The organism is Enterococcus sp. 7F3_DIV0205 (assembly GCF_002141365.2).
In the GTDB taxonomy this organism is placed as follows: Bacteria; Bacillota; Bacilli; order Lactobacillales; family Enterococcaceae; genus Enterococcus_L; species Enterococcus_L palustris.
In genome coordinates this window covers 173,015-634,387 of record NZ_CP147244.1, presented here as the reverse complement: position 1 = coordinate 634,387, position 461,373 = coordinate 173,015, and the positions used below count along the sequence as shown (strand labels likewise).

Sequence of the window (461,373 nt, the reverse complement as noted above, 5' to 3'; positions counted from 1 at the left end):
TAGACGTTAAAATAGTCTTGGTATCAAGAGGCACTAAAGTCCTCGGATCAACAACTTCGACAGAAATGCCCTTTTCCTGAGCAATTTCTGCAGCTTCCAGAGCTTTGTTGACCATGCTCCCTGTCGCAACGATTGTCAGATTTTTCCCTGTTCGTTTAACGTCCGCTAGACCGATTGGTATTGTATAAGGTTTATCTGGAACCTCTCCCAACGTTTTATATAATAGTTTATGCTCGTAAAACATGACGGGATTGTCATCTTTAATAGCTGCATGAAGTAATCCTTTTGCATCGTAAGCATTACTTGGTTGAATTACTTTTAAACCTGGTATATGGGCCATCCAATTTTCTAAACTTTGCGAATGTTGTGCTGCAGCCCCTGTTCCTGAACCTGCTGCTGTTCTCATGACCAAAGGAACTTTTGCTTTCCCGCTGTACATATAATGAATTTTCGCTGCTTGATTCACTAATTGATCCATCGCTACTGTTATAAAATCTGAAAATTGCAACTCCATCACAGGGCGCATGCCTGTCATCGCAGCTCCGACGGATACACCTGCAATTGCGCTTTCAGATATCGGTGTATCTCTTACTCGCTGTCTTCCATATTTTTCTTGAAGCCCGTGCGTTGCGCCAAATCCCCCACCATAAACACCAATATCTTCTCCTAACAAAAAAACACGTTCATCTTGAGCTAAAGCCTCATCCAGTGCTTCATTAATTGCTTGTAAATATGTGATCATTCTCATGCTTCACCCTCCGCATAGACATGTGTCAAAAGATCTTCTATTTCAGGTTCGCTGTCTGATTTCACAGAGGCGACCAGATCAGCAAACTCTTTGCGGATTGTGAACTCCATTTGTCGAATATCCGCTTCTTGTTGAACACCATTTTTGATCAGTTCGCTTTCTAAGCGAATGATTGGATCGTTATTTTCTTGCCATTGACGGCATTCTTCTTCTGAACGATACATTAATTTGTCTGACTTAGAATGACCTTTGTGTCGATAAGTCAATGCTTCTATCAATGTAGGTCCCCCGCCATTTCTTGCTTTTTCTACAGCCTGCGAAACAGTTTTAGAGACTGCAACTAAGTCATTGCCGTCAATTGTTATCCCTTCAATACCATAACTTTTTGCTCTATCGGAAAGTTTGTCTATATTAACCATCTGCTCAATGGAGCTGCTCATACCATATTGATTATTTTCAATAAAATAAACCACTGGCAATTGCCAAATAGAAGCTAAATTCAGCGCTTCATGAAAACTACCCTCATTAGTAGCGCCATCTCCAGCGTAGCACAGCACAACTTGATCAGTTCCTTGCATCTGGGCACTCAGAGCCGCTCCAGCAGCAATTGGGAACCCAGCTCCAACTATTCCATTTGAACCTAAATTCCCCACATTCAAATCAGCAATATGCATACTGCCTCCTTTGCCTTCGTTGGTTCCTGTCTTTTTACCCAGCATTTCGGCAAACATACTTCTGATATCGGTTCCTTTTGCGATACAATGTCCATGATTTCTATGTGTTGAAACGATCCAGTCACTCTTTTTTAAAATGCCTGCACCTCCAACTGCGGTAGCCTCTTGGCCGATGCATAAATGCATTGTCCCGTACAATTCTCCTGCATCGAAAAGCTCTTGGATCATTTCCTCAAAAATTCTAATTTCCCACATTTTTCTTAGTGCTTGGCGCTTATCTATCACCTTCGCTTGTTGAACGTTGACCATTTTTTTATTCATCTCCACACCTCCATTTTACATTTGTTCTCTAATGGATCATATGTAAATATTCTATATTTTTCTTTAACTGATAGCAAGGTATTCTCTTGATTTTTTGGATTTCCTTAAAAATTATCACTTTTCTTTCTTATTTCTACGTAGATAAGCATGATTTTTCCCTTAAATCGTATATAATAGAAATTGGAGGTGGAAACAAATGTTATTTCACGATGAAAAAGCAATGTTATTTTGCATGCATTGCCAAAAAGAAACACTCCATGATATTCAATATATGAATGAAATCATTTCTAGCATTGAATGCACAGAGTGTCATAATCAAATGAGTATTGACATTGATGCAATGAATCAATTTTATCATTATTTATATGAACGTCTAGTCTCAAAACCAGGTCGTTTAACTGAAGAAGCCAGACAGGATTTCAGTAAATTTTTAGCCACCATGCCGATGAGAATTATCAGTAAGCCTATGCGCTTTACAAATGAATATAACCAAATGAATAAAGAAGTGAAGGACTATGTTTCCCGCATAAGACAGGATGAAGAACAAGATGACTAATTTAAATCAATTATTCACAACGGATAACGTCTTTTTATATGATCAACAATGTTTGACTGCAAAAGATTATTTCCTCCCTTTTGCATTGACTGATACTTTTACTACATTTTCTGGAATCAACCAACAGCCGATCATCCATTTTTGGCAACTTGATCAAGCCATGATTCTCGGCATGAAAGATACCCGTGTCCCTGATCTAAGCAGTGGTTTAGCTTCTTTGGCGCGAGATGGATACAACGTTGTCCTACGAAATGCTGGTGGATTAGGCGTAATTGCGGATGCCGGCATTTTAAATCTTTCGTTGATTCTTCCAAATACAGAAAATGAAAAAATGAGCATAGATGGAGCTTATACTTATATGTGGAGCTGGATCAAGCTTGCTTTTGAAGATTCCATACATTCTATTGAAGCTTTTGAAATCACAACATCTTATTGTCCAGGTAGATTTGATTTAAGCATCAATGGTAAAAAATTTGCTGGAATCGCTCAACGTCGGATCAAAAATGGTACTGCTGTCATGATTTATTTAAGTGTCAATGGTAATCAACAAAAACGTGGAGAAAGTGTCCGCCGTTTTTATGAGGCAAGTCTGCGCGAGGAATTTGGCAAAAATGGTTATCCTGCAGTTGATCCGAAAGTCATGGCAAATTTGGAAGACTTACTTCAAAAAAAAATAACGGTTGATGAAGTAAAAAAACGATTAATTGACGTATTATTAGATAGAGCACCCGTTACGATCGATAGTGAACTATTGCCCGGATTATTAACTTCTGATTGGTTTACTACCGAAATCGACAAACAAATGAAAAAAATGGAGCAACGAAACCAATTGTTAAAATAGCAATACTCCAATTACGGACGTAGATTGTTTGTTAACATTTTCAACATCAGTTCTTAAAATATTTCCTGTGAAACACAGTAAAAGGAGTGAAACAATGTCAACCCCTTATAAGTATCAAATTTTACCGATTGAGAAAGTTTTTAGAGATCCTGTACACAACTATATTCATGTCCAACATCAAGTCATTTTAGATTTAATCAATTCAGCTGAGGTACAGCGATTACGGCGGATCAAACAATTAGGTACTTCTTCATTCACCTTTCATGGTGCAGAGCATAGTCGTTTTGCTCATTCTTTAGGTGTATATGAAATAACTCGCCGCATTTGTGATATTTTTCAACGTAATTATTCAGCTGAGCGTCTAGGCGAAGATGGTTGGGATGATGGTGAACGCTTAGTCGCACTTTGTGCTGCGTTGCTCCATGATGTCGGTCATGGACCATACTCTCATACGTTTGAACATATTTTTAATACAGATCATGAAGCAATCACTGTTGAAATCATTACTTCTCCAGAAACAGAAGTCTTTCAGATATTGAACCGAGTTTCAGCGGATTTTCCTAATAAAGTAGCAAGCGTCATTACTAAACAATATCCTAATCCACAAGTTGTTCAAATGATTTCCAGTCAAATTGATGCTGACCGCATGGATTATTTATTACGAGATGCTTATTTTACGGGAACTGAGTATGGTACTTTTGATTTAACTAGGATATTACGTGTCATCCGTCCTTACAAAGATGGTTTGGCATTTGCTATGAATGGTATGCACGCGGTTGAAGATTATATTGTTAGCCGTTATCAAATGTATGTACAAGTCTATTTCCACCCAGTTTCTCGTGGTATGGAAGTCATTTTGGATCATCTTTTACATCGAGCAAAAGAATTGTATGAACAACAACCCGAAGACTATCAACTACATTCTCAGCTTTTGGTTCCTTTTTTTAAAGGTAATTTTTCATTGCAGGAATATTTAAAACTGGATGATGGCGTGTTGAACACATACTTTACCCAGTGGACTTCCTTACCTGATCCGATCCTTAATGATCTAGCGAACCGCTTTTTAATACGTAAACCCTTAAAATCAGCAACGTTTTCCGGCAATCGCGATTCAGTTACGATCCGCCATTTGAAAGCCTTGATTGAAAAAGTTGGCTATAATCCCAAATATTACACTGCCATCAATTCAAGTTATGATTTGCCCTATGATTTTTATCGTCCAGAAAAAAATAGTCATCGAACCCAAATTGAAATCATGCAAAAAGATGGTACCTTAATTGAACTATCTAAAATCAGTCACTTAGTGGCTGCACTTGCTGGTCAAACTCAAATTGATGAACGTTTTTATTTTCCAAAAGAAATGGTTGACCCAAAAAGACAGCAACATTATGATTTATTTGATGACACCTATCGTGAATTTACAGCATATATTCACAATGGTGCATTAGTTGAAGGAAAAAATTAAAGAGTACACCTTAGGAGGAACTTATGTCAGTCAAATTAGTTGCAATCGATATTGATGGAACATTATTGGATTCAAACAGAAAAATCACGCCCAAAGTGAAAGAAACACTTCAAAAAGCCAATCAAAGTGGTATGTATATCGTATTATGTACAGGACGTCCTTTGCCGGGGGTAAAAGAACAACTTACTGAATTGGATTTATATGGCGATAACGATTATGTAATCACGTATAATGGTTCTTTAGTACAGGCAACAAAGTCCAACGAGATCATCTCTCAATACACTTTGAGTTATGACGACTTTTTAGAAATAGAATTAATGTCTCGAAAAGTTGGAACACATTTGCATACAATCGATGATAAAACAATTTATACAGCAAATCGGGATATCGGGAAATACACGGTGCATGAAGCTTCTCTTGTTGACATGCCTTTAAAATATCGAACAGTTGATGAGATGACTCCAGATATGTCAATTATCAAAATGATGATGATCGATGAACCAGAAATTTTAGACAGAGCAATCAATCAACTACCAGATGAATTTGTTCGTAAATACACTACTGTGAAAAGTACGGATTTTTACTATGAAATTTTGAATAAAGAAGCTAGTAAAGGTAATGCGCTGGCGAAGCTTGCAGAGCATTTAGGTATTTCTCAGTCAGAAACAATGGCGATTGGTGATAACGAAAACGATCTGTCTATGATCGAGTATGCTGGGATCGGTGTTGCAATGGGCAATGCAACAGAAAGCGTCAAACTTGCTGCAGACATTCAAACAACAAGCAATGATGAAGACGGCGTTGCTGAAGTTTTATTAAAATATATATAATACTTTCATTGAAAAGCAGTTTGCAAGAATTTTGCAAACTGCTTTTTCCAATAAAAATGATCCACTCTCACCATCTGATTCCCTTTTTACGATAAATACTGATAAATTTCATTGGGGTCTTTACTGGTATCAAGTAAGTGATAAAAGAGAGAATCATCTAATAACTTTACTAGTTCCGCCATCGCATTTAAGTGACGATTATTTTCGGTAGCGGCAAGGCAAAATATATACTTGACCGGATCGTTCTCTGCGCTTCCGAATACAATCGGCTCTTTTAATACACTAATACTCATCCCTAATTTTTCTACCCCATCGATTGGTCTTGCATGAGGTAGTGCTACATGTTTTGAAATAACCATGTAGGGACCTTGTGTTTTAGCAGTTTCAATAATGGTGTCGATATAATTTCTTGTAATTCTGCCATCATTTAAGAGCGGTGCTGCCGAACGACGGATCGCCTCTTCCCAATTTTTAGCATGCAGGTTTAGCTGTATTAATTCAGGGGTTGTAATTTCCATCAAACTAGGGCCATCCCCGTCATTTTCAATAGGTTCTTCTTGATTAATTAAATATTCATAAAGCTCTTTTTCTAAAGAAGATCCTACACTAACAGTGGTATGTCGTTGAACAATTTCCATAATTTTCCCCACACTTGGTAGTTTAAAATTGAAATTACCTATTTGCATATACACATCACTGATCAAGCGATACTTTTCTCGGGTATTCATGATCGGGCTCACAATATAAACAGGTTTTCTTGTATAAAATAACCGAATATTCGGGACTGTAGAAAAAATCAAATCGTATGAATCCGATAATCGCTCGATCTCATTCGTTTCAACAGGTCCTATGAATGACAATTCTGGAAAAAGGACTTTTAACTCTGTATAAACAATAGAAGAACTTCCAATTCCATTAGGACAAACAATCAGTGCAACCTTTTGCGATGTTTTATACTCATCAAAATTGGAGCATAACGAAGCAAAATGCATCGTCAAAAACGCAATTTCATCTTCAGGGATTCGATGTTCAAACAAAGAAGCGATTGGCTTTAATGTCTCTTCGACAATATTAAACAACTCATTATACTCATCCTTTATTTTGCTATGGAGTGGATTTACAATTGGCAGTTTGAAATACAAACGATAGTATGTCGGCCTAAGATGGGTATACAATTGCCGAATGACTAATTCTTGATTGTTAAACCGAATCCCTGATATTGCCTCAAAACGAAAAATAATTCGTTTGACTAGTTCTATAATGGTTTCATAATCTTTTGCGGCGTCATTGGGACGACCAACAGATAGACCTAATATCCAGGCACAAAGATACATATAAGCTGACTCATCTTGAATACTAAAATGAGCTAAAATACTTTTGGAAAATTGGTATTCTTTCATCGCGATCAATGCAGGCAGCTGATACATATCATTGGATATGGCTGGCAAATGAAGCAATCTTTTTTTCAAGAAAATAAACGTATATAGAAACTCTGTCAAACGATTTTCTACAAATGAAATCCCATATTGTACTGTATATTTTTCGATCAATTTTCTAGTTGACTCAATAGATTCAGTTTGATGTTTTTCTAAAAACCGATCATAGATAAATGCAGTATTATTTTCAGTTAAATCCCAAATTATCATTTTCATTAAATGATAGCGAATATGCTCTTCGTTGCCTAGTAACTGATACCCACTTTTTCTAGTATAAACAAGCTGAATATTTTCTGAATCTAACTCAATCGTCAAATTTTTCAGATCATTGATAATAGTTGTTTTCCCAACGCCAAGCTCTTCCACAAAATGATTGATCGAAAGAAAGTCATCTGCATAATAAAATAGTAGTAAGTACAAATACTTTGATCGTTCTAAAGCATTCATTAAGTATCCTTTAGCATATGTTTTATCTGAAAGAATCGCTATGAATTGTTCTCGGAGTTGGTTTGTTAAAATGATATGGTTGTTTTCAATCACTAATTTTGATTCATTGTCAATTGCAACATCCCCATTGATTTTTTCTAGCGAGTACTCCAGCTGCCTTTTTGTCAAACCCGTTTGAGTAGCTAATTCATTTATTTCATGGATTGAACGTTCAATCAGCCGTTCCATCAATTTTCTAGAACGCTCATCAGTCATTTCATCCCCTCCTCCAAAAACAATCCTTTTTTGAACTGCTAAAGCGTTTAGCACTTTCTTACTTTTTTTTCATCTTATATTTAATCACTGCCTGTTTCAATTGTTTGGCATTTGTTGCAATTTCTTCCTTCGTTCCCTTGGTCAACAGACTACCAATCCCTATACAATCTACTCCACTTTCTAACCACTCGTCAATATTCTCTTTGTTAGCTCCCCCAGATGACATGATCGGAAGATAAGGAGTTGGTGTTTTCAATGTTGTAATCAGTGTCGGTCCATAATACGTTGAAATTGGAAAAGCTTTGACCATTGCAGCTCCTGCTTCGATTGCTGTGATCATTTCTGTAACACTGCTGCAACCAGGCATATAGGGGATTTGATAACGATTACATAATTTACACACTGATTCATTATAATTTGGAGCAATGATAAATTTTGCGCCAGCTAGGATTGCTAACCTAGCTGTTTCACTATCTAACACTGTTCCAGCCCCGATTAATAATTGTTCTTGATAATGTGTATTTAACTGTTCTATGATTTCGCTCGCATTAGGCAAAGTATAACTGATTTCTAAGCAGTCCACACCACCTTCTAAGCATCCACCTGCAATTTCAATTGCACGCTCAATTGTTTCCACTCTAACTATTGCCATAATAGCTGTTTCTTCAATTCGGTTCAGTATAGTTGTTCGGAACATTGTTATCCTCCTCTGTGAAAAAATTTTTTTTATAGTATTCTATTGTTTTAGCTACATCTAAAAGCGATTCACTATCTAACGGCTGAACTGGTAACCTTGGTTGACCAACATCGATCCCTTGATAAGTGATAGCGGCTTTTAATGCTGAAGGAATGGTTCCTAATTTTAAAATACGACGAAATTCTTCGATACTGTCTTGCATCATACGCGCTTTTTCTATTTTCCCTTCTAACCAATATTGGTAAATTGCTACATCTATTTCAGTCAATACATTTGATGTAGCCGCAATTGCTCCAGTAGCACCAGCTTGTAATGCATCAAGTATCAAAGAATCTGATCCTGCTAAAACACAGAAATCTTTATTTTTTGATGCGTCAATATAGCCTTTTATATTTTCTATTTTGCCACTACTATCCTTGATCCCGATGATATTTTGATGCTCAGCTAACTTTTCAACTGTGTTACGACTAATATCAGTTCCTGTATTTTTAGGTATATTGTATAACAAAATAGGAGCAATTTTTGCGTCGGCAATCGTTTGATAGTGCGTAATCAATTCACTTTCAGTAGGAGCAACAAAGAACGGTGTGATAACAGATAGTGCATCCGCACCTAGTGAAGTCATTTCTTTTGATAACTTGATTACTTGGTTTGTACTATTTCCGCCAGTCCCTACATATACTGGTACACGGCCGTTGGTTTCAGTAATGACGATTTCAGCGAATCTTAATTTTTCAACTTCACTTAAAACATGAAATTCCCCATTCGTTCCAAGAATAAACAGTCCATTAACCTTTTTGTCGATTAAATGATTCACTAGTTTTTTTGTAGCCACTATATTGAGTTTATTTGTTTTATCTATTGGTGTGACCATTGCTGTAATGATTCCTACGGGTGTCATTTTGGCTCTTCCTTCCCTACATCTACTTTGAACTACTTTGCCCTAAAGTTCCTCCAGGATGCCATTTTATATAGTCTTTGTTTGTGATTCCTTTTTCTTCTTGTAGCAACACGCTCAAAGATTGGAGAATCAGTACTTCCGCTAAAATTGAAGCTCGTGGTGGCTTATTTAAAGAATCCCCTTCCTTTGTTACACCTGCAAAAAGGAAACAATCACTATTTTTTGACAGCCACGAACTTTTTTTGCCAGTAACAGAAATAATTTTGGCGCCGTTTTTCTTTAATGTTTGAACCGTTTGTTTTAATTCTGCGGTTTCACCACTATTCGAAATAGAAAGGACAACGTCTTCTGCTCTAACCTGGCCAGCTGAACCGTGAATCGCCTCAGTACCATCTAAAAAATAGGCTGGTGTTCCTGTTGAAGATAATAACGAAGCAATATATTCTGCAACATGACCAGGTTTTCCAATTCCAGTCACATGAACTCGTCCGCCTTTTTTTTCCGAAGTTAGAATCAATTCCTTTGCAGCTAATAATGGCTCTATTGCTATTTCTTGAATAAACTTATTTAGTTCCTCAGATGTATTTTGAAAAAAATTCAATAATATTTGATTTGTTTGTTGCTTCATCATTCCATTACCTCCAGTTTACTAAATTAGGCACCTTGCTTAACTAAATAAATTTAATAGTTTCTCGAGGAAAATTCCGATTACATTGTAATCTATATTTGGAAACGTTGACCCTTCCAGTCCCATACTTCCGTAAACGGGGTAAAGTATCGTTGGTAAGAACGCTAATAGCAGACCAATGATAAACGATCCAGCTACCGCTCCACGCCATCCTCCAGTTGAATTACCAAAGACTCCTGCTGTTCCACCAGAGAAAAAGCAAATATGCGCAGCTGGAATAATAACGATTGGAAACTTGAAAATCACCATGATTGCAACACCAACTAACCCTGCAGCGTAGGCAGATAAAAAACCAACAATGACAGCCGTTGGAGCATATGGGAAAACAGTTGGAACATCTAATGCAGGTCGAGAATTTGGAATAAATTTTTCTGAAATAGAAACAAAAGCCGCCGTAATTTCAGCTAAGAACATGCGAACCCCTGTCATTAAAATAGACATCCCAGCAGTAAAAGTAAATGCTTGAATCATTGGGAAAACTAGCCAATGAGTTGTTCCCGCCAGCTCTTGTGTGACTGATCGACCAGCTTTTAAAGCGGATACATAAAATAGAATCAGCATAATAACCGCAACACCCATTAAAAAATCTCTAAAAAATGACAACCATTTGGGAAAATTAATGTGCTCAGTACTTTTATCTTCATGTTTACTAAAAAGTTTTCCAATATAACCTGATAAAGAGTAACCGATCATATTAAAATGCCCGATTGCAACATCGTCGCTTCCAGTAATTTTCCGCATAAAAGGTTGACAGAGTTGAGGAAGCGCAGCAGAACAAAAGCCTAAAATCGTTCCTCCCAAAATAATTGCTGCAATATCTGAAATACCATGTGACTTGATGATCAGTGACAATACACATGCGAAGAACAAACTGTGACCTGTTGTAAAGAAGATGTTCTTCATCGGTGTGATACGAGCAAAAACTAAGTTCATTAGAAATCCTAAAATCAACGTACAAGAAGTCACTAAAGCATATTGTTCTTGAGCCATAGCCGTTGCTGCTTCTGGTGAAGCAACAACCCCTACTATATTAAAACCTGTTTGAAATAACTTATTGAAATTTTGCAATGCGCCAGTCATCAATGCTCCACCAGCACTAAAAACCATGAAACCAATAATCGTTTTAAAGGTACCTGTTAGTATTTCTGTCCCGGTCTTCTTTTGAGCGACAAGTCCTACGAATGCAACGATACCTAGTAAAACTGCGGGGGTGCTTAAAAAACTAATAATAAAATCCACTTTTTTTCATCTCCTTGTGTTTGCAAATGTATCAGCGATTCAGAAATTGACTTAGTTTACTTTCAATTTCAATTTTATCGACAATATTGTTGATCCCGATGATTGTTTGCTTTAATCCTTGTGTTTCCAACTCTTTTGCAACATCCGCCAAAGTTATCAATAAGTCACCATCAAATCCTGGTACCGCATCCAAAGAAGAATGTTCAACTTGGATTGGAAAACCATTTTCCTTTATTACTTGCTCCGTTTTAATTTTTAACATTAAACTTGACCCTACTCCAGCTCTACAAGCTACAAGTGCTTTATGCATAGTATTCATCTCCTATTCTGTTTCAATAATATAATTTAAAATGTCCATGGGTTTTTCTGCTGTATCTAAAACTTGATAAAACTTTTGATCACTTAATAAGTTGACGAGTTCAGCCATAGATTCTAAGTGAGTTTCACTATCTTTAGCGCTCATACAAAAAAGATATTTGACTGGATCATTCGCTTTATTTCCTGAGGCGATTGGTGTTTTTAATGTTGTGATACCCATTGCTAAATCCAGCGCACCAAATTGCGTTGGTGCGTGGGGCAGTGCAACATGTTTTGTAACCACAATATAAGGCCCTGAGGTTTGCGCTGTTTCAATAATCTTATCAATATACTCTGCTGTGATTTTTCCACCATTGAGCAGAGGGCTAGCCGATTTTCGGATTGCATCTTCCCAATCGGAAGCGTCAATTCGTAGTTGAATAAATTCTTCTTTTATCATTTCACTTAACAATATGCAACACCCCTTTTGAGTTTAACCAAGCGTACGACTTATTGGTTCTATTTCAATATAATCTGTTTATGAAAGGGTTTCAATCTCTTTTGAAGCCTTATTTTGTACTTAGTTTAAACAAAAAGTGGTCTAACAAAACCTTGTACGTTCAGCAAAAACCGCTATCTGCTATAAAGGATTTAGAAAATGTCATGTATCTTGTTCAATCACTCATGTAAATGGCTTCTCTCTTACAGCAAGTGCATCATTCAAAAACAAACACTGAACTAAACATTCTTATTTCAGCGATAAAAATGGAATTTCTCCTGATTTTTCCATTTTGTTTTTCATTTTCCTGAAAAAAACTAAGAGAACCATACATAAGGTGATTGTCCTCATGCATGGTTCTCGCTATTTTCTTATTGGTTGTCCATTAACTTTTATTGATTGTCTTTCCATTTATGTACTGCCCATTTGTGACTGCCGCGTTTTAGTAACTGAATTCCTTCCTCAACCGTAACCCAGCAAATGGTATTCGTCTTCTCTAAAGGTTCACATACTTGTGTCCAACCGTCTGCAACAAAGAAGTAACCTGGATTATAATAGTCTGTACTTCGGTGTCTTGAATGAAAGTACTCGTCTGCTTGTCCTAGATACTCACCAATGATCACTTCAAATCCAAGCTCCTCGATCATTTCTCGATGAATTGCAACTTCTTTAGTCTCTCCTTGTTCAATTTCTCCGCCCGGTAAAAAATATGCTCCATTAGGTGCCTGAACCAAGACTATTTCTGTTGCATTACTTCTTGACACGATAATATAAGCACCTAGCCTTTTTTTATAGACCAGTGTATCCGATTTTTCACCGAATGACGGTGTTTTCATAAAAACAACTCCCTTTTCTTTTAATCTAATTTTACATGAGAATTTTCTCATGAACAAGTAATATCTTATCATTTCGCTCACAATTTTATTCCAGTCTATGCTACTATGAAAATATCAGTAGATTATTTCGATGGTTTACGATAATATCCACTTTTGAAAGGAAGATGACTCATATGAAAATGGCTCACACTTGTGTTCGTGTTAAAGATTTAGAAGCGTCGTTAGAATTTTATCAAAAGGCATTCAATTTTGAGGAAAGCCGCCGTCGTGATTTTCCAGAACATAAATTTACTTTAGTTTATCTAACATTGCCAGGTGATGGTTACGAACTAGAATTAACGTATAATTATGATCATGAAGCTTATGATCTGGGCGATGGTTATGGTCATATAGCTATTAGTACAGACGAAATCGAAAAATTGCATGAGGAACAAAAAAGTGCCGGTTTCACAGTTACGGATATGAAAGGTTTACCTGGAACTCCACCATCTTATTATTTCATTACAGATCCAGATGGCTATAAAATCGAAGTCATCCGTACTCGTTAAGAGTAAAAAAACAGTTAATCTCTTTTTAGGTCATTCCTACTTTGAGCTTAACTGTTTTTTATTGTATTTAGATTCAACTATGCTTTAAAGCCATTTAGCCCCCTATTTTATAAAAAAAGTGATACACTGTTATCCTACATATTAATTGAGGAAGTGATTTAATGACAACGATTATCGGCATAGCTGGAAATCAAATTATTCAATCCGTTGATGTATTTAACGGCAACCATGTAAGTTATACACCACAAGGATTTGTGACCGCTGTTCAAAAAGCTGGCGGATTACCGATCATATTGCCAATTGGAGAGGAACAAGCCGCTGCGGACTATATTTCTAAAATAGACAAATTATTATTAGCTGGCGGACAAGATATTTCTCCAGATTTATTTGGTGAAGATCCTCATCCAAAACTAGAAGAAACAAACCGCAGTCGTGATCTGTTTGAACTAGCTTTGATCAAAGAAGCCATTAAACAAAATAAACCTATTTTTGCGGTCTGTCGCGGCATGCAGCTTTTAAATGTTGCTTTGGGTGGAACTTTATACCAAGACCTCTCATTATATTCTGACTGGAAGGTTAAACATGGACAACAGCCTACTCAGCCGCAATTTGCAACACATGATATCCAAATAGAAAAAAACAGTATTTTATATCCATTACTTGGCGAAAGATATCGGGTTAACTCTTATCATCACCAAGCTCTTAACACTGTAGCTTCTTCTTTAAAAATTACTGCAAGATCATCTGATGGTATTGCAGAAGCAATTGAGTCGGAAAACCCTAAGCAAAGAATATTAGGTGTTCAATGGCATCCTGAACTTCGCTTTGATGTAGAGGCAAAAGAATTTAAGTTATTTGATTATTTTGTAAATCAATTATAAAAAGCGAGGGGAATTTGGTTTTAATCAAATTCCTATCGCTTTTTTCATGGCATTAAAAATCAAAATTATCTGGATCAGGACCTAAACGTTCATTTTTATTTAGGTCATCAATACGTTTGATATCTTCTAAAGTCAATTCGAAATCAAATACATCAAAGTTTTGTTCGATCCGCTCTTGATGGACTGATTTTGGAATCACAATGATATCGTTTTGTAGATGCCAACGAATAATCACTTGTGCAGCGGTCTTATTATATTTTTTTCCGATGTCAACTAATGTAGGATTTTCCAAAATTTTCCCTTGTCCCAACGGCGACCAAGCTTCAACTGCAATTTTATTATCTGCTAAAAATTTACGTAATGGCTCTTGTGTTAGTGTAGGATGGATCTCTATTTGATCAACCACGGGTACAACTTTAGCCTCTTTTAGCAAATCTTCAATATGGTGTTTATGAAAGTTAGAAACCCCAATTGCTTTGGCACGTCCGCTTTGATAAATCTCTTCCATTGCCCGCCAAGAATCCTTATATTTCCCTTCTACCGGCCAATGAATCAAATATAAATCAATATAATCTAAACCAAGCTTATTCAAGCTCTCATCAAAGGCTCTCAAAGTTGACTCATATCCTTGATCAGCATTCCATAATTTAGTTGTTACAAAAATTTCATCTCGAGGAACACCAGAAGCACGGATTCCTTCACCAACGCTGACTTCATTTTTATAGGCTGCAGCGGTATCAATCAAACGATAACCAGTTTCTAAGGCCCATTTCACAGAATCAACTGCTTCATCTCCATCTTTCACTTGCCATACCCCTAATCCTAAACGTGGGATAATCGAACCATTCATCAATTCTTTTGTGTTTCTAAAAGACATGCTTTTTTCATTCCTTTCTTTAAAAAATGAATACAAATTCAGTATACTCCTTAAAAGACAAGATGAACACTAACAAGATTACAATCAAAAAAAGAAGTCATTCAGTTTTCTTACCCATTTCGAAAATTTAATGTAGGAATCTTTTGTTAAAATGAAATATTTCGTACTCTCCTCTTTATGTTTTTTTGATTTGATTTCCTGAAGTTTATTGTTCATTAAAGCACGGATATTTTTAATTTTTAGAAATTTCACATTAAATTCCGCTGTTGCATCTGAATTTTCTGGTTCAATTATTTTTTCACTTTGAAAGTCGTCATAATTGATCAATCCATACATTTCAATCAACTGATTCAACTTCTCTGCATAGTGTATGTCAGTCGCATATTTTCCAGTTAGAAATGCTGTTGCTTCCTGGTAATTTTTTGTTTCGCTTTTAAAAGCACCTTTATAAAAATCAGAATTTCCAATTAGTCCGCCATTTAACAGTCTTGCATAATCTTCTAGAGATTCTTTATACGTAGGATATCGGCGAAATGTTGACTCAATAGAAAATAGATTGCCTTTTCCGTCATCTTCTTGCGTTTTCATCACCACAGACCTTCCTTCATAGCCTCCTTTGATTCCAAACAAATTAAAATAAGGATCACAAGCTAAGCTGCTCGTACCAGCACCTGATTCTAAGATTGCTTGGGCAATCATTATTGAGGCATATAAATGATAGTCATGTGCGATTTTTTCAGCATGCTTACCGATTACTTGAATGAAATCTTTAGTTGCTTGATTCTCAGTAATCACTATATCTGAATTAGTCATTTGTGTTGGAAATATTTCTTCCTGCTCCGGTTTTAAGTTATCAATATCATTATTTGCAGGTTCAGATGAAATCTGTATGTTCTCTTTTTTTATTTGTATATCCGCGGTCGACTCCCTCACTGTATCACGATGAATACTTGTCTCTGTACTTGATGTTGAGCAATTGACACTTTCCATTGAATCTGTTGTTTGTTCAATATCATTTTTGTTTTTTACAAACGGTACTGCAATTGCAAAAATTGGCGATAGAGTCGAACTAAAAACTGTGATCATTGCTAAAAATAATACTTTCTTTTCCATTTGTATTCCTCATTTCTAATCTTTCTTCCTAAAATAGTAATACGCATTTTTTTTAGTTTTTGATCAAAAATGAACGAAACGAATGTTTTTCCTTTAGCAAAAAAAAGAAAACAACGAGAGCTTTTCGTCATTTTCTTTATTAGAAAGTTGCTTGTCTTTTGACAACACCTTTATCTTTTCTATATCTGTATGTTTCTGATCCAACCATCGGGTGCAGCGATATCACCAAACTGAATCCCCGTCAGTTCATCATAAAGCTTTTGAGTGATCGGTCCTACTTGAGTTTCGCTGTAAAACACGTGGAAATCGTCATACGTTTGAATCCCACCAATTGGTGAAATTACAGCGGCTGTTCCACAAGCTCCAGCTTCTTTAAATTGATCTAAAGAATCAATGTACACATCTTCTTCTACTGCTTCCATGCCAAGGTTATGTTCGGCCAAATAAAGTAGTGAATACTTCGTTATACTTGGTAAAATTGACGGCGATAATGGTGTGATGAAACGATCATCTTTTGTGATTCCAAAGAAATTAGCTGAGCCAACTTCTTCGATTTTCGTATGTGTTGCAGGATCAAGATAGATACAATCTGAAAAGTATTTTTTTCGTGCCTCTTCCCCTGGCAGCAAACTAGCTGCATAGTTCCCACCAACTTTAATTGCGCCCGTTCCTTGAGGTGCAGCACGATCATAATCAGAAAATATAAAGTTTGTCGGAGTTAAACCTCCTTTGAAATAGGCACCTACAGGCATACAGAATACCGTAAAAAGATATTCTGGCGCTGGATGAACACCGATCCCTTCACCGACACCGATCAAAAGTGGACGAATATATAACGTTCCGCCGCTGCCATAAGGAGGAACAAATGCTTCATTAGCCTTTACAACGTCCTCAACTGCACGGATAAATTTATCTTCTGGAACCTCTGCCATCATTAAACGTTTCGCACTACGATTCATCCGTTTAGAGTTTTCATCTACTCGAAAAAGATTGATTGAACCATCTTTACAACGATATGCCTTTAGTCCCTCAAAACATTGTTGTCCATAGTGAAGTGCGGCCGACCCTTCATGGATATGTAGCGTATTATCTTCTGTTAGTTTTCCTTCATCCCATTGCCCATCCTTCCAAGTCGAAATGTAGCGAAATGGTGTTTTTATATAATCAAAACCTAATGTATCCCAATCTATTGTCATACAATCACTCCTTATTTTCAGAATATTGTAACACATTTCCCATATTTTTGTTAAGCTTTTTCATAAATAATGACATCTTTTTTCAAATTCAAGTATAATGATAAAGTAATCATCGATAAAAAAGAAAGTTGGGATATCCTTGTTTATTCTGGGACAATCAATATCCAGTAAAACCGTTGAAAGTACAATGGATTCGACACTTGATATAAAAGCTGTCACTGAAAAAAAAGTAAACGCTCTTCAGCGTTTTTGGAATGGGATCAATTGGGACCAGATTCTCGCTACTTTGATTGAAAAAGCGATTTATCTACTCTTTTTAATTCTTCTTTTTGTGATTTTGAATAGAATAGGTAAGATGCTTATTGATAAAACATACGGTAACTATAGTAAGAAACAAGCATTTAGTGAAAGCCGATTGAAAACATTACACACTTTGATCAACAATGCTTTCCAATATACACTTTTCTTCTTTTTCATTTATTCCTTGCTAACGGTAATCGGGGTACCTGTGGGCTCGCTTCTAGCTGGAGCAGGTATTGCTGGTGTAGCTATCGGTTTAGGTGCTCAAGGGTTTATGAATGATATTATTACCGGTTTTTTTATCATTTTAGAACAGCAAATGGATGTGGGAGATTATATTCGTTTGACTGCACTTGGAATTGAAGGGACAGTTACAGCGGTAGGCCTTAGGACAACGCAAATGAAAGCCTTAGATGGCACTGTTCACTTTATTCCAAACCGCAATATAACAACCATAAGTAATCTTTCCAGATCAAATATGCAAGTTTTGATCGACGTTCGAATTATGCCTGATGAAGGATATGATCAAATCACAACGATCATTGATCAAGTCAATCAAGAGTTAAAAGAAAAGTACGCGGAAAGCATTCAAACTGGACCGACGATTTTTGGTATGGTAGATCTTGGTAATGGAAATTTCGCTGTTCGTACAACGATGTATGTGCTAAATGGAAAACAGGCACCTATTAGGGAAGAATTTTTGGCACAATATGTTAAAAAACTGTCTGAAGCTAATTTCACGATTCCAAACACACCAATCACATTAAAATGAACTATTATGAACGAGTAAATAAAAATAGAAGGTAAGATCATCTCTAAATGAGTCTTACCTTCTACTTTTTTACTCTTCCTTAAAACTGCGCATTATCTGTCCCGTTTCTTTTTCTTGCATATCACTAGCTCCATCTATTACAAATCGAAACTCTCAAAGTCTTCCTTGTTCTCACCAATAACAATATAATATGCCGTATTGTTCCTGTTACTCAGAGCAACAATTCTTCTTTTTTCATGATTTTAACACTCCCATAATTTCCCTTTATTTATCCAAAGATAGCAAGAATTTGCCGATATGTTTTACGGCAAAAGGAATCGCTTCTTCTTTAGGATCAAATTTAGCAGAATGAAGACCATATGGGCTATCTACACCTAACCAAAACATCATTCCCGGCACTTTGGATAACAAATAACCAAAATCTTCCCCCGTCATAGCCACTTGTGCCTCCTTAAAGAACACATCTGGATCGGATTCCATGAACGACATAAAATTTTCAGTAATTTTTTTATTGTTAATAACTGGAACATACCCCTTCTGGTCTAGCATTACATGTACCTCGCAGTTAAAAGATTTTGCAATTCCTTCCCCAATTTCCCTGATTCTAGATTGCGTCAATTGATTCATTTCCTCTGTTAATGTCCGAATTGTACCAGAAATCGTTGCTTCACCAGCAATCACATTTGTGGCGGTCCCTGCATTAAATGTCCCAAAGGTTACAACTGCTCCCTCAACTGGATTAACATTTCTACTCACAATCGTTTGAGCCTGCTGAACAAGACTCATCCCTGCTATAATCATATCGTTTGAGTCATGCGGGAATGCAGCGTGTCCACCTTTACCTGTTAGAGTGATTTGGACTTCACAAGTGGCAGCAAAAAGTGTACCGACTTTTGTTGTGATCATCCCCACTGGTAATTCAGGGTTGACATGAAGACCATAAAATTCATCTGGCAACCAAGAGCCAAATGCATCCTCTTCATACATCAACATACCGCCAGCTTCATTTTCTTCTGCTGGTTGAAAAAGAAACAAATAATTATTCTCAGGTTGTTGTAATGTCATTTGTTCTAACAATCCTAAGCCTATAGTCATATGAAAATCATGACCACAGGCATGCATATACCCTTTATGGGTGGACTGAAAATCAGAAATGACCTCTTCAGTGATTGGTAAACCATCGATATCAGCACGCCAACCAATCGTTTTTTTAGGATTTTTCCCATGAATAAATACTAAAATGCCTGTTCGCCAAGTTCTATATTCTACAAATTCTTTCTCTATTGACTGGATAATTTCTAATAAAAGATTTTGTGTTTTTTTCTCTTCTAACCCTATTTCTGGTATTCGGTGCAGCTGTCTACGAATCTCAATTAATTGTTCTTGAATCACTGTTCATCTGCCTCTTTTCTTTTTCACTATATCTTATTGTTGAATAAAAAGGTGTTTATGTCAATCTTTCAATGAGAGAAATTTTATCTCATTTAAGTATGCAAACATAATCAAGTCTTCGTAAACACTCTAAATAATTTTGAGTAAATACGTTAAAATTTACCAAAAATGTCCCTAATGGTTTTGTCCACCTTGTCATTAACAATAATATGAGTAAAATCTCCTAATGGAAATAAGTGACTAGGACATAAACTCCTTAAGTCATGTCCCAATCACTTAGAATTGGTGTAAATAATGGAAGCAGATTCCGATTATTTCATAATATCAATCAAATCTTTTTTAGAAGCAGCCGATGCTGGCATATAGCTAAAAACAACACCGATCAAAACTGAAATACCGACCGCTAAGGCGATTGTAAATAAGTCTGGTCGAACTGCAAAAGGTAAAAATAATGATGAAATAAATCCTAACATCATCCCTAATAGATAACCAATCATGCCTCCCAACAAAGTCAAAGTTAATCCTTCTGCTAAAAATTGCTTTCTGATATCTTTTTCAGTTGCACCTAAAGCACGCCGGATGCCTATTTCTTTTGTTCGCTCAGAAACTGAGATATACATCATATTCATGACACCTACTCCAGCAATAAATAGTGAAATACCTGCCACGGCAGAAATAAACAGTGTAAGATTATCCAAGATGCTTCCCATCTGATCAATATCAGATTTTGGATTGTACAGTTCGTACTCCCCGATATTTCTGGTACTACCATTAAAATTTAATTGCTTTAAAACGTCTCTGATCACTTTCTCTTTATCTTGACCAACTTCTGATTCCACATTCAGAATAGATTGGGTCTCTGTTTTATTAAAATAGTGATCATAGCTCTTAATTGGAAAGTAAGCAAGAGGTTCCTGATTTTCCATTGAGAGTGTACCACTTGTGCTAACTTTGACCCCAACAACTGTAAATAATTCATTTGCGACTTCAAATCCTTGTCCAATTGCTTTCTCAGCATCTCCATAAAGCTTTTGAGCTAGAACTTCATCGATTACAACCACTTTATTCAACGTTTCGCTATCTTTCGGTTCGATTTGTCGCCCTGTCAATAAATTTATAGTCGTTTTTTTAACTCGTTCTACTTTTTTTGTTAGTTTTTTGCCTTTAATATACAATTCTACTTGGCGTTCTGTTAATTTTTGTTTTGTCTTATAAAAGTCCACTTTTTTTACGCCTTTTATACTTTTAATTAAATCAAAGTCACTTTTTTTAAAGACTTCACTCTCGCTAAAAGCGTTAGACACATCATAATAATTAAAGGTGATGTTGCTAATGTTTTCGTTTGTGTTGGTCATTGACATTTTATCAATCATATCACGCTTAAATCCATTACCGATAGAGACTATTGTGATGACGGAGGCAATACCAATAATGATCCCAAACATTGTTAAAAAACTGCGTTTTTTATTTTTCAAAATTGATTTCAACGCCGTCTTCCATATAACGAAATTTTTCATTTAATCAGCTCCTCTTCAACGATGGCACCATCTTTCACTCGAATCAAACGTCCGCAATAAGAGATCATCTCAGGGTTGTGAGTTACCAAAATAATTGTTACGCCTTCTTCTTTATTCAAGTCTTGGAACAATTGCATAATATCTTCAGAAGTTTTTGAGTCTAATGCACCTGTTGGCTCATCTGCAATGATAAACCTTGGGGAATTGACAATTGCCCTTGCGATTGCTACACGTTGTTGCTGACCACCTGAGAGTTGCTTTGGATATTTATTCCCTTTATCAGCTAAGCCCACTTTCTCTAATACTTCATAGACTCTCTCTTTAGTATTGGTGTATGCCGAGCCGTTATATAATAAAGGTAATTCAATATTTTCAAACACAGTATTATTTTCAATCAAGCTGAAGTTTTGAAAAACAAAACCAACTGATTTATTTCTGATAGCAGAAAGTTGCTTATCAGAAAAATCGGTAATTTCTGTTCCTTCAAATAAGTATTTCCCTTCAAACTTCTTATCGATAAAACCAATCAGATTGATCAATGTTGATTTTCCTGAACCAGACGGACCCATAACGGCCACAAATTCTTTTTCTTTGATTTCAAAATTAATATCCTTCAAAACATGAAGTTGTTCTTCTTCCAAAGAGTAAAATTTATTGATTTGTTCAAGTTTAATCATTTTCGACCACCTGCACTTCTGCATTATCTTTTAAGGCTTCATTTGGGTTTCCGATGATTTTGTTCCCTTTTGAAACGCCTGACTCCACAATTTTAGAACCATTTATATCAACTATTTTTACATCAGTTTTAACGGCTCGTCCATTTTTATAAACGAAAACAAACGTTTTATTTTCTTTCGTGACGATAGATTTCTCAGGTAAAACCAATTGCGGTTGTGGTAATGAGACTTGTACAGATGAGCCATATGCCCATGGGAAATCTCCATCTACAATAAACTCATAAGTTGGAATCTCTGAATCACTGCCATTTTTTGATTTAGGTAATTGGTTGATGCTGCTGATTTTCCCTTGTGCAGTCTGGTTGGAGCCGATGGATGTCACACTGACTTCTTGTCCAATCTTTAGTTTGTTTAAATCATACTCTGTAACCGTTCCTTTGGTTTGCTTCTCCTTACTCAACACTTGTATCAAAGGCTGATCCAATGATTTTTTTCCAGCTTCATTGACCATCGCTACACCATCGATTGTTGCGTTTATGGTTGATGTTACTTTCCCTTTTTCTGATTCTAATGCTGCTGATTCATCGTTAACTTCTGTATAAGCAAGATCTAATGCTTGTTGTGCCTGAATCGCTTCATTATTGAAACCCGTTACTTCTGTTTGTTGCTGTTCGATTTTTCCTTTTAGTTCTTCTTTTTTATCAGGGTCAACTTCTCGGTCAAAATCAGCTTTACTTTGATTCAAACTTGCCTGTGCTTCATTATAACGGGCTTGTGCTCTGCTTAAATTTTGAGCTGCTTGCTGAGCCGATAAGCTGCTTTTATTTACAGTGCGCTGTTGTTGATCTGCTCTAGTCTGAGCCTCACCATTTAAGTAATTAAGAAGAACCTCTCCATTTTTAACTTCTTGTTCATGTTTAACTGGAATATCCGTAATGGTTCCCAAGGTCTGATCATAAAAGATATCTTCGGTTTGGGTTGCTTTAACTTCTCCTTTCAATAGGAGTGGATCTAATTCATTTAAAGTAAAAGCACTATAACTAGGTTCAACTTTTTTTGAGGAGGAAAAAAAGAGAAAATAGCTTCCCACGCTTACTCCAATCAAAATACTGCCAATAATTAATTTCATCTTTTTGTTTTTCATATTACTTGTTCCTCCTACTTAATCTTATAAAACTAATTATAATCAGTTTTAAACTTATGGAGAATTGAATAGGCGAACATTTAGCTTACACATTTGAAAGTTTAATATAACAAAAAAAATGGCTTAAAACTCAACATGAGCTTTAAGCCATTTTTTATATTTAATTGTGTTGACCTTAACTATTATAGTTTACGTAGTTCTTCCATCATGTTTGTTTTGCTTTTTGTTTTTGCATCAATATCTTTTATCTTTTTAGCTGGTACACCCGCAACTACAGTAAAAGGTGCTACATCATCAACAACGATTGCTCCAGCTGCAACAACAGCACCTTCACCTACTCTAATCCCTTCTAGAACAACAGCATTCGCACCAATCAACACATTATCTTCGATAACAACTGGCTCCGCGCTTGGCGGTTCAATAACACCTGCCAAAACAGTTCCTGCACCGATATGACAATTTTTACCAACAGTAGCTCGTCCGCCTAAAATTGCACCCATATCGATCATTGACCCTTCACCGATCACAGCGCCGATATTGATCACGGCTCCCATCATGATTACAGCATTATCACCGATCTCAACTTGATCTCTGATTATAGATCCTGGTTCAATACGAGCGTTGATTTCTTTTACATCCAGCATCGGAATTGCAGAGTTTCTCGAATCATTTTCAATAACATAATCGATAATGTTCTCTTTATTTTTTTCAAGAAACTCTTTGATGACCTTCCATTCACCGAATAAGGTTCCAGTCTTACAATTAGTAAAAGCTTGAATGTCCTCAGGAAAGGTCACTTCTTTGAGTTTACCTTTCAAGGTAACTTTCACTGGTGTTTTTTTTTCAGCATTCCCGATATAATGAATAATTTCATATGCGTCCATCAACATAACTCCCTTCAAATTAAAAAAAAGATTGAATTGTAAAAAAACTAGTTGTCTTTGCGTAATTTGTTTATCAAAAATAGAAAAAAGTGATTCCTTCGTTTAAAATGATCAAATCACTTTCATCTCCATCGTTTCTCCATCAGATTTCGGTAAAATAATATTCTTTCGCTCTAATTCATGAGCCATGTGATTAATTGCCTTTAACAATTCTTTGCGCGTGATGATCCCTTTAAAACATTGATTATCATCTACTACTGGTAAAAATGCCGCGTCTACCAATAAATGAAGAACGTCTTCTAATTCCCATTTTTCGCCTATTACAGGAACATTGACTTCCATCACATCTGCTACAGTAAAGTCTTTTAATTTATCAAAATCAACAGATGTAATATCGAACATTTTATCGACAACATCAGATAGACTAATCAACCCGACAAAACGATCGCCTTTATCTAAAACAGGGATTTTTGAATATTTCACTTGTGATAAGACTAGTAGAGCATGACTTAGCGGATTTAAACACATTACATTTGCCACATTTTCCGCTGGTATCAAAAACGTTTCTTGTTTTTCTAATAATAATTCTTTTACAGCAGTTCCAATCATTGGAGTGCCTCCATTTCATTTTCTTTGCCACAACTATCATTGTACAGAAAACGGATGCAAATGTCTTTAAATTCAAACTTTTTTCATAACTCTTAAAAAAAATTAAGATTTGTCCTTATTTTCTTCACTTTTGTTTCTTGAACAAATTTCGTTTGAAAAATTAGTTTTTATTAAACACAAAGTGCAATTCTTTATATGGTTGGTGTTCTCGCCCATAATATTGAACAATTAGTTGCTCAGGCGTACTTTCAATGATCGCATAAGATTTTAGTTGAATCGGTCCTCTTGGTTGACTGATACTGCCGGGGTTCAGGTAAAGTACATTTGCCCTGACTTCACACCCAATCTCATGTGTATGACCAAATAATACGATATTTGCATTGACTTCAGCAGCTTGTAAAGCTAGAGAAGTCAGGCCTGTTCGTACATTAGATAAATGTCCATGTGTCATAAAAATAATATCTGTTCCACTTTTTTCTACTATAACGTTTGGGAAATCAGGATCATAATCGCAGTTTCCTTTAACGACAATAAAATCATTCCACAAGCTATCCGTCGGTTCTAATTCTGAATCGCCACAATGGAACATTTTATCTACTTTGCCTCGATATGTTTCTGTCAAATCAACTAATATGTCACGATCACCATGATTATCACTTACCACTAGATACTTCATCTGATTCCTCCTAATTTTTCAACCAATTTTCCCACTGATCTTTTAATTTCGCAACAGCTTTTCCTCTATGACTGATTTCATTTTTTCGATCATCTGAAAGTTCAGCCGCCGTTTTTTGTTCTTCTGGTATGAAAAATAAAGGGTCGTAACCAAATCCGTGATCGCCGCGAGGAATAGTCCCGATTTCACCTGCCCAATCGCCTTCTACCACTAAGCTATTTTTATCTGGAGCAGCAAAAACAAGTGTACAATGAAATGTCGCTGTTCTTTTTTCTTGTGGTACTCCTGTTAATTCGTGAAGTAGTTTTGCATTGTTAGCAGCATTATTTGTGGGTTCCCCAGCAAATCGCGCTGAGAAAATCCCAGGCATACCATCTAATGCATCAACGATCAACCCTGAATCATCCGCTAAAACAGGTTGTTTTAAAATACTCGCTATTGTTTCTGCTTTTAAACGAGCATTTTCTTCAAACGTTTTCCCCGTCTCTTCAACATCTGGTAGTTCAGGATAATCTAACAACGTTTTTACAGAATAGCCTTTTTCAGCAAATATTCTCTTAAACTCTTTGGCTTTTCCTGGATTTCTAGTTGCGATAACGATTGTTTTCGTTTCTGATGGAAACGTCTTTTCTGTTACTTGGTGCATCAAAGCTTCTTTTTGGTAAGCGATCAGGTGCTCAATCCCTGTTTTTCCATAGAACAATAACGAATTTAGTTCATCTCCTGAAAACGTTGCTTCTTCACCAGTACCTTGAAGTTCAACAAAATTACCAGATTCCGTCATCACTAAATTCATATCCACATCAGCAGCAGAATCTTCCGTATAATCTAAATCAAGAACACACTCGCCATCACTTAAAATGCCAGCACTAACTGCTGCTAAGTATTCTTTAATTGGGTCCTCTTGTAAAACGCCTGCTTTTAGCATTTTTTCAACTGCGATTTTCATTGCTACAAAAGCACCAGTAATGCTTGCAGTACGAGTACCGCCATCGGCTTGGATAACATCACAATCAACGATAATACTTCGTTCCCCTAATTTTTTCAAATCGATAACGGCTCTTAAGGAACGCCCAATCAATCGTTGGATTTCCATTGTTCTACCAGTCAATTTTCCTTTGGCACTTTCACGAATATTTCTTGTATTAGTAGCTCTTGGAAGCATGCTATATTCGGCGGTTACCCATCCCGTCCCTTCACCTCTTAAAAACGGTGGTACCTTTTCTTCCACGGTTGCAGAACAAATCACTTTCGTATCACCAAAAGAAATTACTACAGATCCCTCTGGATGCTTGTAAACATTGGTTTCAATAGTAATTCCCCTTAATTCCTTGGCTTGCCTTCCATCATGTCTCATCTATTTCTTCCTCCCTTTAGTTAGCAATTAAGTTTTTCATGCAATTTTACAGGTGAAACTCATCGGTTAAATTGTGATAATCGTACTTGCTGAACCGTCAGTTTTTCTAAATTTAGCCAATCATCCGCAATTGTCTTAAACATATTGGCAGATCCTGTTGTATAAAATTCATTTGGTTCATTTTTAGACTGCGGGCTATTTGCGATATCAAAATAATCCAACAGCATACTTACTTCACTAACTGTTTCAGCTCCTGAATCAATCAACGTCACCTGATTCCCCATTACATTTTGAATCAAAGGCCTTAATAACGGATAATGAGTGCAACCCAAAATCAGTGTATCTAGCTTCTTCAATTGTAGTGGATTTAAGGTTTCAGATACAATTTTTTTCGCTACAGAAGAATGAAATTCATTACTTTCAACAATTGGTACAAATTTTGGACATGCCAAACTAGAAACAAATGTACTAGGAGCCTTACTTTTTAACGCCTCCTCATAAGCACTACTTTTAATTGTGCCAGCAGTACCAATAACACCAATACGATTATTTTTCGTAGCTTTCAATGCAGCCCTGGTGCCAGGTAAAATCACCCCAACAACTGGTATATTTAATTGTGCTTTAATTTCCTCTAGTGCAACAGCTGTCGCAGTATTGCAAGCAATCACTAACATTTTAATTTTTTTCTCTAAAAGAAAATTTGTCATTTCCCATGTAAATTGAATTACTTGTTCAGCCGGTCTGGGTCCATAAGGACACCGTGCTGTATCTCCAAGATAGATCAAGCGTTCATTAGGTAGTTGCCTTAGCGCTTCTTTAACCACCGTGAGCCCACCGACCCCAGAATCTATAAATCCTATTGCTTCATGTTTATTCAAGTCAATCAAACCTTTACAGTATTTTTTCAACACTCTTATTCTCTACTTTTTAGTACTTTTTTTCAAGTTTTATTATCACTAACTCCTATTATATCATTCTTTATAAAGTAAGTTTTCAATTGTTCTTCTTGGTGGCTTTAAAAAAAACTGGTAATCTCTTTTTTCGTATGTTATAATTCCTAACATTAACGAATGAATAGATTTATGATGATATGATTAAATTAAAAAGAAAATTATTTTTATAAACTCACAACACCCTAAGCTCCTTCCCACTTCAAAAGTTTATAAAGTAGAAATAAAAGTCCATAGTATATAACTTTCCATTTTCTCAGTTTTGATTTTTTATTCGTTTCTTCATTTCTTATCTATCTATCTTATTCACTAATCAATCAACTATCATTAAATATGATGTGATAATTTTATACATAAAGGAGAATGACCATGATTTCGTTGGAACATGTCAATAAGTATTTTGGAGATCATCATGTATTGAAAGATGTTTCTTTAAATGTCAACGAAGGAGAGAAGATTGTTATCATAGGGCCATCTGGTTCTGGTAAAAGTACTTTGATTCGTTGCATAAATCGTTTAGAAAAAGTCACTGATGGTCACATATTTGTCGATGGTATCGATATTACGAAACCTAAGGCACCCGTTCAACAGGTACGTCAAAAAGTAGCGATGGTTTTTCAAAGTTTTAACTTATATGCTCACAAAACGATTATACAAAACCTGACTTTAGCACCCATCAAAGTCAAAGGTGTTAGTAAAGAAGAAGCAACAAAAACCGGCATGGAGTACTTAGAACGGGTTGGATTAGCCGACAAAGCGAATGCTTACCCTGCTCAACTTTCTGGCGGTCAGCAACAACGTGTGGCGATTGCGCGAGCGTTGAATATGCATCCAGAAATTATTTTGTTTGACGAGCCGACTTCGGCTCTTGATCCAGAAATGATTCAAGAAGTGTTAGACGTTATGGTTGATTTATCTAAACAAAATATTACGATGATTTGTGTCACACATGAAATGGGATTTGCGCGTCAAGTAGCTGACAAAGTCATTTTTATGGATGACGGTCAAATCATTGAGACAGGTACGCCTGAGCATTTCTTTACTAGCACTCAAAATGAACGCGCAAAAGAGTTTTTAAGTAAAATCATTCATAATTAATAGAATAAAACAATTACAAGGAGGAATTTTAAATGAAAAAAACAAAAAAATTATTAAGTGCATTATCTCTTACTTTATTACTTGGTTTAGTTGTAGGATGCGGCAGTGGCGGAGATTCTACAGCTGATTCTAACAATAAAGGAACAACGGACATTCAAAAAATTAAAGATGCCGGCGTTATCAAAGTAGGCGTTAAAGAAGATGTCCCAAATTTTGGTTATATGAATCCCGACACAAATAAAAACGAAGGTATGGAACCTGACATTGCCCGCTTGATTGCTAAAGAATTGACTGGTAGCGAGGACAATGTAGAATTTGTTGGCGTAACAGCTAAAACGCGCGGACCGTTATTAGACAATGGGGAGTTAGATATGGTCATCGCTACATTCACTATCACTGATGAACGTAAAGAAACGTATAACTTTACAACACCGTACTATAAAGATGAAGTTGGCTTTTTAGTTAGAAAATCAGATAAATTTACTGATACTGCAAGTTTGGATGGAAAAACAATTGGTGTTGTTCAATCTGCTACAACCAAAGAAGCAATTGAAAAACAAGCAAAAAAACTGGGTGTCTCATTTAAATATCAAGAACTTGGTTCCTATCCAGAACTAAAAACTGCCCTAACGTCAAAAAGAATTGATGCCTTTTCCGTTGATAAATCTATCTTAACTGGCTACGTCGATGATAGTACAGAAATCCTTAAGGATGGTTTCTCGCCACAAGAATATGGGGTTGCTACTAAGAAATCAAATACTGAGTTAAATGACTTCTTAAATAAATCGATTGAAAAGTGGGAAAAAGATGGGACTTTAGAAAAAATTTACAAAAACTGGAATCTGGACTAATACTTTCCGATTCTATACTATTCTGTTAGAGTTTGGGAGGAATTTAGATGTTTGTTATAGCAACTGCTGGACCATTTGCGCTCTTTAGATGGGAAGCATTACTTAAAGACTGGAAACTTTTTGCTGATGCTTTTCTCTATACAATTTTATTAGCTATAGGCTCACTAATTGTTGCGATGCTACTAGGAATTTTTTTCGGTAGTCTTTCTGCAATGCGAAATAAAGTACTGAATCTAGTCAGTCGAATTTACGTTGAGTTTTTCCAAAATACACCATTATTGATTCAATTTATTGTCGTTTATTATGGTTTTCCGTTGATTAGTCCTCTCTTGACCTTTTCGACAACCACTATTGCTATCATTTGCGTCGGTCTTTATCATGGTGCCTACATTTCAGAGGTCGTTCGTTCTGGAATCGGAGCAGTTCCTAAAGGGCAATTTGAAGCAGCGTATTCACAAGGTTTTTCTTATGGTAAAACGATGCGTTATGTCGTCTTACCACAAGCTTGGCGTATTATGTTACCACCATTAACAAACCAAATCGTCAACCTGATTAAAAATACGTCAACTGTGGCAATCATTTCAGGCGCTGATGTCATGTTTACCGCCAATAGTTGGTCATCGATCAATTTAAATTATATACCCGCTTTTGCTGTAGCAGGATTTCTTTATTTTATCCTTTGCTTCCCATTAGCTAAACTAGCTCGTAAACTAGAAGAAAACAATAAGAAAGCTTATACCAGATAGGAGGTTCGCAAACATGTCTTTTTCAGAACAAATGAGTCAACTTCTGACCGGCAATAATTTGCGCTTTTTATTTGATGGTTTGAAGCTTACTCTGTATATTTCTTTTGTATCAATTATTTTAAGCACTATTTTTGGCACTATTTTAGCTGTTTTACGGAATCGAAAATCTGGTCCCTTGAAGTTTTTGGCTAGTCTATATATTGAAATCGTGCGGAATATCCCTAATCTACTGTGGATTTATGTTATTTTCTTGATTTTTAAAATCAAATCGACACCGGCTGGTATCGTTAGTTTTACAGTTTTCACAACAGCCGCTCTAGCTGAAATCATTCGCGGAGGATTAAACGGTGTTGATAAAGGACAAAAGGAAGCTGCTCGATCACAAGGATTTAGCAAATTCCAAATTCTTTTGTATATCGTCTTACCCCAAGCAATCCGTAATGTGTTGCCAGCAATCGTTTCTCAGTTTGTAACGGTCATTAAAGATACTAGTTTTTTATATTCTGTTATTGCTTTACAGGAGCTGTTCGGAAAATCCTATATTTTAATGGGACGTTACGCACAAACAGGACAAGTTTTTGCTATTTACGGACTTGTAGCTTTGATGTATTTCGTGATTAACTTTTCCATTTCTCAGTTTTCTAGATGGTTATCTAGAAACTGGGCATAAAAATAAGGGTACAGCACAAACTATATAATAGTATGTGCTGTACCCTTACTTCTTTTTAACGAATCGTGACATTAAATTGTTCAACTAAAGCTTTTTCCACTTTTTCCATTGATTGATTGATTTCTTCATCAACCAAAGTTGCTTCTGCATTTACAAATGTTAAGCTGTATGCCATTGATTTTTTGCCCTCAGCAATGTTATCTCCCTGATAAACATCAAACAAATGAACAGACTGCAAGAATTTTCCAGCATGTTTAGAAATTGTTTCAACCAATTCTTGACTCATTACTGTTTCATCAACTAGTAAAGCAATATCTCTTGAAACTGCTGGGAATTTTGAAATTTGTTGATAAACTAACGCATCATTTTCTTCTTCAATAATAGCTTGAAGGTTCAACTCAGCGACATAGGTTTCAGGAATCTCATACTCTTTTGCGATTGTCGGATGAACTTGACCAATAAACCCAATGACCGCGTCATTTAATTTCACTAAAGCAGTTCTCCCTGGATGCAGCTCTTGGTTATCTTTTGTCGCTTCATAAGTTATTTTATCTTTAATTCCTACAGAATCAAATAACACTTCCAGCATCCCTTTGATTGTATAAAAATCGACGGGTACTTCTTTTGTCTGCCAATCTTTTACAACTTTATTCCCTGATAATGCGATTCCTAAATGATTTTCTTCATGAGGCAATTCTTTTTTAGGATCGTTATCTTGATAGAATACTCGTCCAATTTCATAAAGAGCAACATTGTTATTTTTACGTGCAACATTATACGCTACATCATCTAGTAACCCTGAAATCAAGTTCATTCTTAAGACAGAACGTTCTTCACTCATTGGCCATTGTAGACGAGTTATTTGACTGTCTCTCATCATAAATTGAAGGGATTTTTCTTCTGTTGTCAAGGCATAACTGATGGCTTCACTTGCACCACAGCCTTCTAATAAGCCTTTTATTTTACGAACTAATTCTTGACCACTTGTTAAACTCCCTGCTACAGTTTCCCCTTTTGGTAAAGTAGATGGTAGGTTATCATAACCGTAAATTCGCGCAACTTCCTCGATCAAATCCGCTTCAATCTTGATATCCCAGCGTCTAGGAGGAACCATTACATTGAATTTATCCTGATTAAGTTCATAAGTAAATCCTAGTGTATCGAAAATTTCGCTAACAATTTCTTGATTCATCTCAGTTCCTAAATATTCATTGATTCGCGAAACCGTCACACTGACCGCGACCTCTTCAATGGTTAGATCAGATCCAATTGCTTTCCCTGAAACAACTGTTCCATTAGCTAACTTAGCGATCATAGCTGCAGCTATATCCCCTGCTTCACCAATCGTTGCATGATTGATGCCTTTTTCAAATCGACTGGAAGATTCACTACGTAGATTAAATTCTTTGGAGGTTCTGCGAACTGAAAGTGAATCGAACAAAGCAAATTCCAAAGCAACCGTTGTTGTTTCATCCGTAATTTCTGAATCGGCTCCACCCATTACACCAGCTAATGCTACAGGCTTTTCCCCATTAGTAATGACGATGTTTTCAGTCGAAAGTTTTCGCGTTTCACCGTCTAAAGTAACGATTTCTTCTTCTGGTTTCCCACGTCTTACTAAAATATTTTTACTTTGTAATTTGTCATAATCAAATGCATGCAGTGGTTGTCCAAATAATAAAAGAATATAGTTTGTTATATCCACTACGTTATTAATCGGACGAATTCCTTCATTCATCAAACGTGTTTGTAGCCACATTGGGCTTTCTGCAATTTTAACATCTTTGATAATTCTGATTTGATAAGCAGGGACATCTTTTTTATCTTCAACTTCTACGGATATATATTCAGCAGCATTTTCGCTAGCGTCTTCTTCTAAAACTTCATCGTTAAATTTAGGTGTTTGACGGTAAATAGCCCCTACTTCATAGGCAACACCGCGCATACTTAGCGCATCCGCACGATTTGGTGTAATTGACAATTCGATAATATGATCATCCATATCTAAATAGGAAAAGACATCATCACCATTAACAGCATCTTGCGGCATATAATAAATTCCTTCAGAATAAGCTTTAGGAATAACACTATCGGAATAACCTAATTCTTGTAAAGAACAAATCATACCATTTGAAACTTCGCCACGCATTTTCCCTTTTTTAATTTTTTGGTTACCAGTAATGCGAGATCCTGGTAAAGCTACGATCACTTTGATGCCAACTTTAACATTTGGCGCACCACAAACAATTTGCGACAATTCTTCTTCACCGATATCCACTTGGCAAATCGACAGATGATCTGAATTAGGATGAGGAACACATTCTTTGACCTCACCGACAACTATTTTTTTCAATCCTTCTTCTGGTACTTCAATTCCTTCAACTTCGATTCCTGTTAAAGACATTTGATCCGATAACTCTTTAGCAGAAATTTCTGATAGGTCTAAATATTCACTTAACCATTTATAAGATACTAACATCGTCGATTACTCCTTTACCTTGAACTGATTTAAGAAACGTAAATCATTTTGATAAAAATTACGAATATCATTCACACCGTAACGTAACATCGCTACTCGGTCTGGCCCTAAACCAAATGCAAAACCACTATACTCATTTGGATCAATTCCTGACATAGATAAGACATCCGGATGAACCATACCAGCTCCTAAAATTTCAATCCAGCCTGTTTGTTTGCAAACATTACAACCTGAACCGCCACATTTGAAACAACTTACATCAACTTCAACTGAAGGCTCTGTAAACGGGAAATAGCTTGGACGTAAACGAATCTTACGATCTTCACCAAACATTTTCTTCATGACTACTTCCAAGGTTCCTTTAAGATCCCCCATCGTAATATTTTTATCGATGACCAAACCTTCGATTTGGTGGAATTGATGACTGTGAGTAGCATCATCAGTATCTCTACGGAATACTTTCCCTGGTGAAATCATACGTAAAGCGCCTTTTGAAAAGTCATGCTTTTCCATCGTTCTAGCTTGTACAGGCGATGTATGTGTACGTATCAAAATCTCATCTGAAATATAAAATGTGTCTTGCATATCTCGAGCTGGGTGATCTTTAGGTAAGTTCATGCGCTCAAAGTTATAATGATCAGATTCAACTTCATAACCTTCTACAACTTGATAGCCCATACCAACAAAAATATCTTCAATTTCTTCCATTACTTGAGATAATACATGGCGAGTTCCGTGATCCATTTGCTTACCTGGGAGTGTTACATCAATTGTTTCTTGTTCTAAAGCAGCATTTAAAGCGGCACTTTCTAGAACTTCTTTTCGTTTTTCTATAGCTTCGGTCAAAAGATCTCGAATTTCGTTAGCAAAACCTCCCACCACTGGACGTTCTTCAGCGGATAAATCTTTCATCCCTCTCAGCACTTCTGTAATAGGGCCTTTTTTACCTAAAGTTTCGACTCTGATTTGGTTTAGTGCTTTAAGATCTGCTACATTTTGAATACTAGCCAATGTTTCATCTCTCAATGCTTCTAATTGAGCTTTTAATGTCATTTTTCTATCCCTTTCCTTTGCTTAATGTTTGAACTGAGCCTAAATAGTAGAGCAAAAGTCGAACAAACTCATTCAAGCTTTAATAAAAATAAAAAACGATAGCTCGCTCCTCTATCAAGGAACGAGCTATCGTGTTACCATCCTACTTCATGACAAAAAATCATGCACTCAATTCTTATAACGGCTCTCACCGGTCTGCTCTATATTAGAACAAACAAACTCCGGAAGTGAACTTCATTTTTCGATTACGCAACCCGTTTACAGTCTAAGACAGGTTTTCCCTTTTCGCATCAGCCAAATTACTCGTTTCCATCTACGTTTTTTTTATTCAATTATTTACAGTTTACAAGAAATTAAGTCTCAGGTCAACTGCATTCTTCAGCGGTAACCCATTTTTCTGCCCAATGCTGGATTTGTTCCATTGCTTGTTGTAAGTCCTTGCCTTTATTTGTGAGGAAATATTCTAGACGGCTACTCTCATCACAGCGGACTGCTTTTGAGATGATTCCTTCTCCTTCTAACTCTTTCAAGCGTTCTACTAACACTCGATCGCTTAGCTCAGGAATCTTTTGTCTTAACTCACCAAATCGTTGAGGACCATTTTCCAACAAGACATCAATAATCAAACCATTCCATTTTTTTCCTAAAATCGCAAAAGCTTTTTCAAATTTAGGACATAGTGAAAATTCGGTTGTTTTTACTTGCTCCATTTTCCTCACCTCGTGAACTGAGTATAGCACACAACTTACAATTTGTAAGTAGATTTGCTTTCATTTTTTAATCCATTTTTTCAATAATTTGTTCTTTGTCCATGTCAATAATGATTCCAGCCGACAATAACACTAGAAACACTTGATTTACTTGCTTGTTTGTTGCTTGGGCTAACGCTTTTCGGTATAAATTCAGCTGACCTCTATAACGTTGGATAATTTTTTTGATTTCTTTTGTATTTTCACTGTCCAGTACAAAGTCTGTTTTATAATCATAAAGAATACAACTTTCTTCTTTTTCGATGTAGCCATCGATCATTCCGTGAATCAACAAATCATCTTTAGTTTCTTTAGGATAATCTTTGATTAGGTCTTCTGCCTTCAATAACATTGAAAATGGCTGCTCACGGATAACTTGATTGGGCGTTTCTAAAAGTTGTTGACCTAAGCTCGTTTGATAAAAAGCTAGAACTTGATCGATATTGATTCGTTTTGCCACATTTTCTTGGATAATTTTTGTTTGAACTAGTTCATCGATCAAATGAAGGATACTCTCTTTGGTTGGTTCTTTCTTTAAATCTAATAGTTGCAACAAGTAATGTGTTGCTGTTCCGATTTCTACTGGAGACGGCGTTCTAATCGTTTCAATAAATCTCGGCTTACCTAACTCCCCTTCACTCATCCGGTGAATGATCATCGATGTCGGTTGTAATGTATTCTTTTCATTTACTTCGATCTTAGCAATTTCTTTATTATCAGGATCTTCAAAAATACGTTTGATTTCTGATACCGATTGATAATTTGTCGTTTTTGTTGAAAGTTGATAGGGGTAGTCATAATTTAAACGACATAACCCTTTTTCAATAGCTGTTGCATCACTCTTTGCAGCGTTTTCTACTTTTGTAGAACTTGTCTCAAAGAATTGAAGCGCTGCAAATCGTTCCTGAATTGTTTTTTCTGTCATAAAACTAAGGGTAAATCCTGCAGGATGTTGTGAGATACCAGCTACACTTTCAGTTATAAATTCAGTCTGAAATTCTGCCATTCTCTGATGACGAATCAAAGTCATTCCTACCCAGTTCATCAAACTACTTTTACCTTGTAAACGATTTTCCCCAGGCAAAACTTTTGTCTGAACATCAGCAACCTTCAACCATTCTTTAAAAGTTGCCTCTTGGTCATTATAAGACCCAACAAGATAGAGTTTTTGTTCTGCTCGCGTTAAGGCGACATATAATTTACGCATTTCTTCTGAAAGTAATTTTTTTAATTTTGCCTGTTTAATCGCTAGAAATGGCAAGGTTTCATAAAGTACTCGGTCTGTCTGATCAAGATAACGAATTCCTACGCCTAAGCGATCATCAAAAATATAACGTTCATTCAGATCACCAAGATTGAATTCTTTGGTCATATCCAAAACAAAGACTACTGGAAACTCTAGTCCTTTACTTGCGTGAATCGTCATCACCCGAACAGCATTTTCTTCACTTAAAATAACTGGTTCTGCCAAATCCTTATCTTTTTCCTGCATTTTCTCTATAAAACGAACAAATTGGAACAACCCACGGAAACTAGTTTTTTCATAACTTGCTGCTCGATCAACTAATGCAAAAAGATTAGCCTGTCGTTGTTTCCCAGCTGGCATTCCACCGACGTAATCTAAATACGCAGTATCTTGATAGATTTGCCAAATCAATGTGGCTAATTGATTTCGTCTAGCAATTTCACGCCATTTATCCAGTAATTCAGCAAAATTCTTTGTTTTTTCCTTTAATGATTGTTGTTTTTGATTCTCCGTATCTCTTTGATTAAACGTTAAAAAGGCTTCGTAATAAGAACTCTTTTTAGCAGCTAACCGAATCTCAACTAGCTCATTTTCTTTCAACCCAACTATGGGTGAACGTAACACCGCAGCTAAAGGAATATCTTGATACGGATTATCAATGATTTGTAAAAGGGCCACCATCGTCTGAACTTCAGTTGCTTGAAAATAATTTTGCGCATCATTGACTTGAATTGGAATTCCAGCTATTTTAAATATTTCAAGAATCGTTAAATTATTTTTCTTGGTTGGTGTTAATAGCACGATATCTTTATACGTCAGCGGACGATTTTCTTTGATCGATTTATCATAGATCAAAAATTTATTATCAATCAATTCTCTGATTTTTAACGCTGTCATATGCAGTTCGCCTTCCGTTTTATCTTCTAGGAGCAATTGAGGCGCATTTGCTAAATCCACTGTTTCTTCCGACTTCTCTGATTTTTTTTCATAAATCAACAGTTCTGTATCATAATTTTCAGCTTCATCAAATTGATCAAATCCGTGAACAAGTTGAGCAGCTTCGTCATATGCAATTTGTCCAACTCTTTCATCCATCAATTGTTCAAAAACTAGATTAGTAAAATCTAAGACATTCTTTCTGGAGCGGAAATTCTCAGCTAAAACAATCCGTTTACCCTCTTTATTTTTTCCATATTGATTATATTTTTCAATAAACAACGTGGGATCAGCTAGACGAAATGAATAAATCGACTGTTTCACATCCCCTACCATAAACAAATTCCCTTCATCGGCTGATGGTCTTCTCAACCAATAAAGAATCGTTTCCTGCAGTCGGTTGATATCCTGATACTCGTCAACCAAAACTTCATCAAACTTCTCTCGATAGTACTTGGAAGCTTCTGAAGCAAACCATTCGCCTGCCTCTTTTTTTGCTAAAATTGCTAACGTAAAATGCTCTAAATCATTAAAATCAACTAGCCCTTTTCTTAGCTTTTGCTGGCTATAAGTATCAATAAATGCTTTTCCTACCTTAGCCATTTCCTGAACAAGTGGTTTTGACTGCTCTAAAATCTCCTTCATTTGCTCTGGTGACAATGTAAACAAGTTCGTTAAAATATCATTGATAGCTTTCTTGTTTTGTTCACGTAAAGTCTTAGCTTGAGCAGCTATTTCTTTTAATTCTTCTACACGTATAGATGGGTATCGTTCAAATGTAACTGTTTTTGAAATTTCAAAACCTGATTCTAAATCATTATCTGCTAGTTGACTACTGAAGGTTTCCACAAACTCTTTTTCGTTTCTAGCAAGGATAGCTATTTTTTCAAGCTTTTCTTCACCTTCTGTCAACTGAATCATCTCTTCATAACGATCTACACAACGGAACAGCGTTTCCATCATTTGAGGCTTTAAATACTCTTGAAACAGAGCTGATTCGCCTAATTGGCCCTCTAAACGGTAACTGTCTGCCAAGTGAGCTAGCCATTCCTCTGGATCTGGATTAGCTCTAGCAAATTCATATAAAGAAAAAATCAATCGAGTTAGTCCATCGTCACTCCGATCATTGGAAAAGTTACTTGTCAATTGATAGAACGCTTCACTGTCCTCACTGTAGAATCGTTCTCTAAGCTCATCCCAAACATCCTCTTTCAAAAGTAACATCTCAGTCTCATCAGTCAGTAAACGAAAAACTGGGTCTATTTCAATCAAGTAGTAAAAACGACGAATCACCGTTAGACAAAAAGCGTGTAATGTGCTGATATGAGCTGTAGGAAGTAAGCTTAATTGTTTAATAAAATGTTGTTTTTTTTCTTGTTCACTTTCATTTGTGATTGCCTTTTGTAAAGCACTCTGGATTCTTTCTTTCATTTCTTTCGCTGCGGCTTCTGTATACGTTACAATCAATAATCGATCGATATCTACACCGCTTTTAAGTTTCTCAATGACCCTGCGAACAAGGACGGTCGTTTTTCCAGAACCAGCAGAAGCAGAAACTAAAATATTTTCATCCCCATCAAAGACAGCTTGCCATTGATTATCCGTAAATTGTTCGTTTTCCGGACGCAAAGGTATTGTTTTACTCATTGATAGTTCCTCCTTCCTGCTCGCTTTCAACCAAGCGATCCATCACTTCTTTTTTAGACAATGTTTCGATTCGATTATAATTATTTTCTTTCAGCATCACATCAAAATTACAAACACTTTTGAATGGACAAAAACGGCAGGCAATCCGTTCTTTTCCTTGATATGCTGGATTTAAATCGATTTTCCCGCTAGTAACTTTATTACCTGCTTCAATAAACTTACTACGGTTATGTGTCAACAATGCTTCTAATTCAGGCTCTGTCACGAACTTATCTTCTTGACGACGCCCTGGTTTGATCATTTCTTTCGCGGATTCTTCGATTGGAAATATCAAAGAAGTCTGTTTGGCTTGTAAACTTTTGTCTAAGTTTTCAAGTAAAATTGGATCATTCAATAACAAGCCATCAAACTGAAATTTCTTTAAAAGTTGTTGTTCTTTTTTCTCTTCTGTTTCATAAGGAAGAATTGGATTATGGACATGGAGATAAAATGAACCCGCAGGTTTGGCCGACTGACCGACCAAGTTTACAGCATCCATCAAAGCCACATCCAGATAGGTCAGCATCTGCATCGCTAAACCATAATAGGCTTCTGTAATATTGAACTTCTTGTGACTCGATTTATAATCAATGACTCCTAAGTATGTAGAATCAGGCGTCACTAATTGATCCAATCGATCGATTTTCCCTCTAACACTGATATTACCACCATTTTGCAGCGGTAATTCTAATCCTTTAATTCCTTTTTGGCTGGCGATTTGACCAAATAATACCTCTGTCTGAACAGTTGTCATCCCGCTTCGTTCACTTTGGCGTTTCAAAGCCCAGCTAACTTTTTTGATGGTTTGCCCTAATTGGTATCGGATATAGTTCATCCGGCTAGATGTATCTAGAATTGAAAATTTGATTTCACCAAACACAGCGTTTAGAATTTGTTCTGTAAATTCGTTTACTTCTCGATCAGTTAACTCAGATAATTGTTTATTCTGCATAATCAGCAATTTAAAGAACTGATCCAATGCTTCATGAAAGAAATCACCCGTTGCAGCTGGCGATAATCCAAAAACATCTCTTTCCTTTAAGCCTAACCCAAAGCGTGAAAAATATTGATATTGACAACGATAAAAGCTTTCCATTCGTGAAACCGATGTATAAATGTGTTTTGTATATAGTTCATCAGCAAGATGTTCTTCTAGATTTTCCGGCAAATTCTGATGGCTGAGACTTTCAAAGACATGCTGTGCCAATGGCGCCTCAGAATGCTTCATTAATTCACGTTCCAACGCAAGCCAAAAAGACAAAATGCCTTCTTGTGTTTCCTTTTTTTGCCGCTTGAGATTTGTCAAATCACTGATCAGTGTTCGGTATGTCCCTATATGTTCTAAGCTGATTTGTTCATCATCTAAGATCGTAAGAGCATTTCTTTGCTGCATTCGTATCCCTAAGTCTCTTTGAATATTTGTTAGATAAGTAGATGCTTTCACATCTTTCGCAGTATCTTTTACACGAGGATAGGAAAAATATAAACGTTCAGTGGCTGAGGTAAAAAGGATATAAGCATTCAACGGTTCTCTAGCAATACTTTTTCTTGTATCATTCAATAAAAATTGTCCGTCATCTAAATGACCATTAACAAATTGCCGTTCCTCATCTGATAGCAAAGTTTTGTTATCAAACTTCTGTGGTAAAACTTGATCCGTCAAACCAATTGCAAAAACGATTTTCGCTTGACCAGGCCGCGCTAAATCAATTGATCGCACTTGTACTTGGTCAATAGCTGTTGGTACTTTATTATAACGTAGTCCCTCTAAACCACTAGAAAAAATTTCTTCAAATAAATCTAGATCGAAGTTTTCTTTTCCGTAAATCGTCACATATTCATCTAATAACGTCATCAAAGCTTCCCAAGTTTGCTCATGATTGCGGGCTTCTTCTAACTGTCCGCTCTCAATGGCTTGGTTACGCCACATCATCAATTGCTTTTCTACCCCATTACGCACTAAGAAACGATAAAAACAGTCTGCTGCTTCGATTCCAGTATTCGCTTTTTGAATCTGTTTGAAAAAAGCAGGGATTGTTTGTTGGATCATGTTTCTTACAGCATTTGAGTCTTTTTCGATCACTTCAGTATCGTCTTGCTCCTCCGCTTCAAAGTCATAGCGAATAAAATGCCAGTTCTTAGCCTGCTCCCAGTGGTAGCCTTCGTAGCCATATGCCAAGACAACATTTTCCGTCACGTCGATTTTTCGACGCCATTCATTTCGCTCGATTAGCCATTCTTCAACGGTCACTTGATCTCCCAACGGGAAAAATAATTCTGTTCTTAAAAAACGCAATACATCTCGATAACGATAATGATACGTATGGATTGCGAACAACGATTGAATAAACTCAACTAATGGATGCTGCTCCATTGCCATATCTCGGTCTAAATAAACGGGAATTTCATGCATCGCAAACAGAGGTTCAATCATCGTCTCATAGCTATCCAATTCTCGTGTTAACAATTGAATATCTTTGTAACGATACTTTTCTTCTGTAACCAATCTCCTAATTTCCTTAGCAATATGATTGATTTCTTCTTTAGGATTTTCTGCACACCAAAATTGAAGATGATCATCACTGAGCCCTTGTCTTTCTATTTTAGGATGATTTTCTTGAACCTCAGCCCAGTATTTTTCAAGTGTTTGAAGACTATTATTGGTAACTAAGACTTTATTTTTTTCAATATAATCGGGCAGTATTGCCACATTTGAGTTTCTAGCTAATTGGTACAACTTGTGGTACGTTGTACCTGTTTCATAAAATAAGTTCATTAACTTCGGTAGTTCGTTCGGATATTTTTTGTCCAATACTAGTGAAATTTTGACTTCGCCACCACGACGCATCAACGTTTCAATCAATTTCAACTCTCTTGCTGAAAACGTGTGATACCCATTGATTACAAATAAAACGTTACGTAGATCTTTTGTCTCTAGATACTCCGTCAAAAAATTAATAATTTCTGCTGATTTTATACCATACTGGCTCATGGTTTCTTCAAATTTTGAAAAAACTAATTTAATATCTTGGATCTTTAATTGTAAATCCTGTTCTTTACTACCCGAATCAGATTGGGATAAATACCCATACAACTCATCTAAATCAATATTTCCTTCTTTCATTTCTTGATATAAATCGAATAGTTGCTGAATAAATCCCGATTTATTGACCTCTCCACGAAAGACTTTTAACGCTTCTTCGTTTTCCGACAAAATTTTTCTGAAAACCATTGCAGCGCCGGCTTCTGAAAGAACTTCTGAACCGTAAAATTGCGTATGTTGTAAAAAGTACCATGCCAATCGGTAAAAACTAAACACTTGAAAGCGCATCGTTGCGATTGAATCACTTTGACTATTTTGGCTATTTTTTATTCGTGTTAAGGCATTGATTTCTTGCTCAAATTTCATGTGGTTTGGCACTAGGTAGAATACTTCATGCGTATTGTCTTCCTCTAACCACTGTATAGAAGCTTGTATTAAGGCTTCTTCTAAATCCATCTCAGCAGTTCCGCGGATAAATTGTAAACTCATTTTGTCACATCCCTCATAAATGTTTCATGTTCTTAGTTTATCATAAATCAACTTATAATACGGCTTTCATTATTTAACAAAAAAAGCCTCTTATTTAAAAGAGAGCTTTCTTGTATTATCATTAATGAAATCTATTGTTAAATTGTTCCAAAACGGTTCAACGGCCATAAAACAAACTTAACATCACCTGAGATTTTATCTTTATTAATAAAACCAATCATTCGTCCATCTTTAGAATTTCTGCGATTATCACCCATCACAAAATATTCACCTTCTGGAACCTTCTTCTCACCTGTCACTTCACTTAAAGTAAAATCAAGGGTAAGTGGCAATCCATCTGTCACTTCGGCTTTGAATTCATCAAGGTAAGGTTCTTTGACTTCTTTGTCGTTGATATATAAAACATCATTTTTATATTCGATCGTATCACCTGGCAAACCAATCACGCGCTTGATATAATTCTTTTTTGGCTCATCAGGTGCTGGAAATGTCACAATATCAAAACGTTTGATTTCTGTATTTTTTAATGCGATCACTCGTTCACCATCAGCCAATGTAGGGTCCATCGAATGCCCCTTAACCACGACTGGTGTAAAAACGAACTGTCTTAATAAAAATAGTAGTGCTGCTAAACCAACAAAAAATAAGATTGTATGTAATAACTCTTTAGACTTCAAATTCATTCCTCCAAAAAACTTGCTTTCTATAGTTTACCACAAACATTCAAATTCCTACAGTATTCTTTTCTTTTTAACTAATTTTTTAAAACAACCTTTAATAACTGGTTTAATTAGACATATTTCACCTTACCTATCTTTTACAATAATGTAGTACACAGCAAGTGGTCCGTGGAGCCCAACTACTAACTGCATTTCAATATCCCCTGAATTCGACGGTCCGGAAATAAAATGGATTGCGGAGCCAATTTTTTCGCCAGTTGCTTGTTTTTCTGCATAATAAGCCGCTACTTGAGTTGAACGAGGGACGATTTTACTCATAGGAATAATCGAAATATAATGTTTGGGTAAAAAATGTAATGAACGACCTTGGCCAGCATTTGTTTCAACTACTACTGAGCCTGATTCAGCTAACAAAAATTCAGCAAATGCTATAGCGATATTTGCGCTCTGAGCATTAGTGATATTGACTTCCCTTTGTTCTTGACCTTTTTGCCAAAACAGGAACTGCTCATTTCTTTTGTCTGAATAGTTTGCTTGAGTAAATTTTTCCAATCCATACTCTGAAAAACGTTCATCAATTGGTAACAAAATATTCCCTTGTCCCAATTGAACTATTAATTGTTCTATTGTGTTCTCCAACTGTGATTGGGTTGTTTCTATTAGTTTTGTGTTGATCTTTTCTACTCTTTTTTTAGCAATTTCCAGCAACTCTTCAGCTGATTTATCTGATAATGTTGTTTCTGGCAGATCATTGATTGGATGAAATGGATGATCTTTGACATTTTGACGTTCAATTCCTAACTTCTCTCTTAAATTCTCTAAAAAGGATTCTCTATTTTGTATATTGGCATTAGTCATTTTGCTCACCTGCTTTATGCTTTTTATACCAACTTCTAAAATTTTCAGAATTTTTGGGTGGACGGGGGAGATCTCTAACATCTGTCCAACCTTTAACCAATCCAGGACCTTTTGCTACATACCCACCATATTGAAACATGTTGTCTACTGTAATATCTTTTTTCTTACTTAACGGTCCCAAACCTGCATGATCAACTTTCATTGCTAGTTTGAATAAACTTGGTGTAGCTGTTGCCTTACCTACAACTCTCATTTGAAAATCATCAAATCCGTGCTGCATTTTTAATTCATCTGTCATAACTTTTCGATGTTCGATCAAGAGTTCATGTAATGGTATTTTTACCGGACAAGTATCTGTACAAGCACCGCACAGACTAGAAGCATAAGGTAGTTCTCCAAATTGTTTGTACCCACCTAAAACTGGTGATAATACAGCACCAATTGGTCCAGGATAAATCGAACCATATCCATGCCCGCCGATATGTCGATAGACTGGACAAACATTGAGACAAGAACCACAGCGAATACATTGTAATACTGGCTCAAAAGCCGTTCCTAATGCATTAGAACGACCGTTATCCAAAATAACAACATGAAATTCTTCTGGACCATCTGACTCATCTTCATTTTTGATTCCAGCAAACGTCACATAAGTTGTTAGACTTTGACCAACCGCACTTCTTGCTAATAAATTATCTAGCACCTCTGCTTCTTTCATACTAGGAACAATTCGCTCCATTCCCATTAACACAATCTGAGTTTTTGGAATACTAATCGTTAAATCGGCATTACCTTCATTCGTATTTAAATTGATCATGCCGCTATCCGCAATCGCAAAGTTGCAGCCCGTAATACCTATTTCCGCCTCTAGGAAAAATTTGCGCATTACTTCTCTGGCACATCTTGCTAAATTAACTGGATCATTATCTCCTTTGTAGCCTAACTTATTCTCAAAAACTTGTCGAATCTGTTCACGATTTTTATGAATACTTGGGAAAACAATGTGAGAAGGTTCATCCCAGTCATCCATTTGTAAAATAAACTCAGCTAAATCAGTTTCCATAACACTTACACCGTTCAACTCTAATAACATTGGATCGATGTCAACCTCAGTGGTCACCATTGATTTTGATTTTACAACTTTTTTTGCTTTCTTATCTAAGACAACTTGTTTTACATATTCAGTGGCTTCTTCTGCTGTCTTTGCAAAAAAAACTTTTCCACCTTTTTGCGCTACCTGATCGCTAAACTGTTCCAAATAATCAGGTAGATAAGAAATCGTATGTTTTCTGATTTGTTCTCCTAAATCGCGCCATTTTTCCCAATGCCCAAGTTCTTCTCTAGCCCCTTCACGTTTGATCCACTGATCATCTTGAGCCTTCGCTACAGCTTTTTGCATAAAAACATCTTTTCTGCTATCTTCCAATCGTTCTTTAAATGGTTTTGAACTAGTCGTTAATCCCACAATCTCTCCTCCTAGATGAGTGTCATTCGTTTTGGCTGATCCATGCGTTTATTATTCACTTGTTGATTTAGAACTTCTGCAATATGCATAATTTTGATTTGCTTTCCATCTCGATTGAATTTGCCTCCGATATTCATCAAACAACCCATATCTGCGCTGATCAAAATTTCTGCCTTAGTATCGATTACGTCATTCATTTTTTCTGTGACCATTTGTTCAGATATTTCCGGCATTTTTACTGAGAAAGTTCCTCCAAATCCACAACAGTTCTCTATATGATTTAATGGAACCATTTCTAAACCCTCGACATGATCTAATAAGACAAATGGGGCTTCTCGCTCCTTCAAAATTCTCGTCATATGGCAGGAACGGTGGTATGTTGCCTTTGCATTCAACGTAGCGCCAACGTCTTTCACGCCCAACACCCGATAAAGAAATTGACTAAATTCAAATGACTTAGCTGCTAGTTTTTCAGCCTTTGGGCCATAGATAGGATCATCTTTTAAGAAATGTTCGTACTCTCTTAACATTCCTACACAAGAACCAGCTGGTCCGACTACGTATTCTGCCTCCTCGAAGCAATCGATTTGATTTTTTAAAGTGGCATAACTCTCTTTTATATATCCGCTATTATAAGTCGGTTGCCCGCAGCACGTTTGTTTATCTGGTAATGATGTCTCACAACCAAAACGCTCTAATACCTCCACCATCGCCTGCCCTACATTAGGGAATAATAAATCAACAACACATGTAGAAAAAATACTTACATTCAAAAAAATGCCCTCCTCGTATAGTTGCACGAGAAGGACAAATCAGTCATCAATATAGTCAACAATAACATTGGCATATACATTCGTTTTTACTAGAGTAAAAGCCGATTACTAGTCCTGTCATCATACAACTTAGAATCAAAATCATTTTGTAATAATTACTATACAACAATTATTCTATCAATGATCAGGCTATTTAGCAATCAATTTCTGTATGCTTTTTCGCATACTTACATCGTATTTCAGTTTGGTAATATAGCAAACGAACGTACTGGAAAGCCAGGTGCGTTCAACACATTGGGAAAACTAGTCAAAATAACACTGCCGACCGATGGAACTTGATCCAAATTACGCATCACTTCAACTTGGTATTTGTCTTGTTTTAACCAATAGTACTCGCCAAACAAACCTTTATTTTTTCTGAAATCTACAGCACTATCTGTGTCTAAGGTCTCATGCCCGATTGCTGTAACATCTCGCACTTCATTAAGATATTTCAGAGCTTCTAGACTCCAACCTGGCGTGTGAGAATTCCCGTCTTCGTCTCGATTATAATATTTTTCTGGGGAGTCCCAGCGATTCGACCAACCACTTGCAAATGCAACGAAGGCTTCCTTGGGAAGTATACCAAATTCAGTTTCAAAGTCCATAATATCTTGGACCGTCACACAATAATCATGATTCTCTTTGACTAGCTCTTCCTTATGGATAACATATAACGGTAACATCAACTCTTTTAATTCTAATTCGTGCAAATAACGCTTGCCTTGCGCAAAATGAATTGGGGCATCGATATGTGTACTGTACTGAGTAGGGAATGTAAGTTCCTTTGCGAAAAAACCATCTTCTTTGATTTTAAATAATGTTTCCTCCCGAGAAGCATTAAAAGCACCAAAACGCGGAATTTTGTCATGTACCTCGTGACTCAAATCAATCCACTTTTTGCCTTTTAAATAGTCCATTGCGTCCAATGTGTTCATACTTTGTTCCTCCCATTCTTCTAATTAACCAGTTCAATTTTGATAATAATCAAACTTAATTACTAATATACAAGAAAAATAGATGACTGTACACGCAACATTTGATAAACTGAAGAAGTATCGGATCAACGAAGGAGGATCACCATCATGTTTATTTCATTTGGCATGTTTATTGGTTTAATTATAGTAACGATCATTATGATTATTTTGATTATTTATTTAACTTTTACAGGTGGAAATAAACAATCACGCCATAAAAATGTTCATCAAGCAGAACAAGCCGCTAAGGAACGACTAGCTCAAAATAATCAAGTAATGTCCAATCAGTCCAACGATTTAAATCAGAATGACCTAAGCTATCAAGATAATTTCAAACAAGAATCACACTCAGATAATCAATATTACCAAGAACCAGATTCTAATGAAACCACTGAGGAAGACTACTCATTACACATCCTTCCTTATCCAAAGGACGATGAATTTAAATAACTGAACAAGAGCAAAATATCTTTCAAATATCTTGTATACTGATTCCATATTAGTGGATCTTCCATGATAAAGGCTTGTTTTACCATGGAAGATCCACTAATATTTTTATACGATAAAGTTCGTTAAAAAAGAAAATTTTGTTATTATAAAAATAAATAATTACTGTTATATGTGAGTCTATCCAAATAAGTTGACTTTAACTCGTTCTGTTTCTATAATTTGGGAAAAGCAGAGAAAAAGGTTGATGAAATGGACATCCTATTAAACGAAAAAAGTCAAAAAAAAATAGAACTGTTTACTGAATTGCTTTACAGAGAAAATGAAGAAATCTCATTTTCATATTTGCAGTATTTTCTTGATGTTTCTTTAAGTACATTAAAACGTTACTTTGATGAGTTAACAGTGGATATTAAAAATAATGACAACCTTAAGAATATTTTATTGGAGAAAAGAATTGGAGGTTTTCTTATTCAGAATAATTCCGAACATAATACGAATTATCTCTCCATACGATTACGCCTAAACTATTTGGAACACTCCCTACAATTCAAAATACTTTTGGAGCTCTTGTTGAATCATTATAATTCCGTAGAAGACTTAGCAGAAAAATTATATGTTAGTCCTTCCCATCTTTATAAAAATATCACTGCTCTCAATGTTGAATTAAAACGATTTCCTTTAAAAATTATATTTCATCCAACCACAAACTTCCAAGGAAAAGAAAAATATATAAGAATGCTTAACTTCTACTTTTTTTGGAGTACCTATCGAGGAATCACTTGGACATTCGATTTTGATAACATGAATAGATTTTCCGCTTCCGTTGATTTTGCTGAACTAAAGAGGAACTATTCTGAATCGGTTATTAAACGTTTAGAATTTATGGTGGGTCTATTTATGGTCAGACAAGAAAAACATCCTATTCGATTACCCAAAAAAATCAGGGAGTTATCCAGAAACTTCTCGACAACAAATGATATTTCACAACTTATTGAACCATTTCTTGCCTCAGAGGATGAGATTTTATTTTTCAATTTAATTTCCAGATGTTATATTTCTGAAATAGATGACTTGAATGATCAAATCAGGCTTTATAATTCCTTTCCAAGGACATTACCACTCATTAAAGACTGTGATTTATTAGTGGATGAATACGAAAAATATTTTTATCCTAACTCTTCTATGGGAAAAAAGCAAAAAGCAATCGTCTTTTACTATTCTCTCATTGGATTGATTCAGGCGACTTATTTTTCAATCAGTCCCTTTCAGTTTTTCAGAGCTGCTTTTAATCAGGACAAAAAAAATTCACTATCGATTAAGAAAAATCCGAAAGTTTATAAATTTTACGAACATTTTCGGAAAAATAATCCTGATTTTTCAGTTGCTCCTTCATTTGATTTTGGTATGTGTGTCTTGTTAACGATTTTAACAGAAACTTTTTTATTCCCCTCCGTCTCTGTTTATATTCAATACTCTAGAAACAATCTAGGTATGGTTTATTTGAAAAATAGGCTGCATACCATTTTTAATCCTGAAACATTGCATATTACCAATAAAATTGATGATGCTGAACTGATAATCACTGACTGTTTTGAATCTGGAGCAGTCCAAAAAAATCAAAAAGTATTCTATATATCTAATGCGTATGATGAACTAACATGGTTTGAATTATTTTCTTGTATTCAAAACTTCTTATTTAAACCTGAATAAACCACATCAAAAAATACCGCTAGGTGGAATTATCACTTCCAACCAGCGGTATTTTTATCTTAAAATCAAATGAACGGTCTTATATTACAGACGAGCATTCAATTCTTTTGCTAACTCCTCAAATCCTGGTTTACCAAGTAATGCAAACATATTTTTCTTGTATGCCTCCACACCCTCTTGGTCGAATGGATTCACACCATTCAAGTAACCTGAAATACCAACTGCAATTTCAAAGAAGTACATCACATAACCTAATGAATAAGCATCCATTGCAGGGATTTTAACGATCATATTTGGTACGCCACCATCAGTATGAGCAAGCAAGGTACCTTCAAAGGCTTTAGTGTTTACAAAATCAATTTCTTTCCCTTGTAAATACCCTAATCCATCTAAATCTTCTGCAAGCTCTGGAATTGAAACAACATGACGTGGTGTTTCAACTTTAACAACTGTTTCAAATAAGTTACGCATACCATCTTGAACATATTGCCCCATTGAATGCAAATCAGTAGAGAAATCTGCTGCTGCAGGGAATATCCCTTTTTGATCTTTTCCTTCTGATTCACCAAAAAGTTGTTTCCACCACTCAGAGAAGTAATGCATTCCTGGTTCATAGTTGATCAACATTTCAGTTGTTTTGCCTTTACGATATAAGATATTTCTCAACGCAGCGTATTGATACGCTTGGTTTTTACTTAAATCAGTTGTTGATGCATATTCTTTACGTGCATCATTTGCACCTGTCATCAGCGCATCAATATCCCCACCGCTAACTGCGATTGGTAATAAACCAACTGGAGTCAATACAGTGAAACGTCCGCCAACATCATCAGGAATTACAAATGTTTCCCAACCTTCCGCATCTGCTTCAACTTTAACAGCACCTTTAGCACGATCAGTTGTTGCATAGATACGCTTGTTTGCTTCTTCTTTACCATATTTTTTGATCAATAATTCTTTAAATACTCTAAATGCAATAGCCGGCTCAGTCGTTGTGCCAGATTTAGAAATCACATTTACAGAGAAGTCACGGTCACCAATAACATTGATCAAATCAGCTAAGTAAGTCGAGCTGATACTATTTCCAGCGAAGAAAACTTGAGGTGCTTTTCTTTCAGATGCTGGTAATAAATTATTAAATGAGTGGTGTAAAAATTCAATTGCTGCTCTCGCACCTAAGTATGAACCACCAATACCAATCACAACTAAAACTTCTGAATCAGATTGGATTTTTTCAGCCGCTTTTTTAATGCGGGCGAATTCATCTTTATCATAATTTTCTGGCAGATCGATCCAACCAGTAAAATCACTTCCAGCTCCTGTTCCTTCTCTTAACGCTTTGTCTACTGCAGTCACTTGAGTCTGCATGTATTCCAATTCATGATCAGCAACAAATGGTGTCAAATTGGAATAATCAAATTGAATGTGTGACATTCCTTCTCCTCCTTGAAATTAAACTTAATACAGTATCTACTTTACGTTCTTTTGCTCCTTTTTTCAAGCAAATTATGACTGAGTGTACCAATTTTATTTTAATTCATGTAAAAAGGTTATTTTATAACACAAAATTAGAATAGCTTCAACAAAAATAAAGAATGATCGTGCGCCATACACCACGATCATTCTAACTAAACTCATCTCACTGAACGGATTGGTCAGGTGATTAAACTAGTCCTTGACTAAGCATCGCTTGAGCTACTTTTTCAAATCCAGCGACATTTGCTCCTAAGACAAAATTGTTTGTAGCATCATATTTATTAGCAGTATCACGGCATGTTTCGTAAATATTTTTCATAATATCATCCAGCATACCATCTACTTTTTCAAATGACCAAGATAAGCGTTCTGAGTTTTGGCTCATTTCTAAGGCAGAGACTGCTACACCACCGGCATTTGCGGCTTTACCTGGGCAATACAACACACCTGCTCTCTCAAGCACCTCAACAGCATCTAACGTACAAGGCATATTGGCACCTTCAGCCACAACTTTTCCGCCGTTTTTCACTAAAATTTCAGCTTGTTTCTCATTGATTTCGTTTTGAGTAGCACATGGCAAAGCGATATCGTAACTGATTTCAAAGTCCCAAACTGATTGACCCTCGTAATAAGTCGCATCTGAATGAGTATCTATATATTTAGAAATACGTTCACGATTTTTTTCTTTTAGTTCTTTTACTAATTCAACATCGATTCCTTTTGGATCGTAAACAAATCCGCTTGAATCAGAGCAAGTTAGAACAGTTGCCCCTAATTCTTTGGCTTTTTCCATTGCGTAGATCGATACATTTCCACTTCCAGAAACCACAACTTTTTTTCCTTCAAAAGAATCGTTTAAGTCTTTCAATAGATGCTTAACAAAATAAACACATCCGTAACCAGTAGCTTCTGTTCTTGCTTGGCTTCCCCAATATCCTAGTGGTTTGCCTGTCAGAACGCCTGCATCATAATTTCTCAAACGTTTATACATACCGAATAAGTATCCGATCTCTCTGGCACCAACACCGATATCTCCTGCCGGTACGTCAGTACTCGGTCCAATATGCTTTTGCAGCTCTGTCATGAAGCTTTGACAAAAACGCATGACTTCAGCATCTGATTTTCCTTTAGGGTCAAAATCGCTTCCCCCTTTACCGCCGCCAATTGGCAAACCAGTTAAGCTGTTTTTAAAAATTTGTTCAAAGGCTAAAAATTTCATCACACTTAAATTCACGCTAGGGTGAAAACGTAAGCCACCTTTATAAGGCCCAATCGCAGAATTATACTGGACACGATACCCACGGTTGACTTGCCAATTTCCTTGATCATCTTGCCAAGGAACTCTAAACTGTAAAATTCTCTCAGGTTCAATCAAGACTCCTAAAATATTGGCTTCAATGAATGCTGGATTTTCTTTTAAAAATACTTCAACCGTTGGTAAAAATTCATCGACAGCTTGCAAGTATTCCACTTGCCCTCGATCATTTTCATGAATCTTCTTTTGAATCTCTTCCACGTACTGTTTTGCTTCCATTTAATCACCCTCTCATTGTTATAATCCTATTTTAACCTAAATTCTGAAAATTTCCACAATTTTTTACTATGAATTGCAAAAAAAGTAGAAAAAGTTTTGAAAATTGTGTTAAACTACCATTGAATCGGAGGAGAATTTATGAAATCATTTGATGTTATTGTCGTCGGAGCTGGTACTAGCGGCATGATGGCCGCCATCGCTGCAGCAAAATCTGGCAGCAATACTTTATTAATAGAAAAAAACAAACGCGTAGGTAAAAAACTCTTATTAACTGGCGGTGGACGCTGCAATGTGACCAACAATCGTCCTGCAGATGAAATCATCGCACATATCCCCGGAAATGGAAAATTTTTATACAGTGCTTTCTCACAATTCAACAATTACGATATTATGGAATTTTTCGAATCAAACGGAACCCATTTAAAAGAGGAAGATCACGGACGTATGTTTCCAGTCACAGATCGTTCAAAAACAATTGTTGAAACATTATTTAACCAATTAGAACAACTAGGTGTAACGATTTATACAGAAGCAAAAGTCGAGAAAATCTTACGCAAAGAAGATCAAGTAATTGGCGTTTCTTTAGAACATGAGAAAATTTACGCCCCTTGTGTTATTTTAACAACAGGCGGTCGCACATATCCTTCAACTGGTTCAACAGGAGATGGCTATAAACTAGCCAAAAGATTGGGTCATACTATTAGCCCTTTATACGCAACTGAATCTCCAATAATCTCTGATGACGATCTTATTAAAGAAAAAACACTACAAGGTCTTTCACTTCAGGATGTTTCTCTTTCCGTTTTGAATAGTAAAGGAAAAATAATTGTAGAACATCAGATGGATCTTCTGTTTACACATTTTGGTCTCTCTGGTCCTGCCGCTTTAAGATGTTCAAGTTTTATTAATCAAGAATTAGTTAAAAATCAGCAGAAGCCTGTTACGTTACAACTTGATATTTTCCCGCAAAAATCAGCAGCAGAGCTGAATAATGAAATAAAGAAAAAACTTTTAGAACATTCCGAAAAATCCTTGAAAAATGCTTTGAAAAATCTTGTTCCAGAACGACTACTAGATTTCGTCTTAACCGAAACAAAACTATCTGACTACCAATCAAAACAAGTCTTAGAACAACACATCAATCAACTGACCAATTACTTAAAGACTTTTCGGATAACGGCTACCAAAACACTACCTATCGAAAAGTCTTTTGTCACTGGCGGAGGAATTTCCTTAAAAGAAATCCAACCTAAAACAATGGAAAGTAAGTTGGTCAATGGTTTGTTTTTTGCTGGCGAGTTACTTGATATCAATGGCTATACTGGAGGATATAATGTCACTGCCGCTTTCGTCACTGGCCATGTTGCTGGTACGCATGCTGCTAGCATAGCAGAATATACTTACCTTCCCTCTTTAGAACAAGAATAATTTAATTTAGAACGAATGCAGCTTCTGCATTCGTTCTTTTCAATTTGTTCAGTCCATTATCCCAAAGAAACTACGACTTTAGCAGGATAAAACTTTCAAAATAAATCGGTCTTTTGTTTGATTCTTTATTACTCTGATTATGTGAAAATAGTCTTAGGAGGTGGTTATGATGAAAATTAACTTAAAACGACAAACAACATGGGGCTGCGTTCGTCATTTCATTGTATATAAAAATGGTGTAAAACAGGGGAAATTATTTAATAATATAACAACTGAAATAGATGCTGAAATTGGAGATACTCTTGAGTTTAGAGAAGGTCTTTTCCGTTTTTCTCAAAAAATCAAAGTAAATTCAGAGACTAAAGAAATCTTGATTTCAAATACCAATCAAATTAAACGTTTATTTTCATTATTTATCATTTTATTTATAGCGATATCTCTACTTAGTCTTTCAATTGCTTCTTTAAAAGTATTTTTATTTACTGAGATTTCTGCCTTTATTCTTTTGAATCATTTATTTCGTTATCGTTCATATAATTTTAATATTGAACCTATGGACTCATTATTACATGATATTTCCGGAATTGAAATCTACTAACCAAAAAAAGCCGTACAAATTCGAAATGAATTTATACGACTTTTTTGGTTTAATACACTATTTTGAGTCATTCTTTCATTCTATACTTCTTTTTCAGAAAAAGAAGTATCTAGAATATAGCCAATTGAACGAATTGTTTTCACTTGCACTGGTGAGTTCTTTAAATCAGCAAATTTCTTTCTTACGTGAGAAACAAGATTACACACTCGATTTTTTTGAACCTCACCTGAATTTTTAGGCCAAACTCCTCTGTATATATCTTCATAAGTTACAGTTTGGTTTTTATTTTTATATAAAATCGTCAAGGCTAAGAATTCTTGTCTAGTTAAATCGACTTCTTGTTTTTTATTGACTAATACACATGACTTCTCAGGTATTATTTCAAATGAAGACTCTTTATCTTTCTTTTTAATCGTTTCTTTTTTGATTCTTTTCAAAATATTTTTTACAATTAAATCTAATTCATCTGCCTCTTCTGTGAAGATGCCATCTGCTCCCAATTTTAAATAAACCATTCGGGAGGTAAAAACCATTTGTTCTTCATCTGCTAATATAAGTATATAAATATCAGAAATTTTCCTTATCTCTAATAACCACTCACAAATATTAGTAAAATTAAGTTCAATACTTTCTTCTATTACAAGCACATCTAATCCGTCTAAATCATCTAAACAAAATTCTTCAATTAGTTCAAGTGAGCATAGTTGATCTGAATCCAAAGTTTTGTAGTAATCATTTTGAGGTGTTCTTAATGAAAAATAACCTATGTTGTACATAATACATTTCCCCTGTATATTAAATTTGTTAATGCTCAATAACTTTTCTTAAAAATCATTTTTTATTTCTATTAGCATTATTACTGTTGCGCTTTTTACCACTTGTTTTTTTTCTTCTTTTAGCTGCCTCAGCCTTTAATCTTTTTCTTTTACGTCTTCTTCTCTTACTAATATATTGACTTAATCCAAAAGTTATCAGCATTAACACTATAACTCCAACTACGCCGCCAATAATGTACCATTTTGTATAATCTACCTTTAACTCAACAGCTTTTTCATTCAGTTCTTTGGCTTCTTTTTGACTGATTTCAAAGTCTTTAGACCATTTCCATTTTTCAGATCCACTTGAAACATTCATATGCAAGGTATACTTCCCTGCTTTAAATTCTTGATTTTCCCAACTCATTCCAAAATTAAAATTAGAATTGGGTGCCATACGAACTCCAGGTTTCTTCTGTTCAAATAAGGTTTCTTTACTTCCTTTTTTAGTTACCCGAGCATCGATTTCCATATCTTGAATGATTACAGGCTGCGTATTTTGAATATTCGCTTTCAATACATTTCTATAGTTGACCTGTGAAGGTTGGATTTTACCAAGTTTCAAGTCAGGTTTGACAATATTATCGTTTTGTCTAATCAATACACCTATTGCAAACGCGAAACGATTTTTGATCTGAACTCCTGAGTTTTCTTTATCGTCCTTTTCCTTATCTTCTTTTTCAGTAAAATGAAGTCCACCCAAAATGACACCATCTAATTCTTTGTCTGGCATCGTCACTTTTATTTTCAATATTTTTGAGCTTTTAGCTGGAATTGTTGTTTCTTTTTCTACCTCACTAATAACAGAAAAAGGTGCTTTCAATGTTTCATCTAATTTAGGGTCCGCATTACTATAATCAACAATTCCGTTATCGTTTGTAATTGCTGTGTTAGCATTATTTTCTACAGTAACTTCTTCATCTAAAGGATTATTCATCGAAACTTCTAATTCCTGAACTTGTCCAGGCTTCATTTTTAAATCGAAATACGTTTTTGTTTTATCAATTTGATTATCAGGAATGACCGCAGTTACGGAGAAATTCATTGTTCCGTCTTGTGCTGATGCATTCAATGGCAAAGAGCTTATCATGATGATCAAAAGTAATAGTGATATTATTCGTTTATTCATTAATAATTTCTCCCAACTTACTTATGTTTGATTTTATGTCGTCGTGTTGTTTTTATGTAAAAATCAATCATTGCAACGACAGTAACATTCTGTTGCTGCAATGATTGTTCATATTAAACTTTTTAATTAGTCGATGTTGGAGTTGTTGAAAGTGTCCAAGTTATAGTAGACTTGTATTCTTCTTTAGGGTTTTTCTTAGAATCAGCAGGAACGCTAAGTGTTACATTAGGGTTTCTGTCAGTGTCTGTCAAAGTAGCCGTTGTATCTTTGCTGAATACTGCTGCCCATGATCCCATCCCTTGGTCAGTTTTCGCTACGATAAGTGGTTTAGCATCCGTTGTTAGAGTCACATTTGTATTTAGTGTATCTGGTTTAAAGTCTTTTCCATTAACTGGTTTTACTTGTGTAGAAAATTGTGAGTGACCTAGTGTTAACGTAGCTTTTAAGTCTGCTTCCGTATCTATAATAGTTCCTTTAAATGGAGTAGCAGATACAGTTAAATCCCATCCTTCATTTGTACCTCTATTATCTGTTACTTGAACGTAGTGAGGAACATATTTTGCTTGTAGAGGATCTGTAACTCTACCAGTTTCATCTAATAGACTCACTTTTGGGTATAATGGATGGTAATCTGCCGCATTACCAGACATTGTTACTGTACCAAACTTAAAGTTTGGTGCGAAATCGACTCTCAATGGACCTTTTGTTCCTGTAGAGCCTTCGCCTGTATCAGGTTTTACACCATTTCCATCTGGGTTAGTCGGATCGATCGTATTTCCTCCGTTATCTGCATCTAGTGATTCTGATTCAAATTTTACTGTTGCATCAGTGGTTGGTGCTGCAACTTGATCAGCGAAAGCTGGTGAAGCCGCTCCTAAAATAAATGTGCTAATTAGTAGTGCCGAAGCAATTGTTCTTGTTTTTTTCATAATTAATATCCTCTTTTCTTTTTTATACTCTTCTTTTATCCTTAAGGTACTTCATTCAAATTAACGTTTGATTGATCTGGACCATCAACTAATGTCCAAGTTAATACAGTTTTATACGCTGCATTCTTTAATTTTGCAGTATCCCCAGGAACATATAACGAAATACTTTTCGCTGCTTGCTCATCAGTATCTCCCAATGTATAGTGCCAAGTTCCCATACCTTTACCAGCTGGAGCATTAACCACTGTCACAGCACCTTCACCTGGTGTAAGTGTTTGTTTAATTCCTAATGGAGCGAACTCCGACCCTTTTTGAGAAGACTTCAAGGTTGGATTGTCAAAGCTCAACGAAGCACCTACCAGTGTAGAAATACTATTGTCTTTGTCTTTCGCTTCGAATTGTGCGTCTTGTTTAAGTTGCAACTGCCAACCAGCGTTTGATCCACGACTATCGGTAATTTGAACATAGTTAGGAACCTCTTTTGGTTCCGAAATGCCTTTTAAGTTGATTTTTGCTAATTTTGCAAAATAGGTTTCATTATTACCAGAAACCTTAACTAGGCCAAAATTTACTTTTGTAATATAGTCAATCGTTAATGGACCAACCATCCCAGTATCGCCTTCACCCGGTGTTTCCATTTCTTCTCCACCAGGACCAATCGGAGGCGTAGTATCCGTTTCATTTTGCTCAAATGTAATTTCTGCTTCAGATTTTGCAGGATCTTTAATTGTAATTGGCGGTTTTACTTCACTTTCATTTGTCGTTTCAGCAAATGCCGCTGGTGTTCCTAGTAAAAAACTCGCAAATGTTACTATTCCTGTGGTAGTTACTGTTAAACTTTTTTTCAATATCATGTTTTCTTCTCCTTTAATGTTAAATTGGTGTATCAATCAACTCCCAAGTTAAGGAAGTTGTATAGTTACCTTTTTTCTTTTCGATTGTCCCTGGAACACTTACTTGTATGCTGGTTTTACTTTCCTCTTTATCTTTTCCAAACATAATGATCCAAGTTCCTTTACCGGACGTTTCTGTCGATTTAGATACTTCTGTCGCTTCCCCACCCTCAGGCTCCAACCGTACGCTTTCGGTAACAATTGGTTTAGCCCCGTCATTCGGGGAGAACAATCGAATGTTTTTTAGCGTTATTTCAGCACCTTTTAATAAATGTGCGCCATTCCTAAGTTGACCATTTTGTTTGACCGTTAGTCGCCATCCAGATTTTTTCCCTCGATTATCTGTTAGTTGAAGGAAATTAGGTACTTCTTCTTCCGAACCATCTGCTAATCTCTTTATTCTTGTTAACTTTGCATAGTAAATATCATTTTTCTGTGATCCGTCATGTTCTCCAAAAACAACATGAGGAGCAAAATCGACACTCAAGGGTCCTGGTGTCCCTGGTTGGACAGGAATTGATGAAATGATCTTTATTGATTCACCAGGATGAGACGAATCAAGCAGCGGTGTAACTTCTGTATTTTCAGTATAATAAATCTCCCCTTCGGATTTATTCCCTGTTGTTCCATTTGCAAAAGCTGCACTCGCCCCTAAACAAACTCCGCCTAGCGATAGAGTCAGAAAAATAATAATCATTTTGATATTTTTCTTCATTTCCCTCCCCTTTCATCACGGTCCATTCTCGAGTGTCCACATTATTTGAGCAGTGTATTCTTTGTCCGAACGAACACTTCCTGGCAACACATTTAGAATCACTTCTTTTTCTTTATCTTTCGTAAAGTCTACTTGAATAACACCATTGCTTAATTTGTTTGGTTCATAAACTGGCGTATCCAGATTATTAAGATTTGTATCTACAATTTCCCCTGAATCGTAAGATCGATAAATCAATCCACTAGCTGAGATAATACCGTCTTTCGTTTTTAGAGGCTGTTCCATTTTTGCCATTAAGCGCCATTTATTCAACTTAAATCGAGTATCGTTTACAGAGATGCTTAGCTTATTTTCAGAAGAAATAAACTGTTCTTTTGATTTGATTGTTTGTGTACCAAAAGAGATCTTATCGACTGTCTTATCGAAAGCTAAATTCCCCTCAAGCAGGGTAACGTTAAATACTCTTGTCAATCGATCAATTGTGACTGTGATTGTGTATACACCTGGTTGTTTTTTTAAGAATCCTTGATTGTACGTCAGCTTATCGTTAATCATCTTGCCTGTCACTAAACTCCAAGCTTCAACTTGTCCGTGCTCTAAAACAAATTTTCTTTGTTCTTCAGCAGTTTCGGGCAAATCAATTGCTAAAGCAGAAAAATTATATGCTTTAAGAAGGTAACTACTATCAACCATTGTTGACTCATCCTTAACAGTTATTGGTACGACTACAACTAAAAAGTTGCCTGCTTTATCTGTTAAGGTAATTTCAGCTGTTTTATATCCCGCTTTAGAAATATCTGGGACCTTCGTCATTTTTATCGTTAAATTATCTGCTCCAATACCTGCATTGTCAGAAATGTTTTTAAGCATCTTCTCTGTTGATGGGAGTGAATCTCCCAATGTTAAAGCTTGTTTAACTGCATCTGCTTTAGGTGCTGTTGTATCAGCTACAATTTGTATATCTGAAGCAATACTAACGTTTCCAGCGGCGTCTGTTGAAGTAGCATAATAAATTTTATATGGTACGATTGGCTTCTTAGCTGCTGGAACAGTAATTGAAAACTGACCATTTATATCTGCTTTTCCAGTCAAAAATATTGCTCCATTTGACTTATCATATATATTTACCGTCGATCCTGCTTCAGCTTTTCCAGAAACTGTGCCGTCTTGGTCATTAATTAAATTTAGCGTTGGTTTTTCTGGAGGTACTACGTCTTTTATGATACGTACTTGAGAAGTTGTTTTCCCTCGAAGCATACTGAAAACAGTGACTGTTTCATATTCCTTAAAATATTTGTCTTTTGGTAAAGAGTAACTAAAATTCCCTTCACTATCTGCACGAATTTGATATTTTCTTACATCATTAGCAACTTCTGAATTTAAAGTTCCCTCTGGAAAATCCGATACGCCAGAAAATTGAACAAATGAATTCGGATATGTTTTTCCTGTGATCGTATGGCTGCGTTCATTTTTTGGATCATTGACTAAATCATCGGGAATAGTCAATGACATGACTATTTTATCCAGCAACGCTTGAGCTTTTGCCAGTTCTTTTGTTAGTTCAGCATTAATTCCAATATGAACAACAGTATCAATCAATTTCTTTGTTTTATCTATTTCTTCTTGTGTCGTAGACAATTTCAACTCGGTATGAGTGCTATCTGTAAACAAAGCATCAAGACTTGCTCTAGATTCTACAATTCCTTGATTTAAATCAACAATAGATGTATTCCGAAAATACGCCGCAGAATAATAATCTACCAATGGACCTATACTAAAAACGAGAGTCATTTCATTTGTTGTAGCCTGAACAATTTTTGTCACAGTTGTAGGAGCAAATCCGCGCTCTATTAATCTACTGTAGTCTGAATAAACAGACACCGGACTATTCACATCTGAGTTTGATAGCCAATTTAGAGCATATCTCGCAACAGTTCCAGCATAAGCACTTGCACTCATTTCAGTGGAAAGTTGATAATAATGACCAGGAATTGTACGAATAGTACTTTTTACAAGTCCGTAATTATTCATTTTCCCATTAATATTAAAAGTTACAGTACGGGGAGAAGCTGATGCGCTCAGACTTCTGTCACTTATAAGATACTTAGAAGTTGTTCCGTTCCAATCATTATTGCGAATCCAGCTATTACTGCCATAGCTAGTATATCCTTCCCAACTCACTAATAAGTTATACTTAGAAAGAACTGCTTGGTCTGTTACTAATGGAGGTGCTTCTTCAGTTTTAGTTTGGTAATTGATATTTTTCTGGTCCTCTGCTGCTTTTATTACTTTTTTTGCTTCCGACTTTGGATAAAGAACACTTGTAAAGACGACGAGTACAACAAACAGCACTGAGATAAGATACCATTTTTTTTTCTTCATTTTCCTTCCTCCTATTCCATGCAAAATCTTTTAAGTGCATTATAGGATTTAAAATTGAGCAATTTTGCCATTTCTCCTCCCCTTTCATTATGGTCCATTTTCAAGTATTCTCATTTGATAGAACAGATCACTTTTTTTCTTCATTTTTTCCTCTTCTTTACGGGTATTCTTATTAAAGCTCCTATAGGCTTTAAAACTGAGTAACTAAAAACAATGATTAACATTAGCGAACCTAATAGTAGGTATAAAACGTTATTCTTCATTCCAGTACTGGGTAAAAATCCTACCTCATCAGGCTTAGCTCTTTTTCCACCCCTTGTTTCTGGCAACTCTTTTTTGCTAGTTGTAGTAGTACTCTCCAAAGTCTCATTTGTGCTACTTTCAGATACGGCACTTGAACTTGAATCACTTCCAGCCGCTACGTCACTGTTAAAAGTTAAACCGATTTCAGTATTATAGTTTACTGCTTCTACTGTATTAAAAAGTTGAAAGAATGATATCGTTATAAAAATAATACTTAGGAAAATAACATATTTTTTTTTCATAGTACCCCCTTTCATTCTCCGGTTCTCCTTTTTCTCAAAAAATATATTAAATGAACCCTAAAAACATTATTTAAATATAATAAATAAATTCCGGAGATTTTAATTAAAAATTTTTCTCTTTCGTGTTACTTTATTATCATAAAACATAAAAAAATTTTTTGAAAATCCAAAACTGAACACATTTCAGACCTTTTTTAGATAAAATAACAGAACAAATACAACCAAAATTAATTTAAAGCTTTTTTCAATGCATAAAAATAACATATAAAAAACAAATTATACTCATTTAGATACACGCTTCATTGACTTTGTTTTTTTTCTACTCTATAATTCCACGGAAAACTACTAATTAAAGGACGTAGATGAATGGAATTTTTTTTAAATGATAAAAATAAGAAAAAATTAGAACTTTTTAAAGAATTAGTTTTTAAAGATGGTGAAAAGGTTTCTTTCTCTTACCTCCAACATTATTTAGATATTTCTTTAAGTACTTTAAAACGATATTTTAATGAGTTAGAATCAGATGTTAAAAGTAATGAAGAGTTAAAAATGATTGTTTTCGAAAAAAATACAGGTAGTTTTCAATTAAATAATTATTCAGATTTTAAAATTGATTATTTAGTTGTTCAGTTAAGACTTCATTATTTGAATGACTCCTTACAGTTTAAAATCATTTCAAGTATTCTTACCAGGAACTACTTAACTGCTGATGAACTAGCAGAAGATTTATTTGTCAGTATCCCTTATCTTTATAAGCAAATAAATGCTTTGAACGAACAACTTAAAAGTTTCCATATAAAAGTAGCTTTTCATTTAAATGGAAATTTATGCGGTGAAGAAAAACACTTGAGGATGTTTTATTTTTACTTCTATTGGAATGCCTATCGTGGTATCATCATTCCTTTTGAATCTGAGCTTAACTGCGTCTTTACTTGCCCGGATCTAATTAAAAAATTGGAAAGACGTTACTCTGCATCAGTCATTAAACGGATAAAATTAATGTTAGGCATTACAATCGTACGACAGTATAAATATCCAATAGATTTACCGCTAGAAATTAAAGATATACTGAAACCATTTGAAGTTGCGACAGAAATTTCGACACTCGTTAAAAGGTATTTCATATCAGAAGAAGAACGATTATTTTTTGATTTGATGCTCAGAAGTTTTATCTCGGATATCGACTCTTCAAAAGAAAAAATCAAACTGTTTGATAGCTTCCCTAGATCCTCCTCTTTAGTTTTCTCTAGTGAATTACTCGTTAATGAATATGAAAAAAGTTTCTATCCTTCTAATCCAATGACTTCCACAGAAAAAGCCAGCATTTTCTATTATGTGCTTATCGGGCTCGTTTATTCTACCTTTTTTGAAATTAATCCGATGTACTTTTTCAGACAAGTAATGATTAATGAACAAGACAACACAGAATTTCTAAAAAAATATTTAAAAAAACATCCAAAAAATTATCGGTTTTATAAAAATTTCAGAAAAAATCATCCTGAATTTACAATCGATCCTTCATTTAATTTTGGAATATGTATGTTATTAACTATTTTGACTGATATGTTTTTAGTCCCTAGTATCACGATTTATATTCAGTATAGTAGTAATAATTTTGGTTCTATCTTTATTAAAAATAAGCTTTTAACACTTTTTAATTCCGAATCAATCAATTTTACGAACAAATTAATTGAAGCCGACATTGCGATTATTGATAATTTTGAAGTACATGAAGAAAAAGAAAATCAAACCTTCTTCTTCGTAAATAGTTTTCTTGATGAGCGAATGTGGCTTGAACTAGTCATGCTTATTCAAAAAAGTCTAATGAATCATGAATAAAAAGAACAAGACCAAACGAATTTGTTTGGTCTTGTTCTTTGATAAAAATTTAGTTGCTTTTCATTAATTCCGTAACATAAGCTACTGTATCAGGTTGTTCTGCCTCAATCTTAGTAATCGCTTCAGAAAAGTTTGGTAGATGATCTTTATGGGCAATCAATAGTTCATCCAATAAGGTTTTAGCCATTACTCCTCCCGGAACTAACGGATTAATTGTGAATGCATGTAATGCCGCACCGTAATCTCCATCAATAGCCGCACGAATAACAGTTTCTTCCATACCTTTCATGACCTGGATAATACCACGTGCTGCGGGTGGGAACGCTCCCCAGTTATATGGTTCATGTCCATGTGCAGTTACAGGGCCTGAAACTTCTACAACACAGTCATAAGGTAAATCAGTGATCGTACCATTGTTTTCAGTTGAAACAACCATATCTGTACGCTTATCATTATGGATAGATGCAATTAATTCACAAGCGGCATCACTATAATGTGTGCCACCACGTTGTTCCAATTCTTTCGGTTTGTAATCTAAATTAGGATCTTTATAAAGTTCAAACAGTCGAGCCTCAGTTTCTTTCACGACTTGAGCTCTTGTTTCTCCTTTTTCAAACTCTTCGATCGAGTGTTTAAGCATTTCGTCTTCGATATAGTAATAACGGTGGTAGCCACATGGCAACATACCTAAATCTTTGATTTGTTCATAATGGAATGGTGCATTATGAATATTTTTCAAATGACTTTCAGAATCTTCTTGAGGGCCATAAATCAAATCAATCAGTTCTTGTGTCCGTTCATTTCCTTGTTTGTCCCAGACACGGTGCCAATGGAAGTGATTGATTCCTGCGAATTTAAAGAATAAGTCATCTTCAGGAATACCTAATTTTTCAGCTGCTTGTTTTCTGTGACCAATCGGTACATTACATAAACCAGCTGTTTTTTTCCAACCACCGTGCTTAATTGCAGCTTCTGTAACCATACCAGCAGGATTAGTAAAGTTAACTAGCCATGCATCTGGACATAGCTCTTTCATATCTTCAATAATTCCAAGAATCACTGGAATCGTACGGAAAGCTTTAAACATACCACCGGCTCCATTTGTTTCTTGACCTAAAACACCATGTGATAAAGGAATACGTTCATCTTTTATTCGAGCATCTAATAAACCAACTCGAAATTGGGTCGATACAAAGTCAGCATCTTTTAAAGCTGCACGACGATCTAATGTTAAGTGAACTTCCCAATCTAAGCCAGCTGCTTTAACCATTCTTTTAGCCATAGCTCCGACTGTTTCTAACTTTTCTCTACCTTCTTCAATATCTACTAGCCAAATTTCTTTGATTGGCAGTTCATCTTTTCTTTTAATGTAGCCTTCGATCAGTTCTGGTGTATAGCTTGATCCTCCACCAATTGTTGCAATTTTCAATGCTTCTCTTGTCATGTGTTTCCCTCCTGATTTATTGTTCAGAATACGTTCTGACATCGTTTACATTTCAATCATAATTTATGGGAATGTTCCCATGTCAAGCTCTTTTTTTAATTATTATATGTTATACTTAAAAAGTGAAAAGAACTACTATTCAACTAACGAGGTGTTATAATGACCACAATTATTGATGTTGCAAAAAAAGCCCAAGTCTCTAAATCTACTGTTTCCAGAGTAATTTCAGGAAATGGTTATGTTAGTCAGGAAAGCCGAAAAAAAGTTTTAGATGCAATGGAAGCGCTGTCGTACTCGCCAAATTTAATTGCCCGAAATCTTCAAAGTGGCGAAACGAAAACAATTGGTTTTCTCGCTCACGGTTTTATTGATCCTTTGGGGATTTTTCTTCAAAGCTTTATCTCTATTGCCAAAAAATATAATTACTATGTGACACTCTACTTTACTGATGGAGATAAAAAAAAGGAAATCGATGCATTAAATCAAATGAAATATAAACAATTAGATGGTATGTTTATTTTGACTCGAGCAAACAAATGGGAGGTTATTGAACCATATAGTATTTATGGCCCAATCGCGACTTGGCACCGCATTGATTCTGAACGAATCTATTCTTCATATGTCGATCATTATTCTGGCTATTTTCGATCGTTAGAGTATCTTTATCAAAGAGGCTATCGTTCAATCGGTCATGTGTTAGGCAATTTTGAAAATTTGAATACAAAAGCTCGGTTAAAAGCAATTGATGATTTTCATAAAGAAAAAAATATGCCTGTTAAAAATGAATGGATCTTCCATGATAAAGCAAGGCTTGATAATGGACGCACGATTGCTCAATTATGGCATAAAATGTCCACTAAAACGGATGCAATGGCATTTTACACCGATTCAGTTGCAGCGGGCTTTATCTCTGAGTTGCAATCTTTAGGTTATTCTGTTCCTGAAGATGTCGCTGTCATCGGTTTTGACAATAGCGAAATCAGCCGGTTAATGCATATTACAACCGTAGACTACTCTATCAAACTCCAAGCTGAAAACTCATTTATCTATATTCATAATCAGTTAAATAAAGAAATAATTCCAGAACAAGCAATGAGTGTGCAGTTGATTGAACGAAACACTGTCCCTCCACTAAAACAAATAAAAGAGCAGTGAAGAAAAATCTTCATTGCTCTTTTCAGTTTCATTTAGCCACTTTTTTACGTTCATTTCTTAAAATCGAAATCGATTGTTTTAGAGACTTAAACACACCGCCTTCGCTATAAACTAATACATTAGATTTGTAAAGTTTTGCTGAAAACATTGTTAATATTACGCCAAAAACAACCAAAATCAAAACAGAAATCATCGCGCCTGTGTTTGTCACTGTCTCACTTGCTAGTCGAATTGGCATAATAAAAGATGAAATCAATGGAATATAAGAAGAAACTTTGATCACGATATTTTGTGGATCGGTTGTTCCTAATGAAATCCCAATAAAATACCCAATCATAGCAACATAGATAATAGGCTGAACAGCTTTAGCTGTATCTTCTGGTTTCGATACCAATGAACCACATAGTGCTGCTAATACTGAATAAACTAACACACCTAGCACAAAAAATGCCAAAGTGAAAAACAGAAAACTACCAAAAATATTCGCAGAGGATAAGCCTTCTAAGAAGCCTTTTACCATATCAAGATCTTTTAATTGTGTATAACCAATTCCAATCGCAGCTGCATAAATCAAAATTTGTGTAAGAGCGACTAAAATAACTCCCGTCAATTTTCCATAAAAATGGGTTTGCGCTTTGGTACTTGATAAAATAACTTCCATGATGCGAGTTCCTTTTTCGGAAGCAATTTCTTGTGCAATAATGGAAGCATAGGTAATAATGATCACCCAAAGAATGATGGTTATCACAAATGACATTGCCGATTGAATCGCTGTATTGTCTTGTCCTGTTGTCATTTTACCGTTATCATCGAAACTAACTTTAGTCTTTTCGAAGTTTGCTGGTTGACTCAAACTTGCTAACTGCTCTGGGGTTAAATTCAGTTTACTCGCGTTCAAGGATGATTGAACACCATTTAGCATTTGTCCCATCATCAACTCAGTCGTTGTCCCTAATGAAGACTCTGCATATAATTTCCCTTTGATTTGTTCTGTTTTAGTATCTAAAACAAGAAAAGCATCCAAGTCTTTGTCTTTTAATTGTTTTTCAGCTTCTTTTTGCGACTGAACAACTTTAAATGTATAATCATCTGTTTTTGATTTTGCTAGCTGTGTCGCTAATTCTTGATTATCTGAAACTAGTCCAACTTTTGTCTCTTCAGAAAATCCACCTGCCAATGAACCTGCGATATAAATAATTCCCATCACAAGAAACGGTACCAATATCATAATCACAAAAGAAACAGACTTCACGTTCTTTTTATAAACATCACTCGCTATAATCCAAAATTTACTCATTTGGTTCACCTGCTTTCATCTTGAATATTTCTTCTAAGGTGGGTGGCTGTTGATTAAACATTGGAATATAACCAAATTGAGTGGCACGAGCAAAGATTTCTTGCCCTGCTTTTGGATCGCTTAACGTTACTTCAACAACGCCATCGCTACGTTTTACTGCTGAAATTACACCATCAATTGCTAATACGTCTTCTGGGGTCAATGGCGATTCTAAAAAGACTTTTGTCCGTCCGAAACTTTCGCGGATTTCATGAACTTTACCATTTAAAACCATTTTTCCACTTCTCAACATTACAAGATGATCACATATTTTTTCAACGTTATCCATATTATGACTGGAGAAAATAACACAAGAACCTTTCTCTTTCAAAGCGATGATTCCATCTTTTAATAATTCGGCATTAACTGGATCCAAACCACTAAATGGTTCATCTAATATAACTAATTTTGGTTCATGAATTAGTGTTGCAATCAGTTGAACTTTTTGTTGGTTTCCTTTAGACAATGATTTTACTTTATCCGTTTTTTTGCCTTTGACTTTAAATTTCTCCATCCACTCATCAATTTTAGGTTCGATTTCTTTTTTCGTCTTGCCACGTAATTCAGCAAAATAAATCAATTGTTCTTGAATCGAAACTTTTGGATATAATCCTCGCTCTTCTGGCAAGTAACCGATATCGTTATAGTCTTTACCACTTAATTGATGGCCATTCCAAAGGACAACACCGCTGTCTTGTGTTAAAAAATCCAAGATCAAACGGAAAGTTGTTGTCTTACCAGCCCCATTTTGACCGATTAATCCAAGTATTTTCCCATCTGGAATTTCAAATGACATATTATCTACTGCTGTATAGTCCCCAAATGTTTTAACCAAATTCTTTACTTCTAACATTCCCCATCCTCCATTACTCAAATTAAATCGACTCTTTATATAAAAAAGTAAATTATTCATTTTACTAGTCAAAAAGGTCTTTGACTCTTACCAAATTTTACCATGTGTCAGTATTATTTAAAATAAAAAACGACAGCTATTACCTATGATAATCAGCTGTCCTGTAATTAACACCTAAATGAAGTTACTTGATCAATCGTTGCAGTCTTATCCCTAAGATTCCTAAATCACTAAATATTCAGATAATTTGGAAAGTGTATACTTCAAAAAAATAGCAAAAGCTGTTTATGCTTTAGCTTCTAATAATATGTTATCGTGGGATACTAACTATGTCAAACTTTTTTTATGTAACGACGCGTTTTACTTGACAAATCCTGTAAAAAAATAGTTAAAAAACTAAACTTACCTTAATATGCTTAGCTTTTTAACTAACTGCTTTGTTATTATGATTTTTCTTCTGAATCAGATTCTTCTTTATGCAAATGATCATACACGTTCTTCGCTACATTTTTGGGTAAACCAGATGCGTTTAAGTCTTCCACCGAAGCGGCCGTAATATTTTTTAAGGATTTAAATTGCTTTAGTAGCTCTTTTTTCCTTTTTGGACCTAATCCTTCTATGTCATCTAGGCGAGAAGCAAAACTGTTTTTGCTTCTCAACTGCCGATGGAAAGTAATAGCAAATCGATGAACTTCATCTTGAATTCGCTGTAGTAAAAAGAATTCTTGAGAGTTTCTTTCTAAAGGCACAACCGCTAAATCAGGACCAAAAAGCAGTTCACTAGTTTTATGCTTATCATTTTTAGCCAATCCAGCGATCGGAATATCTAAGCCTAATTGATTATCCAAAACTTCTTTTGCAGCGTCTATTTGTCCTTTACCTCCATCGATCACAATTAAATCGGGAAATGGTAGATTTTCCTTCAACACTCGTGAATAGCGGCGATAGATCACTTCACGCATTGAAGCGTAATCATCAGGACCTTTAACTGTCTTGATTTTGTATTTACGGTACTCTTTTTTATCTGGTCGCCCATCAATAAACACTACCATCGCAGAAACTGGATCTGTTCCCATAATATTCGAGTTATCAAATGCTTCAATTCTTACAGGCGTTGGAATATTCATTGCATTGCCTAATTTTTCTACGGCGCCAATTGTTCGTTCTTGTTTTCGTACGATCAAATCAAATTTTTCTTGTAGAGCAACCGTTGCATTCTTACCAGCTAATCTGACTAATTTCTTCTTTTCTCCACGTTGAGGTTGTAACACTTTCGTTGAAAGCATCGCTTCAACGCTGGCAATATCAATATTATCTGGAATCAAAACTTCCTTCGGGATAAAATGTTCATTTTCTTGATAGAATTGTCCGATGAACGTTAAAAAATCCTCTTCTTCTTCATTATAAAAAGGAAAAATTGAAACATCTCGTTCGATTAATTTGCCTTGTCGTATAAAAAATACTTGGACGCACATCCAACCTTTATCAACAGCATAACCAAAAACATCACGATCAACTAAATCAGCGTTTGTCATTTTTTGACGGGTCATCACAGTTTCGATTGCTTTGATTTGATCACGATATTCTGCAGCTTTTTCAAATTCCATATTTTCTGCAGCTGCGTTCATTTTTCTTTGTATTTCTTCTTGAATAACGGGGTGGCCACCATTTAAAAAACTTTTTATTTCTGCAACCATTTCAGTATAGGTTGATTTAGGAATATCAAAGACACAGGGTGCTAAGCATTGCCCCATATGATAATACAAACAAACTTCTTTAGGTAATACTCGACATTTCCTCAATGGGAATAGTCGATCTAGCAGACGTTTTGTTTCATTTGCGGCCCCCACATCAGGATAAGGACCAAAATACAATGCTTTATCTTTTAAAACTTTTCTGGTAATCAGTAATCTTGGATAATCCTCATTCGTTATCTTGATAAAGGGATAACTTTTATCATCTTTCAACATGATATTATACTTAGGATCATTTTTATGAATCAAATTTATCTCCAAAAGTAGTGCTTCAATGTTGGATTCTGTCACTATATATTCAAAATCTTCTATCTCGCTGACTAGCCGTTCAGTTTTGGTATCGTGGCTGCCGGTGAAATAAGAGCGTACACGGTTTTTTAGTACTTTTGCTTTCCCAACGTAAATGATCGTTCCATTTTTATCTTTCATTAAGTAACAACCTGGTTGGTCAGGAAGCAATGCTAGTTTATTTTTGATTCTTTCGTTCATAATACTTCCTTTCTAATCCATTGATAGACTATATTATACCATTTTCTTTATGTTTAAACATAAAAAATAGGATGAAGTAATTCTTCATCCTACGTTTCATTTTACAGATATTTGTCGATCATTGCACGTAACTGTTCTTTTGAATGAACACCTACTGCTTTTTCTACAACTTCGCCGTCTTTTTTCAACAGTAATGTCGGAATACTCATGATCCCAAATGAAGCAGGCGTTGCTGGATTTTCATCTACATCCATTTTTGTAATTTTTACTTCACTCTCATCATATTCTTCGCTTAATTGTTCTAAAATTGGTCCTTGCATACGACAAGGGCCACACCATGTTGCCCAAAAATCGATCAAAACAAGACCGTTATCTGTTTCAGTTGAAAAATCTTTATCAGTAATTACTTGTGTCATAAAATAGACCTCCTACTTTTTACATCTGAATCAATTATAGCACTCGTTTCTTTATTCGACTAGTTTTCTGCTTACTAAAGGTAAGCATCCTACTTGAATTTCACGATTGTTGCTCCGTTACCACCTTGATTCCCAGGAGCAAATTCATAACTACTCACGCTACGATGACTTTTTAGATAATCAGTGATCCCTGTACGTAAAGCACCCGTCCCCTTACCATGGACAATTGTTACTTGAGGATAACCAGCTAAGATTGCTGCATCTAAATACTGATCAACTTCCGCCAAGGCTTCTTCATACCGTTTACCACGTAAATCTAGCTGATTGGCTACATGACTACTTTCACTTGATCGAACGGCCGTTACTCTTTGCGTAGGTTCTTTTTCTGGTGCTACTGGTGTCATATCACTTTCCGCGACAGACATCTTTAAAATCCCCAATTGCACTTGCCATTCATGATCACTTGATTTACGAATTAAGGTTCCACGTTGACCGAATGTATTGACAATCACTTCATCGCCAGATTTTAGTTTCTTTTGTTGTTTGGCTTTTTTTAGCACTTTGTTTTTCTCTAAATGTGTTTCTTCTTGATGAAGTTTAGAAAGTTTTGACTTGGCATCAATTAGCTGATGTTCTTTCACACCACCGTGATTTTCACCTGTCAGCTGCATTTTGCGAATGTCAGAGATAATCCCGCTGGCTTCTTCTTCTGCTTGTGAAACCAATTCATTTGCTTTCTGCCGCGCTTTCGCCATTTCCTTCTCTCGTTCATCGAAAAAGTATCCGTAGGCTTCTTTCAATTCTCTATGCAATCGTTGTGCCTCGTCCACATAATGCCGAACCTCTAGATATTCGGTTTCTGCCATTTTACGACGATTTTCCAAATCAGCGATCATCTCATTAAGATCTTGGCTCTCACCATCCATAATATGTTTTGCTTCATCGATGATTGTAGTATCTAAGCCTAGACGTTTTGAAATTTCAAACGCATTACTACGTCCTGGAACACCAATCAACAAGCGATAGGTTGGGCTTAACGTATCTACGTCAAACTCCATACTAGCATTGATTGTTCCTGCACGGTTGTATCCATACACTTTTAGCTCAGGATAATGGGTTGTTGCCATCACATAAGCACTTTTGCTGCCTAATGCATCTAAAATCGAAATGGCTAGTGCTGCTCCCTCTTGTGGGTCAGTCCCTGCTCCTAATTCATCAAACAACACTAAACTATGGCTGTCAACTTTTTTTAGGACATCAACAATATTTGTCATATGAGAAGAAAATGTACTTAAGCTTTGCTCGATCGATTGTTCATCCCCAATATCAGCAAAGATTTCGTCAAAAATACCCATACGACTTTCTTCCCCTGCTGGAATCGGCAATCCTGATTGTCCCATTAATTGAAGTAAACCTAACGTTTTTAGTGTAATTGTCTTACCACCAGTATTAGGTCCTGTGATCACAATAGCCTGATACTCTTTTCCGATAGTGATATCATTTGATACAGCCTTTTCTTGATCCAAAAGTGGGTGCCTAGCTTGTTTGAAGTAAATATGATTCTCTTCACTTATTTCTGGCACCACAGCTTTTAATTCTTTACCGAAACGAGCTTTGGCATTAACAAAGTCCAACTTTCCTATAACGTAAGCATTATGCATAATATCATTGCGGTGAGGAACTAATTCAGCAGATAACACGGATAAAATCCGCTCAATTTCACTGCGTTCCGCAATTTGATGTTGGCGTAATCGGTTGTTTAAATCGACAATTTGTTTTGGTTCAATAAACAACGTTTGACCTGAAGCACTTTGATCATGTACGACACCACCAAAAACACTCTTGTATTCTTGCTTCACTGGAATAACATAGCGTTCATTCCTCATTGTTACGATCGCATCACTTAAATATTTAGCATTTTTCCCTCTGACAATCCCATCTAATTGTTCACGAATCGTCTGTTCACTTCTGCGGATATTATTTCGAATAATCTTCAGCTCTGGTGAAGCTTCATCTGTCACCCGTCCATCTTCGTCTATGGACTCTTTTAGTCTGCGACTTAATTCAGGTAGAACAATCAATTGATCAATCCACTTATACAATCTCAGTAATTCAATTTCGCTATCTTGTAAATCGTTAAAGAAACGAATCACTTCAGAAGTAGTTGATAATACACGACCAATATGAGCTAGTTCTAGACCATTCAAATCCGCACCAATTTCAATCCGCTTCATGTGAGGACGAATATTTTCTAATTTAGGGATTGGGATACCACCACGTAAACGTTGAATTTTCAATCCATCTTCGGTTTCTTGTAACCAAGCTTGAATGCTCGTTGCATCATTAACTGGGACTAGGTGTTCGATTTCTTCTGACCCTTGTGCTGTTACAACATATTGAGAAATAAGCTGTTTGACCTTATCAAAACCTAATGTTGTTAAAATTCGTGTATTCATTTTTTCACCTTCTATTCTTTTAAAACTTGTTATGAGTTGTTTAGACCTTTACTCGTAATGAATATATCATTTCTTTTATTTAAGCATCTGTTCAATCCACAAATGATAGATTTGCTTAGAGAAAATTGGCGTATCTTTAATGATAAAGCTTGCCAATCCGCTATTTTTAAATTGATTTTGGACTGCGTCAACAGGTAACATTGACAACATACTTAATACTAGAAAAACACCGATATACATAACTATGAAACTTATTAAACCGCCAGCTAGCCAGTTTGCTTGCTTTAACACAGGTACAAACACCAATCCATGTGCGAAAATCGCTAAAAAGCGTACAACTAACCACCCCGCTGCTAAAATAAGTAGAAAAGCTACCGCACCGTAAAAAGCTTGATCCAAGTCAAGCGTAAGCTCTTGATTGAAAAAGACCAATTTAGTATCCGCTGTTGGTGAAGGATACGGGATGAACAATTCCAGATGAGAGGCTAAACTCTTATAATACGATTTAGCTATAAAATAAGAAACAAGATAACCAAACGTATATAAAACTTGTAAAATCAATCCGCGTCTAGCGCCTGTATAAAAGCCAATGGCTAATAGTAGTAAAATGAGTAATGTTAACATCCTGTCATCCTCTCAAATTATTGGTCTTGAGTACTCTTACTTTGAATTTGTTGTTTACGATTTTCATTTAAGATTTGTTGTGCTTCCATGTGATTATGAATTTCGACATCTTCTTGTCCGTTCTTTTTCAACACACCTCTTGCCTCTTCTTCAATTGCTTCAATGCGTTTAATACGGTTTTCAAGTTCAGCTAGTCTAATTGTCCGTTTTTTTAATTCAGCCACTTCTTGTTCTAAATTAAGAACTTTTTCTTGTTTTTTTAGTTGATCAGAAATTGCATTGATCGCTAACAAAACTGATGCTTGTTCATCGTTGGTTTGTGGCGAAATATGTTTGATTTCAGCTAGTTGTTCATTCACTAATTTTGTTACTAAATCCATATGTTGTTTGCTTTCTTGTCCGATGATCGTATACGTATGATCGGCAATCACAGCTTTATATCTTGTTTTTTCTTTAACCATGATAGTGTTCCCTCCTGTAGTGATCCATTACATGCTATTGTACCATGAAAATCACCATTGTGTGTTTTCAAATAACCCTTTCCTATTATATGCTACTATACAAAAAAATTAAAGGTCTAGTGTTATTATTACGTTTTTCATTAAATTATTAGGTGGAAATACTTTTTTGAATCTAAATTGAAGAATAAATAAATGGAATACATAGGTTTTACTCTATGCATTCCATTATTTTTATAGCATATCAAATAATGACAATTGGTTTTCATCAGGTAAATCTTTTAACACGCCATTTTCAGTCATATATTCAATCAATGTTTTAGATACTTTTCCTCGACTTGCAAGGTCTTCTTTAGACAAGAAAGGTTCATCTCTTGCTTCTACAATCGATTTAGCCACGTTAAGTCCCAAACTAGGAACAGCTCTAAAGGGAGCAATCAACGTATCACCATCAATCACAAAATTCTCTGCGTCTGATTTATATAAATCGATCATACCAAATTTAAATCCTCGCTCGATCATTTCGTTGGCAAGTTCTAAAACTGTTAACAGATTTTTTTCTTTTGTTGATGCTTCCAATCCTTTGTCTTGAATCTCTTTCATCCGAGCTTTTACGGCTTCTTTTCCTTGCGACATTGCAACTAGATCAAAATCATCCGCACGAACAGAGAAATAAGCACAATAGTATAAAATCGGGAAGTATACTTTAAAGTACGCAACACGTAAGGCCATTAAAACGTAGGCTGCTGCATGGGCCTTTGGAAACATATATTTGATTTTTGAACAAGAATCTATATACCAATCTGGAACGTTATTTTCTTTCATTGCAGTCAGATATTCTTCTCTTAACTCATCAGGAATTTTATTCCAGAGCCCTTTACGCACAGTTTCCATGATTTTAAATGCCATCCCGCTATCTAATCCTGAATGGATCAAATAAACCATGATATCATCACGACAACCAATCACTTCGGCAAGTGTTGCTTCTCCTCTTCGGATCAGTTCCTCAGCATTCCCCAACCAAACGTCAGTACCATGAGATAAACCAGATATTTGAAGTAGTTCAGCAAAAGTCGATGGATGTGTCTCTTCCAGCATTCCCCTTACAAAACGAGTACCAAACTCAGGTATTCCTAAAGTTCCCGTCTTAGAATAAATTTGCTCTGGTGTCACGCCAAGAACTTCTGGTCCTGCAAAAATCCGCATCATTTCCGGATCATCTGTTGGTATGGTTTTAGGGTCAATTCCAGATAAGTCTTGTAACATCCGAATAACAGTGGGATCATCGTGTCCTAGAATATCGAGTTTCAAAATATTATCATGGATTGAATGGAAATCAAAGTGAGTCGTTTTCCATTCAGAATTTTGATCATCTGCTGGATATTGTATCGGTGTAAAATCATACACATCCATATAATCAGGAATAACAATAATTCCTCCTGGATGCTGTCCAGTCGTTCTTTTTACACCTGTTGAACCTTTTGCCAAACGATCTACTTCGGCTCCTCTAAAATGAAGATTATGATCACGTTCATACCCCTTAACGAATCCATAAGCTGTCTTATCAGCGACTGTACCGATCGTTCCAGCACGATAAACATATTCTTCACCAAACAACACTTTAGTGTAGTTATGAGCCTCAGCCTGATAATCACCAGAAAAGTTCAAATCGATATCGGGTACTTTGTCCCCATGGAACCCTAAAAAGGTTTCAAATGGAATATCGTGACCGTCTTTGAACAATCTCTGACCGCAGTTTGGACAGTTTTTCTCCGGCATATCAAAACCAGAACCATATGATCCATCCTCAAAAAATTCAGAATGCTGACAATTGATACAATGATAATGAGGTGCTAAAGGATTGACTTCTGTAATACCAGTCATCGTCGCCACAAAACTTGAACCCACGGATCCACGGGAACCAACTAGATACCCATCTTCCATACTTTTATGCACTAATTTTTGCGAAATCAAATAAATTACCGAAAATCCATTGCCAATAATACTATCCAATTCTTTTTTTAATCGTTTTTCAACGATATCAGGTAAAGGATCACCATAAAGCTCTTTCGCACGAGTATAACTTAAATTTCGGATCTCATCTTCCGACCCCGGAATTTTTGGAGTATATAGATCATCTTTAACTGGCGTGATTTCCTCACACATATCAGCAATTGCATTAGGATTTTCTACGACTAATCGGTGGGCCGTCTCTTCGCCTAAAAATTGAAAAGCTGTCAACATTTCATCCGTTGTTCTAAAATGAACAGCTGGTAAGCTATGACGATTCAATGGATTTGCCCCACCCATAGAACCAACCAGAATTTTACGATAGATACTATCTTCCTCATTTAGATAGTGGACATTCCCAGTGGCTACGACAGGTTTCTCTAATTCATCACCGATTTTCACTAAATTAGTAATAATTTCTTCTAAATCAGCCTCGCTTTTCACCAATTCCTGCTCAAGTAATGGTGCATACACAGCTTTAGGCATGACTTCAATATAATCATAAAACTTTGCGCGATTCTTAGCTTCTTCTACCCCTTTTTGCATCATAGCTTCAAAAATTTCACCGTTTGAACACGCCGAACCAATAATCAAGCCTTCCCGCAATTTACTTAACTGAGAGCGGGGAATTCGAGGAATCCTGAAAAAGTAATTGATGTTAGACATTGAAATCAATTTAAACAGATTCTTCAAACCAGCTTGTGTCGTTGCTAAAATCGTAGCGTGAAATGGTCTAGCACGTTTGTAAGAATCACCTTCACCTATATGCATGTTCAACTCGTCATGGTAATTCATGTTATGGTTTTCTTTAGCATCTTTTAAGAAAATCCAGCATAAATGACCTGTTGATTCTGAATCATAAATAGCCCGGTGATGTTGTTCTAAATTAACGCCAAACTTCTTAGACAGCGTGTTTAGACGATGACTTTTAAATGTGGGGTGTAAATAACGTGACAATTCTAATGTATCGATGACCGGATTCTCTGCTTCCGGAATGTTATATTTCCCATAACTTGTATTTAAGAAGCCCATATCAAACGAAGCATTGTGGGCAACTAAAATCGTGCCTTCTGAGAACTCTCTAAATAAACGAAGTACTTCTTCTTCTGATTTTGAGCCTCGTACCATTTCATCTGTGATCCCAGTTAAATTAATCGTGGTTTGAGATAGTGGATGACCTGGATCGATGAATTGTTCAAATGTATCGATAATATTTCCCTTGTGCATTTTTACAGCAGCTAACTCGATGATCGTATCATAAACAGCTGATAATCCAGTTGTCTCCACGTCAAATACCACATAAGTTGCATCACTTAACTCAATGCGCGCTTCGTTATACGCAATCGGTACACCATCATCTACGACGTTAGCTTCTACACCATATAAAATTTTGACTCCAGCTTTCTTCCCAGCACTATGGGCATCTGGAAACCCTTGAGCTCCACCATGATCAGTAATCGCAATGGCTTTGTGTCCCCATTTCCCTGCTTGAGCAACAAAATCAGCAACATTATTAGTGGCATCCATTGTACTCATATTGCTGTGTAAATGAAGTTCAACGCGTTTATCGCCTTCTGGTGCATAGTCTTTACGCGGTGCATGTTTTACTTCCATCAAATCTTGACAGTTCATTACTAAATCACGCATAAAAGTATCTTCTTGAATACTTCCACGAACTCGAACCCAGCTATTCTTTTGAATCGCATCAAATATCTGTTCATCTTTTTCACCATTCGAGAATTTTTTAACGATGAATGATGATGTATAATCGGTAATTTTTAAAATCAGAATTTTTCGTTTAGAACGTAATTCACGTACTTCAACATCGAAAACAAATCCTTCAATCGTCACTCGACGTTCTTCTTCTAAAATATTGCCCATCGGCATGATCGGTTCGTCATTTGGAATATTCCTTCCCAAACGAATCGGTCCTTCGAGTGCTGGTCCTTGTTGCTGCTGTTGTTTTTTCTTTTGCTCATGCTTAATCAGCGATTCTGCTGCTTGCTGTTGAAATGCAGCATCTTGCTCTTGTTTCCGCTCTTCAAATAAAGCTAGTACACGCTTGGCCTGTTGCTCATCCATCTTAGGTTCGATGTGAAACTTCTGAAAACCGTAATTGATATAAAGCTCTTCGATAATTGGTAAATATTGTTGTTTTAAATACGGAATGACCGCTTCATTATCGACAGGCAAAATAATTTTTTTATCTTCAACAATTGGGGTCTGAGTCTTGATTACCCGTTGAACGAGAGGTGTGTCACATTGACCATTCAATAATGCCAACTGCCAGTAATCAATAAGTTGTTCCTCTGTAAATTCATTTTTATCAGCTGAAATTTTTACAGACACACTTGCAATTTGCTGAAATGCAAGCTCTAACTGCTGCATAAATGATTGATACAACATCACAGGTAATATTTCAGCGAATCCTAGATGAAATTCCCACAAACGACTTTGCTGGTGCACAACAACTTTCTCTATTCTTCCTTGTTGGATCAGAGGATGCTGCCTTTCTTGTTCATTTAATTGAATTTGATCTATCAACTTTGCAAATAATTCTTGTGCTTTTTCTGTCACTAAATGAACCTCCTAATTAAAAGCTAAACGAGTTTCTTCTCACAGGCAAATAGGATACCTGAGGTGTATTCCCCCCAGACATATGTAGCTTTCTTCCGAAAAAATCACCTATGAAATGGCTATGATACTATTTTCCTCAGAAGAGCAACTCACAAAGCTAGTTCTATTTAAATTTCACCAGACTTATACTGGGTATCTTGATAAGAAAGAGGCCCTTAAACATTTCTGCCAAGTGCCTCGCCATCGTTAAGTATACTATTTTCTCTAATGAAATACAATGTAAACCCAACAAACAACTATCTGATCGGAAAAAAATTTGTTCAGATTACTCTTAAAAGAAAACATTTACGAAATCCAATCAATAATCGATTTCGTAAATGTTTTAAACTTATTCTTTGTCAGCGTTCAATAAAATAGATAAGGTGCTTTCAAGTTCTTCTTTACGAACCTCAACCATTTCACCTGTTTTTTTGATTTTGACTTCCACAACACCATCAACTGCTTTCTTACCAACAGTGATTCGAATCGGACAACCAATCAAATCAGCATCCGCAAATTTTACACCTGCACGTTCATTCCGGTCATCTACTAACACTTCATAACCAGCAACAGACATCATTTCTTCCACTTCTTGAGCTAGTTTTATTTGATATTCATCTTTTATGTTCATTTGAACAACATGTAAATCAAATGGTGAAATACCAGCTGGCCAATTAATGCCATTTTCATCGATATTTTGTTCTACGATTGCTGAAAGGAGGCGGCTTACGCCGATTCCATAGCAACCCATGATTACATGCTTTTCTCTACCATTCTCATCTAAAACGGTCGCACCCATTGATTCACTATAGCGCGTACCAAGTTTGAAGATATGACCGATCTCAATTCCCTTGGTAAATTCTAAAACACCATTGCCATCCGGTGACGGGTCACCCTCTTGTACAAATCTCAAGTCTTCATAACTGATCGGTGTAAAATCACGTCCTGGATTAACATTGCTTAGATGGAAACCAGTTTCATTCGCCCCGGTAATTGCATTTGCCAAATCTTGGACATGAAGATCTGCAAATAATTTCACATCTTCTGATAAGTCGACTGGTCCAACTGAACCAAAATCAGCACCTAAATACTTACGTGCATCTTCATCCGTTGCTTCTTCCAAGAAATCAACGCCTAAGAAGTTTTTCAACTTCACGTCGTTTACTTCGTGATCACCACGAACTAGTACTAAAACTGGCTCTTCGTCAGCCATAAACAAAACAGATTTAATGATACGTTGTGGCTCAACATTGAAAAATGCTGCAACTTGTTCGATTGAACCAACATCTGGAGTTGCTACTTTTTCAATATCCAATTGTGTTTCGTGTGATTTTTTAGGTGTGTATAGGCTAGTTGCCATTTCTAAGTTTGCAGCATAATCACCCTCAGTTGAGAAACAAATTGTATCTTCACCAATATCAGAGATTGCCATAAATTCTTTAGAATCTTTCCCACCCATAGCACCACCATCACCAATGATAGCTCTAAAATCTAGACCACAGCGTTCAAAAATAGCTGAATAGGCTTTTTCATAATCACGATACGATTGATCTAAACTTTCTTCATCCGCGTGGAAAGAATACCCATCTTTCATAATAAACTCTCTACCTCTTAGCAAACCAAAACGCGGACGCTTTTCATCACGGTATTTTGTTTGAATTTGGTATAAATTCAATGGTAGACGTTTATAAGAATTTACCTCATCACGAATCAATTCAGTAAAGGTCTCTTCATGAGTTGGTCCAAGAATGTAATCACGATCATTGCGGTCTTTTAAACGATAAAGGTTTGGCCCATATGTTTCATAACGCCCAGACTCTTTCCATAATTCTGCAGGAAGTAACGCTGGCATCAACATTTCAATTGCGTCAATCTTATCGAATTCTTCTCGCATGATTTTCTTTAATTTTTCTAGTACTCGATTTGCTAATGGTAAATAAGAGTAAATCCCTGCTGAGACTTGGCGAATATAACCTGCTCTCAACAACATTTGATGACTTAAAACCTCTGCATCATTTGGTACCTCTCGTAAAGTTGGGATTAACATTTTTGATTGTTTCATTAGAACTCTCCTTTGTTTAAACGAATTATTAAATCTCCTCAAGTGATTCGTTATAAAATACAATTAGTAATTTAAAAGAAAAAACGTTGAATATCATTCCATGTCACCAACACCATCAATAACATAATGAACCCAAAACCGATCAGTGTTAGTAGACCTTCTTTTTCTTGACTTAAAGGCTTACCTCTAAGACCTTCTAAAATATTCAAAACGATCTTACCGCCATCCAAGGCTGGGATTGGCAGCAAATTAATGATCCCAAGATTGACTGATAGCATAGCCATTAACCATATCACAGTATTTAATCCTGCTTTTGACGCTTCTGAAGACATCTGGAACATCATTACTGGGCCACCCAATTTATCCAAACTGAATCCGGTAAATAATGATTTAAGAGCTTTAAAAATCTGCATAGAACTGCTTAGTGTCGTTTGAACACCACCAACCAATTTATCTGCTAGCCCAGTTTTTTTAGGAGGCAAGATACCGATAACGCCAATTTCCTGTTTACCAGATTTTTGACTTTTAGGTGTTATATCTACCTCTCTAGTTTTTCCACCTGATTCTACCATCAGATTCAATTCTTTTTCTGGACTATCTTGAATAATCTTTGTGAAGTCTTCCCAATCGTTAACTGATTTGCCGTCAATCGATACGATTCTATCATCTGCTTTTAAGCTAGCTTTTTCTGCTGGGCTATCTGGTTGGATACCACCGATTAAATTTGTATTTGTGTAAGTTACTCCACCTTGCATAAAAACATAGAGGGTAAACAATACAAATGCTAGAATAAAATTATTCATCGGACCTGCAAAATTTGTTAGCATCCGTTGCCAAAGCTTCGCTGATTGAAACTGCACATCAATAGGTGCGATTCTAACTTCTGTTCCATCTTGTTCAATAATGGTCGCATCATGATTGACTTTATACGTAACTTCTTCAGACTCATTTCCATTAACATAGCCTTTAATAAATAATTCTTTTTCCAAATCTGCTTCCAACATTTCCATCGGAACACTATTTGTCAATTGTACTTTTTTACTTGTGTTGATTTTTACGACTTCTTCCTGTTCATTCAACTCAACAGAAAGAGTCATACCGGGGGCAAGCTCCGTTTCATCTTCTCCCATACCGGCCATACGAACATAACCACCAATTGGTAAAATCCGAATCGTATAAGCAGTTCCGTCTTTTCCTTGATGAGCAAAAATCTTTGGTCCCATGCCAATCGCAAATTCACGTACTAATATACCTGAACGCTTTGCGAAGAAAAAATGGCCAAATTCATGCACTAAGACAAGAATCCCAAAGACAATAATAAATGTAATGATTGTTTTCATAACCGACCTTCTTCCTTTATCCATCTTTCTACAATAATTCTTGTTTGTTTATCGATCGCGATCACTTCTTCCAAAGTGACTTCGGTAGTTTCCTTGTAATTTTCAACTGCTCTTTGAACCAATTGTTCAATTTGTAAATATGAAATTTTTCCATCAATGAATGACGTTGCAGCAATTTCATTTGCTGCATTGTAAACAGTAGGATAGGCGCCACCTTTTTTCCCTACGGTATATGCTAATGCTAACATTGGGAAACGGTCAAAATCCATCGTTTCAAAATTCAGCTGACTAATCTGCGTCAAATCAAATGATTTCTCATCTTTAATTGGTAGACGATCTGGATAAGTCAACGCATATTGAATCGGTTCTCGCATATCACTAGGTCCCAATTGTGCTAAGTATGCACCATCAGTTAAAACGATCATCGAATGAACAATACTTTCTTTATGTAAAACAACTTTTATTTTATCATAATCTGTACCAAATAACCAATGGGCTTCAATAACTTCTAACCCTTTATTCATCATTGTTGCTGAATCTATTGTAATTTTTTTACCCATTGACCAGTTTGGATGTTTCAATGCTTGCTCCAAGGTCACATATTTCAGCTCTTCTCGAGTCAACTCTCTAAAACTGCCTCCTGAAGCTGTGACCACTAACTCTTTTACATTCTCTTTTTTTTGCCCTTCTAGACATTGAAATATTGCGGAATGCTCACTATCGACAGGTACTATACTGACATTATTTTTTTCTGCAGCTTCCATAACCCACTGGCCTGCCATAACCAATGTTTCTTTGTTAGCTAAAGCAATATCTTTCCCTAATGCTATGGCCGCCATTGTAGGGGCTAACCCGACACTTCCAGAAACAGCTGTTAATACAACCTCTGCCTCTGCCAAAGTAGCAGCTTTTACTAAGCCTTCTTCGCCTACCCCAAATTCTACTTTAGGGAAACGCTTAGCTAGTTTTATTTTCATTGATTCTGATCCCACACCTACGTATTGTGGCTGTAATTGTTCGATCACTTCTACCCCTTTTTCATAATTCGAATGAAACGTCAATGATACAACTTGAAATAACTCGGGATATGCTGTAACCACAGCCACTGTGCTTGAACCGATAGAACCGGTAGCACCTAACAACGCGATTTTTTTCATAGTAAAAAGAAAAACCCTGATCATTCAGAGTTTTTCACCTTCCCTTCTTGTTTAGAAATTAAAATAGTCCGAATAAATGCATGATTGGAAAAACAAAAAGTAAGCTGTCAAAACGGTCTAATATCCCACCATGTCCTGGTAAGATATTCCCAGAATCTTTTACGTCGTAGTGGCGTTTGATAGACGATTCAACTAAATCACCAAATTGACCAACAATTGAGAAAACGACGGTTATAAGTAGCATAATTGGTAAATTGTAAACAAATAATTCTTTATTAGGCGTCAGTGTTAAGAATAAAAACGATACCACTACGGCACTAAGGATTCCTCCTAATGAGCCTTCAATCGTTTTATTAGGTGAAACTTCTGGCCATAATTTTCTTTTGCCAAATCTTTTTCCGATGAAATAAGCACCGATATCCGTTGACCAAACAACAAATAATGCATACAGTAAAACAACAAAACCAGTATGTCTAGCGCTCACAAAATTTTGAAAACCAACCCCAACATATAGACTTGTAATGACTGGAAACCCCGCTTGGGAAATGGTATACATATTTTTTGAAGCAACTAAGCCACCAAGTAATATCATGACCGTTAGATAAAATAAAATAAAATTATCTGCCTTTTCCGGTAAAAAGAAAAACCAACGATCTTTCGGTAAAACTAAAAATACTGCTCCTAAAGCTGAAAGAACTCCTTCAAAACTGGCAATTTCCAAGCCTTTCATTCTAAATAGCTCATAAACTCCAACAACTGCTAAGAGTGCAGCTGCTAATTCGATCACAAATTCTCCATACCAAATGATCGGTATAAAAACAACTAATGCTACGGCTGCTGTAATAACGCGCTGTCTCATTTTTATTCCTCCTCTGATTCTTTTAAACCACCAAATCGGCGATTTCTATTTTGAAATGATGCTAGAGCACTTTCTAATAATTCACTATTGAAATCCGGCCACAATGCATCGGTAAAAAACAATTCGCTATAGGCAATCTGCCAAAGTAAAAAATTGCTGATTCGTTCTTCCCCACTAGTTCGAATCAATAATTCTGGATCTCTTAAATCTTCTGGTAAAAAACCCGTCATCAAGTGATCGGCAATAGTCGTTTCCGTAATATCTTCCGCAGAAAGTTCGCTATTTGCCGCTTTTTCAGCGATGTCTTTTATCGCTGTGACAATTTCAGCTCGCGAACCATAGTTTAAAGCAAAATTCAAAACCATACCTGTGTTGTCTTTTGTCTGTTCAATTGCACGTTCCACAGCATCTTGCGTATGCTCTGGCAAAAACTCTTTGTACCCCATTACGTGTACTTTTACATTTTCTTTAATCAATTCAGGGACAAAAGTATCGAAAAAGTCTACAGGTAACTGCATTAAAAAGCTTACTTCATCTGTTGGTCGTTTCCAATTTTCAGTCGAAAATGCATATAAAGTCAGAACCTTGATGCCTAATTTACTAGCATGCTTCGTAATTTTTTTGACAGTGTTCATTCCTTCTTTATGTCCAGCAATTCTCGGCAACCGCCGATTTTGCGCCCAACGTCCATTGCCATCCATAATGACAGCGACATGCTTTGGAATTGGTCCTTCATTGTTAAAAGTAAATTTGCTCTCTGCTTGTATGTATTTATTTTTTTGCGGAAAAAAACGTAACATATTTTTCCCTCCATTTCAAAAATCTGTCTAGACTATTATAGCAATATCTTTAAGAAAAACCTATGCAAATGAAAAAATTTCGACATTATTTAATCATTTTATAGCTAAATTACGTTAATTCCTCTATATATTAAGCTTAATAGGATTAAAAAATTGCTCTCTTTCCCCTTTTTTTTACCTTAAAAACAAAAAAAGAAAGACTGAGGCATAACTCATCGAGTTACACACCAGTCTCGAAAAATCCGAATAAATAGTGGAAATAGAAGAAACTCTTTTGGAATTTAACCGTTCTGCCTCAACCTCTTAGTAAAAAGTAGCTCTTTTTACTAACTCTGATCATCAAATCACTCTTCTTTTTCAGATGGTTTGTTTTCTTCAGGCTTTAGATTCCCCTTACTAATTCCGATTTGAACAACCGAGTTACTCGGAACAAATTCATTATATTGACTCATATTAACAACAGTTCCTTTTGTTACCGTTGAATCTACATAATAAACTTGATAAGTAATATTAGCGCCCTTCGATTGATATTCGTCATAGAAAATCTTTTGTAGATCTCCTTCTAAGGTATTGTCGCGTAAATCTTTAATGTACGGTTTTCCAAATGAATAAACTACCTGGATTACTGGTTTTTCATCTTTTTCCGTATATTTCTTCCCGACTTCTACGGATTGGCTAATAAATCGACCATAGGGAACATCGTCATTGAATACTTGCTTGACTTGCACTTGTAACCCATTGGCCTTCGCTTCTGCTTCTTCTGCTGTATATTGTGAAAAGTCAGGGACTACTAAAGCTTTACCTGTTGAAACAGTGATCGACATTGTTTCTTTTTTAGCGATTTTCGTGTCTTTTCCAATGCTTTGCGAAATGATTTTTCCGTTCTCAACAGTGTCTGAATCCGACTCTTCTACTTTTAGTGTAATCTCATTTTTCTTTGCCCATTCTGTAGCTTCTTCTTTTGTTTTACTAGCAAAATCAGGTACTGAGATGTCTTTTTCAAAAACTTCTTTTCCTTTAGAAAAATATATTTTTGCTTTGTCTTTCCGTTTGTAATTTTCAGCTTTTACATCTTTATTCGTTATTTCAAATTTTATAAAGTCACCCGCTGGTACTGTATCACTATATTCTTCAATAATTGCAATATTATCAGCTTTATGCTCACTTATCCAACTTTTCGCATCTTTAAGTTTCATTGGTTTAAAGTCCGGCAATGATACGGATTCCTCCGGATCAGCTCCTAAACTAGCGTCAACAACTAACTCTTTGCCTTTTTTAATGTTCTTATTTTTTACAGCCTGGTGAATGATTACATTTGCTTCTTTGTTAAAGTCATATTTTTGCTCTACTTGAAGTTTCACACCATTTTCTGCTGTCCATTCACGAACTTCAGATAGCTCTTTTCCTTCAAAGTCTGGGACTTTTACGTGTGTCATTTGATAATATCCAAAGTATAATAATGAAACTGCTACTAAACTCCCCAAGCCGATATAGATGAACTTTTTGATTTTTTTCTTTTTGTATGTTGGATCTGTTTCGATCACTTCTTCTGGGTTCTTCGACTGATTCACTGGTGTTGTAGTAGGCAACTCACTTGCTACTTTCTTTGACTCATTTTTTGGTTCGTATTTTTTCTTTTTAGAGCGTTTTTTTGTATAAATCAACTCTTCTGGATTCTCTGTTTCAGTTTCCACATTAGAATTGCTTACCGTTGTTTGGGTAGCTTTTAACATATTTTCTGGACTATTTTGAGGTCCAAAAGAAACCTGAGAAGTACTTTCCACTTGCTCCTCAATCTGTTTTTCTCTACTTGACGGCATTTTGACTGACCTTGATTTTTTTGTTGAGTCAGGCTTGCTCATTTCATCTTTTTGCTTATTCTTTTCTTGACGGGTCTTTTCATAGTTATCCCCGCTGAAATTTGATAGAAAATCACTCATACTTTTTTAACACACCTTTTTTCAGGTAATAGGTCTCATCAGATTGCTCAGCGATATCATTCGAGTGCGTCACAACAATAACACATTTATTATGCACTTTTGCAAGATTTTGAAAGATATCGACAATCTCTTGTTCCATTCCTTCATCTAAATTACCAGTTGGTTCATCCGCTAAAATAACATCAACGTTTGTTGCTAGTGCTCGTGCGATTGCAACACGTTGTTGTTCGCCACCTGAAAGCTGATTTACAAGACGATCAGCCTTTTCACTCGTGATACCGATATAATCCAAAAGATTATAGGCCACTTCTTTTTGGTTAGGCGGAAGCTCATTATCAGTGATGGACATTGCTACCAATACATTTTCTAATGCAGTTAGATAAGGGACTAAGTTATAACTCTGAAAAATAATACTAATTTCATCACGGCGATATTTCTCATAACCAATCGTTTTAATATCTTTTCCATTCAACAGAACTTGGCCTTCTTTTGGCGTGTCCAAAGCACTGATCAAAGAAAGAAATGTTGTTTTCCCCGAACCAGATTGACCTAAAATAGTATAAAACTTTCCTTGATCAAAGGAAACACTGGTATCTTTTAAAATAAAACGACGCTGATCGCCATCTTGATAAAAATAACTAAGATTCTTTGTTTCTAAAATTGCCATTTCCCTTACCTCCTACATCATAATTTTCTTTGGATTCAAGCGAACAATGTACAACAATGGTAAGATCGCTGCTAACAACACTGTGCCTAAGCCAACAACTAAATAAGTGACAATATAACCTAATGAGAATTTCACTTCATAAGCATTCATGATGTCGTCAGTTGTAAGTTCTGTTGATCCTAAGCCGTCAAATCCCATAAACATATTCATTTGATCATTTGCGCTGTTTAAAATATCACTGTTCAGTAATGATTCTGAAACCATTTTGCCTAAGAAATTACCAGTAATCAGTGAAAGAATCAATGCAATTCCGCTTATGATCAGCATTTCTATCATAATCTGTCCCATCACATGGCTTCGTTTATCTCCTAACGATAGGTAAATTCCTAATTCATGTTTACGATCACGCATAAATAATAATACAACAAGAGAAATGATCAGTAATGTCGCTATAACAGCAATCATAACAACATAACCTGAAATTTGTGACATTTTCTTCATACTTCCACCAATTTGTTCGTATTGGTCAGTTGAAGCTTTCACTGTATATAGTTTCGGTAACAAAGGCTGTGTCTCTTCTTTAAACGCCTCTACATCATCTGGACTATTTAATACATAGACAGGTGTATAATATTCTTCTTGGTTTTCATCTGATAAAAAAGGACTGTTAGGATCAGCTTTTTTCAATTTTTCCAAATAGTCTTTATTGATCTCCAATACTGTTTTATTTGGTAAATAAACCGTATTGAGTTGTTGCAATGACATAAATTGTTGATTCATGTTTTGCTCATCATTTTTCTTATTTTCTTTGTCTTTCATTTCTACTGTTGTAGGTTCAAAAATCCCTATGATTTCGATAGGAATATCTATTTTAAATATTTCCTTTTCTTCACCAGACTCAGTGTAATCAAAGGCTCTACTGTCCATGACCATTTGATCACCGATTGATAGTCCATTTTCTTCTGCAACCTTTGAAGAAATTAATCCAACATTTTTGCCATTGTCAATATCTTCTTGAGTGAACACTTTTCCCTCAACTAATTTAATGTTTTTTTCTTCAACGTCTAATATTTTAGGATAATTTGATCCTTTTAATGTAACGCCCTCCATCATTCCGCCAGATTGCTCTGAATCTAATGAAGCACTTTTTAGATTTTTTGTCTGTATCATTGTTACAGCGTTGTAATCGTAGTATTTTACATAAGGAGAATCACCTATTTTTTTCATTAAATCTACTTTAAGTTGCTCAATTTTAAGATCTTCTTTTGCAAATTCATCTTGATTGTTTTCGTAATCAAGTTGAATAGTAGCCGTACCACCTAATTGTTTTTTGACACTTTTTTCAACATTTTGCGTAGACTGCTGAATCGCAATTGATCCTGCGATTACATTGCCCAATACAAATATCACTGCAAATAAAATGAGTGACTTCCCTTTTTTTCTAGTGACACTACATAATGCACGTTTGATAAAATTCACTTTCTCATCTCCCTTTAAGAAAAATATAACTAGTACTATTATTCCATAACGCCCAAGGTTTAACAAGGTGTTTTTTCATACACACGCTTAAACTTACAATTTCTATAGATTATAATTTTATAATTAAATGTTTTATATAATTAAAATAACACTTTTCTTAAATTAAACAAAAAAACAACAAGAAATCTCGCTAGTTAAAGTCCGATTTTTTGTTGTTTTTATTTAAATCTAATGTAATTAAACTTCTAAAAGCTCTTTTTCTTTTTCTGAAGTGATAGTATCAATATTTTTCACGCTATCATCTGTTAATTTTTGAGCTTCTTTTTCTAAATTACGTAGCTCATCCTCAGTGATATCATTACTTTTTTGTTGTTTTTTCAACTCATCGATAGCGTCACGACGAATATTACGAACAGCAATTTTAGCATTTTCAGCAGCTTTTTTCACATCTTTTGCTAATTCTTTACGACGTTCTTCCGTCAGTTGCGGAATTACTAAGCGAATCACAGTACCATCATTTGTTGGGCTGATTCCGATATCGCTAGCTTGAATTGCTTTTTCGATATCTTCAAGTGAATTTTTGTCAAAAGGTGTAATCATTAATACACGTGCTTCTGGGATGTTGATCCCTGCAAGTTGGTTAACTGGTGTAAGCGCCCCGTAATAATCTACTTGAATACGATCAAGAAGACTTGCATTGGCACGTCCTGCACGAATTTGTCCTAATTCACGTTGTAAACTCTGTTCTGCTTTACTCATTTTTTCTTTTGCTGTTGCTAATACAGTTCCACTCATTTTTTATTTCCCCCTTACGGTTGTTCCAATATTTTCACCTAGACAAGCACGGCGAATATTTCCTGTTTCATTTAAATTGAAAACCACTAATGGAATATCATTATCCATACTTAGTGAGCTTGCTGTTGAATCCATTACTTGTAATCCTTTTGAAATGACATCTAAATGGGTCAATTCTTCAAATTTGACTGCATTTGCATCTAATTTAGGATCCGCAGAATATACCCCATCAACATTGTTCTTAGCCATTAAAATCACATCTGCATCAATTTCTGCTGCTCGCAAAGCTGCAGTTGTGTCCGTTGAGAAATATGGATTTCCCGTTCCACCAGCAAAAATAACGATACGGCCTTTTTCTAAGTGACGTTCTGCACGTCGTCGAATGTATGGTTCTGCAATTTGACGCATCTCAATAGAAGTTTGAACACGTGTTGGAACGCCTAAGTTTTCTAAAGTGTCTTGTAGTGCTAAAGCATTCATCACTGTTGCAAGCATTCCCATATAATCAGCTTGAGCACGTTCCATACCCATTTGTGCACCAATTTGTCCACGCCAGATATTTCCACCGCCAACAACGATCGCCATTTCAATTCCTAGTTCATGAACTTCTTTGATTTCTTCTACAATCTCTTTGATTGTTGGAGGTTTAATTCCAAACCCTTCTTCTCCGGCCAAAGCTTCGCCACTTAACTTTAATACAACGCGTTGATATTTAGGTTTTACCATTTTTGATTTCCCTCCACCATTTGTCTAAGAACATTTTAACATACTCTGGGTATTCTGCCAGACTATTTCTTTTGATTTGCCTAAAAAAAGGGAGCGCATATCAATGCGTTCCCAACTGTTACATAAGTAACAGATTTATTTTTTGATTTGGCTCATTACTTCATCCGCAAAGTTATCTTCACGTTTTTCGATTCCTTCGCCAACTTCAAAGCGGATAAATGATTTAACTGATGCGCCTTTAGATGCTACATATTTTTCAACTGTCATATCTGGATCTTTAACAAATGGTTGATCCACTAATGAAATTTCAGCTTTAAATTTGTTTAGACGTCCAACAACCATTTTATCAACGATATTAGCTGGTTTGCCTTCGTTTAAAGCTTGTTCAGAAAGAATTGCTTTTTCATGTTCTAATTCTTCTTGTGGAATTTGAGATTCGTTTACGTAACGTGGGTTGATAGCGGCTACGTGCATTGCAACGTCTTTCGCCACTTCTTCGTCAGTTGTTCCTTCTAATACTGTCAATACGGCAATACGTCCACCCATGTGTAAATAAGCACCAAAGGCAGCATTGTCATCTTTTTCTACTAATTCAAAACGACGGAAGCTGATCTTTTCTCCGATAACAGTTGTTGCTTCGATCAATTCAGTTTCTAAAGTACCTTTGTCTGTTTTAAGAGCTAAAGCTTCTTCCATGTTTGCTGGTTTGTTAGTAGCAATCTCAGTAGCGATTTTTTTAACTAAATCTTGGAACATTTCGTTTTTAGAAACGAAGTCTGTTTCTGAGTTTACTTCAACGATCGCTGCAAAGTTTCCGTTTGAAGCAACGTTTGCTAAACCTTCAGCTGCAACACGGTCATTTTTCTTAGCTGCTTTAGCCATACCTTTTTCGCGTAGGTAATCAACAGCCGCTTCCATGTTACCTTCTACTTCTACTAATGCTCTTTTTGCATCCATCATACCGACACCAGTCATGTCGCGTAGTTCTTTAACTAATTTTGCTGAAATATCTGCCATTTTTTTGTTCCTCCTAAGTTTTAAAAGCGTAGTGGGCTCGTCCAACTCCGACTGAAAAATGGGAAAATATATTTGTGACGTTTTTTGTCGCAGGTATATTTTATCTTTTTTCTGAGGAGCTAGCACACGAAGCTAGATAATTAATCATAAAATTTGTTTTAAAAAAGCTATCTCAAAGGAGAATCAGGCTTTTTTTCGCCTAGCCTTCGAGACAGCTCCGTTATTTTAAATTATTCTGCTGAATCGTTGCTGCCTTCAACAACATCAACGATTTCTTCGATTGAAGTTGCTGCTTCTGGTGCTTCTTCAACAAAGATTTCTTCAACAGCTTGATCTTCACCTTGGTTTCCTTCGATGAAAGCATCAGCCATTTTAGCAGTGATCAATTTAACCGCACGAATTGCATCGTCATTTGATGGAATTACTACATCGATTTCATCTGGATCACAGTTTGTATCAACCATCGCAACGATTGGGATGTTCAATTTTTGTGCTTCTTGAACAGCAATACGCTCTTTACGAGGATCAACAATATACATAACATCTGGAATTCTAGGCATATCTTGGATACCACCTAAGAATTTTTCAAGACGTTCACGTTGTTTGTTTAAACCAACAACTTCTTTTTTAGGAAGAACTTCGAATGTTCCGTCTTCTTCCATTTTATTGATATCTTTCAAACGTTTGATACGTTTTTGGATAGTATCCCAGTTAGTTAAAGTTCCACCTAACCAACGGTGATTAACAAAGTATTGACCTGAACGAATCGCTTCGTCTTTGATCGCTTCTTGTGCTTGTTTTTTAGTTCCTACGAATAATGCAACGCCGCCGTCTTCAGCAACATTTTTCATGTAATCGTAAGCAGCATCTACTAATTTGACTGTTTTTTGTAAGTCAATGATGTAGATTCCGTTTCTTTCTGTGAAGATGTATTTCTTCATTTTTGGGTTCCAGCGACGAGTTTGGTGTCCAAAGTGTACGCCGGCTTCTAGTAATTGTTTCATAGAAATTACTGCCATGGGTTGTTTCCTCCAATTTGGTTTTTATTTGTTCCCTCTTTCCAGTTTTAAGCTCCCTTGTGAACTATATTTCTATAGCACCTCACAAAAAATATACTGAAAATGTGGATTTGATGTATTTTCCAGAAATCCTGAAAAATAACACCTTTGTTATTATACAACAGAACTTTTACAATTTCAACAAGTTTTCTATCTATTCTATAAAGTATTGATACTAAAAATTCTCGTAGGATGCTTCTTTAACCATCTATGCTTTATTTTTCTTCAGAAAATTTTAGTTGTCACAGCCTATTGCACACTCACTCAGATAGATGATACATTAAAATCCCAGCGGCAATCGCTACATTCAGCGATTCTGCAGATCCTTTAATTGGAATATAAATATTTTGGTCTGTCATCTCTAAAAACTCTGGTGAGACACCTCTTCCTTCGTTTCCCATAATTAATGCATAATCATTGGCCCTAACTATTGTCTTATACGAAACTGCCTCTGGATTTAGTTCCGTTCCATAAACTGGGATTTGCTTTTTTTTAAATTCATCAATAATTGCAGCTAATGGTTTCCGTATAACAGGCAAGTGGTAGTTACTTCCCTGCATCGCCCGAAGCACTTTGGTATTATAAATATCTGAACTTCCGTCACCTAAAACTACACCTGAAAGACCCGCAGCATCTGCTGTCCGAATCATCGTGCCTACATTGCCGGGATCCTGCACGTTATCTAATAGTAACCAACTTCCTGAAAACTGTATATTGTTCTCATATTTTGGCATCTCAACAATGGCAATCATCCCTTGTGGTGTTGGTAGCTCCGAAAGAACCGCCAAGACTTCATCAGATACATTGATAACTATTTCCTCTGGCTGTTGCTCTAGCCAAACAGACCATTCATTTTTTCCACGTTGATTGCAAAGTATCCAGTTGATTTGTTCATTCGCTTTAACTGCTTCTTCGATCAAATGAAATCCTTCGATAATATACTGTTTTTTTTCTTCCCTATACTTTTTCTTATGTAATTTTTTGAATTCCTTGATCATTACATTTTTTGTCGATAAAATTTCTTTCATTTCTACACCTCACCTTGTTATTATAGCATGATTTTTTTAATCAGACAGTCACGACTTACTTGCCAGAAGCTAAAAAAATCGATATCATGGATTTAATTAAAAGCGAGGTGGTCATCAATGAGAAAAGTTCGCATGAATGTACAAGGAAGAGTTCAAGGTGTTGGTTTTCGCTATATGACTAAAATGGTTGCGGATGAACTAGGAATTTGTGGAACGGTAAAAAATGAAGACGACGGTTCCGTTTCGATTGAATCTTTAGGTGAGGATGATTCTATGTCCAAATTCATCCAAAAAATCAAAGATTCTCCTAGCCCTGCGGGTCGTGTGACTTACGTAGACATTCAAGAAGACCCTTTGATTGAAGACTATACAAACTTCAAAGTGACAAACTGATTTAAAACAAGAAGAATCTTACTCAGCCTTGAGACGGATTCTTCTATTTTTTATTGAAAAAAAACGCTTTTTCAAGTATAGTTAACCTTGTGCAAATTTTTTAGAAAAGGACAGAATAAAATGAGAAAATTAAATAAGTGGCTACTGAGCTCTGGTCTATTTACTTTAGTACTATTTTTATCAGGATGTGTAAAGACAGGATCAGATGGTCAACCAACTGGTGAAGGGATCATCTATAATTTATTAGTGAAACCTATGAGCAGTGCCATTACATATCTTGTTGATAACTTCAATTGGAATTATGGCTGGGCAATCATTTTTATCACGATCATTGTTCGACTGATCATTATGCCACTGGGCTTGAACCAATCAAAAAAAAGCATGATTCAAACGGAAAAAATGCAAGCGATCAAGCCTCAAATTGATGCAGTTCAAGCAAAAGTCAAAGAAGCAACAACTCGTGAAGAACAAATGCAAGCTCAAGCTGAAATGCAACAAGTCTACAAAGAAAATAATATGAGTATGATGGGTGGCATCGGCTGTCTACCGTTATTGATTCAAATGCCAATCTTCTCTGCTTTATTTTTTGCTGCACGTTATACAAAAGGAATCGGCGATGCCTCGTTTTTCGGTGTCAACCTTGGACAACCAAGTATTATATTTGTTGTTTTAGCAGGTGTAGCCTATTTACTTCAAGGGTATCTTTCTACGATCGGTATTCCAGAAGAACAAAAGAAAACAATGAAATCAATGCTGATCGTATCACCATTAATGATCGTATTCATGTCAATCAGCTCTCCAGCTGGCGTAACCTTGTATTGGGTTGTTGGTGGGATTTTCAGCAGTATCCAAACATTGATCACAAATAAATTCTTAAAACCAAGGATTAAGGCTCAAGTAGCAGAAGAATTAAAACAAAATCCACCTAAACAAGTCGTTACACCTCGTAAAGATGTAACGCCAACAGCAGAAAAATCTATGCCAAAAGCATCAGTTCAAAAAAATGCTTCTAACAAAGGAAGAAATGCTGGGAAACAAAATAGAAAGTAACATAAAAATAAGAAGCCATGCAAAGTGAAGTTTGCATGGCTTCTTATTTTTATGGTTTGTTTGTTGAAATTCCGAAAATAAAGAGATCTACCACTTGAGCAATGCTCAACGCTGAACTATTTTGTTCTGTTTTTATATAAGGAGAAAGCGTATTAAGAAAATGCGCAGCTGCAACCTCAGATGATACGCCCATACGTAGTGAGAAATCACTTTCTTCAAATAGACTTAACAATGGTGCCTTATAAGACTGATTCCAGAGTGAAAATAATTTTACTTGGGTCTTTGTAGTCAACTTCGTTCTAAAATCATGCATCATCAAATCAAAATCGAAAGGATGTTGTGTTTTCAAACACTCCGCAAACTTTTGTAACTTACTAATTGTTTCAAGTTCTTGGTTGTCCACAATTTTAAGCAATTCCTCGTTTACATCATGTAATAAACTTTCGATCACTCCGACATAAACCGCTTCTTTATTTTTAAAATGATGGTATAAATTTGGCTGTGTCACTTCAGCCAACTGCGCGATTTGTCTTGTTGAAGTACTTTGATACCCATTATCCATGAACAGCCTTGTTGCGACTTGGATGATTTTAGCTCTTGTATTTGTCGTTTCGTTATCCATTTGCTTAGCCACCTATAGTTGATTTCATTATTATTTTAACAGAAGCAGACCAAGAAACCTATACTAGACGACACTCTTTTTTCTTTTAAAGAATAAAACCATTTCATAGATACAGATAATTGCCAAAATAACAAGGCAAATACTAACTGTCGTAATAATAACCGGATAAGCACCATTCCACCCATCTGCAGCTTGATGTTTGTTCAAAATCCCGTAATAAGCCCACAAAGTCGCTAAACCATAGGCGATATCATGATTACGAATAATTGTTATGCTAATAATCATTAAACCCATAATCAGTATGATGACCGTCCACAACACTTGATTATTTTGAAGAAACTTACTATTCTTATCCACTAAAAAGGCTGTTATATTTGCAATAGTTGCAATTGTGATCCAGCCAAAATAAACACTGAATGGTAATCTCAAAAATATCGAATCTTTTTTAGTCAATGTTGCATTTGCTAACATACGATTCATGTAAATCAACACAATCAGCAACGCCAACATGATCACAACTGACAAATCAATATACAGATACTGCCACGCCAATAACCAAACACTATTCAATATAGAAGAAACGATAAATAAATTTCTTAATTTTCTGCCGTTTTTCTGATCAGCTAAAATTGAGCGCTCTGCTGGTTTAAACCATTGATAAATAACAAATCCCCCAAGTAACAAATAAATCACTGACCAAATAGCAAACGTTAAACCTGCTGGTGCGAACAAATTAGGATAAGAATCAGAAACTTCTTTTGTTGTCATCCCATTTAGAGGCAATAAAACAGCCGCTGCATTTGTGCCAAGCATTACAACATAAATGATGGTTACTAGTAATTTTGACCATAAAGATTGAGTTGTATTCATCTTAATCTCCCCTTCATAATCCTTTTTTCCCAATAAACGGAATAAATTTAGGCGTTTTTTCTGCATAAGCAATAAAATCAGGGCGATCTTTGTATTTCTTTTCAAGCAAAGGAACACCCGATACAAATAAAAGCAACAATGTAATCGTCACAGGCCCTATAATTCCCCAGATATTTCGTGTCTCATTCAAACTTATAAGAAAAATCCCCCACCAACTTAATGCTTCACCAAAATAATTAGGGTGCCTTGTCGTTGACCACAACCCTGTTGTTAAAAGCTTTCCATGATTATCATTAGTCTTTTTAAATTTTGTCAATTGATAATCACCAATCGTTTCATATCCAAATCCAATCAGCCAAATCAAAATTCCCATGCCATTCCACCAATAAAAAGTATTGACTGAACTAGTCATTACAAAAAGAATCGGCATTGAAACAACAAGCAACAGTATACCTTGTAAGATAAAAACATTTAGATATGCTTTTAATTTCGCCCAATGTTTGCCCCAACGTTTCCGCATATTCACATAACGATAATCTTCCGGTTTGCCAATATTTCGTTTAGCTAAATGGAAAAACAAACGAAGCCCCCAAATAGTCACTAATACAAGAATAACTGTACTGACCGTTGTTTTTACAGGCATAACTAGATAGCCTGTAACTGCCACGAGAACAAACCCAATACCCCAAGCTAAATCAACGATAGAATTATTGTGAAGATATTGTGCTAGAAAAAATAACGCTGTAAAGTATACAAATAATACGCAACTAATCATCCAGATAATCATCTTGAATCCGTCCCTTCTCCTAATTCAACTGCTACAGCCACACTACCTTGGCCGGCGCTCATCGCTATAACAGTTGAAATATCAATAACATAACTTGGTTGAAATCCAAGTTGTTCTACTAATTTATCTTTCCATAATAAAGCTCTTTTTTCTGAATCTGCATGAACGACAGCATAACGCTGTATCCTGTTTTTTTTATGCATTTTTTTTAGGTGCTGAACAATTTTTCGTTCATTTCCTTCTAAACTAAAGGTAAAATTGCTCAGCTTTCCTTCCCCATCTTGGTTGAGGCTAACAATAGGCTTCAAATTAACTTTCTTTGCTATTTTCCCAACAGATTGAGGAATTCTTCCGGATTCTATCATGGGATTTAAATCATCAACGCTAACTAAGATTTTAAATTGGTTCCTTCTACTTCTAATTTTCCTTACTAACTCTTCAAAGCCTATTCCAGATTGAATCCATTCATTCGCCCTCATGATCAATAATCCTTGTGCGGCAGAATTTAGTTTAGAGTCAATAACTTCAATTTTAGTATTTGCCGCTCTTCTATGTTTTGCAGCTTCTTTCACAGTATGATATGTCCCGCTTAATTTTCCAGCAACGGTAATAACTAAAATCGACTCATATCTCGTTTCTAAAAATGAAAAAAGATTTTCTACAGTTTTTAATGTTGGTTGAGAACTAGTCGCTCGTTCGTTTTGTTTTTTAGTTAACTCAAAAAGCCGATTACTTTGGATCGTTATTTTGTCGATGTAGCTAGTCTTGTCAATCAATATGTTCATTGGTAGAACATGGATCTGGTTATTTAGCACATAATCCGCAGGTAAATCAGCGATCGAATCTGTCACTAAGGCAATTGGTGCCTTTTTTTGTGTATTTACTTCATATTGTAACAACATGTCATCTGCTTTTTGTTGAATCGGCTGACCTATAGCACTTAAATAGTTCAAAACTTGATCAGGGTGGTTAGAATGAATATGAATTCTAGCTTTCCCACGGTTCACAGCGATAATCAATGAATCCCCAAGCGTACTTAATTTTTCTTGGATTTCTTCTTTTGTTTGTGTCACCTGATCCAATAAAATTTCGGTACAATAACGATAGTTTGGCTCTGACGTATTTTCATGAAGTGACTCGGAAATGTCAATTTTTACAGAATGATTTGAACCAATTATTGATCTAGCCACTGCTTGTTTCGTTACAAAAGCTTGCGTGAAACCTTCAATGAACAAATAAAAGCCTTTCGCACCTGCGTCGACAACTTGATTTCTTTGTAATATCTTTAATTGTTTCGTTGTATTCTCCAGCGCTTGTCTAGCCTCCATAAGAGCATGTGGTAACAATTTTTCTAAACTATTCATTTGTTCACTTTCGTTAAGCGCTTCGGCCCACGATCGAATGACAGTGATGATTGTTCCTTCAACGGGGTTTTCAATTGCCTGATAGGCTTCACTGATTGCTAACTTTACACTCTTAATAAAGCTCTTAACAGAATTTTTTTCTTCTTGCAGCAATAGATTAGTATAAATACCATTGAAATATTGGGCAAAAATGATACCCGAATTTCCTCTAGCGCCTAACAAAGAAGCCTCAGCAATATTTTCAAATACATCAATGACTGAAGTTGACTCACTTTTGGATTCCTCAAGTATCGTCTCCATCAATGAAGCCAGATTACTTCCAGTATCGCCATCTGATACAGGAAAAACATTGATTTGATTCAACTCTTGCTTCTCATTTATCAGTTGAATGGCTCCTTGTTGAAATGCAAACTGCAACTCTTTGTAATCAATAGATTGACTCCCCATACATACCTCACCTCCAATTAAAATGCTGTGCAATAAAGACAGTAATACCACAAGTTGTTGCAGTAACAAAGCCACCCCATATTAAATCAATAACTGTTACGAGCGATGACCAATCTTTAATCGTAGCGAGATTTGTTAAATCATACGTCCCATAACATAACACGCCAAGAAAAGCGCCTGCTGAAATGGCATATAGAAGATTATCTTTTTCAATTGCAGGATAAACAACGAAAAATAGGATTCCAACCAGATATAATCCATAAAAAACGACTGCTGGAATAATTTTAGTTGGTCCTAGCAAGTCTCCTATATGATCTTGATACATTTTTTTTGCAATCAATAGTAACCAGATAAAATCCAACACAAGAAACGTAAAAGCCGCAATGCTAAATAATTTCATAAAGTGATTCATTTTATTTCCTCCTAATACAAAAATGGCACGACTGCCTTATCGATTGATAAGTTTATCGTACCACGTTAAACTTATTTATGAAAAAATTTTGCTTAAAAATTTACTTCTGAAATTTAATTTACAAATTTTGTAAATTAAACAGGATGAGACAAAACTCTTCGAGTTCTATCTCATCCTATTTTAAGTTTCTATTTTTATTTCACAATCAATAAATCAAGGCTAGCCAATGATAGGGACATTTTTGCAATTCGATTGAGTTCTTTCAAACGATTTGCCTTTACTTGTTCATCTTCTACCATCACCATTGTTTCTTCAAAATAAGCTTCAATCAACGGGCGTAAATTGACTAATGCTTGATAGTTTTCTGACATAGTATTTTCATTGAATTTTTCTTCAATTTCGTTTACCGCTTTATGCAGTGCTTTTTCCGCATTATTTTCAAATAAAGTTGTGTCGATTTGGTTTTCTTGACTTAGTAGTTCTCGACCTTTTTTAGCTAAATTAATCACTCGTGTCAACGCTTCGATCGAAGGTCTGAAATCCTCATCTAGCAAATGTTTTTTTAGAATAGTTGCTGCTGAAAATAGTTTAGCTAAGTCTTTTTGTTCAGAAGAAATCACAGCATCAATGACATCATGTCGTACATCTTTCGTCATCAATAACTGACGCAAGCGGGCTTTTACAAAATCAATGACTTCTTCTTGTCCTGTGGTCAATTGAATTCCGTACTTTTGGCTATCCGCATTTACAGCTGCATCGATTTCCATTTGAAGTTGAACTAACGGGAACTGCCAACCTTTATTTTCAATGATTCGGATTACACCGTATGTTTGACGACGTAATGCATACGGATCATTAGAACCGCTTGGAATCATTCCTACTGCAAAGAATGAAAAAACGCTATCTAGTTTATCTGCAATGGCTAAAACGGCACCTACCGCAGAAACAGGAAGTTCTCCTTCACTTGATGTCGGCAAATAATGTTCTCGAATCGCTTTGGCTACTGCCGGTTTTTCACCTTGTAGCAAAGCGTATTTTTCCCCCATTAGTCCTTGTAGTTCTGGAAACTCACCGACCATATTCGTCACTAGGTCAAATTTATAAATTTCAGAAGCACGCTTTAAATCAGTCAGTTCCTCTTCTGATAAACCGACTTCTTTACCAATGATTTGCCCAATAATACTTACGCGCTGCATTTTTTCATAAATTGTACCAATTTTTTCGTGGAACGTAACATTTTTTAGCTTGTTAACGCACTCATCAATTGATAATTTTTTATCTTCGTTGTAGAAAAATTCGGCATCTTCTAAACGAGCAATCAAGACTTTCTCATTTCCTTTGATTACATTTTCAATATGAACCTTGTCACCGTTTCTTACAGAAATAAAATGTGGTAATAACAAGCCTTGATCATTGCGTACATCAAAATAACGTTGATGTTCTTTCATTGAGGTAACCAACACTTCATCTGGAACAGAAAGATATTTTTCATCAAAAGCACCCACAAATGCAGTTGGATATTCAACTAAATTATTGACTTCTTCTAGCAACTTCTCATCCAACTCTAGCTTCCAATGTTTCTTTTCAGCTAACTGATTTGCTTGCTCAATGATCATTGCTTTTCTTTCATTAGGATCAACGATAACAAATTGTTCCTTCATTTTTTCTTCGTACTCACTTGAATGATCGAACGTTACGTCATCCCCCAAGAAACGATGACCGCGAGAGCTTTTTCCTGTTGCTACATCTAAAACAGTAAACGGAATCACTTCGTCATCTAATAAAGCCACAATCCAATGAATTGGACGAATATATTCAAAATCATAATCCGCCCAGTGCATCGTAACCGGGAAAGTCAAGCTTGTAATAACATCTTTTAAGCCCGATAATACATCGATTGTTTTTTGACCTTGGTTATGTTTTGTTACATAAACATATTCTACACCATTTAATTCTTTAAAAGTAATTGCCTCCGTAGTTAGACCTTGACCTCTAACAAACCCTTGCGCTGCTTTACTCCAATTTCCGTCAGCATCTTGAGCAATTTTTTTAGCTGGCCCTTTAATTTCCTCTTGTGTATCTTCTTGTTGTTCTGGTAATTGCGTCACTCGAACAGCCAAACGACGAGGTGTAGAGAAACTTTGAACAGTCTCATACGTTAATTTATTTTCGTCTAAAAATGCTACTATTTTGCTTTCCAATTGTAAACGACTTGGGCTGACAATATGAGCTGGCATTTCTTCCAAGCCAATTTCAAGTAATAGGTCTTTTGCCATGTTATTTTGCCTCCTTAGTAGTTTGAGTGTCTTTGTTTAGTAGTGGAAAGCCTAGCTTTTCCCGTTCTGCGACAAAAATTTTCGCTACTGCTTTTGCCATATTTCTGATACGAGCTAAATACCCTGCGCGTTCCGTTACAGATACCGCACCACGAGCATCTAACAAGTTAAATGTATGACTACATTTCAAAATATAATCATAGGCAGGATGAACTAAACTCTCGTCGATACAACGTTTAGCTTCTCTTTCGAATTTATCAAAGTTTTCTAAAAGCATTTCTTGATTGCTGATCTCAAACGAATATTTAGAATGTTCGTATTCTGGTTGATTGAAAATTTCACCGTATTTAACACCTTGTGTCCATTCTAGATCATAAACACTTTCTACCTCTTGAATATAAGAAGCCAGACGTTCGATTCCATAAGTAATCTCTGAAGTGACCGGGTGACAAGCCAGTCCACCTACTTGTTGGAAATACGTAAACTGTGTAATTTCCATGCCATCAAGCCAAACTTCCCAACCGAGACCTGCACATCCCATCGAAGGATTTTCCCAGTTATCTTCAACAAAACGAATATCATGCGCTAAAGGATCGATTCCTAATAGTTCTAAACTTTCCAAGTACAATTCCTGAATATTTTCAGGAGATGGTTTCATCACCACTTGAAATTGGTGATGTTGATACAAACGATTTGGGTTCTCTCCATATCGTCCGTCAGCTGGTCTTCTTGAGGGCTCTACATACGCGGCATTCCAAGGCTCAGGTCCAATTGCTCGTAGAAAAGTATACGGACTCATTGTCCCTGCCCCTTTCTCCGTATCATAAGCTTGCATCAGCATACAACCATTAGATGACCAAAATTTTTGTAAGGTTAAAATCATTTCTTGTACAGTAAGTTTCTTTTCCATTGAAATCCTCCTAAATTTAAAAGTGTAACAGACTCGTTATGCTCTGATTGAAAAATAGGAAACTAAGATTGAGGTGCTCTTTGCCTCACTCTTAGTTTATCTTTTTTCCGAAGAGCAAGTCGGTGGAACTAGATAACATAAAAGTGTAATCGACTCGTTATGCTCTGATTGAAAAATAGGAAACTAAGATTGAGGTGTTCTTTGCCTCACTCTTAGTTTATCTTTTTTCCAAAGAGCAAGTCGATGGAACTAGATAACATAAAAGTGTAATCGACTCGTTATGCTCTGATTGAAAAATAGGAAACTAAGATTGAGGTGTTCTTTGCCTCACTCTTAGTTTATCTTTTTTCCAAAGAGCAAGTCGATGGAACTAGATAACATAAAAGTGTAACAGACTCGTTATGCTCTGACAGGGTGATAGACATATAAAATCAATTATTTTTTTACAACGCTGTAACAACTGGATAAAACTCTATTACTTCACCTGGAACAACAGTAACTTCAACTCTCGTTGTCGGAATCAATTCAGAATTGATTTTATAGACCTTTTCACTAGGAACCGTCTCGAATTCTTCAATGATCTTATCGTCATTGTTCTTTATCTGAACCAACAACTTAACAAGTGATAAAACTTTTAACTTGTTCTGCGAAAAATCAGCTGGTAGAAATGTTGTAGCGAATTGCATGCTGCATCTCCTTTCGATGATGTAAAAAATTACAATAGAGTGATATCCTTACTGCCCCTATCTAAGAAGTTCTTGATCAGGATTTACGAGAAAACAAAAAGTCCCTATGCCTCTTAGAGACATAGGGACGAATAATCGCGGTTCCACCCTACTTCCGATAGTAATTATCGGCAGCTTTGTTAAAATATACTCAAAAGCGCCCTTCAAAAGTTATCTGTATCTGGCTTACACTCTCCCAGACTCGCTATTACAGCTGTTCTTTTTACTCTTCTTTTTCAACGTATTTATTTAATTACTCTTTATGATAATCTTTGATCGAAGAGTTGTCAAATTATTTTTTACGATTCAAACAGTTTTTGAAAAAATTGCTCTTTTCTTTCAAAAATCATTGCCCACTCTTGATAGATTTTGGTTTCTTGTAGTGTACGTTTAATAATTTTTCCTTCTGTAAATTCATAGATTCTAGCATTTGGAAAAAATAACAGGACAGGCGAATGGGTAGCAATCACAAATTGCGAATCATCCTCTACCAACTCATGCATCAAAACCATCAGTTGTAATTGTGTGCTAAGAGACAAACCAGTCTCAGGCTCATCCAGTAGATAAAATCCTTGTCCAAAAAAACGAGTTGCTACTAGCTCATAAAATGATTCTCCTCTTGAGTAGGTATGCAGATCTCTTGTGAAAACACCCGCTCCTTGATCAATCATTTCAATATCAGTCATTAAGTTGTAGTAGGATTCTGCCCGATAAAAATAGCTATCTTTAGGATAACTCGGATATCTTATTGGTCGACTTGCCTCAACTAGTGAAGTCTGTTCTTTATAAGAAACAAAAAAATTATTTTTTGAGCCGCCTTCAAGATTCAAGTCCATCAATCCTGCAATCGTTTCTATTATAGTTGATTTTCCAGAACCATTTTCGCCAATCAAAAACGTAACTGGCCTTTCAAAAAGAAGTTGGTCTAAATCACTTAAAATGGGTAAACTAAATGGAAACTGCGATGTATTTACTACTTTTTCATACTTCATTCCTTTAAGATATAGTTTTGTCATCTTCCTCACCCTTTTTTTCCCGTTTAGGTAACTTTAAGGTTTCTTCCCAACTTTTCATTTGGTCGATGAACTTCTTACTTTTTAAGTTTATCCCAACATATTCATCGTACAATTCATCAATCGTTGTTCTGATAGCCACTTTAGTCTCCGTTTTAACATTAATATCTTGAACTTTGTCATACGAAATGGCTGAAAAAAGACGAATAAAATGAATAGCTCTAGGATCGGCATGATACCGGCGATCATCAAGATGCCAATGTCTTTCACATAACACCCCGCTATATTTTGATGAATAATCAAATTTCCCTCGAGTTTCTTGACATGCGCTACAATGTCGCCACTCTGGAGTAATACCAAAACGGCTTAATAGTTGGATTTCAAAAATATTCGTAATGATCTCTGGATCCTTATTCTCATTCAATAACTTTAATGCTTGTTGTACAAAATAATATAAATTAGGATCGTACGTTCGATCTTCGATGGCGGCATCAACTAAATTCAAAATGTACGTTGCATAGGCATTCACAAAAATATCTTCCTGAATGAGGCGAAGTGATGAAACCTCTTTACTTCCATTTAAAAAAGACAGTCCTTCTTCTCTAAAATCTCCAATATATACAGCTTCTGTGAAAGGCAAAATAGCAGGACCAATCGGATTATTTTTACGATGCGCCCCTTTAACAAAAAACATCAATTTACCAAAAGATTCCGTAAAAATTTTGACTAGTTTATCTTTTTCTTTGTAGTCCTTGGTAAATAAAATAATTCCTTTCGTTTCTCCTAAGGTCATATTTTCGCCTCCTATGTATTCTAGTCTATTTTAGCAGAGATACAAGCAAAAGAACAATTCCGCAATAATACAGAATTGTTCTTCGTTTCTTACTAATAATCGTCTTTACGATATCCAAAATCTTGTAAATGAACTTTTTTGTCGCGCCAGTCTTTTTGCACTTTTACCCAAAGTTCTAAATAAACTTTATCATCAAGTAAATGTTCAATATCTTGTCTGGCTTTGGTTCCAATTTGTTTAAGCATCTTGCCGCCCTTACCAATAATGATTCCTTTTTGGCTATCACGCTCAACGATGATCGTTGCTTGAATACGTACTTTATCATTCTCATCCCGTTTCATCGAATCTACCACAACTGCAACGGAATGAGGAATCTCATCTCTTGTAAGCAATAATACTTTTTCACGAACCAATTCAGAAACAATAAAATATTCAGGGTGATCCGTCACTTGATCATCTGGAAAATACTGTGGGCCTTCAGGCATTTGATCTACTAAAACATCCATCAAACGATCTACATTATTCCCTTCAGTAGCTGAGATTGGCACAACTTCTGCAAATTCCATTTGGCTTGCGTAGTCTTCAATAATTCCCAAAAGTTGATCAGGATGAACCGTATCGATTTTATTGATTACAAGATAGACTGGGCTCGTCATTGTTTTAAGACGTTCGATGATAAAGTCATCACCTTTTCCTCTTTTTTGATCCGCACTAATCATAAATAACGTTGCATCCACTTCACGTAAAGCACTATAAGCTGTTTCAACCATAAAATCACCTAAACGATGTTTTGGCTTGTGAATTCCTGGTGTATCAATAAAAACGATTTGCGCTTCTGGAACTGTATAAATTCCTTGTATCTTGTTTCTAGTGGTTTGTGCTTTATCACTCATAATTGCAATTTTTTGTCCGACAATTCGGTTCAATAAAGTAGATTTACCAACATTTGGTCTTCCTACAATCGCTACAAATCCGGATTTGTGTATATCTGTCATTGTTTTTCTCCTCTATAAAAAATCTTGTATTATCTGCCAAATTTTTGGGACAAACAACAGTACTCCAACAACCACAGCAAATCCTGATGTTAAAAGAACTGCGCCTGCAGCCATATCTTTGATTTTTTTACCGATTGGATGAAAATGGAAATCCGTTACCATGTCGACTACATTTTCAAACACTGTATTAATTATCTCCATCACTAATACAAGAAAGATTGCAAGCAACAACCACAACCATTCTGAGATTGCTAATCGTAAAATAATGCCCACAATAATTGTCGCCCCCCCCATTAAAACATGGGTTCGCATGTTACGTTCTTCCTTAAATACTGTTTTGATTCCTTGGAGAGCAAACTCCAACGAGGCTATAAAATGTTTATTCTTCGCTGTCCGTTTATCTTTTGAGTCCATAGGCATCTAAGATCTCTTTCTGTAAACCAAACATTTCTTTCTCATCATCAGGTTCCATATGATCATAGCCGTTTAAATGTAAAAAACCGTGCACAGCCAAAAATCCTAATTCGCGTTCAAAAGAATGACCATATTCTGCTGCTTGTTCTGCCGCTCGTTCAGTCGATATCATGATATCCCCAAGGTTTCTTGGAAAAGCTTCATCTGCATCTTCAAAAATAATCGGCAACTCATCTTCGCCTTCTTCTTCCAATGCAAAACTGATAACATCTGTAGGTACATCTTTTCCACGATAATCTCTATTTATCACCTGAATACCTGCATTATCCATAAAAGACACGGACATTTCAGTATCTTCAGATATTTTCAGAAAATCAGCTGCAAACTGCAGCAGACTTTCTACTTCTTCTAAATTTTCTTTAGATAAATTATTTGTTTCATCAATGAATGAAATATCCATTAGTCATCTCTCTTTTCTTGTTCATCTTTCATTTCTTCTGCTTCGGATTTCATTTTTGGATACTTGATTCTAGAATGGAATGTGCTACATAAGCCATTGACTAGAGACTTCTCGATGATCCGAATTTCTTTCATTGTTAAACCGCAATCATCCAGTTGTCCATCTGAAATTCGATCTTGAATAACATTATGAACAAAGGCTTGGATTTTCTCGTTTGTCGGATGATCCATCGCACGAACAGCCGCTTCACAAGTGTCAGCAATACTAACAATCCCTGCTTCTCTGGTTTGAGGCTTAGGACCTGGGTATCTGAAATCAACTTCAGAAATATCTGGATTTCGTTCTTTTGCTTTCACATAGAAAAACTTCATTAACGTCGTTCCATGATGTTGACGGCAAATATCAATCACCATTTCAGGCATATGATAGTCTTCCAATATTTTAGCACCGTCAATAACATGTCCAAAAATAATTTGTTTGCTATCTTCAGGTAATAAGAAATTATGTGGATTCTCAGCTCCCGCTGGTAAATTTTCAACAAAGAAATTTGCATGCTTGATTTTACCAATATCATGATAATAACAAGCAACTCTTGTTAATAAAGAACGACCACCGATTTCAGCCACAGCATTTGCACTTAGACTCGCCACCATCATACTATGATGGTACGTTCCAGGCGCTTCTTCAAGTAGTTGTTTTAACAACGGATGGTTTGGATTACTGAGTTCATTTAATACAATCACACTGTCATCAGTGACAAGTAATTCTATATACGGATGGAGACCCATTGTAGCAAGGAAAGATAAGACTGTTCCAGCTAATGCACAAATCATCATTGTCCATGATTTACCATCAAAGAAACTCATCCCTTGATAAATCATCAAAATAAAATCTAAGCAAACTGGAAAGATAATCACCCAAAATACAGCAACTAATCCTTGCTCGCCAATACGAGTGCGTTTGACTACTGTTGCCAATAGCCCTGAAAACATATAGCTCACTAGAATGATTGTCAAAGAGTTCGTTCCAATAGAATTATAAAACACAAAAAGTGAAAAAATCACTTGAAAAACAGCCGCTAAAACTCCGGCTCTTCTACTAACAAAATAATTTAGTACCAGAGGCGTAAATGCTGCTGGAAAAAATAATGAGATATACATCATCTGTTCAGTTTGGAAAATCTGGAAAAATTTCATCAGGACGACACTTAAAGACATCGCGCCTACGTAAAATAAAATGAAGTGTCTGCGCTTGCCTTCTTCTGTCACTTGTTTCGTGAAAAACAACAACACTAAAACCTGCATCACGATTGCCAAACCTAATGCAGCCATTGGAAATAGCGAAGTGCTTTGGTTTGTCATACCTAATAGTTCAAGCTTTTCCATCGCTTTACTGTCGATTTGAGTTCCCTCACGAACGATGATCTCCCCTTGATAGATCATTGCAGGTGGAACAGCATCCATAGCATTTTGACGCATTTCTTTAGTCTTTTTATCATTAGCAAAATCATTTGCTACAATACCTTCATTTACAATATAGCGAATTTCTTGCTGCATCGTGCTTGTGACATCAAGAAATTGAATCTTCTCGATCGCACTCTGACGAATATTATCTAAATCCGCTTCGCGAACATGATCTTTCATCTTATCGTCAATGATTTTTAAACTTTCAGTCTTTACTTGCTGAATCTGACTTGCATCCAAGGAAAATATATTTTGGTAAAATACATTGGGAAATTTTTGATAAAAAGTAACTTCATCTTGGTCCAACGATTCAAATTGAGCTTTTAAATTGGCCACTCTTTCTTCAATAGTTGGTTTTGGAATCGTTTCGTCTTTTTTAGCCTTCGCTTTTTTTTCTTCGTACTCTTTGTCAGTCTTTTCATTTGCAGTAATAATCAGTTTAAATAGTTTTTCAATTCGCTTGTGCTGAACATCAGCCGTTTCTTCCTGATAGATATATTCAGGAGTGACCGCTTCAGCCGCCAGTTTTTTCTTTTGTGCTGTTTCATACGTATTTTCAACGTTTTTATTTGCTCGAATAGTATTTTCAGCTAATTGTCCTTCTTTTATCTCTACCTTTTTTTGATGGACACTACCGAACATAATAATGAATAAAAAGCATGAAAAAACAAGTAAAAGTATAGGAATATACGCTTTCCCTAGTTTATCGCGTAATTTTAATAACGAGTATTTCAACGGAATTTTCACTCCTTTCCGCGGTTCTAAATCTATTTTTGACTTTCTTTTTCATATGCTCGAATGATTTGAGCAACTACTGGATGTCTTACAACATCACTAGCATCAAAATGAACAAAAGCAATTTTGTCAATCGATTGTAACGTCTTTTCTGCATGAATCAAACCGCTGGCTACGCCTTTAGGCAAATCGATTTGACTTGTGTCGCCATTGACAATCATTCTTGAGTTAAAACCGAGCCTTGTCAAAAACATTTTCATTTGAGCCACGGTTGTATTTTGTGCTTCATCGAGGATAACGAAAGCATCATCCAGAGTTCGTCCCCTCATGTAAGCTAATGGTGCGATCTCAATCACTCCACGTTCCATTAAACGGTTGGTATGATCCATACCAAAAACTTGATATAACGCATCATAGACTGGTCGTAGATATGGATCGACTTTTTCTTTTAGATCCCCTGGCAAAAAACCTAAACTCTCTCCAGCTTCAACAGCAGGACGAGTCAAAATGATTTTTTGAACTTCTCCTTTTTTTAGCGCTGAAACAGCCATTACTACTGCTAAAAAAGTTTTCCCTGTTCCAGCAGGGCCAATCCCAAAGATAATGTCGCGCTTGCGTACCGCATCAATATATCTCTTTTGACCAATGTTCTTGATTCTGATTGCTCTACCATGATGATCTTTGAGAATCTCTTCTTCATACATTGTTACAAAGCTCTCTAAATCACCGCTTCTTGCCATTTTCAAAGCGGACACAACATCAGGCGTACTAATTTTGATTCCCCGTTGAATCAACACTTGTAATGTACGTAGAACAGATGCAATCAATTGAACTTCTGACTCTTCGCCCAACAATTGAATCGTCTCACCACGAGTGTTGATCGTTACAGCAGTATTTTCTTCTAAAAATTTTATATGTTTGTCATGGGTTCCTAAAAGCATACTCACATCATCAGAATCATTTAATTTCAATTCTAACGATATTGATTGATTCTCTGTCAAAAAACGCCCATCTCCTTTATTTTTTCATTCCATACAATCATACCATAATATTTATTTATTAAAAAGAGAGCGAGTCAAAACTAACGGATCATTCTATTTAATTCATAAAATCTTAACTCCTTGTTTTTCTATTACCGCCTCTATTTATTTTCTAAAACAAAAAAACCAACGGATTTCCGTTGGTTTTTCGTTTTGACTAATTCTCTTGTAGTAATTCTTTTACAATTGCATTGACCTGATTGCCGTCTGCTTTCCCTTTGACTTCAGGCATAACAGCACTCATCACTTTACCAAATTCTTTTGGCGAAGATGCACCGGTCTGATCAATTGCCGTCAGAACAATCTGACGAATTTCTTCTTCAGAAAGTTGTTTTGGCATATATTTTTCAACAATTGTGATTTCGATTTTTACTTTGTCAGCAAGATCGTCACGTCCCGCTTTTTCAAACTCTGATAAAGAGTCTCTGCGTTGTTTCATCTCGCGAGATAAAACTGTTAACTCTTCTTCTCCGTCCAAATCACGGCTAGTTTTAATCTGCTCATTTTGAATGGCTGCTTTCAACATACGAAGTACAGATAAAGTATCTTTATCCTTTGACTTCATTGCTGTTTTGATGTCGTCATTCAATGTTGTTAGTAATGACATACAACCCACTCCAATTCATCGAAAACTAGAATTTTTTACGTTTTCTAGCTGCTTCAGATTTTTTCTTACGCTTTACACTTGGTTTTTCGTAGAATTCACGTTTACGAGATTCTTGTAAAGTACCCGCTTTTGAAACGGAACGTTTGAAGCGACGAAGAGCATCGTCAAGAGATTCGTTTTTACGAACGACAGTTTTTGACATGTTAATTCCCTCCCTCCGAGCTTAAAAAGTAACCGTTTTTTATATTTATGAATTATTCAACATAAATAAAATACCGTTCTTTTTACATTATATCGAATGGTTATTTTAACGTCAACCTTTGTATTGAAAAAATGCATAAAAAAGTGCCAAAATGAGTAAAGTTTTACACACATATGCAATATTCATGATTTTTTCTAAAAAAAACGATCATTTACACTCCTCACATCGACCAAAAATTTCAAATCGATGTCCTTCTATTTCACATCCGCTTAATTGTTCTTTAAAAAAATCCATCGGACACATATGAATTTCTTTTGTTTTCCCGCAAACGGTACATATAAAATGATGATGATGCCCTACTTCTTGACAACAGTGAAAACGAAATTTTTTTTCTCCATTTAAATCAGTTGTTTCCAATAAGTCCAACGTTTCAAAATCATGTAAATTTCGATAAATGGTATCGTAACTTACTCCCTTATATTCTTGGTTCATAAACTCATAAACTTCTCTTGCTGATATATAGCGATTTCTTCTGATCAAATAGGTGATCATCGCTTCTCTTTTTTTTGTATATTTCAATCCATGTTCTTTCATCACTGCAAGTGATTGTTCTACTTTGGAATTTGATTGCTTCATTTTTTAACCTCCACTTCTTAAATCAGAATCATTACGAATAAGATTTATGAAGGTATGGTATAATAAATTTATAAAAAAAGCAAGAGAGGAATCATATTATGACGACAAATGAACCAAAAAAATGTGTGACGATTTTTGTTATTTCCGACTCAGCAGGTGAAACTGCTTCAAAATTAGCTGCAGCTTCCATGGCTCAATACCCTACTGTGGATTTTTCATTATTTAGACGAACATTCGCTAAAGAAGAAGATAAACTTAGAAAAGCACTAGAAGATGCAAAACGAGAAAATGCTATGGTTTTACATACAATCGTTAATGAGCGACTAGTAAAAATTGCAAATGATTTTTTTGAAGAACACAATTTATATCATTTTGATATACTAACACCTCCAGTAGCGGAAATTGAGCGATTAACCGGAATCGCTCCTACTAGAGAAGCGGGGGCCCTTCATCATCTGAATGAAAATTATTTTAAACGGATCGAAGCAATGGAATTTGCTGTGAAATATGACGATGGTAAAGATCCCAGAGGGTTCTTAGAAGCCGATGTACTGTTACTTGGTGTTTCTAGAACATCCAAGACACCACTTAGCTTATTTTTAGCAAATAAAAATTTGAAAGTTGCGAATTTGCCTTTGATTCCAGAAGCTCATTTGCCTAAACAATTATGGGAAACAAATCCTAAAAAAATCGTAGGATTGACGAATGATCCAGATATCTTGAACGGGATTCGAAAAGAACGCATGAGAACGTACGGATTGCCTGCAGATACATCTTACTCAGATATTGAAAAAATTAGAAAAGAACTAGCTTTTGCTAACGATTTATATGAAAAATTGGGTTGTGTTGTTATTAATGTGGCTTCCTTATCGATTGAAGAGACCGCTTCGATGATTTTAAATGCTTTGAATTTAGAAGACCATAGCTACTACGCAACAGAATCACCTGAAGCTTAATCACAAAAAAACTAAGAACAGTGAGATTGTTTTCTCTAAACTGTTCTTAGTTTTTTTAAAATACTTGAATCCCTTCTTGATCTATCGACAGCACATTGATAGTAGCTGGCAGGGATAATTTTTCTAATTTCTGAACCATTTGATCTGTTTTTTCTTCTGGAGATAAAATCAAAACGGTCGGTCCTGCTCCGCTTAAAAATGCTCCATAAGCTCCAACTTCATGACCAATTGCTCGAATTTGGTCTAAATGCGGAACTAACTTTTTTCGGTAAGCTTCATGCCAACGATCTTTTTCCATCATTAACCCAGCCAATGGTAAGTTGCCATTCAAAATCGCAGCAATCATTACATTTGCGATTGAGCTTGCTTGTACTGCTTCTTTATAAGGGATAGAAGTTGGCAAGACACTGCGACTTTCAGACGTCAATAGATGCACATTAGGAATATAAGCGATCACATCACACATTGGAAAATGATGCTTAACAGAGTAGACTTCACCATCAACGTAACTTGCTACAACAAAATCACCACAAATGGCAGGCGCTACATTATCAGGGTGCCCCTCCATCTCAGTGGCTATCTGTACCTTTTGTTTTTGAGATAAGTTCAAATTCCCTAAACGATTAGCAAGTTCAATCCCACCGACGATTACGCTAGAGCTACTGCCCAAACCTCGAGCTAAAGGAATATCTGACGTCATTTTCAACACTTTTGGTGAAAGATCAGGGGCTATTTTTAGTGCTGTCTGAATCAATAAATTCGTTGCATCACTTGGGATATCAGAGCCTAGTGTATGCACAATCTTCCACTCTTCAGCATTCTCCAATACTTCGATATTAAGATACTGTGACAAAGCAATACCACAGGAATCAAAACCCGGACCTAGATTTGCACTGGTTGCGGGGATTCTTATTTTCATAGTTCTGACACTCCATTACGTAAATGCATCCGCATTTCTTCTAAGTCACTCATTTTAGAGATTTTCACATCCGTCGCATTGATTGCAGTATCAGGGTCTTTTAGACCATTTCCAGTGAAAACAGCCACTACTGTCTCACCTTGTTTGATTTTCCCATTTTTAACATGTTGAATTACCCCAGCTAAAGAGGCTGCTGATCCAGGTTCAATAAACACACCATCTTGTGCAGCGACTTTGCGGTAAGCATTTAGTATTTCTTCATCTGTCACAGAATCAATATGCCCTTTAGACTCATCACGAGCAGCTTCGGCTAATTTCCAACTTGCTGGATTTCCGATACGGATCGCTGTAGCAATTGTTTCAGGTTGTTCGATTACTTCACCTTTGACGATAGCAGCAGCTCCTTCAGCTTCAAATCCATGCATTCTCGGTAAAAGTGTGCCTTTTTTGTCATGCCATTCTTTGAATCCTTTCCAATACGCTGAGATATTCCCTGCGTTTCCAACTGGTATAGCTAATACATCAGGCGCTTGCCCAAGTTGCTCGCAAACTTCAAAAGCGGCTGTTTTTTGACCTTCTAAACGATAAGGATTTACAGAATTCACTAATGCTACGGCTTCTGTTTTGGCGATATCTCGCACAGCTTTTAGCGCTTCATCGAAATTTCCTGGAATCGAGATGATGTCTGCTCCATAAATGATTGCTTGCGCTAGTTTACCCATTGCGATTTTTCCATCTGGAATCACAACATATGCTTTGATCCCCGCTCTTGTGGCATACGCTGCTGCTGCCGCGCTTGTATTTCCAGTTGAGGCACAAACAATTGCTTTGGCACCTTCCTCAACGGCTTTAGCAACAGCCATAACCATTCCTCGATCTTTAAATGAGCCTGTTGGGTTCAGTCCTTCGTATTTACCACATAAATTGATTCCTAGTTCTTTTGATAGACTGTGCAATGGAATCAAGGGAGTATTTCCTTCTGCTAATGAAATCATTGGCGTTTTATCCGTAACTGGTAGGTATTCCTTGTATTGTTTGATTAGTCCTTCGTACATGTTTTAGTCCTCCAATACTTTAAATGTATTTAATAATTCAAATTCGTCTGTTGTTTCGATCTCTTTTGTCACTTGTTTCATTTGCTCTTTTGTAATGGTATGTGTGATTGCAACGATTCTGGCTCTAGTACCATCAGATTTCTGCTGAACTAATTGATCAAAGCTAACATTTGCTTCTGTCATTATCTGTGTCAATTTCAAAATTTGACCGCGACGATCAGGAACTTCAATTGAGAAATAATATTTTCCAGAAACTGATTGATCTGATGCCAATTTCGTGTCGTGTTGGTAGGCGTTGAACATATGTCCAGTTGTGCCTAAACGAATATTTTTAGCAATCGTGATAATATCACTGACTACACTTGTTGCAGTTGGTTTGGCACCAGCTCCTGGGCCGTAATACATTGACTCACCAACACCTGAACTTTCAATGAATACAGCATTGAATTCGTTACGAACTGATGCAATCGGATGAGATTTCGCCACAAGCATTGGTCCAACTTCGACAGCGATACTCCCCTCTTGATTTTCAGAGGAACCTATCAACTTGACTTCATAGCCTAATTGAGCAGCCATTTCAACATCATCCAAAGACAAACCACGAATACCACGTGTATCGACCTGATCTAGTCTAATATTCATCCCGAAAGCAAACTGACTTAAAATCACCATCTTATACGCTGCATCAATACCATCGACATCATTCGTCGGATCAGACTCAGCAAATCCTAATTGTTGTGCTTCACTTAATGCTTGCTCATAGGATTTCTTCTCAGAAACCATTTGTGTCAGCATATAGTTCGTCGTTCCATTTACGATCCCTAACACTTTTTGGATATTATCAGCAGCTAAACTATTGGCAATCGTTCGTAAAATAGGGATACCGCCTGCAACACTTGCTTCATAATATAAATCACAATGATTTTGTTGAGCTAGAGCAACTAATTCACTACCATGTTGTGCTAAAAGATCTTTATTGGCAGTGACGATATGCTTACCATTTTCTAGTGCTTTGGTAATGAAGGTTTTTGCTGGTTCTACTTTTCCTATCAATTCCACAATTATTTTGATTTCATCATCATCAATGATATCCTCAATGTTTGTTGTGAGTTGAATATCAAATTTCTCGGCCAGGTTTCTTTTTTCTTCTTCATCACGTACTAACGCTTTTGAAATTGTCACTTCCATCCCTGTCACTTGTGAAATTTTTTCCTGATGTTCTTGTAAAATTGTTGGTACACCAGATCCGACTGTACCAAGTCCAAGCAAACCAATTTTCAGTTTTTCCTTCATTCTTCTTCCTCCAACTATAAAATTAGAAACATTTCATTTTCTTCTAATAAAACATGTTTCTAGTATACCCAACTGACGTAAAAAAAACTACCCTTTTCTTTGAATTTCCCATGGGAATCCTAGAAAAGGTGAGTTATTGGTGTTTGATATGTTCAAATGTCTGATTAAGAATATCGATAACATGATGATCATCTAATGTATAGTAGATTGTTTTGCCTTCACGTCTAGATCTTACCACGTGACTATCTCGTAATAATTTCAATTGATGGGAGACAGCAGATTGTTCCATCGAAAGTTTTTCTCCAATCGCTGTTACGTTTAATTCTCCTTGCTTCAACAAAAGTAAAATTCGTAACCTTGTTGGATCACTCAACACTTTATATAACTGACTTACTTTTTGAATCTCATCTATTTCTTTCATCGCTGAGCTTCCTTTCATCATTTCCTCTTGCTTATTATAGCAAACTTTTTTCAAAAGAGGTCAGATTTTTTCTTTCGTTTTTAATAAAAAAAGACAACTAGGGCAAAAGAATGTCCCACTTGTCTTTCATAGTTTATTCCATTTAGCTATTCGCTTGTTTAACTGCATCAATTACAGCATATCTAAATCCATTTTTCTCCAGAGCCGTAACTCCTTTGATCGTACTACCACCAGGAGATGTTACTCCGTCTTTTAATTCTCCAGGATGTTTTTTCGTTTCAATCGCTAGTTTTGCCGACCCTAACATCATCTGAGCGATAATTTCGTAAGAAAGAGCACGAGGCATGCCCTCTAACACTGCGCCATCTGCTAAAGCTTCCATAAATATATCAACAAATGCTGGGCTACAACCTGCAACAGTACCAAATGTACCTAAAAGATTTTCGCTAACTTCTTCGACTTTTCCTAACGACTCCAATATACGAACTGCTTCATTCTTTGACGCAACAGGCATCTCATTTGCAAAAACAGCACCAATCATTCCAGCATTGACACTAACAGGTGTATTGGGAATAGCATGGACAACGTGAACTTCTTTTCCTAACACAGCTTGTGCCTCTTCCACTGTATGTCCTGTCGCAACGGAAATAAGAATGGTATCTTTTGACATATGCGGAGCTGCTTGTTTTAAAATCTCTAAAACGATTTTAGCTCCTGTAGCAATAAAAATAACTTGGCAATTTTCTAAGGCTTCATATTCTTTGATCAACTGAAAGCCAAATTTTTCTTGAAGTAATTCAGCAGTGCCACTTGAGCCACCTTTTACAAATAAATTTTCAGTTGTCACAACTTCCGCTTTTAAAAGCCCTTCAATCATCGCACTGCCCATATGACCAGCGCCAATAAAACCAATATTCATATCTATCACTCCTTCTATTTTTTTACAAATGAAGAGACTGAAACAAACTTTCAGTCAAGTTTTTCCAGTCCCGATCATGTTATTTTGTTAACGCATTGACTGCTTGTTCAAAATTCTTGATTTTCTGATCTGCCTCTTCTTGAGAAGTAGCTTTTGTTGCTAAATAAAACTTGATCTTAGGTTCAGTTCCAGATGGACGAATTGCGATCCAGCTACCGTCTTCCAAAAAGTATTTTAGCACATCTGATGGAGGGGTTGTTAATGTTTCGACTTTCCCATCAGCTGATGTACGAGTTAATTCTTTGAAATCTTCTGTTTGCGTTACTTTGATATCAGCAAATGAAACGGGTGCTTCTTCACGGAATTTTGTCATTAAGGCTTTGATTTTTTCGCTACCTTCAATTCCACTCAATGTTACAGAAATTGTTTTTTCTTCAAAATAACCGTACTCTTTAAAAATATCTTGCAAGCCGTCGTATAAAGTTTTTCCTTGCTTCTTGTAAAACGCTGCAACTTCCGCTAATAAAACAAGTGCTTGGATCGCATCTTTATCTCGAACGAAGGCTTTTACTAAATAACCATAACTTTCTTCAAACCCAAACATAAATGTTTGAGAATGGTCCTCTTCATATTGTTCGATTTTTTCTGCAATAAATTTAAATCCTGTCAAAACATCTACCATTTTGGTTTGATATTTCGCTGTGATCGCCGTAGCTAATTCGCTAGATACGATCGATTTCAAGACAACTGCGTTTTCTGGTAGTGTCCCCGCCTGTTTGTGCGCTTCTAAAATATATTGAATCATGATCGATCCTAATTGGTTACCAGTCAATACTTGGTAATTCCCGTTAGGCAATCGAACAGCAGCACCTAATCGATCGGCATCAGGATCTGTTGCGATCAATAAATCGGCATCTTCTTTTTCACCTAAACGAATAGCATATTCAAAAGCCGAATGTTCTTCTGGATTTGGTGATTTGACAGTTGTAAAATCAGGATCCGCAATCGCTTGTTCCGGAACCAGTACAAATTTTTCAAAGCCAGCTTGTTTCAAAGCTTTTTCACCTAGCATTTTCCCAGTCCCATGTAATGGTGTGTAAACTAGTTTTAATTCTTTCCCCATTTCGCTGATCAGCTCTTGATTAATTGTAACAGTCTTAACTTCTTTCAAATAAGCTGTATCAACTTCTTCACCAATAATCGTAATCAAATCGCTCTCTTTAGCTTGGTCATCTGATAAAACCTCAACTTTTAAAGGATTCTCAACTTCACGCACGTATTTCGTTAGTGCATCCGCATCTGCCGGAGGCATCTGACCACCATCCGCACCGTATACTTTATAACCGTTGTAAGCCGCCGGATTGTGGGATGCAGTGATCATGATCCCTGAAAATGCATTTAAATAGCGAACAGCAAAAGACAATTCAGGCGTCGGCCGTAAACTTTCAAAAACAAATGCTGGAATGTCGTGCTTCGCTAATGTTTTTGCCGCTTCCATAGCAAACTCAGGTGACATATGGCGAGAGTCATAGGCAATCGCAACACCGCGGCGTTTGGTTTCAATCCCTTCAGCATCCATAAAACGAGCTAAACCTTCAGTAGCCTGACGAATCGTAAAAACATTCATTCGATTGATCCCAGCACCTAAAATCCCACGCATGCCAGCAGTTCCAAACTCTAGCGGCGCATAAAAAGCATCTTCACATTTTTCTGGATCTTCTTTTAAATCTTTTAATTCTTTTTTTAAATTTTCTGGTATATTTTCTTCATTTATCCACTGTTCATAGACTTGTTCCCAAGACATGTTAGCACCTCTTTTTTCATTTGTTTTCTTACCCACTAGTAAGTATATCATTCCAAAGCTTTTGAGGAAAGTAATGCCTAAAAAAGATAGGCGCTTCAACTATTTATTTCATTAGCTTTTGTAATTGCAATAATTGGTCTGTGACCATTGACGGCGCAGTAGCAAAATAATCAGCAAACTTTTGACTCCACGCTTTCGTTTCTCTAGCTTCACCAAAATCTTCCATAGTTTGGTTATATTGTTCAATTAAAAGATAACTGTAAGGATGATATTTATCGTAATGAATAACAGCACTTTCTGGTAAACGTGGTTTGACTTCCATCTCAACAATTGGTTTTCCAACACTTAAACCAAATAATGGAAAGGTGTATTCAGGTAATTCAAGCAACTGGCTGATTTCTTTTCCATATTTCCGAATGCTGCCAACAACAACAGAACCCAAACCTAGACTTTCAGAAGCAATCACTGCATTTTCAAGTGCCAAAGCCGCATCTGTCGTAGCTAAAATAATAGGTTCGATACTCTCATCAAGCGAATACGAACTTCCATGTACTTCACTGACCATTTTCGTGCGGTGCAGATCCCCAACAAATAATAGAAAAACAGAACTTTTCAACATATGAGGATTGCCTGGATTCCACTGAACCAATTGCTCCCGCAGCTTTTTATCTTGAATTACAATGATGCTATAAAACTGTCCATTCATCCAACTTGGTGCTTGCCGAGCAGCCTCTAAAATCACCTGCAATTCTTCTTTCGACACAACATGATTCTCGTCAAAATCACGATAACTGCGTCGATTCTTCAAAATCTCAATTGTTTTGTTCATACTAGTCCCCTCCATTTGCTTCTATTTTATCATAATGTTGAAGAACCAAAAGCAATTTTTTTTGTGACCGCTACTAATTTTGCTTTGAATATCGGCAAGTTTTCATGATCAACTCTAGTAAAATTGATTCGGATACTGTCTTGCTTTTCACTAAAAAAGAAGCTTGGCGCAACCAACAATCCTTCTTGTAAAAATACAGCCCAATCTTTTTGACGCAAATTCCCTTTTTTCCATCTTGCCCATATATAAAAGCCGCCTTGCGGCATGCGTACATCCCATTCATCCATCTGGTTTAACACTTCGAAAACTGTGTTCCCTCTTTGTTCTACGTTTTTCTTTAAATGAGATATTTTGTTTGAAAAGTCGTTGTCTGTTAAAGCTAAATTCGCTAATAATTGCGGAAATATACTTAAAGAAAAATCCATCATCTTCCTAGCTTCTGCTAATTGTTGATTTACTGAAGTCGGTGCGCTTAACCATCCGATCTTAGTCGTTGAACCAAGGATTTTTGAAAGTGAACCGATATATAAGACATTTTCGGGATCTAATTTTTTTAGTGGCTGGATTTGATCTGAAGAAACAAAATTCAGCTTGGCAAAAACATCATCTTCTAAAATCGGAATTTGATACTTTTGACATAGTTTAATCAATCCTTTTCGCCGTGCCATCGACATCGTCCTCCCTGTAGGATTTTGAAAAGAGGGATTGACCATGACCATTTTGATACGATGTTGGCGAATCATTTTTTCCAGCGACTCCAGACAGATCCCTTCTTGATTCATTTTCACACCATAGAGACGGATGCCTGCTGCCTGAAAAATAGGAAGGGCATACAAAAAAGAGGGATCTTCGATTGCTACACTATCGCCAGATTGTAACAAAACTTGCAAAATCAAAAATAAAGCTTGTTGGGCGCCTGACGTGATCAAAAGACTTTCCGGCAATAGTGAAAAACCATACTCTTTCTCAGTTTCACGGCTTATTGATTGTCTTAGAGGGAAATAGCCTAAGTCATCTTGTTGTTCTTCTTCTAAAAAATGTTTCCATGTTAATGGCGGAAATGAAAAACTTGGAATCAAATCCAGCGGCAACTCTCCTGTATATAAATCTAGAGCATCGTTATCCACTTGTTTGATCATGCTCTCTATTTGTTCTGTATAAGGATTAACTTTGGCAAAAGCATTTTGTTCAAGATAGCGACGCCAATCTGTTCTAGGTGTGGTACTGATTCCCCATTTCCCTTCATTGACAATTGTTCCACTTCCTTGTTTTCGAATGATCCAGCCTAAAGCAACAAGCTCGTCTAATGCATGAACCACAGTAGAGCGATTCACTTGAAAATAAGTGGCTAATTTACGCTCTGAGGGTAAGCGCTCACCAGGTAAAAGATCCCCTTTTTTTATGTAAGACAGAATTAATTCAATAATACTTACGTATACTGGAACACCTTTTTCTTTTTTTAATGACCACATTTTTTTGCCTCCTAAATTAATTTAAGGTTCAACTCTCCTTGCAGTTGCCCTGTCAGATCAAATCGTTCCGCTCTTTGTGTTTCATACAAAGGAACAACTCTCCCTTTGGTCGTCTTGTACTGCTCAACATCAAATCGCTTCGCTCTTTGTGTTTCATACAAAGGAACAACTCTCCCTTTGGTCGTCTTGTACTGCTCAACATCAAATCGCTTCGCTCTTTGTGTTTCATACAAAGGAACAACTCTCCCTTTGGTCGTCTTGTACTGCTCAACATCAAATCGCTTCGCTCTTTGTGTTTCATACAAAGGAACAACTCTCCCTTTGGTCGTCTTGTACTGCTCAACATCAAATCGCTTCGCTCTTTGTGTTTCGCAGCAATTGGATGACCTGAAAATAACCCAATTGGCTGTTTTTGTCAACTAATGTTTGTTTTACAATACATATATCAAAATATTTCTGAATAGAGGTTGGACGATGATAAAAAAAGTATTAACAGTGGCTGGTTCTGATTCTAGTGGCGGCGCAGGAATTCAAGCGGATTTGAAGACGTTTGAAGAATATGGAACATTTGGTTTTTCAGCTTTAACAAGTATTGTGACGATGGATCCTGATGAAGGTTGGAGTCATAGCGTTACACCGATAGAGCCTGATTTAGTAGAAAAACAATTAAAGACTATTTTTGCAGGTGGCGCTCTTGATGCTATGAAAACAGGAATGCTTGGTACTATAAAAGCAATCGAAATTACACGAACTTATATTGATAAATTTGCTATGAATAATATTGTGATCGATCCTGTAATGGCTTGTAAAGGAACAAGTGAATTACTACAACCTGAAAATGTTGCAGCAATGACTCGTTTACTCTTACCAAAAGCAACGATCACTACACCAAATTTAGTAGAAGCGGGCATTTTATCTGGAATGGGTGATTTAACCTCTATTGATCACATGAAGGAAGCTGCTAAAAAAATTATTGACTTAGGTCCTAAAAATGTTGTGATCAAAGGCGGACACCGTTTGAAACTAGATAAAGCAGTCGATCTTTTCTATGATGGGACTGATTTTACGATTTTTGAAAACGAGCTATTCCCAACTGATTACAATCACGGAGCAGGTTGCACGTTTGCCGCGGCTGTCACCGCTGGTCTAGCAAAGGGCTATTCGGTAGTTGAAGCTGTTGCTTTGGCTAAAAAATTCGTATCCGAAGCGATTAAAAATGGACAAAAAATCAATCCTTTCCTTGGTCATGTTTGGCATGGAGCATACAATCATGCACAAGATCGAATGACAGAAAAGTAAGGAGTGATAGAATGAATAAACAAAATTCAACTACTTCTATTGTATTAGTTGGCTTATTTGCTGCTTTGACTGTTCTTGGCACAATGATCAAAATTCCTATGCCAACTGGGGCATTTGCCCATTTAGGCAATTCAGTTTTATTGTTAGCTGTACTTTTGATTGGCTACAAGAAAGGCGCTCTGGCTGGCGGTTTAGGTTTTGCTATATTTGATATTTTAAATGGTTTTGCCGCTGAAGCGCCCTACTTCATTCTAGAAAGTTTTATTGTAGGTGGTGCGGCTGCCTTAATGATTTTATTTTTCCATCAACGTATTGATACGGTTTGGAAAGTCATTGTTGTTGCAATCGTTACAGGAATCGCAAAGGTTATCATGACTCAGTTGAAAAATACTGTAATGGGACTACTCGCTGGTGCTGATTTGACTGTTTCTTTTGCAAGTGCATTATCTAAACTGCCTGCAACTTTCATTAATGTTGCTACCACTATCGTTATCGTAACGCTTGTTTATTTTCCATTAAAAAAAGCAATGGCGATTATTTTTTCAAGACAATCATTTTAGTATTTATAAAAAGGACACCGCTCATCTTGTAAAGCAATCAAGATAAGTGGTATCCTTTTTTTATTTATTTTTACTAAAAATACTTTCTATCACCCAAAACGCAATTCCCGCTACAGGAAAAATCGACCAGTTTGTGCCCCAATTGCCAAACAAAAATCCTTGTAATAAAAATATGGCAACAATGATTGGCCAATAAATCTTTTCAAGCGTTAGCAACCACGCTGGTCTTTTACTGTCGCGTTCTGCTTTTGCGCGAGGTCCTAACTCCCCTTCATCCGAAATGAAATATGTCTGTTCCAGCATTTTAGTAAAGCTTCCCATGATAACTCCACCAAAAATAAAGAAAAAAACACCAAATGAAGCTAATAATAATAAGCAAGCAATGCCGAAAAACTCTTCTTCATAGACGGTTGTAAAAAAGACAACAGGAATTACAGCTAAAATACATAACACGACTCCAGCTACCATGCAAAAAATAAAGGAACGCTGAAACGCATCTTTTCTTTTTTTTATTTCATTTTTCACTTGAATCGGAATAAAGCGATCATCTAATTTCTTGTTCGTATTCGCTATACTCGTTCCTGCAATAATGAACAATGGAACACCCACTGCTGCGCCCAGAAAAATAAATAGTAACCCAAATCCTTCTGCAATCATTTCACCATACAATGCCATACTAGCGAAAAAGGCCGCAACACCTAACATAATGATTGTCACACCTAAGCCTATCAACGTTGCTGCTCTGTGGTGGATCTTTAGGTAATCAACTGACTCGTTTATCGTAATCTCGTTTAGTTCATACCCTCTTTCATCCATAAAATCTTGCTTGATATTCATTTCCTCAACTAGTTCATCGATCGATCCAAACTCTGAAATCACTGCTCCGATTGCTTCATTTTCAGATTTTCCTTGTTTCTTTAAGTCTTCATAGCGATCTTCTGCACTTGCTAGTAAGTCCTCTTTTAATTGTTTTGTTTGATCGGTTTCTGCTATGCCTAAGAACAAACTTTCGATATAGTCTTGAATAGTTTTCATTATTTTTCCTCCTTAATAAAACGCTCTACGACTCTTTTAGTCAGTATCCACTCTGCTATCTTTTCTTCTAAATACGTTTTCCCAGATGGTGTTATTTTATAGTACGTTCTTTTTTTCCCATGTGTGATTTGTCCAGGAAATGATTCGATAAAGCCATTTTTTTCTAAACGATTAAAAGCTGAGTACAAAGTCGTTTCTTTAATTGAATAATTGTTTTCAGAAATCTCAGTGATTCTCTTAGATATGGCGTACCCATATGAATCACCTTCCTGTAATACAGATAGAATGAACGTGTCATTGTAGCCTCTTATTGCATCACTGCCGATCATTGAAACACCTCCGATTACTCCGCCTAACGTACTACGTCTGTCGTTGTAATTATCATAACACGATTACTACGACAGGTAAAGTAAAAATCATTAAAATAAAAAAGAAGCGCACGATACGCTCCTTTTTTGTTTTGATTAAATTGTATCGCCATTGAAAATAGAGTTTTTCACGATCACGTAATCTACTTTACGAATTGCTTCAAGATCACGACCTCCAGCATAAGAAATCGAAGATTGTAAATCTTGCTGCATTTCCACTAATGTATCTGCTAAGCTTCCTTTATGTTGAATCCAAATCTTTTTACCTTCAACATTTTTCTTTTCACCTTTTTGAAATTCAGAAGCACTGCCGAAGTATTCTTTATAGACAATACCGTTTTCGACTTTTGTTTCACCAGGAGATTCTTCATGTCCTGCAAATAGAGAACCGATCATCACCATAGTTGCACCAAAACGAACTGATTTCGCAACATCTCCAGGGGTACGAATTCCACCATCTGCAATAATTGGTTTTCTGGCAGCTTTTGCGCACCATCGTAATGCAGCCAATTGCCAACCACCAGTTCCAAATCCCGTTTTAATTTTTGTAATACATACTTTTCCTGGACCAATTCCAACTTTCGTCGCATCTGCTCCAGCATTTTCTAATTCACGAACAGCTTCAGGAGTTCCCACATTTCCAGCGATAACAAAGGTGTCTGGTAAATGTTTTTTAAGATGCTGGATCATATTGATTACAGCATTTGAATGACCATGCGCAATGTCGATAGTGACATAATCAGGAACTAAATTGCGTTCAGCCAATTCTTCTACAAATCCATATTCTGCTTCTTTGACCCCTACACTGATAGACGTAATCAAGCCTTTAGCATTCATTTTTTCAATAAATGGAATTCGGGCCTTCTCATCAAAACGATGCATAATATAAAAATAATCATTTTTTGCTAAAAACTCCGCAATATCTTCATCAATAATCGTCTGCATATTCGCAGGAACGACTGGCATTTTAAAGGTATGCTTACCTAATTTCACCACTGTATCACATTCAGAACGGCTGTTCACGATACATTTGTTTGGAATCAACTGGACATCTTCGTAATCAAAAACTTTCATACTGTATTGCCTCCTAGTAAGTTCAATTAAAAACACGCAAAAACACGAACATTAAACAGATAATAGTTCGCATTTTCGAATACCTATGCTAATTTACACTATTCATTTGTAAAAGTCAAAGGTAAATGACGAAAAATATAGACTATCAATGATGATTGTTCGTGTTTTAGCCAATAATTATTTTTCAGTTTAATTAAACTACCGTAATTTGCTTCTGTTCGGCCCTTTGTTCGTCAGCTTTTTCGTTTGGTAGTAGACGATTTAAAAGTATCGCTGCAATCGAGGCAGTTGCGACTGATGAACCAAATAGATATTGTAAAAATTGTGGTAATGATTGAATAAACTCTTTTGGTATCAATGTTAAAGCAAGCGTTAAAATCATTGGAATTGCAATCACGTACATTTCCTTTTCACTAATCTCAACTTCTTTTATCACTTTAATCCCACTAATTGAAATAATTCCGCAAACGATAACAAAAACACCGCCGATCACAGGTGAAGGAATCGAAGAAATCAACGTTGATAACTTACCTGATAAACCAAAAATAACAAACCAAGCGCCTGCTGCCACGAATACTTTCTTACTTGCAACGCCTGTAATTGAAATAATCCCTGCATTTGTTGAATAACCAGTAACTGGCGTTGTACCTAAAAGTGATGAAATAAGACATCCGATGCCCTCGCCAACAACACCTCTATTAATATTTTCATCAGTTAGAGGTTGTTCACAAACATTGCTGACAGCAAACCATGTTCCTGTTGTTTCAGCCATAAGGACAACATAAATTATGATCATCGTTACTGTCGAGGACAAATCAAATGAAAACTGAAAATCAACGAACGGTAATTGAGGAATGCTAATGAATGATGCATTACCAACTGGAGACAAATCAAGAATACCCATAAATCTTGCTGCTAAACTTCCAATAACTAAAGCTAAAATAACGGATGAAATTCGAAAAATACGACCTTTACCAGAAAAGCGGGACCCAATCATCGCAAACAAAACGAGTGAAGCTGCAGCAATCAATGCCAATGAAATATTTTGTCCTAAATCCCCTGTTGCATTAAAAACATTATCGTTAAGTGCAACTGGCATCAACGATAATCCGATAATGAAAATGATGGTTCCCCCAACAATTGGCGGCACAAAAGCTTTGATCAAACGATTAAAAATACCAGTCATGCCTAAAATAATAACTAAAATTGCGCCAATCAGACTAGCACCTAAAACAGTTCCCCAACCATTTCCGCCTTGACTATTAGCAAAATAAATGCCTGCAACAGCACCAATCGGGATGAATGATGGTCCTTGAGCTACAGGTAATTTCATACAAAAATAAGACTGAATAATAGTTGCAATACCTGCTGCAATAAAAGTTGATTGAATCAATGCGGAAGACTCTTTGGTGGTCAATCCAATAATTGATGCAATAATGAATGGTACGACATAAACATCCATTGCTAAAACATGCTGAATCCCCAAAAGAGCGGATTGTCCGATTGATAGAGAATCATTGGGTCCAACAGTTAATTTTGATTTTTTCATATTGATTTCAGCCATTTTATTCCTGCACCTCTTGTTTCGTTATAGTTTGATCATGCACTTTTTTCCCTTGAATCCATACTTCAACAATGCTTTCAGGTCGTGATAAGTAGAGGAGCTTTTGGAAAACCTCCATTAATGGTTCCTTATCAGAAAAAATCGGTAATTTTTTACTGTCGATAATTTGAACATCCCAGGCATAACCAACAGCTAATTTCCCTATCGGTAAACTCAATGATTCGCCACCGCCAGCTGTCGCCAGATAAAAGGCTTCATTTAAGGTAATACTTGATCCTGAGACACCACGCTTTTCACTGCAGCAATTTTTATCAACACCATCTTCCAACATTCGAGAAGATATCACAGCTTGTCTGATATTATCAAACAAACTAGGTGAGAAACCACCTGAAATATCACTTCCTAAACCTGTTTCTACATGGTATTCATTCACTAATTTAGCTACTGGCGTCACTGCATTACCGAAGTAGGCGTTTGAAATAGGGCAATGAGCAACAGCTGTTCCTTTTTCAGAAAATAATCTCATATCCTCATCTGCTAGAAAACCACAATGAGCCATAACCGCTTTTTCTGTCAGTAACCCAAAATCATTTAGCGCAAATGCATCATTTTTCCCAAAGCGTTCTTGAACGAATGAGTGCGCCCAGTCACTTTCACTGCAATGAGACTGAATGTGTACATCATATTTAGCAGCTAATGCTCCCAATCCTTTTAGCGAATCATCTGTACAACTTGGAATAAAGCGAGGTGTCACAACTGGATACACTCCCTGAGGTGTTTGCTTGTTTAATTCTAATACCTCTTGGATAAATAATTCTGTTTCTGCTAGAGCTGTAGCCGCTGTTGCATCACGATAATATTCAGGATTTTGTTCTTGATCATCCATCACAACTTTACCAACTAAACCTCTTTGACCTTTTTCACTGCAGATTTCTGCTAATCTCAAACTACTTTTTCGGTGGACCGTTGCAAAATATAACGCAGTGGTCGTACCATTTTTTATTAATTGCGAAACTAGGTCAGAATACACCTTATTTGCAAATTGAGCATCTGAAAATTTTGCTTCTAGTGGAAACGTATACGTATTCAACCATTCATATAAAGGCAAATCAAGTGCCGTTCCAGCTTGTGCCCATTGGGGTGCATGGATATGAAGATCAATAAAACCTGGTAAAATGAATTGGTCTTTCCCTACTTCCTGAAGCTTATTTTTTACTGAATATTCTTGAATTGTCGATTCATATTCTTTATCTTCCGAAGAAATAATCTTACTAATCGTCCCCTCCTCTGAAATACAAAACAGAGAGTTATCAAACACTTTTACATTTTTTGAATCAATACTTGAAAATGCAGTTCCTTTTACAACAAATTTAAACAAAGTCAATACCCCTTCCATAACAATACAAGGATCATTATACACAATAATTCGCCTTTATTCTATATTTATCGATATAAAAATAAATAAACTGGAAAACGGACGTAAAAACCGAACGAAAAATAAATGAAAAGCATTTAAACAAAACGATTATCCGTTTCGTTTAAATGCTTTTTAGAAAAATGACAATCGATTAAGCCATCATCATCTTATACCCAAATACTTTTTTGGATACTTTCATTTTTAGAAAAATCTTGAACTAAGTTTGTTTTTGACATTTTTGCTTGTACAAGCTTCTTTCTACCTTCTACATTTCTAGAATAAATTAATTCACTTTTTATTGAAAAATTCTGATTGATAGCCTTTTGAAACAACTCGGCTGATTTTTTGTTTCGTGCAAACAATTCGGGAACTCCTATAATTTTAGAAGTCTTGGTATAGAGGAAATAACGTGGATTTTTTACCTCAGAAAGGACTTCCTTCATCACTGTATGAAATAAGTGTTCTTCTTGATACTTCGCTTGATCGATGAAACACCGACATTCTTGATCTGCTTCTTCTATGATCAATCGACTTAATGCATCAGCTTCAGTTAAACCAAGATTTATGAATGTTTCAATTACACTCAAGGCTAAATAGCGGATATTCATCATTTCTTTTTTCCATATTTTTTTCTTATTATAAGCTAGATACGTTTTTGAGATTTTTTCCTTGTTGATGACACATACAATCGCGACTCCATCTAGACCTAAAATAAGGCTCCCCATAAGAGGATTAACTATTTGAGATAAAATACCTACAACAGATAAAGCTGTTATCCCTATCCAATGATACCGCGATTTTTGACCTATATTTTCCGTTACACTTTGCATGACGACAAAAGGCTTTGTTTCTCTGTGGCCTAATTGCGGATCTTTCCTAACAATTAACGGCATAGTCAAGCGGCTCCCTTTTTCTAGCGCATATTTCCAAAGGTGCGCTAATTGTTTACGCTCTCCACTCCAAAAGAGCATTTCTCGATTATATACAGCAATCTCTTTTCCCGAGCATAGATCTAATAAGTTAAAGCGTTCGATTCCGCTTTCAATACTGGGTTGGGTTTCAAACGTTAGACCGCATACATATCCCATACGTTTCATGATTCGACCTACATCAATTTGTTTGGCGTACTCTAGTTCTGGAATCACAACAGCTAAATGCCAGATATTTGTTGTTTTATTTGAGCCATCGATTCGTAAACCACGTCCTCTTAATTGTTGAGTTTGGACGAATGAAACAGACTGATTAGCTAAAACAACTGTATTTATTTCTGGACAATCCCATCCTTCGCCAAGAAGGCTGCTTGTTCCAATCAGCAATTGAATGACTCTTTCACTAATTAAACGTGTCAGAATACTTAAAGCTGTGGAACGCTTTTGCTCATGAGGGTAAACGACACAGTACTCCTCAAAGTAAGGATGAATACTACTCTTGATGGAGACCTCAAAAAAATCAGCCGCTAGTTTCTTAGGAATGATCAAGAATTCACCGCAAACCGCAGCTACACCTAATTCTTCTTTAAAAAAAGGTACTAAACTATCGAATATCGGGACCAATCCGTACTCCAATTCACCATTTTTTCCCAAAAGAACATCTTTCTTAATAAAATTTGTTAATACCAATACTGAGAGTTCGCTACCTAATTTTTCATATTCGCAAAGTAATATACGACAAATAGCTTCTTTTTTTTCGATTGGGGCCTGACTTAATAAGCTTTCAGAAAAGTCTGGGAATAGTTGTAGCTGTTTTTGAGAAACCCAACCTTCTTTCTCTAAATAGTCAAAAATGCACAACTCAGGTGCACTTTCATATAAATAGACTAATAAATCAATCATGTGTTGTTTCTCAAAAGTTGGAAATTGACCTTTCTCTCCTTGGGACTTGGTAACTCCTAATAGTAACCAATGTTCCTCTTCTAACTGATAGCCATGTAATTGTAAAAACAACAACGAACTTAAATAAATATCGAATGCTTGATAAATAAATTCTTCTTGCGCTTTCGGGTATTGAATAAATGGTTGCTGTAATAAATAATCAGCGATCTCAGTACTTGCTGCAATGTTCTCCACTACTTCTGCTTGTTTTTGTATAAATGTTTCATATTGGTCAACAATTCCGATTGGTGCTGAAACAAGATACAAATAATCTTGATGAGGAGCCAATACGTCTTCTTTAATCAGTGATGGAATGCTTATTTCTTCATCAATAGGTCCGTTTAAAAGCTGATATTGAGTCCATTCTTGTATGGTAGCATCATACGGAGGTGTTGCTGTTAGCGAAACCGTGAGTAATCGTGGAACAGCTGCTTTTAAATTTAGCAACGTTTCCCCCCAACTTTTTTTCAAATGATGTGCCTCATCTAGAACTAAAACATCGATTTTTTCTCTTGCCAAAAATTCTGGATCATTTGTAAGTCGACTATAAATCGTCTGATAAGTCTCAATTGTAATCTCTTTGACTATTTCGATTGAATCAGAAATAGCTGCTTGATCAGAGGCGTTTTTCAAGAAAATGGTTTGAATCGTATCAATCCACTGCTGTTTTAACACTAAAGAAGGTACTAAAATCAATGTCTTTTTATCTAATTGTCGAATGATTTCAATCCCTAAATACGTTTTACCAGATCCAGGTGGCGCAACAAAATGAATAGAATGATTGGACTTATATTTCGGCAATTGAGCAATCAGTTGTTTTTGATATTCACGCCACGTAACCTTTTTATCCGTTAAAATCGTCATATATTTATATTAGTCCTTTCCTTGATTTGTTCTCTCCAAACGATCGATTTTCTTATGCAGTTCAGTGATCGTCTTTTGCAATTCATCATGCATTGTATCATGTTTTTTATGCAGAGTAGATAGGCTATGATGGATAAGCGTACCACTCCCTGCTGCCAAAGAAGCACCTAAAGCACTTAAAACGTTTGTGTAGTTTCCCAAAATCAATTGAACATTTGCGGAAGGCTGAACATTTTTCAACAACGGGATCCACATGGTTAAAACGGCAAAAACAACTAGATAGAAAAAAAGAAAAAGATAAATAAAAATAGAGATTTTACTAGATAGTAATGCCGGAATTTGTTCTAAAAACTGATTAACTTTTTTCATTTTTAATAAACTCCTTTTCTGATCACTTACTTACTAAGATACTCTCCTTATTATGATCGATTGCAAAATAAAAGTAAAATCCCCTCTCATTTCGTTTCTATTTCTCAATGGTTCAAAAAGAAACTCTGCCTTTTGATTCTTCATTAAAGTGGGGTATACTTAGAGGGAAACTATATTTAAGTAGGAGGCAAATAACTATGCTGAAAATCGAACGAATCCAAACGGGTGTTATCCAAGAAAATTGTTACTTAATTTATAACGAAACCAACCTTTTGATTATCGATCCAGGAGCTGATGCAGATAAGATAGCAGCACTAATCAAAAAAACTGGGAAAAAACCAATTGCTATTTTATTAACACATACACATTATGACCATATAGGAGCCGTTGAAGAACTTCGTCATCAATACGCCATTCCTGTGTATGTTAGTCCACTAGAACAAGAATGGTTATCAAACCCGATTTTAAACCTATCTGGAGCAGGTCGTCATAGTGATATCGCTGATATCATTGTCCAACCAGCTGAAGTAGAATTCGAACTAACGGATTACAACTTAGGCGGTATCAAATTTTCTGTGGTGCCTACACCTGGACATTCAATCGGCAGTGTGAGTTTGGTTTTTGATGATTTCGTTGTCACAGGAGATGCTTTATTCAAAGGCAGTATCGGCAGAAGCGACCTGCACACAGGTGATATGCAGCAACTACTTCATAGTATTAGAACCTATCTTTTTACATTGCCCGATGAATTCCCTGCCTACCCTGGACATGGTGATGCCACAACGATCGAACATGAGAAGAAAACAAATCCTTTTTTCAACTAGAATGTATCTAGTTTTTTTAACCAATCTTTGAATAGTAAGATCAATAAGTAAAAGCCAACAAAAGTTTTTTAATCATATGTTTCTATCTTCTAATCAAGAACTGATCAAGCTATTCAGCTTCACAAAATTAAGGAGGAATTCTATATGAATGAACCAACAACGCTTTATATTATCCGCCATGGTAAAACAATGTTCAACACGATTGGCAGAACCCAAGGCTGGTCAGATACCCCTTTAACTAAGGAAGGTGAAAAAGTCATACATTATTTAGGTCTTGGCCTTCGTAATGTAGATTTCAAAGAGGCTTACTCTAGTGATAGCGGTCGTGCTATGCAAACAGCACGTATTATTTTACAAGAACATCAAAACGGAGCTGATATTCCTTACGGCACAGACAGCCGTATTCGTGAATGGTGCTTTGGTTCTCTAGATGGTGGTTATGATGGAGAACTTTGGGGCGTCGTTCCAAGAATTTTAGCTTTTAAAAACTATGAAGACATGATGACCAATAGAATTAGTTATAAAGATTTAGCTGATGCTATTATCGCTGCAGATACAGCAAATTGGGCAGAACCTTATGAAAAAATCCGCGAACGGGTTTGGAATGGCTTTGAAGATATTGCCCACCATCGCGAAAAAAACGGTGGCGGTAATGTCATGATCGTATCTCATGGATTGACGATTTCATTTTTAATGTCTTTAATCGACAATAGCTTGCCCATGCAGATTGGACTTGAAAATGGCAGCGTAACAAAACTGATCTATGAAAATGGTAAATTTACCATTGATACAGTTAACGATACTCATTATATCGATAATGGACGTGAGCTTACATTCACTAAATAAGCACTAAAAATAAGAGGTTCAGAAGAAACTAAAGTTGTTTCTTCTGAACCTCTTTCTTCTATATTTGATTTAATACAACTCTTTTTTTACGATTTCAACAGCTTCCTTAGAATCTTGGATTTTTTCTAGTGTTTCACTGTAGTTTTTAGCTGCAAAAGCAAAAAATAACACATCAACTACATAAAGTTGAGCTGTCAGTGAAACAGTTGCAGCACTTCTCAGTGGTGCTTCTCCGCCAGAAGGTGTCAGAAGTAAGATTGAACTTTTTTGTGCTAAAGCAGAAGTTGAATCCGTTGTTAATCCAATCACTGTCAGTTCTTGTTCAATAGCAATATCCGCTAATGCATTCGTTTCCTGATTTGAACCCGAATTTGAGATCCCTATAAAAATTCCCTTTAATCGGTTTGTCCCAAGCGCGGAAGCAAATAAATGATGATCCATTGTAAAAAATACACTCAATCCAAGTCGAGTAAATTTTTGATAAATATCTTGGGCAACTAACGATGAAGCACCTAGTCCATAAACAAAAATCATTTCTGCTTTTTCCAACTCTTTAACTGCCTGATCGATTGCTTGATCTTCTAGATGTTCACTCGTGCGTTCTAAAATATGAATCAACCGATGCTGAAGTTTTTCTTTTATTGCCGTAGTTGTTTCACCATTTTCGACTTCAGTATACATTTGTGTATCCACAGTTCCTAGGTTGGCTGAGAGTAGTAATTTTAGGTCTGTGAACCCACTAACTTCGATTGAGCGACAAAAGCGAATGATTGCCGCTGGACTGGAACCAGATTTTTTAGCTAATTCTTGAGCACTTAAAGTAATGACTTCACTTGTGTGTTTCAAAATGTAATCTGCCACTTTTTGTTCCGAACCTGGTAAATGTTTGATATGATCTTGAATTGTTAAAATTATATTTTGCTGCATGATTTACACATCCTTTTTTCCTGCTGAAACCCCCCATTTTTTCGTAAACAGTCCAACAGTTTGCTCTTTCATTATAGCTAAAAATCCATCGAAAAGAAATATATCCGTTAAAATAAGCGCTCTTCTCTCTCCTCAAAAAAACAACTGATTTCATTTAGCGTAGCAATTAAATGCCTTGTGCTAAGAAGTCAGTTGTTCCTTCACCAAATTTTATTTTTCTTGCAAATCTTTTGGAATTCCAAAGAAAAATGTTGCAACGAACCCACCAGCATAAGCTGCTAATAACCCTAGTACATATGCTAACCATTGATTATTCGCAATTAGCGGAATCAGTGCTACACCACTTGGTCCAATTGCAATAGAGCCTACATTTCCAAAAGCACCGATCACTGCACCACCGATTCCTCCACCAATACACGCGGTGATAAATGGACGTCCTAATGGTAACGTTACCCCATAAATCAAAGGTTCTCCTATTCCCAAAATCCCTACAGGCAATGCTCCTTTAATCATTTCAACGAGTTTTGTATCGTTTTTGCAACGAATCCACAATGCTAACGCAGCACCCACTTGACCAGCTCCAGCCATTGCTAGAATTGGCAATAATAACGTCATTCCAGTTTGGGCGATCATTTCAATATGGATCGGTGTTAATATCTGATGTAACCCGAACATAACCATTGGTAAAAACGTAGCTCCTAAAGTAAAGCCAGCCAACATACCACCTTTTTCCAATACAACATTAATAACACCTACAAGGCTGTTCGAGATAAAGCCAGCGACGGGCATAATTAAGAAAATCGTGATCAAACCAATCAAAAGCAAAGAAACGGTAGGCGTGATAATAATATCAATTGAATCAGGGATTACTTTATGCAATTGCTTCTCTATTAATGAAAGTAGCCAAACTGCAAAAATCACTCCAATGATCCCACCTTGTCCAGCCGACAAGGTTCCCCCAGTCAAAATATTTGGTAGTGGAGCTTCTGGATTCATCCCAGTCAACATCGTCACCGCACCAATTACACCACCAAGAGCTGGTGTTGCTCCAAATTCACTAGCACTATTAATCCCAGTATACAAAGCAAGATAAGCAAAAATTCCGTTTTTTATGATATTCAAAACATCAATATATTGCTGCCAAGAATCACCAATCGTGCCAGCCACTAAGAGATTAGACATTACAGCTGCAATTCCACCAATGATCCCAGCACCAACAAAAGCTGGGATCAATGGAACGAAAATGTTAGAAATCGATTTCAAAACTGCTTTGAACCCAGAATTGTTTTTGTTCTTTTCTTTTTGGGCTGCCTTGACTTGCGCCGCTTTTTCTTCAACTAATTGTTTTCCAGAGAGCTCAGTTTCTTTTTCTTGTACACTAGGAAATGGTTCTCCTAGCTTTACACCAGCCATATCAACCATTTCTTGAGCTACTTTATTGACGGTCCCAGGTCCGATCACAACCTGTAAAGTATCATCTTCTACAACACCCATAACACCATCAATATTTTTTAAAGCTTCTAATTTCACTTTGTCGTAATCACGAATATCCATACGGACACGTGTCATACAGTGGCGTAGCTTTAAGACGTTTTCTTGTCCTCCTACTTCTTCGTAAATTTCCCTAGCCAAGCGTTTGATTTTATCTTCTGTCATGACTTTTCTCCTCCTTTAAATCCTTTGATTTTTTTAAATTGTATTTTTAATAAAATTATTGCCTTTTATCAATTTTTCACTTGCTTCTTCTTTTGAAGTATTTGTCAATATCATAACAATCGCTAGTTTTACATTCTCATCCGCTTTTACAAAATAGGCTGTTGCCGTTTCATAATCACAGTTCGTAGCTTCCATAATAATCCGTTTTGATCGTTCTACTAGTTTTTCATTCGTCGGTTTTACGTCAACCATCAAATTATTGTATACTTTGCCAATTCCGATCATTGAGATCGTTGATATCATATTCAAAATCAATTTTTGAGCTGTTCCTGATTTCAAACGGGTTGAACCAGTCAAAAATTCGGGTCCTGCATCGACCTCGATCGGCATTTGCGCATATTGACTGATTTCAGCTTCTTTATTACATGATATCGAAACCGTAGCTGCACCAATTGAATCCGCATAAACCAAACCGCCGATCACATACGGTGTTCGACCACTTGCTGCAATACCAATCACAACATCTTTGTCTGTGAGTCCACTATCCACCAAGTCTTGCTGCCCCAACTCTCTGGAGTCTTCTGCTCCTTCCACAGCCACAGTCATAGCTGTCTGACCACCGGCAATCAAACCTTGAACCATGGTAGGATCTACTCCAAAAGTCGGTACACATTCTGCGGCATCCAACACACCCAAACGACCACTTGTGCCAGCACCCATGTAAATTAGCCTACCGCCTCTGTTAAAAGAATCAATAATTGATTGTATAACTGGTTCGATTTGAGGAAGTGCCTCTTTTACTGCCAGAGCAACTTTTTGATCTTCTTGGTTCATTTTCTCTAGCGCTTCTTTAATCGACAACTCATCTAAATTCATGGTTTCCTGATTTCTACGTTCGGTTGTTAATTTCTCTAAGTTCATTTCATAATGTTCCCTTCTCTATTAAATTAAAGGCTCTGCCTGCTTTTATCAGCTTTAATAACGAACAGTCTTCTGGTACGACTTGGGCTGCAACGTTGATTTGTTGGTTTCCTGGTAAATCTTTTTTTGTTACTTGTATTTCTCCCATGTACCTTCCATACTGAATATTATCGATGGTCACACTTCCCATTTTTCTTTCCAATACAGTTTCCGGTTCGATTCTTGCTATTTTTTTGAACCGTGCCTCAGCACTACGTATCACATCACGCGCCTCGTCTGAGCGATTCGTGTGTTTTCCTAAAATATTTGTAAAGTACTGACTCCCTATGTCAGATACTTCTAATTGCAACATTTGATTGCAATTGTAATCTTCAAATTGATGGATTGTTCGTTCGGAAATCCTAGGATCACCGACATAAACGCCATCTACACAATAATTTTCATTTAAATCCAATGCCGCTGAAAATGGATTATCATAACGATGTTTTTCCAATGTGGGTAACCCTTTGTAAAGCGGTCCTCTCAATTGGTTATTTCCTTGGACAAATGCAAACACCCGAAATCCTGAATCTTTTAACCAACGATTTTTTTCCTTGAAAAATTGACTGGATAAACCTGTTTCAGGCCTGGGATAATAATTATGCCACGCTTCAAAATTTTTAAAATTCGCATTAAACTCTTGGAGTTCCTCGACATCCTCTGCTGAAATAGTGCTAGCGTTTAAACCAATCGTTAAATAATGAGATGCCTCAGCAATTTCTTGATTTGAAATAGCGTAATCCATACGCAAACCAGTAACACCCATAGCCAAAATTTCCTCTAAACGTTCAAAAGAAAAACCAGCTCGCTTCAATGCTTCACCTGAAATGTCGACCATCAGTCTCATATTGTATTTTTGAGCAATATTTCCCAGTTCTTTTAATCTTTTTGCATATAAAGCTACATCATCTTCTGGAATATGTAATGAAGTAAAAATCCCATTAAAACCAATTGTGCTCATTTTTTGAATATATAAGCGCGTTTCATCAGTCAGATCGTCACTTAAAAAAATCGAAATACCATACATTTCTATCTGCCCCCTCCTAATCCGCTTTCATTATAATTCATTTGAAATAATATTTCAACATAAATATATATTTTAATTTAAATCCGGAATTATTTTTCATAAAATAGCAAAAAAAGAATGGAGAAACATTTTACTGTTTTCCATTCTTCAATTTAATTAATCCATGAATTATGCTTTGGCTACGCCGACTTCGTCCCCAGTACTAACTTGTCCTGTCTTACTAAGTTCAAACCTTTTTAAAGCGTCCATATTGGTAATCACAACGACCATATCCGTTGCTTTCCCAGCAGACACAATCGCTTCTAAATCGACGTTAGCAATCAACGATCCTTGTGATACTTTAGAACCTTCGCTTACTTTTATGTCAAACGGCTCTCCATTAAGTTCCACTGTATCAATTCCCATATGAAGTAAAATTTCAAGACCATTCGCCATTTTCATTCCTACTGCATGTTTTGTTTGAAAAACACTTAGTACTTCTCCTGCAATTGGTGAATAAATCTCTCCTGTTGCTGGAATAATCGCAAAACCGTCTCCCATCATTTTCTGTGAAAAAACTGGATCATTGACTTCACTGATCGGAATCAGCTTTCCAGTTGCTACCGCATATAGCGTTTCGTTGAATTCAACAGGTGCTTTCTTTTTCAAAAATCCAAACATTTACTTTTTCCTCCAATTTTCATGAATAGTAATAGTATAGAAAATTCTCAGAATAAATTCAACAATGAATAAGCATGATTCTAATTTTTTCTAATACTCAGAAAAGTTAGTTGGTTTTTCTCATCCTAAAAGGTATACTAATAGTGATTTATTATTCTATGTTGGAAAGGATTGAACCTATGCTTTTATCAAATTTATGGAAAGCAATTATTCTAGGTATTATCGAGGGAGTAACTGAATGGCTTCCAATTAGTAGTACCGGACATTTAATCTTAGTCGATGAATTTATTAAAATGAACCTTAGCAAAGATTTTATGGAAATGTTCAATGTAGTAATACAGCTTGGTGCAATCATGGCTGTCGTCGTTCTTTACTTCCACAAGCTAAACCCCTTCTCACCAAGAAAAGATGAGACGGAAAAGAAAGATACTTGGATTCTTTGGTCAAAGGTCGTTGTTGCTTGTGCACCAGCTGCAATTATTGGTATTCCATTAGACGATTGGCTCGAAGCGAAATTTCATAATTTCTTTACAGTTGCGTTAATGCTCATTGTCTATGGGGTAGCATTTGTTCTCATCGAAAAAAGAAATCGTGATCGTAAACCAAAGTGTACTGATTTAAGAGATTTCACGTATAAAGCCGCAGCAATTGTTGGTTTCTTCCAGGTGTTATCTTTAATTCCAGGAACATCACGCTCAGGAGCAACAATTCTCGGTGCAATTATTATTGGTGCTTCACGCTTTGTTGCGACAGAATTTTCATTTTTCCTTGGGATTCCTGTTATGTTCGGTGCTAGCTTCTTAAAAATTGCAAAGTTTGTTATGAAGGGAAACTCATTTGGATTTACTGAAACATTCATTTTGCTAACTGGTTCAATTGTAGCTTTTGTCGTTTCAATCATAGTGATCAAGTTCTTATTGAACTACTTAAAACGAAACGATTTCACAGCATTCGGTTGGTATCGCATCGTACTTGGTGTTTTATTAATCAGTTATTGGCTATTTTCTTAATTTTTAGGAGGATGGGACAGAAGTGTTTAACTCTGAGAAATAAAAAGGAGTTGCTTTTTCTCCCACCGTTTATCTGGATTCCACGTGAGTGGGATATGACTCGAAGAGTTATGTCTCACTCACCTTTTTTTATGTAATTTTTGAGAAATAAACTTAAAATCATTAAACTTAATGTTGATAATGATTATCACTCTTATTTAGAATCAATATAGTTAAATTAATAATTAAATCCTTATTTATAAGTGAAAAACCAAATGAGAATCACTATCATTCTCATTTAGATGATTCTATTATCATTTAGCTTTTAACTATGATATGCTCTTTATGAGGAGTGATAATAATGAAACTTACAGAAGAAAAAAAGGCTATTCTTTCCACAATCTTATGTTTGCTATTTATGATGCTAGGTTTTATCCTTGAAAAAAACGGTGTCTCTTTCTATCCAATTAGCTTTATTTTCGCTATCCTTTTCGGGGGATTTAAACAGACCAAAGAAGGAATTATCGAAACAGTTGAAAATAAACGTCTGAATGTAGATTTGTTAATGGCATTAGCCGCAATTGGGGCTTGTATTATCGGCAACTGGTTTGAAGGCGCTATGCTGACTTTTATTTTTTGTCTTAGTGGCGCTTTGGAAGAATACACAACAAACAAAAGCAAAAAAGAAATCTCTAGTTTAATGAATATGCAGCCTGAAACAGCCCTTTTGCTTAATAACCAAGGAAAAACAACAGAAATAGCTGTTAGTGAATTAAAAATTGGTGACTTGGTATTGGTTCCAAAAGGAGCAAGTATTCCTATTGATGGTATACTATGTGCTGGCTCTTCAACTATCGATGAAGCCGCAATTACCGGAGAGTCTATTCCATCTGAAAAAAGAAAAGAAGACCCCTTATTCGGCGGAACTATTAATTTAGGCGAAGCTATCACAATGAGTGTTAGTAAAAACAGTGAAGACACGTTATTTGCGAAAATCATCCGTTTAGTAGATGAAGCGCAAAATACGCCTTCACAAACAGCTAGTTTTATTGAAAAGCTTGAAAATATTTATGTAAAAGTTGTCTTGATTGCGATTCCTTTGATGATATTAATTCCTTATTTATTTTTAGGTTGGTCATGGAATGAAAGTTTTTATAGAGGAATGGTCTTACTTGTTGTTGCTTCGCCATGCGCATTAGTAGCTTCGGCGACCCCTGCTACTTTAGCTGCTATCTCCAATGGAGCCAGAAATGGGGTCTTATTTAAAGGTGGCGTCTATTTAGAAAATTTAGCATCTTTGAAGGCAATTGCATTTGACAAAACAGGAACATTAACACATGGCGTACCAGTCGTTACTGATTCAGTTTTTTTAACTAATAATCAAGATGCCATAAATATTCTTATTGCAATGGAGAGACAATCCACCCACCCTTTGGCTCAAGCAATTATTACACACTTTGATCATGAAACTACCGCTAACTATGAAAAGATAGAAGTAAAAAACATTATCGGCTTCGGAATGGAAACAACACTTGATGATACGACTTGGCGCGTTGGGAAAAATTCATTCAATGATCAAACTATCATTGACGAAAGTTTAAATCAAACAATCGAAAAATTACAAAACGATGGAAAAACCGTAATCTATTTATTTAAAAATCAAGAGCTCATTGCTTATTTTGGCTTGCTAGATATTCCAAAACCTGAGGCAAAAAATGTGATTGCTTACTTTAAAGAAAATGGTATTCATACGACGATGATTACTGGTGATCACGACAAAACAGCTACAGCTGTGGCAAACGAACTTGACATCGATCAAATTTATGCAAATTGCTTACCAGAAGACAAAACAGTACTAATCAAAGAACAAAAAGCAAAATATGGTATGAATGCGATGGTCGGTGATGGAATCAATGATGCCCCTGCTTTGGCAAATGCAGCGATTGGAGTCGCGATGGGTGAAGGAACTGATATTGCGATGGATGTAGCAGACATGGTTCTAATGCAAAATGATTTGGAAAAATTGCAAATGAGTCATCAACTTTCAAAGAAATTAAAACGTATCGTCACTCAAAATATTGCATTTTCTGCTGGAATCATTGTGTTACTCGTTTTATCCAATTTTTTCCAGATCATCAACTTACCCTTAGGCGTGATTGGTCATGAAGGTAGTACGATTCTTGTCATTTTAAATGGATTGAGAATGCTAAAAACAATTCCTGGCAAAAAGCCTATTGCCAAAAAATATTCCGCACAAGCTGTAGAACTTGTTTAATCAATAAATAGTGTCTAAAACAACTCTCTCTTTTGTTTTAGACGCTATTTATTTATCCCCACTCTTCAAAAAATTCTTCTAGAAAAGCTTCTAAGAATTTTTGACGTTTACTCCCTATTTTTTTAGCATATTCTGTATTTAAACGATCATTCAGCAAAAGAATCTTTTCGTAGAAGTGATTGATAATTGTACTTTCATCACGATACTCACTTTTTGAGCGCAGTGTTCTAGGTTTAATAGTAGGATCGTAGATTTGATTACCTTTGTGCCCACCGTAATAAATCGTTCGAATAATTCCAATGGCTCCCATAGCATCTAAACGGTCTGCATCTTGTACAATTTGACCTTCGATTGTGAGTTTTTCTTTCGTTCCAGTAAATTGTTTGCTAAAAGAAATGTTTTTGATTATATAGATGATATGCTGGATTTGAGCAGTTGAACTATCAATTTGCTTTAAAAACGTTTCTAATTGCTGGTACGCTTGATTTGAATCAGAAACTAATTTATCATCAACAGTATCATGCAGATAAGCTGCTGCTGTAACAATATAAAGATCACAGGTTTCAGTTTCAGCAATTGTAGTGGCTAATCGTACTACTCTGTTGATATGATCCATCCCATGACCACTTTGATCTTTTTCCATTATTGCTTGTACATAATTCTTGATTTTTTCAATTTTTTGATTGTCCATTCGATTTCTCCGTTTTAGTTTGAATAACAATAGGCTGAGATAAATTTTGATTTACCTCAACCCGTCATTTTAAATGCTCGTTTTATTAACTATTTTTTATCACTAATCCGCCAATTACATCTACAACTGATTCACTGGCATTTAATAGCTCTTCTAACTGATCATAAACATTTTTCCAGCGTATAACTTCAATTGGATTTTCCTCATTTGTAAATAAATCTTTCAAAGCATCACTGTATAATTTATCAGCTTTCCCCTCGATTTCGCTCACTTCATCGATCATCGCATGCAATGTTTTTGAATTTTTAAATTTTGCAAATTCTTTAGTTGCCGTTAGAACACCCGCCGTAGCTTCTACTCCATACGTAATAAAAATCAGCGCATTATCGTTCAACTCTTTTACAACTAGACTACTTAGCAAATAAGCTATACTATTAATCGTATCCAGCACATCATCTAATCGCTGCGTAATCTCAACGATATCCTCCCTATCAATAGGTGTGATAAATGAAATATATAACTCGTTCAATATTTTTTGAACGATCTGATCCCCTTCACGTTCTAAAATATGGATTTTTTCCGCTTCACTCTCAAGTTTTTCAAGGGAATAATCAATTGCAATCATTTCTAAAAGCTCTGCAGCTTGATGAGCATTTTTTGCTAAATGCTCTAATTCACCAAAGTAATCAAATTGCTTTTTTCTAGCCATTTTATTCTCTCCTTAAAATAATGCTATAAATATTTTTGCCATCACAAAGGCAATGAGCCCGCAGCCCGGAAACGTCAAGATCCAAGCAATCAACATTTCTTTTACAATGCGCCAATCGACGCTAGACACTCTTTTTGAAGCGCCTACCCCCATTATGGCAGTCGTTTTAGTATGAGTAGTAGAAACTGGTATACCAAAAATAGAGGCCGCAAATAAACAAATAGCTGTACTTAAATCAGCTGCAAATCCTTGGTATCGTTCTAACTTCACCATATCCATACCAACTGATTTTATGATTCTCATACCGCCAACAGAAGTTCCAAAACCCATCGTTACCGAGCAGAGAACCATTACCCAGATAGGAATAATAAAGCCAGATCCTGATTTTTCTGCTAAATTATTATAATAAAGTCCCAACATAAATACACCCATAAATTTTTGACCATCCTGAGCACCGTGTAAAAAAGCATTTGCAGCAGCACCAAATGCTTGTCCATATGTAAAAACTTTATTCGCTGTTCTCCTAACTACATTTTTGAAAAGGATTACAATTAGTTTTGTAACAAGAAATCCGCCGCCAAATCCCATAACAGTAGACACAACTAGACCCACAAGAACTTTTGTCCACTCGGCGCCGTTCACTGCTCCAAGTCCACCTAAAGCCATTGCAGAACCTGTAAGACCAGCAATTAGCGCATGACTCTCACTTGTTGGAATACCAAAATACCAAGCAGCTACCGACCAAACCACAATCGAAAATAAAGCTGCCGCTAACGCTACTTGTGATGCATTTCCCTGTGCATCAAAACTAACAATGTTACTGATCGTTTCAGCTACCTGAGCATTGAAGAAAGTCATCACTAATGCACCAAAAAAGTTCATGACAACTGCCATCCAAATTGCGACATTTGGTTTTAAGACACGCGTCGAGACAGCGGTTGCAATTGCATTCGGCGCATCTGTCCAGCCATTAACAAAAATAACACCCATCACAAGCGTAACTGTTACAATTAAAGCAATATTCACATTGACACCACCATTTCATTTTTCCCCTGTTATGATAGCATATTTTTTGAGAAAAGTATCGAATTTTTCTATCAAACTTAAATACAAATTGATTTTTACATGATGAAATCAATAATTTTACTGTTAAGGAAAAAAACTTGTCATCTTTTATTGCAATGCAAGTGTGGATTAGGTATAATGATTAGTGTTGAATTACATATGGATTTTCCTGTGTAAGACCTTAATTTATCGGAGGTGAAAGAAATGCCAAATATTGAATCTGCAATTAAACGTGTACGTACTAACGCTAATAAGAATGCTCAAAATTCATCTCAAAAAAATGCTATGCGTACAGCTATCAAGAAATTTGAAGATGCTGTAGCTGCTGGTGCTGACAACGTAGATGCGTTATATAAAGAAGCTGCTAAAGCTGTTGATATGGCTGAAACAAAAGGATTAATCCATAAAAACAAAGCAAGCCGTGACAAATCTCGTCTAAGCAAAAAATTAGCAAAATAATGATTTTGTAGAAGTTAACTTTACGTTAGCTTCTTTTTTATTGAAAAAATGCGAGCTAAAATCTTTTAGAATTTAGCCCGCACTTACTATTTTATATTAGACAATTTTCTTTCGCTTCATTCTTCTAACTAATCTGGTTGTTCACTTTGATTTTCAATACCTTTGCGATCAATTTGAATCCAATATTCAGCTATCTTTCCTCGTTCAACTAAATAAACCGCACTGGCAATTTGAATAATTATTTTATTTCCAGGTGTTCGTCCCGTTTGTTTCCAACGAATATAAACTTTCCGACCATCTGCTAGTATTTCTTGAATTTCTAATTCAAATTGCCCGTAAAGATCCTGCATTTCTTTCACATGTTCAATATAATCATTTGGAGATCGTGTTATTACATATTCATTTTCTGACTGAACTTGATGAGCAATCACATTCTCATGCATAAAATCATGTGCTAACTGAAGATTTTTGCCGGATCGGACTTCCTTAAAAAAAGTTTCTACTATTTTTTTTGACTCTTCCAAACAAAAACTCCTCTCTTTTTATTTGGTAACTTGTCCAGATAATTTGAGAATAAACAGTTCAAAGAGCAATTCTTTATCCATCTGACCAGTTTTCATCCGAAAATCATTTTCTACCAATTCATCATAGATTGCTTCTAAGCGATCTAATTCAAAGCGACGAACCTGCTGCAAAGCTAACTTTACACGATACGGATGAATTTTTAATGTTTCAGCTATATTTGCTTGTTGATACCCTAGTTTTGCTAAAATCTTAGTTTGTAAAAATAATCGAATTTGATTTAGCAAAATAGCATTTAATTTAATTGTTTCTTCTCCTTGAAGCAATAGATCTTCGTACAATTGGATGGCTTTTTCACTATGACCGGATAAAACATCACTAGTTAAATCAAAGACATTATGTTCTAAAGATTTTGGGACTAATTCTTTAACTGCAATTAATGAAATGATCTTGTTGTCAGAGGCATACAAAAATAATTTTTGCAATTCTCCCATAACTTTTGATAAATTTAAATCAGTCAGTTGCAACAACAAGTCAAAGGCTTCTGGTTTAATTTCGTATCCTTCACTTTGAATCGTCTGCTCTACATATTGCCTGACTTCACGCTCGCCCATTGGGTTGACATCGATGACTTCAGCCTGTTTTTTGATTGCTTTAGTTATTTTTTTTCGCTCGTCTAATTTTTCAACATTTGCAATAAAAACTAAAATGGTTGTAGGTGATGGTTGCTCCAAATATTTTAATAAGCTATCCATATCATGATCCAATCCATTCGTTTTTCTTTCTGCAGTCAAAAAATAGGGATTTTCAATAAAAACTAATCGATAATCACCAAAAAAAGGAATGGTTTCTGCCTCTTCCATTGCTAGAGATAATGGAACTTCTTCCATATCAAAAGAGGAATAATTGAACTGATCATCCTCTGTTTTGATCAATTGACTCATTAACTCTGTTTTAAATAGCTCACTTAGATATCCTTCTGTTCCTTGAATTAAATAAACGGAAGCAAATTGTTGTTGTCTGACTTGTTTTAATGCCTCTTGTAAGTTCATAAATTCCCTCATTTCTCTTTTCCATCCTATCATGTCATTTCAAGAAATGCTAGTCTTCTTTCATGATTGTTTTAGCCGTTAACATTTTTGAAAATGACGTCCACTCGTAATAAATCATTCCATTTTTATCTGTTCGAAAACTATTTGTACTTGCTTGTTTTAACGTATTCATTGTTTCTTCATGAGGATGTTTGAAACGATTATCACGTCCACAAGAAATAATACTATCCATCGGTCTGAGTTTTTGGATAAACAGCGAGTCAGACGAAGTTTTACTTCCGTGATGTCCCACTTTTAATACATCAATCATTAAATCAGGAAAATGCTTTAACAATTCATGTTCTCCTTCTTTTTCCAAATCACCTGTAAACAAAAAACGTTTACCACCAACTTTTGTATAAACCACCATTGAGTCTTTATTTTCTCCAGTTCCAGGACTATTGGGTGCCAGAATGTTCAATGAAATCGAACGACTAACTAATGCGCCTGTTAAGACTGGATAACATTTCGTTCCCTTCTTTTTTAAACGATCGATCATTCTCCCGAACACAGCTTTTTGTTCCGTGCCAACAGGAAAATACAGTGAGCGAATCGGAATTTTTTCATTGATTGCCACTAAGTCACCGCAATGATCGATATCTCCGTGGCTGATCAAAACTTTATCGAGGTACTTTACTCCTTTACTTTTCAAATAAGGAATTACTGAATAATCCGCATTCGTTGTTTGTTTCGCCTTTATTGCCCATTTTTCTTTTTGAAAGTCGATCCTTCCACCTGTGTCGATCAAAATATTTTCCTGATGAAATGGACTTTGTATAAAAACACTATCTCCTTGACCAACATCAATAAAAGCAACTGTGCCATTTGGAGAAAGATACTTATTATGCATCATGAAAAACAGACCTATCCCTAGTAAATACACTTTTTTTGATTGATTGTTCATCTTATGAAGTGTAAAGAAAACTAGTATACAAATCAAAAGAAACAGAATTGGAGAAAATGCGCCCGTAACGATTGTAAATGTACTATAACGGCTCAGCCATTCGAATACAGAGTGTTGAATCAAAAAATATATTTCTAAACTAGCAAACAAAAGATTGGATTTGAATATATATGAGCTCAGCAAACTAATACAAAGCATAGGTAGAATGAAACGTTCAAATATAGGTAATAACAAAAATGTAAACAGACTACTCGTTAATTGCCATTCAAAAAAAGATAGTCCCATCAATGGAATCATTGTACAATTCAATAAAAATGAAAAAAAATACATCTTTAACATTCGATGATTGATTCTTTCCGAAATAGGCTGTACATACAAAATAAAAAATGATAAGCAGTAACTTAATTGCCCTCCTATCGAAAACAGCAGATACGGCTTAAAAAAAAGTCCTCCTATCAATGTCAAACTCCAACAATCCAAACCAGATAAATGCCAATTGAATTCACGGTTACCAAGTGAGATCATACTTTGAACCAAGGCTCGAACCACACTAATTGAAAAGCCTGTCATTCCTGCATAAGCAAATGAAAAGAACAATTGTAACCAAAATAGTCGTTCAATAGCGACACCACACCGTAAAAGTAGGTATCTAAAACAACCCACAAAAAATGCAACATGCATACCTGATAAACTGAACAAATGAAGAATTCCTATATTCGCTAACATTCCTTCTTTTTGAGAAAATTCATTTGGCTTAAATCCAAAAAGCAATGTTTTAAGGTACAAAGCTGTTTCTTTAAAAAAAGTTTTATCACAGTAATCGATCGCTTGTTTTCTATAACTACTTAACCAAGACAAGATTTCATAAAATTTAGGTCTTTTTACTGTGATTTTATTTATACGACTGATCGTTAGTATTTGATAGATTCCATTTTCTTTAAGCTGTTTCTGATAATCAAAACCGTTAAGATTGGTCTGTCCTAACGGTGTTTGAAACTCTCCTGATAGATTGATTTCTACAGATTGATTGATTTTTTGCCAACTTCGCTTTTCGTCTTGAGAATCAAACCGATAAAAGGCTATCAGTTTGCACATCTTTTTTCCAGCTGAAAAAAAACTCCCTTCCAATTGAAGTTGATCACCATCGACTTTATATTTATCTGGCAATACCAATAAATGACCTGTCACTTCATTTGTTTCAGAAAATTTCGCTTGTTTCTCTTTACTTAGAGTCAGCCAACAAGAAATCATCATACCAAGAACACACAAAAAACTGACGCCGATAATCGTCTTGTTTCCTGTGAAAAGAACTCGACTAATGAAATAAAACCAAACTACACCTGTCAACAAGCTTGGCTCTATCACTAAAAAAACTGTTCCTATTGTTACTAATACTGGAAAAATCCAGTAATTATTAATCTGTTTGAGGTGCTTCTTCCACTGAAGCAATCTCTTCTTCTCCTAATTGTAGTTCAGCAAAATATTTCTTTGATAGTGTAACTTGATCTACAGTTGCGCCCACTTGTTGGATCAGAGCCATTGCGTATTCGTCATTTCGATAATCTTTCAAATAGTGGATTTTTTTGATTCCTGCTTGTAAGATCATCTTCGTGCATTGCAAACAAGGAAAATGAGTTACGTAAATCTCTGCGCCTTCTGTAGGAATACCAAATTTTGCACACTGCAAGATGGCATTCATTTCTGCATGGATCGTTCGAACACAGTGCCCGTCGACCACGTAACAACCGTCATCGATACAATGTACATCTCCACTTACTGATCCATTATAACCTCCAGCGATGATACGTTTATCCCTGACTACGGTTGCTCCTACCTCTAACCGTGTACAGGTACTTCTCAACGATAAAAGCACACTTTGTGCCATAAAATATTGATCCCAAGGAATTCTTTCTAGTGTCATATGATACTCCTTCTCTGTTATTATTTATTTTTGCTGATTTTTAAATTATTAGTAGTTTATTCAAATAGTAAGTTATAGGAAAAGTCTCGTCAAGAACCTGCTGCAGATATTTTCAAAATAGTTATTATTTTTTCGTTTTATCGAAATTTTTAGGATGTAATGGACTCTTTTAATTTATCAAATGTTTTTTCGCCAAAGCCCGAAATATTTTTTAAATCCTCTATGGTTTTAAAACCCCCATTTTCTTCCCGATAACGAATGATTTCTTGCGCTTTTTTCTGACCAACTCCAGGTAAGGCTTGCAATTCAGTTTCACTTGCTTGATTGAGATTGATTTTATTTGTTTCTTTATTTTGACTAGTTTGTGTGCCATTATTTTGTTCAGTTTTTTGAAATTCTTCCCCATGCTTTGGTACATAGATCACCATCTGATCTGCAATTCGTTCAGAAAAATTGACTTGTTTTGTGTCGGCCTCCTCATTCACCCCTCCAGCGAGCATTACAGCGTCCCAGACACGCATATTCGCAGTTCCTTCATACATTCCCGGATTTTCAACAGCACCCTTTATATCCACGTATATCTGCTTAGATTGAGAATTAGTTTCCAATAACTGAGATGAACTGACAGAAGTCATCACTAATTCTTCTTCTGGCAACTCATCAGAAGTAGAGCTAATCCGCAAAAATGTGATAATACTACAAATAATCACTATTAGAAGAATACTCCCAATGACATATTGCTTATATTTCTGTAACAACTTACGATAATCCATGATTTTTCCCCCTTCAAAGTAAAGATACGCATTCTTTTTGCTTTTTCATGATAGAAAATGTAAACCTTCATCGTATAATAGGTTAAGAAGGTGATAAAAAGATGGAAAAAGAAATTGTTGCGTTATTAAAAAAACAAGATTTTTTGGGGTTAGAAAAATTTATTGATCTGTTAGGCACAGATATCGTGAAATGTATTCGAGCAATCTTAAATCATCCAGAAGAAAGAACGTATCGGAAAGAAGCAGAAAATGAAGTATTCTATCGAATTTGGCAGAAAATTTCTAGTTATGATGAAAATAGGAGTAGTTTGAAAACTTGGAGTTTAACCATCACGCGGAATATTTGTCTGGATAAAAAACGATCAATAATTCGTGAGCGAAATATTGTTCCAATGGACCAACTTCCAGAGAGTATTTTAGAAGAAGATTATTTTGAAAAAGAACATTTTTTAGATTTATTAAAACATTTAACAGCAGAAGATCAATTGATTTTTCTAAAATATTACTATTATCAAGATACCCCTAACGAGATAGCCAAAGAATTAGAAATGGACGTTTCTCAAGTTTATAATCATCTATCCCGAGGAAGAAAAAAAATCAAAATGTTATTTGATCCAGGTATATAAGTATTATTTAGCGTTTGAAAGATAGAACAATATCCGATTATGGTGAAATTGTTATCTTATAATTTTAGCTATCTTCTATCAAAGCTAAAAACACTTGCTTACTGTTTAAATCAAGGGAGGAATTTCAAATGGCAAATCCATTCAAAGTTGTTATTAATCAACTCAACAACGAAATCGCAAATAGCTCAAAAAAAGAATTGAACAAACAACAAAAGAAAAACTTGTTCAACCAAACAAAAATGTATATATTTTTACAAGATTTTATTGAAAAAGTTAAGCCTTATCTAGAAGAAGGAGAAGAAATACATGCATACTTACCTATGACTAGCGATGGTCAAAACGTTTCTGCAGTCGGTCTTGGTCTCTTGGGCATGTATCATCCTGAAACAGAGGAAGCAAAAGCTTATGTGAAAAACTTCAATGACCTTAGAGGAAACCGCATTTTGATTTTCACTGATCAACGAATGATTTTTACCACGATCATAGAATTTCTGGATCAAAGAACATTCTTTAGTTATCCTTATACAACAATCAAAGCAATCACACTAAAAGAAAATAAAATGAACTATTTCGATTGGGATGAATCTTTTCCACCAAAACGAGTTGCACTTTATACGTATATCTTTGACTTTGAATCAGAAAATCACATTTTTTCAGAATTGTTAGGTCAACGTGATGCAGATATTTTAAAACGTCAATTGTTAGAAATACCAGCATTAAAAGAGATTGTTGTCATAAAAAAAGTATATCGTGAGCGTAGATTTGATCGAGTTGTTAATAATCCTGTATTAGCTTATAGGCTTACGTATTATTTTTCTATAATAGCTGCGGTAGTTTTCCTTATCCTCTTAGCTTTAGGCGGTTTCTTCCATATTGGTCCGGCAAAATCATTATTTGATTTTGGAACTGAACCCGCTTTACAATTAATTTCTACGTGTCTTTTGCTCTAAAATAAAAAATAAGACAAGGAATGTTCAAATTGAACCGAATCCCTTGTCTTATTTTTTACTTTTCTTTCAGTGTTTCCAGATAATCTAAAGCATCCTGTACGTTTTTAACGGGTACTATTTTCATTTTTGTTCCAATTTTTTCAGCAGCAGCTTTTGCTTCTTCATAATTGGTTTTGATTCCTGGCTCTGCCTTCTTCATCTCTTCAGTGATATCATCATCCGGCGCAAAGAAGATTTCTGTTTCATTTTTACTAGCAGTAACAACTTTTTTGTCGATACCACCGATTCTTCCAACAATCCCTTTGCTATTGATTGTTCCTGTTCCAGCGATTTTATGTCCTTTACGTATGCCTTTATGCGTCAACTGCTCGTAAATCTCTAGTGTAAACATCAAGCCAGCTGATGGTCCGCCAATATCTCCTGCATCGATTTCGACTGGAATCGATGAATCGATCTCAGTATGATCCGTCAGGCCAATTCCGATACCTGCCTTTTTATCGGTCGGCAGTTCAATCAGTTTCCCAGTTGCTTCTTTCGACTCACCATCTTGTAAATAACGTACAGTAACTTCTTGTCCAACCTTTTGCATCTTTACGTATTCTACAAACTCTTCACTGCTTTTAAATGTTTTACCGTCGATTCCAGTTACCGTGTCTCCCACAGAAATTTTCCCTTTAAAACTAGAATTATCCTCTATAGCTAAAACATAGACGCCTTTAAAACGCATTTTATATGGGACTTCAGCAAGTTTTAAAGCTTGTTCAATAGCAGCGTTTTTAGAAGAATCCATATAGTATTGCTGAATACGTTCATATTCGGTGTTTGTGCTTGAACCCATCAACTCTTCTTTGCTTACTAATTCCTCAAAATCAGAAAATTTTGCTTTCAAAGCTGAACCTAATGTGGCTTTGCGCACACCAACCGTCGTTAAATAAAACGCACCTGGTTCCGAGTCTTTTTTATTATCAACTGTCACAAAATCTTTTAAATTCTCAGTCGTGCCTGGTCCTTCAATGTAATAAGGGATGGGAAAGATCATTATAATGATCAAGATAATAACTAGTGCAAAAGGCAGCATCGACTTGATCGATATTTTTTCGTCATGCTCATTATTCATTCAGCTTCATCTCACGATTCTTTTGATTTAGTGCTTGATTGATAGCCATTGGCAAATAGCTAGAAACATCTCCGCCAAATTTCAGCACTTCTTTTAACAAACTTGAACTAATATGGGCATAGTTTTCATCTGCTAATAAAAAAACAGTTTCAACTTCGGGTGCTAGATGATGATTCATCCTAGCAATATCTTTTTCATATTCGTAATCTTTAACATTTCTAATTCCTCGAATCAAAAAGTTAGCACCTAAGTCTGCGGCACTTTCCACAGTAAGTTTTGTTTCTTGAACGATCACTTCTACATTTTCTAAATGAGCAACCGCTTCTTTTATCAAAGCAAGTTTTTCTTCTACACTAAAAAGAGCTGTTTTATTTGTATTAACAAAAATCCCTACGATCACTGTATCAAACATCTTCGTACTACGTTCAATCAGGTTCAAATGACCATTTGTCAAAGGATCGAAACTTCCAGGAAAAAGGGCAATTTTAGTCATCTCCTACCTCCTGTCTATAAATTGTTATTTGTGTAATGCCATAAGTAGTTTCACGAGTTTTTACTAGTGCTCCAATATTTTCAGGTAATGTTACTGATTTATCTGTCTCACAAACAACAACTGCATCATCATTCAACAAATTATAAGCAAGCATTTGCGCTAGTTGTTTTTCGATTTCCTGTTTAGCATAAGGAGGATCAAGTAAGACTAAGTCAATCACAGCTTTTTCTTCTTTTAAAAACTCTAGCGCCTTATTAGCATCCATTTTTTTGATCACAAACTTAGCTGGTTCTTTCGTGATATCGATATTTTCTTTAATGATTTTAATAGCAGAAAAATTTTTCTCAATACAAATTCCAAGATCCATTCCTCTAGATACCGCTTCGATCGCAAGACCACCACTTCCTGCGTATAAATCTAACGCAGTCCCTCCATCAAAATATGGACCGATCATATTAAAAATCGATTCTTTCACTTTATCAGTTGTAGGGCGTGTGTTATCACCATCTAATGCTTTTAAACGCCGTCCTCCATATTCTCCTGAAATAACCCGCATCCTTTACACTCCTTTACATAATCGTTCAATATACATTTGTTAGTATATCACTATACAGAAAAAAGATGAAAAATGTTTGAAGTTGGTTCACATTTTTCATCTCGATTTTTACACATTTTCAGCCAAACGAATTTGAGTATTTAATTCTTCGACTTCAAATCCTTCTTCTTTTTCATATTGATACGCAGCCTTTGTGCCGATTTTTTCAGCAAAATTCATTTCCACATCTGGACGGTAAGATCGTTCTACTTTGCGCACGAAATGCAGTCCATTGATTTTAGCTTCTGAACTTTCGATGTCCTCTTCATTCATATAAATGACAACATATTTCATACGGCGGGATACATAATGAATCAATCCATAACGTTTTAATGTTTTTAATTGCTTTAAACTATACACCCAAACGACTAAACAACGTCGCTTTTGGATAGTAAAATCTTTTTCTTCATTAACTTGCATGACAACTACCTCCACAACCTGAATGTTTCCCTTTTTCAAAGAACGGATTTCCAGCATCTACTTTAATGTCGTCAGAAATTGTTTTCGCTACTGACATACCCACCAAATCTAGAATCGTCTGTATCTCTGTTTCTGAGAAACGAAATTCTGCAACTTCCTCACTCAGATCCAGTGCTCGTTTTGCTTGACGAACTGCTCGTTGTTTGGTGCGAAAATCAGGTGCGTGATTGCCATATGCTTCAATCCGTTCAAAAGCATCTTTTGCATCTAAAAATGCTTTTTGTTTGTCACGAACATCTTTTGATCCATACATTGACTGACGATTTATTTTATAAGATTCAATACTCTTACTCGTTAAAATCGCTTGTACGAGCTTTTCCGTCTGATCTTCTATTTCAAAAAGTTTTTCTGTAACTATCATACTTATTCACTTTCCTCTGTTTGAGATATTTCTTTCTCTGTTTCTTGTAATAAGACTAACATACTTGCTTTAGAGAACGCAACGCCAATGTCTTCTTTTTCTTGATGGGCAAATCGCGAATGGTACAATGAATCAGAAAACCATGATAACACGGTAAATGTAGGGTCATAAACTGGCTCTGTGTACATTCCAGTGGCTTTTTTCTTGTCTAATTGACCCACTTTCAATAACTTTTGGTACTCGTCATTGGTTAACGTAAAAACAGTCTCAGCTGTCATTTGCTCTTTACTAAACTGCCAATTTTCTGCTCGCTCTAGCGAAAGAATGTTTTTTTGATTTTTAAGCAGAGCATCAAAAAGTTTTTGAGCATTTTTTTGACTTTCAGTGTTTACCCGATAGGCTGGTAAACCTTCTTTAAGCTTCAACAGATTGATGATTTGGATAACTTGGTGGCTTTTAATTGCATCAAAACCTGACACTTGGTCGGTTACTGAAATAGGAATGACTTCACCTTCAACTAATTGATAAGGCATTATTGTCAATAGTGTTTTTTTATCTAAATACGTAACGGCTGCAAGCTTCCCAGTACCATGATTAAAAAATAAGAGCGCAAATGTCTTATTATCAAACGCTATTAGCGGACGATAATTCATATCTTCTTCCATTAGCTCAACATTATAGTTGTTTTCTTTATATGTAAACGCAAAATTTGAATAAATAGTCATCAACTCTGAAACGTCCGATAGTTTCATCCCAATTGAAAATGGCATCGTCTCTTTTGACTCATTAAACGCTTTGATTGCAGAAATTTTTCCATCTCGAACATTTATTTCGAGATAATCCGTATCTTTTTCACCATACACCCATAGTTCATAGCCCATGCCTGTTTGTTGCTTTTCAATCGGCTCACCGAACTTAGTCACAAAATCAGCTGTTTCTTTACCTATGTACGCAGCATAACCAGAAGTTGAAATTTCTTCATACGGTAACGCAGTATGGGAGACAACCTGCCTCCCATGATCTGCTTCTTGCTGCATGTTATCAGCAGGGAAAAAGACAGGCTGTAAATAACCACCTATCAGGACTACAAAGAAAACGCCTAAAAAAACTAAAAATCGTTTCATCTTTTCCCCCACTTTTCGTTTAATTTTCTTTTACTTCTATTAATAGATCACCAGAACTGATTGGTTCGTCTTCAAAAACGTAAATATGTTCAACGATTCCATCAAAACGTGCTTCGATTGTTGTTTCCATCTTCATCGCTTCTGTGACTAACAATGCATCACCTTTTTTAACTTTATCTCCTTTATTAACTAACACTTGGAGAACAGATCCTGACATTGTTGCACCGATTTGTTCTTTATTCGTCGGCTCTGCTTTACGTTTTGCTTGAACAGAAGATTTGATAGAGGTATCCTTTATAACTATTTCGCGGCGTTGACCATTTAGATTGAAGAACAACACTCTGTTCCCCTCAATATCAGGGTCACCAATTTCATCTAAGCGAATAATCAACGTTTTACCTTTTTCAATTTGAACTTCTACAGATTCACCTTGACGAATTCCTTGGAAAAACGTTGGTGTATCTAATAATGTCACATCTCCAAAATTTTGATACGATGTGCGATAATCCAGAAATACTTGAGGATACATCAGATAGCTCAAAATTTCTTCCAATTTTGGCTCATAACCGATTTTTTCAGCCAATTCGTCTTTTACTTTATCAAAATTAACTGGTGCTGCTAAACTTCCTGGTCTTTCAGTAAACGCTGGACGTCCTTTTAAAATAATTCTTTGTAAATCTTTAGGAAATCCACCTACAGGTTGACCTAAATCTCCTTGGAAAAACGTTACTACTGATTCAGGAAAACTCAATTCTTCTCCATTATCGTAGATATCTTTTTCAGTTAAATTATTTTGAACCATGAAAAGTGCCATATCACCAACAACTTTTGACGATGGTGTGACCTTCACAATATCTCCAAACATCAGGTTAACGGTGTGATACATTTTTTTGATATCATCCCATTTATGTCCTAATCCAACTGCTTTCGCTTGTTGCTGTAAGTTAGAATACTGTCCGCCTGGCATTTCATGCATGTAGACTTCTGTTTGCGGCGCATTTAAACCATTTTCGAATGGTTTATAATACATCCGAACATCTTCCCAATAGTGATTGATTTTTTGTGTATTGTCAATATTCACATCTGGCGTCCGATCACCATTGACCAGAGCATAATACAAACTACTCATACTAGGTTGGCTGGTTGCGCCACTCATTGCACTTGTCGCCACATCGACAATATCTACGCCTGCTTTAGTTGCTGCTGAATAAGTGATAATCCCATTGCCGCTTGTATCATGCGTATGCAAATGAATCGGTAAATCCGTTGTATCTTTTAGTTCGCTAATCAAACGATACGCGGCTTGTGGTTTTAGCAACCCAGCCATATCTTTAATGGCAATAATATGAGCGCCCATCTGTTCAAGCTCTTTAGCCATATTTTTGTAATATTCAACATTATATTTTGCTCGAGTTGGATCATTGATATCACCAGTATAACAAATAGCCGCTTCCGCAATTTTACCTGTATCTCTAACTGCTTGAATACTTTTTTCCATTTGCGGCAGCCAGTTTAGGCTATCAAAAATACGGAACACATCAATACCTTGACGTGCTGATTCTTTAATGAACTCTTCAATAACATTATCAGAATAATTTTGATAACCGACTGCATTTGATCCTCTAAATAGCATCTGCAGCAGCGTATTTGGCATTAACTTACGAATTTTGCGAAGTCTTTGCCATGGATCTTCATTTAAGAAGCGATATGCAACATCAAAAGTAGCCCCGCCCCACATTTCACTAGAAAATAGCTCTGGTAATCCTTCACCAGTTAAGCGCGCAATTTCTTTGAAGTCTTGTGTTCTTACACGAGTTGCTAATAAACTTTGATGAGCGTCACGGAAAGTCGTATCCGTCAATAGCACATTTTCTTGTTTCTTGACCCAATCGATTACACCTTTTGCACCATCTTTATCTAAAATATTTTTAGCAGTCACATAATCACTTCGTAACTCTAAGTCAGTTGGAATACGTGGTGCATCAAAATATTTTTTCGTTGATTTTTCGATTCCTGGAAATCCATTAACCGTTACTTCACCAATGTATTTCATGGTTTTGTTGCCTCGGTCTCTTAATTTCGGAAATTCGAATAATTGTGGTGTATTATCAATAAAGGTTGTTTTCGCTTCACCAGATTGAAATTGTGGATGAGCAATCACCTTGTGCAAAAATGGAATATTTGTTTTTACACCGCGAATTCTAAATTCTCTTAAGCATCGTTCCATCTTTTGGATAGCTTTTTCAAAAGTAAATCCGTGCGTACAAACTTTTACCAATAGAGAATCGAAATACGGAGTGACTACTGCACCAGAATAAGCATTACCAACATCAAGCCTCACACCAAAACCACCTGGTGAACGATACGTGTCGATCTTACCGGTATCTGGCATAAAATGGTTCAATGGATCTTCCGTTGTGATTCGACATTGAATAGCTGCTCCATTTAAAGTGATTTCTTCTTGGTGAGGAATCTTCATGTCTTTATGCAAATCAAGACCTTGCGCAATTTGCAATTGAGATACGACAATATCAATATCTGTGATCATCTCAGTAATCGTATGCTCTACTTGAACACGTGGATTGACTTCGATAAAATAAAAATGGTCCCCTTCGACTAAAAATTCAACAGTTCCAGCATTAACATAGCCAACATGCTTCATTAATTGAACCGCAGCATCACAGATTTCTTTGCGTTTCTCTTCACTCATTGACACACAAGGAGCTACCTCTACAACTTTTTGATGACGACGCTGAACCGAACAATCACGCTCAAATAAATGAATTACATTTCCATGCTTATCCCCTAAAATTTGAACTTCAATATGTTTTGGATTGGAGATATATTTTTCTACATAGACTTCATCAGAACCAAATGCAGCCTTCGCTTCACTTTTCGCCCGATCATAACCTTCTCTAGCTTCTTTTTCGTCATGAGCCACCCGCATGCCACGGCCACCACCGCCAAGAGCTGCTTTGATCATAATTGGAAAGCCGTGCGTTCTACCAAAATCTAAAACACCCTCAACTGAGTCAACAGGTCCATCAGAACCTGGTATTGATGCTATACCCGCTGCCACAGCGGCTTCTTTTGCTTTGATCTTATCTCCAAATATATCTAAATGATGTAATGTTGGTCCTACAAAAATAAGACCTTCTTCTTCACAACGACGAGCAAATTCTAGATTCTCAGACAAAAAACCATAGCCTGGATGAATCGCATCAGCTCCTGATTTTTTGGCAATTCGGATAATATCCTCCATATCAAGGTAGGCTTCAATCGGCTTTTTACCTTTACCAACTAAATAGGCTTCGTCAGCCTTAAAACGATGAACAGAATATTCATCTTCTGCTGCATAGATTGCTACTGTCCCGATGTGCATCTCTGTACAGGCTCTAAAAATTCGAATTGCAATTTCTCCACGATTTGCTACTAAAACTTTTTCCATTTTTTCACTCCTACCCGTTTATTGATGCTAAAACAGAATTGTTCAACTCTTAATGAAACTAGTCTTTACATCTATTTCAGCTCTTGTTACCCTCATTTATTTATTGATTACCAAGTAATTGGTATTCTTGGTCCATTTTTTGTTTTTTCTCGTCCGCACTGATGTTTAATACAAAAGCTACAGCAATAGAAATAATCAATACACTATTTCCCCCTTGACTCAGAAAAGGGAACGTTACTCCTGTCAAAGGAATCACTCCAGTAATTCCGCCGAGATTGATAAAAACCTGAATCAACAGCATTGATCCAATCCCAATACACATTAGCGAATTAAATGGTTTTTTAGATCGTACACCAACTAAAATAATTCGAGCAATCATAAACATCAAGATTGCTAATATAATCAGTGCTACAAACAAACCTAATTCTTCAATCGTGATTGCAAAAATAAAGTCAGAATGTGCTTCAGGTAAAAAACCTTTTTTCTGAATACTATTGCCTAACCCTTTTCCGAACCAGCCGCCATTGTTAATCGCATAATAAGAATTAGCCAACTGATGACCAGCATTTCGTTCATCCTTAAATGGATTCAAGAAAATAGCGAAACGTTGATACACATATTGATACCTATCAGGAATAAAACTGCCTCCGGTTAAAAGTAAAGTTTGAATAACAGCAATACTACCTAAAATTCCAGCACCGCCAACTACATATGTATACATGTAATTAACACCACTAGCAAGTACCATGATAATCACCAATAAAGTCAAAATAGCTGCATTTCCCAAGTCGGGTTGAATCGCAACAAGAAAAATTAAAAAACCAACCAAAAGCATCGGTCTAAATACAGCTTTTTTAAATTCTTTATCGATATACTTCTGTCTTCGTCCTAAAATATACGCTAAATACCAGATCACCATGATTTTTAAATACTCAGCAGGCTGCATTGAAAATGAACCAATTTGAATCCACCCTTTGGCTCCATTGATCTCCGCACCTAATGATGTAAATCGAACAGCTAACAGTAAAACTGAGATAACGACGATTGCAAACATGATAAATCCTTTAACTTGAAAGACAGTGGTTTTCATCTTATAGATAAAAAACATTGCAACTAAACTTAAAAGCCAAAACTCCAATTGCGTAATAACCATGCCGGTCGGCGGTTTTCCTTGTGAAACTAACAAAGAGGATGTTGAACTGTATACCATGATCAATCCCACTGCACTAAGGACTAAGTACGGGATCAAAATGCTATAATCTAACAGATGCCTCTTTTTTATCTTGTTTGGCAAAGTTTAAACCTCCTTGCCACTTTCTTTTTTTTCTTGTGTTTCCTCATAAACGTCACTATATAATTGATTAAGTTCTTTTTCTAAATCACTTAGCAATTGATGTCCTTGTTTGGAACTTAAGATACCTAACCGAATGGCATAGGTCACTTGACGAGAAAAACCATACATTTGTGTATCTACGACTTCCTCAAAAGCCTTACACTGGGAAATACATAGGCTATTTTTTTGATTACGGATCAACATCATGATCCTTTGTGCATCATCGTTTAACAGCTGAATAGCAAAATCTTTTGAAATGGATTCCATGTGCACTAAACCTCCCATCTTAATTATGTAATTATAGCATAATTTGTGCCTTTATTAACAGAAATTTTCTGAAAATCGTCTGTTTAATTTTTTTTTAATTATTCACCAATGGAAATGATCAAAAATTTCACCGTTCTTACAGCTATTCTCGAAATAAACACGAATTGATCACTAAATTCACCAAAAACAGCCTAATTGAAGGATCCCTTCAATTTTATTTTCATTTCTTTATCACAGATATATTTTTTTTATTTTAATTTAAACCATAAACGATTGCGTAATAAATAACATAAAACCAACTCAACGCGCCGTGAAATATTGCCCAAAGAATACTGTGCCAATTAACATATGAAATAACTAAAGCTAAAGCACAACCGAATGAAATACCTGCTTTTGCACTCTCTTTCATAATTGTCCCTCCTCTAATTGATGAATTAACGTATAAAGTAATTTATTTAAACTGGAATAAAAACAGTACCAGCAAAATCTTTGATGTTACATGGATTGATAATTTTAGCTAGTAGATATTCTGGCGGTAACTCCTTATCTGAAATAATTCCATATGTACTTGCTTGTACAAACCCATGACGACTATAGTAGCTTGGATCCCCAATCAAAATAATCATTTGATAGTTAAATTTTTTAGCTTCTTTTTCAGCAATAGCAATCAACTCTCCGCCTAGCCCTTGATTTCTTTGATCTAAGCGGACTGTTAAAGGAGCTAAAATCAATACTTCGCTTATTTTATTCTTGTTTGAGATACTCGTTTTTGACAACATAATATGTCCCACGATTTCCTCATTTTTTTCAGCAACAAAAGCAAGATTCGGCAAATAGTTCTCACTTTTCCTTAAGCGCTCAACAAAGTTCTGCTCATCACCATCTTTAACTTTTGCAGTTTCAAAAGCTTCTTTCGTGAAGTGATAAATCTTAGCAAAATCAGCCTGATTTTCTAAACGAATGATCATCCGCATCCCTCCTTCTCAAACTAGTATTTATATTGTACAGAAATACTATTATTAATAGTAACAGAATCTATTTTAAGAAGCTATTAATGTACCTAAGATGAACATTTTACAGACAAGAAAGTTCTCTTTTTTTACATAAAAACCCCTTAAAAAACAAAACTTAAAGTCTTCTCTTAAGGGGCTCTTACTATTCTATTTGATTTTCATTAGTCAGTTTTATTTCTTTAAATCAACGACCATTCTTCCTTTGATTTTCCCTTGTTCCATTTCTTCAAAAATGTCGTTAACTTCATGTAAGCAACGTGTTTCTACAACTGGCACCACTTTGCCTTCTGCACCAAATTGGAATGCTTCTTCCAGATCTTTACGGGTCCCTACTAGTGAACCTACGATTTGGATCCCATCTAATACAGTTTTTACAATAGCTAAGTCCATTGTTTCTGGTGGCAAACCAACTGCAACAACTTTACCAGCAGCTCTAACTGAATCGACGGCTTGGTTAAATGCAACTTTAGAAACAGCTGTAACAACCGCAGCGTGAGCGCCCCCAACTTTCTCTTGGATCCATGCTCCTGCATCGCCATCTGTCAATGGGTTACAAACTAAGTCAGCACCTAGCTCTTTAGCAAATTCTAGTTTATCATCATTGATATCAACGGCAATCACTTTAGCATTGAAAACATTTTTGGCATATTGAATCGCTAAATTACCTAAACCTCCAATACCATAAATAGCAACCCACTGTCCAGGTTTTACATCTGAAACTTTAATTGCTTTATAACAAGTAACCCCCGCACAAGAAATACTACTTGCTTGGGCTGGATCTAATCCTTCTGGGACTTTTACAGCATAGTCCGCTTTAACAATACATTGCTCCGCCATCGCACCATCTACTGAAAATCCAGCATTTTTTACTTGGCGACAAAATGTTTCTCGACCTGTAATACAGTACTCGCAAGTTCCGCACCCTTCAAAGAACCATGCAATACTTACACGATCCCCAACTTTAAGACTCTCCACACCTGGTGCAATTTCTTTAACGATTCCAATACCTTCATGACCGATCACTCTGCCTGGTACTTCCCCAAAATCTCCATGAGCCACATGTAAATCAGTATGACAAACGCCGCAATATTCTACATCGACTAACGCTTCACCTGCTTCTAGGGGTCTAACGTCTACTTCTTTGATTTCTACTTTTCCATTATTTTCTTTAGTTACAACAGCTGCCTTCATTCTATCACTCCTGTATTTAATATTATATAGTAACAATTATATTTTACCATGTATGAAATCGTTTTAATAGTCTTTTTGAGAAGAAATTCACAATAAAAGAAACTTTGTTCAAATGTAATAAAAAAGAGTGAAAATGAATCATTTTGCATGATTCATTCCACTCTTTTAATTGGTATCATTATTCTTTTAGATTGCTGTTGTTGCACCACGGTATACAATACCACGACGAGGATCAACAGTGATCAATTCATCGTTAGCAATCAAGTTTGTTGCATCAGCTGCACCAACAATTACTGGAATATCTTTCGCAATTGCAACAACTGCTGCATGAGAAGTTAATCCGCCTTCTTCTACAACTAAAGCAATTGCTTTGTCAATTGCAGGCATATAATCCTTATCAGTTGTTTTTACAACAAGGATAGACCCTTCTGTTGCATTTGCTACAGCTTCTTCAGCTGTATTCGCTACAACTGCCTTAGCAATAACTGAAGCTTCGCCGATTCCTTGACCTTGAACTAATTTTGATCCGATCATTTGAATCTTCATTAAGTTTGTTGTACCTTTTTCGCCTACTGGTACACCAGCTGTAATAATGATCAAGTCGCCCTCACTTGCAAAACCTTCTTCTTGAGCAGTGTGAGTCGCTAAATTGAACATTTCATCTGTACTTGCTGGTTTGTCAGCAACAGTTGCATAAACACCCCAAGATAATGATAAGCTGCGAGCTTTTTGTTCTGTGAATGTAATCGCAACAATATGAGATTTTGGACGGTATTTAGAAATCATACGAGCTGTATGACCTGATTCAGTTGCAGCAACGATTGTTTGAATACCCAAATTACGTGCAGTATGACCAACTGATTGACCAATAGCTTCAGCCATATCTGTTTTGCTGTATAATTTTAATGCGAATGAGTCTTGGTTGATCAACGCTTCTTCTGTACGAACAGCGATGCGAGCCATTGTTTGAACTGCTTCTAATGGGTAATCCCCAGCCGCAGTTTCACCTGAAAGCATTACTGCATCTGTTCCGTCATAGATTGCATTGGCAACGTCATTTGCTTCCGCACGTGTTGGACGTGGGTTACGTTGCATGGAATCTAACATCTGAGTTGCAGTGATAACTGGTTTACCTAAAGCGTTACATTTTTTGATCAACTCTTTTTGAACAACAGGAACGTCTTCAGTTGGAATTTCAACACCCATATCACCACGAGCAACCATCAAACCATCAGAAACTTTTAGGATTTCGTCAATATTGTCGATTCCTTCTTGGTTTTCGATTTTAGGAATGATTTGGATATGTGTTGCATCTTGCTCTTCTAAAATTTTAGTAATTTCTAAAACGTCAGTAGCACGACGAACAAAACTTGCTGCGATAAAGTCAACACCTTGTTCGATACCGAAACGGATATCAGCGGCATCTTTATCAGTAATACCCGGAAGGTTTACAGAAACACCAGGTACGTTAACACCTTTTTTGTTTTTTAGAACGCCTTCGTTTTTAACAAGCGTAACGATTTCATTTGCAGTGCGGTCGATATCAGTTACTTCTAAATCGATCAATCCATCATCTAAAAGAATATGAGAACCGACGTTTACATCGTTAATTAATTCTGGGTAAGTGATTGAGAATTTTTCGTTTGTTCCTAAGACTTCTGTCATAGAAAGACGTACCGCATCACCAGTTCTTAAAGTGATCGCACCATTTTCCATTTCGTTCGTACGGATTTCAGGGCCTTTTGTATCAAGTAAGATCGCTACACGTTTTCCTGTAATTTTTGCAGCTTCACGAATATTTTTGATACGGTTGCCATGTTCTTCAAAATCACCATGTGAGAAGTTCAAACGGCAAACATTCATTCCTGCATTCATTAAGTTTACTAGCATGTCAACAGTTTCGCTAGCTGGTCCGATCGTACATACGATTTTCGTTTTTTTCATTACCAAACGCTCCTATTCCATTTTTGTTTATACATTATGAAGATTATCTATTTTCCTCAAGGGATACTTCGTATAACTTACTTTTAAAAAGAAATCTCTTGATTTAAATCATAAAGTGATAAGTCCGGTTTGTGTTTGTGGTTTTCCAAAGTATCCACGATATCAGCTGATACTACTTGGTTATCTAGCATGCCAATACATTGTCCGCCTTTTCCTGCTTTCAATAATTCGACAGCATATGAACCGAATTTACTTGCTAGTACACGATCACGAGCACTTGGTGAGCCGCCACGAACAACGTGTCCTAAAATAGACACACGCGTATGGAAGTCTCCATGTTCAGACAATTTATCAGCAAATTCATTACCGCCCATAACGCCTTCAGCTAAGATGATCAAGCAATGTTTTTTACCACGATCACGGCCTTCTCTAATACGTTTAGCGACATTGACCATATCAAAATCATGCTCTGGAATGATGATTTCATCCGCACCACCGGCCACACCTGACCAAAGAGCGATATCGCCTGCGCCACGACCCATTACTTCAATAACGAATGTACGAACGTGTGAAGTTGCAGTATCACGAATACGGTCAATCGATTCCAATACGGTATTGATCGCAGTATCAAAACCAATCGTAAAATCTGTTCCTGGAATATCATTATCGATTGTCCCTGGAATACCTACAGCTGGGAAACCACGTTTTGTCAGTGCCATGGCACCGTGATAAGATCCGTCACCGCCGATAACAACTAAACCTTCGATGCCGAATTTTTTCAATTGTTCGATTCCTTTTAGTTGGCCTTCTTCTGTTGCGAATTCTGGATAACGGGCAGAATATAAGAAAGTTCCTCCACGTTGAATTTTGTCGCCAACATCTGCAATGTCTAAGCGGCGGATATCACCAGCCACCAAACCTGCAAAACCGTAGTTAATACCATAAACTTCGATCCCGTCAAAAATCCCTTTACGTACCACTGCACGAATTGCAGCGTTCATTCCTGGGGCGTCTCCCCCACTGGTTAAAATACCGATACGTTTCATTCGTTCTTTCACCTCATATATTATACTTTTAAGCTGTAACGTGTATTTGTTACAGTTATTCATTACTCAAAAATATTACGTCACTCATTTTACCATTAATAGTGCAAAATGTCTTGATTTAAGAAGAAATAATTGAAAAAAGATGAAAACAATTAGTATTTTTTACCGTAAATCATTTGAAAACAACATTTTGATCGCCCAAAATCGCCTCTAATTGCTCTTTTACAATCAATGTTTCCGATACCCAGTTCTCTTCACTCAAGACTAATTTTTTCCTATTTTTTTCAAAGTAGATAATTACAGGTGTATTGCCTTTGTGTGTTTGGAGCACATCATGAATACGTTGTAACACTTCTTTTTGATCTTTTGTTTCGATGATTTTTAAATAACAAGTCGTTGCACTAATTTTATTTTCAATATCACTAGCTTTTTCAATTTTATTTACTAATAATTGAAGCTCTTGATTGTAATTGCTTTTTTCTACTTTCCCTTCCACGAAATAAACTTGGTTTTTTTCAACATTTTGACGAAGCGTTCTGAAAACGGTTGGAAAAAGTGTTAAAGATAATGATCCAGTTAAATCATCCCCTTCTACAAAAGCCATTTGTTCCCCTTTTTTCGTCCGAATCACTCGGATATCCTTTACATAAATCAATAGACGTGCAGTTTGATTTTCCACCACATCACTGACTAGCATCACTTGCTTGGCTAATCGAGTTTTTTTAAATTCTTCTGTAGGATGACCAGATAAATAAACGCCTAAATACTGTTCTTCTTGCTCTAGTTTCTCTTCTAAAGAATAATCGGCAACCTCGACTTCTTTCAATTTCAACGTGTCTTCTAATAGATTCATGCTCCCACCGCTATAAATGATATTTTGAATCTCACTATCCAAACTAACTGACAGTTGACGGCGATTTGGCTGTAATTCGTCGAAAGCACCTATAGCAATCAAAGGTTGAATATTTTCTGCCTTCAACCACTTTCGGTCGATACGAAGTAAAAATTGATCAAACGTTTTAAACGATCCCCGCTCTTTACGTTCATCTAAAATATTTTGAATGAAATCACGACGGATCCCTTTCAACGAACTAAAACCAAACATGATTTGATCATTGTTATTTAAAAAGAAACTATATTGACTAGTATTGATCGACGGTTGTAAAATTGTCATTTTATTTTTACGAGCTTCACCAATGTATTCTTTAATTTTATTTGGATTGTGCCTTACTGAATGTAGAATCGACGCATAAAAAGCTCCAGGAAAGTGAACTTTTAAGTAGGCCATTTGAAACCCAATAAATGAGTAAGCAAAAGCATGAGATCGGTTAAAACCGTAATTAGCAAAACGTTCAATATAATCATAAATCGTAGTCGCGGATTCTTCAGTATGCCCTTGCTTTTTAGCACCTTCAACAAAATGTTTTCGCTCTTCATCCAGCACATCTTTCTTCTTTTTACTAACCGCACGTCTTAAAATATCAGCTTGGCCCAAACTAAAGCCCGCCATTTTAGAAGCTACTTGAATGATTTGCTCCTGATACACAATAATGCCATACGTGTTTTTTAAAATAGGCTCTAAAACAGCATCTGGATAATCAATTCGTTCTTGGCCTTTTTTTCTACGAATAAACAAATCGATATTTTGCATTGGACCAGGTCGATACAAAGCATTAACAGCCGCAATATCTTCAATACTCGTTGGACCAAGCTTTCTCAATACATTTCTGATTCCTGCCGATTCAAATTGGAAAACACCACTCGTTTCCCCTCTTCTGAACAACGCTAGTGTCTTCTCATCATCTAATGGAATCTGATTTAGTATAACTTCTTTTTCATAGACTCGTTTGATTGATTTGATTGTATCATCAATAATCGACAAGTTTCTCAACCCTAAAAAATCCATCTTTAACAAACCAATTTTTTCAACATCATTCATCGTAAACTGCGTCAAAAAAATATCATTTGAACCCGGCTGTAATGGAACGATATCTAAAAGATCTAGATCGCTGATCACCACACCTGCTGCATGAGTTGAAACGTGACGTGGTAGACCTTCTAGGCGAACAGCCGTATCATACAACAAACGATTTGTCTCTGAAGAATTCACCAATTCTACTAATTTTTTTGAATCAGAATAGGCTGTTTTTAATGTCATTTTAAGCGCACTTGGTACTGCATTAGACCAGCGATTTGATTCACTTTGGGATAAACCAAAAACCCTAGCAACATCTCTTAGAACCATTTTTGCTGCCATCGTACCAAAAGTGGCGATCTGTGCCATATGATAATGACCGTATTTTGTACGAACATATTGCAAGACTTCCTCTCGGCGATTATCTGGAATATCTAAATCGATATCTGGCATTGAGTGTCTTTCTGGATTTAAGAATCGCTCAAAAAGTAAATCATATTTGATTGGATCAACATCCGTGATCGATAACACATAGGAGACTAATGAACCGGCGGCAGAGCCTCGACCAGCACCTGTTACGATTTTTCTTTCATGAGCAAAAGCCATTACATCCCAGACAATCAAAAAATAATCATCGAATCCCATCGTGTGAATGATATCAAGCTCTTTGGCTAAGCGTTCTTCATACTCAGAAGTGATAGTCGGGATACGCTCAGGTAGTTTTTCCAGACATAATTCTTTTAAAAATTCTCCAGCTTGTTTACCATTTGGAATCGGATAGTGAGGCAACAAACGCTGATGTAACGGAATGTCCAGAGAACAAGTTTCCGCAAGTTTCTCCGCATTGTGAATAGCTAGTTCCCCTACTTTTACACGTAACTGTTCTGCCGCGTCTACTTGGTTTCTGAGGTAAAAAGGGCCTTCGATCTCAGTTTCTTCAGCATTTAATGTCATTTGTTGACCTTCATTAATATGAGCTAGTACTTTCAAAGCAAAGCCGTCTTCACGATTTAGATAGCGTGTTTCTTGCAAAGCAAGGAGTTGTAGATGTTTTGTTTCATAAAATTGGAAAAGTAGTGGATCCGTTTCTGAATTACATGTAAATGAAACACCAGCAAAAAAACTAGCTGGGTCAAAATAGCGCACTAACTGTTCTAAGCTTTCAGTTGCCTCATTTTCACTTGATTTTAATGAGAGAGCGACTTCTCCTTTATCGGAAGGCATCACAGCAAATAAATGATTCAGGTGTTCTTTAATCTCTTCTAAATAAAAGATTCGCTCACTGTTCATTTTTGCAGTAGAAATTTTCATTAAGTTTTGATAGCCTTGTAAATCTTTAGCATACAGTAATAATTGTGCCGTCTGCTCAGATTTAGTCGGAGTATACTCTAAAGTCAAACCAATAATTGGTTTGATGGCTTCTTTTTTACAAGCTTCAAAAAATTCTATAGCGCCATGAAGGACATTGATATCTGCGATTCCTAAGGTCGTGTATCCTAATTTTTTTGCTTCTTGTACTAGTTCAGGAATGCGGATGGTACTAGATAACAATGAATAGGAAGTAATTGTATATAATTGTGGAAAGGGCATAAGACATCTCCTTTTTATATGAGGCTGAAACAGATGCACAAAACCTGATCTCAGCGTTTTATTATGATGGTCATAAATCAAAAAAATGTACCTTTCAATTTCTTTACATTTAAGAAAATTGTGCTAAACTATACCTAGAAAAGAGGTGCAATCCATGCGTTACATTCTTGTATTGTTGTGGTCCTTTTTACTAGGACAAGTGGTCGGATATATCGGCGGCGCCCTAAACGGCGGAACATACGATTTTATGCTGACAACTATTATATCATTGATTACCGGTGTGATTATCTTATTAATTGGTCAATTCGCATTGCCAAAAAAAGAAACCACTAAAAGTGTTCAATAACTTTAAGGTTGGGACCTAAGCTTGTTCTTTAGAATACAGCTTTCGTCTCATCGCTTTTCACTTGAAAATGATGATTTTAAAAAACCAGTTACTACACACATTGTAACTGGTTTTTTTGTGTTTTCAACTATTTATAGTCTTTTATTTAAAATTTTGCGGAAATTGAATAAAGAAAGACAAATATTCCCCAATACAAAACAAGCTGTTACAATAAATACTGCACTATACCCCATACCATGCGCTACAGTCGAACCTATCATAGGACCTAAAACTTGTCCAAAATTACTAAACATTTGATTATAACTGTATATTCGGCTAACACCTTCAGATGGGGTGATTTTGCTGATCAACGTATTGATCGATGGCATCAAAGCCCCTGTTGAAAACCCTAGAAAAAAGCGTAACAATCCTAATTGAAAAGGGGTTTTAACAAATGCCATAGGAACATAACAAATCAGCGATAACAGCAGGCCTGCTAACAACACTTTATGATTACCGATCTTATCGCCAAGCTTGCCTAGGATTGGTGACGATATCACTGCCGATACACCAGCAACAGAAACAATTAACCCACTGACAAATAAAATATTGCCAGTATCTTGACTCAACGAACGGATATACAATGTTAAAATTGGGCTGATACTTGTAACGCCAATTTGTAAAATCAAAGTCGTTACAAACAATCCAATCAAAATTGAAACATGATCCATTGCTGAAAAAATTTCTTTTGTACTTAATAAATCCTTCTTTTCGATCGGTTGGAATTCTTCTTTTACCATAAAAATAGTCAATAAAGTCGTGATCAACAAGACAACTCCTGTGATGATAAATACATTTTCCATACCAAACCATTGAGCCAAGGCCCCACCTATAGAAGGTCCAATCAAGTTTCCGGCAATAGCTCCTGTCGATAAAGTCCCTAATGCCCAGCCGCTTTTTTCTTTCGGCGCTTGTGATGCGATCATTGCCGTTGCATTTGGAATATACCCTGAAAGGATACCATTAAAAAAACGCATGATCAAAAGCCAATACACATTTGGGACAAATGCCAATGAACCCATCGTAATCGTCATTCCGGCTGCCGCTCGAATCATCATAAGCTTACGACCTTTTCTATCCGCTAAATTACCCCAAATCGGTGCTACGATCGCCGCTGCAAATGCTGTAACAGATATGGCAAGTCCAGAAAACAACTCAACCTGATTCTTAGGTGTTCCCAACTGTTCAACATATACAGGAATAAAAGGCATTACCAGACTAATACTTGCACCAGTAAAAAAACAGCCCAACCAAGCAACCATTAAATTCTTTTTCCAATCAATTTTCATGTTCGTGCACACCTCACAAGTTCTTCACTATTAACTATACTCCAAAATACTCAATCTCTCAAAAAATTTTTCCGTAAAGACATAAAAAAAGCCTAGCTATCTAAAAAGACAGCTAAGCTTTATCACTTAAAAATGAATTATAAAATGGCCAAAATAATAAAATTCAATATAAATAACGCATTAACGACCCAAAGAATTGGAGAAATTTCTTTGAACTTACCTTTTGCAAGTTTAACTACTGCATAAAAAATGAATCCAGCAGCAATACCATAAGAAATGCTATAGCATAAGCCCATAAAAATCGATGCAAAAAATGCAGGAATCGCCTCTTCTAAATTCGTCCATTCAATATCTTTAAATGAAGCAAGCATCATGACACCAACTAGGATCAAAGCAGGTGCAGTGGCTTGTGCTGGAACGATTGCGATCAACGGTGAAAATAAGCTACTTAATGCAAACAAAGCGGCGACGACAACTGAAGTTAAGCCAGTTCGTCCACCAGCACCAATACCTGCAGCGCTTTCTACATAAGTCGTTGTATTCGATGTTCCAAAAACAGCACCGATCGACGTCGCAATCGCATCTGCAAACAAAGCCTTATCCATTTTTGTAGAAAATCCTTTACTGTCTTCCAGTGCTAATTCGTCTTCTTTAGAAAATATTCCTGTACGGCGGCCTGTTCCGATAAATGTACCGATTGTATCAAAGGTATCCGATAAACTAAACGCAATCACTGTCATTAAAACTTGAGGAATTTTTGATGCATCACTAAATAATGACTGCATCCCATCAGCACCAAATGCTGCGCCGAAAGTCGTACCCAACTCACTAATAGAATTCCCTAAAGAATTTGCCTGCCAATCAATTGTTGATAAATCAACAACGCCTAGTGGAATCGCAATGATCGTTGTTGCTACAATACCGATCAAAATAGCACCACGGATATTTAAAACAACTAAAACGGTGGTCAAAACCAAACCAATAACAGCTAAGATAATTTCTGGATTATTAAAATTCCCCAAAGCAGGAACAATACTATCTCCATTGACGACACCTTTAGTAGGCTCAGCTTGTACAGTAAAATCTAATAATTTTGCATTCTTGATTCCTACATATGCAACAAAAATCCCAATACCGCCGCCAATTGCATGCTGCATGCTTTCAGGTATTGCCTTGATGATCAATTTTCGGATTTTGGTTACAGTAATCAAAACATTGATCAACCCACAGATAAATACCATTGCTAAGGCTTGTTGCCATGTATACCCTAACCCAAAAACAACTGTAAAAGTGAAAAACGCATTTAGACCCATACCTGGTGCTTGTGCATAAGGAACATTCGCGAATAATCCCATGATCAATGTACCAATGATCGATGCAATTATCGTAGCTAAAAATACTGCTTGAAACGGCATACCCGTTTGAGATAAGATTGACGGGTTTACAAATAAAATATAGCTCATTGCGAAAAATGTCGTTACCCCTGCCACCATTTCAGTTGAAATAGTTGTTTTGTTTTCCTTTAACTTGAAAAACTTTTCCATGAAATTGTCTCTCTCCCTTTAACCCTAAAATTTCATCAAGAACATTCAATTCTCTCTTTAACACTGCTATTTAGAGATCGAACTATTTTAAAATAATAAGTGCATCTGTTGATTTCCTGATGAATACTTTTAAATTATAAGGTAGCATCGGTCCTATTTCAATAAAATATTAACTTTAAACCTCATTTTATTTATAAACGTTCGTGTTTTGTGTTTTTTTTAATCTTTCTTTATTTTCGCCAACTCTTAAAAATGTTCTTTTGTCATTGAATTGATTTTGTTTATATGTTGGTAATTCGTTCCACTCTATTTTTACAAATTTTTTTGATAGCTCTTCACAGTCTTTGATTTCTAATGAAATGAAAAAGCCTTTACAGTCACTGGATAAAAACGTAACTGTAAAGGCTTTTTAGCTATAGAATGTTTCGCTTCCACAAAACAACAAAGGTGGTACTAATTATTAAGACACCGAACAATCCCACAGGAACAGCTCGTTGCTCTCCAGTTTTCGGTAATTCTTTTTTTGACTCTGTTTTAGAAAGCTCTTTTGGATTAGATGTTTCTAAAACCACCTGCCTCTGAGGTAAAATCTCGATTGGAAACACAACTTTATTTTTCTCTTCGTCAAAAACTACTGCGGTCAATTTCTTTTTCCCTTTAAGATTCAATGAAGTAACATTGATTTTGATTCGACCTTCCGAATCAGCTTGCCCAACTAAATCGCCTTCAATGTTTGCATCTCTTGTAGTTGTTTGAGGGATTTCTCCATCGTAGAGTACAATCGTTGCATTTGGCAATGTGACACCTCTTAACAATTCATCGTCTTCATATAAAGGATCGAAAACCGTTGCCTTTTTGATTTTTTCTTCCGCTTCTTTTGTATCTGGCACTTCTGGCTCTGTCAGATCAACTAATTTTTTGCGATTTTCAATTGATGCTGTAATCAATTCACCCGCCGCTTCTTTGCTTTCTATATAACTAATAAAAGTCTCAGTATCAGGTTGAATCGCATTGACTAAATTCGCTCCAGTAAATCCAGAGAAACCATCCCCACCACCAAATAGAAAGTCATTGATTACAACTAAGTACGATTGATCCGCTTGAATTGGCGTACCATCTTTTTTATGCATATCGTTCACTTTAAATGGTTGATCTGGATCATCAGTAGCTACATAGGTATAGGTCAAACCAGAAATTTGTAAAAAGTAGCGTTCTTCTTCATCATACTGTTCATTTAAGACTTGCTCAATTTGCGTCCCTGTCATTTCAACTACTTGCATGATATTTCCAAATGGCTGTACCGCTTGAGCCGCTCCCCACGTAATATCTCGATTTTCGTTAACATCAAGATCAGCACGAATTCCACCATTATTTGTCATAGCAAAATCAGCTTCGATCCCTTTCGCTCTAGCCATTGCAACTTGTCCATCAGTAATCAAATTTCCCAGAGGAGATTCTTTTGATTCATTCACGTCTCGGGTGATTGCTCCATTTTCTTTCGCTGTTCCAATTTTTTTATTGGTTACTTCTGATACTCGCTCTTGAGCATCCTTTACAGTGGCCGCAACTTTTTCATCGATTTTAGGAACATCTTTTGCTGTAGGATCGACTGGTAAGACTTTTGCTTTTGGCGTCTCGATAAAATCATTAGTTTTAGGATCCAATGTTCCTTGTAGATCAATATACCCTTTTCCTTGTGCTGTCGATTGAACAACTCTTGTTTTATCGACTACACCATTTGTATATTGGTGATTATGCGCTGCGAAAAAAGCATCCACGCTATTTTCTGGATAGATTTCATTGACCTTTTTAATGATTTCTGCTGCTTCACCGTTCACTTTATCAGCTTTACTAGTGGCAGGAATATGTGCTAACACAACAATAGCATTCACACCTTGTTCTTTCAATTTACTAGAGTAATAAGCGATTGTTTCTGCTTCATCTAAAAAGTCATATGATTCATAATGTTCCTTTAAAACTAAGTTAGGAATTTCCGTTGTAACAACTCCTATAAAACCGACTTTTACTTTGTTATTTGCTATTCCCACTTCTTTGATTGTATAAGGTTGCCAACCAAAAGGAATTTCCTCTGTTCCTTTCTTAACAACATTTCCAATTACAATCTGAGTTTTAGACGCTTCTCTAGGATAAGCCATTAAAATGCCATACGGATCATCCGTTGGTTTTTCACCACTCATAATTCGATGAAATTCTTGAAGCCCTTCATCAAATTCGTGGTTTCCCAATGTTCCTACAGAAAAATCCATTTGATTCAACACTTTGATCGTCGGCTCGTCTTGAAGCAGCCCAGAACTGGCTGGACTTGCACCTACCATATCACCAGCTTGTACACGCAATGTTTGCCCATTAGTATTTGCTGTTTTAAATTGTTCCTGCGCTCGATTCAGATAGCCTGCAAGTAGTGGTGCTGTTCCAGCGTTCGCTACTTTTTTACCTTCATCATCGAAGAATGATCCAGTTGTATTTAAGGCGCCATGAAAATCATTGATTCCTAAAATTTGAAATGGAATTTTCTCCTCCTGAGCTTGTTGTTCACGTGACAGATTATTTTGTTCAGTCCCGTTGACTGTCTGTGCATCAGCAACTTCTGCATTCCAGACTCCTCCGCCAGTGATTCCCCCAATAGTAAACAATACAGTTAACAAAGAACTTTGCCACTTTTTCATCCCTATAACTCCTCTACTTTTGATTCCAAACATACTTATTTAAATAGTAACAAGTTCCTCACACCCTGTCAATATCGCATTTCTTCTTGATCTGTCAATTCCAACCCCCTTAGCAAAAAAATTGTACTCACCAGTAGCAGCTGTAATCCCGTAAACAAAAGAATAAACAACCATTTACTCGAAGACCAAGTAAAAAAAATAGTGCTCAATGTTTGCAGCGGCTTAGTAAAAATATGAACACTATGGAGACGATCGAATCGTCCCACAAAAATAGCTAAGCTAGATAAAAAGTTCACGATTACAATAAACAAAATCCCTTGCCATTTATGGTTCAAATTCTTTCTTTTGTAACATTCATTCAGTATCGTAAATAAAGTCGCCATCCCTAAAAAACCATATACACATATTCCAACCGTTAGCAGTCCAAAAGACAACCACGCAGCTAAGGACTGACCGAATAGCTGATTCATCCCTTGATAAATGGGTAAACGCTCTAAATGAAAAAAATCGGTGAAAAGATATGGGGCATTTGGATAAAATAATAGCCAAAGCATTCCTAATAGAAAAAAACCTTGCTTATTCACTTTCTTAACATGAAAACTAATTTCAAGAGGTATGTAAGCTAATAATACATTTAAAGCCATGAATTGGTAGATCTCAGCAAAAAGCAACATATAAACACAATAAACCAACGTCGCTATTCGTATTGACCAACGATAGAGTTGAATCAAATTTTCCACCGTCCTTTCTTTACTTAGTGTATCATAAAGAAATTTTTTTCTAAAATTTTCTTGAAAACTTGTCATTCTGACATTTTATGCTAGACTTAGTTAAAGAACGATTTCCGGGAGGAATGATTTTGAAAAAATTAATTGCAATCGATTTAGATGGTACAACTTTAAATGCACAATCACTGATCAGTTCAACAACTGAGAAAGCTTTAAAAAAAGCTATGGCCCATGGACATTACGTCAGTATTGTTACTGGTCGTCCCTATCGAATGAGCGGTCAGTTTTATCGACATTTAGGATTAGCTACGCCAATGGTCAATTTTAATGGTGCTCTTGTTCATATGCCTGAAAAACAATGGGCTGATGAAAAAGAAACAGGTATTCAAAGAGACTTAGTTTTCGATATTTTAGCTCAAAAAAAAGCTTTAAATCTTGATTTTGTAGCCGCAGAAAATAAAGAAACTTTTTTCATTGATAGTCTTGATTACTTTGACTCTACTTTTTTTGCCTCAGAAGCTACGTCTAGCAATCTTCTGACTGCTAAAAATTTACTTACAGATCCTACCTCGATGATGGTTCGGACTTCTAAAGACCAAGCAGCACTTGTTTCTGACTCTCTAATGAAGCAGTACGGTGACTATGTTGATGTTAGAACTTGGGGCGGTCCTACGCCTATTTTAGAAATCGTTTCTAAAGGTATTCAAAAAGCGAAGGGCGTCGAGCAAGTTGCTAAATACTTAAATGTGAAACGTTCAGATATTATTGCATTCGGTGACGAACATAATGATGAAGAAATGTTGGACTATGTAGGCTGGGGCGTTGCAATGAAGAACGCTACTGACCAAATAAAATCTGTTGCCAACGACATCACTGAAAAAACCAATGACGAAGATGGGCTAGCTGATTACCTAGAACGTTATTTAGATTTAAATAATCAGTAACATTCTTTACAAGTACTTTTTAATGACTGGAACAAAGCAATATTGCTTTTTGTTCTGGTCTTTTTTCTTTTTCCCATTTTGACAAAACACAAAGCGCTTGTTAAAATAAGAACGTACGTTCTTATTTATTCAGAAATGAGGAGCTATTATGGATTTGTCTAGAAAAATTGAAATTCTTGCTGAATCAGCAAAATATGATGTTTCATGTTCCAGCAGCGGGGTCACGAACAACACACGAAACGGAACGGTAGGTAGCACCGCATCAGCCGGTATTTGCCATACCTTTACAAGTGACGGACGTTGCGTATCTCTTTTAAAATTATTATTCACGAATGCTTGTATTTTCGATTGTCATTATTGCATCAACAGAAAGTCTAACGCAATTCCACGAGCTACCTTTACACCACGGGAAATTGCTGATTTAACAATGGACTTCTACATGAGGAATTATATCGAAGGACTTTTTCTAAGTTCCGCAATTATAAAAAATGTCGATTATACCAGTGAATTACTGATCAAAACATTGAGAATTTTGCGCTATGAAAAAGGCTTCAAAGGCTACATTCATGTCAAAGCCATTCCAGGAGCAGACGAAAAGTTAATTGAGGAGTTAGGATTTTTGGCTGATCGAATGAGTGTCAACGTTGAGCTTCCTTCACGAGAAAGCCTTAAACTACTAGCACCTGACAAAGATCCCTTCGCATTATACAAACCTATGAAGCAAATCACGCATAAGAAAAAAGAATTATCTCAATTTCCTGCGACACAGCAAAACAATTCTTTTGTTCCCGCAGGCCAATCTACACAAATGATCATCGGCGCTTCACCAGAAAATGATCGCTCGATTGTGACAATCGCTGAAAATCTTTATCAAAAATATGATTTAAAAAGAGTCTATTACTCTGCTTACATTCCCGTAAATCAAGATTCTTTATTGCCAGCGATCACAACTGATCCACCACTACTAAGAGAACACCGACTGTATCAAGCAGACTGGTTGATGCGATTTTATCGATTTTCTGCAGCTGAGATTTTGTCTGAAGATAAGCCTAATTTCAATTTATATCTAGATCCTAAAGCCAACTGGGCTGTCCAAAATTATGATCAATTTCCAGTTGACATTCAATCTGCTTCTTATGATCAGCTGTTACGGATTCCTGGAATCGGTCCAAAAAGCGCCCTTAACATTATAAAAGCCCGAAAGTACTATCAATTGCACCTTACTGACTTAAAAAAATTAGGCGTAGTAGTCAAGCGGGCTCAATATTTTGTCAGCTGTAACGGTGTTTGCCAATCAGGATTGATCAACGATCCCGAATGGGTCATTTCTTCTTTGATTTCATCACGACAATATGAGACTTTAAAAAAAGCAAACAGTCAATCACATCACGAACAGCTAGCTTTGTTTGACGTCGAACGTTTTGAAACGATTAAAAATAAGGAGTCTAAGTATGCATATTGAAAAAACGACTGAAATATGGGAATATGACGGCAGTTTTTATGGTTTTTTGACAATTGTTTATCACGCATTTACAAAAAAACAGTTTCCCGAAATCATATTAACACCTGATATTGCTGTAGAAACTTTGTTTCTAAGCCGTTGGATTGAAACTGATGAACCTTTAGCTCAAAAAATATATGAACGACTGACGAAACGATTAAGAAAAGAAAATACTCAGTTTATTATTGATGGATTTTATTGTTCCTTAAGAGAAAAGGAACGCTGTTTACTAGATGCTATTCAAATCGCCTTAGAATCAAAAGATTTGTTGAGCAATCACCTAGGGCATCCTTCTATTTTAGCATTGCAAAAATCTTTAAAAGCTTTATTCGGTGAAGTTCATCTTTTTACAGGCTTTATTCGATTTGAGTTCGCAGGAAAACTGCTTTATAGTACCATTTCTCCAAAACATTTTTCCCTCCCATACCTCTGCCCTCATTTTGCCAGAAGGTATCCTCAGGAAATGCTCATGATTTATGATGATACCCATCGCTTATTAGGTATTATAGAGGAGGGACAAATCAGTTTTATTGAAAATAGCGACCCGCCACTCTCCAATAAAGCTGATTCTGAACAAGAAATCCAAGCAAATTGGCGTACATTTCTTCAAGCCGTTACCATTCAAGAGCGAAAAAATGAGCGAACCCAACTTTCCCACTTACCTATGCGCTATCGCCCTCATATGTTTGATTTTCAATGACCACATTTTTCTATCTAAAAAAGTGAGTAGGCTATGCCTACTCACTTGAAATACATAAAAAACAATAGAATCATAAGCAATTCCTATTATCAGCTAGTCTATTCTAAGGTGGATCTTTTTTACAATCAACTTATCAGACAAATGAGATTGGTTGCTTTGTTCCCCGATAACCTCAGCAAAAATATTAGTTCGATCTTCTTTTTTCTGAAGTTGGTATTCAATTTTTCCAGTCTCATTCAGTTCATTCATCATCTCATTGTAGTCATCAAGATCATTTTTTTTAGTAATGAACTCCAATGAAACCAATTGATCGTCTAAGTTTTTAGTAGACATTAATGAGCCAAATGCAATTTTTTGACGTATCGCTTGATTTAATTGCCCTATTTTTATGTCTTGGCTTTGCTCCGTCGCTTTTTTCTTGATCAGTGCTTCATATTGATCTACAGTCAACATCACACCTGCAACTTTATTTCTATTGTAGATATAAACACCAGCTTTTATTTCTTTAGCTGTTTCAAAAATCGTCATAGGCGACTGTTTCACATCTGTAATTGAAAATGACACGTCTTTATTCATCTTATTTTCCATTCGTCAACTTCCCTTCCAAATGATTATATCACACAGAATTTTAGTGTGAAGGACTTTTAGAAGTTATCCGTATTTTATCAATATGATTCAAGACATTATCTTTTCAATTGGTAGTATTTCTTACTTGTCGATTCCTTTAAAACCAATGTCTTTTCGATAAAAAGTTCCTTGTGTCTCGACATTATCCAGCACACTATAAACTGCTTGGCGCGCTTTTTCCAACGTATCTCCACTAGCTTCAACTAGATAAATACGTCCACCATCAGAAATGAATTGATTGCCCTGCTCTTTTACTCCAGCATAATAAACATGTTTTGAACCCAGATCTGAAAAACTTGGGATATGATGTCCTTTTTGATACTCACCAGGATAACCTTCAGCAGCGACAACAACGCCTATACTATATCCTGCTTTTTTCCACTTTATCTCTGGTTTATTTCCTCTCAGTAAATCATCAATGATCTGAGCAAAGTCACTTTCTAAACGCTGAAGCACAACTTGCGTTTCAGGATCTCCAAAGCGAGCATTAAATTCGATTACTTTAGGACCCGTTTCAGTAGCAATCAACCCGGCATATAAAATCCCTGTAAAAGCTCTTCCTTCTGCAATCATACCTTGTACTGTTGGTTTTAGAATTGTCTCAACTGCTTTTTTTACCAACTCATCAGAAATCTGCGGGCATGGGCTGTATGCACCCATTCCTCCAGTGTTAGGGCCAAGATCATTTTCATAGGCGCGTTTATGATCTTGGGCGATTACCATCGGATAAACTTCCTGTTCACGAACAAAAGCTAATAAGGAAAATTCTTCCCCGCTAAGAAACTCTTCAACAATAACTTTGGCACCGCTTGAACCAAATTTGTTCTGTTCAAGCATATCATTCAGCGCTTCAACAGCCTCTTCAACCGTCATTGCGACTACAACACCTTTTCCAGCAGCTAAACCATCAGCTTTAATGACGATTGGAGCACCTTTTTTCATAACATAAGCCCGAGCTTTTTCAAAATCAAAGAATGTTTGGTGATTAGCTGTCGGTACTTTGTATTTTTTCATAATTGTTTTCGCAAAATCTTTAGATCCTTCAATGAACGCCGCCGCTTTGACTGGACCAAAAGCCAGTAATCCAGCAGCCTTAAAGTCGTCAACGATCCCGTTTAACAATGGAATTTCCGGTCCAACAAATGTCCAATCGACACTATGTTCTTTAGCAAATTTGATTAATCCAGAATGGTCATCTTCTGCAATATCTACCAATTGAATGCCATCTTTTTTCATTCCAGCATTGCCTTTCGCACAAAAAACAGTTGCTACTTTAGGACTTTGAATCAACTTTTGAGCAATAGCATGTTCTCTTCCGCCGCTCCCAATGACTAAAATTGTTAATCCCATCAAATTCTCCTTTTAATGTCTAAAGTGTCTAACATCAGTAAAGACCATAGCAATCCCATACTTGTCAGCCATATCGATAGACTCTTGGTCTTTGATACTGCCACCTGGTTGAACAATCGCTTTAATCCCATGTTTCCCGGCGTATTCGACACTATCTCCCATTGGAAAAAAGGCATCACTCGCTAAAACTGCTTCGTTGGCTTTTTTTCCAGCTTGACTGATTGCGATTTGAACAGATCCAACACGATTCATTTGCCCTGCACCAATTCCTAAAGTTTGATGACTATTCGCAACAACGATTGCGTTACTTTTTACATGTTTGACTGTTTTCCAAGCAAATTCTAACGCTTTTAATTCGTCATCCGTTGGCGTTCTTTTTGTCACCACTTGCCAGTTTTCTGTTTTTTCTTCAATCAGATCTTGATTTTGAACTAATAATCCACCTAAAACAGAAACTTTCTCATCTTCTTTTGACTCATCCTTCTTAGAAAAATCCAGTGTCATCAACCGCAGATTTTTCTTACTACTTAAAATATTAAATGCTTCTTGTGAAAAACTTGGTGCAATAATGATTTCCAGAAACAGCTTATGCATTTTTTCAGCAGTTTCTCCGTCAACTTCACGGTTCAAGACAATGATTCCCCCAAAAATCGAGACAGGATCAGCAGCATAGGCAGATTGATAAGCTTCATTAATTGTTTCACCAATGCCGATTCCACACGGATTCATATGTTTTACTGCAACGACTGTCGGCTGATCAAATTCTCTAGAAATTCGAATCGCAGCATCTGCGTCTTTGATATTGTTATAAGATAATTCTTTTCCATGAAGCTGTGTTGCACTCGCTATTGAAAAAGAAGTTGGCAATGTATTTTGGTAAAAAGAAGCATGCTGATGACTATTCTCTCCATAGCGCAATACTTGTTTTAAATCATATGTGAGTGTTAACGTTTCTGGTTCATGCTCCCCTACAGCATCAGTCAGATATTCTGCAATCAAAGCATCATAGGCTGCGGTATGACGAAAAACTTTGGCTGCTAATTTTTGTCTCGTTGAAAGCATTGTTTCTCCTGATTCAGAAAGCTCCATCAATATTTGATCGTAATCTTTAGGATCTACAACAACAGTCACAAATGGATGATTTTTCGCAGCGCTTCTTAGCATACTCGGTCCACCAATATCAATATTTTCAATCGCTTCTTCTCGGGTTACATCCTTTTTCAAAATCGTTTCCTTAAATGGATAAAGATTTACACAGACAAAATCGATTGGCTGTATTCCGTACTGTTCCATCGCTTCTAGATGTGAACTTAAATCACGACGCCCCAACAAGCCTCCGTGGATTTTCGGATGTAATGTTTTCACTCGTCCGTCCATCATTTCTGGAAAATCGGTGACTTCTTCAATTGAGATCGTCGCGATTCCTTCTTGATCAAGCACAGCTTTTGTACCACCTGTAGAAATAATTTCTATCCCTTGTTCTGCCAATCCTTTAGCAAAAGCGATTATCCCTGTTTTGTCTGAAACACTGATCAGCGCTCTTTTTTTTATCATGAATGATTCTCTCCTTGCCGTGTTTTAATAAGTTTCGCTAAAATACTTGGAAATAGTTTATGCTCTACATTATGAATTTTTTCTTCCAAAGAAGCAAGCGTGTCATTGCCTTCGATCATGACTTTTTCTTGGGCAATGATTGGTCCTGTATCGACACCATCATCCACATAATGAATCGTAACACCTGTTTCCGCTACCTTTGCACAAAATGCATCCTTGATTCCATTCAAACCAGGAAAATTCGGTAATAAGGATGGATGGATATTGACCATACGATTTGAAAATACTTCTAATAAAGTCGGCCCAATGATCCTCATATACCCTGCTAAAACAACAAGATCGATTTGCTCTTCTTCAAGTAAATGGAGAATCTCCGCTTCATACATCGCTTTTGAGTCAAAATCTTTTGGCGAAAATGCAATAACAGGAATTTGCAGTGCTTTTGCTCTTTGAACTACGTAAGCATCTTTTTTATCACTAAATAGTAAAGTGATTTCGGCATCTATTTCTCCCGATTTTACTGCTTCAGCAATTGCTTGAAAATTACTGCCATTACCTGAGGCAAATATCGCTAACTTCATGCTTACACCTCTTTAAAGACAACTGCTTGCTCAGCTTCTGTAATGATCTTACCAATAATATAGCTAGGTTCATTCTGCTGCTTTAAAATCGTTTGCACATCGTCGATTTTTTCAGGAGACACCGCTAGAATCATTCCAATTCCCATATTGAAAATTTCATACATTTCCAACGATGGGATTTGACCATATTTTTCTATACTTTTAAAAATAGGCAATGCCGGCCAGCTGCCAATCTGTATTTCTGCAAATAAGCCATTTGGCAACATTCTCGGTATATTTTCTACAAAACCACCACCCGTAATATGAGCAATACCATTCACCAATTCCTGTTTTATTAATGGCAGTAGAGCTTTTACATATATTTTGGTAGGTTTTAATAGTTCCTCACCTAATGGCTTTTCGTTTAAATCAGAAAATAAACTTTCTCCAGTAAATTGGTGTGTTTCAAAAAATATTTTACGTACGAGAGAATAACCATTTGAATGAACCCCACTAGAGGGTAAACCCAAAAGAATATCCCCTTCTTTGATGCGATCCCCCGTGATTATTTGACTTTTTTCTGCTATCCCCACGGCAAATCCGGCTAGATCATAATCATTTTCGCCATACATACCTGGCATTTCAGCGGTCTCGCCACCAATCAATGCAGCACCTGCTTGGAGACATCCTTCAGCAACTCCTGCAACTACTTGTTCTAAACGTTCTGGTCTATTTTTCCCTGTGGCAATATAGTCTAAAAAATATAGTGGTTCTGCTCCTTGAGCGACAATATCATTCACGCACATAGCAACACAATCAATGCCGATCGTATCATGCTTATTCTCTTGAATCGCCAACATCAATTTTGTTCCTACCCCGTCTGTTCCCGAAATCAAGACAGGTTCCTTCACTTCCACCGTACTTAAATCAAAGCATCCCCCAAAACCGCCCAAAGTCCCCATCACACCCATGCGTTCTGTTCGCTTAACATGTTTTTTGATTCTTTCCACTACTTCATAGCCTGCCTCGACATCAACACCTGCTTTTGTATAAGCATTTCCCATTATGGCGTTCCTCCTAATTAGTACGATTAAATCGTTTAGCGCACTCTTAATCGCTCAAGCAAAGTTGATTTTTTCTTTCAAAGACGCTTGATATCTCTCTGCATAATCATATAAGGGTGTTGGGTAATCTCCATTAAAATAGGCCATACATAGTCCCGAATATGGTGCGTCGTATTTTAGTCCAATTGCCTCAATCAACCCTTGCTCACTCAAAAAATTTAATGAATCCGCTTTGATCAACTGTTCGATTTCAGCAACAGAATGATTAGCTGCGATCAATTCTTTTCTAGTCTGGATATCAATCCCATAAAAACAAGGGAATCTTAACGGAGGTGAAGCAATTCGCACATGTACTTCCTTAGCACCGGCATCCTTGAGTAATTGAACGATGCGCCGACTTGTCGTTCCTCGAACAATTGAATCATCTACCATTATCACTCGTTTTCCTTCCACCACACCACGAACGGCAGATAGTTTCATTCTAACGCCTTGTTCTCTCAATTCTTGCGTAGGTTGAATAAATGTCCGAGCAATATATTGATTTTTCACTAACCCCATCTCATAAGGGATACCACTCGCTTCAGCATATCCACTTGCTGCGGAAAGAGAAGAGTTAGGTACACCTACTACCATATCAGCTTCGATGGGAGCTTCTTCTGCCAAACGCTTTCCCATATTTTTTCGAGCTGTATGTACATTTATACCCGCTATATTTGAATCTGGTCTGGCAAAATAAATGTATTCCATTGAGCAAATGGCATATTGCGTATCTTTGGTGTATTTTTCTATTTTATAGCCATTATCATCAATGATAATCATTTCACCAGGACCTACATCGCGGACAAAAACGGCACCGATCACTTCTAATGCACATGTTTCACTCGCAATTACATAAGCACCATTTTTCATTTGACCGATGGATAAAGGGCGAAAAGCATTTGGATCGAGAGCTGCAATCATTGCTGTTTCTGTCATTAACAGATAAGCAAAACCACCTTTGACAGTCTGCAAACTCTCTTTTAAACGTTCATTGAATGTTGTCTTTTTACTTCGTCGAATTAGATGCATTAAAATCTCAGTATCCGAATTAGAGTGAAAAATTGCGCCAGTTTGCTCTAACTCTTTTCGTAAACTTTTTGCATTGGTTAGATTACCGTTGTGCGCCAAGCCACAGGCACCGTCATAAAACTTGAATAAAAATGGCTGGATATTATCCACACTTCCATTTCCTGCAGTAGCATAGCGCACATGACCAATGGCAGAATTTCCTCTCAAAGAAGTTAGAGAACGATCATCTTTAAATACTTCAGAAAGTAAGCCCAATCCCCGATGACCATTCAACTCGCCTTCATTATTCGACACGATCCCTGCACCTTCTTGCCCTCGGTGTTGTAGACTGTGCAATCCAAAATATACTACTCTAGCGGCATCAGGATGACCCCAGATGCCAAAAATGCCACATTCTTCATTTAAACTCTTCACTTCATAAGGCATGGAATAGCTTCCTCCCACAATACTTTGGCTGTTTGTGTCAACACTTCAATCGTTTGATTTTCTGTTTCTATGCTGATCATCTCATCGTCTGTTACTTTGCCAATCAATTGTGCATGACCGTTCATTATTTTTTCAAATGCTGTTTGATTTTCTAACTTAATCGATAGCACAAACCTCGACTGTGTTTCAGAAAAAACAAGTGAAACTGGCATCTCAAGCTTGACCTCGAAGCCTACCCCTTTTTCAAATGCAGATTCAGCTAATGCCACACCTAAGCCGCCTTCAGAACAATCATGAGCACTTTGAATCAACCCTAACTTGATTGCTTTCAACACTATTTGTTGGATTTCCTTTTCATAGGCTAAGTCAAATGTCATTAGTTTTCCTTCAATATAACCAAGAGTCATTTTTTGTAATTCACTACCGTTAAAATCAGCTTTTGTTTCACCTAATACATAAATCAAATCTCCAGCAGATTTAAAGCCTTGAGTGGTAACATCTGACAAATTCTCTATCAAGCCGACCATTCCAATCACTGGAGTAGGATAAACCGCCTGACCGTTCGTTTCATTATATAAAGAAACGTTTCCAGAAATTACTGGGGTTTCTAAGACTTCACAGGCTTTAGCAATGCCGTCTGCCGATGTCCAAAGCTCCCAAAATCCCTCTGGTTTATCAGGCGAGCCATAATTTAAGCAGTCTGTAATTGCCAATGGCTTGCCGCCGCTTGCCACAATATTTCTTGCAGCTTCTGCCACTGCTATTTGTCCTCCGATTTCTGGATTTAGATAAAGATAACGAGCATTACAATCCGTCGTCATAGCCAAAGCTTTTGTCGTTCCTCTAACACGTAAAACCGCAGCGTCACTTCCTGGTAAAACCACTGTATTCGTTCGAACTTGAGAATCATATGTTTCATAAATCATTTTTTTAGAGGCTATTGTAGGTTGCTGTAATAAATTTAGCAATGTCTCAGTTCCGTCAGTTACATCGGGATAAAAATCTGCTACTCTTTCAAACTTTTTGAGTCTTGCTGGTTCACAGCGTGCTTTATTATAAACTGGTGCATCTTCCGCCAACGCATCGACTGGTAAGTTCGCTACTTCTATACCATGATGATTCAGCCGATATAGCCCATCATCGGTTACTTTACCAATCGTGACAGCATCTAATTCGTACTTTTGAAATAGTTCTATCACTTCAGCTTCATGCCCTTTTTTAACACAGATCAGCATCCGTTCTTGAGACTCTGAAAGCATCATTTCATAAGGTGTCATTTCCGATTCACGTTGAGGGACATGGTCCAAATCTAAAATCAAACCCGATCCTGCTTTAGAAGCCATTTCGGCACTTGATGAGACTAATCCTGCAGCACCCATATCTTGAATTCCAACCAAAATATCCGCATGCTCTAAAATCAATTCCAAACACGCTTCAAGTAATAATTTTTCCATAAAAGGGTCTCCTACTTGAATTGCAGAACGCTGTTGCTCTTCCCCTTCGACAAACTCTTCAGAAGCAAAAGTTGCACCATGAATACCGTCGCGTCCTGTTTTCGCACCGACATACATAATGGTATTTCCTACACCTTTCGCTTGCCCTTTTTGAATATTTTTATGATCAATTATCCCAACACACATCGCATTTACTAGCGGATTTCCTTCATAGCAAGGATCAAATGCCACTTCACCACCAACCGTTGGAATCCCAATACAGTTGCCATAGCCACCGATTCCAGCTACGACTTCTTCTAACAAATATTTTGTTCGTTCATTTGTCAACTCACCAAAACGCAGTGAATCTAAAATCGCGATTGGTCGGGCCCCCATACTAAAGATATCTCTGATGATACCGCCAACACCTGTAGCCGCACCTTCATAAGGTTCAACTGCAGAGGGATGATTATGACTTTCTGCTTTAAAAACAACTGCTTGACCATCACCGATATCAACGATTCCCGCTCCCTCACCAGGACCTTGTAAAACATGGGGTCCTTCAGTTGGAAATTTTTTTAAGACTAGCTTTGAGTTTTTATACGAGCAGTGTTCACTCCACATAACAGAAAATAACCCTGTCTCTGTATAGTTTGGCATACGCCCTAAAATATCCTCTTCGATCATACGATATTCTTCATCTGTCAGACCCCATCCACTATAAATACGCTGACTTTTAATTTCTTGCGGCGTAGGCTCTTTCACTTTCATCATGCGTTTGTCCTAACCTTTCCATAGTTTTTTATAATCGATTTGAAAAAGCGCAATCCATCATCAGATCCTAATAAACTTTCTACTGCACGTTCTGGGTGCGGCATCATTCCTAATACATTGCCTTTTTCATTGATAATTCCTGCGATTTTTTCCAGACTACCATTGGGATTTTCATCAGCGTAAGTAAAAACAATTTGTTGGTTGGCTTTTAACTGTTCAAGAGTTTTCTCATCACAATAGTAATTCCCTTCTCCATGTGCAATAGGCAGTTGGATTACTTCCTCTTGTTGGTATTCTGAAGTAAAATTAGTTTGATGATTAACAACGTTTAACCGAACCGTTTTACAAACAAAATGAAGCGACTCATTTCTAAGCAATACCCCTGGCAAAAGACCTGCTTCAACTAGTATTTGAAACCCATTGCAAGTACCAAACACAGGTTTTCCTTCATCTGCGAAGCGAATCACTTCACTAATGATTTTTGAAAATCGGGCAATTGCACCACACCTCAAATAATCCCCATATGAAAAACCACCAGGGATCAAAACCCCATCAAATCCTGCTAAACTGTCTGCGTCATGTCGCACATATTCAGCATCTTGACCTAAAATATTTTTGACCGCCCATAGAAGATCCATATCACAGTTTGATCCTGGAAAAACAACCACTGCAAACTTCATTTTTAGACTTCCTCTCCGATTTCATATCGATAAGTTTCCATATTAACGTTAGCTAGTAATTTATCACAGATCTCTTCAATTACTGTTTCAACCGGTCGTGCTGATTTTCTGACTTTGATTTCAAAGTATTTGCCAATCCGGATTTCATCAATTTCACTGAAGCCAAGACGATGTACTGCTCCTTTAACGGCTTCACCTTGTGGATCTAAAACAGAATCTTTATACGTAACATACACTTTTACATCAAACATAGTAAAATAGCTCCTTCATTTTTTTAGTTGAATACTTTTTCTAATCGAATCAAAACCTCTTGATAAACTGGAATCATATCTCCTAATTTTCTTCGATATACATCTTTATCTAAATGATCTTTTGTTTTGTCATCCCATAATCGGCACGTGTCAGGTGTTATCTCATCTGCAAGTATTATCGTTCCATCTGCTCTTCGACCAAACTCTATCTTAAAATCGATCAAACGAATTCCCACCTCTGAAAACAATTCAATCAATACTTTATTTATCCTATGCGCCTCGTGTTTTATAAATGTAATCTCTTGTTCTGTCGCAATATTCATAATCTTAACATGATCATCATTAATCAGCGGATCATCCAAATGATCATCTTTGTAGTAAAACTCTAGGACCGGATAATCAAGTATTTTGCCTTCTAAAATGGCTAGCCGGTTCGCAAAACTACCTGCAGAAACATTTCTAATGACCACTTCCAATGGAATAATCTCAAGCATCTCCACCAATTGTTCGTGTTTAGATATTTTTCTAATAAAGTGATTTTGTATGCCGTTTTGCTTAATTTGTTTAAAAATAAGTGATGTTATCTGATTGTTCAAACTGGCTTTTCCTTCTACAATATCTTTACGACCACCATTCAATGCAGTTGCTTGATCGAGATACTCGACTCTCAACACCTTAGGATCATCCGTTTTAAATAGCTTTTTGGCTTTTCCTTCGTACAATAGAACGTCATTTCTTATCAATCACGACACATCCTTTTTCCGTACTTTAAAAAAAAAAAATCATTTTTAGTTCGTCTTTATATTCACTTACAGTCTAGCAAGACTATGGCAACACGTCAACCATTTGTTAACTATAATACTAAAAACATGTAAAATCGTTCGTGTTTCAACAATTCCAATATATTCTCTCCAACGAATAAACTTGTAAGCATTTACAAGTGTTAAGAAAAATGGTATGCTAATCAAAAGTAAATCTTTTTTGTTTTAACTAGTGAGGATTTTTGGGAGGGAACACAAGGATGACTAGCGATTACGATAGTTTAGCGCAGGATTTTTTGGCAGGATTGAAACCTGAAGAAAGAACAAAATTGTATAATGATTTGCTGGCTTTAGAAGAAGTCCACAAATTAAATCAACATAGTTCTTACTATACTTTTAAAAATTTGAAACGAGCAGTTCATCGTCATTCAGAAAGACGCAAACGAACATTTCGTTATAAAAATAGTTTTAATACTGAATTAGTCATACATCAAATACATGAACAACATTTTTTTAAAAACAACTACTGCATACATGTCTATTTTAATGCACATGAATATACGTATTTACTTATTGACCACTTGCTTTCAGCATTGAAAACCCCGAAATCTGCAACGATGCGTACTTTTCAAGAGGTTACAGTTTAAAGGGTTTCATACAACTAAAGGATTATTTGGCTAAAACGCACACCGTTTTAGTCTTTTTTGATTAATTAAGAAAGGAGAAATTCTATGAAAAAATTAAAAGTAAAAGTGACAGTAGATCGACCTGTTGGCTACAAAGATTCTTTTGGAAATGTCTATCCAATCAACTATGGATACATTGAAGGAGTAATTGGAGGAGATGAGGAAGAACAAGATGCTTATATTTTGAATGTCCCTTCCGAAAAAATGAGCACATTTATTGGTATTGTGACAGCCATTATCCATAGACATGATGATAACGAAACAAAATGGATCGTAATTCCTGATAATACACTAATTTCTAAAAAACAAATTATCGAGCAAACGTATTTTATAGAACAACATTTCGATAGCTATGTAGTGATGCTGTGATAAAAAAATAGTAGTGAACTCCCCGCACTCGGGAGTCCGCTACTATTTTTTCAAGTCTAAGCTAACCCTACTCGTTCAAAAATGATATCCACATTCTTTAAATGGTAATTATAATCAAAAGCATCATCTAATTCTTCTTTAGATAAAATCGAAGTGATTTTTTCATCCGCTTCAAGTAATGGCCTAAAGGCGGTCTGATGATCCCAAGCATAGGCGGTCTTCGGCTGTACTATATCGTACGCTGCTTCTCTTGCCATCCCATGATCAATCAACTTCAATAAAACTCGTTGACTATAAATCAAGCCATATGTCGCATCCATATTTCGTTTCATATTTTCAGGAAATACAGTTAGATTTTTTACAATAGTAGAGAATCGATTCAACATATAATCAAGTAAAATCGTTGTATCTGGAATAATGATCCTTTCAGCTGAAGAATGCGAAATATCACGTTCATGCCACAATGTTACATTTTCATAAGCTGTCACCATATGTCCACGAATAACACGAGCAAGACCTGTCATATTTTCGGAACCGATTGGATTACGTTTATGCGGCATTGCAGATGAACCTTTTTGACCTTTCGCAAAGAACTCTTCTACTTCTCTAGTTTCTGATTTTTGCAAACCACGAATTTCTGTAGCAAATTTTTCAATACTTGTTGCCACTAATGCCATTGATGACAAATATTCTGCATGCAAATCACGAGGTAAAACTTGTGTAGAAATTTCTTGTGCTCTAATTCCCAAATGTTCACAAACGTATTCTTCAACGAAAGGAGAGATATTCGCAAAAGTGCCCACTGCTCCACTGATTTTCCCAGCTTCCACACCTTTTGCTGCATGTTCAAAACGTTCAACATTTCTTTTCATTTCTGAATACCATAGCGCCAACTTCAAGCCAAATGTAGTAGGCTCAGCATGAACACCATGAGTACGCCCCATCATAACTGTATGCTTATGTTCTTTTGCCTTTTCACCAATAATTTCAGTGAATTTCTTTAAATCTTCTCGCAAAATATCATTAGCTTGTTTTAGTAAATAGCCATAAGCCGTATCAACTACATCTGTACTTGTTAGGCCATAGTGAACCCATTTACGTTCTTCGCCTAAGCTTTCTGATACAGCACGAGTGAATGCAACCACGTCGTGTCGAGTTTCAGCTTCTATTTCTAAAATTCGTGCTACGTCAAATGATGCATTGTCCCGAATTTTTTGTACATCCTCTTTAGGGATATCCCCTAATTCTGCCCAAGCTTCATCAGCCAAAATTTCTACTTCTAACCAAGCGTTGTAGCGGTTTTCATCTGTCCAAATAGCACCCATTTCAGGTCGTGTATAACGATCGATCATTCGTGTATTTACTCCTTTTTAATCCCAAATATTGGTTTGATATATATCTTCTAAGGTCTCAAAAATATCCTCTGTCAAAACAGTGATATGACCCATTTTCCTGTCTTTTTTGGCTTCTGCCTTACCATAATAGTGAAAATGCCAGTCAGGTTTTTCGGAAATAACATCCATTGTTTCATAGATTTCATTTCCCAAAATATTGACCATTACAGCCTCTGATAAAAGATCCACTTCCGGAAGCGGCCACCCGCAAATCCCGCGAATGTGCGCATCAAATTGACTCATCGAACATGCTTCAATAGAATAATGACCAGAATTATGGGGTCTAGGCGCTAGCTCATTTACATAAATACCACCGTCACTTGTTAAAAACATCTCCACGGCCAAAGTACCAGCCAAATCAACGGATTCTGCAATGACACGAGCAATTCGTTGCGCTTCAACGACCACTTCTTCATCTACTCTTGCTGGAGCAATCGTTTCATGTAAGATGTTATTTCGGTGAATATTTTCAACTACTGGAAAAACAGTAATCTCGCCTTTCCCATTGCCGCTTACCAATACTGATATTTCCTTTTCGTATGGAATCCAAGCTTCTAAAACACACGTTCCTTCTCTCAGTATATTCATCGAAGGAGCCAAATCAGAAGTGCTATATAATACAAACTGACCTTTTCCATCATAGCCGCCACGAGTTGTTTTCAGCACACATGGATAACCGATACCATCAATAGCATCTTGAATATCTGTTGGGCTTACAATCGTAGCATAAGGAGCAATAACAATATTATTTTCTTCTAAAAAAGACTTTTCAAGTAAGCGATCTTGTGTAATGGCTAAAAGATCTGTTCCTTGAGGAATGCTTACTAAATCTTGAACTTGTATCAATGCTCCAACATCAACATTCTCAAATTCGTATGTTAGAACTTGCGAGCGTTTTGCTAGTTCTTCTAAAGCTTCTATGTCATCATAATCAGCTAACAAATGCCAATCAGCGACTTGAGCAGCAGGACAGTCAACAGTCGGATCTAAAACCCCCACACGAAAACCCATTTCACGTGCGCTAAGAGCCATCATCCTGCCTAATTGTCCGCCACCTATAATACCGATCATTTGTCCTGGTAATAGAGGTTTATTCAAGTTCATCACTACTTTCCATCACAGTTTCTTCAAGAAATTTACGCCGTGCGTCTAATTTCCCTGCTAACTCTACATCATACATGGAAAGCATCCGAACTGCAAGTAGTCCGGCGTTCGCTGCACCAGCTTTTCCAATTGCTGTAGTCGCAACTGGAACTCCACTAGGCATTTGAACGATAGACAGTAACGAATCTAACCCATTCAATGCTTTCGATTGGATTGGGACACCAATCACTGGTAAAGTTGTTTTTGCAGCGATCATTCCAGGTAAATGCGCCGCACCTCCAGCACCTGCAATTATCACTTTCAACCCACGGTCACGAGATTGTTCTGCAAATTCAAACATATAATCAGGAGTGCGATGTGCCGATACTACTTTTTTTTCATATGAAATCCCAAATTCTTCCAGACAATCACATGCATGTTTCATCGTTTCCCAATCAGATGCACTTCCCATAACTACTGAAACTACGACAGACATAACAATCCCCTTTCTTATTCTCCTTACATTTTAGCAACGGAAATCTTACGTGTCAAAGTAAAATCGAATATTATAGATTTTTTTAATTTTAATGTTCGTATTAAACAGAGAAAAAAAGAAAAACCGGAAAAATGTCCGGTTTTTACTTAATCATGACGTTTAAGCCTGTTCTTCATTTTTTAAACCATTAAACAATAAATTTAAAATAATCGCTGTTAAACTACTCATAACAATTCCGTTTCCAGTGAACATTCTAACTGTTTCCGGCATTTGCTGGAATAATGTCGGAAGCATATTAAATCCTAATCCAAAACCAATTGAAATCGCAATAATCAATAAGTTTTTATCATTATGGTAATCGACTTTTGATAACATGCGCATTCCTTGAACAGCTACCATTCCAAACATCACTAACATTCCCCCACCTAATACAGGCTCAGGAATAATTTGAGCAATTGCCCCGACCTTTGGTAATAGTCCTAAAGCGATCAAGAAAAACGCTGAATAATAAATCGGTCTTCTTGTTTTGATGCCAGAAAGTTGGACCAACCCAACGTTTTGAGAAAAACCAGTATACGGGAATGTATTAAAAATACCACCTAAAATAACTGCTAATCCTTCTGCTCGATAACCTTTTTTTAATTCTTCTTCACCAATATGTTTACCCGTGATGTCTCCTAAGGCAAAATACACACCTGTTGACTCTACCATACTGACAATTGAAATGATGATCATCAATACGATTGATGATAGATCAAATGTTGGCGTACCAAAATAAAAAGGTTGAGGAAAATGGAACCATGTCGCTTCTCCAACTGGTGTCAAATCCACTTGTCCTAACAAAGCCGCGAGAATTGTACCGCCGACTAACCCGACCAAAACCGCAATCGACTTTATAAATCCTCTTCCCCAAACTTGTATGACAATAATTAATCCGATTGTTATAAACGCTAACAGCAAATTCGTTCTGTCACCAAAATTAGGAGCTGTCGCTAGTCCGCCACCCATTTTTTCAACCGCTACTGGGATTAATGTCAAACCAATCACAGTGATTACAGTCCCTGTCACCAATGGAGGAAACAGTTTTTTGATTTTTGAAAATATACCAGACACTAGCACAACAAAAATCCCTGAAGCAATGATTGAGCCATAAATTGCACCAACACCCTTATCACTACCGATCATGATCAATGGTGCGACCGCTTGAATCGCACAACCAAGCACTACAGGTAACCCAATACCGAAAAATTTATTGACGGTCAACTGTAATAAAGTTGCAATCCCGCACATAAAAATATCAATGGAAATCAAATAAGTCATTTGCTCTGAATTAAAATTTAAACCAGTTCCTATAAGTAAAGGAACCGCCACAGCTCCAGCATACATCGCTAATAAGTGCTGTAAACCTAAAACCGCCGCTTTACCATTTTCAGTTTCTGGTTGATGAATCGCTTCTGTTTGCTTTGTTTTACTCTCCAAGCTTATGCATCCCCCTCAAGAAATTCAACTTCTCCATTTTTCAATGAAGCAATACGCGCTAATGAAACAACACGCATCCCCATTTCTTCTAATAAGTCCCGACCATCTTGGAAAGACTTCTCAATAACGATACCAATCCCATCCACTTGTGCACCAGCCTGCTGACATAGCTCAACTAATCCTTTTGCAGCTTGACCATTCGCTAAAAAGTCATCAATGATCAACACTTTATCTTCACTTGATAAAAATTTTCTTGAAATAGATATTTGACTTGTTACTTGTTTAGTAAACGAATAAACAGATGCTGTCAATAACTCTTCATCCATCGTCAAACTCTTAGCCTTACGAGCAAAAATCATCGGTACTTCCAATTTTTTCGCCGCAAAAAGAGCTGGTGCGATTCCAGACGCTTCAATTGTCACAACTTTAGTAATACCAGCCTGTGCAAAAACTTCTGCAAAACGATAGCCGATAGCCTCCATTAAATCAGGATCAACTTGATGAGTAACGAAACTATCTACTTTTAAGACACCTTCCCCTAAAACACGTCCATCCTCTTTGATTCGTTGTACTAATTCTTCCATTTCTTCCGACTCCTTCAGCAATTTTTCTATACGTTACTTTTTATAAAAACAAAATAACCCTTTTCTGCGTAAGCAAAAAAGGGTCTAAGACACTTCTTCACTTATAGACCAACATTTACGGTGTTGGGTAGAGACGGTCATCCTTATTATGACCATATATAAGCTTCTCGTATTAGTATACAATAGTACAAAACTCTGAAAATTTCAATGAAAAAAACACTTTTTCATTGAAATTTTACAAAGTCTCTTATTGGTTCAACTAATTATATAATTACTTTTCTCTTTTAACCTTTAGTTATCTTTTAATAAAAGCAGGTTTTCCACCGGTAGCCAGTGGTGTATTTTTAGGAACTAATTTTATTTCAATCGCTTCTAAACGTTTTGCTAAACCTTGAGTTCCAGCAGATTGCCCATTCTTAGTCCACGCTTGCCAACCATAGTCTTGAGAATGAACACGATAATGAACGTCATACTGGGTAGCCGCTGCGCCAGTCAATTTAATTTGAATAGCCTCTAATCTTTTTTTCCTTCCTGTAGTACCACTAAGTTCATTATTTGATTTCCACGCTTGCCATCCGATATCTTGAATATGCGTCTTATATTGGATCCCCCCACTAATTGAAGGATCTAACTTAATTTGAATTCCTTCTAAGCGTTTGGCTTTCCCAACTGTTCCGCTTGTTTGTCCAGATTGCACATAATTGCCCCAACCAAAATCTTGAAGGTGAGTTCTATAGCTCACTAGTTTTGAATTAGTATTATTATTGCTATTTTTAATTACTCTAACAGCAAAACTCGGTTTGAAGTAAGTTGTTGAATTGATTTTCACAACTTCTTTTTCATTTGGTGCATGAATATATTGTCCATTACCAATAGCGACCGCTACGTGATATGTACTTCCTTTAGCACCCCAAAAATATAAATCACCAGGTTCAGCTTGAGCAACACTGATTTGTTCTCCAGCTTTTTCTTGAGGAACCGTGTAATCACCAATATTTTTCCCAGTTACTTGTAAAAATACATAACGGGTTAATCCCGAACAGTCAAATACGTTAGGACCTTTTCCACCCCACGCATATGGTTTACCTAAATGTCTTTTAGCTTCAGTAACGATTTGATTCTTTTGAGAGGTCGAGAATGTGACTGCACTTCTCGCTGCTGGTTCTTCCTCTATATTCTCTAATGAAAAATCTGGCATTTCTTGAATCTGCTGAATTTGTTCAGCAGTAAAACCTGCATCCACTGCCTCTTGGTAGCTATCCTGATCTAATGTTTCAGTCGCGTCAGCTGACAAAAAGGTACCATTAACAGCAAAAAGTAACAACGCTGCCCCAACCACATAACAATATTTCTTCATAATTTTTCCCAACTCCTAACATATTTTCTTTAATGATAACATAAAATAAATTAATTTTAGGATAGTAAAACTAGTTTATTCTATTTATAATCATTTTGTAATATAGCCTTTAAATCGATATATATGTGCACAAAAATAATCAATAGCAACACACTAAATTATGCCATTGATTACCTTTAGTTTCAATTAAAATTTAATTAATCCGTTTTAAATGTCATTCTTTTTTTCAAGATTTCTATATTTGTCCATTTTATGGCTAAAAAGGTCTCCATTACTTGGCGGTGTATAGGTGATCGCGTTAGCTCCTGCTTCAATTGTTTCCGTAATTGACTCATCCGTTGGACCACCTGTTGCAATAATCGGTAATTCCGGATAATTCTCACGGAAAAATTTAACTGTCTTGGCAGTATCTTTGCCAGCGCTGATATTGATCATCGTAACACCAGCTGCTATTTTTTCATCAATCGGCGTATGAATAGACGTTACAGTGCTGACCACTGGAATATCAACAACTTCGCACACCATCTCAACTGTTTCAACAGGAGTTGGACCATTTAATACAACACCGATCGAGCCTTGTGCTTCTGCAAACAAACTCATATAAGCAGAACGTTGTCCTTGGGTCAAACCACCTCCAACACCTGAAAAAACAGGAATATCAGCGGCCTCGATTATACTTTTAGTTATAGCCGGATGAGGTGTAAACGGATAAACAGCAATCACTGCATTTGCATCTGTATTTCGAATAATAGCAATATCAGTTGTAAAAATAATTGATTTGATTTTTTTCCCAAATATTCGGATTCCGCTCGCTTGTGCAATAACTTTCGGCACTTGAACAATATCCTGTTTTAAAGGCGTAACAATTTCCGGCACCCACTTTTCACTCATTCAACCCACTCCTTTTTACTCTCTTGATCAATGATCGTATTGGTTAAGATCATAACTTTCGATTACATGAATCACCTTATCCGCATACGTTGGATCTGTTGCATACCCCGCATCTTGTAAAGCGCGTGCAGCTTGCTTATAGTTTTTTGCCAAAAGAACATGTTCATACAGACGCGGATTCCAGGTTACACCATTAACAAACAAACGTGTATGATCGTCCATTGATTCTTCCCACGTATCGTATACTCGAAAATCTCCTTGAATAACAATCCATTCTTCATTGATATATTCACGAGTTTCAAGATTGATCTTTTTTTGATCCCCATAAGCCTTGATTCCAAATAAATTATTATATTTCGATGCAAGAGTACTCTGTCCCCAATTTGACTCCAAAATCCCTTGACCGATGATAATACTAGGTAAAACGCCATAAGACGCTTGCAGTTCTTTTGCATGAGGACTGATTCTATCAATAAACTGTTCTTTTGAAACTTGTTCATTTTGTTGAGTAGATTCTTCCTCTGTTTTCGAACTATCTGATAACACATTGATTGAAAAAATAAACGCCACACCAACAATCAACAAACCTGCAAAAAGTGTTGGTAAATTGGTTTTTCTCATTTTTTTCTTCTTATACCTTGAACTATTCATACATTCCCTACTTTGTCTTGTATTCGTTCCTAGGCTAACTTTAGATAGCTTAGGACAATGGCTGACTGATTATATCAGTTTTTTTCCACACAATCAATCAACAGCTGTTGTAGTCGTAGTTGTAGTTGTTGATGTTTCCGTTTGTTTTTCCGATGTAATGGACGAAACAGGTGTACTTGTTTCGTTTGTATTTTCACTGGTACTTTGTATTTTTTCTTTCGGAGTAGCATGACCGAAAAAAACAAAAATAACAGCCCCTAAAACTATAATGACGGATAAAATTCCTAAAATTTGTTTCACAAAAAAACTCCCTTACTTACTTATTCACCAACGTAAGTACCCATCAAATTTTCATTTACCCAATCAAGTAATTCTACTTTTGATCCTTCTAGTTGCCCTTGTAGTGTAGCTGGTAATCGGAAAGTAACAATATCATCAAAACCCCATTCTCCATATGAAACGGTTACTTTCAAATCAATGAAAGATTGTTCTTTTTCTTCATGGTTCGTCTTTGATGGTATCAACTCAGCAATACCTAACCCTGACTGCAACCATTTTTTTGCTATTAATGTTTTTAAACGTTTGTATTCTGAAACAGCAATGTTTCTTTTTTCTGGAAACAGAATTGTTTGACGTAATATTTTTTGCGTCAGCATCCATTCATAATCAGAAAATAAATTTTTTACTTTTTGCATTTCTTCGCTCGTTAAATTTGTTCTTCCTTTTTTCCAGTTATCCCAATTTTCTTTTGTGGTTTGGAGATAGTCTGTATAAAAGTTCTCTTCCGTTTCAAATTGTTCTATAATTGCATCGATAAGAATTTCTATATACATTTGGTGCATGACTTTCGCCTCCTTTTCTTATTTTACTGAAAATATAGAAAAAATGCATCTCTTTGAATCACTTATTTCTGTATTTTTAAGAAATGTTCAGCCTATTCCCATAAATAATAAGACAATTCAACGCTTCTGTCCAAAATAATCCATTATTTTAAACGACTCATGTATAATAAGTATAAATGCTTGATAAGCTAGCTATATTCAAAAAATAGGCGCCGTTAAAAACGACCGTATCGTTTTCGTTTTTGGGCTATAGCTGACTGCTACTCAACTTTTTAAAGACTAAGGAGGAATCATATATGAAACGTTATAATTGGGGCATAGTCGGCCTTGGAGATATCGCAACTAGTTTTGCTGAAAGCTTTCAACAAGAAAATAGTCACATAACAGCCGTTGCCTCCAGAACATTATCTAAAGCTGAAACCTTTGCCAAAGAACACAATATTCAAGCGGCATATGGCTCATTTGACGAGCTATTAGCTGATGAAGCGATCGATATCGTTTATATTGCTGTTCCAAACAGACAACATATCGAACATATTTTAAAAGCATTAGAAGCAGGCAAACATGTCCTTTGTGAAAAAGCTATTACAATGAATAGTCAAGAATTAGCTAAAGCAATGAAACTAGCCGAAGAAAAAGAATTGATTTTAGCTGAGGCGATGACGATTTTTAACATGCCTTTATATCATGAATTACGAAGTCAGATAGATTCTAAACGTTTTGGTAAATTAAAAATGATTCAAGCACCTTTTGGTAGCTATAAAGAACCCGACCCAACAAACCGTTTTTTTAACCCCGATTTAGCTGGGGGCGCTCTTTTAGATATTGGGACTTATGCGGTTTCCTTTGCTCGATGGTTTCTCACCGCTCAACCAACAGTTATGGCTTCTATCATGCAGCCATTCTCAACTGGTGTAGATGAACAATCAGCAACTATTCTTCAAAATCAAGCACAAGAATTGGCTACGATTTCTTTGAGTTTCCAAGCAAAAATGCCTAAACAAGGAATTGTTGCTTTTGAAGAAGCCTACATCGTGATCAATGACTATCCACGAGCAGATGAAGCTAAAATCTTTTTTAATGATGGTACGGTAGAGACAATCGTTTCTGGCGACAGTAATCAAGCATTGAATTATGAAATCACCAATATGGTTAAAATGATCGAAGGAGAAAAACCAAACCGTTCGTTATTTTTAACAAAAGATGTGATTGATCTTCTGGATCAAATGCAGCAAAATTGGAATACGAACGGAAATATTTAACTCCGAGAACCAAGTAGGTACTATTCAGCAGCAATTCGTACCTCATTATGTTTTATAGTAATAGGAGGAAGTTGAGCATTATTTGAGGCAACGATGTGACTCGTAGAGTGATGAGCTTGCTTCCTTTTTTATCAAATTTAAAATAGCCCGAAACAAAACTGATTTTTAGTTTTGTTACGGGCTTTAAATCTGGATAAACGGCGAGAAAAAAGAATCTCTAATCTATTTATTACATTTCATTTGGTGCGTGTAATCCTAACAAGCGTAAATCTTCTTTAATAATGGTTGCCATTGCATAAACTAATGCTAAACGTGATTCTTTTTGGTCATCTTCCGCCAAAATTTTAACATGTGCATAGTATTTATTAAATGCTTGAGCAACTTGAATTGCATGTTTTGCAATAACTGAAGGCTCATATTTATCCGCTGCTTGCATCACAACTTCTGGGAATTTTTGTAACAACTTAACAACTTCCCAACTCTCCTTATCGTCCAACTCATACTCTTTCGTCTCATCAATAACGAAATTAGCTTTTCTTAAAATGCTCATTGCACGAGCATGAGTGTATTGCACATAAGGACCTGTTTCTCCTTCAAAACGAACAACTTCTTCTAAAACAAAGTCAAAATTGTTTAAGCGGTCATTTTTTAAATCATGGAAAATAACTGAGCCAATTCCCACTTGTCTAGCAACTTCTTCACGATTAGGTAAATCAGGATTTTTCTCCATAATTTGTTTGTTTGCTAATTCAACTGCTTCATTCAACACTTCTTCAAGTAAAACGATTTTCCCTTTGCGGGTCGATAATTTTTTGCCACCTTGCGTAATTAGCCCAAAAGGTACATGCTGCATATCTTTTGACCAATCAAATCCAAGTTCCTTTAAAACAGCTTTTAATTGTTTGAAGTGATTACTTTGCTCATTCCCTACAACATAGATTGATTTTGCAAAATCATACGTACGTTTACGGTAAAGCGCAGCTGCTAGATCACGTGTGATGTAAAGTGTAGCGCCATCTGATTTTTTGATCAAAGCTGGATTTAGATCATAAGCAGATAAATCAACGATTTCAGCACCTTCATTTTCTTGCAATAAATGTTTTTCTTCCAGCATTGTGACGATTTCATCCATTTTATCATTGTAAAAAGCTTCACCATTGTACGAGTCAAAAGAAACTTCCAACATTGAATAGATTTTGTCAAATTCTTTCAATGATTCAGCACGGAACCATTGCCACAATTCTGTCGCTTCTTTGTCGCCTTCTTCCAACTTCTTAAACCAAGCACGAGCTTCTTCTTCAAGTTCTGGTTGAGTCTCCGCTTCTTCGTGAAACTGGACGTACAAACGTAATAATTCTGTGATCGGTTCTGTTCTAACTCCTTCTTCTGAGCCCCATTTTTTGTAGGCTACGATCAATTTACCGAACTGAGTGCCCCAATCACCTAAATGATTGATACGGATTGGTGTATAACCGATTTTCTCAAGAATAAAGGCAATTGAATTTCCAATCACAGTTGAACGAAGATGACCCATTGAAATCGGTTTTGCAATATTCGGTGAAGACATATCGATCGGTACATTCCCTTTTTCACCAATTGAACTGTCTCCATAATGTCCTTTTTCTTTACTAATTTGAGTAATAACGGCTTTACTGATCATTTTTTTATTCATAAAAAAGTTTAAGTATGGACCGACTACTTCAATTTTTTCAAAATCCGTACCAGATATTTTCTCAGCTAAATCAGCTGCGATTTGTTGCGGGGCTTTCCGATAGATCTTAGCTAATGAAAAAGCTGGAAAAGCGACATCTCCATGATCGACAGATTTGGGATTTTCTAATAATTGTGTAACTGTTTCTAAAGATAGATCTTCTTTTACCACGTCAAAGATGGCTTTTGCTACGATTTCTTTGTTGTTCATAGATATCCTCCTGATGGTTCCATTTTATTGTTTTACTAGTTGATCATTATTCATTATCTTCTAGCTTAAATATTAGTAGGTTTGAATAGTTGGCGACCTTGCTTTTCAAAGTTAGGAATAATTGGTGATACGCTATTAATAGTATCTTCTCTCCCTTTGGTCGCCAAGTACTGTTCATCATCTGCCCTGGCAATGCCAGTCGTATTCCTTCAATTCTCAGCGCTTTAGCTCTTAGAAATTGGTGCGATCAAGAAAGGTTTAAGTGATTCCTAGTAAGGTTACTTCTCTCCCTTTGGTCGCCAAGTACTGTTCATCATCTGCTCTGGCAATGCCAGTCGTATTCCTTCAATTCTCAGCGCTTTAGCTCTTAGAAATTGGTGCGATCAAAAAAGGTTTAAGTGATTCCTAGTAAGGTTACTTCTCTCCCTTTGGTCGCCAAGTACTGTTCATCATCTGCTCTGGCAATGCCAGTCGCAGTGATTCACAGCAAAAAGTCCCTAGTGTAAAAAAACACCAGAGACGAGATTTCCCCGCGGTACCACTCTAATTGTCCGTTCTTTTTAAATGACGGACCCACTTAATCTATTAACGGTAGATAGCCGTCTGCCTACGCAGATTCTTAAAAGTGCGCTTCCTTCATTTAATCATTTTCGGCTTCCACCTACCCGAAATCGCTTGAATAATTTGTAATGAAGTACTCTCTTTATCGACGAATCATTATTAAACTGGGTTTATTATAGCAAATATTTTTCTTTCTGCCTAGTCTTATTGCGTCTCAACATTAAATCGATAGAAAGGACAAACTAGGGTCCGCATTCAAGGAATAATCAGCAAAGTGACCTTTTTCTGCTTCAACAAAGGCCGCTGCACCAATCATAGCAGCATTATCACCGCATAATCTAAGTGGCGGAACAATAAAGGTTACGCCTGGAAGTTCTTTGGCAACGTCTAGACTCAAGCGGTCACGCAAGCCTTGATTCGCAGCGACACCACCTGCCATCACTAATTGCTTAACTGGGTATTCTTTACATGCCCGAATCGTTTTATCCGCTAATACATCAATCACACTTGCTTGGAAACTAGCAGCTAAGTCCTTCACTATCAGCTTTTCATCACGTTGTTCAGCATTATGAACAGTATTGATAAATGAACTTTTCAACCCACTAAAACTAAAATCATAATTGTCCTCTTTCATCATTGCCCTAGGGAAATGATAGGTATCTTGTCCTAGGTGAGCTAGCTCGTCGATCTCTTTGCCGCTCGGATAAGTTAACCCTAATACTCTACCTACTTTATCGTAGGCTTCACCCGCTGCGTCGTCTCTTGTTTCACCGATGATTTCAAACGAACCTGTTTCTTTCATGTAGACTAACTCTGTATGACCACCACTGACTAATAATGCCATCAACGGAAATTGTAATGGTTCTACAAAATTAGCAGCATAAATGTGACCAGCCATATGATTGACGGGAATCAAGGGCAAAGCATGCGCCCAAGCAAATGCCTTAGCAGCGGATAAACCGATCAATAGAGCACCTACCAAACCTGGTCCGTATGTTACACCGACACCACTCAACTCTTCCGGCTCTACACCAGCTTCAACTAGAGCATCTTCAATACACAAGGTAATTTCTTCTACATGGTGACGACTAGCCACTTCTGGTACAACGCCACCAAAACGTTGGTGGCTCTTTACTTGCGATGCCACAATATTTGATAAAATTTTAGCACCATCTTCAATGACTGCAACGCTTGTTTCATCACAACTACTTTCAATCGCTAATAGTAACTTTCTTTCTTTATTAAAAAAAGTCATTGATTCACTTCCTTAACTTTTAAACACATAATGATCCCGTCTTCTTTAGGATAATTGTAATAATTTACCCGACGGTTGATTGTTTTGAATCCTTTTTTTTCATATAATTTTTGTGCATCAAAATTAGACTCTCGAACTTCTAAGAATACTTGGTGCACATTTTGCTCGATTAAATCCTTAATCATTTGGTCAATCAATTTCTTTCCATAGCCTTGTTGTTGAAATGCACTTTGAATCACAACATGAGTTATTTCAACTTCATCTAAAATCAAATGATAACTGATAAAACCGAGCCACTGATCGTCTTCAACTAAGACAAGGTAATGACTGTTTTTTTGATCTAAATCGATTCTAAATTGATCCACCGTCCATGGTGATCCGTGACTATATGACTCCTCACATATTGACCAAAGTTTTTCCGCCAGCTGTTGTGTTGGGTAATTTTCTTTTGAATAATACATTATTTCACTCTTCTTTTAAATATAAAATCATCTCCAGCGCGTCTTCTTTATCTTCCGTATAATAATCAGGCTTGATCGTATTTGAGACAAACCCAAGTTGTCGATAAACACGCTGTGCATTCTTATTGCTAATCCTGACCTCAAGAGAGATTGTTTCACAATCATTGACTTTAGCAAATTCAAGTACTTCACGGATTAAAAAACTGCCAATTCCATTTCCTTGATTTTGAGTCAAAACAGCAACATTTGTAATGTGGGCATCTTTGCCAAAAATACGGCAACCGATAAAACCAATCGCTTGCCCCTCTTTTTGAATCAACAGGTATAGATGTGGATCTGGAGATTGAAGTTCAACCAAAAAAGCCGTTTTAGTCCATGGTAACTCTCCTGCATAGACTTCCCTTTCAATGGATAACAAATCTTTAATGTCATCAAAAGTGATGGCGCGCAAAAAGTACTCCTGATTCGAAATTTCAACCTTCTTTTCCTCATATGGACGATTTTTTAAAAAGATTCCCAGAATGCTATGAAAAAGATTAAATTTTTTCAACATAATTTTCTACCTCGGGTGTATGTTCTTTTAGCCAATTTTCTTCTGCTTCTACACGTTTTAAATAATTAGGTAAAAAGTGATGGATATCCACTTCAGGTTCAGCTAGTCTACCAAGTTCAGCTAGAGCTGCACCACTTGGGATTTGCCATTGAGAGAAATCACAGATTTCAGCATTAGGTAAAGTAGATTCTATCTGTGAGCGGAATTTTTCCACATCCTCACCAACAAAGTAAAGATGATCAAATTCTTTTAGCCGTTCTAACCACTCTTCCATCCCAATATGTTGATCAGCAATAACAGTTGTCAATCGATTCTCAACATATTTATAAGCCCCAGTATAAATGTTATTTCTTCTTGCATCAAAGAGGGGAATGATCGTACTTTTGACGTTAACACAATTTGCAGCCAGTGCTTTTAAACTAGATACGCCAACCAACTCTTTTTTTAAGGTATATGCTAGTGTTTTTGCTGTTGTAACGCCGATTCTTAAGCCTGTATAAGAACCTGGACCTTGAGCCACCACAATACGATCAAGGTCTTTTGGCGTCAAGCCAACATCTTTGACTAGTTGCGTAATTGCAGGCATCAACGTTAAACTATGGTTTCTTTTTACAGTAATTGTATACTGTCCTATTATTTTTTTCTCTTCACAGACGGCAATTGTCAATGTCTGATTTGAGGTATCAATCGCTAAAATCCGCACAAAAAATCCCTTTCTTTCATCATGTAGTTGGTTAATTGTAGCATATTTTTATTCGTTCGTAAAAAAACGCGCTATTAAAACCAAAGTAGAGCAAAAACGTTCGTACGCTTTGCCCTACTTCAACTATTATTTGATATTTGCTTCCAGGTAATCGATCAAAGGTTTGCTGATATTTGTTGCTGTATCATTTTTTCTAGAATCTTCCACCATGATCATTGCTGAAAACTTGTTGCGGCTTCTATCCATTGCTAAAAGGAAACTATTTTCTTTTCCTACAGTATCTTGCTTGTCCTTGATTTCAGCTGTCCCAGTTTTTGCCGCTAAAGAGAACTCTGGATTATACATATTGTGTACATAACCTGTTTCGTCTTCCACGCTACCAAGTAAATCGGTCACAATCGTATTTGCCGCATTTGAACTGATGACATTTTCTTTCGTCTTCGTTTCTTTATTCAGCTCGATTTTGGGATAAACAAGCTTCCCTTCATTTTGGAACACCGTATACATTGTTGCTTGTTGAATCGGAGTAACCAATAACTGACCTTGACCATAACCCGTATCAGCTAGCAAAATTTCAGACTTGAATTTATCTTCATTGGATATTTGTGCTGGATTCATCGGGATCGATAAATCTAATTTTTCTCCAAAAATAAATTTATCTAATCCCTTTCTAAACGTATCTTCGCCCATACGCAACGTTTGCTCCGCAAAATAAATATTATCAGAGTTTACTAAAGCAGTTCGTAAGTTCACTGGACTAGCTTCTTTTACACGGGTAACAAAGTAATCTCCCCATGAAGCATCTTTTTGCCATTTCAAACCATTAATAGCAAGCTCTTCGTCAGGTTTTAAAGTGCCAGCATCTAATCCAATACCACCTGTGATTGTTTTAAACGTCGAACCTGGAGCATATCCTGTCGCAAATCTTGCAGTAAATGGCAAGTTCTCATTATTGGCATATCCATCATAATCTACTTGAGAAATCCCGTTGGCCATCTTATTTGGATCAAACGACGGGGAACTGACCGCAGCTAGTAAATCACCCTGTTGCGGGTCCATCACAACTGCGCTGCCTGGTCGATTATTAAAAATAGCATAGCCTTGGGATTGGACATTTTTATCAATCGTTAGCTGAATTTTTTCGCCGTCTTTTTTATCAACTTTCTGTAAGACACTTTTGAAGGTACCTTGTTCATCAGTAATCGTGATGTTTCCACCGTCTTGCCCTCGTAATTGTTTATCATACGCTTGTTCTAAGCCAACCTTGCCAATCACGCCAGTACTACTCAGTGTTGAATCTTTTTCGATATCTTCAGCAGTGATCGTACCAACATACCCGACTAATTGCGCCGCTGCTTCTTTTAATGGATAATAGCGAACAATCGTATCTTGAGAGGCTGCCCCTTTTGGTAATGTTGTTACTGGATCAAATGAAATCGCCAAAGGAACAAATGCATCAGGCTTAACCCAGTCTTGTTTCAGCTTCTTCTCGATTTCATCAACTGAAACTTTAAATTGTTCACTAAATGCTTTGATATTATCTGTTTTTTCTTGTCCCTCCCCAAGTTTACCTGGGACGACCCCAACCTGATCAAACGCTTGATTAACAGCTAATCCTTCCCCATTACGATCCACAATATCGCCTCGATTCGCAGCATCTACACCGATTGATATTTTGTCTTGACCTGACATTTCAGGAAAAATCAAATTAGGAGCCCAATTGATTTTATAGTTTTCACCTGACTTTTTGATCGTTGTTTTATAGGTTAAATCTTTTAAATTCCCTAATGGTGTTGTCATATCTAGTTTATAGGTAAACGTGTATTGCCCTTCTTTATCTTGTGCTACTTTAACATCCTTGCTTTTGATTCCTTCAGCTTGAATCCCAGAAAAAATTGTTTGATATTTTTCCACGACTTTTTCTTTATCATAGCCATTTTCTTTTATTGAGGCTTCATTTAATAAATCAGGAAATTGTTCAAATTCTTGTTTTGAAAGATAATTTAAAAATGACTTAGCCGTTTTTTCTACTTTGTTTAACTCTTGTGTTTTCTGCCATGAGCTGTAGGCAAAATAGCCACCTACTAAAGCTACAACTACCACACCTCCACCAAGTGCCAAGAGTAATGGTTTATTCGATTTTTTTTGCTTTCTTCTTTCCACTTTTCAATCCCCCAAGTCTTTGATTCAATACTATTTCATTCATTATACCCTATTCGTCTAAATCTACGATAGAAAAAAGAAGGTTTTATCAAAAACATAAAAAATTTAACTTTATCTATTCTTACTTTGGTTCAGTCTCTAGCAGTATTTTTCTTGCGTCTACCTGTGGTATACTAATTTTACTTACTACTTTTTATCTAGCTACGCGGGCCTGCTCTGCTAACAAGCCTGCCACGCTTTCAATTTTAGGAGGGATTTTGAATGGGAATTATTAAAGCAGCAACAAGTACGATAGGCGGCGGATTAGCTGATCAATGGCTCGAAGTCATTGAGCCAGACAATATGGGCGATACGACCGTTATGACAAAAGGTGTTTTTGTTCGAAAAAATGATAAACGCGGCTCTAATCGCAAAGGAACTGAAGATGTTTTGACAGATGGTTCTGTTATACACGTTTATCCAAATATGATGATGATTTTAGTGGATGGCGGTAAAATCATCGACTATACAGCTGAAGAAGGCTACTATACTGTAAAAAATGATTCCGCTCCTTCGACATTTAATGGCTCCTTAAAAGAGGCCATTTCAGAAACTTTTGATCGTTTTAAATTTGGTGGCGTTACACCTCAAAAACAACAAGTTTTTTACATCAATTTACAAGAAATCAAAGGCATCAAGTTTGGTACCTCTTCACCAATCAATTATTTTGACAATTTCTATAATGCTGAACTATTTCTACGTGCTCATGGAAACTATTCGATCAAAATCACTGATCCTTTATTATTCTTTTCAAATGCGGTACCAAGAAATAAATCACAAGTTGACATCAATGATATCAACGAACAATATCTAGCTGAATTTCTAACAGCTCTACAATCAGCTATCAATAAAATGTCCGCTGACGGCGAACGAATCTCTTACGTACCATCTAAAAGTTTAGAATTAAGCAAGTATATGGGGCAAGCGTTAGACGATGAGTGGCGTGAGTTACGTGGAATGGAAATCGTTTCTGTAGCTGTAGCAAGTATCTCTTATACAGATGATTCTACTAAATTGATCAATATGCGCAACCAAGGTGCCATGCTTGGCGATGCTGGTGTCCGTGAAGGTTACGTGCAAGGTGCAATGGCTAGGGGAATGGAAGCTGCTGGGAGCAATGAAGGTGGTGCCATGAATGGTTTTATGGGTGTTGGTATGGGCATGAACACAAGTGGAAATTATTTTGCTCAAGCTTCTCAGACCAATCAACAACAAATGCAGGAAAAGCAAAACCAACAAAATGCTCAAGGCTCAATGGATACTTGGACTTGCCCGCAATGTGGAACTGAAAATAATGGTAAATTCTGTTCTAATTGTGGAACACCAAAACCTACAAATGAAAAACCAAAATTAGAAATGAAATGCAGCGAATGTAGCGAGATCGTTGATTTGTCTAATGGTATTCCAAAATTCTGTCCACATTGCGGCAAACCGTTCCAAGGAATCCCTTTATAAACAAAGCATTTAGGGCTGGGCAACCGTGTCCTGCCCTTTTTCTATCTAATTTCAAAGTATTAAAAGAAAGGAATAATCATGACGGATACATTTACACACAAATGCCCAAATTGCGGTGGTCCCTTATTATTCGATCCAAAAGATCAAAAATTCCATTGTGAGTATTGTTTGAATGTCTATACAGAAGATGAAGTCACGGCTTATGAAACAGCACAAAGAGAAGCGCATTTAGAAGATAATCCAACGTCCCCTCTCGAATCTGAGCTAACTTTCTCAGCGGAATCTCAAGAAGACGAAATGACGACTGAAGAAAAAGCTGCATTTAAAGAAGCTACAGGTACAGATGGAATGGCTGAAGACACGTTAGAGGGCGCAATGGAATTATTCAATTGCCCAAGCTGTGGTGCGCAAATTGTCACTGAAGCTACAACTGCTGCTACTTATTGTTATTATTGCCACAATCCCGTTGTTTTATCTGGGCGCTTGAGTGGTAAGTTTCTCCCAGAAAAAGTTCTACCTTTTACCATTGAAAAAGAAGAAGCTGTTGAAACATTTTTAGCTTGGACGAAGAAAAAATGGTTTATTCCTAAAGACTTTTTCAACAAAGAACAAATCGATAAAATGACGGGTGTCTATTTCCCCTACTGGGTCGTAGATGCTGAAATTGAGGGCCAGATGCATGGCATGGGCACGACTATTAGGATTTGGCGTGTTGGCGACATTGAATACACTGAGACAAAACAATTCGATGTGGAGCGACAAGGCAAAATTTCATTTAAAGAGTTGATCAAAAATGCCCTTTCAAAAAATGTGCAGCAAAAGATGGTCGAAGCAGTTCAACCGTTTTTATTGGATAAAGCTGTTTCATTTAAAAGTCAATATTTAGCAGGGTTTCAGGCGGAAAAACGTGATATTGAATATGAGACGATTCAAAAATCTATTCAAAACGAGTTAAAAGATTATTCTGAATCATTGTTAAGAGATACTGCTTCTGGCTACACAACTCTTACTAAATTAAGAACGGATATTTCATTAGATAATGAAGATAATCAGTATATGTTACTCCCCATCTGGGTCGTAACTTACCGAAGTAATGAACAGTCAAAAAAAATCTATTACTATGCCATGAATGGTCAAACTGGAAAAGTTAGCGGGATTTTGCCTGTAAGCTATAAACGACTGGGTTTAGTTTCATTTGGTATTTTCGCTGCTCTATTTGCTCTTTTCCTGATCGGAGGCTGGTTTATATGAGAAAGATTCGTTTTAGTCTGTTTACTGTCCTTTTTTTATTATTCGGTTTTTCTTTAAATGCCCAAGCAGCCGATGATTCGATTGATGATCAAGCCTCTCTTTTTACTTCTGAGGAAATTATTCAATTAAAAGAAGCCATTACACCTATCGAAGCCAAAACAAAGGCCCGTGTTTTTATTGTGACGAATACCGATAATGAGATTGAATCAAAAAGATTCGCCGATTACTACATGCTTGATCGTATAGGTAAAGACAATAATGGTATCACTTTTTATATCGATATGAATCAAAGAACCTTTATTATTTCCACATCTGGAAATATGATCGATTACATGGATGATCAACGTATTAAAAAAACTTTAGATGACATTGAACCTGATATGATAGATGGACGCTACTTTCAGGCATCCAAAAGTTTTCTAGAAAACACAAACTATTACTTCGATCAAGGCGTTCCCGGTGGGCATTATCGCGTTGACACTGAGACTGGAAAAATCACTCATTATAAAACCCTAACGACAACAGAAATGGTCATTGCTTTTGTGGCGGCAATCTTCTTAAGTGGTGTTTTCTTTGCGGTGAGTGTTTCAAAATACCAATTAAAATTCGGCACCTACAAATACCCGTTCAGAGAAAAATCTACCCTTAACTTAATTAGACGCAATGACCTACTGATCAATTCATTTGTTACTACTCGTCGTATCCCTAGAAGCAATTCTGGCGGAGGCGGTTCGGGAGGCGGCGGAAGCAGTACTCACTCGACTGGTGGTGGAACCTTTGGTGGGGGCGGCCGCAGTTTTTAAGTAGACAAAATAAACCTATTCAAACCGAGGCTTGTTCCTCATTTGAATAGGTTTATTTCATGATAGCAAATAGTAGGTAACATAACAAAACATAGTAGCGATTAAACATAAAAAGAATTTTTCACTTTATCAAAAAAGAAATTTTTTTAAAAGCAAAGTAAATAAAAACCATAAATGTTAATGGTTTTTAAAAATAATCGCCTTACAAGTGAAAGTCACCTTGTTATTTAGCAAAATACAAGGTAGTATAGAATAAAATGCCCGAAAAAAATCAACCTGTTTTTTTGTTTTTCTTGGGATTTCTAAAACGATTATTTGATAAAGCGAGGATATATAAATGAACAAAATGGTAAGTTTAGGTGTATTAACATTGTGTAGTGTTGGATTAGTTGCGTGTAGCGGAAATAATAAAGCTACTGATGAAAATAAAGCTGAAAACACTTCAACTTCTCAAAAGAAAAAAGAAGGAGCTTCTTTCAAAAGCGACACTTTAAAAATCGATATGGCTACACTTAAAATAATATCTACTGAAGTTTTACCCGCAGATGAAAATTTACTCAGAGAAAAACCACAATTAGCGATTATTTATGAAGTGACAAATAATAGCAACGAACCAATTTCTGCTTCTACGGTTTGGATCGCATGCATGGGTTTAACCCAGAACAGCGAAAAGCTAACAGTTGGTATGACACCGCAAGATGAAAAATTTACTGAATACACGGAACATCAATTAGATGATATTAAACCTAACGACACAACTAAAGCCATTATTTCTTATGATTTAAACAACTCAGAAAATCCAGTTACTTTGAAGGTAACTCAAGGAATGGCCGGGAAAGAACTTGGAGAAAAAACAATCAACTTAAAATAACGATTTATTGTAACAGGCTAATTAAAAAAAGGGATAGCAATCATCATTTCATTGACTGCTGTCCCTTTTTTTATTTTTAGATATTTGCCTAAAATAGTTTCATCCAAAAAAATATTTTCTTCTCGCATAAATCGATTGATTTGCCGTATCAACCTTTTAAAATGTTCAGACTCAACATAACTATTCAATACCGCTTCTTCTCTTCACTCTTCTATTAAAAATCGAAGGGCTCTATTATTTTCAGGCAAAATAAAAAAGGCTTTTCAGCCTTGACTTAATCATATTTTAATCAGACACATGGCGGCACCTACTTAGTGCTGCTTCCTTCCGGATCTGACACGCTTCGTAAGCCCACCATTGTCCTAGCCTTTCGGCAAGATTTAGTATACCGCATTTTTTGACGCTTGGCTAGTCTTTCTTTTGATTTTTTAAAAGTTTCTTTTCCGCCCTTAATTTCTTAAAGAAATTAGACAATAAATCGCCGCACTCTTGTTCTAAAATCCCAGCTTCGACATAAGCCACATGGTTAAATCGTTCATCTTCTAATAAGTTCATTAATGTTCCGGCAGTTCCACCTTTGGGGTCCTTTGCGCCATAATAAACTTCATTGACTCTAGATAGAATCATTGCTCCACTGCACATTGGACATGGCTCTAAGGTGACAAATAACTGAGCATGTTCTAAACGCCAGTTCTCAATTGCTGCACAAGCTTGTTTGATTGCATACATCTCGGCATGAGCTGTTGCATCTTGGCTCTCTTCTCTAAGGTTGTGCCCGCGTCCTATAATTTGTCCATCCAAGACAACTATTGCTCCAATAGGTACTTCTTTGATTCCTTCAGCTTTCTTAGCTTCTTTGATCGCCTCAGACATGAACTTTTCTTTTTCTTCTATCGTTAAACAGCTTGTCTTTTCATTCAAGCGATTTCCGCCTCTCATTCTATACTTTTCTCTTATTCATGGTACAATAAACCAGTGAGGTGTGTCTATGACTATTGAGAAATTAGTTAAACTATATCCTGCAGGGAAAATCCAGCAAACGCAATCAACAAGTAAAGATCTTTCATTACCAATTGATGGAAAATATTTTGTCCTTGCTAAAGAAACGCTACAAGAATCAGAAATTCGATTATTGGAAACATTATTCCCGACAAAAGACTATTTTGTGGATTCAAAAAAACATCCTTGGTTTGGTTATCTATTTGATCAGATGACACTGGAACTCGAAGGAACATTTCGTATCATGCAATTTCAAATAAAAAAACCAAAAGCATTTTTACAATCAGAATGGGAAAATAGCATTATAGAAATCTTTCCCAATTTAAATGATTTCTTTTTCACAAGCGAAATGGATGGCGTTTTAATTGAACAGTACAATAAAAATCACTATAATCTAGAGGAACTTAAAAGTATTTTCTTAACTTTAGATGCCGATTTTGATTCTTCCACTACTGTTTTTGTCGGTAGTTTTTTCCCAGCGAATGAGCAATCGCTCGCATTATTTCAAGAAGAACAGCAAATTTTCAAAACAGAAGTTGAAAATCTTCGTGGCAAATCTACATTTTCCTTACCAGATGTAGCATTACACTATTTTACTAACGACGCAATGAATCATAGTAAAATTGTTCAGACCTTTTCAAAGCAACTCGTTTTGACAGACGAAATTCAGCAGATCGTCCTCGCTCTTTGGCATAATCAAGGAAATATTAGTTCAACAGCAAAAGATTTATATATGCATCGTAATACTTTACATTACCGATTAGAAAAGTTTTACGAACAAACAGGTCTTTCTTTAAAGCGCATGGATGATCTTGTATTTTGTTATCTATTGATTACCAAATAATAAAAAGTAGGGCGAGCACCCTTGTAAGATGCTCGCCCTACTTTTTTACATCATTTCTTCAACAAAACTGACTAAACGATCTTTCAAGTTCTCAGTGTTGTCTTTTAAGGATTCTCCGTAAGAAGAGATTTTTTTTCTGCCGTCTTTGACTTTGCCTAAAACATTCATCATAGAATCAAGCTCATCATCAGATAAATCATCTACAATTCCTAGCAATTTTTCATTACCGCCAAATTTATCGTTCACAAATTTTTTCGCTTTAAATCGATTTGATACATGATAAACTTTTTTGACAATCTTCTCAGAAGCAATCACAGCGACTGACACACCAGCTACTGCGGCAATACTTAAACCAATACTAATTTTTGTTGATGTTTTCATTCTTTTCAGCTCCTTCTTACTATCTATTCTTATGATAACATACTCTCAAAAATTGAGGTAATAAAACAAAATCGCACAACGTTTTTAATCTCTACGATTGTTGCCGCCAAATAAAATAATCAGACGTAGCAACTGTAAAAAAGTTGCTAAAGCGGCTGCGACATATGTCAATGCTGCGGCAAACAAGACTTTTCTGGCCATTGGGACTTCTTCTTCTGTTAAAATGTTCCCTTCTGACAAAATCTTCAATGCTCTACGTGATGCATTAAATTCAACTGGTAAGGTAACTAACTGAAATAATAGCGCCAATGAGAATGCGACTATTCCAATATTAATCAATGTTTGATTCCAACTTAGCAATACACCAACCAAAATAATCGGAAATGATATTGCAGAACCTAGATTAGCTGCAGGAACGATTGCTGCTCGAATTTTCAGTGGACTGTAGCCAGTATGATCCTGTACAGCATGCCCACATTCATGCGCTGCAACACCTATTGCTGCAACTGAAGTCGACTGAGCTGTGGCTTCTGATAAGCTTAATATTTTGTTGCCGGAATTATAATTATCCGTCAAGTCTCCTGCAATTTGTTGAACACCAACATTGTTAATATGTTCCTTTTCCAAAATATATTGAGCTGCTTTCGTACCCGTTACATTATTTCTACTTTGAATTTTATCGTATTTTTTAAACGTACTATTTACATAAGCAGATGCAGCCATTGAAATTAGCAATCCTACAATCACTAAGATATATGTTGGATCAAATACCGCAAAAAAAGGCATCATTTTTATTCCCCCTCTATTCTTTTATACATTGTATCATGAGTTTCTAAAAAAAGTATAACTATAAGTTGACGAATTTGTGAACACCAAGAAAATGATTCTCTAACAAAATTGTCACATTATTTTAAGACAATTCAATGGCATCATTTTTCAAAAAAAGGCATACTACATGTAAGAGGTGACTAAATTGAAAAAAATTCTACTTTTTATCCTACCTTTCGCACTTTTAACAGCTGGCGTTTGGTTTGGTTATGATTATTACTTTGGCGGTAAAGATTACTATACTCGTGTCGGAGCACCAGATGAAGTAAAAACTGGCAAGTTTTCAAACGGTGAAAAATATACAGAATATGACTACGTACAAACAGCATTTAATAAACAAGGTGAAAAAAATGTCCAAAAAATGTATGAAATTAGGGATAAACCATTACGAATCAACGCTTACTTAAAATTAAAAGTTAACCCTCGAAAAGGCGTACTTAGTTGGGAAGAAGTGCCCGAAACAGCAGTTCCCAAAAAAGCTCTTGAACAATTGGTCGATTAACAGTTTGCTCTTCCAAAAAAGTGCGTAACAAAACTAAAACTCAGTTTTGATGTGCACTTTAAAACTTAATTAACGGTGTCCAAAAGCCAGGTTCTTCAGCAATTTGACAAAAAGCGAGCAATACAACAAGTGTATTGCTCGCTTTTTACTCAAATTACTCGAACCTAATCGACTTTTGTCTCAACCTGTTTTTTCCTATAACTGATTGCTAATTTTTTCGATGTTTTTCAAAACAATCGATACAGTACCATCCGGATTATTAACAAATTCAATCAATTCGCCATTTCGATAAACGTCTATCGGAACGATCAATTCAATCCCATTGCTCATTTTCAACTTTTGCTTCCCAAATTTTTTCTCTGAAATTTCTCTGGCTTCCCGAACTGGTGGCGTTTTATCTACAAATTTTGATTCATTGACTTCGTCTTGATAAGCCATACGAGCCGAAATATTTTCTTTAAACACTAATTCAGCCACTTGCTCATTATCTATCGTTCCAGTTTCTTCAATACTCTCATACACCGCTTCTTTCACAGAAGCAATCAATTCAAATTCATCTTCATTAAATTTTTTACCAATGCGTTTCACAGCTTTTTTGATTTCCTTCATATTTTCTTCTATAGAAGGCGCCGGTTGTGATTCAATTACTTTCTCAGAAAAATACCAAACTTTTTCTCCAGAAAATTCGTAGCGTTTTTCTAATAACTCATAAGCCAATGTATCTAGATTAACAGTCATTCCCTCATCAGGCTTTTGCGATTTTGAAGGTAAAATCGCTCGATTGATGATCAGTTTATTGTAGACAGCCTCATCTTCATAATCTACATAATGTGTATAGCTTTCTTTGTAGTTCAATTTGATCATGGCTAAATGCATCACAGTATCTAATTCGTATAAAATGAACAGAACATCAGCGCTTGGCGCATCTTCACTACCAGAATAAACATCATACCAATGCTGAGCTAGCTGTTGACTTTTTTGAATAAAGTCATTTGGAATCCCCCGCATTTTATCAACAAATGAACTTTCTTCCGCCAGAATACCTGTTTTAGTTTGAGCCGTTGAAAGTTTTGTTATTTTGCTTGTCAGATAAACACGAATGTATTCTGTTGTTAAATCTAATTCCTTCGCAGAAAATACTGGAGTCCCAGTTTCCCGATCAATAATGTGTAAAATTGCACTTTTTAAATAAATATCCATCTCTCATTCTCCCTTTTCTTAAGCCCTATTTAGTCTACCCGAAACAACAAAAAAAGCCAACTATTTTTATTAGAAAAGTGAAATGAGCTAGAGTAATGTATTATCATTTCAATTCTAGGCAGATCAGATACGTTAAGTAGCAATTGTTAGATCCTAATCTTAAAAAAAAGCGAAGCAAATTTTTTTGCCTCGCTTTAACACTCTAAAAATGGAAATACTCTTCAACACTCATCACTTTTATTGATTTTCTTCTACAAATAATTTTCCTGTCGCTTCATCAACAGGATCAAGCTTATTGAAAATCCCTTTCGTTCTAAACAGATATGTTAAAACAAATGGAACTACAACAGCGATCAACATCGCCCCGAAAAATGATAGATAATACTTAGGGACGATAGATAAAATCCCTGGTAATCCACCAACCCCAATACTGATTGCCTTTACATCAAGCAATGTAGAAAATAATCCAGCACAAGCAGAACCAATCATCCCTGCAACAAATGGGTAAACATATTTCAGATTGATCCCAAACATCGCTGGCTCTGTAACACCTAAATAACATGAAATCATAGCTGGAATTGAAACTTGTTCTTCATCCTTATTTCCTCTATGCATGAAAACGACAGCTAATACCGCAGATCCCTGAGCAATATTGGACAATGCAATCATCGGCCAAAGATTTGTTGAATGAAAATCAGCAATTAACTGTAAATCAATTGCATTCGTCATATGGTGAAGACCCGTAATCACTAATGGCGCATACATGAACCCAAAAACAGCTCCGAATAACCAATTAAGAGACGATGTTAAACCAGCATTTACGATATCTGAAATCCAGCTTCCGATTGCCCAACCGATAGGACCTAAGATTACATGAGCTGCAATTACTGTTGGTACTAAAGCGAACAGCGGAACAAAAATCATCGAAACAGCTTGCGGTATAACTTTTCTGAAAAAGATTTCTAAATAAGCAAGTAAGAATCCTGCTAACATCGCGGGAATGACCTGAGCTTGATACCCAATCATATTCACTTGAGCAAAACCAAAATCCCAAAACGGAATATCAGCAGCAGCGGTACTCGCTACAGAATAAGCATTTAATAATTGCGGTGACACCAACGTAATCCCTAAAACAATTCCTAGAATTTGAGTTGTTCCCATTTTTTTAGTGATACTCCAAGTAATTCCTACAGGTAAGAACTGAAAAATGGCTTCTCCAATCAACCATAAAAATGAATTTACACCATTCCAAAATTGAGAGACTTCAACAATTTTTTGCCCATCTAAAAAACCAAAAGGAATTCCTTCTAATACGTTTCTAAAACCTAAGATCAATCCTCCAATAACTAAAGCTGGAATCAACGGAGTAAAAATCTCTGCTAAAACTGAAATCGCTCGCTGGATCGGATTTAGATTTTGTTTTGCTGCTGCTTTCCCTTGCTCTTTGGAAACGCCTTCAACTCCTGAAATAGCAGAAAACTCATTATAAAATTGTGGTACCTCATTACCAATAATAACTTGAAATTGCCCGGCATTTGTAAATGTCCCTTTTACGGAAGGTATCTTTTCAATTGCCTCAGTATCAGCCTTACTTGGATCATTAAGAACAAAACGCATCCGAGTCGCACAATGTGAAACAGCTGCGATATTTTCTTTTCCACCTACATCTTCTAACAGTTTTTTTGCATCATTTTGAAACTTACCCATCTTCTTTGCTCCTCTCCACAACTTGTATATACAATTTAGCTGTATTTGTATGATACTTTATTATTTGAATTTTTACAAGCGTTTTCTTTTTAAAATAAAAAATTTTTTTGATTCTTAGTTCAAAACGAAACCATCCAACTCTTGAACTAAAAATATGCTATTTCATTTTTAAATTACTGGTAATTATTTCATAAAATGGTACACTTGGATTTATCAAATAAAAATAAAAAATACTGTTCAACATGGTATTTATGACCGAGGAAAAGATGAGAAAAAAGAAAATTACGACTATAGTCAAAAAACGTTTATCTGCTGTTCAGGTTTTAGCTTTAGGGTTTATCGTATTGATTTTTGTTGGTGGAGCCCTTTTATCCTTACCCCTATTTTCGCGTAGTGGTCATGCAACACCGTTTATCGATGCGTTATTTACGGCTGTTTCTGCTGTTTGTGTAACAGGCTTAACAACACTTAATACTGCATTACATTGGAATGCCTATGGTCAATTACTTATCATGATTTTAATTGAACTTGGTGGGCTTGGATTCATGACGATGCCCGTTCTTCTCTATTTTATTCTGCGCAAAAAAATCACACTGAGTACCCGTATTTTACTGCGTGAGGCACTAAATCTAGATGATATGTCTGGTGCATTTCGATTGATGATGTACGTCGTTAAATTAGCAACAATCATTCAGCTTATAGGAGCAATTTTACTTTCAATCCAATTTGTTCCTGAGTTTGGGTGGAAAAAAGGTCTTTTCTTTGGGCTCTTTCACTCCATATCTAGTTTCTGTAACGCAGGCTTTGACTTATTGGGAGACAGCCTGACTCCTTACCAAAATAATCCTTTTGTCCTGTTGGTTATTGGCGGCTTAATCATTTCTGGCGGGCTTGGTTTTATTGTTTGGCAAGATCTATTACGGTTTAAAGAGAAACGCAAATTTTCTTTGCATACCAAAATTGCGTTAATTACAACCTTATCCTTATTGATCGGCGGCTTCATTCTATTTTTCATCACTGAACACAATGCAAGCAATTTAACCACTGGGACTAGCTTTTTTGACCGGTTAGCTAATACGTTTTTCATGTCTGTAACACCAAGAACAGCTGGTTATTATTCAATCGATTATATGCAAATGACCAATGCTGGACTGATCACAACTATATTTTTGATGTATGTCGGCGGAACTTCTGGCTCAACTGCTGGTGGGCTTAAAACTACCACCTTTGCTGTATTGGTAATTCAAATTGTTTCCATATTCAAAGGACGAACACGAGCAGAATTCCAAGGAAGAACAATTCGAAACAGTACTGTTTTTCGTGCCTTGACCCTATTTTTTATCACATTAACTTTATGCGTACTTTCAATCATGCTTTTGACGATCACAGAAAATATACCTGAGTCCTCTGGCATAGAATATGTTGCTTTTGAAGTATTTTCTGCATTTGGAACGGTTGGACTCACAATGGGTTTAACACCTGAGCTAACTTTTGTAGGAAAAATAATCATCATGTTATTGATGTATATTGGGCGAGTCGGTATTTATACTGTTGGTTTTTCACTATTGACGAAAGGGCAAAAACAACAAGCTAAATTTAAATATCCGGATGAAAGTGTAATGATTGGATAAAGAAACAATAAAAAAAGAAACCTAAAATCCAGGTTTCTTTTTTATTTATATTTATTTTAGAATAAAGAAAATAGTCGATACAAAAAAATCCCACCCTCTAGAGAAGGTGGGAAAAGGAGTTTTACTCTAAAGAGTAAAATGAAAAAATAAAAAGGGTTGTTGTTGGTATGAATTTATAATACTATTATTTTTATTTATTATCAACTAATAACCCTCGAATATTCATTATTTTTTTAAATCATATTTAAACGTTTTATTTTTTATAAAATAAAAAAATCCCACCCTCTAATGAAGATGGGAAAAGGAGTTTTACTCTAAAGAGTAAAATGAAAAAATAAAAAGGGTTGTTGTTGGTATGTATGTATATTAACTTCAAACAAATAAAATTTCAACTGATAGCACTTGAGAACTAAGAGATATAATTTGTTTCATCTATTTTCATGCAACACATTCGTTCTTTTTTTAAATTCTACTTGACAAACAAAAACAAAGCGCTCGTAATGTTATATATAAAATACATTATATAATATATTTTAAAAAGGAGTGTTTCATATGAAAAAAAGCATTGTAAATATTGTAGTTGGTTTTAGCTTGTGGGTTGGCATTATTTTAGTTTTTGCTACAGAAGCTTCTGCAGCTGGCGAATATGCTTATTTAACAGCAAATGACCAAGGCGCTCGGGTGTTGCATCGATTTGACTCTCACCTACAAAGGCAAGTATTCATTAATACCGAAGGACGTCAGCCAACTGAATCAACTGGTTTTGCGATTTTTTACAAACGCAGAGATCGTAAAGGATACAATCATAGAATTGACTTGGGCACTTGGAGGAACTTAGGTGGTAATAACAAATTAAATGACGACTGTTCTTCAGTTTATGTATTTGGCCGTGGCTACAGCACTCTTTGGGATTACAAAAACTTACAAGGTCGTTCCTTGACTATCAACAACTATCGTCTATCACATCAAACTATAAATGTTGGTGACTATGGATACAATGATATGGCTGCTTCTATTGCTGTATTATTGAATTGATGAAAGTATCAAAAAACTCATTGATTCCTTTTCGGAGTGAATGAGTTTTTTTGTAATAAAAAAGCGACCCAATAAAGATTGGATCGCTTTAAACATTTCAATTAGTTTTTAACAATGTTTACGGCTTGTGGTCCACGTTGACCTTCTTCGATATCGAATGATACGCTTTGACCTTCGTCTAGAGATTTGAATCCGTCACCTTGGATTGCTGAAAAGTGTGCGAATAAATCTGTTCCGTTATCTTGAGTAATAAAACCAAAACCTTTATCTGCGTTAAACCATTTCACTGTACCTGTATTCATAAATGTGTTCCTCCTAGTGCTTTTAGCACGATTAATTTTTGCAATACCTTTGTGTTAAAAAAAGAGGAATTAAAACACCCTTACGAATGAAATGACCTATTAATTTAAATTACAATTATACTACATTTGTTATTATACGACGTTATTGAATGGAAGTATACACTTTTCTTCGTTTATGAGAAATTACTCATTTAACTTAGTTCTTCTTCCTCTCATCTTCTCTTACATATTAAAATCCCACCTCGAATGAGATGGGATAAGGATAGTTATTTGTTAAGGTATTGATTTTTCAGACTTGTTTAGTTTACTATATAATACACATTCATGCAATCAAATATTATTATAAGCATCAATTAACTCGGAATACTCACTTGATAATTTCGCCACAGCATCACTCAGCGTTTCCTCATCTCCTCCAAAACTTACAGAAAGCGCATTTGAGACACTTTTAAAATCTGATGCTTTATCTACAAATCTGTCAATATAGATACTTGCAGTTGATGAAGAAAAGCCTTCTTTTTCTATAGCTTTTGAATCTTTAGGAACTTCTTTAAGCTTATCCAACGCTTTAGAAACCTTAGTATTGACTTCAGCATATTTCTCTGTAGTTAAATTTACTGTTCCATCTTCCGTTATGCTATCGTCAACCAAATCTCTCACTTCCTTTGCGGCGTCAATAAACTGTAACATTGCTAATGAAATTTCATTTCCTTCTTTTTCATGAACTTCACGATCTTTTTTATCTGTTTCACTCATCAAAGTTTGCATATTATCGGAGAACTTTTTAATTGGTCCGTCTGCTTCTTTATAGGCTGATAATAATTTGCTATTTAATTCTTTTCCTTTTTCATCATGATCATTCAAAAAATCTTTTTCCTTATAATAGCTCTCGATTTCTTCTAAAATCGATACTTCTTTTTTTAAAACTGTTAGCAATGCTTTTACGTCTTGGTCAACGTTCATCTTTGGTTTGGTAGAGAGTGCGTTATCAGCACTTTCGATCGCTCTTTGAACCAAACTAATTCCTCCTGAATACCCATACGCATTTTTTTGCTCCGTTGGTACAAAATTACCTTCTTCATCCATATGGTTTTCAGCATAAGAATGTTCAATCGTTGCTAATTCGTCCGATAAAACATTTAATAAGTCAACATATGCATTGTACTTATCTCCTTCATCCATTTTAGGAGAATAAGAATCATCATTATCAATACTCTCTTTTGCCTGTTTCAACGTACTACACGCAGTCATAACTATTATCACACTGAATACTAACATTACTACAAACACTTTACTCTTATTTCTCATTTATTCTGATTCTCCTATTTTATGATTTCGTAAAAAATTTACTTTAAATGACTATCGCTTCGTATAATAGATACGATCCAACGCAATCGTTGTTAGTAGAAATGCTCTTTGATCATGTGCATCATCAATCTCAATGTGATATTCATCGCCACCTAAAGTTAGCTTTCTTTTGTCAATATCACAAATAATTTTATCTTGCATCGTAAACTGATGACTTCCAGTCATTCCATAGCCTAATTTTACGTCTCCAATAAGAGAATCAATCTTAAATTTATAACTGAAAATATTTAATGAACGTGCCATGGATACAATCTTTTGATCGTCCACTAAAATATGATATTTTTTGAAATTGTACCTTAAAAATGAACCGATAATACTTAAAATATTGACATCTGTTTTACATTTTGCTAATGTTGAGCCTTCTAAATCAGTAATCTCAAATTTTTCTCTTCCTAGAAAACTTCCTTTTACTTTATATAATGGGTTTCCTGAACCGTCCAAAATTTCATAGGTTGGTTTTAATGCAACTAATTTTTGTTTGATAATATATTTCATATTGAATCTCCCTTTATATTTTTTCATCCTTTTTAAATTATTTCTCAGCCAATTATATTTTTATAGTGTTCAAAAGATTATATTCATCATCGTAAACATTTAAATCGACCGTTGATTCTGCATCCAATAGTTTAAAAACTTCGTAATACAGCATTTCTTCCCCGGATTCTAAGGTATCTCTATGCACTGCTTTTGAGTTCAGTTTCTTATTATCATCATCTAAAATAGTAACTTCAAGTTGCTTCTCCTTTTGGCTAAAGAAAAAATAAGTGCGGATTGGTGATGTTGCAGTGTAGTCTTTTTTATTTTTAAAGGTATAATAAACAACTAAACTAGGATCATCAAATGTGTCTGACAGAATATCACTCCCTATAATTTCAACCTTATATTGCTCTGTTTCCATTATCTTAGTAGAAGGAACATCTGCTTTTTTTAAGTCTAGTCGTTCTATGGCTTTTGCTTTAATATCTAGTAAATCAAGTCGTTCATTATTGTAACTTGTATATAGATAGCCTATTGGAATGCCATCAATTCGCAAAATATCGCCATTTTTGGGCCAACTTTCTTTTTTTATACTCGATAAATTTAAATACATCGGTGTATTCCGATTACGCATCAAGAATACTGAAACATACCACTCACCATCCAAAGTATCATCCTTTGACTTTACTTGAAGAGGCTCACCATCCACTTGAGCAACAAACGTAATTTTTTGGTTAAATTGATCTGAATGTTTAAGCATTTTCGGGGAATTAGCGTTACTTGACAGTTCACCATAAAGTTCTTCGATTTTATTCAATGTGCTTTTTGGTGCATTTGACTTAGGGGTGTGAGATATTGAACATGCATTCAGCAAAACAAGCCCAATAAGAAGAAATAAACCAACCAAATACCTCCTTTTCATATAGTCTCTCCTTTTCTATTTTGCTTTCGATGTAGATAAATTGATTACTACCATTAGTTAAATAGACATTCAAAAACTTTATACCTACACCTTGTAGTTATATTATCACGCACTTTTCTATTTTGTCAATAGTAGTGTTATAATTAGGTTGTCCACACTATCTGATGCTAATATCACATTAAAAGGAGGGGTTATATGGTAGTGAAAATATCCGATTCAGAATTAGAAATATTAAGAATAATATGGGCGCATAATGGGCGAATGATGTTTTCTGAAGTGATTGAAGAACTTCACGCAAAGAATTTTGAATGGAAAAATAACACAATATTAACATTTCTTGCACGTTTGACTGAAAAAAAGATTTTGGAAGTTGAAAAAAAAGGAAGAAGAAATGAATATATTGCACTTCTAACAGAAAAAGAGTACCTAGAACAGGAAACAAAAGAATTTGTGGGGAAAGTATATGAGGGAGAAGTCAAAGGCTTGATTGCTACTTTGGTGGAAAATGAATTGATTTCTGATCAAGAAATGGATGACTTAAAAGAATATTGGGAAAGAAATAGAGAATGATAACTGAAAGAATATTGAACTTGCTTATTTCCCTCAGTATCTCGGGTTCAATATTATTTGGTATTTGGATGATTGTTAGATTGTTCTTGAAAAAAAAGGTTTCAAGACGTTTTCACTATTATTTATTATTAATCGTTTTGTTGCGCTTTATGCTGCCTTTTTCTCTGAATCAAAGCTTTGTGGGCATGCTTTTTTCTTCAATCAAGTCCTCTCCTATTTACGAGATGATTTATGGTTCTGAAGTGAAAAGAAAGCCTTCTGTCTTTGTCGGCGATAATGTGGTTTTTAACGATAACATTATCATGGGACGTAAGAATCAAACGATTGCTCCATACATTCTATATATTTGGTTAGCAATCACTGTTGCTTTAATGGTCCAAAAAATCACTAAATATCAAAGCTTCGCTAAATATATCAAAGCTGATTGGCAGGCAGTTGATAATCCTGATATTATCGATATTTTGAGCGATATTTGTGAAGACAAGAACATCACAACTCCCATTGATCTTTATACAACGCCACTCGTTTCGTCGCCTCTACTATTAGGCGTTAAAAAAAATTATATTGTTTTGCCTCATGAAGATTTGACTCAGGAGCAACTATATAGCATTTTATCTCACGAAGTGACTCACTATCAAAATAAGGATATTTTTTATAAATGGTTTATGCAGATAATTGTTTGTATTCATTGGTTTAATCCTGTCGTCTATTCTATCGAAAAAATTATGAACCAAGAGTGCGAATATGCCTGCGATGAAGCAACTACTCGTTCCTTCACAAACGAAGAACGTTACCATTATGGCAATACATTGATCGAAATGGCTAGCTCTCCTGGTAGATATAGCGAAAAAGTTGCATCAATTACCCTTTATGAAAACAATAAAGAAATCAAAAAACGCTTAGAATCAATTTTACTTTACCAAAAAATAAAACGACCTAAGCGTATCACAACGCTCTTATCCATTATTGGACTTACCTTTACTGCTTTTATTTTAGGGGCTGCTATCCCACCATCTAAAGTAGCGCCTAGTGAAAACAAACCGATAACAGATATCGAGACCAAAGATAGCTCTGACAGCAAGCCTTTAGGCAGACCCCTCTCTTAACTAAATAAATGATATCATCTTTCATAAAGCAAGTATTAAGTACTACTTGCTTTATTCATTTAAAAAGGGGGATTTTGAGACAGATCGTAAAGACTTGCCCAACTAATCCAGCTTCGATCTGTCCATTCATTTTTTCTACAAGCTCTTTCACGATAAATAGTCCTAAGCCAGTTGAATTCCCTCCTCTTGCCTTATCCGATATATAAAATTTACTAAAAATTTTGGACATGTCTAGCTCGCTGTTTGGTGATAGGTCATTTTCAAATAAAAAGACAGCTTGATCCTCCTCTGCTATAAGAGAGATTATTACATTTCTTTGACCATGATCCAAACTATTTTTTATTAGATTAGAGAAAATACGATTTAGTGCAGCACTATTTCCAAGAATAAATAGTGGAGTTTCGGTAATCGAAATGGTTGGTTCTAACTGGATTTTTGAAAACTGTTGATAAAATGTAAAAATGGTTTCCAGTAAAACTTGATTAACTTGGATTTTCTCCATTTCTATCTCATATGCATCATTTTCCAATTTAGTATATGTAAAAATGGTTTCCAATAATTCTGTTAATGTCTTAACTCTATTATCGATTATTTCGATATACTGCCGACGCTTTTCTTCGTCCTCGCTTTTTACTAATAATTGAAAATAACCGTCCAATGAAGTTAAAGGAGTACGAATATCATGAGCTAGATTTGTAATTGAGTCCTTCAATTGTTGTCCCTGTTTTTGCGCAGTGATTTTATTTGAACGATGCTCAATCAAAAGTTGATTAAGCAAATTTAACAATTCATTTAATTGTTTGTCACTAAATTGATTCGTCAGTAAGAGGTTACTTTCATGCTGCTGAATAAACTGTATTTGCTTGTTGATACTTTTTATCTGTTGGCGATACTGGAGTAATCGCACGAATAGTAACAAACAAATGCTTCCAGCAATGCTAACAACTATCATCATAAACAAACCTCTTACTTCCTACTGATTTTTTAGTCTACATCTCTCTTTTGCTTCATTATAACGCTATAAGTTAACATTATAACAATAAACACAACAGACACGATAATTCCACGTACAATAGTTGATACGGAAGAATCTATTGAAACACTGGGAATAATTCCCGTGATAGTGTAATTCATTATATTGAATGCTTTATCCGTTACTAACTTATGAATAATATCATTTATGATTTTATAGATGTAGCTAAGTCCCCCAAAAGTTATTAAAATACCTACTAACATACTAGCAACTGATTGTTTGAACAATGTGATGATTCCCAGAACAATAGCAGCAAATGCAACATGAAAAATAAATTGTAAGCCTACTTCTTTGAATAAGTCAAAAATATTTCCGATCTTCACTGACTCAAAAACAATGTTACCAACAGTAAAGAAAACTAATAGACCACTACTAAAAGAAAGCAACACAAATACAGATTGGCTAACAAATTTTGATAAAGCTAGCATTCCTCTAATTTGAACCTGCCCTGCAATATTTTTAGTAAATCCAGAAACTTCTTCACGATTGATAAATAAGACACTAAAAATCACTATTCCCATCATAAATGAGTTACTTCCTGCCATGATTGTAAATAATAATTTTAAATCCATTATATTTTTGAGTTCCTCAGTATTCGTGCTAATACCTAACTTAACATCTGCATCAGGTTCACCTATTGAATTGTTCATTGGTAGAATCAACATAATCATAAAAGATAGCAGTCCGACCAATACAAAATAGGTGCTTTTTGAACGAAACATCCGGTATAAATCCATTTTTATGACATTAACCATAGTTAGTCCCCTCTGTTAAAGCTAAAAAATAATCTTCTAATGAAACCTGAGATGTTGTAATTGAATGAATCGCACTATTCTCCTTAGCTAGAGCTAAATTAATTTCACTACTTCTAGATAATTGTTCATAAATACGAATCGTATTTCGGTTTACTACTTTATAATTTAGAATTCCTAACTTTTCAATCACAGTAGTTGCAAGCATAGGGGCATCTAATTGTATCTCGATAAACTGGTTACATTCATTCATTAGTTTCTCATGGGAAATTTCTTGAATCAGCTTCCCTTTATTTATAAATCCATAGACAGTAGCCATTTTGGCAAGCTCCTCTAACAAGTGACTAGAAATCATAATAGTAATATTTTTTTCTTCCACCAATTTTATCAAAATCTCTCGTATTTCAACAATTCCTTCTGGATCCAAACCATTAATGGGCTCATCTAATATCAATAAATCTGGTTCACCAATCAAAGCCATTGCGATTCCTAGTCTCTGTCTCATCCCTAAAGAAAATTCTTTGACTTTCTTATTACCTATTTCAGCCAATCCTACCATATTTAATAATGTTGATATATAATCTCTCCCACGTAAACCTATAGCAATTTGTTTCAATTTCAAATTATCAACTGCACTCATATCCTCATATAAACCAGGTTCTTCGATCAAGACGCCGATACGAGAAAAATGACTTTTAGCCTGCGTTCCACTTTCTCCAAACAAAGAAATTTCTCCACTACTCGGAGTCGCCAATCCACTAAGCATTCGCATAATGGTCGTTTTTCCTGCCCCATTCTTCCCTACTAATCCATAAATCGCTCCTCGTTTGATATGTAAATCCACATGTTCAACAGCAAAGCGATCGTTATATTTCTTACTTAAAGACCTTGTTTCTAACAAATAATCACTCATTGTTTGTTTCCTCTCTTTCTGGTTAAACTTACTTTATCTTACAGATACAAATTCAACATAAAAAAGAGTTAAAGAAAATTTGAAAACCTAACTTTGTAAAGTAAAGCCCACTCCCCAAACTGTTTTGATCCACTCTTCTTGCGTTTCCTTTTTGATTTTTTGACGAATATTTGAAATATGAACATTGACTGTCTTATCTTCACCTACATAAAAATCATTCCAGGCATATTCATAAATTTCTTGCTTACTAAATATTTTTTTAGGATAAGACAGGAACAACTCCATGATGTTAAATTCTCTATGTGTTAAGGCAATTTCCTGCCCTGCTACAAATAGAGCATTTCTATCTTTATTCAGTGTCAACGATCGAAATGACTTCAAACTCCCTTGATAAGGGCTACTTTTTCGCAATTGTACTTGAATACGCGCCAATAGCTCTTCAATTTCGAAAGGTTTCGTCATATAGTCATCTGCTCCACTAGTCAACATCTCAACTTTAGTATCTAACACATCTTTTGATGAAATGATAATAATTGCTGCAGTACATTTTTCTTTTATAAGCGGTACTAATTTTTCTCCCGTAATCCCTGGCAACATTAAGTCTAATAAGATAACTTGAAAGTTTTTCTTTTCTATACACAACAATGCTTCTGACCCAGAATAAGCTTGTGTACAGGAAAATGATTCTGTTACTAATGTTTCATAGAGTAGATCATTAATATAAGAATCATCTTCCACAATCAAAATGTTATTCATTTTTCTTCTTCATCCTTCTTGTCCATAGCTTAGATTATTTTTAACCATTGCTATTCATTATATCAGAATATATATCAAAAAAGCCCTCAAGTTTGAACACCCATGGGCTTTTTTTGAATCATCAATTTATAGAAAGAAATACCTAACCAGTTCAAGTACAACTAAATGAATCGGATAAAACCAGTAGAATCCCCATTTGACCCATTTAGGAGAATAGCCTCTTTCACCGTTATATTGTACTAATAAAAATAACACTGCTAAAAAACCAAATTGCGAAAATGCTTCTGCTATCCAAGATGGCGCAGCATTATTCATGAACAAACCAACAAGCGAAATAGTTTCAAAAAGCATAAATGTGCCAATCATTGTTCTTTTTTTACCTATTTGATTGTGATTTATATAGAAAGACCAAATTATAAGAACCCCAATAATGGACCAATCTGAAAGGATCGTCAGAATGCTAAATAGTAAAACTGTTAGTACGCGCATTACTTTATTACTCGTTCGTGAATAAACAATCAACATCAATAATCCCATCAATAGAGTAAAGAAAATATTATTAGGCATATCAGTAATCGAAAAAGCATATGTTGGGTTATGAAGCAGATAGAATGGATAAATCGACACTAGCCAAAAAAGAATTAACCTCATACAATACTTTCTTACATTTTTAGTGTAATGAAATCCTTCTACTAATAGATAGGCCATGATCGGAAATGTAAACCTCCCGACAAATTCTGAGATTGCAAAAAATCCTATCGTGTTTGTACTGTGGCTCCATGAAAAAATAATCCCAGCATGATTGACGGCCATAGCAGTCACTGCAATAATTTTCAAATGAAATGCATTAAGTTTTTTATTCATTATTTGTTCTCCTCTTTTCTTTTGTCTACTAGTTTTTATTGCTCACCATTTAAAATAATTTGTTATCTATACTTTAATAAATAAGTGAAAAAACAACTCAAAAAAAGAATAAAGAAAAGGTAAAGTTTGGAAAAATACTGCTATCTTTTTCTTTGTAATCTAACGAATACAGACAAATTATTAAGTCTCTTTAAAACAATCTAAAAATAAACTACAGAAAAACTATAAGCACGCAAAAATGTTCCCTTTCTTATCAAAACAAACAATCGACATTTTTAATATTATTGTTTTATAATTATCTATTGTTTTTCCATTAATCATAATTTATAATGCCGAAAGTATTTACTATACCCGTTACAAATATTATAATGAATGATGAATGACTTTTCGTGTTCATCTAGAACGATCCAGTAAAAAGAACTTTTTTACTATAAATAATCAACTAAAGGTTTATACTATTAAAATAATCAAATTTTTAATAGTAAAAATAAATATTATTATTATTTGGAGGTCAAGAAATGAAGAAGTTTTTAAGTGTGAGTGCATTGGGGTTATTATCATTTTTAATAGTTGGATGTGGTGGAAATGACACATCAAAAGAGAAGGTAGATTCTACTAAAACTGAGGCATCATCAGAAATTAAGGATTCAGCAAAAGAAAAAGGTACAGATACATTTAAAGATAACATTCTCACTACAAAAGATTACACAATTAAGATTACTGGTCATGAATATCTTGAGGGATATCAAGATTCTACTGTTTTAGCGATTACTTTTGATTTTACAAACCATAGCCAAGAGAATGTTCAAGCTTATTCCTCATTTTTATACTCTTTCAAAGTATCACAAGAATTTGAAAACACAGTTGAAGAATTAAATATGGGTATTATTGCTGATCATGAAAAATTTACAGAAGAAACTAGCCAAGGTGTCGTGGATGTTAAACCAAATGGTACAGTACATTCAGTTTCTAATTATGAAGTCAAAGACCCTTCAAAACCAGTGGATATTAGTGTGAAAGCAAACATGTTCTCAGACAAAGTCTTAGGAGAATTTAAATTTGATCCAGCACAATAACTAAGTTGTAAAAAAGTTAGGTGTTATCTAAATAGCTTATTCTCATTTTGAAATCAATTGCTAATGAGAATAAGCTATTTCTATTTGAATTACATTCATCATCCCTAGAAAACTAAGCTTTTACAAAAAGATATAAAATTCAATTAAGATTCTGATATTAGATCCACAAGCAATGAAAAGAAACTAAAAATTTGCCAACCAAGTGCCTTAGATATTGGCAATTGGTTGACAAATCATATAAAGTATATGAAAAATTGATGATTGTTTCAAAAAAACTCTATTATTTCTTCGGTTCATCCTCGTCCATTTTCAGAACTGCCATGAAGGCTTCTTGAGGAACTTCAACCGAACCAACTTGTTTCATCCGTTTCTTACCATCTTTTTGTTTCTCTAATAATTTACGTTTACGTGAAATATCCCCACCATAACACTTAGCCAAAACGTTTTTACGTAACGCTTTGATCGTAGAACGTGCAGTGATTTTTTGACCAATTGCCGCTTGAACTGGCACTTCAAATTGCTGACGAGGAATTAATTTTTTCAACTTCTCAACAATTACTTTTCCACGTTCAAAAGCAAAATCTTTATGCACAATAAAACTTAAGGCATCGACTTTTTCTGAGTTCAATAAAATGTCCATCTTCGATAAATTACTCTTACGGTAACCGATCATTTCGTAATCTAATGACGCATATCCTTTTGTACCAGACTTCAAACGGTCAAAGAAATCATAAACAATCTCAGACAATGGCATATCATAAATGACATTTACTCGGTATTCATCCAAATAATCCATTGTGACAAATTCCCCGCGTTTACGTTGAGAAATTTCCATCACAGCTCCGACATATTCATTTGGCACCATGATCGTTGCTTTAACATATGGTTCTTCAACAAAATCCACTGAGCTTTGATCTGGGAATTCGGCAGGATTATCAACAACGATCTTTGTCCCATCCGTCTTTGTTACATGATAAATTACAGAAGGAGCCGTTGTGATCAAATCAAGATTAAATTCTCTTTCTAAACGTTCTTGAATAACATCCATATGCAACAGACCTAAAAATCCGCAACGGTAACCAAAGCCTAACGCTTGAGAAGACTCTGCTTCAAACTGTAACGCAGCATCATTTAATTGTAATTTTTCTAAAGCTTCTCGTAACTCAACATACCGTGAATTGTCGATTGGATACAATCCGCAATAAACCATTGGATTCATTTTACGATAACCATCTAATGCTTCTTTTGCAGGATTATTCGCTAGGGTCACAGTGTCTCCTACTTGGGTATCACGAACTGTTTTAATTGCAGCTGTAATGTAGCCCACATCGCCAACCATCAAGAAATCCCGGCTGATCGGTTTCGGAGAAAATATACCAACATCTGTTACTTCAAATGTTTTATTATTATTCATCATCATGATCTTATCGCCAGGTTTTACAACCCCGTCCATGATCCGGACATTTAAAATAACCCCACGATAACTATCATAGACTGAGTCAAAAATCAATGCTTTTAACGGTGCTTCAAGATCACCTGTCGGCGCTGGAACTAAATCAACGATTTGTTCCAAAATATCTTCAATCCCAATACCCGCTTTAGCACTAGCTAAAACTGCATCACTGGCATCGATCCCGATCACATCTTCGATTTCTGTACGAACACGCTCTGGATCTGCTGCTGGTAAATCGATTTTATTGATAACTGGAATAATCTCCAAATCATTATCCAAAGCTAGATAAACATTTGCTAGCGTTTGTGCTTCAATTCCTTGAGCCGCATCAACAACTAAAATCGCTCCTTCACAGGCTGCTAAACTTCTTGATACTTCATAAGTAAAATCAACATGTCCTGGCGTATCGATCAAATGAAAAATGTACTCTTCACCATCTTTAGCGGTATATGTCAACTCTACTGCATTTAACTTGATCGTAATTCCACGTTCACGTTCCAAATCCATAGCATCCAGCAATTGATCTTGCATTTCACGATCCGACACAGTTTCAGTCTTTTGCAAAATACGGTCAGCCAGTGTGGATTTCCCATGGTCAATATGAGCAATAATGGAAAAGTTACGTATTTTTTCTTGTCTTTGCTTCATTTCATTTATATTCATTAATAGTCCTCATTTCTTTTATGAAAAGCTGAATGAGCTTGTGATTTCATTGAATAGTTTATTCGCTCATCGCTCAGATCATTTTCAATCAGCACTTCCCATTATAGCAAGATTTCCACTGAAATTAAAGAACTTTCCTATGTTTGCCTACGGCTTTTACAAATCCGTTGATTTATCTCATATTCTTAGTAAGTAATACTCTATTTATTCCATTTTTTTTGATATACTGGAGATAGTAAACTAATTGGAGATGGAAAAATGGACCAAAAAGAGTTCAGAGATAATTTAGAATTAAAAGCAGTAGATGAAAAATATGTGGATCAGTTCAATGAATTATTGAGTTATGTCTTTCAATTTACGGAAGCTGATTTAGAAGAAAGCGGCTATGAAAGTAAAAAAGAATTGATCAAATCAAAACAACCTATTTTAGAACAATCAAAAGTATTCGGGTGGTTTCATGATGAACAACTGATTTCTCAAATTGCGATTTATCCCTGTGAAGTAAATATACATGGGAAGCTTTTCAAAATGGGGGGTATTACAGGTGTTGGGACCTATCCTGAATATGCGAATCACGGCTTGATGCAAGATTTGATTCATCTTGCACTTAAAAATATGAGAGAAGATAAACAATGGATTTCTTATCTTTACCCTTACAGCATTCCATACTATCGTAGAAAAGGCTGGGAAATCATGTCAGATAAGCTGTCGTTCAAAATTCGTGATACCCAATTACCTAAGCAAATTACTGTTCCAGGAATGGTGGAACGTGTAAGTGTAGACCACGAAGACGTATTTACGGTTTATGCTAAATTTGCTCGTCAAAATCATGGTGCCTTGATCCGAAGTGAATTTAATTGGGAGGAATATTGGCGCTTTGAAAATGAAGATGAACGCACGGCTGCTGTTTATTATGGAGCGAATCAAGAGCCTTTAGGTGTGCTGTTTTACTGGGTAGCGGAAGATGTGTTTCATATTAAGGAAATGTTCTACATCAATCAAGAAGCACGTAATGGACTATGGAATTTCATTTCGGCTCACTTTTCAATGATTGATTGGGCTGAGGGAGATATTTATAAAAATGAACCCCTTGCTTTTTTACTTGATGATAGCCAGATCAAAGAAACGATCGAACCTTATTATATGGCTAGAATTGTAGATGTTAAGGAAATGCTGTTAGCTTATCCCTATGCAAGTACCGCAAAACCATTTCACTTTGTGGTAAATGACCCTGTTGCTGAATGGAACAATGGTATTTTTAGTTTACTATGGGATGAAGATGATCAAGTTTCTGTGTCGGATGAGCCATTAGGTCAAGCGGTACAAATCGATATTCAGACTTTGACTTGTCTCTTGATGAATTATCGCCGTCCAACATACTTGCATCGAATCGAGCGTTTAAATACGGATAAAGAAACTTTAAATTCTTTGGAACGAATTTTCCCTGATCAAGAAGCCTATTTTAGTGATTACTTCTGAGGATTTATTGATTGCCAAAAGAGCTTTATTATTAAATGACGATTACTGGAGGAAACATACATGAAACTATACTTTGCTGGACCGATGTTTGCAAAAGCAGACTTACTTTATAATGAATATATGGTGAAACAAATCCGTGACATAGATGATTCGATTGAGGTTTATTTACCGCAGGAAAATGGTGCGATCAATGATAAAACCGCCTATGCTGATAGTAAAATGATTGCTTTAGCTGATACTGAAAAAGTTCTTGAAAGTGATTTGCTTGTAGCTATTTTAGATGGTATTACGATCGATGCTGGTGTAGCATCTGAAATCGGTGTTGCTTATGCCAAAAATATTCCAATAATTGCTTTGTATACAGATACTCGTCAACAAGGTTTTGATAACCAGAAAAAACTAGCAGCTTTAGGCGATACTGCAGAAAATCAATTCCACTATTTGAACTTGTACACTGTAGGTTTAGTTAAATTGAACGGGACTGTTGTCACCACAGAGCAAGAATTTTTAGATTTGATCAAAAAACAGTTAAACAGATAATTTACTTGCTTATTATAATATAAGGATATCGGAGGCTTTTATATGAAATTGGAATTTGAGGATAAACAAGAAAAAAGCGCCTTTTATTTTTTACTTGCATTTGGTGTTATTACGTTAGTCGTCAATATCATTAAGACATTTGTGGTTCAACCAACTGAACAATACGTATTGTTGACGTTTGAAATGATTGCAGGAATTGCTGTGATTTTTGTTCCTTTTGTTTTCACAAAATTTACTGGATTGGTTTTTCCAAAAATGGTACGGCTTTATTATTGGTTCTTCATTTGGATCGCAGTTTTTCTAGGGACAGGGTTACGATTAATTATCATTGTGCCATTTTGGGATAAAATTCTTCATGCAGTCAGCCCGATTTTATTAGTCGCTGTGGGTTATGCAATTATTGGCTATTGTTTACGTGACTCAGATTTTTCTAAAATCAGTCCTTGGTTATTCATTATTATGGGCTTTGCCTTTGCTGGATTATGCGGCGTTTTCTGGGAGTTCTGGGAATTTCTTTGTGATTCGCTAGGGAATATGAACTTGCAACGTTATATGACAGAAGCTGGCCAGCCTTATATCGGTCGTGCAGCCTTAATGGATACTATGGGGGATTTATTTACTAATACGATTGGTGCATTGATTTTAACGGTTTATAGTTTCACGCAACGTCATAAACCTGACTATTTTAAAGCTTATGCGTTTAGAAAAGTGAATAAATAAAAAAACGACAACTTTAGTCATTCTAAAGTTGTCGTTTTTTATTTATTCTACTTCTAACTCAACTGAAATATTTCCTCTTGTTGCTTTTGAGTATGGACATACTTCATGAGCTGCCTTAACTAATTCTTCTGCTTTTTCACGATCGACATCATCGATTTTTACCGATAATACAACCCCAACTTGAAAGCCAGTTTGTTCATCGCTAAATAATGAAACAGTCGCTTTTACTGTGCTTTTTGATGTAATTTTTTGTTGTGCCATCACAAGTTCTAAAGCACTGTTGAAACAAGAGCTATATGCTGCTGCAAATAATTGCTCTGGATTTGTTTTATTTTCTTGATGAGGACCAGGTGATGTCACTTGATAACTAAATGATTTATCCGGTGAGAAAACTTCTCCTTCTCTTCCGCCTGTATTGATGATCGTTGTTGAATAGATTTTTTTCATGATTCTTTCCTCCAATTCCTATTATCATAACTATATCGTACAATTAAATTGTACACAATATTTTTGCCGATGTACAATAGTTTGCTTCATACCATTCAATTCTACTTCTAAAAAAACTCCAAAAAGTAGGGATTTAAATCATCCTCTTCTTTTTGAAGTCTTTCGGTACTATATTTTAATGGTTGATTTCACCAATTTGTTTGCTTAAAGAGTTGATTTGTTCAATTAATGAAAAATATTCTTTTTCATTGAAATCAAGCTGATTTAAACACCCTTGTACTTGATCATAGATTTCTGTTTCTAATTGAGCCGCTTTTTCTGAAAGCGAAACAATCACGATCCGTTCATCTTCTGGCAGTCTATTGCGATGAATGTAACCATTTTTCTCCATTCTTTTCAACATAGGAGTTAATGTTCCTGTATCAAGCGCTAGTTTTTCACCAATATCTGAGATCCTTTGATCTGAATATTCCCATAAAACGAGCAAGACTAAATATTGGGGATAGGTTAAATGAAATGGTTTCAACGCCTTAGCATACATTCTGTTAAACTGTTTTGAGGCTGTTTGTAAAGAAAAACAAAGCTGCTCTTCTAATCTTCTGCTTTTTTTATTCACTAAATCCCTCATTTAAATTGTTATTATAATAGTTAGATTCTACACAATATCATTTTTAAAATCAATTTTTTACACTTAAAAAAATGTGGCTGAGACATAACTTTTCGCGTTATGTCTCAGCCACTTAGAATCCGAATAAACAATTGTAAAAAAAGTAGTTCCTTCTTTCTCAGAACTAGGTATTTTGCCCACTCTTTTACTTTCTAACTTATTCTTCTATTGGTTCATTTTCAAAAACTAACTGTTCATTCAACAGACTGATCGTTACTTTTGTTTTCGGCAATACTCGGCCTGAAACGATTTCTTTTGCTAATGGAGTTTCTACTTCCTTCGTAATAAAACGTTTCAATGGACGAGCTCCGTAAGCTGGATCATAACCACTTTCAGCGATCCAAGTTTTTGCTTCATCAGAAATCACTAATTCGATTTCTTGATGTTCTAAACGTTTCGCTAATTGAGCCGTCATTTTTCCGATAATGCCTTTGACATTTTCTAGGCTTAGTGGTGTAAATAAAATTGTGTCATCAATTCGATTTAGGAATTCTGGTTTGAAATTCCCGCGTAAAATCGTCATCACTTGCTCTTCAACAGCTTCTGGAATCGTTCCTTCTGGCGTCACACCTTCAAGCAATAATTGAGAGCCAATGTTACTTGTCATGATCAAGACAGTATTTTTAAAATCAACCACTCGGCCTTTAGAATCCGTCAAGCGACCATCATCTAACACTTGAAGTAAAATGTTAAATACATCAGGATGCGCTTTTTCGATTTCATCTAGTAAAACGATCGTATATGGATTACGACGAACAGCTTCAGTTAATTGACCGCCTTCTTCGTAACCAATGTAACCGGGAGGAGCTCCAACCAAGCGAGATACACTGTGTTTTTCCATATACTCACTCATATCGATCCGAACCATGTGATCTTCTGAATCGAAAAGATCTTCCGCTAAAGCTTTAGCAAGTTCTGTCTTACCAACACCTGTTGGACCTAAGAATAAGAAAGAACCTAATGGACGATTTGGATCTTGTAAACCAGCACGAGAACGAATCACTGCATCACTCACAGCATCTACAGCTTCATCTTGACCGATGACACGTTTGTGAAGGGTTTCGTTCAATTTCATTAGTTTTTCCCGTTCCCCTTCAACTAGTTTGGTCACAGGAATGCCCGTTAAACGACCAACGACTTGCGCAATCTCATTTTCAGTTACAGCTTCTTGTACCATGCGTACATTGTCTTTCGCATTTTTAGCTTCAAGCTGTTTCAATTCTTCTTCTAATTGTGGAATCGTACCATGACGAAGAACAGCTGCTCTTTCTAGATCATAATTATTTTCAGCATCTTCTAGTTCATGTTTTGCTTTATCGATTTCTCCACGTTTATTGCTGACAGCATTGACTTCTTCTTTTTCTGTTTCCCACTGCATCTTCATTGCATTGGCTTCTTCTCGAAGATCTGCCAATTCTTCTTGTAATGCACCTAAACGTTTTTTACTAGCATCATCTGATTCTTTTTTCAACGCCGCTTCTTCAATCTCTAATTGCATTAAACGACGTGTTACTTGATCCAGTTCAGTTGGCATTGAATTCATTTCAACCCGAATTGTCGCACTTGCTTCATCGACTAAATCAATAGCTTTATCTGGCAAGAACCGATCAGTTATATAACGATCTGATAAAGTAGCCGCAGCCACCAAGGCATTATCGTGGATATTTACGCTATGATGAATTTCAAAACGTTCTTTAAGCCCACGTAAAATACTGATCGTATCTTCCACCGTTGGTTCTTTCACTAAGACTTTTTGGAAACGACGTTCTAATGCTTTATCTTTTTCCATGTACTGACGATATTCATCTAGTGTTGTAGCACCGATCAAATGTAATTCCCCACGAGCTAACATTGGTTTTAATAAGTTTCCGGCATCCATACTACCTTCTGTTTTGCCTGCGCCAACAATGTTGTGAATCTCATCAATGAATAAAATGATACGACCTTCACTTTTCTTTACTTCTTTTAGGACTGCTTTTAGGCGTTCTTCAAATTCGCCTCGGAATTTAGCTCCGGCAATCAAAGCCCCCATATCTAATGAAAAGATTGTTTTATCTTTTAAGTTTTCAGGCACGTCTTTACGAACGATTCGTTGTGCTAACCCTTCGACGATTGCTGTTTTACCAACCCCTGGTTCACCAATCAAAACAGGATTATTTTTTGTTTTACGAGATAAAATCCGAATCACGTCACGAATTTCTTCATCACGACCGATAATTGGATCTTGATTACCGCTTTTAACTTGTTGGACTAAGTCCACCCCATATTTTTCTAATGCTTTGTATTGTTCTTCTTGATTTTGAGAAGTCACACGATCTCCCCCTCTCATGTCTTCGATATTTTTACGTAGTTCTTTTTCTGTGATTCCTTGACTTGTTAAATATTTTGTTAAACGATAATTTTTCAATTTCATCAACGCTAAGATCACGATTTCAGTTGCTAGAAACTCATCTTGAAACGATTCTCTAAGTTTGTCTGCTTCAGCTAATAAGTTAAACAGATTCTGACTCATGCTTTGACCATATTGAATATTGCTGCCTTGAATACTTGGATATTCATCGATTGCTTTATCGATTTCGCGCTCAAAAGCATCTACATCAACTCCAGCGTCTGTATAAAAATTACGACCAAAATGATTCGGCTGCAAAAAAATCTTCCATAGGTGAGCAATATCGATTTCCTGATGATGACGAGTGACTGCTACTTGTTGCGCCTCTGCGATTGCCTCTTGTAAAGTCGTTGTCATTTTTTCGATGTTCATAGAATTACCTCCTAAATTTAAAAGCGTAACGGGCTCGTTCAGATTCGAATGAAAAATAGGAAATTATGAATGAAGTGCTTTTTGCCTCAATCATCATTTATCTTTTTTCCGAGAAACTAGCCCGTGTAACTAGATGTTATTAAAGTATAACGAGCTTGATCAGCCTTGACTGAAAAATAGAAAAATGTGAGTATGATGCTTTTGGTCACAATCCTATTTTGTCTTTTTTCCGAAAGGCTAGCTCGTGGAACTAGATACTGTTAAAGTATAACGAGCGCTGCTCCAACTAATACATATTGCATTCTTCTCCACGAAACTTGTCTACACTATAATATAGTATCGTTTATTCCTCAAAAAGACATTAGGTCTTTTGTACTATTTTTTCAAGGACTAAAGTCTGATCAACTTTGACCTTATAAATCAATTATACTCAATTGGTCAGTAAAGGTCAAATAAAAACTATGCTATTTTGACAAATTCTTTCTCTCTATTTTTATGATACAACTTATTCATTTTTTCGCAAATATTATTATCGTTGGAATAAAAAATGGGGGTTGAGCTATAACTTTCCAAGTTATAGCTCAACCCCCAAAAATCCAAACAATCAATAACTCTAATTACAGTATTGTAACGATGAGCTAGCTGAAAATGCATTGTGTCCTTTATCAATCAATTGCTAAAAAAATCAGATTTAAGCACTTCCTAACCAAGCGATTATTCAGCCCGTATAGAAAACAATAGCCATTTTTTATTTAATAAAAAAACCTTCTAACTTTTCTTTTTCATTGATAGAGATCGTAAAGACTCTTTTATCTTTTTCATATTTAGCAACTAAAACTACCACATAAAAGCCATCTTTTTTTTCAACTGTACTTTTCTCAAACTTTTCAAAATTTCCCGACTTTTTAAGAAGTGGAGCCACAACCGCTTCAAAATCTGTTTTATTCAACTGTTTTAGCAATTGATCTGAAAAAGACTCACTAGCTTTTTCATAATCACCATCATTAATTAAGCTTACAACCTCTTCCGCTTTGGCTGTCATTTTAGTTGACGTTTCTTGATCCACCTTTTCCCCGCAAGCGGCTAATAACATAATTCCCGTAAATATAATGATCATTGATGATATTATTTTTTTCATTATATAACACTCCACTCTCTTTTTAATTTCCTAACATAAAAACCTAGGCAAATCACAATAATCCCAAAAAGACTTTCGGTTAGAATAAGTGATCCTCCACCAAAAAACTGTGCAATTATAACAATCGAATCAACCAACGCATGTAAAAATAGTGCTATCCATAGAAAACGACGATCGTTTTCTTTTACGCTTTTCATCACAATTATTGATAACTCTACATGAAGTGTCATCGCAATGATTCTCTCCAGACTTCCCCAAAGAAGGTCACTATTTATAATTCCTTGGCTATTTGCGGTACTAAGAAAAATAAATGCAGTTATACCTAGAAATAAAAAAGCTTCAACTCCACCATGACCTAAACCAAAAAATACAGCAGTTTGAAAAGAATGATTCTTTTTCAAGCAATATTTCATGATTAAATACCTACCTACTTCTTCAAAAATCCCAGCTGTAATTGCTAAAAAAAACATGTAAAGAACAGGGTGTATCGCTTGAAATAGATTAAAATCAATACTATTTTTTGATAAAAGTTGTAATAATGGAATTCTTAATCCTACTTGAAAAATAATAAATGTCAAAGCACCTAAAAGAAACGCTTTTATATACTGCTGTTTTACCAAGCAATATATAAACATCACCACTGGAAAAATACCACCTATGCTTAACGCTATCCATGCACTAAACAATTTACTCACCTCTTCTCCTAGATCATTTCAAAATAAGTATACAATGCCTCTCCTATTATGTAATGGTTCAGTTCAAAAGCGGTTCTTTTTCATTCATAAGCGGTTTAAACTAGCTTTTTTTACTTTTCAAAATTTGGATAAAATAAGGTTGTTCTATGATAGTTTCTAGCATTAAATTAGCTGAATGATTTACGATTTGCTCTAATGAAAATAAACCATAACCTCTTAAATTCTCTTTGTCTTCTTTTGTTGATTCTGCTTTTTTGAACAATTTATCTGCTGCCATTATATTTTTAGAGCAACTATTTTTTACAACAAACAATTGATTATCAGCCACTTCAAAAAAAGCAATAATCAGTATTTTTTCATTTGATTGGACAGCTTCTTCAATGGCATTATCAATCACAATGGATATCCCTCTAATAAAATCAACCAAGTCTATATATATTTCTGTTATTGCTCCTGGTATATCCACAGTAACGTTCAAATTACGCTGACAAGCATCAATAACTTTCACACTTAAAAGACTTTTGATTTCAACTATTTTTATATTGGTTAATTTAGTGAGTTCAAGTTCTTTATTAGAAATTAGTTGTGAAGTAGGTTTAATCACTTCATTATAGACTTGCTTAATTTGTTCCAAATCCTTAGAACGAATACTTTCATCTAAAGAAAGAAGTAAATTCAGATAATCATGGCGAAAAGTGCCCAATTCCTCATGAAGAATTTCCAACTTCTCTGTATATTGCTTCATCTCATAATATTCCGATTCTTTTTGTTTCGCTAAGTACCTCTTTTGGGTAAGTTTAAAGCTATAATAAAAGAAAAAAAGAGCTAATCCAAACGCTAAAAACAACAATGGATATGCAATTGATTCAAACTGCCAAAAATACTGTTGGAAAAAAAAGGACTGCGGATTAAATGCTGTAAAAAGAAAAAAATTACAAATCAAAATGAATAGGATGCTTAAATAAAGCATCGGACTTTCAACTAAATAAGCATATACTTGGCTAATTTTTTTTCGTAGAATCATCAATAAACCAAACATAAGCAATACGACGACTAAAGGAAGTACAATAAAAGTTGACAAATAAAGAGGAATTGCTGAATAAATCACAAACCAACTGAGAATTTTATTCAACTCACTTTGTAAAAAAGTAATCAAAAAAACAGTTAATCCTGAAAAATAAAGATTTTCTACTATTGATAACTTATGCTGCTTTTGACTTAAACCTAAGTAAAATAATATTAGAAAAATAGTTAAAACAGAATAAACGTTGTAACCACTACTGTTAAAAAATCCCGTAACAATCGTTAATACAGCATTCATGAGGAAAAGTTTGAGCCAGGTCACTTTACTATTTATCAGCTCCAAATAAAATATAAAATAAACGAATCCAATTACTAAACTTGTACTTACAGTCATTATCCCCATCTTTATTTACCAACCGTCCCTAATTTTTTCTAACCATTTTTACCTAGCTCTCCATCGATCCATCACTGCTTTTAAAAGCCGCCTTGATACTGGGATGTTCATACCATTTGACAATATCAACTCACGCTCATTAGAATTTATTTCACAAATTTTATCCAAATTGACAACATACGATTGATGACAACGAACAAATTGACTCTTTTGGTGCTCAACTTCTTTTAATTCTCCATAAAAACGTAGCGATCGGTTTTCTGTATAAAGCGCTAGGCGGTGTGCCTCAGTGGTCATTGCATAATAAAAATCTGAAATTGGCACTTTGATTGTTGAATGACTATTATCAACGATTAAATAATCCTCAACCACCTGTTTTTGATTCAACTGCTGGTATTTAACCAGACATTTTTCAACATCTGATTTCAACATTCTGGGCTCTGTCATTTTGTCCAAAAAAGTCAGAGCAGACACCATATATTGATAAGATATCGGAGCAAATTCTGAATGTGTTGTTATAAACACAATTAAACCTGTATCGTCAATGGCGCGAATTCTCTTAGCAACCTCAAACCCATGATATTTTGACCGCTTAATTTCAATGTCTAGAAAATAAAGGTTTTGCGTTATTGATTTTGACATCTGTTCTATAATCCGTTCCCCTTTATTGGTAACATAAATATCCTCATAATTGATACTCTTTTCCTGACAAATTTCTTCTACTAGTCTTTTTAACGCTTGTGCTTGGATAACATCATCTTCCAAAATAAAAATACTCATCTTTTTTCAATCCTCGATTAATCGTCATTATACTTAATTATACAAGCTTTTATATAAAAATGCAGGTCAATATCGATAAATAAAAACAAAGACAAAAATCCCATAAAGAATTTCTATCTCTGCTTTTTTAGATAAACTCTAATTATATATGACCTCTGTATTTTACAATAATTCACCAAAGCGTCTCACATAGAATTTTTTAACAATCATTACTAAAATCAAGTAACTAACTATGGTTAGACCTAACCAAGCAAAATAGTTTAATGGCAATTCAGCTAAGCCTAAACTTTGACCAAATCCCGTAAATGGTAAAATCGTTCCAACGGCAATTCCTAATGAAGTAATCGTTGTTAAAATAAATGATGCTCGACTTTGTAAAAATGGCATTTTTGGCGTCCGCAATGTATGGATCACCAAAGTTTGCGACCAAAGGGATTCTACAAACCATCCTGCGTGGAAAATCGCAATAAAGGTTGCTTGCTGTGCTGGTGCTAAGTCATGATAATTGCCGCCAACCAATTGAGGACAGATAACAAAATACATTAATAGATATGTCGTAATATCAAAGACTGAGCTAGTAGGTCCTAACCATGTCATGAACGAACCAATTTTTGAAGCATCCCACTTCTTAGGTTGCTCCAAGTATTCATCATCAACATGATCCCATGGTATCGACATACAAGAAATATCGTAAATCAAATTCAAAAACAGCAATTGTAGAGGTAGCATCGGTAAAAAAGGTAAAAAGATACTAGCAACAACAACTGAAAACATATTACCGAAATTAGAGCTCGCTGTCATTTTGACATATTTCATGATATTCCCAAATGTCGTTCTACCTGCTAACAAGCCTCGTTCCAGAACCATCAAGTCTTTTTCTAGCAAGATGACATCCGCCGATTCCTTTGCAATATCGACAGCCGTATCGACAGAAATGCCTACATCCGCTTCTTTCATAGCAGGCGCATCATTGATTCCATCCCCCATAAAACCAACCGTATGCCCTGCTTCTCTTAATACCTGAACAATTCTTGTTTTTTGTTGTGGGGTCAATTTAACAAAAATGTTATATTTTTCAGCAATCGTTTTTAATTCAAAATCGTTCATTCGTGTAATTTCATTTCCAGTGATTAACTCTTCATTGGCTAACCCCACTTGTTTACACACTGATTTTGTCACTAACGCATTGTCGCCAGTCAATACTTTAACACCGACACCATGATTTTTTAGCGCTTCTAAAGCCGCTTTCGTTGTTTCTTTTGGCGGATCAAGGAAGGCAAGGTAGCCAATCAAAACCATTTCATTTTCATCAGAAACAGAGAATTCATCAACCGTCGCAGGATTTGTTTTTTGAGAAACTGCTAATACACGTAGTCCATCTTCATTTAACTCTTCAACTGTTTTTAAAATTTCACTTTTAAGCTCTTCTGTTAACGGTGTGACTGTGCCTTGATAATCAACATAGCCTGAAATTTCTAGCATTTCTTCTACAGCGCCTTTAGTGATCATTTGCGTTTTTCCAGAAGTATCTTCGATTACAACACTCATCCGACGACGTTTAAAATCAAAGGGAATTTCGTCTACTTTACGATACTCAGAAGGATCAATCGACAGTTCTGATTTTGCTGCATCAATGATGGCAACATCCATTAAATTTTTAAGTCCTGTTTGATAATAACTATTGAAAAAAGCATGACGTAATACACGACTATCTTCTTTCCCATCACAGTCTAAATGATATTCTAGGATAATTTTGTCTTGGGTAAGTGTCCCTGTCTTATCAGTACATAAAATATCGATCGCACCGAAATTTTGAATCGCATTTAAATTCTTTATGATAGTTCCTTTTTTCGCCATACTTGAAGCACCTTTTACAAGATTGGTCGTGACGATCATTGGCAACATTTCCGGCGTTAAACCAACTGCAACTGATAAACCAAAAAGAAAGGCTTCAAACCAATCACCTTTTGTTAAGCCATTGATCAAAAATACTGCAGGTGCCATCACTAACATAAACCGAATCAATAACCATGACGTTTTGCTAATCCCCACTTCAAAATTTGTTTGAGGATTTTTGTCAGAAACATCTTGCGCTACTTTACCGAAAAGCGTACCATCTCCTACTGAGACTACGATTCCTTCCGCGCTACCACTAATGACATTGCTGCCCATAAATACGATATTTTCATACTCTGTTTCAACACTGTTTACCTTTAATTTATAGTCTGCTCTTTTTTCTACTGGATAACTCTCACCTGTCATGGCAGATTGAGAAACAAATAAATCTTTGGTTTTCGTTAGTCGTATATCCGCCGGAATCATATCCCCAGCAGATAATTTTACGATATCACCGCAAACAATTTCTTCTATCGGAAGCTCAACTGTCTTCTTTCTACGAACAACAGTTGCAGTCACCTTTACCAAATTATTCAATTTTTCTGCCGCTTGATTTGATTTAACCGATTGAATCAAGGTCATTGTTCCACTGATCAAGACCATTGCTAAAATGATCAAAACACCGACAAGATCACGATCAGCAGGTGCTGCAATCACATAATCAGTAATAAATGAAATGATCGCTAATGTAAGTAATACAATCGTAAAAGGGGTAAAGTACGCTTTGATCACTTCAAGAAACAATGGTGTTTTCTTTCCATGTGTAATAATATTTTCCCCATATTCTTCTCTAGATAAAACAGCTTGTTGATGGGTGAGGCCTCCTTTTGAAGACTTGAAATACGTTATGATATTTTCTATTGAGTTTCTTGCAAAATACTCATAAGATTGATTACTCTGTTTAGTTTCTAATACTCTTTTCTCCATTTGCTTCTCCTTCTTTCTAAAGCTCTGATCAATAAAATAATGAACAACTGGCAATAAACAACCACTAATTCAATTTTACTGATTTTGTATTTTTTTTAAGGAACGGACTAATGGAAAAAGAGGTGTTGTCATCGGAGGAAACTACTTAACTCTACTAGAAACAAATAGACAATAGTATCCTCATGTTTTTAACAACAGGTTTCTTTTTGCATAAGTCCTTGATCATCTGACTACTGTCATCCATTTGTTTCCATCTCCTTTAGCGTTATATGTTTGATAATTTCAAGTGTTCCAATTCTTTTTTTAGTGTAAATTCTTTTTTTAAATTTTTTCAAAGTCACTTGTCCATCTGAATAGGCATACCCCACACTTTGATAGCCAAAATGATCATAAAAACCCCAAGCTTGCTTACGACCAGTTAAAACTACAGTTTGAAAAGCCATAAGTTCTGCAATTTTTTCAGCAAATTGAAGTAATTTTTTTCCAATGCCGAATCCTTGATAGTCTTCGTTGATGGCCACTTGTTTGATTTGTGCTATTGTTTGGCTCTTTTTTGAAAGAAGTAAGGTTCCTACAACAATCCCATCGATCATCGCTGCTACATGGGTATCCTTTTCTTCATTTAAAGGTAGATCCTTGATCCATTCTTTACCAGCACTTGTTTTTAGCAACTTGTTTCTTAAGTCTATTCCTGCCCAATATTCTTCACTGTTCCAATTTACGATTTTCACCATCACTGTTTTACCATGTTGATTCCTCCGTTCTTTTAATTGTTTAGTTGATTGATTTCAATAACTTCTGAAAACTGAGATAATTCTGAAGTGATCGCATTTACCGCAAGTGTCCCATTTCTTGTCGCTTCGATTTCCAAAAATAGTCGTACTTTTTTCCCTGCTAGATCTGTACATGAAAACTTAGTGAAGGTTAAACAATATTTATCTAACAACTGAATAATCTCTGTTCTAAGCATGACCTCACTAGTATTGCTTGCAATAACAGAAAGATAATGGATCGAATCTGTTTGTTCCTCTTCTTTTTGCACGGTATAGTCATCTATTTTGAAAGATAAATTTCTTAGCAAAATATTGACTAGCATTAGAGCAACTGCACAAATAACTCCTTCAATCACAAATCCAGCTCCAATCATGCTGCCAACAGCTGCTGAACACCATAAGGTTGCTGCTGTATTGATACCAGTCACACTAAATCCTTCTCTTAAAATCACTCCTCCAGCAAGAAATCCAATTCCACTGACTACTTGGGCTGCTATTCGAGTCGGACTACTATCGTCTTGGATCAAAGTAGACAGTGAAACAAATTGGCAAGCACCAAATGTGACTAAGGTCATCGTTCTCATCCCAGCTAATTTTTTTCGCCATTGCCTTTCTGCACCGATGATCATTCCTGCAAAAATACTTGCGATAATATTGATTAAAAATTCATAGGTTTGCCCCTTTCTTAGATTTGAGGTTAGGTGGGAACTTTTTTCGAGACGAAAACTACTTCTCTTTCGCCGTTCTCTAAGTACTGTTCATCATCTGCTCTGGACTTTAATTCTTTAAGTTCTAACTCTTAGACAGTGATGAGATCGAATCGAGGTGGGGTGATTCAGTATTAAGGTTACTTCTCTCTCTTCGTTCGCCAAGTACTGTTCATCATCTACTCTGTCCTTTGGCCAGTCGTAGTGATTCACAGCAAAAAACCTTCCGCCAAAACTCAGCGGAAGGTCATAAATAAGCGCACAAAAAAAAGCCTGCATGATCTAGTCGTTGAGTTTTGGCACTATACAACGTAAAAAGCAGAGCTTTTAGCTACCTTATGAAAAGCCTTGTAATCGACAATCCCTGTTCTACCCATTGGCATCTCTCGATGTTTTTGGGCAGTAGCCTGTGTTTGTATAGGAGCCTCACCTAACAAATCTATTTAGTTGTCTTACAGGTGACACTATACCATCGTTATAAAACAAATGTCAACATTTTTTTATTTATTTCAAAAAAATATTTCTAATTTAAGAATAAAAAACAAACTACCGACGTTACAAAAAGAACGTCGGTCAACTTATACTTATTACATTTTCTCAACTTTGATGACTGCATTTCCAGCTACTTGAGGTGGGATCGACATCGTCATTGCAGGTAATCCAACTAATGTAAATTGAATTTTATCTCCTTTTTTCAACTCATTGCTTGTGATTCCATCCGCGAATTGATCTTTTGATACATTCAGAATAACACCATCATTTTTCATCATACCAATAATTTTTTCAGGATCTTCGATTGCCTCAACTTCCTTTAAAACTAAACGGGTCGAGTGGTCTACAGTTTCATTTTCTTTTGCGTCCTCACCTAAAACTGCTGTAAATATTGATTTTGCTTGTTCATTGTCATTTGATGTTTCATCCGTAGCTTTATTTTGCTTACTACTCATAGCTGTTTCTTCACTTCCCTTTGGCGAATTTTGCTTATTTTTTGCACATGCACCTAAAGAAACCAACGTTAAAATTGTTAGTATTGTTAGTACTCTTTTCTTCATAAGGATCTCCTCCAATACTGATACTTTATTATAAGATATGCTACTACTTTCAGTCCATTACCACCCTCCCCTTAAAAAAAGAAAAAAAGCAGGGAGGAAACTCTAAGAGTCACATCCCTGCCTTATATCAGCGGGCGCAAAAGCACCTCAACCATTTCTACGATCATTACCTGACATCGTTATCTCTTGCGCTAAATAACGAATACGTTCCATGATTCGACGGGCCTTCAACGGCTCTTGTTCACCACGCTGCGTCACAGATAAATGTTTTTCTAGGTCTTTTAAATCAAGGTTTGAAGAAAAAAATGTCACTAATTGTTCTTGCATTCGATATTGTAAAATAACGCTCAGCACGTCATCTCGAATCCAAGAAGTCATTGATTCTGCACCAAGATCATCGATCATTAAAACCGGTGATTTTTTGACTGCATCCAATTTAGGACCGACCATATCTTTACCGATTGCCTGTTTCATTTCGACTGTAAAAGTTGGAAAATGAACAATTGTTGTAACAAAACCACGTTCGGCTAAGCTGTTAGCAATTGCACCTAGCAAAAAGGATTTACCAACCCCAAAGGTTCCTTGCAAATAAAGCCCTTTGTGAAATTCTTTTGGATTAGACGTATACTCGTTTAAAAATTTCATTGTTTCTGCCATCGCTTGAGCACGCCCTTGCGATGCTGTATCAAATCTACCTAAGCTTGCTTCTCGTACATCTTTTGGCATATCCATTGCACGAACTCTTTTACGAATCTCGTCTTCTTTTTGCTTAGCGATCAGCGCTTCTGTCGGCACGTAGGTGACATCAATATAATGGAAATTTAAGGTTAGTTTAGGTTCGTATCCAGGGGCGATCATTGTTGGGTCATTCAACTGATACTTGCGTTTTTCTTGAACAAATTCATATAATTTTGAATAACTCTTCCGGATATCATCATCTGTTAATCGGTCACGATTTTCCTGAATAAACGTTTGGACATCCGTATCTTTCAAGACAACCTCAACTAGCTCATTGTATCGCTCATTCATATCTCTGCTTTGAATGATTTTTGACATTTCTTTCCCTACATCTTCCATTAATTGCCACCTCCTTTACTCAAGAAATCTTGAATTTCTTTATCTAGCCTTGCTTGTTCCTCTTTTGATAATTTTTGTTCTTCTACTGGATTTTCTACCCAATCTGGTAACGTCTCTTGACGAATCGGCCGATTATTTTGACCATAACGTTGTCTTGTTTGTTTTTGTTCTTTGCCTTTTTTAGCGATTTCACGTACATGTTCAATGGCCTTTTCTGGTGAGAAAATACCACTTTGCGCCCATTCGTTGGCAATTCGATTCACGTAATCAGCTTTCAGTGTAGGCTGTTTTTGGATATTGTAGACGTAATTGATTAAAACATTGATCACACTGTTAGGCAAACCAGACTTACTCACTAAATATTTGACTAGCGAACGTTCTTGGGGCGTTGTGTACCCACCACGTTCGTTTTTTAAAGCTTCCAAATAATTTAGAGGGAAATTTTTTTCACTATCCATGATCATTTGAATATCTTGTGTCGAAAAACCGTTCATTTTTAATGAATTATAACGGTACGTTTGTTGATCTTCAGCAGATAAATCAACAGAATCATTTTTTTGAAACTCACTAGGTTTTTGTTTTTTATCTGGGTCATAAGTTCGATAGACTGCTCTTTCAAAGTCTTTGATATCAATCTTGCTTGTGTAATAGTCAAATGACTTAGAGCAAAAATCGATCATATCCAATTCAGTGATTCCAAATAGATTGTGAAAAACAAAGACTTCTTCTTTGAATCCATTACTATTATCCGGCAACTTAATTCCTAATTTTTCGATTCCTTGAAGAAAGTACGACCAGTCAAAACTTTCATTAACTGCACTTACTGTTTGTGCAGGGCGTGGATCGATAAAAGATTGCTCCATTCTGCTTAACTGTTCACTATGAGATAGAATTTGCTCCTCTTTGAAAACATAAGCATCTTTAAATCCAACTGAAACTTCCGCATAACTAGTTAAGTTTACAAATGTTGGTTGAAACCGTTCAAATAATTTGTCTAATTTTCTTTGTCCCACACTATTCAAGAGTGTCAACGACAGAACTTCATCTTTAAAAAAACGTTCAGCAGTTTCAGGGTGATTTAAACGATACATGAAATGCACACCTAACTCAGAATCGTTTTTTGCAAAAGTCGACAACAGTCCGATCCCTTCTAGCTTTTTTCGGGCTGTTTCGATTTGTTTTATACTCATATCCATCATCGTAATCAAATCAGCATGAAAAAGTGATTCACTAGTACCTTTCCCTTCCACTTCCGATAAAAGTGTCAAATATAAACTGAACGCTTCGGCACCAATAATCGGCTGATATAAAAGCGTCAATATCATTTGTTCTTGATTGGATAATGGATAAGGTACGGCTACTTGAAAAATACTTTTAGGATGGACTTCTTTCCAACTGTCTTTCAAGGAAAGACCTCCTTATTCATTGGTTGTATCTGAATTTGAAGATTTTGCTTTATCCACGATACCTTGCAGTTCTTTTAAGAAGACACTCATATCTTTAAATTGACGATATACACTAGCGAATCGAATATACGCAATTTCATCTAAATTGACTAAATCTTCCATAACATACTCACCAACTAAAGTAGTTGAAACTTCATTTTCACCCAAACTACGAACACGGTTTTCAACATTATCAACGATTTGTTCCATTTGTTCCATGGCCACTGGACGTTTTTCCGCAGACCGAATCAACCCACGTAAAATTTTCTCTCTATTAAATTCTTCCCGATCACCATTTTTCTTGATAACAAGTAGTGGAGCTGCTTCGATTCGCTCGAATGTTGTAAATCGGTAATTACAATTTTCGCATTCTCTACGACGACGAATTGCACGCCCATCATCTGCTTGACGGCTATCAATTACACGGGAATTATTATGATGACATCTTGGACAACGCATAGTATTCACCTCATTTTATCTTATGCTATCTATTTATAAAGTTTCGTTTTAATTTACTCTCCATATTATAACATGAAATGCTTCAGAAACCAGACATTAACTGTTACTTCTTAACCATTTTTTTTAGTTTATTCAGATTTCATTTAATAACAATTTTCTAGATTCAAAAAATAACTGAGTAAGATAACAGGCTAAATGTCTTGTCTTGCTCAATTACTCTCTTGTTAAAGTTCTGTTTTGTCTCTCATTCCGCACTCCATATTCTTCTGAGCCATATAGCTCCAAACTCGATTTAGAGATAATAGAACGATTGCCTATGAACTATAAAATAGAAAGTAAAGAAACACAATACATTTATCTCGATTTGCTAAATCGTTTCTGGGAATTGCAGGATATGACAAGGTATAAACCGACTCCATATTAATTGTTGATGTAGGCTATAAAATAAACTGAAAATAGTTCATTATAAAAATTAGCCAATATACATAGTTATGTTTGATTTAAACTCGATTAAATTTTTTCAATTAGTTAAATTAACCATTCTTTAATCGCGTCAATCCTAATCTATTCCTCATGATTTATCACACTTATCAGACCAACATATCCACCTAAATTAACGCTACTTCTTTTTTCTTTCTATTCTCCATTCCCTTTTTGTTTTTTACATTTCTGTTGTTCAAAAAAGAGAATACAGATTTCAAGATATCGATTATGTTTACCGACACAATATCGTTATTTTAAATTAGATTTTACAATCAGCTTCAAAGTAGGTTGAAATTTATCAAAAACAAAAAAGATGTATAATCAGCAGTTATACATCCTAAACTTTTTTCAATTCATCATAAAATTTAAATTTCTGAAAAAACAATTATGCATCTTTGTTATACTATAAGAAATTATTTTCTAATACCCAGTCCTTCACTATTTTTTCTGTTTCTTGAATGCTTTTTTGATTATCAAATATTATATCAGCTTTTTCTTTTTTCTTTTCAATTGACAATTGACTATTTACTCGTTGATTCGCTTCAGTTTCAGTTAAATTATCTCGTTTCATCAAACGAATCATCTGAGTTTTTTCAGGTACATAGACAACGGCTACTTTGTCAACAAACGCATCATACCCACCTTCGTATAATAAAGGTATATCCACAACAATCAGCGAAGTTTCATTTTTTTTGGCTGCAATCTGAGATAAAATAGCCTCTTTGAGAAATGGGGATAATAATTCATTTAATTGTGTTCTTTTTTTTTCATCTGAAAAAACAATGTCTCCAAGTTTTTTTCGATCTAATGATCCATCTGAGTATAATACCTCTGAACCAAAAGTAATTGCTATTTTTGTTAATGCCGGAGTTCCTATTTCAACAATTTCCCGAGCGATCACATCGGCATCTACCACAGGAAATCCTAATCCTTTAAATACGTTAACAACCGTACTTTTCCCAGTTGCGATTCCACCAGTCAAACCTAAGACCATTCCCATTGATCAATTCCTCGCTTTCAATGTCTGGCACTTCGGACAAAAATGGGTCCCTCGTTGAGCGACTTTTATTTTCTTAATTGGTGTTGCACATCTTGGACAAGGTTTTTCCGTCTGACCATAGACATTTAATGAGATTTGAAAAGTCCCAGCTTCCCCCAGTGCATTTAAATAACTGCGAATTGTTGTTCCGCCGGCTTCAACAGCACGTCCAAGAACATCAATGATTGCATGATATAGCCTTTCGACTTCTTTAGGTTTTAAAGTATCAGCTGGCTGTTCTGGATGAATTTTCGCTTCCCACAATGCTTCATCTACATAGATATTACCTAGTCCTGTCACTAAACGCTGATCTAATAACAGTGGTTTGATTGCTTTGTGGTGTCTTTTTAACCCAGTATGAAATTCTGATAGTTTAAACGATGCTGGTATCGGTTCAGGACCTAGCGCTAAAATCCCCTTGTATTTTTCTCCTTGATCTTTCGCCACTAACACCATCCGTCCAAATTTCCGAACGTCAAGATATCGTAATTCTGTTCCATCCGTAAAGGTGAAAATCACGTGAGTATGTTTAGTACGTTCTTCTTCCGGATCATGGGTTTCGTATTTTCCTTCCATTCTCAGATGGGATATCATATCGTAATTGGTTAATTTAAAAATCAAAAACTTCCCTCGACGTTCCATTTTTTCGATTTTTTGACCAATCAACTGCTGTGCAAAAATGTCTGTTTCTGGTGATTCAATGATTCTCGGCCACAAAATCGTGACTTCTTCAATCGTTTTCCCTACAACTAATTTTTCTAATCCTTTTCTGACTGTTTCAACTTCTGGTAATTCAGGCAACTTTCATCTCTCCTTAGAAGAAAAAGACCGAAACGAACAAATCAAAGATTTAAAAATCTTTTTTTGTTTGGTCAGTCTTTTTCAATTATTTTAATTAATTATTTTGCTTCATACCATGTCTTGCCCCAACTGCTGTCTGTTAACAGCGGTACATGCAGAGCCACAGCATTCTCCATCACATCTTTAACTAATGTATTTAGTTGTTCTAATTCAGATTCAGGCGCTTCAAAAACAAGTTCATCATGTACTTGTAACAACATCGTCGCCTGCATGTTTTCTTCTTTCAATCGCTGTTCCATATTGATCATTGCGATTTTCAAAATATCCGCAGCACTTCCTTGAATAGGTGTATTGATCGCCGTTCGCTCTGCAAACGACCGCAAATTGAAATTACGAGAGTTGATATCTGGTAAGTAACGGCGGCGATTATAAAGCGTTTCTACAAAGCCTTTGTCTTTTGCATCGCGTACGATATCTTCCATATATTTTTTAACTCCTGGGTATTTTTCAAAATAGGTATCAATATATTCTTGCGCTTGTTTTCTAGTAATCCCTAAATTTTGAGACAAACCATAATCACTGATACCATAGACGATCCCAAAGTTGACAGCTTTCGCCTGACGACGCATATTCGGCGTCACATCTTCTGGTTTTTCAATGCCAAATACACGCATTGCTGTACTAGAGTGAATATCTTGTCCTTCAATAAAGGCTTCCTTTAAATGCTGATCATCTGAAATATGTGCTAAAACACGTAGTTCAATTTGAGAATAATCGGATGAAAAAATCATCCAATCGTTTTCTCTAGGCACAAAGGCTTGACGAATTTTTCGACCCTCATCTAAACGAATAGGAATATTTTGTAGGTTAGGATCAACAGAACTTAAACGACCAGTTTGTGTCAATGTTTGAACATAGCGTGTATGAATTTTATCATCTGGCTGAATCACTTTTAGTAATCCTTCTACATATGTTGATTGGATCTTGGCAATTTGACGATAAATCAAAATGTCTTCAACAATCGGCGCCTGTTCTTTTAATTGCTCTAATACATCAACAGCTGTTGAATAGCCTGTCTTTGTCTTTTTTATTACAGGTAGGCCCATTTTTTCAAATAAAATCACCCCTAATTGTTTCGGTGAATTTAGATTGAATTCTTCGCCTGCTTCTGCATAAATTTTTTGTTCGATTTCACGAAGTCGATCTGAAAATTCGATACGCATTTCTTTCAATCGATTTGCATCTACACGAATTCCTGTAATTTCCATATCACCTAAGATTTTCGAAAGAGGCAATTCCATCTTATAGAATAAGTCAGCTTGATTTTTTTCAACTAATTCTGCATCTAGTTTTTCAGAAAGGAAATGAATAGCATTGACTTTTCGAGCGAGATGACTGAAAAATGCCTCATCATCTTCTGGTAAACCTTTCTTAGCCCCTTTTCCATAGACTGATTCATCAGAATGGATATCTGTATAACCATAGTGCTGCGCTACTCCTTCGATATCAGCACTATTGTCGTTTGTATCTAATAAGTATGCCGCTAATAATACATCGAATGTAATGCCCTGAGTTTTACCAACATAACGGTTAAGCGAGACATATGTGCGCTTTGCATCATATACTATTTTCTTAAATTTATCTGATAACAACCATTCAACAAATGGTTTGCTTTCAAACAGTTCAAGGCTATTTGTCGCATATACTTTGTTCTTCGTTCCCCATGCCACACCTACAATAGGAGAGGTATGATAATTATCTTCTAGCATCTCAACATATAATGCCATATCATCAGTAAACATTTCTTTAGTGAACGTATCTACTACATCAAAATGGACATCTTCAAGTTCAACCGTCTCTTCTTCGACATTTAACTTACTTAACATTTGCTTGAATTCCATTTCTTTATAAAAAGGAATTAATTTCTCTAAATCTTTGCCTTCGTATTTCAACTCATCAATATTGACTTCAACTGGAGAATCAACATTGATCGTTGCTAAACGTTTAGACATAAAAGCTTGTTCTTTGTCGTTGATTAGATTTTCTTTCATTTTGCTTTGCTTCAAGCTATCGATGTTTTCATAAACACCTTCGACTGAACCAAATTCTTTTAATAGCTTAATTGCGGTCTTCTCACCGATTTTGGTTACGCCAGGAATATTATCTGAAGTATCTCCAGCCAAACCTTTCATATCGATAATCTGATTTGGAGTTAAACCATCATATTTTTCAGCCACATGCTCTGGTGTGTAAGATTCTAGATCACTAACTCCTTTGATCGTGATGTCAACTTTTACTGAATCTGTTGCTAGTTGAGTCAAATCTCGATCTCCTGACAATACAACAACATCAAACTCGTCTTTTGGAACTTTAGTTGCAAGTGTACCAATGATATCGTCCGCCTCATAATTATCTAACTCATAATATTTCACACCTAAACCAGTCAACAACTCTCGAATGTAAGGCATTTGTTCTTTAAATTCTCCCGGTGTTTTTGAACGGCCTGCTTTATATTCAGGATAAAATTCAGTTCTAAAGGTTGTTTTGCCTGCATCAAATGCAACTAAAACATGGGTTGGGTTTTCCTTTGCCATAACGTTTTCAAACATATTGTTAAACGCGTAGACGGCATTAGTATGTAATCCATTTTTATTTTTAAAACGCTCTAGTGAATTGTGTAAAGCAAAAAAAGCGCGAAATGCCACACTATTTCCATCAACTAATAATAACTTATTTTTTGTCATCTTTTTTCTCCTCATCTTCAGCAAACTGGTTTCCTTCTTATTCTAACAAAAATCTGCCAACTTTGCAGTAGGAAGGAACTAAAGTTCGTAAAGCTTAATTGAAAACACAAGAAAACCCGCTCTGCACACTCAGAGCGGGTCAATTAGGAGTTCACACAAATGAAATTAGTTCCTAGTAGCTATTGTCTTTCTTCTATGTCCTTATAGTACAAGGAATTTGTGAATATTATATGAACGAAAAATTTCCAAAGTGTAACTTTTTTAGGTACTCTCGTCCTATTCGTTATTCTAAAATAAGCAATTTTTCAAAAACTTCTTTTTCTGATAAAACAATGAATGCCGATTTTTAAAGTTTGGCTTATAGAAGTTATTCATTTGTTTTATCAAATTAAAATAAGATATTTGATTTGAATGTCATTTCAAGCTTTCCTAGAACAATCTCAAAAATTCAAGTTCAATATATTACCTATCTTTAGGGAAGATAAACCGTTCTCAACTATTTTTTATTTAATGCTGTCTTTTTTACGATCAAACCAAATGACGACTGCAAGAACGATCATAAACACTCCATACCAAAAAACAATTTGCATAACTTTTTCACCAGTACTTGGCAAAGTTGATCTTGGATTGGGTAAAGGTGTAATACTAGTCGTGATTGGTTTAAATCGAACGGTTTGTTGCTCATTTTTCAGATCCAGATGTTTAGCTATGATTTCATTCTTTGTTTCTAAAATTTCAGTAAAAACAATCCCATCATTAGCGAACTGTTGTCCATCAACTTTAAATTCAAATTGAATAGTTGCTTCTGTTTTTTCAGCGATGAACGTCTTCTCGTCGTTAATACCAGTAATGATCGAACCATCAGATAGACGATGTGCTTTCACTTTTACTGTGTATTGATTGCCGATGACTAAGTCAGTAATTTTTGCGGATTCTTTGACAGCTACTTCTCCGACTGTTTCTAAGATTTTTTCGCCGCTTTTACCTTGAGCTATTGTTGAGATGGCAGGATCAGTAAAACGAACAGTTTGATCTTTATTTTTAAGATCCTCATGAGTCGCAATCACTTCACCATCATGACTTAATGTTTCAGTAAAAACAATACCGTCGCCACGCAATAGTTTTCCTTCCAAAGCAAAATCAAATTCAATCATTTGTTCTTTTTTCTTTGCAGTAAATGTTATTTCTTTACGCACTTTTTCATAAATTTTTTCAGTGGACAACTGATAACCTTGCACCACAACAGTGTATTCATTTCCGATGATCAAATCCGTGATTTGAGCTGTTTCTTTCACTGAAATTTTTTGAAGTGGATCGAATAGTTGTTTTTCTTCATCACCAAACGCTTTGGTTTTGATTGTCGGCTTGGTAAATGTGATGGTTTGCTCTTGATTAGACAAATCTTTGTGCTCAGCAATTGTTTCATCCTTGAACGTTAATATCTCAGTAAAGACAATACTGTCACCCGCTAAGTCCTTTCCATCCAAAATAAAATCAAACGATTGTTCCATTTCCGTTTCAGTTGCTGTAAATACCAGTTCCTCTTTTACTTTTTCATAAGGCTCACCTGTAGACAAACGATAGCCTTGAACCGTTACTTTATATTCGTCTCCGATAATTAAATCAGTCAAAACAGCTGTTTCTTTTACAGGTACTTTGGCATGAGGGTCAAACAATTGCAGTCCATCTTTGCCGCTAGCTTTGGTTTTGATTGTTGGATCAGTGAATTTGACAGTTTGTTCTTCATTTGTTAAATCAACGTGGGTTGCCAATTCTTCGCTTTCATAGAAAAGTTTTTCTGTAAAAACGATCCCATTTCCTTGCAGTTCTTTTCCATCTAACTCAAATTCAAACGTCATTTCCATAGTTGGTTGATTAGCAATAAATGTTTTGGTTAAAGAAGCATTTTCGTATGGTGTTTCATCACTTAATTTATGTCCTTGAACGGTCGTTGTATATTTGTGACCCGCCACTAAATCAGTGAATGTTACTGTTTCTTTTACCGGTACTTTTTTTAATGGATTGAATCGTTGACGACCATCGTCACCTTGCGCTTTGGTTTTGATTTTCGGATCATTTATTTTGATGGTTTGTCCTAGATCATTGATATCTTCATGTTTAGCAACTTCTTTTTTACTGACTGTATCATAGATATTTTCATAAAACACAAGATTTCTGCCGCGGTACTTATGTCCATCGATTTTCACTTTGACCACATGGTTTCCTTCGTAAGCTAAAGGGGTAAAGGAACCTGTGAATGTTTCCAGAACCTCCGCTGTTTCTTGATCGACAATTCTTGTGGCATAAAGATACGTTCTCCCCGCAAAAAGCCATTTGTATTGAATCGTATCTTCTAATTCGACTTCTTTTGTCGGATCAAGGAATTTCTCACCATTTTTACCTGTTGCTGTTGTATTGATAAGTGGAGGTGTTGGCTCATTATCAACATTTACTATTAATAATTCACCATCCTTTTCCGGTGTTACTTTGAACCCATACTCATTTTCGTTTGGTAAAAAACCATGTAATGGTTCTAGTTCTTTGAAAATATAGCCGTCTCGATTATAAATTAAATTTTCAACGTTTATTTCTCCATTAGCATCCGTTTTATACTCGCCAATTTTTGTTTTAGTCACTCCTGTAACCTTATATAAGGCAAAGGGCACTCCTTTCAATGGTCTATTGGTATCTTTTTCTCGTTTAATCAGTTTGATTGGCTGACGTGCCCAACGATTGGTAAATTGTTTTGTGATCAATTGATTGACTTCTACTATTGCTTTTTGAGGAGTCTTGTCAATGACTCTTCCATCTGGTGCTTTGATTTCAGAAATTGTTACCTCTGTCCCCATTAAAATATTATCTATCCGAGCAATTCCATCTTGATCAGTGGCACGCTCTTCAACAATCCCTGAATACTCAAACTTAAAGATAGCATCTGTTAATGGATGTCCTTCTTCATCTAATTTACGAGCGGCTATAGACCCAGTCTTGATAACATTTAAATTTATTTTAGCATTGGTGCTTTCTACTTCACCAGCTGTTACCATCGTTTGTTTTCCTTCCATTACCCAGAAATACTGAGCTCCAGAATTAGGAGAATCTCTTTGAAAGTTGATTTCCCCATTGTTTGACACTGCTGAAGGAGTAATTCTCAATGTATTCCCTTCTTTACTAATGCTGGCATTCGTTCCATTATTGACTTCATGGTAATGAGTAAAGACACCTATACTATCATTTAGTTCCAGTGTTTCACCAGCAATAACCGTAAATTCTTGATCAGCAAAGGATGGCTTTGTACGGTAATTATCCGCAATCGCATCAATTTGAGCTTTGTAAGTTCCATAATTAGATAAATCACTTTGTACCGTAAATCCTAATGACTCCCACACATAGAATTGTGTCGCTATATAAAATTCGTCTGATTCAGTTCCGTTGGAACCAAAGTTTACAATATTATTTACTATTTTTTTCTGAGTTTCAGAAATCAAACCAATAGATGTATGTGGAACATACCCTTCTCCTTCATTAAAAGGAACCCCAGGTTCTACACAATACGCAATCTTTCCATCGATTCTAAATTTTTCTATTTTCGAAGCTTGGATAAGCCATTTTTCGCCTAATTTAATAGAATAGTTCATTGGTATTAAATCCATCGATCCAAAACCATACGTTTGATGAAATGGCACATTGATCACTTCACCTTTATCATTTGTGACATGTATTTCAACAGTCGGATTTGATTTAACGTAACTACCGTACATATATTGTGCCAATGAGATAATTTCTTCATCGCTCAATCCATATACATCATATGGATTTTCTCTTTCAGCTAACTCTTTAGCAGAACGTTTGGCCATAGAGTCTTGTGTCATTTCTTTACCAATCTCTGTATTATTTATATCAGGCTCAACAGAAAATTTGGTAGTTCGATCCAACATCTCAGAACTTTCTTCTTTAAGATTTTCTATTCGTTCATTTTCCTCACTTTCTGCTGTTCCAGAATTTTTCTCCTTCTCTAGCCTTATATTTTCAGTCGTTTCATTTTCTGCATAGGCAACAATTGGTTGTAATACTGGTAAAAAATTAGATGTTAAGGTAAATAAAAGAACTAGGTATGTCATTATTTTCTTTAGTTTTAATTTCATCATTTTCCCCTCACTAGATCATTTTTTTTGATGCTTCACTATTTTTTATATACAGGTGGTGATCGGATAATCATGACGTTTCCTCCTTTTTTGCACAAAAAAAGACGACATTATTGTCGTCTTGCTCGAGTTCTATTCAATTATTTTCTGTTGGTTAGTGAAATTCATTCCTATTTTTAGTCATTTAAACTTTTCCAGCACAAATATAGTATTTCCATAAAACTCGTGTCCTGTCGTGAAGTTTATAGCAATCGTAACTTCAAACTCTATGAGAGTAGAATACTTAAAAAGTCTCTCAATGATACAGCAATACCTTTTTCGGTTCTAATCTTTCGCCCTAAGCTGCACTGATAACGAAAGCGGTGGACTCACCGGATATTTAATTTTTCTTATTGATTTAATCGATATATTTTCCCGTGTATTTTTAATTTTTGATTGTAAGCTAAGCGTTGTGATATTTCCTTATACGCATCCCCTTTACCAGTAAACAGTAGCGCCCCACCTCTACCCGTACGCCTACCAATCATTGTTTGTTTATGATCAAAAACAAACTGAATCTCTGAATAAACATCTTGTAATTCAATTGAATCAAGTACCTTATATTGCTTTCCAAACTTTCCCTCTTCAAAATACATCACACGTCTTTCGATTTTTTGGGTGCCAGCTACTATATGCCAATTTTCTGATCGGTTAAATAATTTAACATATTTAGCATATAACGAAATATCGTCCTTCAACATTTTTACAGTATCTCTTCTTGCCATATATTACTCTCCAGATTCAAGTATTTTAAAATTTAAAAAGAAGAAGCTAACCAAAAAAGCTAGGGCACGCCACTATTTTAAGTGTAACGCGCCCTAGCCTAAATAAACACACAAACAAAAAACGAGTACATACAAAACGAAAGTTAATTCTTACTATCGATAGAAAAAAATAAAGAACTAACTATATTTTGTTCTGTCAAAAAAGTAAAAACTTTGCTATACTCTAGAATGTGGCTTGCATTAGTAAGCTACAGGGGTGCATTCCACATAAAACAGAAACAGCTGTCTTATCGTGGACTAGTATTATGCTGACCTGGGCCTGAGAAACCCGGAGAGTGGTACTAGTGCATCTCTATTTTTTTATATTAGCTTCTTCTTCTTAAACTTCAATACTCCTTAAAATTACCATGCTTTTAAAAATAAAACAACTACTTTTTCATTTTTTGTTCGGTAATTACGGATATTAAACTGAATTTCAAATACAAAAAATTCCTAATTTGCCACATCCATCACTATGTTTTCATTGTGCTTCTTACCTTTTAATTATAGTTTCACCAGCTTGAGATTACTACCAATTGACAAGAAAAGAGCTTTTTTCAGATAATCAAAGAGAATTAAATGGAAATTTCTGTCATTTTGAGCAATTAATGAACATCTAGGATTAAATTTTTCTAATGTTCATTCGTAATCTGTTCTTGAAATATACATAAAGGAGAAAAACACGATGCAAGTATTAACTGATGGAGAAGTTTTAAGAAAACTACGAAAACTTAGGGGATTAAGCCAAAAAGAATGTTGCCATGGAATAGTTTCCAGACATACCTACTCTAGGATTGAGCGAAATCAAACCAACTTACAATTTCAGATTTTTACAGAACTACTTGAACGACTCAATACTAGCTATGCTGATTTTTTATTTTTAAAAAAAGAAAAAGAGAGGCTAAATATTTACAGACAAAAACTTTCATCCTTGAATAAAAAAAATATTCAGGAGAATGATCCCTTGGAACTCTATGCTTATTTCGAAAAAAATAAAAATAAGAGTATTCAAAATTTTCATTATTATTTGCTATGCAAAAAAAAGATGGAAAAATTAGATTTTGACCAAATCGAAAAAATTAACATGACTGATTTAAATCAACTAACGATGTACATAAACAACTTAACATTCTTTTCTATTCTTGATTTAAACTTAATTTCAGATATGAGTGACTATTTAACGTACGATACAATAAAGAAAGGAAGCTTAAAAGCTATTAAAAAGCTCACTTACAATAATCTCACGTTAGCTTATCAGCAAGCTGTGCATCAATTCTTTTATTCGATAACTTCTGTTGCTTTAAAAAATGAAGATTACACTTTTACAAAGTACTTATTAAAGCAAACAAACAACTTTTTAAGTTTTTTTCCAGATCATTATTTTTTGCTATTCTCCCATGTTAATAGACATACTCTAAATTATAAATTGAGCCAAAATAATTATTACCTATCCAAATTATTTATTCTTAAAGATTGTATGAAAGAACTTAAAGATGAGCAATCAGTTAAACAAATTGAAAACCAGATAAAGTTGTTGCTCCAACACTCATCATCACACCCAACACCAACTACAATATTGCACTAGTTATTATAAAAAGAATTCGGAACAAAACTCAAAATAAGCTTCGTTCCGAATTCTAACTTAATAGTGATTATTCAGTTTATTATTGTAATTTATGGTAATATATTGCCCGCAGCACGATAAATTTCATACCACTCTTCTCTACTCAAAACAATATCTGAAGCTTTAGCAATCTCTTTAATCCGCTCTTTATTCATACTCCCAGCTATTACTTGCATTTTTGCAGGATGTCTTAAGATCCATGCCGTTGCTAGACCAGTTGCAGTACAATCATGATGTTCAGCAATTTTGTCTAAAGTATTGTTTAACTCTGAAAATTGTTCATTGCCAATAAAAACGCCCTCAAAGAAACCATATTGATAAGGCGACCAGGCCTGAATCGTCATGTCATTCAAACGAGAATAGTCCAAAATACTGCCATCTCTCTCAATGCTTGCATCATCTGTCATATTTACATGGATACCTTGATCAATCATACCAGTATGTTTGATGCCAAATTGTAATTGATTGGCTAATAATGGTTGTTTTACAGTCTTTTTCAGTAGTTCGATTTGCATTGGTTTTTGATTACTTACACCAAAATGTTTTACTTTCCCTTGCGCTTGTAACTGATCGAAAGCTGCCGCTACTTCTTCTGGCTCCACAAGAGTATCTGGTCGATGAAGTAACAATGCATCAACATAATCCACACCTAATCGTTTCAAGCTACCTTCAACTGAAGAAACAATATGTTCTTTTGAAAAATCGAACATCCCTTTACGAATACCACATTTTGTTTGAATAATAATATCTTCTCTTTTAATCGCTGTCTCTTTTAAAGCTTTGCCAAAAATCGTTTCGCATTCACCACCGCCATAAATATCTGCATGATCAAAAAAATCTATACCATGCTCATATGCAGTTTCGATAATTTCTGCTGGATTTTTTGCACCATTCATTCTCATACATCCCAAAATAACAGGTGATACTTGTATATCGCTTGTGCCAAATTGAATCTTTTTCACTAGAAAACCTCCTAAAATTGTATTCACAATCTCATTTTAACACATTTGGTTGAAAGGGCTTCATTTTCTAACTTCTTTTAATAATTTTTCAATTTTAAAAAATATTTCTTCAGAAAAATCGTGTTCTATAAGCAGGATTGGCTGTGCGTATTTTTTGCTTAATGCTTGATAGACAACAGTGGTTAAAATAATATCAGTATATAAAATTGATTTAGACGTTCTAGCAAAGATAACCATTAGATTGAACTTACTACTAAAAAAATCAGTGATCCTTTTCCCTAACTCAATTTCTTTTTCAAGCGATAAATCAGTCATTAGGCAGATAAATATTCTTTTTTCATTATATACAGGTGAAATAAGTGAACTTAAAATCATAAAATAACGATAACTTAATGCATCTTTTGGTATTTTTTTGTAAATCGAGCATTCCTCAACTAATTCACATAGCCCTTCTTCTAGTTTACGCATAAAACTAGGATAGTTCTCTTTTAAAAGAGCTCTGGATTGAATTTTTTCAAATAAAAAACCTGAAATCAGTTCATAATATAAATGAAAGCCTAAAAATGCCACCACACTTGCTTTCGAATGATTAAAATTCTTATCCCAAAATATTTGTTTGAATTTATTTGTAGCAACTAATGTATTTGAATGACATGTGGTCTTTTTAAAAAAATGCTCTTCAATAATATACGCTTGCATGCTCGAACTAAAGTATGGTAAAAAATGTGCTTGAATAATTAAGTAGAGATAGGATAACTCTTCAAAATCTAAATTTGTAACGGTTCTAACTCTTCCCATTGTTTTTATAAATTTAAAAAAAATGGAACTATGATTGAGATACTGCTTCCATTCTTTTTTTATACAGATCTTTTTTCCCTTTTTGAAACGCCATGTCGCAATTTGAACAATTCGGAAAAGAGATTCTTTTTGAAGTTCATTAATTTGCATTTGAAAAAATTGGACCAATTGATTAGATAATTGTTGGCTGTCTCCTTTTTCTAACGGCAAAAATTTATTTTCAGTGCCTTGATAAACAAACCAGTAAAAATGTAAAATCAGTGCTCTAACCTGCTCTTCTTCCCCTATAAACTCATATGTTCCTCGCTTCAAATGAATCTCAAATTTTTTCAACCATTCATTGATCTTTTTCACTCGTCTTCTCAAACTCGACTCACTGATCATCATTTTTTCAGCTAACTTCTTCGTCTGAATATTCTCTTCTTCTATAATAGCTTTCAAAAAAATAATTTCGGGTATATCACTTAAATACTGCACTAAAAAAGTTTCTAAATATAAATCATTCTCTCTTTTTATATAGAAAAATTTTTTTGAATGACTACAAATAGCTAAATGCTGATCTAATTGATAACGCTGAAATAACCTCTTCATTTTTTTTATTGATCTTACTATTGTTCTTACGTTAAGCCCTAATTCGCTAGAGATGTTCTCCAATGATCTGCTCTTTTCAGAAGACTTAAGTAGATCAAAAAGTCCTAGTAATTTTCTCGATTCAAAATCAAGTATTTCTTTATATTCCATACTATACCGCTTCCCCCTCAAAAATGAACACTCATTATAGCAACTAGAAACAAAAAAAAGTAATGAACATGCATAAAAAATATACGCATTATTCATTACTTTTCATTTTTTATTCGTGGATTCTTAAGGTCATAGCGTTTATGGCTACAATCACTGTACTCATGGACATCAAAATTGCACCTACTGCTGGGCTCAATATAATCCCCCAAGGAGCTAGAATACCTGCTGCAAGTGGTATTGCAATAATATTGTACCCTGCACCCCACCATAGATTTTGAATCATTTTAAGTCGTGTCTGTTTAGCTAAATCTAAAAAACGAAGTATATCTTCAGGATTACTATCCGCCAAAACAACATCAGCTGAATCAATGGCAACATCTGTTCCTGCTCCTATCGCAATACCAATTGTTGCTCGAACTAAGCTTGGAGCATCGTTGATACCATCACCAACCATCATCGTTTTTTGACATTTCTTTACATAAGTTTGAATTATTTGTTCTTTATCTTCTGGTAATAATTCTCCATAAAACGCATCAATACCTAAATACTGTGCAACAGATTTTGCAGCTTCTTTATTATCACCTGTCAGCATTACAGGTACGATACTTTGTTTTTTTAAATCTGTTATAAATTGTTTTGCCTCTGGTTTCACTACATCACCTAATGCAATCATAGCAACTATTTGGTCATTAATAAGTAAATAGCTTAAAGTATTTCCTTGCTCCTGATACTTCTGTTTCAACGCATGGTCAAAAGAAATATTTAAACGTTCCACTTCTTTTTCATTAACTATTTTAACAGATTGCCCATTAACGTTTCCATTAAGGCCTATGCCAGAAATAGTATGAAGATTTTCTACTTTGTAAGGTGATATTTTTTCCTCTTTCAAATAGTTCATGATACCAATTGCTAAGGGATGATTCGCATTATTTTCTAAAGCACCTATCACTTTTAACGCTTCTTTTGCTGTGATTTCGTGAGTAAACATTTCAAGTCCTGTTACAGTAAATTTCCCTTCAGTTAATGTTCCTGTCTTATCTAACATGATAACTTGGATGTCATTTGCTTGTTCTAATGCATTTCGATTTTTTATTAATAACCCATGTTTTGCTGCAATTGATGTAGAACGTGCGATAACTAAAGGAATAGCTAAACCTAAAGCATGCGGACAAGCAATCACAAAGACTGTGACCATTCGTTCAAAGGCAAGGCTCAAATCTTGATCCACAATCCACCAAACAACAAAAGCCAAAATCCCTGCAGCTAGCGCTATATAAAATAGCCATTTGGCTACTCGATCAGAAAGAGATTCTAGTTTTGATTTTTCCATCTGTGCCTTTTTAACCATATTCATAACTTTGGAAAGATAACCTGATTCACCGATACCAGTTACACTTATTTCAATCGTTCCACTACCATTAACAGAACCTCCGATAACAGTATCCTTCTCTCTCTTTACAACAGCCTTTGACTCACCAGTGACCATCGACTCATCTATCGAGGTATTCCCTTTAATGATTATACCGTCAGCTGGTATTTTGTCTCCTGTTCGAATAACTAAGTGATCATTTTCCTGTACTTGTTCTAATGGGACTTCTTCTTCTTGGCCTTCTTTATTAACTCTTATAACTTTATCAGGTAAAAGTTCAGCCATCTTCTGCAAAGCGTCACTGGCATTAGAAATAGCACTCATTTCAACCCAGTGTCCTAACAGCATAATAACAATCAGTGTTGCGAGTTCCCAGAAAAAATCCATCACATGCCCCTGCGGCATCAGTTTATTCATAATAAATGCATAAATACTATAAAAATAAGAAACAGAAATCCCCATCGCGATCAGGGTCATCATCGCCGGATTTTTTTGGCTAAGTTCCATTTTTGCTCCACTTAAGAAAGGTTGGCCACCATAAAAAAACAAAACAGATGCAAGTATCAAGACCAACCAATCTGAACCTTTAAACGTAAACTGAAAAGGTAAATCAATGCCCATCATTGGTGAAAGAACAATAATTGGTAGCGCAAGTATAAGAGACAGCCAAAATTTTTTCTTAAAATTCTCCATATGCATAGAATGATCCATATTATTCATTTGATCATGACCATTCATTGAGTGATGCTCCATTGTTCCCATCGTATGATTTTTTTGAGTACCATGCTTACTTTCATTGCTGTTCATTAAAATTCCTTCTTTCTTTGTATACGTTTTATTTCTATAATATCCGTACTCTAGAACAACCTTTGAAGAAGAAAATGACATCCTTATTAAAAGCATAGCACAACCTATCTTTTGGGAAAAATAAAGTCTCTCAAGTTATAAAAGCATTTTTTTGCGTATCTTACAATTGAACCCTTTTCAATGCCAAGTGTAACTCTTTAAAAGCCACAGTGCATAATCTCTTTTTTCTTTGATTCTAGCGTATTTTAAGCGACATGAGTCTTTGATATATCTAAATAGATTCTTCTCTGACTCTTGCTTTATTGCTGCATACATCCGTTTGATCGCATTTCGATTTGCTTTATATTTTTTTCGGTTTCCTCCAGTAAAACCATAAAATATATCAATCCCTTCAGATTCTTTAGTCAGAGGTGAATGAAGGAATAATTCGTTTTGAGCTTTTTTTAATTTTTTTAGTAGTTCTTCTGTTACGTCCTTGTCAAAATTTTGTTTTATAATCATTTTACAAAGTCTTGTATATTCAATCTTGGCGACATGATTGTAAACATGACCTGCGTAATCTAAACCTTTATACAAGATATTCGCACTGAAAGACATATTCACCAATAGTTTGTACTGATGCACACAACTATCTTCTAGTTTTTGTTTGTTTTCCTGATACGGAACTTCTCTGTTCAATTTTTCCAAAAATTGATACAAAAGATGATTTTTCTGTTCTTCAACTCTAGCTATTTTTTTCATTCACACTCTCCCTTTCTAAAAATGAATAATTTTCGGCATTTCAATTTTAATATAATAGTAAATAAATGTTCTATTTACACTTAGTTTTTAATCCGTTTGATGATAAACATCTCACAAATCAATTAAATTTATTATTAAGTTTTTAAAGTATAAGTACATTTATATTGAAAAAGAATGCCGGTTAAAAGAAACAACCAAATGAATAAATTTCGGTATAAAAATAATAGCATTTAAATAGAGACATTACAAGAACAAAATGAAAAAAAAACGGTACACCTATTCTTGAAATAATGATATAGTAGAGGAAAGAGTTTTAGTTAGCGTCTCAAGTTGATCTTTCAATAAAGATCATGCATGAATAAACAAAAAAAAGGATCACAGTCATACTTTTCCACTTTTAGTCAAAACAAAATCAGTTCGTTCAAGCTTTTATGATTAAGGAGGTATTATTTTGGAATTAGATTTAAACGCGGCGGGAAAACGGATCAAAGAAATTAGAAATCAACACAAATATTCAATGGCTCTTTTTGCAAATCTAGTTGGAAATTCAAGTGCTAGTACAGTTAACAATTGGGAAAAAGGAAATAATCTACCTAAACAAGAACGACTGGAAAAAATAGCAATTCTTGGTAATACGACTGCTGACTGGATTCGCTATGGAGATTTCATCGAATATGTCAGGAAACTATTAACTGAAGCAGGTTTGCGTAAAGATCTTGATCCTGAGCAGCTTGAATATTTAATCGGTACACTAGAGAAACGTAAAATTACTTATGCTCAAGATTTGTTAATATTAACTACTGCAAATGAGTTATTTCCAGAATTATTTGAAACAAACTATCAATTAGAACGTTCAAAGCAACCACTATTAATTGCCGAAGATCTTGCTGTGTATAAGATTGAACAAGACGATCGCTATAGGAATGACTTTTTACCCATACTAGAGGAGTTATTAGCTGATTCCACCCAAAAAGAAATAAATGCCTCTGTCCTATTTCTAGTATGCAATATATTAAAGCGCACTGAATCAAGTAAAAATTTTCTATCGATTCCTCAACTCTTTAATCTATTGTCCGAAGTTGTGACTAACGATATTTCCTATAGAAATGAAATAGGATCCAAAGTAGTTGATTATACTGATCTTACTAAAGTAAAGATCAAAGGAAAACCCTTGTCTGAGAAAACAGTGAAGAAAAAGTATTCCAAAATAAAAAAAGATTTCCTTGATTTACTGGATGAATTTCATGCAGAATACAACGATATGTAGCATTTATATAGTCTAAAATATGTTATAAATGACTATTACAACTAATTTCTGTTATTAATAGTAAATGTCATATATTACAATTAGATGATACCTTTGTTGCCAGATTTTAAATTTCAGAGTTCTCTATTAATCTTGCTCTTTAAACATGATTATTCTCTAAAGGTTATGGTATACTTTATCTTGTGTTATTAAAGAATGATAATGGTGATTTTTTTTAATCCCCTGTTTAAAATGATAAATAAAAAGCGAGGAACATCACTTGAAGAAAAAACTACTGATTACACTTTCATTTATTTTACTAGTAAACGTTGCACCACTGGGCGTGTTAGCGGATGATCTTGATCAAAAAATCGAAAATCAAATGAAAAAAATAGAAGATATCGTAAAAAACGAGAAGGACGCTAAAGATTACTTAGCAACTTTAGAAAATGAAATCGCAACAATCGAAACAGAATATCAAACTGTTCTCTCTGAGAAACAAAAACATGAAAAAGAAATGAATAAATTAAACACTGATATTGCGAATTTAGAAACTAAAATAAAAAAACGAAATGAACAGTTGCGCGCTCAAGCAAGAAATACTCAAACAAATCATGAACAAGAATCTATGCTAACTGTTTTACTAAGTGCTGAATCGATTTCTGATGCTATTTCAAAAGCCTTAGCTGTCAATACATTAGTTACCGCTAATAATGACATTCTAACTGCTCAAAAAAATGACAAAAAAGATCTTGACGCACTGAAAGTATCTCTGACAGAAACATTAGCAACACTTGAGAAGAAAACCGCTGAACTTGAAGAAAAAGAAGCAGCTTTGGCAGAGGCAAAACTTGAACAGAATGTTAAAATCAATGAAATTGCTGCTAATCTTGCAACAGAAACGGCTGAAAAAGACAAGTTCGTTAAACAAAAAGAAGAAGCTATCAAGAAAAAAGAAGCCCAATTAAAAGCAATTGCTGAAGAAAAGAAAAAAGAAGCAGATGCCAAAGCTTTAGCTGAAAAGCAAGCGAAAGAACAAGCTAAAATCAAACCAACAGCCACTACTACTACTCAAACAACAGAAAAGGAACAGCCAGCAAGTGTGCCTGATACTTCAGCAGATACTGGTAGCAATGATGTTTCTGATAATACACAACAAGCTCCTACTCCTCCACCAGCTTCTTCTGGCGGATGGTCTGCTCCTGTAGCAAGTATGAACATCACGAGTGGATTTGGCGGTCGTGAAGATCCTACTGGGATTTCTGGCAGTTTCCATGATGGCATCGATTTTGGTGGCGCAAGTGGTACACCAATCATGGCTGCTCGTTCAGGCGAAGTCGTTAGTGCAAATTATAGTGGTATGGCAGGAAATCATGTTGTAATCAAACATGACAATGGCTATTATTCCTATTATTTACACATGAGTAGCTTAAGTGTCGCAGCAGGACAAAGTGTTAGTGCTGGACAAACTTTAGGGGGCATGGGAACTACTGGAAATTCTACCGGTGTTCACCTACACTTCAGTATTTCAACAGGATTATGGAGTGGTTTTGTTAATCCCGCACCTTTCCTTGGCTTATAAGCAATCAAAAAAGATAAGAACCCAGTCTGATTCTGGTTTCTTATCTTTTTTTGATTTAATTCGACTCTAGCACATGCTTTCCATCGATTCGTTTAACCTCTGCCATTGAACGTGCTATAATGAAGTTAGATAAAGAAAGGTGCTGATTACAATGATCAATAACTACTCAAATATCTTAGTCGCTCTGGATGGATCAAAAAACTCTGAGCTAGCTTTAAAACATGGTGTTGCTATTGCAAAAGAAAAAGATGCTACCTTATATTTATTATCTGTTGTTGACGAAAATGCAATCAGCCATAGCTCTTATGCTTATTCAAAAGTATTGGCTGAAGAAAAAGAAGCTATCGAAAAGGAACTATTAAAAAATATTTATTATGCCACTGAACAAGGTTTAGAAGATGTGATTCCAATTGTTGAAATTGGTAATCCAAAGGAAATGATTTCTACAATAGTACCCACAAATCAAGCAATTGATTTAATTATCGTTGGAGCTACTGGTAAAGGGATGATCCAATCGAATCAACTAGGCACTACGACTAGTTATGTTGTGCAATCTGCCCCTTGTAATGTCCTTGTTGTGAAATAAGTTTTTGTTTGTTTATCACAACTTAAAAAGCGTGTAGCCAGCTCTAAACTTGCTGACTATACGCTTCTTCGTTACCCTTTTAGCCTTCCTACTAGAGCAAATCGATGTTGTTGATTATAAATGAACCTATTCTTTAGTAATTCTTCTTGAAGCGCAAGTAATTCATCAAAATGAGTTTCTACAGAAAAATTGGGATATTCCCAGGGTACTCTTTTAACGTAATAAATCAATCCTTCCATATCGTAAAAATGTTGATATGGATAATATTCTCTAGCAAATATAGTATCAAAATTTTCCTTTAACAATGATTTTTGTTCAGTTTCTAGTGACCACCTGTTGATTTTTGGTTGAACATTCTTCAGCAATTTTTCTGAAAGAATACAGCCATTTTGATCTCCAACTTGTTGTGTAATAAAAACTCCGCCATGTTTCAATACTCTCCTTACTTCCCCAAGATCATAAGACTCATGCCTATTTAAAACGATATCAAAGGAATCATTAGGAAAATTTAGTTGATCATCTTCAGCAACAAAAACAATCGTTACACCTAAAGGTTGAAGTTTTTCTTTTAGCAACTGATAATTTGGTTCCCATCCTTCAGTTACACAAGTCTTATCGTAGGGATGATTAAATGTCAGTAATAATTCTCCTCCACCAGTTCCCATATCCAATAAATTCAGATCCTTGGACAAATACTCACGAACAAATTCAGAATAACACCAAGGCAACTCTTCAATTTCCCATCTGTGATTCATATACGAAAAATCCCAACCACTAAAAGCCAGTTCTTCAATAGTTTGCCAATACTTTTTTAACTTCATTTTCTCCATAACTAGACCTTCCTTACATCTTATTTTGCTATATTGTAAGTTAGAGACAGTTTGTTCTGACAGAAATAGTTTTCTCAATACAGCTTCTATCAGATCATAACTGTACTGAGTAGCTACTTCGATGCATCACTTTTCTTTTCAATAGATCATCTCCTAGATTTTTCGATAAATTTTAGTCCAATATAAATCCATAGATACCCCATTACAACACAAAAAAGTAAACCGCATAAAAGAAACCCCGCCCCTTCATAAAAAGTCGTTGATACCACATACTTCATTAAAGGAACAACAAAGATAAACAAAGCAACCGCGATTAAAACACCTGTAAAATATATAAATCCTGTCGAAAAGTAGTAACTAGCTGCGGATGGTTCTCTCTCTGTTGGCAGGATATTTTTACCTTGACCATTAGAAAAGCGAGTTTGATTTGTATTCATTGCGTCAAATGTACTATTACTGATATTTGTTCGTTCGGAAAATTTCTTTTGTTGTTCTCGATTATTTATCTTCATCACGCCTTTTCAATTTACACAATATCTTCTTTATTTATTATAACACCAATCAAAAAAGAATAAAGCCAGATTTATTTCCAGCTTTATTCTTTCACTTATATTAAGCCATTTCGATCAATCAGCTCTTTGAACCAAATCCCGCTCTTTTTCAAAGAACGCTCATCATTTTCTAAATCCAGTCGGTAAAAACCATAACGATTTTTATATCCATTCAGCCAAGACCAGCAATCGACAAAAGTCCACGTATGGTAGCCAAAGCAATTACTTCCTGCTTCGATTCCTTTATGCAGCTGATTTAAATGGTCTTCCATAAATTCAATCCGATAATCATCTTGAATCATCCCAGTTTGATCCAAAAATCGCTCTTCATCTGCCACACCCATTCCATTTTCTGACACGTACCAGGCAATATTGTTGTAGTCATTTTTGATCATCATTGCGACATCATATAATGCCTCAGGATAAATTTCCCATCCTCGATAAGGATTGATTTTTTTATCCGGCCAATCATAATGATCATAAAAATCAGCTGGCGATATAGCTGGCTGATTCACCTCAGCAGGCGCTTGAACACGACGAGGTTGATAATAATTCATACCAATAAAATCAACTAAGTTCATTCTGATCATTTCTAAGTCTTGCTCTGCAACTTTCGGAAGAAGCTCATTTTCCGCTAAACATTCTACTAACTTTGGCGGTATTGTACCTAAAACGGTCGGATCCAAAAAACTTTTTGTATTCAGTAAATCAGCAAGTTCTGCTGCACGTAAATCTTCTTCCGATCGGCTTTTAGGATAACATGGAGAGACATTCAAAATGATTCCGATTTGCCCTTGATACTTTCCGTCTTTAAATGCTTTTACAGCCATCGTATGCGCCATTAACGTATGAAAACCCACTTGGACAGCTTTTTTCAAATCATGAACTGCAGGATAATGGTAACCGTATAGGTAGCCACATTCTACATGAACCATAGGCTCATTGAAAGTTGTCCATTGATCCACTAAATCACCAAACAGCTCAAAACAAGTAGTCGCATAAAAAGAAAATGCATCAATTGATTCTCGTGTTTCCCAACCACCTTTTTCCATCAACCACCAAGGCATATCAAAATGAAATAGATTGATGATTGGTTTTACCCCATTTGCATGTAATTCAGAAAAATAATTACGGTAAAAAGTAACAGCTTCTTGATTAACTGTTTTACCATCTGGCAATAAACGAGTCCAAGCAATAGATGTTCTAAAGGAATTCATATGGATATTTTTCATTCTTTTGACATCTTCACTGTACATTTCATACATATTTGATGTATGTTCAGGTCCTTGATTCTTTTGAAATTTCTCTGGATTCATTTCATACCACTTATCCCATGTCGAAGGGGATTTTCCATTCAAGGAGCCATGTCCTTCCGATTGCGGTGCAGAAGTAGCCGCTCCCCATAAAAAATGTTCTGGAAATTTTTTCATTGCTTTTCTCCTATTTACTTATTTTTAAATAATCTAAAAGTAGCTCACAAAACATCATATTCGCCCATGAAAACCATTCGCGAGTAAACAGGTTAGGATCATGAACATTGATTCCTTCATGCATGTGATTTGTACCTGCATCTGTCTGAACTAAATTATTTAGAAGTTCAGCTTTTTCAAATCGATCATTAGTCGTCAATCCTTGAATACACAGTGCAATTGGCCACACATACTCTTTAGGCGTATGCTCACTCCCAATCCCTTTTAACTTACTTCCTTCGTAGTAATATGGATTCTTATCAGATAAAACCAGCTTTCGTGTATTTTGATAAACAGGATCGTCAATCGAACAATACCCTAAATAGGGTGCTGCTAACAAACTTGGTACATTTGCATCATCCATTAAGAGGTAGTTGCCTAGTCCGTCCACTTCATAAGCATAAACTTTTTGCCCAAAATGGTCAATAATCCCCCATTTCTTAATACCATGATCGATTTCTAGTTTTAGCTCACAAGCCTTCTCAGCTTGTAATGTATCAAAATAAAATTCATTTAAAATTTCTTCTAAATAGCCCAAAATAACAACAGCAAACATATTGGCTGGAATTAAATAATTATATGTACAGCTGTCATCACTTGGACGGAAACCAGACCAAGTCATACCAGTATAGCCGAAAGCTTCACCAAATCCATTGTTGGAAAGCGTATCTTCTGGCCTTTCGCCAATACGCTCAAAACGATAAGGTGAGTTTTCATGCCGCTGTTCAGTTTTGAAAACATGAATGATCATCTCTGCAGCTTTTTTGAAATCATTAGTGAAATGCTTTGTTTCCCCTGTTTTTTTCCATAATAAGTAAGCTAGTTCGATTGGATAACACAATGAGTCCACTTCATACTTCCGTTCCCAGATCCAACCATTCATTTGTGTGATATCTTCATGATAGCAATTGCCATTATCCTTTTCATTGAAAGCATTCGCATATGGATCGATCAAAATACATTTTACTTGACGATCAACTAATCCTCGAATCATTTTTTTGATAGTTTCATCTTCATTTGCTACGATCAAATAAGGTTTTATTTGAGCAGATGAATCTCGCAACCACATTGCTGGGATATCGCCCGTGATCACAAAAGTATCTTCGGCTGTTGATTTTACGGTTGTTTCTAGCGTATTGTCAAAGCAATTTGAGAACACTTCACCCCATCTTGGATTGTCGGATTGTTCGCTTACTATTTTTTTTACATTTTCGATGACTGATTTTGAATAGTTCATTCTTATGATCATTCCCCTTTTTACTTTCCTTTTAAAATCACTTCTGACTTAATCCAAGATTTAATTGTATCTTCATGGTACATCGCTAGTATTTCAGTATATAAGATGTCAATTACCGTCAACACAGGAATCTGAGGTGATATCCCACCCATATCTTTTTTCCCCATTGAACTCGTTAAACAAAATGCTTCAGAAAATGCTTTATAGGAACTTTTTTCATTTGCTGTGATCACAATCACTTTTGCATGTTTGTCTGAAACAATTTTTATTGCTTCCTGAATAGCTGCGTTGTCACCCGAAATCGAAGATACAACAACTAAATCACCTTGTTGGACACCATGAGCCATCATCACAATGGAATGTTCATCTTTGATCACGTTGACAATTTTTCCAAGACGAGAGAATTTAAACTGGAAATCTTCTCCACAAAAAGCATTATACCCTGTCCCCCAATAGTGAATAATTCGTCCACCATCAATCATTAACGCTGCTTTTTTTACTTCATCTTTGTCTAGTTTTTCGATAATATCATTTAGCAGTAATGAGTAATTTAAATTTACATAGCTAATACTTGAATCGGTTTGTTTTTTTGTTCCTTTACTGGAATATTTATATAAGTATATCAATTCTTTATAATTAGCTAACCCAATTTTTTTACAAAAACGCGTAATTGAAGAATTAGATACACTTAGTTGTTTAGCTAGCTCTTGAATCCCTAGTTCTTTATTCCCGTCAAGAAAATATTGTGCAATCACTCGTTCTACATCAGTAAATTTTTTTTGATTTGCCTGAATAATTAGTTCAATGTAACTTTCCATGATTGATCACTTCTTTCTTTATAGTAAATAAAACAAGAGACTGGGCTACTTCTAACCCAGTTTATCTCTTGTTATTTTACCATCTACTAATCTTGTGCATTTAGTAATTGGCTTTCATCAAATTTCATATTCATCCGAACAAATGGCGCATAGATAAAGATATCTAAAACAACTAAAACAGCCGTTAAAACTACTGGGCTTAAATGGAATGCCCCTAAAATCCAAGTACTGATAAAGATTGGCTCATTACCTGAATTTAACACAACTAGTGGGACGACCCAACCAATTTTAGTAACAATGTATGCAACAATCGCATTAAATACTGGTACAAATACAAACGGGATAAACATTAATGGGTTTAGAACGATTGGAAAACCAAAAATAATCGGCTCATTGATCCCGAATAAACCTGGGATAAATGAAAGTTTAGCGACTTCACGTCCACTGTATGTTTTTGGTGTAAAAATCAAGATGGCTAAAATCAAACCAAACGTTGCCCCTGAACCACCGATCATTGCATACACATTCGTCATTGTATTTGGTGCCACAGAAATGTCAGCAAAGCTTTTTGTTTCGGCAAATTTTGCAACGTTTTCCAAGAAGATTGGCAACCACAAAGCTGAAACAACACCCCAAACAATATTGAAGCCATGTAATCCTAAAAACCATAATATTTGTTCTAACAAAATAACAACGATAATTGCAGGCAACCCTGTTCCAACAGAAGTCAACGGTTGAACAAAAAGTTGACTGACCATATCCATAAAGGAATTAAAATCAAACGCCTCGATCACAACTTTCATGACAGAACAAACTAATAACACGATAGAAATTGGAATCAATGCAAAGAATGAGTCAAACACATTTGGCGGAACATTTCCGGGTAGTTTGATGGCGATTTTATGTTTTGCTAAAATCGAGTAGAGAAAAACAGCAAGTAATCCGACAATCAACGCTGTAAACATTCCTTCATAACTAAAGAAATTATTGGCATATCCTTGTAAAATATCAGCAGAACTATCTGCGAAATTCACATTATTTGGTACCATTACAAAATAAGCTGCGAAAGCTAATAGTGTTGCCAACAAAGGATTGATATTGGCCTCTGGATGCTTTTTCATCAATTCTTTTGCATAGTTATAAGCAGTAGAAAACACGATCAGTAATGCAACGATTCCAAGTGTTCCTTGGTAAACATTACCAAAAATCGCAGAAGCAGTTTGTCCGATTGCCGTCTCTCCAAAAAATGCATCGATCTGCATCTTGATCAAATTAGAAAAGGAACCCACAACAGTAAAAGGAATACTGCTGATAAAAGCATTTTTAATTGCTTGTAAAACACTGTTATTATCTACTTTATTAGCGATTTTTAGTAATGGATCCTGAATTTTCTCAATATTTATTTTCATCTTAGCTCGACCTTTCTTGTGTTATCTTTCTATTGAAACTGTTTTAATTTCCCCTGGTTTAAATTCACCTAATGGAATTTCATTTATATTCCCTAAAGATTCAAGCAAGTCACCTTTTAAATCGACAAAAGAAACATTCTTTTTATCCTTTAATAGGATTGTTTCGTTGACAACTTGTTCTACTAATGATGGGTTGTACAAACGAATATTGATTCTATGACCATCACGGCTTAACTCCAATGCACTAAATACTAGATTAGAATTATCTAAATTCAGAATTTCTTTTGGACTATTTAATTGATCTATTTTATTGCTTTGGAAGTATTGAATGGGATTGGTAAAGCGATTCAATAGCTGAACTTGGTAATACGGACTTGCCACTGAATATTGTTGATATTCTTTTTGGATTTTCACGGGATCAAACTCCTCAGCAATCATCAATGAAAATTCCATTTCCAAAGTCCCTAGCAATTGACTGTCTGGCGTTGGAATATAGCGGAATTGATTCCCAGAAGCATCTCCAGGTCTTCTTAACAATTCAGGTCTACCTAAAAACCCTACCCCCCTAAACAAAGTAATATACATCTTGCTGTCAATCACTTGATATTCCTTGATTCCTTTGCTAATAACAGTCCAGCTAGCTGTTGTATCATGAATATTCGCATAATGGATCATTGGATAAATTTCTGTTGGTTCTTCTTTCCAACCAAGTTCTTTCCAATCATTGATATGAGGATCGTGATTATTTCGTTCTACAATGCCAAATAGTGTATCCGCATAGCTGACCTGACTTTCAACTGGTGTCTTTACAACGAAGCGCATTCGATGATCCAAAGCTTGATTATTGATTTTTAATTTCATATCAATTCGCTTAGAACTTTTGCTTAATGACAATGTAAAAGTATAGTCAATCACTTCATTTAAGTTTTGCTCTTTTCTAGCGTTTAAATCTTTTGGTACCTGCCAACTCCCCTTTAATGTCATTGTAGAAATAAAGGAACCAGTTTGGACGGATGCATCTGTCGTATCAAAAGTCAACTGATGGATTTTATCGTGATAAGCAGGTGAATAATCATACGTATCTCCTTCATCACCAGATTCTTCCATATAAAGACAATTTTCATACATTTTTCCTTGGTCTTTTGCTAAAATAGAGAACTTCCCTTTTGCAAAACTGATTTTATATGAATCATTTTCAATAATTGCATTTTCTCTATCAGTTCGATCTGTGTTATCAATCATTTCATTTTGCTCTTCTATGGTAACAATCCTATATGATAATGGTAATGTTTCTTTAATGAAGCTTATTTTATGGATGTAGTAATATTTTGATTCATCGTAATCACTTTCTGATCGTCTAACTTCACCAGCATACACTTTTTCTGTTGATATTACTTGTATATCCAGTTCACTATGATTTTCATCAAATAACTTAATATTTTCAAGTTTTGTACTCACTTCTACCACATAAGGATCCGTTCTGGTATAGGGCAGTGTATTAAATAAAATTAAATCATTTTCTTTGATTCCTTCAATGGATTCAGATATTTTTCGCACAAGGTAATCGATCGTTGAATAAGACAATTGATCCGCTTCTTTATATCTAGCCAAAATCATTTCATTGGTTTTATCCGTATTACAACCACCGATGCTGTCATGGGCATGATTTTTCAATAATAGCTTCCAAATATAATCCAACAGTTCTCTTTTAAAGGGAATTCCTAAATCATCCGCCATTAACATCAAAGGTTCTAACTGGAAAATCAAGCGATTTTCGATCGTGTCATTCAATTTTTTTAAGTCGTATCTTGATGAATAGATCGAACGATGAATTTTCGAAACACTTCCGCTCATAAATTCCCCTTGAACCGTTGGTAAATTTTCTGCTCTGGCTCTTAATAGATTAAAAATATGAGGGTAATTGCTTTCTTCAATTTTGTATTCGCTGTCAAATTGTTCATTAACTTCTTGGATAATTGCTTTCAAATTGCGATCTACCGCTCGCTGATCTCCTCCAACTGGTAAAGTCACTATCTCTGTACTGCTATCCTCAGATACAAGATCCAGCATAGATTTCTTTTGATAAAGATCGCCCTCAACGAGCGTCACTCCAGCATAGTAACCATTGCGAATATTGATCGTCAATACTTTCGAACCATCTTCAGCAGTCCAATAAAATTCACGACTTTTTGTGACTCCACTAGGCATTCCTCGCCAAAATACAGCATCTTGAATACCAAACCCATTATAAATTTTAGGCATGTCCTTTCCTTGACCAAAAGAGTCGGGTAAATAGCCCAAGGATGTGTAGCCGCCTAATCTTTTTGACATATCGATACCAATTTGTAAATTCTTCACAACTGATTCCCCAGCTACCACAAATTCATCCATCTGCGTATACCAAGGTCCGATAAATAATTTACTCGCTGTAACTAATTTTATGATCCTTGCTTCTTTTTCTGGATAAACTTTTAAATAATCATCTAAAATACTTAATTGGCCATCTAAGTAATAGTAGTCTAATTCGTTATTTTCCAAAGCATAAATCACTTCATCCATATGATAAGAAAATTGGATAAATGCTTCATTATCGCTAAAATACCATTCACGATCCCAATGTGTATGAGCGACAACATGTATTTTCTTCATTGTAATTCTCCTTCCATCTCTCTTCTTATTTAATATACTCTGGATTATAAAAAAAGAGAACAATTCCGATAATATTTTCAAGTATTTTCTTCATTGTCTATAATTAATGAAAATATTTTCATCAAAACGAATAAATAAGTGTCTTATGAACGAAAGGAAAATTCTTCATTAGACACCTATTTCACTACATATTCATTTTTTATCAGTTAGAAATTGTAAACACTTTTTATTTGTTATTCCTTCTTTACTAGCGGTTCTTAGTCTTTATATAACTATTTACTCTTGATGCACTTGTTCCGAACGCTTCTATAGATGTTTTTTAAGACTTTAAATCAGTTAATCTGTGTATGTCTCTAAAGTCATTTTGGTGGACGTATGCCCTAAAAGCTTACTAGAACTCGATCTATCCACCTGATTTTCTAATCACCGGGCTGCAAAGATAGATATAGCACAAAGAATGGATGTAACGAACTCTTATTCCAGTACTATCCACAATTTTTTTTACGTTAAAACGTCATATTCAGCTATTGTACTTGAAATAAATCCAGCTCTTTTAGGTTTTTCATTTTCAGGCTCTTCTTTATTGTCTTTTCTTTGATGCATCTGTTTGAACGATTGACTGTTCACCCAATTTTTTTGATGCTCCTTTGAAGTCCAGCGACTTAAAACAACCAATTCCGTTATTTCAGGATCCTCTGGTAATAATCGATGCATTAATTGAAAATTCAAAAATCCATCTACCGCTTCCATACTTTCTTTAGTATGACCAGCGGTAAACTGTTTAATGATTTTTTGTGAATGAGCCGTCTCAGTTTTAATCGTATTCGTTACAATATACATAGCTTTTCCTCCATTAGTCTTTTATAGTTGTTTCAATAAAATAATCTTCTATGATTTGTCCCTGGTCAAAGTGAAGAACTCGCTGACATGTTTGACTGAGAAATTCTTTGTCATGTGTAATCACTAGTACCAATATTCCTTCTTGATGCAGCCAACGAATCGTATTACTGACTTCCTCCATATGCACTAAGTCTAAACCGCTTGTCGGTTCATCAAAAATAATCACGTTTTTGCCTGATAATAAGGCACTAGCAATAGCAACACGTTGTTTTTCTCCTCCTGATAAGGTCTGCGGATGACGTAATAACAAGGATTCTAAATTCAACATCTGGACAACTCTATCAAACTCAGCAGTATTTTTTGCATTTAAACTGATTTCTTTTTCTACTGTTTCAAAAAACAATTGCAAATTAACATCTTGCATCACCACAAAACTCTCTTTGATCAACTCTTTTGGTCGCAATGCAAGCTGATTCAACCGAATTATTCCTTGATTAGGTTTGAGCAGTCCTGATATCAGTTTTGAAAAAGTTGATTTTCCAGCTCCGTTACAACCAATTATACCTGTAATATGCGAACTAGTTAAAGTGAGTGTAGGAATGTTCAGAACGGAAGGCTGCTTGCGGTAATGAAAATCAAGTTCCTCACATGTTAATACTATTTCCCCATGAGATTCAGTTGCTTGAATACTCTTCTTAAAATAAGTTTGTTCAAGGGATCTTAGTCCCATTTTTTTAATGTTTAAGGAGGATTTTTCTTTCATTTCATGACTTGTATAGTTTTCAATGATTCGACCTTGATCCATAATTAAATAGCGATCAGCAAGGTCCGTCAAATAATATAAACGATGTTCAGAAACTATGATTGTCATCCCTTGATTTTTTAATACTTGTAAATAGGTTTTCAACTGGTTGATTGTCGCTTCATCTAGATTACTTGAAGGTTCATCTAATAAAAATAATCGATGTTTCAACATACTGGCAGAAGCAAATGCAATCAATTGTTTTTGGCCTCCTGATAAATGAAACATACTGCGTTCTAAAAATTCCTCTAGTGAAAACAACCTAGTTATTTCATTGATTCGATCAATCATCTCTTGTTGCGCTACGCCATAATTTTCCATCGCGAAAGCTAACTCAGAATACACATCACTCGTAAAAAACTGAGTTTTCGGATTTTGAAATACAACCCCTATATCACGAACATATTCATTAAAATCTTTTTCTAGCAGTTCTTGGTTCAATACACTCCCCGTTCCAGCCAATTCACCCGTATACAATTCTGGTATCAACCCATTCAAAATTCTTAATAATGTTGATTTTCCACAACCGCTTTTACCACATAATACGATAAACTCTCCCTCATTGACTTTTAAATCTACTTGTCGGATGATTTTTTCCTGATCTTCATAAGAAAAAGTTACATCTTTTAAATCAATCATTAAATCAACCTCCCAAAGATTCCACAAAGAACTAATAACCCAATCAATAAATAATCTTGAACTTTTAATCGTATTTCATAGATACTTGTATGCGATGTCGGATTTGCTAGACCACGAACTAATGCTGCTGACGATAGATCTAACGATGTGTTTTCTGCTGACATTAAAATCGGCACAATAATATACTCCATCGTCTGAAAAGGATGTAAGAACAAATCAACGGTAGAAACTGCAATACCTCGATATTTCATTGCATTACGGATGCTTCTAAAATCTTGAAACAATGTAGGGAAAAACCGAAACAAGACTGTTAACGGAATGATCAAGCCAAATGGTACATGACATTTCTTTAACGCCGCAATCCACTCACTTATTTTTGTTCGATTCATTGCAAAAGCCGCTGCCATGATCGTTGGCAGCATCCGTCGATTGCCTACGAATAAAAAATCAAAAAAAGCAGCAAGAGAGTTATCGATATAAGGAAATAATAGATAGTCGCCTAAAATTAGCAACCAAAATATACCATAAAAAATCGTGCCTTTTTTAAAACTACCATTTAAGATGAATAGTAAGTAAAGTAGTGTCACAAACAAGATTTCCGCTTTGAATGGCAAAGGGAACATCAACAAAAAACTAGCAAATAAAATCGTACAAAGCTTACTTCTGGGATCAAAGGTTACGTATGTTTTTTCCATATTGTTTTCCTTTAGCTTTATCAAAATGTTTCGCATAAATCTTTTGACCGATCAGAATACCTAAAATACTACATATAATAACCGCTGCCACACAGACATAAAAAGTTGTTGTAGTGATCGGTGCAAAAACTTTATCGATGTAAACAGCATCCTTCCCACGAGCAATTAGTGAGTCAACATAAGCATTTTTCATAAACCATAATGGCAATACTGGTCCCATCAAACCAAAACTAAATACAGTATAACTGACCATTGTGCGTACTTTTTCAGATAGTTTTGTTTGATATTGAATCCAATCAGCTGCTACTGCACACAGAATATTGGGTAAAAAGGATAAAGGAAAATGTCCTGAGACTAAGAAAAACAAGCCCATTACACTCCCCATAATCGTGATAGCGCCAAAACGAGGAATCCGATGGATAACTAACAAATAGACAATTCCTGCAAAAAGTGCTGTAGCACTTGGTATTAAAACTGAATTAAAGGCTGGAATCGTAAAGCGTAAAATAACCATAGCAATCGTCACAACTAAAAAATAAATAGCTGTATAGATTCCTATCGAAATAAAATCTTGAATTTTTAACTTTTTCATTCTTGTACTGACCCTTCTTGTTTTATTGTGAATAAAAATAATAGCTGACCATAACTATCACTAGTGATTTTCAATTGATAACGTCCTAGTTTTTCAAACTGTTTGCTAGATAATCGTAGTTGATCTTCTAGCAACTCGTACTCTAATAAATAAGCGTTCTCTGCAGTCTTTTTTGTTTTAAATAATTCAAACAAGGCAGTTTGTTTCCTTAACTCTTTAATGACGCCTGGATCAATAGATAGGCAAATCATCTCATCCTGATTATATTCTACTTTAGATAATTGAGGTGAAAACGCCATTTGTTGTTTTAAATGAGAGTCAAACCGAACATCTTCAAACCCATCCGCCAGAATTTCAATGGTTATAGACTCGCCAGTTTCCCAATGGTCAAATAGTTGATATCTAGACTGATCTGTATTAGATAACAGACCAAATTCTAAATGATTCTCAGGTTTATGATAGAGATAATCTGGCCACAAAAGCGGTATTGTTTTACCATTCTTAGTAATCGTAAAACTGTAAACATATTTACCGTATGCTTCATGAAACTGATCATAGGTTTTTATGCCATATTCTGGTAAAAATTGAATCATCGCTGCATAACGATAACTGGCAAAAGAATACAGTTCATTTATATACTCTAACTTATTTTGAATAGTTTTAACATGTTTTTGCTGAGCAGCTTCCAATAATTCTCGAGCTCCATAAGTACCATCTAAAAATAGCCGTTTTCTTTTATATCTAACATCTGAAGATAATTCCTCTTCAGTTATAGGCGTCAATGATTGAACAGTTTCCAATTTTTTGTTAAACGCTGGATACTTATTCGGTTGACTCTTTCCTAAAATATAATCTTTGGCAGTTATATAAATTGGCACTCCATTCATATTATAGCTAGTTTTATCATTTAAAGTAACTTTTTCCTGATTTGTATGAGGAAATCTATCCACAATTTGTTGGAACTTCTTAGACAAGTGATAGTCTGTCTCCTGTAACTCAGGGCAATCAGCTTGATAAAATTCGAAGAATGTCAACTTCGTCTCACAGATAAAATAACGAGGCAATGTTTTATTCTCAATGTATGTATGATCATCCAGCATTACTTGACAGTCCGCTGTTTTCGAAGTGGTATAGTGAATTGAAAATGTATCTACTATAAGCTCATTCATTGAAACACTCCTTTCCTTATTGGGTTAGTATAGCACAAGAAAATGATAATGAGAATCATTATCAGTAAAAAATATTTTTTGTATTGCCCTTTATTTAATAACTGTCTTCATAAAAAATAGTTTGAACCAATCGTCATTAGTCCAAACTATTTTTTGATTCATTTCATTTTAATGTGTTGTTCCTGTATTCTCCTCAATATCTACCTCTGTTGTAACCGCCGCTTCGATTGCAAATGTTAATGAATCAGCAATCGATTGAATTGGCATAGACGGTGTCCCTACTGGGCGGTCAATTACTTGTGTCGGCTCAAATGGCACATGAATAAATCCACCCTTAACACCTGAAAATGTTCTGTCAATCATGTACAATAGACGATACATGATATCGTTACAGACAAATGTCCCTGCGGTATAGGAGATGTAAGCGGGTAAACCATGTTCTTGAACGTTTTTCATCATCGCTTTAATTGGCAATGAAGTAAAATAAGCTGTCTCTCCATCTTCTTCCAATTTTGTTCCAATTGGCTGATTTCCTTTATTATCTGGAATTCTCGCCTCAGCTAAATTGATCGCTACTCGTTCAAAGGAAACAGCGCTACGTCCCCCAGCTTGCCCAACACAAATAACGATATCAGGATTATGTTCTTTCATCGATGCTTCTAAAACTTTAGCACTCTCTTGAAAAACGGTTGGTATTTCTAATTTAATGATTTGGGCTCCTGCTACTTCATCTGGAATCAGTTTTACTGCTTCATACGCTGGATTCACCGAATCTCCACCAAATGGATCAAAACCTGTGATTAGAACTTTCATTACATATCTCCTCCTAAATTTACTAGCATAAGTGACTCATCAAGTTCCGCTTGACGAGTCTATAACGCTTGATGAATTATTATTTAAACAAAATCATATACACAACTTGAAAAACAAACATGAAGATCGCAATAAACCATTGATTTTTGATCACACCATATTTATCTTTCATCTCTAACATGGCAACTGGAACGATGTTGAAGTTCGCCGCCATCGGTGTCAGTAACGTACCACAATAACCACAAGTCAGTGCTAGCATACCGATCAAAGCTGGATTGGCACCATAGGCTAAGACGAATGGCGCTCCGATCCCAACTGTCATCACAGTGATTGCTGCAAAGGCATTTCCCATAATGATGGTAAATAGCATCATACCAAAGGCATAAATAATAATTCCAACCACTACATTCCCTTGTGGCACGATCGTTCCGACTGCAGAAGAAATCACCGTTCCAACACCAGCACTTGTGAATACAGCTCCTAATGAAGCTAAAAGCATAGGCAACATACTCAATGGCCCTACTGTTCCAAGCATATCTGCCGCATCATCCAAAAACGTCGTTGGTTTATTATTTTTAGAATAAAACATTAAAATCAGAATTGCTACTAAAACACCCGCACCAACACCAACCAACGCGCCCAATTTAGTAAATAAGGCAAAAATAATAGCAAATACCCCAATACTTAAAGCTGGAATAAAAATCTTCATACCTAATTTATCTGACATTTGTTGCATATACTCTTTAGAAGGCAACTTACTTTTTCCTTTACTGACTTTTTTCAAGATTGCTGGGATCGTCATTGAAAAAATCAAAACACCGCTGATCATTGATGGGATAAAGCGACCGCCAGCAATTACAATCCCTAAAGCACACCAAAAATAGCCCGTACCATAGCGATGAGGATTACTTTTATCTAGTAAATTCTTAATCCCCGTATAAACCAAAATCAAGCCCATTAAAATATATAACACTTCTAATAATTTCTCGCCAAGCAATATTTCAGAATTCATAAAATAACTCATACTCGGTCCACCTTCTTCTCACTATCGCCATAATATTTTTTCATCAAGCGACGATCTTTCGTATAAAAATAAATACTAGCAACCACTAAAGCTACCAATGCTACAGGAATTTCAACAGCAGCCAATTGGACTAACGTCACTTCATAACCTAATTCTTTTAATGTTGATTGAACTAAAAGACCGCCTGATCCGCCAATAAACAACACTTGCCCAAAAAACCAGCAAATATTTTCCATAGCCGAAGCCATTCCTTTTAGCTCTTCTTCATATTCTTTGTTTAATTTTAAATCTTGAGATTCAACTGCTCCGATCGACATTGGTAAAATAATGGGACGAACAAAACCAGCGACACCCCCAAAGCTAACGTTAAATGCCGCAAAAATCATCCGAAAAACCCCGTAAATATCAATGATCAAACCAGCTGAAACTTTTTTAAAACGGCGAATTAGCGATGCTGCTGATTCTTTTAAACCATTTCTTTCTAATGTTCCTGTAGCTAACATAATAATAATAAAAATAGCCATACCTCGATTATTTACGAAACTTGTACCTAAAATATCCAGCATTCCTTCTAACCCGAGTCCCCCGACTAAAGCTGTTACAACTAAGGAAACCATTACGATCAAAATCGAGTCTAATTTCATTGCAAAACCGACAATGACGATCAGTACGCCTAATAGGCTAAGAATATTTTCCACTGCTCACACTTCTTTCTTTATTTTTTTAGCAAAATCATATTTTGAAAATGGAGCGTATTGCGACATCCTTCGTAGCTCATTTTCGAAATCAATGACTTCTTTATTATACACAATATTTGTTTTATTTTTAATTTTTAACATACTATTCATTTTTCATAAAAATAATCCTCTATCTCATAAAAAAATTACCTCTGTGAGCGTATGAATCACAGAAGTAACTTTTTAAGATTTGATATATAAAATGAACAGCACCAGAGACGCCTACTATTCCTGCTACTTTGTTTTATTATTGATCAATAAACACCAACTTTTTCTTCAGCATTATCATAGATCTGCTGTTTCTTCACCTCATCTATTTTTTCCCAATTTTCCCCATACACATGCTCTAAGCGACCATAATCATCATATGACAAAATAAAGCGATGTTCATCCTTTTCATCATTGATAATTGTGTACAGTTTATCTTCTTCATCTTGGCTAATTTGCCATGTTCCTGATTCAAATTCTTCTGCTATTGGCATCGAACTATTTTTATCCAGCATTTTTTTCACGTTATCTGTCACATACTCTGGATTATCTTTCAGATTCTCATTGCGTTCATCTGACAATAAATAATAAACAACAAAAAACTTTTGTGACATCATCGGGCGAACTTGAATATCTGCCCATAATGCATCAAATTTATCTTTAGGTAGTACTTCCCAACTAGCGCCAAAAATATTCGCGATATTCTCTTCTTTATCTTCTTGAAGGATAATAAATGGCTCCTCTTCATCTAAAAGAGTCAGTGCCGTTACAGGTCCATAATTCGCAACATTATCTGGTGAAGAGTAAAAATCATATCTGTTGTCGATCTGTATTTCTGGCAGCTCAGCAATCGTTAACTGTTGTGCCATGTCTTTTGCTTGACCAACTAGGTTTGCTTCTATAAAGCTTGCTCGATCATCATCTTCTCGATCAACATAAAAATAATAGATAAATTGATCATAAAGATTTTCACTTTCTTTTAAATCTAATAGCTTATTCACAAGCTTAGAAGTTTGTGAATCATGTTCTCCGCTAAACAGATTTTGTCTATTGATCGTAGGGACATATGAATTTTTCTCACTATTTTTTGAAATTGCGCCACCTATTTTAACAATAGCAAAAATCAATACAAAAATCATCCAAACATATTGGCCGCCGCTTTTTTTCTTTTTAGAGGGAACACGTATTGGTTCGACCAGTTGCAGCATAGCTAATTCTTCTGGTCTAAACAATGAATGATTCTTTTTTCTGAGATCATCCCAGCATTCTTTAACACGTGAGTGTCGACGTAGAGTAAAATAGACATATCCCATCAACAAATCAACGATTGTTGGAGGTATATTTAGTTCACTTTTATCAAAAATCAATACATCATTAGCCGCCCCATTTTGTGTAGCCCACTCATAATAAGCACTAAAAAAATCACTAGCATTCGTTTCTTTTAATTCTCTTGCTTCACTAAGTCGTTTTTTTAATGTGATGACAGTCTGCCCTTTTTCCATTCTAAAATCATTCAGTAAAAGATAGGATATCTCTAAAATAACCACCTCAACGTCGCTTGTCGTTACGCTTCTACATAGGTCTAATCGCTCATACCAAGAATTTTGATTTGGAACACCACTATTTACTAATTGAAACAGCTCAAAACGATTGGTAAAATACTCGATCCTTTGTTCTTTCGGAATTTCTTGATAAATATCAAATGTAAAGGGTGGTACATGTTTGATTTCTGTCCATGTATAACAAAAATAATTGCCCGATTTAAAGTCGTTGGCTAATGAATCAAAATCAAAAAAACTGTCCAAATAATCAATAACTTTCCTCGAAAGTACACGATAATTCGCTAATAGAAATTCCTGCATCACTTCTGTAATCTCACTATGTTCATCGATCGTCCATTCTAATTCATTTAAAAATAGCGGCCTCCAAGATTCTATATCAGAAAAAAAGTCCATTTTTTCATAAATCGTTAATAGTTCTTGCTTAAACTGTTCGACCGCTTTTATTGGTTCTAATGCTTCTGTATAATTTTCATCAATAAGCTCAACTTCTTTTCCAATAAAGATATCTTGTTTTTCATCACTAGGATGATTCACGACATCTTCTTTTAGTTCAATCATTTGCTTCTCTGTGGTAAAATCACTATTCTCAACTGAAATGTTGCTGTCTTTGATCGGTCGATTACTTTCAATAATTGTTCCTGACAAAAAAATTGCCGAATCGAACGCTTCTTTTAATGTTTGAAATGCTAATGGCTCATCATCAACATTGATTGTTTTTAGTTTTGCAGCATATGCCTGCTTCACTTTCTTTTTGTCTGAAGTTGGTTCCAACTCCAAAATTTCCCAACAATTCATAACCCCAACTCTCTTTCTCACTTCTCTATAGTCATTTATTCTCCTCTTACTTATTATGGCAAAAATAAAGAGGAATAACAATACGTCAATATCTCAGAGTTCACTCCTAAATAAAATCAAAAGTTTGACTACCAAACTCTTTGAGTCTCCCATAACAGATGACGTGCAAAAAAAATCATGAACTGCTGCTTGGTATCTTCTATCTTTCTAGCCTTCTCCTCTCATAAACATAACGAATCCATACTTTACTTTATTGATTCTATCAATGAAAAACCTGTTAAAAAACTGTCAAACGACTTTATTATTTAGTATCGCTTGACAGTTTATCTTTATTTGATTTTAGTTAACGTAATTACTTGAGTCGCAATTTTTTCTAAAAAAGCTTGATCATGTTCTACTATCAACATTGTTGGTTTGACAGATAAAATCAATTTTTCTAGTTGTTCTTGATTAAAAACATCAAGATAATTCAATGGTTCGTCCCAAATATAAAGTTCCGCTGGTTGTGCTAAAGATTTTGCTAACTCAACTTTTTTGCGCTGTCCCATACTCATGTGCTCAATACGATTTTGAAAAACTTCTCTTTCCATCCCTAATTTATGCAAATTATTGAGAAACTCTTGATGGTTTAGTCCCTGCTCTTCAGCAAATTCTGGTAAAGTTCCTTGATTATCTTCATAATTTTGACGAACGTAGCTAATGTTTACTTGAGTTGGTCGCAGAATGTCTCCTTGGCTTTCTCCATCAAATTGATCAAGTAAAAACTGAATAATCGATGATTTTCCAGAACCATTTTGCCCTGCCAATGCAATACGTTGACCTTGGTTTAATTCAAAAGACACTTTTTGAAACAGGTCTTGCTCCTGATAACCTAACACCAAATTTTGAACCGTCAGTAACCGTCTGTGATGCCCAGGCTGATAGTTCATTGTCAAAGGATCGATATACTCAATATCTTTTAAAAGACTTTCTTTTTCTGATAGTTGTGTTTCCATACGATGTTCAATCGTCTTTGAACGTTTCATTGTACGAGCAGCTCTTGCGCCGATAGCACCAGTATCAAAAATTGCCCCGCTCCCTTTTTCAGAAGCTTTGCCATATTTATCTTGTTCCTTGGAACGTGACCATTCAGCTTTTTCAGCAGCTGTTTTTCTCAGTCGATTAACTTCTTTTTTTAATTTCTCATTTTGAGCGAATTCAAATTCATCTTTGATTTTCTTTTGCTCTTCATAGACAGAAAAATTCCCTTGATAGAGCTCTAATTGGCTTTTTTCGATTGATAATACATGATCGACAACCTCATCCACAAAGGAACGATCATGGCTAACGACGATAAACCCTTGGCGCTTTTTTTTCAAATAATCGGCAACTTGTTTTCGACCTACAATATCCAAATGATTGGTTGGTTCATCGATCAAGGGAAAATGATGACCATCAATAAACAGCAAAGCCAATAAAACTTTGGTTTGTTCGCCACCAGAAAGGGTCTCATAATCACGCCATAAAATTTCTGGATCAACTTGTAGAAGATTTAGCTCACGCTCAATTTCCCATTGTTCAAAATCACTGATTTCTTGAAGCACATAATACGTTAATTGTTGTTTATTTTTAATTGGTTGCGGGAAATACAGAAAATCTAATTGATGATTGATTTGACCACTATACGGCAGTTGATTCTGTAAAATTTTTAGTAATGTTGTTTTGCCACGGCCGTTTCTTCCTATCAAGCCTAATTTCCACTGGGTATCAAAGTTTAAATTTGCTTGATCAAAAAGTAATGTTCCTTGGGTATCATAGCCGAATGTTATATTTTTTAGTTCAATTTTTGACATAGTCTCACCTCATTAAGAAAAGCGGAAGGAAATCATTCTTCCCTTCTGTTCTTTTCAGAATCGGCAACGCGTTTACGAGTACACAAAAAGACCCATACGCTGAAAAATTAATGCCAATTCTGAAAATCTGCACACTGCTCCCTTGAGATTTCTCAAGTTACAGTCTGAATGCAGCTTCAACAAATTGACTTAATTTTTCAACGCACGGATCCCTCACTTCGTTTTTTATTGCATTCAATATATCATGCTTATTTTGTTTTTGTCAATAAGCTTTACTTTTAAAGCTGGTAAAGTTGGCTAAATAACGTACAATATACTTCATATGAACAAACTTTTTCACATTTAACCATTCACCGTCATGATTTTTGGAAAAAAACTTTCAACTTCTCGAATAGTCCCCTTTTACGTTCCATTATCCTTTATACTTGAGTAGTCAACAGATTCTTGCATTTCTTGGTTTGATCAAGAATAACTCATTAATCTGAGCCGCTGTACTTTAAGGCAAAGGAGAATTTATTATGAAAATCGAACACGTTGGTTTATGGGTTAAAGATTTAGAAAACATGCGTGCATTTTATGAAACTTATTTCAATGCTACGTCCTCTGAGCTTTACCACAATCCTAAAACAAGTTTCCACTCTTATTTTTTAACTTTCTCTGATGGAGCTAGGCTTGAAATCATGCAACGAGATGATATTACTACTCGAACTATGGGAAAAGAAATTTTAGGTTTTGCTCATTTAGCAATCTCTTTAGGCAGTAAAGAAACTGTTGATAACCTCACCACCATCTTGGTTATGGAAGGATACGAATTAATAAGTCCTTGCCGTACAACAGGCGATGGTTATTATGAATCTGTGGTCGCTGATCCAGAGGGAAATCGCTTAGAATTAACTATTTAAAATGGAGGCAATAAGATGAATGTAAAAGCAATTGTTTTAGATATCGATGGAACACTTTTAAATGATGAAAAAAAATTGACCATTGCCACAAAAGAAGCCTTGATCGAAGCTCAAAAAAATGGCATCAAAGTCATTCTTGCTTCTGGCAGACCAACTCCAGGTATGTTGAAACATGTCGATGAATTAGAAATGGCAAAATATAACGGAATGATCGTCTCTTACAACGGAGCTCATGTACTGGATGTCAGCACTCAAGAAGAGCTATTCAGTCAGCCACTTTCTATTGAACATAGTAAAAATATATTGGAACATCTTAAACAGTTTGATGTGAAGCCGATGATCGCTAAAGATGATTATATGTATGTCAATAACGTTTTTGACGGTATTCTAGATCTAGAATTTGCAAATGGATCATTTAATATTATCGAATATGAAGCTCGCGGCGGAAACTTCCAATTGTGCGAAAAAAAAGATTTAGCAGAATTCGTTGATTTTCCATTGCATAAAATTCTTATTGCCGCTCAACCTGAGTACTTACAAGAAAATTGGCAAAAAATTCTTGCTCCTTTTGAACAATCTGTCAGCGGTGTTTTCTCCGCCCCAATGTATTTTGAATTTACAGATAAAGGAATCGATAAAGCAAATGCCTTGGCGCAAACGTTGCAACCATTAGGAATCGATAAAGAACATATTGTATCATTTGGCGATGGTCATAACGACCTATCTTTGATTCAATACGCTGGAATGGGGATCGCCATGGGCAATGCCGTTGATGAGTTAAAAAGTGCAGCTGATAAAATCACGTTGTCCAATAACGAAGATGGAATCGCTAAAGCATTAGCCGAATTACTATAAATTAAAGAAATAGATCAGGATTGATTTACGCCTGATCTATTTCTTTTAAGTTATACACACTTACAATAATCAGGTATAATTCATTTAGACTAACCGAACTGAAAGGTGTTTTATAGAATGAATTTAATCCTTAAATTGAAAAATTTAGACAAACTTACCACAAGTGAAACAGCTCTTGTCAATTATATACTTGATTTTCCAGAAAAAGTGATTCATTTCTCGCCGAAAGAACTGGCAGAGCATTCTTTTGTATCTATTTCAACGATATACCGTTTGATCAACAAGCTGGATCTTGATGGATTGAATGATCTTAAACTAGCCTTAGTCAATTATTTAAACGAACATACTACAGAACAAATCATTGATGTTGATTACCCGATTTCTGCAGAAGATAATCATTATGCAATGACAAAAAAATTAAAGGCCGTCTATGAACAAACGTTACAATCAACGATCGATGCAAATACGGTTGAAATGATGGCTCTTGCTAGCAGCCTTCTTGAGAAGTCAGATTTTATCGATATCTATGCCTCTTCTGCGAATATTTATTTTGCACAGAATTTTCAATTTCAAATGCAAGAAGTTGGAAAAAGGATCAATGTTCCTATCGACGATTACATGCAAAACTTAGCAGCCGCAAACAGCACGTCTGATCACCTCTCTATTGTGGTTTCTTACGGTGGTCGTGGCTCTAGTGTTAAAAAAATTTTGAAGACTTTAACAAATAATAAGAGTAAAATTTTGTTGATTACATCAAAGAACAATCCGCTTCTTACTGAAAAAGTAGATGGTATTCTGCTATTTTCTTCGTTAGAAAATCACTACAATAAAATTTCTTCCTTTTCAACACGGACATCTTTGATGTATCTCTTTGATCGATTATATCTTAGTTTTTTTAATCAGGATTATGAAAAAAATTTAGCGTATAAATTAGAAAACTATCAAAAGATGAATCCGGATTTGATTTAAGTACATCGAAAAAAGACAACTCCTCTCAAAAGGTAGCTGTCTTTTTTCATTTTACTAGTCTAAGAAAGAAGTTCTATAAAAATATTGAGCACTTTTGATCCACCTAATAGGTTAAATAGGAAGAAAACAACGTTTAAAGATAGATACAAAACAAAAAGAGTCAAACCAAAGCGACCAATAACATCACTTCTATGCCATAAACTTTCTGCAAACGAAAAGCTAATCAACAATGCTGATAGAAACACTAACCCTATCACAAACATATATGAATATTCACCTGGCATAAAAGACAGCAAAACCGCAAATAAGCTAATATAAACCGTCAAACTAGCTGGACTAAAAAGAGCGTCGAATGCCTCTGTAAAAACTATTTTCGTCTGAAATAATTTGTTTACCATGAAAAAATATACTAAAACAAAAATGAAATAATAAATCCCCATCATCAGTAAACTTTCTATAAACAATGACAATGGTGTTTCATCCGTATGTCCACTTATGCTTAAAATACTTCGACTGACGGCTAAACTATTCAAAACAATCAATAACAGAAAATTAACAACTCCGAACATCGGGATGCTTTGTTTATTCTTTCCTCTGATTTGAGTATTTAGCCAACTAAAATAATTTTTACTTTCTTTGGTTAGTTGCTGAACAGTTTGATTATTTTTCAGTTGTTCATTCAAATTTGATTGAAGTTGCACTCCTTTTTCTAGAACTGATTCTACTGTCATTGCCTCTGTTGTTACTTGAATTTGATTTTTACCACATGCTGGACAGAATTTTGCCTCATTCTTTATTTCTTTGCCACACTGAATACAATATTTCATCTTTACACCTCTACCAATTTATTAACCCCACGTCATTTTTCATTTTTAATACTCGATAAACCGATTGATTCAATGCCTCCTCTGTATACTCGCCTCGCTCAATTCCTTGTAGAACATATGGAATCTGTTCTTGGAAGGAGGAAGATAAAATCATATCATTGCCTGCTTTTAATGCTGCAAGTCCTGCTTCTTCTTGAGAAATAAAATCGGCAAGTCCTGCCATATCCATATCATCCGTCATAATCACATTTTGGAACCCTAATTCGTTTCGTAAAATGTCATGGACTGGTCGAGAAATCGAAGCCGGCATTGCTCCGTCAATACTCGTAATAATGTTGTGCGAAACTAAAATACTATCTGCCCCTGCTGCAATTCCCGCTTTAAACGGTAAAAAATCATTACTTCTTAACTCATCTAAACTACGAGTATCATAAACGATTTCCACATGGGAATCACGGTTATTTCCATAGCCTGGGAAATGTTTCAATGTTGACGTAATTTTTTGTTTTTTCAATTCCTCTACGCTGATTTTCACATATTCACTTGTTTGCTTTGCGTCAAGTCCTAATGTTCGATCATAGATAAACGCCTGCGGATCTGTTGCAACATCTGCATCTGGAAATAATCCACTTTGAATCCCATATGAATGTAGAATTTCAGCTTTCTTTTGAATATCTGAACGAATCCCAGTCCAACCCGATTCTTGATAGATTTCTTGTGGCGACTTGAATACCTCTGGCACTAAATCTGTCCCTCTACTCAAACGTGAAACAGTACCACCTTCTTCATCTGAAGCGATAAATAAAGGAATTTTACTTGTAGATTGATAGTCTTTTATTTTTTTCTTCAGTGAATTTGGTGTTTCCGTCTCGACATCACGACCGAATAACAGATAACCGCCTAAATGATACTCTTGAATATTTTCTAGTTGTTCCTCAGCTGGCACTCGAGCCAAAAATAATTGTCCAACTTTTTCTTCCACACTCATTGAAGCAATCATTTCATTGATTACTTTTTCTTGATTCTTTACTGGATTTTCTCCATTTTCTTTTGGTGAACTTGATATCGTATTTACCGTTCTTGTACTTGATGTCGCTGTACTTTCCTGTTGTATTGTTTCTTTTTGACCAAACAACAAAATCACCGCTAAACTAATACCAAAAATCACTAGTAAAATAAGAATTGCACTGATAATCATCTTTTTTGTATTAATGGTGTTTCCTCCTTAAAAGGCTGGGCAACGTTATGAAGTGAGATAATTAAACATGGAAAAAGTCCAATTGGCTTTTTATTCGATTCCTCCATTATCCACTACTTCAAAATTCTCTTTGCCGCCTAAGCTTTGAATAGTGAACTTCTTTTCTTCTTCATTATAAACAAGTGTTGCCTTTTGATAACGGAAAATTTGTGTTACATCTTTTTGTTTGTAGTCTTTATAAATTGTTTTGTATTTGATCAAGTAACGAACATCATAAGTATTTTTACCTATCATTTTAACCGATTCTACTGTGGGAGAACCATTTACTGAACTTTTGATTTTGCTATCTCGAACAGATTGAATGAACGTATCAAAATCTTGATACTCTGCGTTGTCTTTCCCTTCTTTAAAATAACTTGAAAATTTTTGTTTTGTAGTTTCATCATACGTTGCATACGTTCCTGTGAAGTTGGAGACATCTGAATAAAAACCGTTTAAAAAAAATTCAACATCTGATTTTTCTTGTATACCGGAAAAATCAGAATTAACAATCGAAAATTTGGAATCGTAACGACTTGCTTCAAAAGAAGAATCATCAATTACTTGCTGTTTTGTCATGATAACACTTTTATCTTCTAATGTCTTTTTCAGTTGAACGGTCATTCCTTGTTGCCATATCTTGTCTTTTACTTCATATTCTCCAGCAGATAATACGCCGACTTTTTTATCATTGAGAAAAACTTCAGCGTCAGAAATGTTCGAGCGCAACTTAAATGAAATTTTACGGAAGTCTAAACTTACTTCACTCATTTGATCTGTTCCAGAATTTTGAGATTGTACTAAATCAACGGTTGTTTCGCTTTTTTCCCCTGCTAACTCACCTTTGATCGTATATTCAGCGGGGGTCAACGGTCCCCAAACAGTTTGAAACTGCTGTTTATCGGTTGTTTCCTTTTCTTGATTATCCAAAAATAGTATCATGCCTTTTTGATTAGCTGTGATTGTGATATAGCTAGGCTTTAACTCCCAAAGGTACTCATCAAACATCAGAAATTTTTTCCCTTTTTTTGTTAATGTTAATGCTCTTGTTTGATTCGTGTTATCGCTTAGCTGAGTAATCAGTGTGGAAAAGGCTGCTTTATGCTCGTTACGCCCATAATAATCGAAATACTTTTTTAGTTCTTCTTTGGTTATATTATAATTGGGATCGGCTGAAACCGTCAATTTTTCCATCTGACTTATATCTTTGTTCTTAACGACGGCTACCATTCGTTTTAGTTGATTTTCTTGACTGTAATAATTTTTCGCGGCAAAGTACGAGCCAAAAATGATACATAGAAAAACTATAGCTAGACTGAGTAAAATTTTTTGTTTTTTGTTCATGGGTGTTTTGACATTACTAGTCTGACTATTCTCAGCTTTGGTTTTACTTTCTTGTGATATGGCTTTCCCACAAGTTGGACAGAATCGATCCTCTTCCCCTAATTGTGCCCCGCAGGAACAGCTATTTTGGTCAACTGTTTTAGGATTGACTTCTGTTTCTAGTGTATCGTTCTGAGCAATTTCCAGTTGCTCACCGCAATTTTCACAAAATAGTGCTGCTTCTTCATTTTCATGATGACATGATTTACAACTCTTCATTCTTTCTCTCCTATTTTTTTATTCATTTTTATCTCCTCTCTTATCATTCTATTTTATACACAAAAAGTCAACTATTTTTGCGATTAAACTATATATAAATTAAAAAATATTGCTAAAATGAGCTTGTCTACTCTGATTTAAATATCAGATCAAATTTAATTCTTTATTTTTGACAAAAAAATGACCACATGAGATGCTTTAAACGTAATCAACAAAATAAAGAGAGAAGGTTGGATTTTTATGTCAACAATGGTATTTGTGAATTTTCCAGTCAGTGATGTGAAACGTTCTACAGAGTTTTATGAAAAATTAGGGTTTAAAAAGAATGAAGAATTTTCTAATGAAGAAACAAGCTCAATGGTTTGGGACGATAATTTCTGGATTATGTTATTGAATCATGATTTCTACAGTAAATTTATCAAAGACAAAAAAATTGCGGATGCAAAATCTACTAGCGGTGTTTTGGTGGCTTTCAGTCTAGAAAGTGCTGATGCTGTGAAGAAATTTGCTGAAACAGCTAAAGCAAATGGCGGCGATTTTTATAAAGTTGATATGGGAATTCCAGAAGATATGATGTTTGGACTTGAAGTGCAAGATCCAGATGGAAATTCTTTGGAACCGACTTGGATGAAGATGTAAATTAAATATTGTTAGTTTAAAAAACCATCGGCTAAACTTGTCGATGGTCTTTTTTTGTAACAAAACGATTTAGTTTTGTTATGACTTATGCTTTTTTACAGTATTTCGTTTCTAAAATGTTTGTGCTATTCAATAGGACATGATATCCAAGCAAAAACTGCAGAAAATCTCTATTCAGGGAAAAATAAAGTTGCTCATCTTACTTTTAGGTATGATCAAACAGATGAGTTACTTGGAAAATCGCAAATTATGTTTAAAATCGATTTACTTTGATTGATAAAGATTCGAATTAATTGAATTATGGTTATAAACGTAAAAAGATCGGAGAAATCTCCAATCTTTTTTTGTTTGTCTTTCTCATTCAGCTAAAACTCTTCATTTTTCAACTTTTCTAGTTCGAGTTCTTTTTCTTCCACCAATCTTTTCTGCAATTCCTTATCATAATTTCTCGCAACTGGTATCATAAAATTGATCACGCCGCAGACAATCGCACCAACTCCTGCTATCACAAACATCTTTTCAACACCGATTTTATCCGCTAAAGGTCCTGCAAAAAGTAAGCCTACAGGTCCTGTAATACTTAGCAATGAATTCAACACGCCTAATACACGTCCAAGTACATTCGGCTCATAGCTTTGCTGGATCATCGCCATCAATAAGGTATTAAAATAGGGAGTTGCAAAACCTGCAATCGCATTTAAGAGGACAAAATAGAGAAAGCCTTTACTCGTTGCTGGTAATAATCCGCTCAAGCCAATCGTTACACCAATCACAGCATAAGCAAAAAAGATCAAGTTCATCCGATTTTTCCAATTTCCAAAAATCCCGATAACAGCCCCACCAATCAGCATTCCTACTGAATAGATCACTTCTACCAAACCAGCTTGCCCCACAGTTCCATTAAAATAATTCATTGTCATCAAAGGATACAAACTTGCAGCTGGCATAAATAATAACATAAAAATCGCTCCAACGATCGTGATATACCAAAGACCTTTATTTTCAAATAATTTTTTAAACCCAAATTTAGTATCTTCGAAAAGGTGGATAGCCTCCCCTTCTGAAGCGATTTTTGGAATCATGACAAACATCAATAAACCAACCCCAAAGACAGCACCAAGAACATCAAGCAAAATCAGGAAATTCATTGGAATCATTGAATACAATACTGCACCTAATGCTGGCGCAATGATAAAGTTCGCCGATTGCACCATGCTGAATTGTCCATTGACCTTCGTCAACTCATCTTCTGGCACCATCGTAGGTAATATCGATTGGATCGTCGGCATTTGAAACGTTTGGGCAATCGAACGAACTAATAACGAGACAAAGACGAGCCACAGAGGAAAATCTGCAGAAATCGTTCCAACGATTGATAAGATCAGTGCAAAAATCGCAACAACAATATCCGTCACGATCAGTAACAACTTTTTATTCCAACGGTCAATCAACGGTCCTGCAAATGGGCTTAATAATACCATCGGCAACATCCCTAAAAGCATCGCAAAACTCAAAATAGTGGCAGAACCAGTTGTCTTTGTCAAATACCAGATAATGGAATATTGTACCGCCATGCTTGTGATGCCTGATAAAAACTGTCCTGTTAAAAACAAGTAAAAGTTTTTTTTCCATTTCGTAGGCCCAAATAAAGTTGGATTTTTAGACATATAAACACTCCTCGAATGATTTATTATTATTTACGTTAAAGTTATAATAATCTCTCCTAATTTTGAGGTGTTTGTCCAAAATTAGAACAGCCTAGCCTTTTTTAAACGGATCGAATGGATAGTTGCCTTTATTATGTAGATCATTTGATTCTTTCCTATCTTTGTCAGTTTTCTATAGGTTGATTTTACCTGACGTGTTCTTTTCAAACAAGTATTTGATTTTGCTCTTTGTACTAATCACTAGACTATACCAAAAGGTTTTGAACTATAACTTTTCCAGTTATAATTCAAAACCTTAAAGTTCTAGTATATGATTTTATTGCGCTCTTCCAACCAACAATGAGTCTTTTTTTCCTTCATAATAAAACACCTTTTCCATTCTTTAAATGATACTTCACTTTATTTTTAATCCTAAAGAGGCTTACTTGATTTCAAGAATCATCTATTTTTATGCTCATTTATTTTTTGCAAGAATGCTACTAGCTGAAAAACGGTTTGTCGTTCTTCTTTATGGTCTTGCTGATCCTTTCAACTTAACCTTTAAAACAGCCCATTCGATTTCGGTAAATTTCATAAAATTATTTAATTGGCTTCATGACTGTCACGGATTCTTCTTTAAACTCTTTTCGATCTTCCGATTTTTCAAGAGAATTAGACACTGGCCATAAGATAATATTTTCCCCATCCCAGTACATACTTTGACCAACAGTATATCCACCATAATTTACTAAAATATGATTTCCGTTCACTTCATACGTTGTCGTTAGCCATCTGTCCTCGCCATCAAGTTTCTCCTTTCGCAGAAATCCGTCAAAAGTAACCGTGCTATTTAAGCCGTCATTTCCTTTAATAATGGAGGTCCATGACGAATAGGCTGTCAAATCTGGATCAATTGCAGGTTTCAATTTTTTGATTGTTTCTTCTGTATACGGAAAAATTTCTTCGTTATGAGGCTCTAAGATCATTCGTTTAAGGTCAGATGATTTCGGTTCTAGAATCAAGTTTGCGCCTTCCATTTTGACTTGATATAATTGGACATCTGCTACTAATTCATCTTTATCGTTAAATACACTAGAAAAAATAGTTAGTTGATCCCCTTCAAGGGTATATTTAGGTTCCATAAATGTAAAATGCTTGATGATCATACGAACTTCACCTTCATTAAACTGATAATAATTCTCTTCACTTTGAACTTTCCAATACTTCGTTGACTGTAGCAATTTTGCTGAAATAGTTTTGGCTGGTTCAATTGCAGTTGAAATTTCAGAAGCTGGTTTGTTCGGTTTTTCGGTTTTCGGCCACATCAAGGTACCAATAAAAAACAAACATATCATGACTAAACTAGATAAAATAATTTCCCCCCATTTGTATTTAGACATGAGGTATCGACCTTGGCCTCGTTCTGAATTTCCACTAAGTGCTGCGAGTGATTCTTCTTCTGGTACTTCGATTTGGTTCATCGCTTTTTGTAAAATTTTTTTCTCATTTTCAGACATAATAATCCTCCCCTAATACTTTCCTAAGTGCTTCACGTCCTCGTTTCAAATTCGTTTTGACTGTTCCTTCTGGCATCGTTAATAGTTCACTGATTTCTTTCACAGAAAAACCTTGGTAATAAAATAATTGTAAAATCAAACGGTATTTATCCTCTAAATTCATGACCGACTCTAATACATCGATTGCTTGATTTTCATTTTTTTCTAAATCAGCTTCCTCTTCAAATTCTGGGCTATTTTGTAACTCACGGATTTGAATTTTTTGTTTGATTACTTTGCTCGCTTGTCTTGCCATGATCGTACAAAACCACGTCAAAAAGTAGCTAGGCTCTTTTAACGTATGAATCGAGCTCATCGATTGAATGGTTGCTTCTTGCATGATGTCTAGCGCGTCTTCTTTGTTGCCAATGTAGATATAGGCCATTTTATAAATGTACTCGTGGTTTTTACGTAAAATTTTCCCTAACGCTTTTGTATCTCCTTTGATTGCTTTTTTGATCAGTAAAAGTTCTGAATAAGTAAACTTCCCCATTTTCTCACCTCTTCACCCTAATAGTGTAAAAAAACTCCTAGTAGGTTTCAATTAATTTTTTTATACATAAAAAAAGAGCTAAACCTTTATTCGGCTTTAGCTCAGATCATTAATTTATTTCAAATGCCCACTATTTTATTCAGTTTCATTATTGTGCTGACTAATTTGTGCCTTTTTGGTCGGAAGAAACAGTTTAGGATTGATTTTAAGTAATAATAACAGCACAACTGACGTTGCGATTGCCGTAGCCACACCACTTAGTCCATTCATTACAAATGAAAATAACCAAGGATTCATGCCCCACAGCGCAAAGCTTCCCCAGAAAATGACTCCTGCGATAAAGTGCCAAAAATAGCGCATAAGTGTTCCGAAAAAAGAAGCATAAAGAATAATTCGACTACTCTTCCCATACTCTTTATTGCCAATTGCTTCTTGCAACTTCCCACTATATACTCCTGCAAAACCGGCAAACCCAAACGCCAAAATATACTCAATAATCACTTGGACAGGCATCAAATAATACACCTGAGCCGTTGGAAAATGCAACAAGCCCCAAATAAAGGCAGAAAAGAATCCTGCTTTGGCTCCTCTTCGTAAAGCAAAAAGAGTGATCGGAATCATCCCTAATGAGATTGAAAAACTACTCCCAATATTCGTTGGAACAAAAGATAAGACCATCGCAATCGCTGCAACGATCGTTCCTTCGATCCATACTTGTAACTCCTGTTTTCTTTGCATAAAAAAATCCTCCCTCTAGAACGACCGATTCACAAAGGAGGAGTAAAAGTTGCTATTTACTCCATCACAATTCCTACGCTCGTACTAACGAACAGGTTCAAGGGTTTAGAGTGGTTACTCATTCTCAGCCAAGGCTCCCCTTTGTGATGGGTTCTATTTAATTTTTAGTGGTTGTTTGTATAACAACATCAAAATCGTAACATGCTCTTCATTAAAAGTAAAGGAATTAAACATCTTCTTTACTACTGAAGTAGTTTTTTCAATAAAATAGCCGAATATTAAACTTGATTCATTCTCTCTTTGATTTTAAGGTAGAATAAGGGATAGAGGGAGGAGTAATATGAAAATGAAATTGAAACAAGTTTTTTCTATTTTGGTGATGTTGGTCGTTGGAGGAGTAAGCGGTTATTTTGCGGGGTATTTATTAGCAGATAATACGTTGTCTGGATTTGATATAGTGGTCTTTTTCTTCGCAATAGGTATTTCATTTGTTCTCCATGTTATCATCCATGAAGCTGGACATGGGATTTTTGGACAATTAACTGGATATAAAATGGTAAGTTATCGGATTTTTTCTTTTATGTGGGTCTGGCAACAGGATGGGACGATCGTCTTTCGTCGCTTGAAAGTTCCAGGAACTTTAGGACAATGTTTGATGGCACCTCCGCCTTATCAAAAAGGACGCTTTCCATTTCGTTTATACTTATTAGGTGGTGTTTTAGCAAATATAGTGACCAGTAGCATTATTGGGATTTTATTGGTACCTCATTCTATGATTGCTGCAGTTTTTGTTCTTACAGGTATTTTCATAGCTGTTACAAATGTTTTTCCGATGGGCTTTAATGATGGAATGAGTCTAAAAATTGCTTCTTCTAGTGAGGAACAGCAATTTTTGTTATATGTACAATTTGAAGTGAATTATCAGCTGAATCAAGGTTTGACTTACATGCAACTTCCTGATAGCTATTTTGATTTGATGCCAACAGAACCTAAGCAAACCTATTTCAACGAGTATCAGCAATTTTTACAAATCGCTCGATTGGCAGAAGCCTTCGATTGGACTGGTTTAAATAACATATTAGAATCACTATGGAGTCAATTAGATAACTTGATTGAGATCTACCAAATAGAAGTGAAAAAAGAGTTGATTTTCTCTTTATCCATCACTCACCCTGATGATCCTCGAATCACTCAATTATGGACGGATAAAAAAGTAAAAATGAGTTTGAAGCAACCTTTAATGGGGAATAAACGAATAGAAGCAGCTTATTATTATTTTGTTAAACATGACCCTCAGTCTGCTTTAGATTGTTTAAAAGCTGGAAAAAAATTAGTTAATAAAGCACCGAATGCTGGTGATGCTAAGGTAGAGATGAAGCTGAATGATTGGCTCTATGAGAAGTTTTACTGCAACGATCATACTTAATTTTATAAAAAAAGTGATTAGATCGATTTAAAAAAATCAATCTAGTCACTTTTTACATTTTAGCTCCAATTATATTAGTACTTCCCTTTTATCACGAAAAAAGAGCCGCGGATTGTCCCCGCCAGTTTTGACTTTTGTCGTGCAAATTTAAACTTGCCTTCAAATTCTACTGGAATATCCATTCCATCAGATAACTTAAACCCAACAGCACGTTTCCCACCTTCTTCAATTGTATACATCACATTAACAACTAAACCATTTTCATAAAAAACGTAAGCCATCTTGATACCATCTACTTCAAAACTTGAAACCTCTAACGCTTTATAAGGAAATGTCATCTGACGTTCTGCTAACACTTTTTCGATCCATGCTAAGGTTTCAGGAGCATCACTTACCGGTACAGTTACGAATTCATGTTTGTATTTGTTCCAATAGTAACGAGCTTCATTTGCACGTAAACCTGCCAATGCATCTGCCACTGGAGATGTTTCAAAACCAACTGTTGAGACATTTTTAAAATCTACTTTATAAGACATATTGGCTCCTCTTTTCTTTTTATATGAACATTATATGCAATGTATAAGTGATTGACAAATATTAAAACTGAGTGTATTTTTTCCCGTTTGTGACTTTTATCTGAATAGAATTAATAAAAAAGTTGTAAATTTGTCGATCATTTACTATAGTTAGATTAGCTCGTTTGTGCTAAAATGAACAATCGCTTTAAATCTTAAAATTTTTAGGAGGGTAAACATTGAAAATCCTTTATATATCAATATCAGGTAATACCCGCTCTTTTGTAAAACGTCTTGTTTCATATGCTGCTACTGAGCATAACACTCAAATCGAAGTAAAAGAAATTCAAGAGAATTCGACTCTTGAAAAAGAAACAACATCTTTTTTCACTTTCGTGCCAACTTACTTAGATGGAGGAAATGGAGTTGATAATGGTGATACAGAAATTCTTACGGAAACGATGAGAGAATATCTAGAGTATCAGGAAAATTTCCGTTATTGTTTAGGTGTAGTCGGCAGTGGAAATAAAAATTTTAACCACCAATATTGTTTAACTGCTAAACAATATGCTCAGAAATTTGATTTTCCTTTTTTAGCTGACTATGAGCTTCGTGGTACACAAGAAGATTTAGAACATGTCTTTAATGTTTTGTCAGTGGCTATTTCTAACATTTAAAAAACTCTTTGAATACTCTAACAAACAACGAGGCTGGGATATGATGATGTCTCAGCCTCGTAACTTTTTACTGAAATTTCCACTTTGTTTCATCGTAACCACTAGCTTCACCAACACTGATATAACTCAGTATACCACCACCCCAAAAATATGTATTGATCGGGATGCCATTGTGAAAAATTTTGTAGTAACCGTCCCCTTTGTCAACAATGACAAAACGTTTCGCATTACTTTTAGTATCTAAATAAATATAACCTCTAGTTGAAAAGTTCCAATAATCATAACCACTCGTATATGGATTAACTGATCTGATCGTATATATGTTTAACCCTTCATGATCTAAATAAACACCATCACTACTCGTACCTAAAACAGCGTACTCCCAATTGCCAACTTCTAGGGTTTTTCTAAAGTTACCTTTAAAGTCCCCATTCATCGTATAAGCACTCATCTTTACTTTTTTCCCAGTTGGCGGTGCTGCTTGTGCCGTTACACCAAAATATAAACTTACTCCAAATAGACTACTAAGCAATAGTAACGTTGTTATGACTTTTTTGACCCTTGATTTCTTTACTTTCTTTTCCATTTGCATCCCCTTATCTTTCATTGATAGTTATTTCACAAATCAATCATAAGGTAGTTTCAAAATAAATAACAGTTCAAATTCGTTTTTACAACATCCAAAAATGGTCTCTTTCTTTAACATGTTTGTCCACTCTTTCCTTAATCGTTATTTAAGTCTTATACAATCGCAATCAATTTCTAGTCCATCAAAATTATCCCGTAATCTAGTCATTATCTTCATCTCAAAAGATTATTTTGACCCATTATTAAACAATAAAAAGAGAATGCTACAATTTAACATTCTCTTTATGTTCTTGATTTAGTTTTTTCTACAATAACTCTTTTCTCAATTCCTCGTCTGTTCGAGTAGACAAATATTTAGGCGCAATATCTAAAACAGTATATGCCCCAAATTGTTTTTCCTTAGCCAAACGAACACAGGCTCTAGCATAAGCAACTAAGACACTTGCCGTAAATTCGGGATTACTCTCCAGCTGTAAATTATATTCGATGACTTGCTTGGTATTTTCATGTGTTGTTCCTGTATGCAGTACCGTGCCGCCATGAGGCATCGCTTTATGTTTTTGATCCAATTCAGACTGAGAAATAAAATGAACCTCAGTATCATAATCTGCAAAGTAATTCGGCATTGTAATGATTTCTTCGCGAATTTTTTCTGCCTGTGATTCATTTTCAAGCACAACAAAACATTCTCTAAAATGTTTATCTCGAGTAGTCAAACCCAGTTGTTCTAAAGCTTTGAGCTTCTCTATAACATCATTGTTTGGAATTGTATATTGAACGGCATCTAATACACCGTCAATTCGTCGTAATGCATCGGAATGACCTTGGCTAACACCTTTACCCCAAAATGTATTCGTCTGTCCAACTGGTAAAATGCTTTGTGCATACAAACGATTCAAACTAAACAAACCTGGGTCCCATCCTGTTGAGATAATCGACGTTGTTTGATTTTCTTTTGCTACTTGATCCACTTTCGCAAAATGCTCTGGAATCTTAGCATGTGTGTCAAAGCTATCGATCGTGTTAAATAAATGAGTCCACTCCGGTGTTTGTGTTGGCAAATCTGTCGCTGAACCGCCGCAAAGAATGCAGACATCGATTTCACCTTTTTTGTGTTTCAATTGCTCCATCGTAAATGCTTTAGAACCTTCTGTTTGCACCGTTTCAGGAGCTCTTCTTGTAAAGACACCGACTAATTCCATATCTTTGTTTTGTTTGATCGAACGTTCAACCCCGCGTCCAAGGTTTCCATATCCAATGATTGCTACTTTTATCATACTAACATTCCTCCACTTCTATAAATCAGATTATACCAAAAGAAAAAGACATCTGACAATTGGAAGTTGAAAAAATGAGTTTCTTCTTTTACTGTTCCATTATATTCAATTGTTTCTTTAATTCCGTGGTGATTTTTTGCTTTTCCTCATCTGAAATACTCTGATAAGAAATCCCTTCTTCCCCAGTATAGCCATCACCTGTAAATCCTTCCCCTTGCATTTGATAACTTTCAATGTTTTCTAGGGCTTTTTGATAATTTTTCATTAAAAGAGTCATTTGATCCAGGGTCATATCGGTTTGACCATTTTCTCCTATTACGTCGAGTAATTCTTGATAACGAAAAACACTTTTCATCGAAGTTAATTCTTTGGTAAGCTGAATCGTTACCTCTCGCTGCCTCTTTTGTCTGCCGTAATCGCCTAAAGGATCTTCATAGCGCATTCTCGCATACTGTAATGTTTCCCAGCCGCCTAAATGCTGTTCCCCTTTTGGATAATGAATTCCTTCTGCATCAAACTCAAAATCATTATTGACGGTGACACCGCCAACTGCGTCACTTAAAGCTGCTAAACCATCCATATTGATCACAAAATAATGATTGATTGGGATATCTAAATAATGTTCAACCGTATCGATCATCATCTCGTCTCCACCAAAGGAATGAGCATGATTGATTTTGTCATAGACGCCATCTTTCCCAATGATTTCGACATAAGCATCTCTGGGAATACTTGTGATCGTAGTTTTCTTCAATTGATTATTGACGGTGACCACCATAATCGTATTTGCTCGAAAATCTGTTTTGCGTTTAGAATCATTTGCGATACCTAACAGTAAGAAACTCGCAGGTTCACTATTTCCTAACTCTGCGGCTTTATTTTTTCGATTTAGTGGCTGATACATTTTATCGGCAGTTTTTTGGACTTTTTGAAACACCGCAGCACCATAAGCTGAAGCTCCAGCAACGACTAGTAAAAGCACTGTTAGCGTACCTAAAATAGTTCTTTGAATGAACTTTTTTTTAGCAATAGGAGTAGAAAATTCTCTATTAAGGTACACTCTTTGCAAGAAAACAAAAGAGAACTTGACCCAAGTATAGCTTAAAAGAAAACCTGCAAGCACATCACTCGGATAATGAACTCGTAAATAAATCCGGCTCAATCCAATCAAAAGAACATACACGATCAAAGTGTTTTTAAAAAACTTGTAATGCTTCATTTCCTTTGAATAAACGGTTTGTAAAATCATGATCATCGAACAAGCTAAGCACATGGCTAAGAGCGAATGCCCACTTGGAAAACTATAGGAAGTTCGTTCAGCCAACTGTTCTACATTTGGTCTCTGCCGCGCCACAAGCTGCTTTAAGACAAATCCAAAAGCGCTGACTACTAAGACATTACTACTTAGCCAAACTGCCAATAACTTATGTTTATTTCGCCAAAGTATAAATGAGACTATCAAGCTAACAACAAAAATCGGCATGATCGTAGCACTTTTGGCAACTAAATCCACAATACTGGTCAGTAATTGACTCGGTTTCCAATTAAAGTGATAAATCGCTGAATCTAACTGAACAAACCATGATTCTTGTTTTACAACTAAAAAGGTTAGCAATGAAAAAAATACGACACTTAAAACTGCTGGAGTAAATTTCTTTTCTTTCAACGTATACATGTGATAAATCCCTTCATTCATATATTCAGTAAAACAACCAAGTTAAAGATTATTTCCAAGTACTTTTCACAGGAATATCATACAACTAAAAAAATTTTGATTCTTAATTGACAGTAGTGAATCATCTAAAGGCATACAGTTGACTCTTATTTACCAAAAGAAAAAAGCCAAACATGCTTTCCCTAAGACGTTTGACTTTCAATCAATCTCATCGTCTGAGTTTTAGCACTATACAACGTAAAGAAAAATTCTTAGCTATTTTATGAAAAGCCTTAATTCGACAATTCCTGTTTTACACATTGGCGTCTTTCGACGTTTCTGCGCAATAGCCTGTGTTTGTATAGGAGCCTCACCTAACAAGGTTATTTATCTATTTATTTTGTTAAATAGTAACGCTGGAAAAAAATTTTTTCAAGTTATTTTATGACTCTTTAGTTTTTCTTAATTTAAAATCTGAAAAAGATAGCATCAATAAACAAGCAGAAGCAATCATCAAAATAGGATTGATGATTGCTTCTGCTATACTCTATTTTACTCATCTAACTCTTCAAATTGTGAGTTATAAAGTGACGCATAATAACCGCCTTGAGCAAGTAATTCTTCATGTGTTCCTTGTTCTTTAATATCGCCATCTTGCATATACAAAATCTTATCCGCATCTTTGATCGTTGATAAACGGTGCGCAATAACAAATGACGTACGACCAGCCATTAAATTATTCATAGCACCTTGAATCAAGCCTTCTGTTCTGGTATCAACAGATGATGTTGCTTCATCAAGGATCAAAATCGGTTTATCAGCTAAGATTGCGCGGGCAATTGTTAAAAGTTGTTTTTGACCTTGGGAAATGTTGGAAGACTCTTCATTTAATTCCATATTGTAACCACCAGGCAACGTTTGGATAAAGTGATGAACGTGAGCGGCTTTCGCGGCTTCATAGACTTCTTCATCCGTTGCATCTAAACGACCATAGCGTAAGTTTTCCATGATGGTTCCTTTAAATAACCAAGTGTCTTGTAAAACCATCCCAATATTTTTACGTAAATCTGCACGATTAAAGTCTTTGATATTATGACCATCGATTTTGATTGCGCCAGATGTTACATCGTAAAAACGCATCAATAATTTAACCATAGTTGTTTTACCTGCACCAGTTGGTCCAACGATTGCCACTGTTTGGCCGGGATCAACATGTGAACTGAAATCATTGATAATGATTTTGTCTGGTGTATACCCGAAACGAACATGTTCAAAATCGACCATCCCTTTGGCTTTGTCGATTTTAACTGGATTTGGTACTGTTTGTGCTTCTTCATCTTCTTCAAGAAATTCAAAAACACGTTCAGCTGCTGCTGCCATTGATTGGAGTAAGTTTGATACTTGAGCCAATTGGGCAATAGGTTGTGTTAAGTTACGAACATATTGGATAAACGCTTGGATATCTCCGACCGTGATCGTGCCATTATAAGCTAATATTCCACCAAAAATCGCTACTGCAACGTACCCTAAATTTCCAACAAAGTTCATGATCGGTTGCATCAAACCTGAAAGAAATTGGGATTTCCAAGCTGATTTGAATAAGACATCATTTTGTTTTTTAAATTCTGTAAGTGAATTTTCTTCATCGTTGAATAGACGTACGATGTTATAACCACCGATGGTTTCTTCTACTTTACCATTGATCACGCCAAGATATTCTTGTTGTGTTTTAAAGTATTTTTGCGAATTTTTCACAACGATCAAAATTAAGATCATTGAAATTGGGACGATCAAAATCGCAATACCTGTCATTTGCACAGAAATCGATAGCATCATGACAATAACACCAATGATAGTGAATACTGATGTAATCAGCTGTGTGATCGATTGGTTTAGTGATTGACCTAGAGTATCCACATCATTGGTGATACGAGATAAGACTTCACCCGTTGTACGACTCTCAAAATAATTCATTGGCATACGATTGATTTTTTCTGAAATTTCTTTACGCATGCGATATGTGATTTTTTGCGAAATCGTTGACATGATCCAACCTTGAATGATCCCAAAAGCGGATGCCACTAAGTAGAGCCCTAACATAAAGAGTAAGATTCCACCAATTTTATTAAAATCGATTCCGCCAGTTCCTTGATATTTTTTGATTAAACCATTAAACAATTCTGTGATTGCTTGGGATAAAATTTTTGGACCCCAAATATTAAATACGGTTGAAGCAATTGCAAAGATCATTACAAAGAAAACGGGTATTTTATAAGCACCAATATAGGAGATTAATTTTTTTAGTGTTCCTTTAAAATCTTTGGCTTTTTCCACTGGAGCGCCATGCCCAGGTCCGCGTCCGCCACGAGGGCGATTTTGTGTTTGTTCTGCCATTATTCTTCGCTCCTCCCTACTCTGCTTCTTCTATGCCTAATTCAGCATTACTCAATTGTGATTGAGCAATTTCTTGATAGACAGTGGATGATTTCATTAATTCATCATGTGTTCCATGATCTACAACACGACCTTCGTTCAATACGATAATATTATCTGCGTGAAGAATCGTAGAGATTTTTTGAGCAACGATGATTTGCGTCGCACCTTTGATATTTTCAGATAAGGCTTTTCTCAACGCCACATCTGTTTTATTATCCAGTGCTGAGAATGAGTCATCAAAGATCAAGATTTTAGGATTTTTCGCTAAGGCACGAGCGATGGATAATCGTTGTTTTTGTCCACCAGAAACGTTCGTTCCACCTTGAGAAATTTCCCGATCGTAGCCTTTTTCATTTGAATCGATGAATTCTTCAGCTTGAGCAATTTCAGCTGCTTTTCGCATTTGTTCATCCGAGATATTTGCATCCCCAAATTTGATATTTGAGGCAATATCACCTGAGAATAAGATCCCTTTTTGCGGCACAAATCCAATGATTTCATGTAATTTATGCAAACTCATCTCACGAATATCGATGCCATCGATCGTAATTCGTCCACCTGTTACATCAAACAAACGTGGGATCAAGTTAACGATCGTTGATTTACCTGAACCTGTTGAACCAATCAACGCTGTTGTTTGACCTGGTTTTGCCGTAAAGTTGATATGATGTAAGACATCTTCATCCGCATCGCCGTAACGGAATTCTACCGCTTCAAATTTCACTTCACCTTTGAAGTCATGGTCATCTTTAGGTTGTTCTGGATCTTTGATCGTTGGTTCTGTTTCGAGAACTTCTTCCACACGACCAGCAGCAACATTAGCACGAGGTAAGATAATTGAAACCATTGACAACATCATAAAGGCCATAACGATTTGCATCGTATACGTAATAAAGGCCATCATATCCCCAACTTGTAATTGACCGTTATTCATATTATGTCCGCCGACCCAAACGATCAAAACTGAAATACCATTCATCAATAACATCATGACTGGCATCATAATAGACATTGCACGGTTAACGAATAATTGAGTTTTCATTAAATTCGTATTCGCAACATCAAAACGCTCTTCTTCGAATTTTTCACGTGAAAATGCACGAATAACAGGTAATCCAGTGATGATTTCACGAGAAACCAAGTTGACTCTATCCACTAAGTTTTGTAATGCTTTAAATTTAGGCATTGTTGTTACGAGTAAGCTTAGAACTAACACTAGAACTGCTGCGACAGCTACACCGACAATCCAGCCCATACCTGTTCCTGTTTGATAAACATTATAGATCCCGCCAATACCTAAGATTGGTGCATATAACACGATACGCATGATCATTACGATCCCCATTTGCATTTGTTGGATATCATTGGTATTACGTGTAATCAATGAAGCTGGAGAGAATTTCTCCATTTCAGTATTTGAAAATTGCAATGTTCGTTCATATTGACCGACACGCAAGTTTCGCCCAACAGAAGCTGCTACTAATGAGGCGATCAACCCAACAATGATTGCAGCCACTGCAGAAACAAGGGTTAAGAGAACCATTTTAGTTCCTGTTTTGACCATATAATCTGTTTGAATTTGTTGCGTATTCATATCTAGTGCTTTATATTCAGCAAGGGTCAATTGAATCCCTACTGTTTTCATTGAATCTGCCCCTAAATCGCCTAAGCTGTTTTTAGTCTCTTTACGAGCGGCTTCGACTTTTGCAGGCATAGCATCTGTCGTTGTTTTGATTGAATCAGCTAACGCTTTCGCTTCTGCACCTTTTGCTTGTGCTTTTGCAGCCAACTCTTGAGCTTCAGTCCCTTTTTCAGTTGCTGTAGCACTATCTGTTGCTGAGGCTGCCGCAGCACCTGCTGCTTTTGCTTGTTCTCCTAATGTTGTTGCTTCTTCACCAAGCTGTTTTGCTTTAGCAGCATCTTCTCCAACTGCTTTATAATCGTCGATAATTGCTTTTGCTTCACTACCACTAGATGAATCTTTAGATTGAGCGGAAGCAAGCATCATCATTGGTAGATTAAAGATATCAGCTAACTTAGCTTCGGTCATACCGTCTTGAAGATTTAATGTATAAACTTCAACTTCTTTTCCATCAATTTTTTCAGTCGTTAATTTATAGTTGTCTTCAATTGTTTTTTTCTCATCGTCTGTCATGAACATTTCGATGCCCTGAAGAGTTGTTTTCCTGATTTTTTCAGGTGTAGAATATTCAAGCCCTCCTTGTTGAATACCGACATCGACGATTCCCGATGTTAATTTTGGTAAGCTTAAATCACTATTTGCCTGTACGACTAAAAGCACAAGAACTGCGATGACCGCATACCAGTATTTGCCGAGATATTTGAAAATCTTCACTATTGGTCACCTTCCTCTTTCTGGGAAATTTGTTGGGAGTAGTCTACGAATTTCGCAGTTAGCTCGATGAACTGTTTGGTGTCTGTTTCTCCCATTAGTTTAAAAACCTGAACGATCTTATCGCGCATTTCTTTCTTTTGCAGTTTCGCTGCTTTTTTCCCGCATTCCGTTAGTGTAACGTTGATACGGCGGCGATCATCTGGATCCATTTTCCGTTCGATTTGTCCTTTTTTTTCTAAACTTCCTAAGACAACGGCGATACGAGCGCTAGATAAATTCAATGATTCAGCGAGATGCTTTGGGCTAGTTGGCTCCCCATAACGATGTAGAAACTTAATAACAATACTTTCACCTTGATTGCTCTTTTCTAGTCTACTAAATGCGCTATGTCGATTTTGAACCATTAGACGCATAAGTTCTTGTTCGGCCTCTTCTGCGAATGACATATGACTCCTCCTTTTTTCAAAATAGTTACTTCTACCATTAATAGCTAACAGTGTTAGTAACTAATGCTGTTTGATATTAACGCAAATAGCTTTTGATGTCAATAGGATTGGCTCAAAAAATTAAATGAACACGGTTTTATTTAAAAATCTTTAGTCATTGAATCTGATTGACAAGCTTTTTTATAGTTTAGCACGCGCTACAACATGCTCATTTAGAATATGTTTCACTAAATTACTTTATTCATTTCAACTGAGTGAAGGTAAAATTCTTAAACTAATATATTAAAAAAGCAATAAATCGAAATAAAAATCGATTTACTGCTTTTTTCATTATAACTTTAATTCACATTACCTTTATTTAAATTAAGCTGGCGGTATGAATTGAATAATTTTTTTGTTGAAATGTGAGTAACCACATGCTACTGACATAACGATTAGCAACAACTCTAATTCATAGCCACCAACAAAACCACTTCCAGATTTTAACATAAACATAGCTGAGCCTAGAATAGCAATAAAACCTAGTGAAACCAAAGGTACTAGTAAACCAATAATCATAAAAATACCTCCGCCAACTTCGATCAGTGCAATAATTACAGGCATGAAAGCTGGTAGACCTAAGCTAACGAAGAAATCAGTAGTTCCTTTTAAATCTGAAAACTTTGCTATCCCATGTATTGCCATAGTAATCCCTAACGTTATTCTTAGTAATAAAAGACTCGTGCTTGTTGCGTTTTTTAACTGCATTAATTTTGTATCCTCCTTTAATTGATGGTTTATTATATCATGCAAAAAAAGAACTTACAATAAGTAAGCTTAAAATATTTATTTTTCTTTTATTAAAGTATTTTTACTTTTTAGACACAAGAAAAGCACTTATCTTGATCACTAAGTGCTAATTTTCACTCTTTAGTAAATTCATCAACTCAAATCCCGTGTTTATTTTAGAATAGATCGAGCAAACGACAAACAATTCTTTTCCTGCAAAATGCACCATTTTATATCGGCCAAAGGATGCTGGTATATGATGGTGACCATGAATAGCACCAATTATATTGTACTCTTCAAAGAGCTTTTCAATTTTTAGCTCTGAGCAAACATAGTCTTTTTTATATGCCGTACTGTCTGGCGAAAGCATGCTTAGTTCATTAAATAAAGGTGCATGTGAAACAATTACGGTTGGACTATCATGGTCTTTGTTTAATAGTTGATTTAATGCCTCCAAGATAAATTTTTGTTGTGCTTTTTTTCGTCTTACAAGTACAACTGGAATTGTCAGCCCAATATAACGAATCCCATTGTGAACAAAACTATTATTATTTAATACGTTCATTTTAGGAAACCGCTTTTCAATTTCGTCTTTTACACACTCGTAATAGATATGATCGCCTATAGGCAGTTGATACCAAGAATCATCTGGATTCCGCATAAGACCTTGAAACCATTTATTTTTGAAAAAAGGAGTCCATTTCTTCCATTCTTCGTTTTCTTTACTTTGGCTTTTTGGCAGTACATCAGATAATTCGTGATTCCCTATAACATAGAGTCCCTTGATCTCTTCATCAACTATAGGAGAATCCTCTGAAGTTCCAACTATGATATTGAAGTTTTTATTCGTGAATGGAAGCTTCTCATCTGTCGCATGGACGTCGGAAACAACATTTACTAAATTAGGATTTTTTATCGGAAGAACATTTTCAAAATACTGTTCCAGTTCTCTTGGATCAACACTATGAGCAACATAGTTTTGCCTAACCTCAGACAGTTCTTTTCCAAATTCTGATCGTAAAAGTAATTTATTGTTTGTAGGTATAGTTTGGCTCCCGATAATGATTGAATTTTCTATTGTTTGTTTGACTTCTTGAGGAAGTAAACTTAACGCCGATGTAATATCAGATTCAAAGGTTAAATGATTAGCCGAAATCGCACTATTTTGCATGACTGAGTCTAATAGTCGGATATTTTTTCCATCCGTCATTAGAGGTAAAGCTTGAGTCAACTGAACAACAAACTTAAGGTATTCTGAAATATAGCCGGATATTCCTGTTTTGACATTTTCACTGAATAAAAACTTCCCTGCAAGATTAGCCGAAAGTGCACCAGTTTCATCATGTTGCAATAAACGTCCTAGTATTTGGATCTCAAATAATGGATCTTTAAATATTGCTTCATACGCTTGGGTCACTTTAGCAGAATTTTCATCTACTCGTTTATTTGTTACTTGAAAAATACTGAGCTTAAGATAGGTTTCTAAATTTATTTTGTGTGACTCGATGTATTGGTGAGCGGCTTCTGGATGAAGTAAATATTGAATCGCTGCACGTTGGATATAGTTCCTAGCCGTATCATAAGGGATTGCAGAGTAGACAAGATCACCTCTGGAAGATATATTTAGCGAGTTTTCTTTCATATTGTAGGTTAATTGGAAATACTCATTTTTGACTATTGTTTTATTAACGGGTCTCCGTTTATTTTCTGGATAAAGATCAATACGCGTAGCAATTTCCAGAGGTAAGCTGTTCCCAGTTATTGAAGGTGATAAGGACTTTCGCTCCTCGATAAAAAAAGAATCTTTCTCTTTGTTTGATTTCATGATTGGATCACCTACTTCCTTTATTTTCTGACTTTCGTTAATAGAACAATCAATCCATTCGTCATGTTCATTGTATTAGACTCTTTAAAACAATGCAATTCGTTTTTAGTCGATCCCCTCTGTTTTTTCTTAGCTTGTCGAAAATGATATTAAAAAGCTGAGTGAGTCCTGATTCAGAACATCACTCAGCAATATAAAAAATCAACTGTTTAACTTATGAAGAAATGATTGGCCGTTTTGCGGATTCCCTACTTCAAAAAATTCTGCTGCCGTAGCTGCTACATCCGCCATCGTTTCTCTTTCACCAATCACTTTTCCTTCAATACCTGGACTATAAACTAACAAAGGCACGAGTTCTCGTGTATGTTGGCTATGACCAATTGTTGGGTCATTCCCATGATCAGCCATTACGATCAGCAAATCTCCTTGATTTAAAAGAGGAATTAATTCTGCTAGTTTCTTATCACTGATTTCTAAGCGATCCGCATACCTTTCAACATCTTCTGCATGTCCAGCCAAATCCGTTTCTTGGATATTAATGAAGAATAAACCATTGTCATTTGCTTTCACTTCTGCAATCAGTTTATCGTATAGTTCTTCAGTATCTACACCAGGAAACAGCTTTTCACTGGAGGTTTGAATAATGTCCGCCGCTTTGCCAAATAAAGCTACTGGAATTCCTGCTTGATCTAATATCGTAGGAATTTGGACATTAGGATCAATCCCATATCCGAGGTGAATGACATGATAATCATTATTATAAACACCTGATTTTGGTGCATCCACTCCAGCAAATTTTCCAATCACAGTTCTAGCAGCTAATAAATCAGCCAAATGGATGCCATGTCCGCCAAATGTAATCACTCTAGATACTTTGACCACTTCTCGGACAGCTTTCCCTAAAACTGTCACATCTTCAAATGAACTATCATCAAGAGCTGCTGAAACATTAAAAACTTGACCTAAATCCGTTTCTAAATTATCACCAATTGTAGCCACTTCATTTACAACTAGAATCTTAGGCTCATCTATTTCTCCTACATAGCGAACCTGATACCCTTTGGCTTTCAAATGCTCGAAAACTTCATCGATCACTTCATTGAACGCCTGATTTAATGGTTCTTTTGGTGTCGTTCCAGAAATCTCCTGATGGCCTAAAAATGAATCAGCTCCGTGATGGGTTAAATTCGCTTTTCCGTAATTTGCTTTTAGTGAAAATGTTAATTCTTCTGTTTCAAATTCTAGAATATTCATCAATCCAAGTTTTTCTAATGTAGGGATCGTTATCGTCGGAATCTTTTCTATAATATGTTTCGCTGTGTTTGAGCCATTATCTGCTGGTCTAACCAATGGCACATCCTTCATTGCCCCCACACCAAAGCTGTCTAAAACATTAATAATAAATCGACTCATTTTTTAAATCCTTCTTCCTTGACTATCAAAAATCCCGACTATCTCTGGTTTGCCTTCACTAATTCCTTTTACAATAGCCACATTGCTTCTCGTAACAAATATTTGGGTACGAAAAGCAGCAATCACGCTTGCCCCAACATGATGTTCCGCTGAGGTAGAAAGATAATAATCAATACTTTCATCTGAAAATGATTCAACCTGATCCTCTGTGCGAGTGTTTGCTTCATCGATCAGTACTGAATTCAAATGACCTCTGCGATAGTAGCCACCACCATAAAAATAGGCTTTTCCTTTAAAATTATGGGATATTTCACTTACATAAACTAAAGCTGGTTTTTCTGGCTGTTCTTTATAAGCATGCAATGGCGTCGTTCCAGTCAATGCATGCCCTGGTTCCGCTTGTGTTCCGCCAATTTCTTTAATAAATGGAAATGTTTCGCTACATGATGCAGAAGGAACATTCAGCTCAGGTACTGTAAAACCTGCCTGACGCATAATAGTTCGAGCTTTTTCGATTGTTTCTACATTTTTTGTTTGTGATAATGTGGTGTATGTCTCGTCGAATAAAAAACAAGGAAAAGAAGTAATACCACTAAATTCAATAGCACCGAATTCATGAAAAACGTTACTTGTTTCAGCAAGATCTTTTAGTAAAAATCCGCCGAACTGCCCTTCGTATAGTTGATCATCATCTGCAACAACTTTTAGCAAAACCTTTTGCTTGATGCCTAATTTTTGAGCTACTGCATTGATCTGCTCTAATTTTTCAAGAGAAAAAACAGTGATATATTCCGCACCGTAAACCATAATGTTTTCTATGAGCTGATCTGGTATTTGCACTAAGTGCCCAACATTACAGAGAGGAATATGATTTTCCATCATGATGAGTGCTTCTTTAAAGTCGACTACCACAGCTCCACGATAGCCGATAGCCATTAATTCTTTTGCAATCAACGGATTTCGACCAATTTGTTTTAGCATAAAAAACAGTTCGATGCCGATTTTCTTTGCATTCTCTAACATCACTGCACCATTCATACGAATTGTATCTAAGTCTAAAATGTAAGTATCGGGAAGAATTTGTCCAGTTTGGTGTAAATAAATTCCTGCGTCTATCAAGGCAGGATTTTCTTGTTTCATCATCGGTAGAAACAAATGAATCCCCCCTTACTGCTCTTTCTTCAATAGATTAATAATGTGCATATAAATAAACCATAATTCCTCTGAACTAAACTCTGTAGAGGAATACTGCGATAACTCTTTCCACAACGCCTTTGATTCTGTTAACTTTTCATCTTGTTGAATCTCAGATAAAATCAACTCATCCATATTGATTACAGCTTCATTCTTTTTCTGCCTTGCATCTGCCATAGCGATATGCGTTAAAAACATATCCAAATGTTCTTCCTTCTCGATGACCTTTTGTTCCAGTAAATAGCTATTTACAGCCAATACAAACTGTTCTGTTTCTTCATCTATCACGTTTGACTCTTTTAAGATTTCTAGTTTTTTTCCAATCATTTAAATCGTCCTTTTAATAATGAGGGATCATTTTACCTTCTATGACTTGCTTTTGAACAGATAAAATTTTTGTTTCATCAATCACACTCATTAATATTTTTTTTAATAGCAGATTGTCTTTATGGATCACACAAACTGCTGTACTGGATAAATCATCTTCGACACTACCTTCAAGAAACTGATAGTTTAAATGATCTAATTTTCGATCTTTGATTTCATCGTAATTCCAAATTCCTACATCGATCAGTCCTTGTTCCAGTGAATAAATCAATTGATGACTTGGCACTTCGATAAATTCAACTTTTTTACCAACTGTCGCATTTTCCGTTAAAATCTGTTGATCGTAAGAATTATGGTCAATTCCCACACGCATATGGTTTTCAATTTTTGAACTTTTTGGATTTGAAAAGATCATTACATGATTAGACAAATAACTGCGAGGTCCAAAGTCTTTAAAAATTTCTAACTTGTTCTCTTCCGCTATTGCTTGTAGCGCAGCTAGTTTTGATACAATTGAAAAATGCATGGTCTTTTCACTCGTCAAATCCATTCGATCTTTAGAACCTCTTACATAAGCCATGCTTAAAGGAATTTCTGCACGTTGAAATACTTCATATAAACCGGTCGCAAACCCTTCGTATGTCTTGGAGTACGGTAACGGCATCGTTCCACGAATCGGTCCTTCGATCACAATTTTTTGTAATCGTTGGTAGTCGATCGTGGTCAAAATCGTCCCTTGACGTCCTTGACTTACTGTGTGGATTATTTTTTCTTCTTTCAAGTAATTCAAAGCATTCTGAACCGTTCCCCGTGACATCCCATATTTTTCTTGAAACTCTGAAATCACAGGCATCCGACTACCTTCAGATAATAAAATCAACTCACCTGATAATTGTTGAATTGCTTTTCCCGTTTTATTTAGAAATTCCTCTTGCATTAGCTTTAGTTCCCTTCTATTGACTCTTTTATAATTCTAATGATCGTATCGGCACCCGCTCTCATCGGATTGATCCGAATCATCGTTTTAGTACTTTCTGGCGATGCTGCTCTAAAGGTTCCTGAAAGTCGATAAAACATCGGGACAAATTCATATTTTGATTCCGCTCCTACTGGATTTGGGGCTGCTCCTCGTTTTTCCGCTTGTTTCAGTATTTCTTCTGCTATCGGCTGATCAAACTCTACAATAATCACTTTAGACTGAGCATTAGCGATAAAGGCTTGCTTTACGCCTTTAACTTCACCGGAATTTAAACGCGTTTTCACTTCATCAGAAACTTGAGATGAAATCGCTAAAGCTACCGGTGCATATATCAACCCTTGCAATACTGCTATTGCTTCAAACCCTTGTACCTGCAATCCTCCAGAATAGTTCTCTTTACGTAACGCTTTGATCAATTGGGCATCTCCTACAATACAGCCGACACCTTCTGGACCTAATAATTTAAACGTCGAAAAACAAGAGAGATCTGCACCGCATTCTACGCCGATTTTTGGTACTTTTAAGGTAGAATAATTGTCATCTGTGATGATCACAATATCTTTATTTTGTTTTTTTATTTTTTGAATAACAGCTTCTGGTTGGTAAGCATCGTCGGGCTTTTGCCTTGTAAATTGAACGATTGCCAATTGGATATCATTTTCAGCAAGCGCAGTTGTAATTGCCTCTGGTTGGTTAAAATCAGCAACAACTGTTTTTAAACCCAGCATCTCAATCGATGTTTGCGTCGTGGGATATACTGGTGCATCGTGAACGAGTACTGTTTTTCCATATTTTTTACTTGCCGCATGTAATGACAGACGAATCGCCATTGTACCCGCACCGCGCACTAACATTGCTGCCTCTGCCGTAAATAACTCTTTCAACACACTCTCTACTTTATTCGTAGTGATGGGTTGATTATAACCTGGCACAACGCCTAAATCGCCACGTGTTAAGATTTCTGAACCTTCAAAATTTCTCGTAATACAATCGACAATTTGAAATTGTTTCTTCATTGCTTCTTCTAGATTCATCGTTTCTAAAGGAAATGTTTTCATGTTCATTTCACTCCTTGTCCAAAGAAATTCAAAGGATTATGAATCAGCATTTTTTCAACTGTGTTACTCGAAATTCCTGCTTCTTTCATCATTGGGACAAACGTATCAAGTAAATACGAATAACCAATGCCATTTTTAAATTTCATATTTGATTTTCGGGTAATGTCCATTGATAAAAAGACCTGATCTGCTAATCCTCTTTTTTCAATTTCTTTTAACATCGATACACGGAGTGCATCTGGTTGATAGTTTTCTTTTCCTATTGTATCAAATTCTACATAGACACCTTGGTCTAACATGTTTAAAATGTACTCAAGATTACCACTTAAATCAACATGTCCAATCACAACAGATGCTAAATCAACATTGTTTTCTTTAAAAAACTGAACTTGTTCATGACCGTTTGTTCCAAGGGTTGTGTGGGTGGTAATTGGCACACCCGTTTCCTTATGGGCAATCACAGATGCATCGAAAACTTTTTTCTCATTTACCGTCCAACCATCTTTACTTGAACCAATTTCACCAATGATCTCAGCTTTAATAGTTGTATCTGCGATACCACTTTGGATTTCCTTAATCATTAATTTCCCAAAATCTTCAACTGACCATTCCGTAACAATAGTAGGTAAAAATTTTTCAGTGTAAAAGCCCGTTGCTTGCACAATATTGATACCTGATGCTTCTGCCACTTTTTGGACATATAATGGATTTCTCTTCATATCTAAATTTGTAACGTCCACAATATTACGGACGCCTTTATCATAAAGTTCTTTAAATTCTATGATTGTTTCCTCAAAACAATTTAGGTTTGTATCGTCGATATTTTTTATACGAGACAAATCAATTGTCGTATGTTCATGCATATAAGTGATTCCATCTACTAAGCTCATTTCGTTGTCGTCTCCTAAATTTTTTAAAGTCCTGGTGGTGTCATTAAATTAAGTAATACTAAAACATTTGAAATCACACCGACTAATAAGGCACCCACTGGTCCAATTGCAAGGTCGACCATTTTCTTTTTGAATGTGCCATTTAATACGTAAAGTCCAACAACAAATAAACCACCCCAAGCAGGAGCAATCGCTGTTGCTGCGATCACACCACCAACAAGCAAGGCGATTTCCAAGACTTTTGTGATCGCTGTTCGAATATTATCACCAGCATCACGCATTCCTGGGAATCGATCCAACAATACAGAGAATTTCGTTAAGAGTAACACTTCGATGGACATCCAAATACCGCCTGCCACAAAGGCTAAAAGCGGTTGTCCCATCGCCGCACCGATTGAGCCAATCACAAAAACCATCTTGATGCCAGCTGGTGAATAAGTTCCTGTAGCAATTCCAGTCGTTACAACTAATGGAATAAATCCAACAACACGAGCTAATTCGGTCAAAGCAGCTGAATTAAATTGACCTTCTTGGTATAATGGAGCTGAGAGTGCAGATTCCGTTACAATTGACATCGAAGCCGCCAAAGCAATCAATGCGCCAGATAAAGCAAATAAGTACCAATATTTCTTAATTTGTTTTACTCGTTCCGCAAAGATATTTGCCAATTGTGCCTGAGAATCTGTTCTTTCTCTTTTATCATTCATCGCATAACTGATCATAAAAATCATCCCAACGAGCAACGCAATCGCATTTGCATTAATAACGATCGTATTACCATTGGCTAAATTAAACGAACCAAATTGTGTTGTCACCACTTGAGCTAATACTGTTGCCGTAAAGGTGATCATTCCTTTTTTCCAACCATATTGAAGGGCTACAACTAAGGCTGGGAAAACAGCAAATGCTACTAAAACAACGGATGAGACTTGACCGAGACTATCTAAGAAATTATAAGGAAGAATTTCAAATACTTTTTGAATTGTTCCTAGACCCGCCCCCATTACAACGCCATAAACTCCGCCAGCTGCTCCAGCTATCCAGATAGAATATTTTTTATTATCTGGCAAATAGCTACCAATAATATCTGTTCCCAATAAAACAACATGAATGATAATTACGCTGGACGCAATAGACTGTGGAATAAACCCAACTATATACCCGATTCCAAAAGCCAGTGCCGTAGTTCCTAATGCTGATTTTGTGACCCGCTTTTCACGGTACTCTAAAACGATCGGTCTTAGCGCATCGTTAAAAACAGCAATTTTCGTATTCGCCATAATCGTTGTTACAGCACATAATGCTGCCATGATTACTATGTTTAATGCCATTTTATTACTCCCCCTTATTCTCAAGCGCTTTCATCACATTTGAAATGATAAAGTCCATATCTTGTGAAGTGAAACCAAAAGCAATTTTCCCAGCAGTTACACTCTGGTTGATTTCTTCTTCAGATGCGGTCGTCCCCGGCATGCCTAATGTTGCCGTTTTATCTCCGCCCAATAATGCAATCGCCATTGCTAATGCGCCACCGCCTCCTGTATTGCAGGCCCCAAAATAATAGTCAGCAGTCCCATTTTTTAATGCCATTGCCGCATCGATATCGGTTTTTACGGTGATTTCGTAGTTCCCCTTTCCATACTTTTGTAGCAGTTCTTCGATTGCTGATTTTTCGATTTGCCCACCTATAACGATTTTCTTCATGATAATTCTCCTTTCGTACAAAATTTTGTATATTTACTTCGAAAATAAAAATACAAAAAAATGTATTTTTGTTTTCAGGGTTATTATAGCATCTTTATTTTTGGATGTAAACCCTTTCTATCGGATAGGTCATGGCACTAATATTTTAGCCTGAATTTAGCCATTTACTTTTCTCAAAATTTTGTACCATGACATTTACTTCTCTAAAAAATGTGGAATTGTTTTTACTATTTTTTCATTGTCATTCCTCAACTCTGTCATTTTCCCAAAAAATCAATTGTTTCTTTTACGATTGTTTCCATTTGCGTATGGTGTAAATAATGGGCGCCTGGCAGTTGAAGTAATTTTCCTTTATCTAAACCTTTCACCTGATCTTGATGCAGCTCAAGCCATTTTTTTTGATTCATATCATTATCTGCAACAACTAATAAAACCGGCATATTTTTTGGATAGGTTAAGCCACGAGAATCAGGGAAGCTATTACTTAATTCTTGAAGTTCATCTTTCATCGCAGGACTACTCATATTCTTCATCGTCAGTAACTTAATCTGTTCAAAGTCTGGACTATCTTGACTCACCCCTAACCCTGTTTCTGGATTAATGTTGATTAACGCTCGAAAAACACCTGCTGTTTTTAAGAAGTCAAAGACTGTCATATCAATACCAGGCCAAGGTTGTTCCGGTGTGCTGGAATCAATTCCCACAAAACCTTCCATTTCTTTTGGGTAAACTTGGGCGTAATTCACTGCATAAAGCCCCGCAATCGAATGCCCCATTAAAGTGTATTTAGAAAGCTTCAATTCTTTGGCTACTTGATGGATTTCCTCCACAATATTTTCAACGCTACGACGTCGATTCGTTTGGCTGCTTAAGCCATAGCCAAATGGCTCAATCGTAACTACACGATACTCTTTCTTCAACTCATCGATCATCGGTTTAAAATCTAAATAAGGACTAGCTGTTCCTTGTCCAGGTAAAAGTAAAATCGTTTTCTGTCCTTTACCTTCATCAACAATATTCATCTCGCCATCAAATATTTTTAATTTCTCACCATAAGACTCAATTCGTTTTGCTTCACTTTTCAAACTTATCTGGTGAATCGTAAAAGTAATTACTAAGGACACAATTAGGATGGTGATTATACCTAAGATTACTTTGCCGAATCCTTTTAATAGTCTGATGCTTAGTGATTTAGTTTTCAGTTGTTTTTTCATTTAGTTCTGCCGCCTTTATCATAATTTGTTGGTCAAGTTGCTCTAAAAATACATCACTGATAATTGGCATTCCACTATTTTCAAGCATTGTTTTGGCAGCCATTAATTTTTCAAAAAAGGTCTCTACTGTATTTGGAAACAAGGCTTGAATAAACCACGTACTTAAAATCAAGATCGCTAATTCAGCCATTTGTTTCGGTTGATCAACTGCGGCTGATCCATCGCTGTTTCCTTCGATCAAACAGGTTTCTACTAATGGTGCCATAATTTCATTCGTCGTTCTAATATACATTGAAAAGAATTTAGGATTATCTAATAACGTAAAACTAAGGATTCGGGATTTACTAGCCTCGCTATTGAACATTCCTTCAAATAGCAAAGCTTGAATTTTTTCTAACCCATTTAATTTATCTTTTTCCATAATTGCTGTTAAGGCAGTTTCATTGGGAATAAATCGTCTGACAACGGCATCTATGATTTCATCTTTAGATGCATAGTGGTGATAAACGGCACCTTTAGTTAAACCGTCTAACCCTTTGACGATATCGGAAATAGATGTTTTTTCATAGCCTTTTTCTATGAATAGTTGTGTTGAAACATCTAGAATTAATGATTTAGCTTCCTCTGCTGTATATTTTTTAGCCATCTTTTCTCTCCTCTCAAAAAACATTCAATCGGTATGTTTTTATCATACGCTTTTTTTGGGGAATGTCAAATTATATTTTCATTGTTTTAGTTACTAAAAAAAGCTGAGTAGGTTCTGTTTTAGAACATTACTCAACTTATATTTTAAGTTCTCATACACAATCGTTTATTTCAACATTACTAAACACGATCATACTTGCTTAATTAACCTCATTTTTCTCTGTTTCTAAGAATTCATAAAATCTACTTATCAAATCAGCTTTTGTAGTTGGGAAATCTTGAGGCACATAATTAATGAAGCTTGCCATGTCCACAGGATAACTATGATTATCATAAAAATAAGCTATTTCTTTTAATAGTTCATCCTCATTAGTAATTTCCGAATTTAGTTTAGCTAAATAAATAAATCTAAGTTTTCTGGCTTCATTCTGATAATTACTATCATCTATATTCTGACAAAAATGCAGTTTAACGTCAGATAATACTTGTTTTGAATTATCTGACTCTACGCCCCATGCTAGTTCGCTAACAAAAACATCATCGTTACCTTTCTATATTAATTCTATAGCGTAATCAGAAATAATATTCACGTCAAAATAGTTTTCAATAATTCCTACATAAATGGTTTTCCAGTCATATGTTATTTGTCTATTTTTTAAGTCAGCTAAGTTCATAGTTTACTCCTTAAGACTTATTCAAGAACCTTTTTACCTAATATGTTAATTTTGAGTTGTCTGATTATTGTTCTCCTTTAAAGTAGAAAATGATATAATCTAATCAAAATTATCAGTAATCCACTTTTCTCTAAATAATATTTAAACACCTAGTTCTTTTAATAAATCGTTCCCTAAATTCCTAGATTCCGCCCATTCTTTTGATGATTTTAAAGCTTCATCAGTCCACAAACTTTTATTTCTAGTCATTTCCTCCAATTTTTTATCTATATCTTCCATTCGTTTGTATTGCTTCTCTGTAAGCCATTCATTTTCCAATAGAATTTTACCATAAGGCATTGCTATATCAGAAAAATCTGACGCTATTTCATCAGTAACAACAAAGCCATCTAACTTACTGATTTGATTTTCAGGATCCATTGAAAATTGTTTAATGTTTTCAATAAGCCTATCATAAATTAATGCTAATTCTTCTATATCATACTTCATTATTCTTTCACTACCCTTCCATCAATATAAACTCTAAAAGTGCCACCTTTTGGAGAAGAAATTTTATAGTATGCATCTGCTCCATGATGCCCTTTACCTGGATGGTATTGAATATATCTTGAACTGCCACTTCCTTGAGGAGCATTCATACTTATTCCTCCCCCATCCGTATAAGGTTTACCAGCAAGGTTTCCTTTCTTCAATGGCCCCACTTGCCAACCAGCTTTACTAGTCACTTCAGCCAATTGTGATGGAGTGTATCTAGTTATTAATCTTGGATTCTCAATTATATCATCGATTCCTCTAGGTGGTAACTCCCAATTCACATTTTCATTTCCATACTTATTACCAAAATATTCACGCCATTTTTTTGAAGGTATGGTTTGTTTAGCTTTTGGTATTTGAGAGGTTACATTATTTGTATTGCCAACATTCTTACTACTCCCATTCATCGTTCCGGTTGGTCTCAACCCCGCTGTCAATGCCTTATGCGAGCCATAATCTTTCAAATTCCCATAAATAGAAGGACCCATATTCATCAAACCAACATTCATCATGAAGGAGTTCATTGCAACATCAGCCGCTGCGACTTTAGCTGCTCTTTTCAATGCAGCCATTTCTCTTTCGATTCTCACTTTTTTATTGATCTCAACGATTTCTTTTTGGCGTTTATCCCATGCATTCCCTATTGTAATCATCCAGCGAGTATCTTTCAAGTTCTTTGGAGAAAATGTCCCTGTTTTTGAATCAAAGCCTTGGCCTCCAGAAACTTGTGCTAATCCTTGTTTAACTGCATTTTGTAAACTTGTCACTTCTGTGAAGAGGGTAGAAGAAAAAGCATGAAAGGCTAAAAGCTTTTGTAATTGTTTTTCTAAGGTCAATTTTGCACTCGTATAATCTGCTATTAGTCCGCTTGCTTCTCTAAGATGTTGCGCGCGTTCACTAGATACTGGCAATAATTGTTTGACTTGATCGATTTGATTTTGCATTCCTTGAATTTGTGTTTCATAACGCTGAATCTCTGCTTCTAATTGAGAAGATTTCAAATCACAGCCGTCTACTTGTGATACATAGTCAGTTGGAAGCTTTTCAACCACTTTGCCTGTTGCTTCGGCTACAAGTATAGCTTGGATCAAAGGGATAGAGACACCTTGACTACCTGTTTTCTTTTTTTAAGCATTTTCTTCAAGATTTAAAAATTTTTATACAAAAAACGGTATCAGTGAGTATTCACTCGCTAACACCGTTTCAATGCATTTTTATTTTCCTAGCTTAAATTTTTGTAAAATGAATACAGTTAACTTTTGTTAGCTATTGGCAACTTGATTACCAATCTTATGATAACGTACTTTTTTATTGATTAACATTTTAAATATGATTTTACCAGATTTTTAGGTGCAGGAATTAAATCATCTTTAACATCAACATGTTTATCTGCAATGCCAGTATATAAACATTCATCACAAAATTTAATAATTTGATTTGTATTACTAGTTGCTACAGTTAAGCGCAAATTACTATCATGGCAACTGGGACATTCTTCATCGGTCATGTATGCACTTAAATCCCAAATAAGTGAAGAAACTTGTTTAGACATTTCTTCTTCATTTAAACCTTTTTTAATTTTGTTTGTATAAAAAGGGATTGCAATCTCGAGATTGTCATCTGAATGACCTAAAATTAAATTTTTTGACTTAAATTTTTTCATTTCATCTAAATACTCTAAAGAAGTATATTTCAAAAATATTGAATCATATTTCTTTACATAATTTATTAATTCATCAAAAAATAAATCTAAACTATCAATAGAGAAATTATTATAAATTGTTAAAATTTCTTCTCTCATATATCCTCCTAAGGTTTTGGTATAGGATACGCTGTAATTATATTACCTGCTCTATCCGTTATAATTTTTATCCATGTTGTAGATCCGCCACCTAAACTTGGTTTAACTGTACCTATGTTTTTCCCAACATCTACTATCCTTTCAAATCCTCCAGATTCTAGTTGTTTCACTGGCGTGTTTATAACTAGTTTTGATTGTAAAATATTCTTCAAATCTGTTTCAGGAATAGTAAACTGTCCAGCATTTTTCGATGGATTGAAATGTCTATCTCTGATATGGTTCATCCCAGCATTTTTTGACGGGCTAAATCTTGTTGGATTTTCAGATGCATTAATTCTAGATTGAACTACTCCAACATCGGGGTTGGGAATATCAGTGCTACTGACTTTCTTATTACTTCCATTCAACATCCCAGTTGGTCTTAAAGATGCTGTCAATGCTTTCTGCGAGCCATAATCTTTCAAATTCCCATAAATAGAAGGACCCATATTCATCAAACCAACATTCATCATGAAGGAGTTCATTGCAACATCAGCCGCTGCGACTTTAGCTGCTCTTTTCAATGCAGCCATTTCTCTTTCGATTCTCGCTTTTTTATTGATCTCAGCGATTTCTTTTTGACGTTTATCCCATGCATTCCCTATTGTAATCATCCAGCGAGTATCTTTCAAGTTCTTTGGAGAAAATGTCCCTGTTTTTGAATCAAAGCCTTGGCCTCCAGAAACTTGTGCTAATCCTTGATTAACTGCATTTTGTAAACTTGTCACTTCTGTGAAAAGGGTAGAAGAAAAAGCATGAAAGGCTAAGAGCTTTTGTAATTGTTTTTCTAAGGTCAATTTTGCACTCGTATAATCTGCTATTAGTCCGCTTGCTTCTCTAAGATGTTGCGCGCGTTCACTAGATACTGGCAATAATTGTTTGACTTGATCGATTTGATTTTGCATTCCTTGAATTTGTGTTTCATAGCGCTGAATCTCTGCTTCCAATTCAGAAGATTTCAGATCACAGCTGTCTACTTGTGACACATAGTCAGTTGGAAGCTTTTCAATCGCTTTGCCTGTTGCTTCGGCTACAAGGATGGCCCCTTGAATCAAAGGGATATAGACACCCTGAAAATAGGATTTTCCCGAATCATACGCCTTACTTCTCAATAAGGTATCTTGCGTAAAATTCCCTATGGCTGATTGTAATGACTCAAATCCTGCTTGGTAGCTTTGACTTAAGGCACTGGCACTGCTTCCTTGTGCTTTTGATGCCCCTACATACATATCAATACTCATTCATGTTCTCCGTTTCTGCAAGGACTCTTTTTTTCTCATAAAATAACTCATCTTGTTGATCCTCAATCATTCTCTTTTCTTTATGGATTTGTTCTTTTTGGTCCTCTAAATGATAAAGAATTCCTTGTTGTTTCTGTTTGGTCCCCCATCGCAGCTCTTCTGCAACGTATTTTTCTGCTTCAACAAACGTTTCAAGTCGGTCGATCAACTGATTTCCATAGAAAAATAGTTCTTCGTACTGTTCTTCAATTCGTTGAGCATCTCGTTGCACATGGGTAATTTCGTCTAGTTCATTCTCTACTTGTCGTTCTTTTAATACTAAATCATCCCATTCTGAATGCTTTTCTTTCATACTAATCACCTCAAGCCACTCATCATTTTCCGAACTGTTGCGTCTGCTTCTTCAAACTCTGCTGCGACACTTTTTATATTATTTGAATCCGTTGCAATCGCTACACTAATTGCTTGAACCATTGATTGCATGTCCTTGATTGCATTTTTAGCTGCATCATTTCCAGAAATAGTTGATTGTTCATCTGTCGTGACCGATTGATAACTATTTAATGTGTCCATAGCTGAAAATATTCCTCTCGCAAGTTCTCCAGCTACTGCGCTATTACTACTAATTGATTCCACCAAATCAAACTCCTTTTTAAATTTAAACGATTATTTTTTATGATATTTATAGATTACCATAAGTGTTATTTAATTATCCTCATAAATTTTGAATATGCTGAAAATTATTGAGAATAATTGTTTCATCTATTAAACTCTTCAAATCAGATTGGATCTTCCCAATAAACCTTGATTCTCGACATAAAATTACTTATACTTAGTTAATAACATGGAAATAAAAAACTGAGTAAGTCCTCATTTAGAACATTACTCAGCTTTATGTCAAGTTAATAGTTGCTATCTTGGAAATGACATGTATCTTGGGTATCCTTTTTAGTACTACAAATAAAGATTATTAAGGAGATTTAAATTGAGTAAGAAAAATATACCTGGGTGTGGGTGTGGATGCCTAACTTTGTTAGTTGCTCCATCATTACTAGGATTTTTTTGGCTTCATGGCAATCTTTTACGCTCCTCATTCTGATTCTATTATTTATTGTATTCTATAACAACTCTTCTGTACGAAAGAAGAAGATGATGAATAAAAAAGAATGGAAGTGTTCTTATTGTATGAGTATAAATCCACCAGAAATTTATAAATGTCCAAATTGTTCTGCTAATAAAGAATGAGACTACAGTATGATAAGTACTTTAATTTATAGTAAACCAAAAATCTAGAAACTCTTATCTTTATAGATTAATAACTTTTTAAATCTAACTAAATTCCGCTAAATTTTTATGTTTTAAAACTGTTAATGACTAAATAGGTCATTAACAGTTTTTTAACATATCCTAAAATAAAAAAAAGTAAATTTATGTTAGAATTTTGGATTATTCATATTGATTATCACTATCAAGTCATTTTCATATGAGTTTTCTTTCATCTAGTTTAACTCACCAATCGTTTTATGATTTTGAACTAGCGTGGAATTCCACGCTAGTTCAAAATCTGATACTCTTTTTCCAGTTTTTATTTTTCAAAATTATATTTTTGATAAACTAAAAACATTAAAATAGCATAGGCCACAGACAACCCCATAATGAAAAGCCAAACCACTGAAAATGAATAATTAACAATTAAACCACCAACGATACTTGTTCCTAAAATATTCCCAAAAGCACCAATCAATAGCAGAAAAGAATTCATTCGTCCTTCGTACTCTTTGCCTGCCAGCATAGATACAACAACACTAATATTTGTTTGAACAACAATTTCACCTATAGTCAAAAAGAATATAAACAAAATCATTCCCGCTAAATTTGAAAAAAGTAACAGACACAAAAAGCTAACCAAATAGAAAAAACTACCTATTATAATCAATAGAATTGGATTAGTACGTTTAGTGAATCGTAAGATCATCGGGGTAATTAGCAATACCATCGAAGCATTTATTAGCATCATTGTTCCGTATATTTTTGGCCCATTGGTAAACCAGATATTGAATTGCAGCGGCACACTAAATGAAACTTGTATATAAATCATAAAGTTTAAGATTGAAAAGACAATCGCTTTTATCGCTAAATGATTTTGGCTCCATAGATCAGCCAAGGAAAACTCAACTTTTTTATCTTTCTGTTTAGGATAAGTCATTCGCTCTTCTTTATACTTCAGTTGAATACAAACCGTAGCTATTAAATTAAGCCCTGCGACCAATAAAAAATATAAAGCAAGATATTGCTCAAACCAAAGCCCGTTTAAAAAAGGGCCGATTGCAACACCTAAATTTAAAAATAGATACAGTAAAGAAAAACCACTTTTCTTTGTATTTAAGTTATCATTGGAATTTTCTAAAATAAACACATTGTATATTGGATTAGTAAACCCAAAAATACCACTGATTATAACCAACAAATAAACCACCACAAATGACCCTAAAAATAAAGCACATAAAAAGGAACAAACCACTAATAAATATTGACTAAATAAAAATAGCGTCCTCTTTGAAAACTTATCACTCAAATACCCACCTAAAAAGATACACGCTAGGTTTACTAATAAGGCAATTGATACAAAAGAGGCAGCTTCTATGTCTGTTTTATTAAGCTTTAACGTTATATAATTAGTTAGTAACGGATAAACAAATATTATTAAACTCGAAACAAATCTCGCTAAACAAATGAGATAAACATTTTGCGGCAATCCTTTATATACAGATAAATATTTTTTTATGATCATTCTTCTACCACCATTAAATCAAAGAAACGATGGTACACTGTCAACAATTTTTCTCTTAACGAATCATAATTTACATCTTCAATAATGGCAAATCCTGATCTAGTCATCGTATCCTTAACATCTAACAAACGGTCCCCAATTGATCTTTGAACTTCAAAAGTAATAATCCCATCAATGTCCTTAAAATCCTTTAAAGTCGCAAGAGCAGCTATTTCCCCTGATTTCTGTGGTAGACAAATCATGCCGGTAAAGATATCTTTTGACTGTTTTGGAGAAACAAATTTTTGTAACTCAACATCAATCATTGCTTCAAACATATCTACATTAAATGTATTCTTGATAATTGGGGGCATAACATCTGCGCCGCCAATCCGTGCGCCTATTTCACCAAAATACACATTACCATCTTTTGTAACAAAATATTCGCCATGGGTAACTGTATTATTTATTCCTAACGCAGAAATTACTTTTTCATTTAATTCACTTATTTTTCTAGTAGCAACATTTTTTTCACTCTCTGCTTTTGGAAATATGATGCTAGCAGGTGGACTACCTTTCGTTGCAATATCCATGCAGTTATATAAATATTTACTCACAGATGAAAAAACGACTTGTCCATTTTGAACAACACAATCACAATGATATTCTTCTCCATCAATAAAACTCTCTAATAGAATTCTATTATCCGAAATTGCTAATAACAATTCATTTTCTATTACTAAATTAGAAAAATATTCTGAAATGTCCTTATTTGATAAAAGTTTTTGAGTATTCAATGTAGCAAATCCATTTAGTGGTTTTGCTACGATTGGAAAACCGACTTTTTTGGCAAACAATATTGCTTCATTTTCAGATACAGCAATTGCATTTTTACTTGTGTTTAGCTCTCTTTGGTGAAGCATTTCTTTCATTATCCATTTATCTCTTACAGCTAGTGCTTGATTTTTTTGAATACCAGGTATTCCAAACTTACTTCTCAAATCTCCACCAATTTCAATCAAATTTTCCTTTGGGGCATACAATGCAACAATCTCGTACTTACTTTTAACATCGGCGATAATTTCAGATAAGTTTTCAAAGTCGAGTATGTCCTTTACTCTTATACAACTGTCAAAATAATTTCCTACTTGATCATCAAATTCTTCTACGCTGGAAATTAGTAATTTTTTATAGTTATAATCGTTTAGCTTTTGTACCCACCGAGTCCCACTTCTATTACTGATTGGAATATCACTCAGATAAACAATCGCTTGCTCCATATATTCTCACCTCAATAAACTAAATTTTTTGGTTAACGTTCTGATCTGTTCATCTTCTCCATACAGTGCAACAACAACTGGCTCTAAGTTCTTCAATTCATTAGTAGAGATTTCTATTTTATAGTCAGAAAATTGATTGTTTAAACGCTGTCCCTTACTTGTAAAAACGACAGATTCAACCGAGTCTAGCTCATTCACTGTCTCAGTAAGCGTCAACAGTGCTGTTGGATTAGATTTTAAAATAACTAAGCTGTTCTTTATAGCTGCATGCTTGTTACCATTTAAATCAATTATTTTTTCTGAATCAATCATATCTTCAGTAGCATTTGCTAAAGCGGCTGATACAATAGCAATCACATTTGCTTGTTCTCCGAAAGGAAGATTTTTATTAATTATTATTGCTGTTCGCTTCATTTATTATTCTCCTTTATCTTAAAAATTACCCATGGCATGGAAATTCCTTCTCTAAGAATTGTATGGATTTTTAAATTAAAATACTCGGCACATAACGAGTTTGTAATACACGCTGTAAAGCTTTGATCTTGATTATTCATAATAAGTTTTTCACATGCTTCTTCATTTGAATCCACGTAAGTTAACTTTGCGACAGATGAGATACTTGGAATATCTGTTACTAAGTTTTTAGTCGCTTTATGCAAAAATAACTCGCTACACTCTTTTAGTTTCTTGGAATTGCTTGCAAATACTAAGCTTGGTATTTTTTCTACAAAACTTTTGTATACTTCTAAATCATTATCCATAATAAATTTATTAATATCTGGATACGCTCCTGGAATCAAAACCTTTTGAATCGTATTTTTCTTTAATGATTCAATTGCTCGTTCAAAGCTTGAAAATCCTTTTAATTCATCATCTGTACTTAATTCTTTAGCGATATGCATGCTACACGTTAATTGGCTCAATTCATTTCCCAACGTACCTAAAATCATTGTTCGTCACCTCTCCTTTTATCACAGAAAATTCTGTATTTTCACATCGAATTATTATTTTTTACTCAATATACCAATTTAATTTTAATAAGTCAATAAATTTCTGCTTTTATAAAGATAAGTATATCCTTTCTTAGGTTAGCGATTTTAATCTGAATTACTACCTGTTTGAAGATTTATGAATAAATCGTTCGCTTTTTTCTCTGTTCGCCTTGATTCTCGCTGTCGATTTATTTATACTTAGTGTATAGAATGGAAATGAAAAAGCTGAGTAAGTCCTGATCCAGAACATCACTCAACTTTATGACAATTTAATCCTTGGCACCTTTTTGTTTGGCTGGCACCGAGCGGAAATGGTCTTGAAAACATCAGTAAATGTCTACGCAAGTATGCCAATAGTAAATGAATCTCTAGCTTTTTTGTTGTGTCTCTTTTTGAGCTACAACTAGAAAAGAATGCTAGGTTTCTTTAAAGTACTATTGACTTATTCAGGTATTGGACATTGCGCCAATGCCTTTTTTGTTTCTATTCTAGGTCTGATTTTTATCGATGGTGGTGATAATGAAACGAAGCGATGTACAAGTTTAAAAATAGAAAAATAAAAAACGGCACCTTACAACCTGACTGGCATCACGTTGCAAGGCCCCGAATAAGCAGCAGTAACTGCATAATCGAGTTGCCGATAGCGCGTACCGAAGTACTCGCATGTTTTATTGTACTTAATTTTGATTGATTTTACTAGTCTCTTTGCTGGATTCTTTCATCTTTTTGGCGATTTCATGTGTTCTTTGGCGAACTATTGCACACGATGAGGCACAGATAGGTCTGATCGTTTTTTATTTTCCTGTTGGTTTTTCAAAAAAATAGGAATGGATGTGTAGTGATGAGTAAAGAACAGAATTTGAAGGCGGTACCTTATCAGGATATTTTGGATGTGCGGAGTGAGTTGATCAAGCTTCGGTCTTGGCAGAAGTCGTTGGTTTATTTGGATGAATTTTTTGATGGGAAGGTTACGAGGAATAAGAAGGATATGCGGATGCGGTATTATTCTTGTCAGCAGTTGTATCAGGTATTTTCTGGGGATTTTGAGGGGGTGTTGAAGGAGAGTGAGGAGATTGTAGCTAGGATGATTCAGCGAAACAAAGTTTAGTTTAATAAAAACAAGTATATACTCTTCACTTTCTTAAACAGAAAAGAGTATATACTTATTTTGAATAATTATATTTTATTCGTATATTAAATAGTATAACTTATATCATCAAAAATATTATATTCAGTGGCGATTATTTTGATGATAGAAAGAATCGTTTCCGAACTAAAGTTTGTTTCCACAATCTCACCGTTGGATAGCTTGCCAGGATTTTTAACTTCGTCTGCTGGGCTAAATAGTCTTTTAAGTACCTCTCTTCTCTTTAAATTAGCAAATGTTTGACTATCAAATTCCCAAACAAAATCTAAAAATGAAATAAGTACTTTTTTCCAACTATCAACTTTGTAGTCTTTATCTTCAATAGATAATAACTTTGGTTTACTTCCTGTAATATTGACGTCTTCATCTAAAAAGTGTTCTCCGCTTACAGAAGACTGTTCTTCAGCTTGTACTTGGATAGGAAATTTCCAAATTTTCAACGCTTCTTCACTTAATTTTTTTGCTCTATCTTCAATTGTATAAGCATCCCATTTATCATATTCATTAGCTAGTTCTCGAGTTAAAGTAATATTTGATTGTTGATACATTTTACTTTTTTCGCTAAATAACTTGTTCGATAGTTCTGAATTATATCCTGTTAAGGTCAAATTACCGATTGTATCACCATATTTAATTTGAACGTCATTAGCATTTTTGACTGAAACCTTCCAATCATTCGTTAAAGTTTGTGGCATAATATGCTCCACTTGAATCGATTCAAAGCTAATTGGTTCTTTTGTCCGATAAAGTTCAAGCATCATCAAAACTAGCTTAGCAAGATTGTTTTTTCTATTATATAAAGCGACTGTTTGAAAACTATTTACAAATTCTGCATCTCTTGGAAAAATTTGCGTTCCCTTTTTATTGGTTAATTCAACAATTAAACGATCTTTCTCATTAGTCATTGAAATCTCACGAGATAACGCTGCAAACATTTTATTCAATACATTGGTTCTTTTATCAGTAATTGAACGTCTAAACAGATAAGACTCGACTGTCCCAAAAATTTCATCAACATCGTTCCATGTATATATTCCATCATCACCTAATTTTAGAATTTGCATTAAGTATGGATAAACAATTGTAGCTTTCATCAGATTAACTCTTTTGATTCGTTCATTTACTGTTGATTTTGGAATAATTTCATTGTTTAACCAGAAATAATATTTCGAGTAATTTTCCAGTTCTTTGATTGCTGTCTCAGGCGTGTAGTGATTATTATTGAAGAATCGTTTGTATTCTTCATACACTCGTCTTTCTGTCACAGTAGCACCAAATTTTAAAGTTAAATAGAACCTAATAAAAGTAGATAGTTGATTTGTTGGAATTCGTTCCTCAATTTTGGTCCAATAATCTTTATATAAACGATTTTGCGTTCCATGATCGATGCCCATTAACAGGAAATTTCTAATCAAATCAGATGCTGTTAAAGAGAGTCCAGTTGAATTAATACTTTCAAAGATTACTTGTGGATTTTCTGATTCATCATTACCGTTCAATTCAATATAAACAATTTCTATCATTCCTAACGCATCAAAAAACTCTTTAGGCTCATACTCTGACTCCTCAATTCTAGTTAGAAAGAGATTGAAGTTTTCAGAAACCTTTGATGTTTCTTCCACTTCTTGCTTCTCAATAATTTTACGAAATACAAAACGGTCTTTTTCAACAGAACGTAGTTTAATTTTATTATTTTCTTCACTCCGAGGATTGAGCAAGTAATCATCTAAAATTTCATCATAAAGACTTTCATCATCCGATAAATCAGCAATTGCTTTCATAAATAGCATAAAGCTAGTAATTCGTTGCTGTCCATCAATAATATTAAAATATTTACTTAGTTTCGGTCCACGCTCGTCCACATAAACAATTGTTCCAAGAAAGTGTTTGGCTGAGAAATCATCTTGAATAATTTTTTCAACATCATTAAATAACTGAACACATTGTTCATTTGACCATTCATAATTACGTTGATAAACAGGAATATTAAAAATAGTCTTTTTTTGTTCTAAAAACTCAAAAAATTTAATCGTATCTGCTTTCAAATGTTATTCTCCTTAATCCTAATCACCAAACGATGAATTTATCAAATCTTGTAACATACCATTTTTCGCATAAGGAGTTGCATCTTCCATTAAGAAATTCTTTCGACTAATATCATTATCTAGATTACCGAAAATAAAGTTCGTTGAAATTTTATAGATAATTTCTGTTGGAGCCAACCCATAAACCTGATTTTCTAAAATATGTTTGATGCGTTCTTTATCATTTGGATATTCCGTTTTTATGACCGGACTATTGTAAAGCTTTTTAACAATTTCTGTGATATAAAGCCCAGATTTCATATAAAGGTCAGCAAATGTTTTACTAGAATCATCATAAATATTCGGATTCTCATTTTCTAAATCTTCAACCATCATTTTTGCAACCCACTTAGGAGTATAGATCTGATTGGTTTTTTGTGGTGGAATATAATCAAATATATCTTCTTCATTATCTTCAAAGTAATTAGATAATTCATCTTTCTTTCTTAAAAATTCTTGTACAGATTCATTAAATACTACATCATCAAATAGCATACCTCTAAAATGGTGTGTCTTACCATCTTCTTGATAGTCCCCGCCATCACGCAAGAACTTAAATTGCTCAACAGTGATTCCAGTCACTTCTAAAAACACATCTTCAGGAGTATAGTGATCAAAGTTTTCTAACGTCAGTGAATCATCACCATAAGCCATAATAAAACTTGGTATTGTACGAGCAAAACCACGCAAACGCCCTCGAATATCCTCTTCAATCAGCGTCTTTTCTTTTGTTTTTTGCTTTTGTTCTTGCTCTTCAACAATCTCTTTACTTAACGTTTCAATTTTTTGAGAAACTTCTTTTTTCACTTCTTGTTGATATGTTTCAAAAGCTTCTTCTAGTTTTTCAGCATACTGCTTTTCAATTTGAACTTTCTCCTCAACAGTATTCACTTTCTTAATATCTTTTTCTAGATTACTTTCTATATGTGCTTGTTGAATATTAAAATCTGCATTTTTTTTCTTAACAGTTAATTCTACTTCAGTCTGGATTTTTTTCTCAATTTTTTCTGAACCTTTTTTTGTAAGCTCATAATCTTGTTTAACAATTTCTAACTGTGGTTTAAAATTATCTACAACTGTTTTACCAATATCTTTAGCCAACGAGTCACGGACGCTGTCAGAATCAATTTTTCCAATCGTCTCTGCTATTTTTTCTTCTGTTTGGTATACTTTACTTCCAAAAATAGCATCCGTTTTTGTGATGACAATTTCATTGTCTACAATTGCTTGTCCATCATCATCCACTTCAATATTTTTTGTGTCAATTGTCGGCTGATCATCAGGTTTTTTCACTTTACCTTGTATAGCATAATCCATATTATCTAAAATGCTAAGTGCAGCTTGAGGAGCTTGAAAAATACCTGAAATATTTGCGAACAGTAAGTTGCTCATGAATCCTCTTTTAACAACTTCCGTTGCTTTAATTGCTTTTGGAATTGTTAACACTTGAGCAGCGTCAAGTTCAACCATTTTCCCTTCTTTGTCCTCACCAATCACAGGAAAGAAATTTAATAATTTCTTGATATTCTTTTCACGATCACCAGATGTTCCACCGCCTGATACAGTATGAGTAGACAGATTATTAGCAAATTCATCAAAAATAATTAGCGTTCTTTCTGGTGCAAAATCAAAAACATACGCATTTTGTTTTTGATATCGAACTTCCTCACCACTTACTTGTTCCGTCCAAACATTAGGATTCTGTGCTCGAAAAGCAGCTTGCATATAAAGTGCAGGCGATTTCATATTGCTTAACATCATTACCGCTGTCCATTCAGGAATTGTAATTCCTGTAGTTAATTGACCAACCGAAAGTGTAATTGTCTTGTCATTTGATTGTATGGAATCACGTACTCTTTTGAACGAACTTTCATTAGCCAATACATCCTCTGCTTCAGACTTACCATTCCCGGCAGCTAGGACAACTTCATAATTTTCAAAAACTGGGTGAGTATCTAACAACTTCTTCAAAGCTTTTGCGCTTGCAACACGGTTCAAAATCCAAAAAGTATGTTTTAATTCATTACGTAATTTAGATGTTGAAAAAGGATATTTTTCATTGTGAGTCAATGTATCCAACCATTTTTTTACGTCAGCTTCATGAACAAACCGTCCATCTTCTTTCGTTGCAAAGAATTCATTTAAATCAAAAGCAAAATCGACATTATTCTCATTTTCAAGTTCAATCCCTTGATTTACTTCCTTCGTAATCATTTTCGACATTTGATAAGTAAACATATTCAGTTGTGGTAAGAGTTCGTAGGGATTATTTTCTTCCTCTGTCCAGTTGTTTTTAGCTGCTTGCTCTTCTTCGTAAGACCAATTAAATATTTGTTCATCATTGAATGAACCTTTAGCTATCGCTTTAAAAGGTGTTCCAGAAAGATGTAAGGTAAATTGACGATCTATATATCGAAAAGCAACATCTGTTTTAAAGGTGTCTACTCCTTCATGCGCTTCATCTATGATCAGAACATCCCAATTAGTGTCCGCTACCCACTTAAGCTTATCAAAGCCACCACCATCACCTCGAAAGTATTTTGATCCTTTTAAATCTTGTAAACTCAAGAAGGCTACTTGTTTGGCATCGTCATGTGTAACAGTATAGTCAACAAAATCTTGCCGAGTCATTGGTGATCGATCTTTTAACGACTCTGATTCACTAATAAATTTAAAATCAGTTTGCCACGCAATAAATTTAACAAAATCATCATACCACGAATTAGCAATAGCGGGTCTGTTCGTTACGATTAACACATTCATTGAATTCAACTTACGAACTAGATCATAGGAGGTCAATGTTTTACCAAAACGAGGCTTTGCATTCCATAAAAATTCTCCATTTGGATGATTTTTAGCGTATGCAAGAGTTTTTTCAACTGCTGCTTCTTGTTCTGCTCGTAATTGATAATCTAACTTTTGCTCTTTTTGGACTTTTGAATAGTCCTTGAAAACGAATTCACGATACAATGACTCTGCTTCATCTGGATTTCCATTGAAGAAGAACCATTCCGTTCCCTTATTTCGTCGAATACCATTTTTAGTTAAAAAAGCATGAAAATCACGGTCTGAAAAATAACCACCACCATTGAAACGGGCTTCGTGATCCCAGAGTTTCTTCGCTTCAATACCAACTGTATGTGTCTGTTCCCGAATACGCTTATCTGCATCACGATCAGTATAACCAATCTTAATCCAACCATTCTTAGCAGTATTAGTGGGAGTAACATAGGCATAGATTGTTGGTTTTATAGCCTTTTTAGGTTCAATAACAACATTCATGTCCATTATTCCATCTCCTTGACTTTCGTTTCAATGAAATTAATTTCTTCTTCGTTAAGGTTATATTTCTTGTAGAGTTGTTGATCTATTTCAGGGATTGTTTTTGACCAATCGATATCTGAATTTACAGTGAAATCTTGCATAGGAATCTTAGACCACGTTACTTTTGATTGATTATTTTGAGTTGTTTTCATAATTCCCAACATAGCTCTTAAAAATTTTCCTTTTACATATTTTAAAAGACTTTCAGCTTCAAATTTAGTGTCAAATGCTCCAATACTCATAAACGTTTGATTATGTGCCATAAATGGCTCTCCTAAAATAGGAGTACTCAAAGCTTCTCCATAAGTACCACTTCCATTCGCACCGGGAATAAAAACTTTCCACTTATCTATATTTGGGTGTTTAATCAAGTAAGCTTTATTTATTTTTTTAAAAACTCTCCTTCCATCTTTTCTCCCGTAAATTTTAACAGTATCACCCGCAAATTCTTCATCTGATAAAAAAACTTCTGGATAACGTTCAAAAACGTTTGAAGAAACTGCTTTCAGGTGTGAAGTATCAGTTCGATTTTTAAATTCAGGATAATCATTAAACATTGAGTCCGTAAATCTATAGCTATCCGGACTATAAACTATAGAACCCAGATTGTTCTTATTTTCATTTTTAACTTTATGAAAAATGGAGTTTAGTTCTTTTAGTGGAATAAATGTATCTATAGCTTCAAAATATTTACTCCTATCATAATAAGTAACAACTACTCCTCCTTTAATATCAGTATTTGGAAAAACTTTAGAACTTTTTTGTTCAAAAAACTCTATTTTTAAATTAGTTGAGCTCAGCATTTTATTATTCCATTTTTTTGGAGTAGCTCCCGTATTAGCTAAAAATCTAGCAGGGGTAATTAATATAGAGCGCTCGGAAATATTTTGAACCTCGTCCATAAATAAATTATATATTGGTCTAGACTGTCGATTATTTCCCTCAATTTCCTCTTGATAGGGAGGATTCCCAACAACCACATCGAATTTCATCTTACTTTCCTCCTTATTGATAAATGATTTGAACTCATTCATTTGTTGATTTTTCCAATTCCTTATTTTTACATAAACACCTGAATTTTCTTTTTCCAATTTTGCTGTTTTTTGCGTAATTTCCTCTCCAAATAAATTAAGTTGCTCCAAACACTCTAGTTGAAAACTTTCACCCGAATATGGGATCGTATGACTTAGCCCATCCATTTGAAATACATTGTAACTAATTATTTTAGCAATTTCTTTCTGTAGCTTAATATCAGGATGTCGATCGAATTTTTCCAAATAATAATCAATAAACGTATATAGTAAATTCTCACGAGCTATCAATAAAGAATCACCTTGGAATTCATAGCCAAAGCTTGTTTGATAAGCCTTTTTTACATATTCAAACCACTTTTTTTCATCAGCAACTTCTTGATTAATCCTTCTTAATTTTCTGTCAACAAAGCCAACACGGGTCTCAATAGGAACAATTTCTCCTGTCACAGAATCATACCTACTAACCATATAAGGACCTTCCCCACAAGTAATTTCCATCCAAACTTTAGATATATATTCTCCAACTGATAAACGACTAAACTCTTGGTCGACAATATCATTTTGCTTTTTTACTATGCATAATGGCGTGAAAACTTCCGCTTTACCTTTTGTACGTTCTAATTGTTCATATTTAAACTTTTCAATTCTAGGCCTTATGAGAGAAGCATTTTTACCAGTAATTGATTTTACTTTTATTGGTTCTTTTGGTCCAAATTCCTTACCTAACAATTCATATGTTTTTGTTGCCCAAATAATATTTTTTCTCGTAGTTCGATCACTAAGTAATATTTTAAAAAGATCAGGAGAACTACGAAGAATTGTATTCTCATTAGTGTCAATATCTTCACAAAAAAACGAATTACTCAAATGAACTCCTCCTCTATCTTTATATAAATTTTTAGATACATTTAGATATTAATTGTAACAATAATTTGTGAAAATATAAATAAAACTTCTTAAATCTCCATGAAAAACAAATAGAAACATAGTTTCGGTCATCAAAAAAAGACTGACAAAATATCAGTCTTATTATAACATAGAGCACGGACTACAGTCTTTAATCTTACAACTATAAAATTGTCTCTTAGCCTTTGCAAATCCCCATAAATTTCCGAAATAAGGTAATTCTCGTAATTGCTGCTCTGTAACAAATGCGAAAAAATACAGATCCAGTGGATCAATCGAAATACTATTCAAAAGTCTATTCACTCTTAAATTTATATTATTATCTGGATTTTCAACAAAACTAATATCAGTAGAAGTTAAATTAAAAACATAGTTTTGATTACCTAAATCGTAGTACAACTGCATAACAATATCATAACCTAAAAAGATTGGTTCTATCTGATCATTATTATTGTGAGTAATCTTGATATCTTTCTCTAAAAGTCTATTATCATTAATATAAGATATTTGCGGAGGTAATTTAGAAGAATTTAATTCTACTTTATAATTATCCATCATAAAATGATGTCTTCTCCCTATATCACTCATTGGAAATCGAAAATTATCGTTTCTTACAGAATCGTATTCATCTGATATATTTTTTCCAATACTTGCAAGATATTCAATTACTGCTGACTTAGCCAAGTCGCCACGAAACAAATTATCAATAATTTCATTTTTTGAACGTGAAACAAATCCATTGTATGTATATGGTAATTTCATTAAACTAGTCTCTGCGGCCCACCTCAAAGCGTCACTTGAAATATTCATTTTTTTTATATCATTAATATTAACTGTCACTACAATTATCCCTCCAATTTATAATAATCAACACTATAATATCATAAAATAAACAATAAAGCACATATAAATTGTTTATTTTTACATTTTGCTTTTTTTTAACAAAAAAAAGCAAATAAATAGACTTAAAACGTTATATAACAACGTTTTAAGTCTAACCTTTTATCCTACTTACCCTTCCATTTAAAATACTACTTTTATATAGTTTGGATTAGGTTCATTTTACTTCAGAAATCTAGTTTTTCAATTCAAAGATTTAGTAATGAACTTAGATAGTTTTATTTGCAAATAAAGATATTTGCACAGGCAAACCACCATGCCAATATACATCATTTTATATCAATGCAATTCTCATTGGTGTGCGCTGCTATACATATACTTTAATTGTGCCTACGAACCATAACGAATTATTCGACAAGCAATTTAGAAAATACTTATATTCTTCCTTGTTTCCGTATTTTTTCTAGTTGTGGCGCTAGAAACGCCATATTATTATCTAGTTCTTTGGAATAGTCAATAGAATAGGCAACATCTTGCAAGTGGTAGCTTTTGTTTAAGCTGGTAAATCGCCCACCTCTAACGTTTTCTATTCCGTATTCACCCATACACTCAATGACTTTATTAGTTGTGAGTTTGTCCGCTTCTGCTCTGCCTGTCAATCCAATTTCAGAGACTTCCACAATTCTAATAGGTTGGTTATTCTTAGTTAGTGCGCGACCACCTTGTAAATGCTCTTTGAAGATATTTTCCATTGTTTTTGAGGTATGGCCAACGTAATACTTGAACCCTTTGTTTCCTAACTCTAAAACATAAATTTTTCTATATCTCTTTTCTTCGATTTTTATCCCTCCTTCGCCTTTTCTAGGCAAACAACTTTTCCAACCATATCTATAGCAAAAATAAATTGTTGTAGAGTGATCTTCCCTACTGTCGATCTGTTTGACCCTTTTCAACAGTTATTTAAGAACAATTATTTAAAAATCAGCCTTAACAGTAAAGAACTTTGCCAGCCGAATGTAATAATTGTTTTCTCGTTATTGACAGAAATCAATAGGCTATCCATAGAAAGTTTGTATTTTTCTCTAGTTATTACCCCGTTTAAAAATTCTTCATTAAAGCTGTTGATTTCCTTCAATTTATCAACCATTGATTTTGTATACATACCATTTGAAGAAAAATGCTCCATTGGTCGGTTATATTCATTTAACAAATTTCTAAAACTGTTTTCATCATTTGATAATAACACGCACCTTTTAATATAAACCTCAATAGAGTTATACGAATCTATCGTATTACCATCCCAAAACTTTATAATCATTGTAATCAATATTGAGTAGATGCTATTTGCAAAAACATAGTCCTTGAATATTAAGAAATAACTTCTCTCTGCTTGAAATGATGCCTTATCAAATAAAAAATTTAAGATTGTCCCCGCAACAAACAATTCTAATAAATAAACCAATATATCTGTAAATTTAGTTAAAAAAGTTGAATGATTTCTTTTTCTTGGTACCTGAATCAACACGATCAATACAATAATTGAAAAAAATATCGTAATTATGTAACTATTTTTAATTCTAATCAACTCCTCAAATTCAATCTCATCAAACAATATCTTTTAAATTAGCAAAAACCTTATCTTTAGCGGAACTATTTACGATTTAATTCTCTAGTGTAATTTTTATACTTTGTCTGTATATTAGAACTTCCTCAATCACTTTTATCAGTTTTTCTTCCCTATCTTTTCCAAACCTATCTCGGTTCATTATATATAAATACAGCGAAACTGCTACCAGAATAAATAACATTGTAATGCTCGCTTCAAATATCATATTAAAATATTGTTCAGACATTTCACTTTTTATCCTTTCCCATTTCTCTTTTCCGACAAATATTATCGCTGATAAAACAAACGTTACTATATACTTAAAAAACACATCATGCCTTCTTTCTTTCACCTTACGCCTGTATGCATAGTTTAATCTTAAAGACTCAAGTAATTCTTTTATCTGATTATCGGTTTTAAAACCATATTTAATTAATAGAATGTTAAATTTTTGTAGGTTATTTCTCCTATTTTCTCTCATTTTATTCTTTGTGTTTTTACGAAAATATACAGTACGGCTTAACAAAACTATAGTAAACGATAAAAAAAGTGCTAATGAAAGCAAAAGTATGACAGCAAAAATATAGACTTTAAAAAAGGTACCTATATACGATATAGATATAAAAATAAAAGATACAAACATACCTAAATATATAATTTTTTCTATCGTTTTCAAATTTTTAAAATCTTTCCAAGAATACTGCTTTTCAAAGCACATTAAATATAAATCATATAAAATTTCTTCGTATAAATTCATAGCTATGACATCCTTATTTTTACCTAATCATACCAATAGTAAGAATAAATAGCTATAACATTTTAAGAAAGAAACCACCTCTAATGAATGACTCAAAAAAACAAGCCGTTATTAACGACCTGTTCTATATTAGAAGTTGGATGCATATGTAAGTTGCAATTCTGCATCCATCTATTTTTGTCTGCAACTTTGCATCTCTCTTCCCCTACCTCAAAAGCTTTAAGAAGCATTCATGCAAGTTAGTTTATTATTACAAGATGGGGTTCGGTGAACGACTAGGACATAAAAACATCAAAATAACGCTGGAAATATATTCTCATGTTATGCCAAAAGAATCAGAAAAAACAGCTGCAAATTTTGTCGGTTTTTAGAAAATACACGGCCTGTCATAATTTAAGCAAAGTAAAAAGGCTAGGAGTACTGATTTAACAGCATTGCTATCACATATTAAGGGGTATCCCACAGCCCCTTCCATTTATAATACTACTTCTATATAAATTGAATTAGGTTCTTTTTACTAGAGAAATCTAGTTTCTTAATCAAAAGATATATCAATAAACTTAGATAGTTTTATTTACTAGTACAGACAAATACACAGACAAAAACCACCATGCCGACGTATTGAGTTTACTCCAGCTTTGAGGAATAGCTTAAGCTTAGTACATCCTCTAAAATTTTACAAATATACAATTTCTTTTTATTTATGTGATAGATGTATCCTCCTACTGCTAACCCATAAATCGAAAGTGTTATAAAAAAAGGAATACTTGATTTTAAGGTTTCAAAGTTAAACATAGGTGCTATCGCTGTAAACGCACTTAAAATACCAAAAACATACTAACCTGAAAAAAGATTAAAAGTATTATTATTGTAATTCTTAATATTTATCAAAGCAATTCTTTTTTGGCTATCATCTAGCTTTCTTACTCCTAAATCTAGTCTTTTTATGAAGTCAACATTATTTCCTTTTATCCCTTCGCCTAGATAAATACCTTTAATAAATTCATTTGGAAATGAAAAATCAAATTTTGAAGACCATCCTTCATATTCTTGCTGTAAACCGTCTAATTTCCTCCACTCTTTTGTGTACCAGTGATAAGTGAATATAAAAATCTGGATTAGTGCATAACATACCATAAGTAGCACTACCCATTGAAGCACCCATTCATATTTTTGGTATAGCTTAGGTTTAAAAACTTGGATAAATGCTACCGATATTTGTATGAAAAAAATTTGAAACTCTGCTTTGTATATAGGCAAAGTTTCTTTAAAGCCTTTTTTTATTTCAGGAATATTCTTTTTGATCAGTCTAGCATATTTTTTTATCTTTTGGATCAATAATCTCTCCCCTTTTTTTACCAATAATACCAATAGTAAGAAAAAATAGCTATAGTGAATTATCAAAACTTCGTTACTCGATGTAACCTAGCCCGATAAAATCGCACACCTAAATCAATTACATAGTTTCACCAACTAACTAAGTCGAAATTTTCGACCTAGTCTTATACATCAATAAGTGGACTTTTCCGCCGATCAAAAATAATAATACGTTACTTTTGAAAATGTCATTTTGTTTTATGTCCTAACATTTCGTTAGGTCGCCATTTTGTAATGAGCGCAAATCTCCGCTAGTTTACGGCGCATTTTTGCGCTCTCATTATCGTATCTAATACAAATCTGAATACTTAATGCTATATTCTAAAAAACAGAAATCTTGTTAAATTAAGATTTCTGTTTTTTCTATTTAAATTCTTTACTATTTTTATTGGCAGAAATACTGATGACCATTACTTAACATCAACAATTTCTACTCGCTCAGCTAAAACCCAACCAGTCATACCATAAGAAGAGTATAGGACATAGTATCGAATATCGCTTTCTTGTATCATTTTCTCTAGTTCTTCAACAGAACTATACATAAGAGGCCAACCACTATTCTTTTTTCTTCTAGTAAATCTTTATTACTTGAAAAAAAGTGTTTCATATCCAGCTCATCTAAATCTAAAATAATGCTATATGGTATTCCATCACTAAATCGATTAGCAATAGCACCTACAAATTCAATTCTTTTGTTTAATTCTTCGTTAGTTACATCCATAGTAAGTAAGCTGTTTTTGAAATTAATATTGTAGTTTAAAATTTCATAATCGTGCAGTGAGTTCATATTTTATTATTTTCCTTTTGAGCTTACTTAACTTTTATTGTTTATTCAAAATTGTAATTTCAGGGTCAGAACCATTAATAACTTCAATGACAAAATTAAGTGTGATAATTATATAGTGTTTCATATTGAAATAATCGTAAAGTCCTGAACTAGTATCTTTAATAAGATTTCCAAATTCACCATCTTCAATTTCATAAATTACACTTGTGAATTCATCTTCTTTATATTTTCCAATCTCTTCATCTTTAAATATACCAGTAAGATACATCCCTTCATCTGCAACTCGCATTACTTTTGTAGATGAAAAATCAATTACAACCTTTTCTTTTTCATCTTTTCTGTATTCTAATTCTAGAATCAAACCGTCCATGTCACCACTTTTAATACTTACCAAATAGTCATGTCCACAGTGCGGTATCAATCCAGAAAATCTATCTATCCATTTTTCCATAATGTTTTAACCTCCTTTTTTAGTGGAAGAACTTTTAATAAAGGTTAATTAAGATCAATAATTTCTACTCGCTTAGCTAAAACCCAACCATTCATTCCATATGAAGATGATAATACCTGATAGTGTACATCAGCATCCTTAATTTTATTGACCAATTCTTGTATTGAGTCATACATTATCGGCCAAGCATAATTTTTCGTTTGATTTAGCAATTCTTTATTTTCTTTAAAAAAATCTTCTATTGGTCTTTCTTCTAAATCTGAAATAATACTATATGGCATCTCTTCATAAAACTTATAGCAAAATACTTCTTGAAATACGATTTGTTTTTGCCTTTGTTCGCTTGATATATCTATTGATATTGTATTTTTTTTAAATTCTACTGTAAATCTTTCTATTTCATAATCATGAATTATATATATCTCTCCCTATACATACTTATGGTCCTGGCGGTATCTTATTCCAATTTACTGATATCTATGCGGAAACTCGTGTGTTCCATCATCTGTATATTATTTTTTCAAAACTATAATTTCTGGATCAGTACTATTTATAACTTCAATAACAAAATTAGCTGTGACAATTATGAAATGTTTTAATTGAAAGTGATCGTAAAGACCAGCGCTAGTATTCTTAATAAAGTTCCCAAATTCACCGTCTTCTATTTCATAAATTACACTTTCAAATTTCTTCTCTTTATATTTTCCAATTTCTTCATCTCGAAAAACTCCGGTAAGGTATAATCCTTCTTCAACAATACGCATTGCTTCAGTAGAGCCAAAATCTATAATCACTTTCTTTGTAGAATCTTTTTTATATTCTAGCTCTACAACTAATCCAGCTTCTTCTCCACTTCTAATATTCACAAAATAATCATACGCATCATAAGGGATTACATCTGAAAATCTATTTATCCATTTTTCCATAATATTCCTCCAAGACCTATTTGTTATATCTTATTTTTAAATCAGGTTTTTCTCCTGGACGTCGTATCTCTATTGTTGCTCCACCTGATTTACTAGTCGGACGAACTACTGCAGTACGACCATCTTTAAGTGTTCCTTTAAACCCTTTTCCATTACCTAGATCTGTTATATCATCTAATCCAAGTGAATCAAAATCATCTAAAGCTTCTGGATAATCTCCTTCTTTTTCATAGTTTTTAGGTCTCTGTCTTTTATTTATTGTCGTATCCTCTGCGCCTTTCAAAACATCCTCGATTGCTCTTTCAGTAGCCAAGTTGATAGTAGGTGCATTATTTATTTTATCCACAATAGATTGTCCGACTTTTACTGCTCCAGTCCCTTTTTTAATAGCATCCGCTATTTTTCCAGCATTTCCTAGATTTCCTAATATACCGCCAAATCCAGGAGCGAGCGGCATTTCATTTCTCATCACTTTTAATTCTTCAACTTTGTACTGATCTTTATTTAAATAATCTTTACACTTTTCTAATTGTTCATATAGTTCTGGGTATTTATCCGGAGAAAAAATTTTGCCATCTTTCATTAGATACCAATGGCCTAATTCAGTTTTGATTATTTCATACCCATCCAACTTACCAATTGCTTGTTTTATTTGTGCATCTTTCACTTGTTGCTTCATTTTCTCACGCTGCTTCCAACGTGTTTGGATAGGTTTTGCCCACGTCATGTCTAAACGTTTCAAATCAAAAGTCCCTGTTGCTGGATTCCATGCTTTAGAATTAGCCACTTGTGCCAATCCTGTATTAAACTCTTGTTGACTTGCTTCATAATCTGAAAAGAAACTTGCTGATTGACCATCGTATGCATGAAACTTTTCTAATTTTTCTCGACGTTTATCAATACTTTCACAGGCATTGATATATCTCCGTTCTAAGTCTGGTCGTGGTGTTTTAGCAGTACTCATTTGGTGGTCTAAACGCTGCTTTAACTGCTCAAACTGATTAATTTCTTCTAGGATCAAATCTTCATCCGTATCAATCCCACTTACTGTTCCTTGATATTCACTAAGAAACTCTTTATGTGCACTTTCCAACGCTTCACCAGTCATTATAGCAGATTGACACAACGGTGTATAAGCCACCATAAAATAACTTTTGGCTGAATCATAAGCTTTGCTAGATAGTGGTGCTGATAAAAACAACTGAATACTGGATTGTAATGAATTGATTGCTTGGTTCGCTTGATTGCTTAATTGTGACGCTTGTATAGATCGTGACTGTGCTTCGCTCACATAAAATTTAAGCCCCATTTTCTTTCTCCTCCGACTTCTTCCAAAACGCATGTTGCTCTGCTTTGAGTTTTTCTTCCTGATCAAACAAGCTGCGTTCGTCTTTTTTAAGCTGAAGGAGTTGTTCATCAAACTCTCGTTGGGCTTTTTTTGCAAGGTGAAGACTATCGTCTCCTCGTTCTTCAAAGAAAGATCGTTCCTCAGGATCACAATTTCCTAAGACAAAATCATAAGCTGCTTGCTCTTGTTGCTGCAACTGGAAAAATTCTTCTTGTTGCTCTTCTATGTAGTGTTGCTCTTTTCTAATCGCTAATTGATCCTCTTGAAATTGTTCCAAACGAATCCTAAACTGATAATTCTTTTGATCAATTTCTTGTTGTTTCTGGATTTCACTCATGAAAAACCTCCTAGAAGGTTAAATTTCGTCAATTGCGCAATATTCTGATCGATTCGTTCAAACTCTTTCGCAACGGAATGAATGTTATCACCAGCTGAAACAACACTGGTAGATAATGCTGCTAATCCCTGTTGATAGTTATTGAGCGATTGTACGGCTGGACCATTTCCTGAAACATTGGTGCTAGATGCCGATACAGAAACACTTATACTATTTAATGCACTGGCAGACTGACTAAAAGAAGCCGAAATACCACCGGCAATACTTGAATTACTATTAATAGCCATTTTGTCCCTCCTTATTTATCTTATTGTCTAATTTAGTTTATCATATACTAGATAAATTATAAATATGATAAATGGATTAAAAAGGAACTATAAGTGAATACTTATATAAATAAAGAAATTATAATTAATCATGCATATAACATATTAAATGAGTGAAAACACAGACCCTCTCACAATTCAACTAAAACTAAAAAGGCTAGGAACACTGTTATATCAGCATTCCTAGCATATTTCAAAGGGTTAGCCCACAGACCCTTCCATCTCATAACTAATCAATCTATTAAGTTCAACCGCATACTCCATCGGCAATTCCTTCGTAAACGGCTCGACAAATCCCATAACGATCATCTCCGTCGCCTCAACTTCAGTCAACCCACGACTCATCAAGTAATAAAGCTGTTCTTCCGAAATTTTCGAAACCTTCGCTTCATGCTCCAACGCCACTTGACTGTTATGAATCTCATTAAACGGAATCGTATCCGATTTCGATTTATCATCCATAATGATCGTGTCACACTCAATATGTGAAATCGAGCCAGCACTGTCTTTCCCAAACGTTACTTGACCACGATAATTCACTTCACCGCCATCTTTGGCGATTGATTTAGAAACGATCGAACTTGAAGTGTTTGGCGCATTATGAATCATTTTCGCACCTGTATCTTGAATTTGGTTTTCCCCAGCAAATGCAATCGAAAGCATTGTACCGCGAGCACCTTTTCCATCTAGATAAACACTTGGGTATTTCATCGTTGTTTTGGCACCTAAGTTTCCGTCGATCCACTCAACTGTGGCACCTTCGTAAGCTTTGGCACGTTTTGTTACCAAGTTATAGACATTATCAGACCAGTTTTGAATAGTTGTATAACGTGTATAGGCATCTTTATGGGTAAAGATCTCAACGATCGCTGCGTGTAAGCTATTGCTTGTATACGTAGGTGCTGTACAGCCTTCTACGTAGTGAACACTGGCGCCTTCATCCACGATAATCAGTGTACGTTCAAATTGTCCTGTATTTTCCGCATTGATTCGGAAGTAGGTTTGTAACGGTACATCCACACGAACCCCTTTTGGTACATAGATAAACGTTCCACCAGACCAAACCGCTGAGTTTAGTGCTGCTAATTTGTTATCTGTTGGTGGGACTAATTTTGCGAAGTATTTTTTGAAAATATCCGGATATTCTTTCAACGCTGAATCTGTATCTGTAAAGATGATTCCTAATTTTTGGAATTCTTCTTTCATATTGTGGTAAACCACTTCTGATTCATATTGCGCTGAAGCTCCAGCTAGATACGCACGTTCTGCTTCTGGAATTCCGATTCTTTCAAAAGTTTCTTTGATTTTATCTGGAACATCATCCCAGTCACGAGCGGGTTTGTCACTAGCTCTTTGGAAATATTTGATTTTTTCAAAATCGATATCCGATAAATCAGGACCCCATTGTTGCATGGCCATTTTGTTGAATTGTTCTAATGATTTCAAACGGAACTCTAACATCCATTCTGGTTCTTCTTTCTTACGTGAAATTTCTCTAACGACTTCCTCTGTTAGTCCATTTCCCGTACTGAAAATTGGTTTCACATCATCATGAAAACCAAATTGATATTCTTCTAACTCAGGTACAGTACTCAAATTATCTCACGCTCACTTTCTTAGGTTGAGAATCAAACGATTAGTTTCGAGTTATTTGATTTCTCACTAATTTTCTATTCTTCACAGTGTAATTGTCCTGCGGTTCCTTGTCCGTCGTTTTCAACTGCTTGTTCTAATGCTTTCCAAGCAAGTGTTGCACATTTGATCCGTGCGGGAAATTTTGCCACGCCGCTAAGCATCGCTGCATCACCTAATTTTTCTTCCTCTGGTACACCATTTCCTTGCACCAACTGAGAAAAATCTTCAGCCAACTGTTCTGCTTCAGCTAATGTCTTCCCAATCACCGCATCTGTCATCATACTAGCACTCGCTGTACTAATCGAACACCCACTTCCGCTAAAGGCAATATCTTTAATAACATTGTCTTGAATAGCCACTTGCAATTCGATCACATCGCCGCAAGTTGGGTTATTCATTTCGATTTTTTTGCTTGATTCAGCCAATGTTCCATGATGATGAGGATGGCTGGAATGATCCAAAATCACTTGACGGTATAAATTATCTAATCTAGATAGAGCCATGTTGGAAAAACTCCTTTGTCGCTAAAATTGCTTCGATCAATCGATCCGCATCTGCTTTGGTATTGTATAGGTAGAAACTCGCACGAGCCGTTGCTGGCACATTTAAATACTTCAATAATGGCTGCGCACAATGATGTCCTGCACGAACTGCCACACCTTCCATATCTAACGCCGTTGCGGTGTCATGTGGGTGTAATCCATCTAAATTAAACGCCAAAACGCCTGTATGATGGTCTGGATCTTGCGGTCCGTAAACTGTCAGCCCTTCAATTGCCAATAGTTTTGGCAACACATAAGCTACTAATTCCGCTTCATGTTGATGAATTTCTTCTAATCCAATTTCCATTAGAAAATCGATTGCCGCACCTAAAGCGATAGCTCCAGCAATATTTGGTGTTCCTGCCTCAAATTTCCAAGGTAGTTCCTTCCACGTACTATCATACAAATTCACGAAATCGATCATTTCACCACCAAATTCTACGGGTTCCATTTGATCTAGTAATTCACGTTTTCCATATAATACACCAATTCCAGTTGGACCACACATCTTATGCCCACTAAATGCGTAAAAATCAGCATCGATTGCTTGAACATCTACTGACATATGGGGTACCGCTTGAGCACCATCGACAACTAAAACAGCACCGTGACTATGAGCTAACTCTGCCAACTCTGCCACTGGATTGATCACGCCTAAGACGTTAGACACGTGAGCAATAGAAACAATCTTGGTTTTATCCGTGATTTGTTTTTTTGCACTTTCCATATCTAAAAAGCCATCTGCTGTGATCTCGATATATTTTAAGGTTGCGCCTTTGCGTTCTGCTAATTGTTGCCAAGGAATGATATTAGAGTGATGTTCCATGTAAGAAATCACAATCTCATCTCCTGCTTCAACGGCTAAATCACCATAGCTTTTTGCAACCCAGTTTAAACTCGTCGTTGTGCCTCGGGTAAAGAGCGTTTCTGCTGTTTCTTTGGCATTGATAAAGGCTCTAACTTTTTCACGAGCCGCTTCATAATCTTTGGTCGCACGTTCTGCCAACGTATGCACACCACGGTGAACATTAGCATTATCGTGTTCGTAATAATAAGTCAGTCTATCCAAAACTGCTTTCGGTTTTTGAGTTGTTGCTGCATTATCCAGATAAACAAGCGGCTCGTCATTTACTTCTTGAAACAAGATGGGAAACTGCTGCCGAATCTTATCTGCGTTTATCATGCATTCAACTTCCCTTCGATTACGTCTACAAATTCTTTTTGAACATCCTTAACAGGAATCGCTGTAATCACTGAACCTAAGAAGCCACGAATAACCAAACGTTCCGCATCATCTTTACGTAAACCACGGCTCATTAAGTAGTACATTTCTTCTGGATCAACACGACCAACGCTGGCTGCGTGTCCTGCAGTTACTTCATTTTCATCGATCAATAGAATTGGGTTGGCATCGCCACGGGCTTTATCAGAAAGCATTAAGACACGACTTTCTTGTTGGGCATCTGCCCCTTTAGCTCCTTTTAAGATGTGACCGATTCCGTTAAATGTTAAAGTACCACGTTCACGAATAACACCATGTTGTAGAATATGCCCCACAGAGTGAGACGCTTTATTCGTCACACGAGTATCGATTCCTTGAGTTTGTTTGCCAGCACTGATTGCCACAACTTTCACTTCTGAATGAGAGCCTTCACCTACTAAATCAGAATCAAAATCGGCAACCACGTCACCGTCATTCATCACGCCTAACGCCCAATCAACAGAGGCATCACGCATGATATGTCCACGACGGTTCATATAGGTTGAAACGTTTTCGCCTAATTGGTCTACAGCAGAATATTTCACTTTTGCACCAGCTTTGGCAATCACTTCAACCACGATATTCGCAGACACTTTGACTTTTTGATCTCCAATAGTTTGGAATCGTTCTAAATAGCTAAACTCACTATGTTCGTCCGCTACGATCAAAACATGTTTGAAGAACGATTCTTCACTCGCTGAATCTTGAATAAAGATTGCTTCGATCGGTTCTTCGATGACAACATTTTTCGGTACATATAAGAATACACCGCTATTCATAAAAGTTGTATGGAAAGCTGTTAATTTATCTTCATCCATTTCAACCGCTTTGTTCATATAGTATTCTTTGACTAAATCACCATGTTCTTGTAGTGCTGTGAACATATCCGTGAAAATTACCCCTTGATCGGCTAATTTTGCTGAAAGTTGTTCAAACGCTGTAATCGACCCTTGTTGCACGATTACTGGGTTGTCTTTCATTGCGTCAAAGCTTGGGATGTTCATTGTTTCAGGTGCATACTCTTCAGTATTCACATTAAACAAAGGCCAACGGTGAAATTTCACACGTTCGATCTTTGGTAATTCTAAGTTTTCAGCTTTTTCTAAAGCCGCTACACGTAAGTCGGTCATCCAAGTAGGTTCTTCGTTACGGGCTGAAAAAGCTTTAACGTCGTCAAGATAATTCGCTGTTGTTATTTCCTTCATTTATCTTGTCCTCCTTATGCTTCTTCTTTGTATTCGATACCTAATTCTTGGCTGATGCCAGCATATCCTTCTGCTTCCAAACGTTTTGCAAGTTCTGCACCGCCAGTTTTAACCACACGGCCTTCCATCATGATATGCACCACATCCGGTGTGATGTAGTTCAATAGACGTTGATAGTGAGTGATGATCAACGCGCCAAAGTTTTCACCGCGCATTTCGTTTACGCCTTTTGATACGACTTTCAACGCATCGATATCTAAACCAGAATCGATTTCATCTAAAATGGCAAATGTTGGTTCCAACATCAATAATTGTAGGATTTCGTTCCGTTTCTTTTCTCCACCAGAGAAGCCTTCGTTTAAGTAACGTTCAGCCATTTCTTCTGGCATATTTAAAAGTTCCATTTTTTTATCTAATTTTTTGATGAATTCCATGACTGAAATTTTGTCGTCTTCATCACGTTTGGCATTGATTGCCGCACGCATGAATTCAGCATTGGTGATTCCTGGAATTTCACTTGGATATTGCATGGCAAGGAATAAACCTAAACGGGCACGTTCGTCCACTTCAAGTTCTAATACATTTTCTCCGTCAAACAAGATTTCGCCTTCTGTGACTTCGTAATTAGGATTTCCCATGATCGCCGCAGATAAGGTTGATTTACCTGTTCCGTTAGGCCCCATGATTGCGTGGATTTCACCTGTTTTCATTGTCAGGTTAACCCCTTTTAAAATCTTTTTATCTTCGATTGATACGTGTAAATTTTTAATTTCTAAAACGGACATGTACAATTCCCTCCAACTTAAAATAATTATTTTATCGTTCTCATTCATTTTATCCTAATTGAGAATGATAAGCAATCTCTTTACTAGAATAATTCTTGTTTAATCTAGGTTTTCTTTGTGAAAAAATGGACTTAATTAGAATCTTTCTAAAATGGTTATCGTTATTAATATAATTATAGGCGTAACTTTTTTGCAAGCTTCGACTACCAACCACCAGAAAAGCCACCTCCTCCTGATGAACCGCCGCCACCAGGAGAATCACCACTGGAACTAGAACTTGAACTATTATGATAAGAATCTGAGCCGCCACTCAATGATAAATTACTAAAATCAATGTATGAAATGACACTTAAACGCTTAATATACTTATAGTTTGATAAATCAATCCCCGGAAGTTCTGTGATAAAAAGCATATCATGAATATCTTTACTTGCTTCTCTATAGTATGAAACATCAATATTTTTAATTTTCTTCTTTGCTTTTTTATAAGCTTTAGGCATTTTTTCCGACAATCTTTGTGTTGATTTTTCAGAAAAATCTAGTGCTAATGTGTTTTCATTTAACAATAAAAAATAAGTCGTCAGCATGATTAATAATGATTCTTGTTTAGGTTTTTTTAACGTTTGTGTCTTAACGAATGTTTGAACAAGATTTTTAGTTTCAAGAAAATTCTTACGCGCCAATAAAAAGCTATCCAATAGTTGCTGCATCTGCTTATAATTTTCCATCAAGCAACTTTTAAGTTTCTCATTTGCCTGTTCCAAATGCGTTTGATCCACTAAAATCTCCTTTGTCTTCAGATAATAATCCGACCAAAATGGGGCGGCAAGTTCTATACACATTTCACAATAAGTTTGTCTATTTTTTTCTGGCATTTGTTCTAGTTTGCCTTTGCCAGTATTTCTTGCCAGCTCGATTATAACGTCTTCAAATAAACATTCAGCTATTTTCTTTTGTATTCGTTCATATTTATTAAAATGAGCAAAAAACATTGGGACTAAATAACTACCGTCGATCTTTTCTAAAATTGATACTTTTTTTGTTTTACTCACGATAAAAATTTTTTTATTACGTATCGGAGCCATTAGCAAGCTATTTTTAGCATCACTTCTTATCAAATAAACGGATCCTGCATAAATTATAATCAATATTATAATTAAAATAATGACATAAAATCCCCATTTCAAGATTATCGCAACATAATCGAATAAATCCTTCTTTGGCTCTTGATAAGTACTATTGTATTCATTTGCTTTTGTTACCTCTTGCTTAGAAAGATCATAATGCCCATATCTTTGTTTCACTGTAGTAATTATATTTTGGCTGATTTTTTGAATTCCTTCATCATAGTTTTCTGCTCTGAAAAGTTCTTCTATCTCTAGAGGAATGATTTCTCTTTTCATACTGTCTGTTATAATTTCCTCTACGCCATAGCCTACTTCTAATCGATATTTTCGATCCTCAAGCGCAATAACAAATAAAAAACCATTATCCAGTTCCTTAGTCCCTATACCCAATGCTTCAAATGATTCAACTGCGTATGACTCGATGGATTGATTTTTTGGTAAATGTTTTATTGTTTTTACAACAAATTGTGGACTACCGGTCAGTTGTTGAAAGTCTTGCTCATTGGCACGAATAATCAACTCTTTGGTTTGTTCGGATAAAACTTGCGCCTCATCATCAACATAAACACGTTCCCCTACAACATCTTCCCCAAAATATAATGCAACAATACCTAATGAAATCAGTAAAAATATAAATCTTTTAATCATTTTGACTTGTTTATACTTATGGTTATTCTTCATCCCTTAAACTCCAATACCTTTTTATTTTAAACTCCTATCATTTAATTATTCCATAAGCTTTTATAAACTTCAAATTGAAAAAGAAAATTAGACAAAGAGCGTAAAAAAGACAGAAAAATCAATTAAGATTTTTCTGTCTTTCGTTATTATTTATCAACTGGTTTAACTGATCCATCCCATTTTTCAAGGATCCAATCTTGGATTTCTTTGCTGTGTAATGCATCAACTAATTTTTTGATTTTATCACTATCTTTATCCTCAGAACGAACCGCTACGATGTTTACATATGGGGAATTATCTTTTTCAAGTAAAACTGAATCTTTCAAAGGATTCAAGCCAGTACCATAAGCAAAGTTTGCATTGATCGCTACAAGATCTGCTTCGTCGTTATTATACGTTGTTGTTAGAACTTCTGGATTGATATTATGGATAAACTTCAAGTTTTTAGGGTTCTTGTCGATATCTTCAAATGTCGCTGTTTCTAAATCGACACCATCTTTCACTGTTACTAAATCCGCATCTTGTAAAATCGTAATAATACGACCCCAGTCAGATTCAGAGTTTGATGTAATGACCGTTGCGCCATCTTTTAAGTCCTTGATATCTTTGATTCGTTTTGAGTATAAGCCCATTGGCTCGATATGAATCCCGCCAGCATTTGCGAAATCATAATTGTTTTCTTTGACTTGTAAATTGAAGTATGGAATATGTTGGAAGTAATTCGCATCGATATCGCCTTCTGCCAAGTTTTTATTTGGTAAAATGTAATCATCAAATTGAACGATTTCTAAATCAATGCCTTCTTTTTTCAGAATTGGTTTTACTTGTTCTAAGATTTCAGCATGTGGTGAAGCAGATGCACCGACTTTTAAAACGGATGATTCTTTTTCAGATCCCGCTGACTTACTATCATCTGTTTTGTCTTTTGCTCCTCCACAAGCGACTAATCCAAACGTCACAACTGCTAATGCTGCTAAACCGAATAATTTCTTTTTCATATTTATTTCCTCCAATTATTTTCTATTTTGATTGTTTATCGTTTGTCAGAACGTTTCACTAATTGATCGCCGACAAACTGAATAATAAACACAATAACCAAGATCAAGACTGTTGCGACTAATGTAACTGTATTATTGTTGCGGCTAAATCCTTCTTGATAAGCTAAACCACCAAGTCCGCCACCACCAATGATTCCTGCCATTGCAGTAAAACCGATCATGGTGATCGTTGTTAGTGTAACACCAGATAGTAACGCTGGCGTACTTTCTGGAATCAAGACTTTAAAGATTTTTTGAATTCTAGAAGCGCCCATTGCATCTGCTGCTTCTAAGACCCCGCTATCAACTTCACGAAACGCGATTTCTACTAAACGAGCATAAAATGGTGCAGCTGACACAATCAACGATGGAATCGCTGCTTTTGCTCCAATACCAGTCCCAACTAATTTTCTGGAAAAATCCATCAACAAGATAATCAATACAATATAAGGAATGGAGCGGAAAATATTGCTGACTACTGATAGAATACTGTAACAAATCTTAGCATAAGGTGATTTGTTACGGCTCAAGCTATAAAGTAACAATCCTAATAAAAAACCAATAATAATAACAAAAATCATCGCAACGGCCGTCATAAATAATGTATCGATCGCCGCTTGTTGCATTGATTCTGGATTCACTCGGCTAAAATTTAAATATTTTTCTGCAAATGTTTCATTCGCCATGGTGAATCACCTCCAAACCAACTTCCTTTTCTTTAAAGAACGTCAAAGTTTTTTCGACTTCACTTGTCGTTCCAGTAATCATCACGGTCAATGTTCCAAATGCGCCTTCTTTAGCTTGCTGAACTTGTCCTTGAACAACATTGATATCTACAGCAAACTTACGGATTGCTTGGGAGATCACAGGCTCATTGGCATTATCGCCACTAAATTGCAAGGTTGCAACAAGTCCTGCTGGATTTTCTTTGATCAATTCTTCTAATAACTCTTCTGTATCTTCTTTAGGTTCTAATTCTTGTTGGACAAAACGTTTTGTAACAGCTTGTTTAGGATGTCTAAAGACTTCTAACACATCGCCTTCTTCTACGATTTGCCCTAATTCCATTACCGCAACTTTATTACAAATTTTGCGAATAACGTGCATCTCATGTGTGATCAATACGATCGTTAAGTTTAATGTTTTATTGATTTCAAGTAGAAGATCTAACACTTCATCAGTTGTTTGCGGGTCTAATGCGCTTGTTGCTTCATCACATAAAAGGATTTCTGGATTATTGGCTAACGCTCTGGCAATGCCCACACGTTGCTTTTGTCCACCAGACAACTGACTTGGATAAGCATCTCCGCGACCTTCTAAACCAACTAAATTCAAAAGTTCTTGGGCTCTTTCTTTTCTCACATTCTTTGGAACATTTGCTAATTCTAACGGCAACATGATATTTTCTAAAATCGTTCTTGACCAAAGTAGGTTAAAATGTTGGAAAATCATCCCGATTTTTTTACGAAATTGGCGTAGCTCACGATTTGCCATTTGAGCCACATTTTGTCCCTGAATAATTACTTCCCCTTCTGTTGGTAGTTCTAGACCGTTTAACAAACGAACTAAGGTACTTTTACCAGCACCAGAATAACCAACGATACCATAAATATCTCCTTGATCGACTGTTAGTGACACGTCACTTACAGCTGTTACTTGTCCAGATTTACCTGAAAATTGTTTTTGTACGTGTTGCAATTCGATTAGAGGCATTTTTTCCCCTCCACTTTCTTTGGTTTTGCTTCTTTTTTATTATACTACATGCTTTGTGTTGTGTAGTGAAATAAGTGACAAATCAATTTTCTTGTTTTTATGACCTAGCCCGCCTATTTCGGATTTTGGCTTGGATTATGATTTGGTAGAAATGAAACTTCTCTCACTTCGTTCGCCAAGTATTGTTCATCATCTACTCTGGCAAAGCCAGTCATAGTGATTCACAATAAAAAGCCTCCGTCCCAGTCATTTATCTGACATCAGGACGAAAGCTTGTCTTTCGTGTTACCACCTTGATTTACTATCATTTCACAATAATAGCCTTATACAGTACTTGAATCCGCATACTGTCGTGCTGTAACGGGCACTCCCGTAATAAGTTCACTTCCGCTCACTTATCCCGCTCAAAGACCATCTTCCATCTCAATCATGTTGCCTATTTTCAGCAAACAAGGCTCTCTTCAAACACTTTTGACATGTACTCTTCTTTTCAAAGCTTTTACTTTTATTGATGAAATTATAGCAACATCTAAATGGCTTGTCAATTATTTTTACGCTTGACCCAATTCTGCTTCCTCAACATCTGTCAAAATCGCAATCCACGCTTTTGTTTGATCTGCATCATCTAATACACTTGGATCTTGTTCAGCAGCTTCATTGATCACAGCAACCGTTCCACTTAGTGGCGAACTAAATTCACTGACTGCTTTTTCAGCTTCTACTTCGATCAAAGAATCACCTTTTTTTAACGATTGACCGACCTTTGGCATCGTGGCAAACGTAATATTGCCTAAGTCTTCTTGTGCTTCATTCGTTAAACCGATTTTATAGCCTTCACTTGTCTTTAAAACCCATAAATTATCGATTATTTTCAACTCTTTAGCCATTATTTAATAGCTCCTTCATAATCAGATTCTTTAAATCCATTTGCTAAAAATTGATCTCCCTTAACAAAAATCGGACGTTTGATCAACATACCATCAGTCGCTAATAATTCACTTGCTTCTTTGATCGAAAAGTCATTGACCTTGTCTTTCAATCCTTGTTCTCTATAACGAATACCGCTTGTATTAAAGAAACGACGGACTGGTAAATCACTTTGTTCCATCCAACTTGCTAATTGCTTTGCAGTTGGTGGGTTTTCGATCATATCGATCGTTTCGTATTTCACTTGATGTTGATCTAACCAAGCCTTTGCTTTCTTACAAGTCGAACATTTCGGATACCAGAAAAATGTGTACATTTTAACGCCTTCTTTCATTTAATAGTTTTCGATCGTAGCTTCTTTTTGATATTTCATCGACATAATCAATCCCACGCCTAACATATTTCCTAAAATAGAGGAACCACCTTGGCTAATAAACGGTAACGGAATCCCTGTTAATGGGAGCAATCCAATATTCGCTCCAATATTTTCAAATACGTGGAATAAAATCATCATAATGATCCCAGTTGCAATGTAGGCATAGAATTCATTATTTGTCTCAAAACAAACACGAATCATGCGGTAAATCAAAATAAAGTAGAGCAAGATAATAAAGCAGCCGCCAATGAAGCCAAAGTTCTCACCCACAACGGTGAAAATCATATCTGACTCTCTGACTGGGACATAAACATCACTAACATTAAACCCTTTGCCAAGTAAACCACCAGAACCAATCGCGGTTATCGCTAACGCTGGTTGGAAAGACCGGTCAGGATCATGATGGAAAGGATTTATCCATAGATCGATCCGATCAAATTGGTACGGTTTAAACCCAACTGAATAAAGAAATTCACGTCCCGTAGTCGTGGTTACCAAATAAATTGTCCCAGCTCCTAGTAATAAAGCCGCCAAAAATGTTGGTAAAATAATTTTCCATGTAATTCCTGACATTAAAAATACGCCGCCAAAAATGGCTAAGAAAACTAACATTGTTCCAAAGTCATCCTGCAGTAAAATCAGGATAATGACCGGCATTGTCACCAATAACATTTTACCGATCAGCCAGAAATCAGATTTTATCGTGCGGTTGACATTTTTAACATTATGCATCGTCACTACATAAGCCAACATTAAGATAAAGGCTACTTTCATTAATTCCGAAGGCTGAAAAGTCGTGCCGCCAATGCTGATCCAGTTTTTAGAACCTGTTTGTGATTCTAAAAAAGGGTCATAGAATTTTAAAAGCAACCCCATCATGATCAATCCGATCACATAAAATACTGGAGTCAGCCGCCAGAGAAGCTTGGAGCTGAAATTCATAACAATCACGATACTAACGCCACCGACTAAATACCATAGTCCTTGTTTCATCAGCATATTGCCGATTTCTGGTCGGTTTGGATCATTACTTAAAGCAACATAAAGTGACAATATACCGATGATCGAAAGAAGAAACACAGGTAAGATCACGCCATAATCAATTCTATTATCTAAGTTACGCATTAATTTATTTTTATTCATTCGTCATCCCTTTTCCTTAAATCATACGCTTTTTATTATAACTTTCTATAGGGAGAAAAGAAAGTATAGACTTGATGATTTTGGAAAAACTTTAGGGAATTTGTCAGTTTGACTCTTTTTAATTACCAATTAAAGAGAGTGAGATAATTAAAAAATAGTATTATCTCACTCTCTTTAACTTATAAAGTTTTATTTGGTAGCCCCTAATCTTGCAATCTAATAAAAATAGCCGTCTTTAGACCACAACTAATTATCTGTCCAGAAATACTTGTCTCAATAATTGCTCCTAAGCGGTCTCCTTTTTTTAGTCTACCACAATAGATTCCAAAACCATCATTTCTATTCTTCCAAGCATTTGATCCCCAACCTGCAATTCGATCTTCACCGCCAGCTCTCACACCGTTTTTAACAAAATTATAGTACCAAAAACCATCTACAGTTCCTGATGGTTGACACCAAGATTGAATCAAAATTGCATAATACCCATCTTTGTTTACAACAGCTTCATGCGTTGTTTTGTTCACTGTCACTGGAATTTGTCCAGATGATCCTAGAAGATTCCCAACAGTATTACCAAAACCAACTATTTTCCCGTTCAAAGCTGTACCTGATAGTTGTCCTTCCTTTCCATCTACAATAGATAGCTGAAAATTGCCTTCATCTAATAACTTCATCCCAGCTAATAAAGGAACTTCTAAAAAGTTTTTAGTTCCTGAGATATCTTGATTACTCGTCTTTGTCACAGTATTTTCAAAATTCCCTTGAATCGTTTCCGCTCCATTTTCCATTCCTCTATAAATTTTTTCTAATTCCATCATTTTTCCTCCTTCTTATTTCCGCAATTCAAATATAATTGAACGTAGATTATCTTCATCAATAATCAGATAATTCAATTCATCGATCATTACAATTTCTGCATCTGTTTTATATTCAACTGGCAACGATACAATACTTTCACTCGCTCCCACATGTGTGATCTGACAAGGAATCGACTGACTAGCTGAACCTCCAAAAAGTCCAGTCGGCTCTGTTCCTAAGTTCATAATTCCGATTCCGTGTGTCCATGTTCGAACATTGATTTCAGGCTGTACGCCTAGATCATGCCCAATCGTTACATCAAAACCTACTGGTAAAAACTTAACAAGCAATTGTTCAATGTTTTCTAACCTATCATCCAACACAGGAAATTTCCCATATAGTTCACTACTTCTCGCGTTGATCAGTTCACTATCAACTGTCGCATTTTGCTGAACTTCTCTAAATTGATCTTCTATTTTCGTTTGTCGCTGTTCCACTTGTGTTTGTCTTTTTTCTGTCTTTTCAGCAATCTCTTTGATACGGTTGAATAAAACACTCGAGTATTCTGAGATTCTAGCAATAGCTTCTCTTACATGGCGACGCCACATTTTTGTTCTAACCCACAATGCATATTTTTGCGTTAATGGATCGATGACACCGAATTTAATGGCTTCTTCGATTTCTTCTACATCCGTAGGATCTTTGTAGTCGACCTCGTGATTTTCACCTGTGGGTTGTGTGTCATAAAATTTTTGTTCTGACAATTATTTCACCTACTTTTTCTGTAATTCTTTTACTAGTGTATAAAGTTCTTCTATTTTCGTTTGTTGTTCTGTCAATTTTATTTCTTGTATCTGAATCCGTTCTTTTTGCTCAGTAAGCGTGGTGGATTGTTCTTTTAATCCAGCTTGTTGTTCGCTTAGGCTTTGCTCGAATAACGGCAACATAGAGGTCTGTTCTTCTAACAACTGTGCTTGTACCTTTAAGTTATCAATCGTTCTATTGCTGGCTCCAACATTGCTTTTGACCGTTTCTAATGTTTCACGCATCCCTTTATACTCTAACTGATATTGTGAAAACGTCTTTTTCCCACTGCCAATCGTTAATCGGATTTTTTGTGGATTCAAAATATCGATTTTTTTCTCAATTACTTGTAATGTCTCTTTTTCGTACAAATAAGGATTGAACACTGGATAGGAATTTCCCAGTTTGATGATCTCGTAGCGTTTATCTAACAAGCCCAGTTCAATCACTTCTGCACTCCAAGTGATCAACATCAAACGCTGATTATTTAAATATTCTTGTCCTCTGCGTTTTAAGGTTTGTTTATCAGCTATATTAGGAAATTCGACGGTTGTTTGAATCACACCAAATTTTTTCACTAGTGAGGCATCTTCTAAAAAGTTTTTGCCATTATTCACGCTTTCAATCGTTGTTTTAGGTCGGAATTGATTCGTTTGTGTATCTGTTGTCGTATCCATTTCAAGATCTTTACCGACAGGCACGATTCTTGTAGCTAGTTCAGAAATATCGATTTCTCGACTAGCACTTTTTAGATTACGGGCAATTTGCAAAGGGGTAGTAGAAGTTCTTCCATGCTCTACTAAATAATCTAAATACAATAGCCCATTTTTTTCTCTGAGAATCAAATAACCACCCAAGCGATCAAGTAACTGATTTTTGATTACTTCCGCTGTTTTTCCATAATCTGAACCACGATAAACTTGCTCAGATTCTGTCACGGTCACATTTCCTAGATAGATTCTTTTAAACGGTTCTACTTGAGCATTGTGTTCATTCAATAGTTTTTCTAAAAACTGTCGGACACTCATCACCTTAGATTCCATGTATTTTTGCGTACTATCATATAAAAAAGCTTTTTGATCTTCGCACAATATTTTTTCGATAAAATGACCTTGGCTATTCATCACATTGGAAATTTTTGCGATTCTTCCTTTGAATACTTGACCATTTCGATCAGAAACCGTGACTAAATTGACGATGGGTTCCGCTTTTCGATACAAAGGATTATTGACATTGATTGAAAATTCAAATGTACTAATGCCCAACCCTTCTAATGAAAGTTCTAAATCACCTGAATTCACTTTGTTTCCGAAATTCGCCGGCTCATGTACCACTGTACCTTTTTTATCTTGAGCATCTTTGAAAAGCGTTACTCGATACATTACATCATCACCTCAGTTTCAGTGATAAAACGAATATGACCATTTCCAAGTATCGTAAGGCGATTTTCTCCTCTTTTTAATTTAAAAAATAAATCTTGGTTTTGCCCTTTTTGGATCTCTAGTGATTCTCCATCTTCCATGATCAATTGCATTTTTCCTGTTGCAGTAATGATCGGGCTTGTTGCGTTGACTCCTTCATTGATCAATAAAATAGTCCGCTGACCTTTCACAAAAAATCCAGTCCATTGATCTACTCCGTCGACAAAATAATCTACATCGAATTCGTCAGTATATCCGGCAGCATCTTTCAATGCAAATGGATAACAATCAAAAGTTAATATTAAAGTCAGTGCATTTCGCCCCTGATCATCATCTGCATTTACACTTGTACATTTTCCCAGCCAGTGACAACCGTCCAACCATGAATCTGTAATCGATGTAATCTCGTTTAACATCAATTGTTCTTTCGCTTCTTGTTCTAATCGTTTGCGTTCTTCATAGTCCGTTTGCGGGCGATATAATTTTATTGTGAGTTTGCGATTATCAAACACTCGTTCACCTAATAATCTTGAAAAATCGTAAACACCTTGCATAAAAGGAATGCTCTCGATAATTTCTTGCTCATCGGGACTAGGGGCGTCGTGTTCTAAAACATAATAGCCCGCTTCTTTACTATTGAAGCGTCCCATTTCGATGTATTCATTTATTTCAATTGCCATTAACGATACCTCCCCGCAAAGCCTGCTTGATTTCCTAAAAAGCCGTCCATTTGATTACCAATTCCGCCAACCAAGGCACCACTTTCTAAGACGACTTTCATATTTTTGATGGTTTCGATCATTTCATGCATTTGATTGACCATACTATTTTGCACATCATGTTCTACTTTTACTGTTGCTGTAGGTGTATTAGCATTGGTATCTGATACAGCATTTTGAATTTCAGTGACCATATTTCTAGCGCTTGCAACTGCAACATCTGTATCTTCTTCGATGCCGACTGCCACACCTTGCGCGATAAATTTACCCACAGTATCTCTAAAGAGTCTTGAAGGGGATTTGATTATGGCTTTTTTCTTTGCTTCTTCGTTTACTGCATTTACCAATTGACGCATTGCTTCAACAGCTGATTCTTTTCCTTCATTTATTCCCGCAGCAACCCCAGTTGCCATGTTTAAACCTACTGAATTAAAATCTACTGATTTTGCAGCATTGCTAGCAGCTAGTCCAATTTCGCGCCCAGCACTTCCTGCTTGATCTTTATGTTGTACAACCCCCACTGCATAGGCTCCTGTATTACTTCCACCTGCCGCATTAAATTGAGAATCTCTTTGTTTCAAAGTATCCGTGGCAGCTGTTGAAATTAATTTACTTCCGTTTTGCACGTCTCCTATTTTAGATGTCGAACCTGTATTCATAGAACCAATCAATAAAGCTCCGACCTCATTAGCATCTATCTCTCCAGCTTTCAATCCTTCAATCAGTTTATTCTTACCAACATCTCCTTGCGAGAACAATTCATCAGGCAAGCTACTGATTCCAGCAATTGCATTTTCACTTAATTGCGCCCCAACTTGGGTCAGATCACCACTTTGTAAAGCTGTTACAAGACTGTCAGTAGCTTCAAGTCCTCTACTTTGTAAAATCCCAGCAAGTACTGTCATTTGATCGTTGACACTATTGTTCGATTCACCATATTTGCTTACAATATTGGCTAGCTCTTGCCCCGTCAATTCCCCCATGCCCTTTAGACCATCGGAAACTGTTTCAGCTTTTAGTTGTTCATTTTGCTGTAACATTGTTAACATGTCGGCACCTGCTTGAGTTTGTTGCTCTTTGGTTTGCTCGTTGTGTAAAGTGAGAGCTGTTAGTTGCTGATTTAGATTAGCTTTTTGGACTCCATCAGATGTTTCATTGATTTGTTGTTGTAAAGAGGCAATTTCTTCTTCGTTTGAGACCATCTGATCTTTCCTATTTTGATATAGAGCTTGCGTCGCACTCACTGTTGCTTGTAATTCCGCCTCACTTAATTGTTGACCCGTTGCTAGTTTTTCTTGACTCGCTTCTATGATCAATTGTTGTTGTTCCATCAAACCTTCGCGAACAGCATTGTTTTGATCTTGTAATGTTTTCCGTTGTTCTTCAGATAACTCCTGACCTTCTAAGGTTTTATTGTTTAGCAGCATTTCTTTGTTCGCATTTGCGATGGTCAACATTTCACTGGAGCCGACACTGGCTTGAGTGATCATCATTGAATAGGCATTACTTTGTGCCGCAATTTGTTTTTCACCTGATAGTTCATCCGCTTTTGCAAGTTCTTCGCCAACTTTTTCCTTAATTGATTTCATGCTATCTGCATGTCGACCCATGATTTGTTCTGCTGCTTCAAAACGAGCTGTTGATTGCTCCATTCCTTCGCCCGAAAATGCAGTGATTGCCGCTTGTCCGACTTCAGAATATTTAGATTTCAAGCTATCAATTCTAGTCCCAGCTTCATCTAAGCTGTTTTTATAAGCTTCGCCCATTTCTTTAACTTTATCACCTGTGATTGCGGCTTCTTTACCGAGTTCTTTGGTTGACTCAGTTAATACACCTTTAACAGCTGAATTCTCGCCTAAATTTTTGAAATCATCGACGATGCCACTTATACTATCTTTGACTTTACCAAATTCCTCATCAGCACCTTTGAAATCACCTGTTAAAAGTTTCCAGACGCTTTTTCCTAACGTTAGCAACGTCATAAACCCATTCACAACAGACATAACAGATACCACTAAAAATCTGAACGCATCCACTACTGCTGCTGCAGCAACGACTAGCGTTTCAATTAAAAAAGCGCCAACTGGTTTTAAAACAGACAGTAACTGATTAAAAACGGGTGCTAGACTTGTGACCGATCCTTTGATAACACCAAATGCAGAAGATACGAATCCTTGGATATTATTAAAATTTGATTTCCAAGCCACAGTCATAGCTGCAACGGCTGCAACAATTAAAGCCAGACCAACGCCGATTGGATTTCCTATCAGAAAAGCGCCAAGTGCTTTAAATGCACCGGTTGCCCCAGTCACCATATTGGCAATTTGGTTTTGAAAAAAAGGGACAATTCCTCCTGCGTTTGCAATTGAAAGCTTAACGCCATTCATTCCGATCGTGGCTGATTGACTTAAATTTTTCATTGAAGCCGAGACAGAAGTCCCCATTCCACTAAATAATTCGGTTGTACTCGTTACCATTCCGCTGATTTTATCTTGAAAAAAAGGAGCGACCCCGCCAGATTCTTCAATAGCTGAGCGAAAGTTTGACATTGTTGTTTTAGCAGTTGATTCGATAGTAGAGAAAAATTCTGATATCATATTTCCTGTAGTTGAAATACTATTTAAAAAATCACCACCAAGAGTTTGATTCAACGTTACTAAATCATCTTTAACATTATTAAAAGTCTTGCTATATTCCCCATATTCTTTTAAAATATTCGATACTAATCCAGTTGAAGCACCTAGCAAATCCATGGATCCTGCAACCGTTCCTATATCATTACCTAACTGAATACTTACCTGACTAACCAATTCTGCTGTTGTCGAAAACGCTTCTAAAAATTGAGTTGTCTGTACAATCGAACTTTTTAATTCGTTTGTTTTTTCCATTATTTACCTCCTCCCTTGTTCTTTTTTGCCACTACTTCTTTTGCTCGTAAAAGACGTTTACGCATTTCATACAAATCTTCAGTACTCTCCTGTTTTTGAATACTTTTTTGTTTAAAATCCGCTAAAATCCTTTGCTCATTTTTCTCGTAATCATAAATACTTTTTACATCTTTTATAGCGTAACGTCCCTTTTTCTCCGCCTTAAATAAACGATTAGCAAAAGCGGTCGCATATACTCTTCGTTCTTTTTCATTTTCATTCAGTAAATGAGCTTTCGTTCTCAAAGAATATTCCCAAGGAGTCATTCGCTCGATTTCTTTTAATGTTATATCTGGAAAATAACGAAAACAGCTAAGAACTATTTCGTCATAGCTTGCTCCAAACCGGCTTTGGCTTGTGCTTCGACTGTTTTCATCATTTGTTCGATCGTGGCTTTGATCTTCATCGTTCGTTTTTTCAACAATGGCGCCGATGTTAAGAACTCGATAAAATTTTCAAAGAGTACTTCAACCTCATCTGACGTTTCTAAGTATTCAATGATGTCACGTTCGTCCAACTCGTCATACGTACTTAAACTTGCAATTAGAACTGATTTTAATGCGTTAGGATCACCATCGATCAATCCACCGATCAATAGTGTTAAATTATCTACTTGCTCCGACTCTTTTGGAAGTGCATTGATTTCATTTAAAAATTTGAATCCAAAAATCAAAGGATATTTTTTATCTGCGATCGTTACTACTGCTTTCGTTGCTTTTTTAGCCATGGTTATTCCTCCAATAAGTTTTTTAACAATGAGAGACAAAACTGATCGAGTCTTGTCTCTGCATCGTCATGTTTGATTAAATCAATGTTTATTCAGCTGGCGCTGTTGGTGTTGTTTGTGGTTCGTAAATGGCTTTTGGTTCTTCTGGTTTAGCATCTACCACAGTATCGTAGAAGAATGCTTTCGCAAGCTCATCATTTTCAGCGTCCACTGTTGCTTCTCCATTTACTAACAAACCGTTTAGATTTAACATCGTTGAAACAGATGCATTACTTTCCGCCTCCGCTGCATCAGGAAAGTTCCCTAAAATACCAGTACCATATTGTGCTTTATATTTACGTTTTGCACCTTCTACAGGATTATCGAAAAAGATTCGCCATACTTCGATCTCTTCACCGTTTTCATAAGCATATTCCAGCATACTGAAAACATCCGTATTTGTTTTTAGAAATTCCATTTCGATGTTTGATTCGATACTACCACCTGTTGCCACACTGCCGTCTTTAGTAGCTTGTGTTTCTACGTTTGTTTCACGGTTATACGTATGACTCATTTCCAAAGCTAGTAACCCAGCTTTTTTGTGTGCGCGTTCCTTTAATAATCGAAACATTAATTTGACATTTTTACCATGAATTGCTTTTTCCATAATTGATTCTCTCCTCTTGATTGCTTATTTTTTGTTGCAGCTTAGCTGCTTTACCAGACCTTTTTACGTGGGTAAATGCTTGCACGTTTCCATTGCTTTTTATGTCATCAATGCTTGGACGATGAGTCTCTTCGATCACTCTTTTTCTTTCGTTATAGAAGAAACAAATTTTACGATTGCTTGCGCGTTTTTCTTAGTTACTTCCGTGCTCTCATTGACAACACACTCAATAACATCTAGATCGAAGGGTAGATTATGTTCTAAAAAAATAGCGGTCGCTTCGTTGTATGAAGAAGTTGGTTTCTTCTTCTGGTTTTTATAAGTATCTTTTGCTTTTCTCTTTTTTTGCCAGCGTTGATGCTTTTGTTTGACGATTCTATCTACATCAGCATCTGTATACTTATATTCTTGATTTCTCCCGATTTTAACTCTCTCCCTTTTGTACGTTTCTCTCGACAATTGCTATGAACTAATATTAATTTATTTTGCGGGAAACTACCGTTCACAATTCTCCCATTATTCTTTCACCTTTCTATTGGTGATCGTTGTTCGTTGAAATAAATTCGACAAAAAAATAGGCGATACAAAACTAAATTCATTTTGTATCGCCTATTATTCATTTAAAAACTATTTTATATGGAACATTTTTACATGATCTTAATTATTTTACAATGTCCAAAACTTTTTCATAAGCTTCGATTTGAGCGTATAATCGTTGGACTTGCAATTCATTCTCAATATAATTGATGGAGTTGCCAAGATTTTCTTTACGTTTATCTTCTAGACGTTCGACTTCTTTCTTTGCTTCATTCGCTAACTTATTGATTTGATCAACTTTTTCTGACATGATGCATTCCTCCTATATACTTAGTTATACGTTTAGTGTAGGCTCTTTTTTATAAATATACAAAGATAATGAATGAATTCTCCTAATGAATGGAAAATGGTTAAAAAAACTCAAAACCTTCAATGAGTATGGTTTTGAGTTTACACTTAATTTAGATAAGATCCTCTAAAGTATCTTATCCATGATTATTCCTGTTTTTCACCTTCACTAATCCCATCCAAAATACAAGCACACCTATGGTTAGCACACTTCCAAGTATTATTAGTACTTTTGAATATCGATTGTTTTCACCTAAGGGCGGAAATAGTGTGGTTTTTTGCGCAGGTTTATCGTTTGATTGATCATTGGTCATTGTTTCTATTTTTCTTTCATAAATATACGTTACAACTTGAAGGTTATCTGTAAATGATCCTTTTGCTATTCCTCGAATCTCCTTAAATGTATAGCCGTCAAATACTTTTTGTTCAGTCGTATATGAATCGCCAATTACTCCAGTTTTCACCACATCATCAATTAAATTATTCCCATCAGTATCTTGATATTTGACTATTACATTCGATACCTTAGATGGCCTTTTTTCATAGATATAAATTACTGTTTGAGCTTCATCCATGAAGATCCCTGTAGTATTTCCCTGAGCTTCTTTAAATGTATAACCATCAAACTCTTTTTGTTCTGTAGAATACAAATCGCCAATGTTTCCTGTCTTAATAACAGCATCTGCAAGTTCTTTTCCGTTTGTATCTTGATATTTTACTGTTACATCTGCTGCAGCAACGGGATCTTTACTATAGACATATTTGACGCTTTGTTTTTCAGCGGTAAAAAAACCTGTGGCATTGGCTGGAAGTTTATTTTGATTTAAAGTATAGCCTGGAATAACCAATTTATATTGATCTGTAGTAGCATCATACGTATCACCAATATTGCCCTTCAATAATTGAGGGTCATGAATTACGGCGCCATCTTCCTCTTCATAAACGACCTGAACATCTTCCCCGATTATTGGGATATTCGTAAAATGTACCCCTCTTCCAAATCTCCAATCAATATAGGTACCATAACCACCCGAATCATACCCGCCGCTAAAAGGGACAATATCTTTATTCAAGGCATTATTTTCAAGAATATAGTCTCTTTTGGGCGTCATTGTAAATGAAATAAGTAAATCCGGCTCTTGGTTGTTTCCATCATCTGGATGGACGATCGCTTGCGTAAGCTCCATCTTATAACCAACTAGATCATTTAAAGCGGGTAGTATATCACTATAATTTATTCCGTCTGTGGTATACGTCAGCTTAGCGTTCCCTTTAGTGACTGTAGGATACGAGGCAAATTGAAACCAAGAATCTCCTGTACTGTCCTGGTTTGTAAATTTTGCTAAATACTTTGTCATCGTCCCGTTATTGACTGTTAATTCTTGTTGAAAATAGACCAACTTATTTGTATTTAAATCTATTTCTGTTGGTTCGGAGAAAATATCATGAAAAGCCTTCCCCACAAGAACATAATCAGTCCCATCATCTGAAGTTTTCATTCCTGAACTAGATACATTTCCTTGTGCAAAAGCTGAAGAAGAATAAAGCATCAAAGCTCCTATTACTAGGAATCCTATACAGTGCAAAATTTTTTTCATCTGTAACCTCTCGCTTTTCTATTATTTTTGTCAAAAAAATCGTAACACAGTATTTTCTTCAAACCTGTTTTTTTATTTTAATAAAATGAAATAATAGAACACTTTGTTTTAGTTAACATAAAAGAAAACAGACATACCGAAAGTTCAAAAACTTTGATATGCCTGTTTTTCAATTAATGCCAGCTGCAGGGATCGAACCTGTGACCTATGCGTTACGAGTGCATTGCTCTACCAACTGAGCTAAGCTGGCAATACAATCAAAATTATAAAACTAAACCTACCTTTTGTAAAGACAGAAACTCGCCTTTTTTTAAAATAAAATTAGTTTTCTGAATTTTTTCTTAATTTATGGTATAATAGAGATAGTTAAGAAAGGAAGTTTTTTTGAATGTCTAATTTCGGTAACTTTAATCGTCCTGTTGAGCCTTCTGCAGAAGGGGATTTATTCACTGTTGATACTCAGGTCACTTTCTTGATGCATGGTCAGCCGCAAACAGGGATTATTACGAAACAATTAAATAATTCAGCTGTTGTGGAAATTGATGAGAACTCTGATAACACTGATTTAATGGTCAAAAGTAATGGTGTCATCGTCATCAATTACAAAAAATTAAAAAAAGTATAGCTTCTTCCATCCATTATTATTGGATGGATTTTTTATTTAAAAAAATTCACATCTAGGCAACTTAAACACGTTGCCTAGATGTGAATCGTTTTTTTTTACTTAGTACCAAACAAACGGTCACCTGCATCGCCCAAACCTGGAACGATATAACCATCTTTATCTAAATACTCATCTAACGCTGCAGTATAGATATCAATATCTGGATGCGCTTCTTGTAATGCTTTTACACCTTCTGGCGCCGCAACTAAACAAACAAATTTAATATTGCTGCCGCCGCGTGCTTTCAACGCATCGATTGCCATGATGGCTGATCCGCCAGTTGCTAACATTGGATCAACTACGAATAACTGACGTGCGTCAATATCTTCTGGCATTTTCACAAAGTATTCTACTGGTTCTAATGATTCATGGTCACGGTACAAACCAATATGGCCAACTTTTGCTGCCGGAATCAATTCCATAATACCATCAACCATTCCAATACCTGCGCGTAAAATCGGTACGATTGCAACCTTTTTACCAGATAATGTTTTTTGTGTTGTTTCACAGATCGGTGTTTCGATCACAACATCTTCTAAAGGCATATCTCTTGAAACCTCGTATGCCATAAGCATTGCAATTTCATTCACGACTTCGCGAAAAACCTTTGTTCCACAATCCTTATCTCTAATGATTGTTAATTTGTGTTGGATCAGTGGATGATCAATAACTTGGAATTTTCCCATGCTCATTCTCCTTCAATAATTTATTCCTTCCTATTGTAAAACAAAATCGAGCGATTGACTAGTCAATCACTCGAAACTTTTACTTATAAAGTGGATATTTTTTTGTAAGCGCACTAACAGATGCACGAACTTCAGAAAGTGTTGCTTCATTTTCGTGATCATTTAAGACTTTGACGATCAATTTAGCCACTTCCACACAATCATCTTCTTTAAAGCCTCTCGTTGTGATCGCTGGTGTTCCAATACGAATACCACTTGTTTTAAATGGGCTAAGTTGTTCAAATGGAATCGAATTTTTATTCGCAGTGATATTTACGCTATCTAAAATCGCTTCTGCTTCTTTCCCGTTCAAACCAAAACCACTTACATCAATCAATAATAAATGATTATCTGTCGAGCCGCTCACTAAACGAGCTTCTGGTGTTTGGTTAAAGACTTTTGTCATTGCCTTAGCATTTTCAATGACTTGCTCACTATATTCTTTAAAGGTAATATCTAATGCTTCTTTAAAAGCAACAGCTTTACCAGCAATTACGTGCTCTAATGGTCCGCCCTGAATACCAGGGAATATATTGCTATTGATTTTTTTCGCTAAATCTTCATCATTGGTTAAAATAAGTCCGCCGCGTGGTCCACGTAATGTTTTATGCGTTGTTGAGGTTGTGATATCTGCATATGGTACTGGGTTAGGATGTAAGCCTGCTGCAACTAGTCCTGCAATATGCGCCATATCAACCATTAATTTTGCGCCAACTTCGTCAGCGATTTCACGGAATTTTTCAAAATCAATTGTACGAGAATAGGCACTAGCACCCGCTACGATCAATTTTGGTTGATGCTCACGCGCTAAAATACGCACAACATTATAATCGATCACTTCAGTCGTTGGATCAACACCATAACTTACAAAGTTATAAGTTTTTCCACTAAAGTTCACTGGTGAACCATGAGTTAAATGTCCTCCCGCAGACAAGTCCATACCTAAAACAGTATCTCCTGGTTCGATCAATGAAAGATAGGCCGCTGTATTTGCTTGTGAACCTGAGTGTGGTTGTACATTAGCAAATTTAGCTCCAAATAATTCTTTCGCACGGTCGATCGCCAAATCCTCAACGATATCGATAAACTCGCAACCACCATAATAACGTTTGCCAGGGTATCCTTCCGCATACTTATTTGTAAGAATACTTCCTTGTGCTGCCATAACTCCTTTAGAAACAACGTTCTCTGATGCAATCAGCTCCAAGTTGTTTTCTTGCCGTTCATTCTCTTTGGCAATTGCGTCCCATAAATCCGGATCAAATGTTTTATAATCCATTAAACAAGCCTCCATTTCATTTGTTTGTACCGATTGTATCATACTTAAATGCTCTCTACTCGAAAATCGAATCAATTTTTATAATTTTTTGATTTGCAGCTTTTTTCAGGCGATTCATATAAGCAATTCCTAACCCAGATTCAGGGAAGGCTTGTGCAAAAATGACCTCTATATTTTGTTCATCGAGGCTTCTAAGTCCAGCAAATAATGATTTAGTTCCTTGTTCTACTGAATCTTCACCAAATGAATAGACAGCTCCTACATCATTTAAAAAAATGGATGTGATCTGATCATCTGCATACAAGCCAATTCGCTGATTTTTACTTTTGGCCCATTCGATTGCTCTTTTAAACACTTGTTGATCGCCTTCTATGATCCAAACGGGAACATCAGGGGAATAATGTTTGTACTTCATGCCAGGTGCTTTAGGTGCTTCTTTTTCGCTAATTAAGTGCTGATCCACACACACATTACCTATAACTTGCTCCAAGCTTTCTTTCGTAATCGCTCCTGGTCTTAATATTACAGGGACTCCATTTTTTGCTGTTAAATCTAATACGGTTGATTCTACACCAATTTGAGTTGGTCCATCATCTAATATGCCAGCAATTTTTCCATGAAGATCATGATAGACATGTTGGGCAGTCGTTGGACTAGGTTTACCAGAGGTATTGGCACTTGGTCCCACCAAAGGAACGCCAGCCGTTTTGATCAAATCCAATGTTTTTTGATTATTAGGCATCCGAAAAGCAACTGTATTCAACCCACCCGTCACTGCAGCAGAAAAAGTATTTGGCTGTATATCAAAAATCAAGGTCAATGGTCCAGGCCAAAAAGAATCTACTAAAGCTTTTGTCTGTTCTGGGAAATCTTTTACGTATTGTTTGACCATTTCAAAATCGCTGACATGAACAATCAGCGGATTATCGCTTGGACGTCCTTTGACCTTATACACTTGCTTCACAGCTTTTTCATCTAATGCGTTTGCACCAAGTCCGTACACCGTTTCAGTTGGGAAGGCGATTAATTCACCGTGACGGATCAAATCTGCGGCTTGATCGATTTGATTTGCTGTAAATTGTTTTGTTTCCAAATTCTTATCCCTCCTCCTTTTTAGATGAAACGATTATCATTCGGTCATTTCCCGATAAATCTTGAGCAATGTGGACTTGTTTTTGCGGAAAGGTTTGCTGGAAAAGTTGTTTAACAGCTAAACCTTGCTGAAATCCGATTTCTAAATAAATTTTACCATCTGGTTTCAGTATCTTTTTAGCTTCTTTAGCTAATTGCTGATAAATGGCTAACCCATCACTTTCAGCAAATAACGCTGTTTTCGGTTCAAATGTCCGCACACTCTCATCCATCAATGCCCATTCAGTATTGCTGATATAAGGTGGATTTGAAATCAAGATATCGATTTTTGTATCTTTCATCGGTTTTAGTCCATCTCCATTGATGAACTGAACCTCCGCTTCTAATCGCTGGGCATTTTTTTCTGCAACCTCCAATGCTTCTTTAGAAATATCGATTGCGGTTACTTGCCAATTAGATCGAGCTAATTTTAAACTGATGCCGATCACACCTGTACCAGTACCAACATCTACAACGGTTAACTGTTCATTTGGATTTTCTTTTAAACACTGCTCAACTAATTCTTCTGTTTCAGGCCGAGGAATCAAGGTATGCTGATTAACTAAAAAGCGTCGATCGTAAAAATCACTGTATCCTAATAAATATTGGGGTGGATAATTTTCCGCAAGTTTTTTTAAATCTTCATTGATTTGCCGCTCATCTTCTGGCGCTATTTCTTCTTTCAAATGAAGTAGCCAATCTGTTTTAGTCCAGCCCTTTCTTTCCAGAAAAACGAAAAGTATACTATAACCTTCTTTCCCTTGTTTTTCTAAAAAAGAAGAAGCCCGTTCAAGGACTTCAAAATAACGGTTACCCATTTTGCATCTCTTCTAATTTTGATGTTTGATCGTACAATACTAATGCATCCACGATTTCATCTAATTTCCCAGCTAAAATTTGGTCTAGTTTCTGGATTGTTAAACCGATACGATGATCCGTTACACGGTTTTGCGGGAAATTGTACGTACGGATTCGTTCAGAACGGTCTCCTGTACCTACTGCTGATTTACGGTTTGCATCGTATTCACTTTGTGCTTCTTGTTGCATTTGATCATAAACTCTAGCACGTAAAATTTTCATAGCTTTTTCACGGTTTTTGATTTGCGAACGTTCATCTTGCATCGCAACAGCGATCCCAGTTGGAATATGAGTCAAACGAACAGCCGAAGCTGTTTTATTGACGTGCTGACCACCAGCACCACTAGCATGATAGATATCTGTACGGATATCTTTGTCGGCAAGATCTAGTTCTACTTCTTCTGCTTCTGGTAACACCACAACGGTTGCCGTTGATGTATGGATACGCCCTTGTGATTCAGTCGAAGGAACACGTTGAACGCGGTGCGCGCCACTTTCATATTTAAGCTTAGAGAAGACATTGTCTCCTGAGATCATCATGATAACTTCTTTATACCCACCGATTCCAGTAATACTGGCTTCCATGACATCTGTTTTCCAGCCTTGGGATTCTGCATATTTTTGGTACATGCCGAATAAATCACCAGCAAATAATGCTGCTTCATCGCCCCCTGCTGCGCCACGGATTTCCATGATAATATTCTTGTCATCATTAGGATCTGTTGGCAATAGTAAAATTTTGATACGCTCTTCCAAAACTTCTTTTTCTTTCTTCAATTCTGAAAGTTCTTCTTTCGCCATTTCAGCCATCTCAGCATCTAATTTTTCGCCTAGTAATTCTTCAGTATCACTGATTCCTTCGACAACTTGTTTGTAGCGGCGATATACCTCGACTGTTTCACGAGTATTGGCCTCTTCTTTTGATAATTGCATAAAACGTTTCGTATCACTAATGACTTCTGGATCACTTAGTAATTCGCCCAGCTCTTCATAGCGATCTTCGATTGATTGTAACTGATCGTACATAGTTAGTTGCTCCTTTTTCGTTAAGTAAGTGTCTTCTATTTTTCATTTTCTTAATCCATTAATTGGTTTCTACTTGTTCACCGTCGATCGGCGGATGAAAATAATGGTTACGGCAGACTGGATAATAGGCTTCATTACCACCGATTTGGACTTGTGTCCCTTCGTAAACAGGCTGACCATCAATATAATGCAGATTCATCGTGGCTTTCTTGTGGCAGAACCAGCAGATTGTTTTTAGTTCTTCTAGTTTATCTGCATAGAGCATCAAGTATTTTGATCCTTCAAATAGTTCATTTCGAAAATCATTCTTCAAGCCAAATGCCATAACAGGTATATTCAGTTCATCTACGACCTTAGCAAATTCGATCACATGTTTTTTTCCTAAAAATTGTGATTCATCCACCAAAATGCAATAAGGCTTATAATCAAGTGCTTGAATCAACTCATATACATTTGTTTCTTTAAAAATCGGGATGGCTTCTCGCCTAAGTCCGATGCGGCTTGAAACGACACCAACGCCATCTCTAGTATCAAGTCCACTAGTCATAATCACAACTGGTTTGTCTTGTTCTTCATAATTATGAGCTACTTTTAAGATCTCGATCGTTTTACCACTGTTCATTGCGCCATATTTAAAAAATAATTGTGCCATTCCTTCGTCGTCACCTCTCGTTTAGTTCCTCTCGTATTTTACTATATTTTTGATAAAAAAGCAGTATTTTTGAAAAATTGCTTTCTTAGTTTTTAATGAACACTCGATTTTATGTAAAAAAGAACCAATAGACAAACGCGAACGTTTTATTCTATTAGTCCTTTTAAACTTATTTATTTTTGTGTTGAAGCAAAGTTCGCCGCTTCTGTTCCAGATTGGCGACCAAAGATGATAATATCTGCTACAGCATTTCCGCCGATACGGTTTGCACCATGCAAGCCACCAGTTACTTCACCTGCGGCGTACAAACCTTTGATTGGTGCTCCGTCTTCTTTCAATACTTCTGTTTTGGTATTGATTTTTACACCGCCCATTGTATGATGGATGCCTGGTGCGATTTTGATTGCATAGTAAGGACCTGTTGATAAATCGTGATCCATCCCTGTTGCACGGTTATATTGAGTATCAGATTTTGCTTTTACATCTTTGTTCCATAAATCAATGGTTTCTTTTAGTTTTGCTTCTGGCATATCGATTTTCTTCGCTAGTTCTTCAATCGTTTCGCCTTCTACAACAAAACCTTGTTCATCATAAAAATCAATTGCTTTAGCACGATCACGAACACCTTGATCAAAGACCAAATATGCTGATTTTTCTGGTAAAGCTGTGATTGCAGCAGAAACTTTATCACGTGTATCCATTTCATTGACAAAACGAGTTCCTTCTTGTGAAGCTAAAATAGCTCCTTCCCCACGTACAACTTCACCGATCAAGAATGATTTGTCTTGTTGAACAGTTGGATGGATTTGAATTTCTTTCATATCTACTGTGGCACCACCAAGTTTTTCGATCATCTTGATACCATCACCAGTTGTTCCTTCTTGATTTGTGGTTACATAATCTTTTAGTTTTGGATCGTATTTTTCAAGCATTTCTTTATTCGCACCAAAACCGCCAGTTGTAACGATTACAGCATTTGATTTGATTTCTTTGGTTTCTTTATCGTTTAGTTTGACTTTGACACCGTTCACTTGACCGTCTTTTTCAGTAATTTCAGTTACGTTTGCATTCACAAAAAGTGGAATTTTTTCTTCTTTAACATTGCGAACAAGTCCGTCTACTAAGTAGCCACCGATTGCAGAGCCATCAGCTGGACGATGTGTACGTTTTTCGCTCATTCCACCTGTGATTGTTAAATTGCTAAGTTCAATCCCCTTAGTATCTAACCAATCGATTGCATCTGCTGAATGATCTACGAAAAAGCGTAATAGTTCTTTATCGTTCGTTCCTTTTCCACCTTTTAGTGTTTCTTCAAAGAATTTATCGTTGCTATCCGTGATTCCTTCTTCTTTTTGGTATTTTGTTTCAGAAGCGTTCATCCCTGAAGACGATTTAATCGTGTTTCCACCTGCAACAGGCATTTTTTCTAGAATAGCTGGATTCATTCCCGCTTCTTTTGCTTGTAAAGCCGCTGTCATTCCAGCGCCACCTGCACCAATGATCACGATATCATATTGATCTTCTAGATCGCTTAAATCTGTATAGCCATTGGCTGATGCCCCAGAAGTAACTTCTGTGCTTTCTTTGGATTCTTTACTTTTCTTTGTTGTTTTGTCTTGGTCACTGCTACAACCTACCGCAAGTCCTGCAAACAAACTCAATGATAGTAAACTCATGATGACTTTTTTCATTTTTTCCCCACCTCAGTAATTTTTAGTCCTACAACACTTATTTATTCAGCTTAAATTTGACACTACCTTCACTGAATGTGAAAAAAATCACATTTATGGATAAAAAAATAAGTATTCAAATTCAATTCTTTTCCTTATATTTCAAAAAACAAACATAAGAATGTTACTCCTCTCACAATAAAATAACATTTTCTGCATGATTTGTGCTATATTCTCTTTTTTTTTAATCAATTTCTTATTTCTTCTAAGTGTTTATTCTTTGTTTGCCCATCATTTAATTTCTGCTATACTTATTTTAACGATGTTCAGGAGGTCCATTATGAATCGATTTCGGCTTTTATGGCTGGCTCAGCGCAAAGGAAGACGTTTTATTTCTACTCATTTTTCATCAATTCAAATTATTGTTTCTTACTATATAATTATGACAGTTATTTCTTATTTGTTATTTTGCCTCCCTTTTTTTAGGGAACCAGGATCTCAAGTTGGTTTTATTGATATGCTTTTTATGGCAATCAGTACCGTAAGTGTTACAGGTTTATCTACTTTTGATATCAATTCTGTTTTTAATGACCGCGGAGTGATTCTGTTGGAAATTCTTTTTCAAATTGGCGGTTTAGGGATCATGATGATTTCAACAGCTTTTATTATTCTATCCAAACGAAGGATTTCGTTAAAACAGCGGCAATTGATCATGACGGATATGAATCAACCAAAATTAAGTGGTATCGTTCGCTTGATTCGAATCACTTTTACGATTATTTTATGGTTTCAAGTAATTTTCGGCACTTTTTTTTCAATCTATTTTTATTTTTCGGGTTATTACACAACTTGGCCAAAAGCGATTTTCTTTGGTTTTTACCAATCGATTTCAGCTGTTACTAACTCTGGTTTTGACGTTACTGGTGATTCAATTATCCCCTTTGCTACTGATTATCTTTTTTTGATCGTGATCATGTTTTTGATTTTTGTCGGCGGCATCGGGTTTCCAGTCTTGATGGAGTTTCGTGAATGGCTATTCTTTAAGAAGAAAAAACGAGGCCTGCCTTTTCGTTTTTCTTTGTTTAGTAAAATTGCCGTTTTAGCATTTGTGATTTTGTTTGTTGGTGGTACGATTTTGATTTATTTGTTGGAAAAAGATCATTTATTTGTAGGCATGGGTGAAGTACAGCGTTGGATCACCTCCATGTTCTATTCTATGACGACTCGAAATGCTGGTTTGCAGATCAACGATTTAGGTGATTTTCAAATTACAACGTTGATTGTATTTTCTCTCTTGATGTTTATTGGTTGTAGTCCTAGTTCTGTTGGTGGTGGTATTCGTACAACAACTGTAGCAATCATCGGTTTGTACTTATACTCTTTCTTAAAAAGCGAAGATAAAATCAATGTCTTCGGACGCCGAATCGATGATGACGATGTAAAAAAATCGATTGTCGTCTTTATGCTTTCGTTGATCATGTGTTTCTTTGCGGTTTTATTTTTGACCGCAACCGAAGATCATCCACTGATCGCCATTATTGTTGAAGTAGCCTCAGCTTTTGGTACGACAGGTTTATCATTAGGAATCACCTCTGATTTAACAATAGTTGGCAAGTTGATGATTGCTCTGTTGATGTTCATTGGTCGAATCGGCATGCTTTATACTTTGATGCTGTTTGTACCAAAAGAAACACGCGATATTGGCTATGAATACCCATCCGAAAAAATTATTATTGGCTAAAAAAACTTGCTCACTCTATTTTGAATAGAGGTAGCAAGTTTTTTATTTTAAATCAGTACATTGACGATCAAATATATCAAGAACAGTCCTGAAATCAGCCACATAGGTAACGATAGTTCTGATTTTTTTCCCGCAACCAACTTAGTCAATGGATACGCAACAAACCCAAAGGCCATTCCATCCGAAATATTCATCGTAAATGGAATCAAAACGATCATTAACATCGCAGGAAAGTAGTCACTGAAATCATCAAAATGCAACGTTTTGATTTGTTGAATCATTAGGAAACCTGTTATTATAATCGCTGGTGCTAGTGCTGAATCTGGGATATAAGATAGAAACGGCAATGCTAACAAAGCTAAGAAAAAACAGATCCCGCTTGTAATTGAAGTAAGCCCAGTTTTCCCGCCTTCTTCAATTCCTGTCGCACTTTCAGCTGCAGCCACAGTTGGGCTTGTACCAAAAATACCAGATAGTAATGTGATAAAACCAGTTACACGATACGCCCGTAAATATTTTTTTTCATCTGCTTCTGGCATTAAGCCCTTAAGTAAGCCCATTGATTCAAAAATCAAAATCATAGATAAAGCAAAGACTCCTAGCAAAAAGCTTTTAGAAAAAAAGGTACTGAAATCTAATTGTAAGAAAACTTGAGAATAATTGCCTAAGCCACTTAAAGAAAAATGTTCCGTTGGTGTAACCATGCCAAAAACATTTGCAATTAATGTGACCACAACAATACCAATGAAAAAACTACCTTGAATTCCTTTTATAAATAAAACAACTGTTAGAATCAGTGAGAAAAGTGTTAACAAGGTCAAGCTATTGTTTAAAGATGCGAGTTGTAAGAAGGTATGTTCTCCTCTTAAGATCAAGTGACCTTTTTCTAAACCAATCAACACAAGGAAAAATCCGATTCCAACGGTAATCCCTGTTTTTAACGTCTCTGGCACAACTTCTGCAAATAGTTTACTTAACTTTGTAAAAGCAACCAGTAAATAGACTACACCTGCACAAAAACTAACAGCTAGCGCTTGCTGCCAAGTCAATCCTAAAGAAAGAACTAATGTATAAGTAAAAAATGAATTGACCCCCATTCCTGTCGTCAAGACAATAGGCGCATCCGCTATTAACCCCATCAAAATCGATCCAATAATAGAAATAAATATCGTCCCAAAAATCGTTAATTCTTTTGGCATCCCAGCCTCAGCTAAAATCACTGTATTCACCATAATAATATAAGATATGGCAAAAAATGAAGTAGTCCCTGCTAGTATTTCTCGTTTTATATCGTCTTTTTTAAGTTTTTTCCAATGAAACATGAAAATCCTCCTTATAATAAAAGCGTAATGGGCTCGTTCTGCTCTGTTTGGAAAATAGGAAAAATTGACTGTGACGCTTTTTGTCACATTCCATTTTTATCTTTTTCCTGAAGAGCTAGCCCATGAAGCTAGATAAATAAAAGCGTAATGGGCTCGTTCTGCTCTGTTTGGAAAATAGGAAAAATTGACTGTGACGCTTTTTGTCACATTCCATTTTTATCTTTTTCCTGAAGAGCTAGCCCATGAAGCTAGATAAATAAAAGCGTAATGGGCTCGTTCTGCTCTGTTTGGAAAATAGGAAAAATTGACTGTGACGCTTTTTGTCACATTCCATTTTTATCTTTTTCCTGAAGAGCTAGCCCATGAAGCTAGATAAATAAAAGCGTAATGGACTCGTTCTGCTCTGTTTGGAAAATAGGAAAAATTGATTGTGGCGCTTTTTGTCACATTCCATTTTTATCTTTTTCCTGAAGAGCTAGCCCATGAAGCTAGATAAATAAAAGCGTAATGGACTCGTTCTGCTCTGTTTGGAAAATAGGAAAAATTGATTGTGGCGCTTTTTGTCACATTCCATTTTTATCTTTTTCCTGAAGAGCTAGCCCATGAAGCTAGATAAATAAAAGCATAGTGAACATATCCAGCTCTGGTTGGAAAAAGTATAGTTCCTTAATAAAATTATTTTTTACTGAAATTCCAACACTCTAAGAATAACACATTGTAAACGCTTTTTGAAATTTCTAAAGAATTTTTTATTTTAGGTATTATCATAAAAAAAGCAACTGACACAAACCTAGTTATGGTTTGATTTCAGTTGCTCATTTTTTATTTTTTAATCTGACTCACTAATTTAACATAGTTATCTGATCGATCTTCTGCATCATCTTTAGTCTTTGTTAAAAGATGTTCGACCACTTCTTGGTTGTCTTTAATCGTATGAAGCGCAGAGAAGCGTGTTTGTTTTTCAAGGAAATCACGCATCTTAGAAAAATCAGCTTTTTTGTAATCGATAACCATTGGATCTTTGCCTTTTTCAATTAGTTGCGGATTATAGCGATACAATTGCCAATAACCAGATTCAACTGCTTCTTTCGCTAAAGACAAGGTTTCGATCATTCCCCCTTTGACCCCATGATTAATACAAGGCGTATAGCCAATGATCAAAGATGGTCCAGGATAACGTTCCGCTTCATCGATGGCTTTAATGGTTTGCATTGAATTAGCGCCTAAAGCAATTTGAGCCACATAGACGTTCCCATATGTCATCGCCATCATGCCTAAATCTTTTTTAGATGTTTGTTTTCCACCTGCTGAGAATTTGGCGATAGCTGCTGCCGGAGTTGCTTTAGATGTTTGTCCGCCAGTATTCGCGTAAACCTCATTATCCATGACAAAAATATTCACATCGGCTCCACTTGCCAATACATGATCAATTCCGCTAAAGCCAATATCATATGCCCAACCGTCACCACCGACGATCCATTGGCTTGTTTTAACAAGTAAATCACTTTGTTTATAGATTTGTTCTAAAAGTGGATCTGTCTGGTATTCTCCACTCAAGGCCGCAGCCAGTTTAGTTGCCCGTTGTTGCGTACCTTCACCTTCTAAATAGTGTGCTAACCAATCGTTCATTAACGCTTGAAGATCATACGATCCTAACCTATTATCAATTGCTTCTTTTACTTGATCCGCTAAATATTGACGTTTTGTCCTATTGGCGACATACATTCCATAACCATATTCAGCATTATCTTCAAATAGTGAATTACTCCAAGCAGGTCCTTGTCCGCATTCATTGGTCGTGTATGGCGTCACAGGAGATGAGCCACCCCAAATAGACGAGCAACCCGTTGCATTTGCCATCATCATTCGGTCACCAAATAACTGTGTTAACAATTTGATGTAAGGCGTTTCTCCGCATCCTTCACATGCACCTGAAAATTCCATTAATGGTTGGTTGAATTGAGAACCTTTTACAGATAATTTTCTAACTGGGTTTTCTTTTTGCTGTAAAGTCATCGCAAAAGCCCAATTGATTGCTTGTTCTTTTTGTTCTTCGTAAGGTTTCATTAAAATAGCTTTTTCTTTAACTGGACAAGCTTGAACACAAAGACCGCAACCCGTACAATCTTCCAGAGAAACTTGAATACGATACATCAAACCATCTGCTCCCCGCATTTCTCTGGCTACAAACCCTGCAGGCGCTTCTTCCATTTCTTCTTCATTCGCTAAAAACGGCCGAATTGCTGCATGAGGGCAGACAAAAGCGCATTCGTTACACATTGTACATTTATCCATTTGCCACTCTGGAACTTCTAAGGCAATCCCACGCTTCTCAAAAGCCGCGGTCCCCATCGGCATTTCTCCTGTTTTCATACCATTATCAATTAAATCTCTAACGGTCAACTCATTACCTTCTTGACGATTGATCGGTTGAAGAATATTTGTAACATATTTTGGCAATGATTCGTCTTTGGTTTCAGGTTCAATAACGATCGTTGCCCATTCAGATGGGACATCGATTTTTTGAAGAGAGTCAAACGTTCTGTCGATTGCTTGGAAATTCTTTTCAACGATTTCCATTGATTTTTTACCATACGTTTTTTTGACTTCGGCTTTTAATAACGGCATATATTCATCTCTGGTCATAATGTCTGTTACTTCAAAGAATGCTGTGGACATCACTGTATTGATTCTACGGCCCAAACCAATTTCACGGGCCAACTCTACCGCGTTGATAATATAAAATTGAATATTGTGTTCCGCAATATATTTTTTTAATTTCGCCGGAAGTAAACGATAGACTTTTTCTTTGTCCCAAAAGGTATTTAATAAGAACGTTCCGCCATCTTTCAATCCTTTTAATAAATCATAATTATGAATGTATGAAGCATTATGGCACGCAATAAAATCAGCTTGTTCGACTAAATATGTGGATGTGATCGGTTCTTCACCAAAACGCAAATGAGAAAGAGTCAACCCGCCTGATTTTTTAGAGTCATAGCTAAAGTAGGCTTGTGCATATAAATCAGTATTGTCACCGATGATTTTAATTGCTTGTTTGTTTGCGCCGACTGTGCCATCTGAACCAAATCCCCAAAATTTTGCTTGAAACGTTGAATTAGGAGTTAAATCTAAGAGTTCTCCTTGCGGTAATGAACGATACGTCACATCATCCACAATCCCGATCGTAAAGCGTTGTTTTAATTCATTCAAAGGCAACAATAGGTGATCATAAATTGCTTTGATCTGATTCGGTGTCACATCTTTTGACCCTAAACCGTAACGTCCGCCAATCACGATCGGTCTATTTTCATGTTGATATAACGCACTTTGCACATCCAATAGCAATGGTTCGCCATCAGCTCCTGCTTCTTTTGTTCGATCTAAGACAGCTACTTTTTCAACTGTTTTTGGTAATTTTTCTAATAGATTTTCTGTTGGAAATGGACGATACAAATGAATATTGATTAGACCGACTTTGCGTCCTTGCTGATTTAAAAAATCCACCGTTTGTTGAATAACGGGTGATGCTGATCCCATCGAAATGATGACTTCTGTTGCATCATCTACTCCATAATAATCTGTTAAATCATAATTAGTACCGCGTAATTCATTGATTTGTTTCATATATTTTTGAACGATTGTAGGCATTGCTTCGTAATTGGCATTAACCGTTTCTCTTTGTTGAAAATGAATATCTGGATTTTGAGCTGTTCCTGAAACTGTTGGATGATTTGGGTTCATTCCTCTGTTTCTAAATCGTTCTACTGCATCTTGATCCAGCATTTCTTTTAAGTCTGTGTAGTCAAGCACTTCAATTTTTTGCAGTTCATGGCTTGTTCTGAATCCATCAAAAAAGTTAACGAATGGTAAACTGCCTTCAATACTGGCTAAGTGTGCCACAGCCGAAAGATCCATCACCTCTTGCACACTTGATTCAGCTAACATACAAAAACCCGTTTGACGAGTAGCCATAACATCTCCATGGTCGCCAAAGATACTTAATGCACTTGTCGTGATTGCTCTGGCTGCTACATGAAACACTGCGGGCAGTAACTCTCCTGCTATTTTATACATATTTGGGATCATCAACAACAAACCTTGTGAAGCAGTATATGTAGTTGTTAATGCACCTGTTTTTAATGAACCATGAACAACACCAGCAGCTCCCGCCTCTGATTGCATTTCAATAACTTGAACCTTTTGCCCATAGATATTTTTTAATCCATTTTCAGCCCACTCATCTACTAATTCCGCCATTGTAGAACTGGGTGTGATTGGATAGATCGCAGCTACCTCTGTAAACGCATAGGATATATATGCTGCAGCTGTATTTCCATCCATTGTCTTTGTTGTTTTCATTTTTCTCACCTTTTATCTTTCCTCAGACTTTTGTTGTTACGGGCGTATTCTTTTTTTCTCGTACGTACTTGTCGATTTCTACAGCGGCAACTTTTCCGGCACCCATAGCCAAAATCACTGTTGCTGCACCTGTAACGATATCTCCGCCGGCATAGATGCCGGGAATCGATGTTGCTCCCGTTTTTGGATCCGCCTCAATGTAACCCCATTTTGTTAATTTAAGTTCTGGGAAAGTGGATAACAACACTTTATTGGACCCTTGACCGATTGCTTCGATCACTGTGTCAGCTTCGACAATAAATTCACTATTCTTGATTGGAACAGGACGTCTGCGCCCTGATTCATCGGGTTTATCAAGCATCATTTTGATACACTTAACACCGCTTAAATCACCATTACCATTATTTAGATATTCGATTGGATTTGATAACCAGTAATAATGAATATCTTCTTCAACAGAATGATGGTATTCCTCAATACGTGCTGGTAATTCTTCTACTGATCTACGGTAAACGATGCTTACATGATCTGCTCCCAATCGTTTAGCTGATCGTGCTGCATCCATTGCTACATTACCTCCACCAATTACAACAACGTTCTTTGAAGCTTTGATCGGTGTATCATATTTTGGAAATTCATAACTATGCATCAAATTGATTCGTGTCAAATATTCACTAGATGAATACACACCGTTTAGTGCTGTTCCTGGGATTCCCATGAAATTAGGCGCCCCTGCTCCTACAGAAATATAGCAAGCATCAAACTCATCCATTATCTCATCCATTGTAATTGTCTTACCTACTACAACATTGGTTTCGATCGTCACCCCTAATGCTTCAATACTTTCAATTTCTTTTTTTACGATTCTCTTGGGCAATCGAAATTCTGGAATACCATAAGTTAAAACACCACCAGAATCATGAAGTGCTTCATAAACGATAACTTCGTAGTTTAATTTTGCTAAATCGCCAGCAACGGTCAATCCAGATGGGCCAGACCCGATGACAGCAATTTTACCGATTTTGGCTTGATTTTTTTGGATAAGTTTAGAGAAATCTTGATTTTCTAAAGCCCAATCAGCAACTAAGCGTTCAAGTTTCCCGATTGCAACAGGTTCAAAATTTTTGGCCATTCCTAGTTTACAAACTTGCTCACATTGCTTTTCCTGCGGGCACACTCTTCCGCAAATTGCCGGCAGATTTGTATATTTCCCTAAAACGTCTGCTGCTTTTTGCATGTCCCCTTCTTTTATCGCTAATATAAATCCAGGAATGTCGATCATTACAGGACAACTTGTAATACAAGGTGCATCTTTACATTGAAGACAGCGAATCGCTTCCGTTTGTCCTTCTTCAATCGTATAGCCTAAACAAACTTCGGCAAAATTTGCTTTGCGAATAGCGGGATCTTGTTCTGCAATAGCTGTTTTAGTTCTACTTCTTCTAGCCATGATGGATCACCTGCGCTTTTTGATAATCTGTTAAGCTTGCTTCTTCTTCATCTGTGTATTGCTTCATTCGACTGATAAACTCGTCCCAATTGACTTGTGTTCCTTTAAATTCAGGACCATCAACACAAGCAAATTTGATACTGCCATCTATAGTCACACGACAACCGCCGCACATGCCTGTCCCATCGATCATGATCGGATTTAGCGAAACATAGATCGGTAATTTATGATTTTCCGCAGTCATTGTGCAAAATTTCATCATCATACTAGGACCGATCGCCCAACTGCAGTCTATAGACTCTTTTGCTATGACTTGTTCCATAGCCTCTGTTACGAGCCCTTTCATCCCAAGACTTCCATCATCTGTTGTAATGATCAGTTCATCCGAGTACTGCTGACATTCTTTTTGTAGGATCACTAGTTCAGATGTTTTAGCTCCAAGAATTGTGATGACCCGATTACCAGCTTGTTTCAAGCCTTTGATAATGGGGAAGATCGCTGCGATACCGACGCCACCGCCAACGATCATCACTGTACCGTAATTCTTTATTTCTGTCGGCGTACCAAGTGGTCCTGTTAAATCTAAAATCGAATCATTTGCACAAAGGCTGGAAAGTTCAGCAGTTGTTTTGCCAATCACTTGAAAGATCAGACGAATCAAACCGCTAGAGGGATCAGCATCCGCAATGGTTAGTGGGATTCGTTCGCCAATCTCATTGATTCGTAAAATGACAAACTGTCCCGGCTGCGCTTTCGTTGCGATCCGAGGTGCTTCAATCCAAAAATCATATTCGTTTTTAGAAAGCTGCTCATTTTTAACTATCTTATACATATGATCACCGTAATGAATGGTTTCATTCATTTTTTCCTTCTTTCATATGACTTTAGCTTTTAATTACAAATCAGCTGTTAATTCTTGAACAAATTTTTTCAATGCCTCAATGTCTTCTTCCTCTGCATTGTTTTCGATTTCAACCGTTTCGGCAACCTTTTTAGCACCTGATTTTTCCAAAGAAGCAACAAAGTCATGCGCTGATTTGCAGAATAAATCGCCATATTCGCGATCACCTGATCCAACTACACCAAAAATTTTTCCTGCTAAATCTTTTTCTTCCAATTCATCATAGAAGTCCTCAAATTCAAATGGCAATTCTCCATCACCATAAGTGTAAGTGGCGATAACACATGCATCTGCATCATCAAAAAAATCAACGTCTACTTCTGAACACTCTTCTCGCTCTACATCAAAACCAGCTTCTTGAATAGTACTTTCTAAAATTTCTGAAATCTCCTCAGTGTTTCCTGTCATGCTTGCGTAAACAATTTTTACTAGTGCCATATTTACTCATCCTCTCATCTTTTTTTCAAAATATTTTAAAGTACAAAAAGCTCGAGTGTAACCCCTTCCATTCTTCTCATACTTAATAGCCATAAAACTATTAGGTGTGTGTCCTCTTAATAAAATTTATTCAAATTACATTTTTCACATGTTCAAAAATAAATAAAACGCTTTCTTTTTTTGTTAGGTCAAAATCGTGTGACGTTTTCATTTATACTATACCATAAACCTACCTTTTAAAACAATATTTTTTAGGTAAAAAAAATAATTTTTAGATTCACTTTTTAAGTTAGAATAAATCTTTTTCACGACCTAACCAAAGAACTGCTTCTAAAACAGCGCCGCCTAATGCTCGTGCTTTATCAGAAATTGTATAACAGTCTACTTGATCGATTGAACGAGGATCCACATCACCACACTTCAATCCTTTTTGACAGTATACTTTCTCTGAAATCAAACCTCTTAAAACACCATCCAACGGAGAATGTACAGCAACTTGATCAATATAGAAAAGTACTTCCCCTCTTTTTACAACGTCTCCGATTTTTTTTACATGTTTGACTTTTCCTGATGCGGGAGAATGAATGACACGTTCAGAACTTTTTCCACCAATTTCTCCTGGAATGCCGGTATTAGGCATAGCTTCACCTTGGAAATACAATCTGCCTAACTGATGTCCTCTCATTGTTTCAATCACAACATTGACATCCTCTGGTGCACAAAATCCCGGTCCTAATGCAATTGTAATTGGTGCCATATTTTTATTCGTCCCTATATTTTTTTTAGCTAATATGGCATCTACCAAAATAGTTGGTTTCAGTTCTGTTACTAATTCAGCTTGTTCGTCGATCATGATCGGGATCTGTTTATTACTCCAAACTTCGTGACATTCTGGTAGCGTAGAAACCAAGGTTGCGTTAAGATCTTCTACTTGGTGCTCTCCTTGGAAAATCGCTGTACATAATGCTACAGTTCGACGAATGGCTAATGGTTTAGCCGTTTCTAAAATAACCACTTTAAATCCTGCGTGAACTAATTTTTGGATCACTCCAGTAGCTAAATCGCCGCCACCACGAACTGCCACAATCGTTTCAGCAATCGGTCGTTTTACTTTTCCCATAAGACGCTTCCTTCCCCTGACTGAATATTACACGCAATTACTTTACTTAAACGTTTCAATAACATGTGTGGTAGTAAGGATAACACTTTTTTGGCTTGAATCAATTGCTCTTCGGTTTCTACTTGGTTAATACACAAGATTCGTTGTCCTTGGCTTTTTGACCATAAACCGGTGGGGCTAGCAATGATTTCAGCGAGGGTTTCTTCTTTGATTTGCGCTCCTTGAATAGCCCCTGTCGCCCGTAAAAAAAGAGGTAGACGATGAACAGTTTTTTGATTGATACATTTTCCTAAAACAGAAATCGGAATCAAACCAATCGTTATCGTCGTTTCCGCTAAAATAACAGGCTCAAACGTTTCCCACCCTTTTAATGGTAACTGTTTAGACCCATCAGCTTCTAAAAAAACCTTATCAAAATAGTGGAGTGATTCTTGAAAAACAGTCGCTGGCAGTGCACTTAATTTATAGCCACCAGATGTATGATTTCCAGCTAATGTGATACCTTTACCATCTTTGCCAAGTTTTGAAAAATTTTCACTATAGAAAAAATCATAGGGTCGATTCACAGGATAGCCAATTTTAGTTGTCGTACTGACCAAAACATTTTGTTTACGGTAATGATTCGCAAGATACCACATCAAGCTTGTCTTACCACCGCTGCCGATCAACGAGACCACCTGGTGCCCCTGAAGATTGAAACAGTCTATCAAGGCCTCCATGGTATATACCTCTTTCCACTGTTATTCTCTTCAATTTTAAACATTCCTTCGATTGGTATCTTTGCTTCCTTCAAATATCTTTGCCCAGCTAAAAAATCCTGAATCGCCACCCTTAAACAAATCCCACAAAAATCACCTAGACTTGTTGGCAGTGCCATAACGGATACTGGAATCTTTTTTTCACTTAATATTTTCTCACTATGAATGGCATAGTGGGTATTTTGAAACGTTAAGAGATAGTCCATTTTCTCACCTCGTTTTTAAAAATTGATCACTTTTTTTGCTTGTGCCATCACCTCTGCGATTCCATACATATTTGTGATTTCACCAATCGCTAAGCTTTCTTTAATTTGATAAAAATCTAAACATGCACCACAAGTACTTATCTGTGTGCCTTTCTCTAATAAAACGTGTAAATCTTTTAAAGCATTCGAGGCTTGATTCGTCAAAAACGCACCGCTATTAAAAAATAAAAGATGTTCAGGTGGTGTATCTAACTCTGTCAAAGAATAAATATAACTTTTTAATAACATTGCTCCTAAATCTGGATCGCCATCCCCCATCGTTTTTCTTCCGAATGCAATGACTAACTCACTATTTTGCGCTGTGGAATCGATTTGCTCTTGATTTTTAGGTACAACAATTTCAACAGTATATTCATCACTATTTAATTTTTGACTTGTTGCTTTTAATCCCAGTCCAGATGCCATTTTCCGCAGGTTCTCAACGGATACTTCGTTATCGACTGCTATCTCTACTATTCCTCCAGAGTTTTTTATTTCTCGGACCGCTTTTTTTGCTTCGATCACTGGAATTGGACATGGTTTACCTATTGCATTGATTTTGCTCATTGCTGTTCCTTCTTTCTCATAAAATGACAATCGATCGATCAAACTCTTTTTCGCAAACTTCACCAATAATTGCAGCAACTGGATCATCTTTTTGAATAGCTGCAAGACATTCTACAGCTTTTTCTGGTCCAACACTCAGCAATAATCCACCTGAGGTTTGCGGATCAAATAAGATTTCTTGAAAAGCAGGAGAAATGAAGCTCAAATCAATATTTTGCTCTGCAAATTGACGATTTCTTTGACCTGCTGCTGTAGCCATAAATTCTTCTGCATAGTGATATGCTTCTGGCAAGAGCGGTAATTGTTCCGTATCAATGACAAGCGTTACAGTGTCTCCAGCCATTTCAAGCGCATGGACCAACAAGCCAAACCCTGTCACATCCGTACAAGCATGAACAGGAAAATCCCGCATTTTTTCAGCAGCGTATTTATTTAATCGTTCCATAGAATGAATTGCTGCTGTTTCCGCAATTTTTGAAGCTAGACCACCTCTTGCTGCAGACTGAATTAGACCTACACCTAATGCCTTAGTAAGAATCAAGACATCTCCTATTTTTGGTGTATTATTATGAATGATTTTTTGTGGATCAACTTGTCCGGTCACCGCCAATCCATATTTAGGTTCATGATCATAAATCGAATGTCCACCTGCCAGAGAAGCCTGAGCTTCTTGAATTTTTTCTGCCCCACCGATCAGTATTTCTGAAAGCTTTTGCTTCTCCATTTTTTCTGGAAAACAAACCAAATTCAATGCATACAGTACGTTGCCTCCCATTGCATAAACATCACTCATCGCATTCGCTGCAGCGATTCTACCAAAAGTACGCGGATCTTCCACCATAGGAGAGAAAAAATCTACCGTTGAAATCAGTGCTAAAGTGTCAGATAGTTGGTACACTGCCGCATCGTCAGACGCATTAAAATCTACTAAAAGATTTTCATCTGTAGATTTAGGTAGATTTCTCAAAAATCCACTTAACTCATGTGGTCCGATTTTCGCCCCACATCCACCAGATGTACATTGTGATAAAAAATCCATCGCGTTTCTCCTTTATGGTTTCAATAAAATTTGTTTTAACGCTTCTAGTGCATAATCAATTTCGTCTTTGGTCGTGTTCCAACCAAAACTAAAGCGGACAGCACCGCTATTTATCGTGCCTGCTGTTTGATGTGCAAGCGGAGAACAATGTAAGCCTGATCGAGTTATAACTTGATGCTGTTCAAACAGCCTTTGAGAAAGGTCACCAGCATCGATATGTGGTGCTGTAATCGAAACAACAGGCACCTTTTGCATTGGATCTACACTTCCTAAAATAGTAACAGGCAATGAATCCAAACTGGTTAAAAATCGTGCTGTCAATGCTCGTTCGTGAGCTGCTATTTTGTCTAATCCAAGTTCTACAATTTTTCCAAGTGAACTTTTAAGGCTTAAAATTCCCAAGGTATTTAAGGTGCCTGGTTCAAATTTATCAGGTAAAAATTTAGGTTGTGCCAAAGATAGTGATGCACTTCCAGTTCCACCGCTCATCCATGGATCGATCAATGTTTCCAAATCTTGTGCTAAAGCAAATCCGCCGATCCCAGAAAGCCCCATCAAACTTTTGTGTCCAGTAAATACTAAAACATCGATCAACATTTCTTCCATATCGATTGGTAAGAATCCTGCCGTTTGCGCACTGTCTAAAATTGTGATGATTCCATGCGCTTTTGCGAGTTTAAAACATTCTTTCACAGGTAAAATCGTGCTTAATACGTTTGATGCATGTGTCATTACCATAATTTTTGTTTCCGGGCGGATCAGCGATTCAATTTGCTTAGGATCAAGCTGACCATTTTGATCACAGGTTAAATGCGTTACTGAAATATGCTGTTTCGTTTCTAGCAAATATAAAGGACGAGCCACTGCATTATGCTCAACTGAAGTTGTCAATACATGATCTCCTGATTTTAATATACCGTTTAAAACTATATTCAGCGAAGTCGTTGCATTCGCTGTGAAAATTATATGTCCTGGATCAGGTGCATGAAAAAAATTTGCTAAAGCCTGACGTGTGTTAAATATCAATTCAAGCTCACCAATGTTTTGAAAACTACGATTGTTACTTAAATTATTATTTGTCGCCAAGTATTGACATAGTTCTTTGATCGTTTCTTCAAATTTATGGTTTGATGTAGCGGCATGATTCAGATAAACTGGCTGCTCCATTTTTCTTTCCTCTCTTACTCCCAAATTGGTCTTGATCGATTAATCTTTGGTATTCTTCTGGTGTATCGATATCTATCAAACGGCTTGGCGTATTCACTTTGATCTTACGCCATGCTTCTGGATGATTGTTTCGTACAGCACGTCCTCCTGATTTTCCTTTTACCTCAAGTAACTCTGAACGAAATTTTTCACCAAAAAAAATTGGGCTAGATGGGTTTTCCTTTTGATCGACTGGGAACACAATTGTTTCTTTTGAATACATTAAAAAAAGTGATTCTAGTAATTTATGATCTAATAATGGTTGATCGATTGGAAGATAAAGATACCCTTCTCCAGATGCTGCTTGGGTACCTAGACGGACACTTGCACTCTGACCGCTTTTAGCTTCAAGATTTTGAACAACTTTTAAATCATTGGAAAACCGTAACCCTTGTATATTTTCAGGAGAAATAACTAAGATTCGTTCATAAAAAGCCACTTCATTTGAAAGATTTACTATACGCTGTAAAAAAGTTTCCCCATGATAATCAAGAAATAATTTATTACGCCCCATCCTTAAAGAAGAACCTGAAGCCATGATAATCGCACTGACTTTCAGCATCCATATCGCTCCTTTAATTTTATTTACTCATAGAAAGCAAAAAACACACCCAAGTTGAATTATCGGATGCGTTTTTTGCGCCTTTTGTGCATCGCTTTTTAAGCACATCACAGAAATCATTTATTTATTTTTTCTTCTTTTGATAAAAAGTATCTTCCATCGGTAATGTTGGTCTTAACTTTCCGTCCAATGCATAATAAGCACCTGCTAAAGCTGGTGCCGTCGGAATCGTTGCCAATTCTCCTACACCTTTGATCCCGTATGCTAACCCATCATGAATATTTTTTGCTTGAACTAATATTGTTTCGATTGGTGGTACTTGAGCCGCATTTAGTAGACCCAGGGTAGCATATTTTGCTTTAACATACCCATCTTCCATAACAAATTTTTCTGTTAGTCCGTACCCCATTCCCATCACGATACCACCTTCGATTTGCCCTTGCGCAGCTTTTGGATTAACGACCTGTCCCATATCATATGCAGCAACAAATTTTTCGACTTTGCCTTTTTCATCCAATATCGCCACCTCAGATGCATATCCGTAACCTGCATGACTGACGGGACTTTTTTTATCGTTGATCAATGGATCAGTCTTAGCTGAATATTCTCCGTAAAATTCTTGTCCTTCTAAATCTGATAATGCACGCCCCATATCAAGTTCATAACGCAACTGCATCGCAGCTCTTCTCGTTGCTTCACCAGTAAATAAAGACTGACGGGAAGCAGTTGTCGTACCAGAATCTGGCGTTCTGTGTGTATCTGGCGCTTCTGCGATGATCATTTCCGGCGGCAGGTCTAAAGTTTCACATGCAATTTGGGTCGTGACGGTCGCCATCCCTTGACCAATACAAGCTGCACTGGTTCTTACATGGACTTTGCCCTCTTCTACTGAAACAATACAACGACCAATGTCAGACAAACCAACTCCGATTCCACTATTTTTGAAGAAACAGGAGATACCTGCAACTTCGGCCGTTTCATATGCTTCCTTAACAGCCAATAATGTTTCTTTTAATGCAGCATTTTTTGAAACCAACTGACCATTCGGCAAAGAATCACCTGGTTCAACAGCATTCATATATCGGATAGCCCATTGAGAAATTCCAACTTTTTCTGCTAACAGATTAAGATTACTTTCAATTGCAAAGGCTGTTTGACAAACTCCGAACCCTCTAAAGGCTCCAGCAGGAGGATTGTTCGTGTAAACAGCAAATCCTTCTACATCAATATTCTGATATTTATATGGACCGGCTGCATGAGTACACGCACGCTGAAGAACTGGCCCGCCTAACGAAGCATACGCACCTGTATCAGCATAAATCACAGCTTTCATAGCAGTCAGATTTCCCTTGGCATCACATCCTGTAGTAAAGTCCATCTCCATACCATGCCGTTTAGGATGAACCATCAAACTTTCTTGACGACTAAGAAGAACTTTAACTGGTTTTTTCAAACACCAAGCAGCTAAAGATGCATGATGCTGCACACTCATATCTTCTTTTCCACCAAAACCACCCCCAACTAATTTGGACTGAACATGGATCTGATCTTTTTCAACGCCTAACATACGAGCAACTTCTCGTTGTTCATCATAAATACTTTGCCCAGCACTATAAAGTAAAATACCAGATTCCCCTTCTGGCATTGCAATGGCACATTCTGGTTCCATAAAGGCATGCTCATTGATCGGTACAGAATAATGTTGTGTCACTACATACTTTGATTGCGCCAACTGTTCATCAGCATTTCCACGAACAAGATGTTCATGAGATAAAATATTCCCTTTTTCATGAATCAATGGAGCATTTTCCGCCAAGGCTTCCTCGTAAGTAGTTATAGGGGGCATTTCTTCGTACGCAACTTCTACTAATTCTTTGATTTCTTCCAATGATTCTTTCTTTTTTGAAACAACTAAAGCTACCGCATCCCCAACATAACGAGTGATCTTACCTTCTGGTATCATGACATCCCAATCAGAAATAAACTCTAAATGACCGATTTTATTATTTCCTGGAACATCTTTCGCCGTTAAAACAGCCTCACAATCCGGGTGCTGTAAAGCCTTAGCCGAATCAATATTCAGAATTTTTGCCCGCGGATATTCACTTCGGACTGCAGAAGCATGCAACATTCCTTCAACTATGATATCGTCAACATACAATCCTGTTCCCAACGTTTTTTCAACTGCGTCAACTCTTTTGAAGTCCTCACCTAATTTTCCGTTTGAGTATTCCTCTGGAATGCTCAATTCTTCACGAAACAGCTTAGCTGCTAACTGAATTGCTTCCACAATCTTTACATAACCTGTACAACGACAGATATTTCCACGAATCGCTTTTCTTATCTCTTCATCACTAGGTTCTGCTTTTTTATTCAGTAAGCCTTGCGCTGAGATAACGATCCCAGGAATACAGTACCCACATTGAACCGCACCAGTTTTAGCAAAGGCATAGGCATAAACATCTTTTTGACGTTGTTCAAGCCCTTCAATCGTGACAATTTCCTTTCCTTCTAGCTTTTCTAAGTTAAATAAACATGCTTTGGAAACCCTTCCATTTATCAACACAGAACAAGCGCCGCAGGAACCTTGGTTACAGCCATCTTTTGTACCAGTCAACTTTAAATCTTCCCGAAGATAGTCCATCAACTTCTTATTTGTCTCGCAGGTCTCCGTTTTACCATTTACTACTAATGAATACATTTCTCTTTACACCTCAATTTCTGTTATAAGTATAGCTTTTAATCACTATGATTATACCATAAAACTTCGGACTAAAAATTATTTTTTAGTAAAAAAAGTTTTTTTGTTTCATTTTAATGAAAACGGACTAATACAGTTCTAGTTACCGACTGGATTGAGCCTGTTTCCAAACGTAGTATAGACCCTTAAACTAGCTATTTTTATCATGCATTAGTTAATATAGCTTGAATTTTTTTGCTTGGTTCAACACGATAAAATAATTCATAATTATTTTTTTCTCTCAATGAGTTCACTCCTATTTTGACGGACTTTTCCTTGCAGTTTCTGCTCTTTTTTCAATTAATTCTCCCGCAACACTGATTGCCAGTTCGGCTGGAGTTTCTGCTTTGATTTTCAATCCAATCGGCATATTGATCCGTTCAATCTCTTCCATCGAAAAACCGCTTTCCTTTAGTCGTCTGATTTGAATAGCAATTTTCTGCTTACTGCCCATCACTCCAATATAATGCGCTTTGGTTGCCAACAATTGCTTTGTCAGCAGAAAATCAAATTGATGCCCGCGTGTCATCACAATTGCATAGTCAGCTTCTGTCAGTTGAATCGACTGTTCAATATTCTCCATATCGATCACCATTCTCTGATCAGCATCTGGAAAAAATGTTTCGGTTACCAATTGTTCGCGATCATCTAAAATAACACAGTAAAATGCTAATGTTTTTAAGATTGGAACCACCGCTTGTGCGACATGGCCTGCACCAAATACAAATACCTTGCCTGCTTGGAGTAATGACTCAATCAAATAAATGTGCTTATCGACTTTTATTTCTGATAACCCTAGTTTGAATGTTTCACTATCTAATTCAGCTGTCACATCTCCAATAATTCCAATGTCTGAACTATACAAACCAAAATCATTTGCTCCTTCAGCATTTATTCCAGTAATCAACCAGCATTGCTGATTAGATTCGAAATGTCTTATAATTTCCGTACAAACCCTAGAAACAGCTGGGTCACGGTAAGAAAGATAGTGAAAAAACAACGTGACATTCCCACCACAAATCATTCCAAGATCTGCACTATCATTCGGTGCTAAAATAAATTTTTCAGCTTTAGATACCTTATCTCTCAAGACTTCTTTCGCTATTTTTTCTGCACGAAATTCGATTGCACCACCGCCAATCGTACCAACTAAACGTCCAGACGTTCCAACTAACATTCGAGCTCCGGCTCTTCTTGGTGTTGAACCTGAACTTGCAGTAACCGTGACTAAAACTGTTTCTTCTTTTTGTATGATTGCTTTATTTAACCGCAGAAAAAGCTCCTTCATGTTCTTTCCTCCAACTCAACTGATTCTGATTTTATTTCATCACCGAATATCTCCGCAAAATATTGATTGGTGATTTGATACGTTTTTTTTTGAAAAAGCAGAAATTTTTCGGTCAACTGTTTACCTTGAATCGTAACCGTCGAACCTCCGCCATTACTCCCACCTATACTTTTATCGATTAGCGGATAACCTAGCTCCTCTTCAGCTTTTTTGATCATCCGCCAAGCTTTGTTATAAGACATTCTCATTTGCTTTGCTGCTGTATTCAATGAACCAGTCTGGGTAATCCGTTGGAGTAGTTCAACCACACCAGGGCCAAAAAAAATTCGATTCGTCCGTAATTTCAAATTAAGCGTATAATTAAATGACTCTTGATCCTTCATCTCAAAACCTCCTTTCGTTATACTTTAAAAAGATAACGACAATTAAAAAAATATACCTAAAAAATCAAGCAGTTTCCTTTCCTGTGCTGATAATTTTCTTTCCTTCTTCATAAAAACAATGCAAAAGACAAATCAATTTTTTATTTATCTTTTGCATCTTTTTTAAGGAGACAATCTTTGTTTTTACTCAATTGCTACTTGTTTTTCCTCTTTAAGTAAAACATTTAAGATAACTGCAACGATGGTGGTTAAAATCACTTCTGAATTCCCAAAAATAGTTGTTACCCAAGGTGGAAATCCACTTAAGCAGCCAACTGATAACGTAACGCCGATTCCAAACGCCAAAGAGATTCCTACAACTCCAGTATTTCTTGGTGTCAATTCTTGAGATGAAATCATCCGAACGCCAGTCATTGAGATCGATGCAAAAACAGAAATTGTTGCACCACCTATTACTGCATAAGGAATCGTCGTCAAGATCGACGCAACTTTTGGGACAAAACCTGCTACTAACAAAATAACTGAAGCAAAAACCATGACATATTTATTGATCACTCTCGTTACGGTCACCAATCCTACATTTTGACCAAAAGTTGCAACGGGAACTGACCCAAAAAAGCTGCCAATAAAGTTTGAGAAACCGCTCCCCATAATACCACCAGAAAGTTCCTTATCTGTCGGTTCCCGATCCATTGCGCCAACAGTCGTTGCTGTAAACTGTCCGATTGCTTGAACTGCGTCCACAATGAACATCACAACTAATGTCAAAATCGGAACGATTTGAAAATCTAAGCCAAAATAAAGTGGCGTGATCACTTGAAAAAATGATGCTTCTTTGACAGGCGTGAAATTGACCATACCTAACGCTAAAGACAGGATATAACCAATGATCATTCCGTTTAAAATAGATGATAATTTAAGAAAGCCTTTTGAAAAATAGTTAAAGTAAAACACTACAGCAAATGTCAGTAATGCCACCAACCAATTTTTGGCTGACCCAAAATCGGGGCTCCCAGCGCCTCCAGCCATATACTTGATTGCAACAGGAAAAAGAGATAAACCAATACTCAAAATAACGGTACCTGTCACAAGCGGTGGAAACAATATCCGAATTTTTTTTATCGACAATCCGACTAAAATAACTAAAATACTGCCAACTAACTGAGCACCAAAAATTGCCCCGATTCCAAAATCGCCTCCGATTGCCATTAAGATCGGTACATAAGCAAAACTTGCACCCATCATCACTGGTAACCTCGATCCAACTTTTCCAAAAATAGGGAATAGCTGAATGAAGGTTGCCACCGCTGAAAAAATCAATGATGTTTGAATCATGATCGTCGTGTCTCCTGAACTTAGATTACAAACCTTCGCAATCATGATTCCTGGTGTGACGATTCCAACTACTGCTGCTACGACATGCTGTAAGCCCATTGGAACAGCTTCTTTGATCGATAACTTAGCATCGTAATCAAACAATGCTTTTTCTTGTCTTTCACTCATAGGCAAGTTTCCTTCTTCACTTTTTATTTTAAAAAGGACTGCACTTATCCGAGTCTTAAAATCCGCAACCCTTTTCTTTGATCAGGAATTGTTCAAAAATTACGATTTGACTGCGATCGCTTCTACTTCAAAAAGTCCACTCTTCGGTAATTCTGCTACTTCTACACAAGAACGTGCAGGGAGGTTTTTTGAGAAGTATTTTCCATAAATGTCGTTGATTTTAGCAAAATCTGACATGTGTTTTAAAAATACTGTTGTTTTGACAACATTGTCATAAGTCATATCTGTTTCTTCTAAAATCGCCCCTAAATTGATCAAGGCTTGCTCTGCTTGTTGTTCCACTGTTTCTTTCATCTCTCCACTGACTGGATCTAAACCCAATTGACCTGAGATATACTGCGTTTGACCAGCTAAAACCGAATGAGAATACGGCCCTACAGCGGCTGGTGCATTTGGTGAGTTGACCATTTTGTTTGTCATCGACTTCACTCCTATTCTTCATTAATTCGTGCGTTCTTATTGTTCAATGATCGTTCCCGTTTTACCCACGATTCCATCTTTGGCTTTTTCTAGTAATGTGATCAAGGTCTTGCGTCCTGGTTTTGACTCAGCAAATTGGATCGCTGCTTCGACTTTCGGCAACATTGAACCTGGCGCAAATTGTCCGTCTGCTGCATGTTTTTTCATTTCACTTGTTGACACTTGGCTTAATTCTTTTTGGGTCGACTTTCCAAAATCGACACAGACTTTCTCCACTGCCGTCAAAATGATCAGTAAATCTGCATCCACCATTTCAGCTAATAGTTCACTACAGAAATCTTTATCGATCACTGCAGCGATTCCACTTAAATGATTGGCTTCTTTGACTACTGGAATCCCTCCTCCACCACAAGCAATCACGGTCTGACCTGAATCGATCAGGGATGTAATTGTTTGAATTTCGATAATTTCTTTAGGTTTTGGTGATGCCACGACTTGACGATATCCACGACCAGAATCTTCAACGACGGTTACTTGTTTTTCCTTTACAAGTTCGTCTGCTTCTTCTTTCGACATAAAACGGCCGATCGGTTTCGCTGGATGAGCAAATGCTGGATCTTTAGGATCAACAGCTACTTGTGTGATCACCGTTCCAACTGGTTGTTTTAGGTTACGACTCAATAATTCTTCACGTAGAGCATTTTGTAGATCATAGCCGATGTAACTTTGACTCATCGCCACACAAACAGACAGTGGAATCGTCGGATACTTATTCGGATCACTTAATGACAATTCTTCCATTGCTAGTTGAATCATCCCGACTTGAGGACCATTTCCATGCGATAAGATAACTTCATATCCCGCTTCGATCAAATCTGCAATAGCTTTGGATGTTTCTTTGACCGCAGTCATTTGTTCTGTTAAATTATCACCTAGAGCGTTTCCTCCAAGAGCAACTACTACTCGTTTTACCATGCAGCTATTCACCTCATTTTCAATTTTATATTTATTGGTATCAATCTTTTTATTTTAAAAGCAAGATACTTTCTCCCTCAATAAATCACGTTGATGACTGTTAAGTAAAAGCGAACCTCTGCATGAAGTATCAGAATCTGTGGACAGCAGATTCTTTTTAAGCTAGCTTCCTTCTTAACGGATAGTGTCTAAATATGGACTTGGAAAGGTCTTATTATTTCTAGTTTTTAAAAAGAGAATCAACTAATTTTCATATGGCTATCATCATCACTTGAGAAAGCATCTCACTTCATGCCTAGCTCAATATAACCTTACTTCACTTCTCTTTGGGTTGCTTTCTTTTCAAGATCTTTTAATGTTGCTTGTGGGCTTTTCACTTTGCTTAAGAAAATCATTGCCGCAATAATGTACGGTTTGTAGCTTGCTTCTTTATAAAGCTCCACACGGTAACGGTCAAAGACAGATGCTTCAACTTCCCCTTCTTTACAGCTTACGCCTGTAATATCAGCAGGTAAGCAATGCATGTACAAAGCTTTACCATCTTTTGTTGTCTTCATTAATTCTTCTGTACATTCCCAATCTTTATGGTTTGTATTTTGAGCTAACAGCTCTTTTTCTAATTTATCGATTCCAGCTTGATCACCTTCACCGTATAATTGCGTCCGTTTTTCCATTGCGGCAAAAGGTGCCCAACTCTTAGGATAAACAACATCAGCATCTTTGAAGGCTTCTGCCATACTATTCGTTTTAGTGAATGAACCACCAGCTTCCGCTGCATTTTTCTTGGCAACTTCTTCCACTTCTGGCATGATTTCATAGCCTTCTGGATGTGCTAAAACAACATCCATCCCAAGGCGCGTCATTAATCCAACAATTCCTTGAGGAACTGACAACGGCTTACCATAAGATGGTGAATAAGCCCACGTCATCGCTACTTTTTTCCCTTTTAAGTTTTCAACACCACCAAATTCATGGATCAAATGTAGAGCATCTGCCATTGCTTGCGTTGGATGATCGATATCACATTGTAAATTGACTAAAGTTGGACGTTGTTCTAATACACCATCTTTATGTCCTTCTTGCACAGATTCTGATACTTCACGCATGTACGTATTTCCTTTACCGATGTACATGTCATCACGAATCCCGATAATATCTGCCATAAATGAAATCATGTTCGCTGTTTCACGAACAGTTTCCCCATGTGAAATTTGGCTTTTTCCTTCATCTAAATCTTGAACTTCTAATCCCAATAGGTTACAAGCAGAAGCAAAACTAAAACGAGTTCTCGTTGAGTTATCACGGAATAAAGATATTCCTAAACCACTATCAAAAATTTTAGTTGAAATGTTATTTTCTCTTAAATAACGTAATGTATCTGCTACAGTAAAGACTGCTTCTAATTCGTCACGAGTTTTTTCCCATGTTAAGAAAAAGTCGTTTTCATACATTTTATCAAATTCTAATTTGTCCAATTTTGCAATATAATCATTAAAAGTTTCCATGTCATTTCTCCTCTATATGAATAATACGATAGCCGATATTCTAACGCCCTTTACTCATTAGAATATCGGTTCGTTTTTCCCTTATTTTATTTAGCTGAATACTCTATTGCACTGTTTAGTTGTTTTCACAATAAACAGTCGGTAATGCCGCGTAAACAGCGGCACAACGTACTAAATCATCTTTCCACGTTTTTTCGTTTGGTGCGTGAGCTTGGGCTTCTGCTCCTGGTCCAAAACCAATACAAGGAATTCCATTACGTCCCATGATCGATACGCCATTTGTTGAGAATGTCCATTTGTCTAATAGTGGACGTGCTTTACGCATATCGATTGTTTCTTTTGATCCTTCACGTTCTTCTCCATAAAGATTTCTGTGTGTTTCCATCAATGCTTTTGTTACACCATGTTCTTCTGGAATCACCCATGTTGGGAAGTAACATTCGATTGGATACGTTAACCCTGTATATGATGGACGATCATAGTCATACATTGATACAACTACATCTTCTCCATATTTTTTAACTGCAGGTAAATTACGAATTTCATCTAGACAGCTTTCCCAAGTTTCTCCAGCAGTCATTCGACGGTCTAATGAAACAGTACAACCATCTGCTACTGCACAACGACTTGGAGATGAATGGAAGATTTGTGAGGCTGTCACAGTACCTTTACCTAAGAAACGAGCTTCTTTCCATTCTGGATTGTATTTTTCATCAAGCATTCGAACTAACCCTCTAATAACAGTACTTTCAGTATCACCATTATTATTTAACGCACGGACATCTTGTAAGATATCGGCCATTTTATAAATAGCATTATCTCCACGTTCTGGCGCAGAGCCGTGGCAAGAAACACCTTTGACCTCTACCTTGATTTCCATCCGACCACGCTGACCACGGTAAATACCGCCATCTGTTGGTTCCGTTGACACTACAAACTCCGGACGAATCTTATCTTCTTGAATAATATATTGCCAGCACAATCCATCACAATCCTCTTCTTGAACAGTAACTGTTACTAAAGCTGTATATTTTTCATTCAGTAATCCTAAATCTTTCATGATTTTAGCACCATAAATTGCTGAAACGATTCCACCTTCTTGGTCAGAAGTACCGCGCCCGCCAATTTCTGTATCTGTTTCATACCCATCATATGGATCAAATTCCCAGTTGCTCATTTCTCCGATACCAACCGTATCCATATGACCATCAAAGGCGATCAATTTTTTTCCAGTCCCCATATATCCAAGTAAATTCCCTTGCGGATCTACTTCGATTTTATCAAAACCTAATTTAGTCATTTCAGCTTTAGCACGATCCATTTTTGCGCCTTCTTCAGCACTTTCTCCTGGGATTTTGACTAAATCACGTAAAAACTTGATCATGTCCTCTCTATATCCTTCTGCTGCTTTGTTAATTGCTTTGAAATCCATTTATATTACCTCCATAAGATTTTTTTATAGTTATCTGGATCTGTGTCCCCTTCTGTTGAAAACATTAAAACAGTTGAATTTCCATCCAGTTCCAATGTCTCACGCAACTCTTGATAATCAGGATCTTGCATTGCTGTCGCAACAAGCCCCATCGCAACGGCTCCCGATTCCCCTGACACGACCTGAGGATCGCCTTTTAGAGGCGCACCAAGCATTCTCATTCCTTTTTCTGAAACCCAATCTGGTGCCGAAACAAAAACTGACGTATGATTTTCTAAAATATCAAATGAAATCGTATTTGGTTCACCACATGCAAGACCCGCCATGATCGTTTGTAAATCCCCTTCTACAAAACGAATCTCACCATCTTTTTCGATTGCTGATTTATACAGACAATCTGCCGCTTGCGCTTCAACTACAATCATTTTCGGTGGATTATCTGGATAAAGATTGGCAAAATAACCAACGACAGCTCCAGCTAAACTGCCGACACCCGCTTGAACAAAAACATGTGTAGGGCGTTCTTTGCCTGCTCCTTTTAACTGTTTTGATGCTTCTAATGCCATCGTTCCATAACCTTGCATGATCCATGTCGGGATTTTCTCATAGCCATCCCAAGCCGTATCCTGAACCATGACACCGTTTTCAGTTTCTTCAGCCATTTTGTTTGCCATTCGAACACATTCATCATAATTGACTTCTTCAATGGTAACTTTGGCGCCCTCTTTTTCGATATTTTCTTTTCGGGTTTGCGTTGAACCTTTCGGCATTAAAACAACTGATTTTTGTCCCAACTTATTCGCTGCCCAAGCAACTCCCCGTCCATGATTGCCATCGGTAGCTGTGAAAAATGTTGCTTGCCCAAATTCATCTCTAAGTTTCTCAGAAGTTAAAACATCATATGTTAAATCAGCAACATCTTTTCCGAGTTTTTCTGCAATATAATTTGCCATAGCAAATGAGCCGCCAAGTACTTTAAATGCATTTAAACCAAAACGATACGATTCATCTTTAACAAAAAAGTCTTTTAAACCTAAAAACTCAGCCATATTTTTTAATTCAGCTAATGGTGTCTGATTGTATTGCGGGAAACTACGATGAAAAGCTAAGGCTTTTTCAATTGCTTCCTTTGACATCAGTGTTAAATACTGATCATTTGTTTTAGGCATTTCATTTGCCGTCCATTTTATTTTTTCCAAAAAATTTTCCCCTCCGTATATTTATTTAAATCAACTCAAGTTGATTGATTCTATTCGTCAATGGGTGTAATATTACGAAATACAAATTTTCCTTGTTTTTCTAAGATAACTCGACCTGATTCAGCGACTTTCTGTCCTCTTAGATAAACTGATTTTGCTTGTCCTCTCGTTTGCATACCATCATATGGTGTATAATCCACATTTTGTAGTTGGGTTGCAGCTGAAATGACACCCGTTTTTTTTGGATCCCAAATCACGATATCTGCATCACTGCCTGCTTGGATAATGCCTTTTTGCGGATACAAAGAAAACTGCTTGGCAATATCTTCTGAAAGTAAGGCCACCATGCGCTCCAAACTGATTTTTCCAGTTGTCACACCATAGGTATAAATCAATTCCGGACGAGTCTCCACCCCTGGCATGCCATTTGGGATTTTACTGAAATCATCTTTACCAGTTGTTTTTTGCCCTTCAAAATTAAAACTACAATGATCCGTTGAAATCGTATTGACCTGACCGTCCATTATTCCATCCCATAGCGCATGTTGATCATTTATACTGCGTAAGGGGGGGGAACAAACATATTTAGCTCCTTCAAAATCAGGTCCATCGTATAAATGATCATCTAACACTAAATATTGGGGACAGGTTTCTACATAGACCTTTTGTTTGCGACTTCTCGCTCTTTTTACAGCTTCTAATGCTCTCTTTGTGCTTAGATGAACAATGTTAACCGGCAAATCAGCTAATTTTGCAATCATTAAGTAGCGTTCCACTGCTTCCGCTTCGACTGAATCGGGTCTAGTCAAAGGATGATAATGTGGTGACAGTTTTCCTTCTGCTACAAATTTTGCAATCATCTCATTCACTAGATCTCCATTTTCACAATGAATTCCCAACATACCTTGGTATTTTCGAATTTCTCTCATTGCCTCAAAAATTTCAGCATCTGTTGTTCTTAAATTGTCATAAGCCATATACATCTTAAACGAGGTAATTCCATCCTCGATCATTTCTTTGATTTCTTTTTTTATACTAGGATTCCACTCAATAATCGACATATGATACGTATAATCACAAGAACTATTTCCAGAAGCAAGCTGATTCCAAGTAGCTAGGCAGTCTTTTAATGAACTGCCTTTACTTGGTGTAGCCATATCAATCACAGCAGTCGTTCCTTTAGCAACGGCCGCTTTGCTGCCAGTGTAAAAATTATCTGCAGTACTCATAGAACCCTTACCATTATTTAACTCTAAGTGGGTATGGGCATCGATAAATCCTGGTAGTAAAAAACAACCCGAAACATCCTCAATGGTAGAATCCTCTGCTTTTAAATTTGTGCTTACTTCAACAATTTTTTCGCCATCGATTCTCACATCTACTTGACGGCGACCATGAGCGGATACCACGATTCCGCCTTTTAAAAGAATAGACATTTTTTTAACCTCCATCATTCAGAAGTTGTTTTGCGCAACTCATGTCTTGTTACATTTGCATACAGTATTCATACTCTTCAATCATCGTATCCATTAAATCGATGATATCTTTTGGAATCGCTGCTCCTTGTTCATCTAAACGAATCGTTGATACATTGCCCCATAAACGAACAAGGCATATTTTTTTGCTTGGATCGATTACATAGAATCCAGAATTCGTACTATTTTCAAAATCAGTTTCTGTATTGAATAAAGTGAATTTATCTTTATACGGAGCACTTGCGTAAGGACAGAACGTTTCGCAGTTACCACATTCATTACACATTCGATCTACATGAACAATTTGCGGTTGTGGTTGTCCTTTGACATTTACAACAATATTCGCTCTATTTGGGCAAACATCCATACACGATTCACAAATCGTTGAACATTCTAGACAATTACTAGCTTGCCCACATAATGCTTCTTTTGTTTCTAATACGCCTCGTTTATTACGCACTGATGCTACATCACCATTAAGATTAGTTTGTTCATAATGATGATTATGAATTTCACAAATGGCACCAGCAGCCTTCGTTGCATCAGCAATAGCTTCAACAATTGTGGCTGGTCCTAAATTCGCATCACCAATTACGTAAACATTTTTTAGGTTTGTTTCTAGCGTTTCTTGATTTGATACAACCTTTCCATACTGGTCTGTTGTAATGCCAATTGACTGATAGAAATCAGTATCCACTTTTTCACCAACTGCGGCAATTACTGTATCCGCTGGTACTTCTGTAAATTCTCCTGTTGCTACAGGTTTACGACGTCCAGTGTTATCACGATCACCTAAGCGCATTTTTTCACAAGTAAGTAACCCATCTACCAATTTGATTGGCGATAATAACTCTAAAAATTCTACACCATCTTCTAAAGCAAGATACAATTCTTCCTCATCCGCTGGCATATTTCGTTTATCCCTGCGGTAAACAACTGAAACTTTATTTACTCCTGGTAATGTAGTTGCAGCTCTAGCACAGTCCATCGCTGTATTTCCACCACCGACAACTACGATTTGTTCACCATAAGGATTAACTTTGGGATTTTCACGATTTGCTTTTAAAAATTCTAATGAATTTAGTGTTTCTCCTGCTTCTAAGCTTAATTTCCCATGTTTCCATGCGCCAATCGCATAAATAACATTAGTGTATCCTTGTTCCCGCAAGGCTTCAATACTCGGTGCGGCTTGCCCTGTCTTAAATTCAGCACCCATAAATTTCGCCATTTCTACATCGTTTTGAACAGATTTCATTGAAATTCGAAATTCTGGAACGATTTGGCTGCAAACACCACCAATTGTATCTGCTTTTTCAAATACAGTAACAGGCATTCCTTCACGGGCAAGTAAATACCCTGCAGAAATTCCGGCCGGACCTCCGCCAACAACAGCTGTTTTAGGAGCATTTTCTTTGCGAACTGGTTTTTTCAGCGTTGCCATTAGCTCATCGTAAGCATGTTCAGCAGCTTCCAATTTTGCCTCGCGAATTTTGATCGCTCCTTCATAAAACTGGCGCGTACATTTGGTCATACAGGGATGGGCACAAATTGTTCCTGTAATAAATGGCAACGGATTTTTATCTACGATTACCTTTAATGCCTCTAAATAATTGCCTTCACTTACATAGCGAAGGTATGCAGGAATATCCTGATTGATTGGACAGCCTCCGTCACTGCGGCAAGGTGCTGTGTAGCAGTTAGTCAGAGGAACAGTTGTCCGAAGTTTGGGACTCTCTTGTAATTTAATCGATTTTTTATATCGTGCTTGTGACTTCGCCTTTTCAACAATCGTAGTAAGTTTCTCTAAATCAACTCGAACCTGTGTTGGATAAGCTGACTCTCCAAGAAGATTAGCCACTTGGTTCATCCTCTGATAGCCACCTGGTTTTAATAAAGTCGTTGCCATTGTAATCGGCCAAATACCCGCATCAAAAATATCTTTGATATTAAAAATATCTGCTCCACCTGAATAAGAAATTTGTAGTTTCCCGTCAAAAGCATCTGATAATTTTTTAGCCAAAGAAATACTCAATGGGAATAATGAGCGCCCTGACATATACATTTCATCTCCAGGTAGTTCCTCTTCAGCAATTTCCACAGGAAACGTATTGGTGATTTTTACACCAAAGTTCAACCCTTTAGTATCAGCTAAATTTTGAAGTCGTTTCAACATGGGGACCGCATCTTCAAATTGTAAATCTTCTACAAAATGATGATCATCAAAGACCATATAATCAAAGCCCAATTCATCCATCGTTTGACGTGTGTATGTGTAACCTAGCATTGTTGGATTACATTTAATAAATGAATTCAACCCTTTCGTCTCTAACAAATACGTAGTGATCCGCTCTATTTCGTCTGATGGACAGCCGTGTAGTGTGGAAAGAGTGATCGAGTGACAAACTCTTGAACTGATGCCATCAATATATTCTCGGTCGATTTTTTTAAATTGGGGTAAATATTTATAAGCGGCTTCTTTACACTCTTGCCAAATCGGTGTGCCTTCAGCATCTTGCATATCTGTAATGTACTTATCAACCTTTGGCGACTGAATTCCAGCTAAATCATAGCCAACACTCATATTAAAGATGAAACCATTTGGATCACCTAAATCAAATTCTTTACTAAGTAGCTTTAAAACAAACCACCCTTTAACATACTCATCATAAGCTTGGGGAACTCGAAGTTCGGTCGACCATTCCACGTTATAGCACTCATCTGCTGCAGTAATACATGGTTTACTCACTGGTAAATCTTCCCCGTCGATGATTTGAACGGTCTTGACTTCAAAAAAACGTGAACCAGTTAAATAGGATGCTATAATATTTTGAGATAATTGTGTATGTGGTCCTGCCGCTGGGCCACAAGGTGTTTCCATTTTTTCGCCAAATAAAGTCATAGTCTTATTGGGATCTGCTTGGAAAAACTTCCTTATACCAAAAATAGTTGATTCATTTTTGTACTCATTTAAAATCCAGTTCAATAACCCATCGATCGAAATCGGGTGCATGATATCACTCATGTTTGTCACTCCTTTTTATTTTTATAGTCAAAAATCACTAGCTATTAATTCTCGCCCAAAGCGATTGAGCTTGTATTTGGGCATCCTGCCAGATTTTTTCTTCATCGACACCTTGCACCTCACGATTCCTCATACGAATTTCTCCATTGATGATCGTATCGGTAACCGCAGAACCATTCATACCAAATAAGATATGAGCGTTATAGTTATCTTTAGTCATTGGTGTTGGTCCTTTGTAATCTAACACGATCACATCTGCTGCTGCATCAGGCTCTATGACACCTAATTTCTTTTCAAAATAGCGATTTGCCATTTGAGGGTTGTTTTGAAATAGCATTTGCGGAATCTCTGTCCACGCGGCATTAGGATCTGCTAAATGATGTTTATGGATTATATTCCCAACTTTGTATGATTCGGTTACATCGTTTGTGTATCCGTCAGTACCTAGCCCCATTAAAATGCCGTACTCATTGAGCATACGCATCGCAGGTGGGCAACCAACAGCATTTCCCATATTAGATTCTGGGTTTGTTACCACCATTGTATTCGTATCTCGCAGTAACTCCATCTCATGAGGCCCGATATGAATACAATGTCCTGCCATCGTTTGCTTACCTAAAATCCCAAGATCATACAATCGATTTACAATCGGTTTTCCATATTTTGTTAATGAGTCATATACATCTGCAATGTCTTCTGCGATATGAATATGATAGCCTACCCCTTCTGGCGTATGTGCGGCACAATATTCTAGCGATTGATCTGACAATGTAAACGCTGCGTGCATGCCCATCATAGCTTTTTGCATGTCATCAGTACGACTTCTACTTACCTTAATAAAATCAGCATTTTCTTTGACCGCTGCTTTCATCTGTTTTTCACCATCTCTATCAGAGACTTCATAGCATAAACAGGTCCGAACACCTAATTCATCCGCAGCATTAGAAAGTTGTGTTAAACTGCCTTCAATCGATCCATAACTAGCATGATGATCGAAAACAGTCGTGACTCCATTTTTAATACTATCTAAATAAGCAATTTTTGCGCTATGATATGAGTCTTCCAAATTCAATGTTCGATCGATCCGCCACCACTGACCTTCCAAAATATCCATAAAATTTTTGGGATGGTAGCCATTGATACTTAGTCCTCTAGCAAATGTACTATAAATATGATTATGCATATTGATGAACCCAGGCATGATCACTCCACCTTTTGCATCAATAAATTCAGCTACTGGAAACTCTTTCCGTAAATTTGCTGTCGTTCCCACTGCTTTGATTTTCTGACCTTCGATTGCGACACAACCATCACCAATGAATGTACCTTCCCCGTCTCTGGTGATCAGTCTTCCATTTCCTATTAGTAACATCATTGCCCTCCTATAGTTTCATATTATTTTTGACTAAAACAGAAAACGCTTACAACAATATTGTTAATTTATTCACTATCTAGTCGATATAAGCACCTACAATTTCACTCTCACTCGACTCCGAAAAAGCGCTTGCAAACCCATTTACTGCAAACTATTTCTCTTAACTCGAATAAATTATACCACTTAACCTAAAAAAAAACAATGCTACCTAAAAAATATTTTTTAGTGCAGTGTGCCCATTGTCTTGTATTATGATTTACCGCATGATATCATTACACACAAAGCTAGTTACAAATGTTGATTTTTTCTATTGATATACTGTAATTTATCTGTTCTTTCCTATATAACATTGAAAGAACACGTATAGCACCTACCCAATATTTGACATAACTTCCTATAGAAAGGAGTGAAACCATGCTCTCAGATGAAAAATTAAACTTTCTGACTCAAGTCGCAAAGGCTTTAGCTGGTCAGTTCGGTGAGAATTGTGAAATCGTCATCCATAAGATCAACGAAAACAATGTAAACAATACGATTGTATCTATCGAAAACGGTCACGTTTCTTCTCGCCAACTTGGAGATGGACCTTCTCAAGTAGTTTTGGAAGCATTAAAAAAAGATCCAGCTGATTTGATTGACCATGTCAATTATTTAACCCGAACACATGATGGAAGAATTTTAAAATCAAGTACCGTATATTTTAAAGATAAATCAGGTAGTCTAGATGGAATTTTTGCGATCAATTATGATATTACTGCTCTGATTGCTGCTGAATCAACTCTAAAATCCCTTGTATCGATTGACGAACAAGAAAACGATAAAGAACCTGATTATATTCCTCAAGATATCAATGAACTTTTAGATGATTTAATTGAAGAATCAGTGAAATTAGTTGGAAAACCTGTTCCTTTGATGACAAAAGACGATAAAATAAAATGTATCCAGTTTTTAAACAGCAAGGGCGCTTTTCTCGTGACAAAATCAGGCGATAAAGTCGCTGGATATTTCAATATCTCAAAGTATACTCTATATAGTTACATTGATGCTAAATAATAGTCATACCCTTAATAGACAGTCGTGCTCCCTTTGAGCATCACTGTCTATTTTTTGTTTTTATTATTTCTTCACTTTTCTAAATAGAGTAGCGGATAAAATCATAATATAGTAAGAAAGAGTAAAAGGAATTAATTTTTTTTTTTAATTGTGGTATTATAGATTGAGTTTATTGTTGAATTCAACAACGATAGTGGATATAAATTGGAGGGCACTTTATGGGAATCAGAAGTCACGTAGCGATAGCCGCTGGAAAAACTTCTCAATGGGTACTGCAAACTTTTTTTAAAGGCGGTAGCAGCTACCCTGGAAAATTAGCATTAAAAATCGATCCAAAAATTTTGGATACCTTAGCAAAAGATTATGAAATCGTCGTTGTGACTGGTACAAATGGAAAAACATTGACGACCGCTTTAACGGTAAATATTTTAAGACAAGAATTCGACCATGTACTGACTAATCCAACTGGAGCGAATATGGAGCAAGGAATCGTTTCGACATTTTTGTCTGCTAAAACTAAAGGGGCAGAGAAAAAATTTGCTGTTCTAGAAATTGATGAAGCAAGTCTAAGTCGTGTCACAAAATATATTGAACCAAAATTATTTTTATTTACAAATATTTTCCGAGATCAAATGGATCGTTATGGTGAAATTTATACTACGTATAAACTAATAGTTGATGGAGCTGCTGCAGCACCGAATGCACCAATTCTTTGTAATGGTGATTCACCGATCTTCAATTCAGTGGAAACAGTTAATCCAAGAAAATATTATGGTTTTAATCATAAGGCGGATGAAGAGCAAATGGCCCATTACAACACAGATGGATTGCTTTGTCCAAAATGTCATCATATTTTACACTATAAAATGATCACCTATGCTAACCTCGGTAAATATTATTGTCCAAACTGTGGTTTCCATCGACCAGAGCTTGACGTGCAATTAACCGAAATGGTTAAAATGGACAATACTTCTGCGAATTTTGTGATCGACGGTGCTGAATATAGTATCGCAGTTGGTGGCATGTACAATGTGTATAATGCTTTGGCCGCTACTGCAGTTGCTGAACATTACGGCGTCTCATCAGAGAAAATCAAGGCAGGTTTAAGCTATGATGAAAAAGTCTTTGGTCGTCAAGAAACAATCAATATCAATGGTAAACTATGTACCTTAATTCTGGTCAAAAATCCTGTTGGTTTGAATCAAGTCATTGATATGATGGCTCTTGCTCCATATTCTTTCTCTCTTGTCTCTTTATTGAACGCAAATTACGCAGATGGTATTGATATTAGTTGGATCTGGGATGGTGATCATGAAGCCTTAGCTAAAATGAATATTCCCGAAGTAATCGCTGGTGGTGATCGCCATTCAGATATGGCCTTACGCTTAAAAGTCGCGGGAATCCCTGAAGATAATTTGAAAGAAATTCCTGATTTAGACAACGTGATTACAGCAATCAAAGAATTGCCGACAGAACATGTTTATATTTTAGCCACATATACAGCTGTTCTACAGTTAAGAAAATCACTAACTGCACAAGGTTACCTAAAAAACTAACTGCATCGTACTTTTCTATGATTTCAATAAAATTCAAAAAAAACTGTTGTTAATCATCTATTTATACAAGGAGGAATGATTAGTGCCAAAAGAATTAATTGTCTGTCACTTATACGGAAATTTATTGAATACTTACGGTGATAATGGCAACATACTTATGTTAAAATACCTTTCCGAAAAAATGAATGTGAACTTCCGCTCTGAAATCATCAGTATTTATGAGCCTTTTGATCCAAATAAATATGATTTAGTTTTTGTTGGCGGAGGTCAAGATTTTGAACAGCTGATTATTTCAGAAGATATCCAAACAAAAAAAGAAACCTTGACTGAATATATCGAAAATGACGGTGTAATGCTGGCAATTTGCGGTGGTTTCCAATTGTTAGGTCACTATTATATGGGGGCTAAAGGGGAAAAAATCCACGGAATAGCAGCTTTAGATCATTACACATTAAGTCAAGATAATAACCGCTATATTGGAGATATCGTGATCCATAACGAAGAATTTAATGAAACCTATTATGGATTTGAAAATCATAATGGTCGAACATTTTTAGGAAAAGGAGAACGTCCATTAGGGAAAGTAATCCAGGGAAAAGGAAACAACAGCGAAGACGGCTCCGAGGGCGTGATTTATAAAAATGTCTTCGGGTCCTACTTCCACGGACCAATCCTAGCTCGTAATGAAAATCTAGCCATTCGGTTGATCAAAACAGCCCTAGAAAAAAAATACAACGAGCCATTTAATGTACCTAAAGACATGATAATCGTTGAGTAACTGATTTTGTCTAAAACAAAAAAGTGTTAGGAAAATTTTCCTAACACTTTTTTTGCTTTATGCATCTACTCCAGGTTCTGAAGCAATAATCGTCAAATCACCTTCAACACGCCATTTAGCAATGTCATTCGGTAAAATAAAGCTTGTTCCTTTGGTCAATTCATAACTGTCACTGTTAACTGTATCTACATCTTCAATAATCAAACGACCGATACCTTCAATAACTGTAGCTAGTGTATAAGGTGCATTTTTCTTTAAATTCAGCACCCCTCTAACTTGCCATTCATAGACATTGAAAAAAGATGTTTTCAAATACGTAATAATGCTAGATTGTCCTTGGTTCTGTTGTTGGATCGACAATTGCGCATCTTTTGCAGGAACAGTAGTTACATCAACTGATTGCTGTACATGTAATTCTCTGGCTTGTCCATGATCGTCTTTTCTATCGTAGTCATATACACGATATGTCGTATCACTACTTTGCTGTGTTTCTAAAATCATGATTCCTTTACCGATTGCATGGATCGTTCCACTAGGTACGTAGAAAAAGTCTCCCTTTTTAACAGGAACTTTTTTTAATAAGTCATCCCAGCGTTCTTCCTTGATCATCGCTTCAAGTTCTTCACGGCTCTTAGCATTATGTCCATAAATGATGGTTGCTCCAGGTTCAGCGTCGATAATATACCAACACTCTGTTTTTCCAAGTTCACCTTCATGCGCTAATCCATAAGTATCATCTGGGTGCACTTGTACAGATAGATCATCTTCAGCATCCAAAATCTTCGTCAATAAAGGAAACACATCTCCTTTGGCATTACCGAATAACTCACGATGATTTGTCCAAAGTTCATCTAGTTTTTGACCAGAAAAATCACCATTTTCCACTGTACTTACACCATGAGGATGAGCACTAATAGCCCAATCTTCCCCAATCTTGTCACTTGGTAGATCAAAACCGAATACAGTGTGTAAACGATCTCCACCCCAAATTTTTTCTTGAAACACTGGTTTTAAAAATAAAGGTTGCTGCATAGTTTAGAGACTCCCTTCCATTTATACTCGTCAATTATACCACTAAAAAGAAAGCGATTCATCTTTGTTTGTTATTTTTTCTTTTAAATAAATTTCAATAAGTTCATCTCTTTTTTCAATGTACTCTGCTCTCTTATCTACTGGATGAACGCGATTAGAAAGGAAGATAAACCCTTCTTGCTCTTCAGGATCGATCAATAAGAAAGTACCTGTATAGCCAGTATGAAACAATACCCCTCGCCCCGTCAAGTCATCTTTTAAATCCCAACCTAATGAGCGATTTCCACAATTGTCAGGTGTTTGGTTGACTAGCAATGAATCGATCGTATTTTTTTCAAGAACTCTCTTTTCATTATATTGCCCTTTATTCAAATACATTGTTGTAAATTTTTTTAGATCTGTCAAATTCGTGAATAGTCCCGCATTTCCAGCATGTTCGGCTAAAATAAATGCTTTTGGATCGTGTGTTGTTCCACGTATCAATCCTCTAACAACATGATTTTCAGTTGGTACGACTTTAGATGCATCCGTCGGTAAAAAAGTACTTGCAGTCATCTCTAATGGCTGTAAAACACGCTCTTTAAAAATCGTAATGACCTCTTTACCGATTATTTCTTCTAACATAAACCCAAGTAAAATTGTGCCAGTGTCTGTATAAGCAACTTTTTTACCTAACTTCTCACCTGATTGCACTTGATTGTAAGCTGCTCGCAATTCATCTTTTGTTAAAAGATCTCGATTTTCAATGTAACTTTTAATATCAGAAGTATGGGTCAGCAAATGACGAATCGTTATTTTTTCATCTTCAAATGCTGAGTAGTACTTTTTAAATGGTGCATCAATGTTGATTACTCCTGCTTCTTTTAGTTGTAAGACTACCGTTGTGGTACAAACGACTTTGGTCAAAGATGCTACATCAAAAAGTAACGAACGATTCAGCGGTTCGATTGTGGGTAATAGTTGAGCATTTCCAAAAGTATGGTCTTCTGTTTTTCCGTCCTTTATAAACGAAAAACTAACACCTGGAAAAACCCCTTGATCCATTAATTCTTCGATTTTTTCCTTAGTTTTTTCATACATCACTTATTTACCTCATTTGTATTTCCTTAATTTCTAACAAACCACCATTCAATTTCACTTGGATCATAAATGGTCAAAATCGTTAATTTTTTATCCACAAAAAATTCTTGTTTCTGATCTTCTAAATGCTGTTTTAATTTCTTCATCTCATCTACATGGGTTAACGTTAGAACAAAAAAATCCAATCCTAGAGCCTCTTTAGAGTCCTTTTTTGGCTCATTTTGCTTGATTGGATCATCTAAATGAACCCAAAAATTCTGATTATTCATTGAAAGAGCGTCAGCTCCATCACTTTCAGAAGTCATTCCCAAAATATCTTGATAAAAAGAATGATGCTCTGTTTTGTCTTCTACACGTAGCTTAATACGATCAAATCGTACGCCTGACGACAAGCTTGAGTATAAAACTTTACTTCGTTGTATCAATGGCTGTATATCAAGTAATTCAACTTTTTCTTCCCCTTGTTCTATAGAACCTTGATAACTAACTTCCAGTTCATTCCCCTCTGGATCTTCTAAAAACACACTCTTTCGTTGACCTTTTTGTACTGATTTATAGATAGGATAATTATGTGCTGTAATTCTTCTTAAAAGACTACCAAACTCTTCTTCTGTTGGAATCAACAAAGAAAAGCAGACCGATTTATCAGAGACTTCCAATCGATCTTCTTCAGAATCTATTTCTTCTAATATCAATAAACGACTCTCTTTTTCTTGCGAGCCGAAAATAGATAGATTATTCTCTTCCAACTTTAAAACAAACCCCAACACATTTTTGTAAAAGCTAACCATTTTCTCTACATCTTTTACTCGAAGTGCAACCGTTTTTATATATACATCTTCTGATAATTGAAACTTTTCCATTCGTCTTCCCCCTCCGAATGTCTCCCTACTTTTATTCTAAACATCTCCAGTGATTTCAGCAAGTAAATGCTCTTTTCAAAAAAATAACAAATATAGGAAATTTTTGAGAAATTGTATTTTTATTCTCCTATACCAATTCCAAAATTGAAAGGAGTTTTTACATGCCAAGATAATCTATATTACCTTATAAAAGGTATCTCGATTAGCATACAACTGATCCAATTAATCATTGAAAACAAAAAAAGATGCAGAATATCTAATTCATACATCTTTTAGCGCTAATAATTAGAGATATTTCTTAGTTATAAATGGCCTTGATCGGATCCATTCTAGATGCACTAATTGCAGGAATAATCCCAAATATAACACCCGTAAGAATAGATACCACTGTTGATATAGCAAAGATTGCCGGTGTCATTACTGGTACAATATCGACGAAACCACCGACTAAAGTTGAAAGGAGATACCCTAATCCAACACCGATCAAACCTCCTAGCAAAGTAATAAACGCTGCTTCTAAAAGAAACTGCATTAAAATCATCCGAGGCTTTGCCCCAATCGCTCTGCGAATACCAATTTCGCGTTTTCTTTCAGTTACAGAAACATACATGATATTCATCACACCAATTCCACCAACTAAAAGAGAAATTGCCGTAACAGCCATTAAGAACATTGTCATACCACCAATTGCCTCTTCCATTTGCTTCTGATTTTTCTGTTCTTGATCATTTTCTTTAAAAATCCCTTTTACATCAGGATGTCTTTCATTTAAAATAGCAACAGCTTGGGCAATGACCGCTTGTTTATCAGTGCCTTCTTTTAATTTGAAATTAATACCACTGATTGATTTCGATGTTGCAAGTTTATTGTATGAACTTCTCGATACAAAACTACTAGACACTGTGTTCCAATCAATAGACATTGCTTCAGAATTATCCAGCGATTCATAATTAAACGGTTCTAAAATACCAATTACTTTGTACATGTATCCATTGATTGAAACAGCTTTTCCAATCAATTCACCTGGGTCATCCATCTTTAAACTCGTGTCAAATATTTCATGATTTAGAATAATCACATCTTTGTTGATATCACGTTCATCAAAATCTCGCCCATATTTCACATTATTTTGTCCTCTATTCGATGTAACCATCAAATTTGCTTTGGCTCCAAAATAATCCAACTGAGTTGATAGATTATCGCCCATCACACCATCACCATATTGAGGATAAATGGATTCAATCCCCTCAATATCTCTGACTTTTTTCATATCCACTCTAGAAAAACTGTAGTCTGGTTCTTCATAAGACATCATGCCATTCGAGCTTTCATCTTGCATTGTATAATGCAACTTAACAACATCTGTATTCATCACACTGGTTGCCGACATTACTTGTTTTTTCATACCTTCACCTAATGTTGAAATCGTCACAACGGAGGCAATCCCAATAATGATGCCGATCATTGTTAAAAATACCCTCAGTTTGTGGGCTCGTAAGCTTAATAATGTGCTAATCAATAAATTTGAGATCATCGAATCACCTCTTCTTCAAGAAAACGTCCATCCTTCATATGAATGACTCGAGTAGCATATTTTTTCATGTCGCTATCATGGGTAACCATTACGATTGTTTTTCCTTGTCGATTCAACTGCGTCAATAACTCCATGATTTCCGTCCCTGTTTCACTATCCAATGCACCAGTAGGTTCATCAGCCATGATCAAAAGCGGATCATTTACTAAAGAACGCGCAATTGCTACACGCTGTTGTTGTCCACCAGATAATTCATTTACTTTTGCTTTTGTTTTTTCACCTAAACCAACTAACTCTAAATATTTTTCAGCAATCTTACGTTTTTCTTCATTGCTTTTTTTCCCTTCATAAACACAAGGTAATTGTACATTTTGGCTAACATTCAATGAATTGATCAGAAAGAATTGTTGAAAAATAAAACCAAGATACTCATTTCGAAACTCGGATTTTTTATTCTCTGAAAGCTTAGAAACATCTTCTCCTTTAAAAAGATAATTGCCATCGGAAACTCGGTCTAGAAAACCGATAATGTTCATCAAGGTAGTTTTTCCACTTCCTGATTTTCCCATGATCATAATAAATTCACCTTCATTGATAGTCAAATCCAATGATTTTAAAACGTGCAATTTTTCTTTTCCGACTGGAAAATATTTATTGATTGCTTGCATCTGAATGAGAGGTCGCGGGCTTTGTTCTTCTTGTATCATATGAGCTCCTCCTATTCTTTAGCTGCTGGTACTGTTTCTCCTGATTCTTCATTACTATCACCGATCAAATCGCCTTCTTTGACTTCTTTCTTAGAAGAAACAATGATCCGATCAGCAGACTCCAAACCAGAATTAACAACTGTTTGATCCCCTTTGTCTTCACCTATTTGAATATCGCGACGGATCACTGACCCAAAATCATTAACTAAAACATATTTTTTTCCGTCCTGATCATGAATTGCTTTTTTAGGAACTTCAATAGGTTTATTATCTCCTAAGTTAACAGTTGCTTGCATATGATAGCCATTTTTGATTCCTTCTAAGCTATCAAGAGATAGTTTTACATTATAAGTAGACATTGAAGCATCCGCACTATTCCCTTCACTCTGGTTTTGATTAGATTGTGCTTCCGGTGGATTATCGTCAATATATGAAATCTTCCCTGTAACAGTTGTTCCACTTGAAACCACTGAAAGATTTGCTTTTTGATCTACTGCTATTTTCATTAAGTCTTTTTCGTTTACTTTTCCAGCAACATATAAGCCATCTGATGTTAGACGAAGAATTGGTGCATTCTCGTCTTTGACTTCTGGTATCGAAACGCGTCCTTTGAATTTTGCTTTTGTTGAAACAAACTGTTTTGCTGATAAATCAGCAATCGTTTCATTTGAAAAGAGAATTTCTTCGTCTACACCATCAACTTCTGCTTGGTGTTGTTCATCGATAGCAGCGCCTGATGTCGTTCGCTCTTCTTCTTTTGTTTTATTAAAGTTATCAATCGCTCGATTCCATTTGTTATAAATATTCTGTTTTTTTGTTGCAAGTTTGCTTAACGTATTATTTTGTGCTTCAATTTCCTTTGTTATTTCTTTATCTTCATACGTAAATAGTTCTGTTTCAGGTTCGACAACATCGCCATTTTTCACTTTGATTTCAGGAGTACTTGTCATTTTTGTATCTTTTGAAAATGCTTCAGCCTGTTCTGGCTGTACCACACCATTGATGTATACTTGTTCAATATCAGGAACTTCGAAATACTCGATTCCTAAATCTTCAGTTGCTGTTTTCTTTTCAGGTCCAGCCTCTTTTTTTCCTCCCAATAAACCTGGAAGAATAAAGATCCCAATAAGTACTACTACAACTATCCCTATAATGATCATTGTTCTTTTTTTCATCACTCTTCTCCTCATCTCCTTTTTTCGTTTCATAAAGCTACATCATTTTAATAACTTTAGATATCCTACTCTTTCATTTAACCATTATTCGCTATATCATACAACTTACATTTTTGTAATTAGCTGAAAAGTCTGAATTTTCGTTTTTTTTCACAAATAAAAACACTGAATTAAAAAGAATAAATTCTTTTATTTCAGTGCTTTCATTTTTCTCTTATTACTATTTACAAATTCCATTTTTCAACCAACCTAATTTGGTCTTAAAATCATCAACTAGCTGTTCAATATTATATTTAGGATTTTCTTCAAGTTGGCGATATCCTTCTGCGATAGAAGAATAGACGGTATTCATAATCATCTGCATTAACATCTTGAATTCGTGTTCGTCCTGAATACATATTTTAGAACGATCAATCAGTTTATACAGTTCATGCCCATGACGTTTTTTTTGCCTGTATGCCCCTTTTTCATCATTCCTTGTAAATTGAGGAGAAACTCGATTAGTTGCCTGATAATCCATATTCATAAAAAAATTTTGATAGAATGACGCATGTTCTCCAGTCAACACATCAAAAATTACTTTTGTAAAATATACTTCCATTCCCTTAAATAGATCGCCATCAGCTTCTTTAAGATATTTTTCAATATTTTTTTTACGTTTTTGTCGCAACAATTCAAAATAATAATAATATAGATCTTCTTTATCCTCAAAATATTGATAAAAACTACCACGGGGTATCTCGGCTAGTTTCACAATATTGGCGATTGATGCCCCTTTCAAAGAGGTTCTGGAAAATTCACTTGAGGCTGCCTCTAACAGTCTCTGCTGTTTCTCTTCTGTTAAATGAAAAAACGTCTTTTTTGGCATCTATTGCATCCCTTTCTTTTATATGACAAAGCGTCACATGACACCTTGTCATTATATCACTATGATATGAAAAAACAATAGAAAAGATGAATTCTTTATTTTAATAATCTTTTTGAAACAAAAAAATAGTGAAAAAGCCGACTTTGTTTCAGCTCTTTTCCACTACCTCATTTACTGTCTGTTTTACATCTCTAACCACTTTTTCAAATGATTGATTTCCATCAATTATATAGTGATTTGAATAAGCAATCACTTTATTTATATTATATGAATCTTGATCATACAGCTCTCCTCGTTGTTTTAGAATCTCTGCATCATCTTGTCTACTTTGTAATCTTGATAATACATTTTTTTTAGATACATCTAAAAAAATCGGAATAACCATGTAGCCAAATTGTTTTTCGATTTCTTGGAATCCTTGAAATGTTAATACATCATACGCATAGTGATTGGATGTTTTTTGAATCAATTCCTCAATTCCTACACCGTACTGATTCCCGTGATACGTATCATATTCTGCTAAAGCTCCATCATTTAGTAGTTTCTCAAATTGTTCTTTCGTTTCAAAATAGTAATCAACACCATTTTTTTCGTCATTTCGGATTGGGCGAGTTGTATGAGATATCACTTTATAATCTGATGGAAAAACTGCTTCCGCTACTTTAGTTTTCCCTGAGCCGCTAGGACCAATAATAACAAAGAATGGATGTTTTAGTTGGCTTATCATCAATCATCATTCCCCCTCAATAAACTCACTATACAACAATCAGTATTTCGCTTCAATAAAAAAGAAAATAAGCAATCATGAGGATAAATCCAGTCATGATTGCCAGCAAAATCATTTGTTTAACAATTTCCTCACTCAAATCAATGACTATCATAATTAAATCGCTTAGACTTAAAGTACACATCAACTTTAAGTCACTTACAATCGATTAAGCTTAATGATCACTCACTTTCACTACCGTGAGCGTTTTATTTTGAAATAGATGGTTCATCCTATTTCTAGTCATTCAAATTTATTTTACAATTTCTAAAAATTAAAAACCTAATATAGTAAAAAATAGCTTTCAATTTGTTTTTTATATGATATAATTACATAAATAGTATTTTTTTTAATACTCTTCATGCATCTTCTAACAGCACTAAACTTCCCCAAGCTTTGATGTGTTAGAGGATGCATGTATTTTTAAGGGATAACGATAAAAGCATACAAACCAACTAATGCTGCTGCAACACCTAAAACCATTTTTCATTCCTCCAATCATTCAAATAGTTAAAAGTTATTCTGTCAATAAGTGACTTCTACCACTCCATACTATCAAATGATTTGGCGGAAATAAACAACAATTTGATTATATTGCATAAAAAACATAAAAAAGGGCTTATTTTTTTAATAATCGAACTTTATCTAGTAATTCTTGATTTTTATATCATACGTGCAATTTTTAGGAGTGAAACATATGAATATAGGCGAAACATTACGTTTTTTTAGAAAAAAATTACACCTTACACAGAAAGAAATGTTGGACGATCATTTAGACCCTTCCTCCTATTCTCGAATTGAACATGGAAAACAAATCATCCGAATCGATACGTTAGCAGAAGTTTTAAAAAAATTATCTCTTTCTCCTGAAGAATTTTTTTCACGAGTTTCTTTAGATAAAGAACAAAAAAAGTTTAGAGAGCTATTTTATTATTGCGCTGAACATTTAGATAACCAAACTACGAAGCAAAAACTAATTGATTACTATCTCAAATTAGCCAAATTTCAACATAACTTAAAAGAATTTTCGAATTATATTGTTATCAAAGTTTATTTTTCCCAATATTGGAAAGAAATCCCTCCTCTCACTGGTGAAGAAGTTCAAAAAATTGTTGATTATCTGCTAAAGAAGGATTATTACCAGCAATATGATTATCTAATCCTGGCAAATACAATTAGATTTTTTAGTATAAAACAACAAGATCTAGTTCTTTTTCGAGCCCTTCCCATTGCTGACGAATCTCTACGGGATCCGTTGACTATAAACTTTGCTTATAATATGCTAACTAACTTAATTTCGTCTAGAATTCATGCTAAGGACTACGAGGGCGCCACAAAATATTTAACCATGGCAAAAAAGCAAGACAAGGCAGGAAAAAACTATCATTTTCGGATGAATCTTCAGTATTTAAACAATTTACTTGAATATTTAGTAACCGGAGAACATCAATACATGGAATATATTTATGATTTTATTAAATTACTCGAAAACATTGGCGATATTGATCAAGCTGAAATCTTAAAAAAAGAGGTAACATACTTAACTCACAGTAACTTTGCCCTGATTAGTAAAAATGATTTTCCGAACGGCTTATTTAAATGTTGAGTTTACTAGTATCTCTTATACAATTATAAAACAGAGCTGTAATTTAGAAAAAGATTCTAAATTACAGCTCTGTTTCGATTTTTATTTCAAATTTTGTCCATTCGTTTCAATCACTTGTTTGTACCAGTTAAATGATTTTTTCTCATAGCGATTCATTGTACCTTCACCATTATCATCTAAATCAACATAGATAAAGCCATAGCGTTTACTCATTTCACCTGTTGAAGCACTCACTAAATCAATACAGCCCCACGGTGTGTAGCCCATTAAATCCACACCATCTTTGATTGCATCTGACATCGCTTCAATGTGACGACGTAAATAATCAATACGATAGTCATCTTCTACATAAAAATTTTCGTCTACTTTATCGATTGCACCTAAGCCATTTTCGACAATAAATAAAGGTTTTTGGTAACGATCGTACAATTCGTTTAAAGCAATTCTCAACCCTTCAGGATCGATCTGCCAGCCCCATTCACTTGCTTCTAAGAAGGGATTGCGAACGCCTCCTAATAGGTTTCCTACTACCGTATCTTCCTCTACAGCCGTTTCGTTAACTGCAGAAGACATGTAGTAACTAAATCCGATATAGTCTACTGCATATTTTTTCATTAATTCTAAATCATCTGCGTCCATCTCCAACTCAGACACACCATATTTATCAAACATGCGTTGTTGGTATGCAGGATACTCGCCACGAACTTGGGCATCTGTACAATAGAAATTGAATTCTTGATTTTGAGCCAGCGTTGCCATTTGATTGATTGGATTTGCATCAATACTATATGTTGTTGCATAAATGATCATACAGCCAATTTGCATATCAGGATTGATTTCATGCCCAATTTTAACAGCTTTAGCGCTAGCTACAAATTGATTATGCCATGCTTGGAAAATATTTTGATAATCTCCTGCACCTGTTGCTTTGACCATTCCTTGGCTTAACGCAGGAAAATGGAATGCAGAATTGATTTCGTTGAATGTCATCCAATATTTCACTTTTTTACCATAACGAGTTAAAACAACTGTGGCATAATTTTCAAAAAAGTCGATCATTTTACGATTTTTCCAACCACCGTATTCTTTTGCTAAGTGCAATGGCATTTCATAATGAGAAATCGTGATCACAGGCTCGATTCCATGTTTCAAACACTCATCAATCACTTGATCATAAAACTTTAAGCCTGCTTCATTTGGTGTCGCTTCATCACCTTTAGGGAAAATTCTAGCCCAAGCAATTGAGAAACGATAACATTTAAAGCCCATTTTTGCAAATAACGCAATATCTTCTTTGAAACGATGATAATGGTCGATTCCGCGATGGTTAGGATAAATAAATTTGTCCTCATCAATTTCCCAATTAAACGTATCACTACCTAAAATTTGAAAACGTTGTTTGCCACCTGGCATTGCATCTGCAACCGACAATCCTTTGCCATCTGAGCGATAAGCTCCTTCTAGTTGATTGGCTGCAGTCGCACCACCCCATAAAAATCCATCTGGAAATACTGTTGTTTTGTTTGACATATGTTTTTCCTCCTAAATTTAAAAGCGTAATGATTTGGTTTGTATTACTGAAATATAGGAAAATTAGTTTATGACGTTTTTGGTCACAAGCTGATTTTATCTTTTTTCCGAGATACGGCTCTTAAAGCTAGACAGCTTAAAAGCTTGTTGAGCTAAAATCAATTAACGTACGATTGCTAAGAAATCTTCTCCATGTAAAACATCTGTTTGATCCATATCTAATACATCTAAATAGTCACCACTATTTGTAACCACAACAGGTGTCACCACAGGATGTCCTGCCGCTTTGATTTTTTCAATATCAAATTTTACTAACAGATCTCCTTGCTTGACTTTATCCCCTTGTTTTACTGCGATTTCGAATCCGTCCCCATCCATTTCAACTGTGTCCATACCAATATGCATTAATACTTCTGCACCATCTTCTGTTGTGATCCCAACTGCATGTCCAGTTGGAAATAATGTTGTGATTTCTCCATTAGCTGGAGCATAAAGCTCACCTATTGTTGGTTCGATTGCAATACCTTTACCTAATGCGCCTGAAGAAAATACTTGATCTTCAACTTTATCTAAAGGAACGATTGTACCTGTAATTGGGCTTGTTAAAACTATTTTATCATTTTTATTGCCATTTTGTGCATCTAAGTTAGAAACGTCATCTTTCGTAGAAGCTTGAGTGCCATCTTCTGGTTTATCTTCAAATTTTAAAATAAATGTTAAGACAAAAGCAATCACAAATGCAATCACAGTTCCAATGACAGCTGCTATCAATCCTGAAGTATCTTTTGTATCTTGTGGAATAAAGCCTGGTAAACTCAACAAGCTAATTAAACCAAATACATAGTTTTGAACGTGACTGAAACCGATAAATGCTCCACCGACTGCTCCACCGATACAAGCAGCAATAAATGGTTTTTTAAGTGGTAAAGTGACACCATAAACAGTTGGTTCTGTAATACCAAAAACTGATGTGATTGTTGAAGATAGCGCTAAACCTTTTAATTTCACATTTTTTGTCATAAAGAAGACTGCTAATGCAGCTCCGCCTTGGGCTAATACAGCTGGTAAAAGCATTGGTGCCATTGTATCCACACCACCACCTGCTGCTGAAAGGTTTAACAACATGATTGGAACAAAGCCCCAATGCATGCCGAACATTACAAAGACTTGCCATAACCCACCCATAACTGCACCAGCAATAATTGGGCTGATACCGTAAATACTATCGTATCCTTTTCCTAGTAAATCACCTAAAATCGTTCCGATTGGACCAATTGCAATAAAAGTAACTGGTGCCATTACAAGGAATACAGCCAAAGGTACACAGATAATTTGTAAGAAAGAAGGAATTACTTTCTTAAAGAAACGCTCAACATGACTTTGAACATATACAGCTAGAATAATCGGAATAACAGATGATGTATATGCACTAGCACCAATGATCACTGGAATTCCAGCAAAGCTTAATGTTTGTCCAGCCAATGCAGTAATACTTGGATGAACAAGTGCCATTGCTAAACAGACTGCTAAAAACTCATTTGTTTTGAATTTCTTCGCAGCAGTAAATGCTAGAAGAATTGGTAGAAATGTAAAGATACCATCTGCAATAGCAAAAAGAACAACATAAACGCCAGATTCAGCTGTCAACCAATTTAATGTAACCGCTAAAGTTAAAAACCCTTTTAAAACTCCGGCTCCAGCCATTGCCCCTAAGAAAGGAGTAAATATAGAAGAAATGATGTCAATCAGTTGATTAAAAATGTTTCCTTTAGGACCTTCCTCTTTTTCTGAATCATCATCACCTAAACCACTATGAGCCATTAATTCTTTATAGACATCACTAACATGACTACCGATCACGACTTGATACTGACCGCCGCTTCGAACAACTTGGATCACATCTGGATCTTGATTTAGTTTGTCAGTATTCGCTTTTTCCTCGTCTTTTAATTTGAAACGTAAGCGAGTTGCACAATGAACTACACTATTAACATTTTCTTCTCCGCCGACTAGCGTCAAAACGCGTTCAGCTATTTCTTGATTTTTACTCATTTTATATGCCCCTTTTCCTTAATTTTTTATATAAAAAAACCTAAACTGAAAAAACAATGATTTTACTATACTTAAAAAGACATAAATATAGATAAATCCGTTGTTTTTTCAATCTAGGTTTTGCCTGCTAAACAGTAACAATCCGCTTCGATTGAAAGTTGAATTTTTTAATAAAAATAAATGCTACACTTTTTTCTCTCCAGCTACTCGCTGAATATGAATCGTCAAATAAATTTGTTCTGCTTTATCGATGGGCTTTTGATATTTCTTGACTAGATAATCATTGATTCTTTGTACTGATTGAAATGCTTTTGGATACTTACTTTGAATCAACTCATAAAGAAAATCATCTTCTTCGTCGTGTGCTTCATTTTGCAAATAGCGTTGAGCAAAATACTGTAAGTGCGTTACAATTCTTTGGTAATTCAGTGAATCTTCATCAAATGGTTTACCAAAATAACGGCTAATGATCGTCAGAATGTCTCTTACCATTTCGGTAGCTGACATTGTCACTTCCATATTTCCATTTGCTTGCTCACTGTTTACAATATGAAATGCAATAAATCCTGCTTCACTTTCCGAAAAATCAATATTTAATTTTTCTTTGATCAGTGCCACACCTTTTCTAGCAATAGCAAATTCTTTAGGATAAAACTTTTTTGTTTCAAACATCAGTGGATTAGGCATTTCAAGTCCTTCATTAGCCCTCATGATCGCATAATGAATGTGATCAGTCAGCGTCAAATAGATATTAGACGAAAGCTCGATCCCTAATTCCTCTTCTGCAATATCCACAATTTTTTTAACAATCTCCACTTCTTCTACAGGAATATCTGCAAACAACTGCTGAAACTGACCTGAAGTGATCGAGTCTTTAAGAACAAACTCTTTTTCAATAAAAGTTGGATCGATTACATCACCGATTTTTTTTTGAAACGCTAGTCCTCGGCCCATACAGACGATTTCTTCACCTGATTCATTTTTTGTCATAACGACATTGTTGTTTAAAATTTTTTCAATATACATGATGAACCTCACTTTTACAAATACAAATGAAAAAAACCTAGAATCCGCCCAAACAAACTGATATGGAAGATTCTGGTTTTGCCTGCCGAACAGTAACAATCCTTATTACATGCACAGCATAACATTAATCTCATTCATTTGCAACCCTTTTCAAATAAAACAAATAAGAATTTTTTTAGACAAACATTAAGAATTGTCAAAGCCAGATTGCAAACTCCCTTAAAAAGCGTTACAATCTATCCCATAGTTTTAAAAAAATACATATTTTCAAAGGATGAGCTACATGTTTGAATCAATTTCTACTCCTGATTTTGAAACACTTTACACTGAAAATCAACTTAATGTCATCGATATTCGTGAAACTGAAAGCTTTTTGCAAGGTCACTTAGCACATTCAATGTCACTCCCTGCTACTGTTTTACCCAATATGTTAAAACAGCTGAATAAAGAGAAAACTTATCATATTATTAGCTACACTGGTCGTCGTTCTGAAGTTATTGCATCATTTATGGCCTCTAAAGGTTTCCATGCTGTCCATGTAATTGGTGGAATGCAACAACTATCAACTGCATCTTAATAAAATAGAAGAAGATAGTTCAACAATCTTTCGTTTCAAATAACCTTCTCTTTAGTATCATTTATTCTATAAGTGTGGATCAAAACTGTTTTTTTAGTTTTGATTCGCACTCTTTTTTATGAAATTTAGGAAAAATCATTGATTTTCTTACTTTTTATTAGTAAAATAGTTTTTGTTTATAAATAATGATACTTAGGTATTCAAAGGAGACTTTACATGTCAAAATTACTTGTTGTTAAAGCACACCCACTTACAAAAGAAGAATCTCGCTCTGTTCGTGCATTGGAAACTTTTTTAGAAAGTTATCAATCTCAAAATCCAACTGATGAAATCGACGTTCTTGATGTCTACGCTGATTTCGTTCCAGAAATCGATGAAGAACTACTTTCTGGTTGGGGTGCATTGCGCACTGGTACTGAGTTTACTGCCCTAAATGAAAGTCAACAAACAAAAGTTGCACGTTTCAATGAACTAACAGATCAATTTCTTGGTGCTGATAAAGTTGTCATTGCCAATGCTTTATGGAATTTAAATGTACCCACTCGCTTAAAAGCTTGGGTCGATACAATCAATGTAGCTGGAAAAACGTTTAAGTATACCGAAGAAGGTCCTAAACCTTTGACAAGCGGCAAAAAAGCATTACACATTCAATCTAATGGTGGTTTCTATGAAGGACAAGATTTTGCTTCTCAATATGTAAAAGGAATTTTGAACTTCATCGGTGTTTCTGAGGTCGATCAATTATTTATTGAAGGAATCGATCATCATCCAGAAAAAGCTGAAGAGTTATTAGGTGCTGCAATGGACCAAGCAACGACATTAGGTAAAACATTTTAAGAAAAAAATCAAAGTGAGTGGGACATGACTTTACGAGTCATATCCCGCTCACTTTTCCTCTGTATAAACGTTGAGCTCAGAAACAACTCATTCGAAAATTTGCTTCTGTCTCATTCTTTCTATTCAAGTTTTTTTAGTTCTTCTTCCTCATGATACAAACTTGATACATCTTTATACCATTCAAATATATGCGTAATGATGACCTTAGCTGCAGCATAGACAGGTATTCCCAGAATAACCCCTACGACACCGAATAACTTTCCAGACGTCAATAGCACGACTAAAATCGTCACAGGATGAATGTCTAACTGACTTCCTAATACTAATGGTGAAATCACTCGACCTTCAATGGTTTGTTCGATAACAAAAACAACTAGAACCTTGGCTAATAAAACAGGACCTCCTACAATTCCTAAAAAGATAGCTGGTACCATTGCCAAAAATGAACCTAGGTATGGAATCAAATTAAGGAATCCTGCTGTAATACCCAGAGTGATCGCATAATCCAATCCAATAAATGAAAAACCTAAAATAAACATTACAGCTACAGCAAAAGCGACCGTTAATTGACCGCGAATATAAGAAGAAACTTGTGAATTCACTTCTCCTAATACTTTCAATGTAGGTTTCCGCATTTTATTCGGTAAAAATTTCATCAAATAAGGTGCCAATTGCTTTCCATCCTTTAAAAGATAGAATAAGATAAACGGCATTGTGATGATCGCCACCACAACTGTTGCAACCGCTCCAACAAAGCTTCCTAATCCTTGAACAGTGAAAGTGGAAATATTACGAATAATATCTCCCAAGGAACTAATCAATTTGTCCCCCATATCTTCTAATTGACTACGAAACTGAGCAAAAAAAGGATCGCTCAAAATCTCTTGCATCTTTTTATCGATCGTGTCAATATATTGAGGAAAATGATTCCCAAAACTAACCGTCTGTTCTTGAATTTTAGGAACGATTACGACAAGACCCCAAATGATCAACGCAATTACGATGATAAATAGTCCGATAATGCTCCAAATCCGAGGTACTCGTTTTTTCTCTAGATAATCAACCACCGGATTCATTAAATAATATAAAATTCCCGCCATAATCAGAGGCAAACCTACGACACCAATAAATTGCCAAACTGGTTTGAATAAATAGGACACTTTTGTAAAAACCAATAAAATCAGCAAGATCAGTAAAATAATCAACAATGTCGTCACAACTTGATTATTCAAAAACCAACGCCAAAACCAAGAAAATCGTTTATCTTTCCCTTTTTCTTGTTCCATTTAATCACACTCCACGCGATACGTATTCTATTATTGATCCAACTTTGATCGTTGGAAAGTCACTAGGAGTCAGATATAACCCATTAACGATGGCATCTTCTTGAGGTACATCTGCAAAGACTAGCGTTACATGGGCAATACTATTTAAATTATTGTTTGCGAATGATCCGACATAATTGATAGAATATTCTTTTGCATCGATCTTTAACAGATCACCTTTTTTTAATTCTAAAGATTGAGTTTCTTGAAATTTTTGAATCACAGAATACTCTTTTAACCCATCTGTGGCAGTTTCACCAAAAAGTATGACCATAGGCTCTTTTTCATCTAATGCATGAGTACCAATCTCAGTAACTACAGCTTTCATAAACATATCGCTCCTTCTCCAATTAATCAATCTTTATTATAACATATAACTTTTTTTCTTATTCGATAATTTAGTCTTTCCGAATTACAAAAAAAGATGAACAAGAATTTAAATATCTTGTTCATCTTTAAGAGTCAAAACCTATTAATCTAGTTAAATAATCATGATAAAATCGTCACTGCAACTTGTCTCCTACCCCAATTGATGCATTGAGATACATCTGAAAAATGAAGATCGATAATATTGCCCTTGATTGCGCCACCAGTGTCACTCGCAACAGCTTCTCCATATCCTTCAACATACAGTTTCGTTCCCAAAGGGATTACACTAGGATCAACAGCAATAGCCATTGGGTCCACTCTTAAATCCTGTCCCATAGCAGTCAAGTTTCCTCCACCGATAAATCCTTCATTACAAGAATACGCTGTAGCTTCCATCATCATCGTTTTTCCATTAGGTTTAGCATTTTCAGCTTTTTCTTTTTCTAATTGTGCTTGTTTTTTATCAGCTTCTGCTTTTTGCTTTGCAGCTTGCTCTTTTTTTAGCGCCTCTGCTTTAGCTTTTGCAGCTTTTTCTTTTTCAATTTTATCTTTATTTAGAATATCTGCTTTTACTAATTGAAAAGCTTTGCCTTCTGTTAGTGAATAGATCATCGAGCTAGAAAAATTTTGAGCTGTTTGTTCCGACACAACTGTATAACTAGCTAAACTTTTAGTCTCACTTGTTTTATTTTCCGCTGCATATACTGGAATCATTGAGCCAGTGATAAAACAGGAAATGATAAATAAAATCGGTAACCATCTTTTCTTCATTAAATAGTTTCCTCCCTAAAATTCGTACGAGAGCAATCATAGCATGAGGCAAACCTTTAATGGTTACTATTTAATTAAAGCTAAGTTACAGTATATCCGAAAGCGTTTTAAAGGTTGTTACATTGGAAATATTTTCATTGTTTTATAGCGATACTCCATTTTATTACATTAAAGAATACTGACCTATCAAGCCTGATAATTTTTTTATTAGAAAATGAACAAAAACATTAAATAAAGATTTTTGTTATATTTATACGTTTCAATCTAGATAAAATATTAAAAAATCTACTAAAATCGCCTTATATTACGAGTAGTTTACAAAAAATAGCAATCAAAATAATAAAAACAACTGTTATTTATTCCGAAACAAAAAGCCGATCCAAACTTAAAAACAGTTTGAACCAGCTTTGAACTTACAACTTACACCTATTTAAAAAAGTCTAGAATATGAGTCCAAATTTCTTCTTTGAACACATCTTTTGGATTTCCTCCGCCGACTACTCCATAACCGATCATCGTACCGGCAACAAATAAAATAATCACTAAGGCAATCACTACTAAAACTTTCAACAAAGTCACTATAATATAGCGTGTCGAACTCATATCTATTTCCCCTCTTAATTAACTGTTGACATTTTCTTTTCTGTTGCTTTTTCGTCGTTTACTCGTTCCACTTTTGCTCCTAATTTTTGAAGTTTTTCATGGAATTTATAGTAGCCACGATCTAAATATTCTAAGTGTGATACACGTGTAATGCCTTCAGCACGTAATCCTACTAAGATCAGAGCAGCTGCTGCACGTAAATCAGTGGCTTCTACAGCAGCACCTTGTAATGCTTGAGTACCATTGATAATGGCAATATTTCCGTCTATTTTTACATCAGCATTCATACGTTGCATTTCTTCTAGATGTTGGAAACGATTTTCAAACACAGTTTCAGTTACAACGCTTGAACCTTCTGCTACCATTTGCATTGCAGTCATTTGCGCTTGCATATCCGTTGGAAAACCTGGATGCGGTAATGTTTTGATATCCGTTGGTTTGATTACTTTAGGACCAATGACACGTAACCCGCCTCTTTCTTCACGGATAACAGCACCCATTTCAGTTAATTTAGAAATAAGTGGACGATTATGTTCAGGAATTGCTTCTTCAATCAGAACATCTCCTTCAGTCATCGCAGCTGCAACCATGAATGTTCCAGCTTCAATACGGTCTTGAACAATTGAATGTTCCACTGCATGAAGTTTCTCAACACCTTCGATACGCATCATTTCAGTTCCAGCACCGACGATTTTAGCACCCATCTTATTAAGGATATTCGCTAAATCTACGATTTCAGGTTCTCTAGCAACGTTTTCGATTACTGTCATACCTTTGGCCTTAACAGCTGCCATCATAATATTTTGAGTAGCACCTACACTTGGGAAATCTAAATAAATCGTATTTCCGATCAATTCATCCGCAATAGCTTCGATATACCCATTTTTTTGAATGATTTTAGCACCTAACGCTTGGAACCCTTTCAGATGTAAATCAATTGGTCTTTTACCAATTGCACATCCGCCAGGCATAGCAACTTTTGCATGACCATTACGAGCCAATAAAGGCCCCATAACGACGATTGATGCTCTCATTTGACTAACATACTCGTAATTTGCTTCGATGCCTAAAGGCTGCGTTGCATCTATTGTGACTTGGTTCTCTTCTTCATTAAATTCAATGTCTACATTTAAGTGCTTGATTACTTGGTTCATTGTAAAGACATCAGAAAGAATTGGTACATTATTTAATGTTGTTGTTCCTTCTTCAGCTAAAAGAGTTGCTGCTAAAATTGGCAATACTGCATTTTTAGCCCCTTCGATTTTCACAGTTCCTTTTAATTGGTTACCACCATGAACAATAATCTGTTCCATTTTGTTCCCCCCAAAAAAGTTAGAATTGGATGCTTCGATCCAAAATCTTTTCTATTATACCACTATTTACCAACAAATAGTATCTTTTCTTTTTATTCGTCGATCCTTATGGAAAAAATACACTGAATAAGTTACGGCATAACGCTAGAAACTCTAGGAAAAACGAGCTCACAGTAAAGCCAATAACGATCGAAAATAAGACGATTAGTAAACGTACTTGAGTGGTTTGATGCGCTTTAAAAAACTGTTCTATTCTGATAGATTGCATCGCCCAAAAACTAACATAGATAAACATCATATGGCAGATGATTCGAATCATTGCATCAATACCAAAAAACTGCATAAAACCTATCTCCTTTAAATATCATAGAGACAGTTTATCACACTTTTTCAAATTATTCATCCTATGGAATTCCATTTTCATTTCTTTAATCTGCAGCTTTTCTTACACCATCACTTAAAGTTAAGTTCGTTATTGCAATCAGTACATTTACCCACTCACTAAAACATAATAGTCACTATTTAATTTTAAAAAATTTAATGAGAAAAATCAAAGATATCTTAATTAAAATACTTCTTTCACACAAAAAAGTGCTTAACTCTTTTCTGCAAGTTAAGCACTTTTTTACTACTATTATTAAATCTATTACGTTACATTGGTTAAATATGTTTTGACACATTGATCCGATTGATTGCTCGGTGAAGTGCAACTGTTGCACGGCGTAATTCATCCGTATTTGCATTTTCCTTCGCTTTTTCAATCATACGTTCAGCACGATGTTTTGCACGTTCTGCACGGCTTACATCAATATCTCTTTCGCGTTCTGCACTATCTGCAATAATTGAAACAACGTTATCACGGACTTCCATGATACCGCCATTTACAGCGATCCAATCCACATGGGTATCAGAGTCAGTTCTTTTTACGCGAACCTCATCAATCGCTAAAGGAACGATAATTGGTGCATGTTTAGGCAAGATACCAATTTCGCCATCCGTTGTTTTTGCAACAACGATCGTTGCACGATGATCATAAACCAACCCATCAGGAGTCACCACATTGACAGTTAAACAATCCATTTCTGTGTCTCCTCCTTTTAGTAGTTCAACGTTTTAGCTTTTTCAATAACATCTTCAATTCTACCAACACTACGGAACGCTTCTTCTGGTAAGTCATCGTGTTTTCCATCAAGAATTTCTCTAAAACCTTTGACTGTATCAGCAACAGGAACATACGAACCTGGTTGTCCGGTAAATTGTTCTGCGACATTAAAGTTTTGTGATAAGAAGAACTGAATGCGACGGGCACGGCCAACCAAGATTTTTTCTTGATCAGATAACTCGTCCATCCCTAAAATGGCAATGATATCTTGTAGCTCACGGTAACGCTGCAATACATGCTGTACTTCTGTTGCTACAGCATAATGTTCGTTTCCTACAACTTCTGGTGCTAAGGCGCTAGAAGATGAAGCTAACGGATCAACCGCTGGGTAAATACCCATTTCAGTTAAACGACGTTCCAAGTTTGTTGTTGCATCTAAATGGGCAAATGCTGTTGCTGGCGCCGGGTCAGTATAGTCATCAGCTGGTACATAGATTGCTTGGATCGATGTGATTGAGCCTTTTTTAGTAGACGTGATACGTTCTTGTAATTGACCCATTTCAGTAGCAAGAGTTGGCTGATAACCAACTGCAGAAGGCATCCGACCTAATAAGGCAGAAACTTCTGATCCAGCTTGAGTGAAACGGAAGATATTATCGATAAATAACAATACATCTTGACCTTCAACATCACGGAAATATTCCGCAATCGTTAAACCAGTCAAAGCCACACGCATACGCGCACCAGGAGGTTCATTCATTTGACCAAAAACCATGGCTGTTTTTTCGATAACACCAGAGTCTTTCATTTCAAAATAAAGGTCGTTTCCTTCACGAGTTCGTTCTCCTACACCCGTAAATACAGAAATACCGCCATGTTCTTGGGCAATATTATGAATCAATTCTTGGATCAACACAGTTTTACCAACACCGGCACCACCGAATAGTCCAACTTTACCACCTTTTAAATAAGGAGCTAATAAATCGATTACCTTGATTCCTGTTTCTAAAATTTCGTTACTTGTGCTTAAATCAGCAAAATCAGGAGCTTTTTTATGAATACCGCTGCGTATTGCATCTTCTGGGAATGGCTCCTCCAAGTCGATCGTATCGCCTAAAACGTTGAATACACGCCCCAACGTTTCTTTCCCAACTGGAACAGAAATTGGTTTTCCTGTATCAATAACTTCCATTCCGCGTTGTAATCCATCAGTGGACTCCATTGCGATAGAACGGATGACACCGTCCCCTAATTCTAAAGCTACTTCTAAAACAACTTTTTGTTTTTCTTCGCCGTTTTTGTAAACGACTAATGCATTATTTATATCTGGTAAGGATTGATCTAGTGAAAATTCCACGTCAACAACGGGACCGATTACTTCAACAATCTTTCCTGAACTCATGTGTCTTTCCTCCGTTTCGTTTGAAGAGGTCGCAACACTATTGAAAGTTCAACAGTGTTGTACCCTAACGAGGTCGTGATAAAAACCTGTCTTCTCTATTACTTAGTAAGAACTTCAAGCCTATCTGGCTCGAATCTTGATTGTTACTCTAGTGCAGCTGCACCGGCTACGATTTCAGTAATTTCTTGTGTAATCGCTCCTTGACGAGCCCGATTATAAGAAATCGTCAAATCACTAATGATATTTTGCGCGTTATCAGTAGCTGTTTTCATTGCTGTCATCCCAGCAGCATGTTCTGCTGTTTTGGCATCAATAATCGCACCATAAATCAAACTTTCAGCATATTGAGGTAGCAAATTATCTAAGATTGCTTCTTCTGAAGGCTCTAAGATATACTCTTGCTCATATGTTGTCGCTTCGTCCGGATCTAAATCTGATATCGGCAGCATTTTTTCTACACGAAATTGACTTGTCAATGAATTGATGTGGTGATTATAACAAACATACAACTCATCGAACACTTCATTTTCATACATCGTAGTCGCTGTTGACACGATTTTTCTCACTTCGTCAAAACTAGGTTGATCACTTAATCCACGAAGTTCATAGGCAACATTTATGCCGCGAGCTTTGAAAAAATCGGCACCAGTTCCACCGATTGCAACCAAGACATACTCATCTTGAGATTTATGGTCATCTGCCATCATTTTCATCGTTTGTTTTAAAATTGAACTGTTATACCCGCCAACTAATCCTTTATCGGAAGTAATGACGATATAACCTGTTTTTTTCACTGGACGTGATGTCAACATCATATGGTAGTTGCCACTTTCTGATGCTTCTTCATTGTCATATGAATCCAATTCTTCTAGATCACTTAATTGAGCCGCAACAAGATGTGTAACGATAGAACGGATTTTTGACGCATATTCCTGAAAGCTTCTAGAAGCCGCTTCTGATTTTGTCAGTTTTGCACCCGAAACCATCTGCATAGCGTTAGTAATCTGACTGGTTTTTTTAGTTGAAGCAATGCGTTGTTTGATTTCATTTAATGAAGCACCCAATTCTTGTCACCTCTCTTACGCATTTTGAATTGATTCAAGTGTATCTTTTGCTGTCGATCCTTCTGAATTGGCAGCACTAAAAATTTCTTTGAATTCATTGATTGCCGCATCTAGATCTTCTGATTTTGGCAAGTCTTTTGTTGTACGGATCGTTTCAAATAATTCAGGATGTTTGCCGTCTAAAAAGTCAAACAGTTCTGATTCAAAATCTAGAATTTTTGCAACACTGATATTATCTAAAAATCCATGTGTTAAAGCGTATAAAATCACCACTTGTTTTTCGACTGCTAGTGGTGCATGTAATTTTTGTTTTAGAATTTCAACGGTACGACGACCACGGTTTAGCTTGGCTTGTGTTGCCGCGTCTAAATCAGAACCAAATTGAGTAAATGCTTCTAATTCGCGGTAACTTGCTAAATCTAAACGAAGTGTACCTGCAACTTTTTTCATTGCTTTGATCTGAGCTGAACCACCAACACGTGATACTGAAAGACCGGCATCAACGGCTGGACGAGTACCTGCATAGAACAAATCACTTTCTAAGAAAATTTGTCCATCTGTGATTGAAATAACGTTTGTTGGGATGTAAGCAGAAATATCTCCGGCTTGTGTTTCAACAAATGGTAAGGCCGTCATTGAACCGCCACCTAATTCATCACTTAATTTTGCTGCACGTTCTAATAAACGTGAATGCAAATAGAACACATCTCCTGGATAAGCTTCCCGACCTGGAGGACGGCGTAATAGTAATGAAAGTTCACGATAGGCTACCGCTTGTTTTGATAAATCATCAAAGATGATCAAAACGTGTTTGCCGTTATACATGAATTCTTCACCCATCGCAGCTCCTGCATATGGCGCAATGTAAAGTAATGGCGCTGGTTGAGATGCTCCTGCATTTACGATGATTGTATAGTCAAGTGCACCATAAGCTCTTAATGTTTCAACTTGGTTTCGGACAGTTGATTCTTTTTGACCGATCGCAACATAAATACAAATCACATCTTGCCCTTTTTGGTTGATGATCGTGTCGATAGCAATAGATGTTTTCCCTGTTTTACGGTCACCGATCACTAATTCACGTTGACCACGACCAATTGGTACAAGTGCGTCGATTGCTTTAAGACCAGTCTGCATTGGTTGATCGACTGATTTTCTTTGCATAACGCCTGGTGCTGCTGCTTCTACTGGACGTGTTTTATCTGTTTTGATTTCACCTAAGCCATCGATTGGTTGGCCTAATGGATTAACAACACGACCAATCATTGCTTCACCGACAGGAACTTCCATGATTTTACCAGTACGTTTTACTTTATCGCCTTCTCGAATGGTTTCAAAATCACCTAAGATGATAATACCGACATCATTGGTTTCTAAATTTTGCGCCATTCCGTATGAGCCATTAGAAAATTCAAGTAATTCTCCACTCATTGCGTTTTCTAATCCATGGGCACGAGCGATTCCATCCCCAACATATGTGACAGTCCCAATTTCTTCGACTGCTAATTCTTGTTGATAATTTTTGATCTGTTCCTTAATCAAGGCACTGATTTCTTCTGCTTTGATAGCCATTCAATTCACCTCTTTATTGTGCTGAACGTTATTTTAATAACAATTCTTGGATTCGTTCTAATTGCTTGTGGATACTACCGTCAATCACTTTATGATTGGCTTCGATAATTACACCGCCAACGATATCAGGATCGATTAGATTGATAAGATTAGCTTGTTCATAGCCTAAAAGTTTTGCTGCTTTTTCTTCCATTAACTGATGTTGTTCTTTCGTTAATGGAACGGCTGTCAATGCTGTTCCTAAAAGTAGACTTTTATGCTCGTCATAGCGTCTCTCGTATTCATCGATCATCAATAATAAATCATTCATACGTGAATAGTTATAAACGACATATAAAAAGTTTTCTATTGTTCCTTCAATACCGCTTACTAATTGCTTCATGATTTCGTCTTTTTCATACGGTTCAAGACGTACATCGCTTAAAATATCTCCTAGTTCTGGAACTTCGTGGAAAATTTCTCTAAGTTTTAATAAGTCTTGGTAAATGCTGTCAGCTTCTTGCTTTTCAATCGCCAACTCAAACAAAGCTTTGCCATAGCGTTTACCCACTGTATACTTATCTAACTTCATTTGACTTACCTAAGCCTTCGATATAAGAATTGATCAATGAATCATGTGCATCTGGTGTCAATTCTTTGTTTAAAATTTTCTCTGCAATTTGTAGAGATAAACTCGCTACTTCATCTTTGACAGATGCCAATGCTTCTTCATGCTCTTGAGAAATATCTTGACGTGCTTTTTCTCGCAAACGTGAAACTTCATCATTGGTTTCTGATAAGATTTTTTGACGGTTTTTATCTCCATTTTCTTTCGCATGTTTGATGATTTCTGCTGCTTCAGATTTAGAAGAAAGTAATTTTTGTTGACGTTCTTCTTGCATCTTAGCTGCCGCTATGCGAGATTGTTCTGCAGAATCTAAATCGTTGGCAATTTTATCTTCACGTTTTTTTAACATATCAGTAATTGCTTCCCAAGCGAATTTCTTGATTAGGAGCATCAAAATCAGAAAAGCGCCACTTACGACAATCATCGTGCCAATTGTTGTACTTGGTCCTGCTTCACCGATTACTAAATAATCTAGCATGAAGTTTCAACTTCCTTTCTCTGCAATACTTTGTGGTGATGTTGTTGATATGGTTCAGTCCACCTTATTTTTGGTGGGGCTTGATGTTTCTTTTAATAGGTTACTTCTCTCTCTTTATCCGCCAAGTACTGCTCATCATCAGCTCTGCTATTTTGTCATAGCTACAAACTAAACTTGTTGTTTCGGCGGTCTACCTTATTTTTGGAGAAGCTTGATGTTTCTTTTAAATAGGTTACTTCTCTCTCTTCGTTCGCCAAGTACTGCTCATCATCAGCTCTGCCGAAGGCAGTCGCTGTGATTCGCAGCAAAGAAAGCAGTAACGCGTGGCGTTTAAAAACTCAGCGTCCTGCCTTCTAAAGGGATTATTTAAGCACTAATAACAATGCAATAACTACACCTAGAATAGGAACCGCTTCGATCAAGGCAACCCCGATAAACATTGTTGTTCTTAGTTGTCCAGCCATTTCTGGTTGGCGTGTCATTGATTCGATTGTTTTAGAGATAACTTTTCCGTTACCGTAAGCTGCTCCGATTGCTGCTCCGAAAACTGCGATTGCTGCTGCGATATAATTCATTATTGTTTTCCTCCTAAGAAATAGTTGTTTTTATTTATTGTTTATTCTTCGACTTCAACTTTATGAGCCATGTAAACCATTGATAATGTTACAAAAATAAATGCTTGAATTCCGCCGATAAACAATGAAAAGGCTAACCAGATCATCTCTAGCGGTATTGCTAATGGAATCGTCCAAAGCCCTACACTGGATACAAGTCCTGCAATCAGTCCAAGTAATACTTCACCGGCAAAAATATTTCCGTATAAACGTAACGCCAACGTAAGCAAGTTCGTAAATTCTTCCATCAACTTGATCGGCATTAGAAACGATACTGGACTTAAAAAGCTATTTTTAAAATATCCTTTTAACCCAAAGCGACTAACACTGAAGAAATGTGTTAAAGCAATCATGATCAATGCTAATGTCAAGGTAACCATTGGATCGGCTGTTGGGCTCTTCCAATACGTATAATCTCCAATTGCAACTTTGGTTACTAAACCAATAATATTCGCAACTAGAACGAACATAAACATCGTGAATGCTAGCAGGTGAAAATTTGTTACTTCTTTACTTGGCATATTGTCGGTAATGATACTCCGAACAAAATCAATGAGATACTCAATGACATTTTGTTTGCCTTTAGGTTTCATTTGTATATTCCTTGTGCAGTAATATACTATCCCAAAGACAATGACACATGTTAACAGAACCATTAAACAAATCGTTCCGTCAAACCAAATCGGCCCAATCTTGAAGAGTAGTGTCTTCTCTTCCAAATTATTTCACCTCTTTTCCAACAAACTTGCGAGAAGCTTACAAGGCTTCTATTTCTTAACCACACGTATCATACCACCAACGATGAATAATTTCAAAAGAATTTCATGAAAATTGGACACTTCTTTTAATGTGACAAAATATTAATAAAATAAGCGCCCATTAGTATTTGGCAGTACGAAGGTCGGTTATTGAAAAAACGATGAAAACTCATCAGTTTCCTTACACTCTACCAAATTTTTCACATAAGATAAAGCAAAGAAAACAAATATGCGAAAAAGAATAAAATAACCCTTAAATCGATTTATTTTGATGAATTATCGTAAATTATTTTTTAACGTCCGATCAATTTCACGATTGATTTCTTTGCGTTTTAAATCTTCTCGTTTATCATATTGTTTTTTCCCTTTAGCTAAACCAATCAATACTTTAGCATAACCATTGCGGATATAAACTTTTAGCGGAATGATCGTGATTCCAGTATTTTTTGTCTCAGTAATCAGTTTAGCGATTTGTTTTTTGTGTAGTAATAGTTTTCTTGTTCTTAAAGGATCATGATTAAAAATATTACCCTGCTCATACGGGCTAATATGCACATTGAGCAGGTAGGCTTCTCCATTTCTGATTCTAGCAAAACCATCTTTTAAGTTGATTCGTCCATTTCGGATCGATTTTATTTCAGTTCCTTGTAAAACGATTCCCGCTTCCATTGTATCAACAACAGTATAGTCATGCCTTGCCTTACGATTTTGGGCAATCAATTTTCCTTCCCCTTTTGGCATACCCATTCCTCCATTTTCTATTTTTTCTTTTGTTTCTTCGTTTTTTTATTCTTAGCTACTTCCTTATAAAATGGCTTTTTGCCCTTTTTCTTATTCTTCTTTTGGGAGAATGGTTTCTTATTCGTCTCTTTATTACGATCAGGTGTGCGTCTTTGACGGCTGTCTTGACGTTTTTTTTGTTTTGGTGCTTCAATTCTCTCTACTTCTTCCGCTTCAAGAAATTCAAAATCGATTTCTCTTGTTTCAGGATCGGCTTTGTCCACTTTGACTTTGACTTTTTGACCGATTTTCAGTGTCATACCTGTTCGTTCCCCTACTAAAGCCATGTGATTTTCAATAAAATGGAAGTAATCTTGCTTCAAGTTATTGACATGTATCAAGCCTTCAATCGTATTCGGTAATTCAACAAAAAGACCAAATCGAGTCACAGAACTAATGATACCATCATATTCTTCACCGATTTTATCTGCCATAAATTCAGCTTTCTTCATAGAATCAACTTCACGTTCTGTCTCAACAGCGCGACGTTCCATTCTTGAGCTGTGATCTGCAATATCAGGAAGATCCTGTTCCCATTTTTCTTTTAGCTTTTCTGAAACCTTTCCTTCATAGCTGCGGATCAATCGATGAACGATCAAATCCGGATAACGGCGGATTGGTGAAGTAAAGTGCGTATAATACTCGGCAGCCAACCCATAGTGACCATAGTTGTCTTCTGAGTAACGAGCTTGTTGCATGCTACGCAACAACATTGTGTTGATCACAGCTTCTTCAGGCTTATCCGCAACTTGTTCTAAAACTCTTTGTAAGTCTTTTGGCGTAATATCTGCCTTTGTCCCTTTAACTAGAATGCCTAGTACAGCTGCAAAATCAAAGAAACGCTGCATTTTTTCTTCTTTAGGTTGCTCGTGGATACGGTAAATAAATGGTAATTTCAAGTCATGGAAGTGCTTTGCTACGGTTTCATTGGCTGCTAGCATAAATGATTCAATCAACCGTTCACCCACACCTCTTGTACGAAGTAAAATATCATGAGGATGTCCTTCAGAGTCAACCAATACTTTAGCTTCACGATCTTCAAATGAAATTGCACCGCGATTCTCACGCATTTGTTCAAGGATATGGTGAAGTTCGCCCATTTCTTCAAACATCGTTAGTAATTTTTTGTAACGTTTCATTGTTTCTGGTTTTTGTTCTTCTAAAATTTCGTTGACTGCAGTATATGTCATTCGTTCGGTTGTTTTGATCACGCTTTGGAAAATATCATGTTTCACTACATGCCCTTCAGGCGTTATCTCCATCTCACAACTCATTGTAAGTCTTGGTACATTAGGGTTTAGTGAACAAATACCATTAGATAAACGTTGCGGAATCATTGGGACTACTCGATCAGTTAAGTAAACACTGGTACCACGTTCATACGCTTCTTGATCTAATTCACTGCCTTCAGTGACATAATAGGATACATCTGCAATATGCACGCCTAAGAAATAATTGCCGTTTTCTAGTTTGCGTACAGCCACTGCATCGTCTAAATCTTTGGCATCTTCCCCATCAATCGTGACGATCAATTGATCCCGCAAATCTCTACGGCCCTTGATATCGGAATCTGAAATTTCATCCGGCACTTTATCAGCTTCCGCAATTACTTCGTCTGGGAAGCTCGTTGGTATACCATGAGCCACGACGATCGATAAAATATCCATACCAGGATCATTTTTATGACCAACTACTTTTTTGACGATACCTTCTAGACTCTTTGGATATTCTTTTTCAGGATAATGCGTCACTTCTACGATGACAATACTGCCGTCAACGGGTTTGATTCCTTGTGCGGCAATATTAAAGGTTAAACCTGTCATTTTTTTATCTTTAGGAACGGCATAACCATAAAGATCGGTTTCACTCACTTCTTTTTCGTCGTAAGCAATAAATTCACCGACTACTTGTGTGATCGCACGAGTTTTGATTGATACGACTTTTCCTTCAGCTCCACGGTCTGAAAATGGATCAGCCGGCTGAACAATATCAATTACAACGATATCACCATCCATTGCAAAGTTCACTGCTTCCTTTGGAATATAAACATCTGCTTCTTCTGGATCAATAGTCACAAAACCAAACCCGCGTTCATTTGCACGAAAAGTACCTTCAATGTCGCCACTTTTTTGTGGTAAACGGATTTTTCCTTTTTTAGTGAATTCTATTGATTTTTCCCGTTCCATCGTTGCGACGGTTTGGACAAGTAATTTAAAATCTGAGCTTTTTTGCAGTTGTAAACCTTCTGCGATTTCTTCCATAGAAAAACTTTTTTTCGTATGATTTTCCATGAAAAATAGGATTTTCTCCTTGATTGTTTGTTTTGTCATTCTTTCTCCTCATTCCAAGATAATGTATTTAAAAATGCTAACACATCTTGTTCTAATTGTTTATGATCTGGTCCAATCGTCAGAACATGTCCGCTATTTGGATACCAGTTTAATGTAAATCGTGTTTGAGATAATGCTTTGGCGGTTTTATAAACACCCAGTGGATCAATCATTTCATCTTCGCCTGCTTGTCCCATGAAAACAGGAACAGTGATTTGTCCAAGGTTATTTGCGGTTTGTTCAGAAAAAGATTCAATATCTTTTAATTGAACGTAAGAGGCTTCTTTGATTTTCACCATACGCTGAGAACGTTCTTCTAATGAAACTCCTGCCATTTTTAAAACTTTATCAGCATAAAGAACAAAATTTTCTGGAACGTTATTGTTTACAGGGAAAATCGGTGAGCAGAAAAAGCCACCGCCAATGATCCCTTCTAACCGATTGGTTAAAGCACTCATCGTAAAAATACCGCCCATCGAAAGACCAAACACAGCAATTTCTTGATAGCCTCGTTCTTTTAAAAATTGAACGGCCGCAATCGTATCTTCCCACCAATCCTTGGTTGATTTCTCTAAAATATCTTCTGGCGCAACAGTTGCATGACCAGAAAAATTAGGGGAATATACGGTATAATTTTCTTTTTCTAAATAACGGCTTAACATGCGAACATCATTACTACTTCCTGAATAAGCGTGCAAGAGTAACACTGCACGGGAACCATTTTGCGTAAATAATGGTTTAGGTAGACTTATTTTTTTCACTATCTAATTCACCTCATCCCCATTTTAGCACATTCTCTACTGAAAACCTTATGAAAAGAAAGATGTTCCATGAACTTTTCATAGATAATTATTCAATTTGTGTAATAAAAAAAGCCCCTCAGTATAATGAAGGACTTCAACGTTTTTACTTCGATGATAATAATACTAAAATAAATAATAGTAACATCCAAACAGCACCAATAATTGCTGTTGCGCGTTGCATAACAGCTTCAAATCCACGTGCTTTTTGTTTGCCGAACAATTTATCTGCACCACCAGTAAATGCACTTGCTGCACTGTTTTGTTTACTTGGTTGCATCATAACGGCAATAACCATCACAACTGAAAGGATGATTACAAGTGTTAAAATAAAATTATACATAGTCTATTTCTCCCTTATTCACAAAATACATCTATTATACTTTAGCATATTTTTGCTACAAATACCAGTTGTATTTGTATAACTGCGATAGTTTTCGTTTATTATTGTAAGAAAAAGAAAGCTGCGTTTTTCTTAAACTAACGCAGCTCTCTTTTTTCATGTCCTTAAAACGTCACCATATTCAGGTTTTGTATCAAATTCTTTTTTCGCAAAAGGACATAGTGGTATGATTTTTTTGTCCTCCCGTCGTGCCTTTTCTACGCCATTAAATACTAATTTTTCTGCCAATTTTTGACCTCTGTAGGTTGGATCAACAAATGTATGGTCAATGATCATCATTTTGTCTCCAGCATTTGACCAAGTCATTTCTCCTATCTCTTGATTCTCATCATTTAATAGTACAAAACGATTTTCTTCTTCTTTGATTTCCATAATTATTTTCCATCCTTCCGAATGTATTTTAAAGCTCCGCTCGGGCAAGTATTAATGACACGAATATCCTCTTCAAGCCCACCATTATCAGCAATGATCCACGGACGACGACCAACTTCAAAAACCTCTGGATTGCCAAGCACACAATTACCAATGTGCGCGCAAATCTCTTTACTATAGTAAATATCTAAATCCTCTCCAGAATATTTACGATACCCTTGTTCTAAAAGCACTTCTTCCGTCACTTGCTTATCATTTATTTTACTACCGTCCATCTTTTTTCCTCCTAATTTTAAAAGCTGAAAGAGCTCGTTTAGTCTCGAATGGAAAATAGGAAAAAATGACTGGGACGCTCTTTGTCTCATTCATTTTTTATCTTTTTCCCGAGAGACTAGCTCTTGAAGTTCGTCAGTCATAAAATTACATTCGTTTTTTATATTTTTAATATGTTGATTCTAACAATTTATATAAATAGTTGCAACTATCTTTTCTCTTAATATTACTGCTCACATCAATCATTTTTTGCCCGTAATGAAGAGAGAATCGAAACAGTATCTACTACTTCTTGTAAAACTGCACCAAACAAAGCAGGAATAATCCCTGTACTTGCAATCAGCATCAAGATCGTGCAAATCGCAATACCTATCAGAACAGATTGTTTAGCAATTTTCATCGTGTCTTTAGAAATTTTTACTGCTGTACTAACTTTTTCTAAATCATCTTTTAAGATCACTGCATCCGCTGTCTCACTTGCCGCAGTAGCCCCATGAGCCCCCATAGCGATCCCTATATCTGCGATCGCTAAAGAAGGAGCATCATTCACACCATCCCCCACCATGATCACAGGACGCAAGGTATCTGGTATTTTCTTTAATACATCGATTTTATCTTGAGGCAAACATTCTGCATGAACCTCGGCAATTCCGACTTCTTTTGCAATATCCTCTGCGACTTTTTGATGGTCTCCAGTCAACATCAGTAAATGATTTACATGTAGTTTCCGTAACTGCTCCATTGTTTCCTTAGCTTCTGGACGTATGCTATCAGTAAACGTAATGTAGCCCAAATAATGACCCTCTTTGGAAACATAGATAACCGTCTGATTTGCTTTTTCGCCCATTTTTTCTTCTGAAACAAACGCTTGCTTCCCGACGCGAATTACGCTTCCATCAATTGTCGCTTTGACGCCGGATCCTGTTACTTCTTCTAAATTAGAAACTTTTTTCAATTTTTTTGAAGAAGAGATATGGGCTACGAGTGAGCGAGCTAAAATATGACTTGATTCTTGCTCCGCACTTGCTGCTAGTAGTAATAAATCTTCTGTTGAAATGTCACTTTCGGAAACAATTTTATCAACAGACAAAACTCCTCTTGTAATCGTCCCCGTCTTATCAAACGCAACTGATTTTGCATCAGCCATTTTTTCTAAAGTAGTCCCTGTTTTTACAACGATCCCATTTCTACTTGAACGGCTCATACCAGCAACCAAAGCAATTGGCGCTGCTAAAATTAATGGACATGGAGAAGCTACTACTAATACTTCTGCAAACCTAGTTGGATCTTTTGAAACAAACCATGCAACGCCTGCAATCACATAAGCTGTAATAGTAAATGGCACGGCATATCGATCCGCCATCCGTACAAAACGAGCAGGCTGTGCTTCTGATTCTTTTACTAGTTTTACAATCGTTTGATATTGACTATCTGCTGCGCTTTTTTCTGCTGTCATCGTTAGAGAGCTGTCACCATTGATCGAGCCAGACATCAATGAATCCCCTATTTTTTTATCAACGGGTCGTGATTCCCCTGTTAAAGAAGATTCATCTACTGCTGATGCTCCATTTGTTACATAGCCGTCAACGGGAATTATTTCTCCTGGTTTAACAACAAGATCATCATTTACAGCAACTTTTTCTACTGTAATATCCATTAATTCCCCATCGATCAACTTATGTGCTTTTTGAGGTGAATTATCCAATAGCGATTTTAATTCTCTATTGGCTTTTTTAGCCGCATAATCTTCAAGAGAATCTCCACCTGTCAACATAATTAAAATCATCAAACTTGCCCAATATTCTCCCACCGCCAAAGTTGCAATGATTGCTGTAATTGCTAAAATATCTACCCCATACCTTCCAGCTTTCAACGTTTTTATCATTTCCACTAACATTGAAAATGCCATTATAGAACCTGTGATGATGATGATACCATAAGCCCATGTTGACTGATGAAGAATAAATTCAAATATTAATGCCAAAACCCCTGTTACGATCGTAATGATCAACTTTGTTAGATGTTTCATTTTATACCACTCCTTTTGAACAGTTCCTCGCTCTTCATCAAGAGTACTCTCTGTCGAAGAAATAAAAAAGTCAAAAGGCTTAAATGAAAATGAATGTCATTCTTCATTAGGTTTTATTCTAATAAAAAAAGCTAGGACAATGTGCTGTCTTAGCTTTTCTCAGTTTAAATGACTCTTCTTTTCTTTTTGATTCGTCTATTTTCTTTTACTTTTTCAACTTCATAAATTGCTCTTGTCATAAATAATGAAATATAATTAAAAATGGAGCGACTACCAAGAATCAACGGTAGGTAGAAAAGGACATTTCGTGTAAATAATGATGTTAGCATAAAGAAATCACCAAAGAATAGGAAACAAACTAGAAAGGCAATCAACAACAAGCCAATCATGATCTGTTTTTTCAAATCTAATGGTCGCGCAGCTCTTAGTAAAACTTGGAATCCTACACAACCTGTAAGCAAGACACACATTGTAGAAACATCTTGGTGAGATAAATCAAACCAAATTCCAGCTAGCTGTAACACTAAAATATTAAAAACAACCGTTAATGCTCCGGGAACTGAAATTCTCAATATATTCGTCAAAAAATGCCCTTTAATTCGTTGATAATTCGGCTCTAATGCTAGAATAAAGGAAGGAATTCCTACTGTTAATGTATTAATTGGTGTTAATTGCAACGGAGCAAATGGATATGGTAAGAATAAAAAGATAAATGTTACAGCAAGAATCGCTGAATAAATTGTTTTTACCATATACATCGAGGCAACACGTTCAATATTATTGATCACTCTGCGCCCCTCGTTCAGTACTTGAATCATTGAACTAAAGTCAGAATTCAACAATACAACATCTGATACAGCACGCGCTGCATCGCTTCCACTAGCCATTGCTACACTGACATCCGCTTCTCTCAATGATAGAATATCATTTACACCATCCCCAGTCATACATGTGGTATGTCCATTTTGTTTCAAGGCTTGGATCAACTCTCTTTTTTGATAAGGTGTTACTCGACCAAAAACAGTCGTATTTTCTACTAGTTCGTTAAAATCCGCTGAATCAGAAATAGTGCTCATATCAACAAAGTTTTCTGCACCAGCTATTCCTGCCTGTCTCGCTATTTGTGATACCGTAATTGGGTTATCACCTGAGATAACTTTTAAGGTTACATCTTGTTTAGCAAAATAAGAGAATGTATCAATCGCATTCTCACGAATTGTATCCGCAATAATGAAAATTGCTACCGTTTCTTTCTGTTGCGGCAGTTTAGGGCTTGTTAATTCTTCAGAAAAATGAACTAAAATCAGGACGCGATCTCCTTGTTCATTGTATGGAGCAAGTTTTTGACTTAATTCTTCAGGAACCTCAGAATAAATGAATTCTGGTGCCCCCATAACAAACGATCCTTTTTCTTCAAACGTGACACCGCTCCATTTCCGATCAGAAGAAAATGGAATCACCTCTTTAACTTTCCAAGCAGATTGAGATCTTGGAAATCTGGATCTCAGAACTTTCGCTGTTGCGTTTTGATCAGATAATCCTGCCATCATTTCACTCATAGCACGTTCAATTTCACTTGCTGGAAAACCAGCTTGTGGAATCAGTTCCTTAAATGTTAAACTGCCATCTGTAATGGTTCCTGTTTTATCCAAGCAAATGGTATCCACACGTGCCAGTGTTTCAATACATGATAAGCGTTGAATCAAGGTTTGTTTTCTGGCTAAATTGGCTGCACCAACTGCAAATGCCACACTGGTCAACAGCATCAATCCTTCTGGAATCATACTGATCAGTGCACCAGAAACACCTAAAACAGTTTTAGGAAATGACTGGGTCGATTGGTACTGAGACCAAAATAACAGTAAACCGATCGGAACAATGGCAAATGTTAGTCCTTTAATCAAAAGATTCAGAGAGTTCATTAATTCGGAAGTCGAATGTTTCTCTGTTTTTGCTTCTTTTGATAATTTAGAAACAAAATTATCTTCCCCAACTGCAGTAATTTTGACAAAGCCTAATCCTGAGGTAATAAAACTTCCACTCATGATTTTGTCGCCATTTTGTTTTGTGATCTTATCTGATTCTCCAGTTAGTAAAGACTCGTCCACTTCCATTCCTTCCGCATGAAGAACGACTCCATCTGATGGAACTTGATTGCCCAATGTCAAAACTAAAACATCACCTAAGACAATTTCATCTTGAAAAATATTTGTCAGTTGGTTCTCTCTTAAAGCTGTTACTTCGGTTTTATTGACGATAGATAATTTATCGATCGTCTTTTTAGCATGTATTTCTTGAATTACACCAATCGCCGTATTAATAATAATGATCCAAAAAAACAATGCATTTTTAGGATAACCGACAGCAAATACTGCAACAGCTAAAAACAAGTTGATAAAGTTAAATAATGTTAGAGAGTTATCTAAAATGATCTGTTTTGTTGTTCTAGATAGATCCTCAACTTCTTTGTTGGTCTTCCCCTGAGCAAAAAGTTGTTCCACTTCTTGGTTGGAAAGTCCTTTAATATCAGTAGGAATCCGAATATCAGCATTATTTATTTTTTGCACCTTTTCTTCAGATGAAAGAAACTCCTCACTATCTAT

The 461,373-nt window shown here is 35.8% G+C and carries 419 protein-coding genes, 1 tRNA gene, 1 other RNA gene, 2 pseudogenes, 4 riboswitches and 4 other annotated features (2 of these 431 only partly in view); of the genes and pseudogenes, 69 read left to right on the top strand and 354 right to left on the bottom strand.

Annotated elements, in window-relative coordinates:
- Together A5821_RS02920 and A5821_RS02915 are read right to left on the bottom strand one after the other, a co-directional pair.
- A protein-coding gene (locus A5821_RS02920) for an alpha-ketoacid dehydrogenase subunit beta (protein ID WP_086313007.1) crosses the window boundary here: on the bottom strand, positions 1 to 748 show its 5' portion. Its footprint begins 242 nt before the window's first position; the window shows 748 of its 990 coding nt (coding positions 1-748); the start codon lies at positions 746 to 748; its stop codon lies beyond the left edge, outside the window.
- Positions 745 to 1,743, bottom strand: coding sequence for a thiamine pyrophosphate-dependent dehydrogenase E1 component subunit alpha (locus A5821_RS02915; protein WP_086313006.1), 999 nt, complete (start codon positions 1,741 to 1,743; stop codon positions 745 to 747). The genes A5821_RS02920 and A5821_RS02915 overlap by 4 nt, the downstream gene beginning before the upstream one ends.
- Before the next feature lie 196 nt (positions 1,744 to 1,939).
- On the opposite strand from A5821_RS02915, the gene A5821_RS02910 reads away from it, so the two are divergent.
- The 4 genes from A5821_RS02910 to yidA all read left to right on the top strand — a co-directional run bounded on the left by A5821_RS02910 (position 1,940) and on the right by yidA (position 5,435).
- The gene (locus tag A5821_RS02910) at positions 1,940 to 2,299 is read left to right on the top strand and encodes a hypothetical protein (RefSeq protein ID WP_086313005.1); all 360 of its coding nucleotides are present in this window, start codon (positions 1,940 to 1,942) and stop codon (positions 2,297 to 2,299) included.
- Positions 2,292 to 3,140 carry a lipoate--protein ligase family protein gene (locus tag A5821_RS02905; protein WP_086313004.1) on the top strand — a complete coding sequence of 283 codons (849 nt, stop codon included), beginning with the start codon at positions 2,292 to 2,294 and terminating at the stop codon, positions 3,138 to 3,140. Before A5821_RS02910 ends, A5821_RS02905 begins: the two co-directional genes overlap by 8 nt.
- Before the next feature lie 94 nt (positions 3,141 to 3,234).
- Positions 3,235 to 4,605, top strand: coding sequence for an HD domain-containing protein (locus tag A5821_RS02900; RefSeq protein WP_086313003.1), 1,371 nt, complete (start codon positions 3,235 to 3,237; stop codon positions 4,603 to 4,605).
- A gap of 23 nt (positions 4,606 to 4,628) precedes the next feature.
- Complete coding sequence (gene yidA / locus A5821_RS02895) at positions 4,629 to 5,435, top strand: sugar-phosphatase (RefSeq protein WP_086313002.1); 807 nt, start codon at positions 4,629 to 4,631, stop codon at positions 5,433 to 5,435.
- Positions 5,436 to 5,521: 86 nt separating this feature from the next.
- Here the strand turns inward: yidA and A5821_RS02890 are convergent, their stop codons facing one another.
- The 8 genes from A5821_RS02890 to A5821_RS02855 form a co-directional block, all read right to left on the bottom strand.
- Entirely contained in the window at positions 5,522 to 7,573 is a 2,052-nt protein-coding gene (locus tag A5821_RS02890) for a BglG family transcription antiterminator (protein WP_086313001.1), read from the bottom strand.
- Between the two features lie 58 nt (positions 7,574 to 7,631).
- Positions 7,632 to 8,270, bottom strand: coding sequence for a ketohydroxyglutarate aldolase (locus tag A5821_RS02885; protein ID WP_086313000.1), 639 nt, complete (start codon positions 8,268 to 8,270; stop codon positions 7,632 to 7,634).
- Positions 8,239 to 9,171: a 4-hydroxy-tetrahydrodipicolinate synthase gene (gene dapA / locus A5821_RS02880; protein WP_086312999.1), complete on the bottom strand. Its 933-nt coding sequence runs from the start codon at positions 9,169 to 9,171 to the stop codon at positions 8,239 to 8,241. The genes A5821_RS02885 and dapA overlap by 32 nt, the downstream gene beginning before the upstream one ends.
- Before the next feature lie 22 nt (positions 9,172 to 9,193).
- On the bottom strand, positions 9,194 to 9,802 hold the full coding sequence (locus tag A5821_RS02875) for a KpsF/GutQ family sugar-phosphate isomerase (RefSeq protein ID WP_086312998.1): 609 nt from the start codon (positions 9,800 to 9,802) through the stop codon (positions 9,194 to 9,196).
- 36 nt (positions 9,803 to 9,838) lie between these two features.
- Positions 9,839 to 11,098 (bottom strand): PTS ascorbate transporter subunit IIC, encoded by a 1,260-nt coding sequence (locus A5821_RS02870; RefSeq protein ID WP_086312997.1) that lies wholly within the window; start codon positions 11,096 to 11,098, stop codon positions 9,839 to 9,841.
- A gap of 31 nt (positions 11,099 to 11,129) precedes the next feature.
- Positions 11,130 to 11,408, bottom strand: a complete 279-nt coding sequence (locus A5821_RS02865; RefSeq protein ID WP_086312996.1) for a PTS sugar transporter subunit IIB — start codon at positions 11,406 to 11,408, stop codon at positions 11,130 to 11,132.
- A gap of 12 nt (positions 11,409 to 11,420) precedes the next feature.
- The gene (locus A5821_RS02860; protein WP_086312995.1) at positions 11,421 to 11,867 is read right to left on the bottom strand and encodes a PTS sugar transporter subunit IIA; all 447 of its coding nucleotides are present in this window, start codon (positions 11,865 to 11,867) and stop codon (positions 11,421 to 11,423) included.
- A gap of 419 nt (positions 11,868 to 12,286) precedes the next feature.
- A complete protein-coding gene (locus A5821_RS02855) occupies positions 12,287 to 12,730 on the bottom strand; it encodes an NUDIX hydrolase (protein ID WP_086312994.1) in 444 nt (147 codons plus the stop codon).
- A 173-nt stretch (positions 12,731 to 12,903) separates the two neighbouring features.
- Between A5821_RS02855 and A5821_RS02850 the strand changes: the two genes are divergently transcribed.
- Positions 12,904 to 13,278, top strand: coding sequence for a VOC family protein (locus tag A5821_RS02850; protein WP_086312993.1), 375 nt, complete (start codon positions 12,904 to 12,906; stop codon positions 13,276 to 13,278).
- A gap of 161 nt (positions 13,279 to 13,439) precedes the next feature.
- On the top strand, positions 13,440 to 14,159 hold the full coding sequence (locus A5821_RS02845; RefSeq protein ID WP_086312992.1) for a gamma-glutamyl-gamma-aminobutyrate hydrolase family protein: 720 nt from the start codon (positions 13,440 to 13,442) through the stop codon (positions 14,157 to 14,159).
- Between the two features lie 52 nt (positions 14,160 to 14,211).
- On the opposite strand, the gene A5821_RS02840 is transcribed toward A5821_RS02845, so the two are convergent.
- From A5821_RS02840 to A5821_RS02830, 3 genes are all read right to left on the bottom strand, one after another.
- A complete protein-coding gene (locus A5821_RS02840; protein ID WP_086314295.1) occupies positions 14,212 to 15,036 on the bottom strand; it encodes an aldo/keto reductase in 825 nt (274 codons plus the stop codon).
- An 84-nt stretch (positions 15,037 to 15,120) separates the two neighbouring features.
- Positions 15,121 to 16,149, bottom strand: a complete 1,029-nt coding sequence (locus tag A5821_RS02835; protein ID WP_086312991.1) for a glucosaminidase domain-containing protein — start codon at positions 16,147 to 16,149, stop codon at positions 15,121 to 15,123.
- 179 nt (positions 16,150 to 16,328) lie between these two features.
- The gene (locus A5821_RS02830; RefSeq protein WP_086312990.1) at positions 16,329 to 17,345 is read right to left on the bottom strand and encodes a branched-chain amino acid aminotransferase; all 1,017 of its coding nucleotides are present in this window, start codon (positions 17,343 to 17,345) and stop codon (positions 16,329 to 16,331) included.
- 139 nt (positions 17,346 to 17,484) lie between these two features.
- Here A5821_RS02830 and A5821_RS02825 point away from each other — a divergent pair, with 139 nt between their 5' ends.
- Positions 17,485 to 18,417, top strand: a complete 933-nt coding sequence (locus A5821_RS02825) for a mechanosensitive ion channel family protein (RefSeq protein WP_086312989.1) — start codon at positions 17,485 to 17,487, stop codon at positions 18,415 to 18,417.
- 264 nt (positions 18,418 to 18,681) lie between these two features.
- On the opposite strand, the gene A5821_RS02820 is transcribed toward A5821_RS02825, so the two are convergent.
- The 9 genes from A5821_RS02820 to racE all read right to left on the bottom strand — a co-directional run bounded on the left by A5821_RS02820 (position 18,682) and on the right by racE (position 27,551).
- Positions 18,682 to 19,809, bottom strand: a complete 1,128-nt coding sequence (locus A5821_RS02820; protein ID WP_086312988.1) for an N-acetyldiaminopimelate deacetylase — start codon at positions 19,807 to 19,809, stop codon at positions 18,682 to 18,684.
- A 311-nt stretch (positions 19,810 to 20,120) separates the two neighbouring features.
- The gene (locus A5821_RS02815) at positions 20,121 to 21,326 is read right to left on the bottom strand and encodes an ABC transporter permease (protein WP_086312987.1); all 1,206 of its coding nucleotides are present in this window, start codon (positions 21,324 to 21,326) and stop codon (positions 20,121 to 20,123) included.
- Positions 21,323 to 22,003 carry an ABC transporter ATP-binding protein gene (locus A5821_RS02810; RefSeq protein ID WP_086312986.1) on the bottom strand — a complete coding sequence of 227 codons (681 nt, stop codon included), beginning with the start codon at positions 22,001 to 22,003 and terminating at the stop codon, positions 21,323 to 21,325. Before A5821_RS02810 ends, A5821_RS02815 begins: the two co-directional genes overlap by 4 nt.
- The gene (locus tag A5821_RS02805; protein ID WP_086312985.1) at positions 21,996 to 23,147 is read right to left on the bottom strand and encodes an efflux RND transporter periplasmic adaptor subunit; all 1,152 of its coding nucleotides are present in this window, start codon (positions 23,145 to 23,147) and stop codon (positions 21,996 to 21,998) included. Before A5821_RS02805 ends, A5821_RS02810 begins: the two co-directional genes overlap by 8 nt.
- Positions 23,148 to 23,329: 182 nt before the next feature.
- Positions 23,330 to 24,031 carry a 2,3,4,5-tetrahydropyridine-2,6-dicarboxylate N-acetyltransferase gene (gene dapD / locus A5821_RS02800; protein ID WP_086312984.1) on the bottom strand — a complete coding sequence of 234 codons (702 nt, stop codon included), beginning with the start codon at positions 24,029 to 24,031 and terminating at the stop codon, positions 23,330 to 23,332.
- Between the two features lie 111 nt (positions 24,032 to 24,142).
- Complete coding sequence (gene cbpB, locus A5821_RS02795) at positions 24,143 to 24,640, bottom strand: cyclic-di-AMP-binding protein CbpB (RefSeq protein ID WP_086312983.1); 498 nt, start codon at positions 24,638 to 24,640, stop codon at positions 24,143 to 24,145.
- Between the two features lie 160 nt (positions 24,641 to 24,800).
- Positions 24,801 to 25,316, bottom strand: coding sequence for a metallophosphoesterase (locus tag A5821_RS02790; protein WP_086312982.1), 516 nt, complete (start codon positions 25,314 to 25,316; stop codon positions 24,801 to 24,803).
- Between the two features lie 10 nt (positions 25,317 to 25,326).
- Entirely contained in the window at positions 25,327 to 26,673 is a 1,347-nt protein-coding gene (gene rph, locus A5821_RS02785) for a ribonuclease PH (RefSeq protein ID WP_086312981.1), read from the bottom strand.
- Between the two features lie 59 nt (positions 26,674 to 26,732).
- Entirely contained in the window at positions 26,733 to 27,551 is an 819-nt protein-coding gene (racE, locus tag A5821_RS02780; RefSeq protein WP_086314294.1) for a glutamate racemase, read from the bottom strand.
- A gap of 441 nt (positions 27,552 to 27,992) precedes the next feature.
- Between racE and A5821_RS02775 the strand changes: the two genes are divergently transcribed.
- From A5821_RS02775 to A5821_RS02760, 4 genes are read left to right on the top strand one after another with little or no spacing between them, the layout of a single operon-like run.
- On the top strand, positions 27,993 to 28,721 hold the full coding sequence (locus A5821_RS02775) for an amino acid ABC transporter ATP-binding protein (protein WP_086312980.1): 729 nt from the start codon (positions 27,993 to 27,995) through the stop codon (positions 28,719 to 28,721).
- A gap of 32 nt (positions 28,722 to 28,753) precedes the next feature.
- Positions 28,754 to 29,572, top strand: a complete 819-nt coding sequence (locus tag A5821_RS02770; RefSeq protein ID WP_086312979.1) for a transporter substrate-binding domain-containing protein — start codon at positions 28,754 to 28,756, stop codon at positions 29,570 to 29,572.
- 47 nt (positions 29,573 to 29,619) lie between these two features.
- On the top strand, positions 29,620 to 30,318 hold the full coding sequence (locus A5821_RS02765) for an amino acid ABC transporter permease (RefSeq protein ID WP_086312978.1): 699 nt from the start codon (positions 29,620 to 29,622) through the stop codon (positions 30,316 to 30,318).
- Positions 30,319 to 30,331: 13 nt separating this feature from the next.
- Entirely contained in the window at positions 30,332 to 30,988 is a 657-nt protein-coding gene (locus A5821_RS02760; RefSeq protein WP_086312977.1) for an amino acid ABC transporter permease, read from the top strand.
- Between the two features lie 55 nt (positions 30,989 to 31,043).
- Here A5821_RS02760 and pheT read toward each other — a convergent pair whose 3' ends face one another.
- From pheT to A5821_RS02710, 10 genes are all read right to left on the bottom strand, one after another.
- Positions 31,044 to 33,467: a phenylalanine--tRNA ligase subunit beta gene (gene pheT / locus A5821_RS02755; protein ID WP_086312976.1), complete on the bottom strand. Its 2,424-nt coding sequence runs from the start codon at positions 33,465 to 33,467 to the stop codon at positions 31,044 to 31,046.
- A 6-nt stretch (positions 33,468 to 33,473) separates the two neighbouring features.
- Positions 33,474 to 34,520 carry a phenylalanine--tRNA ligase subunit alpha gene (gene pheS / locus A5821_RS02750; RefSeq protein ID WP_086312975.1) on the bottom strand — a complete coding sequence of 349 codons (1,047 nt, stop codon included), beginning with the start codon at positions 34,518 to 34,520 and terminating at the stop codon, positions 33,474 to 33,476.
- A gap of 114 nt (positions 34,521 to 34,634) precedes the next feature.
- Positions 34,635 to 34,845, bottom strand: a binding site (T-box leader).
- A 40-nt stretch (positions 34,846 to 34,885) separates the two neighbouring features.
- On the bottom strand, positions 34,886 to 35,230 hold the full coding sequence (locus tag A5821_RS02745; RefSeq protein WP_010761262.1) for a winged helix-turn-helix transcriptional regulator: 345 nt from the start codon (positions 35,228 to 35,230) through the stop codon (positions 34,886 to 34,888).
- A gap of 67 nt (positions 35,231 to 35,297) precedes the next feature.
- Positions 35,298 to 39,098, bottom strand: a complete 3,801-nt coding sequence (gene addA / locus A5821_RS02740) for a helicase-exonuclease AddAB subunit AddA (protein ID WP_086312974.1) — start codon at positions 39,096 to 39,098, stop codon at positions 35,298 to 35,300.
- A complete protein-coding gene (locus A5821_RS02735; RefSeq protein WP_086312973.1) occupies positions 39,091 to 42,669 on the bottom strand; it encodes a PD-(D/E)XK nuclease family protein in 3,579 nt (1,192 codons plus the stop codon). The genes addA and A5821_RS02735 overlap by 8 nt, the downstream gene beginning before the upstream one ends.
- A 137-nt stretch (positions 42,670 to 42,806) precedes the next feature.
- Positions 42,807 to 43,352, bottom strand: coding sequence for a signal peptidase I (lepB, locus tag A5821_RS02730; RefSeq protein WP_086312972.1), 546 nt, complete (start codon positions 43,350 to 43,352; stop codon positions 42,807 to 42,809).
- Between the two features lie 123 nt (positions 43,353 to 43,475).
- Positions 43,476 to 44,207, bottom strand: a complete 732-nt coding sequence (locus A5821_RS02725; RefSeq protein ID WP_086312971.1) for a LutC/YkgG family protein — start codon at positions 44,205 to 44,207, stop codon at positions 43,476 to 43,478.
- Positions 44,200 to 45,672 (bottom strand): LutB/LldF family L-lactate oxidation iron-sulfur protein, encoded by a 1,473-nt coding sequence (locus A5821_RS02720; protein ID WP_086312970.1) that lies wholly within the window; start codon positions 45,670 to 45,672, stop codon positions 44,200 to 44,202. The genes A5821_RS02725 and A5821_RS02720 overlap by 8 nt, the downstream gene beginning before the upstream one ends.
- Positions 45,673 to 45,683: 11 nt before the next feature.
- A complete protein-coding gene (locus tag A5821_RS02715; RefSeq protein WP_086312969.1) occupies positions 45,684 to 46,445 on the bottom strand; it encodes a (Fe-S)-binding protein in 762 nt (253 codons plus the stop codon).
- 239 nt (positions 46,446 to 46,684) lie between these two features.
- Complete coding sequence (locus A5821_RS02710; RefSeq protein WP_086312968.1) at positions 46,685 to 47,422, bottom strand: cyclase family protein; 738 nt, start codon at positions 47,420 to 47,422, stop codon at positions 46,685 to 46,687.
- Positions 47,423 to 47,569: 147 nt separating this feature from the next.
- Here A5821_RS02710 and A5821_RS02705 point away from each other — a divergent pair, with 147 nt between their 5' ends.
- Together A5821_RS02705 and A5821_RS02700 are read left to right on the top strand one after the other, a co-directional pair.
- Positions 47,570 to 47,911 (top strand): hypothetical protein, encoded by a 342-nt coding sequence (locus A5821_RS02705; RefSeq protein ID WP_086312967.1) that lies wholly within the window; start codon positions 47,570 to 47,572, stop codon positions 47,909 to 47,911.
- 402 nt (positions 47,912 to 48,313) lie between these two features.
- A complete protein-coding gene (locus tag A5821_RS02700) occupies positions 48,314 to 49,621 on the top strand; it encodes a helix-turn-helix domain-containing protein (RefSeq protein WP_249921818.1) in 1,308 nt (435 codons plus the stop codon).
- A gap of 84 nt (positions 49,622 to 49,705) precedes the next feature.
- On the opposite strand, the gene A5821_RS02695 is transcribed toward A5821_RS02700, so the two are convergent.
- The gene (locus tag A5821_RS02695; protein ID WP_086312965.1) at positions 49,706 to 51,055 is read right to left on the bottom strand and encodes a glucose-6-phosphate isomerase; all 1,350 of its coding nucleotides are present in this window, start codon (positions 51,053 to 51,055) and stop codon (positions 49,706 to 49,708) included.
- Positions 51,056 to 51,284: 229 nt separating this feature from the next.
- Positions 51,285 to 52,631, bottom strand: coding sequence for an NADP-specific glutamate dehydrogenase (gene gdhA, locus A5821_RS02690; RefSeq protein ID WP_086312964.1), 1,347 nt, complete (start codon positions 52,629 to 52,631; stop codon positions 51,285 to 51,287).
- 138 nt (positions 52,632 to 52,769) lie between these two features.
- Between gdhA and A5821_RS02685 the strand changes: the two genes are divergently transcribed.
- Complete coding sequence (locus A5821_RS02685; RefSeq protein WP_086312963.1) at positions 52,770 to 54,059, top strand: NAD(P)/FAD-dependent oxidoreductase; 1,290 nt, start codon at positions 52,770 to 52,772, stop codon at positions 54,057 to 54,059.
- A gap of 169 nt (positions 54,060 to 54,228) precedes the next feature.
- Positions 54,229 to 54,657 carry a hypothetical protein gene (locus A5821_RS02680; protein WP_086312962.1) on the top strand — a complete coding sequence of 143 codons (429 nt, stop codon included), beginning with the start codon at positions 54,229 to 54,231 and terminating at the stop codon, positions 54,655 to 54,657.
- An 80-nt stretch (positions 54,658 to 54,737) separates the two neighbouring features.
- Here the strand turns inward: A5821_RS02680 and A5821_RS02675 are convergent, their stop codons facing one another.
- From A5821_RS02675 to A5821_RS02645, 7 genes are all read right to left on the bottom strand, one after another.
- Complete coding sequence (locus A5821_RS02675; RefSeq protein ID WP_086312961.1) at positions 54,738 to 55,433, bottom strand: winged helix-turn-helix domain-containing protein; 696 nt, start codon at positions 55,431 to 55,433, stop codon at positions 54,738 to 54,740.
- Positions 55,434 to 55,488: 55 nt separating this feature from the next.
- A complete protein-coding gene (locus A5821_RS02670) occupies positions 55,489 to 56,601 on the bottom strand; it encodes a DUF916 and DUF3324 domain-containing protein (protein ID WP_086312960.1) in 1,113 nt (370 codons plus the stop codon).
- A gap of 122 nt (positions 56,602 to 56,723) precedes the next feature.
- Positions 56,724 to 57,530 (bottom strand): WxL domain-containing protein, encoded by an 807-nt coding sequence (locus A5821_RS02665; RefSeq protein ID WP_086312959.1) that lies wholly within the window; start codon positions 57,528 to 57,530, stop codon positions 56,724 to 56,726.
- 41 nt (positions 57,531 to 57,571) lie between these two features.
- Positions 57,572 to 58,384, bottom strand: a complete 813-nt coding sequence (locus A5821_RS02660; RefSeq protein ID WP_086312958.1) for a WxL domain-containing protein — start codon at positions 58,382 to 58,384, stop codon at positions 57,572 to 57,574.
- Positions 58,385 to 58,403: 19 nt separating this feature from the next.
- Complete coding sequence (locus tag A5821_RS02655; RefSeq protein ID WP_086312957.1) at positions 58,404 to 59,138, bottom strand: WxL domain-containing protein; 735 nt, start codon at positions 59,136 to 59,138, stop codon at positions 58,404 to 58,406.
- A gap of 15 nt (positions 59,139 to 59,153) precedes the next feature.
- Entirely contained in the window at positions 59,154 to 61,520 is a 2,367-nt protein-coding gene (locus A5821_RS02650; protein ID WP_086312956.1) for an Ig-like domain-containing protein, read from the bottom strand.
- A 140-nt stretch (positions 61,521 to 61,660) separates the two neighbouring features.
- Positions 61,661 to 62,080 carry an LPXTG cell wall anchor domain-containing protein gene (locus A5821_RS02645; RefSeq protein ID WP_249921817.1) on the bottom strand — a complete coding sequence of 140 codons (420 nt, stop codon included), beginning with the start codon at positions 62,078 to 62,080 and terminating at the stop codon, positions 61,661 to 61,663.
- A gap of 351 nt (positions 62,081 to 62,431) precedes the next feature.
- Here A5821_RS02645 and A5821_RS02640 point away from each other — a divergent pair, with 351 nt between their 5' ends.
- Complete coding sequence (locus A5821_RS02640; protein ID WP_339098946.1) at positions 62,432 to 63,904, top strand: helix-turn-helix domain-containing protein; 1,473 nt, start codon at positions 62,432 to 62,434, stop codon at positions 63,902 to 63,904.
- A gap of 49 nt (positions 63,905 to 63,953) precedes the next feature.
- Here A5821_RS02640 and A5821_RS02635 read toward each other — a convergent pair whose 3' ends face one another.
- The gene (locus A5821_RS02635; RefSeq protein ID WP_086312954.1) at positions 63,954 to 65,348 is read right to left on the bottom strand and encodes a 6-phospho-beta-glucosidase; all 1,395 of its coding nucleotides are present in this window, start codon (positions 65,346 to 65,348) and stop codon (positions 63,954 to 63,956) included.
- A gap of 159 nt (positions 65,349 to 65,507) precedes the next feature.
- On the opposite strand from A5821_RS02635, the gene A5821_RS02630 reads away from it, so the two are divergent.
- Positions 65,508 to 66,503 (top strand): LacI family DNA-binding transcriptional regulator, encoded by a 996-nt coding sequence (locus tag A5821_RS02630; protein ID WP_086312953.1) that lies wholly within the window; start codon positions 65,508 to 65,510, stop codon positions 66,501 to 66,503.
- Between the two features lie 28 nt (positions 66,504 to 66,531).
- Here A5821_RS02630 and A5821_RS02625 read toward each other — a convergent pair whose 3' ends face one another.
- From A5821_RS02625 to A5821_RS02525, 21 genes are all read right to left on the bottom strand, one after another.
- The gene (locus tag A5821_RS02625; RefSeq protein ID WP_086312952.1) at positions 66,532 to 67,800 is read right to left on the bottom strand and encodes an ABC transporter permease; all 1,269 of its coding nucleotides are present in this window, start codon (positions 67,798 to 67,800) and stop codon (positions 66,532 to 66,534) included.
- Positions 67,793 to 68,692: an ABC transporter ATP-binding protein gene (locus tag A5821_RS02620; protein ID WP_086312951.1), complete on the bottom strand. Its 900-nt coding sequence runs from the start codon at positions 68,690 to 68,692 to the stop codon at positions 67,793 to 67,795. The genes A5821_RS02625 and A5821_RS02620 overlap by 8 nt, the downstream gene beginning before the upstream one ends.
- Positions 68,693 to 69,135: 443 nt before the next feature.
- Positions 69,136 to 70,935, bottom strand: a complete 1,800-nt coding sequence (gene uvrC / locus A5821_RS02615) for an excinuclease ABC subunit UvrC (protein WP_086312950.1) — start codon at positions 70,933 to 70,935, stop codon at positions 69,136 to 69,138.
- A gap of 101 nt (positions 70,936 to 71,036) precedes the next feature.
- Positions 71,037 to 71,351, bottom strand: a complete 315-nt coding sequence (gene trxA / locus A5821_RS02610) for a thioredoxin (RefSeq protein ID WP_086312949.1) — start codon at positions 71,349 to 71,351, stop codon at positions 71,037 to 71,039.
- 89 nt (positions 71,352 to 71,440) lie between these two features.
- A complete protein-coding gene (locus A5821_RS02605; RefSeq protein ID WP_086312948.1) occupies positions 71,441 to 73,807 on the bottom strand; it encodes an endonuclease MutS2 in 2,367 nt (788 codons plus the stop codon).
- Between the two features lie 75 nt (positions 73,808 to 73,882).
- Positions 73,883 to 74,431: a CvpA family protein gene (locus tag A5821_RS02600; RefSeq protein ID WP_086312947.1), complete on the bottom strand. Its 549-nt coding sequence runs from the start codon at positions 74,429 to 74,431 to the stop codon at positions 73,883 to 73,885.
- A 17-nt stretch (positions 74,432 to 74,448) separates the two neighbouring features.
- On the bottom strand, positions 74,449 to 74,892 hold the full coding sequence (zapA, locus tag A5821_RS02595; RefSeq protein ID WP_170922941.1) for a cell division protein ZapA: 444 nt from the start codon (positions 74,890 to 74,892) through the stop codon (positions 74,449 to 74,451).
- Positions 74,893 to 75,123: 231 nt separating this feature from the next.
- A complete protein-coding gene (locus A5821_RS02590; RefSeq protein ID WP_086312945.1) occupies positions 75,124 to 79,476 on the bottom strand; it encodes a PolC-type DNA polymerase III in 4,353 nt (1,450 codons plus the stop codon).
- 388 nt (positions 79,477 to 79,864) lie between these two features.
- Positions 79,865 to 81,577: a proline--tRNA ligase gene (locus A5821_RS02585; protein WP_086312944.1), complete on the bottom strand. Its 1,713-nt coding sequence runs from the start codon at positions 81,575 to 81,577 to the stop codon at positions 79,865 to 79,867.
- A gap of 71 nt (positions 81,578 to 81,648) precedes the next feature.
- Complete coding sequence (rseP, locus tag A5821_RS02580; protein ID WP_086312943.1) at positions 81,649 to 82,917, bottom strand: RIP metalloprotease RseP; 1,269 nt, start codon at positions 82,915 to 82,917, stop codon at positions 81,649 to 81,651.
- The gene (locus A5821_RS02575) at positions 82,914 to 84,098 is read right to left on the bottom strand and encodes a 1-deoxy-D-xylulose-5-phosphate reductoisomerase (RefSeq protein ID WP_086312942.1); all 1,185 of its coding nucleotides are present in this window, start codon (positions 84,096 to 84,098) and stop codon (positions 82,914 to 82,916) included. The genes rseP and A5821_RS02575 overlap by 4 nt, the downstream gene beginning before the upstream one ends.
- 34 nt (positions 84,099 to 84,132) lie before the next feature.
- Positions 84,133 to 84,933, bottom strand: coding sequence for a phosphatidate cytidylyltransferase (locus tag A5821_RS02570; protein WP_086312941.1), 801 nt, complete (start codon positions 84,931 to 84,933; stop codon positions 84,133 to 84,135).
- Between the two features lie 2 nt (positions 84,934 to 84,935).
- Positions 84,936 to 85,733: an isoprenyl transferase gene (locus A5821_RS02565; RefSeq protein WP_086312940.1), complete on the bottom strand. Its 798-nt coding sequence runs from the start codon at positions 85,731 to 85,733 to the stop codon at positions 84,936 to 84,938.
- A 344-nt stretch (positions 85,734 to 86,077) separates the two neighbouring features.
- Positions 86,078 to 87,673, bottom strand: coding sequence for a PASTA domain-containing protein (locus A5821_RS02560; RefSeq protein WP_086312939.1), 1,596 nt, complete (start codon positions 87,671 to 87,673; stop codon positions 86,078 to 86,080).
- Positions 87,666 to 88,340, bottom strand: a complete 675-nt coding sequence (locus tag A5821_RS02555; RefSeq protein WP_086312938.1) for an ABC transporter ATP-binding protein — start codon at positions 88,338 to 88,340, stop codon at positions 87,666 to 87,668. The genes A5821_RS02560 and A5821_RS02555 overlap by 8 nt, the downstream gene beginning before the upstream one ends.
- Positions 88,341 to 88,352: 12 nt before the next feature.
- Positions 88,353 to 89,819 carry an ABC transporter permease gene (locus A5821_RS02550; protein WP_086312937.1) on the bottom strand — a complete coding sequence of 489 codons (1,467 nt, stop codon included), beginning with the start codon at positions 89,817 to 89,819 and terminating at the stop codon, positions 88,353 to 88,355.
- A gap of 237 nt (positions 89,820 to 90,056) precedes the next feature.
- Positions 90,057 to 90,614 carry a ribosome recycling factor gene (gene frr / locus A5821_RS02545; protein WP_071877310.1) on the bottom strand — a complete coding sequence of 186 codons (558 nt, stop codon included), beginning with the start codon at positions 90,612 to 90,614 and terminating at the stop codon, positions 90,057 to 90,059.
- 3 nt (positions 90,615 to 90,617) lie between these two features.
- Positions 90,618 to 91,340 (bottom strand): UMP kinase, encoded by a 723-nt coding sequence (gene pyrH, locus A5821_RS02540; RefSeq protein ID WP_010761216.1) that lies wholly within the window; start codon positions 91,338 to 91,340, stop codon positions 90,618 to 90,620.
- Positions 91,341 to 91,475: 135 nt separating this feature from the next.
- Positions 91,476 to 92,357 carry a translation elongation factor Ts gene (gene tsf, locus A5821_RS02535; protein WP_086312936.1) on the bottom strand — a complete coding sequence of 294 codons (882 nt, stop codon included), beginning with the start codon at positions 92,355 to 92,357 and terminating at the stop codon, positions 91,476 to 91,478.
- A gap of 230 nt (positions 92,358 to 92,587) precedes the next feature.
- Positions 92,588 to 93,376, bottom strand: coding sequence for a 30S ribosomal protein S2 (rpsB, locus tag A5821_RS02530; RefSeq protein ID WP_069640757.1), 789 nt, complete (start codon positions 93,374 to 93,376; stop codon positions 92,588 to 92,590).
- Positions 93,377 to 93,675: 299 nt separating this feature from the next.
- On the bottom strand, positions 93,676 to 94,443 hold the full coding sequence (locus tag A5821_RS02525) for a TrmH family RNA methyltransferase (protein WP_086312935.1): 768 nt from the start codon (positions 94,441 to 94,443) through the stop codon (positions 93,676 to 93,678).
- Positions 94,444 to 94,560: 117 nt separating this feature from the next.
- On the opposite strand from A5821_RS02525, the gene A5821_RS02520 reads away from it, so the two are divergent.
- Both A5821_RS02520 and yidC read left to right on the top strand, forming a co-directional pair.
- On the top strand, positions 94,561 to 94,836 hold the full coding sequence (locus A5821_RS02520) for an acylphosphatase (protein ID WP_086312934.1): 276 nt from the start codon (positions 94,561 to 94,563) through the stop codon (positions 94,834 to 94,836).
- A 120-nt stretch (positions 94,837 to 94,956) separates the two neighbouring features.
- Positions 94,957 to 95,886: a membrane protein insertase YidC gene (gene yidC / locus A5821_RS02515; RefSeq protein WP_086312933.1), complete on the top strand. Its 930-nt coding sequence runs from the start codon at positions 94,957 to 94,959 to the stop codon at positions 95,884 to 95,886.
- Positions 95,887 to 95,935: 49 nt separating this feature from the next.
- On the opposite strand, the gene A5821_RS02510 is transcribed toward yidC, so the two are convergent.
- The 18 genes from A5821_RS02510 to A5821_RS02425 form a co-directional block, all read right to left on the bottom strand.
- Positions 95,936 to 96,508, bottom strand: a complete 573-nt coding sequence (locus tag A5821_RS02510) for a TetR/AcrR family transcriptional regulator (protein ID WP_086312932.1) — start codon at positions 96,506 to 96,508, stop codon at positions 95,936 to 95,938.
- Positions 96,509 to 96,571: 63 nt separating this feature from the next.
- A complete protein-coding gene (locus A5821_RS02505) occupies positions 96,572 to 97,378 on the bottom strand; it encodes a tryptophan-rich sensory protein (RefSeq protein WP_086312931.1) in 807 nt (268 codons plus the stop codon).
- 13 nt (positions 97,379 to 97,391) lie between these two features.
- A complete protein-coding gene (locus tag A5821_RS02500) occupies positions 97,392 to 98,165 on the bottom strand; it encodes a DUF1295 domain-containing protein (protein WP_086312930.1) in 774 nt (257 codons plus the stop codon).
- Positions 98,162 to 99,976, bottom strand: a complete 1,815-nt coding sequence (locus tag A5821_RS02495; RefSeq protein WP_086312929.1) for a DegV family protein — start codon at positions 99,974 to 99,976, stop codon at positions 98,162 to 98,164. The genes A5821_RS02500 and A5821_RS02495 overlap by 4 nt, the downstream gene beginning before the upstream one ends.
- 7 nt (positions 99,977 to 99,983) lie before the next feature.
- Positions 99,984 to 100,388, bottom strand: a complete 405-nt coding sequence (locus A5821_RS02490) for a DUF2177 family protein (RefSeq protein WP_086312928.1) — start codon at positions 100,386 to 100,388, stop codon at positions 99,984 to 99,986.
- Positions 100,389 to 100,582: 194 nt separating this feature from the next.
- On the bottom strand, positions 100,583 to 102,664 hold the full coding sequence (glyS, locus tag A5821_RS02485) for a glycine--tRNA ligase subunit beta (protein ID WP_086312927.1): 2,082 nt from the start codon (positions 102,662 to 102,664) through the stop codon (positions 100,583 to 100,585).
- A 1-nt stretch (position 102,665) separates the two neighbouring features.
- Positions 102,666 to 103,574: a glycine--tRNA ligase subunit alpha gene (gene glyQ, locus A5821_RS02480; RefSeq protein WP_086312926.1), complete on the bottom strand. Its 909-nt coding sequence runs from the start codon at positions 103,572 to 103,574 to the stop codon at positions 102,666 to 102,668.
- Between the two features lie 443 nt (positions 103,575 to 104,017).
- Positions 104,018 to 104,260, bottom strand: a complete 243-nt coding sequence (locus tag A5821_RS02475) for a hypothetical protein (protein ID WP_086312925.1) — start codon at positions 104,258 to 104,260, stop codon at positions 104,018 to 104,020.
- Between the two features lie 120 nt (positions 104,261 to 104,380).
- Positions 104,381 to 104,548, bottom strand: a binding site (T-box leader).
- A 50-nt stretch (positions 104,549 to 104,598) separates the two neighbouring features.
- Entirely contained in the window at positions 104,599 to 105,315 is a 717-nt protein-coding gene (locus tag A5821_RS02470; protein ID WP_086312924.1) for an AAA family ATPase, read from the bottom strand.
- Positions 105,296 to 106,105, bottom strand: a complete 810-nt coding sequence (recO, locus tag A5821_RS02465; protein ID WP_086312923.1) for a DNA repair protein RecO — start codon at positions 106,103 to 106,105, stop codon at positions 105,296 to 105,298. The genes A5821_RS02470 and recO overlap by 20 nt, the downstream gene beginning before the upstream one ends.
- 92 nt (positions 106,106 to 106,197) lie before the next feature.
- The gene (gene era / locus A5821_RS02460; RefSeq protein ID WP_086312922.1) at positions 106,198 to 107,100 is read right to left on the bottom strand and encodes a GTPase Era; all 903 of its coding nucleotides are present in this window, start codon (positions 107,098 to 107,100) and stop codon (positions 106,198 to 106,200) included.
- Between the two features lie 12 nt (positions 107,101 to 107,112).
- Positions 107,113 to 107,520, bottom strand: a complete 408-nt coding sequence (locus A5821_RS02455) for a diacylglycerol kinase family protein (RefSeq protein ID WP_086312921.1) — start codon at positions 107,518 to 107,520, stop codon at positions 107,113 to 107,115.
- Positions 107,498 to 107,974 (bottom strand): rRNA maturation RNase YbeY, encoded by a 477-nt coding sequence (ybeY, locus tag A5821_RS02450; protein ID WP_086312920.1) that lies wholly within the window; start codon positions 107,972 to 107,974, stop codon positions 107,498 to 107,500. Before ybeY ends, A5821_RS02455 begins: the two co-directional genes overlap by 23 nt.
- Positions 107,974 to 110,172, bottom strand: coding sequence for an HD family phosphohydrolase (locus A5821_RS02445; RefSeq protein WP_086312919.1), 2,199 nt, complete (start codon positions 110,170 to 110,172; stop codon positions 107,974 to 107,976). The genes ybeY and A5821_RS02445 overlap by 1 nt, the downstream gene beginning before the upstream one ends.
- A 32-nt stretch (positions 110,173 to 110,204) precedes the next feature.
- Positions 110,205 to 111,173 carry a PhoH family protein gene (locus A5821_RS02440; protein WP_086312918.1) on the bottom strand — a complete coding sequence of 323 codons (969 nt, stop codon included), beginning with the start codon at positions 111,171 to 111,173 and terminating at the stop codon, positions 110,205 to 110,207.
- Positions 111,174 to 111,369: 196 nt separating this feature from the next.
- The gene (locus A5821_RS02435; RefSeq protein WP_086312917.1) at positions 111,370 to 111,819 is read right to left on the bottom strand and encodes a GatB/YqeY domain-containing protein; all 450 of its coding nucleotides are present in this window, start codon (positions 111,817 to 111,819) and stop codon (positions 111,370 to 111,372) included.
- Positions 111,820 to 111,844: 25 nt separating this feature from the next.
- Entirely contained in the window at positions 111,845 to 112,021 is a 177-nt protein-coding gene (gene rpsU, locus A5821_RS02430; RefSeq protein WP_002356740.1) for a 30S ribosomal protein S21, read from the bottom strand.
- Between the two features lie 207 nt (positions 112,022 to 112,228).
- Positions 112,229 to 112,657, bottom strand: coding sequence for a Fur family transcriptional regulator (locus A5821_RS02425; RefSeq protein WP_086312916.1), 429 nt, complete (start codon positions 112,655 to 112,657; stop codon positions 112,229 to 112,231).
- Positions 112,658 to 112,755: 98 nt separating this feature from the next.
- Here A5821_RS02425 and A5821_RS02420 point away from each other — a divergent pair, with 98 nt between their 5' ends.
- Positions 112,756 to 113,613, top strand: coding sequence for a pyruvate, water dikinase regulatory protein (locus A5821_RS02420; protein WP_170922940.1), 858 nt, complete (start codon positions 112,756 to 112,758; stop codon positions 113,611 to 113,613).
- A 55-nt stretch (positions 113,614 to 113,668) separates the two neighbouring features.
- Here A5821_RS02420 and thrB read toward each other — a convergent pair whose 3' ends face one another.
- The 9 genes from thrB to A5821_RS02375 all read right to left on the bottom strand — a co-directional run bounded on the left by thrB (position 113,669) and on the right by A5821_RS02375 (position 122,630).
- On the bottom strand, positions 113,669 to 114,532 hold the full coding sequence (gene thrB, locus A5821_RS02415; RefSeq protein WP_086312915.1) for a homoserine kinase: 864 nt from the start codon (positions 114,530 to 114,532) through the stop codon (positions 113,669 to 113,671).
- Complete coding sequence (gene thrC, locus A5821_RS02410; RefSeq protein WP_086312914.1) at positions 114,529 to 115,587, bottom strand: threonine synthase; 1,059 nt, start codon at positions 115,585 to 115,587, stop codon at positions 114,529 to 114,531. The genes thrB and thrC overlap by 4 nt, the downstream gene beginning before the upstream one ends.
- A gap of 3 nt (positions 115,588 to 115,590) precedes the next feature.
- Complete coding sequence (locus tag A5821_RS02405; RefSeq protein WP_086312913.1) at positions 115,591 to 116,880, bottom strand: homoserine dehydrogenase; 1,290 nt, start codon at positions 116,878 to 116,880, stop codon at positions 115,591 to 115,593.
- Positions 116,881 to 117,013: 133 nt separating this feature from the next.
- Positions 117,014 to 117,301 (bottom strand): ArsR/SmtB family transcription factor, encoded by a 288-nt coding sequence (locus tag A5821_RS02400; RefSeq protein ID WP_086314291.1) that lies wholly within the window; start codon positions 117,299 to 117,301, stop codon positions 117,014 to 117,016.
- A 142-nt stretch (positions 117,302 to 117,443) separates the two neighbouring features.
- The gene (gene proC / locus A5821_RS02395; protein WP_086312912.1) at positions 117,444 to 118,220 is read right to left on the bottom strand and encodes a pyrroline-5-carboxylate reductase; all 777 of its coding nucleotides are present in this window, start codon (positions 118,218 to 118,220) and stop codon (positions 117,444 to 117,446) included.
- A 79-nt stretch (positions 118,221 to 118,299) separates the two neighbouring features.
- A complete protein-coding gene (locus tag A5821_RS02390; protein WP_086312911.1) occupies positions 118,300 to 120,024 on the bottom strand; it encodes a phospho-sugar mutase in 1,725 nt (574 codons plus the stop codon).
- A gap of 103 nt (positions 120,025 to 120,127) precedes the next feature.
- Positions 120,128 to 120,853, bottom strand: coding sequence for a nitroreductase family protein (locus A5821_RS02385; protein ID WP_086312910.1), 726 nt, complete (start codon positions 120,851 to 120,853; stop codon positions 120,128 to 120,130).
- Between the two features lie 29 nt (positions 120,854 to 120,882).
- Positions 120,883 to 122,325, bottom strand: a complete 1,443-nt coding sequence (locus A5821_RS02380) for a PLP-dependent aminotransferase family protein (protein WP_086312909.1) — start codon at positions 122,323 to 122,325, stop codon at positions 120,883 to 120,885.
- Positions 122,326 to 122,336: 11 nt separating this feature from the next.
- Positions 122,337 to 122,630 carry a hypothetical protein gene (locus tag A5821_RS02375; protein ID WP_339098945.1) on the bottom strand — a complete coding sequence of 98 codons (294 nt, stop codon included), beginning with the start codon at positions 122,628 to 122,630 and terminating at the stop codon, positions 122,337 to 122,339.
- Between the two features lie 169 nt (positions 122,631 to 122,799).
- Between A5821_RS02375 and thiD the strand changes: the two genes are divergently transcribed.
- Positions 122,800 to 123,624: a bifunctional hydroxymethylpyrimidine kinase/phosphomethylpyrimidine kinase gene (gene thiD / locus A5821_RS02370; protein ID WP_086312908.1), complete on the top strand. Its 825-nt coding sequence runs from the start codon at positions 122,800 to 122,802 to the stop codon at positions 123,622 to 123,624.
- Between the two features lie 11 nt (positions 123,625 to 123,635).
- A complete protein-coding gene (locus A5821_RS02365) occupies positions 123,636 to 124,184 on the top strand; it encodes an ECF transporter S component (protein ID WP_086312907.1) in 549 nt (182 codons plus the stop codon).
- A 60-nt stretch (positions 124,185 to 124,244) separates the two neighbouring features.
- Here the strand turns inward: A5821_RS02365 and A5821_RS02360 are convergent, their stop codons facing one another.
- From A5821_RS02360 to A5821_RS02330, 7 genes are all read right to left on the bottom strand, one after another.
- Positions 124,245 to 125,219: a permease prefix domain 1-containing protein gene (locus tag A5821_RS02360; protein ID WP_086312906.1), complete on the bottom strand. Its 975-nt coding sequence runs from the start codon at positions 125,217 to 125,219 to the stop codon at positions 124,245 to 124,247.
- The gene (locus tag A5821_RS02355; RefSeq protein WP_086312905.1) at positions 125,219 to 125,548 is read right to left on the bottom strand and encodes a PadR family transcriptional regulator; all 330 of its coding nucleotides are present in this window, start codon (positions 125,546 to 125,548) and stop codon (positions 125,219 to 125,221) included. Before A5821_RS02355 ends, A5821_RS02360 begins: the two co-directional genes overlap by 1 nt.
- Before the next feature lie 135 nt (positions 125,549 to 125,683).
- Entirely contained in the window at positions 125,684 to 126,661 is a 978-nt protein-coding gene (gene guaC, locus A5821_RS02350) for a GMP reductase (protein WP_086312904.1), read from the bottom strand.
- A gap of 193 nt (positions 126,662 to 126,854) precedes the next feature.
- Complete coding sequence (locus A5821_RS02345) at positions 126,855 to 128,225, bottom strand: uracil-xanthine permease family protein (protein ID WP_086312903.1); 1,371 nt, start codon at positions 128,223 to 128,225, stop codon at positions 126,855 to 126,857.
- Position 128,226: 1 nt separating this feature from the next.
- The gene (gene guaD, locus A5821_RS02340; protein ID WP_170922938.1) at positions 128,227 to 129,603 is read right to left on the bottom strand and encodes a guanine deaminase; all 1,377 of its coding nucleotides are present in this window, start codon (positions 129,601 to 129,603) and stop codon (positions 128,227 to 128,229) included.
- Positions 129,604 to 129,809: 206 nt separating this feature from the next.
- Positions 129,810 to 132,377, bottom strand: a complete 2,568-nt coding sequence (locus A5821_RS02335) for a DEAD/DEAH box helicase family protein (protein ID WP_086312902.1) — start codon at positions 132,375 to 132,377, stop codon at positions 129,810 to 129,812.
- Positions 132,378 to 132,386: 9 nt separating this feature from the next.
- Positions 132,387 to 132,746 (bottom strand): hypothetical protein, encoded by a 360-nt coding sequence (locus tag A5821_RS02330; protein ID WP_086312901.1) that lies wholly within the window; start codon positions 132,744 to 132,746, stop codon positions 132,387 to 132,389.
- A 197-nt stretch (positions 132,747 to 132,943) separates the two neighbouring features.
- Between A5821_RS02330 and A5821_RS02325 the strand changes: the two genes are divergently transcribed.
- Positions 132,944 to 133,570, top strand: coding sequence for an MBL fold metallo-hydrolase (locus A5821_RS02325; protein ID WP_086312900.1), 627 nt, complete (start codon positions 132,944 to 132,946; stop codon positions 133,568 to 133,570).
- Between the two features lie 144 nt (positions 133,571 to 133,714).
- Complete coding sequence (locus A5821_RS02320) at positions 133,715 to 134,416, top strand: histidine phosphatase family protein (protein WP_086312899.1); 702 nt, start codon at positions 133,715 to 133,717, stop codon at positions 134,414 to 134,416.
- A 69-nt stretch (positions 134,417 to 134,485) separates the two neighbouring features.
- Here the strand turns inward: A5821_RS02320 and A5821_RS02315 are convergent, their stop codons facing one another.
- The 5 genes from A5821_RS02315 to A5821_RS02295 all read right to left on the bottom strand — a co-directional run bounded on the left by A5821_RS02315 (position 134,486) and on the right by A5821_RS02295 (position 139,646).
- On the bottom strand, positions 134,486 to 135,343 hold the full coding sequence (locus A5821_RS02315; RefSeq protein ID WP_086312898.1) for a MurR/RpiR family transcriptional regulator: 858 nt from the start codon (positions 135,341 to 135,343) through the stop codon (positions 134,486 to 134,488).
- 210 nt (positions 135,344 to 135,553) lie between these two features.
- Positions 135,554 to 136,999 carry a PTS transporter subunit EIIC gene (locus tag A5821_RS02310; RefSeq protein WP_086312897.1) on the bottom strand — a complete coding sequence of 482 codons (1,446 nt, stop codon included), beginning with the start codon at positions 136,997 to 136,999 and terminating at the stop codon, positions 135,554 to 135,556.
- A gap of 33 nt (positions 137,000 to 137,032) precedes the next feature.
- Positions 137,033 to 137,920: an N-acetylmuramic acid 6-phosphate etherase gene (gene murQ, locus A5821_RS02305; protein ID WP_086312896.1), complete on the bottom strand. Its 888-nt coding sequence runs from the start codon at positions 137,918 to 137,920 to the stop codon at positions 137,033 to 137,035.
- A 1-nt stretch (position 137,921) separates the two neighbouring features.
- A complete protein-coding gene (locus tag A5821_RS02300; RefSeq protein WP_086312895.1) occupies positions 137,922 to 138,986 on the bottom strand; it encodes a DUF871 domain-containing protein in 1,065 nt (354 codons plus the stop codon).
- Between the two features lie 168 nt (positions 138,987 to 139,154).
- Positions 139,155 to 139,646: a PTS sugar transporter subunit IIA gene (locus A5821_RS02295; RefSeq protein ID WP_086312894.1), complete on the bottom strand. Its 492-nt coding sequence runs from the start codon at positions 139,644 to 139,646 to the stop codon at positions 139,155 to 139,157.
- Positions 139,647 to 139,825: 179 nt separating this feature from the next.
- Here A5821_RS02295 and A5821_RS02290 point away from each other — a divergent pair, with 179 nt between their 5' ends.
- Both A5821_RS02290 and A5821_RS02285 read left to right on the top strand, forming a co-directional pair.
- Positions 139,826 to 140,656 carry an undecaprenyl-diphosphate phosphatase gene (locus tag A5821_RS02290; protein WP_086312893.1) on the top strand — a complete coding sequence of 277 codons (831 nt, stop codon included), beginning with the start codon at positions 139,826 to 139,828 and terminating at the stop codon, positions 140,654 to 140,656.
- 340 nt (positions 140,657 to 140,996) lie between these two features.
- Positions 140,997 to 142,910, top strand: a complete 1,914-nt coding sequence (locus A5821_RS02285; protein ID WP_086312892.1) for a heavy metal translocating P-type ATPase — start codon at positions 140,997 to 140,999, stop codon at positions 142,908 to 142,910.
- A 52-nt stretch (positions 142,911 to 142,962) separates the two neighbouring features.
- Here the strand turns inward: A5821_RS02285 and A5821_RS02280 are convergent, their stop codons facing one another.
- From A5821_RS02280 to A5821_RS02270, 3 genes are all read right to left on the bottom strand, one after another.
- Entirely contained in the window at positions 142,963 to 143,601 is a 639-nt protein-coding gene (locus A5821_RS02280) for an HD domain-containing protein (RefSeq protein ID WP_086312891.1), read from the bottom strand.
- An 85-nt stretch (positions 143,602 to 143,686) separates the two neighbouring features.
- The gene (locus tag A5821_RS02275) at positions 143,687 to 144,310 is read right to left on the bottom strand and encodes a DUF47 domain-containing protein (RefSeq protein ID WP_086312890.1); all 624 of its coding nucleotides are present in this window, start codon (positions 144,308 to 144,310) and stop codon (positions 143,687 to 143,689) included.
- A gap of 12 nt (positions 144,311 to 144,322) precedes the next feature.
- Entirely contained in the window at positions 144,323 to 145,300 is a 978-nt protein-coding gene (locus A5821_RS02270; RefSeq protein WP_086314289.1) for an inorganic phosphate transporter, read from the bottom strand.
- A gap of 279 nt (positions 145,301 to 145,579) precedes the next feature.
- Here A5821_RS02270 and rpsT point away from each other — a divergent pair, with 279 nt between their 5' ends.
- Positions 145,580 to 145,834, top strand: a complete 255-nt coding sequence (rpsT, locus tag A5821_RS02265) for a 30S ribosomal protein S20 (RefSeq protein ID WP_086312889.1) — start codon at positions 145,580 to 145,582, stop codon at positions 145,832 to 145,834.
- A gap of 128 nt (positions 145,835 to 145,962) precedes the next feature.
- On the opposite strand, the gene A5821_RS02260 is transcribed toward rpsT, so the two are convergent.
- The 5 genes from A5821_RS02260 to A5821_RS02240 all read right to left on the bottom strand — a co-directional run bounded on the left by A5821_RS02260 (position 145,963) and on the right by A5821_RS02240 (position 151,045).
- Positions 145,963 to 146,358: an ester cyclase gene (locus A5821_RS02260; RefSeq protein ID WP_086312888.1), complete on the bottom strand. Its 396-nt coding sequence runs from the start codon at positions 146,356 to 146,358 to the stop codon at positions 145,963 to 145,965.
- A gap of 18 nt (positions 146,359 to 146,376) precedes the next feature.
- Complete coding sequence (gene holA / locus A5821_RS02255; protein WP_086312887.1) at positions 146,377 to 147,408, bottom strand: DNA polymerase III subunit delta; 1,032 nt, start codon at positions 147,406 to 147,408, stop codon at positions 146,377 to 146,379.
- Positions 147,409 to 147,457: 49 nt separating this feature from the next.
- Positions 147,458 to 149,800 carry a DNA internalization-related competence protein ComEC/Rec2 gene (locus A5821_RS02250; protein ID WP_249921816.1) on the bottom strand — a complete coding sequence of 781 codons (2,343 nt, stop codon included), beginning with the start codon at positions 149,798 to 149,800 and terminating at the stop codon, positions 147,458 to 147,460.
- Positions 149,766 to 150,272 (bottom strand): ComE operon protein 2, encoded by a 507-nt coding sequence (locus A5821_RS02245; protein WP_086312886.1) that lies wholly within the window; start codon positions 150,270 to 150,272, stop codon positions 149,766 to 149,768. The genes A5821_RS02250 and A5821_RS02245 overlap by 35 nt, the downstream gene beginning before the upstream one ends.
- Before the next feature lie 149 nt (positions 150,273 to 150,421).
- Positions 150,422 to 151,045 carry a helix-hairpin-helix domain-containing protein gene (locus A5821_RS02240; protein WP_086312885.1) on the bottom strand — a complete coding sequence of 208 codons (624 nt, stop codon included), beginning with the start codon at positions 151,043 to 151,045 and terminating at the stop codon, positions 150,422 to 150,424.
- A 101-nt stretch (positions 151,046 to 151,146) separates the two neighbouring features.
- Here A5821_RS02240 and A5821_RS02235 point away from each other — a divergent pair, with 101 nt between their 5' ends.
- The gene (locus tag A5821_RS02235) at positions 151,147 to 151,671 is read left to right on the top strand and encodes a sigma-70 family RNA polymerase sigma factor (RefSeq protein ID WP_086312884.1); all 525 of its coding nucleotides are present in this window, start codon (positions 151,147 to 151,149) and stop codon (positions 151,669 to 151,671) included.
- A gap of 128 nt (positions 151,672 to 151,799) precedes the next feature.
- Positions 151,800 to 152,621, top strand: a complete 822-nt coding sequence (locus tag A5821_RS02230) for a PH domain-containing protein (RefSeq protein WP_086312883.1) — start codon at positions 151,800 to 151,802, stop codon at positions 152,619 to 152,621.
- A 55-nt stretch (positions 152,622 to 152,676) separates the two neighbouring features.
- Here A5821_RS02230 and A5821_RS02225 read toward each other — a convergent pair whose 3' ends face one another.
- The 15 genes from A5821_RS02225 to dnaE form a co-directional block, all read right to left on the bottom strand.
- Positions 152,677 to 153,738 carry a SepM family pheromone-processing serine protease gene (locus A5821_RS02225; protein ID WP_086312882.1) on the bottom strand — a complete coding sequence of 354 codons (1,062 nt, stop codon included), beginning with the start codon at positions 153,736 to 153,738 and terminating at the stop codon, positions 152,677 to 152,679.
- On the bottom strand, positions 153,731 to 154,231 hold the full coding sequence (coaD, locus tag A5821_RS02220; protein WP_086312881.1) for a pantetheine-phosphate adenylyltransferase: 501 nt from the start codon (positions 154,229 to 154,231) through the stop codon (positions 153,731 to 153,733). Before coaD ends, A5821_RS02225 begins: the two co-directional genes overlap by 8 nt.
- Positions 154,224 to 154,787: a 16S rRNA (guanine(966)-N(2))-methyltransferase RsmD gene (rsmD, locus tag A5821_RS02215; RefSeq protein ID WP_086312880.1), complete on the bottom strand. Its 564-nt coding sequence runs from the start codon at positions 154,785 to 154,787 to the stop codon at positions 154,224 to 154,226. The genes coaD and rsmD overlap by 8 nt, the downstream gene beginning before the upstream one ends.
- A gap of 108 nt (positions 154,788 to 154,895) precedes the next feature.
- Positions 154,896 to 155,246, bottom strand: coding sequence for a YlbG family protein (locus A5821_RS02210; RefSeq protein WP_086312879.1), 351 nt, complete (start codon positions 155,244 to 155,246; stop codon positions 154,896 to 154,898).
- Positions 155,236 to 155,667, bottom strand: a complete 432-nt coding sequence (locus A5821_RS02205) for a YlbF family regulator (protein ID WP_086312878.1) — start codon at positions 155,665 to 155,667, stop codon at positions 155,236 to 155,238. The genes A5821_RS02210 and A5821_RS02205 overlap by 11 nt, the downstream gene beginning before the upstream one ends.
- Before the next feature lie 2 nt (positions 155,668 to 155,669).
- Positions 155,670 to 156,791, bottom strand: a complete 1,122-nt coding sequence (locus A5821_RS02200) for a CAP-associated domain-containing protein (protein ID WP_086312877.1) — start codon at positions 156,789 to 156,791, stop codon at positions 155,670 to 155,672.
- Positions 156,792 to 156,810: 19 nt separating this feature from the next.
- Positions 156,811 to 160,239, bottom strand: a complete 3,429-nt coding sequence (locus tag A5821_RS02195) for a pyruvate carboxylase (protein WP_086312876.1) — start codon at positions 160,237 to 160,239, stop codon at positions 156,811 to 156,813.
- Between the two features lie 100 nt (positions 160,240 to 160,339).
- Positions 160,340 to 161,533, bottom strand: coding sequence for an FtsW/RodA/SpoVE family cell cycle protein (locus tag A5821_RS02190; protein WP_086312875.1), 1,194 nt, complete (start codon positions 161,531 to 161,533; stop codon positions 160,340 to 160,342).
- 3 nt (positions 161,534 to 161,536) lie between these two features.
- The gene (locus A5821_RS02185; RefSeq protein ID WP_086312874.1) at positions 161,537 to 161,839 is read right to left on the bottom strand and encodes a YlaN family protein; all 303 of its coding nucleotides are present in this window, start codon (positions 161,837 to 161,839) and stop codon (positions 161,537 to 161,539) included.
- Between the two features lie 253 nt (positions 161,840 to 162,092).
- Positions 162,093 to 162,248 carry a hypothetical protein gene (locus A5821_RS02180; RefSeq protein WP_170922937.1) on the bottom strand — a complete coding sequence of 52 codons (156 nt, stop codon included), beginning with the start codon at positions 162,246 to 162,248 and terminating at the stop codon, positions 162,093 to 162,095.
- 46 nt (positions 162,249 to 162,294) lie between these two features.
- Positions 162,295 to 162,807, bottom strand: a complete 513-nt coding sequence (locus A5821_RS02175) for a GNAT family N-acetyltransferase (protein ID WP_170922936.1) — start codon at positions 162,805 to 162,807, stop codon at positions 162,295 to 162,297.
- Positions 162,808 to 163,023: 216 nt separating this feature from the next.
- Positions 163,024 to 164,043: an alcohol dehydrogenase AdhP gene (gene adhP, locus A5821_RS02170; RefSeq protein ID WP_086312872.1), complete on the bottom strand. Its 1,020-nt coding sequence runs from the start codon at positions 164,041 to 164,043 to the stop codon at positions 163,024 to 163,026.
- Positions 164,044 to 164,229: 186 nt separating this feature from the next.
- The gene (gene pyk, locus A5821_RS02165) at positions 164,230 to 165,987 is read right to left on the bottom strand and encodes a pyruvate kinase (RefSeq protein WP_086312871.1); all 1,758 of its coding nucleotides are present in this window, start codon (positions 165,985 to 165,987) and stop codon (positions 164,230 to 164,232) included.
- Between the two features lie 83 nt (positions 165,988 to 166,070).
- Positions 166,071 to 167,033, bottom strand: a complete 963-nt coding sequence (gene pfkA / locus A5821_RS02160; protein ID WP_086312870.1) for a 6-phosphofructokinase — start codon at positions 167,031 to 167,033, stop codon at positions 166,071 to 166,073.
- A gap of 172 nt (positions 167,034 to 167,205) precedes the next feature.
- On the bottom strand, positions 167,206 to 170,538 hold the full coding sequence (gene dnaE / locus A5821_RS02155) for a DNA polymerase III subunit alpha (RefSeq protein ID WP_086312869.1): 3,333 nt from the start codon (positions 170,536 to 170,538) through the stop codon (positions 167,206 to 167,208).
- Between the two features lie 154 nt (positions 170,539 to 170,692).
- On the opposite strand from dnaE, the gene A5821_RS02150 reads away from it, so the two are divergent.
- A complete protein-coding gene (locus A5821_RS02150; protein WP_025868754.1) occupies positions 170,693 to 170,884 on the top strand; it encodes a YjzD family protein in 192 nt (63 codons plus the stop codon).
- A 131-nt stretch (positions 170,885 to 171,015) separates the two neighbouring features.
- Here the strand turns inward: A5821_RS02150 and A5821_RS02145 are convergent, their stop codons facing one another.
- The 4 genes from A5821_RS02145 to A5821_RS02130 form a co-directional block, all read right to left on the bottom strand.
- Positions 171,016 to 172,212 carry a multidrug efflux MFS transporter gene (locus tag A5821_RS02145; RefSeq protein ID WP_086312868.1) on the bottom strand — a complete coding sequence of 399 codons (1,197 nt, stop codon included), beginning with the start codon at positions 172,210 to 172,212 and terminating at the stop codon, positions 171,016 to 171,018.
- 137 nt (positions 172,213 to 172,349) lie between these two features.
- The gene (locus tag A5821_RS02140; RefSeq protein WP_086312867.1) at positions 172,350 to 173,756 is read right to left on the bottom strand and encodes an NCS2 family permease; all 1,407 of its coding nucleotides are present in this window, start codon (positions 173,754 to 173,756) and stop codon (positions 172,350 to 172,352) included.
- A 413-nt stretch (positions 173,757 to 174,169) separates the two neighbouring features.
- Positions 174,170 to 176,443, bottom strand: coding sequence for a bifunctional metallophosphatase/5'-nucleotidase (locus tag A5821_RS02135; protein WP_086312866.1), 2,274 nt, complete (start codon positions 176,441 to 176,443; stop codon positions 174,170 to 174,172).
- A 68-nt stretch (positions 176,444 to 176,511) separates the two neighbouring features.
- Positions 176,512 to 177,117 carry a DUF1361 domain-containing protein gene (locus tag A5821_RS02130; RefSeq protein ID WP_170922995.1) on the bottom strand — a complete coding sequence of 202 codons (606 nt, stop codon included), beginning with the start codon at positions 177,115 to 177,117 and terminating at the stop codon, positions 176,512 to 176,514.
- 185 nt (positions 177,118 to 177,302) lie between these two features.
- Here A5821_RS02130 and A5821_RS02125 point away from each other — a divergent pair, with 185 nt between their 5' ends.
- The 3 genes from A5821_RS02125 to A5821_RS02115 all read left to right on the top strand — a co-directional run bounded on the left by A5821_RS02125 (position 177,303) and on the right by A5821_RS02115 (position 180,316).
- Positions 177,303 to 178,115 carry a Cof-type HAD-IIB family hydrolase gene (locus tag A5821_RS02125; RefSeq protein ID WP_086312865.1) on the top strand — a complete coding sequence of 271 codons (813 nt, stop codon included), beginning with the start codon at positions 177,303 to 177,305 and terminating at the stop codon, positions 178,113 to 178,115.
- A gap of 148 nt (positions 178,116 to 178,263) precedes the next feature.
- Positions 178,264 to 179,577 (top strand): putative DNA modification/repair radical SAM protein, encoded by a 1,314-nt coding sequence (locus tag A5821_RS02120; protein WP_086312864.1) that lies wholly within the window; start codon positions 178,264 to 178,266, stop codon positions 179,575 to 179,577.
- Entirely contained in the window at positions 179,567 to 180,316 is a 750-nt protein-coding gene (locus tag A5821_RS02115; protein ID WP_086312863.1) for a TIGR03915 family putative DNA repair protein, read from the top strand. Before A5821_RS02120 ends, A5821_RS02115 begins: the two co-directional genes overlap by 11 nt.
- 93 nt (positions 180,317 to 180,409) lie before the next feature.
- Here the strand turns inward: A5821_RS02115 and A5821_RS02110 are convergent, their stop codons facing one another.
- From A5821_RS02110 to purC, 10 genes are all read right to left on the bottom strand, one after another.
- Positions 180,410 to 180,904, bottom strand: a complete 495-nt coding sequence (locus tag A5821_RS02110; RefSeq protein ID WP_086312862.1) for a prevent-host-death protein — start codon at positions 180,902 to 180,904, stop codon at positions 180,410 to 180,412.
- Between the two features lie 120 nt (positions 180,905 to 181,024).
- The gene (purD, locus tag A5821_RS02105; protein WP_086312861.1) at positions 181,025 to 182,293 is read right to left on the bottom strand and encodes a phosphoribosylamine--glycine ligase; all 1,269 of its coding nucleotides are present in this window, start codon (positions 182,291 to 182,293) and stop codon (positions 181,025 to 181,027) included.
- Between the two features lie 12 nt (positions 182,294 to 182,305).
- Positions 182,306 to 183,847 (bottom strand): bifunctional phosphoribosylaminoimidazolecarboxamide formyltransferase/IMP cyclohydrolase, encoded by a 1,542-nt coding sequence (gene purH / locus A5821_RS02100; RefSeq protein ID WP_086312860.1) that lies wholly within the window; start codon positions 183,845 to 183,847, stop codon positions 182,306 to 182,308.
- Positions 183,844 to 184,428 carry a phosphoribosylglycinamide formyltransferase gene (purN, locus tag A5821_RS02095; protein WP_086312859.1) on the bottom strand — a complete coding sequence of 195 codons (585 nt, stop codon included), beginning with the start codon at positions 184,426 to 184,428 and terminating at the stop codon, positions 183,844 to 183,846. Before purN ends, purH begins: the two co-directional genes overlap by 4 nt.
- 2 nt (positions 184,429 to 184,430) lie before the next feature.
- Complete coding sequence (purM, locus tag A5821_RS02090; protein WP_086312858.1) at positions 184,431 to 185,471, bottom strand: phosphoribosylformylglycinamidine cyclo-ligase; 1,041 nt, start codon at positions 185,469 to 185,471, stop codon at positions 184,431 to 184,433.
- 54 nt (positions 185,472 to 185,525) lie between these two features.
- On the bottom strand, positions 185,526 to 186,965 hold the full coding sequence (gene purF, locus A5821_RS02085) for an amidophosphoribosyltransferase (RefSeq protein WP_086312857.1): 1,440 nt from the start codon (positions 186,963 to 186,965) through the stop codon (positions 185,526 to 185,528).
- Positions 186,950 to 189,172, bottom strand: coding sequence for a phosphoribosylformylglycinamidine synthase subunit PurL (purL, locus tag A5821_RS02080; protein ID WP_086312856.1), 2,223 nt, complete (start codon positions 189,170 to 189,172; stop codon positions 186,950 to 186,952). The genes purF and purL overlap by 16 nt, the downstream gene beginning before the upstream one ends.
- Positions 189,169 to 189,852 carry a phosphoribosylformylglycinamidine synthase subunit PurQ gene (gene purQ, locus A5821_RS02075; protein ID WP_086312855.1) on the bottom strand — a complete coding sequence of 228 codons (684 nt, stop codon included), beginning with the start codon at positions 189,850 to 189,852 and terminating at the stop codon, positions 189,169 to 189,171. The genes purL and purQ overlap by 4 nt, the downstream gene beginning before the upstream one ends.
- A 2-nt stretch (positions 189,853 to 189,854) precedes the next feature.
- On the bottom strand, positions 189,855 to 190,103 hold the full coding sequence (gene purS / locus A5821_RS02070) for a phosphoribosylformylglycinamidine synthase subunit PurS (RefSeq protein ID WP_086312854.1): 249 nt from the start codon (positions 190,101 to 190,103) through the stop codon (positions 189,855 to 189,857).
- Positions 190,104 to 190,126: 23 nt separating this feature from the next.
- Positions 190,127 to 190,843 carry a phosphoribosylaminoimidazolesuccinocarboxamide synthase gene (gene purC, locus A5821_RS02065; RefSeq protein WP_170922994.1) on the bottom strand — a complete coding sequence of 239 codons (717 nt, stop codon included), beginning with the start codon at positions 190,841 to 190,843 and terminating at the stop codon, positions 190,127 to 190,129.
- A 281-nt stretch (positions 190,844 to 191,124) separates the two neighbouring features.
- On the opposite strand from purC, the gene A5821_RS02060 reads away from it, so the two are divergent.
- Complete coding sequence (locus A5821_RS02060; RefSeq protein ID WP_086312852.1) at positions 191,125 to 191,511, top strand: hypothetical protein; 387 nt, start codon at positions 191,125 to 191,127, stop codon at positions 191,509 to 191,511.
- Positions 191,512 to 191,595: 84 nt separating this feature from the next.
- On the top strand, positions 191,596 to 191,919 hold the full coding sequence (locus A5821_RS02055) for an inorganic pyrophosphatase (RefSeq protein WP_086312851.1): 324 nt from the start codon (positions 191,596 to 191,598) through the stop codon (positions 191,917 to 191,919).
- Positions 191,920 to 191,975: 56 nt separating this feature from the next.
- Here the strand turns inward: A5821_RS02055 and purB are convergent, their stop codons facing one another.
- The 11 genes and pseudogenes from purB to A5821_RS02000 form a co-directional block, all read right to left on the bottom strand.
- The gene (purB, locus tag A5821_RS02050; RefSeq protein ID WP_086312850.1) at positions 191,976 to 193,271 is read right to left on the bottom strand and encodes an adenylosuccinate lyase; all 1,296 of its coding nucleotides are present in this window, start codon (positions 193,269 to 193,271) and stop codon (positions 191,976 to 191,978) included.
- An 18-nt stretch (positions 193,272 to 193,289) separates the two neighbouring features.
- On the bottom strand, positions 193,290 to 194,420 hold the full coding sequence (gene purK / locus A5821_RS02045) for a 5-(carboxyamino)imidazole ribonucleotide synthase (protein WP_170922935.1): 1,131 nt from the start codon (positions 194,418 to 194,420) through the stop codon (positions 193,290 to 193,292).
- On the bottom strand, positions 194,404 to 194,892 hold the full coding sequence (gene purE, locus A5821_RS02040) for a 5-(carboxyamino)imidazole ribonucleotide mutase (protein WP_086312848.1): 489 nt from the start codon (positions 194,890 to 194,892) through the stop codon (positions 194,404 to 194,406). Before purE ends, purK begins: the two co-directional genes overlap by 17 nt.
- Before the next feature lie 159 nt (positions 194,893 to 195,051).
- Positions 195,052 to 196,278 carry a nucleobase:cation symporter-2 family protein gene (locus tag A5821_RS02035; RefSeq protein ID WP_249921853.1) on the bottom strand — a complete coding sequence of 409 codons (1,227 nt, stop codon included), beginning with the start codon at positions 196,276 to 196,278 and terminating at the stop codon, positions 195,052 to 195,054.
- Between the two features lie 95 nt (positions 196,279 to 196,373).
- Positions 196,374 to 196,955 carry a xanthine phosphoribosyltransferase gene (locus tag A5821_RS02030; RefSeq protein WP_086312847.1) on the bottom strand — a complete coding sequence of 194 codons (582 nt, stop codon included), beginning with the start codon at positions 196,953 to 196,955 and terminating at the stop codon, positions 196,374 to 196,376.
- 84 nt (positions 196,956 to 197,039) lie between these two features.
- Positions 197,040 to 197,137: riboswitch (purine riboswitch) on the bottom strand.
- 113 nt (positions 197,138 to 197,250) lie between these two features.
- Positions 197,251 to 197,652, bottom strand: coding sequence for a hypothetical protein (locus tag A5821_RS02025; protein ID WP_249921852.1), 402 nt, complete (start codon positions 197,650 to 197,652; stop codon positions 197,251 to 197,253).
- Positions 197,653 to 197,733: 81 nt separating this feature from the next.
- Positions 197,734 to 198,069 (bottom strand): annotated as a pseudogene (locus A5821_RS02020) (C40 family peptidase); the annotation flags it as partial.
- A 450-nt stretch (positions 198,070 to 198,519) separates the two neighbouring features.
- Positions 198,520 to 199,203 carry a hydrolase gene (locus A5821_RS02015; protein WP_086312846.1) on the bottom strand — a complete coding sequence of 228 codons (684 nt, stop codon included), beginning with the start codon at positions 199,201 to 199,203 and terminating at the stop codon, positions 198,520 to 198,522.
- A 27-nt stretch (positions 199,204 to 199,230) separates the two neighbouring features.
- Positions 199,231 to 199,854 carry a glycoside hydrolase family 73 protein gene (locus A5821_RS02010; RefSeq protein WP_086312845.1) on the bottom strand — a complete coding sequence of 208 codons (624 nt, stop codon included), beginning with the start codon at positions 199,852 to 199,854 and terminating at the stop codon, positions 199,231 to 199,233.
- Positions 199,855 to 199,947: 93 nt separating this feature from the next.
- Positions 199,948 to 200,154 carry a hypothetical protein gene (locus tag A5821_RS02005; RefSeq protein ID WP_086312844.1) on the bottom strand — a complete coding sequence of 69 codons (207 nt, stop codon included), beginning with the start codon at positions 200,152 to 200,154 and terminating at the stop codon, positions 199,948 to 199,950.
- A gap of 20 nt (positions 200,155 to 200,174) precedes the next feature.
- The gene (locus tag A5821_RS02000; RefSeq protein ID WP_086312843.1) at positions 200,175 to 200,696 is read right to left on the bottom strand and encodes a hypothetical protein; all 522 of its coding nucleotides are present in this window, start codon (positions 200,694 to 200,696) and stop codon (positions 200,175 to 200,177) included.
- Positions 200,697 to 200,992: 296 nt separating this feature from the next.
- On the opposite strand from A5821_RS02000, the gene A5821_RS01995 reads away from it, so the two are divergent.
- Complete coding sequence (locus A5821_RS01995) at positions 200,993 to 201,958, top strand: Gfo/Idh/MocA family protein (RefSeq protein WP_086312842.1); 966 nt, start codon at positions 200,993 to 200,995, stop codon at positions 201,956 to 201,958.
- Between the two features lie 229 nt (positions 201,959 to 202,187).
- Here the strand turns inward: A5821_RS01995 and argS are convergent, their stop codons facing one another.
- The 6 genes from argS to A5821_RS01965 form a co-directional block, all read right to left on the bottom strand.
- A complete protein-coding gene (gene argS, locus A5821_RS01990) occupies positions 202,188 to 203,879 on the bottom strand; it encodes an arginine--tRNA ligase (protein WP_086312841.1) in 1,692 nt (563 codons plus the stop codon).
- A 512-nt stretch (positions 203,880 to 204,391) separates the two neighbouring features.
- Positions 204,392 to 204,598, bottom strand: a binding site (T-box leader).
- 62 nt (positions 204,599 to 204,660) lie between these two features.
- Positions 204,661 to 205,695, bottom strand: a complete 1,035-nt coding sequence (gene tsaD / locus A5821_RS01985; RefSeq protein ID WP_086312840.1) for a tRNA (adenosine(37)-N6)-threonylcarbamoyltransferase complex transferase subunit TsaD — start codon at positions 205,693 to 205,695, stop codon at positions 204,661 to 204,663.
- A complete protein-coding gene (rimI, locus tag A5821_RS01980) occupies positions 205,692 to 206,156 on the bottom strand; it encodes a ribosomal protein S18-alanine N-acetyltransferase (protein ID WP_086312839.1) in 465 nt (154 codons plus the stop codon). The genes tsaD and rimI (A5821_RS01980) overlap by 4 nt, the downstream gene beginning before the upstream one ends.
- A gap of 4 nt (positions 206,157 to 206,160) precedes the next feature.
- Complete coding sequence (gene rimI / locus A5821_RS01975; protein WP_086312838.1) at positions 206,161 to 206,709, bottom strand: ribosomal protein S18-alanine N-acetyltransferase; 549 nt, start codon at positions 206,707 to 206,709, stop codon at positions 206,161 to 206,163.
- A complete protein-coding gene (gene tsaB / locus A5821_RS01970) occupies positions 206,693 to 207,412 on the bottom strand; it encodes a tRNA (adenosine(37)-N6)-threonylcarbamoyltransferase complex dimerization subunit type 1 TsaB (protein WP_086312837.1) in 720 nt (239 codons plus the stop codon). Before tsaB ends, rimI (A5821_RS01975) begins: the two co-directional genes overlap by 17 nt.
- A 126-nt stretch (positions 207,413 to 207,538) precedes the next feature.
- Positions 207,539 to 209,575, bottom strand: coding sequence for a penicillin-binding transpeptidase domain-containing protein (locus A5821_RS01965; protein ID WP_086312836.1), 2,037 nt, complete (start codon positions 209,573 to 209,575; stop codon positions 207,539 to 207,541).
- A gap of 261 nt (positions 209,576 to 209,836) precedes the next feature.
- Here A5821_RS01965 and A5821_RS01960 point away from each other — a divergent pair, with 261 nt between their 5' ends.
- From A5821_RS01960 to A5821_RS01945, 4 genes are all read left to right on the top strand, one after another.
- Positions 209,837 to 211,069, top strand: coding sequence for an SPFH domain-containing protein (locus tag A5821_RS01960; RefSeq protein ID WP_086312835.1), 1,233 nt, complete (start codon positions 209,837 to 209,839; stop codon positions 211,067 to 211,069).
- Positions 211,070 to 211,147: 78 nt separating this feature from the next.
- A complete protein-coding gene (locus tag A5821_RS01955; RefSeq protein ID WP_086312834.1) occupies positions 211,148 to 212,320 on the top strand; it encodes an ATP-binding protein in 1,173 nt (390 codons plus the stop codon).
- A complete protein-coding gene (locus tag A5821_RS01950; RefSeq protein ID WP_086312833.1) occupies positions 212,317 to 213,123 on the top strand; it encodes a TPM domain-containing protein in 807 nt (268 codons plus the stop codon). The genes A5821_RS01955 and A5821_RS01950 overlap by 4 nt, the downstream gene beginning before the upstream one ends.
- 337 nt (positions 213,124 to 213,460) lie before the next feature.
- On the top strand, positions 213,461 to 213,994 hold the full coding sequence (locus tag A5821_RS01945) for a DUF5067 domain-containing protein (protein ID WP_086312832.1): 534 nt from the start codon (positions 213,461 to 213,463) through the stop codon (positions 213,992 to 213,994).
- Between the two features lie 17 nt (positions 213,995 to 214,011).
- On the opposite strand, the gene A5821_RS01940 is transcribed toward A5821_RS01945, so the two are convergent.
- The 3 genes from A5821_RS01940 to tadA form a co-directional block, all read right to left on the bottom strand.
- The gene (locus tag A5821_RS01940) at positions 214,012 to 214,182 is read right to left on the bottom strand and encodes a hypothetical protein (RefSeq protein ID WP_170922933.1); all 171 of its coding nucleotides are present in this window, start codon (positions 214,180 to 214,182) and stop codon (positions 214,012 to 214,014) included.
- Between the two features lie 94 nt (positions 214,183 to 214,276).
- An RNA gene (gene ffs, locus A5821_RS01935) (signal recognition particle sRNA small type) lies at positions 214,277 to 214,363 on the bottom strand.
- A 39-nt stretch (positions 214,364 to 214,402) separates the two neighbouring features.
- A complete protein-coding gene (gene tadA, locus A5821_RS01930; protein ID WP_422392080.1) occupies positions 214,403 to 214,933 on the bottom strand; it encodes a tRNA adenosine(34) deaminase TadA in 531 nt (176 codons plus the stop codon).
- A gap of 49 nt (positions 214,934 to 214,982) precedes the next feature.
- Here tadA and A5821_RS01925 point away from each other — a divergent pair, with 49 nt between their 5' ends.
- Positions 214,983 to 215,837 carry a helix-turn-helix domain-containing protein gene (locus A5821_RS01925; RefSeq protein ID WP_086312831.1) on the top strand — a complete coding sequence of 285 codons (855 nt, stop codon included), beginning with the start codon at positions 214,983 to 214,985 and terminating at the stop codon, positions 215,835 to 215,837.
- A 45-nt stretch (positions 215,838 to 215,882) separates the two neighbouring features.
- On the opposite strand, the gene A5821_RS01920 is transcribed toward A5821_RS01925, so the two are convergent.
- Complete coding sequence (locus A5821_RS01920; RefSeq protein ID WP_010761101.1) at positions 215,883 to 216,218, bottom strand: hypothetical protein; 336 nt, start codon at positions 216,216 to 216,218, stop codon at positions 215,883 to 215,885.
- A gap of 84 nt (positions 216,219 to 216,302) precedes the next feature.
- Positions 216,303 to 217,007: a zinc metallopeptidase gene (locus A5821_RS01915; protein WP_086312830.1), complete on the bottom strand. Its 705-nt coding sequence runs from the start codon at positions 217,005 to 217,007 to the stop codon at positions 216,303 to 216,305.
- 184 nt (positions 217,008 to 217,191) lie between these two features.
- Between A5821_RS01915 and A5821_RS01910 the strand changes: the two genes are divergently transcribed.
- Positions 217,192 to 217,548, top strand: a complete 357-nt coding sequence (locus A5821_RS01910; protein WP_086312829.1) for a YxeA family protein — start codon at positions 217,192 to 217,194, stop codon at positions 217,546 to 217,548.
- 195 nt (positions 217,549 to 217,743) lie between these two features.
- Here the strand turns inward: A5821_RS01910 and A5821_RS01905 are convergent, their stop codons facing one another.
- Positions 217,744 to 218,748, bottom strand: coding sequence for a nucleoid-associated protein (locus A5821_RS01905; RefSeq protein ID WP_086312828.1), 1,005 nt, complete (start codon positions 218,746 to 218,748; stop codon positions 217,744 to 217,746).
- 237 nt (positions 218,749 to 218,985) lie between these two features.
- The gene (treP, locus tag A5821_RS01900; RefSeq protein WP_086312827.1) at positions 218,986 to 220,455 is read right to left on the bottom strand and encodes a PTS system trehalose-specific EIIBC component; all 1,470 of its coding nucleotides are present in this window, start codon (positions 220,453 to 220,455) and stop codon (positions 218,986 to 218,988) included.
- Between the two features lie 266 nt (positions 220,456 to 220,721).
- Here treP and A5821_RS01895 point away from each other — a divergent pair, with 266 nt between their 5' ends.
- Both A5821_RS01895 and A5821_RS01890 read left to right on the top strand, forming a co-directional pair.
- Positions 220,722 to 222,086, top strand: coding sequence for a TrkH family potassium uptake protein (locus A5821_RS01895; protein WP_086312826.1), 1,365 nt, complete (start codon positions 220,722 to 220,724; stop codon positions 222,084 to 222,086).
- Between the two features lie 552 nt (positions 222,087 to 222,638).
- Positions 222,639 to 223,121 (top strand): hypothetical protein, encoded by a 483-nt coding sequence (locus A5821_RS01890; RefSeq protein WP_086312825.1) that lies wholly within the window; start codon positions 222,639 to 222,641, stop codon positions 223,119 to 223,121.
- 101 nt (positions 223,122 to 223,222) lie between these two features.
- Here A5821_RS01890 and A5821_RS01885 read toward each other — a convergent pair whose 3' ends face one another.
- The 4 genes from A5821_RS01885 to A5821_RS01870 form a co-directional block, all read right to left on the bottom strand.
- The gene (locus tag A5821_RS01885; protein WP_010761095.1) at positions 223,223 to 223,423 is read right to left on the bottom strand and encodes a cold-shock protein; all 201 of its coding nucleotides are present in this window, start codon (positions 223,421 to 223,423) and stop codon (positions 223,223 to 223,225) included.
- Between the two features lie 330 nt (positions 223,424 to 223,753).
- Positions 223,754 to 224,731, bottom strand: a complete 978-nt coding sequence (locus A5821_RS01880; RefSeq protein WP_086312824.1) for a DUF3829 domain-containing protein — start codon at positions 224,729 to 224,731, stop codon at positions 223,754 to 223,756.
- Between the two features lie 51 nt (positions 224,732 to 224,782).
- Positions 224,783 to 225,286, bottom strand: coding sequence for an LURP-one-related/scramblase family protein (locus A5821_RS01875; RefSeq protein WP_170922932.1), 504 nt, complete (start codon positions 225,284 to 225,286; stop codon positions 224,783 to 224,785).
- Between the two features lie 52 nt (positions 225,287 to 225,338).
- Positions 225,339 to 226,190, bottom strand: a complete 852-nt coding sequence (locus A5821_RS01870) for a DUF5067 domain-containing protein (protein WP_086312822.1) — start codon at positions 226,188 to 226,190, stop codon at positions 225,339 to 225,341.
- A 195-nt stretch (positions 226,191 to 226,385) separates the two neighbouring features.
- Between A5821_RS01870 and A5821_RS01865 the strand changes: the two genes are divergently transcribed.
- Positions 226,386 to 226,760 (top strand): BlaI/MecI/CopY family transcriptional regulator, encoded by a 375-nt coding sequence (locus tag A5821_RS01865; RefSeq protein WP_170922931.1) that lies wholly within the window; start codon positions 226,386 to 226,388, stop codon positions 226,758 to 226,760.
- Positions 226,761 to 226,840: 80 nt separating this feature from the next.
- Positions 226,841 to 227,866 carry a M56 family metallopeptidase gene (locus A5821_RS01860; RefSeq protein WP_249921815.1) on the top strand — a complete coding sequence of 342 codons (1,026 nt, stop codon included), beginning with the start codon at positions 226,841 to 226,843 and terminating at the stop codon, positions 227,864 to 227,866.
- A gap of 55 nt (positions 227,867 to 227,921) precedes the next feature.
- Here A5821_RS01860 and A5821_RS01855 read toward each other — a convergent pair whose 3' ends face one another.
- The 5 genes from A5821_RS01855 to A5821_RS01835 form a co-directional block, all read right to left on the bottom strand.
- Entirely contained in the window at positions 227,922 to 228,821 is a 900-nt protein-coding gene (locus tag A5821_RS01855; RefSeq protein ID WP_086312820.1) for a sensor histidine kinase, read from the bottom strand.
- A 29-nt stretch (positions 228,822 to 228,850) separates the two neighbouring features.
- The gene (locus tag A5821_RS01850; protein WP_086312819.1) at positions 228,851 to 229,654 is read right to left on the bottom strand and encodes a hypothetical protein; all 804 of its coding nucleotides are present in this window, start codon (positions 229,652 to 229,654) and stop codon (positions 228,851 to 228,853) included.
- Positions 229,647 to 230,564, bottom strand: a complete 918-nt coding sequence (locus tag A5821_RS01845; protein ID WP_086312818.1) for an ATP-binding cassette domain-containing protein — start codon at positions 230,562 to 230,564, stop codon at positions 229,647 to 229,649. Before A5821_RS01845 ends, A5821_RS01850 begins: the two co-directional genes overlap by 8 nt.
- Before the next feature lie 87 nt (positions 230,565 to 230,651).
- Positions 230,652 to 231,320 carry a response regulator transcription factor gene (locus A5821_RS01840; protein WP_086312817.1) on the bottom strand — a complete coding sequence of 223 codons (669 nt, stop codon included), beginning with the start codon at positions 231,318 to 231,320 and terminating at the stop codon, positions 230,652 to 230,654.
- A 126-nt stretch (positions 231,321 to 231,446) separates the two neighbouring features.
- Complete coding sequence (locus tag A5821_RS01835) at positions 231,447 to 232,184, bottom strand: TraX family protein (protein WP_086312816.1); 738 nt, start codon at positions 232,182 to 232,184, stop codon at positions 231,447 to 231,449.
- Between the two features lie 518 nt (positions 232,185 to 232,702).
- On the opposite strand from A5821_RS01835, the gene A5821_RS01830 reads away from it, so the two are divergent.
- Entirely contained in the window at positions 232,703 to 233,260 is a 558-nt protein-coding gene (locus tag A5821_RS01830; protein WP_086312815.1) for a DUF5067 domain-containing protein, read from the top strand.
- Between the two features lie 280 nt (positions 233,261 to 233,540).
- On the opposite strand, the gene lepA is transcribed toward A5821_RS01830, so the two are convergent.
- Positions 233,541 to 235,376, bottom strand: coding sequence for a translation elongation factor 4 (gene lepA, locus A5821_RS01825; RefSeq protein ID WP_086312814.1), 1,836 nt, complete (start codon positions 235,374 to 235,376; stop codon positions 233,541 to 233,543).
- 258 nt (positions 235,377 to 235,634) lie between these two features.
- Between lepA and A5821_RS01820 the strand changes: the two genes are divergently transcribed.
- Genes A5821_RS01820 through A5821_RS01810 form a run of 3 tightly spaced genes read left to right on the top strand, consistent with a single transcriptional unit; the run spans position 235,635 to position 238,115 of the window.
- Positions 235,635 to 236,855 carry a GNAT family N-acetyltransferase gene (locus A5821_RS01820; protein ID WP_086312813.1) on the top strand — a complete coding sequence of 407 codons (1,221 nt, stop codon included), beginning with the start codon at positions 235,635 to 235,637 and terminating at the stop codon, positions 236,853 to 236,855.
- 60 nt (positions 236,856 to 236,915) lie between these two features.
- The gene (locus tag A5821_RS01815) at positions 236,916 to 237,395 is read left to right on the top strand and encodes a nucleoside 2-deoxyribosyltransferase (RefSeq protein WP_086312812.1); all 480 of its coding nucleotides are present in this window, start codon (positions 236,916 to 236,918) and stop codon (positions 237,393 to 237,395) included.
- Positions 237,396 to 237,437: 42 nt separating this feature from the next.
- Positions 237,438 to 238,115, top strand: a complete 678-nt coding sequence (locus tag A5821_RS01810) for a hypothetical protein (RefSeq protein ID WP_086312811.1) — start codon at positions 237,438 to 237,440, stop codon at positions 238,113 to 238,115.
- Positions 238,116 to 238,157: 42 nt separating this feature from the next.
- Here A5821_RS01810 and A5821_RS01805 read toward each other — a convergent pair whose 3' ends face one another.
- From A5821_RS01805 to A5821_RS01715, 19 genes are all read right to left on the bottom strand, one after another.
- Positions 238,158 to 238,562: an organic hydroperoxide resistance protein gene (locus A5821_RS01805; RefSeq protein ID WP_086312810.1), complete on the bottom strand. Its 405-nt coding sequence runs from the start codon at positions 238,560 to 238,562 to the stop codon at positions 238,158 to 238,160.
- A 175-nt stretch (positions 238,563 to 238,737) separates the two neighbouring features.
- Positions 238,738 to 239,178: a MarR family winged helix-turn-helix transcriptional regulator gene (locus A5821_RS01800; RefSeq protein WP_086312809.1), complete on the bottom strand. Its 441-nt coding sequence runs from the start codon at positions 239,176 to 239,178 to the stop codon at positions 238,738 to 238,740.
- Positions 239,179 to 239,386: 208 nt separating this feature from the next.
- Entirely contained in the window at positions 239,387 to 241,990 is a 2,604-nt protein-coding gene (gene clpB / locus A5821_RS01795) for an ATP-dependent chaperone ClpB (RefSeq protein ID WP_086312808.1), read from the bottom strand.
- 748 nt (positions 241,991 to 242,738) lie between these two features.
- Positions 242,739 to 243,128 (bottom strand): DUF3887 domain-containing protein, encoded by a 390-nt coding sequence (locus A5821_RS01790; RefSeq protein WP_086312807.1) that lies wholly within the window; start codon positions 243,126 to 243,128, stop codon positions 242,739 to 242,741.
- Positions 243,128 to 243,814: a YhfC family glutamic-type intramembrane protease gene (locus tag A5821_RS01785; protein WP_086312806.1), complete on the bottom strand. Its 687-nt coding sequence runs from the start codon at positions 243,812 to 243,814 to the stop codon at positions 243,128 to 243,130. The genes A5821_RS01790 and A5821_RS01785 overlap by 1 nt, the downstream gene beginning before the upstream one ends.
- 109 nt (positions 243,815 to 243,923) lie before the next feature.
- Positions 243,924 to 245,240, bottom strand: coding sequence for a GHKL domain-containing protein (locus A5821_RS01780; RefSeq protein ID WP_170922930.1), 1,317 nt, complete (start codon positions 245,238 to 245,240; stop codon positions 243,924 to 243,926).
- Positions 245,241 to 245,288: 48 nt separating this feature from the next.
- Complete coding sequence (locus tag A5821_RS01775; RefSeq protein WP_086312804.1) at positions 245,289 to 246,020, bottom strand: LytR/AlgR family response regulator transcription factor; 732 nt, start codon at positions 246,018 to 246,020, stop codon at positions 245,289 to 245,291.
- A 162-nt stretch (positions 246,021 to 246,182) separates the two neighbouring features.
- Complete coding sequence (mgtA, locus tag A5821_RS01770; RefSeq protein ID WP_086312803.1) at positions 246,183 to 248,843, bottom strand: magnesium-translocating P-type ATPase; 2,661 nt, start codon at positions 248,841 to 248,843, stop codon at positions 246,183 to 246,185.
- A gap of 236 nt (positions 248,844 to 249,079) precedes the next feature.
- Positions 249,080 to 249,577 (bottom strand): GNAT family N-acetyltransferase, encoded by a 498-nt coding sequence (locus A5821_RS01765; protein ID WP_086312802.1) that lies wholly within the window; start codon positions 249,575 to 249,577, stop codon positions 249,080 to 249,082.
- 32 nt (positions 249,578 to 249,609) lie between these two features.
- A complete protein-coding gene (locus tag A5821_RS01760; RefSeq protein WP_249921814.1) occupies positions 249,610 to 250,245 on the bottom strand; it encodes an MgtC/SapB family protein in 636 nt (211 codons plus the stop codon).
- Positions 250,246 to 250,597: 352 nt separating this feature from the next.
- A riboswitch (M-box (ykoK) riboswitch) is annotated at positions 250,598 to 250,768 on the bottom strand.
- A 142-nt stretch (positions 250,769 to 250,910) separates the two neighbouring features.
- The gene (locus A5821_RS01755) at positions 250,911 to 251,375 is read right to left on the bottom strand and encodes a hypothetical protein (RefSeq protein WP_086312800.1); all 465 of its coding nucleotides are present in this window, start codon (positions 251,373 to 251,375) and stop codon (positions 250,911 to 250,913) included.
- A gap of 147 nt (positions 251,376 to 251,522) precedes the next feature.
- Positions 251,523 to 252,452 (bottom strand): primosomal protein DnaI, encoded by a 930-nt coding sequence (dnaI, locus tag A5821_RS01750; RefSeq protein ID WP_086312799.1) that lies wholly within the window; start codon positions 252,450 to 252,452, stop codon positions 251,523 to 251,525.
- The gene (locus A5821_RS01745; RefSeq protein ID WP_086312798.1) at positions 252,452 to 253,858 is read right to left on the bottom strand and encodes a replication initiation and membrane attachment family protein; all 1,407 of its coding nucleotides are present in this window, start codon (positions 253,856 to 253,858) and stop codon (positions 252,452 to 252,454) included. Before A5821_RS01745 ends, dnaI begins: the two co-directional genes overlap by 1 nt.
- Before the next feature lie 12 nt (positions 253,859 to 253,870).
- Positions 253,871 to 254,356, bottom strand: a complete 486-nt coding sequence (nrdR, locus tag A5821_RS01740; RefSeq protein WP_025868683.1) for a transcriptional regulator NrdR — start codon at positions 254,354 to 254,356, stop codon at positions 253,871 to 253,873.
- Positions 254,357 to 255,242: 886 nt separating this feature from the next.
- Entirely contained in the window at positions 255,243 to 255,839 is a 597-nt protein-coding gene (gene coaE / locus A5821_RS01735; RefSeq protein ID WP_086312797.1) for a dephospho-CoA kinase, read from the bottom strand.
- Positions 255,840 to 255,842: 3 nt separating this feature from the next.
- Positions 255,843 to 256,679, bottom strand: coding sequence for a DNA-formamidopyrimidine glycosylase (mutM, locus tag A5821_RS01730; RefSeq protein WP_086312796.1), 837 nt, complete (start codon positions 256,677 to 256,679; stop codon positions 255,843 to 255,845).
- Positions 256,680 to 256,777: 98 nt separating this feature from the next.
- Positions 256,778 to 259,423: a DNA polymerase I gene (gene polA / locus A5821_RS01725; protein ID WP_086312795.1), complete on the bottom strand. Its 2,646-nt coding sequence runs from the start codon at positions 259,421 to 259,423 to the stop codon at positions 256,778 to 256,780.
- 503 nt (positions 259,424 to 259,926) lie between these two features.
- Entirely contained in the window at positions 259,927 to 263,568 is a 3,642-nt protein-coding gene (locus tag A5821_RS01720) for a VaFE repeat-containing surface-anchored protein (protein ID WP_086312794.1), read from the bottom strand.
- Positions 263,569 to 263,957: 389 nt separating this feature from the next.
- Positions 263,958 to 264,332, bottom strand: coding sequence for a hypothetical protein (locus A5821_RS01715; RefSeq protein ID WP_086312793.1), 375 nt, complete (start codon positions 264,330 to 264,332; stop codon positions 263,958 to 263,960).
- 724 nt (positions 264,333 to 265,056) lie between these two features.
- Between A5821_RS01715 and A5821_RS01710 the strand changes: the two genes are divergently transcribed.
- Complete coding sequence (locus A5821_RS01710) at positions 265,057 to 265,956, top strand: helix-turn-helix domain-containing protein (protein WP_086312792.1); 900 nt, start codon at positions 265,057 to 265,059, stop codon at positions 265,954 to 265,956.
- An 89-nt stretch (positions 265,957 to 266,045) separates the two neighbouring features.
- On the opposite strand, the gene A5821_RS01705 is transcribed toward A5821_RS01710, so the two are convergent.
- From A5821_RS01705 to A5821_RS01690, 4 genes are all read right to left on the bottom strand, one after another.
- Complete coding sequence (locus tag A5821_RS01705; protein WP_086312791.1) at positions 266,046 to 266,957, bottom strand: aldo/keto reductase; 912 nt, start codon at positions 266,955 to 266,957, stop codon at positions 266,046 to 266,048.
- A gap of 60 nt (positions 266,958 to 267,017) precedes the next feature.
- Positions 267,018 to 268,496 (bottom strand): helix-turn-helix domain-containing protein, encoded by a 1,479-nt coding sequence (locus A5821_RS01700; protein ID WP_086312790.1) that lies wholly within the window; start codon positions 268,494 to 268,496, stop codon positions 267,018 to 267,020.
- Positions 268,497 to 268,605: 109 nt separating this feature from the next.
- The gene (locus A5821_RS01695; protein ID WP_086312789.1) at positions 268,606 to 270,672 is read right to left on the bottom strand and encodes a heavy metal translocating P-type ATPase; all 2,067 of its coding nucleotides are present in this window, start codon (positions 270,670 to 270,672) and stop codon (positions 268,606 to 268,608) included.
- A 177-nt stretch (positions 270,673 to 270,849) separates the two neighbouring features.
- Entirely contained in the window at positions 270,850 to 271,413 is a 564-nt protein-coding gene (locus A5821_RS01690; RefSeq protein ID WP_086312788.1) for a hypothetical protein, read from the bottom strand.
- 451 nt (positions 271,414 to 271,864) lie between these two features.
- Between A5821_RS01690 and A5821_RS01685 the strand changes: the two genes are divergently transcribed.
- The 3 genes from A5821_RS01685 to A5821_RS01675 all read left to right on the top strand — a co-directional run bounded on the left by A5821_RS01685 (position 271,865) and on the right by A5821_RS01675 (position 274,827).
- Positions 271,865 to 272,680 carry a helix-turn-helix domain-containing protein gene (locus A5821_RS01685; protein ID WP_086312787.1) on the top strand — a complete coding sequence of 272 codons (816 nt, stop codon included), beginning with the start codon at positions 271,865 to 271,867 and terminating at the stop codon, positions 272,678 to 272,680.
- A gap of 259 nt (positions 272,681 to 272,939) precedes the next feature.
- Positions 272,940 to 274,241, top strand: a complete 1,302-nt coding sequence (locus A5821_RS01680; RefSeq protein WP_086312786.1) for a murein hydrolase activator EnvC family protein — start codon at positions 272,940 to 272,942, stop codon at positions 274,239 to 274,241.
- Positions 274,242 to 274,392: 151 nt separating this feature from the next.
- Positions 274,393 to 274,827: a universal stress protein gene (locus A5821_RS01675; protein WP_086312785.1), complete on the top strand. Its 435-nt coding sequence runs from the start codon at positions 274,393 to 274,395 to the stop codon at positions 274,825 to 274,827.
- A gap of 71 nt (positions 274,828 to 274,898) precedes the next feature.
- On the opposite strand, the gene A5821_RS01670 is transcribed toward A5821_RS01675, so the two are convergent.
- From A5821_RS01670 to A5821_RS01590, 17 genes are all read right to left on the bottom strand, one after another.
- Entirely contained in the window at positions 274,899 to 275,657 is a 759-nt protein-coding gene (locus A5821_RS01670; protein ID WP_086312784.1) for a class I SAM-dependent methyltransferase, read from the bottom strand.
- 146 nt (positions 275,658 to 275,803) lie between these two features.
- Positions 275,804 to 276,169, bottom strand: a complete 366-nt coding sequence (locus A5821_RS01665; protein WP_249921813.1) for a hypothetical protein — start codon at positions 276,167 to 276,169, stop codon at positions 275,804 to 275,806.
- A 95-nt stretch (positions 276,170 to 276,264) separates the two neighbouring features.
- Entirely contained in the window at positions 276,265 to 277,638 is a 1,374-nt protein-coding gene (locus A5821_RS01660) for a glycoside hydrolase family 1 protein (RefSeq protein WP_086312782.1), read from the bottom strand.
- A gap of 10 nt (positions 277,639 to 277,648) precedes the next feature.
- Positions 277,649 to 278,914 (bottom strand): glycoside hydrolase family 125 protein, encoded by a 1,266-nt coding sequence (locus A5821_RS01655; protein WP_170922929.1) that lies wholly within the window; start codon positions 278,912 to 278,914, stop codon positions 277,649 to 277,651.
- 20 nt (positions 278,915 to 278,934) lie between these two features.
- Positions 278,935 to 279,732, bottom strand: a complete 798-nt coding sequence (locus A5821_RS01650) for a MurR/RpiR family transcriptional regulator (protein WP_086312780.1) — start codon at positions 279,730 to 279,732, stop codon at positions 278,935 to 278,937.
- Between the two features lie 86 nt (positions 279,733 to 279,818).
- Positions 279,819 to 281,141 carry a PTS sugar transporter subunit IIC gene (locus A5821_RS01645; RefSeq protein WP_086312778.1) on the bottom strand — a complete coding sequence of 441 codons (1,323 nt, stop codon included), beginning with the start codon at positions 281,139 to 281,141 and terminating at the stop codon, positions 279,819 to 279,821.
- A gap of 21 nt (positions 281,142 to 281,162) precedes the next feature.
- Positions 281,163 to 283,790 (bottom strand): glycoside hydrolase family 38 C-terminal domain-containing protein, encoded by a 2,628-nt coding sequence (locus A5821_RS01640; protein WP_086312776.1) that lies wholly within the window; start codon positions 283,788 to 283,790, stop codon positions 281,163 to 281,165.
- 501 nt (positions 283,791 to 284,291) lie between these two features.
- Positions 284,292 to 284,630 carry an antibiotic biosynthesis monooxygenase gene (locus A5821_RS01635; RefSeq protein ID WP_086312774.1) on the bottom strand — a complete coding sequence of 113 codons (339 nt, stop codon included), beginning with the start codon at positions 284,628 to 284,630 and terminating at the stop codon, positions 284,292 to 284,294.
- A gap of 13 nt (positions 284,631 to 284,643) precedes the next feature.
- Positions 284,644 to 286,071: an ABC transporter ATP-binding protein gene (locus A5821_RS01630; RefSeq protein WP_086312772.1), complete on the bottom strand. Its 1,428-nt coding sequence runs from the start codon at positions 286,069 to 286,071 to the stop codon at positions 284,644 to 284,646.
- Positions 286,071 to 286,766: an energy-coupling factor transporter transmembrane component T gene (locus A5821_RS01625; protein WP_086312771.1), complete on the bottom strand. Its 696-nt coding sequence runs from the start codon at positions 286,764 to 286,766 to the stop codon at positions 286,071 to 286,073. The genes A5821_RS01630 and A5821_RS01625 overlap by 1 nt, the downstream gene beginning before the upstream one ends.
- On the bottom strand, positions 286,741 to 287,358 hold the full coding sequence (locus tag A5821_RS01620; RefSeq protein WP_086312769.1) for an MptD family putative ECF transporter S component: 618 nt from the start codon (positions 287,356 to 287,358) through the stop codon (positions 286,741 to 286,743). The genes A5821_RS01625 and A5821_RS01620 overlap by 26 nt, the downstream gene beginning before the upstream one ends.
- Positions 287,355 to 288,527: a hypothetical protein gene (locus tag A5821_RS01615; RefSeq protein WP_086312767.1), complete on the bottom strand. Its 1,173-nt coding sequence runs from the start codon at positions 288,525 to 288,527 to the stop codon at positions 287,355 to 287,357. Before A5821_RS01615 ends, A5821_RS01620 begins: the two co-directional genes overlap by 4 nt.
- Positions 288,528 to 288,695: 168 nt before the next feature.
- The gene (pcp, locus tag A5821_RS01610; RefSeq protein ID WP_086312764.1) at positions 288,696 to 289,340 is read right to left on the bottom strand and encodes a pyroglutamyl-peptidase I; all 645 of its coding nucleotides are present in this window, start codon (positions 289,338 to 289,340) and stop codon (positions 288,696 to 288,698) included.
- A gap of 79 nt (positions 289,341 to 289,419) precedes the next feature.
- Positions 289,420 to 290,364 carry a DUF979 domain-containing protein gene (locus tag A5821_RS01605; RefSeq protein WP_086312763.1) on the bottom strand — a complete coding sequence of 315 codons (945 nt, stop codon included), beginning with the start codon at positions 290,362 to 290,364 and terminating at the stop codon, positions 289,420 to 289,422.
- On the bottom strand, positions 290,361 to 291,062 hold the full coding sequence (locus A5821_RS01600; protein ID WP_086312761.1) for a DUF969 domain-containing protein: 702 nt from the start codon (positions 291,060 to 291,062) through the stop codon (positions 290,361 to 290,363). Before A5821_RS01600 ends, A5821_RS01605 begins: the two co-directional genes overlap by 4 nt.
- Positions 291,063 to 291,355: 293 nt before the next feature.
- Positions 291,356 to 293,446, bottom strand: a complete 2,091-nt coding sequence (locus A5821_RS01595; RefSeq protein ID WP_086312759.1) for a hypothetical protein — start codon at positions 293,444 to 293,446, stop codon at positions 291,356 to 291,358.
- Between the two features lie 329 nt (positions 293,447 to 293,775).
- Complete coding sequence (locus A5821_RS01590; RefSeq protein WP_086312757.1) at positions 293,776 to 295,278, bottom strand: Lsa family ABC-F type ribosomal protection protein; 1,503 nt, start codon at positions 295,276 to 295,278, stop codon at positions 293,776 to 293,778.
- A gap of 518 nt (positions 295,279 to 295,796) precedes the next feature.
- On the opposite strand from A5821_RS01590, the gene A5821_RS01585 reads away from it, so the two are divergent.
- The 3 genes from A5821_RS01585 (at position 295,797) to A5821_RS01575 (ending at position 298,004) form a co-directional block, all read left to right on the top strand.
- Positions 295,797 to 296,180, top strand: coding sequence for a VOC family protein (locus tag A5821_RS01585; protein WP_086312755.1), 384 nt, complete (start codon positions 295,797 to 295,799; stop codon positions 296,178 to 296,180).
- Between the two features lie 15 nt (positions 296,181 to 296,195).
- Positions 296,196 to 297,035, top strand: a complete 840-nt coding sequence (locus A5821_RS01580) for a Cof-type HAD-IIB family hydrolase (protein WP_086312753.1) — start codon at positions 296,196 to 296,198, stop codon at positions 297,033 to 297,035.
- Positions 297,036 to 297,152: 117 nt separating this feature from the next.
- A complete protein-coding gene (locus tag A5821_RS01575) occupies positions 297,153 to 298,004 on the top strand; it encodes a MurR/RpiR family transcriptional regulator (protein ID WP_086312751.1) in 852 nt (283 codons plus the stop codon).
- A gap of 59 nt (positions 298,005 to 298,063) precedes the next feature.
- On the opposite strand, the gene A5821_RS01570 is transcribed toward A5821_RS01575, so the two are convergent.
- From A5821_RS01570 to A5821_RS01560, 3 genes are all read right to left on the bottom strand, one after another.
- Complete coding sequence (locus A5821_RS01570) at positions 298,064 to 298,831, bottom strand: zinc ribbon domain-containing protein (RefSeq protein ID WP_086312750.1); 768 nt, start codon at positions 298,829 to 298,831, stop codon at positions 298,064 to 298,066.
- 10 nt (positions 298,832 to 298,841) lie between these two features.
- Positions 298,842 to 300,029 carry a glycoside hydrolase family 3 protein gene (locus A5821_RS01565; protein ID WP_086312749.1) on the bottom strand — a complete coding sequence of 396 codons (1,188 nt, stop codon included), beginning with the start codon at positions 300,027 to 300,029 and terminating at the stop codon, positions 298,842 to 298,844.
- A gap of 90 nt (positions 300,030 to 300,119) precedes the next feature.
- On the bottom strand, positions 300,120 to 301,670 hold the full coding sequence (locus tag A5821_RS01560) for a zinc ribbon domain-containing protein (protein WP_086312747.1): 1,551 nt from the start codon (positions 301,668 to 301,670) through the stop codon (positions 300,120 to 300,122).
- A gap of 240 nt (positions 301,671 to 301,910) precedes the next feature.
- On the opposite strand from A5821_RS01560, the gene A5821_RS01555 reads away from it, so the two are divergent.
- Complete coding sequence (locus A5821_RS01555) at positions 301,911 to 302,309, top strand: VOC family protein (protein ID WP_086312745.1); 399 nt, start codon at positions 301,911 to 301,913, stop codon at positions 302,307 to 302,309.
- A gap of 365 nt (positions 302,310 to 302,674) precedes the next feature.
- Here A5821_RS01555 and A5821_RS01550 read toward each other — a convergent pair whose 3' ends face one another.
- From A5821_RS01550 to thiT, 4 genes are all read right to left on the bottom strand, one after another.
- On the bottom strand, positions 302,675 to 303,976 hold the full coding sequence (locus tag A5821_RS01550; protein ID WP_086312743.1) for an MFS transporter: 1,302 nt from the start codon (positions 303,974 to 303,976) through the stop codon (positions 302,675 to 302,677).
- Positions 303,977 to 304,554: 578 nt separating this feature from the next.
- Positions 304,555 to 305,472 (bottom strand): hypothetical protein, encoded by a 918-nt coding sequence (locus tag A5821_RS01545; RefSeq protein ID WP_086312741.1) that lies wholly within the window; start codon positions 305,470 to 305,472, stop codon positions 304,555 to 304,557.
- Positions 305,465 to 306,004, bottom strand: coding sequence for a sigma-70 family RNA polymerase sigma factor (locus A5821_RS01540; protein ID WP_086312739.1), 540 nt, complete (start codon positions 306,002 to 306,004; stop codon positions 305,465 to 305,467). Before A5821_RS01540 ends, A5821_RS01545 begins: the two co-directional genes overlap by 8 nt.
- Positions 306,005 to 306,139: 135 nt before the next feature.
- Positions 306,140 to 306,742: an energy-coupled thiamine transporter ThiT gene (gene thiT, locus A5821_RS01535; protein WP_086312737.1), complete on the bottom strand. Its 603-nt coding sequence runs from the start codon at positions 306,740 to 306,742 to the stop codon at positions 306,140 to 306,142.
- Between the two features lie 53 nt (positions 306,743 to 306,795).
- Positions 306,796 to 306,893, bottom strand: a riboswitch (TPP riboswitch).
- A gap of 189 nt (positions 306,894 to 307,082) precedes the next feature.
- On the opposite strand from thiT, the gene A5821_RS01530 reads away from it, so the two are divergent.
- Positions 307,083 to 308,168 (top strand): hypothetical protein, encoded by a 1,086-nt coding sequence (locus A5821_RS01530; RefSeq protein ID WP_086312735.1) that lies wholly within the window; start codon positions 307,083 to 307,085, stop codon positions 308,166 to 308,168.
- A 74-nt stretch (positions 308,169 to 308,242) separates the two neighbouring features.
- On the opposite strand, the gene A5821_RS01525 is transcribed toward A5821_RS01530, so the two are convergent.
- The gene (locus A5821_RS01525) at positions 308,243 to 308,704 is read right to left on the bottom strand and encodes a phage tail protein (RefSeq protein WP_086312733.1); all 462 of its coding nucleotides are present in this window, start codon (positions 308,702 to 308,704) and stop codon (positions 308,243 to 308,245) included.
- 218 nt (positions 308,705 to 308,922) lie between these two features.
- Between A5821_RS01525 and nrdI the strand changes: the two genes are divergently transcribed.
- Entirely contained in the window at positions 308,923 to 309,360 is a 438-nt protein-coding gene (gene nrdI, locus A5821_RS01520) for a class Ib ribonucleoside-diphosphate reductase assembly flavoprotein NrdI (RefSeq protein WP_086312731.1), read from the top strand.
- A gap of 67 nt (positions 309,361 to 309,427) precedes the next feature.
- On the opposite strand, the gene A5821_RS01515 is transcribed toward nrdI, so the two are convergent.
- The 29 genes and pseudogenes from A5821_RS01515 to A5821_RS01380 all read right to left on the bottom strand — a co-directional run bounded on the left by A5821_RS01515 (position 309,428) and on the right by A5821_RS01380 (position 339,423).
- Positions 309,428 to 309,946: a hypothetical protein gene (locus A5821_RS01515; protein ID WP_086312729.1), complete on the bottom strand. Its 519-nt coding sequence runs from the start codon at positions 309,944 to 309,946 to the stop codon at positions 309,428 to 309,430.
- Positions 309,947 to 310,253: 307 nt separating this feature from the next.
- A complete protein-coding gene (locus A5821_RS01510) occupies positions 310,254 to 311,225 on the bottom strand; it encodes a diaminopimelate dehydrogenase (RefSeq protein ID WP_086312727.1) in 972 nt (323 codons plus the stop codon).
- Between the two features lie 88 nt (positions 311,226 to 311,313).
- Positions 311,314 to 312,900: a phosphatase PAP2/LCP family protein gene (locus tag A5821_RS01505; protein WP_086312725.1), complete on the bottom strand. Its 1,587-nt coding sequence runs from the start codon at positions 312,898 to 312,900 to the stop codon at positions 311,314 to 311,316.
- Between the two features lie 200 nt (positions 312,901 to 313,100).
- A riboswitch (M-box (ykoK) riboswitch) is annotated at positions 313,101 to 313,268 on the bottom strand.
- Positions 313,269 to 313,431: 163 nt separating this feature from the next.
- Entirely contained in the window at positions 313,432 to 315,273 is a 1,842-nt protein-coding gene (locus tag A5821_RS01500) for an ABC transporter ATP-binding protein (RefSeq protein ID WP_086312724.1), read from the bottom strand.
- A 16-nt stretch (positions 315,274 to 315,289) separates the two neighbouring features.
- Positions 315,290 to 317,671: an ABC transporter ATP-binding protein gene (locus A5821_RS01495; RefSeq protein ID WP_086312722.1), complete on the bottom strand. Its 2,382-nt coding sequence runs from the start codon at positions 317,669 to 317,671 to the stop codon at positions 315,290 to 315,292.
- A complete protein-coding gene (locus A5821_RS01490) occupies positions 317,671 to 318,117 on the bottom strand; it encodes a MarR family winged helix-turn-helix transcriptional regulator (protein ID WP_086312720.1) in 447 nt (148 codons plus the stop codon). The genes A5821_RS01495 and A5821_RS01490 overlap by 1 nt, the downstream gene beginning before the upstream one ends.
- Positions 318,118 to 318,480: 363 nt before the next feature.
- Entirely contained in the window at positions 318,481 to 318,864 is a 384-nt protein-coding gene (locus tag A5821_RS01485) for a DoxX family protein (RefSeq protein WP_086312718.1), read from the bottom strand.
- A gap of 148 nt (positions 318,865 to 319,012) precedes the next feature.
- Positions 319,013 to 320,710 carry a metallophosphoesterase gene (locus A5821_RS01480; protein ID WP_086312716.1) on the bottom strand — a complete coding sequence of 566 codons (1,698 nt, stop codon included), beginning with the start codon at positions 320,708 to 320,710 and terminating at the stop codon, positions 319,013 to 319,015.
- A gap of 201 nt (positions 320,711 to 320,911) precedes the next feature.
- The gene (locus A5821_RS01475) at positions 320,912 to 322,123 is read right to left on the bottom strand and encodes a phosphopentomutase (RefSeq protein ID WP_086312714.1); all 1,212 of its coding nucleotides are present in this window, start codon (positions 322,121 to 322,123) and stop codon (positions 320,912 to 320,914) included.
- Positions 322,124 to 322,126: 3 nt separating this feature from the next.
- Positions 322,127 to 323,278: a YhfX family PLP-dependent enzyme gene (locus A5821_RS01470; protein WP_086312712.1), complete on the bottom strand. Its 1,152-nt coding sequence runs from the start codon at positions 323,276 to 323,278 to the stop codon at positions 322,127 to 322,129.
- Between the two features lie 12 nt (positions 323,279 to 323,290).
- Entirely contained in the window at positions 323,291 to 323,644 is a 354-nt protein-coding gene (locus A5821_RS01465; protein ID WP_086312710.1) for a PRD domain-containing protein, read from the bottom strand.
- Positions 323,645 to 323,657: 13 nt separating this feature from the next.
- Positions 323,658 to 324,581 (bottom strand): GntR family transcriptional regulator YhfZ, encoded by a 924-nt coding sequence (yhfZ, locus tag A5821_RS01460; RefSeq protein WP_086312708.1) that lies wholly within the window; start codon positions 324,579 to 324,581, stop codon positions 323,658 to 323,660.
- Positions 324,582 to 324,586: 5 nt separating this feature from the next.
- Positions 324,587 to 325,681: an aminotransferase class V-fold PLP-dependent enzyme gene (locus tag A5821_RS01455; protein WP_086312705.1), complete on the bottom strand. Its 1,095-nt coding sequence runs from the start codon at positions 325,679 to 325,681 to the stop codon at positions 324,587 to 324,589.
- 2 nt (positions 325,682 to 325,683) lie between these two features.
- A complete protein-coding gene (locus A5821_RS01450; RefSeq protein ID WP_086312703.1) occupies positions 325,684 to 326,571 on the bottom strand; it encodes a phosphotriesterase family protein in 888 nt (295 codons plus the stop codon).
- Between the two features lie 23 nt (positions 326,572 to 326,594).
- Positions 326,595 to 327,902 (bottom strand): YhfT family protein, encoded by a 1,308-nt coding sequence (locus tag A5821_RS01445; RefSeq protein ID WP_086312701.1) that lies wholly within the window; start codon positions 327,900 to 327,902, stop codon positions 326,595 to 326,597.
- Positions 327,903 to 327,906: 4 nt separating this feature from the next.
- On the bottom strand, positions 327,907 to 328,275 hold the full coding sequence (locus A5821_RS01440) for a DUF2620 domain-containing protein (RefSeq protein WP_086312700.1): 369 nt from the start codon (positions 328,273 to 328,275) through the stop codon (positions 327,907 to 327,909).
- 257 nt (positions 328,276 to 328,532) lie between these two features.
- On the bottom strand, positions 328,533 to 329,489 hold the full coding sequence (locus A5821_RS01435) for an alpha/beta fold hydrolase (protein ID WP_086312699.1): 957 nt from the start codon (positions 329,487 to 329,489) through the stop codon (positions 328,533 to 328,535).
- Complete coding sequence (locus A5821_RS01430) at positions 329,467 to 330,135, bottom strand: TetR/AcrR family transcriptional regulator (protein WP_086312698.1); 669 nt, start codon at positions 330,133 to 330,135, stop codon at positions 329,467 to 329,469. The genes A5821_RS01435 and A5821_RS01430 overlap by 23 nt, the downstream gene beginning before the upstream one ends.
- A 199-nt stretch (positions 330,136 to 330,334) precedes the next feature.
- A pseudogene (locus A5821_RS17560) lies at positions 330,335 to 330,808 on the bottom strand (DUF2247 family protein).
- 141 nt (positions 330,809 to 330,949) lie between these two features.
- Positions 330,950 to 331,297, bottom strand: a complete 348-nt coding sequence (locus tag A5821_RS01425) for a hypothetical protein (protein ID WP_139844040.1) — start codon at positions 331,295 to 331,297, stop codon at positions 330,950 to 330,952.
- A complete protein-coding gene (locus tag A5821_RS01420) occupies positions 331,297 to 332,433 on the bottom strand; it encodes a hypothetical protein (RefSeq protein WP_339098944.1) in 1,137 nt (378 codons plus the stop codon). Before A5821_RS01420 ends, A5821_RS01425 begins: the two co-directional genes overlap by 1 nt.
- Positions 332,434 to 332,657: 224 nt before the next feature.
- On the bottom strand, positions 332,658 to 333,143 hold the full coding sequence (locus A5821_RS01415) for a hypothetical protein (RefSeq protein WP_086312696.1): 486 nt from the start codon (positions 333,141 to 333,143) through the stop codon (positions 332,658 to 332,660).
- Positions 333,144 to 333,151: 8 nt separating this feature from the next.
- Entirely contained in the window at positions 333,152 to 334,423 is a 1,272-nt protein-coding gene (locus A5821_RS01410; RefSeq protein ID WP_339098943.1) for a hypothetical protein, read from the bottom strand.
- A complete protein-coding gene (locus tag A5821_RS01405) occupies positions 334,413 to 334,775 on the bottom strand; it encodes a DUF3958 family protein (protein WP_086312694.1) in 363 nt (120 codons plus the stop codon). Before A5821_RS01405 ends, A5821_RS01410 begins: the two co-directional genes overlap by 11 nt.
- Positions 334,776 to 334,780: 5 nt before the next feature.
- Positions 334,781 to 335,059, bottom strand: coding sequence for a TIGR04197 family type VII secretion effector (locus A5821_RS01400; RefSeq protein WP_170922928.1), 279 nt, complete (start codon positions 335,057 to 335,059; stop codon positions 334,781 to 334,783).
- A 949-nt stretch (positions 335,060 to 336,008) separates the two neighbouring features.
- The gene (locus tag A5821_RS01395; protein WP_086312690.1) at positions 336,009 to 337,214 is read right to left on the bottom strand and encodes an MFS transporter; all 1,206 of its coding nucleotides are present in this window, start codon (positions 337,212 to 337,214) and stop codon (positions 336,009 to 336,011) included.
- Positions 337,211 to 338,473, bottom strand: coding sequence for an ATP-grasp domain-containing protein (locus A5821_RS01390; RefSeq protein ID WP_086312688.1), 1,263 nt, complete (start codon positions 338,471 to 338,473; stop codon positions 337,211 to 337,213). Before A5821_RS01390 ends, A5821_RS01395 begins: the two co-directional genes overlap by 4 nt.
- Positions 338,474 to 338,479: 6 nt before the next feature.
- Positions 338,480 to 338,887, bottom strand: coding sequence for a DUF2000 family protein (locus A5821_RS01385; protein ID WP_086312686.1), 408 nt, complete (start codon positions 338,885 to 338,887; stop codon positions 338,480 to 338,482).
- On the bottom strand, positions 338,884 to 339,423 hold the full coding sequence (locus A5821_RS01380; protein ID WP_086312684.1) for a hypothetical protein: 540 nt from the start codon (positions 339,421 to 339,423) through the stop codon (positions 338,884 to 338,886). The genes A5821_RS01385 and A5821_RS01380 overlap by 4 nt, the downstream gene beginning before the upstream one ends.
- An 883-nt stretch (positions 339,424 to 340,306) precedes the next feature.
- Here A5821_RS01380 and A5821_RS01375 point away from each other — a divergent pair.
- Entirely contained in the window at positions 340,307 to 340,573 is a 267-nt protein-coding gene (locus A5821_RS01375; protein ID WP_086312682.1) for a hypothetical protein, read from the top strand.
- An 86-nt stretch (positions 340,574 to 340,659) separates the two neighbouring features.
- Here A5821_RS01375 and A5821_RS01370 read toward each other — a convergent pair whose 3' ends face one another.
- From A5821_RS01370 to A5821_RS01175, 40 genes are all read right to left on the bottom strand, one after another.
- On the bottom strand, positions 340,660 to 342,657 hold the full coding sequence (locus A5821_RS01370) for a DUF262 domain-containing protein (RefSeq protein ID WP_086312680.1): 1,998 nt from the start codon (positions 342,655 to 342,657) through the stop codon (positions 340,660 to 340,662).
- Between the two features lie 18 nt (positions 342,658 to 342,675).
- The gene (locus A5821_RS01365; RefSeq protein ID WP_170922993.1) at positions 342,676 to 345,978 is read right to left on the bottom strand and encodes a DEAD/DEAH box helicase; all 3,303 of its coding nucleotides are present in this window, start codon (positions 345,976 to 345,978) and stop codon (positions 342,676 to 342,678) included.
- Between the two features lie 5 nt (positions 345,979 to 345,983).
- Entirely contained in the window at positions 345,984 to 347,921 is a 1,938-nt protein-coding gene (locus A5821_RS01360) for an Eco57I restriction-modification methylase domain-containing protein (protein ID WP_086312676.1), read from the bottom strand.
- A 162-nt stretch (positions 347,922 to 348,083) separates the two neighbouring features.
- Positions 348,084 to 348,800, bottom strand: coding sequence for a hypothetical protein (locus A5821_RS01355; RefSeq protein ID WP_339098942.1), 717 nt, complete (start codon positions 348,798 to 348,800; stop codon positions 348,084 to 348,086).
- A gap of 434 nt (positions 348,801 to 349,234) precedes the next feature.
- Positions 349,235 to 349,669, bottom strand: coding sequence for a hypothetical protein (locus tag A5821_RS01350; RefSeq protein WP_086312670.1), 435 nt, complete (start codon positions 349,667 to 349,669; stop codon positions 349,235 to 349,237).
- 101 nt (positions 349,670 to 349,770) lie between these two features.
- Positions 349,771 to 350,385 carry a hypothetical protein gene (locus A5821_RS01345; protein WP_139844038.1) on the bottom strand — a complete coding sequence of 205 codons (615 nt, stop codon included), beginning with the start codon at positions 350,383 to 350,385 and terminating at the stop codon, positions 349,771 to 349,773.
- Positions 350,386 to 350,461: 76 nt separating this feature from the next.
- Positions 350,462 to 351,163 carry a hypothetical protein gene (locus A5821_RS01340; RefSeq protein WP_339098941.1) on the bottom strand — a complete coding sequence of 234 codons (702 nt, stop codon included), beginning with the start codon at positions 351,161 to 351,163 and terminating at the stop codon, positions 350,462 to 350,464.
- 837 nt (positions 351,164 to 352,000) lie between these two features.
- The gene (locus tag A5821_RS01335) at positions 352,001 to 352,501 is read right to left on the bottom strand and encodes a hypothetical protein (RefSeq protein ID WP_086312661.1); all 501 of its coding nucleotides are present in this window, start codon (positions 352,499 to 352,501) and stop codon (positions 352,001 to 352,003) included.
- Between the two features lie 556 nt (positions 352,502 to 353,057).
- Positions 353,058 to 353,327 carry a hypothetical protein gene (locus tag A5821_RS01330; protein WP_086312659.1) on the bottom strand — a complete coding sequence of 90 codons (270 nt, stop codon included), beginning with the start codon at positions 353,325 to 353,327 and terminating at the stop codon, positions 353,058 to 353,060.
- A gap of 34 nt (positions 353,328 to 353,361) precedes the next feature.
- On the bottom strand, positions 353,362 to 353,778 hold the full coding sequence (locus tag A5821_RS01325) for a hypothetical protein (protein ID WP_086312657.1): 417 nt from the start codon (positions 353,776 to 353,778) through the stop codon (positions 353,362 to 353,364).
- 44 nt (positions 353,779 to 353,822) lie between these two features.
- Complete coding sequence (locus A5821_RS01320; protein WP_086312655.1) at positions 353,823 to 354,059, bottom strand: hypothetical protein; 237 nt, start codon at positions 354,057 to 354,059, stop codon at positions 353,823 to 353,825.
- A gap of 231 nt (positions 354,060 to 354,290) precedes the next feature.
- Positions 354,291 to 354,704, bottom strand: coding sequence for a hypothetical protein (locus A5821_RS01315; protein WP_086312653.1), 414 nt, complete (start codon positions 354,702 to 354,704; stop codon positions 354,291 to 354,293).
- Positions 354,705 to 354,720: 16 nt separating this feature from the next.
- Positions 354,721 to 356,013: a hypothetical protein gene (locus tag A5821_RS01310; protein ID WP_170922926.1), complete on the bottom strand. Its 1,293-nt coding sequence runs from the start codon at positions 356,011 to 356,013 to the stop codon at positions 354,721 to 354,723.
- Positions 356,003 to 356,389, bottom strand: a complete 387-nt coding sequence (locus A5821_RS01305) for a hypothetical protein (protein ID WP_139844035.1) — start codon at positions 356,387 to 356,389, stop codon at positions 356,003 to 356,005. The genes A5821_RS01310 and A5821_RS01305 overlap by 11 nt, the downstream gene beginning before the upstream one ends.
- Complete coding sequence (locus A5821_RS01300) at positions 356,386 to 356,676, bottom strand: TIGR04197 family type VII secretion effector (RefSeq protein ID WP_086312648.1); 291 nt, start codon at positions 356,674 to 356,676, stop codon at positions 356,386 to 356,388. The genes A5821_RS01305 and A5821_RS01300 overlap by 4 nt, the downstream gene beginning before the upstream one ends.
- Positions 356,677 to 356,916: 240 nt before the next feature.
- Positions 356,917 to 358,311: a Fe-S cluster assembly protein SufB gene (gene sufB / locus A5821_RS01295; protein WP_086312646.1), complete on the bottom strand. Its 1,395-nt coding sequence runs from the start codon at positions 358,309 to 358,311 to the stop codon at positions 356,917 to 356,919.
- Positions 358,312 to 358,385: 74 nt separating this feature from the next.
- On the bottom strand, positions 358,386 to 358,853 hold the full coding sequence (gene sufU, locus A5821_RS01290; protein ID WP_086312645.1) for a Fe-S cluster assembly sulfur transfer protein SufU: 468 nt from the start codon (positions 358,851 to 358,853) through the stop codon (positions 358,386 to 358,388).
- On the bottom strand, positions 358,840 to 360,075 hold the full coding sequence (locus tag A5821_RS01285) for a cysteine desulfurase (RefSeq protein WP_086312643.1): 1,236 nt from the start codon (positions 360,073 to 360,075) through the stop codon (positions 358,840 to 358,842). Before A5821_RS01285 ends, sufU begins: the two co-directional genes overlap by 14 nt.
- On the bottom strand, positions 360,072 to 361,358 hold the full coding sequence (sufD, locus tag A5821_RS01280) for a Fe-S cluster assembly protein SufD (RefSeq protein ID WP_086312641.1): 1,287 nt from the start codon (positions 361,356 to 361,358) through the stop codon (positions 360,072 to 360,074). Before sufD ends, A5821_RS01285 begins: the two co-directional genes overlap by 4 nt.
- A 14-nt stretch (positions 361,359 to 361,372) precedes the next feature.
- Positions 361,373 to 362,143 (bottom strand): Fe-S cluster assembly ATPase SufC, encoded by a 771-nt coding sequence (sufC, locus tag A5821_RS01275; protein ID WP_069664030.1) that lies wholly within the window; start codon positions 362,141 to 362,143, stop codon positions 361,373 to 361,375.
- A gap of 203 nt (positions 362,144 to 362,346) precedes the next feature.
- Positions 362,347 to 363,951 carry a TPM domain-containing protein gene (locus A5821_RS01270; RefSeq protein WP_086312639.1) on the bottom strand — a complete coding sequence of 535 codons (1,605 nt, stop codon included), beginning with the start codon at positions 363,949 to 363,951 and terminating at the stop codon, positions 362,347 to 362,349.
- Between the two features lie 146 nt (positions 363,952 to 364,097).
- The gene (locus tag A5821_RS01265) at positions 364,098 to 364,949 is read right to left on the bottom strand and encodes a MetQ/NlpA family ABC transporter substrate-binding protein (protein ID WP_086312637.1); all 852 of its coding nucleotides are present in this window, start codon (positions 364,947 to 364,949) and stop codon (positions 364,098 to 364,100) included.
- A 35-nt stretch (positions 364,950 to 364,984) separates the two neighbouring features.
- The gene (locus A5821_RS01260; RefSeq protein WP_086312635.1) at positions 364,985 to 365,674 is read right to left on the bottom strand and encodes a methionine ABC transporter permease; all 690 of its coding nucleotides are present in this window, start codon (positions 365,672 to 365,674) and stop codon (positions 364,985 to 364,987) included.
- A complete protein-coding gene (locus A5821_RS01255; RefSeq protein ID WP_086312633.1) occupies positions 365,664 to 366,701 on the bottom strand; it encodes a methionine ABC transporter ATP-binding protein in 1,038 nt (345 codons plus the stop codon). The genes A5821_RS01260 and A5821_RS01255 overlap by 11 nt, the downstream gene beginning before the upstream one ends.
- Positions 366,702 to 366,959: 258 nt before the next feature.
- Positions 366,960 to 367,204, bottom strand: a binding site (T-box leader).
- A 48-nt stretch (positions 367,205 to 367,252) separates the two neighbouring features.
- Positions 367,253 to 367,591: a glycine cleavage system protein H gene (locus tag A5821_RS01250; protein WP_283936099.1), complete on the bottom strand. Its 339-nt coding sequence runs from the start codon at positions 367,589 to 367,591 to the stop codon at positions 367,253 to 367,255.
- On the bottom strand, positions 367,588 to 367,944 hold the full coding sequence (locus A5821_RS01245; protein WP_086312631.1) for an arsenate reductase family protein: 357 nt from the start codon (positions 367,942 to 367,944) through the stop codon (positions 367,588 to 367,590). The genes A5821_RS01250 and A5821_RS01245 overlap by 4 nt, the downstream gene beginning before the upstream one ends.
- 18 nt (positions 367,945 to 367,962) lie before the next feature.
- Positions 367,963 to 369,147, bottom strand: coding sequence for an FtsW/RodA/SpoVE family cell cycle protein (locus A5821_RS01240; RefSeq protein ID WP_086312629.1), 1,185 nt, complete (start codon positions 369,145 to 369,147; stop codon positions 367,963 to 367,965).
- Positions 369,148 to 369,350: 203 nt separating this feature from the next.
- Positions 369,351 to 369,962 carry a hypothetical protein gene (locus tag A5821_RS01235; protein WP_086312627.1) on the bottom strand — a complete coding sequence of 204 codons (612 nt, stop codon included), beginning with the start codon at positions 369,960 to 369,962 and terminating at the stop codon, positions 369,351 to 369,353.
- Positions 369,963 to 369,977: 15 nt separating this feature from the next.
- Positions 369,978 to 370,709: a hypothetical protein gene (locus tag A5821_RS01230; RefSeq protein WP_249921812.1), complete on the bottom strand. Its 732-nt coding sequence runs from the start codon at positions 370,707 to 370,709 to the stop codon at positions 369,978 to 369,980.
- 9 nt (positions 370,710 to 370,718) lie between these two features.
- Complete coding sequence (locus tag A5821_RS01225) at positions 370,719 to 372,131, bottom strand: phage tail protein (protein WP_086312625.1); 1,413 nt, start codon at positions 372,129 to 372,131, stop codon at positions 370,719 to 370,721.
- Positions 372,131 to 372,850, bottom strand: a complete 720-nt coding sequence (locus A5821_RS01220; RefSeq protein ID WP_086312623.1) for a hypothetical protein — start codon at positions 372,848 to 372,850, stop codon at positions 372,131 to 372,133. Before A5821_RS01220 ends, A5821_RS01225 begins: the two co-directional genes overlap by 1 nt.
- Complete coding sequence (locus A5821_RS01215) at positions 372,850 to 375,777, bottom strand: hypothetical protein (RefSeq protein ID WP_086312621.1); 2,928 nt, start codon at positions 375,775 to 375,777, stop codon at positions 372,850 to 372,852. The genes A5821_RS01220 and A5821_RS01215 overlap by 1 nt, the downstream gene beginning before the upstream one ends.
- Positions 375,777 to 376,061, bottom strand: a complete 285-nt coding sequence (locus A5821_RS01210) for a hypothetical protein (RefSeq protein ID WP_139844034.1) — start codon at positions 376,059 to 376,061, stop codon at positions 375,777 to 375,779. The genes A5821_RS01215 and A5821_RS01210 overlap by 1 nt, the downstream gene beginning before the upstream one ends.
- A 74-nt stretch (positions 376,062 to 376,135) precedes the next feature.
- Positions 376,136 to 376,543 carry a tail assembly chaperone gene (locus A5821_RS01205; RefSeq protein ID WP_086312616.1) on the bottom strand — a complete coding sequence of 136 codons (408 nt, stop codon included), beginning with the start codon at positions 376,541 to 376,543 and terminating at the stop codon, positions 376,136 to 376,138.
- 88 nt (positions 376,544 to 376,631) lie between these two features.
- Positions 376,632 to 377,189: a phage major tail protein, TP901-1 family gene (locus tag A5821_RS01200; RefSeq protein ID WP_086312614.1), complete on the bottom strand. Its 558-nt coding sequence runs from the start codon at positions 377,187 to 377,189 to the stop codon at positions 376,632 to 376,634.
- Positions 377,167 to 377,328, bottom strand: coding sequence for a hypothetical protein (locus A5821_RS01195; RefSeq protein ID WP_170922924.1), 162 nt, complete (start codon positions 377,326 to 377,328; stop codon positions 377,167 to 377,169). The genes A5821_RS01200 and A5821_RS01195 overlap by 23 nt, the downstream gene beginning before the upstream one ends.
- Positions 377,325 to 377,648 (bottom strand): hypothetical protein, encoded by a 324-nt coding sequence (locus tag A5821_RS01190; protein WP_086312612.1) that lies wholly within the window; start codon positions 377,646 to 377,648, stop codon positions 377,325 to 377,327. Before A5821_RS01190 ends, A5821_RS01195 begins: the two co-directional genes overlap by 4 nt.
- A 202-nt stretch (positions 377,649 to 377,850) precedes the next feature.
- Positions 377,851 to 378,036 carry a hypothetical protein gene (locus A5821_RS01185; RefSeq protein WP_086312610.1) on the bottom strand — a complete coding sequence of 62 codons (186 nt, stop codon included), beginning with the start codon at positions 378,034 to 378,036 and terminating at the stop codon, positions 377,851 to 377,853.
- Positions 378,037 to 378,211: 175 nt separating this feature from the next.
- Positions 378,212 to 379,672 (bottom strand): MucBP domain-containing protein, encoded by a 1,461-nt coding sequence (locus A5821_RS01180; protein WP_086312608.1) that lies wholly within the window; start codon positions 379,670 to 379,672, stop codon positions 378,212 to 378,214.
- A gap of 177 nt (positions 379,673 to 379,849) precedes the next feature.
- Positions 379,850 to 379,922 (bottom strand) — tRNA-Thr (locus tag A5821_RS01175).
- 138 nt (positions 379,923 to 380,060) lie between these two features.
- Here A5821_RS01175 and A5821_RS01170 point away from each other — a divergent pair.
- A complete protein-coding gene (locus A5821_RS01170) occupies positions 380,061 to 380,297 on the top strand; it encodes a hypothetical protein (protein ID WP_010763354.1) in 237 nt (78 codons plus the stop codon).
- 95 nt (positions 380,298 to 380,392) lie between these two features.
- Here A5821_RS01170 and upp read toward each other — a convergent pair whose 3' ends face one another.
- From upp to A5821_RS01135, 7 genes are all read right to left on the bottom strand, one after another.
- Positions 380,393 to 381,022 carry a uracil phosphoribosyltransferase gene (upp, locus tag A5821_RS01165; RefSeq protein ID WP_086312606.1) on the bottom strand — a complete coding sequence of 210 codons (630 nt, stop codon included), beginning with the start codon at positions 381,020 to 381,022 and terminating at the stop codon, positions 380,393 to 380,395.
- A gap of 79 nt (positions 381,023 to 381,101) precedes the next feature.
- Positions 381,102 to 382,340 carry a serine hydroxymethyltransferase gene (gene glyA, locus A5821_RS01160; RefSeq protein WP_086312604.1) on the bottom strand — a complete coding sequence of 413 codons (1,239 nt, stop codon included), beginning with the start codon at positions 382,338 to 382,340 and terminating at the stop codon, positions 381,102 to 381,104.
- A gap of 55 nt (positions 382,341 to 382,395) precedes the next feature.
- Positions 382,396 to 383,433, bottom strand: coding sequence for an L-threonylcarbamoyladenylate synthase (locus A5821_RS01155; protein WP_086312602.1), 1,038 nt, complete (start codon positions 383,431 to 383,433; stop codon positions 382,396 to 382,398).
- Between the two features lie 4 nt (positions 383,434 to 383,437).
- Positions 383,438 to 384,289 carry a peptide chain release factor N(5)-glutamine methyltransferase gene (gene prmC, locus A5821_RS01150; protein ID WP_086312600.1) on the bottom strand — a complete coding sequence of 284 codons (852 nt, stop codon included), beginning with the start codon at positions 384,287 to 384,289 and terminating at the stop codon, positions 383,438 to 383,440.
- On the bottom strand, positions 384,282 to 385,355 hold the full coding sequence (gene prfA, locus A5821_RS01145) for a peptide chain release factor 1 (RefSeq protein WP_086312598.1): 1,074 nt from the start codon (positions 385,353 to 385,355) through the stop codon (positions 384,282 to 384,284). The genes prmC and prfA overlap by 8 nt, the downstream gene beginning before the upstream one ends.
- A 58-nt stretch (positions 385,356 to 385,413) precedes the next feature.
- A complete protein-coding gene (locus tag A5821_RS01140; protein WP_086312596.1) occupies positions 385,414 to 386,007 on the bottom strand; it encodes a thymidine kinase in 594 nt (197 codons plus the stop codon).
- Between the two features lie 173 nt (positions 386,008 to 386,180).
- Positions 386,181 to 387,698 (bottom strand): flavocytochrome c, encoded by a 1,518-nt coding sequence (locus A5821_RS01135; RefSeq protein ID WP_086312594.1) that lies wholly within the window; start codon positions 387,696 to 387,698, stop codon positions 386,181 to 386,183.
- Positions 387,699 to 388,017: 319 nt separating this feature from the next.
- On the opposite strand from A5821_RS01135, the gene A5821_RS01130 reads away from it, so the two are divergent.
- The gene (locus tag A5821_RS01130) at positions 388,018 to 389,418 is read left to right on the top strand and encodes a TrkH family potassium uptake protein (RefSeq protein WP_086312592.1); all 1,401 of its coding nucleotides are present in this window, start codon (positions 388,018 to 388,020) and stop codon (positions 389,416 to 389,418) included.
- Positions 389,419 to 389,465: 47 nt separating this feature from the next.
- On the opposite strand, the gene A5821_RS01125 is transcribed toward A5821_RS01130, so the two are convergent.
- The 24 genes from A5821_RS01125 to ssnA all read right to left on the bottom strand — a co-directional run bounded on the left by A5821_RS01125 (position 389,466) and on the right by ssnA (position 420,762).
- Positions 389,466 to 390,740 carry an NCS2 family permease gene (locus A5821_RS01125; protein WP_086312590.1) on the bottom strand — a complete coding sequence of 425 codons (1,275 nt, stop codon included), beginning with the start codon at positions 390,738 to 390,740 and terminating at the stop codon, positions 389,466 to 389,468.
- Between the two features lie 822 nt (positions 390,741 to 391,562).
- Entirely contained in the window at positions 391,563 to 395,102 is a 3,540-nt protein-coding gene (gene nifJ / locus A5821_RS01120; RefSeq protein ID WP_086312588.1) for a pyruvate:ferredoxin (flavodoxin) oxidoreductase, read from the bottom strand.
- Positions 395,103 to 395,124: 22 nt separating this feature from the next.
- A complete protein-coding gene (gene gltA / locus A5821_RS01115) occupies positions 395,125 to 396,552 on the bottom strand; it encodes an NADPH-dependent glutamate synthase (RefSeq protein WP_086312586.1) in 1,428 nt (475 codons plus the stop codon).
- The gene (locus tag A5821_RS01110) at positions 396,545 to 397,384 is read right to left on the bottom strand and encodes a sulfide/dihydroorotate dehydrogenase-like FAD/NAD-binding protein (RefSeq protein ID WP_086314279.1); all 840 of its coding nucleotides are present in this window, start codon (positions 397,382 to 397,384) and stop codon (positions 396,545 to 396,547) included. The genes gltA and A5821_RS01110 overlap by 8 nt, the downstream gene beginning before the upstream one ends.
- A gap of 63 nt (positions 397,385 to 397,447) precedes the next feature.
- Positions 397,448 to 397,891 (bottom strand): flavodoxin, encoded by a 444-nt coding sequence (locus A5821_RS01105; RefSeq protein ID WP_086312584.1) that lies wholly within the window; start codon positions 397,889 to 397,891, stop codon positions 397,448 to 397,450.
- Positions 397,892 to 398,180: 289 nt separating this feature from the next.
- The gene (yqeB, locus tag A5821_RS01100; RefSeq protein WP_086312582.1) at positions 398,181 to 399,011 is read right to left on the bottom strand and encodes a selenium-dependent molybdenum cofactor biosynthesis protein YqeB; all 831 of its coding nucleotides are present in this window, start codon (positions 399,009 to 399,011) and stop codon (positions 398,181 to 398,183) included.
- Positions 398,999 to 399,730 carry a selenium cofactor biosynthesis protein YqeC gene (yqeC, locus tag A5821_RS01095; RefSeq protein ID WP_086312580.1) on the bottom strand — a complete coding sequence of 244 codons (732 nt, stop codon included), beginning with the start codon at positions 399,728 to 399,730 and terminating at the stop codon, positions 398,999 to 399,001. The genes yqeB and yqeC overlap by 13 nt, the downstream gene beginning before the upstream one ends.
- Positions 399,718 to 399,975: a DUF3343 domain-containing protein gene (locus tag A5821_RS01090; protein WP_086312578.1), complete on the bottom strand. Its 258-nt coding sequence runs from the start codon at positions 399,973 to 399,975 to the stop codon at positions 399,718 to 399,720. The genes yqeC and A5821_RS01090 overlap by 13 nt, the downstream gene beginning before the upstream one ends.
- Positions 399,976 to 399,990: 15 nt before the next feature.
- Positions 399,991 to 400,581, bottom strand: coding sequence for a sulfurtransferase-like selenium metabolism protein YedF (yedF, locus tag A5821_RS01085; protein ID WP_086314278.1), 591 nt, complete (start codon positions 400,579 to 400,581; stop codon positions 399,991 to 399,993).
- Between the two features lie 16 nt (positions 400,582 to 400,597).
- Positions 400,598 to 401,620, bottom strand: a complete 1,023-nt coding sequence (gene selD, locus A5821_RS01080) for a selenide, water dikinase SelD (RefSeq protein ID WP_086312576.1) — start codon at positions 401,618 to 401,620, stop codon at positions 400,598 to 400,600.
- 12 nt (positions 401,621 to 401,632) lie between these two features.
- Positions 401,633 to 402,787 carry a selenocysteine lyase SclA gene (gene sclA / locus A5821_RS01075; RefSeq protein WP_086312574.1) on the bottom strand — a complete coding sequence of 385 codons (1,155 nt, stop codon included), beginning with the start codon at positions 402,785 to 402,787 and terminating at the stop codon, positions 401,633 to 401,635.
- On the bottom strand, positions 402,741 to 403,388 hold the full coding sequence (locus A5821_RS01070; protein WP_086312572.1) for an NTP transferase domain-containing protein: 648 nt from the start codon (positions 403,386 to 403,388) through the stop codon (positions 402,741 to 402,743). The genes sclA and A5821_RS01070 overlap by 47 nt, the downstream gene beginning before the upstream one ends.
- A 124-nt stretch (positions 403,389 to 403,512) precedes the next feature.
- On the bottom strand, positions 403,513 to 406,089 hold the full coding sequence (gene xdh / locus A5821_RS01065; RefSeq protein WP_086312570.1) for a selenium-dependent xanthine dehydrogenase: 2,577 nt from the start codon (positions 406,087 to 406,089) through the stop codon (positions 403,513 to 403,515).
- A gap of 295 nt (positions 406,090 to 406,384) precedes the next feature.
- Positions 406,385 to 407,416, bottom strand: a complete 1,032-nt coding sequence (gene xdhC, locus A5821_RS01060) for a xanthine dehydrogenase accessory protein XdhC (protein WP_086312568.1) — start codon at positions 407,414 to 407,416, stop codon at positions 406,385 to 406,387.
- Entirely contained in the window at positions 407,413 to 407,799 is a 387-nt protein-coding gene (locus A5821_RS01055) for a winged helix-turn-helix domain-containing protein (RefSeq protein ID WP_086312566.1), read from the bottom strand. The genes xdhC and A5821_RS01055 overlap by 4 nt, the downstream gene beginning before the upstream one ends.
- 183 nt (positions 407,800 to 407,982) lie before the next feature.
- A complete protein-coding gene (locus tag A5821_RS01050; protein WP_086312564.1) occupies positions 407,983 to 409,302 on the bottom strand; it encodes a nucleobase:cation symporter-2 family protein in 1,320 nt (439 codons plus the stop codon).
- A 99-nt stretch (positions 409,303 to 409,401) separates the two neighbouring features.
- Complete coding sequence (locus A5821_RS01045; protein ID WP_086312562.1) at positions 409,402 to 409,782, bottom strand: Rid family detoxifying hydrolase; 381 nt, start codon at positions 409,780 to 409,782, stop codon at positions 409,402 to 409,404.
- 36 nt (positions 409,783 to 409,818) lie between these two features.
- Positions 409,819 to 410,757: a carbamate kinase gene (gene arcC / locus A5821_RS01040; RefSeq protein WP_086312560.1), complete on the bottom strand. Its 939-nt coding sequence runs from the start codon at positions 410,755 to 410,757 to the stop codon at positions 409,819 to 409,821.
- A gap of 311 nt (positions 410,758 to 411,068) precedes the next feature.
- Entirely contained in the window at positions 411,069 to 412,262 is a 1,194-nt protein-coding gene (ygeW, locus tag A5821_RS01035) for a knotted carbamoyltransferase YgeW (RefSeq protein ID WP_086312558.1), read from the bottom strand.
- Positions 412,263 to 412,377: 115 nt separating this feature from the next.
- Positions 412,378 to 413,694 carry a YgeY family selenium metabolism-linked hydrolase gene (locus A5821_RS01030; protein WP_086312556.1) on the bottom strand — a complete coding sequence of 439 codons (1,317 nt, stop codon included), beginning with the start codon at positions 413,692 to 413,694 and terminating at the stop codon, positions 412,378 to 412,380.
- A gap of 5 nt (positions 413,695 to 413,699) precedes the next feature.
- A complete protein-coding gene (dpaL, locus tag A5821_RS01025) occupies positions 413,700 to 414,893 on the bottom strand; it encodes a diaminopropionate ammonia-lyase (RefSeq protein ID WP_086312554.1) in 1,194 nt (397 codons plus the stop codon).
- A gap of 50 nt (positions 414,894 to 414,943) precedes the next feature.
- The gene (hydA, locus tag A5821_RS01020) at positions 414,944 to 416,329 is read right to left on the bottom strand and encodes a dihydropyrimidinase (RefSeq protein WP_086312552.1); all 1,386 of its coding nucleotides are present in this window, start codon (positions 416,327 to 416,329) and stop codon (positions 414,944 to 414,946) included.
- 49 nt (positions 416,330 to 416,378) lie between these two features.
- Positions 416,379 to 419,390: a putative selenate reductase subunit YgfK gene (ygfK, locus tag A5821_RS01015; RefSeq protein ID WP_086312550.1), complete on the bottom strand. Its 3,012-nt coding sequence runs from the start codon at positions 419,388 to 419,390 to the stop codon at positions 416,379 to 416,381.
- Positions 419,391 to 419,427: 37 nt separating this feature from the next.
- Positions 419,428 to 420,762: a putative aminohydrolase SsnA gene (gene ssnA / locus A5821_RS01010; protein ID WP_086312548.1), complete on the bottom strand. Its 1,335-nt coding sequence runs from the start codon at positions 420,760 to 420,762 to the stop codon at positions 419,428 to 419,430.
- 417 nt (positions 420,763 to 421,179) lie between these two features.
- Between ssnA and A5821_RS01005 the strand changes: the two genes are divergently transcribed.
- The 3 genes from A5821_RS01005 to A5821_RS00995 all read left to right on the top strand — a co-directional run bounded on the left by A5821_RS01005 (position 421,180) and on the right by A5821_RS00995 (position 424,152).
- Entirely contained in the window at positions 421,180 to 421,818 is a 639-nt protein-coding gene (locus A5821_RS01005) for a helix-turn-helix transcriptional regulator (RefSeq protein WP_086312546.1), read from the top strand.
- A gap of 218 nt (positions 421,819 to 422,036) precedes the next feature.
- A complete protein-coding gene (locus A5821_RS01000; RefSeq protein WP_086312544.1) occupies positions 422,037 to 423,374 on the top strand; it encodes a Mur ligase family protein in 1,338 nt (445 codons plus the stop codon).
- An 82-nt stretch (positions 423,375 to 423,456) separates the two neighbouring features.
- Entirely contained in the window at positions 423,457 to 424,152 is a 696-nt protein-coding gene (locus A5821_RS00995) for a type 1 glutamine amidotransferase (protein WP_086312542.1), read from the top strand.
- A 57-nt stretch (positions 424,153 to 424,209) separates the two neighbouring features.
- Here the strand turns inward: A5821_RS00995 and manA are convergent, their stop codons facing one another.
- The 8 genes from manA to A5821_RS00955 form a co-directional block, all read right to left on the bottom strand.
- Positions 424,210 to 425,184 (bottom strand): mannose-6-phosphate isomerase, class I, encoded by a 975-nt coding sequence (manA, locus tag A5821_RS00990; protein WP_086312540.1) that lies wholly within the window; start codon positions 425,182 to 425,184, stop codon positions 424,210 to 424,212.
- Positions 425,185 to 425,226: 42 nt separating this feature from the next.
- Positions 425,227 to 426,264, bottom strand: coding sequence for a serine hydrolase domain-containing protein (locus A5821_RS00985; protein ID WP_086312538.1), 1,038 nt, complete (start codon positions 426,262 to 426,264; stop codon positions 425,227 to 425,229).
- A 26-nt stretch (positions 426,265 to 426,290) separates the two neighbouring features.
- Positions 426,291 to 427,127 carry a VOC family protein gene (locus A5821_RS00980; RefSeq protein ID WP_086312536.1) on the bottom strand — a complete coding sequence of 279 codons (837 nt, stop codon included), beginning with the start codon at positions 427,125 to 427,127 and terminating at the stop codon, positions 426,291 to 426,293.
- A 298-nt stretch (positions 427,128 to 427,425) separates the two neighbouring features.
- The gene (locus A5821_RS00975; RefSeq protein ID WP_086312535.1) at positions 427,426 to 428,661 is read right to left on the bottom strand and encodes an ABC transporter permease; all 1,236 of its coding nucleotides are present in this window, start codon (positions 428,659 to 428,661) and stop codon (positions 427,426 to 427,428) included.
- Positions 428,658 to 429,368 (bottom strand): ABC transporter ATP-binding protein, encoded by a 711-nt coding sequence (locus A5821_RS00970; protein WP_086312533.1) that lies wholly within the window; start codon positions 429,366 to 429,368, stop codon positions 428,658 to 428,660. Before A5821_RS00970 ends, A5821_RS00975 begins: the two co-directional genes overlap by 4 nt.
- A gap of 11 nt (positions 429,369 to 429,379) precedes the next feature.
- Complete coding sequence (locus A5821_RS00965) at positions 429,380 to 430,543, bottom strand: efflux RND transporter periplasmic adaptor subunit (protein WP_086312531.1); 1,164 nt, start codon at positions 430,541 to 430,543, stop codon at positions 429,380 to 429,382.
- A 220-nt stretch (positions 430,544 to 430,763) separates the two neighbouring features.
- Entirely contained in the window at positions 430,764 to 431,411 is a 648-nt protein-coding gene (locus A5821_RS00960; RefSeq protein ID WP_086312529.1) for a TetR/AcrR family transcriptional regulator, read from the bottom strand.
- A gap of 148 nt (positions 431,412 to 431,559) precedes the next feature.
- On the bottom strand, positions 431,560 to 432,138 hold the full coding sequence (locus A5821_RS00955) for a guanylate kinase (protein ID WP_249921811.1): 579 nt from the start codon (positions 432,136 to 432,138) through the stop codon (positions 431,560 to 431,562).
- A gap of 736 nt (positions 432,139 to 432,874) precedes the next feature.
- Here A5821_RS00955 and A5821_RS00950 point away from each other — a divergent pair.
- On the top strand, positions 432,875 to 433,783 hold the full coding sequence (locus A5821_RS00950; protein WP_086312525.1) for a helix-turn-helix domain-containing protein: 909 nt from the start codon (positions 432,875 to 432,877) through the stop codon (positions 433,781 to 433,783).
- An 81-nt stretch (positions 433,784 to 433,864) separates the two neighbouring features.
- Here A5821_RS00950 and A5821_RS00945 read toward each other — a convergent pair whose 3' ends face one another.
- The 3 genes from A5821_RS00945 to licT form a co-directional block, all read right to left on the bottom strand.
- A complete protein-coding gene (locus A5821_RS00945) occupies positions 433,865 to 435,313 on the bottom strand; it encodes a glycoside hydrolase family 1 protein (RefSeq protein WP_086312523.1) in 1,449 nt (482 codons plus the stop codon).
- Positions 435,314 to 435,475: 162 nt separating this feature from the next.
- Entirely contained in the window at positions 435,476 to 437,365 is a 1,890-nt protein-coding gene (locus A5821_RS00940; protein WP_086312521.1) for a beta-glucoside-specific PTS transporter subunit IIABC, read from the bottom strand.
- A gap of 183 nt (positions 437,366 to 437,548) precedes the next feature.
- On the bottom strand, positions 437,549 to 438,391 hold the full coding sequence (gene licT / locus A5821_RS00935) for a BglG family transcription antiterminator LicT (protein WP_086312519.1): 843 nt from the start codon (positions 438,389 to 438,391) through the stop codon (positions 437,549 to 437,551).
- A gap of 283 nt (positions 438,392 to 438,674) precedes the next feature.
- On the opposite strand from licT, the gene A5821_RS00930 reads away from it, so the two are divergent.
- Positions 438,675 to 438,968: a rhodanese-like domain-containing protein gene (locus A5821_RS00930; RefSeq protein ID WP_086312517.1), complete on the top strand. Its 294-nt coding sequence runs from the start codon at positions 438,675 to 438,677 to the stop codon at positions 438,966 to 438,968.
- Between the two features lie 216 nt (positions 438,969 to 439,184).
- The gene (locus A5821_RS00925; protein ID WP_086312515.1) at positions 439,185 to 439,805 is read left to right on the top strand and encodes an FMN-dependent NADH-azoreductase; all 621 of its coding nucleotides are present in this window, start codon (positions 439,185 to 439,187) and stop codon (positions 439,803 to 439,805) included.
- 119 nt (positions 439,806 to 439,924) lie between these two features.
- Here A5821_RS00925 and A5821_RS00920 read toward each other — a convergent pair whose 3' ends face one another.
- The 22 genes from A5821_RS00920 to A5821_RS00815 form a co-directional block, all read right to left on the bottom strand.
- A complete protein-coding gene (locus tag A5821_RS00920; protein ID WP_086312513.1) occupies positions 439,925 to 441,091 on the bottom strand; it encodes an AI-2E family transporter in 1,167 nt (388 codons plus the stop codon).
- A 4-nt stretch (positions 441,092 to 441,095) separates the two neighbouring features.
- Positions 441,096 to 441,458: a PTS glucitol/sorbitol transporter subunit IIA gene (locus tag A5821_RS00915; protein ID WP_086312511.1), complete on the bottom strand. Its 363-nt coding sequence runs from the start codon at positions 441,456 to 441,458 to the stop codon at positions 441,096 to 441,098.
- 161 nt (positions 441,459 to 441,619) lie between these two features.
- Positions 441,620 to 442,270, bottom strand: coding sequence for a 3D domain-containing protein (locus tag A5821_RS00910; RefSeq protein WP_086312509.1), 651 nt, complete (start codon positions 442,268 to 442,270; stop codon positions 441,620 to 441,622).
- Positions 442,271 to 442,696: 426 nt separating this feature from the next.
- Entirely contained in the window at positions 442,697 to 442,873 is a 177-nt protein-coding gene (locus A5821_RS00905) for a DNA-directed RNA polymerase subunit beta (RefSeq protein WP_010763298.1), read from the bottom strand.
- A 14-nt stretch (positions 442,874 to 442,887) separates the two neighbouring features.
- Complete coding sequence (murA, locus tag A5821_RS00900) at positions 442,888 to 444,186, bottom strand: UDP-N-acetylglucosamine 1-carboxyvinyltransferase (protein ID WP_086312507.1); 1,299 nt, start codon at positions 444,184 to 444,186, stop codon at positions 442,888 to 442,890.
- A 106-nt stretch (positions 444,187 to 444,292) separates the two neighbouring features.
- Positions 444,293 to 444,529 (bottom strand): DUF1146 family protein, encoded by a 237-nt coding sequence (locus A5821_RS00895; RefSeq protein ID WP_086312505.1) that lies wholly within the window; start codon positions 444,527 to 444,529, stop codon positions 444,293 to 444,295.
- Positions 444,530 to 444,846: 317 nt separating this feature from the next.
- Positions 444,847 to 445,266: a F0F1 ATP synthase subunit epsilon gene (locus tag A5821_RS00890; protein WP_086312503.1), complete on the bottom strand. Its 420-nt coding sequence runs from the start codon at positions 445,264 to 445,266 to the stop codon at positions 444,847 to 444,849.
- Between the two features lie 17 nt (positions 445,267 to 445,283).
- On the bottom strand, positions 445,284 to 446,690 hold the full coding sequence (atpD, locus tag A5821_RS00885; protein ID WP_086312501.1) for a F0F1 ATP synthase subunit beta: 1,407 nt from the start codon (positions 446,688 to 446,690) through the stop codon (positions 445,284 to 445,286).
- 143 nt (positions 446,691 to 446,833) lie between these two features.
- A complete protein-coding gene (locus tag A5821_RS00880; protein ID WP_069645165.1) occupies positions 446,834 to 447,754 on the bottom strand; it encodes a F0F1 ATP synthase subunit gamma in 921 nt (306 codons plus the stop codon).
- Positions 447,755 to 447,769: 15 nt separating this feature from the next.
- The gene (gene atpA, locus A5821_RS00875) at positions 447,770 to 449,326 is read right to left on the bottom strand and encodes a F0F1 ATP synthase subunit alpha (RefSeq protein WP_086312499.1); all 1,557 of its coding nucleotides are present in this window, start codon (positions 449,324 to 449,326) and stop codon (positions 447,770 to 447,772) included.
- Positions 449,327 to 449,354: 28 nt separating this feature from the next.
- On the bottom strand, positions 449,355 to 449,897 hold the full coding sequence (gene atpH, locus A5821_RS00870) for an ATP synthase F1 subunit delta (RefSeq protein ID WP_086312497.1): 543 nt from the start codon (positions 449,895 to 449,897) through the stop codon (positions 449,355 to 449,357).
- The gene (gene atpF / locus A5821_RS00865; RefSeq protein ID WP_086312495.1) at positions 449,884 to 450,411 is read right to left on the bottom strand and encodes a F0F1 ATP synthase subunit B; all 528 of its coding nucleotides are present in this window, start codon (positions 450,409 to 450,411) and stop codon (positions 449,884 to 449,886) included. The genes atpH and atpF overlap by 14 nt, the downstream gene beginning before the upstream one ends.
- Positions 450,412 to 450,773: 362 nt before the next feature.
- Positions 450,774 to 450,986, bottom strand: a complete 213-nt coding sequence (atpE, locus tag A5821_RS00860) for a F0F1 ATP synthase subunit C (protein WP_010763289.1) — start codon at positions 450,984 to 450,986, stop codon at positions 450,774 to 450,776.
- 41 nt (positions 450,987 to 451,027) lie between these two features.
- Entirely contained in the window at positions 451,028 to 451,744 is a 717-nt protein-coding gene (atpB, locus tag A5821_RS00855) for a F0F1 ATP synthase subunit A (protein WP_034860381.1), read from the bottom strand.
- 315 nt (positions 451,745 to 452,059) lie between these two features.
- Positions 452,060 to 452,524, bottom strand: coding sequence for an SsrA-binding protein SmpB (smpB, locus tag A5821_RS00850; RefSeq protein WP_025868494.1), 465 nt, complete (start codon positions 452,522 to 452,524; stop codon positions 452,060 to 452,062).
- Positions 452,525 to 452,541: 17 nt separating this feature from the next.
- Positions 452,542 to 454,893 carry a ribonuclease R gene (gene rnr / locus A5821_RS00845; protein ID WP_086312493.1) on the bottom strand — a complete coding sequence of 784 codons (2,352 nt, stop codon included), beginning with the start codon at positions 454,891 to 454,893 and terminating at the stop codon, positions 452,542 to 452,544.
- Positions 454,890 to 455,657, bottom strand: coding sequence for an alpha/beta hydrolase (locus A5821_RS00840; protein ID WP_422392083.1), 768 nt, complete (start codon positions 455,655 to 455,657; stop codon positions 454,890 to 454,892). Before A5821_RS00840 ends, rnr begins: the two co-directional genes overlap by 4 nt.
- Positions 455,658 to 455,799: 142 nt before the next feature.
- Positions 455,800 to 456,036 (bottom strand): preprotein translocase subunit SecG, encoded by a 237-nt coding sequence (gene secG / locus A5821_RS00835; RefSeq protein ID WP_010765524.1) that lies wholly within the window; start codon positions 456,034 to 456,036, stop codon positions 455,800 to 455,802.
- Between the two features lie 156 nt (positions 456,037 to 456,192).
- Complete coding sequence (locus A5821_RS00830; protein ID WP_086312489.1) at positions 456,193 to 456,468, bottom strand: GNAT family N-acetyltransferase; 276 nt, start codon at positions 456,466 to 456,468, stop codon at positions 456,193 to 456,195.
- Positions 456,469 to 456,470: 2 nt separating this feature from the next.
- Complete coding sequence (locus A5821_RS00825) at positions 456,471 to 456,743, bottom strand: (4Fe-4S)-binding protein (protein WP_086312487.1); 273 nt, start codon at positions 456,741 to 456,743, stop codon at positions 456,471 to 456,473.
- Between the two features lie 236 nt (positions 456,744 to 456,979).
- Positions 456,980 to 458,770 (bottom strand): heavy metal translocating P-type ATPase, encoded by a 1,791-nt coding sequence (locus A5821_RS00820; protein ID WP_086312485.1) that lies wholly within the window; start codon positions 458,768 to 458,770, stop codon positions 456,980 to 456,982.
- 164 nt (positions 458,771 to 458,934) lie between these two features.
- Positions 458,935 to 461,373, bottom strand: partial view of a cation-translocating P-type ATPase gene (locus A5821_RS00815; protein WP_086312483.1) — the 3' portion only. It continues 30 nt past the right edge of the window; the window shows 2,439 of its 2,469 coding nt (coding positions 31-2,469); its start codon lies off the right edge, out of view; it ends in the stop codon at positions 458,935 to 458,937.

Excerpts from the sequence above, each read along its gene's own strand:
- secG (WP_010765524.1), bottom strand. The coding sequence starts at position 456,036 with ATGTATAATTTTATTTTAACACTTGTAATCATCCTTTCAGTTGTGATG.
- sufU (WP_086312645.1), bottom strand. The coding sequence starts at position 358,853 with ATGGCTCTATCTAGATTAGATAATTTATACCGTCAAGTGATTTTGGAT.
- A5821_RS02145 (WP_086312868.1), bottom strand. The coding sequence starts at position 172,212 with ATGAAAATTGATTGGAAAAAGAATTTAATGGTTGCTTGGTTGGGCTGT.
- A5821_RS01845 (WP_086312818.1), bottom strand. The coding sequence starts at position 230,564 with ATGAGTGATTATTTGTTAGAAACAAGGTCTTTAAGTAAGAAATATAAC.
- A5821_RS02725 (WP_086312971.1), bottom strand. The coding sequence starts at position 44,207 with ATGACTAATGCCAATATACAAAATAGAGAATCCTTTTTAGAGAATTTA.
- smpB (WP_025868494.1), bottom strand. The coding sequence starts at position 452,524 with ATGCCAAAAGGGGAAGGAAAATTGATTGCCCAAAATCGTAAGGCAAGG.
- A5821_RS01870 (WP_086312822.1), bottom strand. The coding sequence starts at position 226,190 with ATGAAAAGGAGGTATTTGGTTGGTTTATTTCTTCTTATTGGGCTTGTT.
- A5821_RS01300 (WP_086312648.1), bottom strand. The coding sequence starts at position 356,676 with ATGGCTATTAATAGTAATTCAAGTATTGCCGGTGGTATTTCGGCTTCT.
- purH (WP_086312860.1), bottom strand. The coding sequence starts at position 183,847 with ATGATAAAAAAAAGAGCGCTGATCAGTGTTTCAGACAAAACAGGGATA.
- glyA (WP_086312604.1), bottom strand. The coding sequence starts at position 382,340 with ATGGATTATAAAACATTTGATCCGGATTTATGGGACGCAATTGCCAAA.
- A5821_RS02330 (WP_086312901.1), bottom strand. The coding sequence starts at position 132,746 with ATGAAAAAAGTTAATCAGTTTTTAGAACAAATTCCGGCATTACTATCT.
- atpF (WP_086312495.1), bottom strand. The coding sequence starts at position 450,411 with ATGCTAGATTATTTAGTAATCGGTGAAGCAGGACCAAGTACAACAATT.
- purB (WP_086312850.1), bottom strand. The coding sequence starts at position 193,271 with ATGATCGATCGTTATACACGACCTGAAATGGGTGCTATTTGGACAGAT.
- A5821_RS01375 (WP_086312682.1), top strand. The coding sequence starts at position 340,307 with ATGAGTAAAGAACAGAATTTGAAGGCGGTACCTTATCAGGATATTTTG.
- A5821_RS01810 (WP_086312811.1), top strand. The coding sequence starts at position 237,438 with ATGAAATTGGAATTTGAGGATAAACAAGAAAAAAGCGCCTTTTATTTT.
- pfkA (WP_086312870.1), bottom strand. The coding sequence starts at position 167,033 with ATGAAACGTATCGGTATTTTAACCAGTGGGGGAGACGCCCCAGGAATG.
- A5821_RS02875 (WP_086312998.1), bottom strand. The coding sequence starts at position 9,802 with ATGATGAAGCAACAAACAAATCAAATATTATTGAATTTTTTTCAAAAT.
- A5821_RS01215 (WP_086312621.1), bottom strand. The coding sequence starts at position 375,777 with ATGGAAAAAACAAACGAATTAAAAAGTTCGATTGTACAGACAACTCAA.
- A5821_RS02685 (WP_086312963.1), top strand. The coding sequence starts at position 52,770 with ATGAAATCATTTGATGTTATTGTCGTCGGAGCTGGTACTAGCGGCATG.
- A5821_RS01285 (WP_086312643.1), bottom strand. The coding sequence starts at position 360,075 with ATGATAAACGCAGATAAGATTCGGCAGCAGTTTCCCATCTTGTTTCAA.
- thiT (WP_086312737.1), bottom strand. The coding sequence starts at position 306,742 with ATGCAAAGAAAACAGGAGTTACAAGTATGGATCGAAGGAACGATCGTT.
- A5821_RS02705 (WP_086312967.1), top strand. The coding sequence starts at position 47,570 with ATGTTTATTTCATTTGGCATGTTTATTGGTTTAATTATAGTAACGATC.
- A5821_RS02525 (WP_086312935.1), bottom strand. The coding sequence starts at position 94,443 with ATGAAAGAAATTTTATCGACAAAAAATGTAATGATCAAGGAATTCAAA.
- A5821_RS02150 (WP_025868754.1), top strand. The coding sequence starts at position 170,693 with ATGCGTTACATTCTTGTATTGTTGTGGTCCTTTTTACTAGGACAAGTG.
- A5821_RS02175 (WP_170922936.1), bottom strand. The coding sequence starts at position 162,807 with ATGATCATTCGTTTAGAAAATCAGGCTGATTTTGCTAAGATTTATCAC.
- A5821_RS00830 (WP_086312489.1), bottom strand. The coding sequence starts at position 456,468 with ATGGAAATCAAAGAAGAAGAAAATCGTTTTGTACTATTAAATGATGAG.
- xdhC (WP_086312568.1), bottom strand. The coding sequence starts at position 407,416 with ATGAAGGAGCTTTTTCTGCGGTTAAATAAAGCAATCATACAAAAAGAA.
- A5821_RS02355 (WP_086312905.1), bottom strand. The coding sequence starts at position 125,548 with ATGATCGGCAGTGATGCAATAAGAGGCTACAATGACACGTTCATTCTA.
- A5821_RS02290 (WP_086312893.1), top strand. The coding sequence starts at position 139,826 with ATGCTTTTATCAAATTTATGGAAAGCAATTATTCTAGGTATTATCGAG.
- A5821_RS02185 (WP_086312874.1), bottom strand. The coding sequence starts at position 161,839 with ATGGAATCCATTTCAAAAGATTTTGCTATTCAGCTGTTAAACGATGAT.
- A5821_RS01485 (WP_086312718.1), bottom strand. The coding sequence starts at position 318,864 with ATGCAGTTAAAAAACGCAACAAGCACGAGTCTTTTATTACTAAGAATA.
- A5821_RS01225 (WP_086312625.1), bottom strand. The coding sequence starts at position 372,131 with ATGTATCGAGTAACGCTTTTCAAAGATGCTCAAGATAAAAAAGGTACA.
- A5821_RS02435 (WP_086312917.1), bottom strand. The coding sequence starts at position 111,819 with ATGTCATTACTAACAACATTGAATGACGACATCAAAACAGCAATGAAG.
- A5821_RS02385 (WP_086312910.1), bottom strand. The coding sequence starts at position 120,853 with ATGAACAAAACAATTGAGATTTTGAAGAATCGACGCAGTTATCGTGAT.
- A5821_RS01620 (WP_086312769.1), bottom strand. The coding sequence starts at position 287,358 with ATGAAAAAGTTAAAAATTCAAGATTTTATTTCGATAGGAATCTATACA.
- atpD (WP_086312501.1), bottom strand. The coding sequence starts at position 446,690 with ATGAGTTCAGGAAAGATTGTTGAAGTAATCGGTCCCGTTGTTGACGTG.
- A5821_RS00955 (WP_249921811.1), bottom strand. The coding sequence starts at position 432,138 with ATGATAAGCCAACTAAAACATCCATTCTTTGTTATTATTGGTCCTAGC.
- A5821_RS01840 (WP_086312817.1), bottom strand. The coding sequence starts at position 231,320 with ATGAATAACATTTTGATTGTGGAAGATGATTCTTATATTAATGATCTA.
- A5821_RS02030 (WP_086312847.1), bottom strand. The coding sequence starts at position 196,955 with ATGGAAGAATTAGTACAACGAATCAAAGAGGATGGACGTGTTTTAGGG.
- A5821_RS02115 (WP_086312863.1), top strand. The coding sequence starts at position 179,567 with ATGCATATTGAAAAAACGACTGAAATATGGGAATATGACGGCAGTTTT.
- A5821_RS01885 (WP_010761095.1), bottom strand. The coding sequence starts at position 223,423 with ATGAATACAGGTACAGTGAAATGGTTTAACGCAGATAAAGGTTTTGGT.
- A5821_RS01690 (WP_086312788.1), bottom strand. The coding sequence starts at position 271,413 with ATGAAAAAAATAGCTAGAGTTGAAGAACAGAAAAATCATCTTTTGTAT.
- A5821_RS01110 (WP_086314279.1), bottom strand. The coding sequence starts at position 397,384 with ATGTATAAGATAGTTAAAAATGAGCAGCTTTCTAAAAACGAATATGAT.
- A5821_RS01380 (WP_086312684.1), bottom strand. The coding sequence starts at position 339,423 with ATGATTTTAGGTACGTTGGGAAATGAATTGAGCCAATTAACGTGTAGC.
- A5821_RS01055 (WP_086312566.1), bottom strand. The coding sequence starts at position 407,799 with ATGAAGGATCAAGAGTCATTTAATTATACGCTTAATTTGAAATTACGG.
- A5821_RS02390 (WP_086312911.1), bottom strand. The coding sequence starts at position 120,024 with ATGTCTTGGGAACAAGTCTATGAACAGTGGATAAATGAAGAAAATATA.
- mgtA (WP_086312803.1), bottom strand. The coding sequence starts at position 248,843 with ATGGAGAAAAGAGTATTAGAAACTAAACAGAGTAATCAATCTTATGAG.
- A5821_RS02500 (WP_086312930.1), bottom strand. The coding sequence starts at position 98,165 with ATGATTATCTGGATGATTAGTTGCGTATTATTTGTATACTTTACAGCG.
- A5821_RS02665 (WP_086312959.1), bottom strand. The coding sequence starts at position 57,530 with ATGAAAAAAACAAGAACAATTGCTTCGGCACTACTAATTAGCACATTT.
- A5821_RS01805 (WP_086312810.1), bottom strand. The coding sequence starts at position 238,562 with ATGAAAAAAATCTATTCAACAACGATCATCAATACAGGCGGAAGAGAA.
- A5821_RS02775 (WP_086312980.1), top strand. The coding sequence starts at position 27,993 with ATGATTTCGTTGGAACATGTCAATAAGTATTTTGGAGATCATCATGTA.
- A5821_RS02910 (WP_086313005.1), top strand. The coding sequence starts at position 1,940 with ATGTTATTTCACGATGAAAAAGCAATGTTATTTTGCATGCATTGCCAA.
- A5821_RS02360 (WP_086312906.1), bottom strand. The coding sequence starts at position 125,219 with ATGAAAACTATTCAAGACTATATCGAAAGTTTGTTCTTAGGCATAGCA.
- A5821_RS01490 (WP_086312720.1), bottom strand. The coding sequence starts at position 318,117 with ATGTCATTCGCAGAAGAGGCCGAACAAGAACTTATGCGTCTAATGGTT.
- atpE (WP_010763289.1), bottom strand. The coding sequence starts at position 450,986 with ATGAATTATATCGCAGCAGCAATCGCAGTTTTCGGAGCAGCAATCGGA.
- A5821_RS01915 (WP_086312830.1), bottom strand. The coding sequence starts at position 217,007 with ATGATGCCTTTTTTTGCGGTATTTGATCCAACATATATCTTAGTGATT.
- A5821_RS02680 (WP_086312962.1), top strand. The coding sequence starts at position 54,229 with ATGAAAATTAACTTAAAACGACAAACAACATGGGGCTGCGTTCGTCAT.
- nifJ (WP_086312588.1), bottom strand. The coding sequence starts at position 395,102 with ATGAAAACAACAAAGACAATGGATGGAAATACAGCTGCAGCATATATA.
- A5821_RS02790 (WP_086312982.1), bottom strand. The coding sequence starts at position 25,316 with ATGAAGTATCTAGTGGTAAGTGATAATCATGGTGATCGTGACATATTA.
- A5821_RS01950 (WP_086312833.1), top strand. The coding sequence starts at position 212,317 with ATGAGAAAGATTCGTTTTAGTCTGTTTACTGTCCTTTTTTTATTATTC.
- A5821_RS02670 (WP_086312960.1), bottom strand. The coding sequence starts at position 56,601 with ATGAATAAACGAATAATATCACTATTACTTTTGATCATCATGATAAGC.
- A5821_RS02635 (WP_086312954.1), bottom strand. The coding sequence starts at position 65,348 with ATGACAAGAGAAGCATTGAAAATTGCAACAATTGGTGGAGGATCAAGC.
- lepB (WP_086312972.1), bottom strand. The coding sequence starts at position 43,352 with ATGAATTTGAAGTCTAAAGAGTTATTACATACAATCTTATTTTTTGTT.
- A5821_RS02805 (WP_086312985.1), bottom strand. The coding sequence starts at position 23,147 with ATGAAAAACAAAAAGATGAAATTAATTATTGGCAGTATTTTGATTGGA.
- A5821_RS01590 (WP_086312757.1), bottom strand. The coding sequence starts at position 295,278 with ATGTCAAAAATTGAACTAAAAAATATAACATTCGGCTATGATACCCAA.
- A5821_RS02010 (WP_086312845.1), bottom strand. The coding sequence starts at position 199,854 with ATGAATAGTTCAAGGTATAAGAAGAAAAAAATGAGAAAAACCAATTTA.
- A5821_RS01675 (WP_086312785.1), top strand. The coding sequence starts at position 274,393 with ATGATCAATAACTACTCAAATATCTTAGTCGCTCTGGATGGATCAAAA.
- A5821_RS02240 (WP_086312885.1), bottom strand. The coding sequence starts at position 151,045 with ATGGATTATCGTAAGTTGTTACAGAAATATAAGCAATATGTCATTGGG.
- A5821_RS01465 (WP_086312710.1), bottom strand. The coding sequence starts at position 323,644 with ATGATTGGAAAAAAACTAGAAATCTTAAAAGAGTCAAACGTGATAGAT.
- A5821_RS01920 (WP_010761101.1), bottom strand. The coding sequence starts at position 216,218 with ATGAAAACATCAACAAAAATTAGTATTGGTTTAAGTATTGCCGCAGTA.
- A5821_RS01255 (WP_086312633.1), bottom strand. The coding sequence starts at position 366,701 with ATGCCTCTAATCGAATTGCAACACGTACAAAAACAATTTTCAGGTAAA.
- A5821_RS01235 (WP_086312627.1), bottom strand. The coding sequence starts at position 369,962 with ATGGAATTAGAAAAAATTTATAGAGGAATGGAAAATGGAGCGGAAACG.
- A5821_RS00915 (WP_086312511.1), bottom strand. The coding sequence starts at position 441,458 with ATGAAAGCTGTAGTTACTGAGATTGGTACTCATGCATTAGATGAAAAA.
- A5821_RS01650 (WP_086312780.1), bottom strand. The coding sequence starts at position 279,732 with ATGGAAAGTTACATTGAACTAATTATTCAGGCAAATCAAAAAAAATTT.
- A5821_RS01480 (WP_086312716.1), bottom strand. The coding sequence starts at position 320,710 with ATGAAATCAAACAAAGAGAAAGATTCTTTTTTTATCGAGGAGCGAAAG.
- dapA (WP_086312999.1), bottom strand. The coding sequence starts at position 9,171 with ATGACACCCGTAGGAATCATTACAGCAATGGTCACACCAATAGATAAA.
- A5821_RS02655 (WP_086312957.1), bottom strand. The coding sequence starts at position 59,138 with ATGAAGAAAAATATCAAAATGATTATTATTTTTCTGACTCTATCGCTA.
- A5821_RS02180 (WP_170922937.1), bottom strand. The coding sequence starts at position 162,248 with ATGAAAGAGAGTGCAAAAGCAGGTATTTCATTCGGTTGTGCTTTAGCT.
- A5821_RS01820 (WP_086312813.1), top strand. The coding sequence starts at position 235,635 with ATGGACCAAAAAGAGTTCAGAGATAATTTAGAATTAAAAGCAGTAGAT.
- polA (WP_086312795.1), bottom strand. The coding sequence starts at position 259,423 with ATGACAAAAAATAAGTTATTATTAGTTGATGGAAATAGTGTGGCATTT.
- A5821_RS01310 (WP_170922926.1), bottom strand. The coding sequence starts at position 356,013 with ATGGGGCTTAAATTTTATGTGAGCGAAGCACAGTCACGATCTATACAA.
- A5821_RS01760 (WP_249921814.1), bottom strand. The coding sequence starts at position 250,245 with ATGATCATCGGTGCAGAAAGGCAATGGCGAAAAAAATTAGCTGGGATG.
- thrC (WP_086312914.1), bottom strand. The coding sequence starts at position 115,587 with ATGTACGAAGGACTAATCAAACAATACAAGGAATACCTACCAGTTACG.
- prfA (WP_086312598.1), bottom strand. The coding sequence starts at position 385,355 with ATGTACGATCAGTTACAATCAATCGAAGATCGCTATGAAGAGCTGGGC.
- atpH (WP_086312497.1), bottom strand. The coding sequence starts at position 449,897 with ATGAAGTTAGATAAGTATACAGTGGGTAAACGCTATGGCAAAGCTTTG.
- A5821_RS02845 (WP_086312992.1), top strand. The coding sequence starts at position 13,440 with ATGACAACGATTATCGGCATAGCTGGAAATCAAATTATTCAATCCGTT.
- sclA (WP_086312574.1), bottom strand. The coding sequence starts at position 402,787 with ATGGAGCAGCCAGTTTATCTGAATCATGCCGCTACATCAAACCATAAA.
- yqeC (WP_086312580.1), bottom strand. The coding sequence starts at position 399,730 with ATGGAGGCCTTGATAGACTGTTTCAATCTTCAGGGGCACCAGGTGGTC.
- A5821_RS02315 (WP_086312898.1), bottom strand. The coding sequence starts at position 135,343 with ATGCAGCAAAATATAATTTTAACAATTCAAGATCATATCAAACATTTA.
- A5821_RS02770 (WP_086312979.1), top strand. The coding sequence starts at position 28,754 with ATGAAAAAAACAAAAAAATTATTAAGTGCATTATCTCTTACTTTATTA.
- A5821_RS01240 (WP_086312629.1), bottom strand. The coding sequence starts at position 369,147 with ATGAATAAAAATAAATTAATGCGTAACTTAGATAATAGAATTGATTAT.
- argS (WP_086312841.1), bottom strand. The coding sequence starts at position 203,879 with ATGAACAACAAAGAAATCGTAGCAAAAGCCATCTTTGACGTGGTAAAA.
- dapD (WP_086312984.1), bottom strand. The coding sequence starts at position 24,031 with ATGGACGCATATGAAATTATTCATTATATCGGGAATGCTGAAAAAAAA.
- A5821_RS01695 (WP_086312789.1), bottom strand. The coding sequence starts at position 270,672 with ATGAACAGCAATGAAAGTAAGCATGGTACTCAAAAAAATCATACGATG.
- pyk (WP_086312871.1), bottom strand. The coding sequence starts at position 165,987 with ATGAAAAAAACGAAAATCGTATGTACGATCGGACCAGCTAGCGAAACT.
- A5821_RS01790 (WP_086312807.1), bottom strand. The coding sequence starts at position 243,128 with ATGAAAAAAATAATATCATCAATGATCATTATATTTACGGGAATTATG.
- uvrC (WP_086312950.1), bottom strand. The coding sequence starts at position 70,935 with ATGAACGAAAGAATCAAAAATAAACTAGCATTGCTTCCTGACCAACCA.
- A5821_RS00920 (WP_086312513.1), bottom strand. The coding sequence starts at position 441,091 with ATGGAACAAGAAAAAGGGAAAGATAAACGATTTTCTTGGTTTTGGCGT.
- A5821_RS01630 (WP_086312772.1), bottom strand. The coding sequence starts at position 286,071 with ATGATTGATTTAAAAGATGTAACTTTTTCTTATGAAGATCAGGAAAAA.
- cbpB (WP_086312983.1), bottom strand. The coding sequence starts at position 24,640 with ATGATTGGAACTGCTGTAAAAGAATTATTATTAGAAAAACAAGAAACG.
- A5821_RS02210 (WP_086312879.1), bottom strand. The coding sequence starts at position 155,246 with ATGCAAGTTAATGAAGAAAAAGATTTTACTATCCAAAAGCGACGTTGT.
- A5821_RS01320 (WP_086312655.1), bottom strand. The coding sequence starts at position 354,059 with ATGCCATATAGTATTATTTCAGATTTAGAAGAAAGACCAATAGAAGAT.
- A5821_RS01415 (WP_086312696.1), bottom strand. The coding sequence starts at position 333,143 with ATGAGAGAAGAAATTTTAACAATTTATAATAATTTCTCTATTGATAGT.
- A5821_RS02810 (WP_086312986.1), bottom strand. The coding sequence starts at position 22,003 with ATGATTAAACTTGAACAAATCAATAAATTTTACTCTTTGGAAGAAGAA.
- rph (WP_086312981.1), bottom strand. The coding sequence starts at position 26,673 with ATGAGACATGATGGAAGGCAAGCCAAGGAATTAAGGGGAATTACTATT.
- A5821_RS01640 (WP_086312776.1), bottom strand. The coding sequence starts at position 283,790 with ATGAAGAAAATACATGTTGTCGCTCATACACATTGGGATCGTGAATGG.
- A5821_RS01395 (WP_086312690.1), bottom strand. The coding sequence starts at position 337,214 with ATGATCATAAAAAAATATTTATCTGTATATAAAGGATTGCCGCAAAAT.
- pyrH (WP_010761216.1), bottom strand. The coding sequence starts at position 91,340 with ATGGTAAAACCTAAATATCAACGCGTTGTATTAAAGTTAAGTGGCGAA.
- A5821_RS00820 (WP_086312485.1), bottom strand. The coding sequence starts at position 458,770 with ATGAAACATCTAACAAAGTTGATCATTACGATCGTAACAGGGGTTTTG.
- proC (WP_086312912.1), bottom strand. The coding sequence starts at position 118,220 with ATGAATATTGGTTTTATTGGCGCTGGTCATATGGGCAGTGCGATGATT.
- A5821_RS02570 (WP_086312941.1), bottom strand. The coding sequence starts at position 84,933 with ATGAGACAGCGCGTTATTACAGCAGCCGTAGCATTAGTTGTTTTTATA.
- A5821_RS01905 (WP_086312828.1), bottom strand. The coding sequence starts at position 218,748 with ATGGATATTTATTTAAAAAGTGCAATTTTACACATTATTGATCGGGAA.
- A5821_RS01555 (WP_086312745.1), top strand. The coding sequence starts at position 301,911 with ATGTCAACAATGGTATTTGTGAATTTTCCAGTCAGTGATGTGAAACGT.
- A5821_RS01635 (WP_086312774.1), bottom strand. The coding sequence starts at position 284,630 with ATGTATATTGTAACGAATACGATTAAAACTGAGACGGCTCATTCACAA.
- A5821_RS01995 (WP_086312842.1), top strand. The coding sequence starts at position 200,993 with ATGAAACGTTATAATTGGGGCATAGTCGGCCTTGGAGATATCGCAACT.
- A5821_RS01090 (WP_086312578.1), bottom strand. The coding sequence starts at position 399,975 with ATGGACTATCTCTTAACGTTTCAAAATACCCACTATGCCATTCATAGT.
- A5821_RS02400 (WP_086314291.1), bottom strand. The coding sequence starts at position 117,301 with ATGAAAGAAATAGATGAGATTCAAAAAGTAAGTCAGTTATATAAAGTG.
- atpA (WP_086312499.1), bottom strand. The coding sequence starts at position 449,326 with ATGGCTATCAAAGCAGAAGAAATCAGTGCCTTGATTAAGGAACAGATC.
- xdh (WP_086312570.1), bottom strand. The coding sequence starts at position 406,089 with ATGTATTCATTAGTAGTAAATGGTAAAACGGAGACCTGCGAGACAAAT.
- A5821_RS01510 (WP_086312727.1), bottom strand. The coding sequence starts at position 311,225 with ATGATAAAAGTAGCAATCATTGGATATGGAAACCTTGGACGCGGGGTT.
- sufC (WP_069664030.1), bottom strand. The coding sequence starts at position 362,143 with ATGTCCGTTTTAGAAATTAAAAATTTACACGTATCAATCGAAGATAAA.
- A5821_RS00965 (WP_086312531.1), bottom strand. The coding sequence starts at position 430,543 with ATGAAAAAAAGAACAATGATCATTATAGGGATAGTTGTAGTAGTACTT.
- A5821_RS02015 (WP_086312846.1), bottom strand. The coding sequence starts at position 199,203 with ATGAGTGAAAAGTGGGTGCCGGAAATTGTTACGCCTTTAAAACAGGAT.
- A5821_RS01655 (WP_170922929.1), bottom strand. The coding sequence starts at position 278,914 with ATGAACTATTCAAAATCAGTCATCGAAAATGTAAAAAAAATAGTAAGC.
- A5821_RS01850 (WP_086312819.1), bottom strand. The coding sequence starts at position 229,654 with ATGGTTAATGTCATAAAAATGGATTTATACCGGATGTTTCGTTCAAAA.
- A5821_RS01615 (WP_086312767.1), bottom strand. The coding sequence starts at position 288,527 with ATGAATGAGCTTATAGTAGATACATTTTCAATTCACTATACCACTTCG.
- tsaD (WP_086312840.1), bottom strand. The coding sequence starts at position 205,695 with ATGACTTTTTTTAATAAAGAAAGAAAGTTACTATTAGCGATTGAAAGT.
- A5821_RS01715 (WP_086312793.1), bottom strand. The coding sequence starts at position 264,332 with ATGGCAAGAAGAGATACTGTAAAAATGTTGAAGGACGATATTTCGTTA.
- A5821_RS02470 (WP_086312924.1), bottom strand. The coding sequence starts at position 105,315 with ATGACAAAACTATATCTTAAAGGAATGAAGTATGAAAAAGTAGTAAAT.
- A5821_RS01710 (WP_086312792.1), top strand. The coding sequence starts at position 265,057 with ATGCAAGTATTAACTGATGGAGAAGTTTTAAGAAAACTACGAAAACTT.
- A5821_RS01405 (WP_086312694.1), bottom strand. The coding sequence starts at position 334,775 with ATGAAAGAAAAGCATTCAGAATGGGATGATTTAGTATTAAAAGAACGA.
- gltA (WP_086312586.1), bottom strand. The coding sequence starts at position 396,552 with ATGGCTAGAAGAAGTAGAACTAAAACAGCTATTGCAGAACAAGATCCC.
- zapA (WP_170922941.1), bottom strand. The coding sequence starts at position 74,892 with ATGGTTAAAGAAAAAACAAGATATAAAGCTGTGATTGCCGATCATACG.
- A5821_RS00985 (WP_086312538.1), bottom strand. The coding sequence starts at position 426,264 with ATGTATGAAAAAACTAAGGAAAAAATCGAAGAATTAATGGATCAAGGG.
- A5821_RS02640 (WP_339098946.1), top strand. The coding sequence starts at position 62,432 with ATGGAATTTTTTTTAAATGATAAAAATAAGAAAAAATTAGAACTTTTT.
- A5821_RS01665 (WP_249921813.1), bottom strand. The coding sequence starts at position 276,169 with ATGAAGATAAATAATCGAGAACAACAAAAGAAATTTTCCGAACGAACA.
- A5821_RS01945 (WP_086312832.1), top strand. The coding sequence starts at position 213,461 with ATGAACAAAATGGTAAGTTTAGGTGTATTAACATTGTGTAGTGTTGGA.
- A5821_RS01960 (WP_086312835.1), top strand. The coding sequence starts at position 209,837 with ATGGGAATTATTAAAGCAGCAACAAGTACGATAGGCGGCGGATTAGCT.
- A5821_RS01570 (WP_086312750.1), bottom strand. The coding sequence starts at position 298,831 with ATGAAATATTGTATTCAGTGTGGCAAAGAAATAAAGAATGAGGCAAAA.
- A5821_RS02915 (WP_086313006.1), bottom strand. The coding sequence starts at position 1,743 with ATGAATAAAAAAATGGTCAACGTTCAACAAGCGAAGGTGATAGATAAG.
- A5821_RS02585 (WP_086312944.1), bottom strand. The coding sequence starts at position 81,577 with ATGAAACAATCAAAAATGTTAATCCCAACTTTACGAGAGGTACCAAAT.
- A5821_RS01445 (WP_086312701.1), bottom strand. The coding sequence starts at position 327,902 with ATGGCATTAAACATAGTAATCATGGCAGCATTATGTGCTGTAACAACG.
- recO (WP_086312923.1), bottom strand. The coding sequence starts at position 106,105 with ATGACCTTAGGAGAAACGAAAGGAATTATTTTATTTACCAAGGACTAC.
- A5821_RS00930 (WP_086312517.1), top strand. The coding sequence starts at position 438,675 with ATGTTTGAATCAATTTCTACTCCTGATTTTGAAACACTTTACACTGAA.
- rnr (WP_086312493.1), bottom strand. The coding sequence starts at position 454,893 with ATGACAAAACAAACAATCAAGGAGAAAATCCTATTTTTCATGGAAAAT.
- A5821_RS01660 (WP_086312782.1), bottom strand. The coding sequence starts at position 277,638 with ATGAAAAAATTTCCAGAACATTTTTTATGGGGAGCGGCTACTTCTGCA.
- A5821_RS02320 (WP_086312899.1), top strand. The coding sequence starts at position 133,715 with ATGAATGAACCAACAACGCTTTATATTATCCGCCATGGTAAAACAATG.
- A5821_RS01580 (WP_086312753.1), top strand. The coding sequence starts at position 296,196 with ATGAATGTAAAAGCAATTGTTTTAGATATCGATGGAACACTTTTAAAT.
- A5821_RS02765 (WP_086312978.1), top strand. The coding sequence starts at position 29,620 with ATGTTTGTTATAGCAACTGCTGGACCATTTGCGCTCTTTAGATGGGAA.
- A5821_RS02660 (WP_086312958.1), bottom strand. The coding sequence starts at position 58,384 with ATGATATTGAAAAAAAGTTTAACAGTAACTACCACAGGAATAGTAACA.
- A5821_RS02130 (WP_170922995.1), bottom strand. The coding sequence starts at position 177,117 with ATGTTGCTTTTTGCTGAGATCTACCAATTCATGGCTTTAAATGTATTA.
- A5821_RS01780 (WP_170922930.1), bottom strand. The coding sequence starts at position 245,240 with ATGACTGTAAGTACAAGTTTAGTAATTGGATTCGTTTATTTTATATTT.
- A5821_RS02335 (WP_086312902.1), bottom strand. The coding sequence starts at position 132,377 with ATGACGATTTTAACGGATAAAAAGGTTACGTGGCGTGAATATCAAAAA.
- pheS (WP_086312975.1), bottom strand. The coding sequence starts at position 34,520 with ATGACATTAAAAGCTCAATTAGAAGCATTGAGAGATGAAACATTGGCT.
- A5821_RS01855 (WP_086312820.1), bottom strand. The coding sequence starts at position 228,821 with ATGATGATAGTTGTTAGCATTGCTGGAAGCATTTGTTTGTTACTATTC.
- rsmD (WP_086312880.1), bottom strand. The coding sequence starts at position 154,787 with ATGCGGGTTATTTCAGGAGAATATGGAGGACGGCGTTTAAAAGCATTA.
- A5821_RS01925 (WP_086312831.1), top strand. The coding sequence starts at position 214,983 with ATGACTATTGAGAAATTAGTTAAACTATATCCTGCAGGGAAAATCCAG.
- A5821_RS01340 (WP_339098941.1), bottom strand. The coding sequence starts at position 351,163 with ATGAATTTATACGAAGAAATTTTATATGATTTATATTTAATGTGCTTT.
- A5821_RS01305 (WP_139844035.1), bottom strand. The coding sequence starts at position 356,389 with ATGAGTGAAATCCAGAAACAACAAGAAATTGATCAAAAGAATTATCAG.
- A5821_RS01125 (WP_086312590.1), bottom strand. The coding sequence starts at position 390,740 with ATGTTTCATTGGAAAAAACTTAAAAAAGACGATATAAAACGAGAAATA.
- dnaE (WP_086312869.1), bottom strand. The coding sequence starts at position 170,538 with ATGCCCTTTCCACAATTATATACAATTACTTCCTATTCATTGTTATCT.
- A5821_RS01700 (WP_086312790.1), bottom strand. The coding sequence starts at position 268,496 with ATGGAATATAAAGAAATACTTGATTTTGAATCGAGAAAATTACTAGGA.
- A5821_RS01505 (WP_086312725.1), bottom strand. The coding sequence starts at position 312,900 with ATGTATACGTTGAAAGAAAAGAAATTTACTCCAGCAGTTTTAAGTGTC.
- A5821_RS02420 (WP_170922940.1), top strand. The coding sequence starts at position 112,756 with ATGACGACAAATGAACCAAAAAAATGTGTGACGATTTTTGTTATTTCC.
- addA (WP_086312974.1), bottom strand. The coding sequence starts at position 39,098 with ATGAGTAAAACAATACCTTTGCGTCCGGAAAACGAACAATTTACGGAT.
- era (WP_086312922.1), bottom strand. The coding sequence starts at position 107,100 with ATGACAGATATACACAAATCCGGATTTGTAGCGATTGTAGGAAGACCA.
- purN (WP_086312859.1), bottom strand. The coding sequence starts at position 184,428 with ATGAAGTTAGCGATATTTGCCTCAGGTAATGGCAGTAATTTTCAAGCA.
- prmC (WP_086312600.1), bottom strand. The coding sequence starts at position 384,289 with ATGGGTAACCGTTATTTTGAAGTCCTTGAACGGGCTTCTTCTTTTTTA.
- A5821_RS02555 (WP_086312938.1), bottom strand. The coding sequence starts at position 88,340 with ATGGCAATTTTAGAAACAAAGAATCTTAGTTATTTTTATCAAGATGGC.
- A5821_RS01560 (WP_086312747.1), bottom strand. The coding sequence starts at position 301,670 with ATGAAGAGTTGTAAATCATGTCATCATGAAAATGAAGAAGCAGCACTA.
- A5821_RS02120 (WP_086312864.1), top strand. The coding sequence starts at position 178,264 with ATGGATTTGTCTAGAAAAATTGAAATTCTTGCTGAATCAGCAAAATAT.
- A5821_RS01385 (WP_086312686.1), bottom strand. The coding sequence starts at position 338,887 with ATGAAGCGAACAGCAATAATAATTAATAAAAATCTTCCTTTCGGAGAA.
- glyQ (WP_086312926.1), bottom strand. The coding sequence starts at position 103,574 with ATGGAAAAGAAACTTACTGTACAAGAAATGATTTTAACCTTACAAAAA.
- frr (WP_071877310.1), bottom strand. The coding sequence starts at position 90,614 with ATGAGTGGAACTGTATTAGCAACAGCAAAAGAAAAAATGAGTAAAGCA.
- A5821_RS02695 (WP_086312965.1), bottom strand. The coding sequence starts at position 51,055 with ATGTCACACATTCAATTTGATTATTCCAATTTGACACCATTTGTTGCT.
- rpsT (WP_086312889.1), top strand. The coding sequence starts at position 145,580 with ATGCCAAATATTGAATCTGCAATTAAACGTGTACGTACTAACGCTAAT.
- A5821_RS02230 (WP_086312883.1), top strand. The coding sequence starts at position 151,800 with ATGGCAAATCCATTCAAAGTTGTTATTAATCAACTCAACAACGAAATC.
- A5821_RS02200 (WP_086312877.1), bottom strand. The coding sequence starts at position 156,791 with ATGAAACGATTTTTAGTTTTTTTAGGCGTTTTCTTTGTAGTCCTGATA.
- A5821_RS02735 (WP_086312973.1), bottom strand. The coding sequence starts at position 42,669 with ATGAGTTTACAATTTATCCGCGGAACTGCTGAGATGGATTTAGAAGAA.
- A5821_RS02630 (WP_086312953.1), top strand. The coding sequence starts at position 65,508 with ATGACCACAATTATTGATGTTGCAAAAAAAGCCCAAGTCTCTAAATCT.
- A5821_RS02495 (WP_086312929.1), bottom strand. The coding sequence starts at position 99,976 with ATGGGGAGTCAATCTATTGATTACAAAGAGTTGCAGTTTGCATTTCAA.
- holA (WP_086312887.1), bottom strand. The coding sequence starts at position 147,408 with ATGAACTTACAAGAGGCATTAAAACAAGTCAGACAACAACAATTTGCT.
- A5821_RS02605 (WP_086312948.1), bottom strand. The coding sequence starts at position 73,807 with ATGAATACACGAATTTTAACAACATTAGGTTTTGATAAGGTCAAACAG.
- coaD (WP_086312881.1), bottom strand. The coding sequence starts at position 154,231 with ATGACTAAAATTGCCCTTTTTCCTGGAAGTTTCGATCCTTTGACAAAT.
- A5821_RS01105 (WP_086312584.1), bottom strand. The coding sequence starts at position 397,891 with ATGGCACTAGTAAAAATTGTTTACGCAAGCATGACAGGAAACACTGAG.
- A5821_RS01775 (WP_086312804.1), bottom strand. The coding sequence starts at position 246,020 with ATGAGTATTTTTATTTTGGAAGATGATGTTATCCAAGCACAAGCGTTA.
- treP (WP_086312827.1), bottom strand. The coding sequence starts at position 220,455 with ATGGGTAAGTTTCAAAATGATGCAAAAAAACTGTTAGAAGATGTAGGT.
- A5821_RS02275 (WP_086312890.1), bottom strand. The coding sequence starts at position 144,310 with ATGGCTAGAAAAAAGCAATTTGATTACTTTGGTGAATTAGAGCATTTA.
- A5821_RS01030 (WP_086312556.1), bottom strand. The coding sequence starts at position 413,694 with ATGGATTTCAAAGCAATTAACAAAGCAGCAGAAGGATATAGAGAGGAC.
- A5821_RS02745 (WP_010761262.1), bottom strand. The coding sequence starts at position 35,230 with ATGGAGCAAGTAAAAACAACCGAATTTTCACTATGTCCTAAATTTGAA.
- A5821_RS02710 (WP_086312968.1), bottom strand. The coding sequence starts at position 47,422 with ATGAACACATTGGACGCAATGGACTATTTAAAAGGCAAAAAGTGGATT.
- manA (WP_086312540.1), bottom strand. The coding sequence starts at position 425,184 with ATGCAGCAACCTTTATTTTTAAAACCAGTGTTTCAAGAAAAAATTTGG.
- adhP (WP_086312872.1), bottom strand. The coding sequence starts at position 164,043 with ATGAAGGCAGCTGTTGTAACTAAAGAAAATAATGGAAAAGTAGAAATC.
- A5821_RS01595 (WP_086312759.1), bottom strand. The coding sequence starts at position 293,446 with ATGAATTGTTGGGAAATTTTGGAGTTGGAACCAACTTCAGACAAAAAG.
- ygfK (WP_086312550.1), bottom strand. The coding sequence starts at position 419,390 with ATGAGTGATATCATGCACCCGATTTCGATCGATGGGTTATTGAACTGG.
- purD (WP_086312861.1), bottom strand. The coding sequence starts at position 182,293 with ATGGGATTAACAATTTTAGTCATTGGGAGCGGCGGAAGAGAACATGCT.
- A5821_RS02195 (WP_086312876.1), bottom strand. The coding sequence starts at position 160,239 with ATGGAAAAAGTTTTAGTAGCAAATCGTGGAGAAATTGCAATTCGAATT.
- pcp (WP_086312764.1), bottom strand. The coding sequence starts at position 289,340 with ATGAAAGTTCTAATCACAGGTTTTGATCCATTTGGTGGAGATTCGGTG.
- A5821_RS02235 (WP_086312884.1), top strand. The coding sequence starts at position 151,147 with ATGGAAAAAGAAATTGTTGCGTTATTAAAAAAACAAGATTTTTTGGGG.
- A5821_RS01435 (WP_086312699.1), bottom strand. The coding sequence starts at position 329,489 with ATGAAAAAACAACTGAAAACTAAATCACTAAGCATCAGACTATTAAAA.
- A5821_RS01180 (WP_086312608.1), bottom strand. The coding sequence starts at position 379,672 with ATGAAAAAAATTTTGCACTGTATAGGATTCCTAGTAATAGGAGCTTTG.
- A5821_RS02835 (WP_086312991.1), bottom strand. The coding sequence starts at position 16,149 with ATGGAAAAGAAAGTATTATTTTTAGCAATGATCACAGTTTTTAGTTCG.
- purM (WP_086312858.1), bottom strand. The coding sequence starts at position 185,471 with ATGGGAAATGCTTATACAAAAGCAGGTGTTGATGTCGAGGCAGGCTAT.
- A5821_RS00945 (WP_086312523.1), bottom strand. The coding sequence starts at position 435,313 with ATGTCAAACAAAACAACAGTATTTCCAGATGGATTTTTATGGGGTGGT.
- A5821_RS02055 (WP_086312851.1), top strand. The coding sequence starts at position 191,596 with ATGAAAAAATTAAAAGTAAAAGTGACAGTAGATCGACCTGTTGGCTAC.
- A5821_RS01585 (WP_086312755.1), top strand. The coding sequence starts at position 295,797 with ATGAAAATCGAACACGTTGGTTTATGGGTTAAAGATTTAGAAAACATG.
- A5821_RS01220 (WP_086312623.1), bottom strand. The coding sequence starts at position 372,850 with ATGGCAATTGAAATAAATGAATACATCGAAATGGGACGCTTCAATAGT.
- A5821_RS02560 (WP_086312939.1), bottom strand. The coding sequence starts at position 87,673 with ATGAGTGATTTTCTATCAAATTTCAGCGGGGATAACTATGAAAAGACC.
- murA (WP_086312507.1), bottom strand. The coding sequence starts at position 444,186 with ATGGAACAGATTATTGTTCATGGTGGTAACCAATTAAAAGGAACTGTG.
- A5821_RS02405 (WP_086312913.1), bottom strand. The coding sequence starts at position 116,880 with ATGAAGGAAAAACTGAAAATTGGTTTGCTTGGACTTGGTACAGTCGGA.
- A5821_RS02520 (WP_086312934.1), top strand. The coding sequence starts at position 94,561 with ATGAGAAAAGTTCGCATGAATGTACAAGGAAGAGTTCAAGGTGTTGGT.
- A5821_RS01135 (WP_086312594.1), bottom strand. The coding sequence starts at position 387,698 with ATGAAAAAAGTCATCATGAGTTTACTATCATTGAGTTTGTTTGCAGGA.
- rpsU (WP_002356740.1), bottom strand. The coding sequence starts at position 112,021 with ATGTCAAAAACTGTCGTTCGTAAAAACGAATCTCTTGACGATGCTCTT.
- A5821_RS02280 (WP_086312891.1), bottom strand. The coding sequence starts at position 143,601 with ATGGACAATCAAAAAATTGAAAAAATCAAGAATTATGTACAAGCAATA.
- pheT (WP_086312976.1), bottom strand. The coding sequence starts at position 33,467 with ATGTTAGTATCTTATAAATGGTTAAGTGAATATTTAGACCTATCAGAA.
- A5821_RS01070 (WP_086312572.1), bottom strand. The coding sequence starts at position 403,388 with ATGCTGAAAGTCAGTGCGATTATCATGGCTTCAGGTTCTTCTTTAAGG.
- A5821_RS01430 (WP_086312698.1), bottom strand. The coding sequence starts at position 330,135 with ATGGCTAAAAAATATACAGCAGAGGAAGCTAAATCATTAATTCTAGAT.
- A5821_RS02645 (WP_249921817.1), bottom strand. The coding sequence starts at position 62,080 with ATGAAAGGGGGTACTATGAAAAAAAAATATGTTATTTTCCTAAGTATT.
- A5821_RS02600 (WP_086312947.1), bottom strand. The coding sequence starts at position 74,431 with ATGTTAACATTACTCATTTTACTACTATTAGCCATTGGCTTTTATACA.
- A5821_RS01200 (WP_086312614.1), bottom strand. The coding sequence starts at position 377,189 with ATGGAAAAAGCAATTCATGGTAAAAATGTCAAATTAATGTTTCGATTA.
- A5821_RS01140 (WP_086312596.1), bottom strand. The coding sequence starts at position 386,007 with ATGGCACAATTATTTTTTAAATATGGCGCAATGAACAGTGGTAAAACG.
- A5821_RS02000 (WP_086312843.1), bottom strand. The coding sequence starts at position 200,696 with ATGCACCAAATGTATATAGAAATTCTTATCGATGCAATTATAGAACAA.
- clpB (WP_086312808.1), bottom strand. The coding sequence starts at position 241,990 with ATGAACATCGAAAAAATGACAACGACTTTACAAGAGGCAATCGCAGAG.
- A5821_RS01880 (WP_086312824.1), bottom strand. The coding sequence starts at position 224,731 with ATGAGAAATAAGAGTAAAGTGTTTGTAGTAATGTTAGTATTCAGTGTG.
- A5821_RS01890 (WP_086312825.1), top strand. The coding sequence starts at position 222,639 with ATGAAAAAAAGCATTGTAAATATTGTAGTTGGTTTTAGCTTGTGGGTT.
- A5821_RS01530 (WP_086312735.1), top strand. The coding sequence starts at position 307,083 with ATGAAAATGAAATTGAAACAAGTTTTTTCTATTTTGGTGATGTTGGTC.
- A5821_RS02380 (WP_086312909.1), bottom strand. The coding sequence starts at position 122,325 with ATGTGGTCATTAAAAAAAGAAAAAGGTGTTCCAGTATACGTAAGTATT.
- A5821_RS01450 (WP_086312703.1), bottom strand. The coding sequence starts at position 326,571 with ATGAGCTTAGTAGATGGAATCACTTATATGCATGAACATACGACAATT.
- hydA (WP_086312552.1), bottom strand. The coding sequence starts at position 416,329 with ATGTCTATTCTTTTAAAAGGCGGAATCGTGGTATCCGCTCATGGTCGC.
- A5821_RS01605 (WP_086312763.1), bottom strand. The coding sequence starts at position 290,364 with ATGAGTTATTTTATGAATTCTGAAATATTGCTTGGCGAGAAATTATTA.
- A5821_RS02625 (WP_086312952.1), bottom strand. The coding sequence starts at position 67,800 with ATGAGTAAATTTTGGATTATAGCGAGTGATGTTTATAAAAAGAACGTG.
- A5821_RS01475 (WP_086312714.1), bottom strand. The coding sequence starts at position 322,123 with ATGAGTCGATTTATTATTAATGTTTTAGACAGCTTTGGTGTGGGGGCA.
- A5821_RS02840 (WP_086314295.1), bottom strand. The coding sequence starts at position 15,036 with ATGTCTTTTAGAAACACAAAAGAATTGATGAATGGTTCGATTATCCCA.
- A5821_RS01545 (WP_086312741.1), bottom strand. The coding sequence starts at position 305,472 with ATGTCTGAAAATGAGAAAAAAATTTTACAAAAAGCGATGAACCAAATC.
- purS (WP_086312854.1), bottom strand. The coding sequence starts at position 190,103 with ATGTTTGATGTAAAAGTGTATGTTACGTATAAAGATTCTGTTTTAGAT.
- purQ (WP_086312855.1), bottom strand. The coding sequence starts at position 189,852 with ATGAAGTTTGCAGTGGTTGTTTTTCCAGGATCAAACTGTGATATGGAT.
- yidA (WP_086313002.1), top strand. The coding sequence starts at position 4,629 with ATGTCAGTCAAATTAGTTGCAATCGATATTGATGGAACATTATTGGAT.
- A5821_RS02475 (WP_086312925.1), bottom strand. The coding sequence starts at position 104,260 with ATGCAATTCGCTACAACATTTCTACCAGCTGATTTTTCGCAGAACAAG.
- selD (WP_086312576.1), bottom strand. The coding sequence starts at position 401,620 with ATGGATTTTTTATCACAATGTACATCTGGTGGATGTGGGGCGAAAATC.
- A5821_RS02060 (WP_086312852.1), top strand. The coding sequence starts at position 191,125 with ATGACTAGCGATTACGATAGTTTAGCGCAGGATTTTTTGGCAGGATTG.
- A5821_RS02310 (WP_086312897.1), bottom strand. The coding sequence starts at position 136,999 with ATGACAGAAGATAAAATCAAACGCTTGGCTAGGGAAATTTACGAAGAA.
- A5821_RS02885 (WP_086313000.1), bottom strand. The coding sequence starts at position 8,270 with ATGTTCCGAACAACTATACTGAACCGAATTGAAGAAACAGCTATTATG.
- arcC (WP_086312560.1), bottom strand. The coding sequence starts at position 410,757 with ATGGTAAAACGAGTAGTAGTTGCTCTTGGAGGAAACGCTCTAGGTGAT.
- A5821_RS02505 (WP_086312931.1), bottom strand. The coding sequence starts at position 97,378 with ATGAATACAACTCAATCTTTATGGTCAAAATTACTAGTAACCATCATT.
- A5821_RS00925 (WP_086312515.1), top strand. The coding sequence starts at position 439,185 with ATGTCAAAATTACTTGTTGTTAAAGCACACCCACTTACAAAAGAAGAA.
- A5821_RS01670 (WP_086312784.1), bottom strand. The coding sequence starts at position 275,657 with ATGGAGAAAATGAAGTTAAAAAAGTATTGGCAAACTATTGAAGAACTG.
- A5821_RS02760 (WP_086312977.1), top strand. The coding sequence starts at position 30,332 with ATGTCTTTTTCAGAACAAATGAGTCAACTTCTGACCGGCAATAATTTG.
- A5821_RS00960 (WP_086312529.1), bottom strand. The coding sequence starts at position 431,411 with ATGCCAAAAAAGACGTTTTTTCATTTAACAGAAGAGAAACAGCAGAGA.
- A5821_RS00910 (WP_086312509.1), bottom strand. The coding sequence starts at position 442,270 with ATGAAGAAAAGATGGTTACCGATTTTATTTATCATTTCCTGTTTTATC.
- A5821_RS01875 (WP_170922932.1), bottom strand. The coding sequence starts at position 225,286 with ATGAAATATATTATCAAACAAAAATTAGTTGCATTAAAACCAACCTAT.
- A5821_RS02295 (WP_086312894.1), bottom strand. The coding sequence starts at position 139,646 with ATGTTTGGATTTTTGAAAAAGAAAGCACCTGTTGAATTCAACGAAACG.
- A5821_RS02855 (WP_086312994.1), bottom strand. The coding sequence starts at position 12,730 with ATGAAAACACCGTCATTCGGTGAAAAATCGGATACACTGGTCTATAAA.
- A5821_RS02300 (WP_086312895.1), bottom strand. The coding sequence starts at position 138,986 with ATGTATGGTATTTCGATTTTTTTAAGTGACGATCTGACTGATGAAACG.
- A5821_RS02365 (WP_086312907.1), top strand. The coding sequence starts at position 123,636 with ATGAATAAACAAAATTCAACTACTTCTATTGTATTAGTTGGCTTATTT.
- A5821_RS01205 (WP_086312616.1), bottom strand. The coding sequence starts at position 376,543 with ATGGCTAAAAAAGCAACGAAAGCAGTAGTAACGATCGCAGATAAAAAA.
- ybeY (WP_086312920.1), bottom strand. The coding sequence starts at position 107,974 with ATGGATATTTCATTCATTGATGAAACAAATAATTTATCTAAAGAAAAT.
- A5821_RS01500 (WP_086312724.1), bottom strand. The coding sequence starts at position 315,273 with ATGGCAGAACAAACACAAAATCGCCCTCGTGGCGGACGCGGACCTGGG.
- rpsB (WP_069640757.1), bottom strand. The coding sequence starts at position 93,376 with ATGGCAGTAATTTCTATGAAACAATTACTAGAAGCCGGCGTACACTTT.
- A5821_RS01130 (WP_086312592.1), top strand. The coding sequence starts at position 388,018 with ATGAATCGATTTCGGCTTTTATGGCTGGCTCAGCGCAAAGGAAGACGT.
- trxA (WP_086312949.1), bottom strand. The coding sequence starts at position 71,351 with ATGACACAAGTAATTACTGATAAAGATTTTTCAACTGAAACAGATAAC.
- purE (WP_086312848.1), bottom strand. The coding sequence starts at position 194,892 with ATGTCTGTCGTAGTTTCAGTAGTTATGGGAAGTGCATCTGATTGGGAA.
- A5821_RS01265 (WP_086312637.1), bottom strand. The coding sequence starts at position 364,949 with ATGAAAAAGAAATTATTCGGTTTAGCAGCATTAGCAGTTGTGACGTTT.
- A5821_RS01425 (WP_139844040.1), bottom strand. The coding sequence starts at position 331,297 with ATGAAGTATGATATAGAAGAATTAGCATTAATTTATGATAGGCTTATT.
- nrdR (WP_025868683.1), bottom strand. The coding sequence starts at position 254,356 with ATGCGTTGTCCAAGATGTCATCATAATAATTCCCGTGTAATTGATAGC.
- A5821_RS02830 (WP_086312990.1), bottom strand. The coding sequence starts at position 17,345 with ATGACAATAGATTGGGATACATTAGGTTTTGATTATATAAAAACACCA.
- yidC (WP_086312933.1), top strand. The coding sequence starts at position 94,957 with ATGAGAAAATTAAATAAGTGGCTACTGAGCTCTGGTCTATTTACTTTA.
- A5821_RS02205 (WP_086312878.1), bottom strand. The coding sequence starts at position 155,667 with ATGATAGTTACAGAAAAACTTTTTGAAATAGAAGATCAGACGGAAAAG.
- A5821_RS02865 (WP_086312996.1), bottom strand. The coding sequence starts at position 11,408 with ATGCATAAAGCACTTGTAGCTTGTAGAGCTGGAGTAGGGTCAAGTTTA.
- A5821_RS00895 (WP_086312505.1), bottom strand. The coding sequence starts at position 444,529 with ATGCAGTTTTTTGGTATTGATGCAATGATTCGAATCATCTGCCATATG.
- sufD (WP_086312641.1), bottom strand. The coding sequence starts at position 361,358 with ATGAAGGAAATAACAACAGCGAATTATCTTGACGACGTTAAAGCTTTT.
- A5821_RS02890 (WP_086313001.1), bottom strand. The coding sequence starts at position 7,573 with ATGACTGATGAGCGTTCTAGAAAATTGATGGAACGGCTGATTGAACGT.
- thrB (WP_086312915.1), bottom strand. The coding sequence starts at position 114,532 with ATGAAAATAAGAATCCCCGCAACCAGTGCAAATCTAGGTCCGGGTTTT.
- yhfZ (WP_086312708.1), bottom strand. The coding sequence starts at position 324,581 with ATGCAAGAGGAATTTCTAAATAAAACGGGAAAAGCAATTCAACAATTA.
- glyS (WP_086312927.1), bottom strand. The coding sequence starts at position 102,664 with ATGGCAAAAGACCTATTACTTGAAATTGGCTTGGAAGAAATGCCAGCT.
- A5821_RS02110 (WP_086312862.1), bottom strand. The coding sequence starts at position 180,904 with ATGGAAAATAAGATGAATAAAGACGTGTCATTTTCAATTACAGATGTG.
- A5821_RS01455 (WP_086312705.1), bottom strand. The coding sequence starts at position 325,681 with ATGAAAACATTTCCTTTAGAAACGATGAATCTAGAAGAAGCAATGAAG.
- A5821_RS01525 (WP_086312733.1), bottom strand. The coding sequence starts at position 308,704 with ATGTCTTATAAAGTAGATTTTAAAAATGTCTCAACAGTTGGTTTTGAA.
- ssnA (WP_086312548.1), bottom strand. The coding sequence starts at position 420,762 with ATGTTACTAATAGGAAATGGAAGACTGATCACCAGAGACGGGGAAGGT.
- A5821_RS02565 (WP_086312940.1), bottom strand. The coding sequence starts at position 85,733 with ATGTTACGTTTTTTTCCGCAAAAAAATAAATACATACAAGCAGAGAGC.
- A5821_RS01270 (WP_086312639.1), bottom strand. The coding sequence starts at position 363,951 with ATGAAGAATAACCATAAGTATAAACAAGTCAAAATGATTAAAAGATTT.
- A5821_RS01765 (WP_086312802.1), bottom strand. The coding sequence starts at position 249,577 with ATGGTGAAAATCGTAAATTGGAACAGTGAAGAATATTGGGCAGGAATA.
- A5821_RS02455 (WP_086312921.1), bottom strand. The coding sequence starts at position 107,520 with ATGCCTATGGACTCAAAAGATAAACGGACAGCGAAGAATAAACATTTT.
- A5821_RS01865 (WP_170922931.1), top strand. The coding sequence starts at position 226,386 with ATGGTAGTGAAAATATCCGATTCAGAATTAGAAATATTAAGAATAATA.
- A5821_RS00940 (WP_086312521.1), bottom strand. The coding sequence starts at position 437,365 with ATGAGTAAAAATCAAGAAATAGCTGAACGCGTTTTGACGCTAGTCGGC.
- A5821_RS01365 (WP_170922993.1), bottom strand. The coding sequence starts at position 345,978 with ATGAATGTTGTTATTGAACCTAAAAAGGCTATAAAACCAACAATCTAT.
- ygeW (WP_086312558.1), bottom strand. The coding sequence starts at position 412,262 with ATGGAAACTTTTAATGATTATATTGCAAAATTGGACAAATTAGAATTT.
- A5821_RS02225 (WP_086312882.1), bottom strand. The coding sequence starts at position 153,738 with ATGAATAATGAGCATGACGAAAAAATATCGATCAAGTCGATGCTGCCT.
- A5821_RS01185 (WP_086312610.1), bottom strand. The coding sequence starts at position 378,036 with ATGTCAGAAAAAGTTGATCAAATCAATAAGTTAGCGAATGAAGCAAAG.
- A5821_RS01955 (WP_086312834.1), top strand. The coding sequence starts at position 211,148 with ATGACGGATACATTTACACACAAATGCCCAAATTGCGGTGGTCCCTTA.
- A5821_RS01755 (WP_086312800.1), bottom strand. The coding sequence starts at position 251,375 with ATGAAGAAAAGAGTACTAACAATACTAACAATTTTAACGTTGGTTTCT.
- tsf (WP_086312936.1), bottom strand. The coding sequence starts at position 92,357 with ATGGCAGATATTTCAGCAAAATTAGTTAAAGAACTACGCGACATGACT.
- A5821_RS01245 (WP_086312631.1), bottom strand. The coding sequence starts at position 367,944 with ATGTACACATTTTTCTGGTATCCGAAATGTTCGACTTGTAAGAAAGCA.
- dnaI (WP_086312799.1), bottom strand. The coding sequence starts at position 252,452 with ATGGAAGATGTAGGGAAAGAAATGTCAAAAATCATTCAAAGCAGAGAT.
- rimI (WP_086312838.1), bottom strand. The coding sequence starts at position 206,709 with ATGTTGAAAAAATTTAATCTTTTTCATAGCATTCTGGGAATCTTTTTA.
- A5821_RS00975 (WP_086312535.1), bottom strand. The coding sequence starts at position 428,661 with ATGATCTCAAATTTATTGATTAGCACATTATTAAGCTTACGAGCCCAC.
- A5821_RS01835 (WP_086312816.1), bottom strand. The coding sequence starts at position 232,184 with ATGAATAAAAAACTTAATGCATTTCATTTGAAAATTATTGCAGTGACT.
- A5821_RS02245 (WP_086312886.1), bottom strand. The coding sequence starts at position 150,272 with ATGACACTAGAAAGAATTCCTTGGGATCAATATTTTATGGCACAAAGT.
- A5821_RS01170 (WP_010763354.1), top strand. The coding sequence starts at position 380,061 with ATGTCTAATTTCGGTAACTTTAATCGTCCTGTTGAGCCTTCTGCAGAA.
- A5821_RS01260 (WP_086312635.1), bottom strand. The coding sequence starts at position 365,674 with ATGGCGAATGAAACATTTGCAGAAAAATATTTAAATTTTAGCCGAGTG.
- A5821_RS01575 (WP_086312751.1), top strand. The coding sequence starts at position 297,153 with ATGAATTTAATCCTTAAATTGAAAAATTTAGACAAACTTACCACAAGT.
- A5821_RS01565 (WP_086312749.1), bottom strand. The coding sequence starts at position 300,029 with ATGATTATCAGTGCAATTCTTATTTTACTAGTGATTTTTGGTATTAGT.
- yqeB (WP_086312582.1), bottom strand. The coding sequence starts at position 399,011 with ATGGGAAAAGTAAAACGACCGATTGCTGAAACGATTGTGGCAGTTCGT.
- rimI (WP_086312839.1), bottom strand. The coding sequence starts at position 206,156 with ATGTATTATTCAAAAGAAAATTACCCAACACAACAGCTGGCGGAAAAA.
- coaE (WP_086312797.1), bottom strand. The coding sequence starts at position 255,839 with ATGGGAATGGTCTTAGGTTTGACTGGTGGAATCGCAACTGGGAAAAGT.
- purF (WP_086312857.1), bottom strand. The coding sequence starts at position 186,965 with ATGCCTTATGAAGTGAAGAGTTTAAATGAAGAATGTGGCATTTTTGGC.
- A5821_RS02285 (WP_086312892.1), top strand. The coding sequence starts at position 140,997 with ATGAAACTTACAGAAGAAAAAAAGGCTATTCTTTCCACAATCTTATGT.
- A5821_RS01815 (WP_086312812.1), top strand. The coding sequence starts at position 236,916 with ATGAAACTATACTTTGCTGGACCGATGTTTGCAAAAGCAGACTTACTT.
- A5821_RS01050 (WP_086312564.1), bottom strand. The coding sequence starts at position 409,302 with ATGAGTGAAAGACAAGAAAAAGCATTGTTTGATTACGATGCTAAGTTA.
- A5821_RS02905 (WP_086313004.1), top strand. The coding sequence starts at position 2,292 with ATGACTAATTTAAATCAATTATTCACAACGGATAACGTCTTTTTATAT.
- A5821_RS01000 (WP_086312544.1), top strand. The coding sequence starts at position 422,037 with ATGGGAATCAGAAGTCACGTAGCGATAGCCGCTGGAAAAACTTCTCAA.
- A5821_RS00980 (WP_086312536.1), bottom strand. The coding sequence starts at position 427,127 with ATGGAAAAGTTTCAATTATCAGAAGATGTATATATAAAAACGGTTGCA.
- A5821_RS02650 (WP_086312956.1), bottom strand. The coding sequence starts at position 61,520 with ATGAAGAAAAAAAAATGGTATCTTATCTCAGTGCTGTTTGTTGTACTC.
- A5821_RS01330 (WP_086312659.1), bottom strand. The coding sequence starts at position 353,327 with ATGAACTCACTGCACGATTATGAAATTTTAAACTACAATATTAATTTC.
- A5821_RS02135 (WP_086312866.1), bottom strand. The coding sequence starts at position 176,443 with ATGAAAAAGTGGCAAAGTTCTTTGTTAACTGTATTGTTTACTATTGGG.
- A5821_RS02575 (WP_086312942.1), bottom strand. The coding sequence starts at position 84,098 with ATGATCAGGGTTTTTCTTTTTACTATGAAAAAAATCGCGTTGTTAGGT.
- A5821_RS01645 (WP_086312778.1), bottom strand. The coding sequence starts at position 281,141 with ATGAAAATAAATATTGAGAAAATTCAGGATCCATTACTAAAAATCGCT.
- A5821_RS01410 (WP_339098943.1), bottom strand. The coding sequence starts at position 334,423 with ATGAGTATTGATATGTATGTAGGGGCATCAAAAGCACAAGGAAGCAGT.
- A5821_RS02270 (WP_086314289.1), bottom strand. The coding sequence starts at position 145,300 with ATGGGTGTTATTTTTGTTAATGGCTGGACAGATGCGCCGAATGCAATT.
- lepA (WP_086312814.1), bottom strand. The coding sequence starts at position 235,376 with ATGAATATAAATGAAATGAAGCAAAGACAAGAAAAAATACGTAACTTT.
- A5821_RS02900 (WP_086313003.1), top strand. The coding sequence starts at position 3,235 with ATGTCAACCCCTTATAAGTATCAAATTTTACCGATTGAGAAAGTTTTT.
- A5821_RS01325 (WP_086312657.1), bottom strand. The coding sequence starts at position 353,778 with ATGGAAAAATGGATAGATAGATTTTCTGGATTGATACCGCACTGTGGA.
- A5821_RS00950 (WP_086312525.1), top strand. The coding sequence starts at position 432,875 with ATGAATATAGGCGAAACATTACGTTTTTTTAGAAAAAAATTACACCTT.
- A5821_RS00825 (WP_086312487.1), bottom strand. The coding sequence starts at position 456,743 with ATGGACGGTAGTAAAATAAATGATAAGCAAGTGACGGAAGAAGTGCTT.
- A5821_RS01720 (WP_086312794.1), bottom strand. The coding sequence starts at position 263,568 with ATGAAATTAAAACTAAAGAAAATAATGACATACCTAGTTCTTTTATTT.
- murQ (WP_086312896.1), bottom strand. The coding sequence starts at position 137,920 with ATGAACTTAGAGAAATTAACAACCGAACGTAGAAATCAGGAAACCATG.
- A5821_RS02425 (WP_086312916.1), bottom strand. The coding sequence starts at position 112,657 with ATGAAGCAATCAAATTCCAAAGTAGAACAATCACTTGCAGTGATGAAA.
- A5821_RS02675 (WP_086312961.1), bottom strand. The coding sequence starts at position 55,433 with ATGTACAACATAGGTTATTTTTCATTAAGAACACCTCAAAATGATTAC.
- A5821_RS01540 (WP_086312739.1), bottom strand. The coding sequence starts at position 306,004 with ATGGGGAAGTTTACTTATTCAGAACTTTTACTGATCAAAAAAGCAATC.
- A5821_RS02490 (WP_086312928.1), bottom strand. The coding sequence starts at position 100,388 with ATGAATCACTTTATGAAATTATTTAGCATTGCGGCTTTTACGTTTCTT.
- purL (WP_086312856.1), bottom strand. The coding sequence starts at position 189,172 with ATGATGAAAGTGAAAGAGCCTACGCCGCAAGAAATTAAAAGTCAGCGT.
- A5821_RS02140 (WP_086312867.1), bottom strand. The coding sequence starts at position 173,756 with ATGGAAAAGTTTTTCAAGTTAAAGGAAAACAAAACAACTATTTCAACT.
- A5821_RS02815 (WP_086312987.1), bottom strand. The coding sequence starts at position 21,326 with ATGAAAAATTTCGTTATATGGAAGACGGCGTTGAAATCAATTTTGAAA.
- A5821_RS01515 (WP_086312729.1), bottom strand. The coding sequence starts at position 309,946 with ATGGAAAAGAAAGTAAAGAAATCAAGGGTCAAAAAAGTCATAACAACG.
- A5821_RS02035 (WP_249921853.1), bottom strand. The coding sequence starts at position 196,278 with ATGTATGCTGGAGCTGTGGCGGTTCCTTTACTTATAGGAACTGGTTTA.
- A5821_RS02620 (WP_086312951.1), bottom strand. The coding sequence starts at position 68,692 with ATGTTAGAAGTAAAGAATTTGGTTAAAACATTTGGGGACTATACAGCA.
- licT (WP_086312519.1), bottom strand. The coding sequence starts at position 438,391 with ATGTATATTGAAAAAATTTTAAACAACAATGTCGTTATGACAAAAAAT.
- A5821_RS00890 (WP_086312503.1), bottom strand. The coding sequence starts at position 445,266 with ATGGATTGTTTAACTGTCAATGTGGTGACTCCTGATGGGTTGGTTTAT.
- A5821_RS01625 (WP_086312771.1), bottom strand. The coding sequence starts at position 286,766 with ATGGAAAAAACATACGTAACCTTTGATCCCAGAAGTAAGCTTTGTACG.
- A5821_RS00905 (WP_010763298.1), bottom strand. The coding sequence starts at position 442,873 with ATGAGTTCGACACGCTATATTATAGTGACTTTGTTGAAAGTTTTAGTA.
- A5821_RS02325 (WP_086312900.1), top strand. The coding sequence starts at position 132,944 with ATGCTGAAAATCGAACGAATCCAAACGGGTGTTATCCAAGAAAATTGT.
- rseP (WP_086312943.1), bottom strand. The coding sequence starts at position 82,917 with ATGAAAACAATCATTACATTTATTATTGTCTTTGGGATTCTTGTCTTA.
- A5821_RS01390 (WP_086312688.1), bottom strand. The coding sequence starts at position 338,473 with ATGGAGCAAGCGATTGTTTATCTGAGTGATATTCCAATCAGTAATAGA.
- A5821_RS02510 (WP_086312932.1), bottom strand. The coding sequence starts at position 96,508 with ATGGATAACGAAACGACAAATACAAGAGCTAAAATCATCCAAGTCGCA.
- thiD (WP_086312908.1), top strand. The coding sequence starts at position 122,800 with ATGATAAAAAAAGTATTAACAGTGGCTGGTTCTGATTCTAGTGGCGGC.
- A5821_RS01550 (WP_086312743.1), bottom strand. The coding sequence starts at position 303,976 with ATGTCTAAAAATCCAACTTTATTTGGGCCTACGAAATGGAAAAAAAAC.
- tadA (WP_422392080.1), bottom strand. The coding sequence starts at position 214,933 with ATGAGAGGCGGAAATCGCTTGAATGAAAAGACAAGCTGTTTAACGATA.
- gdhA (WP_086312964.1), bottom strand. The coding sequence starts at position 52,631 with ATGGAAGCAAAACAGTACGTGGAAGAGATTCAAAAGAAGATTCATGAA.
- A5821_RS01315 (WP_086312653.1), bottom strand. The coding sequence starts at position 354,704 with ATGGAAAAATGGATAAATAGATTTTCAGATGTAATCCCTTATGATGCG.
- A5821_RS02850 (WP_086312993.1), top strand. The coding sequence starts at position 12,904 with ATGAAAATGGCTCACACTTGTGTTCGTGTTAAAGATTTAGAAGCGTCG.
- A5821_RS01830 (WP_086312815.1), top strand. The coding sequence starts at position 232,703 with ATGAAGAAGTTTTTAAGTGTGAGTGCATTGGGGTTATTATCATTTTTA.
- A5821_RS01440 (WP_086312700.1), bottom strand. The coding sequence starts at position 328,275 with ATGAAGAAAATCGTTATAGGTGGGCAAATCGAAAAATCAGCAATCGAA.
- A5821_RS01895 (WP_086312826.1), top strand. The coding sequence starts at position 220,722 with ATGAGAAAAAAGAAAATTACGACTATAGTCAAAAAACGTTTATCTGCT.
- guaC (WP_086312904.1), bottom strand. The coding sequence starts at position 126,661 with ATGAAAGTTTTTGATTACGAAGATGTCCAGTTGATTCCAAACAAATGT.
- upp (WP_086312606.1), bottom strand. The coding sequence starts at position 381,022 with ATGGGAAAATTCCAAGTTATTGATCATCCACTGATCCAACACAAATTA.
- A5821_RS00970 (WP_086312533.1), bottom strand. The coding sequence starts at position 429,368 with ATGATACAAGAAGAACAAAGCCCGCGACCTCTCATTCAGATGCAAGCA.
- A5821_RS02345 (WP_086312903.1), bottom strand. The coding sequence starts at position 128,225 with ATGGCTGAAATCAATATGAAAAAATCAAAATTAACTGTTGGACCCAAT.
- A5821_RS01005 (WP_086312546.1), top strand. The coding sequence starts at position 421,180 with ATGCTCTCAGATGAAAAATTAAACTTTCTGACTCAAGTCGCAAAGGCT.
- A5821_RS01045 (WP_086312562.1), bottom strand. The coding sequence starts at position 409,782 with ATGACAAACAAAATGGTCAACTCACCAAATGCACCAGCCGCTGTAGGG.
- yedF (WP_086314278.1), bottom strand. The coding sequence starts at position 400,581 with ATGAGCAAAATCAATGCAATAGGTAAACCATGTCCAATTCCAGTGATC.